Origin of the sequence: Microcella alkaliphila, assembly GCF_004216855.1 — a bacterium.
GTDB lineage: Bacteria > Actinomycetota > Actinomycetes > Actinomycetales > Microbacteriaceae > Microcella > Microcella alkaliphila.
The window spans coordinates 56,899-510,486 of record NZ_SGXT01000011.1 but is presented as its reverse complement, the minus strand read 5'-3'; the positions used below and the strand labels follow the sequence as shown (position 1 = coordinate 510,486).

Here is a 453,588-nt window from a genome sequence, read left to right as displayed (position 1 = left end):
CACGCCCGACGAAAAAACCATCGCCGCGGTACTCGGCAAGTCGCACGCGAACGAGGATCGTCTCCCGGCCGACACCCGCGAGCTCTTCGATGACTATCACCGGCTGTTCGACCTGAAGAGCAAGCCCGCGTCGCACCTTCGGGCAATGGCGGCGCTGACCGACGAGGAGCTACTCGAAGACCTTCCGGAGGTACTCGAGCGGATCGTCGCGGACGTGCGTGCGAAGCTGGGGGCGCTTCCCGAGTGATCCATCCCGATGACTGGCATCCGGTCGGCGGACTGGATCTCGAGCCGAACGCGCTGAAGGCCGTGCGTGAAACGACGGCCAACATCGTTGTCACCGCCGGCCCTGGCGCGGGCAAGACCGAGCTACTTGCGCAGCGGGCAGACTTGCTCTTCCGAACCGGCGCGAGTCCCTACCCCAAGCGAATCCTGGCGATCTCATTCAAGGTCGACGCAGCCCGCAATCTTCAGTCCCGCGTTCGACTGCGCTCCGGATCGCAGTATGCCGCTCGCTTCGACAGCTTCACCTTCCACGCCTTTGCTAAGCGACTCGTCGACAACTTCCGTCCGGCACTTACCGGCCAAAACGCGCTCAACGCGGACTACCGGCTCGACGCGCGCACCCGGATTCAGAACGAGCAGATCAGCTTCGATGACCTCGTGCCGCTCGCTCTGGAGATCCTGGAAAAGAATGCCTACGCGCGAGGGGCGCTTCGGCAGACCTACAGCCACGTTTTCATGGACGAGTTCCAGGACGCTACGACCGCGCAGTACGCCTTCTTGAAGGAGGCGTTTGAGGGTACCGGTGTGCAGCTCATCGGCGTCGGTGACACCAAGCAGCGCATCATGCGCTTCGCGGGCGCGCTGGACGGAGTCATGGCGACATTCGCTGCAGACTTCGGCGCGACCGACCTGCAGCTGTACCAAAACTTCCGATCGAAGCCGCGGCTGCGCCGGATGCAGAACCGCATGATTCTCGAGATGGATCCGGGTGCCGCGAGCCCGGATGAAGATCTTGTCGGCGACGAAGGCGTACTCCAAGCGCTGCGCTTCGAGACCGACGAGGACGAGGCAGCCGCAGTGACGACTATGCTCCAGGAATGGCTCGACGCCGGCGTACCACCGCACGAGATCACGGTGCTGGCACGGCAGCAGCCCCACCTCATCACGAGCGTCCTTGGTGAGCGTCTCACCGCCGCGGGCATCCCGTATCGCAACGAGCAGCAGTCTCAAGACCTAACGACGGAGCCGGTTGCGGCCCTGATCTTCAATTACCTCCGCGTCGTAGCGGATGAAGGGTGGCCGGCGGCCTACACCGAGCTGGTGCGCGTCGTGACCCGCGGTGGAATCGAGGAGGTGGACGGCGTGTTGGACAGCAAGCTCCGCGCTCTCCTTCGCGACGCTCGCCTGACCGTGCGCGCGGCAGGCTTCGATGCCGCCGACTACTCCTCGTGGAATCCACTCATCAGTTCGTTTCTGAAGTTCGTGACGCGTCCGTCGCTCAACGCGCTATCGCCCTCATATCAACAAGGGACTCGCCTGAACGACGTGATGATCGAGGCCGCCGGCGCCTTCAAGCGTGAGTTAGCGATCGACGGCGATCCGATTGCGGCGCTCGACCGACTATCGGAAGAGGACGCCATCCGGATACTGACGGTGCACAAGTGCAAGGGGCTGGAGTTCGAGAAGGTCATTGTCTTCGGCGTCGAGCCTCAGTTCTTCTGGGGCGATGACAACGATGTGAAGTCGGAGTTCTTCGTCGCCATCTCACGGGCCAAGGACGAACTCGTGCTCACCACTGCTCGTCACCGTGCGAAGCCAGATGGGGCGAGTTTCCGCTGGAGTGAGGACTCGCCTCCGCACGATGAGCTATTGGGGTATGCCGATGAGTCCTGAATCCACCCGCGGTACGAGCCCGTTCGATCCGGCGATGCTCCCGGAGCTCCATGCTGTCAACTTCGAGGAACTCGAAACCACCACAGACGAGGTGCCTTTCGTCCGCGAGAGCTTCGAGCTGCTGAAAGAGGCGTCGATCTTCCTGGCCGCGGTTGCCGGCATCCGAACAGAGGGCCAGACCGATGGTCTCTCGCGCAACCACGCAATCGTCGTCGGTCACTACGCCCGCATGATCAAGCTCATGAAGACCTTGATCCGACAGATCGCCGATGAGCACGGCGGGGATCAACAGATCGCGGTGAGTCGCGAGTTTATGGATTCCGTCTCGACCGTCATGTACCTTCTCGGCGATCCGGGAGACGGAAGCCGGTACACGTCTTATGTCATGGACAGCCTCATCGCGGAGCGCGAGTTCTTGAAAGACGTTGGCGAGCAGGTCGCTCAGCGCAGTGACGTAATGCTCCCGATCGAGGAGCGGATCAACCGCTCTATCGCCGGGACGCTGAAGGCCGCCGGGGTGCGCGAGGAAGACATTCCGTCGCGTCGGAACAACGGCTGGCCCAACGCGCAGGTGCGCCTCGAGCTTCTCGGACCGACCGCCTACGCGGCGTATCGGACGGGCTCGGGTGCCGTGCACGGAAGCTTCGCGGACATCTATAAGCACCACCTCGACGAGGTGAGCGGAGGCTTTGAGATCGAGCTCCGGCCGCAGCCATTCCGCCCACAGCCACTGCTATCGATGGCGCTTCTGTCCTTGCTCACCCTCGGTGACTACAGTCGCATCTTCCTCGGCATGCCGCTTCCGCACGCCCTACAGGAGCGCGGCCGTGCACTGATAGCGCTACTGGAAAAGACTGACGAGCTCCACGAGGGGTACCTCAATGAACGGCGAAGAATCCGCGACCAGGACGAAGGAGCTACATCATGACTGAGCCAAGCGACAGCACCAACGGGCTTCAGATCGTCATTGAGAACCTGAGCGAGGAGGGTGCCCAGCTCCTCGCCGCCGGCATTCAGTCGAGCGCTGATGGCGGAGCTCTCGCGCAGCTTATCGGCGCGGTGACGAGCGCACTTCGCCCCGAGGATCGCGCGAAGACGCGGCTGGTGATTACTGGTGATCTCGTTGCGACGGTGAACGCGCGCGAGGACCGGACCGACACCCCCTTCATGATGGAGCGCGGTGCAGGGGTAGTGGCGGCGAAGACCATGCCACCGAACGCCGATGGACTTGTCGACATCCTCATCCCGGTCTACTGGCTCTTGCCGCTCGAAGACGTGCAGGAAACGGCCGAGCAGTCGCGCCTTATTCAGCATCTGGCTGCTCATGAGGCTGTTCACGCCAGCATTCATCACATCGGGGACGAACCCTTCGACCTGCACCATCGCGAAGAGTTCGGCTACGCGTTGATGAACTTCGTCTCGATGGCGAGCGAGCAGATCGAAGAGCACTTGGCTGAGTACCTGGGTTCCCAGGTCACGGGGCGCGAAGTCGAGCAGTCCGCAAGCAACGTTGAGGCATCGATCGAGGCGTGGCAGGAGACGCTGGCTACGGAGCTGCCCGCGATTCCCGAGGACGACCCTGACTACTTCCAGCGCGGCATGCTCGTGACGTTCAACGCGCTGCACATCCTTTGGAAGACGCTCGCCTATCTAGCCGCGGCACTTCGCACGGAAGACGGCTTCCGTCCGGTGCCAAGCGATATTGCGTCGCTGCCGGGCTGGCGTCAGCACATCGCGCCGTGGTGGGAGCGATACCTGGGGCTTCTCGGCGAGATCCCGATGACGGTCGAGGTCGATATTGCCGCTACTGACGAAGTGGTTCGCGAGATGGGGCTTCACCTGCAGATCTGGGCGGACGAGCTTGGTTTCGACTTCCACGACACGCCTCAGGGCGGGTTCTTCAGAATCAAGCTCTGGGATTAAGGCCTCGTCGACATCGGGGTTTATCCGTCGACGACGACCCCGCTGACCTTGTTCTCGTAGTCGACGTCCATCGGCATGAAGCTGCCGTGGAAGAACAGTCCAGGCTTCCTCGGGGGAGTGGTGCCGTCCGGCGGCAACCTCACCGCAGCCCGATACCCGAGCGGACGGTTGCTGATGACGTGCTCCGGCAGGCGCCCGATCACCAGCGTGGGATTTGGAGCAACGCCTTCTGGCATCTCCTCGCCGAAATGACGCTTCGCTTGCGCATGGAACATCGCGGCGTAGACGTTCGCAATCATCCAGGCTTCCGCCAGCACCACCGGGACATCGACCCGTAGCGAGATGGCCTCCAGGCCCTGCCCCGGTTTCACATGCGGCCGGCTGAAGTAGGTCAGCATCGGGCGGTCGAAGATCGGTACCGACTTCCCTTCCCCGAACGCGCTGACTGGAATCTGGCCGAGGTCATCCGGGGGCGTTGTGATCAGCTCAATGCGCACGTCGCCGCGCGCGCTAACGGCCAGGCCGTGCTTCACCTTGTTGTGCGCGGCGTTGACCGACAGCTCGTCGCCGGTGAGGAGCGAGCTCGCGTGGTTGACCCACGCGATGGCAGTCTCCGCGGCGGCGGCCACGTTCTCGTCGAAACGAGTACCCGGCACGAACAGGCAGCGCAGGATCAGCTCTTCGTCCGCCTCCAGAGCAGCGACGGTCTTCTGGACGACGTCGATAAGCGCGTTAGGGCTATCGGCAATCGCCAGCCAGGTGCTGGGAGCGTCAACGGACTTTGGCTTCGCCGCCGTCACGGCGTACATAAAGCGGAGGCGCGCCTCTGCCGCCTGGTGGCGAAGGCTGAGCGCCTCGACGGCTACCTGCAGGCGCCGATCCTGTTCTTCGAACGCGAGGAGTCCGTCGGTCTTCGTCAGCCCGAGCGTCTTGAAGAACTCCGGTTCCGTATCCGGCGTCGCTGAGTCTGCGGTTCGATTCGCGGCAAGCAGAGAGGAGATGCGCGAGGCGAATTGCGCCGCAGGGTGAGAGAGGAAGAACTCGTCGTCCAGCGCCTTTGCGTGGCTCTCGCTGACGGCGACACTCTCTGCGCGCAGGTGAAGGTGCATCCAGGTCCCTTTCGAGGTCTGCTCACCATTCTGGCTTGGCCTGCGGAACCTGCTCAGCAGGTCAACTCGGACATCGTCGGATCTCTCAGGAGCCGCCGCTAGCGTGCCCAAACACCCGCGCAACGTAGAAACCGAATCGGGCGATCTTCTTCCACCCAGCGGAGATCAGGATGACGGCGAGGAGTGGGCCAAACCACCAATGCGTAGTGACGTTGACGATGACGGCGTTCCAGAGCATCTCGAGCGCAGTCCAGCGTCCGTCCCAGATGAGCTGGTGCCAGTCGATATCCATGGTGCCCTTCGCTCGTTTCGCTGATCGTAGGTGTGGCCTGCGACATCGCTGACGGACGCGGCCTGCCTGTGTCGTTGCCCGTGCTGCCGCGCCGCGCGCCGTACACGGAGCTCATGCTTGCAATTTCTGCGTTCGGAGCGCACAACTAAAGCCAGTCGGCGCAGTCACCTGCTGCCGCCGGCTCCTTCAGGTCGCCGCTGCGCGCTCGCCTGCCCACATGCATCGTGAGCGCGCAGCGGCTACCTGAATTACATGGGTGGTCCCGCTTGCTCCCAGAATGGAGCCGCAGCGAGAGGACAACTCATGGATATCGACATTCCGCCGACGGGTGGACGGTTCATCAGCGAAGGCGACGACATCCTCACGATCGTCGACGGACAGGAGTGCCGACGGCACCGTAACCCAGACGGATCGTGGGGTGGGCTGGAGCCTGACCCGCTTTGCCGGACACCTGAGTTGAGGCGATGATCGTCTCAGAGAGGAGTCCGTGAGATGCCTGCTGCCCACCCGCCGGAGTTTCGGCGTCGCGCCCTGGATCTGGTCGCGCAGGGAAATCCTGTCGCTCAGACGGCCGGCGATCTGGGGAGCAGCGAGTCCTGTCTCCGTAACTGGATGCACCGTGACGCGGTTGACTCTGGTCGCAGACCTGGCGTGAGTTCCGATGAGCATCGGGAGCTGGTGGAACTGCGGCGCCGGTTGCGGGTGCTGGAGATGGAGAAGGAGATCCTCAAGCGCGCGTCGGCCTATTTTGCGCGGGAGAACGTGCTCCCAAAATAGGGTTCCGGCTGGTCCAGGAGCTCAGCCTCGATGGGATCCTCGTCGCGGTGGCCTGCCGGTTTCTGAAGGTCTCAACGTCTGGCTATTACGACTGGGCGGGCCGGCCGCCATCGGCGCGCGCGATCGCGGACGCTGAGCTGACGACCACGATCCGACGGATCCACGCCGACTCGCGGGCAACCTATGGTGCGCCGCGGGTGCTGGCCGAGTTGAGGCTCGGGCTTGGCGTTCACGTCTCCCGCAAACGCGTCGCCAGGCTGATGCGGCAAGACGGGTTGGTCGGCGTCTCCCATCGTCGCAAGCGGCGAGGCTGGAGGCCGGACACGGCCACGCACGAAGACCTCGTGAAGCGGCAGTTCCGCGCTGATGAGCCGAACCGGCTCTGGTTCTGCGACATCACGTAGCATCGCGCGAAAGACGGCTGGGTCTATTGCGCTGCCGTCATCGACGCCTACCCGCGCCGCATCGTTGGCTGGTCGATCTCCGATCGGATCACCGCGGAGATCGTGGTCGACGCGGTGGAGATGGCCCGTTGGCGTCGGCGACCCGAGCCGGGAACAGTCGTTCACGCGGACAGGGGCGCGCAATACACCTCTTGGCTCTTCGGGCACCGGCTGCGACAAGCAGGGCTGCTCGGTTCGATGGGCCGCGTCGCTTCCAGCGTCGACAACGCGCTCATCGAGTCGTTCTGGTCCACGATGCAACTCGAGCTGCTTGACCGCACCGGCTGGGACTCGAGAACACAGCTATCGTCGGCCATGTTCGAGTGGATCGAGGGGTTCTACAACTCCCGCCGTCGGCACACCAGCCTCGAAAACCTCAGCCCCGCCGAGTTTGAAGCCCTTCACACCGCCGCAGAAATCGCGGCATGATCAACACAAGAGAAGTGTCCGGGAAACCGGGTCAGGATCTCGCAGAATGACCATTCAAAATGCAATAACGTCGCTTAGCCTCTGCCTCAAGACCGGATCGCAGGCGTACACGAAAGTGCCGCGAATGCCCCGCGTCATCAGTACTGAGTACACATTGCAGATGTAACGCAGCAGATCGTTGTCGCTGTACATCCGACCGAGCGTCGGATTGTTCTCTTTGCCTTTTTTGTCGAAGTAGCTCGCGCGGTGGATGACGAGCTCATCGCACTCTTCATCCCAGCGCAGGTCGTTGCCGATGATGACCCCGGCATAGTTGAGGTCATAGCCCTGCACGGTGTGGATCGAACCAATTTCTTCTAGCGAGTTCGGCGATGCGATCCATTCGGTTGCGGTGCTGTTCCACCGCAGTCGGCGACCGTCGAGTTCGATGTCGTAGGCATCGCGATTGTTGCGACTCTTCCACTCCCACGCATAGCCGGCGACGAGTCTCGCGAGGCCGTATTGCGCATCCCGTTCTCGAATCGCGTCGTGCATTTCGCCGAGATCATCGAAGAACTTCAGTTCGTAGTCCCCGAAGTATGGACGAGTGCGCATCGCGGCCTCGCTCGACTGCGGGCTGAATAGTTGGCGCACCCAGGCGATGTAGTCGTCTCCGGCCCGCACTCGTAGTTGCGAGACCAGCGGGTAGTGCCGGCTCTCGTCCTTCGCCTCATCGACAAGGCTGCGAAGAAGTTCGGGAGGAAGGTCGGCGGGCCGAACGCTCTGCTCTGGGTCGACGAGCAGCACTTGGTGGCGGCTGAGCGCCCGAATCCAGTCGAGTTGTGTCTTGGAGTAGTCGTCCTGGCCGAAGAGCTTCACGGTGATATCGCTGAACTGCTTGTTCTGCACACCTGACGGCTGGTTGGCACGCTGGTTCAATCGGTGCGCCTCGTCGACGATTAGCAGATCCCAGCGCTCGTCGCTGGCGCCCACCTGGAAAGGCGTGAGAACTTGCGACGGAGCAAGGCCCGGTGTGCGCTTGAAGACGCGCTTGATGCTTTCGCGGAGGGATTGCTGCGGCACGACCAGTCCGACCCTAAATTCGCGGAGCAGTTCGCGGTGCCCGTCAGTGAAGAAGTCGGAGAAGATTGAGTCGGCATCGGGCTCGTCGTCGGGCCGGGAGGCGGCGATGTCGGCGAGGAGCTTCATCAGGTAGATGGCGATGACGGTCTTGCCGGTTCCCGGCTCGCCCTGGACGACAAGTAGCTCGCCGCGGTCGTGGTCGAGGTCGTCGAACAGGCCTTCAACAATGTTCTCGACAGCGACCGCTTGGTCGGTGGTTAGCGCCTTGTACGGCGACAGCTTGAAGAGGTCGCTGTTTTCGATCTCGGGAATGCTGCGGGAGAACACGCCGTCGTGAAGCAACTGGTCGAAGACCTGTCGGAAGGACTCGCGATACACATCTCGATCGAAATAGTTGGCGTCGGTGATGCCGTCGTTGCGGTTGAGCACGCGAAACGTGCCGTCGCCCGCGAGCAGGCGGATCAGGTGTGATTCGAGATCGAGGCACACCGACTTGTTGAAGCGGTCGTCGAGGACCACCCGGAACTGTGAGAGAAGTCGCTTCTTGTCGGGGTTGTCGAGGTGCTGAAGGATGCGCGCTTCGGCATTGAGAGTTTCGCCGACGTAGACGTCGCGCAGCACGGTGGAAGTCGCCGCCGGTTTCGCTGAATCGAGGAGGTACACGACCGGCCAGTTCTTGTGTCGCGGGTCCGTCTTGGCCCAGTCACGGACCGCCGACTTGTCGAACGAGATCCGCGGGATTTCAGAGCTGGTCATATTTGTCGCTGCGTCCGCGCGATCTTTCGACGGGGTACTTTGCGCGCGATTTCTCAAGTTTGTCGAGCACCAGCTGCTCGGCATCAAGCCCCAGGCGATCTGCGAGCAAAATGCAGTAGCTGAGTACATCGGCGAGTTCGTCGCGGATGGCTTGCTCGTTGCCTTCGGCGTTCCACTGGTAACACTCGAGAAGCTCCCCCGCTTCGATAGCGATGCTCTTCGCAAGGTTCTCGGGTGTGTGAAACTGCGCCCAGTCACGCTCTGACACGAAGGCCCGTAGGGCATCGCGAGCGGCGTTATCGACCATTTCGTCAACGTAGCACGGAGGCCCGCCGGGGCCCGGCCTCGACCTGCGCCCCGAGTGGGGGTCTTGCGAGCGCCGCTCGAATTCACCTACGGTCGAAATTATGAGTGCAGCCTCGGGATGGTACGACGACGGTTCAGGACGACGGCGGTGGTGGGACGGTTCGCACTGGACCAGTCACTTCGCCGATCAGCACCCCACGTCTGCGGCTCCTCCGGTAGAGGAGCCCAGAGAAACTGAGACGGTCCGTGCATCGAAGCCCAAGATCACCTTTTTCGGCGGCAAGAAGGCAGCGATCGCGCTTGCATCCGAGAACGAGCGGCTCGAAAAGCTAGTGGCGAAACACGGGCTCATTGAAATCGCCGAGCTTGATCGAGTACACGCGGAGTACCAAGCCCAAGTCGACGCAGAAAAGTCGAACCTGTCTGAATTGCAGTCCCGCGTCGCGTCTACGAAGGCAGAACTTTCCTCGCTCAACGAAGAGATCTTGAGTGCACGGCAAGGGATTGAGCTGCAATCGTTTGGGCTGTACGACTACGAGCATCCCGCCGAGAATTCGACTGCCTTGATGGCGCAACTTGAGTCGGTTCGTTCCCAGATCAAGGCAATGGTGCGCGACAAGCGCGCGACTATTGCGACCACCAACTTCACGTTCAACAACTCGGCAGCGAAGGGCCGCAAGTTCGTCGCGGACATGTCGAAGCTCTTGCTGAGGGCGTACAACGCCGAAGCCGAGAACTGCGTGAAGAGTGTCAAAGCGGGTGGGATCGCCACGGCGACTAAACGACTCAGCACTGTCGCGGATCAGATCGCTCGGCAAGGGTCAATGATCTCGCTGCAGATCACGTCGGACTACCACGCTTTGCGACTGCAAGAGCTTTCGTTGGCCGCGCAACACCTTCAGGCCGTGCAACGCGAGAAGGAGTTGGAGCGCGCTCATCGCGAAGAGTTGCGTGAGCAGAAGAAGGCCGAGCAGGAGCTGCAGCGTGAGAAGGACAAGCTCGAGAAAGAGCGGGCGCACTATGCGGCCACGCTTGCGGCACTTGAGGCAAACGGTGACGAAGAGGGTGCGGCCCGAGTGCGCGAACGAATCGCCGACGTGGAGAAAGCGATCGTCGATGTCGATTACCGTGCGGCCAATATTCGCGCCGGGTATGTCTACGTCATCTCGAACGTCGGATCGTTCGGTGAAGACGTAGTCAAGATCGGGTTGACGCGGAGACTCGAGCCGATGGATCGCGTCAACGAGCTCGGTGATGCTTCAGTCCCCTTCCGTTTCGACGTTCACGCACTCTTCTTCGCAGACGACGCCGTGGGCATCGAGTCGATGCTTCACAAGCGCTTCGAGCGCCAGAGACTCAACAAGATCAACCTGCGCCGGGAGTATTTCAAGGTCACCCCGGAGCAAGTGCTTGACGCTTTGAAGGAAGAGTCAGTCGAGGTGCTTCAGTACACGGTCGAGCCAGAGGCGCCTGAGTTCAGGGCGAGTTCTGCGCTACTGGAGAAGGAAGCTGTCGGTCAATGAGCGATTCGACTGAGCGGCCTCTACCCAGGGCTGGAGTCTCCGCCCGCGCCGAGCACGAACGCCGCCGCGCCAAGGACGAAGCCGCGACTCGTGCCGCTTGGGGCAAGCTTGGGGGCATCGCCGTCGCTCTGACTCCCGAGCGCAGCAGTACCCGCGTGTGGGCAACGGGTGCGATCGGCGAAGAGGTCGTCGGGGCGAAGCTGGATGCGATTGCCAGCGACCAAATCCGCGTGTTGCATGACCGACGCATCCCGAAATCGAGGGCGAACATCGACCACATCGTGGTGACGCCCGGCGGGGTGTGGGTGATCGACACGAAGCGCTACGTCGACAAGCGCATCGAAAAGCGCGTCGAGGGCGGGTTGTTTAGCCCGCGCGTCGAGAAGCTGTGGGTGGGTGGAGACAACACGAAGCTTGTCGCGGGAATGACGAAGCAGGTCGCGCTCGTCGAGGCCGCGGTGCCAGGCGTTCCGGTGAAGGGCGTGCTGTGCTTCGTCGAGGGCGACTGGGCCTGGTTCGCCGACCCGTTCACGGTTAGCGATGTGCTGGTGCTGTGGCCGAAAAAGCTCGTGCAGTTGCTGACAAAAGAGCCGTCGGTCGGGGTCGATGTCGCCGCCGTTCATGATGCGCTCGCAACCACCTTCCGCTCGAGTTAGAACCGCCGCGCACAGGCTCGAGGCGTAGCGTCGACCCATGACCGCGTCGACCGCCGCTACCATCGCACTCGAGGGCCGCTTCGCCCGTGAGCTGCCGGAACTCTCTGTGCCGTGGCAGGCCGAACCGGCGCCGTCACCCGAGCTGCTGGCGCTCAACGCGCCGCTCGCCGCCACCCTCGGTCTCGATGCAGCCTTTCTGCGCTCCGTCGAGGGCGTCGCCTTCCTTACCGGCGCCGCCCTCCCCGACACCGCCACCCCCGTCGCGCAGGCCTACTCGGGCCACCAGTTCGGCGGGTTCAGCCCCCGGCTCGGTGACGGGCGCGCCCTGCTGCTCGGCGAACTGCGCGACCCAGACGGCAACACCCACGACCTGCACCTGAAGGGCTCCGGCCCCACCCCGTTCGCCCGGGCCGGCGACGGCCGCGCCGTGCTCGCGCCCATGCTGCGCGAGTACGTCGTCAGTGAGGGCGTGCACGCCCTCGGAATCCCGTCGACCCGCTCGCTCGCCGTCGTCGCCACCGGCCGCGTGGTGCAGCGCGAGGTCGAGTTTCCGGGCGCGATTCTCGCCCGCACGGCGAGCAGCCACCTGCGGGTGGGCAGCTTCCAGTTCGCCGCCGCGACCGGAGACGTCGAGCTGCTGCGCCGCCTCGCCGACCACGCGATCGACCGGCACTATGCGCACGCGGCGTCAGCCGAGCATCCGTATCTGACGTTGTTCGAATCGGTCGTGAAGGCGCAGGCGAGCCTCGTCGCGAAGTGGATGCTCGTCGGCTTCGTGCACGGCGTCATGAACACCGACAACGTGACCATCTCGGGCGAGACGATCGACTACGGTCCGTGCGCCTTCGTCGACGTGTTCGACCACGCCGCCGTGTTCAGCTCGATCGACGGGGGCGGCCGCTACGCCTACGGCAACCAGCCGGTCATCACCGAGTGGAACTTGGCGCGCTTCGCCGAAACCCTGCTGCCCCTTATCGACGACGACGCCGACCGCGCCGTCGAGCGGGCGACGGGGGCACTCGGCGAGTACCGCGCGCACTACAGCGAGGCGTGGATTGCGGGGATGCGCGCCAAGCTCGGTCTCGCAGGCTCCGTCACCGACGAGGCCGTTGCCCCGCTCGCCACCGACCTGCTGCACCTGCTGCACGAGAACCGGGTCGACTTCACGTCGTTCTTCCGCGTGCTGGCCTCCGTCGCCCGCGGCGGTGACCGCCCCGCCGTGCTCGAGGTGGACGCGATCGGGGAGTGGGCGGCCCGCTGGCTCGAGCTGTCGCCCGACGCGGGCGTGATGGACCGCGTGAACCCGGTCTACATTCCGCGCAACCACCTCGTGGAGGAGGCGCTAACGGCGGCGACGGCGGGGGATATGGCACCGTTCGAAGCGCTCGTCGATGTGGTGAGGCGGCCGTTCGAGGAGCGGCCGGGGCTTGAGCGGTATGCCGCCGGGGCCCCGGCCGGGTCGGGGCCGTACACGACGTTCTGTGGGACGTAGGGAGCGGATCTGTCTCGCTACGTGTCGAGGCCCTCGGCAGCAGACTCGGAGATCGAAGGCTTGAGTAGCTGAGTCGGAAAAATGTCGATGTCGTTGCGGCCGAAGAGCTTTCGTGTCTCTTCCATAAGCCCTGACGCACGCATGAGGAGGTTGCCGTCGGCAGGGTCCATCGTGACGACGATGTCGATGTCGCTATCGGGCCCGGCATCGCCGCGAGCTACCGACCCGAAGAGCTTGGGGTGGGTAGCGCCGTACTTCTTCAGGAGCGCCTCGAATTCTTTGCGGCGCGCGCTGAGAAGCTCGCGCAGTGCGAGTGTCTCGGGAGTAGCGGCGGCAGTCGACACACCGCGAGAATACCGGGGGAGGCTGAAGTTGGACATGAATGCGCAGAACCTCGCGGCGCTCGCCTTTGTGGCGCTCATGGCCGCGCTGGCGCTCTTCCAACTCGCGCTGATCGCGGGTGCCCCGCTCGGCCACTTCGCGTGGGGTGGGCAGGATCGCGTGCTGCCGACGGCGAAGCGCATCGGCAGTGTCGTCTCGATCCTGCTGTACGCGCTGTTCGCCGTCGTCGTGCTGCAGCGCGCCGGCCTCGTCGAACTGCTGCCGGCGTCGTCGTCGACGTCGGCATCTGGGTGATCGTGGCCTACTCGGCGCTCGGCATCGTCATGAACGGCATCTCGCGCTCGAAGCCCGAGCGGTACACGATGGCGCCGGTGTGCGTGGTGCTGACGGTGTTGAGCGTGATGGTGTCGATCGGCTGACGCCGGGCGCGTCCCCGTATTGCGCAACCTCTGGGCAATTCCGGCCATATGACATAAGTTGCAATGCATGAGTTCTTCCGCCACGGATCGGGTTGAATTCCGCCTTCCCGCCCAGCAGAAGACGGAGCTTGAGGCGGCGTCAGACGCGCTGGGGCTGACGACCTCCGCATTCGTCAAGCAGGCCGCGCTTGAGGCCGCGCGGCGCGTGCTGACTGAAGAGCGGCAGGTCGGGCTCTCGGAAGATGCGTGGGCGAAATTTGTGGACGCCATCGATATGCCGGGCGCCGTCAACGCGGGTCTCGCCGACCTGCTCACGCGTGAGTCGCACTTCTCGACCGAGTGAGCCAGTTCTCCTGGCCCCGGGCGTTGGCTTGTGGCGACACCGTCGGAAAGGTCGACTGCGGAGTCGACTCGCAAAATTCTTGGTTTCGTGCCCTCGCGCTGCGTAAGTGCGCGGCACTCTGTGAGGGATGCCGGCGTGGCTCCTGGGAATCGGTTTACCCTCTCGCCCCATGCGAATCGGCGCCTACATCGATGGATTCAACCTGTACTACGGCGGACGCGGGGTCAGCGGCGCGAGCAATGCGTCTGGACAACGGGAGCAGGACGTCTATCTGCGCGCACTAACGCAATCTGGTTCTGTCGACCGGATGAGCTTCGGCAACTATGTGGTGCGTATCGCCACCGCCCCGCTCGCGACCGCAGGGCGCAACGGGAAGCCGATTGTGACGCATCCACGGTGGCCCCTGATGGTTCAAGACGGTGCGCAGGTGGACGCCCCTGCGGGGCGCTTCATGGCCTCCGGGGCGAGACGAGAAGAGAAGGGATCCGATGTCAACGTCGCATCACACATGCTGATCGACGTGATGAGCGGGGACGTTGATGCGGTAGTCGTCGTGTCGAATGACAGTGACCTCGCCTTTCCTATTTCTTTTGTCCGCGGGCGGGTGCCACTGGGTCTCGTCAACCCGACGAGGGGCTATCTCGCCGGAAAGCTGGCGGGAGACCCCGGGGAGGGCGCGGGTCAACATTGGTGGCACCAGCTCACCGCCGAAGACTGGCGAGCTCATCAACTTCCGGCTCGCGTTGGACACCGTGTCACGGAGCCCGTTGCCTGGTGAGCGAATAGCGAACCTGGTATTCTCGTCAAACACCACCCGGCCCCTCTGGGGCCGGGTTTTCTTTTTGGCGCCAGGGTCGCCGCTACCGCGAACTGTTCGCCGTGCGCCCGCGCACGATGCCGATGAACACGTCGGCGAGGGGATGCGCGCCGGTCACCGGCCACACGAGGGAGATGCCGGTGTCTGCCGCATCCCGGATCGGTTTGGCAACGACGTCTTTGCGCGAGTGCTGCCGCGCGACCGACTGCGGCATGACGGCGACCCCGACGTTCGCGGCGACCAGTTCGACCGCCTCGGCGCCCGTTCCGGCGACGAGGTCGACGTCGAGCACGGCGAGCCCGTCAAGGTCGTCGAGGTCGACGACGCTCAGGTCGTCGAGGCCGGCCGCGAGCGAGCCCTTCGGCGAGACCAGCACCGGCTGCTCGCGGTAGAGCGGGATCGCGTGGCGGTCGTCGTCGGCGGTGACGTCGCGGAGGAGGGCCATGTGGGCGGTGCGGTCCGCGAGGGCGGTGAGCGCAGCATCCTGCGTCATGGGGGTCAGGTGGATGCGGCCGCCGGGGCGGCGCTCGCGCCAGATGCGCTCCCACTTGGTGGGGGTGACGCCCGTGACGAAGGCGACCTCAAGCGGTTCGGGCATGCGGCAAGGGTACCTAGGTCGATAGCCACTCGACCGGCTGTCCGGTCTCGGTGGCGATGATGTCGAAGTCTTTGTCGACCGCCAGAACCGTGCAGCCTGCCAACTCTGCAGTAGCGGCGATGAGAAGGTCAGGAATCGAGGGCGCCCGATGGAGGCCCCGGAGCGCGAGGGCACGCTGAATCTCGAGTGCTCGCTCTTCGATGCCAGGGGTGAGGTGCTCGACGGGTAGTAGCGAGAGGGGCGGCGCACCGAACTCGATCTCAAAGTCTCGACCGCTACGCATCGAATAGCCGATCTCGAGGCGGGTCACGCCGCTCACGTGAACCAGGCCACGCGAAATGCGGTTCGCCCACAGATCGATGTCGGGGCTGCTGTCGAGGCGAATGTATGCGGACTTATCGATCAGCCACGTGGTCACTGCCACGCCGCCGCCATGACGTCAGGGTCTCCGAGATCGCGAGCGGCGCGTGCCGCCCGTCGCAGGTCATCGGCGGACACGTTCGCTGGTACCTCGCCGCTTCCGGCTGCGTCGAGTTGCCGACGGAGGTACTCGCTACGTGAAATGCCGAGAGCTGACGCTCGCGCGTCCAGCCGCGCGACAGTGTTGGCATCGAGCCCGCGAATCAAGATGTCGACCACTTCTTCCCCTTACTGCTGCTAGCGAGAATGATATCGTGATATCAGCGGCTAGGTAATGGGCATCTGCACAACGCAGACAATCCCGCCCCGTGCCCAGACTCCCGTACGCTCGTCACCATGACCGAGACCCCGCGTGAGGACCGCCGCCAGCAGCCGAAGCCGAAGAAGGAGCAGCTGCTCAGCCCGGCGACGGCGGCGAAGAAGCTGAACGTCTTCCTGCCGGCGACGCCGGAGGAGTTTCAGGCGACCCCGATCACCCGCACGCAGCTGAACGAGCTGAACGAGAACCCGCCCGAGTGGCTCGTCACCCTGCGCAAAGAGGGCCCGCACCCGCGCGAAGAGGTGTCGCGCCGCCTCGGCGTCTCGAACTCGGCGCTCGCCCGCAACGGCGTCAGCGACTCACTGACGACTGCCGAGATTCGCGCCATCATCGACGAGATGCCCGAATGGCTCGTCGACGAGCGCGAGAAGCACGCACCGGGCACGGGTCGCAAGCCCGGCACCGCGATCGGCGAGCGTCCCACCGCCGAGTAGCGCCCACCGCCGGCAGCCATGGACCCCCGCGTCAGCGTCATCACTCGTGCCGTCGGCGAGCTCGCCGCCGCGCGGCGCTTCTACGTCGACGGACTTGGCTAGTCGGTCGCAGGCGAGGTCGCCGGAGAGGTGATTTTCGTGCGCGTGGGCGAGCACGAGAAATTCCGGTGTCGGCTCGGCGACAGCGATCTTGATGAAGAGATACGGGACGCCCCAGATGATGCCGAGGGAGGCGAATAGGATTTAACCGCGGCGGGTCATACGTTTATCCTGCGCCCGCCGGCGCACGCCCCCGACCGCACCGGAGCCCGCTTCATCATGGCCGTACTCGACCTCGCCCTCGAGCCCGTTTTCGACGCCGTCATCGCGCGAAATCCGGGCGAGCCGGAGTTTCACCAGGCCGTGAAGGAGGTATTCGAAACCCTCGCGCCCGTCGTGCGGAAGCATCCGGAGTACATGGACGCGGCGATCATGGAGCGCCTCGTCGAGCCCGAGCGCCAGCTGATTTTCCGCGTGCCGTGGGTCGACGACGCGGGCGACGTTCGTCTCAACCGCGGCTTCCGCGTGCAGTTCAACTCGACGCTCGGGCCGTACAAGGGCGGGTTGCGGTTTCACCCGTCGGTGAACCTCGGCATCATCAAGTTCCTCGGCTTCGAGCAGACCTTCAAGAACGCGCTGACCGGCATGCCGATCGGCGGGGGCAAGGGCGGCGCCGACTTCGACCCGAAGGGCAAGAGCGACGCCGAAATCATGCGCTTCTGCCAGTCGTACATGACCGAGCTGGCCCGGCACATCGGCGAATACACCGACGTGCCGGCCGGCGATATCGGTGTCGGCGGCCGCGAGCTCGGCTATCTGTTCGGCCAGTACAAGCGGCTCACGAATCGCTACGAGTCGGGCGTGCTGACCGGCAAGGGCGTCGGCTGGGGTGGCTCGCTCGTGCGCACCGAGGCGACCGGCTACGGCACCGTGTTCTTCGTCGACGAGATGCTGCAGCGCCATGGCGAGGCGCTCGAAGGCAAGCGCGTAGTCGCGTCGGGGTCGGGCAACGTGGCCCGCTACGCGATCGAGAAGGCGCACCAGCTGGGTGCGACGGTCGTCGCCTGCTCCGACTCGGGCGGCTACGTCGTCGACGAGCGCGGCATCGACCTCGACCTGCTCACTGACATCAAAGAGCGCCGCCGCGGGCGCGTTGCCGACTACGCCGCCGAGAAGGGCGGCTCGGTTCGGCACGTGTCGGGCGGGCAGATCTGGGACGTTCCGTGCGACATCGCACTGCCCTGCGCCACGCAGAACGAGCTGGATGAACGGGGTGCGGCCGCGCTCGTCACGAACGGCGCGCGCATTGTCGCCGAGGGCGCCAACATGCCGACGACGCCCGAGGGCGTCGCCGTGCTGCGCGCGGGCGGTGTGCTGTTCGCACCCGGAAAAGCTGTGAATGCTGGCGGTGTGGCGACGAGCGCGCTTGAGATGCAGCAGAACGCTTCGCGCGACTCGTGGAGTTTCGAGCACACGGAGGAACGGCTTGCCGACATCATGCGCGGTATCCACGACCGCGTGCTCGACACGGCCGACGCCTACGGGGTGCCCGACGACTACGTCGCCGGGGCGAACATCGCGGGCGTTACCCAGGTGGCCGACGCGATGCTCGCGCTCGGCGTCATTTAGCGGCCGCGACGGTGCCCTCGATGCGGCCCACGGCGAGCGCGCCGATCAGCGTGCCGACGATCACGAGCCTGAGAACGACTGCGGGCATCCCGAGCGGGCCGATCAGGTAGCCGGCCATCGCGATGCCGACAGCGGCGACCAGCACCGGCGCGCCGCGCAGCGCAGACCCCGAAAGTCGCAGCTCGATTGGCGGACGAATCGGCGTCATGTGGTCGATGGCTCACCATGACCGACGCAGCACTCGAGCAGCTCGCTGACCTCTACCGCGACCTCCACGCGCACCCGAGCTGAGTTTCGCCGAGACGCGCTCGCGGCCGACGCGTCGTGGAGCGGGCGCATCCTCGCCGTCTTCCAGCCCGCCGAAGAGAAGGGTGCTGGCACCCGCGCGATGGGGAACGACGGGCTCTTCGACCGCTTCGGCACGCCCGACGTCGTGATTGGCCAGCACGTCGCTCCGCTTCCGGCCGGTGCCATCGGGATGCGCGTGGGGCCCGCATTCGCCGCCTCCGACGCGCTCCGGGTCACCCTGTACGGGCGCGGCGGTCAATATCATCCCGGACTCGGCCGAACTGAAGCTCTCTATTCGCACGTTCGACTCGACGGTGCGTGCGGGTGTGCTGGCCGCCATTGAACGCATCGTGCGCGGCGAAGCGCAGGCAGCGGGCGCCGTCGCCATGGCCCGGCGGCTCGATGCCGGAGGACACGAGCGTGTTCATCTACGCCCCCTTCTTCCACCGCGACGACACAAGCGTCGAGGCCGCCCACCGCTTCGAGCCCGAGCACTTCCTGCACGAACGCACCTCGGAGGATTGGCCGTTCATCCCGTTTAGCGCCGGCCCCGCGATCTGCCCGGCGCGCAACCTCGTGCTGCACATCACGAGCACGGTCGTCGCCCGACTCGTCACCGAGCGCGAGCTGGAACTGACCAGCGGAGTTCTCGACCCCCGGCAGCCGTTGCCGGGAACGCTCGACCCGTTCGGGCTGCGCTTCACGGCACAGCCGCGGGTGACGACGTCCGCGCCGATCGACCCCGACATGGGGGTGGCCGCCGAGGCTGTCTAGTCGAACAGCACCCGGTATTCGCCGTACCCCTCGGCCTCGAGCTCGGCGACCGGGATGAACCGTAGTGACGCCCAGTTCATGCAGTAGCGCATGCCGCCGCGATCGCGTGGGCCGTCATCGAACACGTGCCCGAGGTGACTGTCGGCGCCGGAGGATCGCACCTCGACCCGCTTCATGAACAGACCGCGGTCGATGCGGGTCGTGACGGCATCCTCCTGGATGGGACGCGTGAAGCTCGGCCATCCGGTGCCGGAGTCGTACTTGTCGCGCGAGGAGAACAGCGGCTGGCCAGACACCACGTCGACATACAGCCCCTCGGCTTTGTTGTCGTGGTACTCGTTGCGAAACGGCGGCTCGGTGCCGTCGTTTTGCGTCACCTTGTGCTGCAGCGGCGTGAGGCGAGACAGCTGATCGGCGGTCGCCCGGTAGTCGGCCGGGTCGTGCCGGGGGATGTTTCCTTCGGTCATGGATGCACGCTACGCCCGCGAGGTGAGATGCGGCCGCGAAGAGGGCGAGCATCCGCCTTGTGGAGTGACGCAAAAGTTCTCCGTCGACGGGTATATCGTTTAAGATATTTTAGGGAGGTGCGATGAAGCAGTTGCTCAGAGATGCGCGGGTTCGCCGCGGGCTCGGTCAGGCCGAGTTGGCCGACGCTATCGGCACGAGCCAAGCTGCGGTGTCCTTTATCGAGTCCGGGCATCGTGCGCCGCGTGTAGACACAGTTGCCCGCTGGTTGCACGTCACGAACCACCACCTCGTCGCATTCCCAAGTGTGTACCCGACCGCGGCGGAGGTCGGGGTCGTCGTAACCGACGCCCTGCAGGCTGACAGATCAGACGACGGGCGGCGTGCTTTGCTGTCACTCGCCGACGCATTGCTGGTCGCAGAACCTGTCGAGGCCGTTCTCTTGTGCGCGGAGGCGCCCGCCAGCACCGCTGTCCCTCTGTGGGACGCGACTATTGCTGCGCTGGTGGATTGGCGGCTCGGAGAGCGAGGCTTGCCCGTGCCGTCGTGGGTCGCCGGCTTTGGTGAGCGGCTTGAGAACCCGACGACTCTCGCGAGCTCGCCCTTTGATATGGAGCCGCCCCGCAATCATGTTCCGCTGCCGTTCTTGCAGAGAAACGTGTTGGTGGACGCCGCCGAATGGGAGAGCGTCTGATGGGATTCCCTCTCGACCGCGACGACATCATCTCGGCGTTGAGCGAGCTGATTGCTCGGGCCCGGGACGCGGGAGTCACGGGCGTGACGATCGAGATCATTGGGGGCGCCGCGCTTCGTCTCGGATACTTCGACCGCCGCACCACTGTTGACATTGACGCGCGTATTTCCGACGAGGCAGCTCTCGCCCCCCACGTGCGCGCGATCGCTCGAGAACGCGGGTGGCCTGACGACTGGCTCAACACGAAAGCTGCGCTCTTTATCCCCGCGTGGGGCGAAGAGGTCGAGTGGAACACAGTGCTTGACAACGAAACGTGTCGCGTGGCCATCGCCCCGCCCGGTGCGCTGCTCGCTATGAAGGTGAAAGCGATGGAGCGCAGGGGTAACCGGGATGCGGGAGACGTGGCGAAACTCATCACCCTGTTGGGTCTACGGTCGGCCGATGAGGTCGATGACCTCTACGGCGCATACTTCCCCGGCGACGCGATGAGTCCGGTCGCATTCGCGCGTGTGGAACGCATCTTCGACATCGGTCCTCCCGAACCCGAGCCGAGACCAGAACCGCCGTTCCGGGGGTGACTCACCGGCTGGCGGCAGCCAGTCGCTCGATCGCGTCGACGAATCCGGCCCACCCGGCCGCCGCCTGCGCGTAGCCGTCGACGTCGAGGCCGCCGCCGGTCTGCGAGAGCGTCAGCGAGCATCCATTCGCCTCGGCGCCGGCGAGCTCGAACATGACCGTGTCGCGTTGATCGATCGACGCGTCGTCGGTGATCGTGAACGACAGGATGCTCGGGGCATCGACCGTGAGCATCTCGCCTTCCCAATCGATCGTCGCCCCGCCCGGGAGCACCATCTGGGCCGACCACGGCTCGCCGGCAACAGCGCGCCAGGTGAGACGGTCGAGCGGGACCTCGACGGCGTCCGTGCCGAACCACGTCGCGAATGCGCTGGGCGTGGTCAGCACCTCCCACACGCGCTCGGGGGCGGCCGCGATGTCGCGGGTCGAACGGAATCCGGAGGGGCCTACGTCGGTCATGTCGGTGAGGCTACTCTGGGGGCCCACCGCGCGGGAGGGAACCTCACCATGACCGTGACCAGCTCGAACGCCGACGCTACGACGAGAACTATGACCTTCGTCGCCGAGTTCGCCGCGCCCGTGGCCGAATTCTGGCGGGTGTGGGCAGAACGCGACCTGCTCGAGAAGTGGTGGGGTCCGCCCGCCTACCCCGCGACGAGACCCCCGAACCCGACAACCGCACGACGGTGACGTTCGAGCAGATCGGCGAGAGCAGCCGCATGACCTTGCGCTCGGTGTTCCACACCGATGAGGCGTTCGCCGAGGCGGTCGAGTACGGTGCCGAGCAGGGCTACGTCGAGGGCATCGGGCAGATCGACGCCCTTCTCGGTGGGTACGACGCGGGGGCTTGACGCGGTCGTTCGCGCGGTCTAACGTGCAACCAAATGGTTGTACAAACGGATGCCCTCACCGACGATCAGGTCGACGCCCTGTTCCGCGCGCTCGCCGATCGCACGCGGCGCGACATCGTCGCCCGCGTCATCCACCGCGAACAGAGCGTGTCGGCGCTCGCGGAGCGCTACGAGATGAGCTTCGCCGCGGTGCAGAAGCATGTTTCGGTGCTGGAGCGCGCATCCCTGGTGTCGAAGCGCCGACGCGGCCGCGAGCAGATCGTGACGGCGGACCGCGACGCCGTGCGGCTCGCGCGGAAGGTACTCGACAGCTATGAAGCCCTCTGGCGGCACCGTGCCGACCAGATCACCGCCCTCCTCGCCGAGGGCTGACGGAAGGACCGACCATGACCGTGCGTGACCACGCGATCGACCGTGACGCGCTCACTCTGACGTTCGTCGCGGAATTCGCCGCGCCCGTCGAGCGCGTCTGGCAGGTGTGGGCCGACCCGCGGCAGCTCGAGCGGTGGTGGGGTCCGCCGGAGTGGCCGGCCACCTTCACGCGGCACGAACTCGAGCCGGGCGGCGAGATGCGGTACGTCATGACCGGGCCCGACGGCGAGACGTCGGCGGGGTGGTGGCGCATGACAGACGTCGAGGCGCCACACCGTTTGGCGTTCGACGACGGATTCGCCGATGCCGACGGAAACCCCGTGCCCGACATGCCCGTCACCCACGCGGAGGCACGGCTGGAGGATGCGGGGGAGGGCACGACGCGCATGACGCTGGTCTCGACGTTCCCCAGCCGTGAAGCGCTCGACGAGCTGGCCGAGATGGGGATGGTCGAGGGCATGTCGTCGGCGATGGCGCAGATCGACGCGCTGCTCGCTGACGGCTGATCGCCGCCGACGTCACACGGCGGCAATACAACTCTGCGATCATCGCGGGATGCGCCGAACCTGCACCGCCGACATGTCGCTCACTGCGCGCGGGGAAGCGCGGCTCGTGCTCTCCGTCGCCACCCACTCGAGCCTCGACGGCGTCGATGAAGAATTCGATGTCGTGCACGGTGACGAACCCGTTGTCGTGAGTGAACTACGCGACACTCACGGCAACCGCCTGCACGTGTGCGACGTGGGGGAGGGGAAGGTCAGCGTTCGCTATCGCGCGACGGTGACGGGTCGCGCCGAGCCGCAGATCGTCACGCCCCTGGACGAGATCACGTTCCTGCGCCCGAGCCGATACTGCGAGGCCGACGAACTCGTCGCCACCGCCGCGCGCGAGTTCGCTGGGCTGAGCGGGCACGACCTCGTCGCCGGCGTGAGCTCATGGGTCGGTACGCACCTCGACTACGTTCCCGGGTCGAGCCTGCCCACCGACGGGGCCGTGCGCACCCTGCTCGGCGGCAAGGTCGTGTGCCGCGATTACGCGCACCTCGTCGTTGCCTTGCTGCGCGCGCTCGACGTGCCCGCGCGCCTCGTGTCTGTCTACGCGCCGGGCCTCGACCCCATGGACTTCCACGCCGTTGCCGAGGTCGCCGTCGATGGTGTCTGGCGGGTCGTGGATGCGACGGCTCTCGCCCCGCGCTCATCCCTCGTACGCATCGCCACCGGTCGCGATGCGGCTGACACCGCATTCCTCAGCATCCACGGCGCGTTCGTCGACCTCACCGAGCTGACCGTGTCGGCGACGATCGATGAGTTGCCGAGCGACGACCTCAGCGAGCTGGTATCGCTGCGCTGACGGCCGCTCCGTCAGACGGGGCGCGTGAGCCCAATGTCGACGAGCCGCAGTTCGCCGCAGATCTCACGCGCGGGCGGGCGCCGTAGCCCGCGCTTCACCGCCCCGAACGTGACCGTGACGGTGGCGGGCAGCACTGCATCAGGGTCGGGAACATCGCCGCTGTCGGCATCGACGCCGCTGGGCTGGTCGCACGCCACCACGCTCAGCTCACCGAACCGTGGATGTGCTCGAACCTGCAGCACCGCATCGCGGGCAGCCCCGCGCAGGGCTGCTCTACCCGCCGACCCGATGCCGAGGATCCCGTCAACGACAACCTCCGCGGTGGCGAGCGCGTCGTCGAGCTGCGCCGCCTCGATGAGGCGCGCGCCGGCGGCGACCGCCGCATCCCTCCCCGCCTCATGGATGCTCGTGGCCGTCGCCTGCACCGCCACCGGTACGTCGTCTGCCGCGACGCGCGCGCACGCCCACAGTGCGTCGCCGCCGTTGTTGCCGGCGCCGACGAGGGCGAGCACCCGGGGCGCGGGGCCGGCCGAACGGGGGCCACTGGCCGTGGACGCGAGCTGCTCACGCACCACCTCGGCGAGCCCGTCGGCTGCGCGCTGCATGAGCGGTTCGCCGGCCGCGAGGAGCGGCTGCTCGGCGGCGAGGACCTCGGCGACGCTCCAGCCGACGAGGTGCTCGGGGAACGGCGGTGCGAGCACCCTGGTCATCATGCCCCTGCGGCGACGAGGGCGGAGATAAGCAGCGCGCATCCGAGGGCCGGAGGAGCGGCCTGCAGGAGGGCCGCCCGCCACGCGCGGCGAGACGTGACCAGCAGCGCTACGCCGGCGATCGTCATGGCGGCGCCGCCGGCACATGCGAGGGTCGCCCCGACGACGGAGCCTGCATCGCCGATCAGAAGCACAAACCCCGCGCTCGTGATCGCGGCGAGCACGAGGTTGTAGACGCCCTGGTTGGCGGCGAAAAGTCGCGTGGCCTCGACGGCGTCGTCGCCGCGCACGCCGAACAGGCGGCGGGTTGCGGGGCGACCCCACAGCAGCGACTCGAGCACAAACGCCGCGCCGTGAAACAGCACGCCGAAACCCAGTAGTGCGAGGGCGGCGATGAGCATGCGGCCAGCGTAAACGAGCCGGTGCCGCCGGCGGCAGAATAGTCGTATGCCACGACGCGCATCCGGTGCCGCCCCCGCGCCCGCCCCCGCCCGCAACGGCGAGATCTCGTACTGGATGTCAGACCTCGGCCCCGTACCCGTCGGCGAGCCGCTGGCCGTCGACGCGGAGGCCGACGTCGTCATCGTCGGCGCCGGCTACACGGGCCTCTGGACCGCCTACTACCTGGCCGAGCGCGACCCGTCCCTGTCGATCGTCGTGCTCGAGCAGCACCGCGTCGGTTACGGGGCATCGGGGCGCAACGGCGGGTGGCTGACGAACACCATCACGGGTGGACACGACGGCTACGCGGCGAAGCACGGGGTTGAGGCGGTTCGCGCGTTCCAGACTGAGTTGAACGCGACGGTCGACGAGGTGCTCGCGGTCTGCGCGCGCGAGGGCATCGATGCCGAGGCGACGAAGGGCGGCAGCCTGCTCGTCGCGCGCAATGAGGCCCAGCGTCGCCGCGTCGCGAAATATGTCGACCACGCCGAAAAGTGGCCCGAGGAGGGCGTCGTCGAGCTGAGTGCCGCTGAGAGCCGCGCCCGCGTCAACGTCGCCGAGACGCGGGGCGGACTGTGGCAGCCCCATTGCGCGCGCATCCACCCTGCGAAGCTCGCGCTCGGACTTGCCGATGCCGTGCGCCGCCGCGGCGTGCGCATCTACGAGAACACGCGCGTGACCGACATCGAACAGGGCGTCGCCCGCACCGAGCACGGCGTCGTGCGTGCCCGCCACGTGTTGCGCGCCACCGAGGGCTTCACAACCCGACTGCCCGGCAGGAAGCGTGACTGGCTTCCGCTCAACTCGTCGATGATCATCACCGAGCCGCTCACCGACGACATGTGGGCTGAGATCGGCTGGCAGGGATTCGAGACGCTGGAAGACCTGTCGCACGTCTACGCCTACGCACAGCGCACCCCCGATGGCCGCATCGCGATCGGCGGCCGCGGCACGCCGTACCACTGGGCGAGCCGCTTCGACACCGACGGGCTGACCGACGAGGCGACCTGGTCGAGCCTGTCGGCGCTGGTGCGCGAGTGGTTTCCCGTGATCGGCGACGTGGGCATCGCCCACACCTGGAGCGGCGTGCTCGGCGTGCCCCGCAACTGGCGGGCGACCGTGCAGTACGACGCGGAAACGGGGCTTGGGGCGGCCGGCGGCTATGTCGGCACCGGCGTCACGGCGACGAACCTCGCCGGGCGAACCCTCGCCGACCTCGTGACCGGCGCCGACACCCCGATCACAAGACTGCCGTGGGTTGGCCAGCGCACCCGCAGATGGGAGCCCGAGCCGCTGCGGTGGGTCGCCACGCGGGTCATCTACGGCGCCTACCGCTGGGCCGACCGCTCCGAGTTCCGCGGGCTCACCCACACCTCACGTGTGGCGCGCATCGCCGACGTGATCAGCGGGCGCTGAGCGGCGGGCGCCGACCCGCGCATCCCGGATGCGCGTGGTGGCCTCCGCAACGAATCGAGCGATTTCTCAGCGATACCCGTATCCTGATTGCCACACCACCCGTTTTTCCTCTGGAGGAATCGAACACTCGTGGATCACACCACGCACTCAGGGTCGTCGCAAGACGACCCTGGACATAGTTGCTACTCACATCTGACCCGCACTGATCGACGCCCGACGGGGGTGACCCCGTGACCGAGGCTGTCATTCTTCTCATCGTCGGCATCGTCGCGATCCTCGTGATCATCGCCGCGAACGGCTACTTCGTCGCTCAGGAATTTGCGTACATGTCGGTCGATCGCGTGAAGCTTGGCGCCCGCTCTGAGGCGGGCGATCGCTCGGCGCAGCGGGCACTCGCGGTCACGAAGCGCACATCATTCATGCTGTCGGGCGCGCAGCTCGGCATCACTGTGACCGGCCTGCTCGTCGGCTACGTCGCCGAGCCGCTCGTGGGTGAGCCGATCGGTGCGATGCTCGGCGATGCCGGTGTCGCGACGGGCATCGCGATCGGAGTCGGGACGGTGGGCGTGCTCGTCGTCGCGAGTGTCGTGCAAATGATCTTCGGCGAACTGTTTCCGAAGAACCTTGCGATCGCCAACCCCGAACCGGTCGCTCGTTTCCTGGCGCGCTCGACCACGATCTACTTGGCCGCCTTCGGCTGGCTGATCACGATCTTCGACAAGTCGGCCAACGCCTTCCTACGCCTGTTGCGCATCGAGCCAGTGCACGACCTCGACACGAGCGCGTCGGCCGCCGACCTCGAGCACATCATCGACGACTCGCGCGAGAGCGGCGACCTGCCCGAAGGGTTGTCGATCATCCTCGACCGCATCCTCGACTTCCCGAACCAAGACGTCGAGCACGCCATGATTCCGCGCGCGCACGTCGACATCGTTCGCCCGACCGCGACGATCGACGAGGTCCGCACCCTCATGGCGACGGGTCACACGCGCTACCCCGTCGTCAACGACGACGAGGAGCCGATCGGTGTCGTGCAGTTGGCCGACCTGCTACGCAGCCCACTTCCCGGTGACCGGCCCGTCACCGAGCTCATGCGCGAGGCGCTCGTCGTGCCGACACTCATGCGGCTTCCCGACGCGCTTGCGCAGCTCACCGGCACCCGCAACGAGCTCGCCTGCGTCATCGACGAGTACGGCGGATTCGCGGGCGTGCTCACGCTCGAAGATCTCGCCGAAGAAGTCGTCGGTGAGATCACCGACGAGCACGACGCAGAGCTCGACGAGGTCGTCGAGCGCCTCGCCGACGACGAGTGGAGCATGGACGGCGACGTTCACGTTGACGAGGTGGAACGCGCCGTCGGCCACGACCTCCCCGCCGGCGACTACGAGACGATCGCGGGGCTGTTGATTGCGGCCCGCGGCGACCTCCCCGGCGTCGGCGAAGTGATCACGGTCGAACTGCCCATCGAGGGCGGCGACTTCATCGACGATGATCCGGTTCGCCGATACCTCGAGATCGAGGTTCTCGAGATCGACCGGCACGTGCCGAGTGAGCTGCGCGTGCGGCTCATCGAGCGCGCCGCGACGGGCCCCGTCGAGATCGTGCCCGCGGACGACGCGAGCGACGACGACGCGGACCGCGCATCCATCGAAGGGGATGCACGATGAGCGTCCTTGCGATCCTTCTGATCACGATCGGCCTAATCGTGCTGTCGGCGTTCTTCGTCGTTATCGAGTTCGCGCTGCTCGGCGCCCGCCGCCACCGCCTGGAAGAGGAGGCGGCCACCAGCCGCTCTGCCCGCGCCGCGCTGCGCAGCGTCAACGAGCTGACCATGATGCTCGCCGTCGCTCAGCTCGGCATCACGGCCTGCACGTTCGCGCTCGGCGCGATCACCAAGCCCGGGGTCGAAGCCCTCCTGGAGCCTGTATTCGCGGGGTGGATGCCGGAGTGGCTGTCGACCACCATTGCGTTCGTGCTCGCGCTGCTCGTGGTCACGTTCTTACACCTCGTTGTGGGAGAGATGGCCCCGAAGTCGTGGGCCATTGCCCACCCGGAGCTGTCGGCGAAGGTCATCGGCCTGCCGTCGCGCGCCTTCGTCACCGTGCTTCGACCGCTGCTGACGGCCATCAACGCGATCGCCAACCGGCTCGTCGCCGCGACCGGCGTCGAGCCGGTCGATCGTGCCGCCGTCGGCGGACAGGATGCGGCCACCATTCGCCATCTGGTCGAGCACTCGGCGCAGGCCGGTGTGCTCGAGCCGGAGGTGCGCAGTCAGATCTCGGGCGTGCTCGACCTTCAGACCATGGTCGTTGAGACGCTGATCTCGTCCGGTGTGCGCCCGACGACGGTTGCGGCCCAATCGAGCGTTGCCGACGTGCAGGCGACTGCGCGGCGTACCGGTCACCTGCGCATCCTCATCGATGATGGTGACGATGATGGGCTACCGGGCGTCGTGCACGTGCGGGACACGCTGCTCGCCGACTCCACGGAGCCCGCGTCGAGGTTTGCGCGCCCTGCCTACCGCATCGAGGCGGGCACGCTCGTGCACGAGGCGCTGACGATGATGCAGGCGGACAGCGTCCAGCTAGCGATCATTATGCGCGGCACAGAGATGGTCGGCGTGGTGACGCTCGCTGACGTCCTTCGTCACGTGCTGCCGCCGGTCGTGGCAACGGCGGGAGCGCGCTGAGTCGGGCGCCGCGCGGTCTAGTGTGACCGCAACTTCTCGATGAGTTCGTCTTTGCGCAGTTCGCTGTAGCCGGTGATGCCGAGCTCTTTCGCCCGGCCGCGCAGTTCGTCGACCGTCCAATCGTCGTACGAACCGCTGGAGCCGCCGCGCGCGCCCACCGCGTCGCGTCCGTCGCGCGCGGCGGCGTTCGCGATGCGCGCCGCCTTCTCCTTGGATGCGCCGTCGTCGCGAAGGCTCTCGTAGAGCTTCTCGTCCTTCACGCTGGGGTTGTCGTCGTTCTTCGGCACCGTGAGCCTCCCTGTTCCGTTCGTGCCCCCAGGGTGCCCGGACGCCGACGCCGACGGCAGCTCTGCGCATCGGGCGCACAGCACACTCACCGCGACAGACCAGGAAACCGCACGTGGACTGGGCGGGGGCTGGCAAACGGCCCCGAGCAGCGCTGCCGTCTGACAGCATTCCGTCATGAGTGCCCACCACCCCACCGCCGTCCTGCGCGCCATCAGCACGGTGCTGCCCGACATCGTTATCGAGCAAGATCGGGTGCGCGACATCTTCTCCGGCCAGGAGGGGCTCAGCCGGCTGGGGCAACGCCTCGTCGCCACGGCATTCGACTCGTCGGGCATCGACACCCGGCACACCGTCATCACCGACTTCGGCGACAACAACCCGGACGCGCGGGGCGTCGCCCCCGCCTACATCGACGAGGCGACGGGTGCTTTGCACGCTCCGGGCACAAAGGCGCGCAACGACCACTACATCGCGGCGGCCGGGCCGATGTTCGTGGAGGCCGCCCGACGCGCGATACATGCCGCTGACGGCATTGAAGCGGCCGACGTCACGCACGTGATCACCGTCTCGTGCACGGGCTTCTTCGCCCCGGGCCCCGAATACCTCATCGCGCGCAATCTCGGCCTCGACCCGGCAGTGCAGCGATACCACCTGGGATTCATGGGCTGCTACGCCGCGCTCCCGGCCCTGCGCATGGCGGCACAGTTCTGCGCCGCTGATCCCGAGGCCGTGGTGCTCGTCGTGAGTGTGGAGTTGTGCACACTGCACCTGCACGCGAGTGACGACCCCGACCTGATCGTCGCGAACTCGCTGTTCGGCGACGCGGGAGTCGCCGGCATCGTGAGTCGCCGCCCGCTCGGCGCTGGCGAGCGTGGCCTGCGACTCGATCGCTCCGAGACGGCCGTGACGCCCGTCGGCGAGGGCGACATGGCGTGGACGATCGGCGACGAGGGCTTTGACATGGTCTTGTCGACCGCCGTGCCGCAGATCATCGGCGAGCACATCGCGGCGGCCCTGCGGCCGCTCGTGTCCTCTGTTCCCGAGCTTGCCAGCGCTCTCGCCGAGGACGGACTTGGAAGAGCGGTCGCGCGCTGGGCCGTGCATCCCGGTGGGCGCAGCATCGTCGACAAGGTCGAGGAGAGCCTCGGCCTCGAACCCCAGCAGGTGGCCCCGTCGCGCGACGTGCTGCGCGCCATCGGAAACGTGTCGAGCGCCACCGTCATGGTCGTCATGCAGCGCAACCTTGAGGCATACGCCGAGCCCGGCGATCGCCTGATCGCGCTTGCCTTCGGCCCGGGCCTCACCGTCGAGTCGACGCTCATGACCGTCGTCACGGGATAGTCCCGCCGTGATCGACTTGCGACACCGAGCGGCGGATGCTCGTGAACTGATGGACGACCCAGACTGCGACGTAGATGCCCTGGAGCTGACGTACGGGCACTTCGCCACGGTAAACGCGGCCGTGAGCGACATTGGCGGGATCTTCGCCGACGAGATTGCACCCCGTGCGATGGGCAGATCGGCCAGCCGGCCCGTGCGCGTGCTCGACATCGGCACCGGGGGAGCGGACCTCCCACGGGCGCTACTCACCAGAGCGGCCCGAGCGGGCCTCCCGCTCGAGGTCGTCGCGATCGACCCCGACCCGCGCGCGATCGGGTGGGCGCGCACGCAGGCGCTGCCGCCGGGCCTCGACCTACGGGAGGCGACCACGGCCGACCTCGTGGCGGCGGGGGAACGGTTCGACGTGGTGCTGTCGAACCACGTCGTGCACCACCTCGATGCCCGCGAGCTCGGGGCGCTTTTCGCCGACTCGGAAGCGCTGCTCGCCCCCGGTGGGGTCGCCGCCCATCATGACCTTGCGCGCAGCAGGCTCGGTTACGTCGGCTACGACCTCGGCATGCGCGTGTTGTACCCGACCCTGTTTCGCGGATCGTTGCTGCACGTCGACGGGCTGATCAGCATCCGTCGATCGCACACGCCCCGCGAGTTGCGCCACGCGCTTCCGCCCGGCTGGAGCGTCCGCCACTATCGAGTGCCCTGGCGCCTGGTCATTCGCCACGAGCGGCCCCATGAGTGAGCGCACCGTCGACGTCGCCATCGTGGGCGGCGGCGGTAACGGCATCCTGCTCGCGTGCCTGCTCGCCGACCGCGGCCTCACGGTGCGGGTGCTCGAGCGCCGTGCAACGATCGCCGACCGCCCGCGCGCATTCGGCATCCATCCCGCCGCTCTCGACGCGCTCGACGCGGTCGGGGTCGGCGACGCCGTGCGCGCGGAGGCGCTCGCACTGACGGACGGCGCGTTCGTTGGCATCGACGGTCGCCGGGCGGCGGTCACGTTCGACCCGCGCGACTTCCCCGGCCCCGTCGTGCTGGGCCAGAACCGCGTAGAAGAGCTGCTCGAGCAGCGCCTGCACGCCCTCGCGCCCAGAGCGCTGCAGCGCGGCGTGACGGTGACCGCCGTGACCGAGGAGGGTTCCTGCGTGCGCGTCAGCGCGCGCATCGGCGGCGACACACTCGAACTCTCCGCTGCAATCGCTCTGCTCGTCGACGGCACGAACGGGCGCCTCAGCGAAACGTTTGCCGGACCCGCTCGCCTCGTCGGCCCGAAGCGCTGGTACGCCATGGCGGAGGCGGAGGCGACCACCGAGGATCAGGCCGGCTCGGTCGCGCTCATCGCCTCGCCGGGCGGCGTCGTCGAGTCGTTCCCGCTGCCCGGCGGTCGCCGGCGCTGGGTGGCCTGGCGCGACAACGACGCTGCGCTCGACGATGACCAGTTCCGGATGCTCGTGCACGACCGCACCGGATGCTCGGTCGGCATCATCCACGGTCCCGTATCCGTCTTCGCCGCGCAAAGTCGGCGCCGACGGCGACTCGTCCATGGTCGGGTGGTGATCGCGGGGGATGCGGCGACCACGGTGAGCCCCATCGGGGGCCAGGGGCTGACGATCGGATGGGGGGCGGCGCAGACGCTCGCCGACGAGCTCACGCGCGCGAGCATCCACGACCGCATCGTTTTTCGTCGCTACTCGCGCGCAGTCAGCCGCGTAGCGCGCCGCGCACAACGCCGCGCATCATTCTTCATGCGCCTCGGTGACCCTACATCGCCCCGTGACTGGCTGCGACGGGGGGCCGTGCTCGTGCTCGCACGGCGCGCAATGCGTCGGGTCGTCTACCGGCTCGTCGTCGTGCGACGGCTTTGAGCCGACGTCGCACGAGCGCTCCACGACATGCCCGGGACGGCCGTTTCGCGGGAGGGGGTTGACGGATGGTGCATGTGTATGACATCGCGCGCGACCATCTATAACCCTTGCGTGAGCGTGCGAAATGTTTCGTATACGTCGCACTGACCGTCTACCCCCGTTCGGGGGTAGTGTCTGGCCATGGGGAAATTCATCTACGGAGTACCCTCCACTACGGTCGACATTGATGACCGTGTGCTCGCTCACCTGCGCATGGTGATGACCACCAAGCTCCGCCGATCGGAACCCTTCATGTTCGAATTCGACCTGCCGCCCGCAGAGGGCAGCGGCAGGCGGAGCTTCTGGGTGCACCCGGCCGTGCCCATCCAGTTCCACTTCTTCGGCAGCCGCGAACCGCGCCTCAACCGAGCCTGGGTTGAAACGCTCTTCCGCGAGGCGAGCGGGCCCACTGGTCTGCGGATCGTTCCCGAGCCGGAAGAGTCGGCGCCGGCCGCCTCCGCCAGCGCTACGCCGAGTCGTGGTCTTGCTGCACGTGCTCGGAGTCGATGACAATCCCGCCTGAGAGATTCGCTGACGTTGACAGGCTTTCGAGCCAGGCTCGATCCAACTCCGGCTGGTCGAGCGAGTCGAAGACGAAGCGCAGGGGTATGGTCGGATGCACCCAGATTGTCGAGCGTCCCGGTCGTTCGCCAGGTGGGTGTTCCCAACTTACGGTGAAGCTCTCGCCGCGCCGCAACTTCGCCGTGGCGAGCACCTTCAGGTGCGCCAAGGCCTCGTCGTCGAACGGAATCGCCACTTCACTGCCCGCGTAATACAACGTCCCCATCTGGGGAACACTACTCGCTAGCCGAATTGTTCGTGCGGGAAAGGTCACGGGTGGCCGGCCCCTCGATGACGCGGCCCTCCACGTCGAACCGCGAGCCGTGCAGCGGGCAATCCCACGACTCCTCGGCGGTGTTCCACCGAAGAACTCCTCCGAGATGCGTGCACACCGTGCGCAGTGCGCATCCGGGTTCCGCGCCCTCCGAGGTGACAGGCACGACCCCCTCGCGGTCCACCTCGGGGGCGGACGGCGCGGCGGGCGACGGCCGCGCCCACCCCGCGATCATCTCCTTTGCGACGGCGGCGTTCGCTCCGACGATGCTGCCGAGGGTGCGCGCGGAGCCGCGCCGACCATGGAAGGCCGGTGCCCACGGCATCGGAGCATCGGCGAGTTCTCCCGCGATGATGCGTGCTGCGAGCATGGCACCCGTCATGCCCCACTTGGCGAAACCGGTCGCGGCGTAGGCGCGGCCATGGCTTCGCGGTACGGGGCCGGCGAAGGGCATGTGGTGCTCGGGTTGATAGTCCTGCGCGGCCCACCACGTTACGAGCGACGCACCCGCAAAGGTTGTCGACGCCCAATCGACGACAGCGGCGAGTCGCTCGGCCGTGTTCTCGTCCCGGCCCGTCGTGAAGCTGTCGCCGCCGACGACAACCAGTCGCTCGCCATCCGGACCGCGGGCATCCCGCAGCGATCGCTCAATGGGGTCGACGGACAAGCTCATCGCCATCTCGGGCGCGCCGCCGGGGACACTGAACGCCCCCACGTACTGGCGAGAGGGCACCATGTGGGCGAAGAAGAGTCCGCGGTCAACGATGGGCAGGCCCGTCGCGACGACGATGTGCTCGGCCCGGACCGTCGCGTCATCGAGGCGGACCGAGACCCCGTCGCGGTCGATCTCGACATCGCGCACGCGAACTCCTTCGATGAGCTTCGCGCCCGCCGCACGCGCGCGGCGGGCGAGGACCGACAGCGCATCGAGCGGCTGAATTTGATGCTGCCCGTCGAGCCGAAGGGCGCCGCGCACAGTCACGGGCAGCTCGACGCCGCTGGGGGAGCACCACTCGGCACCGATGCCCGCCACGGCCAGCGCGTCCGCCTCCTCGGTCAGCGCGGCGACGCCCTCATCGGTCGTCGCGTAGCTGAGCGACGTCCGTTCCTCCACGACGCCGCCCGCGCCGCGCAGTTCGTCGAGCAGCCAGGCCTGCGCATCCAGGGTGGCCGCCGCGTAGTCGCGAACGGCATCGTCGCCGTTGTGGGCGCGGATGCTGCTGTACATGGTCCCCTGCAGGGCGCTGACCTTCGCCGTGGTGTTGCCCGTCGTCCGCCCGCCGATGCGGTCGGCCTCGAGCAGCACGACGTCACGGCCCTCCCTCGCGAGCAGCAGGGCGGTGGCGACGCCGGCGAGGCCGCCTCCTGCCACGACGACGTCCGCGCGCTGCGGGATGCCCGTATCCGCCTCGATGCCCGAGGAGGTGGCGTGCCAGAGCGAGAGCGGGCCGTGCTGCCCGCTCACGCGGTGACCTCCGCGCCCTCGGGGTAGAGGACGACCTTGATGCAGCCGTCCTCCTTCTTCTGGAACAGCTCGTACAAGCGCGGCGCGTCCTCGAGCGTTCCGCGGTGCGTGACGAGGTCGGAGAGGCCCAGCGGGTCCGCCGGGTCTTCCACGATCGGCAGGAGCTCGTCGATCCAGCGCTGCACGTTGCACTGGCCCATCCGCAGCGTGAGCTGCTTGTCGAACATCGTCTTCACCGGCAGGACGTCGGCATCTCCGATGTACACGCCGGCAAGAGACACGGTGCCGCCGCGGCGAACCAGGTCGATCGCCGTGTGCAGCGCCTGCAGGCGGTCGACGCCCGTCGCCTCGAGAACGGGGCGGGCGATCGCCTTCGGCAGGCGTGCCGTGGCGGCCTGGGCTGCCTTGACGACGGGATTGCCGCTCGCCTCGGTGCCGACCGCGTCGACCACCCGGTCGGCACCCCGGCCCTCGGTGAGCTCAACGACCGTGTTGAGTTCGTCAACGTCGAGCGCGTGGACGCCGTGCCGCGCGGCCATCGCGCGCCGCTCGGGCACCGGATCGACGCCAATCACGCGGGCGCCGCGCAGCCGGCCGACTCGCGCGGCCAGCTGGCCGACCGGACCGAGCCCGAGCACGAGAAGGGTCTCGCCCTCCTGCAGCTCGGCGTACTCGACCGCCTGCCAGGCCGTCGGGATGATGTCGCTGAGGAAGAGGTACCGCTCATCCGGCAGCGTGCCGTCGATGCGGATGGAGGTCGCATCGGCAAGGGGTATCCGCAGATACTCGGCCTGCCCGCCCGGCACGGAGCCGTACAGCGAGGTGTAGCCGAAGAGGGAGGCGCCCATCCCGTGGTCGCGGTTCTGGGTCGTCTCGCACTGCGTGTGCAGTCCTCGAAGGCACATCGGGCACGAGCCGCAGGCGATGGGGAAGGGCACGACGACGCGGTCGCCCACAGCAAGGCTCGACACCCCCGGGCCGACCTCGGTGACAATGCCCATCGGCTCGTGACCGAGGATGTCCCCCGGCTTGATGAACGCACCGAGTAGTTCGTACAGGTGAAGGTCGGAACCGCAGACAGCGGTCGCAGTCACACGGATGATCGCATCGGTCGGCTGCTCGATCCGCGGTGCGGGGACATCGGCGACCTCGAGTGAGCGATGACCCTGCCAGGTGACGGCCCTCATCGGACGCCTCCCTTGCGCTGGCAGCGGCCGGGCGGGCGTGGCGATGTGGATGTCATGCGTCGAGCATCCTCGCGTCGTGGCCGCACGGGCAGGGGGTTGACAGCGGGCGGGCACACGATCCTCTGCGCCCGGCATCCTGTCATGCCCCGCGGGATCAGCCGAGGTGCGGCGTAGCGTCGCCGACTCACCGTCCGCTCATTGCGCGGGCCCGTCCGAAGGGGATTTTATGTTCTTCCACCGTCAGGAACTGCAGTTCGACGCGACACCCGACAAGCCGGACGCGGTATACGCCCGGCGCCTGCAGGAGGTGCTCGGCGGGCAGTACGGCGAGATCACGGTCGCCATGCAGTACGGCTTCCAGGCCTGGAACTGTCATCTGCCCGGCAAGTACCGCGATTTGCTTTACGGAATCGCCGCGGAAGAGTTCGGCCACGTGGAGATGCTCGCCATCATGATCGCCCGCCTGCACTCGATGACTGACGATGCGGGCGTGAAGAGCATGCTGTCGTTCCTCATCGCCCGCGACACGATGCATCAGAATCAGTGGATCGCCGCCGCGCGCGAGCTGCAAGAGGAAAACCGCGAGGCGCTGCCCGTGCCGAGCACCTTCCCGCGCAGCAAGGAGGCATCCGAGCACGCGTACGAGTACCTGAACTTCTCCGACGGCCAGGCCGCGGCAGAGGGTTCGTGGGCATCCGGTCCGACCCCAGACGGGCACGGCGAGTTTAGTTACGTCGATGGGCCAAGCTCTCGGGTTCCCATGGGGCCGCCGACCCGACCCGACCCACGATTCCACGGAACGGACCCCGGGCCCGCCGTGCTGTCCAAGGCGGAGGGCGCGATTCGCGATGCCCTCTCCTGAGTCGGTGCTCTAGGGCTCTCGGATCAGGCTGAGCCCGCGATCGGTCGACGCGGCGGCAACCATCGTCGCCACCCATGCCGCGTTGATCGGTCGCGCTCGTTCCGGGCGGTCGATGCGAAACTGCATCCAGATGGCCGGGTGCATCCAGAACTCCCGGTAGCCAGAGCCCGACGGAAGTTCTCGTCCCCGCAACGTCAGGATGAACGACTCGTTTCGACGAAACTTCGTGCCGATCGCAATTTCTAGGTGAGCGAGAATTCGATCGTCGATCTCGAAGGAGTTCGTGGCGGACCCTCCATATATGAACTGCCCCATCAGCGTGCGGAGATTCGGTGCGGCGGGACGATGCGCGGGGAAAATGAAGGGTAGACGCGGGTCATGATGGAACACTGTGTCACGGCGGGGAGTCGGCGATCTAGGGCTTGACGATGGGGCACTGGACGGCTATGTGCGCGTCGCTCGATAGACTCGACCCTCGTGTCCAAGGTCTTGACGTCCCTCCCCGTCGGCGAACGCGTCGGCATCGCCTTCTCCGGAGGTCTCGACACCTCCGTCGCCGTCGCGTGGATGCGCGACAAGGGGGCCGTGCCCTGCACCTACACGGGCGACCTCGGCCAGTACGACGAGCCGGACATCGCCGCGGTGCCGGGTCGAGCGTCCGAATACGGGGCCGAGATCAGCCGCCTCGTGGATGCGAAGGCCGCGCTCGTCGAGGAGGGCCTCGTGGCGCTGCAGTGCGGGGCGTTCCACATTCGCTCGGGCGGCAAGGCCTACTTCAACACGACGCCGCTCGGCCGCGCCGTCACCGGCACCATGCTCGTGCAGGCGATGAAGGAAGACGGCGTCGAGATCTGGGGCGACGGCTCGACCTACAAGGGCAACGACATCGAGCGGTTCTACCGCTACGGCCTGCTCGCTAACCCCCGCCTGCGCATCTACAAGCCGTGGCTCGATGAGGCCTTCGTCTCCGAGCTCGGCGGGCGCCAAGAGATGAGCGAGTGGCTCGTTGCGCACGGCTTCCCGTACCGCGACTCGGCCGAGAAGGCGTACTCGACCGACGCGAACATCTGGGGCGCCACCCACGAGGCGAAGACGCTCGAGCACCTCGACGTGTCGCTTGAGACCGTCGAGCCGATCATGGGCGTGCGCTTCTGGGACGAGAACGTCGCGATCGCCACCGAGGATGTGCGCATCACCTTCGACGCCGGACGCCCCGTCGCCATCAACGGCGTCGAATACGGCGATGCGGTGGCTCTCGTGCGCGCCGCGAACGAGATCGGCGGCCGCCACGGCCTCGGCATGAGCGACCAGATCGAAAACCGCATCATCGAGGCCAAGAGCCGGGGCATCTACGAGGCCCCCGGCATGGCGCTGCTGCACATCGCCTACGAGCGGCTCTTGAACGGCATCCACAACGAAGACACCATCGCGAACTACCACGCCGAGGGGCGGCGCCTTGGCCGCCTCATGTACGAGGGCCGCTGGCTCGACCCGCAGTCGCTCATGTTGCGCGAGTCGATTCAGCGCTGGGTCGGCTCGGCCGTGACCGGCGAAGTCACGGTGCGTCTGCGTCGCGGCGACGACTATACGATCCTTGACACGACCGGCCCGACCCTGTCGTACGCCGCCGAGAAGCTGTCGATGGAGCGCGTCGGCGATGCCGCCTTCGGCCCGACCGACCGCATCGGCCAGCTCACCATGCGCAACCTCGACATCGCCGACTCGCGGTCGCGCCTCGAACAGTACGCCGCACACGGCATCATCGGCGGCCCGACCGCCGAGCTTGTCGGCCGCATGACCGCCGGCGAGGCGGAGGCGATCACGGCGGCAAGCGGCGGCGAGCAAGACGTCGACGCGTTTGACATCGCTGGCGAGGGCGCCGCGTTCGACGCCGGAACCGACTAGCGACGCTGTGGCAGCGGGCACGCCCTCGGCAGAATCGGCCCCGGCCGCGCCCGGGGCGGTGCCCGTGTTCCGTGCGCCGATGCGGTCACGGTCGGCGAGCATCCCCGATGACGGCGCTGCGGTTACGCGCGCGCTCGAGATCGGCGTCGTCGGAATCGGCGACCGCATTGACGACGGCGATGCCGGCCAGCGGGAACGCCTCGCGCGGCGGGTCGACCGCTTCGCCTCCGCGCCCGACGGCGCGTTCGTCATCACACTGGATGCTCGGGGCGACGTCTATCTCGGACGTCTCGCGGGCCCGTACGCGCGCGACGATTCGGCCGAGGCACACGCTGTCGATCTTGTGCATGTGCGGCCGTGCGATTGGCGGTCGACACCGCTGGGCGATGACGAGCTGCCCGCCGCCATAGTGCAGACCCTGCAGCGCGGCGGTCGCAACTGGCAGCGAGTGCGCGACGACGACGCGGGCGCGCACCTCTCGACCGTGTGGGCCGCGAGCGGGCGTCGCTAGTCGACCTGCTCCTGCTGCGTTTCGATGAACGCGCGCTCGTCGTCGCTGAGCGCGTCATCGGCATCGCGCGTATCGCCGGTGATCGACTCGATCTCGGCGAGCACCGACTCCGGGAGGTGCGGATTGCGCTCCTCGGCGAGCGCGTCGTTCAGCGCGTGGCGCGCGCCGATCGACAGCTCAGGCCACCACGTTTCGATCGCGGGGCCGCTCACGTGAGCTGGCCCTCGCGCATCTCGCGCTCGATTTCGAACGTATGCAGGGCCGCCTGGGCTTCGCCGATGGATTCGAAGCGCCCGAGCATCCTGCCGTTCGCCGCAATCAGTCGGTAGCGCAGGATTCCGTCGGTCTCGATCGTCGCGACGACCTCGGTGCCCTTGCGGCCGACGAGGGCGAGGTGGGGGACTCCCGGTACGACGCTCCAGGTGATGGTGGTCATGTCACGCCTCCTTGTCACTGCGAGCGGGATCGCCGTGCAGTGAACCGTACCGTACACCCTGGTCATGCGGGGTCGGAGGGGATTGACGCGCGGGGCGCGGCGCGCTACCGCTCCCCGCTAGCCGTCGCGGCGCTTCTGGCGGGGCTTGCGGGCCGGGCGGTCGTCGCTCTCGCGCGAGAAGCTGCCGCGCGCGTCGCCGCCGCCGCGCGCATCACCAGCGCGACCCCCGCGGTCGTTGCGGTCGCGGAACCCGCCGCGGTCCTTCTTACGCGGGCCGCGGTCACTCTTCAACTCGATCAGGCGCCCGCTGATGCGGGTGTCGGCGAGCTTCTTCAGCGTCGCGGTCGACATCTCGGCGGGCAGCTCGACGATCGAGAAGTCGAGCTTGATGTCGATCGCCCCGAAGTCGTCGCGCGACAGCCCGCCCTCGTTCGCGAGCGCTCCGACGATCTGGCGAGGCTCGACGCGGTGCCGGCGGCCGACCTCGATGCGGTACGGCGCGAGCGGCGGACCGTTACGGCGTTCGCGACGCGGCGGGCGCTCGGAGTCGCCGCGAGCATCCCGGCCGCCATCCCGGCCGCCGGCATCCCGCGAGCGATCGTCGCGCGGCATCTTCGGCGGGCGGATGTCGTCCTCCGTAAGCAGCAGGGGAGTGCCGCCCTGCGCGACGACCGCGAGCGCGGCGGCGACGTCGGCTTCCGGCACATCGTGGTGCTCGACGTAGTGGTCGATGATGCCCCGGAACGTTTCGATCAGGTCGGTCTTGCCGAGTGCCTCGCTGATGGCGTCGTCGAAGCGGGTGAGTCGCGTGGCGTTGACGTCGTCGACCGTCGGCAGGTGCATCTGCGTGAGCGGCTGGCGGGTGGCGCGCTCGATCGCATCCAGCAGGCGCCGCTCGCGCGGAGTGACGAAGCTGATCGCGTCGCCCGTGCGGCCGGCGCGGCCCGTGCGGCCGATGCGGTGCACGTAGCTCTCGGTGTCGACGGGAATGTCGAAGTTGACGACGTGGCTGATGCGCTCGACGTCGAGGCCGCGGGCGGCGACGTCGGTGGCGACGAGGATGTCGAGCTTCGCGTTCTTCAGCTGCTCGACCGTGCGTTCGCGCTGCACCTGCGGCACGTCGCCGTTGATCGCCTGGGCGGAGTATCCGCGGGCGCGCAGCTTCTCGGCCAGCGTCTCGGTCTCGTTCTTCGTGCGAACGAACACGATCATGCCGTCGAAGTTCTCGACCTCGAGGATGCGCGTGAGGGCGTCGACCTTCTGCTGGTACGACACGACGAGGTAGCGCTGCGTGATCGTCGACGACGTGGTCGTCTTCGTCTTGACGCTGATTTCTTCGGGATCGTTGAGGTGCTGCTGCGCGATCCGGCGAATCGAGGCGGGCATGGTCGCCGAGAACAGGGCGACCTGCTTGTCGTCGGGCGTGTCGGCGAGGATCGTCTCAACGTCTTCCGCGAAGCCCATCTTCAGCATCTCGTCGGCCTCGTCGAGCACGAGGTACTTCAGCTCAGACAGGTCGAGGGTGCCCTTGTCGAGGTGGTCCATGATGCGGCCGGGCGTGCCGACGATGACGTGCACGCCGCGGCGCAGCGCCGACAGCTGCACGCCATAGCCCTGGCCTCCGTAGACGGGCAGAACGCTCACGCCGGGAAGGTGTGCGGCGTAGCGCTCGAACGCCTCACAGACCTGCAGAGCGAGCTCGCGGGTGGGGGCGAGCACGAGCGCCTGCGGTGTGCGCTGCGACACGTCAAGGCGCGACAGGATCGGCAACGCGAACGCGGCCGTCTTGCCGGTGCCGGTCTGGGCGAGGCCCACGACGTCGCGCCCAGCCAGCAGTGTCGGGATCGTCGCCGCCTGGATGGCGGAGGGGGTCTCGTAGCCGACGTCGGTCAGCGCGGCCATCACGGCGTCGCTGAGCCCGAGTTCAGAGAATTTCGGCAGGGGTGTGGCGTTGTCTGCCTCGGTCGTATCGGGCGTCTCTGGAGGCGTCATGCCCTTAACGGTACGCGGGTTTGGCCGCGCGACGTACCGTTGCCGATGCCGAAGGAATTCGCCAGGTCTGCGTCAAGCCCCCTGACGACGTGCGGGTCATTTCGTAACGGTGTCGGGTGACCTCGACTGACTCGACCTCCGCTCCTCCATCTGCATCGCGCCTTGCGGATGAGATTGCCGGTTACGCGCGTGAGCAATCACTCATCCTCGCGTGCGCTGAGTCGCTCACGAGTGGTGCGATCGCATCGACGCTGGGCGCGGCGCCAGGTGCCAGCGACTGGTTCGCGGGAGGCGTCGTGGCGTACCGCCCGGAGTCAAAATTTCGCGCTCTGGGGGTCGGTGTTGGCCCCGTGGTCACAGAAACTTGCGCCCGCCAGATGGCATGGGGCGTGCGTCGACTGCTGGGCGCAGACGCCGCCGTTGCCGTGACAGGTGTGGGCGGTCCGGGCGGCTCGGAGGGTCTGCCGGCGGGCACCGTGGTCATTGGCGTGCACGCGCGGGGCATCGGAACGGCGCAGACACACGTGTTCACCGGCACACCGTCGGAGATTGTGGACCAGGTTGTCGAACGCGCACTGGTGGCTCTCATGGCGCGCCTCCGCGCACACTGAGGCCGCGCGTAGCCCGTACTCTTGAGTAACAGCTCGTTCCGGCGGCATCCGCAATAGCGGCGAGACCCGTCAGGTACGCCCCGCCACCGAGGGCTGGCAGCAGAAGCTAGACGCCGCGGGCCGCCCCCTGCTGCAGTTCGCCTCCCCGAAGCGGGGCAAGCCGCCGGTTCACTGGGCGAATCTCGAGACGGATCGGCCTCGGTCGTATCGGGCGTCTCAGGAGGCGTCATTCCCCTGACGGTACGCGCCTTGCCCGGTTGGCGTCACCGCATAGCCGTCACGGTCTCCGCGCGGCTTGCTGGCCGATGGGCGCAAAGGGTTCCAGAGAAAAGATGAACTCAACCGGGACATCGAAGTAGTCGGCGATACGCAGCGCGAGGTGCAGGCTTGGGCTGTACTCACCCCGTTCCAGATACCCCACCGTTTGGTAGTGCACCCCGAGTTGTTCGGAAAACTGTCGTCGGCTGATGCCGCGCTCGACGCGAAGCATGGCGATCCGGTTGTGCACCTGCTCGGTGCGCTCGGTCGCCGTCTTCTCAGACACGCTGCATCGCCTTCTCGCGTCGCGTCGCCAGCGTTGCCAGCGACTCTCTGCGTGCCACTCGTTGCAGGAGAATCGGGGCAAGCACGAGGCCCATGGCAGCCCAGAGCCCGAGCATCCCGATCGATTCCAGCGTGCGCCAACTCTCACCGAGCTCGACCACCGCGAAATCCGCGGGGAGGAGGGCGCTGCGCAGTCCGAGCCCAAGCCAGTACAGGGGGAGGACTTGACCGGCGATCTGCACCCACGTCGGCAACTCACTCAGGGGGAGGAAGACGCCCGAGGCGGCGACGATCGCCCCCGTCACGAGGAAGCCCCACCCACCCACCGACCGCGGGTTATTGAACAGGGACCCGACGACGAATCCGAGGGGCAGACACGCGAGGACGCCGAGCAGGAGAAAGCCCACGGCTATCGACGCGCCTCCGATTCCGCGAGCCCAGAGGTCGGGAACGAGGATGCTGGCCAGGATCGTGAACATCCCGAATGTGAACGCCAACTCGAGCAAGGTGCGGACGGTTTGCCCCCACGCGTATGTGAATGTCCCTGCGGGCTGCATCGCGAGCCGCAAGAGGGTGCCGTCTTCACGCTCGGTTGACACGAGAGTTGCGAGTCCGTAGGCACCGACAAAGAGGGTCATGAGGGCGAGCACGCTGGGAAAGATGACGGCCGCCGTGGAGATGCCGAGCTCGGGGATCACGTCGTCGCGGAAAAACCACACGGCGGCCGAGAAGCCTGCCGCGCCGATGACGTAGTAGATGACGTCCGTAGGCGTCTGGAGGCTGTTGCGAAACTCCACCCACCCGCGCATCGCTCCCGCGCGAACCGCGCCGCTCGTGATTGTCATGCTCGCTCTCCGTTCGTCTCGGCGTCGGCCGCCTCGTGCTGGGCAACCATGGTCAGGTAGGTGTCCTCCAGGGTGGTTCGGCGAACCTCGAGGTCGTCGACGTCGGGGTCGCGGGCGAGTAGGTCTCGCACAAACCTCGTAGCCGATTCGGTCGAGTGCACGAAACGCTCACCGCGGGCGGTCCACCGCACTTCCGTGGTGCCCGCGACTTCTCGGGCAAGGGCGTCGGCGCTGCCGTTCGCGGCGATGCGACCGTTATGCAGAATGAGGATGCGGTCGGCGAGGCGCTCCGCCTCGGCGAGGTCGTGAGTGGTGAGCAGGATGGTGGTCGCGCGGGCGTCCACCAACTCGTGCATGAGTTCGTGGAATTCCCGTCGCGCGTGTGGATCGAAACCCGCCGTGGGTTCGTCGAGGAAGAGTAGTTCCGGGTTGCCCATCAGCCCCACCGCCACGTCGAGTCGGCGACGCTGCCCGCCGGAAAGCGACATGATGCGAGCCCGCGCCTTGTCGGCGAGACCGACCCGTTCCAGCAGGTCGTCAACCGCCCAGCTGTCATGTTTGCGAAATGGCGAATGCAGGACGAAGAAGTGGTGCAGGAACTCGCGCACGCGCCACCGCCCGTGATCTCGCCACGACTGCAGGACAACTCCGACTCGGGCTCGGTGCTCAACACCGGCGCGAACGGGGTCGATTCCGAGCACCTCTACCGTTCCCGCGGTGGGCGAGCGGACGCCCTCCAGTATCTCAATCGTCGTGGTCTTTCCTGCGCCGTTGGCGCCCAGGAGCGCGATGACCTCGCCCCGATGAATGTCGAGATCGATGCTGTCGAGTACGCGTTTTGCGCCGTAGCTCATGGCCACACCGCGGGCGCGGACGACGATGTCTCGTGTCATGGCTGACTCCTGACGTGTTGTTATCGTGAGACGTAATGTAGCAGGAATACTATATACTGTCATCACTGACTACGGTCGTGTGCGGACCCCTGCTCGCTGCCTCACTGGCGCCCCGTACCCTAGAGGCATGGCTTCTTCTGGCGGCATCCGCAACAACGGCGAGACCCGTCAGGTGCGCCCGCAGACGGAGGGCTGGCAGCAGAAGCTCGACACCGAGGGGCGGCCGCTGCTGCAGTTCGCCTCCCCGAAGCGAGGAAAGCCCCCCGTGCACTGGGCGGATCTCGACCAGGATGCGCGCATCCAGGCGGTCACGGATCGCGGTCTTCCCGCCTTCCGCGCGAAGCAGCTGTCGACCCACTACTTCACGCACTACACGACCGACTCGGCCGCGATGACCGACCTGCCGGCCGCTGGCCGCGACGAGCTCGTCGTCGATCTCATGCCGCCGCTGCTCACCGAGGTGCGGCGCCTCGCGACCGACAACGGCGACACCATCAAGTTCCTCTGGAAGCTGCACGACGGAGCCCTCGTCGAGTCGGTGCTGATGCGCTACCCCGGTCGCATCACCCTGTGTGTCTCGAGCCAGGCCGGCTGCGGAATGAACTGCCCGTTCTGCGCGACGGGCCAGGCGGGGCTCACCCGCAACATGTCGGCGGCCGAGATTGTTGACCAGGTGGTCGCGGCGAACCGCGCGCTCGCCCGCGCCGAGCTAGGAGGGCGCAAGAAGGGTGACGAGACGCCCGACCGGGTCAGCAACATCGTCTTCATGGGCATGGGCGAGCCGCTCGCGAACTACGCCCGACTCATGAGTGCCGTGCGCACGATGGTCGCCCCGCAGCCGCACGGGCTCGGCATGAGCGCCCGCAACATCACCGTCTCGACCGTGGGTCTCGTGCCCGCGATTCGCAAGCTCGCCGACGAGAAGATTCCCGTCACGTTCGCCCTCAGCCTGCACGCGCCCGACGACCAGCTGCGCGACGAGCTGATTCCGGTCAACTCGCGCTGGAAGGTCGATGAGGCGCTGGATGCGGCCCGCGACTACTTCGACAAGACCGGTCGTCGGGTCTCGATCGAGTACGCGCTCATCAAAGACATGAACGACCACGCGTGGCGGGCCGACCTGCTTGCGCAGAAGCTGCACGAGCGGGGGCGCGGCTGGGTGCACGTGAACCCCATCCCGCTGAACCCGACCCCCGGCTCGATCTGGACGGCGTCGGAGAGGGCCGTGCAGAACGAGTTCGTGCGTCGACTGAACGACGCCGGAATTCCGACGACGCTGCGCGACACCCGCGGAAAAGAGATCGACGGCGCCTGCGGGCAGCTGGCCGCCGCCGACGCGTAGCGACAGGTAGCATCGGAGGCACCACCGCCACCACGTGTCCCCGATCACCCTCGACACGGCAGCGACCGCGCGCCGGGAAGCCAAGGAACGCCACAGTGAGCGATGACGTCACGACCATCCACGCCGCCTGGAAAGAGCGCGAGGCCGCAGCCGAACAGCTGATCCCCCTGATCGGGCGGCTGTACCGCGACCACGGGGTGGTGACGAGCATCCACGGCCGCCGCCTCATTAACGAATCGGCGACCGGAATCCTGCGCGCCCACCGCTACGCCCAGCACGTGACGGGAGACGAGCTGGCGCTCGCCGACTCGCACCGGGTTCTGGATGCTCTGCTCGCGATCCAGCCGGGCCCCGCCTCCCTCGACATCGCGCGCCTCGTGACGGGCCACGCCGCGTCGGACGACGACCGCGACCTCATCGAGTTCCTGCGCGACGAACTCGCCGCCGTCATGCCGACCGCGGCCCCCACTGCCCCCACCGACGTCGTGTTGTATGGCTTTGGACGCATCGGGCGACTGCTTGCCCGCATCCTCGTCGCGCACTCCGGAAGCGGCTCGGGCCTGCGACTGCGGGCGATCGTCGTGCGTCGCGGCGGCGCCAACGACCTCGTCAAGCGCGCGAGCCTGTTGCGCCGCGACAGCGTGCACGGCCCCTTCGACGGCTCGATCACCGTCGACGAGGAGGCGAACACGATCCTCGCGAATGGCACGCTCATCCAGGTCATCTACGCGGACGCTCCCGACCGCGTTGACTACACGGCGCACGGCATTCACGATGCGATCGTCGTCGACAACACGGGGCGTTGGCGCGACGAAGAGGGCCTCAGCCAGCACCTCCGCGCGCCCGGTGTCGCCCGCGTTCTGCTGACGGCTCCCGGCAAGGGCGCGCTGAAGAACATCGTGCACGGCATCAACCACGCCGCCATCGAGGCCGACGATGCCATCGTGACCGCTGCATCCTGCACCACCAACGCGGTGACTCCCGTTCTGAAGGTCATCGACGATGCGTGGGGCATCGAGCACGGCCACGTCGAGACGGTGCACTCGTACACGAACGACCAGAACCTGATCGACAACTTCCACTCGGGCGACCGACGCGGCCGCAGCGCTGCGCTCAACATGGTCATCACCGAGACGGGGGCCGCGAAGGCGGTGGCGAAGGCGCTTCCGCAGTTGGCCGGCAAGCTGACCGGAAACGCGATTCGGGTGCCCACGCCCGACGTCTCGATGGCCATTCTGAACCTCACCCTGCGCGACGAGACGACGCGCGACGAGGTGAACGAGCACCTGCGCCGCATGTCGCTGCACTCTGAGCTGCGTCAGCAGATCGACTACATCGAGTCACCGGAGGTGGTGTCGACCGACTTCGTGGGGTCGCATCGCGCGGGCATCGTCGACGGGCTCGCGACCATCTGCGAGGGCCGCCACCTCATCGTCTACGTCTGGTACGACAACGAGTTCGGCTACAGCTCGCAGGTGATTCGCGTGCTCGAGACGATGGCGGGCGCACACCCCGTGGTCGTGCCCGAGCGCGTCCTCGTCTGAGCGTCGATCCCCGGGGCACCGCTTCCTGACCGCTCTGCCAGGTCGGGCTGCCACGGTGGGTCGATGGCCGACACTCCGCAGCCCGACCCGACCCGCGTGCGCGCGCAGCCGCAGCTGACGACCGCCTCCGGCACCGTGTGGGTGGTGATGGGCCTCATCACCTCCGTGCTCGTCGGCGGCATGTTCGTCGCGCTCTGGGCGCGCCTCGACTCATCCGTCGCGCTCGTCGGCGCGGCGATCGCCGCCGCCCTCACCCTCGGGATGCTCGTGGCCCGTTTCGCCGTCCGCCCCGGTCGGCTGCGCCTCGCCCTGCTCGCGGCCGCCTTCCTGACGATGATCGCGAGCTCGCTCGTGCTGGTGCTGGCGGTCACGGCCGGCGCCTAAGCGCCGGCCCGCCGGCCGGTGCCGCGCCGAAGCCGACCCCGCGCATCCCTACCGAAACGCTGGCAGCCCCGTCAGCGCGGAGCCGATGACGAGGGCGTGCACCTCGTCGGTGCCCTCGTAGGTGCGCACCGACTCGAGGTTCTGCGCGTGGCGCATAGGGGAGTAGTCGCCCGTGATGCCGTTGCCGCCGAGGATCGTGCGCGCGCTCTGAGCGACCGCGACGGCGGTGCGCACGTTGTTGAGCTTGCCGATCGAGATCTGGTGCGGCTGCAGCAGACCCTGGTCTTTGAGCCGGCCGAGGTGCAGGGCGAGCAGCGTGCCGGTGGAGACCTGCACCGTCATGTCGGCGAGCTTCGCCTGCGTGAGTTGAGCGGCGGCGATCGGCCGCTCGAACGCGACCCGGTCGAGCGCGTAGCGGCGGGCGGCCTCGAGGCTGTCGCGGGCGGCGCCCATCGCCCCCCACACGATGCCGTAGCGCGCCGAGTTGAGGCACGTGAAGGGGCCACTCAGGCCCCGAGCGCCGGGAAGCAGCGCGTCGGCGGGCAGACGAACATCGTCGAAGGTCAGGTCGCACTGTACGGAGGCGCGCATTGACAGCTTCGCCGTGATGGGCGTCGCCGTGAACCCGGGAGCGTCGGTCGGCACGATGAAACCGCGGATGCCGTCGTCGGTCTGCGCCCAGACGACGGCGATGTCCGCGATGGAGGCGAGGCCGATCCAGCGCTTCGCTCCCGTGAGTACCCAGTCGTCGCCGTCGCGGCGGGCGTACGTGGTCATCGAGCCGGGGTCGCTGCCCGCGTTCGGCTCGGTGAGCCCGAAGCAGCCGACAATGTGGCCGGCGGCCATGCCCGTTAGGTGCTGGGCCTTCTGGTCGTCCGTGCCGAACGTGTGGATCGCGGTCATCGCGAGCGATCCCTGCACCGACACGACGGTGCGTAACCCCGAGTCGGCCGCCTCGAGCTCGGCGGCGGCGAGGCCGTACTCGACGGCGCTGCGGCCCGGCAGTCCGTCGCCCGCGAGCATCATGCCGAGCACCCCCAGCTCGCCGAAGGCTGGCAGCAGCTCGCGCGGCAGTACTGCGTTCTCGTACCACTCGGCGAGGTGAGGACGAAGCTCAGTGTCGACGAAGGCGCGCACGCGGTCGCGCACGGCGCGCTCGTCGTCGCTCAGCATCGCGTCGAGTCCGATCGGATCAGCGGCCACCTCGTCGGGGGTGAGCGGAGTACGTGTCATGCGCACCATGATGCACCTTCGCGCGGTGCGCGCTCGACGGCGGGGCTACAGTGGCGGCGTGAGCCCAGGCCCCCTCGATGGCATTCTCGTCGCCGACTTCAGCCGCGTCTTGGCCGGCCCGTCGGCGAGCATGTGGCTCGCCGACCTCGGCGCCCGCGTCATCAAGGTTGAGCGGCCCGGCACGGGTGACGACACGCGGGCGTTCGGGCCACCATGGGCGGGCTCGTCGAGCGCCTACTTCGAGTCGGCGAACCGGTCGAAAGAGTCGATCGCCCTCGATCTTGCGAACCCCGACGACGCGTCCCTCGCCCGCACCCTCGCGGCCCGCGCCGACGTCGTGCTCGAGAACTTCCGCACGGGGTCGCTTGCCCGCTTCGGCCTCGACCCCGACGCTGTGCACCGCGCGAACCCACGGGCCGTTTACTGTTCCATCACGGGCTTCGGCTCGGGCGCGGGCGCGCACCTGCCCGGCTACGACTTCCTGGTGCAGGCGGTCGGTGGGCTCATGAGCATCACGGGCGACCCCGACGGTGAGCCGCGCAAGGTCGGCGTCGCGCTCGTCGATCTTTTGGCCGCGAAGGATGCCGTCATCGGCATCTTCGCCGCCCTGCGCCACCGCGAGCACACGGGTGAGGGTCAGCACGTCGAGGTCGACCTGTTGAGTTCGCTGCTCGCGTCGCTCGCGAACCAGGCGTCGAGTTATCTCGCAACCGGTGTCGCCCCGCGGGCGATGGGCAACCAGCACCCCTCGATCGCGCCCTATGAGACGCTGCGCGCCGCCGACGGGATCCTCGCGGTCGCGGTCGGATCCGATCGCCAATTCCGGGCGCTGACCGTCGCGCTCGACGCACCCGCGTTCGCCGACGATCCGCGGTTCGCGAGCAATGGCGCGCGGGTCGGAAACCGCGCCGAACTGATCGCCGTCCTCGAGGGCGCGCTCGCGAGCATCCCCGTCGACGATGCGGTCAATCGGATGCTCGCCGCCGGCCTCCCCGCCGGTCGCGTCGGCGACATCCCGTCCGCGATCGCGCTGGCGGAATCCCTCGGCCTTGACCCGCTCGTCGACGTGGGGGAGGGGCACCCGGCGCAGGTACGGTACCCGGTGCGGTACTCGGCCTTCACGCCCGTCACGCCGACCGCGCCGCCCGCACTCGACGCCGACGGAGCGGCCTTGCGTGCGTGGCTCGCCGCCCCCGACTAGGTCGGCTATACACGGCGGCGAAGTAGGCGCTGATAATCGCCTCGATGTCGACACGACGGACAGTCGTGAGGCCCTAGGGTGGGGGCGACAGCGTGCACCGTCGCCGCATCCGATCGGCCGGCGACCACCACCGACGACACTCAAGGAGTCCCATGAGCAAGTACGCCGTGATCAACCCGGCGACGGGCGAAACCGTCAAGGAGTACCCGACGGCCACCGACGCCGACATCGCCGCCGCGATCGACGCGGCTCACGCCGCCAGCCGCGACTGGGCGCGGTCGACCACCCGCGAGGAGCGCGCCGCGCTCATCACCCGCGTCGCCGAGCTGCACCGCGAGCGCCGGCAGGAACTCGCCGAGATCATCGTGCGCGAAATGGGCAAGCCCATCGGCGACGCCCTCGGCGAGGTCGACTTCTCGGCCGACATCTACCAGTACTACGCCGACAACGGTCCCGGCCTGCTCGCCGACGAGCCGGTCGACCTCGTCGAGGGCAGCGAGGGCAGCGCCGTCATCCGCAAGAGCCCCCTGGGCGTCTTGCTCGGCATCATGCCGTGGAACTTCCCGTACTACCAGGTGTCGCGTTTTGCCGGCCCGAACCTCGTTCTCGGCAACACGATCATCCTGAAGCACGCCGCGCAGTGCCCCGAGTCGGCCGCCGCGATTCAGCAGATCTTCGACGACGCGGGCTTCCCGAAGGGTGCCTACGTCAACGTCTACGCGACCAACGAGCAGGTGTCGACGATCATCGCCGACCCGCGCGTTGCGGGCGTCTCGCTGACCGGTTCCGAACGTGCCGGTGCCGCGGTTGCCGAGCAAGCCGGACGTCACCTGAAGAAGGTCGTGCTCGAGCTCGGCGGCAGCGACCCGTTCATCCTGCTGTCGACCGACGACCTGGATGCGACGGTCGAGATGGCCGTCAACGCGCGTGTCGACAACAGCGGCCAGTCGTGCAACGGTGCCAAGCGCTTCATCGTCGTTGAGGAGCTGTACGACGCCTTCCTTGAGAAGTTCGTCGCCAAGATGGGCGAGGTCGGCCCGGGCGACCCCATGAAGGGTGAGGCCGCGTACGGCGTGCTGTCGAGCGCGCAGGCCGCCGACAACCTCGCCGACCAGGTCGAGCGCGCCGTCGCCGGCGGCGCAGAAGTACTCGTCGGGGGTACCCGCGAGGGCACCTACTTCTCGGCCACCGTGCTTGCGAACGTGAAGCCGGGCAACTCGGCCTACTACGAAGAATTCTTCGGCCCCGTCGCGCAGGTGTTCAAGGTGGCGAACGAGGCCGAGGCGGTCGAGCTCGCCAACGACACGCCGTTCGGGCTCGGTTCGTACCTGTTCACGACCGACGAGGAGCAGGCTGCCCGCGTCGCCGACCAGATCGACGCTGGCATGGTGTACGTCAACTGCGTGCTCGCCGACAGCCCCGAACTGCCCTTCGGCGGCGTGAAGAACTCGGGCTCGGGCCGCGAGCTCGGAACGCTCGGCATCGACGAGTTCGTCAACAAGAAGATGATCCGCATCGCCTAACGGGCGCAGATCGTTCCGTGGGGGCTCGCCATCCGGCGGGCCCCCACGTGCATGCCCCAAGCGTGCGCGTGCGCGCGCACCCACGCGATGGCAGACGTTCCTGACCGGTTCCTCCATATCTGAACTGATCTGGCCGAGAGCGTTTTCTAGGCTGGATTCACGTGACTGAACCGATCGCACGTACCCCGAGTCCCGCATCCACCGCGCCACCCGCTGAGCGCTACCCCATCAAGCGCTGGGTCTTCTGGCCAGCGGCCGTCCTGACCGTCGGCTTCGTCGCGTTCACGCTCGTCGCGCCCGACGCCGCGGAGACCGGCTTCGGTGCGGTGCAGGCATCGATCATTTCCTGGTTCAACTGGTACTACGTCCTCATCGCCGCGTTCTTCGTCGTGTTCGGGCTGTGGGCCGCTTTCAGCCGCTACGGCCGCATCAGGCTCGGCACAGACGATGACGAGCCCGAGTTCGGCTACCGCTCGTGGTTCGCGCTGCTGTTCGCCGCCGGAATGGGCATCGGCCTCGTGTTCTGGGGTGTGGCTGAGCCGCTCAACCACTTCGCGAACCCGCGCCCCGGCGTTGAGGGCACCGACATCGAGCTCGCCCAGGCCGCCATGTCGCAGACCTACCTGCACTGGGGCGTGCACGCGTGGGCGATCTACGTCGCCCTGGGCCTCGGCCTTGCCTACGCCATTCACCGCCGCGGTCGGCCGATCTCGGTGCGCTGGACTCTCGAGCCGCTGTTCGGCAAGCGCGTCAGGGGTGGCCTCGGCAACGTCATCGACGTCGTTGCCCTCGTCGGAACGCTGTTCGGTGTCGCGACGTCGCTCGGACTCGGCGTACTGCAGATCGGGGCGGGCCTCGAGGCAGCCGGCATCGCCGAGGCAAACGATGTGACGCTCGTCGCCGTCATCGCCGTGATCTCGGTCGCCGTGCTGGCATCGGTGCTGTCTGGCATCAACCGCGGCATGAAGTGGCTCTCCAACATCAACCTCGCGCTAGCCGGGTTCCTCGTCGTGTTCCTGCTCGTGGTCGGTCCGACGCAGTTCCTGCTGCGCCAGTTCGTGCAGTCGATCGGCAACTACCTCGGCGACTTCATCGCCCTCAGCTTCACCGTGAGTGCCTTCGCGGGTGCCGAGGGCGAGGCCTGGCAGGCCGGCTGGACGAGCTTCTACTGGGGCTGGTGGATCGCGTGGGCGCCGTTCGTGGGCATCTTCATCGCCCGCATCTCGAAGGGCCGCACCGTTCGCGAGTTCGTCGTCGGCGTCATGCTCGTGCCGACGATCATCACCTTCCTCTGGTTCTCGGTGCTCGGCGGCACCGCGATCTACACGGAGCTCTACGGCGCCGGTGGCCTCGTCAGCGCTGATGGGGGAGTTGACACGGAGGGCGCCCTATTTGCCGTGCTGGGGTCGGCTCCCGGCGGTGCCGCGCTGATCCTCGGCGCGATCCTCCTGATCTCGATCTTCTTCATCACGTCGGCCGACTCGGGTTCGCTCGTGATGGGGATGCTCGCGACCGGTGGCGACCCCGAGCCTCGCCGCTGGGTGCGCGCCTTCTTCGTCGTGGTCGTCGCCCTGCTCGCGATCTCGCTGCTGCTGGTCGGTGGCCTCAGCGCGCTGCAGACGGCGTCCATCATTGCGGCACTGCCGTTCTCGGTCGTGCTCCTGCTCGCCTGCGCCGCTCTGGTGGTCGCGTTCCGCCGCGAGGGCCGAATCGCCGATCGCGCCGAGCGCGCCGAACTGGTCGACGAAATCGGAGACCACTACGGCCTCGAGGTTGACCCCGTGCTCACGGACGACCGGACCTAAGCCCCTGTCACGGCCCCGGTGCGGCTCGTAGCGTCGAGACATGACCACCTCTCTCGTCGTCGTCGAGTCGCACTGGGGCAACACTGAGCGCATTGCGTACGCCGTTGCGGAGGGTCTCGCTGCCGCCGGTGACGCACGTGTCGTGCGCGTCGATGATGCGCCAACACGTCTCGAGGGCGTCGACCTGCTCGTGATCGGCGCTCTCACGCACGCTTTTTCGCTCAGCCGACCCGCAACTCGGGACGAGGCGATCGCGAAGGGGGCCACACAGCCAAGCGCGAGCGGTATCCGTGAGTGGATGGCACGCATTGAGGCCGACGCTCGTCACATTCTGGTGGCCACTTTCGACACCAAAGTTGAACAGGTGAAGCGGCTGCCCGGCTCTGCGGCCTGGGCGGCACGACGCGTCGCGAAGTCTGCGGGTCTTCCGCTCACGCAGCGCCCCACCTCGTTCTCCATCGTCGGGTACGACGGGCCCGTCCTGCCCGGGGAACTGGAACGCGCCCGGCAGTTCGGTCGTGACCGTGTCGGGGCAGCGGCCGTCAGTTTTCGCTAGCCGTTCGCGGCGTGCGTCTGTGCAGCGCGCAGCCGCGGGTCGGAGCCGATAACCATGTCAGCCAGTTCCGTGGCCGGCCGGCTGAGCGCATCCGTCACGGGAAGCGCGTAATCACGGGTGTACTGGTCGATGGTCGCGGTGATCTGCGCATCCGACAGGTGCTCGTGATTGAGGGTGATGCCGATCACGCGCGTGTGCCCGAACAACTCGATGAGCGCGATTTCGTGCGCGAGGCTGGGCATCGGCTCGTTCGGAAAGTCGTCGCGCATGAGGCGCGCAGGGGCGTGCTGCACGATGACCCCGGTGGGCCTGCTTCCTCGAATGATGGCGCCCGAACTGAGGTACGCGGGGTGGCTCAGCGCGCCCTGCCCCTCGATGACGATGACGTCGGGGTTTTCGGCTTCAAAGGCTCGCACTACTTGGTGTTCGACCTCGCCCGATCGGTACTGCGGCACCATCGCATCGACCGCGGCGCCGTAGAGACCGCCCTGCATGATCGTTGTCTGCCCTGTTCCGACGAGCACCGCCTTGAGGCCACGTGCGCGCAGCGCCGCGACGAGGATGGTCGCCGTCGTGCGTTTGCCGATCGAGCCGTCCGTGCCGAGAACGGCGATGCGCGGACACGTAACCGTGCGAATGCGGCCCGAGTACAAGCGCAGGTCCTTGGCGAGGCGCTGCCGGCGCACGTCGGTGATCGTCACGCTGCTGAGGCGTGCCGCCGCTGACATCTCGGCGTCGTCGCCGAGCAGTTCGTGCAGGCCATTGATGATGTGCATGCCGCGCGAGATTGCGTCGAGCAACACGGCGCGGTGCGCGTCGGTCAGTACCCCGTCGGCGGGCGCGATGCCCCAGATGAGGTAATCGGGTAGGTCGGCGCGCAGGGCGAGTGCCTCGGCCAAGTCCCCCACGACGGGGATGCCCGGGGCCACGCCGTCGAGAATGTCGCTCGCGTCGCGGCCGGCGAAGCGCGCGTCGACGACGCTCACGATGTCGTAGAGCTCGGAGTGCCGAACAAGGCCGTTCGCCGTCTTGCCGTCGGCATCGCCGAATGCGCCGTCGCAGTACACGACGGCGGTCGAGCCGAGGGGGAGAACGGCCGCGAGCGGCTGGTGCGGTTGCATGAGATGCTCCTTCGCGACCAGCGAGAGCCGGTGCCTGACCGTAGCAGGGTGGCCTGCGGGTTAGCCTGGCTCGATGCGCCGCTTCGCTGAGCTCGCCGTCGAGTCCACACCCATGGGGGAGCTCGTGCTGCGCCGTCGCCACGACCCCGTCATCGACGCGGAGGTCTACGAGGTCAAGCTGGGCGATGAGTTCCTCATGTCGAGCCTGTTCACGGTTGCCGAGGAAGAGCTCGCCCGGCTCGGTCTCGCCGCCGTCCACGGTGACGGGCCTCTCGACGTCGTCGTCGGAGGTCTGGGACTCGGGTACACGGCGGTGACCGTCCTCGATGATGCGCGCATCCACTCACTTGTGGTGATCGATGCGCTGCGACCCGTCATCGATTGGCACGAGCGTCGGCTTCTACCGGTGAGTGACCGGCTCGCCAGCGACTCCCGCACCCGGCTCGTCGCCGCCGACTTCTTCGCGTGGGCGCGCGGTGACCAGCCTGATGGCACTCCCCGCGAACCGGTTGACGCCATTCTGCTCGATGTCGACCACACGCCTCAGCACACGCTGGACGCCTCACACGCCGACCTCTACACGGTTGCCGGTTTTCGTCGACTGGCCGAGCGGCTGCGGCCGGGCGGCGTCTTCGCGCTGTGGTCAGACGAACGCCCACACGCGGGCACGCTCAGCGACCTGGAGGCCGCGTTCGACGATGTCGCCGGGCACACTGTCGCCTTCGCCAACCCTCTGACGGAGGGTGAATCGGTCAACGGCGTGTACGTCGGGCGTGCGCGCAGGCCCTAGAACACCGCGTCGGGGTTCATGATGCCGAGCGGGTCGAACGCCGCCTTGATGCGCCGTTGCAGAGCGAGCTGGTGCTCGCCGAGCTCGTCGACGAGATGGCGCTTCTTCAGCACGCCGACACCGTGCTCGCCCGTGAGGGTGCCGCCGAGGGCGAGCGCCTCGCGGAATACCGCGTGCGCGGCCTGCCAGACCGGCTCGGGCACAGCATCCCCCGAATAGACGAAGTTGGGGTGCAGGTTGCCGTCGCCCGCGTGGGCGACCGTCGGAATCTCGACGCCGAACTCGGCCGAGATGCGCTCGATCGCGGCGAACATCTCGGGAAGCCGGCGCCTCGGCACGGCCACGTCCTCGATCAGGACCGTGCCGTGCGCCTCCATCGCGGCGTGGAAGGACCGGCGGACGGTGAGCAACTGCTCGGCGCTCGCGTCGTCGGTCGACACGTCACCGTCGCCACCCGCCGCGCGCACGAGGGCGAGCGCTGACTCGGCATCCGCGATGGCCTGCGGGCCATCCGTCTGCATCAGCAGGTGCGTGGTGCCGTCGAGCGGCAGCGGCAGCCCGAGATACGCGTGAATGCGTGACAGCGCGAGTGGATCGATGATCTCGAGCGCCGCTGGACGCACCCCGCTCGCCATGATGGCCGCGGAAGCCGCGCCCGCGGCCACGACCGACGGCAGGTGGGCGCCGATCGTCGCGGTCGTCCCCGCCGGAACCGGCAGCAGTCGCACCGTCGCACCGACGACGACGCCGAGCGTTCCCTCGCTGCCCACCATCAGGCCGACGAGGTCGAGCCCCGTGACTCCCTTCACGGTGCGGTGGCCGAGTCGCATGAGCGTTCCGTCGGCGAGCACGACGTCGAGGCCGAGCACCGCCTCACGGGTGACTCCATACTTCACGCACATGAGGCCGCCGGCGCCGGTCGCGACCGTGCCGCCGATGGTTGCCCACGCCCGGCTCGCCGGGTCGGGCGCGTAGAAAAGCCCTTGCTTGCGGGCGGCGGCATCCAGCTCGGCGACGATGACGCCCGGCTCGACAACCGCGATCTGGTCGACGGCGTCAATCTCATGGATGCGCGTCATGCGCGCCGTCGACAACACCAGCCGGTCTGCGCCCGCCATCGCACCACCAGCAAGCCCCGTGCCGGCGCCGCGCGGCACGACGGGGAGGCGGTGCGCGCTCGCGATGCGTAAGGCCGCCTGCACGTCGGCGACCGACGCGGCGTGCACGATCGCGAGGGGCGCTGCGGCTGAGCGCTGCCCCGACTTGTCGGCGCGCGCCGCCTCGAGCTCGGTGGCATCGGTGGAGAGTGCGGCGCCGAGGGCAGCCCGCAGCTCGTCGAGGGCAGACGTGCGGTCGGTAGTCACGGCGCCATTGTGTCGCGGTTACCCCGGTCTCGGCTCACCGCCGCGGCGACCGCGTGCGATCCACGAGCCAGAACAGCCCGCCGACCATCGCGAAGGTGGCGGCGGTGAGGAAGGTGACGGTCGGGCTCTCGTTCACCGGAACGACCGGGACGCCGGGCGTCGCGATCGGGCCGACGAGCACGAGGCGCAGGGCGCCGAGCGCCACCCCCGCGGCCGCGGCACCGAAGCCCAGCGCCATGCCTACGAGCGTGATGCCCTCATCCGTTCCGGCGGCGAACCGTCGCGCCCGAGTGCGAATGAACAGCACCGCCGCGAGCACCCACACGGGGAACGCCGCCGTGAAGGGGTCGACGACCGCCGCCAGCGGCGGGTCGTCGAGCGCGAACAGCCGCACCGCGACCGCGACGGCCGCCGCGATCACCGCGGCCAGCGTCACCCACTTGAGCCGAGCATCCAGCGCCTGCCAGCGCAGCGTGCTGAGCACGATCGGAGCCGCGGCGAACCACAGCAGCGGAGCCACGTCGACGAACAGCAGCACAACCTCGCCGGGACGATCGAACGACGTGTCGGCCGTGCCCAGCTGAAACGACAGGCCGCCGACGACCATCGCGATCAGCGCGACCAGCAGCAGTGTGCGGGTGACCTGCCCCGACGACATGACCGGGGGGCGGCGGCCGGGCATCGCGGGTCGCGCTGTCGACATGCGGGCATGCTAACCCCGGCCGCCGCGTGACGGCCGGGAGACCGTAACGGTCGGGCGCTGCGCCTTAGTCGAGGTCGGCTTCGACCGTGATGCTGATCACGTCACCGCCAGCCGTACACAACCGCGAGTCCTGCCGCTGTGTCACAGAATGACCGACTGTAGAGCCCGTTTGCGGGGTCCTCCGACGCGCTGAGGGCCATCGCGCCCGCGTAGGCAGCTTCGACCGCGGCGACCTCAGCGGCGGGGTCGGCGCTCGTCAGCTGCACATTCCAGACCTCGGTGTTGGCGTTGGTGTCGGTGCCGTACGAGCCCTCGATAAATGCGTCGGTCGGGAAGAAGACGTCGGGGAAGGGAACCCCGCCGTCGATCGGCAGGGTGACCAGTGCAACGCTGGAGGAACCACCCGCGTCACCGGCATTGTCGGTAGCAATTACCCACGTCGCGGGTGAGCCGCACAATGTGCGCAAAGCTTCGTGGGAGAACCCTCCGTATCGCTGCGCACCGCTTGAAGAGTCCGCGGGGTGTGCGGAATCGTGGCTGACTTATTGCCCGCGATCCGGAAGGAGCAGCCATGCTCACCCTCACCCCGACCGCCAGCACCGTCATCGAGAACCTCGTCGCACGCGAGGCCGACCCCGGTACCGCCGGCCTGCGCATCGACTCCGGTGGAGCTGACTCGACGCAGTTCGCCGTGTCGGTCGCGCCCGCCCCCGTTGACGGCGACCAGGTGGTCGAGAACGGCGCTGCCCGTGTATTCCTCGAGCAGAACGCGTCCGTCGCCCTCGCCGACAAGGTGCTCGACGCGCAGGTCGCGGAGGACGGCAACGTTCGCTTCGCCATCGGCGAGCAGGCGTCGTAACGCAGCACCCCGTCGTCGCCCCTGACGACGCCCACGAGCACCCCCGGTGCGACGGCCTGTCTCCGTCGGCCCGGGGGTGCTCGCGCGCTAGTCTCCGGGCATGGCGCACTGGGGCGACACCCTCACCGAGCTCTCAGACATTTCTCGCCGCACCGTGGCGGGCTGCGTCATCGGTTCCCTCAGCACCAGCGGCTTCGGAATGCTGCCGGTGGAGCAGGCGCCGCGGATCGCGCTCAACGAGGCAGTCCCGTCGGGCGCGGCCGAGGGGATGCTCGTGGCGCATCTGCAATCGCTGGTCGACCCTGACACCGCCTCCGAATGGGTCGAAGGACCCTCGACAGCGGGGTGATCCTTCGGCCAGGGTGGATGTCATGGCAGTCATCGACAATTCCCGTTTGGCCATCGTCGGAGCAGGCGCGGTGGGCACCGCCCTCGCCTACGCCTCCCTTATTCGCGAGAGCGCACGCGAGGTGGTGTTGTACGACATTGACGAGGCGCGCGTGAACGCCGAGATTCTCGACCTCGCGCACGGTACCCCGTTCACCGGTTCGAGCGCCATTAGTGGCGGTGCCGACCTCGACGTGGTGGAGGGGGCCAACGTCGTGGTGATCACAGCCGGTGCCAAGCAGCACCCCGGCCAGAGCCGACTCGACCTCGCGGGGGTCAACGTCGAGATCCTGCGCGATCTCATGCCGCGCCTCGTCGAGCGTGCACCGAATGCCGTGTTCATGCTCGTGACGAACCCGTGCGACGTGTTGGCGGTCGCCGCCCAGCAGTTCAGCGAGCTCGAGCCCGCGCGGGTGTTCTCGAGCGGCACGGTGCTCGACTCGTCGCGGTTGCGGTGGCGACTGGCAGAACGCCTCGGGGTGAGCGCCGCGAGCGTGCACGCCATGATCGTCGGGGAGCACGGCGACAGCGAGTTCCCCCTGTGGTCACAAAGCCGCATCGGCCCGATCCCCATTCGCGAGTGGATCGACGAGGAGGGGGCGAGCCTCACGGTCGAAGAGCTCGACGAGATCGCCGAGGAGGTCAAGAACGCGGCATACACCATCATCGCGGGCAAGGGTGCGACGAACTACGCGATTGGGCTGTCCGGCGCGCGCATCGTCGAGGCGATCCTGCATGACGAGGGCGCGATCCTGCCCGTCTCGAGCGTGCTCGACGACTACCGGGGCGTCAGCGGTGTTGCGCTGTCCGTGCCGAGCATCGTCGATGCGCGCGGTGTCTCGCGGGTCATCGACGCGCCGTTCTCGGCGGAGGAGGAGCGGCAGCTGCACCACAGCGCGGAGGCGATCCGCGCATCCCTCGAGGCTCTGGGGCTGTGAGCCGCGTCACCTGACGAGGTCGGCGTACGCCCGATCTGAGACGCCCGCGCGCGTGAGAGCGGCGACGCGGCCGCGGCGGAACCGTTCGATCACCACGGGATCGATGTATGACGAACGCGCCACGGCGCGCGTGTTGCGCAGCGTCTCCGCGACGGTATCCACCGCCGAGAGGATGACGGCGTCCTGCTCGGCGCGGGGGAGCGGCCCCGACCGGGCCAGCACCTCGGCGGCAGTGCGCGAGCCGAGGAGCGTGCGCAGGTCTTTCGGCGTCACGGCGCACCCGCTCGCGATCGACAGGTAGTCAGTGAGCGCTCGTGCGCTGACGCGATGCCGGCCCTCGGCATCGCGCCACTCGGTCAGTCGTACGCGACGCCCTCGCGGCACGGCGTCCAGCGCCGCGGCCAGGTCGGCGTCGCGCAGCGTCGCCTGCCAGCGCACGCCCGATTTTGCCGGGAAATCGAGGTGCACCCGAGCGCCGTCGATCTCGACGTGCTGCCATTCCAGCGTGAGGGCACCCACCGTGCCGTGCTCGAGCGCGTACCGTTCGTCGCCGAGTCGCACCCCCAGCGCGTCGATGAGTCGAGCCGCGATCGCCGTGGCGCGGGCCTGCGGAACCTCACTGCGGAGGTCGGTGGTGATGCGTCGGCGCAGGGGGGTCGTACACCCGGCGAGCTCGCGCACGCGGGCGTACTTGCGCCGCTCGGCGCGTACCGTCCACCCCAGGTGGTAGCGGTACTGTCGCCGTCCGTCGGCGTCCGTCGGCGTCCGTCCCGGCGGCCTGGAGATGCCCGCGCTCGTCAGCGCAGATCCACACGTCGGTCCAGGCGGGCGGAATGACGAGCGAGGTGATCCGCTCCAGCGTCGCCGGGTCGGTGACGGGCCTGCCGTCCGCGTCACTGTAGGAGTACCCGCGTCCGCGACGGCGCCGCGTCATTCCCGGGTCGTCGGTCGAAGATCGTCGAAGGCGCACCCGTCGAGTGTGGGGCCGCGGGTCGGCGAGTGGGCGGTTCCCACAGGCAGCGTCGAGGAAGCGCTCAGTCGCGTCCGCGCAATCGCTCAATCTCGCGCCGGTCGCGCTTGGTCGGGCGTCCTGCCCCGCGCTCGCGCAGCACCGGCAAAACGCGCTCCTCCTTTGGCGGGGGCGGGGGAGTGCGGTCATCGTAGTGTTCGGCCGCCTTCGCCGCCGAGGTGCGCTTGACGATGATGCCGGTGACGACGACGATGCGCTCGCCACCCGGGGTCAGCGCCCGCACCGTGTCTCCGACCTTAACCGGGTGGGCGGGCTTCACCGTCGATCCATTCACCTTCAGGTGCCCCGCCTTGCAGGCAGCGGTCGCCGCCGAGCGGGTCGAAAACAGGCGAATCGCCCAGGCCCACGCGTCAACGCGTGCCTGTGTCGCCCCGCCGACCCCGCCAGCGGCCGTCACGTCGCCCGCGCCTCCGAGATCGCGTCGGCCGCCCGCACGAGAGCGAGGTGCGACAGCGCCTGCGGGGTATTGCCGAGGTGCCGCTCATCGTCGACGTCGTACTCCTCACTGAGCAGCCCCACGTCGTTCGTGATGCCGACCAGCCGGTCCATGAGGGTAACCGCGTCGTCGAGGCGGCCCGAGCGGGCGTACTGCTCGACCAGCCAGAAGGCGCAGGTGAGGAACGGATGCTCGTCACCCTCCAGGCCATCGACCCCGCTTTCCGTGCGGTAGCGCAGCGGGAGTCCCTTGCGCAGCAACGTGCGTTCGATCTCGGCGACCGTTCCGAGCATCCGATCGTCGTCGTAGGCGACGTAGCCGATCTGGGCGAGCTGCAGCAGCGACGCGTCGACTTCGACTGTGTCGTAGTGCTGACGGTAGTGACCGCGCTCAGCGTCGAAACCGTGCTCCTCGATCTCGGTGCGCAAGCGCTCGCGAGTGGCCTTCCACTCGGCGAGCGGCCCGGTCAGGTCGAACTGCTCGATCGCGCGGATGCCGCGGTCGAAGGCTGCCCACAGCATCGCTCGGGAGTGCGTGAAGGTGCGCAGCGGCCCGCGGATCTCCCAGATGCCGTTATCGGCGCGGTCGAGTTGGGTCGCAACCCACTCGAGCAGTCGCACCTGGAGCGACCACGAGAAGTCGTCCTCGTGCACCCCGAGCTCGCGTGCGTCTTCCAGGGCGATCATGAGCTCGCCGAAGATGTCGCCCTGGAATTGGTCGTAGGCGCCGTTTCCGACGCGCACGGGGGAGGAGCCCTCGTAGCCGGGGAGGCTCTCGATCTCGCGCTCGTACAGGTAGCGCGCGCCCGAGAGGCCGTACATGATCTGCACGTCTTCCGGGTCGCCGGCGATCGCCCGCAATAGCCAGTCGCGCCACGCACTTGCCTCGTCCTGGTAGCCGTGGATCATGAGTGCCTCGAGGGTGAGGGCGGCGTCGCGGATCCAGACGTAGCGGTAGTCCCAGTTGCGTCCGCCCCCGATCTCCTCCGGCAGGCTCGTCGTCGGGGCGGCGACGATGCCGCCGGTCGACTCGTGGGTGAGCGCTCGCAGGACGAGCAGCGAGCGGCGCACGTGTTCGTCGTACGCGCCCGGCGGAGTGCACGTCCGCGCCCAGTTCTGCCACCACGCGCGCGTGGTCTCGAGCATCGTGTCCACGTCTTGCGGCGGGCGGGGCGACTTGTGCGAGGGGAACCACGTCAGCACGGTGTCGACGGTCTCGCCCGCGCTCACGGTGAACTCGGCGCGGTGTGCGTGATCGACCGCGGTGAACCGGGGGCCGCGCACGACGACCGCGTCAGGGCCGGCGATGGCGGTGAGTTCCGGGGCATCCTCCGTGCCTGTTTGACGCACCCACGGCATCGCATCGGCGTAATCGAAGCGGATGCGCAGCACCTGCTCGACCGTCACCTCGCCCTCAAGGCCGGTCACCCGCCGCACGATGTCGCTCTCGCCGTTCTCGATCGGCATCCAATCGGTGACCTCGATGACGCCGGTCGGGGTCTCCCACCGGGTCACGAGGACGAACGTGTCCTCCTCGTAGCGACGCGAGGTGCATTCGACGGCGCCGACCGGGTTCAGCGACCAGTGCCCGTGGCGCTCGTCGCCGAGGATCCGAGCGAGCAGAGACGACGAGTCGAAGCGCGGCAGGCACAGCCAGTCGATCGATCCGGTGCGGCCGATGAGTGCCGCCGATCGGCAGTCTCCGACGAGGGCGTAATTCTCCAGAGGCTCGGCCATGAGAATCATCCAAGCAGACGCATCTTCGAGGCGGCCTCGATACGGTGACTCGATGCAGTCCGATCAGACGCTCATCATCCTCGGCGCCGGTGGCGACCTCACGAAGCGCCTGCTGGTGCCGGGGCTCGCCGGAGTACTCGCCCGAAACCCGGAATTGCGCCTCACCCTTGTCGGAGCGGGCCACAGTGAGAGCGACGACGCCGCATGGCGCGAAATCGTGCGTGAGGCCCTCGAAAACGGCCTGGATGCGCTCGGTGACGTTCCCGATGCGGCTGCCGCGAAGACCGCGATCGACCGCGCCGTCGACGCGGCCCGGTGGCGCACGGTGGACGCGACCGACCGCGGGCAGTTGCGTGACCTTGTGGCCAGCGCCGAGCATCCGCCGATCCTCTACTTCGCCCTGCCGCCCGACATCACCGTGCGGGCCGTCGAGGCGCTGCGGCCCGGCGACCTGCCCGACGGAACCCGCCTCGCCCTCGAGAAGCCCTTCGGTCACGACGCCGAGTCGGCCCGAACACTCAATGCGCTGCTCGCCGAGCGCGTCGCCGATGACCAGGTGTTCCGCGTCGACCACTTCCTCGGCAAGTCGACCGTGTTGAACCTCCTGGGGCTGCGCTTTGCCAACCGTTTGTTCGAGAGCGTGTGGAATCGCGACAATGTCGCCGCCATCGACATCGTCTACGACGAGACGCTCGCGCTGGAGGGCCGCGCCGGCTACTACGACAGTGCGGGAGCGCTCGTCGACATGATCCAGAGCCATCTGCTGCTCGTCGCCGGCTTTATGACGATGGAAGCGCCCGCCGCTCTCGACGCCGACGACCTGCGCGGGTCGCTCGTGCAGGCGCTGCGGGCGATGCGGCCGCTTGCCGACGACCCGGCGCGCGCCTCCCGCCGTGCGCGGTACACGGCGGGCGAGCTCGACGGCGAGGGCGTGCCCGCCTATGCGGACGAAGACGGCGTCGACCCAGAGAACGAGACCGAGACACTCGCCGAATTCGTCGTCACCGTCGAGAACGCCCGCTGGGCGGGGGTACCGATCATGCTGCGCAGCGGCAAAGCGGTCGGCGCGCCACGAAAGGACGCGCAGCTGACGTTGCATCCGGTCGCTCACCTCCCGCGGGGCTTTCGCGGGGCTTCCGATGCGCCGCGCATCATCGTCTCGTTGACGCCCGAGCACCTCACGGTCGACCTCGACCTGAACGGGCCGGGCGATCCGCTGGAGCTCGACCGCGTGCAGCTGGACACCGACTTCGGGTCGGGTGAGCTCACGGCATACGGCGAGGTGCTCGACGGCATCCTGGCCGCCGATCCGCTGTTGAGCGTTCCCGCGGAGGCCGCCGAACTCTGCTGGGCGCTCGTCGATCCGGTGCTCGCCGCCTGGCGTGATGGCGCGGTACCGCTTGACGAGTACCCGGCCGGCTCGTCCGGCCCCGACGGCTGGTCGACGCCGCTTACCGACCTGTCGCGCGGCTAGGCTCGGCGTCGTGACGCGTGCCCTCATCACCGGTGCAACCGCCGGTATCGGACTCGAATTCGCCCGCCAGCTCGCGGCCCGCGGCGACGACCTCGTGCTGGTCGCCCGTACCGCGAGCAGGCTCGACGAGGTCGCCGAGCGGATGCGCTCGCAGCACGGAGTCACCGTCGAGACCCTGGTGGCCGACCTGCACGATGCGGCTGGGGTCGAGGCCGTTGACGCCCGCATCGCGTCCGAGTCCGACCCGGTCGACGTGCTCATCAACAACGCCGGCTACGGGATCGGCGGCGACCTCGCCGCGACCGACGCCGAGGACGAGCAGCGCCACCTCGCGATTCACGTGGCCGTTCCGCTGCGCCTCTCTCAGACGGCCCTGAGGCGGATGCTCGCGGGCGGCGGGGGACGCATCGTCATCGTCTCGAGCGTGGCCGCATTCACTCCGCGCGGCACCTATGGCGCCGCAAAGGCCTGGGGCGTGTCGTTCGCGCGCTGGGCGAACCTGACGTATCGCCGCCGCGGCGTGAGCGTGACAGCGGTGGCTCCCGGATTTGTGCGAACCGAATTCCATGAGCGCATGGGGGTCGACGTCTCCGGCATCCCGAAGGCGCTGTGGCTGGACGCCCCGACGGTTGTTCGGCAGTCGATGCGGGCGATCGATCGCGGCCGCAGTGTCGTAATCCCGACACTGCGCTGGAAGGTCATCGCGGGGCTTGCCCGCATCCTGCCCGACTCGCTGTCGGCGGCTGGGCAGTTCCGCTCGCGCTAGACGGCGACGGGGTGGGCTTCGCCGGCGAGCGACGCCTTCCAAGCGACAAGGGCGCGCACGGTGTCGCTCTCGTCGACCGCGAGACGTTCCATCGCGTCCGCGGGAACGAAGTAGTTGATTGCCACCCACGCGCGCACCTGCTCGTCGGGATCGGCCGCGAGGGTGCGCAGCACATCGCACGGCGTGCGCTCGTTGCGGGCGAGACAGCTGCGCACGCTCGCTTCGGGGTCGTGGGCCAGCGCCTCGTACACCTCGTCGGGGGCGTGGTACGACAGCGCGGCGCTCTCACGGATGCGCGGGTCGTCGCTCGCGGCCAGTCGACGAATGCGCTCCCGCTTGGAGTCAGTCACCGTGGGGGAGAGGAACTGCGCCACCGGCTCGGTTCCGAGCTGCATCGCGGGGGCGTTCTCGGCGAGTTGGCGCTTCTGCGCGGGGGTGTTGAACCGGATGCACGACATGCCAGGTACGGTAACCCTCGCTCGCCGTTTCCGGCGACTGCGGCACGGCGCGTACAGCGAACTCTGCGCTGTCCTTCCCCGGAGCGGGCAGCGGCGCGTCACTAGACTGTGGCCGTGTCCGAGCCCGCGCCCGCCTCGCCCGTGGTGAGCGACCGCGTCTGGACCGTTCCGAACGCGTTGAGCGCGCTGCGTCTGCTGCTCGTCCCCGTTTTCTTTGTCCTCGTCGTTGTCGGCGAAGATGTCGCGGCTCTCATCGTGATCGTGGTGTCCACCGTCAGCGATTGGGCCGATGGGGTGATCGCCCGACGCTTCGGCCAGATCACGAAGCTCGGCCAACTCCTCGATCCGGCCGCCGACCGGCTCTTCATCATGGCGGCCGTCCTGGGTCTCGCCGTGCGAGGGGTCGTCCCCTGGTGGCTCGTCGTGGTGATCATCGGTCGCGACGTCTTTCTGGTCGTGCTCGGTGTCGTGCTCGCCCAGCACCGATTCGGGCCGCTGCCCGTTCATCACCTCGGCAAAACCGCGACCTTCGCACTGTTCTACGCGCTGCCCATCCTCGTCCTCGGGCAGGCCTTCCCGTCCCTCGCGGCCGTATCTGACCCCATCGGCTGGGCCTTCGCCCTGTGGGGGGCCTTCCTCTACTGGTGGGCGGGCCTGCTCTACCTGCGCCAAACGCGTGTCCTCATCCGTGAACACCCCCTCGACAGAGTAGATGCATCGGATACGCTGGCACACAGGAGGACGACGGATGGCTGACAACACGGCAGACGGCGAACGCGAGTACCGCCCGCAAGACACGACGGTGCACTACGGGCCCGAATTCGCCTCGCAATTGGCGGCGATGGAAGCCGGTGTCCGCACGGGCGAACTGGACATCATCAGCGCCCTTCCGTCGGGTTCAGCCGTGCTCATCGTGCGCCGAGGCCCCAACACCGGCGCGCGATTCCTGCTCGACAGCGACCAGACGATCGCCGGTCGCCACCCCGACGCCGACATCTTCCTCGACGACGTGACGGTGTCGCGCAAGCATGCAGAATTCGTACGCTCGGGTACCCAATTCGCCGTTCGTGACCTCGGTTCGCTGAACGGCACGTTCTACAACGGCGAGCGCATCGACGACACCGTCCCCCTCGTCGACGGCGCCGAAGTGCAGGTGGGCAAGTTCCACCTGACCTTCTACTCATCGCGCCACGACCAGCCGCAGGGCGCCTGATGCCCGCACGGTCGTCCGCTGAGGCGCGACGGCCGGCGACAGCGGGGCTACTGTCGATCGGCCAGGTGCTTGCCAAACTCAGTCCCGAGTTCCCCGACCTGACGCCCTCGAAACTGCGGTTCTTGGAGGAGCGCAACCTCGTGGCACCCGAGCGCACCGACTCGGGCTACCGAAAGTTCTCGGCAGCAGACGTCGACCGGCTGCGCTTCATTCTCACGATGCAGCGCGATCACTACCTGCCGTTGAAGGTCATTCGCGAGCACCTCGACGACCTTGACGCTGGGCGCACCCCGCGCCTGCCGGTCGGCCTCGACGCAGCCGTCCCGTCGATCCTCTCGAGCGACCGTCGCTACAGCCGCGAGGAACTCATTCGCGAGGCGCAGGCGACCCCCGGTCTGCTCAGCGACGCGATCAGCGCATCCCTGATCACCCCGGCAGACACCTTCGGTGACGACGCGGTGCAGGTGTTGCGCGCGCTTGTGGAACTGCAGCGCACCGGCATCGAGCCCCGTCACCTGCGGGGCTTCCGCGCCTCAGCGGAGCGTGAACTGGGCCTCATCGAGAGCGCACTGATCCCGGTCTCTCGCCGTAACGACGCCTCCAGCCGTGCGAAGGCGGCAGAACTGGCTCGTGAGATTGCCAGCCAGCTCGAAATCGTGCGATCCAGCCTGATCCGTTCGGCGCTCGGCAGGCTACAGTCGTAGGGAGGCCCGACACGCCGACGTGTCGTCGGCGGATCTCGCGGCCAGCGCGTCTTGCGCTCGCTAGGGTGAAGGGCGTGACGCCAAGTGTCACGTTAAGACTGAAGGTTAGGTACGCGCCATGACGGACAGCAGCCGCCGCGACGAACGCTACGAACTCGAACTGCTCTTCACCGACGGCCTGCCCGATCTCGACGATGAGGCGGGATACCGCGGCGCTGTCGCCGCACGTGCCGCCGGCATCTCGTACCGCCAGCTCGATTACTGGGCACGCACACAACTCGTCGAGCCGACCGTTCGCGGCGCATCCGGTTCGGGCACGCAGCGCCTCTACGGCTTCCGCGACATTCTCGTGCTGAAGCTAGTGAAGCGGCTGCTCGATACCGGCATTTCGCTGCAGCAGATTCGCACGGCCGTCGAGCAGCTGCGCGAATCCGGCGTGCATGACCTGGCCCAGACGACCCTCATGAGCGACGGGGCGAGCGTCTACCTCTGCACCTCCAATGACGAGGTCATCGACCTCGTCAGCCGCGGCCAGGGCGTCTTCGGCATCGCCGTCGGCAAGGTACTGCGCGAGGTCGAGACCGAACTCATCGACCTCGATGCCAGCCCGACTGCCGACCCCAAAGACGAACTCGCCGCCCGCCGCGCGACCCGCGCCAGTTAGAGCAACAGCACGCTACTGCTGGGCGTACTCGCCGATACGCGCCGTACGCATCACGCGGTCGAGGAGCTGGTCGAAGTTGCGCGCCATCTCCTGAGAGCTTTCGCCCGGCCACACGTGCAGCGGCTTCGCGGCACCCTGTGCCTGCTGGAGCGATGTGCGCTCGGGCAGCTGCGGGGCGAGCACCAGCGGGCCGAACATGTCGCGCAGCTCCTTGATGCGGAACTGGTGCTCAAGGCTTTGCACACGTGCACGGTTCACCACAATGCCGAGCGGCTGGAGACGCGGAGACAGTCCGCGACGGATTTCTTCGATCGCGCGCAGCGCTCGGTCAGCGGCGGCGACGGAAAACAGCCCGGGCTCCGTGACCACCATGACTCGATCGCTCGCCGCCCACGCCGTGCGGGTGAGGGCGTTCAACGAGGGGGCGCAGTCGACGAGCACGAGGTCGTATTCGCTTTCGATGTGCGCGAGAGCCTCTTCGAGTTTCCAGATCTCACGAATCGAGGGGTGCGGCCCGTCGAAGTTGATGGCGCTGGGGCTGCCGATGAGCACGTCGACCTTTCCCGGTCGTCCACGCGTCCAGCCCGACGGGGCAATCGCCTGGCGAACGATGCGCTCCTTCGGCGAGGCCAGCACGTCGGCGACCGTCAGCCGGCCGGCGATCTGAATGTCCATGCCCGTGGATGCATCCGACTGCGGGTCGAGATCGACGACGAGAGTGCGCAGGCCCCGCGAGAACGCGGCAGACGCGAGCCCGAGGGTCACCGTCGTCTTGCCGACGCCTCCCTTGAGGGAGCTGATGCTCAGTACGTGCACGGAAGAAGACCCTACCTTCACTAGGCTATGGAACGCGTGCATCCGCACCATTCGCGGACGTCCCCGGCCACCACCCCCGACGCGACGCTTCGGCGTCGTGCCAGGAAGGACGCAATGTTTCAGAAGATCCTCGTCGCTAATCGTGGAGAAATTGCTATCCGGGCGTTTCGCGCCGCGGTTGAGCTGGGCGCCAAGACGGTCGCCGTGTTTCCCTACGAAGATCGCAACTCGTTTCACCGGCTGAAGGCCGACGAGGCATATCAGATCGGCGAGGAGGGCCACCCGGTTCGGGCCTACTTGAACGTTGACGAGATCATTCGGGTCGCGAAGCTCTCGGGTGCCGATGCGATCTACCCCGGCTACGGGTTCCTCAGCGAGAACCCCGACCTGGCCGAGGCGGCGCGCGCCAACGGCATCGCATTCATCGGCCCACCCCGCGAGGTGCTCGAGATGGCCGGAAACAAGGTGTCGGCCAAAGAGAAGGCGATTGCCGCAGGGGTTCCCGTTCTGAAGTCGAGCCCCGCAACCACCGACATCCAGGTTCTCCTCGAGGCCGCCGACGAGATCGGATTCCCCGTCTTCGCGAAGGCCGTCGCCGGTGGCGGCGGGCGAGGGATGCGCCGGGTCGAGACCCGCGAGGAACTGCGCCCCGCTCTCGAAGCGGCGATGCGCGAGGCCGACAGCGCGTTCGGCGACGCGACGATGTTCGTCGAGCAGGCCGTCGTGCGCCCGCGGCACATCGAGGTGCAGATTCTTGCCGATAGCTCCGGCGAGACCGTGCACCTGTTCGAGCGCGACTGCTCGATCCAGCGCCGCCACCAGAAGGTGGTCGAGATCGCCCCGGCCCCGAACCTCGATGACGACACCCGCCAGGCGATGTATCGCGACGCGGTCGCGTTCGCGAAGTCGATCGGCTACGTGAACGCCGGCACCGTCGAGTTCCTGCTCGACACGGCGGGCGAACGGGCTGGCGAGTACGTGTTCATCGAAATGAATCCGCGCATCCAGGTCGAGCACACGGTGACCGAGGAGGTCACCGACGTCGACCTCGTTCGCGCTCAGATGCTCATCGCTGCGGGCGAGTCGCTGAGCGATCTCGGGCTCGCCCAGGATCAGATCCAGCTGCGCGGTGCTGCCCTGCAGTGTCGCATCACCACGGAAGACCCGGCGAGCGGGTTCCGCCCCGACACCGGCAAGATCACCACCTATCGGTCGCCCGGCGGTGCGGGCGTGCGCCTCGATGGCGGCACCATTGCCGCCGGCGCGCAGGTGAGCCCACACTTCGACTCGATGCTCGCCAAGATGACGTGCCGCGGTCGTGACTTCGCCACGGCTGTGAACCGCGCCAAGCGCGGACTCGCCGAGTTCCGTATCCGCGGCGTCACCACGAACATCCCGTTCTTGCAGGCGGTGCTCGACGACCCGGCGGTGATCGCCGGCGATCTGTCGACGTCGTTCATCGACGAGCGCCCCGGGCTGGTGACAATGAACCCGTCGAAGGACCGCGGCACGAAGATGCTCACGTGGCTCGCCGACGTCACCGTCAACCAGCCGAACGGCGCGGGCGACGGCGTGATTGACCCCGCCATGAAGCTGCCCGCGGTCGACTACGACGCGGCGCCCGCTGCGGGCAGTCGTGACCGTCTGCGCGAACTCGGGCCGGTCGGCTTCGCCGCCGAACTGCGCGCACAGACCGCTCTCGCCGTCACCGACACCACCTTCCGCGATGCGCACCAGTCGCTCTTGGCGACGCGGGTGCGCACCCGCGACCTCGTCGCTGTCATGCCGCACGTGGCGCGACTGACCCCGCAGCTGCTGAGCGTCGAGGCCTGGGGTGGGGCGACCTACGACGTTGCCCTCCGTTTCCTCGGAGAAGACCCGTGGCAGCGTCTTGCCGCCATGCGCGAGGCCCTGCCGAACGTCGCGATTCAGATGCTGCTGCGCGGCCGAAACACGGTCGGCTACACGCCGTACCCGACCGAGGTGACCGACGCGTTCGTGCGCGAGGCGGCCGAGACCGGCATCGACGTCTTCCGCATCTTCGACGCCCTCAACGTTGTCGACCAGATGCGGCCCGCCATCGACGCGGTCCTCGGCACGGGTACCACCGTGGCCGAGGTCGCCATGTGTTACTCGGGTGATCTGTTGAATCCGGCGGAAGACCTCTACACGCTCGACTACTACCTGCGGCTTGCTGAGCGCATCGTCGATGCTGGAGCGCACATCCTTGCGATCAAGGACATGGCGGGCCTCTTGCGCGCCGGCGCCGCCGAGAAGCTCGTGACGGCGCTGCGCGACCGATTCGACGTGCCCCTGCACGTGCACACCCACGACACGGCGGGGGGACAGCTCGCCACCCTGCTCGCCGCCGCGAACGCGGGCGCCGACGCCGTCGACGCGGCCAGCGCGCCGATGGCGGGAACAACGTCGCAGCCGTCGCTGTCGGCCCTCGTCGCAGCCCTCGCGCACACGGAGCGTGACACCGGTCTCGATCTCGGCGCCGTCAGCGACCTCGAGCCCTACTGGGAGGCGGTGCGTCGCGCTTACAAGCCGTTCGAGTCGGGCCTGCCCGGGCCGACCGGACGCGTGTACCACCACGAGATCCCCGGCGGGCAGCTGTCGAACCTGCGCCAGCAGGCCATCGCTCTCGGCCTCGGCGACCGCTTCGAGCTCATCGAGGACTGGTATGCCGCGGCGAACCGCATCCTCGGCCGGCCGACGAAGGTGACCCCGTCGTCGAAGGTGGTCGGTGACCTCGCGCTGCAGATGGCCGCCGCGGGAGCCGACCCCGACGACTTCGAGCGGAACCCGCAGAACTACGACATCCCCGACTCGGTGATCGGCTTCATGGCTGGCGAGCTCGGCGATCTGCCGGGCGGATGGCCCGAGCCGTTCCGCACCAAGGTTCTCGAGGGGCGCACCGTAAAGCCCGGGCTCACCGAGCTCACCGACGACCAGCGCGCCGCGCTCGACGGGTCGACCGACGAGCGTCGCCTCATGCTGAATCAGCTGCTGTTCGCCCAGCCCACGCAGCAGTTCCTCCAGGTGCGGGAGCAGTACGGCGACGTGTCCGTGCTGGCAACCCCCGACTATCTGTACGGCCTGAAGCCGGGCGAAGAGCACGTCATCGAGATAGAGCGCGGCGTCACCCTGTTCATGGGTCTCGAGGCGATCAGCGAGGCGGACGAGAAGGGCATGCGAACGGTCATGGCCACGCTCAACGGTCAGTTGCGTCCCGTGCTCATTCGCGACCGCTCGGTCGCCGTCGACGCGGCCTCGGCCGAGAAGGCAGACCCGGGGAAGCCCGGCCACGTCGCCGCACCCTTCAGCGGCGTCGTCACGCTGCAGGTCGACGAGGGCGACGAGGTTGAGGCGGGCGCCACCATCGCGACGATTGAGGCGATGAAGATGGAGGCGGCCATCACGACCCCCATTGCGGGCACGATTGAGCGTCGAGCGATTCCCTCTACGCAGCAGGTGGAGGCCGGGGACCTGCTCGTCGTCGTCGCCGGGCAGTAGACACCCGGGTCAGTGAGGGGGGCGAAGACCCCGCTACACTGGCGTGTCGAACTTTGGAAGGAGGCCGCATGGCCGAGAAACGCGACGCATCAGGCGACGTTTCGACCGACGTGGTCGGGGGGTCTACACCCCGCACCGTCAATGACGGCGTCGAGCCCGGCGGCGGGAGCGAGTTCATCGCCGCTGTGCCCGAGTCTCTTTCCATCGACGTCGTGCTGCCCGAACCGGCACCTGACGAGGCTCCCGACCCGACCGCGGAGCTCGCTGCGCGCGGCGTTGACCCGCAGATCGTCGAGATGCTGCAGACGGGCGCCACGACCATCCAGCTCGGTGACCAGCAGCTCGCCAGCGCCCTGACCCAGCCCGACCTCAGCGACATCGACCCGGCTGATCTCCCCGCTGACCTCTCGCGCCGCGTCATGTACGGGGACCACCAGCCCGAAGCAGCGGGAATGCTGACGGCTGACCGTCTGCTCGACCCGAAGCGTTCCCGACCGAACGGCCCCGAAGGTGCCTGGCCGCGGTTCGTGTACCTCAGCACGTTCAAGCAGGTCAACATCGGCGACTCGCGTCGCGTTCGCGAGCGTAAAGAGTTGGATGCGCGCATCGCGCAGCCGCTCGGTCTCAATGCCCGCTTCGTGCCCGTGCTGACCCGCAAGGGTGGCGTCGGCAAGACGACCGTGACCACTCTTCTCGGCATGGCGCTGGCTTCCGTGCGCGAGGACCGCGTGATCGCGATCGATGCCAACCCTGATCGCGGCACGCTCGCCGAGCGCGTCGCGAAGCAGACACGCTCTACGGTGCGTGACGTCGTCAACCGCGCCGCGTCCATCGGTGCCTACAACGACTTTTCGACTTTCGTGTCGCGCGACGCGACGCGTCTGGATGTGCTCGCCAGCGACACCGATCCGTTGCTGTCCGAGGCGTTCGACGCCGACGACTACAACGTCGTCGCCGACCTCGCCGCGCGCTACTACTCGATCGTCTTGACCGACTGCGGCACGGGAATCGTGCACTCGGTCATGCGCCCCACTCTCGAGCGCGCTGACTCCGTCGTCATTGTGTCGGGCGGCAGCGTCGACGAGGCGCGCCTTGCCAGCGAGACGCTGACCTGGCTGGAGGCCAACGGCTACGACGAGCTGGTGCGCAACGCGGTTGTGGCGATCAATACCGCCACCCAGGGCACGAACCTGGTGAAGCTCGAAGAGATCGAGGCGCACTTCGCCTCCCGCGTGCGCGAGATCGTGCGCATCCCCTACGACGAGGTGCTGGCTGCCGGCTCCGTCGTGAAGTGGAAAGACCTGAAGCCGTACACCCGCCATGCGGCCCGTGAGCTCGCCGCGCTGGTGGTCGAGGGCATTCCGCGCGACGGGTACTGATCGCGCACGATGACCGTCCGCCCCATTCGCCTCTTCGGCGACCCCGTGTTGCGCTCGCGCACCGATCGTGTCGTCCACTTCGATGCGTCGTTGCGCGCGCTCGTTGACGACCTGCTCGACACGGTGCAGGTTCCGGGGCGCGCGGGCGTCGCCGCGAACCAGATCGGTGTGGGGCTTGCCGTGTTCAGCTACAACATCGATGGTGACCTCGGCTACATCATCAACCCGCAGCTTGTCGAGGTGCGCGGCGACGCCGAGCCCGTCGATGAGGGGTGCCTCTCGGTTCCTGGGCTCGCCTACCCGCGCCGGCGTCACCCGTGGGCGCGCGTCGAGGGCGTCGACCTCGACGGCAACGCCGTCGCCGTCGAGGGGGAGGGGTTGCTTGCCCAGGCGCTGCAGCACGAGACGGATCACCTCGAGGGCCGGGTGTACGTCGAGGGCCTCGAGCCGGAACTGAAGCGCGAGGCGATGCGGGCGATCAGGACCGCCGACTGGTTCCAGCGGCCCTGACCACGCGCATCCCGTGCGGTGTCGCGCTACTGCGCGAGTGAGATTCCTTGCGTCTCGGGCGAGGCCGAGTACAGCCCGTCGATCACCGACGCGAAGTCTTTCGTGATGACGTGGCGCTTGATGCTCATCTTGGGCGTGAGGTGCCCCGAGGCCTCCGTGAACTCGGTCGCGAGAATCACAAACTTGCGGATGGATTCGGCGCGCGACACGCGGGCGTTCGCGACGTCGATCGCGCTCTGCACCTCGGCGAGCACCTTGGGGTGCTGAGCGGCGTCGGCGAGCGTCATCTGCGCGTCCTCGCCGTTGTTGTTGAGCCACACCGGCAGCATCTCGGGGTCGAGCGTGATGAGGGCCGAGATAAACGGCTTCTGGTCGCCCACCACGACGACCTGGCCGACGATCGGGTTCGCGCGGATCGGGTCTTCCAGAACGGCGGGGGCGACGTTCTTTCCACCGGCGGTGACGATGATCTCCTTCTTGCGGCCCGTGATTGTGAGGTAGCCGTCGGCGTCGATCGTGCCGATGTCGCCGGTGCGGAACCAGCCGTCCTCCGTCATGACCTCGGCTGTTGCCTCAGGCTTCTTCCAGTAGCCGGCGAACACGTTGTTGCCCGAGATGAGGATCTCGCCGTCGTCGTCGAGGGCGATTCCGACGCCCGGAAGCGCCGGGCCGACCGTGCCGATCTTGAAGTTGTTGACAAGGTTCACCGAGGCGGGAGCCGTCGTTTCGGTGAGGCCGTAGCCCTCCAGGATGCGCACGTTCAGGGCGCGGAAGAAGTGCCCGAGACGCGTGCCCAGCGGCGCCGAGCCCGACACGGCGTACTGCACGCGGCCGCCCATCGCGTTCTTCAGCTTCGAGTACACGAGCTTGTCGAACAGCGTGAAGCGAAGTTTTAGGCCGAGCGGCACGGAGCCGGTGTCGAGGGCCTTCGAGTACTCGACGGCGGTGTCGGCCGCCTTGCGGAAGATCTTGCCCTTGCCGCCGGCCTCAGCTTTCTGCTCGGCCGAGTTGTAGACCTTCTCGAACACGCGCGGAACGGCGAGCAGGAAGGTCGGCTTGAACGAGCCGAGCGCGGGCAAGAGCTGCTTCGTGTCGGCCTGGTGACCGACCTTGATGCCGCCGTGCACACAGATGATCGAAATGAAGCGCGCGAACACGTGGGCGGTGGTGATGAACAGCAGCGTCGACGCGCCGGGCGCGAAGACCTCCTTCATCGCGATGCGGGCGTTGCGTGACAGCTCGACGAAGTTCGAGTGCGTCAGCATGACGCCCTTCGGCACTCCCGTCGAGCCGGACGTGTAGATGAGGGTCGCGAGGTCGCTGCCCACTGCCGCCGTGCGGCGCGCCTCGACGGCCTCGTCGGTGACGTCCGTGCCGTCGGCGGCGAGCTTGTCGAGCGCGCCGAGGTGCATCTGCCACACGTGGCCGATGCTCGGCACGTCGCTGGCGATCTCGTCGAAGCGCGAGTAGTGCTCGGCGGTCTCGACGATCAGGTGGTGCGCCTCAGAATCTTCAAGGATGTACTGGATCTGGCTCGGCGAACTCGTCTCGTAGATCGGGACGAGGACGGCGCCGGCGAACCACGCTGCGAAGTCGACCAGGGTCCACTCGTAGCGGGTCTTACACATGAACCCGATCTTCTCGCCGGGCTCGACGCCCGCGGCAATGAAGCCCTTGGCCAGAGCGATCACCTGCGTGTGAAACTCGGCGGCCGTGATGTCACTCCAGCCGCCGTCGGCGGTCGGAAGGGCGAACAGCGCATCGTCGGGCGCCTGGGCGACGCGGTCGACAAGCAGGTCAGTAGTGTTCGCGTCGGGGTCGGGGGTCACGACGGCCGGGACGACGAATTTTTTCACGGCAGCTCCTCTGGCACCGGGTCTGGTCTGGGGCGGTTCGACCACCCTACCGGGGCGACCTCGCCACGCGCTGACTGCTCACCACCGATAGAGTTTCGAGCCGTGCATGCAATCGGAATCGACATTGGCGGGACGAAGATCGCCGGCGCTCTCGTGGCCGACGACGGCACGATTCTCGCCGAGGAGCGCCGGCCCACGCCGGCCACCGACCCGTCGGCGATCGTCGAGATCGTGGCCAGCATGGTTGAGCGGTTGAGCGAGGGGCACACCGTGATCGCGACCGGCGTCGCCGCCGCCGGCTTCATCGACGCTGCGCAGTCGACCGTGTACTACGCCCCCAACATCTCGTGGCGTAATGAGCCGTTCCGTGACCGCTTGCGTGCCCGTCTCGGCATGGACGTCACGATCGACAACGACGCGAACGCTGCCGGCTGGGCCGAGTTCCGCTATGGCGTCGCTCGTGACGCCCACGACATGACGATGCTGACGATCGGCACGGGCGTCGGCGGCGCGATCGTCACCGGCGACCGCCTGCTGCGAGGCGGTTTCGGAACGGCCGGCGAGCTGGGGCACCTGCGCATCGTGCCGGACGGGCTTCCCTGCGGCTGCGGCGCACGCGGCTGCATCGAGCAGTACGGCTCGGGCCGGGCGCTCTTGCGTATGGCGAACGAGATCGCCGACGCCGGCGGCATCGGCCACGCTCTCGCCGTCGCCCGCGAGGAGGCGGGAGGGACCCTGACGGGCGGGATGCTCGCCGGGTTCCTCGAGGACGGCGATCCGGGCGCTCACCACGCCCTCCGCCAGCTGGGGCTGTGGCTCGGTCAGGCGTGCGCCAGCCTCAGCGCGGTGCTGGATCCCGAGATGTTCGTCTTCGGCGGCGGTGTCTCCGTCGCGGGCGACGCGCTGCTTGATCCGGTGCGGGAGGCCTACCTCGCTCACCTTCCCGCGCGCGGCTACCACCCCGAGCCCGAGTTCGTCGTCGCCGAGCTGGTGAACGACGCCGGCGTCGTGGGCGCGGCCGACCTTGCGCGCATCCACGCCGAGTCCATCGGCGCCGCGCCGCGGGGTTAGGCTGGGTGGCGGCCGAGCGAGGGGAGCAACGATGTTCTACTGGTTGATGAAGAACCTGGTCATCGGCCCCATCCTGCTCACGGTTTTTCGTCCGTGGGTGCGGGGCATCGACAACGTTCCCCGTTCTGGCCCGGTGATCCTCGCGAGCAATCACCTGTCCTTCGTCGACTCGATCTTCTTGCCGCTCGTGCTCGACCGTCGCGTCGTGTTTCTCGCCAAGAGCGACTACTTCACCGGCAAGGGCATCAAGGGGTGGTTGACCCGCTTCTTCTTCCAGGCGTCTGGACAGCTCCCCATTGACCGCTCTGGCGGCAAGGCGTCGGAGGCCTCGCTCAACACCGGGCTTCGCGTGCTCGCCGAGGGCAAGGCGCTCGGCATCTATCCCGAGGGCACCCGCAGCCCCGACGCCATCCTGTATCGGGGCCGCACGGGCGTCGCCCGCATGATCCTCGAATCCGGTGCCCCGGTCATCCCGGTTGCGATGATCGATACCGAGAAGGTCATGCCGATCGGTACCCGCGTGCCGAAGGTGTTGCGCCCCGGCATTGTGTTCGGCGAGCCCCTCGACTTCAGCCGCTTCGCTGGCATGGAAAGCGACCGCTTCGTGCTGCGCTCGGTGACCGACGAGATCATGTACGAACTGGGTCGGCTGTCCGGCCAGGAATACCGGGACGTGTACGCCACCACCGTGCGCGACAAGCGTCCCGCCCACGTCCGCTGACCCGAGGCGCGCACACTCATTCCGCTGGGCTAGGCTCGAACAGCGCGCTCCCGCCCTGCGCCATCCACCCCCTTCTTTCTGCACTGGAGTACCGCCTGTGGTCGACCCGACCGAACCTGTGATCGCCGCTGACCCCGACATCGTTGCGGGGCTCGACCACTGGCGCACCCTGCCGATCAAGCAGCAGCCGCAGTGGCCGGACGCCGCGGCGGCAGAGGCGGCCTCCGCTGAGCTTGGCACCCTTCCGCCGCTGGTGTTCGCCGGCGAGGTCGACAACCTGCGCGACCGCCTGGCGCGCGCGGCGCGCGGCGAGGCCTTCCTCCTGCAGGGCGGCGACTGCGCCGAGACCTTCGCGGGTGCGACCGCCGACCAGATTCGCAACCGGGTGAAGACGATCCTGCAGATGGCGGTCGTGCTCACCTACGGCGCCTCGATGCCGGTCATCAAGATGGGCCGCATGGCCGGCCAGTTCGCGAAGCCCCGCTCGAGCGACTCTGAGACGCGCGGCGATGTCACGCTGCCCGCCTACCGCGGCGACATCGTCAACGGGTACGACTTCACGCCCGAGTCGCGTGCCGCAGACCCGCGCCGCATCGTGCAGGGCTACCACACGGCCGCGTCAACGCTGAACCTGATCCGTGCCTTCACGCAGGGTGGTTTCGCCGACCTGCGCATGGTGCACTCGTGGAACAAGGGCTTCGCCGCGAACCCGGCCAACCAGCGCTACGAGGGCCTCGCGAAAGAGATCGACCGCGCCATCAAGTTCATGGAGGCCGCGGGCGCCGACTTCGACGAGCTGAAGCGCGTCGAGTTCTACTCCAGCCACGAGGGCCTGCTCATGGACTACGAGCGCCCGATGACCCGCATCGACTCGCGCACGGGGCTGCCGTACAACACGAGCGCCCACTTCCTCTGGATCGGCGAGCGCACCCGCGAGCTCGACGGCGCGCACGTCGACTTCTTCAAGCGCATCCGCAATCCCATCGGCGTGAAGCTCGGGCCGTCGACGACGCCCGAGACGATGGAGCGCCTCATCGACGTGCTCGACCCCGATCGCGAACCGGGTCGCCTCACCTTCATCACGCGCATGGGGGCCGGCAAGATCCGGGATGCTCTGCCCCCGCTCCTCGAGGCGATCACGGGCATGGACGCGAACCCGCTGTGGGTGACCGACCCCATGCACGGCAACGGCCTCACCACCCCCACCGGCTACAAGACGCGTCGCTTCGACGACGTCGTCGACGAGGTCAAGGGCTTCTTCGAGGCGCACCGCGCGGCGGGCACGCACCCCGGCGGCATCCACGTCGAGCTCACGGGCGACGACGTCACCGAGTGCCTCGGCGGCAGCGAGATGATCGACGAGGCGACGCTGGCGACGCGCTACGAGTCGCTGTGCGACCCGCGCCTGAACCACATGCAGTCGCTCGAGCTGGCGTTCCTCGTCGCGGAGGAGCTCAGCGCGAGCTGACCCGTTCGCCCGCGCAGGATCTCCCGCTCGGGGCGTCTAGACGAACGCCTCAATGATGATCGTCGAGCCCCGCACGGCGCTGCCGTCCTGCGACGGGATGACGTTCTGCACGCTCGTGAAGTTCCAGAGGAAGCTCTCGGGCACGTTCGTGCGCACGTCGACGCCGAACTCGGCGGCACGCAGCGCCTCGATCGCCTCGTTGATGCTGAGCCCGATCACGTCGGGAATCTCGACGAGGTCGGGGCCGCGCGAGACGACCAGCGGCAGCGTGTCGCCCGGCTGAATGACCTCCGGCAGATCGCCATAGCCCAGCACAGATCCCGCCGCGATGTCGTTGTCGAACGTTTCGGTCGCGACGGTGGAGCCGAGGCCTCGACGATCAAGCTCCGCCTGGGCGGCGTCAAGAGTAAGGCCACGAACTTCGGGAATCGAGCCGACCGAGACGAGCAGTGACACGGGCGTGCCGCGGAACGAGTCGGTGCCCGCCGCGAGGGGGGAACCCTCCGCATCGCGCACCTCCAGGACCGAGCCGTCGCCGATCTCACCATCGAAGCGCTCGGCGCGCTCCTCGGCGACGACAAAGCCCGCGTCCTCCAGAATCGCCCGGGCGTCCGCCTCGGGCTGGCCACGCACCTCGGGAACGGTCGTCGGCTCGGCGCCCTCAGAGACCACGAGAGTGACCTCGGTTTCGCGCGGAACCGCCTCGCCCGCGGGAGGATCCGTGCGAATGACGAGCCCCGCATCCACGTCGAGCGAGAACTCGCGCACCGTCTCGCTCGCGACAAGGAGTCCCTCGTCGGTGAGGATCACCCGGGCGTCCGCCTCGGCGACGCTGCGCAGCTCAGGGATCGTCACCGAGCCGCCCGGTCCACTGGAGAACCACCAGCCGGCGACGGCCGCGAGCCCGGCGACGAGGAGAACGACGAGCATGATCGCGATGCCGCGGCGGCGACGCGCGGGAGCGGCAAGCGCGAGCCGTTGACGGGGCGTACCCGTATCGGCGGGCGGCGCGGCAGCCGCACCTGCGGGCGCGATGACCTGCGTCTCGGCCGTCATCGCCGCGGCTGAGGTGGAGAGGGGAGGCAGCACCATCGTCTGCTGCGGGCCCGTGGCGACGATCGAGGTCGCGAGTGAGCGCGAGGTGTCGCGCAGTTGCTCGAGAAGCGCGCGCGCATCTGCCGGGCGATCCGCGGGATCGCGCGCGGTCGCCCACAGCACCAGCTCGTCGAGTTCGGCCGGCACGTCGGGATTGACGGTGCTGGGGGCCGGCACCGAGTCGTTCGCGTGTTGGTAGGCGATCTGCATCGGCTGCTCGCCCTTGAACGGCTGCTCACCGGTGAGCATCTCGAACATCATGATGCCGAGCGCGTAGATGTCGCTGCGGGTGTCGGCGACGCCGCGGGTGATGAGCTCGGGGGAGAGGTAGGCGATTGTGCCGAGCAGCGCCGCGCCCGTCGCGGTGTTGGCGCTGGCGGCGCGCGCGAGACCGAAGTCGCCGATCTTGATGCGGCCGTCGTCCGCCAGCAACACGTTCTCGGGCTTCAGATCGCGGTGCACGATGGCTGACTTGTGCGCCGCCGAGAGCCCCGCGAGCACGGCCTCGCCGATGTCGAGCGTCTGCTCGGGGGTGAGCGCGCCGTACTCCTGCAACAGCTCGCGCAGGGTGATGCCGGGCAGATATTCCATGACGAGGTAGGCCGACTCGTGGTCCTGTCCCTGGTCGAAAACATTGACGACGTTTGGATGCGCGAGGCGAGCGGCGCTGCGCGCTTCCTGGATGAAGCGCTCCTTGAATTGGCTGTCGTCAGCGAGGTGCCCGTGCATGATCTTGACCGCGACGAGGCGGTCGAGCCGCTGATCGGTGGCGAGGTACACGGTCGCCATGCCGCCCCGAGCGATGCGGGAGCGCACGTGGTATCGACCGTCGATCAGCCGGCCGATCAACGGGTCTCCGGGCGCGGCGCTCACGCCCTCGAGTGTAGGTGTCGCTCAGGTGCGATCAGGCCGCGCCACACGGGTTAGCCGAGTTGTGCGAGCCACGCCCAGGCGCTCGTTTCCCACTTGGCGTAGGCGTCGGGGTAGGCCGAGATTTGTACAGCCTGCGCGGCGACCGTGAGCGACATTGACTGCCACCCGCGGATGTCGAGAAGACCCCTGGTGCGCCCGGCGTTCGGGTTCTGCGGCCCGCCGTAGAACAGGCGCGCTGCGTAGGCGGGATCCTGCAATTGCGCGGGAGTTCCCCAGCCGCTCGAGGGCCGCTGCTGGAACAGGCCCACGGAGTCGAGGTGGCCCCACGAGAGGTTGCGCAGCGACGACTCCTGCATCGCGGTCGCGAGTGCGATCACGATGCCGTAGTCGGGCACGCCCAGCTGACGGCCCACCGAGATGATCGTCTGTGCGTGAGCGCGCTGGTCGGCGTTCAGGGCCGTCACGGTGCCGGGCGACGGAGTCGCGGGCGGCGCGATGGGCGGCGCTGGCGCCGGAGCGGGGGGCGCTGGCGCCGGAGCGGGCGCCGCCTCCGCGCGCGGGGGCGCGGGTGCCGGTGCCGGTGCCGCGACGGCGGGCGCCGCCTGCTCCGCAGGACCGCCCGGAAGCGTCGGTCGCTCGCTGACCGGCATCGACAGCACCTCGTCGGCCTCGACAGATTCGTGAGTGACCGTTTCCGCTGCCGTACCGGACTCGCTTGCGGCGGGGCTCACGCCGGGAATCCGCAGCTGCTGACCGGGGTAGATGATGCTTCGCCAGCCGAGTCCATTGGCATCGAGCACGGCCTGCGTTGTCACGCCGAAGCGGGCGGCGATGCCCGACACCGTGTCGCCCGCAGCGACCACGTAGTAGCCGTCCTGCGTCGCGGGCGTTGGCGTCGCGGCCACCTTCGTCGGGGCATCCGTGAGCTTCAGGACCTGGCCCGGGAAGATCAACGAGTTCCAGCTGAGACCGTTCATCGCGAGCACGGCGGGGGTCGACAGGCCAAAGCGGCCCGCGATGTCGGAGACGGTGTCGCCCGCCTGGACGACGTAGCTCGCCGGCGCGGCGGCAGCCTGAATGGTCCGAACCCCGAGAGCACCCGGCGTCATAGCCGCGCCGACCTGGCCGAGGGCCGCCCGCAGACTCGGCGCCGCCGGGTTCTGTTGGGGTTTCGGAGCGAGCGGCTTACGAGTGGCCTGGGCGGCGTCGACGGGTCCGGTGAGGCCGAGCCCGAGCACGATCGCGCCCGTCAGGACGACGGGCATGGTGCTGTACGTGAGCGCGCGGCCGGTGCTGCGCGGGGTGGTCGACGCGCGACGGAATGCCGCGGCGGGTTCTGTCGAGACTGCGCCCGGGGTGCGCGGCGCGAGGCCGGCGAAGACCTCGCGAGCGCGGCCAGCAGCATCCGGGTCGTGCTCGGTGTCGGTGTCGTGACGGACGGTCATGGTGACAGGAACCCCCTGGCCGTGAGTGGCGCCGCGCGGGAACGCGGACGAGCGGAAATCCCCCTTCCGCTTGTTACACAGTACAACTGCTGTCAACTGTTGGGGAAGATGTGACTATCTGTAACACGCCCGTAACATTTACGACGCGTCGCGCGTCGGCCGTGAGCGTGGCAGTCTGAAGGGGTGAGCGTCGAATCGTCCCGCTGGCTAACCGTTCCCGATCTGGTCGACATCCTGGGCCTCAGCCCCGGCAAGATTCACCGACTCCTCGAGGAGCGGCACCTGCTCGCCGTCCGACGAGACGGCGTCGTCGTCGTGCCGGAGGAGTTCCTCCTTAATGGCGAGCCCGTTCACGGCCTGCCGGGCACGTTGACGCTCTTGGCCGACGCCGGATTCAGCGACGACGAGGCCATGGAATGGATGCTCGCCCCGCACGATCAGCTCGACGGCTCGCCGACCGGAGCCCTCCGCGCGGGCCGCAAGGCTGAAGTGCGGCGCATCGCGCAGGGCGAAGCGTTCTAGCGGCGTTCTCTAGCTCTGCCGGCGGGTGACCGTGTCGGCGAGCCCGATGAGTTCGCGCGTCGCTGCGCGGCTGATAGGCGCGTCCTCGAGCGCCGCGACCGCCTCCGCGACCGAGCGGGCGATGATCGACTCGACGGTCTCGACGGCTCCGCTATCCCGAATCGTCGCCTGCAGAGTGGCCACCTGGTGGGGGGTCAGGTCGGGGTCGCCGAGCAACTCGTCGATGAGGGCACGCGGGCCGACCGGCAGGCCCGCCCGCGCTAGCGCGATGATCACGGTGCGCTTGCCCTCGCGCAGGTCGTCGCCCGCCGGCTTGCCGGTGACCTCGGGGTCACCGAAGACGCCCAGCAGGTCGTCACGCAACTGGAAGGCCACGCCGAGCGGGAGGCCGAAGGCGCGCAGGGCCGACACCTGCTCCTCGGTGCCCCCGGCCATGAGCGCGCCGAGCGCGAGAGGCGCCTCAATGGAGTACTTCGCCGACTTGTACGTCACGACGCGGTGGGCGCGGGGGAGCTGTTCGCGCTCGTCGGCCTCGCGCCAGGCGACCTCCTCGTAGATGTCGAGGTATTGCCCGAGCATGACTTCGGTGCGCATGGTGCGGAACTCGTCGCGCGCCGCGCGTGCGGCTCGGCGGTCGCCCAGCTGTGCGAGGCCATCGTCGAGCAACTCGTCGCTCCAGCCGAGCAGAAGGTCGCCGAGCAAGAGCGCGCCCGACATGCCATACACGCTCGCGCTTCCCGCCCATTCGCGTTCGCGGTGCATGGACTCGAATCGGCGGTGCGCGGCCGGCTTGCCGCGGCGGGTGTCGGAGTTGTCCATGATGTCGTCATGCACGAGCGCCGCGCCCTGGAAGATCTCGACGGCGGCCGCGACGTCGATGATCGCGTCGATGTCGGGATGCTCGTCCAGCGTCGCGAGAAGGTCGTCCGGCTTCGAGGCTCCCGCCACCGCCTGCCAGCCCCAGTAGGCGAACAAGGCGCGGAACCGCTTCCCGCCGGCCAGGAGCTCGCGGCCGGCGTCGACGAAGACTCCAAGCTCGTCGGCGACCGAGTCGAGGTGCGCCTGGCGGTCGTCGAGGAACCGGTCGAGTCGAGCGTGGACCAGGTCAACTAGGCGCAATTTCTCAGCCACCCGCCTAGCCTATCCAGGTGGCCGGTCCTAGAATGAGTGCACCGCGAGAACCCTCGCGCCCCGCCTCATCAAGCCAAAGGGTCACCATGCCGCTGTCAGAGCAGGAGCAGCGCCTTCTCGAAGAGATGGAGCGCAACCTCTACCGCAACGACGCCGATTTCGTGTCGGCGGTCTCCGGTCGCCGAGGCAAGCCCAACTACACGCTTGTCACTGTGGGTGCTCTGCTTGCCGTCGTCGGCATCGGCGTGCTCGTTACGGGCGTCGTGATCAGCATTCCGCTGGTGGGTGTGCTCGGCTTCGCGGTCATGTTCGGTGGAGTGCTGCTCGCGCTCACGCCCGCCAAGGGGTCGGCGTCGTCCGCCGCACCCGAGGCTCCCGCCGCTGCTCGCACGAACCGGTCCTCCTGGACCGACCGCATGAATGAGCGCTGGGAGCGGCGCCAGGAGGGCGAGCGCTAGCCGCTCCACTTCCCTCCCCAGGTTCTTCGCGCCGGGGTCGACCGCACGGTCGGCCCCGGTTTTTTGCGCGCCCGCGCGCCCGCAGGGCCCACGGAGCGGCCAACGGTCCGCGGGCATCCCACCCCCAGTCCGGGGGTCACAGGGGCTTCCGGCGGAATAAAGTGGGGCGAAACCCTTCCAAGTGGAGGTAAGTGGAGTAATGTGGAGGAAATTCCCGATCTCGGGCCGGAGAGGAAAGGGGGAGCCGGATGTTCCTTGGCACGCACACCCCCAAACTCGACGACAAGGGCCGGCTGATCCTCCCCGCCAAGTTCCGTGGCTCTCTCGCCGACGGCCTCGTTCTCGCCCGCGGCCAGGAGCGCTGCATCTACGTGTTCACCCCCGAGGTGTTCCAGCAGAAGGTGCAGCTCATCAACACCGCGCCGCTTACGAGCAAGGTCGCCCGCGATTACGTCCGCATGTTCCTGTCGGGGGCCAGCGCCGAAGAGCCCGACAAGCAGTTCCGCGTGACGATTCCGCCGGCCCTGCGTCAGTACGCCGACCTCGACCGCGATCTCACCGTCATCGGTGCGGGTGACCGCGCCGAAATCTGGTCAACCGCCGCATGGGAGGCGTACTACGCCGCCCAGGAGGAGACGTTCTCATCGATGGAGGAGGAGGTGATCCCCGGCCTCTTCTGATCGCGTGGCTCCGACTCCCAGCCGTGACCCGCCCTGGCGCACCTTCCCCGGTGCCAGGTCGCACGGATGGGGATCCGGGCCCCGCGCTCGGCCGATTCTGCATATGACTGCCGACCGCCACATCCCCGTCCTGCTCGAGCGCTGCCTCGACCTGCTTGCCCCCGCCATCGAGTCGCCGGGCGCCGTCCTCATCGACGCCACCCTCGGTCTCGGCGGCCACACCGAGGCGGCGCTGACGCGGTTTCCCGAACTGACGGTCGTCGGCCTCGACCGTGACTCCGACGCGCTCCGGCTCGCGAGCGAGCGTCTCGCCCCCTTCGGCGACCGATTCCGTCCCGTCCACACGGTCTACGACCGGGTCCGTGAGGCGCTCGACGAGCTCGAGATCGACCGCGTGCAGGGGGTCCTGTTCGATCTCGGTGTCTCGTCCATGCAGTTGGACGAGGCCGAGCGCGGCTTTGCGTACGCCCAGGATGCTCCGCTCGACATGCGCATGGACCGCACGACGGGCGTCACCGCCGCCGACGTCCTCGCGAGCTACGCGGAGGCCGACCTCCGACGCATCTTCCACCGCTACGGCGAGGAGCAGCTCGCGGCCCGCTATGCGCGCCGCATCGTTGAGCGCCGCACGGAGGCGCCCATTGAGCGCAGCGAGCAGCTGAACCGCATCATCGCCGACGCGACCCCCCAGGCGGCCCGCCGCCCGGGACACCCCGCAAAGCGCGTCTACCAGGCGTTGCGCATCGAGGTCAACGCTGAGCTCGCCGCCCTCGAGGCCGCCCTGCCTGCCGCGATCGACGCGCTCGCCGTCGGGGGACGCATCGTGGTGCTCGCCTACCAGTCGCTGGAAGACCGCATCGTGAAGCGCGAGCTCGCCGCGCGCAGCCGCTCGACGGCGCCGGCCGGTCTCCCCGTCGAACTGCCCGAACACGCTCCCGAGTTGCGCCTGCTCGTGCGTGGCGCCGAACAGGCCGATGACGCTGAGCGTGCCCGCAACCCGCGGGCGAACCCCGTGCGCCTGCGCGCGGCCGAACGACTGCGAGACGTCGCGTGAGCGCGCTCGCGCAGCCGCTCGGCGCCCCCGCCGCGCCGGCCAGTGCTCCCGAACCGCGCCGTCGTCTTCGCCCTGTCGAGGTCACCCCGAGCCGCGAGCAGCGTCGGCGGCGACCCCGCGCTCTCGCCGCCACGATTGCCGTGAGTGGTGTCTTCGCGATCCTGCTTGCGCAACTGATGCTGAGCATCCAGCTTTCCGAAGGCGCCTACCGCATCACGGCGGCCGAAGGGCAGCTTGTCGAACTCAGTCGCAGCTCGCAGGTGCTCTCCGAGAATCTCGCGCGCCTCGAATCGCCCCAGAACCTCGCCGCCCAGGCCGAGTCGCTCGGCATGGTCGTCAACTCATCCTCCGCCTACCTTCGGTTGGCGGATGCGGCCGTACTGGGTACCCCAGTCGCCGCAAGCGCCCAGTCGGGAGTCCTCGACGGGCGCGCCAGCACGGTCGGCAATGTGCTGCTCGTCGACGTGCCGCTCGTGGTCCCGGCGGCGGCGGGGGAGGCGTTGGGCGTGGCTCCGACGCCGTCGTCGCCGGGACCACTAGCCTCCGCCGAAGAGCCCACCGGGCCCGAACCCCTTCCCGCCCCGATCACCCAGTGACCCCGTCGTTCATTCGCCACTGACAACACGCTTGGAAGGAGCCCCGTGACCTCGGATCGCCGCACACGTCGCCGGGTCGCCGCGACCGTGCTCGTCATGGTGATCATCGTCTCGGCGTTCGTCGTTCGTCTCGTCGACATCCAGGTCGTCCGTGCTGCCGACCTGGCAACCGAGGCCGAGGCGCGCCGGTCGATCCCCCAGACACTGCAGGGCCTTCGCGGCGACATCGTCGACCGCAACGGCGTGGCCCTCGCCGACTCGGTGTACCGCTACGACATCACGGTCTCGCCCCGATTCGTCGGCGACTACACGCTGGTCAATAGCGAGACGGGGGAGCGCGAGAAGCACAGCGTGTGGGATGCGCTGACCGCGATCGCCGAGCTGACCGACACCGACCCGCTCGATCTGCTCGAGCGCATCGAGACCGCGCTTGAGACGAATCCCAACAGCGACCACGCCTACCTGGTTCGCCGCGTGCCGACCGACGTCTTCCAGCAGGTGCGCGACCTGCGCGTGCCGTGGGTCTACTCCGAGCGCATCGCCTCGCGCACGTACCCGAACGGGCAGGTGGCGGGTAACCTCGTCGGCTTCCTCGGCACCGACGGCCCGCAGACGGGGCTCGAGCTGCGCCTCGACGAGTGCCTGTCGGCAGTCGATGGCTCGTCGACCTTCGAACGCGGCGCCGACGGCGTGCGCCTGCCCGGCAGCACCGTCGTGCACCAGGAGCCGATCGACGGCGGAACCCTGCACACCACGATCGACTCCGACCTGCAGTGGTTCTCCCAGCAGAAGCTGGAGGAACAGGCACGCGCCGTCGGTGCCGACTGGGCCACCGCCATGGTCGTCAGTGTCCGCGACGGGCACATCATCGCCGCCGCGGACTGGCCGACGGTCGACCCTAACGACGTCAACTCCACCCACCCCGACAATCTGGGTTCGCGCATCTTCTCGTGGCCATACGAGCCCGGTTCGACCATGAAGTCGATCTCGATCGCCGCCATGTTGGATGCGGGCGTGACCACGCCGGGCGAGCGCATCGGAGTGCCCGCGCGCTACGACACGATCAACGGCTGGCAGATCCGGGATGCGTGGGCTCACGATGGTCTGAAGCTCACGACCGCCGGAATTCTGATGAACTCCTCGAACGTGGGCACCTCGTTGCTCGGCGAACGCCTCACCTTCGCCCAACGCGAGCAGTACTTCCGCGACTTCGGCTTCGGTTCGCCGACCGCGGTCTCCTTCCTCGGCGAAGAGTCGGGCATCGTGCGCCCGGCTGACTCGATCGACGGACACGGCGCTTATATGCAGCTGTTCGGCCAGTCCATCTCGGTGACGAGCGCGCAGATGGCGCAGGCCTATCAGGCCATCGCGAACGGCGGCGTCCTGCAGCCGCTCACCCTGGTTACCGGATGCCAGCGCGAGGACGAGGTGACGCACCTGCCCGAGACGGAGGGCACGCGGGTGATCTCGCAGCAGGCGGCGAACCAGACGGTGCAGATCCTCGAGTCGGTCGTCACCGAGGGGTTCGTCGGCCCGCAGCTCACCGTTCCCGGGTACCGGGTTGCCGCTAAAACCGGCACTGCCGAGGTGCCCGTCAACGGCGTCTACACGAGCGAGCGCATCGTGTCGGTCGCCGGTCTCGCACCGGCCGAGAACCCCGAATTCGTCGTCATCGTCACGCTCGGCAAGCCCGATACGATGAAGGTCGCCGCGGCCGCGGCGCCCCCGTTCCAGCAGATCATGACGCAGGTGCTCAAGACCTTCCGGGTGGCGCCGAGCACGCAGCCCCCGCCCCGCCTACCCACCACCTGGTAGGCACAGAAGTCGAAAGAAGAGGTCGCGCGTGTCAGGTCGTATTCCTCCGGTTCTGCGCCCCGAGCATCCTCGCCCCCGACCGCTCGACGCGCTCGCGCGCGACGTGTCGAGCATCGAGGTCCGCGGCGAACCCGCCGGGGTGTCCGTCACGGGCATCACGCTGTCGACCAGCGACCTGCACGCCGGCGACCTGTACGTGGGGGTGCGCGGGCAGCACCGACACGGCGCCGAGTTCGCCGCCGACGCGATCGCCCAGGGCGCCGTCGCCGTCCTGACCGACGAAGAGGGCGCCGCCCTCGTCGGCGCCGCGAGCGTTCCGGTTCTCGTGGTCGAGCATCCGCGCAGCCGCCTCGGTGAGCTGAGCGCCTGGGTGTACGAAACCGCCGAGAACCCGGCCGTGCTTTACGGCATCACCGGCACCAACGGAAAGACATCGAGCGTGTACCTGATGAAGGGCATGCTGACGCAGCTCGGCGAGACGGCCGGGCTCACCTCCACGGCCGAGCGTCAGATCGGTGAGTTGACCGTCGTGAGCCGCCTGACGACCCCCGAGGCGACCGAGATGCACGCGTTGCTCGCCCGCATGCGCGAGGCCGGCGTCACCTCGGTCGCCGTGGAGGTCAGCGCGCAGGCGCTCAGCCGCCACCGCGTCGACGGCATCGTGCACGACGTCGCCGGCTTCACTAATCTCAGCCACGACCACCTCGACGACTACGCCGACATGGAGGAGTACTTCGCCGCGAAGCTGCCGCTCTTCCAGCCAGACCGCGCGAAGCGAGCCGTGATCTGCCTCGACTCGCCCTGGGGCGAGCGGGTCGTCGCATCGGCCGGCATCCCGACCGTGACGATCACCTCACGCGACGACGTCGAGGCCGACTGGCGCGTCGTCGTCACCGAGGAGACACCGCAGTACACGGCCTTCACGCTCACGGCGACAGACGGGCGGATGCTCGCCACGAGCATCCCGATCATTGGCCGCCACATGGCGGCGAACGCCGGCCTCGTCATCGTCATGCTGCTCGAGGGCGGGCACGACTTCGCGCGCCTCAGCGAGGTGCTCGCGACCGGCGTCGAGGCCTACCTTCCCGGCCGCACCGAGCGCGTGTCGGGCGACCGTGGGCCAACCATCTATGTCGACTTCGGCCACAGCGCCGACGCGTTCGAGAACACCCTCGCGGCGGTTCGCCGGCTCACGACGGGCCGCACCATCATGGTCTTCGGCGCCGACGGCGACCGCGACGCGACCAAGCGCCACGAGATGGCGCGGGTCGCCGCCGAGGGCTGCGACGTGCTCGTCATCACCGACCATCACCCGCGGTTCGAAGACCCCGCGTCGATTCGCGCGACGCTCCTGGAGGGCGCGGCCCTGGCCGAGAACCAGCCGGACGAGATTCACGAGGTGAGCCCGCCCGAAGAGGCCATCCGGGTCGCCGTGAACCTCGCGCGCGAGGGCGACTCGATCCTGTGGGCCGGGCCCGGCCACCAGGACTACCGCGACATCGAGGGCGTGCGCACCCCGTACTCGGCGCGCGATGAGGCCCGTGCCGCTCTTCGCGAGGCGGGGTGGGCGTGATGGCGCTGACCGTCGACGATGTGATCGTGTCGCGCGCCGGCACCCTCGTGCACCTGCGCCACGGCGACCAGCGCGCCGAGGTGCTCATCGACGCGCTCGGCGAGACGGCCGTCGATTCCGCCATTCAGGCGATGGATGCGCGCCTCGCCGCCGGCGCGACGCTCGCCGACGCGCTCGGCGCGGCCACGAGCATCCGCGATGTTCCTCGTCGGTGCGCGCGCGTCGCCGCACCCGGCGAGCTGCTGGTCCTGGACGATCGTGACGCCGTGACGGCCGCCGAGGTGCGCCGCTCGCTGCAGGTGCTGGCGGGCCTCACGCGGGGCACGTCGGCCCGGTCGTTTGCGGTCGTCGGTGAGCTCGACACCGAGCCGGCCGACTGGTTCGAGGCGCACGATGCGCTCGGCCGCATCGTGGTGCGTCTTGACGTCTCCCAGCTCGTCGTGATCGGCCACGGCGCGCGTCACCTGCACAACGCGGCGGGGCTCGAGGGGTCGTGGGATGGGGAGTCGCTCCTCGTCGACACGGTCGATGAGGCCTACGCTGGCCTTCGTGACAGAGTTCGCGCCGGAGACATCGTGCTGGTGACCGGGGGAGGGCGCACCGACCTCGGCCCGCTCGTCGACCGGCTGATCGGAGCCGCCGCGTGATCGCCCTGCTGTTTTCCGGCGCCTTCGCGCTCGCCTTCACCCTGTTCACGACCCCGCTGTTCGTGCGCCTGTTCAAGCGCATCGAGTGGGGCCAGTTCATTCGGGAGGATGGGCCGCAGACCCACCACACGAAGCGCGGCACACCCACGATGGGCGGCATCATCGTCGTGCTCGGCGCTGGCCTCGGCTACGTCTTCGGCCACCTCGTCGCCGGTGAGCCGTTCACGCTGAGCGGGCTACTCGTGCTGGGCATCTTCGTGGGACTCGCCGTCGTCGGCTTCATCGACGACTACTCCAAGGTGCGCAACCAGCGCAGCCTCGGCCTCGGCGGCTGGGCGAAGATCGCCGGACAGGTCATCGTTGCTACCGCCTTCGCCCTCGTCGCCATCAACTTCCCCGACCGCCAGGGCCTGACCCCCGCGTCGACACAGATCTCCGCCGTGCGCGACATCGCGTGGCTCGACTTCGCCACCTTCGGCTCGATCGGCGCGATGATCCTCTTCGCCATCTGGGTGAACATCATCGTCGTCAGCACGTCGAACGCGGTCAACGTCGCCGACGGGCTGGACGGTCTGGCCACCGGCGCCTCGATCCTCTCGGTCGTCGGCTACATCATCATCGCGTTCTGGCAGTTCAACCAGTCGTGCTCGAACGCCGGGCTCGACCCCGCTGTCGCATTCAAGTGCTACGACGTGCGCGACTCCCTCGACCTCGCGATCGTCGCCGCCGCGATCGCCGCGAGTCTCATCGGGTTCCTCTGGTGGAACACCTCTCCCGCCCAGATCTTCATGGGCGACACGGGCTCGCTCGCCATCGGCGGAGCGCTGGCCGCCCTCGCGATCCTCACCCACACGCAGCTGCTGCTGATCCTGATGGGCGGCCTGTTCCTCATCGTCACCGGTTCGGTGATTGTGCAGCGCGCCTACTTCAAGATCACGGGCGGCAAACGCATCTTCCTCATGAGCCCGCTACACCACCACTTCGAGCTGAAGGGCTGGGCCGAGGTCACCGTCGTCGTGCGGTTCTGGCTCATCGGCGGCCTCTTCGTCGCCGTCGGCGTGGGGCTGTTCTACCTCGAATGGATTAGCGCCTGATGGCCGCGCCGCTCGACGAGTTGACGAGCTGGAGCGCCGACTGGCGGGGGTTACGTGTCGTCGTGCTTGGCCTCGGCGTCACCGGCTTCGCCGCCGCCGACACCCTCGCCGAACTCGGAGCCCGCGTGACGGTCGCCGCGCGCACGCCCGATGCCGAGCGGGCGCGCATCCTGCCGGTCATCGGCGTCGACCTGGTCGAACTCACCGGCGACGACGCGAGCGACGGGGATGCCGTGCTCGCCCTCGACGCGGAGCTCGCGATCGTCTCGCCCGGCTTCCGCCCCGACCAGCCGCTGATCCGCGCCATCCAGGATGCGGGCATCCCGATCTGGGGCGACATCGAGCTGGCGTGGCGGGTGCGCGACAAGGTGGAGCCCGCTGGCGAGTGGATTCTCATCACCGGCACGAACGGAAAGACCACGACGACGCAGCTCACCGCGACGATGCTCCGTGAAGGAGGCCTGCGCGCGGCCCCCTGCGGCAACATCGGGGTGCCGGTGCTTGATGCGGTGCGCGACCCCGCGGGCTTCGACGCACTCGTCGTCGAGCTGTCGAGCTTCCAGCTGCACTGGCTGCCGGCCGCCGGGCCTGGCGCGCTCGTGCCGCTCGCGAGCACGTGCTTGAACCTCGCCGAAGACCACTACGACTGGCACGGATCGGCAGTGGCCTACCGTGACGCGAAGGCGAAGGTGTACGAGAACACGCGCGTCGCCTGCGTCTACAACCGCCGCGACGAGGCGACCATGCGAATGGTCGAGGAGGCCGACGTCATCGAAGGGTGCCGCGCAATCGGCTTCGGTTCAGACACGCCGGGGCCGAGCGACATCGGCGTTGTCGATGGCCTGCTCGTCGACCGCGCGTTCCTTGCCGAGCGCCACACGAGCGCCCTGGAGCTGGCATCGCTCGCCGACCTGGCGCAGGCGGGCCTGCAGACCCCGCACGGCCTGGCGAACGTGCTGGCCGCCGCGGCCCTCGCCCGAGCGGTGGGGGTCGAGCCGACCGCCGTACGCGAGGGCTTGCGCGCCTTCCGCGTCGACGCGCACCGCACCGAAGTCGTCGCTGCAGCCGACGACATCGTCTGGGTCGATGACTCGAAGGCGACGAACGCACACGCCGCCGCCTCCGCGCTGGCCGCCTACCGCTCGGTCGTCTGGATCGCCGGCGGGCTCGCGAAGGGCGTCGACCTGGCACCCCTCGTCGCTGCCCACGCTGCTCGCCTGCGCGCGGCCGTGCTCATTGGCGATGATCGCTCAGCGCTGCGGGAGGCGTTCTCCCGACACGCCCCCCACCTGACGGTGCTCGAGGTGACCGCCGGGGAGACTGACGGGGTGATGCCGGAAGCCGTCCGGCTCGCAGCCCAGGTCGCCGAAGCGGGCGACACGGTGCTGCTGGCGCCGGCCGCGGCATCCATGGACCAGTTCACCGACTATGCCGACCGCGGACGACGCTTTGCCGAGGCGGTCCGACGTCACACGGAGGGAGGACCGGATGACGAGCATCCGACCCCCTCGTCCGACGCCCGCTGAGCCGGCCGGGCGGCCGCCTGTCGCGGTCGTTGCCGTGCGCAAGCTGTTCGGCACCGACAACGGCGACGCGATCCTGCTGCTTGGCGTGACGATCTTCCTCGTGCTGTTTGGGCTCGTCATGGTGCTGTCCGCCTCGTTCGTGATCTCGGGCCGCGGCGGAAACGGCGACTTCTTCGGTATTTTTCTGCGTCAGGGTCTGTTCGCCCTCGTCGGCATCCCCGTGATGCTGATGGTCGGTCGACTGCCCGCCGTCTTTTGGCGACGCTGGGCGCGGCACTTCGTCATCCTGGGAGTGGGGCTGCAAGCCCTCGTGGTCTTCACGCCGCTGGGCTACGAGTACGGCGGTAACCGCAACTGGCTCTATATCGGCGGCTTCACGGCGCAACCATCCGAGTTCTTGAAGCTTGCGCTGGCGGTGTGGCTCGCCGCCGTGCTCGCCGAGAAGGCCGACGGCCTCCGCAGCTGGCACGACGTCATCTTCCCGGCCCTGCCGCTATCGTTCTTCAGCATCGGCATGGTGCTGATCGGTGACGATCTCGGCACCGCCGGCGTGATGCTCGCGATGGTGTTGGGCGCGCTGTACTTCGCCGGCGCGCCTCTCGGCAAACTCATTGTGCTCGTCTCGGGCATCGCCGCCGCGGCCATCGCGTTCGCGTTCTCGAGCCCCTCACGCTCCAGCCGCATCACGGTCTGGATCGACGGCTGCCGGCCGGAAGACTACGAGGGCGTCTGCTGGCAGGTCGTGCACGGCACGTGGGCACTCGGCTCCGGCGGCCTGTTCGGCGTCGGGCTCGGAAACTCATCGGCCAAGTGGTCGTGGTTACCGCACGCCGAGAGCGACTTCATCTTCGCCATCATCGGCGAGGAGCTCGGGCTCGTGGGCGCGCTCGTCGTGCTCGCTGTCTTCGTCGCGCTCGCGATCGCCTTCGTGCGTCTCGTGCGCACCCAGGCCGACCCCTTCCGACGCATCGCCATTGGAGCGATCATGACGTGGCTCGTCGTGCAGTCGTTCGTCAACATCGCCGTGGTGCTCGGCATGCTGCCCGTCCTCGGCGTGCCACTGCCCTTCATCTCAGCCGGCGGCTCCTCGCTCGTCGCCACCCTGCTCGCCGTGGGCGTCGTCCTGTCGCTCGCGCGCAACTCACCCCTCACGGAGACTGCACGGTGACATCCGTTCTGCTCGCTGGCGGAGGCACCGCCGGCCACGTCAACCCCCTGCTCGCCGTCGCCGACGCGTGGCGCGATGACGAACCCGGCGTGACGATCGGCGTGCTGGGCACGGCGGAAGGGCTCGAAGCGCGCCTCGTGCCGGCGCGCGGCTATGAACTGCTGACGATCCCGCGCGTGCCGTTTCCGCGACGTCCGAACGGAGCCGCCGTCCGATTCCCGGCTCGCTTCCGAGACGCGGTGCGCCGCACGCGGCAGATTCTGCGCGAGCGCGAGATCGACGTCGTCGTGGGTTTCGGGGGGTACGCCGCTGCGCCCGCGTACGTCGCCGCCCGCGCCGAGCGCATCCCCTTCGTCGTGCACGAGGCGAATGCGCGTCCTGGTATCGCGAACAGGCTCGGGGCGTGGCTCGGGGGAGTGATCGCGACGACCTTCCCGGGAACCCCTCTGCGCCGAGCGCAGGTCGTCGGCATGCCGCTACGGGCAGAGATCGTGGCTCTCGATCGACGGGCTGAACGGCCCCGCGCTCTCGCTGCCTTCGGACTCGACGCCAGTCGCCCCGTTCTGCTCGTGACGGGAGGCTCGACCGGCGCGAAGCGGCTGAACGAAACCGTGTCCGCGTCGATCGTGCCGCTGCTCGGCGCCGGCTGGCAGGTGTTGCACATCACCGGCACCGGCCGCGGCGGCACCGACCCCGGGCTCGAGGGCTACCGCGTGATCGAGTACTGCGACGAGATGCACCTCGCGCTGGCCGCCGCCGATCTCGTGGTGTGCCGCTCGGGGGCCGCGACCGTGACGGAGCTCGCGGCGGTGGGCCTCGCCTCCGTGCTGGTGCCGTATCCGGTCGGTAACGGCGAGCAGAAGCTCAACGCCGCCGAGCTCATCGAGGCGGGCGCGGCGATCCTCGTCGATGACGCTGCCTTCACACCCGAGTGGGTCACAGAAACCCTCATTCCGCTGCTCACCGGGCGGGCCGAGATCGCCCGCATGACGGCCGCTGCGGCCACGGTCGCGCGCCCCGACGCCGCTCTCGCGCTCGTGGGCCTCGCACGCGAAGCCGTCGCGGCACAGCGCGTAGGGTGATGGCCGATGATCGCACCTGACCTCGACCTCGTTCTGCCCGACGAACTCGGGTCCCTGCACTTCGTCGGCATCGGCGGCAGCGGCATGAGCGGCATCGCCCGCATGATGCACGCTCGCGGCCATCGAGTGACCGGCAGCGACCGCGCCGAGTCGCCGACGGTCGAGGCCCTGCGTCGCGAGGGGATCCCGGTCGCGATCGGGCACGACGCTGCCCACATCGACGCTGCCGAGGCACTCGTCGTCACCGGGGCACTGTGGCAAGACAACCCCGAATACCAGGCGGCGCTCGAGCGGGGTATCCCCGTCTTGCACCGGGCGAACGCGCTCGCGTGGCTGGTGCGCGGCGAGCGGCTCGTCGCGGTCGCGGGCGCGCACGGCAAGTCGACGTCGACCGGCATGGCCGTTGAGGCTCTGCGGTACCTCGGCCACGATCCGTCCTTCGTGAACGGAGCGGTCATCCAGTCGGCGGGCACCTCGTCGGCCTGGGGCGAGGGCGAGCTGTTCGTGATCGAGGCCGACGAGTCCGACGGCTCGTTCCTGCTTTACGACACGGCGATCGCGCTCATCACCAACATCGATTCCGATCACCTCGACCACTACGGCAGTGCGGAGGGTATCGAGGAGGCCTTTTTCCGTTTCGCCTCCCGGGTGCGGGAAACGGTCGTGCTGTCCGCCGATGACGAGGCCACCCGCCGCCTCGCTGACCGGATGCACGCTGACCGTGCCGGCGGACACCCCGGCCCGCGGGTGGTGACCTTCGGCGGGGCGGCCGACGCGGACGTGCGTCTGACCGAGATCGGCGCGGAGGGCCCGGTCAGCTTCACGGTCGAGCGTGGCGGCATGTCCGCGTCCGGTCGCCTCGCGGTGCCTGGACGCCACAACGCGGTCAACGCTGCGGGCGTGGTCGCCCTGCTGAGCGTGCTCGATATGCCGCTCGCCGCTGCCGTCGCCGCCCTGGATGGGTTCGCCGGTACGCAGCGCCGCTTCGAGAGCCACGGTGAGGCGGACGGCGTGCGCCTCTACGACGATTACGCGCACCACCCGGCCGAGGTCGCCGCGGCTCTGCAGACCGCACGCAGTGTGGTGGGCGCCGGGCGGGTCATCGCGGTGCACCAGCCCCACCTGTACAGCCGCACGCAGGCCATGGCGAGCGAGTTCGCCGCCGTCTACGAGTCCGGAGCCGACCATACGGTGGTGCTCGACGTGTACGGCGCGCGCGAAGACCCGATCCCCGGTGTGACCGGAGCGCTCGTCGCCGACGCGTTCGACGACGACGCGCACGTGTCGTACCGCCCCGACTGGGACGACGCCGCCCGCCGCGTCGCCGAGATCGCCGAGCCCGGCGACATCGTCATGACTCTCAGTTGCGGTGACGTGTACCGCATCATCCCGCAGTTGCGGGATGCGCTGGATGGCCGGATACGGCCGTGAAACGCCCCGAGGGCATCGCTGGTCCGCCGCCGCCGCCCGGGCGATCCCCCGCTCGCCCGAGTTCCGCTCCGCCGGTGGCGGACACGCCGAAGGCGGCCCCCCAGTCGCCGAAACCGTCGGAGCCCACCGCGCGCGAGCTTCGGCGCTCCGCTGCCCGAGCCCGCCGCGAGGCTCGCGCTCTGGAACGGCAGGCCGGCCGCGACCGGCGTCGCGCCGAGCGCGGCGAGGTGCGGCGCTTCACCCGCCACTCGCGCCGCCGGCGCGCCGTGGTCATCGGCATCGTCACGTCGTTCAGCGCCCTGCTCGCCGGAGTCATCGCGGTCACCTTCAGCCCGCTCATGTCTCTGGCAACCATCGACGTCACCGGTACGCAGCGGCTCGATGCCGCCGAGGTCACCGCCGCACTCGATGAGCATCTCGGCACGCCGTTGGCCTTCGTTGCCGACTCCGCGATCGGGGACGACTTGGCGCAGTTCGCACTGATCCGGTCGTACTCGACCGAGATCGTGCCGCCCAACACCCTCATCGTCCGCATCGTCGAGCGCGCTCCGATCGGCGCCGTCGAGGCGCCGGCCGGTCTCGAGCTGGTGGATGCGGCCGGGGTCGTCGTCGAGACGGTGGACGCCGTCCCCGAGGGGCTGCCGCTCATCCAGCTGGCGAGCGGGGAGGCGGGGGAGCGGGCGTTCGCATCCGTTGCTGACGTGTTGATCAGCATCCCCCGGGAGGTCGCGGCTCGGGTCGAGACGGTGACGGCGACGACGCGGGACGATGTGACGTTCGAGTTGCGCGGGAGCGGCCACGTGGTGATGTGGGGCGATGCGGAGCGCTCGGCGCAAAAAGCGCGCGTGCTCGATGCCGCTATTGCGGCGACCGATCAGGGCACGCGGTGGGTGTATGACGTGTCGGCGCCCGACAGCCTCGTCGTGCGCGACGCGAACGGATGACACGACACGCGCGCAGCCTGAGCCGCCGGAGGGGGCAACGGTCGTACCGTTCGTGGTGATCAGCAGTTGAGGATACCTTACACCTCAGGTAGAGGTTGAAGGTTAAACGGAGGCCGACGTGACCACGAACCAGAACTACCTCGCCGTCATCAAGGTGGTTGGCATCGGCGGCGGCGGCGTCAACGCCGTCAACCGCATGATCGAACTCGGATTGCGCGGGGTCGAATTCATCGCCATCAACACGGATGCGCAGGCGCTGCTCATGAGCGACGCCGACGTCAAACTCGACGTCGGTCGCGAACTCACCCGAGGCCTCGGCGCCGGGGCCGACCCCGAGGTCGGGCGCCGGGCCGCCGAAGACCATGCGGAGGAAATCGAGGAAGCGCTCGCGGGCGCTGACATGGTCTTCGTCACCGCGGGTGAGGGCGGCGGCACCGGAACCGGTGGCGCACCCGTCGTGGCCCGCATCGCCAAGTCGATCGGCGCCCTCACGATCGGTGTCGTGACAAAGCCGTTCTCCTTCGAGGGAAAGCGCCGGCAGGCGCAGGCCGAAGACGGTGTCGGCTCGCTGAAGAACGAGGTCGACACCCTGATCGTCGTGCCGAACGACCGGCTGCTCGAGATCAGCGACCGCGGCATCAGCATGCTCGAGGCCTTCGCGACCGCCGACCAGGTGTTGCTCGCCGGTGTGCAGGGCATCACCGACCTCATCACGACTCCTGGCCTCATCAACCTCGACTTCGCCGACGTCAAGAGCGTCATGCAGGGCGCGGGGAGCGCCCTCATGGGCATCGGGTCGAGCAGGGGAGCCGACCGGGCGATCAAAGCCGCCGAACTCGCCGTCGCGAGCCCGCTCCTCGAGGCGAGCATCGACGGAGCGCACGGCGTGCTGCTGTCGATCCAAGGTGGGTCGAACCTCGGAATCTTCGAAATCAACGACGCGGCCCGCCTCGTGCAGGAGGCCGTGCATCCCGAGGCCAACATCATTTTCGGCGCCGTGATCGACGACACGCTCGGCGACGAGGTGCGCGTGACCGTCATCGCCGCCGGGTTCGACGGCGGTGAGCCCCAGGCGATCCGCACCGATCGGCGCTCCAGCTTCCTGGCGGCCGAGGGGAGTGAGTCGGAGGCCCCGCAGGCCGGAATGGATGAGACCGGCGAGACGTGGACCACGGGCGATGCGCTCGGCGCCACGGCCCCGATCGATCCGCTCGACGCGGCCGCCGTCGAGGTCGACGACGATCTCGACGTGCCCGAATTCCTGCGTTAGTCGCCGTGGACACGCCGGGGGAGCTGGCGCAGCGCGTCGAGAACGTGTTGGGTCGCGTCGCCGATGCGTGTCGCGATGCGGACCGTCGCCCCGATGAGGTCACGGTGATCGCAGTCACCAAGTTCCACCCCGCGTCGCTTATTCGTCAGTTCGTTCGCCTCGGCATCCATCACGTCGGCGAGAACCGGCACCAGGACGCGGCCCCGAAGGCCGCGGAGCTCGCCGACGAACCTCTGACGTGGCATTTCGTCGGGCAGCTGCAGTCGAACAAGGCGCGCGCCGTGCTCGGGTACTCCCGCATCATTCACTCGGTCGACCGCTCGTCGCTGGTCTCCGCGTTGGCGAAGGCTGACACGCCGTGCGAGGTGTTCCTCGAGGTGAACCTCACCGACGATCCCGCCCGTGGCGGTGTGGCGCCCGACGCGCTGGAAGCGCTGACCGAGAGCGTGCTCGAGCGCCCGACGCTGCGACTCGCAGGCGTTATGGCCGTCGCCCCGATCGATGAGGTTCCGCGCGCGGCGTTCGCGCGGTTGCGGCTGCTGTCCGAGCGGGTGCGCCGCATCGCTCCGGATGCCCGAGCGATTTCTGCAGGGATGTCCGGCGACTTCCCGGACGCGATCGCCGAGGGCGCGACACACCTTCGCATCGGCACCGCAATCACCGGCAAACGGCCGCTCGCCCCCTAACCTCGTGAACACACGGACGACGAAGGATCAGTCATGAGCAACCCGCTGCGCAAGACCATGGTGTACCTCGGCCTCGCCGACGAAGAGGCGCGCTACGAGGACGCCCCGATGACCCCGGCGCCGGCGCCCGCCTCGCCCGCCGCCGCTCCGACCGCCAGCGCGCCCCAAAAGGCGCCCGTGACCCCGCTGCGCCGTGCCGCCTCGTCGCGTCCCGCCGCGGCAACCCCCGACATGAACGAAATCCTCACCGTCCACCCCCGTCACTACAAAGACGCCGCGGTCATTGCCGAGAGCTTCCGCGAGGGCATCCCCGTCATCATCAACCTGACGCAGATGACCGAGTCGGAGGCGCGTCGACTGGTCGACTTCGCGAGCGGACTCTCGCAGGGCCTGTACGGGAAGATCGAGCGCGTCACGGCGAAAGTGTTCCTGCTGTCGCCCGCGCACGTGGCGGTCAGCGGCGAGTCGGCCGAGCCTGACAGCGACGTCGACGCGTCATTCGTCGCCCGCGACTGACACCGCTTCTCAGCGACACCTGAGACACTAGAGACGTGCAACTGCTTGTCACGATCGTTCTCAGCGTTCTCTACTTCGCGCTCCTGATCGTCTTCATCGCGCTGTGGGCGCGGTTCATCATCGACTGGGTGCAGGTGTTGAATCGCGGATGGCGCCCGCGCGGTCCCATGGTGGTCGTCGCTGAACTCAGCTACACGATCACCGACCCGCCGATTCGCACGGTACGCAAGGTTGTTCCGCCGCTGCGGCTCGGCAGTATCCAGCTGGATTTGGCGTTCATGATCGTCTTGTTCGTCGTCTGGATTCTGATGAATCTCGTACGCCCCTGACAAACTGTTCACCGGGCGCCCAGCCGGATGTACGCTGAATGTCGCAGATGTGACGGGTGTGACGCTCTGTTGCTAGCGTTACCCCACCGTTATTCAATTGCTCCAGAAAGTTCGAGGTGACGATCATGGCCCTGACGCCCGAAGACGTCGTCAACAAGCGTTTCCAGTCCACGAAGTTCCGGGAAGGCTACGACCAGGACGAGGTCGACGACTTCCTCGACGAGATCGTGGTCGAGCTGCGTCGCCTGAACCAAGAGAACGAAGAGCTTCGCCAGCGACTCGTCGCGGCCGACGCCCGCATCGCCGAGGCGCAGCGCAGCGCCGCCTCCGCTCCCGCGCCGGCTTCCGCCCCGGCTCCCGCCGTCGCATCGGCGCCGGCCGCGCCCGAGACGCTCGCCGCGCCCGTGGCCGCAGCACCCGCCGCAGAAGAGACGCAGAGCCAGGCCGACATCGAATCGACCAACACGGCCAACCTGCTGCAGCTTGCCCGCCGTCTGCACGAGGAGCACGTGCGCGAGGGCATGGCGAAGCGCGACGAGCTGATCGCCGAGGGCCAGGCGGAAGCCGATCGCGTTCTCTCCGAGAGCCGCGCCGAGGCCGAGCGCCTCGTCAGCGAGGCCGAGGGTCAGCAGCGCGCCGTCGTTGAATCGCTCGCCGCCGAGAAGGCCACCCTCGAGCAGCAGGTCGAGCAGCTGCGCACGTTTGAGCGTGAATACCGTCAGCAGCTGCGCTCGTACATCGAGTCGCAGTTGGCCGACCTCGACGGCTCGGCGCAGCCCCAGGGCGGCAGCACGCCGTCCGGGTCGGTCGAGCAGCAGCCCGCGGGCCACGACGATCAGCCCGCGTGGGGCCAGCAGCCCGCCGAGCAGCCGTACGGCTCCGCTCCGGGTTCGGCACCCGCCTACGGCCAGCCCGGCTCCGCCCCGGCGTTCGGCCAGCCCGGCTCCGCGCCCGGCTCCGCGCCCGGATCGGCTCCCGTGTACCCGGGTCAGCAGAACCCGCAGTACCCGGGCTACGGCAACTGAGCACCGCAGCATCCCGTCGGGGACGGGCGTCATCGTGACCGAGTCACGGTCGATGCCCGTCCCCGACGGCCGTTCCGGCGAGCGTGTCGACGTCGCCCTCTCCAAGCTGCTGGGTTTCTCCCGCACGCTGGCCGCTGAGATCGCCGACGCGTCAGGGGTGAGCCTCGATGGTCGCACCGTCGGCAAGGCCGACCGGGTGTCGGCCGGCCAGTGGCTCGAGGTCACCTGGCAGCCGAAAGAAGAGCCGAGCATCCAGCCGGTCACCGTCGAGAACCTGCGCATCGTGCACGATGATGACGAACTCGTCGTTATCGACAAGCCGGTCGGGGTCGCTGCTCACCCGAGCGTCGGGTGGGATGGCCCCACGGTGCTGGGTGCGCTCGCGGGGGCAGGATTCCGCATCGCCACGTCGGGGCCGACCGAGCGCGCGGGGATCGTGCACCGGTTGGATGCCGGCACGAGCGGGCTCATGGTCGTCGCGAAGTCCGAGAACGCCTACCGTGAGCTGAAACGCCAGTTCCACGACCGGGAGGTCGGAAAGATCTACCACGCGGTCGTGCAGGGGCACCCCGACCCGTTCTCCGGCACCATCGATGCCCCAATCGGCCGGCATCCCGGCTCGGCGTGGAAGTTCGCCGTCGTCGCGGGTGGCAAGCCCTCAGTCACCCACTACGACACGCTCGAAGCGTTCCCGGCCGCAACGCTCCTCGAGGTGCACCTCGAGACGGGGCGCACGCACCAGATCCGTGTGCACATGGCCGCCCAGCGGCACCCCTGCGTGGGCGACGCGATGTATGGCGCCGACCCGACACTGAGCGCGAAGCTCGGGCTCACGCGTCAGTGGCTACACGCGATGCGGCTCGCGATCACCCATCCGGGAAGCGGCGAGCGCGTCGAATTCGCGTCGGTGTACCCCGACGACCTGCAGCACGCGCTCGACGTGCTCCGCGCATCCTGACACCCCTCGCGACACGCCGGGCGGTGCGCGCGGCTCGACCTAAACTGGTCATCCGCCCACGCCATTGACGGAGGTTCCGTGAGTTCTGACTCGTTCGTTCACCTGCATGTGCACAGCGAGTACTCCATGCTCGATGGGGCAGCGCGCGTGGGGCCGCTGATCGACGAGGCGGTGGCCCAGGGCATGCCCGCCATCGCGGTGACCGACCACGGCAACATGTTCGGCGCCTTCGATTTTTGGCGCACCGCCACCGAGGCCGGCATCAAGCCGATCATCGGCACAGAGGCCTACCTCACGCCTGGCACGCACCGCACCGACAAGACCCGCGTGAAGTGGGGCGGCGGCGGTGAAGACGATGTGTCGGGTGCCGGTGCCTACACGCACATCACGATGGTTGCGCAGTCGACGACGGGCCTGCACAACCTCTTCCGGATGTCGTCACTCGCCTCTATCGAGGGCTACTACTTCAAGCCCCGCATGGACCGCGAGCTGCTCAGCCGCTACAGCGAGGGCGTGATCGCGACGACCGGATGCCCGAGCGGCGAGGTGCAGACGCGCCTGCGGCTCGGCCAGTACGACAAGGCGGTCGAGGCAGCGGCCGAGTTCCGCGACATTTTCGGCAAAGAGAACTATTTCGCCGAGATCATGGACCACGGCCTCGGCATCGAGCGCCGCATCATGAGCGACCTGATTCGCCTCGCGAAAGAGCTTGACCTGCCGCTCGTTGCCACGAACGACCTGCACTACACGCACCCCGGCGACGCCAGCTCGCACGCGGCGCTCCTGTGCGTGCAGTCGGGCTCGACGCTCGACGACCCGAACCGCTTCAAGTTTGACGCCGACGAGTTCTACCTCAAGTCGGCCCGCGAGATGCGCGAGCTGTTCCGCGATCATCCTGAAGCGTGCGACAACACTCTGCTCATCGCCGAGCGCGTTGACACCCAGTTCGACACGAACGCCAACTACATGCCGCGTTTCCCCGTCCCCGAGGGCCAGACGGAAGACAGCTGGTTCATCAAGGAGGTCTGGGCCGGGCTGGAACGCCGGTACCCGAACGGCATCAGCGATCGGGTGAAGGCGCAGGCTGAGTACGAGATCGGCGTCATTACCCAGATGGGCTTCTCGGGGTACTTCCTCGTCGTCGCCGACTTCATCAACTGGTCGAAAGACAACGGCATCCGCGTCGGCCCTGGCCGTGGTTCGGGTGCCGGCTCGATGGCCGCCTACGCCATGCGCATCACCGATCTCGACCCGCTCGAGCACGGTCTGATCTTCGAGCGCTTCCTGAATCCCGACCGCGTCTCGATGCCCGACTTCGACGTCGACTTCGACGACCGTCGCCGCGGCGAGGTGATCCGCTACGTCACCGACAAGTACGGCGACGAGCGTGTCGCCCAGATCGTCACGTACGGCACGATCAAGGCCAAGCAGGCGCTGAAGGATTCCTCTCGCGTCCTCGGCTTCCCCTTCGGCATGGGGGAGAAGCTCACGAAGGCGATGCCGCCGTCTGTCATGGGCAAAGACATGCCCCTGTCGGGCATGTACGACAAGGACCACCCGCGCTACAAGGAGGCGAACGACTTCCGCGCCGTGATCGACACCGATCCGGATGCTCGGCGCGTCTTCGACACGGCGCTCGGCCTCGAGAATCTGAAGCGCCAGTGGGGCGTTCACGCGGCCGGCGTCATCATGTCGAGCGAGCCGCTCATCGACATCATCCCGATCATGAAGCGCGAGCAGGACGGCCAGATCGTCACGCAGTTCGACTACCCCGCGTGTGAGTCGCTCGGCCTGATCAAGATGGACTTCCTGGGGCTGCGCAACCTCACCATCATCGATGACGCGCTCGACAATATCCGCGCGAACCGGGGCACCGAGCTGGTGCTCGAAGACCTGACGCTGGATGACCCCGCCGCCTACGAGCTGCTGGCCCGGGGCGACACCCTCGGGGTCTTCCAGCTTGACGGCGGCCCCATGCGCTCGCTGTTGCGCATGATGAAACCTGACAACTTCGAAGACATCTCCGCCGTACTCGCGCTGTACCGTCCGGGGCCGATGGGCGCCGACAGCCACACCAACTACGCCCTCCGCAAGAACGGTCGTCAGCCGATCACGCCGATCCATCCCGAGCTGGCCGAGCCGCTCGAAGAGGTGCTCGGCACGACCTACGGCCTCATCGTCTACCAAGAGCAGGTCATGGCGATCGCCCAGAAGCTCGCCGGCTACACACTCGCCCAAGCCGACCTGCTGCGCCGCGCCATGGGTAAGAAGAAGAAGTCGGAGCTCGACAAGCAGTACGAGGGCTTCCAGGCGGGCATGGCCGCGAACGGCTACTCGCCCGAGGCGACGAAGACGTTGTGGGACATCCTCCTGCCCTTCTCGGACTACGCGTTTAACAAGGCGCACTCGGCCGCCTACGGTGTCGTGTCCTACTGGACCGCCTACCTGAAGGCGCACTACCCGGCCGAGTACATGGCTGCTCTGCTGACGAGCGTCGGCGACTCGAAAGACAAGATGGCGGTGTACCTGAACGAGTGCCGCCGCATGGGCATCACCGTTCTGCCGCCCGACGTCAACGAGTCCATCGAGTACTTCGCCGCCGTCGGCGACGACATCCGCTTCGGGCTCGGCGCCGTGCGCAACGTCGGCCACAACGTCGTCGAGGGCATCCGTCAGGCTCGCGACGAGAAGGGCCGCTTCACCGGCTTCCACGACTTTCTGAAGAAGGTGCCGACGCCGGTTGCGAACAAGCGCGCGATCGAGTCGCTCATCAAGTCCGGAGCATTTGACTCCCTCGGCGACACTCGCCGCGCGCTCATGGAGATCCACGAGGGCGCCGTCGAATCCGCGGTGAAAGACAAACGAGCTGAAGACAAGGGCGACATCGGCTTCGACTTCGACAGCCTGTTCGACGAGGGGGAGGCGACGGCCGCCACCGTCCCGGCACGGCCGGAGTGGGCGAAGAAAGACAAGCTGGCCTTCGAGCGCGAGATGCTCGGCCTGTATGTCTCCGACCATCCCCTCGCGGGACTCGAGAGCGCGCTGGCCAAGCACGCCGGTGTCGGCATCGCGGAGCTCAACGACAACCCTCCCGACGACGGCGAGAAGGTCACCGTCGCGGGGCTCATCACCAGCGTCCAGCACCGCGTCGCCCGGCAGTCGGGCAACCCCTACGGAATGATCACGCTCGAAGACTTCGGCGGGGAACTCACCGTCATGTTCCTCGGCAAGTCGTACCAAGAGTTCGCTCAGGGGCTCGTCGCCGACACCATCGTGGTGGTCACGGGTCGCGTCAACCACCGCGACGACGGCATCACGCTGCAGGCCAACATGCTGCGCACGCCCGACTTCGGGGTGAGCACCGATTCCGGTCCGATCGTGCTGTCGGTGCGCGAACAGCGCGCGACCGTCGACGTCGTCGCGGAGCTGGACGCCGTGCTGAATCGGCACCGCGGCTCCACCGAGGTGCGACTGCGTCTCGTGCGCGACGACACCGCGCGCGTCTTCGAGCTGCCCCACCGCATCGACACGACGGCGGGGTTCTTCGGCGAGGTGAAGAGCCTGCTCGGCCCGCGCGCGCTCGCCTAACGCAGCGGAGCGCCGAGGGCGCGGTACGCGCGCTCGTGGTAGGTCAGCGGCTCGTCGGGGGCTCCGAGTGCGCCCTCGGTGATCTGCACGGCAATCATGGCGTTGTCGGCAACGGGCGTGCGGGCGACGATCCCTCCGACCATCCACGCGGGCACGTCGCGAATAATCGGCAACCCGTGCGGCCCTGGCTCCCAGTGGTCGCCGTCGAACCGCTTCGCGTTGTCCCCGGCCAGGATCTGCGCCACACCGAACTGCCGCTCCCCGAGGATGTGAATCGCGACGTGCTCCGTCTGCTCAATCGCGGGCCAACTGCTCGCCGTGCGCGCCATGTTGAAGGTTGCGAGCGGCGGGTTCGCGGCGAGGGAGGCGAGAGACGTGGCGGTGAATCCGACCGGGCGACCCTCCGGGGTCACGGCAGTGATGATCGCCACCCCCGCCGCGTGGCGTCGAAACGCCTGCGCGAACGCGTCGAAGCCGGATGCATCGGGAGCTTGGGGAGTGGCCACGTTGTCAGTCAACCGTATTGCCGCCCGGGTATTCCCGAGGTGGCCGCTCAGTACGATGGGGGAGCCATGATCCAAACCATTGACCTGCGCGGTCGTCGCCTCACGGACGCCGAGCTGCTGACCCTCGTTCCGCGGTCCGCGTCGAGCGTTGCCTCCGCCGTCGACGCGGTGGAGGCGATCATCGCCGACGTCCGTCAGCGCGGTGCGGACGCGCTGCTCGAGCAGGCCGAGCGCTTCGATCGGGTCCGTCCCACGAGCATCCGAGTGTCGGCCGACGACATCGCGCGCGCCGAGCGGGACCTCGACCCCGCCGTCCGCTCGGCGCTGCTCACTGCGATCGAGCGCGTTCGGCGCGGCACGGCGGCGCAGGTTCCGCCGGAGGTACGCACCGAGATCGCCCCCGGGGCAACGATCGTTCAACGCTGGCGCCCCGTCGACCGCGTTGGGCTGTATGTGCCCGGCGGCAAGGCGGTCTACCCGTCGAGCGTCGTGATGAACGTCCTGGCCGCGCAGGGCGCGGGCGTCGCGTCGATCGCCCTCGCCTCCCCGCCGCAGGAAGCGTTCGGCGGCTCAGTGCATCCCACGATCCTCGCGGCCGCGTCGCTGCTCGGCATCGACGAGGTGTACGCGATGGGCGGCGCTGGCGCAATCGGCGCACTCGCCTACGGCGTTCCCGGTTTCGGCCTCGAGCCGGTTCAGGTCATCACCGGCCCCGGCAACCTCTTCGTGGCGACCGCCAAGCGCGCGGTCACCGGCGTCGTCGGCATCGACTCGGAGGCCGGCCCCACCGAGATCCTGATTATCGCCGACGAGACGGCGCGGGCCGACCTCGTCGTGGCTGACCTGCTCAGTCAGGCCGAACACGATGAGCTGGCGAGCGCCGTGCTCGTGACGACGAGCTCATCGCTCGCCGACGCGGTCGCGGCCGCCCTGCCCGCCGCCGCGGACGCGACCCCGCACGCTGCCCGGGTCACGACGGCACTGCGGGGCCAGCAGTCGGCGATCGTCATCGTCGACGACCTGGCCGTCGCATGCCGATTTTCTGACGCCTACGCGCCCGAACACCTCGAGCTGCACGTCGCCGATCCGCACGCACTGCTCCCCGCGCTCAGCCACGCGGGTGCCATCTTCGTCGGCGCTCACACACCCGTAAGCCTGGGTGATTACGCCGCGGGGTCGAACCACGTGTTGCCGACCGGCGGCCAGGCGCGGTTCTCGGCGGGACTCGGCGCCTACACGTTCCTGCGCGCCCAGCAGGTGGTCGAGTACACCCGCGGTGCCCTGCGCGCCGTCGCTGACGACGTCGTGTCGCTCGCCCACGCCGAAGAGCTGCCCGCGCACGGTGCCGCGATCACCGCGCGCTTCTCGGGGCCCGACGCCACGCTCGACTAGGCTCACACACCATGCACTGCCCCTTCTGCCGGTACTCCGACAGCCGCGTCGTCGACTCCCGCACAAGTGACGACGGGCTCGCGATTCGCCGCCGCCGGCAGTGCCCCGAGTGCGGTCGCCGCTTCTCCACCACCGAGACTGCGTCGCTGTCGGTCGTCAAGCGCTCGGGTGTCGCCGAGCCCTTTTCCCGCGACAAGATCGTCGCGGGGGTGCGCAAGGCGTGCCAGGGTCGCCCGGTCACCGACGGCGACCTCGCCCAGCTTGCTCAGCGCGTCGAGGAGAACCTCCGCGCGACCGGTGCCTCCCAGCTCGACGCCAACGACATCGGCCTGGCGATCCTGCCGGAGTTGCGTCAGCTCGACGAGGTCGCCTACTTGCGCTTTGCAAGCGTGTACCAGGCGTTCGACAACCTCGACGACTTCGAGGCGGCGATCGCCCAATTGCGCAGCGAAGACGCCGATCGAGCGACGAACGTCGACTGATGGGCGCGTACGACGTTCTCTTCCGCTCCGTCCTCAGTCGCATGGACCCGGAGCGCGCCCACCACCTGGCCGCGAGCGTCATCCGCGCCATCCCGCGCCTTGGCCTGACCCGCCTGGTGCGCGTCGCAACCCGTCCGCCGGCATCCCTCGCCGTTGACACGCTGGGCCTGCACGTCGAATCGCCGTGGGGAATGGCGGCCGGCTTCGACAAAGACGCCGAGCTGATTCGCGGACTCTGGGCGCTGGGCTTTGGCCACGTCGAGGTGGGGACCGTGACGGCGATCCCGCAGGACGGAAACCCGAAGCCGCGACTGTTCCGCCTAATCGCCGACCGCGCGGTGATCAACCGGATGGGATTCAACAACAGGGGAGCGGCGGCGGCCGCTGGCCGTGTCGCGCGTGAGCGAGCGCGCCGCGAGCGTCCCATCATCGGTGCCAACATCGGCAAATCCCGTGTCGTCGAGGTCGCCGACGCGATCGATGATTACCGGCAGAGCGCGCGGCTCATGGCGCCGGTCGCCGACTACCTGGCGGTGAACGTGTCGTCGCCGAATACTCCGGGGCTTCGCGGCCTCCAAGAGGACGGACTGCTCGGCCCGCTGATGGATGCCGTGCTCGAGGAGGCGGGAACCACTCCCGTTCTCGTGAAGATCGCCCCCGATCTCGACGATGAAGCCGTCGAGGGCGTCGCGCGGCTCGCCGTCGCGAAGGGTCTCGCCGGCATCATTGCGACCAACACCACGATTCGCCGTGACGGTCTCGTCAGCGACCCGCAGCGTGTGGAAGCGGCCGGTGCGGGCGGTCTCAGCGGCGCCCCGGTGCGCGCGCGCTCACTTGAGGTGCTGCGCGTCATTCGTGCGGCCGTGCCCGCCGACTACTGCGTCATCTCGGTCGGTGGCATCGAGACCGCCGACGACGCGCGCGAGCGGCTCGAGGCGGGCGCCACGCTCATTCAGGGATACACAGGCTTCCTGTACCGGGGGCCGGGCTGGGCGCGCCAGATCCTGCGCGGTCTTGCCCGCGCATCCGCCCGCCCGACCAGCTAGACCGGGTACTCGCCGCGCTTGACCTGCGGCTTCGGCAGCCGCAGCACGCGCAGCTGCAGCGCGCGCATGCCGGCGTACCAGCCGACGCCCTTCTCGACCTTGTCCTCCCCGAACTTCTTGCGCAGGCGGCGCTTGACGAGATAGCCGAGCAGGATGCTGTCGATGATCGCGACGAGGAAGAAGCCCCACAGCGAAATGATCGCGATGAACTGCGCGTCAACGCTCGGCAGGAACGTGGCGATGATCACGAGGAACATCACCGGGATCATGAACTCGCCGAAGCTCGTGCGCGCGTCCACGTAGTCGCGCACATAGCGCCGCTGCGGACCGCGGTCGCGCTGGGGAAGGTAGCGCTCCTCGCCGCGGGCGAGCCCCTCGCGGGCACGCTCGCGCGCCTCGGCCATGCGCTGACGGTTCTCGACGCGAGCGCGCTTGCGGTCGTCAGGAACGAGCGGGCGCTTGCGTGCCGCCTCGCGCTCCTTCCGCGTCGGAGTCGGGCGACCCTTCTTGCCGGTCGATGCTGCCTCCGCCTCGGCACGGGCGTCAGCGGACGCCTGCTCGGCGGCGCTCGGGATGCTGCTGGCGTCGTTCCTGCGGGCCACGGCGGCTCGTCCTTCCGTTGAATCCAAGACCACTAGGGTACCGGCATGACCCGTGACGACCGGCCCGCCCCGACCGCCCCCACGACCCTCGCCGCACTCGCCGATGCCGTGCGCGACCGGATGCCGCAGACGATCGCCGAGCTATCGGAGCTCGTGCGCATCCCCTCGGTGTCATGGGACGGTTTTGATCCGGCCCACGTTGCCGCCTCCGCCGAGGCCGTCGCCCAGCTGCTCCGGGGGCTCGGCGTGTTCGACCGCGTCGACATCGTCAGCGCTCCGATTCCCGGCACCGACCACACCGGGCAGCCCGCGGTGCTCGCCCGGCGCGAGCCGAAGAACGGCCGGCCGACGGTGCTGCTGTACGCCCACCACGACGTGCAGCCCCCGGGCGATGACGCCCTGTGGCAGTCGCCGCCGTTCGAGCCGACCGTGCGCGGTGACCGCCTGTACGGGCGCGGCGCCGCCGACGACAAGGCCGGCGTGATCGCCCATGTTGCCGCGATTCGCGCCCTGATCGACACGGTCGGCGATCCCGACGTCGGCATCGTCGTCTTCATCGAGGGGGAGGAGGAGTTCGGTTCGCGGTCCTTCCGCGCCCTCCTGGACGCCCACCGCGAGACGCTCGCCGCTGACGTGATCGTTGTCGCCGACAGCGACAACTGGACGACCGAGATCCCCTCGCTCACGATCGGGCTGCGCGGCAATGCCGCTTTCACGCTCACCATCTCGACACTCGCGCACGCGTCGCATTCCGGGATGCTCGGGGGAGCGGCGCCGGACGCCATGCTCGCTGCCGTACGCCTGCTTGCCACCCTCCACGACGAGGATGGGTCGGTCGCCGTTGCTGGCCTGACGAGCCATGAGCAGGAGGTGCCTGCCGACGACCTCGAGCGCTTCCGCCACGAGGCGGGCCTGCTCGAGGGGGTCTCTCCGATTGGCCGCGGCGCACTGCTGCACCGCGTCTGGGCGCAGCCGGCGATCACGGTCACCGGAATTGACGCCCCGAGCGTGCAGAACGCGTCCAACACGCTGCAGCCGAGCGTCTCCGTGAAGATCAGTGCGCGGGTGGCGCCCGGTCAGAGCGCGGCCGAGGCTTTCGAGGCGATCCGCGATCACCTCCTCGCTCACGCGCCGTTTGGGGCGCACCTCGAGTTCGGCCAGGTTGATCTCGGCAACCCGTTCCTCGTTGACACAAGTGGCTGGGGCGCGGATGAGGCGCTGCAGGCCATGCGTGATGCCTGGGGTGCCGAGCCGCAGTTGACCGGCGTCGGCGGCTCGATCCCGTTCATCGCCGACCTTGCCGAGGTGTTCCCCGACGCACACGTGCTGGTGACCGGTGTGGAAGACCCCGAGTCGCGCGCGCACAGCCCGAACGAGTCGCTGCACCTGGGCGTGCTGCGCCGCGCCATCCTCACGGAGGCCGTGCTCCTCGCGCGGCTGTCCGAGCGTGCCCCGGCGACCGACGTACACTGAGTGTGCAGTCCCCACAGCTTCGGAGGAACACCATGACCGACACCGCGACTACGGCTCCCGCCCACGGCGTCACGCTCACCGACGCGGCCGCCGAAAAGGTGGCATCGCTGCTTCACCAGGAGGGCCGTGACGACCTGCGGCTGCGCCTGGCCGTTCAGCCCGGGGGATGCTCGGGGCTGATCTACCAGCTGTACTTCGACGAACGACTGCTGGACGGCGATGCGACGCGCGAGTTCGGCGGCGTTGAAGTCGTCGTCGACAAGATGAGCGTGCCGTACCTCGAAGGCGCATCGATCGACTTCGAAGACACGATCCAGAAGCAGGGCTTCACGATCGACAACCCCAACGCGCAGGGCTCCTGCGCGTGCGGCGACAGCTTCCACTGACGCCGACGCGGTGAGCGCACCGACCCCGTCGATACCACATCGTTAGGGTGCCCCGATCCCCGGATTGGCAGGGATCTCGGAGCGTCGCGGGCCCGGACCGCGCCGCCGCGTAACGTAGACTGAACAACGATTCACAACCCCCGTCTCGACGAGAGGTCACCGGTGCGTTCCAACCGACGTCTTCGATGGACAGCGATTCCCCTCGCCGTCATCACCACGATCGCCCTAGCAGGGTGCACGACCCAGATGCAACTGGGTTGGCTCCCGACCGAACCTGGAACGACCAACCAGGTCGACCGCGTCATCGGCCTGTGGGTGACCTCCTGGATTGTTCTGCTCGTCGTTGGCGTGATCACGTGGGGCCTCATCATCTGGGCCGCCGTCGTCTACCGCCGCCGTCGCGGGCAGACGGGCCTCCCCGTGCAGCTGCGCTACAACATGCCGATCGAGGTGTTCTACACCGTCGTTCCGCTGATCCTCGTGCTCGGCTTCTTCGCCTTCACCGCCCGCGACCAGGCCGCGATCGAGGCGCCGCTCGAAGACCCCGACGTGCAGATCGAGGTCTACGGCAAGCGCTGGGCGTGGGACTTCAACTACCTGACCGACAACGTCTACTACTCGGGCATCCAGGCCCAAGAGACGGGCCCGAACAACACCATCGACGTCGAATCGCTGCCGACCCTGTACCTCCCCGTGGGGCAGAAGGTCGAAATCATCCTCGAGTCGCGCGACGTCATCCACTCCTTCTGGATCATCGACTTCCTCTACAAGAAGGACATGATCCCCGGGCGCACCAACCACTGGTTCTTCATCCCTGAGCGGGAAGGCAGCTTCGTCGGCAAGTGCGCCGAACTCTGCGGAGAGTTCCACTCGCTCATGCTCTTCAACGTCGAGGTCGTCTCGGTCGACGAGTACGAAGCCCAAATGCAGGCTCTGCGTGACCGCGGCTTCGAAGGACGCCTCGGACCGGAGTTCAACACCGCCCCGAACCCGCCGGTCATCGCACCCGCCGGCACGAGCGAAGAGGAGTAAGCGGCCACATGACCACGACCGCACCTCGCCCCAACGTTTCCGGCAGCGCTCCGGGGGCGATCTCGCCCACCGTCGGGCGTAAAGGCAACGTTTTCGTCGGATGGATCACCTCTACCGACCACAAGACCATCGGGTACATGTACCTGATGACGTCGTTCGTCTACTTCCTCATCGGCGGTGTGATGGCTCTCGTCATCCGCGCGCAGCTTTTCGCGCCGGGCCTCGAGATCGTCGCCACGAAAGAGCAGTACAACCAGCTCTTCACGATGCACGGCACGATCATGCTGCTCATGTTCGCGACGCCGCTGTTCGCGGGCTTCGCCAACGTGCTCATGCCGCTGCAGATTGGCGCCCCTGACGTCGCCTTCCCGCGTCTGAACGCTTTCGCCTACTGGCTGTATTCGTTCGGTTCGCTGATCGCGGTCGCCGGCTTCCTGACCCCGCAGGGTGCGGCATCGTTCGGCTGGTTTGCGTACGCGCCACTGTCAAGCCAAACGTTCTCTCCAGGGCTCGGCGGAAACCTGTGGGTCTTCGGTCTCGCGATATCCGGGTTCGGAACGATCCTCGGTGCGGTGAACTTCATCACCACGATCATCACGATGCGTGCGCCCGGCATGACCATGTGGCGCATGCCGATCTTCACGTGGAACACGCTGGTGACGTCGCTGCTCGTGCTGATGGCCTTCCCCGTCCTCGCCGCCGCCCTGTTCGCCCTGGGCTCTGACCGGATGTTCGGATCGCACGTGTTTGACGCCGCCAACGGCGGAGCCATCCTGTGGCAGCACCTCTTCTGGTTTTTCGGCCACCCCGAGGTGTACATCATCGCGCTGCCGTTCTTCGGCATCGTGTCCGAGATCTTCCCGGTATTCAGCCGCAAGCCGATCTTCGGCTACAAGACCCTGGTGTACGCAACAATCGCCATCGCGGCGCTGTCGATCACCGTGTGGGCGCACCACATGTACGTGACCGGTTCGGTGCTCCTGCCGTTCTTCGCGCTGATGACGATGCTGATCGCGGTGCCAACCGGCGTGAAGATCTTCAACTGGATCGGCACCATGTGGCGGGGCTCCGTCACGTTCGAGACCCCGCTCGTGTGGTCGCTGGGCTTCCTCATCACCTTCGTGTTCGGTGGCCTGACGGGCGTCATCCTCGCCTCGCCCCCGCTTGACTTCGCTGTCTCCGACTCCTACTTCGTCGTGGCGCACTTCCACTACGTCGTCTTCGGAACCGTCGTGTTCGCGATGTTCGCCGGCTTCTATTTCTGGTGGCCGAAGTGGACGGGCAAGATGCTCAACGAGCGTCTCGGCCACATCCACTTCTGGATCCTGTTTGTCGGCTTCCACGCGACCTTCCTCGTGCAGCACTGGCTCGGCGTCGTGGGCATGCCCCGCCGCTACGCCACGTACCTCGTCGAGGACGGCTTCACTTGGATGAACCAGCTGTCGACCGTCGGGTCGTTCCTGCTCGCGGCCTCGATGATTCCGTTCCTGCTGAACGTGTACATCACCGCGCGTCGGGCTCCGAAGGTCACGGTCAACGACCCGTGGGGTTACGGTCGTTCGCTCGAGTGGGCGACCTCCTGTCCCCCGCCGCGCCACAACTTCACGTCGATCCCGCGTATCCGCTCCGAGTCGCCGGCGTTCGACCTGAACCACCCCGAGGCCGGCATCCCGATCGGCATCGGGCCGGGCAAGGACGCGCCCGACGCACCCACGCTCGACATCGACGACAACAAGGTGAAGTGATCCCGTGAAGACCAACATCAACCTCTTCTGGGTCCTGCTCGTCTTCTTCGTCGTCCTTGACGTCGTCTACATCTCGTGGGCGATCATCGACACGGGCCAGGTCGAGTGGGTGGGCGCCGTCGCGATCGGCCTCTGCGGCATCCTGTCGGCGTTCATCGCCTTCTACCTGCGCCTCGTCTACCGCAACCAGGGCGGCGAGCTGCCGGAGGACCGCCTCGACGCCGATATCGATGACGGCGACGCCGAGCAGGGCTTCTTCCCCCCGTGGAGCTGGTGGCCGATCATCCTGGCCGGTGGCGCCTCGCTCGTCTTCCTGGGGCTCGCCATCGACTTCTGGATCGTGGGCTACGCGGCCGTCATCGCCCTGATCGGCTTGGTCGGCTGGGTGTACGAGTACTACCGCGGCAACTTCGGACGCTGAGCCGCCTCGCATGAGTGACGTTCGGCGTGCCCGGCCCGAAGACGCGGACGCGGTCTTCTCCCTTGTGCAGCAGCTGGGTGCAGCGTTTGTTCCCGTGCGCAGTGCCTTTGACGAGTCGTTCCACGACGTGGTCGCCGCCGGCGAAGACGACGCAATCTTCCTCCTCGTGGCGGAAAAGGATTCCGGTGAGGTCGCGGGCTACGCCTTGACGACCGTTGCCCGCCTGCTGTCCACCAACGGCCCGTCGGCGCAGCTTCAAGAGATCGTTGTCGACTCGGATGCTCGTGGCCTCGATCTCGGCACGGCTCTGGTTCACGCCGTCGAGGCTGAGTGCATCCGCCGCGGCGTTCGCCAGATCACGGTCGCGGCGCGCCGCGCGGGAGGCTTCTACGACCGCCTGGGCTACTCGCAGAACGCGGAGTACATGCGCCGAGTGTTTTAGTAGCCCGGCGGCATGATCCTGACGACAGCGCGGACGCGGCTGGCGACGCTCGCTGCGGACGACTTCGACGCCTTTGTCTCCCACCGGCGTGCTCCTGACACTGGGCGATACCAATGTGGTCGGTCGACTACGACCGTGCGAGCGCCGAGTCGATCGTGGCGGCGCAGCCGAGCGGAGACGTGCCAGCGCCCGGCGAGTGGATGCAACTCGCCATCCGTGCCAGCGGCTTACGCCCGGTCGCGGCGGCGCTTTTTAGCGACGTGGCCGTAGGGGCGGACGCAGTTCAGCCCCGCACGTTCGAACGGGAATGCTACGCACTACTACGCCGCGAGTGGCTGGCGGCGACGAGCGACTGGGACGTGCCGACTAGCGGGGCTTCGGCGCGCGCACCTTCATCGGGTCGATGCCCTTCGGGATGGGCAACGTGCTCGAGCGGCTGAGCGACGTCAGTCGATTGTTCACGGCGAGCACCTCGGCCTTGGTGAGCACCTTCTTGTTCTTGTTGAGCGTCTTGGCGAGGTTCTCCAGCTTTGTGGAGTCCTCGTCGGGCCCGACGTAGACGAAGTGCACGGGAACGTTCGGCACGATGCGATTGACGTTGCGACGCTCGTCTTCGAGCATGCGCTTGGTGCGGCTCTTGGGACCTTCTCCGATGAGCATCACGCCCGGCTTCCCGACGGCTCGGTATACCGCGTCTTGGCTTTTGGGGCTCATCGCCACCGGCATTTCGCTCGACTGCCATGCGCGACGCAACGAGCTTCGGAGCACGGCGCCGACGGCGCCCGGCTGGCCCGAGATCTGGCGGTAGGCGACCTTTTCGGCTCGTCGGCCGAGCACGACGAGCGGGCCGAGAATACCGCCCATGACACCGGCGATGATGTACAGCACCATTCCGAGAATGCTGCCGCCGGCGATCACAATGGCAAGGACGATGCCCGCTGTCAGGGGGAGCAGGAACCACAGAAGCATCCACCAGGGTGCGGCCTTGTCCATCCGCCGCGTCATCTGGAAGACCTGCCACATCTGCTTGATGCGGCCGGGTTCCTTGGGTGCCTTCGGGCTGCTGGAGTCGCGACGTGCCATACCTCAAGGATACGGGGTCGCCAGCTGCCTCCTCCCCGCCGGCGCATGCCGGCACGCTCTCCCGAGCGTAGGCGAGGGGCGCACCGTGTGGGTCGTCGGGCTGACATTGTCACCCCATGCAGGCGCCGGGAGCAGAGTCATACCGCGTCGTGCGGCACCGCTCCGCGGAGGGCGAGGTGCATCGCGCTGTCGTTGATGTTGGAACGGGCGCCGCCGAACTCCTCGTGGTTCCGGAGGCCTCGCGCGGTGCGTGGGAACACCAGGTGCGCGTGATGGGGGAGTGCCCGTCGCCCCATCTGCCCTCGGTGCGTGACCTCGCGATCGACCCCGACGGCACCCTGCGCATCATTCGCACCCTCGTGACCGGGGAGCGGCTCGACGGCTTACTCGCTACGCCCGGCTGGTGCACGCCCGGTCGGGCGGTGACGCTCCTGCACCCGATGGTGGTCACGCTGCGCACCGCGCACGACCTCGGTGCCGTCCTGGGCGGGCCCGACATTGGCCGCATCGTGGTGACCGCCGACGGGCGCCCCATCATCGCCGAACTCACGGGCGCGTTTCGCGCGGCGCCGCTCCCGACGCATCTCCGCGCCAAAGATCCGGCGCACCTGGCCGATGTTCAGGCGCTGGAAAGAGTGCGTCTCGCGGCCGTTCGCGCGCTGGACGCGGCGGGCTTCTCCGACACAGCCGCTTCGCTGCCCGAAATCGTCGATGCCCTCGATGACCCCGATGTTCTCCTGCGCTGGAGCGCTGCCGAGCCGCTCGTCGGTGCAGCGCCCGGTACAGACACGGCGGCGCACAGGCGAGCGGTCACTGACGATGGCCAGCAGGAGCCCTACCACGAGCGCGTCGGCGTCGCGGCGACCCTCGCGCGCGTGACGCAGCAGGTGGGCCTCCCGCAGAGGGTCACGACGCTCGTGGAGCGTGCGGTGACCGACATGACGGAGCGTTGTCAGCGCATTCGCGCCGCGGCGACGCGCCTCCCGCGCCGATCGCTGATTATGGCGGCAGCGGGCGTGGCAGTTCTCGCCGCGGTCGTCATCGTGGGGGTGGTGCCCTCGCCGTCCGGGGACGCGTCGTCGGGTGTCGCAGAGGCGGCGACCGACCACCCGGAGACGAGCATCAGCCCAGCGGACGACGCGTTCGACGGTCGTGCGGAGGACGCCGACGATCCGACGCTCATGGCACATCCTGACGATTGGCTCATCGTGGTGCGCGAGCTCGTGCGGAGGTGGCAGTCATGCGAACACGAGCAACGGCTGCTCTGTGATGATGCGTTGCACGCGTCGTCGAGCGCGGCGGAATCGCGGGCGGCCGGTCGAGACTCCGTCCTTGCCGCGCTCGCGCCCCTGGTTGACAGTGATCGGGTCGACGTCGTCGTGTTGGAGCGATCGGGTGACGCCGTGGTTGTCTCCCTGATGGCGCCGGAAACGACTCCGGCCTCGCTTCTGATGATCAGAAGCGAGGCCGGATGGCGTATTCGAGACGCGTGGACCTAGATGCCGAGATCGGCGTCGAAGTCGGCCTCTTCCAAACGCGCCTTGACGGCGGTGAGGAATCGGGCGGCGTCTGCTCCGTCCACGATGCGGTGGTCGTACGACAGGGCGAGATAGACCATCGAGCGGATCGCAATCACGTCTTCGCCGTCAATCGTCACGACGGTCGGCTTCTTCGTGACAACGCCGGTTCCGAGGATCGCGACCTGCGGAAGGAAGACGACCGGGGTGTCGAATAGCGCGCCACGCGAACCGGTGTTGGTCAGCGTGAACGTGCCTCCGGCGAGTTCGTCGGGCTTCAACTGGTTGTCGCGCGTTCGCGCGGCGAGATCGGCGATGTCGCCTGCCAACTCGGCGATCGACTTGTCACCGGCGCCACGGACGACGGGCGTCAGCAGGCCGCGCTCGGTGTCGACCGCGATCGACAGGTTCTCGGTGTCGGGGTAGACGATGGAGTCACCGTCGACGGTCGCGTTGATGATCGGGAACGCGCGGAGGGCCTCGGTCGCCGCCTTCGCGAAGAACGGCAGGAACGACAGTTTCGTCCCAGTCGCCTCGAGGAAGGCGTCCTTCACCGACGAGCGGAGAGCTGCCACCTTCGTGACGTCCACCTCAACCACCGAGGTGAGTTGGGCGGTCGACTGCATCGACACGACGGCGCGCTCGGCGATGACCTTGCGCAGGCGCGACATCGACACGGTGGTGCCGCGCAGGGGCGACGCCTCGAGCGGCTCGCGCGCAGCCGACGCCGCGGGGGCAGCAGCCGCCGAGCCCGACGACTCCGCGGCGGCGAGCACATCCTGCTTACGAATGCGGCCGCCGACGCCGGTGCCCGTGATCGACGCGAGGTCGACACCGTGCTCGGCGGCGAGCTTCCGCACGATCGGCGTGATGTAGCCCGCGTTGCTTCCCGCCTGGGCGGGGGCATCCTGCGAGGAGGCCGCGACGGCGCTCGGCGCCGGCGCTGCGCTCGGGGCAGGGGCTGCGCTGGGTGCGGGTGCCGCACTCGGCGCGGGGGCCGCGCTGGGTGCCGGGGCGGCGCTCGGTGCCGGAGCTGCGCTGGGGGCGGGGGCGGCACTGGGTGCCGGAGCCGCACTCGGCGCCGGTTCAGCCGGCGCGCTCGGAGCAGCCGCACTCGGCTCAGCCGGAGCGCTCGGAGCAGCCTCCACCTCGGCGTCGGCGCCGGGCACGTCGGTCGACCCCCCTCCGCCGGAGCCGTCATCGATGCGCACGAGGGGAGCGCCGACCTCGACGGTCTCGTCCTCGGCAACGAGGATCTCCTCGATGACGCCAGCGATGGGCGACGGGATTTCGGTGTCGACCTTGTCGGTCGAGACCTCGAGCAACGGCTCGTCAACCTCGACGCGGTCGCCGACGTTCTTCAACCAGCGGGTGACCGTACCCTCGGTGACGCTCTCGCCGAGCGCGGGGAGGTTGACGGATTCGCTCATCAGTGATGCTCCTTTTGAACCTTGTGGGTTGTCTCAGCCTAATTCTGGCCGTATGTCAGATCGCGTGCAGGGACTTGCCGGCCAGCGCCATGAATGCTTCGCCGAGAGCCTCGTGCTGCGTGGGGTGCGCGTGCAGGAGCGGAGCGACGTCCTCGGGGTGCGCATCCCAGTTGACGGCCAGCTGCGCCTCGCCGATGAGTTCGCCGACGCGAGCGCCGATCATGTGCACGCCGACAACCGGGCCGTCGACGACGCGGATGACCTTGATCGACCCCGCCGTCTCGAGGATGTGGCTCTTGCCGTTGCCTGCGAGGTTGTAGTCGTAGGTCGCCACGGCGTCGTCGCCGTACTGCTCCTTCGCCTTCTTCTCGCTAAGGCCGACCGAGGCGACCTCGGGCTCCGAGTAGGTGACCTTGGGGATGTTCGTGTCGCTGATCACGACCGGGTTCAGTCCGGCGATTTCTTCCGCGACGAAGATGCCGTGCTGGAAGCCACGGTGGGCCAGCTGCAGGCCGGGCACGATGTCGCCGACGGCCCAGACGCCGGGGATGTTGGTCCGCAGGCGCTCGTCGGTGAGGACGAAGCCGCGATCCATCTCGACGCCGACCTCTTCGAAGCCGAGCCCGGCCGTCGCCGGGCCGCGGCCGACGGCGACGAGCAGCAGATCGGCCTCGATGGTCTTTCCGTCTTCGAGGGTGACGACGACGCCCTGGTCGTTCTGGGTGACGCCCTGGAACTTCACGCCCAGGCTGAACTCGATGCCGCGCTTGCGGTAGGCGCGCTCGAACTGCTTCGAGATCGACTCGTCCTCGGCCGGCACCAGGTGCGGCAGGGCCTCGATGATGACCACTTCGGCGCCGAACGAGCGCCACACGCTCGCGAACTCGACACCGATGACGCCGCCGCCGAGAACGGCGACCTTCTTGGGTACGTAGTCGAGCTGCAGTCCCTGCTCGCTCGTGATGACACGGCCGCCGATCTCGAGGCCGGGAAGCGTGCGCGGGTACGAACCCGTCGCGAGGATCACGTTCTTGCCCGTGATGGTGTGCTCGCCCACCTGCACGGTCGTCGGCGAGGTGAGGCGCCCTTCGCCCTCGATGGTCGTGATGCCGCGGGCCTTGATCAGGCCCTGCAGGCCCTTGTGCTTGCTCGAGACCACGCTCTCGCGGTACTGGATGACCGCCGGCACGTCGACACCCTCGAGGGTCGCGCGTACGCCGAACTTATCGGAGTCGCGGGCTGCGTCAGCGATCTCTGCTGCGTGCAGCAGCGCCTTCGTCGGAATGCAGCCGACGTGCAGGCAGGTTCCACCGACCTTGCTCTTCTCGATCAGTCCAACCGTCATGCCCAGCTGGCTGGCGCGGAGCGCGGCGGCGTAGCCACCACTTCCGGCTCCGAGGATCACGAGGTCAAAGTTGTGTTCGGTCACCGGCAATTGCTCCCTCATCGGTCTGGCAGTCGAGCGGAGGCCGGCGCCTGGTTATGGTGCCGGCCGGGGGACGTCGCGCGGGTGGTCGCGCCGATCGCCCAGCCTACTCCTTTGCGCCGAGCGCGTCTGCGAGCGCAATCAGGAGGCGCGTCGCGACGCCCGACGAACCCTTCGGCGTGTATCCGAACGGTCCGCCCGAGTTGTTCGCGGGGCCCGCGATGTCGAGATGCGCCCACGGGATGCGCGGAGCATCCGCCTCGTCGGACGTGCGCCCCACGAATTCCTGCAGGAAGACGCCGGCGAGCAGCATGCCCGCCGCGGTGTTGCCCGGCTTGGCGTTCGCGATGTCCGCGACGTCGGTGGCCAACAGGGCCCGCAGTTCGCTCGGCAGCGGCATCGGCCAGACGAGCTCACCCGTCGCGTCGGCCGCTTTCTGCACGGCCGCGACCAGCTCGGGGTCTCCCATGAGGCCCGCGTACCGCTCGCCGAGGGCCACCCGGGCAGCGCCGGTCAGGGTCGCCACGTCGACGATGGCGTCGGGGCGCTCTTCGCTCGCGGCAACGAGACCGTCGGCCATGACGAGTCGCCCTTCGGCGTCAGTATTGAGTACCTCGACGGTGCGCCCGCCGCGGATCGTCAGCACGTCGTTCGGGCGAATCGCGGTCGAGCTTGGCATGTTTTCGGCGAGGCACAGCCAGGCAGTGATGCGCACGGGCAGGCCAAGCTTCGCGGCGGCCACCGTGGCGGCCAGCGTGGTGGCTGCCCCGGTCATGTCGTACTTCATGCCGACCATGGAGGCGGCGGGCTTGAGCGACAGTCCGCCCGAGTCGAAGGTGATGCCCTTACCCACGAGGGCCAGGTGCGGCAGGTTGGCGTCGCGGTTGTAGCGAACGACGACGAGGCGCGGCGGGCGCGACGACCCCTGACCGACGCCGAGGATGCCGCCGAATCCGCCCGCCGCCAGTGCCGCCTCGTCGAGGATCTCGACCTCGAGGGGCAGCTCGACAGAAAGCCCCTGGGCGTGCTGTGCGAACGTCTCGGGGTACAGGGCGTGCGGGGGAGTCGTCACGAGGTCGCGAACCGTCCACACGGCCTCCGCGCCGACGAGCGCTCGGGTGATCCGGGCATCCGCCTCGTCACCGTGCGCCACGACGCGCACGCGCTCGAGCCGTGTCGCATCGTCGGCCTCTCGAGCGCGCAGGCCTTCGGCCTCGAAGCGGTAGGCGCCCATCACGGCACCCTCGACAGCTGCGGCGACATCGTCGTCGCTGGGCGGCACAATCGCGATCGCGGTGATCGCCTTCAGGGTGCGCGTCGCGGCGCCGGCGGCCCGGCGCACGCTTTCGGCGTCGGGCGTCTCGCTGCCGACGCCAGCGGCGAGGATGCTCGTGGCGGCAACGCCCTCGGGCGCGGGCACGCGCACTGTTTCCTCTGCGGCGCCCGTCGCTCCGACGGCGACGAGCGCGCCTCCCAGCAGCTCAGCCACATCGGGGTCGGCGAGGACGCGGGGGCCGTTCTCGGTGCGGGCCACGAACACGACGAGGACGTCGGCGTCGATGGTGGCGGGAGAGTCAGTCGTACGAGTCACGTCGAGAGGAAGCATCGAATCATCGTATCGACGCCGACTGTTCGCTCTCGGCGCGCGTGGGGCGCAGGTGACGCCGAGGGGCCGCTCCTACGATGGGAAATATGCGCGAACCCTCCGAGCTGTACCGCCTGCGTCGTCCGGCCGACGAAATGCCGCGCGGCTTGCCCCTCGTGGCAGCGATCACCGGCTTCACGGACGCTGGCGGGGCAGTGCAGCAGGTCACCGAGTACCTCCTGGACGCCCTGGACGCCGAGGTGGTCGTCGAATTCGACGGGGATGCTCTGCTCGACTACCGCGCCCGCCGACCGATTCTCTTCTTCGACGAGACCCGCTTCACGGAGTATCGGCGGCCCGAGCTCGCGATCCGCCTCGCACGCGATGAACTGGGGGCGCCGTTCCTCTTGATGACGGGCTACGAGCCGGACTTCCGCTGGGAGGGTTTCACCGACGCGGTCGTCGCCCTCGTCGAGCAGTGGGAGGTCGCGTCGACCACGTGGATCAATGCCATCCCGATGCCGGTGCCGCACACGCGGCCGATCGGATCGACGGTCAGCGGCAACCGCGAGGACCTCACCGATGCGCACTCGATCTGGCGGCCCCAGACGCAGGTGCCCGGGAACGCCATGCACCTGCTCGAATACAAGTTGCAAGAAGCTGGCCAGCCGGTTGCGGGCTTCGTGCTGCTGATTCCCCACTACCTGGGCGACACCGAGTATCCGGCGGCGGCGGTGGCGGCACTCGAGAGCATCACCGCCGCGACCGGCTTGCTGTTGCCGACCGACCGCCTGCGCGAAGAGGGGCGCGAGTTCCTTGCCAAGGTCGACGATCAGGTTGAGGGCAACAGCGAATTGCAGCGCCTCGTCGGAACCCTCGAGGATCGCCACGACAGCTACATGGAGGATAACGCCTTGCGCTCGCCCTTGACGGGCGACGACGGCGAGGTTCCGAGCGCTGACTCGATCGCCGCCGAGCTGGAGAAATTCCTCGCGCACCGGCGGCGCGCCGACGACGACTGACCCGCGCCGCGCTGGTCGGAGGGTGCGAGCATCCGTGCAATAATGGAGGTTCGCGACCCGGTCGGTCGCCCGCCGTACACCGCTTCTTTAGCACCGTTTCTTTAGCACCGTACGAATCGCGGGGACTTGACATGGGTCGTTGTACTGCCCGGAAGACGCGGAAGTAGGGGCCCATGGCGACACGTACGACGAGCACGAGCGACGCTCCGGCTGAGAAGAAGGCCGCGGCGAAGCCTGCCGCGAAGAAGCCTGCCGCGAAGAAGGCGACAACCACGACCACCACCGTCGCGAAGAAGGCGACGGCCGCGACCACGGCCGCGAAGAAGCCGACAGCCGCGAAGAAGCCGACAGCGAAGGCCGACGCCGCGGCGGCGGAGAAGACCGCGACCGCGACGAAGGCCACCGCGTCGCGCAGCAAGAAGACGACGGCCGCCGCGGCGAAGGATGAATCTGCCGTCGACGAGGACGCTGCCGCGGCACTCGCGAGCGCTCCCGCCGACGATGACGCGGACGACGACACGGACGTACCGAAGGAAGAGCTTCCGACGGGCGCGATCGTTCTCAGCAACACCGACGACGACGAGGTCCCCGTCTACTCAACGACGATCACCGGCGCGACCGCTGACCCGGTCAAGGACTACCTGAAGCAGATCGGTAAGGTCGCGCTCTTGAACGCGGCCGAAGAGGTCGAGCTGGCGATGCGCATTGAAGCGGGCCTGTTCGCCGAAGAGAAGCTGTCGCAGATGAGCGACAAGGAAAAGCGCACCCAGCTCGGTCGTGAGCTCGACTGGGTGGCCCGCGACGGCCAGCGGGCCAAGAAGCACCTGCTCGGCGCCAACCTGCGTCTCGTCGTGTCGCTCGCGAAGCGCTACACGGGCCGAGGCATGCAGTTCCTCGACCTCATCCAAGAAGGAAACCTGGGCCTTATTCGTGCCGTCGAGAAGTTCGACTACACGAAGGGCTTCAAGTTCTCGACCTACGCCACCTGGTGGATTCGTCAGGCAATCACGCGCGCGATGGCCGACCAGGCGCGCACCATCCGCATCCCGGTACACATGGTGGAGGTCATCAACAAGCTCGCCCGCGTGCAGCGCCAGATGCTGCAAGACCTGGGTCGCGAGCCCACGCCGGAAGAACTGAGCCGCGAACTCGACATGACCCCCGAGAAGGTCATCGAGGTGCAGAAGTACGGCCGTGAGCCGATCTCGCTGCACACTCCGCTCGGCGAAGACGGCGACAGCGAGTTCGGTGACCTCATCGAGGACACCGAAGCGGTCGTGCCGGCCGATGCGGTCGGCTTCACCATGCTGCAGAAGCAGCTCGAGAGCCTGCTCGACTCGCTTTCGGAGCGCGAGGCCGGCGTCATTCGCATGCGCTTCGGCCTCGGCGACGGCATGCCGAAGACGCTCGACCAGATCGGCGACACGTTCGGCGTCACCCGCGAGCGCATCCGCCAGATCGAGTCGAAGACGATGGCGAAGCTGCGCCACCCGTCGCGCTCGCAGGCGTTGCGCGACTACCTCGAGTAAGAGTCTCTGGCAGTCTGGGCGTCGACGAGCAGAAAGCAGGACCATGACCGCGTCTCCCAACGAGGGCAAGGCGTTGACCATCGAGGTCGACGGTGAAACCATTCAGCGCATCCCGGTGAAGACCCACGTGGTGACAACCGACGACGACATCGTCGAGGTCGTCACGCGCTACGCCACCGAGCACCTGCGCGCCGGCGACCTGCTGTTCGTCACGGAGAAGATCGTCGCGATCAGCCAGGGGCGCTCGTACCCGGTCTCCGACATTCAGCCCCGCAAGCTCGCCACCTTCCTGTCAAAGTACGTCACGAAGACCTCGCACGGCATCGGACTCGGAATGCCCGAGACGATGGAAATGGCGCTGCGCGAGTGCGGAACCCCGCGCATCCTGTTCGCCGCCGCCGTCGCCGCCGTCACCAAAGCGGTCGGCCGCACGGGCGACTTCTACCGCATCGCCGGCCCCAAGGCGCGCGGCATCGATGGGCCGACCTCCGGAACCATCCCGCCCTACAACACCCAGGTCGTACTGGTGCCCGAGAAGCCGGCCGAGGTGGCGAAGACGCTGCAGTCAGCGCTCAGCCTTCCGGTCGACGTCGCGGTCGTCGACATCAACGACTTCGGCGGCAACATCTTGGGGTCAACCCTTGATCCTGACGGAGAACGCCGGTTGGTCCGGATTCTGCGTGACAACCCGCTCGGTCAGGGGCACCAAAGCACGCCCCTCGGGATCGTCCGATCCGTATGAGCCTGGCGCGCTCCAGCGCACTGATCGCCGCCGGCACCCTCGTGTCGCGTGTAACCGGCCTGATTCGTACGATAGTACTCGTCACAGCAATCGGAGTTATCGGCCCCGCAAGTGACGCCTTTGCAACCGCAAACCAATTGCCGAACACGCTGATCGCGATTATCTCGACCGGTCTACTGACAGGGGTGATCGTGCCCCACGTCGTGGCGCTCAGTGCACGATCTGACGGTGGCCGGGCGGTGCTGCCGAAGTTGATGACGCTGGGTGCTACCGGTCTTGCCATTGCAACTGCGCTTGCCATGCTCGCCGCCCCGTTCCTGGTGTGGCTGTTCGCCGCCAACTTCTCGGACGAACAACGCGCGCTCGCTGTCGCATTCGCGTACTGGTGTATTCCGCAGGTGTTCTTCCTCGGAATGTTCGCCCTCGTCGGGGAGACTCTCAACGCCCGGGGGGTGTTTGCCCCGTACGCATGGGCTCCCATTGCCAACAACGTCGTGTCGATTGCGGGTTTCGGGGTATTGATTGCGATCTTCGGGGCCGATCGTCGACAGCTCGAAGAGTGGGATCTCGGGAGTATCGCGCTGATTGGTGCCACGGCGACAATTGGCATCATCGCTCAGACCCTTATCCTCGCCGTATTCTGGCGCCGCACCGGAATTCCGCTGAGACCCGACTTTCGCTGGCGGGGAATTGGCTTGCGTGGCCTCAGCCGTCGTGCGAGCTGGACATTTTCGACCATGTTGATCGGCGTCGCCGCGGGGATCGTGCAACAACAGACGATCTCAGCCGCATCGGGTACTGACGCATCGATCTTCGTCTGGCAGAACGCCTGGCTGATCTACATGTTGCCTTACTCGCTGATCGTGCTGTCTATCGGCACTCCCTACTTCACCCGCATCAGTGAGCATGCTGCGGCGGGGCGCAACCGGCAACTTGTCAGCGACATCGATCAGTCGATACGAATGCTTACTATCTTCGTCCTCGTTGCTGTCGCGGGCCTGGTGGCGGCGGCGGCGCCCGCCACCCGTGTCTTCTCGAACTCGACAACCGATGCTCTTGCCTCGGCGCCCGTGCTGATCGCGTTTCTCGTCGGGCTCACGCCGATGGCGGTGCTCTTCATCGTGCAACGCACCTTCTACGCCTATGGCGACACGCGCACGCCCTTCTGGTTCACCCTTGTGCAAGGTGTGCTCGTAGTCGTCTTCACGCTGAGCGCCGCAGCCGTAGTTGCGAACGAGTCGCTGACGGCGTCGGTCGCCGCGGGACAAACCGTGGCCGGGTTGTTTCAGGTCACGGTCGCTGCCGTGCTGTTGCGACGCATGATTGGCCCGTTTGGTCTCGGCCGCACACTCGTTGCACTCGGTCGGTTCGTCTGTGCGGCGGCACTCGCCGCCAGCGCCGGCTTCGGTGTCTACATGCTGAGTGGGGGTGCCGAGGGGTGGATGCTCACAGACAAGCTCACAGGAGCCCTCGGCACGGTACTGATTGGCACTGCCTCGCTGATCGTCTATCTCGCCGTACTTGCGGCGCTTCGCACCCGAGAACTTTCGCTCGCCTTCGCCGCAGTGAGACAGCGCTTGGGTCACTGACGCGTCGGCGAATCAGACCTGTGTGGTGACGCGTCGACGGGAACGGCGGTCGAGTATTCCTGGGCCGACGGCCGCGCGATACCGGTGGAGGAGCCCGGTTCTAATACCGGAGGCTCGAGGCTTCATCTGAAAAACACTTGAGTTATGGTTGGCCTCGATCAGGATGGGCCGCTCTGCGGTGATCGCGATATCCCACCCCACATACGGCACCGTGGGTAGCCGACGGGAAGCATGTGTGACCAGCTCAACCGCCTCCCGGAAGTGGGGCACGCGAAAACCCTGGATGGCGACGCCTGACACGGGGTGCTTCGCGTAGATGTTCGATTGCTTGTCGACAGCTGGCCAGAGGGCGACACCGTCGTCATCCAGCATCGTGAACATGCCGCCGGCTGCGAAATTGTCGATGATTCCCTGATTGCCGATGCGGAGGACCGCGGCGATGAGATGGAACTGGTCTCGCGGGTCACGGTAGGTAATGAGCCGGATGGTGTTGACGCTGTGGGAGGCGAGGGCTGCGAGATCGGGGTGCTGAACAACGACTTCCTCGAGCAGCGTCTGATGTTTCTCGCGCAGCGACTGAAGGGTGGTTCCCACATCTGCGAGGACGTCCGTCGTGTCGAGGATGTCAATGCCGGCGCCGCCCTCGCCGTGCGGGGGTTTTGCCATAACCCGTGCGTGCCGGGAAAGGAACCGGCTAACCTCTTCCTCGCTCGCGTGTTGTGCATCGATCCACTCGCGACCGATTTCTGTCGCGAAGTCGCGGTAAAACCGCGGCTTGTCGCCCAGCAGCTCACGGGAGTTCGGAGCATTGAGCGTGCTATTGAGGCGAAACGCTTTGGGGTGGGTCATCCATGTGCGCCGCTCAGTTCCCGACAGCGTTCGGATGTCCCAGACCGCATAGTCGCGGAATGCCATTTCGTACCGCACGGAGCACCACAGCATGTCGAGGATGATGATGACCAGGGGGGCCTTCGACACCCGCTTCGCCTGCCGCGCACACTCGATGAGGTTCGCTGTGTTGAGGCGGAGAGCTCGCTCAGCGAGGTACCGCAAGCGCAGGCCGACTTGACGCACGCCGTTACGCTAACACGGGTTGCGAACCCTCTCGCTCGCGCGCGCCGCCACTATAATTGTGCCGCGTCCGTGGCGGGTAGCTCGCTGTGTGGACGAAGCACGGATCGAAGACAGAAAGGGCTACGCGCACACCATGGGAGTTGCCCTTTCTGCTCGTATTCGCTATATCGTCCGTCGTTTCCGGGCATTCCGATTCTCACGAGTCTGGGGTATTGCGACGCAGATCGCTGAGGAGCAGTCGGTCTCGCGCGTGCGGGTTTTCGTCGACATGCTCTTTTCGGCCGCGTTCCGTGACACGGCGTACATCGATTACTACGAGGCGGATTTTGCTCTCTTGAATCGTGCTGAGCGCGCGACATTCATGACCTCTCTTTTGCAGCACCACCTTGCGACAGCGCTCAATGATCGAGAAGCCGCGAAAACCTTAGAGAACAAGCTCTCATTCAACGTGGCGTTTTCAGATCTCCTGCACCGCGAGTGGATCGACATCAGAGCGGCGGGGGTTTCCGGCTTGCGCGAGTTCGCCGAGAGGCACCCCGTGATCATCGCGAAAGTGCCGGTGAGTCGCGAAGGCAAGGGTGTGTTTCGGTTCGATACGCGCGAGGTACGCGATTGGAGCGTTTTCTTCGACGAGCGGGTCGCGGCGGGTCAGCTGTTGGTGGAAGAACCAATTACGCAACACCCGGCGATCGCGGCCTACTGCTCGGGCACGGTCAACACAATTCGAATGACGACGTGGTTTGACGGTGCGGAGGTCCACCTCCTCGTCGCCGTGCAAAAGTTTGGCCGCGGCGCCGTGAGCGACCAGTTCACGTGGGGTGGTTTTTACACGATGCTTGACGACGACGGTGCGTCAGTGGGCCCTGGCTATACGGGAAAGCACAAGAGCCGATACGACACACACCCGGACTCCGGCGAATCGATTATTGACTACCGGGTTCCCCTATGGAACGAGGCTGTTGCTCTTGTGAAAGACGCGGCGCGACGCATACCTGAGGTTCCCTATGTCGGCTGGGATGTGGCGATAACCCCAGAGGGGCCTTTACTGATAGAGGGAAACTGGATACCCGGACTTTACGAAACGCGGGTGAGCGCCACCGGGTTACGTCGGGGCTCCCGGCCTCGGCACGAACCCCTCTTCGAGGCGGCCCGCAACCGGTGACTACCGCGCGCCGCGTTTCCTGGCCTCTCGTACCACGGAGGCTGACCGTTGAGGTGTCTCGGTCACGATTGCATAAGTGGCTTGCCGCCATGTCCGGCGACCATGTGCTCGATCTTCGTCATGACGCCTGGGGTATCGGACTCGAGCGAGTCTTGCCACTACTGGCTGAGAACCCTTGTGCTGTGTGCGTTGACGCGGCGGAAGGCGACCGGGCACGTGCGGCGGGACTTGTCGTTGTTGAGGCTTCACTGTGCGACAACCCTCTCGTCGCGAGGCGCGAGACGCTGAAGCCCCCTGTCATCCGTGTGTTGTCACGCGTCGCGACCACTAAGCGATTGCGGGCCGGAGACGGCGTTTCTTATGGCTTGACGTGGCGGGCTAAAACGGACACCACTGTGGCGCTGGTGGCTGGGGGGTACGCGCAGGGCGTTGTGCGCGCGCTCGGCAACCGTGCTTCGGTTCTCGTCGAGGGTGAGCGTGCGCCGATCGTTGGCCGGGTGGCGATGGACGTGTGCGTCATCGATGTCGGTTCCCGGGTCGTGCGATCAGGCACGGAGGTCGTATTGTTGGGTGATCCTGAAGCAAACGAACCGCCGGTGGCTGAGTGGGTGTCCGTGACCGGGCTCGCCCCCGACGAGGTGGTCATTCCGCTCTGCGCGCGCGGGACAGCTGTGGTCGTGCCGTGATTGGCCCCCGTCTGGAAATCGACCTGGCAGCCTTTCGACGTAATATTGACGTTCTCCGCGCCCGGGTAGGACCAGCTGACCTCATGCTCGTGGTCAAGAACGATGCATACGGTCACGGATTGAGCACGATCGCGACGGCTGCCGCCGATGCGGGCATTCGCTCATTCGCCACGTCAGACCTCGCGACGGGTCTCGCCACCCGCGCCGTTGTCCCCGCCGACACGCGCGTGCTCGCGTGGCCGACGGGGGAGCGATCCCTCCTCGCTGATGCGATCGCCGCCGAGATTGAGATCGGGGTCGGAGATTTTGAGCTGTTGGCGCTGCTCATAGATCGCCACGCCACACGGCGAACGCGAGTGCACCTTGAGGTCGACACAGGCCTCAGCCGTGGGGGGTTTCGCCCTGACCAGTGGAATTCGCTGGCGTCGACTGTGTCGGCCGCGGTGACGTCTGGTGCTATCGAGCTTGCGGGAGTGTGGAGTCACATTGCTGAGGCAAGCGATGATGACGATGATGACGCCCGTTCTCGGTACGACGAGGCGGTTCACGCGCTCACGACGGCGGGCCTCACGCCCGGCATTCGGCATTTAGCGGCGAGCGCTGCGTCGTGGGCGCGGCCCGAATTCCGTTACGACGCTGTGCGCATCGGAGCATTCGCCTACGGCATTCGCCCCGCCGGCGGGCCAGACAGCGCCACGCTGGGGATCCGCCCCATTGCGCGACTACTTGCACCCGTTGTGGCGGTTGACGACGCGGCTGTCACCGTCGCCGTTGGGTCCCGCGATGGTCTGTTTTCCTCGCTCGCTGGGGCCGTCGACGTCGCCACATCTGCCGGCCTGCGTCCCCTTCGAGAGGTCGGTGCGGAAGTCAGCCGCGTGGGCTCATGGCCGGGCGCGCGCGTCGGAGACACCGTCGAAATCTTCGGACCGGCGGTGGAGCCGACGGCACTCGCAGAAGCCGTCGGCACAATTGGTGAGGAGGTCGTAACTCGTATTGCTCCGTGGGTGCCTCGCACAACTGCGCTGTCACCATAGTTGCGGGTAGTGACTCGCGGTGAGGCCACACGCAGATGGGCTTGCGAGAGCCTACTTCCGGTGCAACTTGGCCGACTCGTCGTGCCAGGCAGTCGCCGTCGGCCTGATTGAGTCGCGGAACCGGCTGGCATGGTGGGCGCAGAAGAGCAGTTCACCCGTCGCGAGGGTCGCCCGCACGTAGGCTTGCGCGCCGCACGCGTCGCAACGATCGGTCGCGGTCAGGGGTGCCGGCGCGGTGACGCTCGGAGTGTCGGTCGTCAGCTGCGTCATGGTGGGCCTTCCTTCGTCGCGTCGTGATCGGGTTCCGGATGGCCTATTGCACCACACCGCACCGACCGAACCCTGCCAGTTGGCCGCCGTTTCGCTCAGCGCATAACGACGACCGCCCCTGCCGGCTGGGGGTCGTGCGAGCTCCCGGAGTGGTGCGCAAGCCCGTCGCCTCCCCGCGTCTACGCTGGAGGATCGTGGCTCACTCTGATTACTCCGCCCGGCACCTGTCCGTCCTTGAGGGACTCGAGGCTGTTCGCAAGCGCCCCGGCATGTACATCGGCTCCACTGATTCCCGCGGCCTCATGCACTGCCTGTGGGAGATCATCGACAACTCGGTCGACGAAGCCCTCGCCGGTCATGGCGACAGCATCGAGGTTCGTCTGCACGCTGACGGCAGTGTCGAGGTGCGCGACAGCGCCCGCGGTATCCCCGTCGACATCGAGCCGAAGACCGGCTTGTCGGGCGTTGAGGTTGTGTTCACGAAGCTGCACGCTGGCGGCAAGTTCGGCAGCGGCTCCTACGCCGCCTCGGGCGGTCTGCACGGGGTCGGCGCGTCGGTCGTCAACGCCCTCTCGGAGCGGCTCGACGTTGAGGTCGATCGCGGGGGCAAGACGTGGGCCATGTCGTTTCACCGCGGCGAGCCCGGCATCTTCGACGACGACGCCGACGGCCCACGCCCTGACGCGCCGTTCTCCCCGTTCATCTCGGGCAGTGAGCTACGGGTGGTCGGAAAGGTGGCCAAGGGGGTCACCGGAACGCGCATCCGGTACTGGGCCGACCCGCAGATCTTCACGAAGGGCACGGAATTCCAGCCAGACGAGCTGATGGCTCGAGCACGGCAGACGGCGTTCCTCGTGCCGGGGCTCTCCCTCTCCGTCACGGATGAGCGCGGCGAGCAAACGAGGACGGAAACGTTCCACTTTTCGGGGGGCATCAGCGAGTACGTCGACTACCTTGCGCCGGATTCGCCGTTGACCGACACCTGGCGCATCACCGGCAACGGCCACTTCACCGAGACGGTGCCGGTGCTCGACGCGCAGGGCCACATGACGCCGACCGAGCTCGAACGCGAGTGCACGGTCGACATCGCCCTGCGCTGGGGGACCGGCTATGAGACCGCTGTGCGCAGCTTCGTCAACATCATCGCGACGCCGAAGGGCGGCAGTCACCTGGCCGGCTTCGAACAGGGGCTGCTGAAGACCCTGCGGGCGGAGGTCGAGAAGAACGCGCGGCGCCTGAAGGCTGGCACCGACAAGCTCGAGAAGGACGACGTGCTGGCCGGCCTCACCGCGGTGCTGACGGTCCGCATCCCCGAGCCGCAGTTCGAGGGCCAGACGAAGGAAGTTCTCGGCACGCCGGCCGCACGGGCGATCGTCGCGAAGGTGCTGTCGGATGCCCTGAAGGCGCGTTTTGCGAGCACGAAGCGCGACGATAAGGCGCAGTCAGCGCTCGTGCTCGACAAGGTCGTCGCCGAGATGAAGAGCCGCATCTCGGCGCGTGCCCACAAGGAGACCCAGCGTCGCAAGAACGCACTCGAGAACTCCTCCCTACCCGCGAAGCTGGTCGACTGCCGCTCAAGCGATGTCGCCGAGAGCGAGCTGTTTATCGTGGAGGGCGACAGTGCGCTCGGCACCGCCAAGCTCGCCCGCGACAGCGAGTACCAGGCTCTCTTGCCGATTCGCGGCAAGATCCTGAACGTGCAGAAGGCCTCGGTGAGCGACATGCTCTCGAACGCCGAGTGCGCATCCATCATCCAGGTGATCGGAGCGGGCTCCGGTCGCTCGTTTGATCTCGACGCGGCTCGCTACGGCAAGGTCATCATCATGTCCGACGCCGACGTCGACGGAGCCCACATTCGCACGCTCCTGCTGACGCTGTTCTTCCGCTACATGCGCCCCATGATCGACGACGGTCGCGTATTCGCCGCCGTGCCGCCGCTGCATCGCGTCGTCGTCATGAACCCGGGATCGAAGCCGAACGAGACGATCTACACCTACAGCGAGAAAGAGCTGCAGGGTGTCCTCGCCGCGCTGAAGAAGTCGGGCAAGCGCTACCAGGACCCCATTCAGCGCTACAAGGGCCTCGGAGAGATGGATGCCGACCAGTTGGCCGACACGACCATGAGCCGCGCCCACCGCACGCTACGCCGGGTGCGCGTCTCCGACGCCGAGGGGGCGAACCGCGTGTTCGAGCTGCTCATGGGTAACGACGTCGCCCCGCGCAAAGACTTCATCATCGCGGGCCAGGGGCTCGACCGCGACCGCATCGACGTCTGAAAGCGGTCAGCTCGCCCGCGTGCCGATCGTGTCGACGGCGGCGTCGAGTGGCGTGCCCGAGCTGTCGCGCTTGGCTCCGCCCTCGGGCAGCGTGCGAGCCTTCCCGTCGGCCGCGACCGCCAGGGGGCCGACCCCGACGAACGCGAGTCGCAGCGTGTCTTCGCCTTTGAGGAAGGCGTGGGCGCGCACCCCGCCCGTCGCGCGACCCTTCGCCGGGAACTCGCTGAGGAACGAGCGCTTGGCACGCCCCGGCTCGACACCGGCCAGAGCCGCACTCGACCCCGACACGGTGACCACCTCGACCGCCTCGTCGCGAGGGGTGACGTGGAAGGCGATGACGCTCGCGCCAGCACCCAGCTTGATGCCCGCCATGCCGCCCGCGGGCGCTCCCTGCGGGCGCACGAGCTCGGCGGAGAAGCGCAGCAGCTGCGCGTCGGAGGTGACGAAGACCAGCTCGCTCGCGTCGGTCGCAAGCCCAGCCCCGACGACGGAGTCTCCGTCTTTCAGGCCGATGACCTCGCCGTCCGGCTTCGCCGCGTAGCTGCCCGGTGCGAGTCGCTTCACGACCCCGCCACGAGTGCCGAGCGCGAGTGGAGTCTCCGACGCCGGATCGATGATCGTCACGATGTGTTCGCGCGGGTCCGTCAGCCCTACGTACTCGGCCAGCGATACTCCGGCGGCGAGCTGCACCGACGTGGCCGGCACCGCCGGCAGGGCGTCCGGGCTGAACCGCACGAAACGACCACGATCCGTGATCGCGACGAGCTCCCCCCGCACCGTCGTCACGGCGGATGCGCGGATCGCGTCGTGCGCGACCCGGCGGTCCGTGGGCGGCTGGATGAGTGCATCCTCGTCGCCGATGTCGACGCGCAGCGCGCGACCGGTCGTTGACAGCAGCACGCGGCAGGGCGTGTCGGCAATCTCGAGGGAGGCGGCCGCCTGGGCGCGAGCGCGCGACGGCGGCGCGGTCGGCATGCCCTCCGTCAATAGCGTGCGGCGCGGGGTGCCGAGGCGAGCGGCGACATCGTCGAGTTCGTCGCCCACGAGGGCGCGCACGCGGGCCGGGTCGGCGAGGATCGCCTCCAGCTCGGCGATCTCGGCGCGTAGCTGGTCGCGCTCTGCCTCGAGCTCGATGCGGCTGAAGCGCGTGAGTCGACGCAGTCGCAGTTCGAGGATGTACTCGCTCTGCAGCTGGCTGAGGTCGAAGATCTCGATGAGGCGGGTGCGCGCCTGTTCCGCATCGTCGGAGGAGCGGATGACCTGGATGACCTCGTCGATGTCGAGGATCGCCACCAGCAGGCCCTCGACGAGGTGCAGGCGTTCACGGCGACGGTCGAGGCGATACTGGCTGCGCCGCGTGACCACCGACGTGCGGTGGTCAAGGTAGACGCGCAGCAGCTCGACGAGGCCAAGGGTTTGCGGCCGGCCGTCGACGAGCGCGACGGCGTTGATCGAGAAGCCGTCCTCGAGCGGCGTGTAGCGGTAGAGCTGCTCGAGCACCGCGTTCGGGTCGAAGCCGTTCTTGATGCCAACCACGAGTCGCAGGCCGTTCTTGCGGTCGGTGAGGTCGGTGACGTCACTGATGCCCTGCAGCTTCTTCGACTGCACGCCGTCCTTGATCTTTTCGATCACGCGCTCGGGGCCGACGAGGTAGGGCAGTTCGGTGATCACGAGGCCGCGTTTGCGTGCCGTGACCTGCTCGACGTTCACGGTCGCGCGCGTGGTGAAGCGCCCGCGGCCGGTCGCGTAGGCCTCCTTGATGCCGTCAAGGCCCAGGATGCGCCCCCCGGTCGGTAGGTCTGGCCCCGGGACGAAGGCCATCAGCTCGTCGAGCGTTGCATCGGGTTTGTCGAGCAGGTAGCGGGCGGCGGCCGCCACCTCGATGAGATTGTGCGGCGCCATGTTGGTCGCCATGCCGACCGCGATGCCGCTCGCTCCGTTGACGAGGAGGTTCGGGAAGGCGGCCGGCAACACCTCGGGCTGCGTCAGCTGGTTGTCGTAATTCGGCACGAAGTCGACGACGTCTTCGTCGAGACTCTCGACCATGGCGAGTGCCGCGGCGCGCAAGCGGGCCTCGGTGTAGCGGGCGGCGGCCGGGCCGTCGTCGAGCGAGCCGAAGTTGCCGTGGCCGTCGACAAACGGAACACGCATCGTGAAGTCTTGGGCGAGGCGCACGAGGGCGTCGTAGATGGCGCCGTCGCCGTGCGGGTGCAGCTTGCCCATGACCTCGCCGACAACGCGGGCCGACTTGACGTGGCCGCGCTCGGGGCGAAGCCCCATGTCGCTCATCATGTACAGAATTCGCCGCTGCACGGGCTTGAGCCCATCGCGAGCATCGGGGAGAGCGCGAGAGTAGATGACCGAGTAGGCGTATTCGAGAAATGACCCCTGCATCTCGTCGGCCAGATCGACATCGTCGATGCGTTCGGCCGGGGCGGGGGAGTCGGGGAGCTGGGGGGCTGCGGGGGGAGTCATAGGATGGCGCCCATGCTACCGGCGCCCCCCGGCTCGACCCGGACACTCGGCGACGTGTTGTCGAGCGCGTTGTCGGCGGTTCGAGGGGACGACAACCCCCTTGCGCTTCCCGCCGTGCGCTCCGCCGCCGTAGTGCTCGTCGACGGCCTCGGCGCGCAGCCGCTCGTGGCCCATCGCGGGCACGCGCGCCACCTCACGGCCGCGATACCCCGGCGCGGCGGGACGATCCACTCGGCTTTCCCGACGACGACTGCTTCGGCACTGGCGACCCTCACCACGGGGCGCCCGGCGGGCGAGCACGGGCTCGTCGGGTACTCGGCCCACGACGCGGCGGGTGACCGCGTGGTCAACATGCTGACCGGCTGGGACTCGTCCGCGCATCCCGAGGTGTGGCAACGTCACGAAACCCTGTTTGAGCGCGCGGCGGGCCTCGGGATCGAGCCGATCGTTGTCGCGGCCCGCCGCTACGCCGACTCTGGATTCACGCGGGCGGTGCTGCGCGGAGCGCGCTTTGTTTCGGCCGAGTCGATCGCCGATCGTCTCGATCGCACGCGCGACCTTCTCGCTGGCAACGAGCCGTGCCTGATTTACACGTACCTGCCTGAGCTCGACAAGGCTGGTCACGCCGCCGGGACAACGTCGGCGCGCTGGCTGCACCGCCTGGAAGAGCTGGATGCGGCGCTCGCCCAGCCGCTCGCCCCGCCCGGCACGGGCGCCTTGCTGACGGCCGATCACGGGATGCTCGACATCGCCCCGCACGCCCGTCGCGTCGTCGCCGCCGACGACGAGCTGTGGCGGGGAGTGCGCCACGTGGCCGGCGAGCCGCGCTGCCTGCACCTCGTTGCGGACGACCCCGCGGAGGTGGCGGGCATTCATGCGCGCTGGACCGCCCGAGAAGCTGCCCGATCGTGGGTGGTCACCCGCGACGAGGCCATCGCGGCCGGCTGGTTCGGCAGCGCCGTCGATCCAGGCGTCATCTCCCGCATCGGTGACGTGCTTGTCGCCGCGCGCTCCGCCGTCGTCTACTACGACGAGCGCACGGCCACCGACCGCTCGCTCGCCATGGTCGGACAGCACGGCTCGTTTTCGGACGCCGAGACCCGCGTGCCGCTGGCGCGCTTCGGCGCGTTCGTCCGGTCCTAGGCCGGGTCGTCGTCGGGACGAGCGCCGAAGACGATCTCGTCCCAGCTCGGCATCGCCGCGCGCCCGCGCTTCACGGAGGCGGGCTTCGTCGGGGGCTCCGCAGGCGAGCTCGCGCTCGAGGAGGCGGGAACCGCAGCTCCGTCGGGCAGATCACCGTCCATGCCGATGAGGGTGGGCGCATCCGCGGTATCAGACATGTCCGCTTCGTCGCGATCGAGCGGAACCTCGATGACCCGGATGGAACCGGTCGACGGATGCGCCGCGCGCGCCGCATCACGCTCGTCCTGCGGTGCAGGCTCACGCTCGCCCCGGCGGCGCCGCAGCGCTTCGAGGAGGTCGGCGGTCTGACCCATCGCGGGCCGCGGGACGTCGTCGGGGTCGGTGCGCACGCCGACGCGCGAGGGCGTGGCCGGGGCAACTGCCTCGGGGCCGATCTGGAAGGCGCCCGAGTCGAAGCGGCCGGACGGCTGGTCGTCGGCGGGGTCTGTCGTGACGGCCCGGAGGCGCGGCAGGGCGGTGGTAGGGCCGTCGCCCTGCTGTGACAGCGACTGCGCCTCGTGGTTCGCGGGCGACAGTGTCGACTTCTTGGGGTCGAAGCTCCACAGGGCCTCGCGCGACACCTCACCGTCGAGGAAGGCGACGCGGATGGTCCACAGCGCGTCCTTCTTCCAGCTCGCCCAGGCGATCTCGGTCGCCCCGAGCTCGTCGAGACGCTGGTCGATGACGCCCCCGAAGGTGTGGGCGGCAACGCCCGACTCGGTGTCGGCGGCGACGGCGACGGGAACACTGCGCGCTGCCGTCACGACGTACTCGCGCTCGGCGAGCACGGGGCCCTCGAAGCGTTGCACGTATTCGAGGGCCTCACCGGTGGCGGCCACCACCTCGGCGGCCGACAGGCCCGCACGAATCTGCGCCTGGATCTCGCGCGGCGACACGCGATGCGCGGCGGGCTGAGCCGGGCGGTTTTGCCGAATGGCGGTGTGCAAGGCTTCGGTGATCGGCACCCGGTAGCGAGTACCGTCGTCCCCGACGACGACCAGTGCGCCGTTCTCGGCGCCAATAACGGTCAGTTCTTCCATGGCGTTGTCTCCCGACTGCGCGGATGCTGCGCACAGCATGCCACGCGCATGCCCGCCCGCCCGGGAATACGGCGGGCGTGCCGGAAGTTGCCTCGACACGCAGGCACAAACAGCGAACCCCGTTTGCGTTTCGGCGGGGCGTCCTGCAAACTATCGCCGCCCCCCGCGGCCCCCGGCAGTACACATGAGAGTGGATGAGGCATGGCAACCGACTACGACGCTCCGCGCAAAACGGACGATGACACCGATTCGATCCAAGCGCTTCAGGAGCGAGTTCCCGACAAGATGTCGGGCGTCGTCGACGTTGACGATGCCGACAATCCGGGCTTCGAGCTCGCCGGACAAGACCTGGCCGACCTCGATCTCGACGTCGTCGTGCTGCCCCCGCAGGCCGACGAGTTCACGTGCGTCAGCTGCTTCCTCGTGAAGCACCGCTCTCAGCTCGACCACCAGGAGAAGCTCGGGCCCGTCTGCGCTGAGTGCTCGTAGTTCTCACGCTGCGCTTCTGGCTCTCTGATCGGCGCCACGGGCCGCGTCTAGCGACTTTCTGACGCCTCGGTGCTCTTCCGGGCGACGCTGATCGCGGCGATCAACTCCTCAGGACGCCGCGTCGAGACCACCCAGTACGGTGTCGGGTCCTCAGGGTCGGTGATGTCGAGCCGCACGACGGGGCCGACGTCCCCGCGGAGCAGGAGCCAGGCCCGTGCATCCAAGAGCGGGCCCCGTTCGGCGCGCGCGTCCTCGCCCGCCGCCGCGCGCATGTCGCCGATCAGGGCGACCGGAATGCGCGCCTTTCCCGCCTGCAATGTTCCGTCGGCCACGCGAATGGTCGGCGCCGAGCCGATCAGAAGAAGGAGGGAGCCGGAGACGAGCGCGGTCGCCGTCACAACGCCGGCGATGAGGCTGATCGGCTCGAACACCAGCAGAGTCGCCGGCACAATCAGCGCGATGATGGGGTACCACCAGAGGGCGGGCCAGAGGCGCTCGCGGAACTGCTCCATACCCCTATTCGACCATGCACTAGCCTTCAGAAGTGCCCGACGTCGAGATTCTGATGACCGGTGACCGCGCGCCCGTGGTGGCGCATCCGGGCGATGCGGGTGCGGATCTCGTCGCATCCGAATCGGTGACGATCGCTCCCGGCGAGCGCGCGACGGTCGGCACCGGCCTGGCGATCGCCTTGCCCGACGGCTACGCCGCGTTCGTGCTTCCGCGCAGCGGACTTGCCGCGAAGCACGGCATCACCGTGCTGAACGCCCCGGGAACCGTGGATGCGGGCTATCGAGGCGAGATCCGCGTCACGCTCCTCAATACGGATGCTCGCGAGCCGTATTCGGTCGCGCCCGGTGACCGCATTGCCCAGTTGGTGATCCAGCGCGTCGAACGCCCCATGTTTATTCCCGTCGAATCCCTTCCCGGTTCACACCGCGGACAGGCGGGCTTTGGCTCAAGCGGCTACCGTAGTGAGCCGTCGCCGAGTGAAGGAGTTCTGTGACTGACACCGCCATGACCGACGGGCCGCTTCCCGAAGACGCGAAGTCGGCGCCCGCCGACCGCGCCGAGAACGGCCCCTTTGACGAGTCCGAGGCGAACGCCGTCCGGCCCTACGTCGACCTGGGTGCGATTAAGCTCGTTCCCCGACCCGAACTGCAGCTGCGGCTGGAGGTCGAGGAGGCCACGAAGCGCGTCGTCGCCGTCGGCATCGACTACCAGGGCTCGACCCTGCAGGTGCAGGCGTTCGCGGCTCCGCGCTCCACGGGCCTCTGGCACGGGGTGCGCGGTCAGATCGAGCAGCAGATTCGCTCGCAGGGCGGCGAGATCAGCGAGCGCGACGGCGTGTTTGGACCGGAGCTGCTCGCGCGCATTCCCGTGCAGGCTGACGGCCAGGCGTCGACCCGCATCGCCCGCTTTGTCGGTGTTGACGGACCGCGCTGGTTCCTCCGCGGCGTGATCGCCGGGCAGGGCGCGGTCGACCAGGCCGCCGCGGAGGCGATCGACGACGTGTTCCGCAGCATCGTGGTGGTTCGCGGGTCGACGCCCATGCCGCCGCGCGATCTCATCCCTCTGCAGGTACCCGCCGGAGCGCAGGGCGCCGCCGGTGCGAGCGCCGGTGCGGGGCCGCAGCCCACCGCATCCTCATGACCGAACGGGCGGACGAGCGAGCGACCGGCGCCGAGTCGGCAGGCGACGAGGAGCCCGGCGCGGACGCTCCCGACCTGCAGGCGACCCTCGCCGAGGCCGCGCGCCGATCGGGTTTCGGTCGCGTCGAGCCGGGGGAGCGGCCGACCGCCCACGCACTGTGGGGCGCGGTCGGCGGCGTGCGCGGGCTCATCGAGTCGCTGCTGCCCGGCTTTCTCTTTCTCGTCGTGTTCACCATCACCGGCGAGGTGGGTCCGTCGGTCCTCGTGCCGCTCGGGGTGGCCGTGGTTTTTGTGCTCGTGCGCGCCATCACGCGAACGCCGATCGCCCCGGCGATCATCGGTCTCATCGGGATCGCGCTCTCGGCGGGCCTCGCCCTCTTCACTGGCCGCGCCGAGGAGAACTTCGTTCTCGGCTTTGTGATCAACACTGTCTGGCTCGTGGCTTTGCTCATCAGCCTCGCCGTCCGGCGCCCCCTCATCGGCGTCATCACGGGACTCTTGACGGGCGATGCCGAGTGGCGATCGGACCCGGCAAAGCGCAGCATCCTGACCCTGACGACCTGGCTCTGGGTGGGGTTGTTCTCGCTGCGTCTGGGCGTTCAGGTGCCCTTCTACCTCGCCGAGAACGTGACCGCGCTGGCCGCCTCTCGGCTTCTCATGGGTCTGCCGCTCTACGCCGCCGTGCTGTGGGTGACGTGGCTCATGATTCGCGCCGTGTACGCCCGCTCGCGGGCATGACCGAGTGCTAGCATTAAATATCTCGACATCAAGATAAATAGGGGTCGTAGGCGACCGATGCGACGGACACCCCGTCGCGCAACCGCGAAAGGATGGACGTCGTGTCCGCAGTCAACTCATTCTCCGCGAAGGACACCCTCACGGTCGGAGAGACCGAGTACGAGGTCTTCCGCATCGACGCCGTGGACGGCTACGAGAAGCTTCCCTTCAGCCTGAAGGTGCTGCTCGAGAACCTGCTCCGCACCGAGGACGGCAAGAACGTCACCGCTGAGCAGATTCGTGCTCTCGGCTCGTGGCAGCCGACCGCCGAGCCCGACACCGAGATCCAGTTCTCGCCCGCGCGCGTCGTGATGCAGGACTTCACCGGTGTTCCCTGCATCGTCGACCTCGCGACCATGCGGGAGGCCGTCGCCGAGCTCGGCGGCGACCCGAAGAAGATCAACCCGCTGGCGCCGGCCGAGCTCGTCATCGACCACTCGGTCATCGCCGACCTCTTCGGCACGCCCGACGCGCTCGAGCGCAACGTCGAGATCGAGTACGAGCGCAACGGTGAGCGCTACCAGTTCCTGCGCTGGGGCCAGACGGCCTTCGACGACTTCAAGGTCGTGCCCCCGGGAACCGGCATCGTGCACCAGGTGAACATCGAGCACCTCGCGAAGGTCACCTACACGCGCACGGTCGACGGCGTGTTGCGCGCCTACCCCGACACCTGCGTCGGCACCGACTCGCACACGACCATGGTCAACGGTCTGGGCGTGCTCGGCTGGGGCGTCGGCGGCATCGAGGCCGAGGCGGCCATGCTTGGCCAGCCCGTGTCGATGCTGATCCCGAAGGTCGTGGGCTTCAAGCTCTCCGGCTCCATCCCGGCCGGCGTCACCGCGACCGACGTCGTCCTGACGATCACCGACATGCTCCGCCAGCACGGCGTGGTCGGCAAGTTCGTCGAGTTCTACGGCGAGGGCGTCGCGCAGGTTCCGCTCGCGAACCGCGCCACGATCGGCAACATGAGCCCCGAATTCGGCTCGACCGCCGCCATGTTCCCGATCGACGAGGTCACCCTCGACTACCTGCGCCTCACCGGCCGTTCGGCCGAGCAGGTCGCACTGGTCGAGGCGTACTCGAAGCTGCAGCACCTGTGGCACGACCCGAGCGTCGAGCCCGAGTTCAGCGAGTACATGGAGCTCGACTTGTCGACGGTCGTGCCGTCGATCGCCGGTCCGCGTCGTCCGCAGGACCGCATTGAGCTGACCGCGGCGAAGGAGACCTTCGAGCGCGACCTCGTCGACTACGCGGGGGCTACCCAAAGCGCCGTCGACGCGGCGATCGAAGGCACCTTCCCGGCCTCCGACCCGGTGGGCTTCACCCCGGAGGACGAGGATGCGGAGCAGCAGCGCGTGCGTCGCGAGCGTTCGAAGTCGCCGACCGCCGCGTCGAAGCCCGTCGATGTCACGGTGGGCGACAGCGAGTTCACGATCGACCACGGTGCGGTGACAATCGCGGCGATCACGTCGTGCACGAACACCTCGAACCCGTCGGTCATGCTCGCGGCAGGTCTTCTCGCACGCAACGCCGCCCAGAAGGGACTGAAGGCGAAGCCGTGGGTGAAGACCACGCTTGCTCCCGGCTCGAAGGTCGTCACCGACTACTATGAGAAGGCCGGCCTCACCGACGATCTGGAGGCCCTTGGCTTCTACACCGTCGGCTATGGCTGCACGACCTGCATCGGCAACTCGGGCCCGTTGGCCGACGAGATCTCCGAGGCGATCAACGCGAACGACCTCGCCGTCACGGCGGTGCTCTCGGGTAACCGCAACTTCGAGGGCCGCATCAACCCCGACGTGAAGATGAACTACCTCGCGAGCCCGCCGCTCGTCATCGCGTATGCGCTCGCTGGCTCGATGAACTTCGACTTCGAGAACGACCCGCTCGGCACCGACAGTGAGGGCAACGAGGTCTACCTCCGCGACATCTGGCCCGACGCCGACGAGGTGCAGAAGACCATCGACGCGTCCATCGACACCGACATGTTCTCCACGCAGTACGCCTCGGTGTTCGACGGCGACGAGCGCTGGCGGTCGCTGCCGACCCCGGCCGGCGCCACGTTCGAGTGGGACACCGAGTCGACGTACGTGCGCAAACCTCCGTACTTCGAGGGCATGACGATGGAGACGACCCCGGTCGTCGACATCGCGGGCGCCCGGGTGCTGGCGAAGCTGGGTGACTCGGTGACCACCGACCACATCAGCCCCGCGGGCTCGATCAAGGCCGACACCCCTGCCGGCCGCTACCTGACCGAGCACGGTGTCGAGCGCAAGGACTTCAACTCCTACGGCTCGCGTCGTGGCAACCACGAGGTCATGATTCGCGGAACCTTTGCGAACATCCGCCTGAAGAACCAGCTGCTCGACGGCGTCGAGGGTGGCTACACCCGCGACTTCACGACCGACGACGGCGCTCAGTCGTTCATCTACGACGCCAGCCAGAACTATGCGGCGGCCGGCACGCCGCTCGTCGTTTTGGCCGGCAAGGAGTACGGCTCGGGATCGAGCCGCGACTGGGCCGCGAAGGGTACGAGCCTGCTTGGCGTCCGCGCGGTCATCGCCGAGAGCTTCGAGCGCATCCACCGGTCGAACCTGATCGGCATGGGCGTTGTGCCGCTGCAGTTCCCCGCCGGCGAGTCAGCCGAGAGTCTCGGTCTCGATGGCACGGAAGAGATCGCGATTTCGGGCATCACCGAATTGAACGAGGGGCGCACCCCCCGCACCGTTCGGGTCGTCGCGACTCCTACGGCGCACTCGCCCGCCGGCAAACAGCCGGTCGAGTTCGACGCGGTTGTCCGTATCGACACACCCGGTGAGGCCGACTACTACCGCAACGGCGGAATCCTGCAGTACGTGCTGCGCAGCCTGGTCTAGGCGCGCATCCCGGATTCATCCAGCGAACCCCCAGAAATCTGCCGCGGCTTTGCGGCGCGCGCTCTGCTGGAAACCCGTATCGTGAAGGGATGGAGCTACTCCGAACGATCCGTGAACCCCGCGACCTCGACGCGCTCACCCACACCCAGTTGGAGCAGCTCGCCGACGAGATTCGGCGGTTCTTGGTGGCTGAGGTATCGAAGACGGGCGGCCACCTGGGCCCGAACCTCGGCGTCGTTGAACTCACCCTTGGCATTCACCGCGTCTTCGACTCTCCTAGCGACGCGATCGTGTGGGACACCGGCCACCAGTCGTACGTACACAAGCTCGTCACCGGCCGACAAGACTTCTCGCGCCTGCGTCAGAAGGACGGGCTGGCCGGCTACCCGCAACGGGCGGAGTCACCGCACGACATCGTGGAGAGCTCTCACGCCTCCAGCTCGCTGAGTTGGGCCGACGGCATTTCGCGCGCCTACGAGATGACCGGCCAGGGCGATCGCCACGTCGTCGCTGTCGTGGGGGATGGTGCGCTCACCGGCGGCATGACCTGGGAGGCGCTGAACAACATCTCCGATGACAACAGCCGCAACCTCGTCATCGTCGTCAACGACAACGGGCGATCGTACGCCCCGACAATCGGCGGCATGGCGCGCTTCCTGTCGAGCGTGCGCACGCGCCGGTCGTACCGCACGTTCCGGCGCCGCACCGAGGCGATGTTCGACCACCTTGGCTCGCCCGGCCGCGCGTTCTACCGCGGTGTGCGCGGCGGCCTGCACGGCTTCCTCTCGCGCTTCACGAACAACGAGGCGCTGTACTCGAACCTCGACATCAAGTACATCGGGCCGATCGACGGGCACGACATTCGCGACGTCGAGCGCGCCCTGCGGCAGGCGAAAGACTTCGAGGCGCCGGTCATCGTGCACGCCATCACGCAGAAGGGCAAGGGCTACGAGCCGGCCCTCGCCGACGTCGCCGATCAGTTCCACGCGGTCGGGCAAATCGATCCCGAGACGGGGGAGTCGATCGACACCGCGAGTGCGCCGTCGTGGACGAGCGTGTTCGCCGATGAGCTCGTGCGGCTCGCCGATCGCGACGACCGCCTCGTGGGGATCACCGCCGCGATGTTGCGCCCGACCGGGCTGCACAAGCTGGCCGAGAAGCACCCGCACCGCGTTTTCGACGTGGGCATCGCCGAACAGCACGCCGTCGCGTCTGCCGCGGGCCTCGCCTACGGCGGTCTGCACCCGGTCGTCGCCGTCTACGCGACCTTCATCAACCGCGCCTTCGACCAGGTGCTCATGGACGTCGCCCTGCACAAGGCCGGTGTCACGTTCGTGCTCGACCGCGCCGGTGTGACCGGCCCCGACGGCGCAAGCCACCACGGGGTGTGGGATCTTTCGATTCTGCAGGTCGTTCCCGGCATTCGCCTGGCGGCACCGCGGGATGCGACGCGACTGCGCGAGGAACTCGCAGAGGCGGTCTCCGTTGACGACGCCCCCACGGTCATCCGGTTCTCGAAGGGCAGCGTCGGAACGGAGTTCGACGCGGTCCGTCGCACCGACGACGGCGTCGACGTGTTGCGTGAGGCACCGCACAAGGATGTGCTCATCGTGACGGTAGGCCCGATGGCAAAGCTGGGGCTCGAGGTCGCCGACCGACTGGCCGACCAGGGCATCGGCGCCACCGTAGTCGACCCCCGCTGGGTCGTTCCGGTCGCGGGTAGCATCATCGCCCTGGCGCGCGACCACCGGATCGTGGTGTCCATCGAGGACGGCGTTCGCGTCGGCGGTATCGGCACCCGTATTCGGCAAGTCCTGCGTGCCGCCGGTGTCGACACGGCCGTCGATGAACTGGGACTGCCGGACGAATTCCTTGAGCACGCCACGCGCGGTGAGATCTTCGAGCGGGTGGGTCTCACGGCGCAGGCCATCGCGCGCGACCTCGTCGCGCAGGTGCTGGGCACCCGCATCCCGGTGGCGCGCCCGTTGCCCGACGACGCGACGATCGACACAACGGCGAACGACCGCAGCGCGCAGCAGTAGCTCAGGCGCTCGATCACGACGAACGGCCCCCGGCCCCTCGCAGCGAGAGGGACCGGGGGCCGCGGTCTGTCAGCGGTGGGGTGCCGCTACGACACGCCCTGGATGCGCGGGTCGTGGAAGGTGCCGCCGAAGGCGCGCTCCGACGCTCCGACGCGGTCGAGAAACGGCGTCACGCCGCCCATCTGGAAGGGCCACCCGGCGCCGAGAATCATGCACAGGTCGATGTCTTCCGGGGCTTCGACCACCGTGTCCTCGAGCATCCGGTGAATCTCGTCGGCGAGGCCGTCTTCGAGGCGGACGGTGAGCTCCGTGACCGAGTAGGGGCGAGCATCCGCCGGACGGTGCTTCTCGACGATCGCGATCGCCTTCTTGTCGATGCCCTTCGCCTGCCCCTTGCTGTCCTTCTCGAGCAGCACGCCGGCGTCGGCGAGCTCGTGCAGTGCCTTCGACTCGAAGAAGCGGTCGGGGAACGCGCCGTGGTGGGTGTCGAGCACGTGTGCCCCGACTTTGAGCCCCACGAGGTCGAGCAGCACGAACGGGTCCATCGGCAGGCCGAAGTGCTTCTGCGCGGCCACCACATCCTCGAACGGGGTTCCCTGCTCGACGGCGTGCATCGCCTCACCGAGGAGCTTCGCGAGGATGCGGTTGACGACGAAGCCCGGCGTGTCTGCGGTGATGACCGCGTTCTTGCGCAGCTTCGCGGCCGTCGCCATCGCCGTGGCGAGCGTCGCCTCGTCGGTGTGCGGCGTCTTCACGACCTCGATCAGCGGCATGACGGCCACGGGGTTGAAGAAGTGGAAGCCGACGACGCGCTCGGGATGCGAGAGCTTCGCGCCGATCTGCTCGACCGACAGCGACGACGTGTTCGTGGCGAGAACCGCCTCGGGGGAGATGATCCCCTCCATCTCGGCGAACAGGTCTTGCTTGATTGTGAGCTCTTCGATGACGGCCTCAATGACCCAGTCGCAGTCGGCGAAGTCGCCCTTGTCGACCGTGCCCGTCACGAGTGCGCGCAGCTGGTTGGCCTCGTCAGCGTCGAGGCGACCCTTGTTCTCGAGCTCGGTGATCTCGCCGCGGATGTAGTCGAGACCTTTGTCGACGCGCGCCTGGTCGAGGTCGGTGATGATCACGGGCACCTTGAGGCGCCGCACGAACAACAGCGCGAACTGACTCGCCATGAGGCCCGCCCCGAGTACGCCGACCTTCGTGACCGGCTTGGCGTGCTCCTTATCCGGGGCGCCGGCCGGCTTCTTCGCGCGCTTCTGCACGAGGTTGAAGGCGTAGATCGACGCGGCGAACTGGTCGCCGGACACGAGGTCGGCAAGCGCCTCGTCTTCCGCGGCAAACCCGGTGGCCTTGTCGCTCGACTTCGCCGCCTTCAGCAGGTCGAGAGCGGCGTACGGCGACTTCGCGACCGTGCCGATGCGCTTCTCGAGCATCTTGCGCGCGATGCCGATCGCCGCATCCCACTTCACGGCGCGCTCGAGCTTGCCGGGCGCGTTGGGGCGCTTCACGCTGATCGACCCGGTGATGACGCCGTCGGCCCAGCGAATCGAGTCCTCGAGGAAGTTCGCCGGGGAGAACATCACGTCGGCGATGCCGAGTTCGAGAGCCTGCGCGGGCTTCAGGGTGCGGTTGTTCTTCAGCGGGTTCTCGACGACCACCTTGAGGGCGTTCTCAATACCGATGAGGTTCGGCAGCAGCCACGCGCCACCCCAGCCCGGGATGATGCCGAGGAACACCTCGGGGAGCGCGAGCGCTGCGGCGCTCGAGTCGAGCGTGCGGTAATCGCAGTTCAGCGCCACCTCGACGCCGCCGCCCAGGGCGAGACCGTTGATGAAGCAGAACGAGGGCACGCCGAGCTCGCCGAGCTTGCCGAGCGCGTAGTGCCCGAGCTGCGCCATCTTGAGCCCCGCGTCGCGGTCGGGCAGGTCGCCGACCTTCGACAGGTCGGCGCCGGCGGCGAGAATGAAGGGCTTGCCGGTCACGGCAACTGCCTGTATCTCTCCGGCGGATGCACGCTGGCTCAGCTCGTCGAGGACCCCGGCGAGCTCGAGCAGCCCCTGCGGGCCGAGCGTGCTCGGCCGCGTGTGGTCGCGTCCGTTGTCGAGCGTGATGAGGGCGAGGGTTCCGCCGCTCGGCAGAGCCACGTCGCGCACGTAGGAGTGCGTGACGACCTCGTCGTCGCTGAGGGCGAGGAGAGAGTCGAACTGCTCGCGGGTGTATTGGCTGACGGCACTCTTCGCCACGATTACTTCTTCTTTCCGTCGTAGTGAGGGTTTTCCCAGATCACGGTGCCGCCCTGGCCGAGACCGACGCACATCGCGGTCATGCCGTATCGCACCTCGGGGTGCTGTTCGAACTGGCGGGCGAGCTGAATCATGAGGCGCACGCCCGAGCTCGCGAGCGGGTGTCCGACCGCGATGGCGCCGCCCCACGGGTTCACCCGCGCATCGTCGTCGTCGATCCCGAAGTGGTCGAGCAGGCTCAGCACCTGAACGGCGAAGGCCTCATTGAGCTCAAACAGGCCGATGTCGTCGATCGTGAGACCCGCCTTCTTCAGGGCCTTCTCGGTCGACGGGATCGGCCCGATGCCCATGACCTCGGGCTGCACGCCGGCAAAGGCGAAGCTCACCAGGCGCATCTTCGAGGTCAGGCCGAGTTCGCGGGCGGCGTCGGCACTGGCCAGCAGGCTCACGGTCGCCCCGTCGGTCAGCGGGGAGGCGTTGCCCGCCGTGACGCGGCCGTGCGGGCGGAACGGCGTGCGCAGGGTCGCGAGGCCCTCCATCGTCGTCTCGGGACGCAGGCCCTCGTCGTCGGTCGCCAACCCCCAGCCCTGCTCGCTGCGAATCGCGACCGGCACCAGGTCGGGCTGGATGTGACCAGCCTCATAGGCGGCGGCGACCTTCTGCTGACTGCGCATACCGAAACGGTCGCTGCGCTCCTTCGTCAGGTGCGGGAAACGATCGTGCAGGCGCTCCGCGGTGAGCCCCATGTTGAGGGCGTCGCCGCTGACGAGCTTTTCGGCGAGGAAGCGCGGGTTCGGGTCGGCGTTGCCGCCCATCGGGTGGCGGCCCATGTGCTCGACTCCGCCGGCGATCGCCACGTCGTAGGCGCCGAACGCGATGGACCCGGCGGCCGTGGTGACAGCGGTCATTGCGCCCGCGCACATCCGGTCGATGGCGTAGCCCGGAACGCTCAAGGGAAGCCCCGCGAGAATCGCCGCCGTGCGGCCGAGGGTCAGGCCCTGGTCGCCTTCCTGCGTCGTCGCGGCGATGGCGACCTCGTCTACCCGGTCTTTCGGCAGCTCTGGATTGCGCTCGAGCATGCCAATCATGGCTTTGACGATCAGGTCGTCCGCTCGAGTGTTCCAGTACATGCCTTTTTCGCCGGCTCGTCCAAACGGGGTGCGAACCCCATCGACGAAGACGACATCGGCTCGTTCGGCCACAGTGCCTCCCAGTTCGGTTTCGGTGTTTGCCCAGCCTAGGAAGGTGGGAGTCGCGGCGATAGCCGGTTGGGTGAACCTACGAAGGGGGCGCGACGTCCTCGTCTACCGCTTGGTCAGCATCCACAAAAGCGGAGGCGATTGTTAGTGCCGTTGCGTCAATCTGCCAGGGGCGGGCACCGAGGGATTCGAGGGCTGACGCGACGCTCTCGGTCGAGATGGGGGACGGCGGGTTCCATGCGACGCGCCGCAGCGTATCGGGCGTCAGGAGGTTCTCGAGCGGGATCTCGAGGTCGTCGCCGATCGCTGTCAGTGCCTCACGCGCCGCACGCAGGCGTCGGTCGGCCTCGGGGTTTCTGTCTGACCAGGAACGCGGAGGAGGAAGCGTCGCCTCCTCGCGCACCCGCAATACAGGGAGGTCGTCGGTCGTGCGCCCCGCCTCGATCGCGGTCCACCAGCGGTCGAGCTGCGAACGGGATGCGCGACCGTGGAAACTCGACAGGCTCGCCAGTTCGCGTTTCGATTCGGGCATAGCGCGCGCCGCCGCGACGATCGACGCGTCGGGTATCAGTCGCCCCGGTGCGATGTCGCTCGCCTGCGCCGCCGCGTCGCGCGCGAGCCAGAGCTCGCGAGCGACAGCGAGGGCTCGCTGGCCGCGCACCGAGTGCAACCCCGAGAGACGACGCCAGAGTTCAGCCCGCGGTTCCGGCGTGGGTTTCGCGAGAACGGCCGCAAACTCCTGTTCGGCGGCGCTCAGCTTTCCTGCGCTCTCAAGACGGTCGTGGATGCGATCGCGCACGTCGACGAGAAGCTCAACGTCGAGCGCGGCGTAGGTGAGCCACGACTCGGGAAGGGGACGTGTCGACCAGTCAGCGGCCGAGTGCTCTTTCTTCAGGTGCAAGCCGAGCGTCTCTTCGACGACCGCCGCAAGGCCGACGCGGGGGAGTCCCGCGAGGCGGGCGCCCAGCTCCGTGTCAAACAGCGTGGCCGGTTCGAGGCCCACCTCGCGGAGGCACGGCAGGTCTTGGCTGGCCGCATGCAGTACCCATTCGGCGTCGCCAATCGCCTCCTGCAACTCGCCGAATCGCTCGATAGCGGGCGGATCGAACAGCGCTGTGCGCGACCCGCGACGGTAGACCTGAATGAGGTAGGCGCGTTGCGAGTAGCGGAAACCGCTCGCACGTTCAGCGTCGACCGCGACCGGGCCGTCACCCTCTGCAAGCGATTCGACGGCGCGCAGGTAGTCGTCCCGCGTCTCGATGACGTGCGGGGGCTCGGCGGGCCGTGCGATCCGCAGCTGTTCGGGGGCCTCGTCGGAGTCGTCAGCCACGGCTTCTCCGAATCGCGGTGATGGGAGTAACGCCCTCTTGGACGGGGGGGTAACCGGCGAGCATGCAGAGCAGCTCGGTCCACCCCTCGACGTGTGCGGAGAGGTCGTCGCCGATCGGGCTCCACGAGGCGCGAAGCTCCAGCTGAGCTCCGGACCCCTGCGGGGCAAGGCTGCCGAAGCCGGTCGAGAGCACCTTCGTCGCGGTTCCGCTCTCGGCCGTGAACTGGGCATCGCGCACGGCGAGTCCGTCCATGAGCCATGACCACGCCACATCGGCAACAAAGGGGTCAACCCCTATGTCGTGTTCGAGGGGGGCCTGCGCAAAACAGATGATGCGAATTGCGCCCTCCCAGGCCTCCGGCTCATCCGGATCGAACAACACGATGAGCCGACCCGTGCCCAGGTCGGAATCGTCGGCGTGGTGCGCCGGATTGACATCGGCTGCGAGTGCGTGGGTGTAGGGCGCGAGGCCTGTGGGCGCCGAGATCTCGCTGATGACCAGCTCGTCGCGCGGCGTCGCGCGGGCGATCGACGCGACGATGGCGTCAAACCGGTCGGCAGGGGAGGCGGTCGTTGGCACGCCTTGAGGCTAGGCCGAGTTGATACGGTCGGCGCGTGAGACTCGCCGCAGGGCCCCGCCCAGACACCGCCCGCACGGTGCTGAGAGCGCTGGGGGGCGCCACGGCGGCGCTCGGCGCAATCGCCGTCACGACGGGCGCTGCCGCCCTCGCGATTGCCGGGAGCGCAGCGCGGGCGGTGGTGACGCCGCCGGGGGAGCGACCAGAGGAGGTCGTCCTGCACGGGGTGGATCGTGCATCCCGAACCGTGACCGTCTCGGCGACGCCCGAGACCGAACTTCCCGGCCGGTACAGTCTGTGGTTCGACCGCGGGCGCGGGCACGCCCGAGTTGGCACGATCGTTGGTCGCGGCCCCGGAGTCGTGATTCGCGAGTTGCTATCGGTCGAGCGCGGCGAGCTGGAGGCGGCGACCCACGCACGCTGGGGAGCCTGGTACTACCTCACCCCCGCAGACCTCCGGGTGCCGTTCGACGAGGTGGCGGTCGCAACGGAACTGGGGCCAGCGCCGGCCTGGCTCATTCCGCCGGCTCGGCCGAGTACGCGGTGGATCATTCAGGTGCACGGTCGTGGCGTCACCCGCGCCGAGGGGCTGCGCGTCGTACCCACTGCCCGCACCAGCGGCTGGACCAGCCTGTTGATCAGCTATCGCAACGACGGCGACGCGCCGTCATCTCCCGACGGACGCTACGGGCTCGGCGACGACGAGTGGCGCGACGTCGCCACCGCGATTCGCTTCGCCCGCGACCGGGGAGCTCAGCAGATCGTGCTGATGGGCTGGTCGATGGGGGGCGCGACCGTCCTGCAAACCGTGCTGCGCGCATCCGAGGCCCGATACGTCGACGGAGTGATCCTCGAGTCGGCGGCTGTCGACTGGCGGGCGGTGCTCGCGCGGCAAGCGCAGCGCCGCGGGTTGCCGCGGGCCATTCAGACGCTCGCAACCCGCGTGCTGACGGAGCAGTGGGGGGTGCGACTCACCGGACGGGCGGCGCCGATCGACCTCGACCGCCTCGACGCGACCGCCCGTGCCGCCGAGCTCGGAGTGCCGCTGCTCGTGCTGCACAGTGACGATGACCCCGATGTGCCCATCGAGCCGATCCTGCGTCTCGTCGCCGCGGCGCCGGGCGACGTGCACCTCGAACGGTTCACCGTCGCCGGCCACACCCGACTGTGGAACTACGACCCGCGTCGCTTCGGGCGGGCGATCGAAACGTGGCTCAGCCGGCTTCCGGAGCCCAGCGACCGTAGCTGAACCCTTCGTCATCGACGAGGAGTTGCCGGGGAACAAGGCGCGCCACGGCGCTGTCGGTGGCCGTGAGAGGCGTCCCGCCGCCGATCGCAGGCGCGACCGTCAGGCACCACTCGTCGACGAGGCCGGATGCGCGGAACTGGTGCGCGAGTGACGGCCCGCCCTCGCAGACGAGCTGGGTGTATCCGCGGGCTCGCACGGCATCGACGACGGCGTCAGCGTCGAGTCGGCCGTCGTCCGCGGCGGCTAGCGTGACCACCTCGTGGGGGAGTGCGGTGAGCGCGTGCCGCGCACGGTCTGCCCCGTCCGGCGTCGTGACCACGAGGAGTTCACGCTCGGCGGCGGAGGGGGCGAGCCGGTGGCCGTCGAGCGCGCCGCTGCCCGACACGACGACGATCGCCGACCCCTGTGCGGGCCCGATCGCCTCGCGGCGTACCGTCTCGGCGCCGATGATGATCGCGTCGGCGTGGGATCGCACGGCCCGCAACACCCGACGGTCCGTGTCTGAACTGATGGACGCGGAGGTGCCGTCGTCGCCGGCCGTCTTGCCGTCGAGCGTCGAGATCAGCATCAGGCGAAGGCCAGGGCCCAGCGGCCGATACCAGTCGTGCAGCCGCTCATCGCTGTCCGGGGAGGCGAGGTCGACCACGCCTCCATCGGAGGGCAGCACCCGGCGCAGCAGCATGCCGCCACGCTAGTAGAATTGGGCGTTCCCCGCCGCCGACCTAATGAGAATCCGGTGCCCCTCTCCACTGCGCTCAGCCTGTGCGACCGCCGTCCCGGTATGGGGCCCGACGAACTCATCGGTCACCTCGTTCCGCCGCCCCAGTTCGCGACGGCGAGCCTGGAATCCTACGTCCCCGACCCCGAGCATCCCAGCCAGCAGGAGGCTGTCGATGCGGTGCGCGAGTTCGTTGACGGCGCGAGCGCCGCCAAAGGCGGTCTCTTTCGGCGCAAGCCCGCGACGCCGCCCACCCGGCCCGGCATCTACCTTGACGGCGGGTTCGGCGTCGGCAAGACCCACCTGCTCGCGTCGCTGTGGCACCGCACCCGAGGCCGCAAGTACTTCGGCACGTTCATCGAGTACACCGCGATCGTGGGCGCGCTCGGCTACCGCGAAGCGGTGCAGCACTTCCGCGGCGCACAACTGATCGCCATCGACGAGTTCGAGCTCGACGACCCGGGCGACACCATGGTGATGTCGCGGCTGCTCGGTGAACTGGTGGCGAGCGGGTCCCGCATCGCGGCGACGTCGAACACCCCGCCGCACGCGCTCGGCGAGGGGCGCTTCGCCGCGCAAGACTTTCTGCGCGAGATTCACGCCCTGGCCGACCGATTCCTCACCGTTCGCATTGACGGGGTCGACTACCGCAAGCGCGACATCGAGGGAACCGCGGTCACGGTCGACGACGCTGACCTTGCGCGCACCATCGAGGGCGTCGCGGGCTCGGTCACGCTGGATGCGTTCGACGACGTGTTGCGGCACCTTGCCACCGTTCACCCGTCGCGCTACGTCGGGCTCATCGAGGGGCTTTCGGCCGTGGCCGTGACCGGCGTCCGCACGTTGGATAACCAGACGGATGCGCTGCGCCTCGTCGCGCTCGTTGACCGCCTGTACGACGCGCAGGTTCGCATTATTGCGACCGGTGTGCCCCTCGACCGCGTGTTCGGCGACGAGATGCTCGCGGGCGGATATCGGAAGAAGTACCTGCGCGCGGTCTCGCGAATGATCGCGCTCACCTCAATGTCGTGACGCGACGTGTTCCGGTTATTCCCTGACTGGACTGCGGATTTCCTGAATGTCAGCGGAGCGCGAGCCTGTAGAATAGCGGGCAGGTGCGCCGGGAAGACTGGTCGGCAAATGCGGAGCGCAGAGTGCGCGCCGCGGTACCGCTACGACAGCGGTGCACTACCGCGACGATCAGCACCTGAGGAGCTCATGACCCCTGGAATCGCACACCCGGCAGGTTCCCCGTGAGCCTCATGATGCTGCTCGGCGCCACCCTCGTTGTGGTCGTTGTAACAATGGCCGCCACCGTCGCCATTGGGCGCGCCGCGGGCTGGGTTGCCGCGGCAGGGCTGGGAGCCCTCGCGGTCGCGGTCGCCATGCGAGCATCCGAGGTTCTGGAACCGGGCAGTGTCGTGAGCGAAAGCGTTCCGTGGATGCCGACGCTCGACATCGCCCTCCGACTGCGTCTCGACGGCCTCGGGGCCCTGTTCTTAATCATCGTGCTCGGCATCGGCGCCCTCGTCATGGCGTATTCAGCGCGCTACCTGTCGGGCCGTGACATTCACCGGCACACCGGCTACTACGCATGGATGCTGCTGTTCGCGTTCGCGATGACCGGTCTCGTTCTCGCTGACGATCTCGTGCTGCTGTTCGTGTTCTGGGAGCTGACGACGCTCTGCTCGTTCTTCTTGATCAACCGCTCGGGACGCAAGGCGAGCGCCCCCGCCGTGCGCACCCTGCTCGTCACGGCGATGGGTGGTCTCGCGCTGCTGTTCGCCGTCGTGTTGATCATCGCCCGCACGGGCACCACCGTCGTCAGCGAGGCCCTCGCGAGTGACGCTTGGCAGGCCGACGGCGGGTTCACGGCGGCCGTCGCCGTGCTCGTCGCGATCGCCGCGATGACCAAGTCGGCGCAGTTCCCGTTCCACATGTGGCTGCCCGACGCGATGGTCGCCCCGACGCCGGTGAGCGCCTACCTGCACGCCGCCGCCATGGTGAAGGCGGGCATCTACCTGCTGCTGCTGTTCTCGCCCGCGCTCGCCGGCACGGTCGTGTGGCAGTCGATCTTGGTGACCACGGGTCTCATAACGGCCATCATGGGCGCCGTCTTTGCCTTGCGCCGCTTTGATCTGAAAGAGATCATGGCGTACTCGACGGTCAGCCAACTCGGCTTCATCGTCGCGATCATCGGCATCGGTACTCCGGGCGCCCTCGCGACCGCGGCGCTCTACACGCTCGGTCACGCGCTGTTCAAGGCGGCCCTGTTCATGGTGGTCGGCATCGTCGACCAGCAGGCCGGAACGCGTGACATTCGCCTTCTGCGGGGGCTGGCGCGCCGCATGCCCGTGACATTCGCGACGACCCTGCTTGCCGGGCTGTCGATGGCGGGCATCTTCCCGCTGCTCGGCTTCGTGGCAAAGGAGTACCTGCTCGGGGGCCTGGCCGACCCGGGCGGCCCGGCGTGGCTCGGTGCGGCGCTCGCGGCGACCGGCGTGCTGGCCGCGACGGCGACGTTCGCGTACACCGCGCGCATCCTGCTCGGCGGATTCACCGACTACCGGGGCACCGAACGCGTCGACGACACGCTCGACACGCATCGGATGCCCCAGATGGTCTCCGAGGCATCGCCCGCATTCCTCGCCCCGGCCCTCGCCCCCGCCTTGGCGGGCCTCGTGCTCGGGCCGGCGATCGTGTGGCTACACCCGCTGACCGGGGCGGCCGGCAGCGCCGCCGCCGGTGAGCCGTACACGGCAACGTTCGCGCTGTTCGCGGGTTTCACGCTGGAGCTCGCCCTGTCGATCACGATCATCGTGCTGGGGCTGGTCGTGGTGAGCCAGCGTCGTCGACTTGACCGCGTGTTTGAGCGGCGCATCCTGTCGTTCACCGCCATCGACGTGGTCGAGAAGTTGCGTACGGGGTCGATTGCCCTCGGCGCCCGGGTGGGCGACCTCACCCGCACCGACGGGCAGGCCCTGCACCTTGGCGTGCCGTGGATCCTGCTCGGTATCATCGCGGCCGCCGCCATCGTCGTCGCCCCGACCGCGGGCGCGCTCATCCAGCCCGACGAGCCGTGGACCGATGCGGTTCTGTTCGCGCTCGTCGCGGCCACGGTCATCCCGACCGTGCTCGTTCGCTCGCGACTCACGGCGCTCGTGCTCGTCGGCGGCGCCGGCTTCGCGGTGGCGATCTGGTTCTTCGCCCTCGGCGCCATCGACGTCGGACTCACCCAGCTGCTCGTCGAGCTGCTCACGGTGGTCGCCCTCGTGCTAATTCTCCGGCGTCTGCCCCGGCGCTTCCACCGCGTCTCGCGCCAGCGCACCATCGTGACGGCGGCGATCGCCCTGGGTGCGGGTTTCGCCGCCACGCTTGCAACCCTCGCCTTTACGGGTCGACGCGAGATCTCTGCTGTGGGTCAGTACTTCCTCGACAACGTTTACATCGACACGGGCGGCGAGAACATCGTCAACACGATCCTCGTTGACTATCGCGCGCTGGACACGTTCGGTGAGCTCACGGTCGTGGCGGTCGCCGGCATCGTCGTGATGGCGGTGCTCGGGACCCGCCGGCTCATCGGCGAGCGCGACGTTGCCCTCGCCGTGCCCGAGACCTCCGCCCTCGCCCGCAGCCACGACAACACGATGCCCATCCGGGTCGTTGCGCACTGGACGGCGCCCGTCATCGTCGTGCTGTCGCTGTACCTGCTGCTGCGCGGTCACTACGAGCCGGGCGGCGGCTTCATCTCGGCACTCGTCGGGGCGACGGGCTTCGCCCTCTTCTACCTGGGCGCATCGGCCGACCGTCTCGCGCCTGTCCGCTGGCCGTACCGCGGACTCTTCGCCTCCGGCATCATCGTCGCCGTGCTCACCGGTGTTGCCGGGATGGCGGTCGGGTCGTTCCTGCGCCCCATCCGCTTCGACATCCCCTTGCCCTGGGGTGGTGAGTACGCCTTCACCAGCGCCCTCATCTTCGACCTTGGTGTGTACTTCGCCGTTGTCGCCATGGTGATCGCCGTTCTCAACGAACTCGGTGGGGTGCGCGAGCGGCACGGCGAAATTGTCGAGCGAGCGAAACGATCGACAGAACGTGCCCGAGAGGAGGTGTCGGCATGAGTCTCGCGCTGACCATTGGCTTACTGATGGGGGCGGGTATCTATCTCGTCCTGCAACGCGGCATGATGCGCATCATCTTTGGCTTCATCCTCGTGACCCACGCCATCAACCTGCTGTTGATCGCGTCGGGTGGCGTCGCGCGACGCGATGCTCCGTTCTTCGGCGGCGACACGTCGCAGGCGGCCGACCCGCTGCCCCAGGCCTTCGTGCTCACCGCCATTGTCATCGCCTTCTCGATCACCGTCGTCATGGCGACCTTCGCGGCGATTGGTCGACGGGACGATGACACCGAACCGGACTCCCTGACCCCCGCCGATCTGGGTGACGAGGGCCAGGAGGTGCGCTCATGACCGACGTCGTGTCGTTGCTTCTCCCGATGTTTGCGGGGGCTCCGCTCGTGGTTGGTGGGATCCTGCTCGCTCTGCCGCGACAGCACACGCTGCGCAGCGTGCTCGGCATGGTCTCGCTGCTGGCGATGCTCGCCGGTGCCGTTCTGCTCGTCGTGCTCACCGCGGACGGCACCGTCATTGCGCACCAGGTTGCGTTGTGGCCCGGCGGAATCTCCATCCCGTTCGTCGCCGACCTCTTTGCCTCGCTAGTCCTCACCGTGACGTCGATCCTCGCGGTGGTCAGCTTCCAATACATGATCGCGAGCCGGGAGGCGCGGAGCCCGTCGATTGCCTCGTTCGTGCTGATTCTCGCGGGTGGCGTGGCCGGCGCGCTGCTGACCGGCGACCTCTTCAATCTCTTCGTTTTCATCGAGGTCATGCTGCTGCCCTCGTACGGCTTGCTGCTGGTGCTCAGTCGCCAGGGCGACCTGGGCGGCGCGCGCCTCTATGTCACCGTCAACCTGCTCGCCTCGACGTTGTTCCTGGGTGGGGTTGGCCTCATCTACGCCGTCGAGGGCACCGTGAACCTCGCCGAACTGGCGGGCGCGGCGGTCGACAACCCGGCGACGGCCGTGGCCGCTGCCGTCTGTTTGGGTGCGATCGCCGTCAAGGCGGCCGTGTTCCCCGTGCACGGCTGGCTTGCGCGCACCTACGTCGTTACGTCGCCCGCGGTGACCGCGCTGTTCTCAGGCCTGCACACCAAGGTTGCGATCTACGTGATCTACCGCATCTATGCGGTCGTCTTCGACGGCGACGCCACCTGGCTCGTGATCGCGCTCGTGATTACCTCGCTCACGATGGTGATCGGCGTCTTCGGGGCCATGGGTGAGCCCACGATGCGCTCAATCCTCGTGTTCCACATGGTGAGCCAGATTGGCTACATCCTTGTCGGCGTCGGCTTGTTCACCCAGTTGGGCCTCACGGCCGGCATCTTCTACCTGCTGCACCACATGATCGTGAAGGCCTCGCTGTTCTTGTCGACCGGCGCGCTCGAGCAGACCTACGGCAGTGGTCGTCTCGACCAGCTCGGTGGCATGCGCACCCGCGAGCCACTCATTACGGCGGCCTTCGTGATCGCGGCGCTGTCGCTGGCCGGACTGCCCCCGTTCTCGGGCTTCGTCGCCAAGTTCAGCCTGATTCTCGCCACCATCGACGCGGGGCAGGTGATCGTGGGCATCGTCGCGATCGCCGTCAGCCTGTTCACACTGCTGTCGATGCTGAAGATCTGGGCCGCCGTATTCAACGGCAAGCTGCCGCAGGACAGCGAGCGCCGGGCTGCTGAGGCGCGCGTGCGCGAGACCGCCGGGCTTCTCGACGACGAACCCGTCGACGCGGGCGCCGTCGACGCCGAGATTCAGGCAGCACGCGAGCGCCACGACACCGGGCATGCCGGCGAGGGTGACGATCACGCGCACGACCACCCGCACGGCCTGCGGGTACCGTTACGTCTGGCGCTGCCCGCCCTGCAACTTGCGGTGATTACCGTCTGTCTCGGCGTTGGCGCGGAGTTCTTGCTCGGCCTCTCGGAGCAGGCCGCGGCCGGACTCATCGACACGACCGACTACGTGGTGGCGGTGATCGGCCAGTGAACACTCCCTGGGCGTGGCCCCTGCGCATCCTGATTTTCATCGGCTGGTTCTTCGGCGAGGTCGTCGTCGCGAGCATTCGCGTGCTCGCCGTCATGCTGCTGCCGAAGAAGAAGCCCACATCCGGCATCGTGAAGGTGCACCTTTACGACCTCACCGAGACCGAAGAGACGCTGCTCGTCATCCTCGTCGCGCTGACCCCCGACACGATGCTGATGGCCATCAACCGCGAACGCGGCGACGTGTACGTCTACGGGATGTTCGTGAACGGCGACGTAGACGCGTTCCGTGCCAGCATTCTCGACCTCGAGAGGCGGATGCTCCGCGCCACCCGGTCGCGCCCGCGCGCTGACGGAGGAAAGGACACCCCGGCATGATCCATCCCGTCGTCGCCGTCATCGTCGTGATCATGCTGATCGCCGCGGTCGCCGTCGCGGTCGTGCGCATTGTGGTGGGCCCCACCAAGGCCGACAGTGCTATCGCCGGAGACCTGATCCTTTTTGCCTTCATGGGATTGATGGTGGTGTTCGGCCTGCTGCTCCGTGTCGATGCCGTTCTGGACATCATTCTGGTCGCGGCGATCCTCGGCTTCCTGTCGATTCTGTCGCTCGCGCGGTTGCTGCAGGGGAGGAAGCGCTGATGCTCGATACCGTGCAGACCATCGTCGGCAACGCGATGCTCGTCGTTGGCGCCTTCATCATCCTGAGTGGCGCGATCGGGTTAATTCGACTCCCCGACTTCTACACCCGCGCCTGCGCGATCGCAGCCGCGGCTGGGCTCGGAGTCGCACTGCTCATCGTCGGACTCCTCGTTCTCGACCCGACGGTCGCGAACCTCATCAAGGGAGTCGTCGCCATCATCGGCCAGCTCGTCACCTCCTCGATCGGCGGCTTCGCTCTCGCGCGAGCGGGGTATCTCACCGGGGCGCGGCCCGCATCGTTCACCACGCCCGACCACCTGGCCGATGATGCGTTCGGTGACCCTGACGAATCGCAGCGAATCTGAGCGGTCGTAACAGCGTGCATCCGGAGATCGGAAATGCGATGTTAATCTGCGCCCGCCGCGTGTAACACGACAGAAACAGGGCGCAACCGCCGACGAAACACGCCGGGTTGACACTGTCGAATGTGACCACGGCGACCTCAGCCACCACGAGGCCCCCGAGCTCGGTCACGCTTCCTCGCAATCCGAACTCGAGAGGTACTACCTGATGGATACCGGCGAACTCGCATGGGCCGTAACGGCCACCGCACTCGTTCTGCTCATGACCCCCGGCGTCGCCTTCTTCTACGGCGGCCTCGTCAAGGCCAAGAGCGTCGTCAGCATGATGATGATGAGCTTCGGCTCGCTCGGCCTCGTCAGCGTGCTGTGGATTCTCTACGGCTACTCGATGTCGGCCGTCGACAGCCCGTTCCAATTCGCGGGTAATCCATTCGCCGACTTCGCCCTCGGCAGCATGGTCGCTGACAATGACGGCCTCGTCGGCGTAACCTTCGGCGCGACCTTCGCCATCATCACCGTCGCGCTCGTCTCGGGCGCCATCGCCGACCGCGCGAAGTTCGGTGCCTGGATGATTTTCGTCGGCCTCTTCGCCACGCTCGTGTACTTCCCCGTCGCCGCGTGGGTGTGGGGTGGCGGTTGGGCTTACTCGCTCGGCGAGCTGATGGGCCTGCCCGAGGTCATCGACTACGCCGGTGGTACCGCTGTGCACATCAACGCCGGCGCCGCGGCTCTGGCTCTCGCCCTCGTGCTCGGCCGCCGCGTCGTGTTCGAGAAGGGTGCCCACAAGCCCCACAACGTGCCGCTCGTGCTGCTCGGCGCGTCGCTGCTCTGGTTCGGCTGGTTCGGCTTCAACGCGGGCGCCGAGGCGTTCGGCGGAGGGAACGCCGGGGTTGGCCTCATCATCGTCAACACGCTGGGCTGCACCGCCGCGGCGATCCTCGGCTGGCTCGTGGTCGAGAAGATCAAGGATGGCAAGCCGACGGCCGTCGGTGCCGCCTCGGGCGCCGTCGCCGGACTCGTCGCGATCACTCCGGCGTGCGCGAACCTGTCGCCCGGCTGGGCGCTGGTGCTCGGCGTCATCGCCGGTGCCGTGAGCGCGCTCGCGATCGAGCTGAAGTTCAAGCTCGGCTTCGACGACTCGCTCGACGTGGTGGGCCTGCACCTCGTCGCCGGCATGATCGGAACCCTGTACCTCGGCTTCTTCGCGATCGACACCGGCCTGTTCACCGGTGGCGACTTCGGCCAGCTGATCGTTCAGACGATCGCCGCCTTCGGCGTGCTGATCTACTCGTTCGTCGTCGCCTTCATCTTGGGGCTCGCGATCGAGAAGACGATTGGCTTCCGCGTCAAGAACGAGGACGAGGTCGCCGGCATCGACACCGTGATCCACGGTGGCGAGGCGTACGACTTCGTCGAGCAGAAGTAGTCCTTAGCACCACCCCTTCGGCGGGGCGCTACTCTCACACTCGGGAGGGCGCCCCGCCGTCGTATGCGCGCCTGGCCGAGGGAGGACGACCGTCGTGACCACTCTGGTTTCGCCACCCGCGGTGACCGTGGTCGCGTCTCTCGCCGCCGCCCTCTTTCTCATCGCCGCCGTACTTTTCGTCCGCGCGCCCAGCGGACGGGATGCGCGCTCCATCGGCGTCTCTGCGGCCGTCGCCGTCGCCGTTGCAATGATCGCGGTGCTCGCCCTCGCCGGAACCGTTGACGTCGCTCGAACCGTGTCTGCCAGCGCGGCGGCCACCGGGGGCGGCGCCGTGATCGCACTGCTTCTGCGGCGGCGTGTCGGGGTCGTCGCGCGAAGCGTCGTTGCCGCCCTCGGCGCGGCGCTTGTTGTCGCTCCGATCGCGGTCGTGCACATCGTCGCTGTGCCACCGCTGCTCGAAACAACGCTGGGCGCCGTCGACCTGGGGGGAGCATTTCCGCGTCTCGCCGCGCCGGCCGCCGTCATGGTGGGGATCCTGCTCGTCATCCGCAAGAATCCGGAGTCGACGGCGAACCATGAGCGAGTGCCCATCGGCAGAATCCTGGCCGCGTGTGTCAGCGGCGCACTGTCCGTCGCCGCGTCCGTCGTCGCGGCGGAGGGGCGCCTCGATGAGGCGACCGCGAGCATCCTGGTGTTCGCCGCCGTGGGCGCTGTCACCGGCGCCGTCGGCTGGATGCTCGTCGTGCGCATCGCAGGACGCCCCGCCCACGCGGCGGATCCCGTCGCGGGCACCATCGTCGGGGCGGCCGCCGTGTCCCTGGCCGCCGTGGCGCTCGTGCCCGTCGCCGTGGTCGCGGTAGGAGCTGCGGCCGGTGTCGTCGGGGGAGCGATGCGCAGCGAGCGTCGGCCCCTCCGCGGCGTCGTCTTCGGCCTGCTCGCCGGACTCGCGGCCGGAGGCGTCGTCACGGCGTTGCTCGCCGAGGGGATCGGGTTCGCCGCGACCGGGTCGCTCGGGCAGGCCGCGGCGCAGGGGGGAGCAGTGCTCGTCATCACGCTCGCGGGCGCCGCTGTCGGCGCCGCGGCGGGTGCAGGTGTGCGTGTGGCCACGAGCCGGCGGAAACGCTCCGAAAATGGCGACAGCCCCGGCGAACCGGGGCTGTGAGTGGTGGGCGATACCAGACTCGAACTGATGACCTCTTCCGTGTGAAGGAAGCGCGCTACCAACTGCGCCAATCGCCCGCGGCCTCCATCTTGCCACAACTCGCCGGGCCGTTTGGCCGCTGCTGGACACGCCCGGAGGCGCCGGTTTGGCGCATCGCGCGTCGATTCGCTAGAGTCATCACACGCCCTGACGGAGACCGACGGGCACGCGGATGTGGCGCAGTGGTAGCGCATCACCTTGCCAAGGTGAGGGTCGCGAGTTCGAATCTCGTCATCCGCTCGAGTGACACCTCTCGGTAGTTGGGGGGTCACCCACGGTGGCGTGGCCGAGAGGCGAGGCAGCGGCCTGCAAAGCCGTATACACGGGTTCGAATCCCGTCGCCACCTCACAGCTACCAACCGGCCCCCGCAGGGCCTAAAGCGAGCGGGCGATTGGCGCAGCGGTAGCGCGCTTCCCTGACACGGAAGAGGTCACTGGTTCGATCCCAGTATCGCCCACCACCACAACCCCCGCCACGGCGGGGGTTTCGTCGTTGTGGCGTCCGGCATCGATACGCTCAACTCATGTCGATGGGGGAGACGGTGCCGGGCTACGCCGACCCGCACGAGCATGACGCCTTCGCCGAGCTGCTTCTGCGCTCGCACCTCGTCACGCCCGAAGCGCTCACGTTCGCGCGAGAGGTCGAGCTGCGCACGGGCGCTTCGTTCGACCAGGTGCTCATCAGTGAGGGCCTGCTCGACAGCGAGTCACTGCTGATCGCCGAGGCCGAGGCGTGGGGCGTGCTGCCCATCGACCTTGAGGCGGTGAAGTTCGACGACACTCTGGTGCGCATGGACGAAAACGCCGGCCAGCGCTTCCTCGCCGAAAATTGGCTGCCCATCAAGCGCGACGACGACGGGAGGGTGTTTGTGGCGACGGCGCGCGAGCCGTCCCCGGAACGTGCCGCGCGCATCCAGCAGGCGATCGGGGCGGAGCCCCGCTTCGTCGCGACCACCTCGTGGAACATCAAGAACGCCTGCCTGCGCCTTTTTCGCTCGGAGATTGCCGACTCGGCGGCGAACGAACTGTGGCGACAAAACCCGGCCATGTCGGCCCGCATCACCTTCAGTCGCGGGCAGAAAGTGGGGTCCGCCGTTGCCGGCCTCGGCATCGCGGTGTGTGCCGTCATGTGGCCGGTGCAGACGGCGATCGCGCTGCTCACCCTCGTCAGCCTGGTCTTTCTCGCCGGCACGAGCTTCAAGTTCATCGTCGCGATGCGCGGAGCCGGCTACGACGTGGTCGAGCGCGTGTCGCGCGCCGACGTCGCGGCCCTCGACGACCGCGACCTGCCGCGCTACACCGTGCTGGTGCCCGTGTTTCGCGAGGCCAACATTGTGGCGCAACTGATCCGCAACCTCGGTGGCATTGATTACCCCATCGAGAAGCTCGAGGTGCTGATTCTGGTCGAGGAGGAGGATCACGATACCCGGGATGCGGTGCTCGCCTCCGACCCGCCACCGCACTTTCGTATCGTCACGATTCCGAAGGGCCAGCCGCAGACGAAGCCGCGGGCCTGCAACGTCGGGCTGTACTTCGCCACCGGCGACTACCTCGTCATCTACGACGCGGAAGACACGCCCGACCCCGACCAGCTGAAGAAGGCCGTCGTGGCGTTTGCGCGCGGTGGCGAAGAGACCGTCTGCGTGCAGGCGGCCCTCAACTACTTCAACAACACCGAGAACGTGCTCACGCGCATGTTCACGCTCGAGTACAGCTACTGGTTTGACTACATGCTCGCGGGGCTCGACATTGCCGACCTGCCGATTCCGCTCGGGGGCACATCGAATCACTTCCGCACGAGCGCGCTTCTCGAGCTGGGCGGCTGGGACCCGTACAACGTGACCGAAGATGCTGACCTCGGCATTCGCGCGAGCGCGCTCGGGTACCGCGTCGGCGTGATCAACTCGACCACGATGGAAGAGGCCAACACCTCGATTCCGAACTTCATCCGGCAGCGCTCGCGCTGGATCAAGGGCTACATGCAGACGAGCCTCGTTCACGCCCGGCAGCCCGTTGCTCTCATTCGGCAGATCGGGTGGGTGCGGTTTCTCAGCTTCGTCCTGCTGATCGCGGGCACGCCGTTGACCTTTCTCGGCGTGATTCCGGCTTATCTGCTGACCGCGATCACGCTCGCATTGCCCACCGAACTCGTGGCGCCGTTCTTTCCGGTCTGGCTGTTGTGGCTGACCCTGCTGAACTTCGTCGTCGGCAACGTCATCATGATCTACCTGTCGATGATGGGGCCGTACAGGCGCGGCGCCTTCCACCTCGTGTTGTGGGCGTTGCTGAACCCGGTGTATTGGCTCTTGCACTCGTGGGCGTCGTACAAGGGGCTCTGGCAGCTCATCACGAAGCCGCACTACTGGGAGAAAACCGAGCACGGTCTGACGAAGCAGGATGCTCATGGCTGAGTACCCGTCTCTCTCGCGGGCCGCTGTGCTCGATCGCCGCGAGCGGGCTCGACGCGACGAACAGCTACGACGGTCGCTGCCGTTTCCGCGCAGAGCATGGCGACGCTGGACGCTGCGGCTCGTGTTCATGGTGCCGGGTGTCATCGTTGTGGCACTCGGGGTACCCGGGATGTTGGGGGAGAGTTCTCCGAACGCCGAACTGCTGGCCCGCGCCACGTCGTTTGAGTGGGACCGCGCCGACTCGCTCTGGCTGTCGTTGCTGTACCCGCACATCTCAACGGGCATCGCGGTGGCCCTTGCGCCGTTGGGGGCGGCGGGGCTGGCAATCGCCGGAGTCGTTGCGGCCGGATTCCTGCTGCAAGGGGCCATCGAGATCTTGGCGCAACGGGCCGTCTCGGTCTCTTTCGGGACGGCTCTCATGGTCGCACTTGCGGCAACGCCGCTGTTCTTTTTTCTCGTCAATGAGAACCTCGCCGTGTTTCTCGCGATCACGTTCTTCGGGTTGGCCCTCGCTGACATTCAGCGTTTCGTGACCTGGGGAAACACGGGCAGCGGCTTTCGTGCGGGGCTCCTGCTTGCGGCGGCGGCCCTCAGCGATTCGTCCGGTGTTGTGCTGCTCGTTGTCGCTCTCGTCGCCGCTCCGTATCTCCGCTCGGGTCGGTGGACCACGCGCGGGCTGCGCGCGGCCAACACACTGGTCCTCGCGTTTCCTGCGCTCGGCACCCTCACCACCGTGGTGCTGCTGAACATTGCCTTCTTTCGGGTTCTGTGGCCGGACGAAACGGGTGAATTGTGGGCGTCGATTCCCGAACGCCTGGAGCAGCTCAGCGTCATCTACACCGAGACTCCCGTGACCGCTCTGCTGCTTGCGAGCCCGGTTCTCGTCGCCCTGGTCATCGCCATCATCACGCGGCGCCCGACCGTGGCCCTCGTCGCCGCGGCCGCCTTCGCGCTGATCCAGGCAGGCTTCGTCGTCGGGCTCGTCTCCGTCGGTGCGGCGGGGACGACCTATCTGGTCGTCACGCTGCTCGCGATCACCCTTCTGCCCACCGGACGTTCAGTCGTTCAAAATGCGCTGCTCACCGTGGTCGCCGTCGGCCAGCTTGCGTTGGGGTGGCTCATCGCACTCGATCGTGACCTGGTCGTCGACTGGATGCGCATCGTGAGCGAGGCGATGCTCGTCGTACTCGGGGTCTAGCGCGGACCAACACGCACCCGCGCCGCCGCTAGCATGGACGGGCCCCTGCCCCGCCGTTGAAAGGTCTCCCGGTGACTGACGCCCCCGCCCCCGCCGTTGCAATCGAGACGGTGGAGACGACGGAGGAAACGGACGGCTTCGGCCTGTTCACCGACCGCAGTGTCGTCGCGATGCGCGTCGACGGCGAACTGCTCGACCTGGCTCGTCGCGTGCCGGCCGGCACCCACGTCGAGCCGGTGACGGTCTCCTCGCCCGACGGGCTGAACATCCTGCGCCACTCCGCCGCGCACGTTCTCGCCCAGGCGGTGCAGCAGATCAATCCGGATGCCCGGCTCGGCATCGGACCGCCCGTCACCGACGGTTTCTACTACGACTTCGATGTGCCCGCCGCGTTCTCGAGCGACGACCTGTCTGCACTGTCGAAGGCGATGGAGCGCATCATCCGCTCCGGGCAGCGTTTTGTGCGCCGCGTCGTCACGGAGGAGGAGGCGCGCATCGAGCTCGCCGACGAGCCCTACAAGCTCGAGCTCATCGGGCTGAAGGGTTCGGCTGCCGAGGGGAGCGACGGCGAAAGCGTCGAGGTGGGCGGCAGCGAGCTGACCATCTACGACAACGTCGACCCAAAGACGTGCGAGGTGCACTGGAAGGACCTGTGCCGCGGCCCGCACCTGCCGAATACCCGCATGATCGGCAACGGCTGGGCGCTCATGCGCGTGGCCGCCGCCTACTGGCGCGGCAGCGAGAAGAACCCGCAACTGCAGCGCATCTACGGCACGGCCTGGCCGTCGAAGGACGAACTGCGCGCCTACCAGCACCGCCTGGAGGAGGCGCAGAAGCGCGACCACCGTCGCCTCGGCACCGAGCTGGACCTGTTCAGCTTCCCCGACGAGATCGGCTCGGGGCTTGCGGTGTTCCACCCGAAGGGCGGCATCATCCGCCAGGTGATGGAAAACTACTCGCGGCAGCGGCACACGGAGGCGGGCTACGAGTTCGTGTACTCGCCGCACATCACGAAGTCGAACCTCTTCATGACGAGCGGCCACCTGCAGTGGTACGCCGACGGAATGTTCCCGCCCATGCACCTCGACGAGGAGCGCGACGAGACGGGCCACGTTACCCGCCAGGGCCAGGACTACTACCTGAAGCCCATGAACTGCCCCTTTCACAACCTGATCTTCCGCTCGCGCGGCCGCTCGTACCGCGAGCTTCCCTTGCGCATGTTTGAGTTCGGCAGCGTCTACCGCTACGAGAAGTCGGGCACGCTGCAGGGGCTCACCCGCGTGCGCGGCATGACGCAGGACGACGCCCACATCTACACGACTCCCGAGCTCGTGAAGAGCGAGCTCACGGGCACGTTGAACTTCGTCCTCGGGCTGCTGCGCGACTACGGCCTCGACGACTTCTACCTCGAACTGTCGACTCGCGACCCCCAGAGCGAGAAGTTCGTCGGCTCGCCCGAACTGTGGGAGACGGCGACCCGGACCCTGCAGGAGGTCGCCGAAGAGTCGGGCCTCGAGCTCGTCCCTGACCCGGGCGGCGCGGCCTTCTACGGCCCGAAGATCTCGGTGCAGGCGCGCGACGCGATCGGGCGCACCTGGCAGATGTCGACCATCCAGCTCGACTTCAACCTCCCCGAGCGATTCGACCTGACCTACGCCGCCTCCGATGGCACGAAGCAGCGGCCGATCATGATTCACCGCGCCCTGTTCGGGTCGATCGAGCGCTTCTTCGCCATCCTGGTCGAGCACTACGCCGGATCGTTCCCGGCGTGGCTTTCTCCGGAACAGGTGGTGGGCATCCCGGTTGCCGAGCAGTACGGCGACTACCTCGAAGACGTCATCGGCCGTCTGCGGGCGGAGGGCGTGCGCGCGCACGTCGACCACTCCGACGACCGCATGCAGAAGAAGATCCGCACGCATACGACGCAGAAGGTGCCCTACCTGCTCATCGCGGGCGAGGATGACCGTGCGAACGGCGCGGTCAGCTTCCGCTTCCGAGACGGCACGCAGCTGAACGGCGTGCCGGTCGACGAGGCGATCGCCCGCATCACGGGCGCGATCGCCTCCCGATCGCAGGAACTGTAGCCCGGATGCACGCGGACGCGAACGGCACCGGCTCGCCCCCCGAGGCGGCCGACGACTTCGCGGGCGTTCCCGACGCCTTTCAGCGTCTGTGGACGCCACACCGCATGGTGTACATCGACGACGAGGACCGAACGGGGGAGCGTTCGGGGTGCCCGTTCTGCCGAGCGCCGGGGCTCGACGATGCGACCGGACTCATCGTCGCGCGCGGCGTGCACGCCTACGTGTTGCTGAACCTGTATCCCTACAACAGCGGCCACCTGCTCGTGTGCCCGTACCGCCACGTCGCGAGTTACGACGAGGCGACGGCCGAAGAAGCCGCTGAGATCGCATCACTCACGCAGTCGGCCATGCGGGTGCTGCGCGAGACGAGCCGCTGTGACGGATTCAACATCGGCATGAATCAGGGCGCGGTCGCCGGTGCGGGGATCGCCGGTCACCTGCACCAGCACATCGTGCCGCGGTGGGCGCAGGACGCGAACTTCTTCCCCATCGTGGCACGCACGAAGGCGGTGCCGCGGCTGCTCGGCGAGGTGCGCGACGAGCTCGCAGCCGCCTGGCCGACGGCCGAGTGAACCTAGCGCACCTGGCGCACCGCGAACTGCATGCGCGGGTGCGCATACGCCTCCTGCGACTCGACGAGCTGCAGTTCGCGCTCGCCCGAGTTGAGGGTGTTCTGCAACAGGTCGAAGACGCTCGAGGCCGTTCGGGCGAGTGCGTCGGCGGCGTCACCCGTCCGCCGGTAGTGAGCGGTGAACAGCGCCGCCGTCACGTCACCCGAACCGTTCGCCGTCATCGGCAACTGCGGGGTGGCGACGATCCAGGCGCCGTCGTCGGTGACCGCGAGCATCTCGAGCGTGCCCTCCTCGCGGTCCGGTCGCTCGACGCTCGTGACGAGAACCGTGCGCGGGCCGATCGCGCGGGCGAGGTCCACAGAGCGCAGCGTTGACTCGAGCGTGTCCGGCTCGGTGCCGGTGAGGTAGCCGAGCTCGAACTGGTTGGGGGTGATGATGTCGGCAGCGGGCACGACGCGCTCGCGCAGCAGAATCGGGATGGCCGGGGCGACGAAGCACCCGCTCTTCGCGTTGCCCATCACGGGATCGCACGCGTAGATCGCCGCAGGGTTTGCCGTCTTGATGCGTGCCACCGCGTCGAGAATCACGTCGGCGATGCCCTCCGAGCCCTGGTAGCCCGAGAGGATCACGTCAATGTGCGGGAAGACCCCGCGCTCCTCGATGCCGGTGATGACCTCCCGCACGTCGTCCGAGCTGATAAGCGAGCCGCGCCACGCGCCATAGCCGGTGTGGTTCGAGAAGGTCACCGTGTAGACGGGCATGACCTCGACACCGATGCGCTGCAGCGGGAACACGGCGGCCGAATTGCCGACGTGCCCGTAGGCGACGGCGGACTGAATGGAGAGCACCTTCATCACTCGATCATCCCAGTTCGGCCTGCGCGAGCCGCCCACCCGCGGCGCGCACGGCGCTGGCGATGTCGGCGGCGAGGCGCTCGGCATCGCCGTCGTCGAGGTCGTGAACGGTCAGCCGCAGCCGGTGATCTGTGATGACGGCACCGAGCGAGAACTCGTCGCCCGTTCGTGCCAGCCAGCCGCGACGCATGAGCTGCTCGGAGACATCCCGCGCCGGCACGGGGAGCGCCACCCACAGGTTCAGTCCGTCTCCGGCGGTTGTCGGGACGCCGTGTGCGCTGAGCTTCTGCGCGAAGGCAACGTTTCTCGACGAGTAGTGGTCGGCGGCGCGAGCGATGTCGCTGACGACGGCGTCATCGGTGAGCAGTGAAAGCGCGAGTCGCTGTAGCAGGTGACTGACCCATGTGGTGCCGGGCGTGAGACGGGTGGCGAGCCGTTCGGCCGTGTCGGGGTCCGATGCGACGACCGCAAGGCACATGTCGGGCCCCAAGAACTTCGACACGGAGCGCACGAGCGCCCACCGCTTGCGCTCGGGCCCGATCAGTGACCGGAACGGCGTGCGCGACAGCATCGAAAAGTGGTCGTCTTCGATCACGAGCACGTAGGGGTAGTCGGCAAGCACCGCCCGCAACGCCGCAGCGCGCTCTGGGCCGAGGCTCGCGCCGGTGGGGTTCTGCGCCCGTGGCGTACAGACGATCGCGCGCACCCCCTGCTCGAGCGCCGCGCGCAGCCCCTCGACCGTCATGCCGTCGTCGTCCACGGGCACGGGAACGGGTCGGTAACCGTTCACGCGAACCGTATGGATGCTCGTCAAGAAGCACGGGTCTTCTAGCGCGACGGCGTCGTCGCGCACGAGAGCCTGCGCGAGGAGGCGATCGACAGCATCCGCGGCGCCGCTCGTAACAGTCAACCGCACGTCGGAGGGGGCGAGGTCGGCGCGCATCCACTGCATGGCCCAGATTTCGAGGTCGGGGTCAATGACCGGCTCGCCGTACAGGATGGGGCGGCCGACCACGCCGGCCAGCGCGCGCGACGGGTTCGGAATGAGATCCGAGTCGGGGTTGCCGGTGGCCACGTCGCGCAGCACGCTGTCGGCCGCAAAGCCTTCTTGGGCGACCGGGGAGCGGTCGGCGACCCTCGTTCCCCCGCGACCGAGCGTCACGACCATTCCTGCTTGAGTGAGTTGCCGGTAGGCCGCGACCGCGGTGTTGCGGTTCACCCCCAACTCGTCGGCAAGGTTCCGCACGGGGGGCAGCGCATCCCCCGGGGCCAGTACGCCGCGCTCAATGAGCGCCCGCACGCTGGCGGCGATGTCGGCGGCTGAGCGTCCGGTGATCTGGGGTCCCATCACCCCATGCTATCTTTTGGCCTAGGCCAACGATACGTTCGTGCCAGCATCCTGCGCGTCGGCGCACCACTTGTCGAAGGGATTCCCTCATGAGCACGTCTGAGACCGGCACCGCCCGCGTGAAGCGGGGACTTGCCGAGATGCTGAAGGGCGGCGTGATCATGGACGTCGTTACCGCCGAGCAGGCGCGCATCGCCGAAGACGCCGGCGCCGTCGCTGTCATGGCGCTCGAGCGCGTTCCCGCCGACATCCGCGCACAGGGGGGCGTCGCCCGCATGAGTGACCCCGACCTGATCGAGCAGATCATGGCCGAGGTCTCGATCCCCGTCATGGCGAAGGCCCGCATCGGCCACTTTGTGGAGGCCCAGGTCTTGCAGTCGCTCGGCGTCGACTACATCGACGAGTCGGAGGTGCTGAGCCCCGCCGACTACGTCAATCACATCGACAAGTGGGGCTACGACGTGCCGTTCGTCTGCGGTGCCACGAACCTGGGTGAGGCGCTGCGTCGCATCACCGAGGGTGCCGCCATGATCCGCTCGAAGGGTGAGGCCGGAACGGGCGACGTCTCGGAGGCGACCAAGCACATCCGCACCATCACGGGCGAGATCAACCGCCTGCGCTCGCTCACGAAGGACGAGCTCTACGTCGCGGCGAAAGAGCTGCAGGCCCCGTACGAGCTCGTGCGCGAGGTCGCCGAAACCGGCAAGCTTCCCGTGGTGCTGTTCACGGCCGGCGGTGTCGCCACCCCCGCCGACGCGGCGATGATGATGCAGCTCGGGGCCGACGGCGTGTTCGTTGGCTCGGGCATCTTCAAGTCGGGCGACCCCGTCGCCCGCGCGAAGGCGATCGTCAAGGCGACGACGGCGTTCGACGACCCAGCGGTCATCGCCGACGCGTCGCGCGGACTCGGCGAGGCCATGGTCGGCATCAACGTCGCCGACCTGCCCGCGCCGCACCGCCTCGCCGAGCGTGGCTGGTAATACCCCGCCGGTCGGCGTCCTCGCCCTGCAGGGCGACGTGCGCGAACACCTCGCCGCCCTGAGCGCGTTGGGCGCCGACGCGCGCCCGGTGAAGAGCGCCGGCGAACTCGAACGGGTCGCCGGGCTCGTGATCCCGGGCGGCGAGTCCAGCGTGATCGACAAGCTGTCGCGGATCTTCGACGTGCGCGATGCGATTCGTGCGCGTATCGCGAGCGGCATGCCCGTCTATGGCACCTGCGCGGGCCTCATCATGCTCGCCGACGACCTCGTCGACGGCATCGCGGGTCAGCAGACCTTCGGCGGGCTCGACGCGACCGTCCGACGCAACGCGTTCGGAACTCAGCTCGACTCGTTCGAAACCGAGCTTGACATACCGGCGCTCGGCGAGCCGCCCGTGCACGCGGTCTTCATTCGTGCGCCGGTGGTGGAGCGGGTCGGCCCCGGCGTCGAGGTGTTGGCGCGCGTCGACGACGGACGCATCGTCGCGATCGAGCAGGGGCCCCTTCTCGGCACCGCTTTCCACCCCGAGGTGGCGGGGGAGCACCGCTTCCACGAGAGGTTCCTCGAGAGAGTGCGCGCAGCATCCTGACCGACCTTGTCGGCGCGCCGCCCGGCAGCGCCGCCGCGGGGGCGCAAGCATGGCGCCATGCTGCTGTATTCGCCCTACTCCGCGCAGCGCGCCCGCCAGGTTGCGGCTGACGTGGCTGGCGTCGTCGCGGTGGCGCCGTCAGTGCCCCCTTCGACGCGGCAGCGGGAGCAGGAGACTCGGTCAGCGACGCAGGGGTCGCCGTGATCGACGTGGTCGACACCGCGGCCGTCCTCGCCGGGTGGATCGTCGCCCTCGGCCTGCTCACGCTGATCGCCTTCGTCTGGGTTTGGCCCCGCGTCAGATTCGTGCAGCGCCGCCGAGGTGCCGAGCGGATGATCGCGGCCGGCATGTCGACGGACACCTTCGCGGTCAGGGCGCTGGCGACCGCGCGCCTCGGCGCTCTCGGCCGCGTTCACCCCGACCCGGGGTCGGCCCTGCTCGCGGGCGACCGCTCGACGATCCGGGCGCTTGCCGAGCTGGAGCTGCGCCGCCTCGGCGTCGCGTCAGACCTCCTGCCCTAAACTTCTCGGGTACCGCCCCGAGTAGAGGAGCCGCATGTCAGGCCATTCCAAGTGGGCGACGACGAAGCACAAGAAGGCCGTCATCGACGCCCGCCGCGCCAAGTCGTTCGCCAAGCTGATCAAGAACATCGAGGTTGCCGCGAAGATCGGCGGCCCCGACCCGGCTGGCAACCCGACGCTCGCCGACGCGATCCAGAAGGCCAAGAAGACCTCGGTTCCGAACGACAACATCGATCGCGCCGTCAAGCGCGGCGCCGGCCTCACGGGCGACGCCGTCGACTACCAGACGATCATGTACGAGGGTTACGCCCCGGGCGGCGTCGCGATGCTCATCGAGTGTCTGACCGACAACCGCAACCGCGCCGCTGCCGAGGTGCGCACGGCGATGACCCGCAACGGCGGCACGATGGCCGACCCAGGCAGCGTCGCCTATAACTTCAGCCGCAAGGGCGTCATCGCGATCACGAAGGAGGACGGCGTCACGGAGGACGACATCCTGCTCGCCGTGGTCGAGGCGGGCGCCGAGGAAGTCGTCGACCAGGGCGGCGGCTTCGAGGTCATCACCGACCCCTCGCAACTGCTGGATGCGCGCAACGCTCTCAAGGACGCCGGCATCGACTATGACTCGGCCGAGGCCGAGTTCGTGCCCAACATCCAGGTCGAGGCCGACGCCGAGACCGCCCGCAAGGTGTTCCGCCTCGTCGACGCGCTGGAAGACAGCGACGACGTGCAGAACGTCTACACCAACGTGCAGCTGAGCGCTGAGGTGCGCGCCGAGCTCGACGCCGACGACGAATAGCCGAGACTGTGGCGCTGCGCGTGCTCGGCATCGACCCCGGGCTCACCCGGTGCGGTGTCGGCATCGTCGACATCGCGCCCGACCGGCGCGCAACGCTCGTGGCCGTCGAGGTGATCCGCACCGCGCCCGAGCTGGAGCTCGCCGAGCGCGTGCGGCGCATCCAGCTGGGAGTCGCCGCACTCCTCGACGAGCACGCGCCCTCCGCCGTCGCCCTCGAGCGGGTGTTCGCCCAGCACAACGTACGCACGGTCATGGGAACCGCCCAGGCCTCCGGCGTGGTGCTCGCAGAGGCGGCCCAGCGCGGGCTCACCGTCGCATTGCACACGCCCACCGAGGTGAAGGCAGCGGTCACCGGGCACGGCGGGGCCGACAAGCGGCAGGTCACCGCGATGGTGCAGCGCATCCTGCGCCTCGATGCCCCGCCGAAGCCCGCCGACGCCGCCGACGCGCTCGCGCTCGCTATCTGCCACGGCTGGCGGGGGGCGCCGCCCTCGGCGACGGGCGGTGCGGGCGCGGCCGACGCGGGCCTCACTCCCGCCCAGCGTGCGTGGCGCGACGCGGAGCGCGCCTCCCGCGCGCCTAGGCTCGAGAGGTGATCGCGAGCATCCAGGGAACCGTCGCCGCCGTGAGCGGCGGCCGTGCCGTCGTCGACGTGCACGGGGTCGGATACGCCGTCGCGATCACCCCGCGCGTCGCCGCGACCCTGCGGGTCGGCGAGACGGCGAGACTGCACACGGCTCTGATCGTGCGCGAAGACGACATGAGTCTGTACGGCTTCGCCGACGAGCTCGAACTCGGGCTCTTCGACCTGCTGCGCAGCGTTTCGGGGGTCGGCCCCAAGTCGGCTCTCGGCGTGCTCGGCGCGATGACCCCCGACGAGGCCGCGCGCGCCATCACCGACGGCGACGACGCGCCCTTCCGGAAGGTGAGCGGCATCGGGCCAAAGACGGCCAAGCTCATCGTCGTGTCGCTCTCGGGCCGCATCGCACCGCCCGGAGCCCCCGCGACCGCCGACACCGCGAATACCCCGACGCCGCCTGCCGGCGACGCCGCGACCCGCACCGGGCTCGCGGCCGCGCTCACCGGCCTCGGCTGGCCCGAGCGCACGGCGGTGGCGACGGCAACCTCGGTCATCGAGGCTGCGCGTGCCGACGCGGGTGACGGCGAGCTACCGGGCCTCCCCGCGCTGCTGCGGCTCGCGCTCGCCGAGCTCGGACCGGGAGGGGGCCGCCCGTGAGCGACGAGATCCTGCAGCCGGAGGCGGCCGCCGACGACCTGGCCTTCGAGGGCGCCCTCCGCCCCGGGTCGCTCGCCGAGTTCGTCGGTCAGCAGAAGGTGCGTCGCCAACTGCAGCTGCTGCTCGACGCGGCACAGCTGCAGAACCGCGCGCCCGATCACATCCTGCTTGCCGGCCCTCCTGGGCTCGGCAAGACGACGCTGGCGATGATCGTCGCGCACGAGGGCGAGCGACCGCTACGCATGACGAGCGGGCCGGCGATCCAGCACGCGGGCGACCTCGCCGCCGTGCTGTCGTCGCTCGTGCCCGGCGAGGTGCTGTTCATCGACGAGATCCACCGGATGGCGCGTAGTGCCGAAGAGATGCTCTACCTCGCGATGGAGGACTTCCGCGTCGACATCATGGTCGGCAAGGGAGCCGGCGCGACGAGCATCCCGCTCGAACTGGCGCCGTTCACGCTCGTCGGCGCGACCACGCGCGCGGGGCTGCTGCCCAACCCGCTGCGCGACCGCTTCGGCTTCACCGCGCACCTCGAGTTCTACGAAGCCGACGAACTGCACCGCGTCATCGAGCGCGCATCCGGGCTGATCGGCCTGCAGATCGAGTCGGATGCCCTCCGCGAGATCGCCGGACGCTCCCGCGGGACGCCGCGCATCGCCAATCGGCTGCTGCGCCGCGTGCGCGACTACGCGCTCGTGCACGGTGCCGCTGCTGACCACACGGCGGTGAGTGCGGCGCTTGAGCTCTACGACGTCGACGAGCACGGTCTCGATCGGCTCGACCGTGCCGTGCTCTCGGCCATTGTCGAGCGGTTCGACGGGGGGCCCGTCGGCCTGTCGACGCTCGCTGTGACGGTCGGGGAGGAAGCGGAGACGATCGAGTCGGTCGTAGAGCCTTTTCTCGTGCGCAGCGGCCTCGTGACGCGCACGCCTCGGGGGCGGGTCGCGACCCCGCAAGGCTGGCGCCACCTCGGGCGTGCCGCACCGGGGCCGCAGCCCAGCCTCATCGATGACCTATAGTTGAGCGCAGGCTGCCGCGGGCCCCGCTTCCGCGTGCGCGCCGTCCTGTTCCCCCTCGAAAGGTCGTCATGGATCCGTTGACCATTGTCATGCTGGGCGTGCTCGGCCTGCTGATCTTCTTTATGGTGCGCAACTCGCGCAAGCGTCGCGCCATGGTCGATGAGCTGCAGCAGAAGATGGTGCCCGGCGCCGAGGTCATGACGAACTTCGGGCTCTTCGGAACGCTCGTCGAACTCGACGAAGACGAGAACATCGCGACGATCGAGGTCTCGCCGGGCAGCACCATTCGCGTGCACCGGCAGACGCTGGCCCGGGTCATCGAAGACGACGAGCCCGTGCAGGGGTCGACCGACGACGCTCCCGGCACCGACGAGGCCGGGCCGCGCCTCAACGAGTCGAGCGTTGACCCCACTGAGCGCAAGAAGACCGACGACTAACGCTGCGCGACGACGCGCACCCGGGCGGCGGGACAACGATCTCGCTCCACCACCCCCGAGAAATGAGTAACCTCCGTGGCTAGATCGACACCCGAGCGCAAAGCCCTGCGCTCCCTCGTGTGGCTGCTCGTCATCATCGTCGGCCTCCTGTCGGCGAATGCGGCGAGTGTGGCCTTCAACGAGGGGGAGTGGACCCCGCGGCTGGCCCTCGACCTGCAGGGCGGCACGCAGTTGATCCTCGAGCCGCAGATTGAGGAGGGCGCCAACGTCTCCGCCGAACAGCTCAACCAGGCCGTCGCGATCATCCGCCAGCGCGTCGACGCTGGCGGGGTGAGCGAAGCCGAGATCAACACGCAGGGTGGCCGCAACATCGTCGTGTCGATTCCCGGCACACCCGACCAGGCGACGATCGACCGCATCCAGTCCGCGGCGAAGCTCGAGTTCCGCCCCGTGCTGGCGGCCGACGCTGCGTCAAACTCCGCGATCGGCGGCCCGGACGACGACGTCTCGGACGAGAGTGGCATCGACGATGGCCAAACCGAAGGCGGGGCCGAGGACGGTGCAGCCACTGACGACACCACGACGGGCGAGGCAACCGCCGAGGACAACGCGGCTGCCGTCACGACGGACGCCCCCGAGGCCCCACCCATTGCGCCGACCGACGCCAGCGACCTGGCGTGGATCACGCCGGAGGTGCGGGAGCTATTCGACACGATCGATTGCGCTGCGCTCGACGAGCTGGGAACGAACATCGCGCCCGTCGACGAACCGCTCGTGACCTGCGACGTTGACGGCATCGTGAAGTACATTCTTGGACCCGTTGAGGTCGAGGGTGCCAGCATTACGAATGCGACCGCGGGTCTGATTGCCTCGCAGACCGGTGTCACCACGACCGAGTGGGGCGTCAACATTGAGTTTGACGCCGTCGGTACCCAGCAGTTCCGAACGGTTACCGAGCGACTCATCACGCTTCAAGGAATCCAGAACCAGTTCGCCATCGTGCTCGACGGTTCGGTCATTAGCGCCCCGCGCACCCTGGCCGCCATTACCAATGGCCAGCCGCAGATCTCGGGGTCGTTCACGCAAGATACCGCGCAGGTGCTCGCCGACCAGCTGCGCTTCGGAGCGCTGCCCATCGGCTTCGAACTGCAGAGCCAAGAGAACATCTCGGCCACCCTCGGTATCTCACAGCTCGAGAGCGGCATCATCGCCGGTGTCATCGGCCTCTTGCTCGTCATGGCGTACGCGCTGTTCCAGTACCGCGCTCTCGGCGGTGTGATCATCGTGAGCCTGATGGTTGCCGCGGTGTTGTCGTACTTCGTGATCCTGTACCTGTCGAACCAGCAGGGGTATCGCCTGTCACTCGCCGGCGTTGCCGGTCTGATCATCTCGATCGGTGTCATCGCTGACGGCTTCATCGTGTACTTCGAACGCGTGCGAGACGAGTTGCGTGACGGTCGGTCATTGCCGAACGCGGTCGAGGCCGGGTGGTCTCGCGCGTTCCGCACGATCCTGATTTCGAACGTCGTCAGCCTCGTGGGTGCAGTCGTGCTGTACGTGCTCGCCGTCGGAAACGTGCGCGGTTTCGCCTTCACCCTCGGCGTGATGTCGCTCATCAACCTCGTGATCGTCACCCTCATGACGTACCCGACCCTTCGACTCGTGGCGCGCACCGATTTCTTCTCGAGCGGACACCCGCTGTCGGGTCTTGACCCCAAGGCGCTCGGGGCGGTGTACCGCGGCCGCGCGCAGTTCCGCGCACCGGTGAGCACGCCGAAGAAGAACACAGGAAGCTCGCGCGAAGCACAGCGCCGGCAAACCATCGCTGAACGCAAGGCCGCCGAGGCGGAGACCGCAGGGAAGAAGGACGCCCGATGAGCATGCTCACCCGGTTTGGCAACGGCCTCTACACCGGCGAACGCTCGATCAACGTCGTCGGTCGAAGCGCTCTCTGGTATTCGATCGCGGCGGTCTTCCTGCTGCTCGCGATCGGCGTCACTGCACTGCGCGGCGGCTTCGTCTTCGGTATCGAGTTCCGAGGCGGCTCAGAGTTCCGCGTGTCGGCGGCGGCTCAGGTTGTCGAAAACCCCACCGCCGCAACGCAGTTGGCCACCGACGTCGTCAATGACACGGTCGTCGGGGGCAACCCGCGTGTATCGACGGTCGGTACCGACTCGGTTCGCGTGCAGACCGACCAGCTGACGGCGGAGGACACGAACCTCCTGCGTGCGGAGCTCGCCGACGCGTTCGACGTTCCCCTCGAGCAGGTCACGTCGTCGTTCATCGGCGCAACGTGGGGCCAAGACATCACCCGTCAGGCGATCGTCGCCCTGATCGTGTTCATGGTCTTTGTCAGCATCATCATGACGCTGTACTTCAGAACCTGGAAGATGGTCGTCGCAGCCGGTGTCGCCCTCGTTCACGACGTCGTGCTGACCGCTGGCCTGTACGGCGCTCTCGGCTTTGAGATCACGCCCGCGGCCGTCATCGGCTTCCTGACGATCCTGTCGTACTCGCTGTACGACACCGTCGTCGTGTTCGACAAGGTTCGCGAGAACACGAGTGAAGACGGGGTGGAATCGCGACGCACCTTTGCCGAGTCGGTGAACCTCGGGGTGAACCAGACAATCGTGCGTTCCATCAACACGTCGGTGGTCGCCGTCTTGCCCACGGCCGCGATTCTGTTCATCGGGTCGTTCCTGCTCGGCGCGGGAACCCTCCGCGACATCGCGCTCGCCTTGACCGTCGGCACGATCGTCGGCACGTACTCGTCGATCTTCATCGCGGCTCCGCTGTACGTGCAGTTGCGTGCGAACGAGCCCGAGGTCAAGAAGCAGGGCACGCGCAAGAAGGCACCCACTCCTGAGTCCGGTGCCGTCCGCTAGCGTCAGCCGCACCTCGTAGACTGCCCCCGGAGGGTGCGATGACAGAGGTGACGCAGAGCGCAGCGCCATTGCGTTCGTTGTTGCCGCGCCTGTTCTCGCGCGCCCAGCCCACCGGGGCACTGGAAACGCTGTACCGCACGGTGCGGGCCCAGCACCCCAAGGCTGACATCCCACTCCTCGAGCGCGCGTATCGCGTCGCGGAGAAGGCCCACGAGGGTCAGAAGCGCAAGAGCGGCGAGCCGTACATCACGCACCCGCTCGCGGTGGCCCAGATCCTCGCCGAGCTCGGCCTCGGGGTGAAGACGCTCGCAGCCGCCCTCCTGCACGACACCGTCGAGGACACCGACTACACGCTCGACCAGCTGCGCGTCGAGTTCGGCGACGAGGTCGCCATGCTCGTTGACGGGGTGACCAAGCTCGACAAGGTGAAGTACGGCGACTCGGCACAGGCCGAGACGGTGCGCAAGATGATTGTCGCCATGTCGAAAGACATCCGCGTGCTCGTCATCAAGCTGGCCGACCGGCTGCACAACGCCCGCACCTGGGGCTTCGTCGAGGGCTCGTCCGCAAAGCGCAAGGCTCAGGAAACCCTCGAGATCTACACCCCGCTCGCCCACCGGCTGGGAATCCAGACCATCAAGTGGGAGCTCGAAGACCTCTCGTTCGCCGTGCTCCACCCGAAGCTCTACGTCGAGATCGAAAGCCTCGTCAAGAACCGCACGCCCGAACGGGAGAAGTTCGTGCAGCAGGTCATCGACGAGGTCAACGGTGACCTCCGTCAAGCGAAAATCAAGGCGCAGGTCGCCGGGCGGCCGAAGCAGTACTACTCCATCTACCAGAAGATGGTGCACCGAGGCCGCGACTTCGATGACATCTACGACCTCACCGGCGTGCGCATCCTCGTGGGTTCGATCCGCGACTGCTACGCCGCGCTCGGCGCGGTGCACGCGCGCTGGAGCCCGATGCCCGGGCGCTTTAAGGACTACATCGCGACGCCGAAGTTCAACCTGTACCAGTCGCTACACACCACGGTCTTCGGCCCGGGCGGGCGACCGGTCGAGCTGCAGATTCGCACGCACGAGATGCATCAGCGGGCCGAGTTCGGTGTCGCCGCGCACTGGGCATACAAGGAGCGCATGGCCTCCGGCGGCTCGAAGGCCGAGGGCAGCGCAGCGCTCGGCCACGACACCGACATGGCGTGGCTGAAGCACATCTCCGACTGGCAGGCCGAGACGGCCGACCCGAGCGAGTTCCTCGACACGCTGCGCTACGAGATCGGCGCGAAAGAGGTCTACGTCTTCACCCCGCAGGGCAAGGTCATCGGCCTTCCCTCCGGCGCGACCCCCGTCGATTTCGCCTATGCCGTGCACACCGAGATTGGCCACCGCACCATGGGGGCCAAGGTCAATGGCCGGCTCGTGCCGCTCGATTCGACGCTCTCGAGTGGAGACACGGTCGAGGTCTTCACGTCGAAGAACCCCGACGCCGGCCCGAGCCATGACTGGCTAAATTTCGTGACGTCCACGCGAGCCAAGTCGAAGATTCGGCAGTGGTTCACGAAGGAGCGCCGCGATGAGGCGATCGAGCAGGGCAAGGACGCGATCGCTCGCGCGATGCGCAAGCAGAACCTTCCGCTGCAGCGCATGATGTCGCAGGACTCGATTGCGCAGGCCGCGGCGACGCTCCGCTACGAAACGGTGGATGCTCTCTACGCGGCGGTCGGCGAAGGACACGTCTCCACGCAGTCGGTCATCGAGAAGATCCTGTCGACGCTGCACGTCGAGGCGGAATCCGATGACGAGTCGTTCACGCTGCCGAACCGGGCGCGCACGCCGGTTCGCACGAGCGATTCCGGGATCCTCGTCCGTGGCGCTCCGGACATCCTCGTCAAGCTCGCGAAGTGCTGCACGCCCGTGCCGGGCGACGCGATCGTGGGCTTCATCACGCGCGGCCAGGGCGTGAGCGTGCACCGGGGTGACTGCACCAACGTTCAGAGCTTGTTGGCTGAACCCGATCGCATGATCGAGGTGGAGTGGGCCCCGACCACGAAGAGCGTCTTCCTCGTGCAGATTCAGGTCGAGGCCCTCGACCGAAGCGGGCTGCTGTCGGATGTCACGCGTGTGCTGTCCGAGCACCACGTCAACATCCTGTCCGCCAGCGTCAACACGTCACGCGACCGCCTGGCCATCTCGAAGTTCGTCTTCGAGATGGGCGACGTCACGCACCTCGACCGCGTTCTGAACGCCGTTCGTCGCATCGATGCCGTGTACGACGTCTACCGCGTCAGCAACGGCTAGCAAGCGCTGCCTCGCTCGCGCGGTGTACGGCGCGCGCCGGGCCGCAGTGAGCGCCTCTAGCACCGCGTCGGCGCCGAGCCCCGACAGCTCGATCATTCGGTGCAAGTCCGCGAGCGGACACTCGTCGTCGTCGGCTCGGGCGAGGTCGAGAAGCGTGCGCACCGGGGTCGTGACGAGGACACCGCCGACGAGCTGCAGGTCATCGGCGTCGATGACGAGCTCACGCGCCCCCGTGCGCATGCGCGTCCCCGACGGGACACGCGACCCGATCGACGCGGCGAGTGAGGGCGTGGCTGGCTCGGCGCACCAGCCGTAGACCCACGCCGCGCTTCGTCGCTGCACGAACAGGCGTGACTCCCGGCGCACAGCGCTCATGGAGCGGGCGCGATCCGCGGCGCCGACGGGCACATCGATCGGCAGGAAAGCATCCCCGACGCGGGTGAGCTCTCCGTCGAGTTCGGCGGCGCGCAGTTCTGTGGGGGACAGGGTTACGGTACGGACGGCAGACATGCGCCGCAGTGTGTGGGGCCGCGTGCGAAGCGCCGCCCCGATCATCCCGAACGGAGGATAACCGCGTGCAACCCCGCGCTGGGGATAACCCCGCGTCGACCTAGTCGCCGACGGCTGCGAGCCAGGCGCGACGCGCCTCGAGTGCCTCGGTGAGCTCGGCGACCTTCTTCTCGTTCTTTGCCTTCTTCGCCTCGGCGAGCTCTGCCTCGAGTTGCGCGATGGCATCGTGCAGCTGAGACGCGAGTCCTTCCGAGCGAGCCTTCTTCTCGGGGTTGGACTTCTCCCAGTGCGCTTCCTCGAGCGCCTTGACGGCCTGCTCGATCTTCCGCAGACGGTCCTCGATGGGACGTACCTGGTCGCGAGGAACCTTGCCGATCGCATCCCAGCGGCGCTGGATGTTCGTCAGCGTGTTGCGGGCAACGACGCGGTCGGTGGCGCCGAGCAGCGGTTCGGCCTCGCTCAACAGCGCCAGCTTCTGCTCGAGGTTTCCCTGGAACTCCTCGTTCTCACGGGCGTCGATCTCGGCCTTGGCCTGATAGAGAACGTCACCCGCAGCCTTGAACGCCGCCCACAGTGCGTCGTCGACCTTCTTGCCGGCACGGCCGGCGGCCTTCCAGTCGTCGAGCAGGCGCCGATAGGCGGGGATACCGGCGGGCCCCTGCGGGGCAAGCGCCTCGGCCTTCGCGATCAACGCCTGCTTGGCCTGCTTCGCGCCCTTGTGCTCGGCATCCAGCGCCGCAAAGAAGGCGCGACGGTTGCTGTCGAGCGTTCCGCGGGCGGTGCGGAAGCGCTTCCAGAGGTCGTCGGCCTGCTTCTTCGGCAGGCGAGGGCCCGACTGCTGGTGGTCCTTCCAGCGGGTGAACAGGGCCTCCATCTGTGTCGATGCCTGCTTCCACTGCACCGACTGCGGGTCTTTTGCGGCCAGAGCTTCGGCCTCGACGACGATCGCCTCGCGTTCGGCAATGGCGGCCTCGAGTGCGGCTTTCGCCTCGGCCTGCTGCTCCTCCGTCAGCTTCTCGACGGTGCCGCCCAGGGCGTCCAGGCGGGCACGCAGCGCGGGCAGGTCGCCCACGGCGGCGGCGTCGGTGAGGGTCTGGCGCAGACTTGCCACCGTCTTCGCCACATCGGCGGCCGGTGCTCCGCTGCGCGCACGCTGTTCGACGAGCCGCACCTGACCTTCGAGGTCGTCGTACTTTCGCGTGAAGTAGGCGAGGGCCTCGTCAGCGGTGCCGTCGGGGTACTGTCCGACGACGCGTTCTGTTCCGTCGTCCGTGACGTAGACAGTGCCGGTCTCATCGACTCGGCCGAAAGCGGTCTTCTCGTTCACTGCCACGGGTGCATCATCCTCATCGACGCCAGGCGCGCAGGCGAGTCCTGCGGGCGGGGTTCAGCATATTCCACGCTCTCGCCCCGCATCCGGCTGGGAGGCGGGGCGGGCATCCATAGCTACTCGATCGTGATGGAGGTGATGGTCGTCTCGATGCGCGGGCGTCCATCGGGCGCGCCACCCTCGACGCCGCCGGCGACGATCTCGCTCGTCAGCAGATCGAGGCCCGACGTCACCTCGCCAATGACGGTGTAGCCACCGGCCGCGTCGCTCGGAATCGCCGAGTCGCCGTAGACGATGAAGAACTGGCTGCCCATGCTGAACGCGTCGCCGCCGACGCGCGCCATGGCGAGCGTGCCCGCCGTGTACAGGCTGTCGGCCGGCGCATTCTCAACCGGACCGAAACGGAAGTCGGGGCCGCCGCCTCCCGTGCCGTCGGGGTCGCCGCACTGCAGGACGAAGATGTTCGACGTCGTCAGGCGGTGGCACGTGAGGCCGTCGTAGAACCCGTCGGTGATGAGCGAAGTGACGGCCGCAACCGCCTGCGGGGCGGCGGCACCATCGAGCTCGATGCCGAGCTCGATCTCGTCGTTGAGGGTCAGCTGTCCCGTCCAGGTGCGGTCTTCGGCCAGCGACGGATCGGGCGCCTCGCCGGTGGGTTCCGGCGTCGGCTCGACCGTCGCCTCGGGGTCAGGCTCGGGCGCACCCGGGCCGAGCTCGTAGCCGACGAGCGCGGCGCTCGACAGGGCGATGACGGCGACCAGCGCCAGCACGCCACCCACGTTGTCGCGCTTCCGGCGCCGGATGGCGGTGTCGTGCACGGTCTGCCTAGCCTGATAGCGGCGCAGCCGCTCGCGAGACTCCCGATCTTTCGACGACGCCTGGGCCATGCGCTCCTCCTTGGGTGGCGAGTCTCGCCACGTTTTTTCACCGCGTCGAACTCTAGTCGAGGCCCGCGCGAGAGCCTCACCCCACCCCGCTAGCCTGGAGCGATGCAGCAGGAGGGGCTTCATCGCGGCGCGACCCCGCTCGCGGTTCGCATGCGCCCGACGTCGCTCGACGAGGTCGCGGGCCAAAACCACCTCCTGGGCCCCGGTTCGCCGCTCGTCGCGCTCGCCGCTGACGGAGCCGAGGCGCGCCCGAGCGCCGTCTCGGTGATTCTGTGGGGGCCTCCCGGCACGGGAAAGACGACGCTCGCCCAGGCGATCGCCCGTCAGTCAGGGCGCCGCTTCGTCGAACTGTCGGCGATCACAGCCGGAGTCAAAGACGTGCGCGAGGTCATGGAGCGCGCCCTCAGCGACCGCGACCTCTACGGCTCGACGACCGTGCTGTTTCTCGACGAGATCCACCGATTCACCAAGGCCCAGCAGGATGCCCTGCTCCCCGGCGTCGAGAACGGCTGGGTCGTGCTGATCGCCGCGACGACAGAGAATCCCAGCTTCTCGGTGATTTCCCCCCTGCTCAGCCGCAGCCTCCTGCTCACGCTGAAACCGCTCGAGGACGACGACCTCGGGATGCTCGTGGACCGCGCCGTCGTCGACCCTCGCGGGCTCGCCGGTCGCGTCACGCTCGACGACGAGGCGCGCGCCGCGCTCGTTCGCCTGGCGTCCGGGGATGCCCGACGCGCGCTGACCGCGCTCGAGGCAGCCGCGCAGACAACGCTCGCGACCGCCGATGAGGAGGACGAGCATCCCGTGATCACGGCGGAAGCGGTCTCCGCCGCCGTCGACCGGGCGCTCCTGCGCTACGACCGCGCCGGCGACGAGCACTACGACGTCATCAGCGCGTTCATCAAGTCGATTCGCGGCAGCGACCCCGACGCGGCCCTGCACTACCTGGCGCGGATGATCGAGGCGGGGGAGGACCCTCGGTTTATCGCGCGACGCGTGATCATCTCTGCGGCTGAAGACATTGGTGTCGCCGACCCGCAGGCGTTGCCGCTCGCCGTCGCCGCGGCTCAGGCGGTGCAGCTGATCGGCATGCCGGAGGGGCGAATCCCGCTCGCCGAGGCTGTGGTGTACCTCGCGACCGCACCGAAGTCGAACGCCGCCTATCTCGGGATCGACGCGGCTCTCGCCGACGTGCGGGCGGGGAAGGCCGGGGTCGTGCCCCTGCACCTGCGCGACGCGCACTACCCCGGGGCGAAAACTCTCGGCCACGGGAAGGGGTACCGCTACCCCCACGACGACGAGCACGGCGTGTCGACCCAGCAGTACCTGCCGGACCGCCTCGTGGGGCGTGAGTACTACCGACCGACGGCTCGCGGTGCCGAGCGCGACATCGCCGCGCGGCTCGAGAAGTTGCGCGCGATCGTCCGGGGCCGAGCGACCGGCGGCTAAGTGCCGCCATTCTGCTAAGCTTTACCGGCTCGTCAGGTCACGAGCACATCCCACCCATTCCTTATCGGATCCTCCGGAACGCTGCGACGTGCGCCCGGGCAGGGAGGCGGGATGTACGTCCGTGAGTCGCGAACGCCGCGGCCACGTCATGGAAGGAAACCGTTCGTGTCGACTAAGTCACGTACCCGCAGCAAGACCCGCCTCTCGCGCTCGCTCGGCATCGCCCTCACCCCGAAGGCCGCCAAGTACCTCGAGAAGCGTCCGTATGGCCCCGGTGAGCACGGCCGGACCCGCCGCAAGCAGGACAGCGACTACGCGGTCCGCCTGCGCGAGAAGCAGCGTCTGCGCGCCCAGTACGGCATTCGCGAGGCGCAGCTGCGCAACGTATTCCAGGAGGCCCGCCGCACCGAAGGCATGACCGGTGAGAACCTGGTCGAGCTGCTCGAGATGCGCCTCGACGCGCTCGTGCTGCGTGCCGGCTTCGCCCGCACCACCGCGCAGGCCCGTCAGATGGTCGTGCACCGCCACATCCTCGTCGACGGCCAGCTCGTTGACCGCCCGTCGTTCCGCGTGAAGCCGGGCCAGCTCATCCACGTCAAGCCGAAGAGCGAGGGCATGGAGCCGTTCCAGGTCGCCGCCGCCGGTGGCCACGTCGACGTGCTGCCGAAGACCCCGGGCTACCTCGAGGTCGAGCTCGACAAGCTGCAGGCGCGCCTCGTGCGCCGCCCGAAGCGCGCCGAGGTGCCCGTCACCTGTGACGTGCAGCTCGTCGTTGAGTACTACGCCGCGCGCTAGCGCACACTGATTTATCCCGTCGGGGGCTCGGCATGTTTGCCGGGCCCCCGACGTCGTTCGCGGGGCCGCTAGGCTGGGTGACTGCCCGTACGCGCGAGACCGCGCACGCCACCACACCTCGGCTGTAAGGAGTCCCTCATGAAGAACGCTCTCTGGTTCATCGTCGGCGTTGCGGTGGGTGCCGTCGCCGCCCACCAGTACTCGCGCACCGAGCAGGGCGCCCAGTTCTTCGACGAGGTCGACAGCCGCGCCCGCGAGTTCGGCTCGGCCGTCATCGACGGCTACAAGCAGCGCGAGGCCGAGCTGCGCGCCGCCGTCGCCGAAGCGGAAGACACGATCGCTGATCTGTCGAACAAGCTGAAGTAACCGGTGCAGACCGCCGATATTCAGCGCCGCTGGCTCGACTATTTCGGGCAGCGAGGCCACACCGTCGTTCCCAGCGCCAGCCTGATCGCCGATGACCCCACGGTCATGTTCACGATCGCGGGCATGGTGCCGTTCATCCCGTATCTCACAGGCGTCGTGCCGGCGCCGTACCCGCGCGCCACCAGTGTGCAGAAGTGCATCCGCACGAACGACATCGAGGAGGTCGGGAAGACCACCCGGCACGGCACGTTCTTCCAGATGAACGGCAACTTCTCATTCGGCGACTATTTCAAGGAAGGCGCGATCGAGTACGCCTGGGAGCTGCTCACGATGCCCGAGGCCGACGGCGGCCTCGGCTTCGACGAGAAAGACCTCTGGGTCACCGTCTACGAAGACGACGACGAGGCGCGCCAGTTGTGGAAGCGAATCGCGGGGCTTCCCGACGAGCGCATCCAGTCGATGGGCAAGGAAGACAACTACTGGTCGACCGGTCAGCCCGGCCCCGCGGGCCCGTGCAGCGAGATCTACTTCGACCGCGGCCCCGCCTATGGCCCCGAGGGCGGCCCGGCCGTGGACGACACCCGGTACATCGAGATCTGGAACCTCGTGTTCATGCAGTACGCGATCGACCAGGTGACGTCGAAGACCGAGTTCCGCATTCTCGGCGAGCTGCCGAACAAGAACATCGACACCGGCATGGGCATGGAGCGCGTCGCGTTTCTGAAGCAGGGCGTCGAGAACATGTACGAGATCGACCAGGTGCGCCCCGTTCTCGACGCGGCGGCCGCGATGTCGGGTCGCCGCTACGGCGCGAACCACGACGACGACGTGCGGATGCGCGTCATCGCCGATCACGTGCGCTCGAGTCTCATGCTCATGACCGACGGCGTCGCGCCCGGCAACGAGGGGCGCGGCTACATCCTGCGACGCCTCATGCGCCGCTCGATCCGCGCCATGCGGCTGCTCGGCGTGGACGCCCCGAGCTTCGAGGTGCTCTTCGCCGCCTCCCGGGATGCGATGAGCGCCGCGTACCCCGAGGTCGCGCAGAACTACCACCGCGTCTCGCGCCTTGCACTCGGTGAGGAGGACGCGTTCCTGCGGACGCTCGCGAGCGGCACGAGCATCCTGGATGTGGCGGTCGCCGAGACCACGAAGTCGGGCGGCAGCGTGCTTCCCGGCGACACCGCCTTCCAGTTGCACGACACGTTTGGCTTCCCGATCGACCTGACGCTGGAAATGGCGGAGGAGGCGGGACTGTCGGTCGACCGCGCGGCGTTCGACACCCTGATGGCTGAGCAGCGTGCGCGGGCGAAGGCCGACGCCAAGTCGAAGAAGGCTGTGCTCGCCGACGTCTCGGTGTACGGCGGCTTCCGCTCCCTCGGCGAAACGCGATTCCTGGGCTACGACGAGCTGGAGGCCGAGACCACGGTCGTCGGCATCATCGTCGACGGGCAGAGCGTCGACCGGGCGAGCGCCGGCCAGCTGGCCGAGGTGATCCTCGCCGACACGACCCTGTATGCCGAGTCAGGTGGTCAGGACGCCGACGAGGGCACAATCGTGGGCCACAGCTTCGAGCTCGACGTGCTCGACGTGCAGCGTCCGATTGCTGGGCTTGTCAGCCACCGCGTCGAGGTGCGCACGGGCGAGGTCGCGGTCGGCATGGCCGCTCGCTCGATCGTCGACGCCGAGTACCGTCGTTCGGCGACCCAGGCGCACTCGGCGACCCACGTCATCCACGCCGCCCTGCGCCAGACGCTCGGCTCCGAGGCGCACCAGTCCGGTTCGTACAACAAGGCCGGCTACATGCGCCTCGACTTCAGCTGGAACCAGGCACTCAGCCCGGAAACCCGCAGCGAGATCGAAGAGATCAGCAACATCGCCGTGCGCGACAACCTCGCCGTCGAAACCCGCGTGATGGGGCTCGACGAGGCGAAGTCGCTCGGCGCGATGGCGCTCTTCGGCGAGAAGTACGGCGAACGCGTGCGCGTCGTCGACATCGGTGGCCCCTGGTCGCGCGAGCTGTGCGCCGGCACCCACGTGTCCCGTTCGGCCGAGATCGGCATGATCAGCCTCGTGAGCGAGTCGAGCGTCGGCTCGACGAACCGCCGCGTCGAGGCGCTCGTCGGGCTGGAGGCGTTCCGCGAGTTCGCCGCCGAGCGCGCGCTCGTGCAGCAGCTCACCGCGCAGCTGAAGACGCCGCGCGAAAACCTCGCCGACCGCATCGCTGACCTCGCCCAGCAGCTGAAGAGCGCCGAGAAGCGCATTCAGCAGTTTGAGGCACAGAAGCTGTCCGAGCGAGTGCCCGCACTTGCTCAGTCGGCCGAGTCCGTCGGCGCCGTGCAGCTCGTCGCCGCCGACCTCGGCGCCGTGTCGTCTGCCGACGATGTGCGTCGGCTCGCCCAGTCGGTGCGCGAGCGCCTCTCGGGCCAGCCCGCCGTGGTCGCGCTGGCCGGAGCGGCGGCAGGTAAAGCAACCGTGATCGTGGCGACGAGCCCCGAGGCCCGCGACGCCGGTGCTCGCGCGGGCGAGTTGGCCAAGCGCGCGTCGGCGGTGCTCGGCGGCGGGGGCGGCGGCAAAGACGACCTGGCCCAGGGTGGCGGTCCCGCTCTCGAGCGAGTCGGCGATGCTCTGGCGGCCGTTCGCGGCGCGCTCCGAGGCTAAATCCCGTGCGGTCGGGAGTGCGGCTCGGCATCGACGTGGGGAAGGCCCGCGTCGGTGTCGCGAAAAGCGATCTGCACGGCATGCTCGCCACGCCGGTCGAGACGGTGGCGCGTAGGCCGGACACGGTCGACCGCTTAGTTGCCCTTGCCGCAGAACATGACGCGATCGAACTCGTCGTGGGGCTGCCGTTGTCGATGAGCGGCGCTGACACGGCGTCAACCGCGGATGCCCGAGCGCTGGCCGCTGAGTTGGCCGCGCGCGGGCTCGACGTGCGCCTCGTTGACGAGCGCTTGACCACCGTGTCTGCCCAGCGCGCCCTGCACGGCGCGGGCCGCACGACGAAGTCGAGCCGCTCGGTCGTCGACCAAGTGGCCGCTGTTATTCTGCTCCAGCACGCGCTCGACCATGAGCGTTCCCGCGGGGACGCACCGGGCGCCATCCTGACGGCCGACGAAGGACACCCGACATCGTGACCGACTCCCGCCCCGACAGCGCCAGCGCCGGCGAGAACGACGACGCCTGGGACGCGATCTTCCGCACCCAGCCGAGCGACGAACCCGAGCCGGCCGCTCCGCCCCCCACCGCCGCCGCGCCGCAGAGCCGGCGCGAGGCCCGGGCCGCGGGCGGGCGCGCGAGCCGGTCGCGCGGCGACGCTGGCGCTGGCGCGCCGCCGAAGAAGCGTCGGCGAAAGTGGCCGTGGGTGCTCCTCGGGGTGTTGCTGCTGCTTCTCGGTGGCGCAGGCGCTGCGACCTACTGGGCCTGGTCGAACTACGAGCCGCAGATCCGCACCCTGCTCGACATCGAGCTGCCCAACGACTACGAGGGTGCTGGCAACGGCACCGAGGTGCTCTTCGCAATCCAGCCAGGAGACATCGGCTCGGACGTCGCCACCAACCTAGTCGACGCCGGCGTCACCATGACCTTCGACGCCTTCTACGACCTGCTGCTCGCCGATCCGAGCATCCAGTTCCAGCCGGGCACCTACGAACTGCAGGAACAGATGTCGGCTCAAGCCGCTCTCGACATCCTGCGCGACCCCGAGAACATCATCACGATCCGCGCGCTCGTGCGGGAGGGCCTGCGCGCCGGCGAGGTGTTCGCCGCGCTGTCCGACGCGACCGGTGTGCCCATTGAGGATTACGAGACGGTCGCCGACGACCTCGCGGCACTTGGCATCCCCGAGGAGGCCCCGAACATCGAGGGCTACCTCTTCCCGGCGACCTACACGTTCGAGCCGGGCGGCACCGCGGGAGACCACATCCAGCGCATGGTGAACGAGACCTTCTCCCGCCTGGATGCTCGGGGCGTCGCAGTAGAGGACCGTCACGAGGTGCTCACCATCGCCTCGCTGATTCAGCGCGAAGCGCGGCTCGACGAGGACTTCTTCCGCGTCTCGCGCGTCATTCAGAACCGCCTCGAGATCGACATGATGCTGCAGTTCGACTCGGCGACCCAGTACGGCGCGGGCGACACCGGCTCGGTGTGGTCGAGTGCGGACGCGCTCGAAGCGGACAACCCGTACAACACCTACGCGATCGTGGGGCTGCCGATTGGGCCGATCGCGGCACCCGGCGATCTCGCGATCGACGCTGCCCTGAACCCCGCCGAGGGCGACTGGATCTACTTCGTCACGGTGAACCTCGCGACGGGCGAGACGCAGTTCTCGGTCACCCTCGCCGAGCACGAGCAGGGCGTCGAACGCCTGCGCGCGTGGTGTCGCGAGAGCGATGAGAACGCGCAGTTCTGTGCCTGATCGCCGGCTCGCCGTGATTGGTTCGCCGATCGCGCACTCGCTGTCTCCTGCCCTGCACCGCGCGGCCTACCGCGCGCTCGGCCTCGACTGGGGCTACGACCGCCACGAGGTGCGCGCCGGAGGCCTCACCGCGTTCGTCGACGGCCTCGACCGTCAGTGGCGCGGGCTGTCGGTCACGATGCCTCTCAAGGAGGAGACGGCCGAACTTGCGGACGGCGCCGATCGCACCGTCGAGTTGACGGGCGCCGCCAACACGCTGCTGCTCGACGGCGGTCGCCGTATCGCCCGCAACACCGACGTCGCCGGCGTCGAGCGCGCCCTCACCGACGCGGGCGCGACCGACGTCGAACACGCCGTGGTCGTCGGGGCGGGCGCGACGGCGCGCAGCGTGCTCGTGGCGCTCGACCACCTGGGCCTCCGCGGCGTTACCGCGCTCGTGCGGGACCCGGCGCGTGCCGTAGCGTTCACCCGACTCGCCGACGAGCTCGGCCTCGAACTCGACCTCGTCGACGTCGCCGAGCTTCGCCACCTGGTCGAGGGCACCGACGTCGTCGCCTGGACTCTTCCGAACGGCGTTCCCCTGCCCACCCCGCTGACCCTGACGGATGCACCGGAGGCGGTCGCGCTGGACGTCACCTACTCGCCGTGGCCGGGCCCGCTCGCCGCGCCGTGGCTGGCCGCAGGCGGTCGCGTGGCGTCCGGCCGAGACATGCTGCTGCACCAGGCCGTCCGCCAGGCGCGCTTCTTCGTCAGCGGCCAGACGGAGTCGCCGCTGCCGGACGAGGAACTGGTCGAGGCGGCGATGCGCGCCGCGCTGCCGGAGGCGTCCTGACGGGCCGCACCCCGTGCATCCCGCGCCCGAATAGCCGTGGGAGGATGGAACAATGCTGCGCTGGTTGACCGCTGGAGAATCGCACGGGCCCGAACTCGTGGCCATTCTGGAAGGCCTCCCCGCCGGGGTGCCCGTCACGCGTGAGGCCATTCAGGCCGACCTCGCGCGCCGCAAGCTCGGCTATGGGCGCGGCGCGCGCATGAAGTTCGAGGCCGACCAGCTCGACATCTCGGGCGGCATTCGCCACGGCGTCACGATGGGCAGTCCCGTCGCGCTGCGCATCGGCAACACCGAGTGGCCCAAGTGGACCACCGTAATGAGCCCCGACCCGGTCGACCCCGCCGAGCTGACGGGCGGCCGCGCCGCCCCGCTCACCCGCCCCCGCCCCGGCCACGCCGACCTCGTCGGCATGCAGAAGTACGGCTTCGACGAGTCGCGGCCCGTGCTCGAGCGCGCGAGCGCCCGCGAGACCGCCGCGCGCGTCGCCCTCGGCGCCGTCGCCCGCGCGTTCCTCGGCGAACTCGGTATCCGCCTCGTCAGCCACACCCTCTCCATCGGCCCCGTGCGGGTGCCTGACGATGCCCCGCTGCCGCGTCCCGGCGATGTCGAGACGCTCGACGCCGACCCGCTGCGCTGCCTGCACCCGGAAACCTCGGCCGCGATGGTGGCCGAGGTCGACGCGGCCCACAAAGACGGCGACACGCTCGGCGGCGTCGTCGAAGTGCTCGCCTACGGCGTGCCCCCGGGCCTCGGCTCGTACACCCACTGGGACCGTCGCCTCGACGCGAAGCTCGCGCACGCCCTCATGGGAATCCAGGCCATCAAGGGGGTCGAGGTCGGCGACGGCTTCGAAACCACTCGGCGCCGCGGCTCAGCCGCGCACGACGAGCTGGTTCCCGGCGACGGCGTTGTCGAACGCCTCAGCGACCGCGCGGGCGGCACCGAGGGCGGCATGTCGACGGGCACCGTACTGCGCGTCCGCGCCGGCATGAAGCCGATCGCGACCGTGCCGCACGCCCTCCGCACGATCGACACCGCCACCGGCGACGCCGCGCCCGCCCACCACCAACGCTCCGATGTCTGCGCCGTGCCCGCCGCCGGTGTCGTCGCCGAAGCCATGGTGGCGCTCGTCGTCGCCGACGCGGTGCTCGACAAGTTCGGCGGCGACTCCGTCGCCGAAACACGGCGCAACCTCGAGGCGTACCGCGCCGCTATTCCGGCCACGCTCGCGACGGCCGTCATCACCGGTGACTGACCGCGCGCATCCCGCCGTCGTCTTGATCGGCCCGCCGGCGGCCGGCAAGACGAGAATCGGTAAGCGCATCGCGCGCGCTCTCGAGACTGAGTTCGTCGACACCGACCGGATGATCGTGGATCGTCACGGACCGATCCCCGAGATCTTCGAGCACGAGGGCGAGCCGACGTTCCGCGGCTACGAGCGTGATGCGGTCGCCGACGCGCTCGCCCTCGACGGCGCGGTCGTCGCGCTCGGCGGGGGAGCGGTCATGACCCCCGAGACGACAGAGCGCCTCGCCGGCCTTCCCGTCGCGCTGCTCACGATCACCGAGGAAGCCGCCGAGGCGCGCCTCACCCGGTCGGGCTCGTCGCGCCCCCTCGTCGCGGGCGGCGTTGCGCAGTGGGCGGCCCTCGTCGAGCGCCGCATGCCGACCTATCGGATGCTCGCGCGGGCCACCTGGGACACCTCCCGTCGCCCCGCCGACACCATCGCCATCGAGATTGCCGACTGGGTGCGCCTGGGCGCCCCCGAGAGGAAGGATGCGTCATGACGGACGCCACGATCATCCCCGTCGCCTCGGGCGGCGGCTACGACGTTCACGTCGGCCGCGGCCTCGTCGATTCTCTCGGCTCCGTGCTGCCGCCGAACGCCGCCAAGGTGCTCGTGATCCACGCGCCGGCCATGGCGCCGACCGCCGAGCGGCTGCGCGAGCAGCTTGCGGGCCGCACTGAGGTGCTGCTTGCCGAGGTGCCCGACGCCGAAGGGGCCAAGCGGGTCGAGGTTGCGGCCTTCTGCTGGCAGATCCTCGGCCAGACCGACTTCACGCGCACCGACGCGATCGTCGGCCTCGGTGGGGGAGCGACCACCGACCTCGCCGGCTTCGTCGCCGCCACCTGGCTGCGTGGCGTGCCGTGGGTCGCCGTTCCGACGACCGTGCTCGGCGCCGTCGACGCGGCCGTCGGTGGCAAGACCGGCATCAACACGGCCGAGGGCAAAAATCTCGTCGGCGCCTTCTGGGCGCCGCGCGCCGTCGTCGCCGACCTCGACCTTGTCGCGACGCTCCCGAAGAACGACATTCTCGCCGGTTTCGCCGAGATCGTGAAGGCCGGCTTCATCGCCGATGAGCGCATCCTCGAGCTCATCGAGGCTGACGTCGAGACGGCGACCGACCCGAACAGCGCGGTCTTCCGCGAACTCATCGAACGCGCCATCCGCGTGAAGGCCGAGGTCGTCAGCGACGACTTCACCGAGCAGGGGCGCCGCGAGATGTTGAACTACGGCCACACGCTCGGCCACGCCATCGAGCACGCGGAGCGCTACCGCTGGCGCCACGGCTCCGCCGTCGCGATCGGCATGATCTTCGCCGCCGAGCTGTCGAGGCTCGCCACGGGTCTTCCCGACGCCGTCGTCGACCGCCACCGCGCGATCCTCGAGTCGCTCACGTTGCCAACCACGTATCCGATCGGCCGGTGGAAGACGTTGCTGGCGACCATGCAGCGCGACAAGAAGGCGCGTGCGGGCATGCTGCGCTTCATCGTGCTCGATGACGTCGGCCGCCCCCGGGTTCTCAACGGGACTGACGAGTCGCTGCTGTTCAGCGCGTACCAAGAGGTCGGCTCCTGAGCCGCCAGTAGGGTGAACGCATGGCAGACATCGATCGCGTGCTGGTGCTGAACGGCCCGAACCTCGATCGGCTCGGCACCCGGCAGCCCGAAATCTACGGCACGATGAGCCTCGCTGACATCGAGCGGATGCTCGCCGAGCACCATCCGGACGTCACGCTCGATGTGCGCCAGACGAACGACGAGGCGACCCTGATCGGCTGGATGCACGAGGCCGTTGACGAGCGCATGCCCGTCATCCTGAACCCCGCCGCCTTCACGCACTACTCGTACGCCCTGCGGGATGCCGCCGCGCTCGTGACCGAGGCGGGCCTTCCGCTGATCGAGGTGCACCTGTCGAATCCCCACGCGCGCGAGACGTTCCGACACACGAGTGTGATCAGCGGCGTCGCGACGGGCGTCATCGCCGGCTTCGGCCAGCACTCCTACCTCCTCGCCCTCGACCAGGTGCGGCGCCAGGCTTAGCGTCGACTAGACTTCCCCGGCGGTGCCCGGCGCACCGCACACGACTTTGTGCACCAAACGAACGGATACGAACACGCCATGGCCACTACGAACGACATCAAGAACGGCAGCGTCCTCTCGCTCGACGGCCAGCTCTGGAGCGTCATCGAGTTCCAGCACGTGAAGCCAGGCAAGGGCGGCGCGTTCGTGCGCACCAAGTTGAAGAACGTCACGAGCGGCAAGGTCGTCGACAAGACGTTCAACGCGGGCACCAAGATCGACTTCGCTGTCGTTGACCGCCGCGACTACCAGTACCTCTACCAGGACGGCGACGGCTTCGTCTTCATGGACCTCACCGACTACGACCAGATCACGGTCCCGTCGGAGACCGTCGGTGACGCGAAGAATTTCATGCTCGAGAACCAGAACGTCACGATCGCCATGCACGAGGGCGTCGCGCTCTACCTCGACCTGCCCGCGTCGGTGGTACTCGAGGTGACGTACACCGAGCCGGGCCTGCAGGGTGACCGCTCGACCGGCGGTACGAAGCCCGCCACGCTCGAGACCGGCTACGAGATTCAGGTTCCGCTGTTCCTCGAGGCGAACACCAAGGTCAAGGTCGACACCCGCACGGGCGACTACCTCGGCCGCGTCAACGACTAACGTGAGCGCCCGGTCTAAGGCGCGCAAGCGCGCCCTCGACATGCTCTACATCGCCGACGTGCGTCAGTCGTCGCTCCGCGATGTGTTGCGCGAAGAAGCCGAGCGCGCCGCCGTTCAGCCGCAACGCTCCTCCAGCTGGCCCTATGCCGAAGACATCGTTCGGGGCGTGATCGACAACGCCGACGCGATCGACCGCTTGCTCGAACTGCACGCCACCGGCTGGAGTCTCGCGCGCATGCCGGCCGTCGACCGCGCCATCCTCCGCGTCGCGGTGTGGGAACTCGTCTACAACGACGACATTCCCGCACCCGTTGCGATCAGCGAAGCGGTCGAGTTCGCCACCCTGCTGTCGACCGACGATTCGGCGGCATTCGTGAACGGGGTACTCGGAGCCATCGCCGACCGCGCCTGAGGCTGACGTGAGCGGGCTGCTGATCCTCGACTTCGACGGCACACTGTGCCTCGGAGACGAGCCGGTGCGCGCCTATGCGCGCGCGGTGGCGGACGAGGCCGGTATTCCCCACGCGCTCGTCCTCGACCCGCTCGACGCGTTTCTCGCGGCAGACACCTCGTCCGTCGACATCGTTGTGGCGTCTGACGGCTACCAGGCGACGGCAGAGCTCGGACGCCGCCTCGGGCTCGACGCTGCCGCGCTCGGGCGGGCGTACCGGGCGTCACGCGCTGACGTCGACGCCGGGCTGGTTCCGATGCGTGCCGCACCGGGCATGGCAGATGAGTTGGCGCACTGGATAGGGTGGCGCCGAGTGCTCGTCACCAATGCGCCCGACGCAGGCACCCGGGCTCTCGTGTCGACGCTGGGTTTCGCCGGCGTCGTCGACCACATCATCGGCGATGCGGGAAAGCCTCGCGGGCTTGAGGCTCTCCTCGCGGAAGGGGGAGAGCTTCACGACGCCGCCCGAACACCACTCGCGTCGGTCGGCGACATCTGGCGCAATGACCTTGCGCCCGTTGCGGCCCTGGGCGGGTGGACAGCTCTCATCGACCGTCACCCGCAGGCAGATGCGGCTCCCACGGTGCGTGCACGGCAGCCTCAGGATGCGCTCAGGAAGCTCCGCGAGTGCATCCAGGGCGCGGAAACCGCCCCGTGAACGTTCGGTAAATTCCGGCGTCAGCCCGGGGAAAGTGGTCGTCGCGATCGGGGAATCCTGCCTAGCGTGGAGGTGCACGGCACCGTCGGCCCCGAATACAGCGGGGGCCTGGGTGCGCGGTTGTCCTCACCCCACACGCACAGGAGACCCTACTCATCATGACTGCACGCCTTTCCCGCTGGGCCGCCCTCGGCGCCGCCTCCGTTCTCGCCCTCGGGCTTGCCGGCTGCGCCACTGACGCCCCCGCCGACGATCCGACCACCGCTCCCGCGCCCGACGCGCAGTCGACCGAATGGCCCGACGAACTCGTCATCGGCCTCGTCCCGTCGCAGGACCTCGACCAGCTCGTCGAAGACGCCGAGGCGCTCGGTGAACTGCTCGCCGGCGAGATCGGAATCCCCGTGACCACGACCGTCACCGACAACTACGCCGCGCTCGTCGTGGCCATGCAGACCGGCCAGGCGCAGGTGGGCCTCTTCGGCCCGATCGCGCTCGTCGCCGCCGCCGACCAGGCGGGTGCCGAGGTCGTTCTGCAGTCGGTGCGCCGCGGCACCGCGAGCTACCACACGCAGTGGTTCACGACCGACACCGACCGCTTCTGCCTCGACGAGCCGGTCATCGTGACCGACGACGACGGCAACGAGTTCTCGCACTGCAACGGCACCGACACGGCCGAGGTCGGCCCCGTCGGCGTCGAGGCGCTCGCGAACATCGAGGCGGGCGAGACCATCTCGTTCGTCGACGAGCTCAGCGCATCGGGCTACTACTACCCGGCAACGCAGCTCGAGAACGCCGCCGGCCTCGACCCGTTCAGCGACATCAGCGCGCTCTTTGCCGGTGGGCACCCGAACTCGATCCTCGCCGTGCAGCGCGGCGACGCGGCCGTCGGTGTGAGCTTCGACGACGCCCGCATCAACCTGCTCGAGGAAGACCCCGAGGCGGGCACCTCGGTCACGGTGTTCGCGTGGTCGGACGAGATCCCCAACGACGGTGTGGCCGTCGCCGGTGACCTGCCCGCCGACCTGATCCAGGCGATCACGGACGCGTTCCTCGCGATCGCCGAGACCCCCGAGGGACAGCAGGCGCTGTTCGACGTGTACTCGATCGACGGACTCGTGCCGGCCGACCTCGAGGCGCTCGACGTCGCCCGTCAGGTCGCCGCCAACTTCGGCGACCGCTGATCCGACCCGGCCCGTAGTGTCGAGGGGGCGGCGCTCGCGCGCCACCCCCTCGTGGCACGTCTCCCTCGAAAGCGATCCCACCCCATGATCGAATTCCGCTCCGTTACCGTCACCTACCCCGACGGAACTGTTGGGCTCGACGACATCACCCTCGATATCCCTGCCGGTCAGTTCGTCGTCGTTGTCGGACTCTCCGGCGCCGGTAAGTCCACCCTCATCCGCTCCGTCAACGGACTCGTGCCCGTGACGAACGGCGAGCTCGTCGTTGACGGCAGCGCCGTTCACGGCGCCAAGGGTCGCGCGCTGAGGCGGCTGCGCGCCCGCGTCGGCATGATTTTCCAGTCGTTTAACCTCGTAAAGCGATCGAGCGTGCTCACCAACGTGCTCGTCGGCCGGCTCCACGCAACAGGCTTCCTGCGCTCGATGCTCGGGTGGTTCCGGGCCTCCGACAAGCAGCTCGCCTTCGAAGCCCTCGACCGCGTCGGCATTCTCGAGAAGGCGTACAACCGCGCGTCCGCCCTGTCGGGTGGGCAGCAGCAGCGGGTCGCGATCGCCCGCGTGCTGGCCCAACAGCCGAGCGTGATCCTCGCCGACGAGCCGGTCGCCTCGCTCGACCCGCCCACGGCGCACATGGTGATGCGCGACCTGCAGCGCATCAATCGAGAACTGGGCATCACGACGATCGTGAACCTGCACTTCCTCGACCTCGCCCGCGAGTTCGGAGACCGCATCATCGGGATGCGGGACGGGAAGGTCGTCTTCGACGGGTCCGGCGTCCAGGCCGATGATGCCGTGTTCGAGCGTATTTACGGCCGGTCGCTGACCAACGAAGACGTTCTCGGTGCCGACGATGTCGAGGCCGCGCCCGTCTCGCTCACCAGCGACCCTGACGCCGCAGCGCGATGAGCGCATCCACCGCGCCAGCCCGGCGTGCGATCACGCCGCCGAAACGTCCGCTCCCGTCGTGGCGCCTGCCCGTCGGCCTCGCCGCCGTCGTGGCCATCACGGTGTGGGCGGGGATCAGCATCGAGTTCACGCTGACGCCGCTCATCACCGACATCGGTCGCGGTGAGCCCGTCGTTCGCGGCTTCCTCGACCCAAACTGGTTGTTCATTTTCCGCGTCTGGGACGCCTGGCTCGAGACCATCGCCATCGCGATCATCGCCTCCCTCGTCGGCAACGCGATTGCCCTGGTGCTCGCCTTCCTCGCCTCCCCGGTGACAAACCCGATCACGCCGTTCCAGAAGACGATGAAGGCCGTCATGGCCGTTGTGCGCTCGCTTCCCGACGTCGCCTACGGACTCATCTTTGTGGCGGCGGTCGGTGTTGGAAGCCTCGCGGGCATCCTCGCGCTCATCATGTTCAACATCGGCGTCTGCGCCAAGTTGACCGCCGAAACGATCGACGCCGTTGATCCCGGGCCTATCGAAGCGGCGGATGCGTCGGGGGCGAGCCTCGCGCGACGCGCCCGTTTCGCCGTGCTGCCGCAGGCGCTACCGGGGTACCTGTCGTACAGCCTCTACGTGTTCGAGCTGAATCTGCGCGCCTCCGTCGTGCTGGGCTTCGTCGGCGCAGGCGGCATCGGCTCGACCATCCGCGTTGAGCTGTCACGGTTCTCCTACGAAAACCTGTCAGCCATCATCATCGCCCTGTTCGTGATCGTGTTCGCACTCGACGCGTTCTCTCGCTGGCTGCGAAAGAAGCTGATCTAAATGTCGACCATCACGCCACCGCGCGCCCCCGGGCGCTCGTTCACGCCTCCTCCCGCTCCCAGCAAGCTGCGCGAAACGATCGGGATGCTCGCGGTCACGCTGGTCTTCGCGCTCGCGGTCGTTCTCGCCGACGCGAACTGGCCGCGACTGCTGGAGGCACCCGCAGTTCTCGGTGAATTCGTCGTGCTGATGACGCAGGGCGTGCTGCAGAACCCCCTCGAGGCTCCGACGAACGAGTATTGGACGCGCTCGCTCGAGCTCATGATCGAGTCGCTGCACATCGCCTGGATCGGAACCCTGATTGGCGCGATCCTGAGCTTTCCGCTCGGTTTCCTCGCGGCCCGCAACGTCGCGCCTCCCGGCGTCGTCGTTGTCGTGCGGCAGATCCTGAACGCGATCCGGGCGATTCCCGAGATCATCTTCGCGATCGCGATCATGCTGCCGATCTTCGGGCTGGGTCCCCTTGCCGGCGCGCTCGCGATCGGCGTGAACTCGGTCGGCACGCTCGGCAAGCTCACGAGCGAGGCGATCGAGAGCATCGATACCGGTCCCGTGGAGTCGGCGCGAGCATCTGGCGCATCGCGCTGGCAGGTGATTCGGTACGCGATGGTGCCGCAGGTCATGCCCGAGGTGGTCGCGTATTGGCTCTACCGCTTCGAGATCAACATTCGAGCGAGCGCGATCCTCGGCGTTCTGGGTGCCGGCGGCATCGGGTCCATCCTGTCGGCGCTGTTCAACATCCGCGCGTGGGACCGGATCGGCGTCACGCTCGCCGTGATCATCATCGTGACGCTCATCATCGACGCGATCTCGGGGTCCATCCGACACCGCATCATCCACGGTGCGGCACCCCGCGGTGTTCGCAGAAGGCGCGCACTGACGCCCGAACCACCGCCCGTGTAGGGCGCAGTGCGACACCGTATGACGCAATGTTTCAGACGGTGTCGCACTGTGTCGGGGGCGTTTGAGGCGGTGAGGCACCCGCCCGTACCGTGACGGCATGAGCTTCAGCGCACCCTCCACCCTCGCGACCTCGCCGGCACTACCGGTGCGCCTCGCGGGCGTCGGGCGCACCTTCGCGGGCGCCGACGGCGCTCCCGACCGCACCGTGCTGCGCGACGTCGACCTTGACATCGCCGCGGGTGAGATCGTGGCCCTCATCGGAGCGTCTGGCTGCGGCAAGTCCACCCTGTTGCGCCAGATCAGCGGCCTGGACGTGCCCACGGAGGGTGACGTCACGATTGACGGCCGTCACGTCGTGCCCGCCGACCAGCGGTGCGCCGTCGCATTCCAAGAGCCGCGCCTCCTGCCGTGGCGCACCCTCACCCGCAACGTCGAGGTCGGCATTCCCCGCACCCTCGGCCGCGAGGATGGCCGGCAACGCGTCGCCGAACTGCTCGAGCTCGTCCAGCTGAGCGACTCGGCGAATCTGCGTCCCCGCCAGATCTCGGGCGGCATGGCGCAGCGCGTGTCGCTCGCCCGCGCCTTTGCGCGTGGCCCCGGCGTACTGCTGCTGGACGAGCCGTTCGGAGCGCTCGACGCGCTGACGCGCCTCACCATGCAGGACCTGCTCGTCGACATCCACGCCGTCGAGCCCGCGACGATCGTGCTCGTCACACACGACGTCGATGAGGCGCTGACCCTGGCCGACCGCGTCGTATTGCTCGGTCGCGACCCTGACGGTGCGCCCGGCGCGAGCATCCGCCGCATCGTGGAAGTCCCCGGCCAGCGCCCGCGTGATCGCGCCGATGCCGAGCTCGCCGAGCTGCGCGCCGAGCTGTTGGATGCCCTCGGCGTCGACAGTCATCACCACGCCCACTAGGCGTCACCGACCGCACCACCCGTACCGCCACCACCCCGATCAGCATCACCCCGTCAGAAAGGCACACCATGACTCGCCGTCCCCTCCTCCCGCTTGCCGCTATCGCCGCCGCCGCGATGATGGCGATGGCGGGATGTGTCGCCGGCGAGGGCAGTGCCGTTGCCCCGCAGCCGACCGACGAGCCAGCCGCCGCGGGGGAGTGGTCGGCCGACCGTCTCTCGCTCGACTTCGCCACCTACAACCCGCTCAGCCTGATCATTCGCGACCAGGGTTGGCTCGAAGACACACTCGGCGATGACGTCGAGGTCATCTGGACGCAGTCGCTCGGCTCGAACCGCGCGAACGAGGGCCTGCGCGCGGGCGAGCTCGACCTCGGCTCGACCGCTGGTTCCGCGGCACTGCTTGCCCGCGCGAACGGCTCGCCGATTCGCACGGTCGCCGTCTACACGCAGCCCGAGTGGTCGGCGCTCGTCGCACCGGAGGGTTCCGACATCACCGAGGTCGCCGACCTGCGCGGCAAGACGGTCGCCGTGACCTTCGGAACTGACCCCTACTTCTTCCTGTTGCAGGCCCTGGAAGAGGCCGGCGTGGAGCCGTCTGAGCTGTCGATTCAGAACCTCCAGCACGCCGACGGAGCTGCGGCCCTCGCCAACGGCACGGTCGACGCCTGGTCCGGTCTCGACCCGATGATGGCCTCCGCCGAAGCGACCGGGGCGACGCTGATCTACCGCAACATCGACTTCAACTCCTACGGCGTTCTAAACGCGACGGAAGAGTTCGCCGAGCGCAGCCCCGATCTGCTGCAGCTCGTCGTCGACGCTTACGAGCGCGCTCGCCAGTGGGCGATCGAGAACCCCGACGAGACGGCCGAGATCCTCGCCGAGGTTGGCGCGATCGACATCGACATTGCGCGCGTGGTCCTGCTCGAGCGCACCGTTATCGATCTCGACCCGACGCCCAGCGACGTGCAGCTCGACGTGCTCACGACGATCGGCCCGATCCAGGTCGCCAACGGCGACATCGCCTCGCAAGACGCGGTGGATGCGGCTCTCGCCGAACTGTTCCTGCCCGACTTCGCCCGGAACGCCGACCCCAGTCGGTTCGAGTAACCCGGAGGACGCCAGCCATGGCCCTTGACCAGCGCACCAGCGCAACCGCGACGCGGCGACCCGAGGACTCGGGCCGCCGCTTCGCGGCGCCCACCGTCGCCGGCTCTGACGTCGGCTCGTCAGGCATCGACCGCAGGCCCGCGCGTGATCGCGGACCGCGCGGCCGTCGACTCGGTTACTTTGCCCTCGGCGCCGCATTACCGATCCTGATCCTCGTCCTGTGGCAGCTCGCCTCGACCCTCGGCTGGGTTCCGGCGCATCGCCTGCCGACGCCCGAGTCGGTCGTGCTGGCCGCGATTGACCTCGGCGAGCGCGGGCTTCTTGGGCTCTACGTCGCGATCTCGACGCAGCGCGTGCTGATCGGCTTCGCGCTCGGCGCGATCGTGGGACTCGTGCTCGGCGCCATCGTCGGGCTCTCGAAACTTGCCGACGGCGCTCTCGCGCCGACGGTTGGGGCCCTGCGCGCCGTGCCGTCGCTCGCCTGGGCTCCGCTGCTCTTGCTCTACCTCGGCTTCGGCGAAGACTCGAAGGTCGCCCTCATTGCGATTGGCGCGGCATTCCCCGTCTACACGACGGTCGCCGGGGCGCTGCGTCACGTCGACCGTCAGCTCGTTGAGCTCGGCCGCGCCTACGGCTACCGCGGTGTGTCGCTGCTCGCGACCGTGCAGCTGCCCGCGATCGTTCCCTCCGTTGTCTCGGGCCTGCGGCTCGCGCTCGCGCAGTCGTGGCTGTTCCTGGTCGCCGCCGAACTGGTGGGGTCGACCATGGGGTTGGGCTTCTTGCTGATCGAGTCGCAGAACAATGGCCGCATCGACCGGCTCTTCTTGGCGATCGTGTTGCTCGCCATCCTCGGCAAGACCACGGACGCACTGGTCGGATTGGGAGAGCGTCAGCTGTTGAAGCGCTGGGGCTAGCCCCGAGCATCCCCTCGATAACGCGCCCCGCGTCGCCTCCCCGGCGACGCGGGGCGCGTTGCGCTTGACAGGATGAGCGACGCGAGCGACCATTGCGTATGTTGTCTAACAGACAACGATTGGTGCACTAGAGGCACCTGTCTGCGGAGGGAAGGACACCGATGTCGACCACCACAGCCACCGCGCCGCTCACGCACGCGGAGGTTACCGCTGCCGCCGCCCGCATCGTCGACGCCTTCGCGCGCACCGACACGGACGCGTACTTCGCCGAGTTCGATGCAGCCGCCACGTTCGTGTTCCACCCCGAAGCCGCGCGCCTCGACGACCGCGCCGCCTACGAGACGCTCTGGGCGAGCTGGCTCGCCGACGGCTGGCGCGTCGTATCGTGCGCGAGCAGCGACCCGCTTGTTCAGCTGCTCGGAAACACGGCCATCTTCACCCACACGGTCACGACGACAGCGGGCGTGCCCGGAGACGACGCGACAACCCTCGAGCGCGAGACGATCGTGTTCCAGCGCCAGACAGACGGCAGCGTGCTCGCCGTGCACGAGCACCTGTCGACGGCCCCCACGACCTGATTCACCCCTACCCCATCCGACAAAGGAGTCACCGATGTCCACCACGACCGCTCGTCCCTCAGCGTGGTGCCGCCTCTCTGACCGGCTCGAAGCCAACGCCGACGGCTTGGGCCCGCTGCGCGGAAGCCTGACCTGGCGCCGGATCGCCATGATCTGGCTCGCCTCGAACTTTGTCGTCACGACCATGCTGACCGGCACCATCTTCGTGCCGGGTGTCGGCTACGGCGAAGCGCTGATGCTGATTCTCGTCGGCTCGATCATCGGCGGTGCCGTGCTCGTCACCGTGGGGGCCATCGGTACCCGCACGGGCCTCGCCACAATGTCGCTCACTCGCGGGGCGTTCGGCACACGCGGTTCGCTTCTTCCCGTCGCCGCGAACCTACTGATCCTGCTCGGCTGGAGCTGGGTGCAGGCGATGCTCGCGGGCATCACCGTCGACTTCGTCGTCGCCGAGTTCACGGGCTACTCGAACCCCGCCCTGTTCGCCGTGATCTGCCAGCTGATCGTCGTGGGCCTCGCGATCTTCGGCCACGAGGGCATCAGCCGGGTCGAGCCGTGGCTCGCCGTGGTCATGATCGGCATCATCGGGTACGTGCTGACCGTCGCATTCACGACCTTCCCGCCGAGCGCCTACTTCGCGATTCCCGCCGACGCCTCGATCGGGCTGACGAACCTCACCGTGCTCGACATCGTGATCGCGACCGCCATCTCATGGACAGTGTTGTCGGCCGACTTCAACCGCCTTGGCCGCAGCACGCGCCCGACCGTGGTCGGTTCGGGTGTCGGCTACGTCGTCTCGACCTTCCTGTCGATGACGCTCGGCGCAACCGCCATCGCGTACGTCGTGCTCGCCGGCGGCGAGGTCGTCGAGTTCGACCCGGGCGTCATCGTCGGCGAGTTCGGCGTCGCGCTGGCTGCCGTCATCTTCGTCTCGGTGATGGCGACCAACACGCTCGTCGTTTACGGCATGACCACGTCGGCCATCAACGCGCTGCCGCGCCTGAAGCTCCGCTTCCTGCCGACCGCGCTCGTGATCGGCGCGATCACGGTCATCGGCGCGACGTTCCTGGGCCTCCTCGGCCTCTTCATCGATTTCCTGTTCGTGATCGGGGCGATCTTCATTCCCGTCTTCGCGATCATGATCGTCGACTACTACGTCGTGAACCGTCGCGTCTACACGGCCGACATCCTGAAGCACCGCGGTGGCCGATACTGGTTCACCGGCGGCGTGAACATTCCGATGATCGTCGTGTGGGTGCTCGGCTTCGGCTTCTCGCTGCTCTTGACCTACCAGTTCCCGAGCCCCATCGGTGCGACGATTCCGGCGTTCGTGTTCACCGTCGTGATCGCGCTCGCGGCCGCCGCTGTGACGGGCCGCCTGAAGCGCGACGGCTCCAAGCCCGAGCACCAGCACCTCGCCGACGCCGCGCCCGAGCAGGCAGTCGAGGCGTAACCTGCGGTCATGCTGATCGACCTGAGCCACCGGATCGCCGGGGGGATGACCGTCTTCCCCGGCGACCCGGCGGTGTCGATCGAGAACGCGGCGACGCTCGAGACCGACGGTTTCCGCGTCAGCGCCCTGCACCTCGGTACCCACACTGGTACGCACCTGGATGCTCCCGCGCACTCCATCGCGGACGGTGCCACCCTCGAGGCGGTCGCCCTCGACGACCTGGTCGCCCCGCTCGTGATCCTCGACGCGACGGGCCACGCCGCCCGCGACCGCATCGGTGTCGAGGCGCTGCACGCCGCACCGGAGATCGTGCCCGGTGACATCGTCGCGGTGCGCACCGGCTGGGACGCGCGTTTTGGCGACGAAACGTACCTCGAGCATCCCGTCGTAGACGTCGAGCTGGCGACCGAGCTGTGGGAGCGGGGCGTGCGCGTGTTGGGCGTCGACACCCTGAACCCCGATCCGTCGTGGCCGGGTGACGACGGCGCCTGGGCACTTCCCGTGCACGAGTTCTGGCTCGGACGCGGGGGAGTGATCGTCGAAAACCTGGCAGCGCTCGACCGCGTGCCGACGAGCGGGGCCGAGGCGATCATCCTGCCGCTGCGCCTCGACGGGCTCGACGGCGCACCGGTACGGGCGGTCGCTCGGGTGCCGGGTGAGCGCGAGGCTCGCGACCGGTAGAGTGGTGGGCGACCCAGACATCCTTTAAGCACCGTCCTGTGAGGCGGGGAAGGAGGTTGCGATGTCCGCACGCCCCGTGCTGCAGACAGCCGACATTGGCCGCGCCTTGCGCCGTATCGCCCACGAGATCCTCGAGGCACGGCGCGGCGACGGCCGGCTCGTGTTTCTCGGCATTCCCACTCGCGGCGCTGCCCTCGCCAAGCGCCTGCACTCCATCGTCGAGCAGATTGAGCCCGGCGTCGCCGAGGCCGGCACCCTCGATGTGACGATGCACCGCGACGATCTGGGGCGCAGCGCCACCCGCGCCCCCGCGCCGACCCGCATCCCGTCTGGCGGCATCGATGACGCGGTCGTCGTCCTCGTCGACGACGTGTTGTTCTCCGGGCGCACCGTGCGCGCCGCCCTCGACGCGCTCGCCGATCACGGCCGGCCGCGCGCCGTGCGGCTCGCCGTGCTGGTTGACCGCGGGCACCGCGAACTGCCGATCCGCGCCGATTTTGTCGGCAAGAACCTGCCATCGGCCACCAGCGAGCGCGTGTTCGTGCGCCTCACCGAGGTCGACGGCGTCGATGAGGTGGCGATCAGTTCATGAGGCATCTGCTCTCGACGAAAGACCTGGCCCGCGACGACGCGGTGCGCATCCTCGACGTCGCCGAGGAGATGGCGGCGACCGCCGACCGCGAGGTCAAGAAGCTGCCGGCGCTACGCGGCAAAACCATCGTCAACCTGTTCTTCGAAGACTCGACGCGCACCCGGCTCTCGTTCGAGTCGGCCGCCAAGCGCTTGAGCGCCGACGTCATCACCTTCAGCGCGAAAGGCTCGAGCGTGTCGAAGGGCGAGAGCCTGAAAGACACGGCCCAGACCCTCGTCGCCATGGGTGCCGACGCGATCGTCGTGCGGCATCACGCCTCGGGAGCGGCGCACCGGCTTGCGCACGCCGGCTGGATCGACGCGGCCATAATCAACGCCGGCGACGGCACCCACGAGCACCCCACGCAGGCGCTACTCGACGCGTTCACCCTGCGGCGGCGACTGCACGGTGAGGATGCGCGTGGTCGCGCCCTCGACGGCGCCCGCGTCGTGATCGTCGGCGACATCCTGCACTCCCGCGTCGCCCGCTCGAACGTCTGGCTGCTCGCCACGCTCGGCGCCGAGGTGCACCTGGTCGCCCCCCGAACCCTGCAACCGGCGGGGATCGAGGCGTGGCCCGCCACGGTGCACGAACTGCTCGATGACGCGCTCGCGACCGGGCCCGACGCCGTCATGATGCTGCGCATCCAGCGTGAGCGGATGCACGACGCTTTTTTCCCGACCGAGCGTGAGTACGCGCGCATCTGGGGGCTGACGGCCGAGCGCTTCGCCGCGCTTCCCGCCGATACGATAGTGATGCATCCCGGCCCGATGAATCGTGGGCTCGAGATCGCGTCCGTCGCCGCCGACTCGACCCGATCGACGGTGCTTGACCAAGTCACGAATGGGGTGTCGATCCGCATGGCAGTGCTCTACCTCCTCGTTTCCGGAACCGACGGGGGTCGAGCATGAGCGGCATCCTGATCCGCGGTGCGTCGCTTGTGGGCGGTGACCGCGCCGATATTCGCATCGCTGACGGCTCGATCGTCGCCGTCGGGTCGGCATCCGCCGAGTCGGGCGATCACGTCATCGACGCCGACGGCCTCGTGGCCCTCCCGGGCCTCGTCGACCTCCACACGCACCTCCGCGAGCCCGGGGGAGAGGCATCCGAAACCGTGCTCACCGGCACGCGCGCCGCGGCCGCGGGCGGCTTCACCGCCGTGTTCGCGATGGCCAACACGACGCCGGTCGCCGACACCGCCGGGGTCGTCGAGCAGGTGGAGGCACTCGGCCGCCAGCACGGCTACGCGACCGTGCGCCCCATCGGCGCGGTCACGGTCGGGCTGGCCGGGCAGCAGCTGGCCGAGCTCGGCGCGATGGCCTCATCCCGCGCCCAGGTGCGCGTGTTCAGCGACGACGGCCACTGCGTCGCCGACCCGCTCATGATGCGCCGCGCTCTGGAGTACGTCGCCGCATTCGACGGCGTCGTCGCGCAGCACGCGCAGGAGCCGCGGCTCACCGAAGGCGCTCAGATGAACGAGGGTCCGCTCTCGGGCGAGCTGGGGCTGACCGGGTGGCCCGCCGCTGCCGAGGAGTCCATCATCGCCCGCGACGTGCTGCTGGCCGAGCACACGCACTCGCGACTGCACGTCTGCCACGTCTCGACCGCGGGCAGCGTCGACGTGGTCCGCTGGGCGAAGGCGCGTGGTATCCAGGTGACCGCCGAGGTGACCCCGCACCACCTGCTGCTGACCGACGAGACGGCGCGCGACTACGACGCCCGCTTCAAGGTGAACCCGCCGCTGCGGCGCGCGGAGGACGTCGCCGCCTTGCGCGCCGCCGTCGCCGACGGCACGATCGACATCGTCGCGACCGACCACGCCCCGCACCCCGACGAAAGCAAAGAGTGCGCCTGGTCGGAGGCGGCCTTCGGCATGGTCGGCCTCGAGTCGGCGCTCTCGGTTGTGCAGCACGCCCTCGTCGACACCGGGATGCTCGACTGGGCATCCGTCGCCCGCGTGCTCTCGACGACCCCGGCTCACATCGGCCGTCTCGCGGGCTACGACCGGCCCCTCAGCGTCGGCGCGCCCGCTCACCTCACGCTCGTCGACCCGGCCGCATCGCGCACCTGGTCGCCCGGCGAGCTGCGCGGCCGCAGTCGCAACACGCCGTACACAGGGCTCACCCTGCCCGGCCGCGTGGTCGCCACCGTGCACGGCGGCGTGCCCACCGTGCTCGACGGCGCCCTCGTCGACGCCGAGACCGTCGCCGCGGCGGCGGGGACGGGGCGCTGACATGGACCGTCTTCTGCCCGCGGCGCTCACAATCGCCCTCATGCTGGCGCTGCTCGCGCTCGCCTGGTGGGGGTGGCGCGGTCGTCGCCGCCGCCAGGGCGGGTTCGCGGCTCCGCTCCGCGCGCCCGACACCCTCGGCGCACCACTCTTCCTCACCGAGGCGATCGCGCACGCCACGACCCTCGCGAGCCAGCCGTTGGAGCGCGTCAACGCGCACGGGCTCGGCTACCGCTCGCGCATCCAGGTGGGCGTCCACGACGAGGGCGTCGTGCTCGCCTACCCCGGCGATGAGCCCATCCTCGTGCCCGCAGCCGACCTTCTCGGTATCGGTCTGGGCACCTGGACGATCGACAAGGCCGTCGAGCCCGACGGCCTCACCGTGCTCAGCTGGCGCCTCGGCGACACCGAGGTCGACACGTGGCTGCGCCTGCCCGCGCGCGACGACCGCGTGCTGATCGACGCTGTCCGCACGCGCATCCCGAATTCTGCGACCACCCCCGACGAAAGGCCCACCGATGACGCATGACCCCGCGGTGCTCGTCCTGGAAGACGGCACCCGCTTCACCGGACGCGCGTATGGTGCCCGTGGTGTGACGATCGGCGAGGCCGTGTTCGCCACCGGCATGAGCGGCTACCAGGAGACGCTGACCGACCCGAGCTACGCCGGGCAGATCGTCGTGCAGACCGCCCCGCACATCGGCAACACGGGCATGAACCCCGAAGATCCCGAGAGCCGCCGCATCTGGGTCGCGGGGTACGTCGTGCGCGACCCCTCCCGCATCGTGTCGAACCACCGCGCGACGCGCAGCCTCGACGACGACCTCGAGAACGACGGCATCGTCGGCATCAGTGGCATCGACACGCGCGCGCTCACCCGCCGCATTCGCGAGGTGGGTGCCATGCGCGCCGGCATCTTCTCGGGCGACGATGCGGCGCTGGATGCTGCCGAGCAGCTCGCGCGCGTCACCGCCGCCCCCGAGATGGTCGGCCAGAACCTGTCGGCTCAGGTCAGTGTCGAGGTGGGCGAGGTCGTGCCGGCCGAGGGCGAGACGATTGGCCGCCTCGCGATCATCGACCTCGGCATCAAGGCCGCGACCATTCGGGCGCTGGCTGAGCGCGGCTTCGAGGTGCACGTGTTGCCGCAGTCGACGACGATCGACGCGTTGCGCGCCCTTGACCCCGTCGCGGTCTTCTACTCGAACGGCCCCGGTGACCCCGCCGCGAGCGACGACCACGTGGAACTGCTGCGCGCGGTGCTCGCCGACAAGACGCCCTTCTTCGGCATCTGTTTCGGCAACCAGCTGCTCGGGCGTGCGCTCGGCTTCGGCACCTACAAGCTGCCGTACGGCCACCGCGGCATCAACCAGCCCGTGCTCGACAAAGAGACCGGCCGGATCGAGATCACGGCGCACAACCACGGCTTCGCCGTCGACGCGCCGCTCGAGGGCGTTGTCGACAGTCCCGCCGGCTTCGGCCGCGTCGAAGTCAGCCACATCGGTCTGAACGACCAGGTCGTCGAAGGCCTCCGCGCGCTCGACGTTCCCGCGTTCAGCGTGCAGTACCACCCGGAGGCGGCCGCCGGCCCGCACGACTCCACCTACCTGTTCGACCGCTTCCGCGACATGGTCCTTGAGGCCCGCGGGCGCGCATCCGTCACCGAATCGGAGAACCCTGCCTGATGCCCAAGCGCGACGACATCAATTCCGTCCTCGTCATCGGGTCGGGCCCGATCGTGATCGGTCAGGCCGCCGAGTTCGACTACTCGGGCACGCAGGCGTGCCGGGTGCTCCGCAGCGAGGGCATCCGCGTGATCCTCGTCAACTCGAACCCGGCGACGATCATGACCGACCCCGACTTCGCCGATGCCACCTACGTCGAGCCGATCACGCCCGAGATCATCGAGGCGATCATCGCCAAGGAGAAGCCCGACGCGGTACTGCCGACCCTCGGCGGCCAGACGGCGCTGAACGCGGCGATCAAGCTGCACGAGCGGGGCATCCTCGAGAAGTACGGCGTCGAACTCATCGGCGCATCCTTCGAGGCGATCCACAAGGCAGAAGACCGCCAGCTGTTCAAGCAGCTCGTGCTCGACGCCGGCGCCGATGTCGCTCGCAGCGCCATCGTGCACACGGTCGACGAGGCACTCGCGGCGGCCGACGACCTCGGCTACCCGATGGTGATCCGTCCGTCCTTCACGATGGGCGGCCTCGGTTCGGGATTCGCCTACGACGAGGCCGAGCTGAAGCGCATGGTCGGCGATGGACTGCACGCCTCGCCCACGACCGAGGTGCTGCTCGAGGAGTCGATTCTCGGCTGGAAAGAGTACGAGCTCGAGCTCATGCGCGACCGCGCCGACAACACGGTCGTCGTCTGCTCGATCGAGAACGTCGACCCGGTCGGCGTGCACACGGGCGACTCGATCACCGTCGCCCCGGCGTTGACCCTCACCGACCGCGAGTACCAGAAGCTGCGCGACATCGGCCTGCAGATCATTCGCGACGTCGGTGTCGACACCGGCGGCTGCAACGTGCAGTTCGCCGTCGACCCTGCCACCGGCCGCGTCATCGTCATCGAGATGAACCCGCGCGTCTCGCGGTCGAGCGCGCTCGCGTCGAAGGCCACCGGCTTCCCGATCGCGAAGATCGCCGCGAAGCTCGCCATTGGCTACCGCCTGGACGAGATTCCGAACGACATCACCGGGGTCACCCCGGCGAGCTTCGAGCCGACGCTCGACTACGTCGTGGTGAAGGTGCCGCGTTTCGCGTTCGAGAAGTTCCCCGGCGCCGACGACACGCTCACGACAACCATGAAGTCGGTCGGCGAGGCGATGGCGATTGGCCGCAACTACTCGACCGCGCTGCAGAAGGCGCTGCGCAGCCTCGAGAAGCGCGGATCCTCCTTCCACTGGGACGGCGAGCCCGGCGACAAGGATGCTCTGCTCGCCGCCTCAAGGAAGCCCACGGATGGCCGCATCGTCACCCTGCAGCAGGCGCTGCGCGCCGGCGCGACGATCGAGGAGGCGTTCGAGGCCACCGGGATCGACCCGTGGTTCCTCGACCAGATCGTGCTGATCAATGAGGTGGCCGACCGCGTCGCCGCCGCCGACGAGCTCGACGTCGATACCCTGCGCGAGGCGAAAGAGCACGGCTTCTCCGACGCGCAAATCGCGAGCCTGCGCGGAGTCGCTGAAGTGCAGGTGCGTCAGCTGCGTCGCGACCGGGGTCTTCGCCCCGTGTTCAAGACCGTCGACACGTGTGCCGGGGAATTCCCCGCGCTCACGCCGTACCACTACTCGAGCTACGACCTCGAGTCGGAGGTGGCGCCGAGTGATGCGACCAAGGTGGTCATCCTCGGCTCAGGCCCCAACCGCATCGGGCAGGGCATCGAGTTCGACTACTCGTGCGTGCACGCGAGCTTCGCGCTGCGCGACGCCGGGTACGAGACGATCATGATCAACTGCAACCCCGAGACCGTGTCGACCGACTACGACACTTCTGATCGCCTGTACTTCGAGCCGCTCACGCTCGAGGACGTGCTCGAGGTGATCGAGGCCGAGCAGGCGACCGGCACCGTGCTTGGCGTGATCGTCCAGCTCGGCGGGCAGACGGCACTCGGCCTCGCTCAGGGCCTCGCCGCGGCCGGCGTGCCCATTCTCGGTACCAGCCCTGACGCGATCGACCTGGCCGAAGAGCGCGGAGCATTCGCGAGCATCCTGGACGCCGCGAACCTCATCGCTCCCCGCAACGGCACGGCGATCGACGCCGACTCGGCCGTGCGCGTCGCCGAGTCGATCGGCTACCCGGTGCTCGTGCGCCCGAGCTTCGTGCTCGGCGGCCGCGGCATGGAGATCGTCTACGACTCCGAGAGTCTTGTCGACTACTTCGACCGGGTGCGCGACCAGGCCATCATCGGCCCCGGCATGCCGCTGCTCGTCGACCGCTTCCTCGACGACGCCGTCGAAATCGACGTCGACGCTCTCTTCGACGGTGAACGCCTCTACGTCGGCGGCGTCATGGAACACATCGAGGAGGCCGGCGTGCACTCCGGTGACTCGGCCTGCACCTTGCCGCCCGTCACGCTCGGCCGCGAGGTCATCGACCGCGTGCGGCAGGCGACCGAGGCGATCGCGCGCGGCATCGGGGTGCGTGGCCTCATCAACGTGCAGTTCGCCATCGGCGCTGGCGTGCTCTACGTCCTGGAGGCGAACCCTCGCGCATCCCGCACGGTGCCGTTCGTGTCGAAGGCGCTCGGCATCCCGCTCGCCAAGGCGGCCTCGCTCGTCATGGTGGGCCGCTCGATCGACGAGCTCGTCGACAGCGGCCTGCTTCCGGATCAGGACGGCTCGCGGGTGCCGCTGGATGCGCCCGTCGCCGTGAAGGAGGCTGTGCTGCCCTTCACCCGCTTCCGCACCCGCGAGGGCGCTGTCGTCGACAGCGTGCTTGGCCCCGAGATGCGGTCCACCGGTGAGGTCATGGGCATCGACCGCGACTTCCCGCGCGCGTTCCGCAAGAGCCAGGATGCGGCCTACGGCGGCTTCCCGGAGTCGGGTGTCGTGTTCGCCTCCGTCGCCGACCGGGACAAGCGCAGCGTCGTGCTGCCGATCCTTCGCCTCAACCAGCTCGGCTTCGAGATCTGGGCGACGGGAGGCACCGCCGAGGTGCTGTCGCGGTACGGCATCGCCGCGCGCGTCGTGCGCAAGCACGGTGAGCGTGGCGATGGCTCCGAGCCGACGATCGTTGACCTCATCAACTCCGGTCAGGTCGACGTCGTCATCAACACTCCGAGTGGTCGCACGGCGCGTGCCGACGGGCTGGAGATTCGCACCGCCACGGTCGCCGCCGACAAGCCGCTGTTCACCACCATCGCCACCCTCGGCGCGGCGGTGGCCTCGCTCGAGTCGACCGACGAGCCGGTGTCGGTGACGAGCCTGCAGGAGTACGACGCGGCGCGGGCCCGGCGATGACCCCATTTGGAGAGCGGCTGCGCGCGGCGGTGGCGGCGAACGGCAGGCTCTGCGTTGGCATCGACCCGCACGCGAGCCTGCTCGCCGACTGGGGACTTCCGGACAATCCGACGGGCCTCGAGGGCTTCGCTGACGCCGTCATTGGGGCGGCTGAGGGCCGCGTGGCCGTCGTGAAGCCGCAGGTGGCGTTCTTCGAGCGGCACGGGTCTGCGGGTATCGCGGTGCTCGAGCGGGTGATCCGCCGGGCGCGCGAGGCGGGCATCCTCGTCATCGCCGACGCGAAGCGCGGCGACATTGGCAGCACCCTCGACGGCTACGCCGAGGCGTGGCTGGAGGCGAGCTCGTCGCTCGCGAGCGACGCGATGACGGTCTCGGCCTACCAGGGCGTGGGATCGCTCGCGCCCGCCGTCGAGCGCGCCCACCGCAACGGCGCCGGTTTATTCGTGCTGTCGGCCACCTCCAACCCCGAGAGTGCGCGGGTGCAGACCGCCGTGGATGCAGACGGCGCCACCGTGGCGGCGGTGGTCGCCGCCGACGTTGCCGCCCTCGGGGCAGCGGCGGCCCGGCGCGACACGTGGTCATCGTTCGGGCTTGTGATCGGCGCAACCGTCCCGCTCGCCGAGGTCGGACTCGACCCTGACACCCTGCCGGCGGTGCCGGTACTCGCACCCGGCTTCGGGCACCAGGGTGGCCGGCTCACGGCTCTGGATGCGCACTACGGCCCGCTCGCGGAGCGCACCCTCGCGACCGTCTCGCGCAGCGTGCTCGCCGCCGGCGCCGACGGTCTCGTCGCGGCGATCGAGCGGCACCAGAGGGAGCTTGCCGCATGAACCGGCCTCCCGAGGTCGATCGCGCCGCCGCCGGGCGCGCCGCTGTTGCCGCCCGCCAGGCGCGTGCTGCGGTGAAGGCTGCGGTCGCGGCGGGGGAGCGCGACGCGCTGAGTGTGGCCGAGGCCGCCTGGAGAGACCCCGCCGGCGTTGAGGGAAGCCTGCGTGTTCGCGAGCTGCTCGGCAGTTTGCGCGGCTTCGGCCCCGTCCGCGTCGCGGCGGTGCTCGAGGAACTCGGCATCTCCCCGGTCAAGAAGCTGGGCGGGCTGGGCGTGCGGCAGCGCCAGGCGTTGGGCGACTGGTTGCGAGGGCGAAGCGCGACGACAGAACGCGGTCGCCTCGTCGTTCTGGCCGGCCCGACGGCCGTGGGCAAGGGAACCGTCTCGGCCTTCATTCGCGACCACCACCCCGACGTGTTGCTGAGCGTCTCGGCGACGACGCGCGCCCCCCGCCCGGGCGAGCGCGACGGGGTGCACTACTACTTCGTCTCCGACGCCGAGTTCGACCGCATGGTCGAGGCCGACGAGTTTCTCGAGTGGGCGACCGTTCACAACCTGTCGCGTTATGGCACACCCCGGCCACCCGTCGAGGCGACGCTCGCGTCGGGGCGCAGCGTTCTGCTGGAGATCGACCTGCAGGGGGCTCGCCAGGTGAAGCGGGCGATGCCCGAGGCCGTTCTGGTGTTCCTGCTGCCGCCGACCTGGGACGAACTCGTGCGCCGCCTCATTGGGCGCGGTACCGAGACGGCCGCCGAGCAGGCCCGCCGACTCGAGACAGCGAAGGTCGAACTGGCCGCCCAAGACGAGTTCGACGTCCACGTCGTCAACGACAATGTCGAGCGTGCGGCCCAAGAGGTCGTAGACTTGCTGACTGCCGTGCGCTCGGCGCACGCCCCCACACCTCGCGACATCGATCGAAACCGGAGCTGACATGGCTGACAAGTCCCAGGGCATCATTGACCCGCCCATCGACGAACTGCTGTCGAAGGTCGACTCGAAGTACCAGCTCGTGATCTTCGCCGCCAAGCGCGCCCGCCAGATCAACGACTACTACTCCGACCTGCACGAGGGCTCGCTGTTCGACAACGTCGGCCCGCTCGTCGACTCGACCGTTGACGACAAGCCGCTCTCGGTCGCCCTGCACGAGATCAACGAGGACAAGCTGGTCCTCACCCGCAACGCCGCCTAGTCGATCATGCCGGCCTCCGGCGCCCCCCTGACCGTCGTTGTCGGAATCACCGGGGGCATCGCCGCCTACAAGGCGGTAGGTGTCGCTCGCGGTTTCGTCGACGCGGGGCATGACGTGCACGTCGTCGCGACGGAGGGTGCCCTGCGGTTCGTGGGTCGCCCGACGCTCGAGGCGATCAGCCGTAACCCCGTGCACACCGACCTCTATGAAGGGGTCGCCGAGGTGCGCCATGTCGCCCTCGGGCAGCGCGCCGATCTCATCGTGATCGCCCCCGCGACGGCCCACACGATCGCGTCGCTGGCCGCGGGGCTCGCCGGCGACCTGCTCGGCACGACCGTCCTGGCCTCCGAGGCCCCGCTCGTCATCGCGCCCGCCATGCACACCGAGATGTGGATGAACGCGGCAACGCAGGCGAACATCGCCACGCTGCGAGAGCGCGGCGCCGTTATCGTCGGGCCTGCCACCGGCCGTCTCACCGGTGACGATTCGGGCCCCGGCCGCATGGCGGAGCCGGACGAGATCGTGCGCGAGTCGCTCGATGCGCTGCGGCCGCAGGATCTGGCTGGTCGGCGCGTGCTGGTCTCGGCCGGAGGAACCCGCGAACCGATCGACCCCGTTCGTTATCTCGGCAATCGCTCGAGCGGTCGCCAAGGGGTTGCGTTGGCGGAGGCGGCCCGCTCGCGAGGTGCGGAGGTCGTGCTGGTGGCCGCGCACCTGGAGGTGCCGGCACCGGCGGGCGTCTCTGTCGTCGAAGCGGGCACGGCGAAGCGCATGCTCGCCGTCATGCGCGAGCACCAGGCGTCGGCCGACGTCGTCATCATGGCCGCCGCGGTGGCCGATTTCCGGCCCGTCGCGCAGAGCCCCGTGAAGATCAAGAAGGTCGACGGCGCAGAGCCCCCGACGATCGCGCTGGAACGCACCGACGACATCCTCGCCGCCCTCGCTGGCAACCGCCGCGACGGCCAGCGCATTGTCGGCTTCGCGGCCGAGACCGTCGACGACGAGGCCGAGTTGATTCGCCTCGCCGCAGACAAGGCGACGCGCAAGGGCGCCGACTTTATCGTCGCGAACCGCGTCGGGCACGATCGCGGCTTCGGCCGCGCGACCAATGACGTCATCATCGTGACGCCGACCGGTAGCGTGGTGGGGCGGGCCTCCGCCGACAAGATGTCGGTGGCCCACCGTATTCTCGACGCTCTCGGCTGATACGGCCGCGTCCGTTCCCCGCACCCATCCACTCGACGGGAGTTCCATGACCGCGCTGCGCCTGTTCACTTCCGAGTCTGTGACCGAGGGGCACCCCGACAAGATGTGCGACCAGATCAGCGACCGCATCCTCGATGCGTTGCTGACGGTGGATCGCGGCGCGCGCGTAGCTGTCGAGACGCTCGTGACGACCGGCCTCGTGCACGTCGCCGGAGAGGTCACGACGTCCGGCTACGTCGACATCCCGGGCATTGTGCGCTCGACCGTCACCAACATCGGCTACACCGGCAGTGACGTGTGGTTCGACGGCCGCTCCTGCGGCGTCTCCGTCTCGATTGGCGGGCAGTCGCCCGACATCGCGCAGGGCGTCGACAGCGCGTACGAAGCGCGGGAAGAAGCGAGCGAGGTCGCTGAACACCAGCAGGGCGCCGGCGATCAGGGCCTCATGTTCGGCTACGCCACGCGCGAGACCCCCCAGCTCATGCCCCTGCCGATCTGGCTGGCTCACCGCCTTTCTGAGAGGCTCGCGCAGGTGCGCAAAGACGGCACGCTCGCGTACCTCGGCCCCGACGGAAAGACGCAGGTCACGGCCGGCTACGACGGCAACACCCCGCGCACGATCGAGACAATCGTCGTCAGCACGCAGCACCGTGAGGGCATCGAGACGCCTCAGGTTCGCGCCGACGTCGAGCGCGAGGTCATCCGCCCCGTGCTGGCCGACGCCGGATTCGGCGACGCGACCCCGCGAATCCTGATCAACCCGACCGGTCGATTCGTGATCGGCGGCCCGCAGGGCGATGCCGGCCTCACGGGGCGCAAGATCATCGTCGACACCTACGGTGGTGCATCCCGCCACGGCGGCGGCGCGTTCAGCGGAAAGGACCCCTCGAAGGTCGACCGCTCGGCTGCCTACGCCATGCGCTGGGTGGCGAAGAACGCGGTCGCCGCCGGGCTCGCCGACCGCCTCGAGGTGCAGGTCGCCTACGCGATCGGTGCGGCCGAACCGGTGGGCTTGTACGTCGAGACCTTCGGAACGGACCACGTCGACGAGGCGACGATCATCCGCGCCATTCGCGAGACGTTCGACCTGCGTCCCGGCGCGATCGTCCGCGAACTCGACCTGCTGCGCCCCATCTACGGACAGACCGCGGCCTACGGTCACTTCGGCCGCGAGCTGCCCGAGTTCACGTGGGAGCAGACGACGAAGGTCGACGACCTGCGCCGCCACGCCCGGCTGTAGGTCGACGATGCGCCGAGGCCAGCGATGACCGCCGAGCCGATCGCGCGGGTGCTCATCGACTCGCCCCTGCCGCAGCTCGACCGGCTACTCGAGTACCGCATCCCGGCGGCGCTCGACCGCGACGCGAAGCCCGGAGTGCGGGTGATCGTGCCCCTGCGCGGAGGGCAGCGCCAGGCCAAGGGCTACCTCGTCGACCGGGTCGCCGAGCCCAGCTTCGCCGGCAGCCTCACCGACATCACCGAGGTGGTGTCGGCGGCGCGCGTGCTGACTCCCGAAGTCGCGCACCTTGCCCGACGTGCCGCTGACCGCGCCGCCGGAACCGCGAGCGACCTCGTGAGGCTTGCGGTGCCGGCCCGACAGGTGCGCATCGAAAAGGCCTGGCTTGCCGCCCTCGACGCGCGCGGGCGCACCGGGCCGGGGCTCGACCCGTCGCAGGCGGCACGCGCAGCGCAGGCCACCGTCACAGGTGTCCCCGACGACGTCGTCGCTCGGCTCGGTGACATGTCTGAGCCCGCGACCACTCGCCGCGTCGCGGTGACCGCCCCCGCGCGAGTGGTGGCGTTGCCGCCGGCCGACGGCGCGCCCGACCCGCTGTGGCTCCCCGTCGGGCTCGCCGACCTCGTCGCCCTCGCCGCCCGCACCCTCGCTGCCGGACGCTCGGCGATCATCGCCGTACCCGACTACCGGGACCTCGACCTCGTGGCCGATGCCGCCGCCCGCCTGCTGCCGCCGGACGCCGTCGCGCGGGTCGACGCGGGACGCGGCAACGCTGAGCGCTATCGCGGCTTCCTCCGGGCGCTCGAAAAGCGCCCCACCCTCGTCATCGGCACGCGCACCGCGGTCACCGCGCCCGCCCACCGACTCGGGATGCTCGCCCTCTGGGACGACGGCGACCCCTTGCACGCCGAACAGCACGCACCCGGCGTGCACGCCCGCGACCTCGCCCTGCTTCGGCACGACGACAGCGGGTGCAGCCTCGTCCTCGCCGCCCACACCCGGTCGGCCGAGGTGCAGCGCCTCGTCGAGCTCGGCTACCTCACGGCCATCACCCCGGCGCGCGCGGCGCGACGGCGCATCCGGCCGACCGCGCAGGCGACCGGGGGAGACGACCCGGGAGCGCGGGCGCGCATCCCGTCGATGGCGTGGCGGGCGGCGACCGAGGCCCTCGCCGAGGGTGCAGTGCTGCTGCAAGTGGCGCGCCCCGGTTTCGACCCGCGGCTGGTCTGCGCCGACTGCGGTGATCCCGTCCGGTGTCGCACGTGCTCCGGGCCCGTCGGGGTGCGGCGCGCGAATGCGTCGCCCTCGTGCCACTGGTGTGGAGCGATCGCGCCTGCGGCGCCGTGCCCCACCTGCAACGGGACCCGCCGCAGGCCCACCCTGCCGGGCTCGCAACGCACCGCCGACGAGCTCGGCCGGGCGTTCCCCGGCGCGCGCGTCATCGTCTCGGACGGCGAGCACGCGCACCAGCGCATTGCTCCGGGCCGCACGATCGTCGTCGCGACGCGCGGCGCCGAACCCCTCGTCGACGGCGGCTACCGCGCCGTTCTGCTGCTCGACGGCGAACGCATGCTCGCCCGCGACAGCCTGCGGGTCGTCGAAGACTGCCTGCGATGGTGGCAGAACGCCGCGGCTCTCGCCGCTGACGACGCCCCCGTTCTGCTCGTCGGAGTGGACGGCCCCGTCGCGTCTGCCCTCGCGACCGGCACGAGCGACGAGCTAATCGCGTCGGAGCTGGCCGACCGTCGGCGTCTGCGTTTCCCGCCCGCGGTGCGCTCGGCGACGGTCACGGGCACCGCCGACGAGGTGCGAGTCGCCCTACAGCCGCTCAGCGGATTGAGCGGCGTCGACGTGCTGGGCCCCGTCGAGCGCGAGCCCGGGGCGGTGCGCGCCATCGTGCGATTCGACTACGCCCGCGGTGCCGACGTCGCCCGCGAGCTGCGGGCCTCTCTGGTGGCCGCCGCGACCGCACGGGCGCAGCGTCGACGCTCGACCCTCCGCGCACGCCTCGACGACCCCACGGCTTTCGACGTCAGCGCTGACGACGCACCCTCCTGACGGGTGCGGCAGAATCGACGGGTGACCGCCCCCCTGCGCCTGATCTTCGCCGGAAGCCCCCGGGCGGCCGTCCCCACCCTCGAGGCCCTCGCCCGCGGCCCGCACACGATCGACGCCGTCATCACGCGACCACCCACACCGCAGGGCCGCAAACGCATCCTCACTCCGACTCCGGTTGAGGTGAGCGCCGTCGAACATCGGCTGCCGGTGCTGCATGCACGCAGCCTCACCCCACTACAGGACGAGCTGATCGCACGCGAGGCTGACCTCGGCGTCATCGTCGCTTTCGGAGGACTCGTCCGTGAGCCGCTCCTCAGCGCCCCCCGGCTCGGCTGGATCAACCTGCATTTCTCGCTGCTGCCCGCCTACCGAGGTGCAGCGCCCGTGCAGCACGCCCTGATCGCCGGTGAGACGACGACCGGGCTCAGCGTTTTCCACCTCACGGCGGGGCTCGACGAGGGCGACCTGTACGCCCAGCGCTCGCACCCGATCGGCGCCCACGACACCGCCGGCAGCCTGTTGGACCGCCTCGCCGTCGAGGGCGCGAGCGTCGTCGCCGACGTCGTCGACCGACTCGCCGCCGGAACGATCGAGGCCACCTCGCAGGAGGGTCAGCCGACGTTCGCGCCGAAGCTTGATCGGGCCGACGGGCGTCTCACCTTTACGGCGGCGGCGAGCCAGATCTCTGCGCGGTTGCGCGGCACGACCCCCGAACCGGGCGCCTTCGGCGAACTCGACGACGGAACTGTGGTCAAGGTGCTCGACGCCACCATCGCCCACGACGGACCGTCGCTTCCGCCGGGCACCCTCCTGCTTGATGGTCGGCGCGCGCTCGTCGGCACCGCTGACCGCCCCCTCGAACTCGTCACGGTGCAGCCCGCCGGCAAGCAGGCCATGTCGGCCCTCGATTGGATGCGCGGCCTCCGCGACCGCGACGCCCGCCGTTTCGCATGAGCCCCCGTCCCACCGCCTCCGGCCGCAGCGCGCGCCGTGTCGCTTTCGACGTCGTGCACGCCGTCTCGACCGACGACGCCTACGCCAACCTGCTGCTGCCGGGGCGCCTGCGCGAGGCCCGACTGAGCGCCGCCGACGCCGGCTTCGCGACCGAGCTGACCTACGGCACGCTGCGGAGGCGCGGGTTCTACGACGCGGTCATCGAGCGCGCGACCGGTCGCGCTGTCGACCGCGTCGACCCGCCCGTGCTCGACGTGCTGCGCCTGGGCGCCCACCAACTCCTCACGCTGGGAACCCCGCCACACGCGGCCGTCGACGAATCCGTGCGACTCGTTCGACAGGTCGGGTCGGCGCGCGCCGCGGGCTTCGTCAACGCGGCGCTCCGCCGCGTGAGCGAGCGCGACCGTGAGAGCTGGCGCGACGAACTCAGCCGAGGCATCAGCGATCCGGATGCGCTACTTGCGATCCGCCACGCGCATCCCGAATGGGTGGTCCGAGCCCTGCGCGCAGCTCTCGCCGCCGAGGGGCGCGAGGACGAGCTGGATGCGCTGCTCGCCGCCGACAACGCGCCGCCGCGCGTGACCCTCGTCGCCCTGCCCGGCCTCGCGGACGCCCCCGACGACGACCGCGACGAGCGCACCGCCTTTTCACCGCTCGGGATACGCGCCGCCGCCGGCGACCCGGCGGCCGACGCCGGGGTCGCTGCGGGCACGCGTCGCGTGCAAGACGAGGGCTCCCAGCTCGCTGCCCTGGCCCTCAGCAGGGTGCGTCCTGCCCGGGCGGGCGAGCGCTGGCTCGACCTCTGTGCGGGGCCGGGCGGCAAGGCAGCCCTGCTGGCAGCGGAGGCGCGCACGGCCGGAGCCACCCTCACGGCCAACGAGACCGTGCCCGCACGAGCCGAGCTGGTGCGGCGTGCCCTTGCGCCCGTTGATCCCTCCCTCACGGTGCGCGTCGGCGACGGCCGCAGCATCGCCCACGACGCGGCGGAGTCGTTCGACCGCGTGCTCGTCGACGCGCCCTGCACCGGCCTCGGTGCGCTACGCCGCCGTCCCGAGGCGCGGTGGCGCAAGACGGTGGACGACGTCGCACCCCTCGCCACCCTGCAGACCGAACTGCTCACCGCGGCCCTCGATGCCACCGCGCCCGGGGGAGTCGTCGCCTACGTGACCTGCTCGCCGCACCTCGCCGAGACCCGCGACGTCGTCGACGCCGTGCTGGGCGCGCGAGACGACGCGGTCGCCATCGACACCCGGGCGGTTCTCGCCGGCGTCACCCGCACGCCCCTCGACCTCGGCGACCGCGGCACTGCGGTGCAGCTGTGGCCGCACCGGCACGCGAGTGACGCGATGTTCATCCAACTGATCGAACGCCGCCGCTGACTACGCTGGGTCGCATGGCGAGCGCGCGCATCAATCCGAGCATCCTGTCGGCCGACTTCGTCAACATGGAGCGCGATCTCGGCCGCATCGCGACCGCCGACTACGTGCACGTCGACGTCATGGACAACCACTTCGTGCCGAACCTCACGTTCGGCCCGCAGATGGTCGGCCGCGTGCAGGACGTGTCGCCCATCCCGCTCGACGTGCACCTGATGATCGCCGACATTGATCGCTGGGCGCCCGGCTACGCCGAACTCGGCGCATTCTCGGTGACGTTCCACGTCGAGGCGGCCCGCGACCCGGTGGCTGTCGCCCGCGCGCTCCGCGAGCGTGGCGCACGCGCCGGCCTCGCGGTGAAGCCCGGCACCCCCATCGAGCCGTATCTCGAGCTGCTGCCCGAGTTCGACCAGGTGCTCGTGATGACGGTGGAACCCGGTTTCGGTGGTCAGTCGTTCATGCCCGAGACGATGCCGAAGCTGCGGGCGCTGCGCGAGGCCCGAGCCCGCCTCGGCGTCGACACATGGCTGCAGGTCGACGGCGGGATAGCCGACGACACCATCGCGATCGCCGCGGAGGCCGGTGCCGACACCTTCGTGGCGGGCTCCGCCGTGTACGGGGCCGCTGACCCGGCGGAGGCGATCAGCCGTCTGCGCGAGCGTGCGCAGTCTGCTTGGATGGAACCATGAGCCAGCTGAGCAAGCCCGAGATCGACTTCTTCGAGGGGCCCGCCCCCACCGAGCTCGTCATCACCGACCTCGTTGTCGGAGACGGAGCCGAGGCCACGCCCGGCGCGACGGTCGACGTGCACTACGTCGGTGTCGAGTTCGACACCGGCGAAGAGTTCGACGCCTCCTGGAACCGCGGCGCGTCAATCAACTTTCCCCTCGGCAGCCTCATCGCCGGGTGGCAGCAGGGCATTCCGGGCATGAAGGTGGGCGGCCGTCGCCAGCTCGTCTGCCCGCCGCACCTCGCCTACGGCCCCGCCGGCGGCGGCCATCGCCTGTCGGGCAAGACGCTCGTCTTCGTGATCGACCTGCTCGGCGTCTCCTGACCCCGAGCGGCGAAAACACGCAGTTCGCGCCCGGTACGCTGAGCGCGTGAAGACGTTCGACCAGCTGTTCGCCGAGCTCGCCGAGAAGGCACGCTCGCGCCCCGAGGGCTCCGGAACCGTGGCCCAGCTCGACGCGGGCGTGCACGCGATCGGCAAGAAGATCGTCGAGGAGGCCGCCGAGGTCTGGATGGCCGCCGAATACGAGAGCGACGAGGCTGCGGCCGAAGAGATCTCGCAGCTGCTGTACCACCTGCAGGTGCTGATGCTCGCGAAGGGCCTCACGCCCGCCGACGTCTACCGTCACCTGTAAGCCCGCCGACGACGGATGCGCGACGCGCGCACTCGAGGAAGACACCCGCATGCTGAGAATCGCGGTGCCCAACAAGGGATCGCTGTCCGAGACGGCCGCGCACATGCTCGCGGAGGCCGGCTACACGGGCCGTCGCGACCCGCGCGCCCTGACGAGCGCGGACGCCCGCAACGGGGTCGAGTTCTTCTACCTGCGGCCCCGCGACATCGCCACCTACGTGGGCTCGGGCGCGCTCGACGTCGGCATCACGGGCCGTGATCTGCTGCTCGACTCGGGTTCCGAGGCGCGCGAGATTCAGGCGCTCGACTTTGGCGGTTCGACGTTCCGCTTCGCCGCCCCGCCGAACACGGTGCGCACGCTGGAGGACCTGGGCGGGATGCGCGTCGCGACGAGCTACACCGGTCTCGTCGGCGACTTCCTTGCCCGGCACGGCGTCACCGCCGACCTCATCCGCCTCGACGGCGCGGTGGAGTCGGCCGTGCGCCTGGGTGTCGCGGATGCGGTCGCCGACGTTGTCTCGACCGGCGCGACGCTGCGCGCACAGGGCCTCGAGATCGTTGGCCCCGTCATTCTCGAGTCGACCGCCGTGCTCATCAGCGCGCAGCCCGATCGCCCGGGGATCGCGACGCTGCAGCGACGACTGCAGGGCGTGCTCGTCGCCCGGCAGTACGTGCTGATGGACTACGACCTACCCCGCGAGCTGCTCGAGCGCGCCCAGGCGATCACGCCGGGCCTCGAGTCCCCGACCGTCAGCCCGCTGGCCGACAGCGGCTGGGTCGCCGTGCGCGCCATGGTTCCGCGCGCCGACGTCAACCACGTCATGGACGAGTTGTATGACTTGGGCGCCCGCGCAATCCTTGTCGGTTCGATCCACGCCGCACGCCTCTGATGACGGTCGCCGTTCGGGTCATTCCCTGTCTCGACGTGGCCGGTGGCCGCGTCGTGAAAGGCGTGAACTTTATGGGCCTGCGCGACGCGGGCGACCCGATCGAGCTCGCCCGTCGCTACTTCGAGCAGGGCGCTGACGAGATCACCTTCCTCGACGTGACCGCGACGGTCGACCAGCGTGAGACGACTTACGACGTCGTCCGTGCGACCGCCGAGCAGGTGTTCATTCCCCTCACCGTCGGTGGGGGAGTGCGCTCGACCGAGGACGTTGCGCGGTTGCTCGGCCACGGCGCCGACAAGATCGGCGTCAACAGTGCGGCGATCGCGCGCCCGCCGCTGATCGACGAGATCGCTGACCGCTTCGGCGCCCAAGTGTGCGTGCTGTCGCTCGATGTCACGCGCGACGACGCGGCCCCGAGCGGCTTCGTCGTGACCACGCACGGTGGGCGCACCCGCACCCAGCTGGACGCGATCGCCTGGGCGGTCGAGGCGATCGAGCGCGGCGCCGGCGAGCTGCTGGTCAACTCGATCGACGCCGATGGAACGAAAGCCGGCTTCGATCTCGAGCTCACTGCCGCCATGCGCGAGGTGGCGTCGGTGCCGGTGATCGCCTCCGGGGGCGCGGGCGCGCTCGAGCACTTTGCGCCGGCGGTGGCCGCGGGCGCTGACGCCGTTCTCGCCGCGAGCGTCTTCCACAACGCGGAATTCACGATCGGCGAGGTCAAGCAGTCGCTCGCCGACGCGGGAGTGCTGATTCGATGACCACTGAGCCCGCCATCCCCTCGCCCCACGACGCTGCGCGCCTGACAGACGACGAGGCCGCCGCTGTCGTGGAGCGCGCGCAGTTCGCCTCCGACGGATTGCTGCCCGCGATCATCCAGTCGCACGACGATGGCGCCGTTCTGATGCTCGGCTACATGAACGCCGAAGCCGTGCGCCGCACCCTGACGGAGGGACGCGTCACGTTCTGGAGCCGATCGCGCAGCGAATTCTGGCGTAAGGGCGACACGAGCGGCAACATTCAGCTGGTGCGCTCGGCGGCATTGGACTGCGACGGCGACACCCTTCTCGTCCGCGTCCACCAGGTGGGCCCGGCCTGCCACACGGGTGCCCGGCGCTGCTTCGACGTCGACCCCGTCATCACGGAGGGAGCCGAGTCGTGACCACGACCCTTGCCGACGTCGTGGCGCGCCGTCACGACGCCCGCGTCGTCCCGGTCATTCGCGAGCTGTTCGCCGACGCCGCGACCCCGGTCGGGCTCTACCGGGCGCTCGCGAATGATCGGCCGGGCACCTTCCTACTCGAGTCGGCCGAACAGGGCGGCATTTGGTCACGGTACTCGTTCATCGGCGTCGCATCCTTCGGCGTGCTGACCGAGCACGAGGGCGTAACCCGCTGGCTCGACACCGGCATCGACGGCGAGCGCGCGTTTGGTGGCCCCGTGCCCGGCGACCCGCTCGCGGCGCTGGACGTTCTCTACGAACGTTGGCGCACCCCGGCCGACCCCGCGCATCCGCCGCTGACGGGTGGCCTTGTCGGCTTCATCGGCTGGGATGCGGTGCGCCGCGTCGAGCACCTCCCCGACGCGCCCCCCGCCGACTTCCCGGTGCCGGAGCTCGCGGTTGCCTTCACGAGCGAACTGGTCGTCATGGACCATCGCACGGGGACCGTGCAGATCGTCGCCGCGCTGCTGCTCGACGGCGATCCCGACGATGCCGAGATCGGCCGGCGATTCGAGGATGCTCAGGGCCGGTTGGATGCGCTCGCGCACGCCCTCACGCGCCCCATCGCCCCCGCCCCCGCGCTGATTGACACCACGGTGACGCCGCATCCCGAGCACCGCTCGACGCCCGAACAGTTCCTTGGAGCGGTCGCCGCGTCGAAGGAGCACATTCGCGACGGCGACGTATTCCAGGTCGTCATCTCGCAGCGTTTCGACCACCCGGTGACTGCTGCGCCCCTCGACGTGTACCGGGTGCTGCGAGCCTTGAACCCGTCGCCCTACATGTACGTGCTCAGCTTGACGAGCGCCGCCGGCGAGCCGTACGCGATTGTGGGCTCCTCGCCCGAGGCGCTCGTCAAGGTGCAGGATGGGCGCGCGTTCTCGCACCCGATCGCCGGGTCGCGCCCGCGCGGGTCCACCCCCGAGCACGATGCCGCGCTCGCCGACGAGCTGCTCGCCGACCGCAAGGAGCAGGCTGAGCACCTCATGCTCGTCGATCTCGCGCGCAACGACCTGTCGAAGGTGTGCACGCCCGGCAGTGTCGAGGTCACCGAGTTCATGCAGGTCGAGCGGTTCAGTCACATCATGCACCTGGTGTCGAGTGTTGAGGGCGACGTGCGCGACATCGCGAGCCCCATCGACGTGCTGCGTGCCACGTTCCCGGCCGGCACGCTGAGCGGCGCCCCGAAGCCGCGAGCACTGGAAATCATCGACGACCTCGAGCCCGCCCGCCGCGGCGTGTACGGCGGCGTCGTCGGATACTTCTCCTTCTCGGGCGACCTCGACCTCGCGATTGCGATTCGCACCGCATTCCTCGCCGACGGCGTCGCCCGCGTGCAAGCGGGCGCGGGGCTCGTCGCCGATTCGCAGCCGCAGGCCGAGTTCGACGAAACGGTGGCGAAGGCTGCCGCGCCGCTACGGGCGGTCGCCATCGCGAATGCGCTAACGCCGATCACGGACGACGAGGGAACCCCGTGACGCCCCGCCGTCTCCGGCTGCTCGCCATCGTCGCGCCGCTCGCCGCGGCGGCCCTTGCCCTGCTGGCGTGGACCCAAGTCTGGGTCGTGCTCGATCTCGGCGGTGGGCTCGCCGTTGACGCCCGCGGGGAGACCGCCGCGAACACCGTTCCGGCCCTCGCCCTCGCATTGCTCGCGCTCACCGCCGCGCTCGCCCTTGTCGGCCGCACCCCCCGCATTCTGCTCAGCATCGTGCAGCTCGGACTCGGTGTCGGAATCGCCGCAGCATCCGCGACCGTTCTCGCTGATCCCGTCGGCCGCGGCGGACCCGCCGTGACCGCGGTCACTGGCGTCGACGGCGATGCGGGGATCGCTGCCCTCGTGGTGGCGTCCAGCGTGTCGGGGTGGGTCTCTGTCGCCGTTGTTGCCGGCGCCCTCGCCGCCGTGAGTGGGCTCGTGACCGCGCTGACCGCGCACCGCTGGCCCGAGCGCGTGCGTCGCTACGACACGCCCGACGGCAGTGCAGCGCCCCGGGCAGACCGACTGGGTGACTGGGACGCGCTGAGCGACGGCGACGACCCCACAGCCCGGTAGACTGTAAGCCCTGCCCGTTCCCGACTCAGGAGACGCATGAACGCCCAGAACGAACCCGGACACGGACACTCGCCCGCCGCCTGGACGGCCGTCGTCATCATGCTGATCGGCTTCACCGTGGGCACCGTCGCGTTCTTCTTCGAGCTCGCTCCCATCGTCTGGGCGAGCGCCGTCGTCGTCGTCATCGGCTGGATCGTCGGTGGCGTGATGGCGAAGATGGGGTACGGCGTGAAGGGCCCGCGCTACGCCCCGAAGGCACACTCCTAAGTGCTGGACGGCCTGACGGCGGGAGCGCTGGAGGACGCCGCGGCCCGCCGCGCCGAGCGTCCGCTCGCGGCAGTCGAGGCTGCGGCCGCCGCTCAGTCTCCGGCGCGCGACGCCGTGGGTGCGCTTGCGCGCGCCTCGCACGTGAAGCTGATTGCCGAGGTGAAGCGGGCGAGCCCGTCCCGCGGAGCGCTCGCGAGCATCCCTGACCCCGCGCAGCTTGCTGCGCAGTACGCGGCCGGGGGAGCGCACGCGATCAGCGTGCTGACCGAGCAGCGGCGCTTTCAGGGGTCGCTCGCCGACCTTGAGGCGGTCCGCGCCGCCGTCGACGTGCCGATCTTGCGCAAAGACTTCATCGCCGACGAGTACCAGATCGCCGAGGCGCGCGCGGCGGGGGCCGACCTGGTTCTGCTAATCGTGGCCGCCCTCGACGAAGCCACGCTCCGCCGGCTACACGCGCACATCCTCCAATGGGGCATGACCCCGCTCGTCGAAACGCACTCCGCTGACGAGGCGCGCCTTGCCGTCGACCTGGGCGCATCCCTCATCGGCGTGAACGCCCGCGACCTCACGACGTTCGAGCTCGATCGAGACCTGTTCGGTCGGCTCGCCCCGATCATCCCCGACGACGCGATCCGCATCGCCGAGTCGGCCGTCCTCAGCGTCGCCGACGTTGAGCACTACCGGCGCGCCGGCGCCGACGTGGTGCTCGTCGGCGAGGCCCTCGTTACCGGCGGCGACCCCGTCGCCACCGCCCGGCAGTTTGTGAGCGTGTCATGACCCTGCGCGACGTCGTCGGCCCCTACTTCGGCACCTTTGGCGGCCGCTTCGTGCCCGAATCCCTCATCGCCGCCCTCGACGAACTCGACGCGGCCTACCAGGCGGCCCGAGTCGACCCCGACTTCGCCGCCGAACTCGCCGAGCTGCACCGCACGTACACGGGCCGGCCGTCGATCATCACCGAGGCGCCCCGCTTCGCCGAGCACGCGGGCGGCGCACGCATCCTGTTGAAGCGCGAAGACCTGAACCACACGGGCAGCCACAAGATCAACAACGTGCTCGGTCAGGCCCTGCTCGCAAAGCGCCTCGGCAAGACGCGACTCATCGCCGAGACGGGTGCCGGGCAGCACGGCGTCGCGAGCGCGACCGCCGCCGCCCTGTTCGGCATGGAGTGCGTCGTGTACATGGGCGCCGTCGACACCGAGCGGCAGGCGTTGAACGTCGCCCGCATGAAGCTCCTCGGTGCCGAGGTGGTGGCCGTGCAGACCGGGTCGCGCACGCTAAAAGACGCCATCAACGACGCCATGCGCGACTGGGTGGCGAACGTCGACACGACGCACTACCTGCTCGGCACCGTCGCGGGCCCGCACCCGTTCCCGACCATGGTGCGCGACTTCCACGCCGTCATCGGTACCGAGGCCCGCGAGCAGGTGCGGGAACTCACGGGGCGCCTCCCCGACGCGGTCGCCGCGTGCGTCGGTGGTGGCAGCAACGCCATGGGCATCTTCCACGCGTTCCTCGACGACGAGTCGGTGCGCCTGGTCGGCCTGGAGGCCGCCGGCGACGGCGTCGACACCCCGCACCACGCCGCGACGATCTCCAAGGGCCGGCCCGGAGTGCTGCACGGCGCCCGCAGCCTCATGCTGCAAGACGACGACGGCCAGACGATGGAGTCCCACTCGATCTCGGCAGGCCTCGACTACCCGGGCGTCGGCCCCGAGCACGCCTGGCTCGCCGACATCGGTCGCGCCGAATACCGCGGCGTCACCGACGCCGAGGCGATGAGCGCGCTGCGACTGCTGAGCCGCACCGAGGGCATCATCCCCGCCATCGAGACGGCCCACGCCCTGCACGGCGCGCTCGAGCTCGGGAAGGAACTCGGCCCCGAAGGCATCGTGCTTGTGTCGCTGAGCGGCCGCGGAGACAAAGACATGGAGACGGCGGCGCGCTACTTCCGTCTGCTCGATGGCGAAACCGAGGATGCGCGGTGAGCGCGGTCGAACAGGCCATCCGTGCGCGCCGCGAGGCCGGATCGGGCGCACTCGTCGCCTACCTTCCCGTCGGGTTCCCCACTCTCGACGACAGCATTGCTGCCGCGATCGCGCTCGTCGAGAACGGCGTCGACATCCTCGAACTGGGCCTTCCGTACAGTGACCCGGTCATGGACGGGCCCGCCATTCAGAAGGCCACCCAGACCGCACTGCAGAACGGCTTCCGCCTGCGAGACGGCTTCACCGCCGTCGAGAAGGTGCGCGCGGCGGTCGACGCGCCGGTCCTCGTCATGACCTACTGGAACCCCGTGCTGCAGTACGGCGTCGACCGTTTCGCCGCCGACCTCGCGAGCGCCGGGGGAGCGGGCCTCATCACGCCCGACCTGATTCCCGACGAGGCGAGCGACTGGATGGCCGCGTCGGAGGCCCACGACCTCGACCGTGTGTTCCTCGCGGCCCCGTCGTCGTCCGACGCCCGTATGCGGCAGGCAGTCGGGGCGAGTCGTGGATTCGTCTACGCCGTTTCGACGATGGGCATCACCGGCGCCCGCTCCGACGTGGACGCCGCCGCGCGCGGCGTCGTTTCCCGGCTGCGCGATGCGGGATGCACGTCCACGTGTGTGGGGCTCGGCATCTCGACTGCCGATCAGGTTCGCGATGTCTTGAGCTACGCCGACGGCGCGATCGTCGGCTCCCGCCTGGTCGCCGCCCTCGCCGAGGGGGGCGTCACCGAGGCGGCCCGCGTTGCGGCCGACCTCGCCACCGGCACCCGCTAGCCTCCGTATCCGGCCGGTCGCCAGTAGGCTGGCACGCGTTCTCACCCTCCCGAAAGGCCCGCATCCGTGATCTCTGCCCTCAGCATCCCGAGTCCCGGCGAGGAGTGGCGCGCGTTCAACCTCGGCCAGTGGCTGCGCGACATCGGCCTGTCGTGGTTCTCGCTCGACATCACGATCAACGCTTATGCGCTCTGCATCCTGCTCGGCATCGCTGCCGCCGTGTGGCTTACCCACGTGCGCCTGACGCGGCGCGGCGCTGAGCCGTGGATTGTGCTCGACATCGCCCTGTTCGCCGTTCCGCTCGGCATCATCGGCGGACGCATCTATCACGTGGTCACCCACCCCGCCGACTACTTCTTCCCCGGCGCCGACCTCTTGCGCGTGCTGTACATCTGGGAAGGCGGCATGGCGATCTTCGGCGCCCTCATCGGTGGCGCCGTCGGCGCGTACATCGGCTGCCGCGTCACGGGCATCCGCTTCTGGTCGTTCGCCGACGCCCTCGCCCCGGGACTCCTCATCGCGCAGGCCTTCGGCCGGCTCGGCAACTGGTTCAATCAGGAACTGTTCGGCCTGCCCACCGACCTCCCCTGGGGGCTGGAGATCGACCGTCCGAACGCGGCGATCCCTGTGGGGCTGCCGGAGGACGTCCTGTTCCATCCGACATTCCTCTACGAGATCGTCTGGAACCTGGCCGGTGCCGCGCTGCTGTTGCTCATCGACGCGCGCCTGCGCGTGCAGTGGGGCAAGCTGCTCGGCGGATACCTCATCTGGTACGGCGTGGGTCGCAGCGTTTTCGAGACGATCCGCCTCGACCCAAGCGAACTCTTCCTGGGCGTGCGCGTGAACGTGTGGGCTGCCTGGGCTGCGGTGCTGCTCGGCATCATCATCGTGATCGTGCAGCGTCGCCGGCATCCTGGCGCCGAACCCGGCCCCTACGTCGCTGGTCGAGGGTGGACGCCGGAGGCTGGGGTAGACTCCGAAGCCGTCTACACCGAGACGGACCTGGCCGGCAAAGACGCCGCTCTGGTCGCCGAGAAATCCGGCGCACCTTCCGCCACAAGCGGACCCGCCGCGAACGCGTAACCGCACGGATCGCCACCACCTTGATCCCGGTTCCCCGCTCCGCGGCGCGCGATTCCGCGCACACAGTCCCTGGGCCAGCGACGTCCCGCACCTCAGCACCAACCCATGTGAGGACGGTCCGCGCATGACTCACAGCCCGTATCGCCGATTTTCGAGCATCCCCGAGAAGCAGGGTGCCTACGACCCCGAGCGCGAACGCGATGCCTGCGGGCTCGCCATGGTGGCGACCCTGCGCGGAACCGCCGGTCACGACATCATTCAGAACGCGCTCGACGCACTGCGCAATCTCGAGCACCGCGGTGCCGTCGGCTCGGACGCGGGCACCGGTGACGGCGCCGGCATCCTGACGCAGATCCCCGACGCGTTCTTCCGCGCGGTCGTCCCCTTCACGCTGCCCGAGGCGGGCGCGTACGCGGTCGGCGCCGCCTTCCTTCCGACCGACGCCGCCGAGCGCGCGCGCGAAAAGTCCGGCATCGAGGCGATCGCCGCCGAAGAGGGCCTGACGGTGCTGGGCTGGCGCGAGGTGCCGGTGGACCCGAGCCAGGTCGGAGCGCTCGCCCGCGAGGCCATGCCCGTGATTGAGCAGCTCTTCCTGGCCTCTGGCCGAGCCGACGCGACCGGGGCGCCGCTGTCCGGCATCGCGCTCGACCGTCAGACCTTCCGCACGCGCAAGCGCGCCGAGCGCGAGCTGGGCGCCTACTTCCCGTCGTTGAGCTGCCGCACCATCACCTACAAGGGCATGGTCACCACCCTCCAGCTGGAGCCGTTCTACCCCGACCTGAGCGATGAGCGCTTCGCGTCGAAGCTCGCGCTCGTGCACTCGCGCTACTCGACGAACACCTTCCCGTCGTGGCCCCTCGCCCAGCCGTTCCGCATGATCGCGCACAACGGCGAGATCAACACGGTGCAGGGAAACCGCAACTGGATGCGCGCCCGCCAGTCCCAGCTGGTCAGCGACCTGCTCGGCGACCTCCGCGACGTGTTCCCCATCGTGACGCCCGGCGCGAGCGACTCGGCCTCCTTCGACGAGGTCGTCGAGCTCTTGAGCCTCGGGGGTCGTAGTGTGCCGCACGCGATCATGATGATGATCCCCGAGGCGTGGGAGAACCAGACGGGTCTCGACAAGAAACTGCGCGACTTCTACGAGTACCACTCGATGCTCATGGAGCCGTGGGACGGGCCCGCCGCCCTGTCGTTCACGGACGGCTCGCTGGTGGGCGCGACACTCGACCGCAACGGCCTGCGCCCCGGACGCTTCCTCGTCACCGACGACGGCCTGGTCGTGCTGGCCAGCGAGATCGGTGTGCTCGACATCGACCCCGCTCGCGTCGTCCGCAAGGGCCGTCTGCGCCCGGGCGCCATGTTCCTCGTCGACACGGCCGAGGGCCGCATCATCGAAGACGACGAGATCAAGCGTGAGCTCGCCGAGCTCGAGCCGTGGGGTGAGTGGCTCGCGGGCAACCGCATCGCTCTCTCCCAACTGCCCGAGCGTGAGCACATCGTGCACACCCCGGCCTCGATCACGCGTCGCCAGCGCACCTTCGGGTACACGGAGGAAGAGGTGCGGGTTCTGCTCGCGCCGATGGCGAAGGCGGGCGCCGAGCCGCTCGGCGCGATGGGCTCCGACACCCCCATCGCGGTGTTGAGCGACCGCCCGCGCCTGCTGTTCGACTACTTCACCCAGCAGTTCGCCCAGGTGACGAACCCGCCGCTCGACTCGATCCGCGAGGAGGTTGTCACGTCGATGGCGCTCGGCCTCGGGCCCGAGCGTAACCTCCTGGCCGCCACGCCGCGCCATGCGCGGCAGGTCACCCTCGACTTCCCCGTCATCGACAACGACGAGCTGGCGAAGATCCAGCACATCGACCCGCGACCCGGCAGCGCCCTCACGACCACGATCAAGGGGCTGTACCGCGTCGACAAGGGGCCCCGCGCGCTTGAAAAGCGCATCCAAGCGATGTGCGACGAGGTCGATGAAGCGATCGAGGACGGCGCCGAGTTCATCGTCTTGAGCGACCGCGATTCGACGGCCGACCTCGCGCCGGTGCCGTCGCTGCTGATGCTTGCCGCCGTTCACCACCACCTCATCCGCACCGAGAAGCGGATGCGCGTGGGCCTTATCGTCGAGACCGGCGACGTGCGCGAGGTGCACCACGTCGCGCTCCTGATCGGCTACGGCGCCTCGGCCATCAACCCGTACCTCGCGATGGAGACGGTCGAGAACCTGGTCCGCAGCGGCATGATCACCGGCATCACTCCCGAGAAGGCCGTGGCGAACGTCATCAAGGCGCTCGGCAAGGGCGTGCTGAAGATCATGTCGAAGATGGGCATCTCGACGGTCGGTTCGTACGCCGGAGCTCAGGCCTTTGAGGCCGTCGGGCTCAGCCAAGAGTTCGTCGACCGCTACTTCACCGGGACGACGAGCATCCTCGGCGGCGTCGGCATCGACACGATCGCCGAAGAGAACGCACGTCGGCACGCCCTGGCCTACCCGGCTTCCTCGCCGTCGAACCCGCACGAGCGGCTGCCGAGCGGTGGCGAGTACCAGTGGCGTCGCGAGGGTCCTCCTCACCTGTTCAACCCCGAAACGGTCTTCAAGCTGCAGCACGCGACGAAGGCCGGCCGCTACGACATCTTCCGCGAGTACACGAAGGCCGTGGATGAGCAGGCCGAGAAGCTCATGACGCTGCGCGGGCTGTTCCGCTTCACAGACGGACTGCGCGCACCCGTGCCGCTCGACGAAGTCGAGCCGATCGAGTCGATCGTCAGGCGCTTCACGACCGGCGCGATGAGCATGGGCGCCATCAGCCCCGAGATGCACGAGACCCTCGCCATCGCGATGAACCGCATCGGCGGCCGCAGCAACACGGGCGAGGGCGGCGAAGACGTCGAGCGTCTGCTCGACCCCGAGCGTCGCAGCGCGATCAAGCAGGTCGCCTCTGGCCGCTTCGGCGTGACGAGCATGTACCTCACGAACGCCGACGACATCCAGATCAAGATGGCGCAGGGGGCAAAGCCCGGCGAGGGCGGCCAGCTCCCGGCCAACAAGGTGTACCCGTGGATCGCGCGCCTGCGCCACGGCACCCCCGGTGTCGGCCTCATCTCGCCGCCCCCGCACCACGACATCTACTCGATCGAAGACCTCAAGCAGCTGATCTTCGACCTGAAGCGGTCGAACCCGAAGGCGCGCATCCACGTGAAACTCGTTAGCGAGTCGGGCATCGGTGCGGTCGCCGCCGGGGTCGCGAAGGCGAAGAGCGACGTGATCCTGATCTCGGGCCATGACGGGGGAACGGGCGCCAGCCCCCTCAATTCCCTCAAGCACGCGGGCACGCCCTGGGAGATCGGCCTCGCCGAGGCGCAGCAGACCCTCATGCTGAACCAACTGCGTGAGCGCGTCACGGTGCAGGTCGATGGCCAGATGAAGACCGGGCGCGACGTGATCATCGCGGCGCTGCTCGGAGCCGAGGAATACGGCTTCGCGACCGCTCCCATGGTGGTCTCCGGGTGCATCCTGATGCGGGTCTGCCACCTCGACACGTGTCCCGTCGGCGTCGCGACACAGAACCCTGAACTGCGCAAGCGGTTCACGGGGAGCCCTGAGTTCGTCATCAACTTCTTCGAGTTCTTGGCTCAGGAGGTGCGTGAGTACCTCGCTCAACTCGGCTTCCGCAGCCTCGAAGAGGCCATCGGGCACGCTGAACTGCTCGACGTCGACCGCGCCGTACGGCACTGGAAGGCCGACGGACTCGATCTCACCCCGATCCTCTCGGGCCCCGTGTTCCCGGCCGACGCGGCGCGCACGCGCCGAGTGGGGCAAGATCATGAGCTCGATGAACACTTCGACAACCAGTTGATTCGCCTGTCGACCGATGCCCTCGAGCACGGCCAGCCGGTGCGCATCGACCTGCCGGTGCGCAACACCGAGCGCGCCGTCGGCACGATGCTCGGCAACGCCGTGACGGCACGCTACGGCGAGCAGGGGCTCGCCCCCGACACGATCGACGTGACCCTCACCGGCTCGGCCGGCCAGAGCCTCGGCGCGTTCATGCCGCGCGGCATCACCCTGCGCCTGTACGGCGACAGCAACGACTATGTCGGCAAGGGGCTGTCGGGCGGCCGTGTCATCGTGCGTCCCGCTCGGGAGGCGGTCTTCCACGCCGAACGCAACGTGATCGCGGGCAACGTGATCGGTTACGGCGCGACGAGCGGCGAGCTGTTTATTCGCGGAATCGTCGGCGAGCGCTTCCTGGTCCGCAACTCGGGGGCGACGGCCGTTGTCGAGGGCGTGGGTGACCACGCGCTCGAGTACATGACGGGCGGTGTCGCCGTCATTCTCGGCGAGACCGGCCGCAACCTCGGCGCGGGTATGTCGGGCGGCACGGCATACGTGCTTGACCTGACGGACGACCGGGTGAACCGCGACAGCCTGACGAGCGGCGAGTTGACGCTCGGCGCGCTCGACGACGACGACCGCGCACTCGTGACCGAGCTGTTGAAGAAGCACCACGACGAGACCGAGTCGGCGCTGGCTCAGCGTTTGCTCGCGGACGGCGACGCCGCGCTTGACCGTTTCGTGAAGGTGCTGCCCCGCGACTACGCCGCCGTCCTGGCTACGCGCCAGACGGCGCTCGACGAAGGCCTCGACCCCGATGGGGACATCGTGTGGGGCCGCATCCTGGAGGTGACCGGTGGCTGACCCCCGCGGATTCCTGAACGTGCCCGAGCGGGAGCTCCCGCCGCGGCGTCCCGTGCCGATCCGGCTCATGGACTGGAAAGAGGTCTACGAGCAGGGGGACCCCGGGCAGCTGCGCCGCCAGGCGGGCCGCTGCATGGACTGCGGCATCCCGTTCTGCCACCAGGGGTGCCCGCTCGGCAACCTCATCCCCGAGTGGAACGACTTGACGTGGCGCGGCGAGGGGCGTCAGGCGATCGAGCGCCTGCACGCGACGAACAACTTCCCGGAGTTCACCGGCAAGCTCTGCCCGGCGCCGTGTGAGTCGTCGTGTGTGCTCGCGATCAACCAGCCGGCCGTGACGATCAAGCAGGTCGAGGCGTCAATCATCGAGAACGCCTGGAACAACGGCTGGGTGCAGCCCGCTCCGCCCGAGCGACTCACCGGCAAGACCGTCGCCGTCGTCGGAAGCGGCCCAGCGGGGCTCGCCGCCGCCCAGCAGCTCACGCGCGCCGGGCACACGGTCGCCGTGTTCGAGAAGGACGATCGCATCGGCGGATTGCTGCGCTACGGCATCCCGGACTTCAAGATGGAGAAGCGCCACCTCGACCAGCGCCTCACGCAGATGCAGGCCGAGGGCACACGCTTCCGCGCCGGCGTCGAGATCGGCGTCGACATCACCTGGGCTGAGCTGCGGCGCCGCTACGATGCGGTGCTCGTCGCCACGGGCGCGCCGCTTCCGCGGGACCTTCCCATCCCGGGCCGCGACGCGCTCGGCGTGCACTTTGCTATGGAATACCTCACGCAGGCCAACCGTGTGCAGGCCGGCGACACCGTCGCCGAGCAGATCACGGCCGAGGGTAAGCACGTCATCGTGCTCGGCGGTGGTGACACCGGTGCGGACTGCATCGGCACCGCCCACCGCCAGGGCGCGCTCAGCGTGACGAATCTCGCCATCGGCGTGCAACCGCCGAGCGAGCGCCCCGAGAACCAGCCGTGGCCCATGCAGCCGACGCTGTTCGAGGTGCAGTCGGCCCACGAGGAGGGCGGCGAGCGCATGTACCTGGCCTCGACCGTCGAGTTCCTCACGAACGACGCGGGCGAGGTGCGCGCCGTCGTCGTGGCCGAGACCGACTTCGTTGACGGTCACCGCGTGCCGAAGCCGGGCACCGAGCGCGAGCTGCCGGCCGACCTCGTTCTGCTGTCGCTCGGCTTCACGGGCGCCGAGACCGCGACGCTCACGGAGCAGTTCCCGCTGCCCGTGGATGCGCGCGGCACGATCCGCCGGGACGCCGACTACACGACGGTCGAGCCGGGCGTCTTCGTCGCAGGCGACGCGGGACGCGGCGCGTCGCTCATCGTGTGGGCGATCGCGGAGGGCCGGGCGGCGGCCGCCGAGATCGACCGCTACCTGCAGGGCACCACCGATCTTCCCGCACCCGTGCGGGCGACAGACCGCCCCATCGCGGTCTGACTCCATGGCGGCTCGCCGCCGTGTCTACCACCACCCCAACTCACTGAAGGACCCCATGAGACGAGCAAAGATCGTCGCGACCCTCGGGCCGGCGACGTCGAGCTACGAGAACATTCGCGCCATCATCGAGGCCGGCGTCGACGTCGCCCGCATGAACCTCAGCCACGGGACGCACGCCGTGCACGAAGAGGTGTACGGCAACGTCCGTCAGGCCGCCGCCGACGCGGGCCGCCCCGTGGCCGTGCTCGTCGACCTCCAGGGTCCGAAGATCCGTCTCGGCAAGTTCGCCGACGGTCCCCACGAACTCGCTGAGGGTGACATCTTCACGATCACCACGGAGGAGGTCGAGGGCACGAAAGAGCTCGTCGGCACCACGTTCAAGGGTCTGCCCGCCGACGTGAAGCCGGGCGACTTCCTGCTCATCGACGACGGCAAGGTTAAGGTGCGCGTGCTCGACACCGACGGGGTGCGCGTGCGCACCGAGGTTGTCGTGGCCGGCCCGGTCTCGAACAACAAGGGCATCAACCTGCCCGGCGTCGCGGTCAACGTTCCCGCGCTCTCGGAGAAGGACGAAGACGATCTGCGGTGGGGCTTGAAACTCGGCGCCGACTACATCGCCCTGTCGTTCGTCCGCAACGCCGACGACATCACCCGCGTGCACGAGATCATGAGCGAGGAGGGGCGCCGCATCCCCGTCATCGCGAAGATCGAGAAGCCCCAGGCGGTCGACGCGCTCGAGGGCATTGTCGACGCCTTCGACGGCATCATGGTCGCCCGCGGTGACCTCGGGGTCGAGTTGCCGCTCGAGGCGGTGCCGATCGTGCAGAAGCGCGCCGTCGAGCTCGCCCGCCGCATGGCGAAGCCGGTCATCGTGGCCACCCAGATGCTCGAGTCGATGATCTCGAGCCCCATTCCGACGCGCGCCGAGACCTCCGACGTCGCAAACGCGGTGCTCGACGGCGCCGACGCGGTCATGCTGTCGGGTGAGACGAGCGTCGGCGAGTTCCCGGTCATCACCGTGTCGACCATGGCTCGCATCGTCGATTCGACGGAGGAGCACGGCCTCGAGCGCATCCCGCCGCTCGGCACGAAGCCGCGCACCCAGGGTGGGGCGATCACGCTCGCCGCCGCCGAGGTGGCCGACTTCGTTGAGGCAAAGTACGTGTGCGTCTTCACCGAGTCGGGTGACTCGGCTCGCCGCATGAGCCGCCTGCGTTTCCGCATCCCCATGAAGGCGTTCACGCCCGACGCGGCCATCCAGCGTCGCATGGCGCTGACGTGGGGCATTGAGTCGTTCCTCGTGAAGCGCGTCACCCACACTGACGCGATGTATCGCCAGGTCGACGAGGCCCTGCTCGGCAACGGGCTCGCGGCTAAGGGCGACAAGGTCGTCGTGATCTCGGGGTCCCCTCCCGGAGTTCCCGGCGGCACCAACGACATCCGCGTTCACACGGTGGGTGACACGATCGGCACCGAGCTGCCGGCGTGGCTGGCCGGCGCGAGCGTCGAGTAGAGCGAGCCGGATTACGCCGGCCCGGGGCGCCCTGAGAAGGCGAACTCCGGGTCGGCGGCACGCCACCGGTCGGCGACGAGTTCCAGCGGCAGCAGCTCCGTGAGCGGCCGGATGCGCGCATCCTCGTCTCCGGGGAACCGCACGACGAGCTCGGCTCCGTCGAGCGGGCCGCCGATCGCGGCGTAGCGCGCTCCGCGGCGGGTGAGCCAGTCACCAGCCTGCGCATCCCAGCACGAGCCGGGGAAGACCGCCGCCCGGTAGTCGTGCGTGCGCGCCGTGTACAGGTCGACGTGCGCCCAGTCGCCCGTCTCACACGCCACCGCGAGCCGCCGGGGCAGTTCCCGCACCATGAGTGCCGACTGCTGGGCCGAACACAGTCTCTCGGCGGGCGCCAGCACGTGGGTTCCGGCGGGGGAGAGCAGCAGTTCCGCGAGGGGGTCCAGCCACGCGTCGCGGCTGTCGAACAGCGCCTCGGTGGCGGCTGCGGCGCGCTCAAGCTCAGCCCGCACGGTGTCGGCGGCGGCGAGGGTGAGGAGGCGTTCGAGGACGACGTGCGTGTGCCGGTAGGTGCGGCACGCCACGCCGCTCTCTTCGACGCCGGCGTGCAGGAGGCTCACCGCGTCGGCCGCCTCGGCGAGCGCCGACTCGGGGCGGTTCGTGACGGCGACGAGTCGGCCGGTGCCCCGGTACCGTTCGACGGCGTGCAGCACCTCGGCGCTGCCGCCGGTCGCCGAAATCGCGACGACGGCCAGGTCGTCGGCGGGGGCTGGCAACTCGTCGGTGCTGGCGAGCTCGTCGACGACGTGCTGTCCGCGGGCGCGCGCGGCGCGGGCGACACGGCCGGCGGCGTAGCGACTCGAGCCCATGCCGAGGATGAGCACGCGGGATGGGGCGAGACGCTCGAGCAGCGCCGCGCCATCGTCGGCATGCGCGAGTGCGTCGGCGAGGGTCGCGAACGACGCGGGGATGGCGGCTAGGTCGTCGGCGAAGCGGGCGGTGTCCACGGGGGATCCTCCAGGTCGGGGTCGGCGGGGACGCGGTGCGTGAGCGCCCAGTCGGCGGCGTACGCCCAGCGGGGCAGGAAGGCGCGGGCGTAGCGCAGCTCCCGCACGAGCTGTGCGGCGCGCAGGCCAGGCAGGCGCCGCAGGTCAAGCAGGGCGCGTCCGTCACGCGTGGGGGCGACCGCACGGTACGCGTCGAGCAGTCGCTGCTGGGCGGAGAGGCACCACTCGGCGATGCGGGGGACGTCACCGCCCCGCCGCTTCGCCACGATGGCACCGACGAGGTCGAGCGATACCTGCAGGTGCGCGACGTCGATCGCCGCGTCTCCGAGAGCGTCGTCGTCGGGATGCTGCGGGTCGCCGTCGAAGTCGATGACGACCAGCTGGCCGTCCGCGCCCCGCAGAACCTGCCCGACGTGAAGGTCGCCGTGCAGCGCAATGGTGGGCGCTGCGGGGTCGGGGAGGGCCGAGAATAGGGTGCGGAGAGCCTCTGCCCGCGCGGCAAGACGCCGACTCGCCCCGGGACGCGCGTCGTCGCCCGCACCGTGGCTGAGCACGTCGTCGAGGGCAGACTGGGCGGCGGCGCGTTCGTCTGCGCCGCGTCGCGCGACCTCGCTGCCGTCTGAATCGTTCGTGGGGCGGCGAACTCCGAGATCAGCGTCGGCGAGCGCCGCGTGCAGCTGGGCGGTCAGTTCGCCCAGTTGCTGCGGGAAGTCGGGGTCGGCGCCGCCGTCGAGGTGTGCGGTGAGGTCTTCGACCGCCCATGTCCAGCCATCGCTCGCGTCGGGCACGCGCGCCGTCACGAGCGCGACGACGGAACCCGAGTCGGCGTGTTCGACGGTTCCGATCACGGCCGGAACGAGCCCGGGGGCGCGCTCGGCAACCAGCAGCTGCAATCGGGCACCTCGATCGGCCGCCCCCAGGCGTCGCGGCACCTTCACGATGTGCGTGTCGCCCACAATGAGGCCCCAGCTCGTCATGTCGACATCGGCAGCGAACGGCTCCTCGACGTCGCTGGGTGCCGGATGCGCATGCGTCGTGGGGCGTCCCATGAGCGGACCGGCCGTGCCGCCCGTCACTGCGAGCGCGGCGAGGGCCGCCGCGACCCCGTCGGAGGCGACCGCCTCGCCCGCCGGTCCGGCGATTTGGACGTGGCCGCGAGCATCCCATTCGATGCGCCCGGCGCCGAGGGCGACGCCGCCGGGGGCGGGGCTCGGCGGCATCGACATGGTCCCCATCCTGGCACTGCCAGATGCCCGTTCGTAGTGTGAGGATGGGGGAGAAGCGCGCGGCGACGGTGCTGCGCGAGACGAGGAGGGCCGCGCTGATGACCGCACCGTTGACGTTCCTGTTCATGCCCGAGAGCGCCTACGGCCCGACCAACAACTGCGTCGGCATCGGCGCCGAGCTCGTGAAGCGGGGCCACCGCGTCGTCTTCGCCGCCGAGGCGTCCTGGGCGGGCAAACTCGCGCCGCTCGGCTTCGAGGAGGATCTCGTCGACCTCGCGCCACCGCCCGAGGGGGATGCGGCCGAGCAGTCAGCGGGACAGTTCTGGAAGGACTACATCAACGCGATCAAGCCAGAGTTCCGCAAAGACACGATCGAACAACTCGAGACGGTCGTTGCCCCCATCTGGCAAGAATTGATCGACGGTGCGAAGCACTGCGAACCGCAGCTGCGCGACATCATCGGCCGAGTGCAACCCGACGTGATCATCGAAGACAACGTGCTGTGCTTTCCCGCCCTCGTCACGGCGGGGAAACCCTTCGTCCGCATCGTCAGCTGCAACCCGCTGGAGGTTCGCGCTGATGGCGTCGCTCCCGTGTTCTCCGGGCTCGGCGAGCACGAGGCGGACCAGTGGGCGACCTTCCGTGACGAGTACGACCGCACCCACCGGCCGATGTGGGAGGACTTTGCCGCCTGGGTCGAGGCGCAGGGCGCACCGCCGCTCGGCGACCTCGATTTCATCCACTCAGGCGTGGCGAATCTCTACGTCTACCCGGAAGAGCTCGACTACACGGATGCCCGCCCGCCCGCCAACACGTGGACGCGACTCGACTCCTCGGTGCGCGACACCGACGACGCCTTCGAGCTGCCCGAGCATTTGCGCAACGGCGATGACCCGCTGATCTACTTCAGCCTCGGCTCGCTCGGCAGCGCCGACATCGCGCTCGTGCAGTCGGTGCTGGATGCTCTCGCGGACGGCCCGTACCGGGTCATCGTGTCAAAGGGCCCCCGCCACGACGAGTTCGAATTGCCGGCGAACTGCTGGGGGGAGGAATTCCTGCCGCAGACGCGCATCCTGCCGCTCGTGGACCTCGTCATCACCCACGGTGGAAACAACACGACCACCGAGGCGATGCACTTCGGCAAGCCCATGGTGCTGCTGCCCCTCTTCTGGGACCAGTACGACAACGCCCAGCGCGTGCACGAGTGCGGCTACGGCCGGCGCCTACCCACCTACGGGTTCACGGCCGTCGAGCTGCGGGCCGCGATCGACGAGCAACTCAGCGATGCGGCCCACATCGAGCGCGTGCGAGCGGCGGGTGAAGCCATTCGTGCTCGCGACGGCCTCCGCCGCGCCGCGGACGTACTCGAGCGGGTCGGCGCGGAGAGCCGCCAGCCGTAGCGGCTCCCCGCACGCTCTAGGACGCGACGACGGTGGGGTCGCCGGTGTGACGATGCCGCGTGCCGGCCATGCTGCCGAGAATCGCGCCGCCCAACGACACCGCGGCAACGACCACGATCGTGATGATGCTGGTCGCCGTGAGCTCGGCTCCGGTCAGCGCCAAGAGCGGGAACCCGTCCACGCGGGCAAAGCCGTCGAGCTGAGCGCCGCCAATCGCCGCCAGTATGCCGACGACGACCGTGAAGGCGACTGCCCACAGCCACACGACGAACCCCTGCATCACACCGGAGACGCGGGCCATGCGGCCGGCGACGTACCCGCCGGCGACGTAGGCAATGAACAGGGCGAGGGCGAGGATGATTGCCCCCACGACGCTGATCGTGGTTGCCTCAGAGAGCGCTCCGTCGACGGCCTCCTCTGGTGTCTCTGCTGCGCCGAGCCCGATCGCGGCCCCGATGCCGGCGACGAAGGCGGTGAGCAGAAGAGCGGCACCCGTGGCGGTGAGCCACCCGAGAAATGCCGATCCGACGGCGACACCCTCATCGGCGTGGGCGGGACGGCCCGCGGGATCGTGGGCTGAACTGGTGGAACGTGCGGTGGTCATGGTGATCTCCTTCGTTCGAGAACCACCAGCCAAACGTGCACGCGTGTCAGCGTCACCGGGGTTGACCCCGCGCCACTGTCACGCTACGAGGCCGTGTGATCGGCGCCCGCACAGTACCGGCTGTGGGACTCGAACCCACACGCCCTTTCGGACAACGCATTTTGAGTGCGTCGCGTCTACCATTCCGCCAAGCCGGCTTGCGTTCATCCCCATCGATGCTCGCGTAGTGACCATACCGTAGGCTTCTCGTCGTGAGTGATGAGCAGCAGACCACCGCCCCCCGCCGTGTCGTCGTCGCCGAAGACGAGTCGCTGATTCGGATGGACATCGTCGAGATTCTGCGCGACAACGGCTACGACGTCGTCGCCGACGTGGGCGACGGCGAGGCCGCTGTCGAGGTCGCCACGGAGCTGCGCCCCGACCTCGTCGTGATGGACGTGCGCATGCCGAAGCTCGACGGCATCGAGGCCGCGAAGCGCCTCAGCGAAAACCACATCGCGCCCGTCGTGCTGCTGACCGCGTTCAGCCAGAAGGAGCTGGTCGAGCAGGCCAGCGAGGCCGGCGCTCTCGCCTACGTCGTGAAGCCCTTCACGCAGAATGACTTGCTTCCTGCGATCGAGATCGCCCTCAGCAGGTACCAGCAGATCATCACCCTCGAGGCCGAGATCGCTGACATGGCCGAGCGTTTCGAGACCCGCAAGCTCGTCGACCGCGCCAAGGGGCTGCTCAACGAGCGCATGGGCCTCACCGAGCCCGAGGCGTTCCGCTGGATTCAGAAGGCGTCGATGGACCGTCGTACGACGATGCAGGCCGTCGCTCAGGCGATCATCGACCAGCTAGCGCCGAAGAAGGACGCGCCGAAGAAGGACGACGACCAGTAGCTCGCGCCCCGCGCATGCCGACCGTTACCGGTCACGGAGCATGTTCGTCATGCGCACCGTCGAGAGCCGGCGGCCCTCCTCGTCGCGGATGACAATCTCGTGGGTGGCAAGCGTGCGCCCGAGCACGAGCGCCGTGCAGGTGCCGGTCACGACGCCGCTCGTGACGGAACGCGAGTGGGTGGCGTTGATCTCGATGCCCACCGCATAGCGGCCAGGGCCGGCGTGGATCGCCGACGAGATCGACCCGAGGCTTTCGCCGAGCACGACGTGGGCGCCGCCGTGCAGCAGCCCGATCACCTGCGTGTTGCCGTCGACGGGCATCGTCGCGACCGACTTCTCGGCCGACAGCTCGAGAAATTCGATGCCCATCTTCCGGGTGAGCGCGCCCCCGCCGGTTTCCACGAGGCGGGCAACGAGCTCCGGGTCGAGGTCATCGGGGATGCGCGTCACAGGTTCTCCTCACGGGCGTCGGGCGGTCTCGGGGCCGCGTCGGCGCACGCCGTTAGGCTGGCGGGCGTGACGGACTCCGCAAAGCCTACTCTGCTCATTGTCGACGGCCACTCGCTGGCGTTTCGGGCCTTCTACGCCCTCCCCGTGGACAGCTTCGTCACGCGCGACGGGCAGCACACGAACGCGATCCACGGCTTCATTTCGATGTTCTTGGGGCTGCTCGCGAAAGAGAAGCCGACCCACGTTGCCGTCGCTTTCGACATCTCCCGACACTCTTTCCGCACTCGGGAGTACCCCGAGTACAAGGGCACCCGCGGCGAGACGCCGCCGGAGTTCGTCGGTCAGGTGCCGCTCTTGCAGGAGGCGCTGGAGGCGATGAGTGTCACCACCATCACGAAGGAAGACTTCGAAGCCGACGACATTCTCGCCACCCTCGCGCGCCAGGGGTCTGAGCAGGGCTTTGACGTGCTTGTGGTGTCGGGCGACCGCGACACCATTCAGTTGGTGAACGACCGGGTCACGCTTCTCTACCCGAACGCCCGCGGCGTGAGTGAACTGAAGCGCTACGACCCAGACGCGGTACGCGAGCGCTACGGCATCAACCCCGAGCAGTACCCCGAGATCGCGGCGCTGGTGGGCGAGACGAGCGACAACCTTCCGGGCGTCGACAAGGTCGGTGAGAAGACGGCCGTGAAGTGGATCACCCAGTACGGCTCTCTCGATGCCCTGCTCGAGCACGCCGACGAGATCACGGGCGTTGTCGGCAATAACCTGCGTGAGCAGCGTGACCGCGCCGAGCGCAACCGGCGCCTCAACCGTCTCGTGACCGATGTCGAACTGCCGGTCGGCCCCACCGACCTCGAACGCAAGCCAATGGACGTGCCCGCAGTCAAGAGCATTTTTGAGCGACTGCAGTTCCGCACGCTGACCGAGCGCGTACTGAAGATCGCCGCCGCTGAGGGCGCTGACATGGGGGAGGCAGTCGACGTGGGAGCCGCCGCGCGCGATGCCGCCCCCGCTGTCCGCACCCTCGTCGACGAAGAGCTGGCCGCGTGGCTGCGGGCGAACGGCGCGACCGAGTTGGCGGTGGTCGCTGAGTCCGACGGCGGCGAGCTGCGCGCCATCGGGCTCGCGAACGACCGCGAGACCGTGCAGGTGAACTGGGCCGCGCATCGACCCGACTACGCCGCCCTCGAGGAGTGGCTGGCGAGCGACAGCCCCAAGGTTGTCGCTGACGCCAAGCAGCTCACCGCACTGCTCGACCCCGTCGGGATGCCCGTTGCCGGCATCGCATGGGACGCCAAGCTCGCCGCGTGGCTGCGTGCCCCCGGCACGCGCACCGCAAACCTCGCCGAGATCGTCGACGGCGTGCTCGGCGAGACCCTGCCGCAGGCCGACCCCAACCAGCTGCTGCCCGACACCGAGGCCGTGCCGGCCGCAACCAGCGCGTGGTACCTGCTGCGGGTCGCGCGGGCGCAGCGTGAGCGTCTCGACGAGGGGTCGACCCGTGTGCTCACCGACATCGAGGTGCCGCTCGCGCCCGTACTGGCCCGCATGGAGGCGATCGGCGTCGCCGTCGACCGCGACGGTCTGCAGTCCCTGCGTCGCGAACTGTCCGAGACCGCGGCGGGGCTCGCGGAGAGGGCGTTTGCCGAAATCGGTCGCGAGGTGAACCTCGGCTCGCCCAAGCAGCTGCAGCAGGTGTTGTTCGATGAGCTCGGTATGCCGAAGACCCGCGCAACGAAGACCGGCTATTCGACCGACGCGGCAGCGCTGGCCGAGCTGCAGGCGAAGCACCCGCACCCCTTCCTCGGCATCCTGCTCGAGCACCGCGACGCGACCAAGCTTGGGCAGATCGTCGAAAGCCTCGACAAGGCGGTGCGCGATGACGGTCGCATCCACACCACCTACGAGCAGACGGGCACCTCGACGGGGCGCGTGTCGTCAACCGACCCCAACCTGCAAAACATCCCGGTGCGCACCGATGTGGGCCACCGCATCCGCGCCGCGTTCATCGCGGGGGACGGTTTCGAGGGCCTGCTCACGGCCGACTATTCGCAGATTGAGATGCGCATCATGGCGCACCTGTCGGGTGATGAGGGGCTGATCGAGGCGTTCCGCACGGGCGAAGACCTGCACCGGTTCGTGGGCGCCCGCATTTTCGGCGTCGAGCCCAGCGAGGTGACGCCCACCATGCGCACCAAGGTCAAGGCCATGAGTTACGGGCTCGCGTACGGCCTGAGCGCGTTCGGGCTCAGTAAGCAGCTGGGCATCGAGACGGCTGAGGCGAAGCAGCTGATGACCGACTACTTCGCCCGCTTCGGGGCCGTGCGTGACTATCTGCGCAGTGTCGTTGACCAGGCCCGCGCCGACGGATACACCGAGACGATCTTCGGCCGCCGCAGGCCGTTCGGCGACCTGAATTCGCCGAACCGGGTGCTGCGCGAGAACGCTGAGCGCGCTGCGCTCAACGCTCCCATTCAGGGAACAGCCGCCGACATCATCAAAATCGCGATGCTCGGGGTGGCCGATGATCTTCGCGACCGTGGACTGCAGTCGCGACTGCTGCTGCAGGTGCACGATGAGCTCGTGTTCGAGGTCGCTCCCGGCGAGCGCGACGATCTGGAAGAACTCGTGCGCGCCCGCATGGGTGGCGCGGCCGAGCTATCGGTACCGCTGGACGTGCAGGTGGGAGTGGGCCAGAACTGGAACGAGGCCGCGCACTAGGCTCGAATCCATGACTGAGAGCACCGGCGCTCACGAAGCGCGTACGCCCACCGAGATCGACCGCATCGCTGAAGAGTGGGTTGACACCCTCGTCGCCTTCAGCCCCGAGCTGGCCACCTACATTGGCGCTGACGGCGACCTCGAGCGATACCAGGACTACTCGCCGAACGGCCGCGCCGCCATCCGCGGCGCCGCGAACGCGACAATCGGCAAACTCGAAGCGGTCGACCCGGTCGATGACACCGACCGTGTCACGAAGACCGACCTCCTCGCCGAGCTCCGGCTCGACCTCGAACTCGACGACGCCGGGTGGGAGGCGCGCGACCTGAACGTCCTCGCGTCGCCGGCCCAGGGCATCCGCGAGATCTACGACCTCATGCCCACCGGCACCGACGATGACTGGTCGACGATCGCGAAGAAGCTCACGCGCGTGTCCGACGCGCTTGACGGCTACGCCGAGACGCTGCGTGAAGGCATCGCGAACGGCAACACGCCCGCCGTGCGCCAGGTGCGCGAGGTGCTCACCCAGGTGCGCACCAACGCGTCCGCCGACGGGTTCTTCCACGAACTCGCCACCGGCGCCGACGTGCCCGACGCCCTAAAGAGAGATCTGCTCGAGGGCGCGCGTCAGGCCTCCGACGCCTACGGTCGGTTCGGCGACTTCCTCGAAAACGAACTGGCACCCGCCGCGCGCGCCGACGACCCGGTGGGTCGCGAGCTCTACGAGCTGCTATCGCGCCGCTTCCTCGGCGCGACGATCGACCTCGACGAGACGTACGAGTGGGGCATCGAAGAACTGCGCCGCATGGTCGACGAGCAGACGCGTATTGCCGACCAGATCCTGCCGGGTGCGAGCGTCGAGGAGGCCATTGCGCACCTCGAAAAGGACCCGACGCGCAAACTGCACGGCCGCGAGGCCCTGCGCGAGTGGATGCAGCAGCTGAGCGACACGGCCGTCGATGAGCTGTCGCGCACGCACTTTGAGATTCCCGAACCCGTCAAGAAGCTCGAGTGCATGATCGCCCCCACGCCCGGCGGCGCGATCTACTACACCGGCCCGACCGACGACTTCTCTCGCCCGGGCCGCATGTGGTGGTCGATTCCGGAGGGGGTCGACGAGTTCGACACGTGGCGCGAGACGACGACGGTGTACCACGAGGGTGTTCCGGGTCACCACCTGCAGATCGGCCAGGCCGTCTACAACCGCGCGCAGCTGAACTCGTGGCGTCGCCTGCTCGCCGGTACGAGTGGCCACGCCGAGGGGTGGGCCCTGTACGCCGAGCGCCTCATGGAGGAGCTCGGCTACCTCGACGACCCGGCAGACCGCCTCGGGATGTTGGACGGCCAGCGCATGCGCGCCGCCCGCGTCGTGCTCGACATTGGCGTGCACCTCGGCAAGATCCACCCCGAGACGGGTCAGGTCTGGACGAGCGACGACGCCTTCGCGTTCATGCGCAAGAACGTGAACATGAACGATGGCTTCGTGAACTTCGAGGTGAACCGCTACCTCGGCTGGCCGGGCCAGGCCCCGTCGTACAAGGTCGGTCAGCGCATCTGGGAGAACCTGCGCGCCGAGATCACGCAGCGCGAGGGGGCCGACTATAGCGACAAGGCGTTCCACAAGCGCGCCCTCGACATCGGCGGTGTCGGCCTCGACACGCTCACGTTCGCCCTGCTCGGCTGAGTCGACACGTGACGATGACGCCGCGCGTCGTGATCGCCGGGGCATCCGGCTTCATCGGCGACGCGGTCGCCCGCGACTACGCGGACCGCGGTTGGCAGATCGTGACGATCGGCCGCCGCGGTCCCGTCGCGTGGAGCGACGAGACCGCGGTGGCTGAGGCCGTCGACGGGGCCGACACGCTCATCAACCTCGCGGGTCGCAGTGTCAACTGCCGCTACACCGCGAAGAACCGCGCCGAGATCCTGTCGTCGCGCGTCGACACGACGCGGCAGCTGAACGCCGCGGTGCGCAACGCAACACACGCTCCGCGTCTCTGGCTCAACGCATCGACCGCCACGATTTATCGGCACGCGACCGATCGGCCGCAGACCGAATCGGGTGGTGAGATCGGCACACGCTTCAGCGAGCAGGTCGCGGCCGCGTGGGAGTCCGCTCTGTTCGACGGCGATCTTCCCGGGACGAGGCGCGTCGCCCTGCGCCTGTCGATCGTGTTCGGCGCCGGCGGGGGAGCGCTGCCCCCGATCACCCGGCTGGCCCGCCTCGGTCTGGGCGGCCCGCAGCACGACGGGCCCTGGCTATCGACTCCCGCTCGTCGCGCCGCCAGAACCGACCTGCCGCCCGGCGCCCCCGGTGGCCACCAAATGGTCAGCTGGATCCATATCGACGACGTCATCGCCGCGCTTCGATTCCTGGATGCCCGTGACGACATCGCGGGCGCCGTCAACATCACTGCGCCCCACCCCGTCGACAACCGCACGTTCATGCGGCAGGTGCGGCACCGGCTCGGACGGCCTATCGGCCTTCCCTCCTACCGGTTCATGCTCGAGCCCGCGATGGCGGTCCTGCGCACCGAGCCCGAGCTGGTTCTCAAGAGCCGGTGGGTGCTGCCCGAACGGCTGGAGGCGGCCGGATTCGCCTTCACGCATCCCGATCTCGATGAGGCGCTCGCGAGCATCCTGAATCGCCCGTAACGCGGCGTTTGCCGCGCGCCCGTTCGCCGCGCTAGGCTGGAGAGTCGTCGATTTGACGTCCATCCTGTCCGCATGCCCGGACGACACCCACCCTGCACCACGTCGTTTCGGGCCCGAACCCTGTCCGCATCGGAGCAACCACTACATGACAACCGCAACGACCAACGCCCCCAAGCAGATCGCGATCAACGACATCGGGTCTGCCGAAGACTTCCTGGCGGCGGTCGAAGAGACTCTGAAGTTCTTCAACGACGGCGACCTCATCGAAGGAACCGTCGTGAAGATCGACCGCGACGAGGTCCTCCTCGACGTCGGCTACAAGACCGAGGGTGTTATCCCCTCCCGCGAACTCTCGATCAAGCACGACGTTGACCCCACCGAGGTCGTCGCCGTCGGTGACATGGTCGAAGCCCTCGTTCTCCAGAAGGAGGACAAGGAAGGTCGCCTCATCCTGTCGAAGAAGCGCGCGCAGTACGAGCGCGCGTGGGGCGACGTCGAGAAGATCAAGGACTCGGACGGTGTTGTCACCGGCACGGTCATCGAGGTCGTCAAGGGTGGCCTCATCGTTGACATCGGTCTGCGCGGCTTCCTGCCGGCATCGCTGATCGAGCTGCGCCGCGTGCGCGACCTCACCCCGTACCTTGGCCAGGAGATCGAGGCGAAGATCCTCGAGCTCGACAAGAACCGCAACAACGTGGTGCTCTCGCGTCGCGCCCTGCTCGAGCAGACGCAGTCTGAGAGCCGCTCGAACTTCCTCAACGCGCTGGCCAAGGGTCAGGTGCGCAAGGGTGTCGTGTCGTCGATCGTTAACTTCGGTGCGTTCGTCGACCTCGGCGGGGTTGACGGCCTCGTGCACGTCTCCGAGCTCAGCTGGAAGCACATCGAGCACGCCAGCGAGGTCGTCGAGGTGGGCCAGGAGGTCACCGTCGAGATCCTCGAGGTCGACCTCGAGCGCGAGCGCGTGTCGCTGTCGCTCAAGGCCACCCAGGAAGACCCGTGGCAGGTGTTCGCCCGCACGCACGCGATCGGCCAGATCGCTCCGGGCAAGGTCACGAAGCTCGTTCCGTTCGGCGCGTTCGTTCGCGTGGCCGATGGCATCGAGGGTCTCGTGCACATCTCTGAGCTGTCGAGCAAGCACGTCGAGCTCGCCGAGCAGGTTGTGTCGGTCGGCGACGAGGTGTTCGTCAAGGTCATCGACATCGATCTCGAGCGTCGCCGCATCTCGCTGAGCCTCAAGCAGGCCAACGAGGGCGTCGACCCCGAGGGCACCGAGTTCGACCCGGCCGTCTACGGCATGCCGACCGAGTACGACGAGGCCGGCAACTACAAGTACCCGGACGGCTTCGACCCCGAGTCGGGCGAGTGGAAGGACGGCTTCGAGGAGCAGCGCACCAAGTGGGAGCAGGACTACGCTGCCGCTCAGACGCGCTGGGAAGCTCACAAGAAGCAGGTCGCCCAGTCGATCACCGACGAGGCCGAGCTGGAGGCCCCGGCGGCTGGCTCGTTCACCTCTGACTCGGCTGGCGCCGGCACCCTTGCCGACGACGAGTCGCTCGCGGCCCTTCGCGAGAAGCTCTCGGGCAACTAGCACGCACGGCGCGCGTCACAGCGCGCAACCGACGCGGGTCGTCTCCTATCCGGAGGCGGCCCGCGTCGCCGTTTCGGGCTGCGGAACCCGACGTCGGCGGTCGCGCGCCCGCCGCAGAACGACTGTCGTACCGACCACCAGGCCGACGATGACAACAAGCACGAGGATCGGCACAATGAGCGCCAGCACGCTGAGCGTGACGGCCGTGATGTCCTCCGCGGTGGACAGCGCCGGAGCGGCGGCACCTGCGGTCAGCGTGTTCGCAGCAACGCGCACGAGTGCCTTCGCCAGGTGGACGACGAAAGCGATCGCCACACCGATCGCGATCGGCACCCACTGTCCCGACTCGACAAACGCGGCCGGGTCGCTCACGGCGACGGTTTCCGCCCCGGCTCCGCCGCCAAACACGATGCCGCCGGAGGCGGGTCGCACGACTGACTGAATCCAGTCGTTAATGGTGTCAACCGCGGGAATCTTGTCGGCGACGAGCTCGAATACGAGCAGTATCGCGATGATGCCGAGTACCCACTCGTTGCTCAGCCACGTCCATCCGGCCGGGAGTGTCACCTCCTCGATGAAGCGTCCCGCGAGCCCCAGAATGAGCAGCGGAATGTATGCGTTCAGGCCGGCCGACACGGCGAGTCCTGCACCGGTGAGAAGTTCGAGCATGGCCCCTCCTGTCGGTGTCGGTTGTCGCCATGCTAAACCCGCGGGCTCCCGTTCGCCCGATAGCCTTCGACCATGGATGTCGTCGGCCTCACGGGGGGCATTGCCGCGGGAAAATCGACGGTCGCGGGCCGTTTGGCTGAACTCGGGGCGATCGTCATCGATGCGGACCAACTCGCCCGCGAGGCGGTCCAGCCGGGCAGCCCCGGTCTTGACGCGGTCGTGCAGCGCTTCGGCGTCGCCGTGCTCAGCGACGACGGGTCACTGGATCGCGCCGCGCTGGGGCGCATCGTGTTCGCCGATGAGGAGGCGCGACGCGCGTTGAACGGCATCGTGCATCCCGAGGTTCGGCGACGGTACGCCGAGGCTGTGGCGGATGCTCGTGCACAGAACCCCGATGCGGTGATCGTCTACGACGTCCCGCTGCTCGCCGAGGCGCGGGCCGCCGATGAGTTCGGCACGATCGTCGTTGTCGACGCTCCCGCCGAGATGCGGATCGCCCGACTCGTCGAGCTGCGGGGCATGGACCGGCGGGAGGCCGAGAACCGCGTGGGAAGCCAAATCAGCGACGCCGACCGGCGAGCCATGGCCGACGTCGTGGTCGACTCGTCGGGCACCCTGGAGCACACCCTCGCTCAGACCGACGCTCTGTGGCGTCGTCTGGTTGCGGAGCGCGACGGCGGCTGAGTGCCCGCCCAGCGTCGCTGTCGGTGGTGAGCCCTAGGCTTTCGGCATGCAACCGACGCGCTCCGTCCGCCCCTTCGAGGTGGTCAGCGAGTATCAGCCGAGTGGTGACCAGCCACAAGCGATCGCCGAACTCGCCGGGCGCATCAACGCGGGCGAAACCGACATTGTCCTTCTGGGGGCGACCGGTACCGGCAAGAGCGCGACGACCGCGTGGCTGATCGAGCAGGTTCAGCGGCCGACGCTCGTGCTCGCGCACAACAAGACACTGGCCGCGCAGCTGGCGACCGAGTTTCGTGAGCTCATGCCGCACAACGCGGTCGAATACTTCGTGTCGTACTACGACTACTACCAACCCGAAGCGTACGTCCCGCAGACCGACACCTTCATTGAGAAAGACAGCTCAATCAACGCCGAGGTCGAACGGCTGCGGCACTCCACCACGAATGCCCTGCTCAGTCGCCGCGATGTTGTCGTCGTGTCGACGGTGTCGTGCATTTACGGCCTCGGCGCGGCCGAGGAGTACCTCGAGGCGATGATCGCCCTGCAGGTCGGTCAGACGATCTCGCGCGAGCAGCTGATTCGCGCCTTCGTGGCGATGCAGTATCAGCGCAACGATGTCGACTTCTCGCGCGGCAAGTTCCGCGTGCGCGGCGACACCATCGAGATCATCCCGGTCTACGAAGAGCTCGCGATTCGCATTGAGATGTTCGGCGATGAGATCGAGGCGCTGTACGCGCTCCATCCGCTGACGGGCACCGTCATCAAGACCCTCGATGCGGTGAGCGTCTTCCCCGCCACGCACTATGCCGCCTCTCCCGACACGATGCAGCGCGCCATCGGCACGATCCGCGTCGAACTCGACGAGCGGTTGGCCGACCTCGAGCGCCAGGGCAAGCTCCTGGAAGCGCAGCGTCTGCGCATGCGCACGACCTACGACCTCGAGATGATGGAGCAGATCGGGTTCTGCAACGGCATCGAAAACTACTCGCGCCATATCGATGGCCGCGCCGCCGGTGAGCCGCCGAACTGCCTTCTCGACTACTTTCCCGACGACTTCCTCGTCGTCATCGATGAGAGCCATGTCACCGTTCCGCAGATCGGTGCGATGTACGAGGGCGATGCCAGCCGCAAGCGCACACTCGTTGAGCACGGCTTCCGGCTACCCAGCGCCCTCGACAACCGTCCCCTGCGATGGGAAGAGTTTCTGCAGCGAACCGGGCAGAAGGTGTACCTGTCGGCCACGCCGGGTCCGTACGAGCTCGGGGTATCCGACGGCGTCGTCGAGCAGATCATTCGCCCGACCGGCCTCGTTGACCCGCAGATCGTCGTCAAGCCGAGCAAGGGGCAGATCGACGACCTGCTCGAGCAGATCCGGCAGCGCGTCGAGCGTGACGAGCGGGTTCTCGTCACAACGTTGACCAAGAAGATGTCGGAAGAACTCACCGACTTCCTCGAGGAGGCGGGGGTGCGGGTGCGCTACCTGCACTCTGACGTCGACACCCTGCGGCGCGTCGAGCTGCTGCGCGAACTGCGTCAGGGCGTGTACGACGTGCTCGTCGGTATCAACCTGTTGCGTGAGGGTCTCGACCTCCCCGAGGTGTCGCTCGTTGCCATTCTCGACGCCGACAAAGAGGGCTTCTTGCGCTCGTCCACGTCGCTCATCCAGACGATCGGCCGCGCGGCGCGCAACGTGTCGGGCGAGGTGCACATGTACGCCGACGTGGTCACTGCGTCGATGGCGCGCGCCATCGACGAAACCACTCGGCGTCGAGACCGACAACTCGCGTATAACGCCGAGCACGGCATCGACCCGACGCCCCTGCGCAAGCGCATCGCTGACATCACCGATCAATTGGTCCGTGAAGGCGAAGACACTCGCGAGCTTCTCGAGGGCCGCGCCGGCGGCAAGCGCGCCGCGACGCCCGTGAAGCGGCGCGAGGGTAAAGCTGCGGAAGGCGCCGCTGAGCTCGAGTCGATCATCGCTGACCTGACGGCACAGATGCTCGGTGCCGCCGACGAACTGAAGTTCGAGTTGGCCGCGCGCCTCCGCGATGAGGTGCAAGAGCTGAAGCGCGAGTTGCGGCAGATGTCCGAGGCCGGACACGTCCGCTGAGAGAGGGCCGGGCATCCGTGTCGGGGGCGGAGCCTAGAATGACGCGAGTGCCGGCAACCCCTCTTGAATCAGCCCCCCACTTGAGTGTGCGCGGCGCGCGCGTGCATAACCTGCGTGATGTCGACCTCGTCATTCCGCGCGACGCCCTCGTCGTGTTCACCGGACTGTCGGGCTCGGGCAAGAGCTCGCTCGCCTTCGACACCATCTTCGCCGAGGGGCAGCGCCGTTACGTCGAATCGCTCTCCGCCTACGCGCGTCAGTTCCTCGGGCAGGTCGACCGCCCCGACGTCGACTTCATCGAGGGTCTCAGCCCCGCCGTCTCCATCGATCAGAAGTCGACCAACCGCAACCCACGGTCGACGGTCGGCACAATCACCGAGATCTACGACTACATGCGTCTGCTGTGGGCGCGCGTCGGTATCCCGTACTGCCCCGTGTGCGGCGAGCGCATCCAGCGACAGACCGTGCAACAGATCGCCGACGAGCTCATGCAGATGGAGGAGGGCACCCGGTACCAGGTTCTTGCGCCGGTGGTCAGCCAGAAGAAGGGCGAATTCGTCGACCTCTTCAAAGAGTTGGCACAGGCTGGCTACTCGCGCGCGGTGGTCGACGGAGAGACCATCTCACTCGCCGAGGCGCCCGCGCTGAAGAAGCAGAACAAGCACGACATCTCCGTCGCCGTCGACCGCCTCGTGGCGAAGTCCGACCTGCTGCAGCGCCTCACCGACTCGCTAGAGACGGCGGTCGGCCTCACCGACGGGCTCGTCGTGATCGACTACGTCGACCGCGACGCGAGGGCGACCGACAAGACGCGCACTTTCAGCGAGAAGCTCAGCTGCCCCAATCGCCACCCGCTGCAGCTGACCGAGATCGAGCCGCGCACGTTCTCGTTCAACTCGCCGTTCGGCGCGTGCCCCGTCTGCTCGGGGCTCGGCACCCGTATGGCGGTCGATGACGACCTGTTGATTGGCGACCCCAGTCTGTCGCTGAACGACGGAGTCATCCTGCCGTGGAATCAGCAGGGGAAGGGGCTCTACAGCTACTTCCAAAAGCTTCTGGCCGGACTTGCTCGTGACCTCGCGTTTTCGCTCGACACCCCGTGGGGTGAGCTCGAAGAAAGCACCCAGCAGGCCATCCTGCACGGCAACGACTTCGAGGTTCGGGTTAAGTGGCGAAACCGCTATGGCCGTGATGTGTCGTATTCGACCGGCTTCGAAGGTGTCATTCCGTACATCGAGCGCAAGTATGCCGAGGCCGAGAGTGACTGGTCGCAGCAGCGCTTCGCGGAGTATCTGCGCGAGGTGCCCTGCTCCGAGTGCGACGGCGCGCGGCTGAAGCCCGAGGTGTTGGCGGTGCAGGTCTCGGGGCGCTCAATTTCTGAGATCGCCGAGTTGAGCATCCAGGACGCGTACGCGTTCATGGAGTCCCTGACGCTCACCGAGCGCGAAGCGGCGATCGCCGCTGCCGTGCTGCGCGAAATCCGCGCGCGACTCGAGTTCCTGCTCGAAGTCGGTCTTGGTTATCTGACTATGGCGCGGGCCGCGGGCTCCCTCTCGGGCGGCGAGGCGCAGCGCATTCGCCTGGCAACCCAGATCGGGTCGGGGCTGACCGGGGTGCTCTACGTGCTCGACGAGCCATCCATCGGGCTCCACCAGCGCGACAACCGCCGCCTCATCGACACCCTCGTGAAGTTGAAGAACCTCGGCAACACGCTCATCGTCGTCGAGCACGACGAAGACACCATTCGCACCGCCGACTGGGTTGTCGACATCGGGCCGGGTGCGGGCGAGCACGGCGGCCGCGTCGTGCACTCGGGCTCCTACGCGCAACTGATCGAGAATCCGAAGTCGATCACGGGCGACTACCTCGCGGGCCGCCGACACGTGATCGAACGCGTCGAACGCCGTCCGATCGACGAGAACCGGATGCTCACGGTCGTCGGTGCGAAGGCCAACAACCTGAAAGACGTCACCGTCGACATTCCGCTCGGGGCATTCGTCGCCGTCACGGGCGTCAGCGGCTCGGGCAAGTCGACGCTCGTGAACGACATCCTGTACAAGGTGCTCGCCAACAAGCTCAACGGCGCGCGTCAGGTGCCAGGCAAGCACGTGCGCGTGACCGGGCTCGAACACCTCGACAAGGTGGTGCACGTCGACCAAGCGCCGATCGGGCGCACCCCGCGATCAAACCCGGCCACCTACACCGGTGTCTTCGACCGCATTCGCCAGCTGTTCGCCGAGACACTAGAGGCGAAGGCGCGCGGCTACCAGCCGGGGCGTTTCAGCTTCAACGTCAAAGGCGGCCGGTGCGAGAACTGTGCGGGTGACGGCACGATCAAGATCGAGATGAACTTCCTGCCCGACGTCTACGTGGCGTGCGAGGTGTGTGGGGGGGCCCGCTACAACCGCGACACCCTGCAGGTGCACTACAAGGGCAAGAACATCGCCGAAGTGCTCGACATGCCGATCGAGGAGGCCGCCGAGTTCTTCGAGCCGATCAGCGCCATTCACCGGTATCTGAAGACCCTCGTCGACGTCGGCCTCGGCTACGTCCGGCTCGGTCAAAGCGCCACGACGCTCTCCGGCGGTGAGGCGCAGCGCGTCAAGCTCGCCACTGAGCTGCAGAAGCGCTCGAACGGCCGCAGCATCTACGTGCTCGACGAGCCCACGACCGGCCTGCACTTCGAGGACGTCCGCAAGCTTCTGGTCGTGTTGAACGGCCTGGTCGACAAGGGAAACTCGGTCATCGTGATCGAACACAACCTCGATGTGATCCGCGCAGCCGACTGGCTGATCGACCTCGGGCCCGAGGGCGGTGCGGGCGGCGGCACGATCGTCGCGACCGGCACGCCCGAGGAGGTCGCCCGGGTCGATGCGAGCCACACCGGCGCCTTCCTGCGCGAACTTTTGCCCGCGCTCGAGGTCGTCGGAGCCTAAGCGTGGTCTCGCGCGACGACTGGCGCCCGCGGCGAGGAGAGATTCCGACCGCGCCCGGCGTCTACCGCTTCCGTGACGAGGCGGGGCGCGTACTCTACGTCGGCAAGGCCAAGAACCTTCGCGCCCGGCTGACGAACTACTTCCAGCCCCTGCACTCCCTGCACGAGCGCACGCGTCGCATGGTCACGACCGCCCGCGGAGTCGAATGGACGATCGTCGGAACCGAACTCGAGGCACTGCAGCTCGAATACACGTGGATCAAAGAGTTCGCGCCCCCGTTCAACATCAAATTCCGCGACGACAAGACGTACCCCTACCTCGCCATCACCCTGGGGGATGCGGTGCCGCGCGTCATGGTCACCCGTACGCGCGGCATCCGCGGCGCCCGCTACTTCGGCCCGTACACGAAGGTCTGGGCGGTCCGCGAGACGGTCGACACGATGCTCAAGGCGTTTCCCATGCGGTCCTGCTCCGAGTCCGTCTACAAACGGGCGGAGGGCACCAACCGTCCCTGCCTGCTGGGCGACATCGGCAAGTGCGCGGCGCCCTGTGTCGGGCGGGTGTCGAAGTCGGAGCACAAGTCCATAGCGCTCGACTTCGCGAGCTTCATGGCCGGTAACGACGTCTCCTACGTGCGCGGTCTCAAGAAGAAGATGAGCGAGGCGGCCGCCGAGTTCGACTATGAGACGGCCGCGCGCATCCGCGACCAGATCGGGGCGCTCGAGACGGCGTTGGAGAAGAGCACCGTCGTTCTCGCGGAGGATGTCGACGCCGATGTGTTCGGCATCGCCCACGACCAACTGTCGGCCGCTGTGCAACTGTTCACCGTGCGCGGGGGCCGCATTCGCGGCGTGCGCGGGTGGGTGGTCGACACCGAACTGGATGTGTCTCTCGGCGACCTTGTCGACACGGCCCTGCAGAACGCCTACGACGAGCTCGTACCGGCCCGCGAGATTATCGTGCCCGCCCTGCCCGACGACGCGGCGGCATTGCAGCAGGTGCTCGGCGACCGTCGACGTGCGGCGGGCGAGCGCGGGGGCGTGCAGGTGCGTACTGCCGTGCGCGGCGACAAGGCCGCTCTCGCGGAGACCGTCCGCCAGAACGCCCATGGGGCGCTCGTGCAGTACACGACGCGGCGCGCTGGCGACTTCACTGCCCGGTCGCAAGCACTCGCCGACATTCAGGAGGCGCTCGGTCTCGCCGAGGCCCCCCTCCGGCTCGAGTGCTTCGACGTGTCACACTTTGGCGGGAAAGGCCAGGTCGCGTCGATGGTCGTCTTCGAAGACGGCCTGCCGAAGAAAGACCAGTACCGGCGCTTCGCCATCGAGGATGCGCGCGACGACACCGACGCGATCTACCAGGTGCTGCGTCGCCGGCTCGCCTACCTGACCGACGAGGCCGAGGATCCCGATGCTCCGCCGCCCACCGGCACACGGGCGGCCTTCCACTACCGGCCGGGCCTGCTCGTGATCGACGGCGGCGAGCCGCAGGTGAACGCCGCGGCGCGGGCGTTGGCCGATGCCGGAGTCACCGACATCGCGGTCTGCGGCATCGCGAAGCGGCTGGAAGAGGTGTGGCTACCGGGGGAGGGGTTCCCCGTCATCTTGCCCCGTGCATCCGACGCGCTGTTCCTGCTGCAGCGCCTGCGTGACGAGGCGCACCGGTTCGCCCTGCGGTACCAGCGCACGACGCGCAAGCGCGATATTCGCACCCAGCTGGCCGACGTGCCGGGGCTTGGGCCCGCCCGCATTCAGAAGTTGCTGACTCACTTCGGCTCGGTCGCCCGGTTGCGCGCGGCCGACGAGGCCGAGTTGACCGCGGTCGACGGCATTGGGCCGGCGCTGGCGAGCGAGATTCGCCGGGCGCTCGGCGCGTGAGGTGGCGGGTAGGCTGGCAGTGTCCACGACCCGATCGCAGGCTGAGGCGATGACCGATACTCCCGCGCACGACGTTCTGATCGTCACCGGCATGTCGGGGGCGGGCCGCTCAACGGTCGCGAACGCCCTCGAAGACCTGGGCTGGTACGTCGTCGACAACCTGCCCCCGCAGATGCTGCGCCCCCTCGTCGACCTGGCCGTGCACCCCGGCAGTCAGCTGCCGTCGCTCGCGGCCGTGGTCGACGTGCGCGGTGGCAAGCTGTTCGCCGACCTCGTCTACATCGTTCACGAGTTGCGCGCGCGCACGAACCTGCGCGTCGTGTTCCTCGAGGCGACCGATGACGCCCTCGTGCGCCGTTTCGAGCAGGTCCGCCGCCCTCACCCGCTTCAAGAGAATGGCACGCTCCTCGACGGAATCGCGCGCGAACGAACCAGGATGCTCGAGGTGCGCGAGCTCAGCGACATCGTTATCGACACCACCAGCTTCAACATTCACCAGCTCGCGACGACCGTGTCCGACATCTTCGCGCCGCAGGGCACCGCCGACGTCAAGGTCACGATCGAGAGCTTCGGCTTCAAATACGGCACCCCGACGGACGCCGACGTGATCGCTGACGCCCGGTTCCTTCCGAACCCGTTCTGGCAACCCGAATTGCGCGGCTCGACGGGACTTGACGAGCCCGTCCGCGACTACGTTCTCGCGCAAGAAGGCGCCGACGACTTCCTTGAGGGTCTCGTCGCGATGCTGAAGCCGGTCCTCGCCGGCTACGCACGCGAGAACAAGCGCCATGCGACGTTCGCGATCGGCTGCACGGGCGGCAAGCATCGCTCGGTCGCGATGGTGGAGCAGTTAGCCGCTCGTCTGCGCGCCATCCCGTCGATCGCGGTCACGGTGAAACATCGCGACCTCGGACGCGAGTAGGCTCGACTGTCACCCCGAGGGCTCTGACATGAATTCGCGAGAGAGAGGTTCGCCTGTGGCACTGACCGCCGACGTCAAAGAGGAGCTGGCTCGACTGGCAGCGACGAAGACGACGGTGCGGGCGGCAGAACTCGCCACGATCCTCCGCTTCGCCGGCGGCCTGCACATGATCTCGGGCCGCATCGCGGTCGAGGTCGAGCTCGACTCGCCGAACGTGGCCCGCCGTGTTCGCCGCGACATCGCCGAGTTGTACGGCATGCGCAGCGACGGTGCCATCCTGTCTCCCGGGGGCGCGCGCAAGAACCCCGCATATGTGGTTCGCGTCGTCGACGGCGGCGAGACGCTCGCCCGGCAGACCGGTCTTCTGGATGCACGCCGGCGTCCGGTCCGCGGCCTGCCGAACAAGCTCACGACCGGCGGCCCCGAGCAGTTGGCCGCCATCTGGCGCGGCGCGTTCCTGGCGCACGGCCAGCTCACCGATCCCGGTCGCTCAGCGGCCCTCGAAGTCAGCTGCCCGGGCAACGAGTCAGCGATGGCTCTGGTCGGTGCCGCGGGTCGGCTCGGTATCCCCGCGAAGGCGCGCGAGGTGCGCGGCGTCCACCGCGTGGTGATTCGCGACGGCGAGAAGATCAGCGACATGCTGCGCTTGATGGGTGCGGACGAAACCGTCGGGGCGTGGGAAGAGATGCGTCAACGCCGCGAGGTGCGCGCCACGGCGAATCGACTGGTCAACTTCGACGACGCGAACCTTCGCCGCTCGGCGCAGGCTGCGGTCGCAGCGTGCTCGCGCGTCGAGCGCGCACTGGAGATCCTCGCCGACGACGTCCCCGAGCACCTGCGCTACGCCGGCGAGCTGCGGCTCGCCCATCGCGACGCGAGCCTCGATGAACTGGGTCATCACGCCGACCCGCCCATGACCAAGGACGCTGTCGCCGGGCGCATCCGCCGCCTCCTGGCCATGGCCGACAAGCGTGCCGAACAGCTCGGCGTGCCGGGCACCGAGGCGAACCTGCCCGAGGGCCTCGACGCCGACTGAGCGGCCGTGGTCATGAGTCGGGGTCGCGCACATGAAGCACCCTGGGCATCACCGCAGTATCGGGAACAGGGCCGGGGTTCGGCGAGTTGTCGTCACTAGACTGACGACCAGTCAGCGGGGTCGCCGACCGGGCGCCCCGGCATCCGTCACGGAGGAGATGACACGTCGATGACCACCTACAGCCTTCCCGATTTGGGCTACGACTACGGTGCACTTGCGCCGCACATCAGTGGCCGCATCATGGAGTTGCACCACTCGAAGCACCACGCCGCGTATGTGGCCGGCGCGAACGCCGCACTCGACGGCATGGCCGCCGCGCGCGAGTCGGGCGACTTCGCCAACATCAACCGACTCGAGAAGGATCTGGCCTTCCACCTCGGCGGGCACGTCAACCACTCCATCTTCTGGACCAACCTGTCGCCCGAGGGCGGCGACAAGCCGACGGGTGAGCTCGCGGCCGCCATTGACGAGTTCTTCGGTTCGTTCGACAAGTTCGTCGCCCACTTCACGGCGGCGTCGATGGGAATCCAGGGCTCCGGCTGGGGCGTCTTGTCGTGGGACCCGATCGGTCGCCGACTCGTGATTCAGCAGCTGTTCGACCAGCAGGGCAACACCGCACAGACCACCGTGCCCTTGCTGCAGCTCGACATGTGGGAGCACGCGTTCTACCTCGACTACGTGAACGTGAAGGCCGACTACGTCAAGGCGTTCTGGAACATCGTCAATTGGCAGAACGTGGCCGATCGCTTTGCCGCGGCCCGGTCGACGACGGACGGCCTCCTGCTACTGTCGTAATCAACGGCGACGCGGCCGGGGCGCTCGCGCCCCGGCCGCGCGCGGTTCACCCCACCACCACCACACCGCAGCGTCTGCTGCCCCCGCACCCCCACAGGAGTTCTTCGTGAGCGTGAAGATCGGTATCAACGGTTTTGGCCGCATCGGCCGCAACTACTTCCGGGCGGCCCTCGCCCAGGGCAGCAACCTCGAGATCGTTGCCGTCAACGACTTGACGGACACGACGGCGCTCGCGCACCTCCTGAAGTACGACTCGATCACCGGGCGCCTCGACGCCGAGGTCAGCGTTGACGGCGACACCATCGTGGTCAACGGCAAGCCGATCACCGTGCTCGCCGACCGCGACCCCGCGAACCTCCCTTGGGGCGAACTGGGCGTCGACATCGTCATCGAGTCGACGGGCTTCTTCACAAAGGCCGAGGCTGCCAAGAAGCACCTCGATGCTGGCGCGAAGAAGGTCATCATCTCGGCCCCGGCCAGTGGCGAAGACGCCACGTTCGTTGTCGGTGTGAACCACGAAGACTACGACCCCGCGAACCACCACATCATCTCCAACGCGTCCTGCACCACGAACTGCCTTGCACCGCTCGCCAAGGTGTTCAACGACGAGTTCGGAATCGAGCGCGGCCTCATGACGACGGTGCACGCGTACACCGCCGACCAGAACCTCCAGGACGGCCCGCACAGCGACCTGCGCCGCGCCCGCGCCGCGGCCCTCAACATCGTGCCGACCTCGACCGGTGCGGCAAAGGCAATCGGTCTCGTGCTGCCCGAGCTGAAGGGCAAGCTCGACGGCTTCGCGCTGCGCGTGCCGGTTCCGACGGGCTCGATCACCGACCTCACGGTTGAGGCGAGCCGCGAGGTGTCGGCCGACGAGATCCTCGCCGCGTACAAGGCCGCCGCTGAGGGCCCCATGAAGGGCATCCTCAAGTACACGGAGGACCCGATCGTCTCGAGCGACATCGTGACCGACCCGCACTCGTCGATTTTCGACGCGGGCCTGCTGCGCGTCAACGGCAACCAGGTCAAGCTGTCGTCGTGGTACGACAACGAGTGGGGCTACTCAAACCGCCTCGTCGACCTCGCCGAGTACGTCGCCGAGCGCCTCTAGCGCCGGGCCTGAGGGCAGCCGTCGTGGCTCTGCGCACCATCGAATCCCTCGGCGACCTCGCCGGTAAGCGCGTCATTCTGCGCTGCGACCTGAACGTGCCGTTGTCCGACGGCCAGGTCACCGATGACGGCCGCATCCGAGCATCCTTGCCGACCATCAACGCGCTCGTGCACCGCGGCGCGAAGGTGATCGTGATCTCCCACCTGGGACGCCCCGACGGCGCCCCCGACGCTCGCTACAGCCTGCGCCCGGCGGCACAGCGACTGAGCGAGCTTCTCGGTGCGCCCGTCACCTTCGCGACCGACACGGTCGGTGACGCGGCCCGGGAGGCCGTGGACGGCCTTGCCGACGGGGCGGTGGCCGTTCTCGAGAACCTGCGATTCTCGGCGGACGAGACCAGCAAGAACCCGGATGATCGTGCTCGGTTCGCCGCGCGCCTCGCCGAGCTGGGCGACGTGATGGTGTCGGACGGCTTCGGTGTCGTGCACCGCAAGCAGGCGAGCGTCTATGAGCTTGCCGAGGTGCTTCCGAGCGCGGCGGGTTCACTGATCGCGACCGAACTCGACGTGCTCGACCGCCTCACCGAGAACCCCGAGCGGCCGTATACGGTCGTGCTCGGCGGCTCGAAGGTGTCCGACAAGCTGGGCGTGATCGCCCACCTGTTGCCCCGCGTGGACCGCCTCCTCATTGGCGGCGGCATGCTGTTCACCTTCCTGAAGGCACAGGGCAAGGCGATTGGCGCGAGCCTCCTCGAGGACGACCAGCTCGACACGGTGCGTGGCTACCTCGCCGAGGCAGAAAAGCGCGGAGTCGAGATCGTGCTACCGACCGACGTGGTCGTGGCCGACCGTTTCGCCGCCGACGCCGAGCACAGCGTGCTCGCGGCCGACCGGCTGGAAGACGGACCAGCCGGCGCTGCCGGCATCGGGCTCGACATCGGGCCCGACACGGCGCAGCGGTTCGCCGAGCTCATCGCTTCGTCGCGGACCGTGTTCTGGAACGGCCCCATGGGCGTGTTCGAGTTCCCGGCGTTCGCGGCCGGAACCCAGGCGGTTGCTGCCGCCCTCACCCGCCTCGACGGGCTCGGCGTCGTCGGAGGGGGCGACTCCGCCGCCGCCGTGCGCGCGCTCGGCTTCCGCGACGACCAGTTCGGCCATGTGTCGACCGGTGGTGGCGCGAGCCTCGAGTTCCTCGAGGGCAAAGCACTTCCCGGACTGGAGGTCCTCGGATGGTAGACACGCGTATCCCGCTGATTGCGGGCAACTGGAAGATGAACCTCGACCACCTGCAGGCGATCGCGACCGTGCAGAAGCTTGCGTGGACGCTTCGCGACAAGGGTCACCCGTTCAGCGAGGTCGAGGTCGCGGTGTTCCCGCCCTTCACCGATCTGCGTAGCGTGCAGACGCTCGTCGGGGCGGACTCGCTTGATGTTCGCTACGGCGCGCAAGACCTCTCGGAGCATGACTCGGGTGCCTACACGGGCGAGGTCTCGGGTCAGTTCCTGGCGAAGCTCGGCTGCCACTACGTGATCGTCGGCCACTCCGAGCGTCGCCAGTATCACTCTGAAGACGACCAGGTCGTGGCGCGCAAGACTGCCGCGGCCGTCAAGCACGGCGTGGTTCCGGTGGTGTGCGTCGGCGAAACGGCGGACGACCTGGAGACGCACGGAGCGTCGGCCGTCCCGGTGTCGCAGCTGGCCGCGGTGCTCGACTCCGTGGACGCCGGTTCCGACATCGTCGTGGCCTACGAGCCCGTCTGGGCGATCGGCAGCGGTCAGGCCGCCACCCCCGAGCAGGCTCAGCAGGTCTGCGCAGCGCTGCGGGCGACCATCGCCGAGAAGTGGGGCGAGGACGCGGCCGCGGCCACGCGCATCCTGTATGGCGGCAGCGTGAAGTCGGGCAACATTGCCGGCTTCATGGCACAGAAGGATGTCGACGGCGCGCTGGTGGGCGGGGCAAGCCTCGATGTGGACGAGTTTGCGGCGATCGCGCGCTTCCGCAACCACGTCGGCACCGCCTAAGCCTGACCTCCGCGCGGGTAGCCCGTTCCGATGGGCCGCTTGCGCCTGCGCTAGAGTTGTTCTTCGTTCCCCACCCCCGGAAGGCGTCATCCGTGCAAATCCTTCAGGTCGTGCTCCAGGTCCTCCTGGGCATCACCAGCCTGCTGCTCACCCTCATGATCCTGCTGCACCGCGGTCGCGGCGGCGGGCTGTCTGACATGTTTGGCGGCGGCGTGACCTCGAACCTCGGGGCGTCGGGTGTGGCCGAACGCAACTTGAACCGCATCACGATCCTGCTCGCGCTGGTCTGGGTGTCGACGATCGTGATCCTCGGGCTCATCACCCGGTTCACCGGACTGTAAGGAGTACCCGCATGGTGTCAGGAGGAAGCGCGATCCGCGGATCCCGCGTCGGTTCCGGCCCGATGGGCGAACAAGACCGCGGCATTCACGCCGAGCGAGTCGCGGTGTCGTACTGGGACGCCCTCGGCAACGAGACGGTTCGCTACTTTGCGGCGAACCTGCCCGACGAGGAGATCCCCGACGTTATCGATTCGCCGCAGTCGGGTCTGCCCGCCGGTCGCGACAAGGACAACCCGCCCGCGCTGGCGAAGAACGAGCCGTACAAGACGCACCTCGCCTACGTGAAGGAGCGTCGTACGGAGGAAGAGGCGGCCCAAATTCTTGACGAGGCCCTGCAGAAGCTGCGCGAGCGTCGTGGCACCGCGAAGGCGTCCAAGTAGCGTCTCGTAGACGCATAAACGCGCCGGTCCGAACTCTCGGGCCGGCGCGTTGTGTGTATCGGCGCCTTACCCGCGAGGGCTGCTCGGCGTCCACTCCGAGGGCATCCAGTCCTGCTGGTCCATGGCGCCCGTCCAGTAGCTCGGCGGCGTTGTCAGGGATTCGGGAACGTCGGTCGCCGCGTCCTGATCGACGAAGAAAACCGTGCGCTTGGTGCCCTGCGCGCCGGCCGCGGGCACATCAGCTGGGTTCGCGCCCGCGAGAGCGAGACCGAGAGCGGGGGCCTTGTCGGCGCCGGCCAGTACGAGCCACACCCGCTCGGAATTGCGGATAACGGGCAGGGTGAGGCTGAGGCGCCCCGACGGCGGTTTCGGTGAATCGTCGAGAGCGATGACGGTGCGGTCGTCGACGAGCGGTCCCGGCCGCTCCGGGAACAGCGAGGCGATGTGTCCATCGGGCCCGACGCCCAGGAAGACGATCGCGAATCTCGGATGCTCGGCACCGTCGCGCGCGTGCGCGCGCAACTCGTCGGCGTATCGGCTCGCCGCCTCCTCCAGGTCGAGCCCGTCGTCGCTCGCCGGGAACGGGTGAACGTTCTCATCGGGAATGGCGAGGTGATCGAGGAGGGCGTGCCGGGCTTGGGTTTCGTTGCGCTCGTCGTCGCCGCGGGGAAGCCAGCGTTCGTCGCCCCACCACACGTGCAGCGCCGACCAGTCGAGGCTGTCGCGCGCGGGGGAGTGTGCGATGGCCTCCAGCACCTCGATACCCACTGACCCGCCGGTGAGAACCACGTGCGCCTCGCCCTCGTCTTCGATGAGGTCGATCATCTTCGTGATGAACCGAGCTGCCACGCTGCCCGCAAGGGTCGTGCGGTCGGGGTGGACGAGAACGCGGCGATCGGTGCTCACAGTGCGGTGGTGCCTTTCCGGTGCGGGGGAGGCGCTAGGGCGTCGTCGCCCCCAGCGCGCCGAAGCCGCTGAGGATCACGTCGCCGAAGGCGTCGTCGGGGTCGAGCCTACGCAATTCTTCCGCGAGACATTCCCGAAGCGGCCTCCTGGGGAGGGCAATCTCGTGTGTCGGCTGACCCGGCTGTGTGAGGGTGGCGATGCCGGGCTCGCTCCGGTCGAGCGTGATCGGACCGCTGTCACGGTGCAAGACGACGCGGTGGATCCCGGTCGAGGGGTTGCCGTCGGCGACGTCGACGTCGACCGGCACACCGAGCCGAGTCTGCAGCCAGGCAGCGAGGAGCACGGTCGAGGGCGAGTCATCGGCTCCCGACACCTCAACACGGGTGATGGGCTCGAACGGGGGTTGGTCAAGGGTGGCAGCGAGCTGGGCACGCCACAGGGTGAGGCGCGTCCACGCAAAGTCTGTGTCGCCGGGCTGGTAGCCGTCGGCGACGCGACGAAGCGCATCCAGTGGTCGTTCGTTCGACGCCGAGTCGGTGATGCGTCGCTGCGCCAACGAGCCGAGCGGCGTGTGATGAACGGCGCTCGGGCACTCTTCCGGCCACCACGTGACGACGGGGGCGTCCGGCAGCAAGAGCCCCGTCACGAGGCCGCGCTGGTCTGTCGCCGTGTCGCCGTGCGCGCGCAGGATGATGACTTCGCTGGCACCGGCGTCGCCACCCACCCGAATCTCGGCGTCGAGACGCGATTCGGCGTCGGCGCCGTTGGTCGCGACCACGATGATGCGCATGGGATGCTCGCGCGACGCCTCATTGGCGGCCGCGATTGCGTCTTCCTCGTGGCCGATGCGGGTGGCGATGATGAGCGTCAGCACGCGGCCGAGGGCCACGGCGCCCGCTTCCTCGCGGATGCGCACGAGCGCCTTCGAGACGGCACTCGCGGTCGTGTCGGGCAGGGGGATGATCATGGTCGCCTCCAGACGCGTCCATCGCGTGCCAGCAACGCGTCGGCCGACGCCGGACCCCAGGTTCCCGGCGCATACTGCTCGGGCTGGCCCTGCGTCGCCCAGAATTCTTCGATCGGGTCGAGAATCTTCCAGCTGAGTTCGACCTCTTCGTGCCGGGGGAATAGCGGCGGATCACCGAGCAGCACGTCGAGAATGAGTCGTTCGTAGGCTTCGGGGCTGGCCTCGGTGAAGGCGTGGCCGTATCCGAAGTCCATCGTCACGTCGCGGACCTGCATGCCCGCGCCCGGCACCTTCGACCCGAAGCGGATCGTCACGCCCTCGTCCGGCTGCACTCGGATGACGAGTGCGTTCTGGCCGAGCGCGGAGGTCTGCGACTCGGCGAACAGGTATTGCGGGGCACGCTTGAAGACGACCGCGATCTCGGTGACGCGGCGACCGAGTCGCTTGCCCGCTCGTAGGTAGAAGGGCACGCCCGCCCACCGCCGCGTGTTGATGTCGAGTCGCATCGCCGCGTAGGTCTCGGTGACCGACTCGGGGTTCATGCCGTCCTCTTCGAGGAAGCCGGGAACCCACTCGCCGCCCTGCCAGCCGCTCGCGTACTGACCGCGCGCCGTGCCGGCGGCGAGGTCTTTCGGCAGCCGCACGGCCGAGAGTACCTTCTCCTTTTCCGCGCGCAGGTCGGCGGCGTCGAACGAGACCGGCTCTTCCATCGCGGTGAGGGCGAGCAGCTGAAGGAGGTGGTTCTGGATGACGTCGCGGGCCGCGCCGATGCCGTCGTAGTAGCCGGCCCGCCCGCCGACGCCGATGTCTTCGGCCATCGTGATCTGGACGTGGTCGACGTAGTTGGCGTTCCAGATCGGCTCGTAGAGCATGTTGGCAAAGCGCAGCGCGAGGATGTTCTGCACCGTCTCTTTGCCGAGGTAATGGTCGATGCGGAACACCGAGTCCGGCGGGAACACCGACTCGACCACGTTGTTCAGTTCGCGTGCCGTCGTCAGGTCGCTGCCGAACGGCTTCTCGATGACGACCCGTCGCCACTGGCCGGGCTTCGCCTCCGCGAGGCCACTGCGGCGGAGCTGTTCCGTGACCACGGGGAACGACTTGGGCGGGATCGACAGGTAGAAGGCGTGGTTTCCCATCGTGCCGCGCTCGCGGTCGAGCTCGTCGATCGTGTCTGACAACCGCGTGAACGCGTCATCGTCGTCGAAGTCGCCCTGAACAAAGCGGATGCCCGTCCGCAGTTGCCGCCACACCTCTTCATCGAAGGGGGTGCGTGCGTACTGCCGCACGGCATCGTGCACGACCTTCTCGAAATCGTGCCGTTCCCACTCGCGGCGCGCGAACCCGACGAGGCCGAAGCCCGGGGGAAGGAGGCCTCGGTTGGCGAGGTCGTAGACGGCAGGCATCAGCTTCTTGCGGGATAGGTCACCCGTCACGCCGAAGATGATGAGACTGCTGGGGCCGGCGATCCGATTCAGACGCCGATCGTCGGGGGAGCGCAACGGGTTCATCCCCGCCGCGATCCGGTGTGGTGCGGTCACGTGGTGCTCCGTCCGGAGGGTCAGACGATGGCAGCGATCAGCGCGGCGATCGCGTCGTCGTCGGCGACGGTGAGGGTCAGAACCGGGCGTCCGTGGTCGGCGAGCACGCGGGCATCACCGGCGGCCTGGGCGGCGATCAGTTCCCCAAAGGTGAACGGTCGACCCTCGATCTCGCGGTCGTTCGCCGGGGTTCCCACGATCTGAAGGAAGACGCCATGTGCGGGTCCACCCTTGTGGTACTGGCCCGTCGAGTGCAGGAAGCGCGGACCCCACCCGAACGTCACCGGGCGACCAGATTGCGCGGCAAGCGCGTGACGGATCGCCTCGAGCTCCGGGTGAGCAAGTCTGTCGAGGTACGCCTGGACGGCGATATAGCCGTCGGCAGGGACCGCGTCTCGGAGCCGCGCGACGGCATCGGCGACCGATGTCGTGCCGGCGACCAGAGCATCCGGGCCGGTGACGGCGATCCCGCCGTCGATGACCGCCGGTGCGACCGGCTCGGGCCGGTGATCGAGCAGGCCACGCGCGGCGACCTTGGCGCTTTCGACATCGGGCTGGTCGAACGGGTTGATGCCGAGCAGCCGCCCCGCAATAGCGGTCGCGTACTCCCAGGTCATGAGAAGAGCGCCGAGCGAACCCGACACCTCAATCTCATGATCGGCGACCTCACGCGTCGCTTTGCGGTCGGCGACGTGCCGCAGCACCTGAACGTCAGCGGCGCCCGAGGTGAGCTCGGGGGCGTCGACGCCGACGACGACGGGCAGAATGCCGGTGCCGTCTTTACCGGTCGACTCGGCGACGAGCTGCTCGACCCAGTCGCCCAGCCCCACGATGTGGGTTCCGTCGGCGACGATGACGAGCTTGTCGCGACGGGGAGAGGTCCCCGCGATTGCGGCGCCGAGCCGCAGGCCGGGGTTCGACTCCGAGTCGACGGCGAGCGGCAGCGACGCAGCGTCTGCTTCGTCGAGCAGCGCGTCCAGGTCGACACCGGCCAGACCGCTCGGCACCAGGCCGAAGGCGGTGAGCGCGCTGTAGCGGCCGCCGACGGTCGGGTCGGCGGTGAATACGCGGTAGCCGGCCTCGTCGGACGCCTTGTGCAGCGGCGAATCGGGGTCGGTCACGATGATGATGCGCTCGGCCGGGTCGATACCGGATGCACGGAACGCGGTTTCGAACGCACGCTTCTGGCTGTCGGTCTCGACCGTCGAGCCCGACTTCGACGACACGACGACGGCCGTGCGCTCCAGGTGCTGGTCGACGGCGGAGGCGACCTGGTCGGGGTCGGTGGAGTCGAGCACGACGAGCGGCACGCCGGCCGTGCGGGTGATGACCTCGGGCGCGAGGGACGAGCCACCCATGCCGCAGAGCACGATGCGGTCAACGCCGCGCTCGTGCAGCTGCCCGCGCAGCTCGGCGATCTCGGCGACGAGCGGTCGCGAGACCGACACGGCCTGCGTCCAGCCCAAGCGGATGGAGGCCTCAGCCTCGGCCGCCTCGCCCCAGAGCGTTGCGTCACCTCCCGTGATGCGGCTCGCGACCCGGTCGGCCACGAGCTGCGGCACGTGCCGGTTGATGGCCTCGAGCGCCGCGCCGCGCGCCTCGACGGTCGCGCTCATCGAGCCGCCTCGAGCGCCGCGCTGACGGTGTCGAGCAGCTCGTTCCAGCTCACGATGAACTTCTCGACGCCCTCCTTCTCGAGCTTTGCCGTGACCTCGTCGTACGAGATGCCGAGCCCATCGAGAGCGGCAAGAACCTCACGGGCCTCGTCGTAGCTTCCGCTCACGGTGTCGCCGCTGATGTCGCCGTGGTCGAAGGTCGCTTCAAGCGTCTTCTCGGGCATGGTGTTGACGGTGTGCGCCACAGCCAGTTGCGTCACATAGAGGGTGTCCGGCAGCGCCGGGTCCTTGACGCCGGTCGACGCCCACAGTGGGCGTTGCGCATTCGCCCCGGCGTCGAGCAGAGCGCGCGCACGGTCGCTGGCAAAAAGCTCTTCGAACGCCTCGTAGGCAAGACGGGCGTTCGCGATTCCGGCCTTGCTCTTCAGAGCGAGCGCCTCCGGCGAACCGATCGCGACGAGGCGCGAGTCGATCTCCGAGTCCACGCGCGAGACGAAGAACGACGCAACCGAATGGATGCTCGACAGGTCGTGTCCGGCTTCTTTCGCCTGCTCGAGACCGGCCAGGTACGCCTCGACGACAGCGCGGTAGCGCTCAAGGCTGAAGATGAGCGTGACGTTCACACTGATGCCGGCGGCGATGGTTTCGGTGATCGCGGTGAGACCTTCGACGGTCGCCGGAATCTTGATCATGGCGTTCGGGCGGTCGACCTTCGCCCACAGCTCACGCGCCTGCTGCGCGGTGCCAGCGGCGTCGTGTGCGAGGCCCGGCTCGACCTCGATGGAGACGCGGCCGTCACGGCCGCCCGTGGCCTCCGAGACCCCGGCGAAGATGTCGCTCGCGGCGGCAACGTCGTCGGTGGTGATCTCGAAAACGGCGCTCGTGACGTCGGCACCTGCTGCGGCAAGCTCGCGAATCTGGTCGTCGTACGTCGTGCCGGTCGCCAATGCCGCGGCGAAGATGGTCGGGTTCGTGGTGACTCCGACGACGTTGCGCTCGGCGATCAGGCGCTCGAGGCCGCCGGACGTGATGCGGTCGCGGGACAGGTCGTCGAGCCAGATGCTGACGCCGACGTCGCTGAGCCGGGCGGTGGGGGTGCTGGTCATGAGAATCCTTGGTGTGAGTGGTGGCGGTGCGAAAGGAGCGAGGGCGGAGGTCAGCCGGCGGCGAGGGTCTCTCGGGCGGCGGCGACGACCGCGTCGGTGGTGATGCCGAATTCGCGGAAGAGGGTCTGGTAATCGGCGCTGGCGCCGAAGTGCTCGATCGAGACGATGCGGCCGCGGTCGCCCACGAAACGGTGCCACGTGAGACCGAGACCGGCTTCGACGGCGACGCGCGCGGTCACGGACGGCGGCAGGACGGCCTCCCGGTAGTCGGCCGGCTGTTCATCGAACCATTCGACGCTCGGCATCGACACGACGCGCGCGTGCACGCCGTCCGCGGCGAGCCGCGTCCGGGCCTCAAGGGCCAACTGCACCTCAGAACCGGTGGCGATCAGAATCACATCGGGCGATCCGTTGGCGGCCTCGGCGAGCACATACCCGCCGCGAGCCGTGTGGCGGGCCGAGGCGAGGGTGTCGCCCTCGGCGTCCCCGTCGCCACGCTCGAACACCGGAATGTTCTGGCGGGTCAGCGCGAGGCCCACCGGACGGTCGAAGCGCTCGAGGACGGCGAGCCAGGCGTGCGCCGTCTCGTTCGCGTCCGCCGGGCGTACGATCTCGAGTCCGGGAATCGCGCGCAGTGACGCCAACTGTTCGATGGGCTGGTGGGTCGGGCCGTCTTCACCCAGCGCCACCGAGTCGTGTGTCCACACGTAGGTGACCGGGATGCGCATGAGCGCCGCGAGGCGCACGGACGGGCGCATGTAGTCGCTAAAGATGAGGAACGTGCCGCCGAAAACGCGGGTGCGGCCGTGCAGCGCGATGCCGTTGAGGATCGCGCCCATGGCGTGCTCGCGAATGCCGAAGTGCATCACACGGCCGTACGGCGAGGCGGTCCACTCCTTCGTCGAGTGCTCGCCGGGCGCGAAGGAGCCGCCGTCGTGGATGGTGGTCAGGTTCGACTCGGCAAGGTCGGCCGACCCGCCCCAGAACTCGGGCAGGTGCGGCGCAATCGCGTTGATGACCTTGCCGCTCGCGGCGCGCGTCGACACGCTGGTGCCGCCCTCGAAGACGGGAAGCGCGTCGGCGAGGCCGTCGGGCAGTTCACCCGCTTGCATGCGGGCGAACAGGGCCTTCTTCTCGGGGTTCGCACTCGCCCAGGCGTCAAAACGCGTCTGCCACGCAGCGTGCCGCTCCGCACCGCGTTCGACGGCCTGGCGGGTGTGCGCGATGACGGCGTCGTCGACGAGAAACGTGGCCTCGGGGTCACGCCCCATGGCCTTCTTCGTCGCGGCGAGCTCGTCTGCGCCGAGCGCCGAGCCGTGGATTTTCCCCGTGTTCTGCTTGGTCGGGGCGGGCCAGCCGATGATGGTCTTCAGCACGATCAGACTCGGCTTCGCCGTCTCCGCTTTCGCCGCCTCGATGGCCGAATACAGTTCGTGAACGTCTTCGACGTACTCGCCCGACTTCTTCCAGTCGACCTCGATGACATGCCATCCGTACGCGCGGTAGCGCGCGGCGACATCCTCGGTGAAGGCGATGTTCGTGTCGTCCTCGATCGAGATCTGGTTCGAGTCATAGATCGCGATGAGGTTGCCGAGCTGCTGGTGGCCGGCAAGGGAGCCGGCTTCGGAGGTCACGCCCTCCTGAATGTCGCCGTCACCCGCAATGACATACACGTGGTGATCGAAGGGGCTTTCCCCCGCGGGGGCGTCGGGGTCGAGCAGACCGCGTTCGAAGCGCGCGGCGTAGGCGAAACCGACCGCGGAGGCGAGCCCCTGGCCGAGGGGGCCGGTGGTGATCTCCACGCCGTCGGTGTGGCCGTACTCGGGGTGGCCGGGCGTCTTAGAGTCCCAGGTGCGTAGCGCCTTGAGGTCGTCGAGTTCGAGCCCGTAGCCGCCAAGGTAGAGCTGCACGTACTGGGTCAGAGAGCTGTGCCCGGCCGACAGGATGAAGCGGTCACGCCCCACCCACGTCGGGTCGCTCGGGTCGTGTTGCATGACCTTCTGGTGCAGCAGGTAGGCGACGGGCGACAGGCTCATCGCGGTGCCCGGGTGGCCGTTACCGACCTTCTCCACGGCGTCGGCGGCGAGCAGGCGGCCCGTGTCGACGGCGGCGGTGTCCAGGTCGTTCCAGGTCAGTTCGGTCATCTCGGCGAAACAGCCTTTCCTCGAATCGGCCGGTGGGCAGGGGCGCTCCTCCGGCATCGTCTCAGCCGTGCCCGGTCATCGGCGACCGTAACCGCGATCCAGCCGGGTGCTAGGCACCCCCGTTCGAGAGACGGAATTCGGCGGTCTGCAGGCACTGCCCAGTATAGGGATGCCCGGAGCCCGCTCCGAGCGTGCTGGCAGCCACCCGGGCGCCCGCCCAGACACGCTCCCGTAGAATGGCGGGCGACCGACGCCCGTCGTGAAGAGGAGACATGGACACAGCGCTCGAGCAGGTCGTCAGCCCCCCACGCCCCTCCCTCCGCCGCACGGTCACCGCTTATGTCGCGTTGACGAAGCCACGCGTGATCGAGTTGCTGCTGGTGACGACCGCGCCAGTGATGATCCTCGCGCAGGGAGGCCTTCCGAGCATCTGGCTCGTTCTGGCGACGCTTCTCGGCGGGTCGCTCGCTGCCGGTTCGGCGAACGCGTTCAACATGGTCATCGATCGCGACATCGACCGGCTGATGAACCGCACCAAGAACCGTCCGCTGGTTACCGGGGAACTCACGGCGCGCCAGGCGACCGTGTTCGCGACCGTCATCGGCGTCGGCTCGATCGTGTGGCTCTGGGCGACCACGAACCTTCTCGCAGCCTCTCTGGCGTTCGCCGCAATTGTGTTCTACGTCGTGATCTACACGCTCGTTCTGAAGCGTCGTACGGAACAGAACATCATTTGGGGCGGGATCGCCGGCTGCTTCCCCGTACTGATCGGCTGGAGCGCGGTAACCGGGTCGCTCGACTGGGCCCCGATCATCCTGTTCTTGGTCGTTTTCCTCTGGACGCCGCCGCACTACTGGCCGCTGTCGATGCGGTACCGCGACGACTATGCGGAAGCGAGCGTGCCCATGCTCGCTGTCGTGCGCGGGCGTACTGTCGTCGGCGTTCAGGTGGTGCTGTACGCCTGGGCCACCGTGGCGATGTCGCTGCTGCTCATCCCGGTGGCGCCGATGGGGGCGCTCTACACCGCCGTCGCCGTTCTGGCCGGCGGCTGGTTCATCGTCGAGAGCCACCGGCTCTACGGCCGCGCAGCGCGCGGTCTCGACGACGTGTCACCGATGAAGGTGTTCCACGCGAGCATCACGTACCTGACGCTCGTCTTCGTCGCCGTCGGCGTCGACCCGCTGCTGCCCTTCTAGTTCGCGCCCTCCCGGACGCTGCAGCACGAGCACGAGCGTCATCACGGCGACGAGGACGCAGGCGAGCACCATGTGGACGCCGACGAGAATGATCGGCAATCCGAGCCGAGCCTGAGCAATACCGATCACGATTTGCAGCGCCTCGACGGCGACCAGAGCGATCGTGGCCTTCTGCAAACCGGAGCGCCCGGTGCGCAACGCCCACACCATGAGCGCGAGCGAGAGCACGCCCGTGATGTAGGCGGGCCACGAGTGGATGTGCTGCAGGAGCTCGGAGTCCAGCCCGTTGCGGGCCGCGCCCTCATCGCCAGCGTGCGGACCGGAGCCGGTCACGAGGATTCCGACGAGCACGGTGATCCACACGCCGACGGCGGTGACCATGGCAATCGCGCGGAATCGTGCGTTCACGACAAAGCGGTCGACCTTCTTTCCGCGGTAAACGCGGGCGACAAAGACGGTGGCGAGGGCAACCAGCACAGCCGACACCACGAAGTGGAGGCCGACGACATAGGGGTTGAGGTTGGTGAGGACGGTGATGCCCCCGATCACCGCCTGGATCGGAATCCCCAGCCCGAGGGCGACGGTGAGGCGCAACAGCTCGGGGCGCTCGCGCCGCATCCGCACGACGAAGAGGAACGCGACGATCGCGATGATGATGAGCACGAAGGTCAACAGACGGTTGCCGAACTCGACGGCGCCGTGAATGCCCATCTCGGGCGTCGCAATAAACGACTCCTCGGTGCAACGCGGCCACGTGGGACAGCCCAGACCCGAACCGGTCAACCGAACGGCGCCGCCCGTGCCGACGATCAGGGTCTGGCTGATCAGGGACAGCCAGGCGAAGACACGCACGCGGCGCGTGACCTCGGTGGGCAGCCACCCCACGAAGCGGCGGACGATCGACGGCCTCTGCGCGACCTGCTGACTCACAGCGTGCACCCCTCGTTCTCAGCGGGAGCGCGGTAGACTTTCAGCGCTCACCATCAGTGTTGATTGCGGGCGTCTCCGCGGCACTGCGCGGGCGCCGACCCGCCTGGAGCCCAGTGTACGTGGGGCTCCTTGAGCATCAGCCCCGAACGCGCCCGGCCCCGCCGGTCGCGGGAATGCCTGGCAGGCCGGCTCGGTTTTGTCAGGCGACAGAGAGGAACGCGACATGTCTGACGTGCTCATCGACCGCCCCGAACTGGAAGGGCTCGGTAAATATGAGTTCGGCTGGTCCGACAGCGACGCAGCCGGCGCCTCCGCTCGCCGCGGCATCAACGAAGAGGTTGTCACCGACATCTCGCAGAAGAAGAACGAGCCGGCATGGATGCTCGAGCAGCGCCTGAAGGGCTACAAGCTGTTCCAGCGCAAGCCGATGCCCACGTGGGGCAGCGACCTGTCGGGCATCGACTTCGACAACATCAAGTACTTCGTCCGCACCACCGAGAAGCAAGCGACGAGTTGGGAAGAGCTCCCCGACGACATCAAGAACACGTACGAGCGTTTGGGTATCCCCGAGGCCGAGCGCCAGCGCCTCGTCGCGGGTGTTGCCGCGCAGTACGAGTCGGAGGTCGTCTACCACCAGATCCGTGAAGACCTGGAGGCCCAGGGTGTCATCTTCATGGACACCGACACGGCCTTGCGCGAGCACCCCGAGTTCTTCGAGGAGTACTTCGGCACCGTCATTCCCGCAGGCGACAATAAGTTCGCGGCGCTGAACACGGCCGTGTGGTCGGGTGGCTCCTTCGTCTACGTGCCCCCGGGCGTTCACGTCGAGATTCCGCTGCAGGCCTACTTCCGCATCAACACCGAGAACATGGGCCAGTTCGAGCGCACGCTGATCATCGCGGACGAGGGCTCGTACGTGCACTACATCGAAGGCTGCACGGCCCCCATCTACAAGAGTGACTCGCTGCACTCGGCCGTCGTTGAGATCATCGTCAAGAAGAACGCGCGCGTTCGCTACACGACAATTCAGAACTGGTCGAACAACGTCTACAACCTCGTCACCAAGCGCGCGGTTGCCCAAGAGGGCGGCACGATGGAATGGGTCGACGGCAACATCGGCTCGAAGGTCACGATGAAGTATCCGTCGATCTTCCTCATGGGCGAGCGCGCCAAAGGCGAGACGCTCTCGGTCGCTTTTGCCGGCCCCGGCCAGCACCAGGACGCGGGCGCCAAGATGATTCACATGGCGCCGCACACGACGTCGTCCATCGTGTCGAAGTCGATCGCTCGTGGCGGCGGCCGTGCCGGATACCGAGGCGAGGTCCGCGTCGACCAGAACGCTCACCACTCGGCCAATACCGTGCGTTGCGACGCGCTGCTGGTTGACACCATCTCGCGCTCTGACACCTACCCGGCGATCGACATTCGCGTCGACGACGTGCAGCTCGGGCACGAGGCAACGGTGTCGCGGGTGAGCGAGGAGCAGCTGTTCTACCTGCAGTCGCGCGGGTTGCCCGAAGACGAAGCCATGGCCATGATCGTGCGCGGGTTCATCGAGCCCATCGCGCGCGAGTTGCCCATGGAGTACGCGCTTGAACTCAACAAGCTCATCGAGATGAGCATGGAAGGCAGCGTCGGATGACCTTCTCCTCAACGTCGAAAGGACCTGTCGGCTAAATGTCCGCCACGAATACCGCACCGACCGTCCCCGGCGCTGCGGCCCACCCGCATGGGCCCGGATCGCCCGTCCCCGTTCAGACGCGGTCCCAGCGCTTCCGCTCGACCGACCCCTCGGCGTTTCCCGCCGTCACGGGGCGCGAGGTCGACTGGAAGCTGACCCCGGTCGACCGGGTCCGCGACCTCATCGACGGCGAGCTCGACGGCTCGCCGATCGCCACGACCGTTTCGGAGGCCGCCGGCGTCAACGCCGAGTGGGTGGGCCCCGAGGATGCCCGCATCGGCGCCGCAGGAACGCCGGAAGACCGCGCGTCCGCCAACGCGTGGGCCCGCACCGAGAAGGCCCTCGTCGTCACGCTGACCGCCGAGGAGCGCGTGGAGGTGACGATCGACCGCACCGGACCCGATCACGCACCGCGCGCATCCCACACCGTCATCGTGGCGAAGCCGAACGCCCGCGGAATCGTCGTCATCGACAACCGCGGTAGCGCTCGCCTCAGCGAGAACGTCGAGATTGTCGTCGAAGACGGGGCCAACCTGACGGTCGTCAGCCTGCAAGAGTGGGACGACGAGAGCGTTCACCTGTCGGCGCAGTTCGCACGCGTCGACAAGAGCGCCACCCTCAAGCACGTGGTTGTCTCGCTCGGCGGCTCGATCGTGCGGGTCAACCCGTCGGCGGCTCTCGCGGGTGAGGGTGCCACCGGCAACCTGTACGGCCTGTACTTCAGCGACGCCGGCCAGCACCTCGAGCAGCAGGTGTTCGTGCACCACATCGCTCCGCACACGGTCAGCGACGTGCTCTATAAGGGCGCACTGAACGGTGCCGGTGCCCGCACCGTGTGGATCGGCGACGTGCTGATCGGACGGGATGCAACCGGAACCGACTCGTACGAGGCGAACCGCAACCTCGTGCTCAGCGACGGCACGCGCGCCGACTCGATTCCGAACCTCGAGATCGAGACGGGCGATATCGCCGGTGCCGGCCACGCCAGCGCCACCGGCCGGTTCGACGACGAGCAGCTGTTCTACCTGCGGTCGCGCGGCATCAGCGAGAGCGAATCCCGCCGCCTGGTCGTGCTCGGCTTCCTGCTCGAAATTGTTCAGAAGATCGGTCAAGAGTCGCTCGAGCAGCGTCTCATCGCCGCCGTGGAGCGTGAACTCGAAGCCGTGGAGAGCATCTGATGTCTGCACAGCGTGTCTGCGCCGAATCAGAACTCGGCGTCGCGACCGCGATGAAGGTCGTGCTCGACGGTAAGCCGATCGCCGTCGTGAAGGACTCGTCCGGTGCGGTGCACGCCATCGGAGATACGTGCACTCACGGCGACATCTCACTGAGTGAAGGGTTCGTCGAGGACTCCACGCTTGAGTGCTGGGCGCACGGGTCGAAGTTCGAGCTGTCGACCGGCAAGCCCCTCAATTTTCCGGCGTACGAGCCGGTCCCGGTGTACACGGTCACCGTCGACGGCGGCGACGTGTACGTCGACCCTGACGCGATCATCACCCCCTAAGCCGGCCCCGCCGCATCCCGATCTGCGCCCGCCAGAGGGCCCCACGAACCGAAAGAAGAGTTGAGAACCATGGCTACGTTGACCATCAAGGACCTGCACGTCAGCATCGAGACCGATCAGGGCTCCAAGCCGATCCTGCGCGGTGTGAACCTCACCATCAACCAGGGCGAAATCCACGCCGTCATGGGCCCGAACGGGTCGGGCAAGTCGACCCTCGCCTACACGATCGCCGGCCACCCGCGTTACACGGTCGACTCGGGCTCGATCGAGCTCGACGGCGACGACGTGCTCGAGATGAGCGTCGACGAGCGGGCCAAGGCGGGACTCTTCCTCGCCATGCAGTACCCGGTCGAGATTCCCGGCGTCACCGTCTCGAACTTCCTGCGCACCGCGAAGACCGCCCTCGACGGCGAGGCTCCGCCCGTTCGCACCTGGATCAAGGACCTCCGCGGCTCGATGGAGGCACTGCGGATGGACCAGACGTTCGCCGAGCGCAACGTCAACGAGGGCTTCTCCGGCGGTGAGAAGAAGCGTCACGAGATCGTGCAGCTCGAGCTACTCAAGCCCAAGTTCGCCGTTCTTGACGAGACGGACTCGGGGCTCGACGTCGACGCGCTCAAGATCGTCTCGGAGGGCGTGAACCGGGCCAAGGAGTCGAACAACCTCGGTGTCCTGCTCATCACGCACTACACGCGCATCCTTCGTTACATCACGCCCGACTTCGTGCACGTCTTCGTCGACGGGCAGATCGCCGAGCAGGGTGGCCCCGAGCTTGCCGAGCGCCTCGAAAACGAGGGCTACGACCGCTACGCGGCGGCGACGGCGTAGACTTCCGCCATGCCTACCGCACTCGAACCCGCCCTGTTCGACGAGGTTGAAGAGGGCCTGAAGAACGTTGTTGACCCTGAGCTTGGCGTCAACATCGTCGACCTGGGCCTGGTCTACGACCTCGCCTGGGATGACGAAGCAGACGCGTTGATCCTGTCGATGACGTTGACGAGCGCGGGGTGCCCGCTCACCGACGTCATCGAAGAGTCGGTCGCCAATTCGCTCGACGGCATCGTGAAGCAGTTCCGCATCAACTGGGTGTGGATGCCGCCGTGGGGCCCCGAACGCATCACCGACGACGGCCGCGACATGATGCGCGCGCTCGGATTCAGCATCTGACGCGACGCACGCACGACGAAGGCCCCGCCGATCACTCGGCGGGGCCTTCGCGTGTGATGAGGATGCGCTAGGCGTTGCGGCGCTTTTCGACGGCCTTCCACGCCAGGGGCAGGACGGCCGCGGCAATCGCCGCCTTGATGAGGCCACCGATGATGAACGGGTAGAAGCCGCCGATGAGCACACTCTGGAGGTCGTTCGGCAGCCCCAGCTGTCCGAGCGACATGGCGAGCCACGGGAGCCCTACGGCAAAGACGACCAGCGACCCGCCGATGAAGGTAACGGCGGGCTTGAGCCAGCCGCGATCCCACTCACGCTCGGCTGCCCAGCCGACGATGGCGGCAGCGAGGATGAAGCCGAGAATGTAACCACCCGTCGGGCCGGCGATGATGGTCCACCCCGCGCTGGCGTCGCTGAACACCGGCAGGCCCAGGCCGCCAACGAGGGCGTACAGAGCCATGGCAATGGACCCGCGGGCCGCACCGAGCGATGCGCCGACGAGAAGGACGGCGAGCGTTTGGCCGGTGACCGGAACCGGCCACAGAGGCACGGCGACCTGGGCGAGAACAGCGGTGAGCGCGACGCCCGTGCTGATCGCCGCGACATCGGCAACGATTCCGCGGGGGAGGACGCGATCGACAAGGACGGGGCGCGGGGCCGCGAGGGAGAGGCTGGTCATGGGGCTCCTCGGGTGGGGTCGGGAGTCGGCAGGTGGCGGTCGGCGCTAAGCGCCAACCCCCGTAGACTATCCCGCTGGCCCCACGGAGCGGCCCTATCGAACCCCACGAAAGAATCGGACAATCGCTGTGCTCGCTGTGCAAGGCCTCGAGATTCGGGTCGGCGCACGCCTGCTGATGGAGAACGTCGCCTTCCGGGTCGCGGCGGGCGACAAGATCGGACTCGTCGGCCGCAATGGTGCGGGCAAGACGACACTCACGAAGGCTCTGGCGGGGGAGGCGCTGCCGACTGGGGGCACGATCACCCGCTCCGGTGAAATCGGCTACCTGCCGCAGGACCCGCGCGCCGGTGACCCCGAGCAGTTAGCCCGCACGCGCATCCTTGACGCCCGTGGCCTCGGCACGATCGTGGCCGACATGACCACGGCGAGCCACGAGATGGCGAGCGACGACCCGACGATCGCCGACCGCGCGATGCGCCGGTACAGCCGCCTCACCGACCAGTTCCAGTCGCTCGGAGGGTACGCCGCCGAGGCCGAGGCCGCCGCGATCGCGAGCAACCTCGCGCTGCCCGATCGCATCCTGAGCCAGCCGCTGAAGACGCTCTCGGGCGGTCAGCGCCGCCGTATCGAGCTGGCGCGCATCCTGTTTTCGGCGGCCGAGACGATGATCCTCGACGAGCCGACCAACCACCTCGACGCCGACTCGGTCGTGTGGTTGCGCGACTTCTTGAAGGCCTACGCAGGCGGGGTCATCGTGATCAGCCACGACGTGCACCTCGTCGAAGAGACCGTCAATCGCGTGTTTTACCTCGACGCGAACCGCCAGGTCATCGACATCTACAACATGGGTTGGAAGCACTACCTGCGCCAGCGCGAGGCTGACGAAGAGCGTCGCAAGAAGGAGCGCGTCAACGTCGAGAAGAAGGCGACCGCGCTGCAGTTGCAGGCGGCCCGCTTCGGGGCGAAGGCTTCGAAGGCGGCGGCAGCCCACCAGATGGTCGCGCGCGCCGAACGGATGCTCGCCGGCCTCGACGAGGTGCGCGCCGTCGACCGCGTGGCCAAGCTCCGCTTCCCGGAACCCGCGCCGGTCGGCAAGACCCCACTGCAGGCCAAGAACCTGTCGAAGAGCTACGGCTCGCTCGAGATCTTCACCGCGGTCGATCTGGCGGTCGACCGCGGGTCACGCGTCGTCATCCTCGGATTGAACGGTGCCGGGAAGACGACGCTATTGCGCATCCTCGCGGGTGTCGATAAGCCCGACACGGGCGAACTCGAACCGGGGCACGGCCTGCGGGTGGGTTACTACGCGCAGGAGCACGAGACGCTCGATGTGAACCGCAGTGTGCTCGCCAACATGATGAGCGCATCCGAGTCGATCACCGAGCGCGAGGCGCGCAGTGTGCTCGGGTCGTTCCTGTTCGTCGGCGACGACGTGCAGAAGCCCGCCGGCGTGCTGTCGGGGGGCGAGAAGACCCGGTTGTCGCTCGCGATGCTGGTCGTCTCGAAGGCGAACCTGCTGCTGCTCGACGAGCCAACCAACAACCTCGACCCGGCGAGCCGGGAAGAGATCCTCGGCGCGCTGGCGACCTACAGCGGCGCGGTGATCCTCGTCAGCCACGACGAGGGCGCGGTGGAAGCGCTGAACCCCGAGCGCGTGCTGATCATGCCTGACGGGGTCGAAGACCTCTGGACGGCCGACTACGCCGACCTGATTTCGCTCGCGTAGTCGGCGTCACCCTCGCCGTGTCAGCGGGTGACCGCGTCGAGGAGCGCGTCTTCCTCTTCATCATCGGTCGGCCCCGCCCGGCGACGCTTCGGGGGCGGAACCGGTTCACCGGTTTCGGCGGCTCGCAGTACGCGACGCTCCTGCCGAATCGCCCACCCAAACCCGATGAACCCGAGAAGCGCGAAGACGTACCACTGGAAGGTGTAGCTGAGGTGGGGTCCCTCGTTGATCTCGGGGCGCACGGCTGGCCGCGGGCTCGTCGCGGGTGCGGGCGATTCTTCTGCCAGCTGCAGGTAGGCGCCTTCGACGACGTCGTCGCCGAGGCTTTCCGCGATCGTGGGCAGATGGATTGTCGCGATCTGTCCCTCCGGTGCGCCGCGCCCGGCGATCGTGGGCTCGCTCGGGCGAATGCGTCCGACCACGTCGACTCTTCCCGTCGGAGCGGCAGGCACGACGTCGGGTGAGTCTTGAGCCGAGCCAACCGGAAGCCACCCGCGGTTGACAACCACCAGGCCGCCATCGTCGAGACGCAACGGCACGATGACGTCGAAGCCGGGTTGCCCCGAGCGCGGTCGCGCACGCACGAGCAGTTGCTCCTCGAGCAGATACTCGCCGCTCACGGCGACCGGTTGCCATTCGGTGTCGGTGCGGAAGGAGTCTCGGTCAGGCAGGGCCTCGTCGAGCGATCGGGGCGTGGCATCGTAGTTGTTCTCGATCCGCTCGATCGCGGCGACCGCTTCCTCGCGGCGATTCCACTGCCAGACGCCCAGCAGCGAGCAGATCACGGCGAACACGACGGTGACGGCGAGATAGCCGAGCCACCGTTTCGTCAGGGCGATCTGGAGGATGCTCACGGGGAGTCATTCTGCCCGACCGCGTCAGGCAAGGCGTCGACCACGACGCCCGCCGGCGTGATGGCGACCGGAAACCCGCGCTGGTCGACGAAGTCGTACAGGTAGTCGCGGTGCTCATCGCAGGCGAGCCACACCTTCACGCGCGACGCGTCGTGAATCTTGGGATTACGCCAGTTCACGGCCCACGTCGCGTCAGCGCGGCACCCGCTTCGCGAGCAGCGCAGCCCCGAGATCTCACCCGGGAGGCCGATCACGACTGCGGGCCCTGCCCCGACAACAGAATGGAGCCGGGGCGCTCGACCTGGTTGCCACCGGTGCGAGTGACCTGATTTGCGGCAATGACGGCAAAGTACGGCAGGAAGATCGCCCCGAGAGCCGGTATCAACAGCCACACACCGGGTGTGAAGAAGCAGGCGATGATGCACACCAGTCGGATGCCCTGCGACGTGGCGTACTTCATCATGCGCGCTTTTCGCTCCTCGTCGGGAGCGTCACCGAGGCTGGTGATCGCGCTGGTGGATGCGGCCTTGTGCTTCATCGTGAAGCGATGCTAACCCCGCTTGCCTGCTAATAGGCTTGACGGTCATGAGTACTCAGCGAACCGTTCTCGTCACCGGCGGCAATCGCGGCATTGGCCGCGCCATTGCGGAAGAGTTTCTGGCCCAGGGCCACCGCGTGGCGGTGACTGCTCGTTCGGGCGAGGGCCCCGAGGGTGTGCTGACGGTCACGGCCGACGTCACGGATGCTGCCTCGCTCGATGCGGCGTTCAGCGAGGTGGAGGCGCAGTACGGCCCCGTTGAGGTCGTCGTCGCCAACGCCGGCATCACCCGCGACACGCTGCTGCTGCGGATGAGCGAAGACGACTTCACCGACGTGCTCGACACGAACCTGACAGGGGCGTTTCGCACCGTGAAGCGCGCATCCAAGGGGATGCTGAAGGCACGCTTCGGCCGCATCATTCTGATCTCGAGCGTGGTCGGTCTGTACGGCTCGGCCGGCCAGGTCAACTATTCGGCGTCGAAATCAGCGCTCGTCGGCATGGCGCGCTCGCTCACGCGCGAGCTCGGCGGTCGCGGAATCACCGCAAACGTCGTGGCGCCGGGTTTCATCGAGACCGACATGACGGCGGCCCTTCCGGAGGAGCAACAGAAGGCGTATCAGGAGGCCATCCCCGCCGGCCGCTTCGCCACACCGGTCGAGGTGGCGCGCGTCGTGACGTGGCTTGCCGGCGACGACGCCGGCTACATCTCCGGCGCCGTGATTCCGGTCGACGGCGGCCTGGGCATGGGCCACTAACCGCGGAGGCCCAAGAGCGGCAACACGGCGCTGAGGTCGCGACCGTCGACGGCGACGTGCGCACGCGCGCGCACGACGGGTTTCGCGCAGAACGCGACCGACAGCTGCGCCACCCGCATCATGTCGAGGTCGTTCGCGCCGTCACCGACAGCGATCGTGCGCGTCAGGGGCACGCCGAAGTGTGCGGCCCACTCGCGCAGGGCGTCGGCCTTCGCGGCCGCGTCGATGACCGCACCGGTCGTGCGTCCGGTGAGGCGAGCATCCACCGCCTCGAGGCGGTTCGCGCGGTGCGCATCGAGGTCGAGCTCAGCGGCGATCGGGTCGAGCAACTCGTGGAAACCGCCAGAGACGACCGCCGCAGCGCCGCCCGCGGCATGCACGGCATCGATGAGTTCCCGGGCGCCGGTCGTCACCGTGATGCGGGATGCGGCACGCGCGAGGCGCGCAACCGGTAAGTCGGCGAGGGTCGCCACGCGTTGCGCGAGGCTGTCGGCGAAGTCGAGTTCACCGGCCATCGCCCGCTCGGTGATGCGCGCAACGTCCGCGCCGGATCCGGCCTCATCAGCGATGAGTTCGATGGCCTCCTCGTTGATGAGGGTGGAGTCCACATCGAGGACCACCAGAAACCGCGCCACGCTCGCCTCACTTTCCTTGCGCCCGCAGGGGCGCGGGCAGCACTACGCGACGGTTTGGCCCTTGCCGACCACCACGATTCCGGTCTCGGTCACCGTGAACCCTCGGGCCCGGTCGGCGGCGTGATCGACGCCCACCTGCGCTCCGGGGGCGACGACGACCTCCTTGTCGAGAATAGCCCGCTCGACGACGGCGCCCGCGCCGATCTGGGCCTTCTCGAACACGATCGAGTCGACGATGCGGGCCGACTCGGCGACGACCCCCGAGCCGAGCACGCTGCGTTCGATGTGACTTCCCGACAGCACCGATCCGAGCGACACGATCGAGTCGATGACGGCGCCGACCTCGCCGGCGGCGTCACGCACGAACTTCGCCGGCGGAAGGTTGAGCTGCTGCGTGAAGATCGGCCATTCCGCGTTGTACAGGTTGAAGACAGGTAGGGCCGAGATCAGGTCCTGGTGGGCGTCGAAGAACGACTCGATGGTTCCGACGTCGCGCCAGTAGTACTTGTCGCGGTCGGTCGAGCCGGGCACATCGTTGCGGTTCAGGTCGTAGACGTACGCCTCACCGCGGTCGACGAAGGCGGGAACGATGTCGCCCCCCATGTCGTGCTTCGAATTCTCGATGTCCGCGTCGCGCGTCACCGCGTCGATCAGCACGTCGGCGTCGAACACGTAGTTGCCCATGGACGCGAGGATTTCGTGGGGGGAGTCGGGCAACCCGAGCGCATCGGTTGGCTTCTCGCGGAACGCCGCGATGCGCTGCGGGTTCGCGGGGTCGGTCTCGATGACGCCGAACTGGTAGGCCAGGCTGATCGGCTGGCGAATTCCGGCCACCGTGACCCCGGCCTCGTTCTCGATGTGCGCGTCGATCATCTGCCGGAAGTCCATGCGATAGACGTGGTCGGCGCCGACCACGACGACGATGTCGGGCTTTTCATCACGAATCAGATTGAGGCTCTGGAAGATCGCGTCCGCCGAACCGGAAAACCAGCGCTTGCCGACGCGCTGCTGAGCAGGGACCGACGCCACGTAGGCGTTCAGTATGCCGCTGAGACGCCACGTTTGCGATACGTGTCGGTCGAGCGAGTGGCTCTTGTACTGCGTGAGAACGACCACCTGGCGAAGCCCCGAGTTGATCAGGTTCGAGAGGGCGAAATCGATAAGGCGGTAGCCGCCCGCAAACGGCACCGCGGGCTTCGCCCGGTCGACGGTGAGGGGCATCAGGCGCTTTCCTTCGCCGCCAGCGAGCACGATTCCGAAGATCTTGGGAGAGGCCATGACACCCACAGTAGGCGAGGGGTGAGCGCCGTACTAGGGTCATCCGCATGCGCGTCGACGTCATTTCTCGTGAGTATCCGCCGGAGGTCTACGGAGGGGCCGGTGTGCACGTCGCCGAATTGGTGCGCGCGCTACGGCAGCGCCTCGAGGTGCGGGTGCGCTGCTTCGGTCAGCCCCGGCAGGAGGCTGACACGCACGCCTACCTCGTGCCCGGTGCGCTGTCGAGCGCGAACCCGGCGCTGGCGACCCTCGGCGTTGACTTGGCGATCGCCGAAGATGTCGACGGCGCCGATCTCGTGCACTCGCACACCTGGTACGCGAACGCCGCCGGGCACCTCGCGCAGCTGCTGCACGACGTACCTCACGTCGTCACGGCCCACAGCCTCGAGCCGCTGCGACCGTGGAAGGCCGAGCAGCTCGGCGGCGGCTACCGCGTTTCCAGCTGGATCGAGAAGACCGCCTTCGAGTCCGCCAACGCGGTGATCGCGGTGAGCGACGGCATGCGGCGCGACATTCTTCGCTGCTACCCGAGCCTCGACGAGGCAATGGTCACGACGATTCACAACGGCATCGACCTGGAGCGCTGGCAGCGCACGATCGATCACGACGCCGTGCGCGGGCTAGGCATCGACCCCGATCGTCCGACGGTCGTGTTCGTGGGCCGCATCACCCGCCAGAAGGGACTGCCGTACCTGCTCGAGGCGGCACGCCGACTGCCCACGGACGTGCAGTTGGTGCTGTGCGCCGGAGCTCCCGATACGCCCGAGATTCTTCGCGAGGTGCAGAACGGCGTCGCCGCCCTGCAAACGGAGCGCACGGGTGTCGTCTGGATCGAACGGATACTCGCCCCGCGTGAGCTCGCCGCCGTGCTCTCGCACGCGACCGCTTTCGTCTGCCCGAGCGTCTACGAGCCGCTCGGCATCGTGAACCTTGAGGCCATGGCGTGCGGAGTCGCCGTCGTTGGTACCCACACCGGCGGCATCCCCGAGGTGGTCGACGATGGCGTGACGGGCCGCCTCGTGCCCATCGAGCAGGTCGACGACGGCACGGGCACGCCGCTCGACCCGGAGCGCTTTGTGAGCGACCTGGCGCGCATCCTGACCGAGGTCGTCTCTGACCCCGAGGCCGCAGCCCGCATGGGCGAGGCGGGGCGCCGCCGTGCCGAAGAGATGTTTGCCTGGGATCGCATCGCCGAACGCACCGACGCGCTCTACCGCAGCCTGGTCTAGCCGCGCCGGTGCCCTAGGCTGGGGGCACCATGGCGCGCGTTCTCGACTTCGACGATGTTTCTCTCGTGCGGGGCGACACCCGCATCCTTGACGGCGTTCACTGGCAGGTCGAGGACGACCAGCGGTGGGTCGTGCTCGGCCCGAACGGTGCCGGCAAGACCACACTGCTGCAGCTGGCGGCCTCCCACCTGCACCCGAGTTCTGGTGTGGTGCGCGTGCTCGACGAAGAACTGGGCCACAGCGATGTGCGCGAACTGCGCCCCCGCATCGGTTTCGCGTCGACGGCTCTTGCCCGCCAGATTCCGGGCGATGAGCGCGTGCTCGACGCGGTGATGACCGCCGCCCACTCGGTCACCGGCCGCTGGAACGAAGAGTACGAAGAGGTCGACGAGCGCCGCGCCCACCGGGTTTTGCGCGAGTGGAAGCTCGATCAGTTTGCCGAGCGCACCTTCGGCACCCTGAGCGACGGCGAGCAGAAGCGCGTGCAGATCGCGCGCTCGATCATGACTGACCCCGAGATGCTGCTGCTCGACGAGCCCGCCGCGAGCCTCGACCTCGGGGCCCGCGAAGAACTCGTGCAGTTGCTCGGCGCCTACGCCTCCGAACCGAGCTCGCCGGCGATGGTGATGGTCACGCACCACGTCGAAGAGATCCCGGCCGGCTTCACCCACGCGCTGCTGCTGTCAGGCGGTCACGTCGTCGCGGCGGGCACGCTCGACGAGGTGCTGACGAGCGAGCGGCTGAGTGAGGCCTTCGGTCTCGGCCTGAACGTCTGGCGCGACGGCGATCGATTCGTCGCCCGCGCCGCATAGCACCGCGAGCGCTCTGCTAGACTCGTGTGTCGGCCGAAAGGCCGTTCACGCGTGCCCCGAACAGCGGGGAATTCCACTCACCAACAACTTCCAAGGACCAACGAATGAAGGCTGACACCCACCCCGACTACGCTCCCGTCGTCTTCCGCGACCTGGCGTCGGGCGAGACCTACCTCACCCGTTCGACGGTCACGAGCGACAAGACGATCGAGCTCGACGGTGTGACCTACCCGGTCATCGACGTCGAGATCTCGGCCGCCTCGCACCCGTTCTACACGGGCAAGCAGCGCATCATGGACTCGGCCGGTCGCGTCGAGAAGTTCAACCAGCGCTTCAAGAACTTCGGCGCCTAACACCCGCCACGAACGAAGGGCCCCGCGTGATGCGGGGCCCTTCGTCGTTGGTACGGCGGGGGAGTTCTACGACGCGCGAATCGGCCAGCCGCGATCGGCGGTGAAGTTCTGGTCTTTGGATGCGCGCATCCATGATTCGAAGCTGTCGGCCTGCTGCTGATGCCAGAGCGCCTGCTGCGCGTGCAGTTCGGTGAGCGTCGCGGGCAATTCGCCGCTGTAGCGCTCGATGATGGCGCGAGCCACGTGGCCGGCGCCGATCGCGTCGACGCTGGCATCGTGCGCGCCGTCGAGCGTCACGCCGTAGTGCGCGCACGCGGCCTCGAGGGTGCGCTTGCCCTTGCGGTAGCGGTCGACCGCCTTGTCGATGACGAGTGGGTCGATGACCACCGTGGGCGGCACGAAGGGGCCAGCGTGATGCCGCCTGGCCTCGTGTTTGAGCAGGGTCAGGTCGTACGGCGCGTTGTAGACCACGAGCGGGAGACCGTCGGCTGCGCGCGCGGCGAGCTCGTCGACGATTTCGCGCACGACGAGGCTGGCTGAGCGCCCTTCCGCCCGAGCGCGCTCGGTGGTCACGCCGTGAATCGCTGCAGCCCCCGCGGGAATCTCTACCCCCGGGTCGGCGAGCCACGAGCGGCTCGAAATGAGCGCGCCGTCGGCGCTCAGGACGCCGACGAACGCCGTGACGATGCGGGCCGTCGTCACGTCGACGCCGGTCGTCTCGAGGTCGAAGACGGCCAGTGCCGGGGCAGAGATGCTCATGGGCGCAGGCTACGCCTGGCCACCGACACCGACACCGACACCGACACCGGCAGCCCCAGCTATGGGGCGCTCGATGTGCAGCCAGAAGAAGCTCTGGGTGCCGAGCGTCAGCGTGACCGTGCCGTCGGCGTCGACCGTCGGGAACTTCGCACCGCCGAACAGGTCGAACAGCTCGGCATTCGCGTCGGGCGAACCGAGATCGATCGTCGCCGAGGTGGGGTTGTGCGCGAACGAGAACACGCACAGCACTCGCTCGGGGCGGTCGCCCATAGGCGAGCCGGATCCTTCGTACTCGCGCACGAACGCGAGCACCGACTCGTTGTTCGTCTCGAGCACGCGGATCGTGCCGAGGCCGAACGCCGGGTGCGCCTTGCGCACGTGAATGACGTTGCGCACCCAGTGCAAGAGCGATCGGGGCTGCGCGAGCTGGGTTTCGACGTTGACCTGGTTGTAGTGGAACACGAGCGACTGCACGACCGGGAGGTAGAGCTTGCCGGGGTCGGCGTGCGAGAAGCCGGCGTTGCGGTCGGGCGTCCACTGCATGGGGGTACGCGAGCTGTCGCGGTCGGGCAACCAGATGTTGTCGCCCATGCCGATCTCGTCGCCGTAGTACAGGAACGGGCTACCGTTCAGGCTGAACAGCAGGGCGTGCGCGAGTTCGAGTTCGGCGCGTGAGTTGTCGAGCAGCGGAGCGAGGCGCCGACGAATACCGATGTTGGCGCGCATGCGCGGGTCGTAGGCATACCAGCCGTACATTGCCTGGCGGTATTCCTCGCTCACCATCTCGAGGGTGAGTTCGTCGTGGTTGCGCAAGAACACGCCCCACGCTGAGCCCTCCGGCGCGTTGGTCTCCTCGGAGAGTTGGCGCTGCAACTCGGTGGCCTGCTGGCTGCGCAGCGCGTAGAAGATGCGGGGCATGACGGGGAAGTCGAACGCCATGTGGCACTCGGGCTCCTCGTCGGTGCCAAAGAACTCGACGACCTCGTGCGGCCACTGGTTTGCCTCGGCGATAAGCACCCGGCCGGGGTACTCGGTGTCGACCATCTGCCGCAGCTTCTTGATGAACTCGTGGGTCTCGGGTTCGCTCTCGCCCGTGCCACCGTCCGACTCGTAGAGGTAGGGGATCGCGTCGAGACGGAACCCGTCGACACCCAGGTCGGCCCAGAACCGCACGACGTCAAAGATCTCGTCGTGCACCTTCGGGTTTTCAAAGTTCAGGTCGGGCTGGTGTGAGAAGAAGCGGTGCCAGAAGAACTGTCGGCGCTCGGCGTCGAACGCCCAGTTCGACTCCTCCGTGTCGACGAAGATGATGCGAACGTCTTCGTACTTCTCGTCGGTGTCGCTCCACACGTAGTAGTCCCCGTATGGACCCTCCGGGTCGCTGCGCGACGCCTGAAACCAGGGATGCTGGTCGGAGGTGTGGTTGATGACGAGGTCGATCACGATGCGCATGTTGCGCTCGTGGGCTTTCGTCACGAGCTCACGGAATTCGTCGATCGTGCCGAACTCGGGCAGGATCGCGCGGTAGTCGCTCACGTCGTAGCCGCCGTCGCGGAGGGGTGACTGGAAGAACGGGGGAAGCCACAGTGCATCAACGCCCAGCCACTGCAGGTAGTCGAGCTTCGAGATGAGGCCCGCCAGGTCGCCCGTACCGTCGCCGTTCGAGTCGACGAAGGAGCGCACCATCACCTCGTAGAAGACGCTGCGGCGGTGCCACTGCGGGTCGAGGGTGAGCCCGGGAAGGGTGATGGGTGCGGTGAAGTTCACAGCGCTCCTCGAGACGACGATCGGGGTGGGGCGCTACCCACTGTAGACGGCGCCGCTCGCCCAGCTGAACGGCCCGCCGCACCTAGACTGGGCGGCGATGAGCACCCCTGCACCGCACGCCGCGCTGCTCGCCGCTGTTCCCCGCCGCGAGCGCGTCGTTGAGGTGCTGGGTAGCCGCACGCGCCTCGTCGAATACGGGCCGAGTGACGCCGCGACGACCGTGCTCGTGGTGCACGGCTTCCGCGGCGACCACCACGGGCTCGAACCGGTGGTGGCGCGCCTTCCGCACCTGCGCATCCTCGCCCCCGATCTGCCGGGCTTTGGAGCATCGACGCCGTTTCCGGATCGTCCCCACGACATCGACGGCTACGCGGCGTGGCTCAATGCACTCGTGGCGGCCGAGGGCCTCACCGGCGAAGCGGTGCTGCTCGGTCACTCGTTCGGCACGATCGTCGTGAGCGCGGCCGTTGCCCTGGGTATGCCAACACCGTCGGTGATCCTGGTCAACCCCATCGGGGCCCCCGCCCTATCGGGCCCCCGCGGCGTTCTGACGCGCGCCGCCATCGGCTTCTATCGCCTGGGCGCAGCCCTGCCCGAGCGCGCCGGCTTCGCCGTATTGCGCAGCAGGGTGGTGACCCGCGTGATGAGCGTGTCGATGGCGAAAACCGGCGACAAAGACTTGCGGCGCTGGATTCACGCCGAACACGACCGGTACTTCTCGGGGTTTGCGAACCGCGACATGCTGCTGGAGGCGTTCAGAGCATCCGTGTCGCATGACGTGTCGGAGTACGCAGAGCGCGTGACCCCGCGCACGCTGTTGGTTGCCGCGACGCTCGACGACATCACTCCGATCGAGGCGCAGCGGCGCCTCGTGACTCTGTTTCCGGATGCGCGGCTCGTTGAGATCGCGGACGTCGGCCACCTGATTCACTACGAGAAGCCGGCCGAGGCGGCGGAGGCGATCGCGGAGTTTCTCGCGTGAGGGTCGCCGTCGACTGCCGCTACACGCGGCTCGAGCGCCACGATGGCATCAGCCGGTTCACCGCCTCGTTGACCGCCGCGCTCGCCCGGCAACTCGGACCCGATGACGAGCTCGTGATTCTCGTCAGCGACGAGCGGCAATTGTCGATGCTGCCCGAGCTGCCGCACGCCGTGATCTCGAGCCCCACGAGCGTGCGGGAGCCTTTCGTTGCCCGGCAGGTGAACCGCCTGAGGCCGGACGTCGTGTTCAGCCCCATGCAGACCACGGGGTCGTGGGGGCGCCGGTACCCGCTCGTGCTCACCGTGCACGACCTCATCTACTACACGCACCGCACGCCGCCGCGCGATCTCCCCGCGCCCGTGCGTCTGCTCTGGCGGCTGTATCACCTGGCGTGGTGGCCACAGCGGCTGCTGCTCAATCGGGCGGATGCTGTCGTGACGGTCTCCGAGACGACGCGCGCGCTCATCGCGCGGCACCGGCTGACGAAGCGGCCCGTCACGGTCGTGCCTAACGCCGCCGGTGTGCCGGAGGCGCGGGAGCGCACGCGGCCGGACGGCATCGAGCTCATGTACATGGGCTCGTTTATGCCCTACAAGGGCGTCGACACCCTCGTCGCCGCGCTGCACCACCTGCCGGGGGCGCGCCTGCACCTGCTGAGCCGCATTCCGGCGGCCGAACGCGAGCGGCTGACACAGGCGGCGCCCGCCGGGTCACTCGTCGTCCACGACGGCGTTGACGACGCCGAGTACGCGGCGCTGCTCGACCGGGCGACCGCACTCGTACACGCCTCGCGCGAGGAGGGTTTCGGTATTCCCCTCGTCGAGGCTATGGGACGCGGCACGCCGATCGTGGTTTCCGACACTGCGATCTTCCGCGAGATCGGCGGGGACACTGCGCTCTACTTTGGCGTCGACGACGCCGACGGTCTCGCCGCCGCTGTCCGTCGACTCACTGAGCCAGGGGAGTGGGAGCGGCGCAGCGCCGCCGGCCCCGCGGAGGCAGCCCGCTTCGACTGGGATGCGAGTGCCGCAGTGCTCGCCGAACTGCTGCGCGCACTGGCCGCGCAGGGCGGACGCGCAGATCGCTAGGACGCGACGGAGGCAACGCGGCCGCGCGACCACGCGACCAGCTGGTCGAACGTGAGCGGGAAGTTGTCGTAGGCGCTGCCGGCGGCGGCCCAGAGCACCGGGAAGCGATCAAACGAGTCGTCGATGAGTGTCGGCACCGGATGCGGGTGGCCAATCGGGGGCACGCCCCCGATCGAGAAGCCGGTCGCCTGCTTGACGGTGCGGGCGTCGGCTTTCTCGATGTGGGCATCCAGAGCGGCGGCCAGCAGGTCGAGATCGGCGCGACGGTCGCCGGGGACGAGCACGAGCACGGGCTCGTGAACGTCTGAGCCGTCAGCTCCCTCTCGCACGGCGACGAAGACGAGCGACTTCACGATCGCACCCACCTCGACTCCGAGGGCCGCGGCCGCGTCGGCGGCGGTGTGCGTCGAGTCGGGCATACGACGAATGTCGAGCGCGAGGTGCTCGGTCGCCGCGCGGAAGCGGTCGACTCCGGACGGCGCCACTAGCCTGCCCCGCCCTCCGACTCGCGGTGCGCGAGCGGGTTCTGCTCGTCGTAGTCGTCGGCGTACGGGAAGATCGACTGCTCGTCGAGCGGGTCGTCGAACAGCACGAGCTCGAGCCCGCCGTCGGCGTGCTGGAACGAGTGAATCGAGCCGTTCGTGATCGGCTCGCGGTGGTGCCCCGGCGCGACGGTCTCGAGCACGCTACGAATAACACCGCCGTGCGCGACGACGATGATCGCCTCGCCGGGGTGGGCCGCAGCCAGGCGGTGCAGGCCGTCGATGACGCGCTCGGCGACCGCCTCGCGGGTTTCGCGGCCAGGAACATCGGTGCCCTCGGGAAAGCGCGCGTCGAGTTCGGTGCCCGTGAGGCCCTCGGCCTCGCCGTAATTGCGCTCCACGAACGCCGGCTCGTGCTCGACCGTCCCGATTCCGGCCTCGCGGGCGATGATCTCGGCGGTTTCGGATGCACGCGACAGCGGCGAGGCGACGATGCGGCTCCAGGCGCGCCCGGCGAGCAGTCGGCCGGCGGCGGCCGCCTGCTCGCGGCCGGTGTGGTTCAGTGGAATATCGGTGGCGCCCTGGATGCGGCGAGCGCGGTTCCAGTCGGTCTCACCGTGGCGCACGAGCGCGAAGACGGTCATCGGTCCCTTCCGTACCCGACCGGATTTCGGCCGAGGCTCAGATCAGGGCAGGAGCGCGTCGCGGAGGAGGGCGAGCGTCTCGGAGGTGCCCGCATCGATCTTAACGGCGGCCCGCGCGTCGGCCTTCGTGACCCCACGGTTGACGATGACGGTCGGGATGCGCTTCTTCTGCGCGAGCCCGACGAGGCGGATGCCCGAGTTGACGACGAGGGATGACCCGAGCACGACGAGCGCGTCGGCGCGAGCCACGATCGTGCGCGCTTCCTCGAACTTGATCGGCGGCACGAACTCGCCGAAGAACACGATGTCGGGCTTCAGCGTGCCGCCGCACACGGTGCACTCGGGCACCTCGAAGCGCGACACGTCGTCGACCTCGGCGTCGCCATCGGGGTTGATGCGACTCGCGACGGACTCGTCGAACCAGGGGTTCAGCAGCTGGATGCGCTCGGCGATCGCATCGCGCGAGAACGCCTGCCCGCAGTGCAGGCAGACGACGCGATCCATCGAGCCATGCAGGTCGACGACCCGTTGCGAGCCGGCGCGCACGTGGAGTCCGTCGACGTTCTGGGTGACCACGCCGGTGACGAGGCCGGCCTGCTCGAGCTCGGCGAGCATCCGATGCCCGGCGTTCGGGCGGGAGGCGGCGAACCGCGACCAGCCGAGGTGGCTGCCCGCCCAGTAGCGCTTGCGGTACGGCTCGTCGGCGAGGAACTGGCTGAAGGTCATCGGCGTGCGCACGGGAGCGCCGGCGCCCCGGTAGTCGGGGATGCCCGAATCGGTGCTGATGCCCGCACCGGTGAGGACGGCGAGACGGCGGCCCTTCAGCAGCTCGGCGGCACGCGCGACCTCGGCAAGCGCCTCATCGCCGAAGGCGAGGGCGGGGGCTGCGGTGCTCGTCACGGGCGGTCTCCGATTCGCGGTGCTGTCGCCACACTAAACTCTCGCGGTTTCCGATATGTTTCCGAGGGCCTGTAGGGAGGCAATTCGGTGCAGATTCGCGTGTTCGAGACGCTCGACGACCCGGCGCTCGACGACTACGCCCGGCTGACCGACGTGGCGCTGCGCCGCGCGATCGAGCCCGAGGGTGGACTGTACCTGGCCGAGTCCCTGACCGTCATCGGGCGCGCGCTGGCGGCGGGCCACCGGCCGCGCAGCGTGCTCACGAGCGAGCGCTGGCTACCCGAGCTCGAGGGGCTGCTCGCGGGGCATGATGTGCCCGTCTACGTCGGCACACCCGCGCTGTTGGAGGAGCTGACCGGGTTCCACCTGCACCGCGGCGCGCTGGCGAGCATGCACCGGCCCACGCTTCCCGACCCGGGCGCACTGCTGCGCGACGCCCGCCGCGTCGTCGTCATCGAAAACGTCGTTGACCACACCAACATCGGCGCGATCTTCCGCTCTGTCGCGGGCCTCGGCGCCGACGCCGTGTTCGTCACGGCCGACGCCGCCGATCCGCTGTACCGGCGCAGCGTGCGCGTTTCGATGGGCACGGTGCTGCAGGTGCCGTGGACGCGCCTTCCCGAATGGGATGCGGCACGCACCCTCTTCACGGACGCCGGCTTCCAGCTCGCCGCCCTCGCGCTCGCCGACGACGCCGTGGGGTTGCGCGAGTACGCGGCCTCGGCACCCGAGCGGGTGGCCGTCGTCGTGGGCTCGGAGGGAGATGGGCTATCGCGGCGAGCGCTGGCCGCGGCCGACACAGTGGTGACGATCCCCATGGGGCACGGGGTCGACTCGCTCAACGTGGCCGCTGCGGCGGCCGTTGCCCTGTACGCGCTGCAGGTTTAGCTGGCGGCAATCGCGGTCGCGCGCAGCAGGATCGCCTGCTCGGGCGCGAGCAGGGGCACGGGAACCCCGAACTCGGCGAGTGCGCGGCCAGTGATGTCGATCGAGCCGACGTGCCACCACGCCGGAGCGGCGTCCTGCACCGCGTGCGCGGGGGCACCAATCGTGACGGGTTCGAGGCGGTAAACGCGATCGGGGTCGAGGCCCGGCACGCGTAGGCGCGCGGGCGTCGCGACGGGGGAGGCGGTGAGCTGGACCAGCGCGATGAGGGCGCGGTCAGCATCGTGGCTGACGACCGCGTGCACGAGTCGGTCGCCGCCCGCCTCGTCGCTGCGAACGGTGCGGCCGCCGTGCAGCAGCGGACGCAGCTCGCGGTAGAGCGCCGCCCACGCCGCGAGCTGCTCGCGCTCGGCGTCGGAGGCGCGGGTGAGATCCCATTCGATGCCAGCGTGCCCGAACAGGGCCGTGATGAGCCTGAGCGAAAGGTCGTGAGTGCGACCGGTGATGTGGGCGCGGCCAGAGCCGACGTGGCCGCCGAGCAGCTCCGGTGGCATCAGGATCCCCGTGTAGCGCTGAATGGCCTGCCGCTCGAGGGCGTCGTTCGTGTCGGAGGTCCAGAAGCGGTGCACGCGGCGGGCGATGCCGAGATCGATGCGGGCACCCCCGGAGGCGCACGACTCGATCGCAACGTGCGGGTGGGCGGCGCGCATCCGGTCGAGCAGCGCGTAGAGGGCGCGGGTCTGGGACGCGGCCGAAGCGGCGTGCAGTGCGCGGTTGTGGTCCCACTTGAGAAAGGTGATGGGGTACTCGGTTAGGAGCGCGTCGAGCGCGTCAAACACGTGGTCGGCCGCGCCGTCGGCCGTGAGGTCGAGGGTGTGCTGCCAGCGCCAGCCCGGGGGAACGCTCTGGCCACTGTTGTCGGCTGCCGTGTCAGCGAGCACCCACTCGGGGTGGGCACGGGCGAGCGCGCTGTCGGGACTCACCATCTCGGGTTCGACCCAGAGGCCGAACTCCATGCTGCGCGCCTGCACCTCGGCAATCAGCGGGTGCAAGCCGTCGGGCCAGCGCCCGCGGTCGACGGTCCAGTCGCCGAGAGCGCGCTTGTCGTCGGTGCGGCCGGTGAACCAGCCGTCGTCGAGCACAAAGCGCTCAACACCGACCTCTGCCGCCGCCTCGACGAGGGGCGTCAGTCGCTCGAGCGACTGCTCGAAGTACACGGCCTCCCACGTGTTCAGCACGAGCGGGCGCGACGCCCGGGGAGTGAGGCGCCGCACGAACGGGTGGAAGCGGTCGCTCAGCCCGTCGAGCCCCGCGCGTGAATACGTCACGACGGTGTCTGGGGCGGTGTACGTCTCGCTGGGGGCGAGGATCAGCTCGCCCGGTTCGAGCAGCTCGGCGGCGATGAGACGCCGATCGCCGGTCGCGAGGCTCTCGAGTCCCGTGACGTTGTCGCCGCTCCACGCGTGGTGGAGCGCCCACACCTCGCCGTGGCGGAAGCCGAACCCAGGCGTGCCCGCCACCGTCAGGAACGGGCTGTCGTGGCCGGGGCGACCCTGGCGTTGCTCGCGCAGCATCAGGCCGTCTCTGACTGCTCCGCGCTGAGGGCGCCGCTCGTATGCCCAGAGGCCGGTGAAGTCGAGGAGCTCGCTCGCTCGAGCGGGAACGGGAACGGCCGCGGCCAGGCGCGTCAGCTCGACGGGCTCGGCGCCCGCGTGCGCGGTGAGCGCGATCGTGACGACGCCCTCGGGGCTGAGGGCGAGCATCCATTCGATCGTCGCGACGAGACCGTGGTCATCGCGCGCGTCAACGACAACGCGGATGCTCGAGGCGGCATCCGACGCGACTTCTCGCGTCGCGAAGCGGGTGGCGAATCGCGACGCGGGGGCCGTCGCGCGGCGCAGCACCGCGGTCGGCCAGCCGGCAAACCCCTCGGGTCGGTTCGCGACGAGCGACGGAACGACGGGGATGTCGGGCGAGCTGGGTGGGATCGCGGCGGGCGCGGCGAGGGCTGAGAGGGACTGGTCATCGAGCGCGCCGAGGTCGGCGCCGATGTGAAGAAGCCGGGGCACGCCCGTGCCGCGGGCGTCGAGCAGAACGCTGACACCCGCGGCACGGAGGTGATGGAGTGGGATGGTGCTTACTCCTGAACGGGGATGCTCGCGGCGCGGAGCGCTGCGATGGTCGACTGCTGACCGGCGGTCAGTGCGTCCATGAGCGTACCGGTGCCCGAGATGGCTCCGGAGAAGCCGTCAGCCACGTCGTTGTAGACCTGCGTCATCGTCGGGCCCCACACGAAGTTGGGGTCAACGTTGGTGCCGGCCTCGGCGAAGACCTGGTAGATCTCCTGACCGCCGTAGAACTCGACGCCCTGGGTGAAGACCGGAAGGTTCGCACCCTCGATGGTCGCCGGGTAGATCTGCGCGGTGCGGTTCATGGCGGTGAGCGCGTCAGCGTCGGTGTTCAGCCACAGAGCGAACTGAGCCGCCTCGTACGGGTGGTCAGAGCCCTTCAGAACCGCAGTGGTCGAGCCACCCCAGTTACCGGCAGCGCTCGCGCCAGCCTCCCACTGCGGCATCGGGGCGACGGCCCAGTTGCCGGCGGTATCGGGAGCGCCACTGAGGATGGTGTTGGCGCCCCAGACGGCCGAGACCCAGGTCCAGACCTCGGAGTTGTTGAACGCGGCGTTCCACTCGTCGGTCCACGGCGGGTTCGCCGAGACGAGGTCGTCGGCGAGCAGGCCCTGCCAGTACTCGGCAACCATGAGCGACTCGTCGCCCGTGAGGTTGACCTGCCACTCGTCGCCACTGTTCGAGAACCACTGGCCGCCGGTCTGCCAGACGAAGCCGGCGAACTGGTTGATGTCGCTCTGCGAGAAGTTGGTGATGTAGCCACCCTCCTCACGGATCGCTTCAGCCGCGGCACGGTACTCGTCCCACGTGGTGGGGACGTCGATACCGGCCTCTTCGAACAGGTCGGCGCGGTAGAACATGGCCATCGGGCCGGTGTCCTGCGGGATCGCGTAGACCGCGTTCTCTTCCCCGAAGGTGACCTGGCTCCAGGTCCAGTCGACGAACTGGCTCCGCGCGTCGAGGATTCCCTCACAGGCCGCGATGTTCTCGAGGCCGTCCTGTACGCGGAAGTTCGGCATCGCGTCGTATTCGATCTGGCCGAGGTCGGGCGCGTTGCCGGCGGCGAGCTGGTTGAAGAAGTTCTGGTACGTGCCGCCCAGGCCGTTCGGGCCGGTCTGCACGTTGACCTGAATGTCGGGGTTCTCTTCGTTCCAGATGGCCACGGCTTCTTCGACGCCGGGCAGCCAGCTGGTGAAGGTGAGGGTGACGGGTCCGTCGCTCGGAGCGCAGTCACCGGAGGCGCCATCGCCTCCGGTGCCGGTCGAGCAGGCGGTGAGCGCGAGCGTTGCCGCGGCCACGATGGCCCCGGTGCGCGCGATGCGGGAGATCGCCATGCGGGTTTCCTTTCTCTTGGTGGTGGGGGTGCGGGTCGGGCGCAGGGGGCCCGCCGCGGGTTCGCCGGCTGTCGGGCTCACTTGAGCCCGCCGTTCGCCAGCCCGGACTGCCAGAAACGCTGCAGCCCGAGGAACGTGATGATGAGGGGGATGATCGACAAGAGCGACCCGATGATGACGAGGGCGCGGATGTCGGGGATCTGGCTCACCTGGGTATTCCAGACGTACAGCCCGAGGGTCACGGGGAAGAGAGCTTCGTCGCGCAGCATGATCAGGGGCAGAAAGAAGTTGTTCCAGATCGCCACGAACTGGAACAGGAAGATCGTGACGAGTGCCGGAGCCAGCATGCGGGTAGAGACGGTGAAGAAGGTCTTGACCTCGCCCGCGCCGTCAATGCGGGCGGCCTCGATGATCTCGTCGGGCACGCTCGCGGCCGCGTAAATGCGGGACAGGTAGACGCCGAACGGGCTGACGAGGCTCGGCAGGAAGACGGCCCAGTACGTGTTGGTTGCCCCGATCTGGCTGAAGAGCAGGAACAGCGGCAGCGCGAGGGCAGTCGCCGGCACCAGCACGCCGCCCAGAATCACGTTGAACAGGGCGTTGCGGCCCCAGAACGTGTACTTGGCGATCGCGTAGCCCGTCATGGCGGCGAACAGCGTCGCGAGGGCAGCTCCGAGGCCGGCATAGAGCGCGCTGTTCAGCAACCACCGGAGGAAGACCGCGTTGCGGTAGTCGAACAGGGCCTGGATGTTCTCGAAGAGGTTGAAGTCGGCGAACCACAGCGGCGCCGTCGTCGTGAACTGTCCACGGGTCTTGGTCGACGCGACGAACAACCACCAGATCGGCGTGAGGAAGTACAGCGTGGCGATGGCCATAACGGCCATGGCGAGCACGCGCGAGGCGATCGACTCCTGTACGGAACTGCGGCCCTTCGTGCGGGCGGGAGCGGTCTGGGCGCTCATGCTTGGGTCCTCCGCTGGGTGAGCTTCAGCACGGTGAACGAGAGGATGAACGTGGTCAGGGCGAGCACGACCGACATGGCCGCCGCGAGAGACACGTTCGGCACGGATGCCGTCGAGTAGATGAGCAGATTTGGGGTGAAGTCGCTCGTGACCGTGGAGGTGAAGCTGCGGAACACCTGCGGTTCGGCGAGCAACTGCAGTGTGCCGATGATCGAGAAGATGCCGGTCAAGACGAGGGCGGGAACGACCAGGGGGATCTTGATCGACCAGGCGATGCGTGCCTGGCCGGCGCCATCGAGCCGGGCAGCTTCGTAGATCTCCTGCGGAATCGCCAGCAACGCCGAGTAAATGATCAGCATGTTGTAGCCGACGTACACCCAGGTGACGACGTTCGCGATCGACCACAGGACGAGTTCGCCCGAGAGGAACGGAATTGCTCGGGTGACGTCGGTGAACGGCGACAGGTTGGGGGAGTACAGGAAGCCCCACATGATGGCCGCGATGACGCCGGGAACGGCGTACGGCGCGAAGAATGCGAGCCGGAAGAACTTCGTGCCGCGCACGAGCGGTGAATCCAGCAACAGGGCGAGCAAGAGGGCGAGCCCGAGCATGATCGGCACCTGCACGATGCCGAACAGCATGACGCGGCCGATGGACTGCCAGAAGGCGTCGTTCTGGAACACCGCGATGTATTGGGTGAGCCCGCCGAACACCTGACGGGCCGCGCCGAAGGTGCCGTCGCGCTCGACGACGAGCGTCGACTGATAGATTGCGTACAGGATCGGCACGATGTAGAACAGCGTGAACAAGACCCCGAACGGGGCGAGGAAGACGAGCAGCGCGCCGCGGTGGCGCACCGCGCGTGATTTCGGCTTTCCTCTCGTGGGAGTGTCGGTACTCATCGGTTCTCCTTCGCCTCCTCGTCGGTGAGGGGGGTACGCACGACGATTGCCTGACCGGCGCTGACCCGGTGCCCCACTGCGATTCTGTCTGCGCTGAGCAGGTCGATGCCGGCGACGGGACTCGCGATCGTCTCGCCGCCGTGGTTGATGACGAACGTGTAGCGGTGGTGAGGGCCCCGACGCACCACCAGGTCTGCGTCGGGGCCGACCTCGGCGACAGGGACCGAGGCAGACTCGCACACCTCGGACAGGAGGCGGGCGAGAGATTCCTCAGCGAGCACCGTGCCGACGTACCACGCGGTGGCGGAGCCGTGAGCGTGACGCGTGATGGCCGGGGTGCCGGCGACGTCTCCGGATGCGAAGGTGTCGTGAGCGTGAGCTCCGGCAAGACGGATGCTGTCGGTCCAGATGCTGCCTTCGGCTCCGCTCTCGAGACGCACGGCGCTGTCAGCTGCCAGGGGGCGCATCTCGTCGATGGTGATGCCGAGCAACTCACGAAACGCCCCCGGGTAGCCCCCCAGCCGGATGGCATCGGTTTCGTCGGCGATGCCGCTGAACGGGGTGACGAGGATGCTCGTTCCCGCGTCGACCGCGGAGCGGATGGCGTGCACATCCGCATCGCTCGGAGCGTAGAAGGTGGGTATGACGGCGAGTGCGTAGTCGCTGAGGTCGTCCCCGGGCCGCACCATGTCGACCGTGACGCCGAGGGCCCGCAACACGCGGGCGTAGCGGTGTGCCTCGTCGAGGTAGCGAAGCAGCGAGGTGGGGTGAGAGTCCCCTTCCGCCGCCCACCACTGCTGCCAGCCGAACACCATCGCCACGCGCGCCTCGACACGGCTACCGACGACCTCGTCCAGGCGGTCGAGCATGCCGGAGAGCGCGACCGACGAGCGCCAGCCGTCGGAGTCGGTGCCGCCGTGGGGCAGCAGTGCCGAGTGGAACTTTTCGGCGCCGCGTTGTGACTGTCGCCACTGGAAGAAGCAGATGCTGTCGGCTCCGCGGGCGACGTGGGTGAGGGCTGTGAGCTGTAGCTCGGTGGCCGATTTCGTGTGGTTGACCGGTTGCCAGCTGACGGCGCTCGTGGACGATTCCATGAGCATCCACGGGTCACCGCCGGCCAGCCCTCGCGTGAGGTCCGCGCTAAAGGCGAGCTCGGCGATCGGGTCGGAGAGCCGGTGATCGAGATAGTGATCGTTGGCGATGAGGTCGAGGTCGTCCGTCCAGCCCCAGTAGTCCTGCGTCTGGATGTGCGCGGTCACCATCAGGTTCGTCGTGACGGGAGCCGATGAGTGCTGTTCGATGACCGAGCGCTCGGCCCGGTAGTAGTCGAGGAGGGCGTCGGAGCTGAAGCGGCGGAAATCGAGGGCGTGCGCGGGGTTGCCGGCAGAGCGCGTGCGTCGCGGCGGCAGGATGTCGCCCCACTGGCTGTAGCGCTGGCTCCAGAAAGCGGTGCCCCACGCGTGGTTGAGTGCGTCGATGGTGCCGTAACGGGCCTCAAGCCAGCGACGGAAGGCGTGGGCCGACGTGTCGCAGTAGCAGTGCGCGTTGTGGCAGCCCAGCTCGTTGGACACGTGCCACAGGGCAAGGGCGGGGTGTTCGCCGTATCGTTCGGCGACACGGTCGACCAGCGCGAGCGCGTGCTCGCGAAACACCGGCGAGCTCGGGCACCACGCCTGACGGCCGCCGGGCCACGCGGTCACGCCGTCGGCATCGACGGGGAGAATCGACGGCTCGATGCGCGAGAGCCACGGTGGGGCCGACGACGTCCCCGTTCCGAGGTTCAGACGGATGCCTGCCTCGTGGAGCAGACCGATGACCTCGTCGAGCGCCGTGAAGTCGTACTCGCCGGGCTGCTTCTCGAGCTGGGCCCAGCCGAAGATGTTGATGGCGACAAGGTCGACGCCGAGTTCGCGCATCAGTGCCACGTCATCGCGCCAGACGCTCGCATCCCACTGTTCGGGGTTGTAGTCGCACCCGAGCAGCACGTGACCCGCGGGGAAGCCGCGCACCAGTTCGGGTGCGGTGCGGGTGACGGGGGTGATGCTCACAGCGATCCTCTCGGAACGATCAACGACGGTGTTGCTCCGATCTCGGGCCTCGTTCTCGTCCATTCTGTGAACGTGCACAGAACAGTGTCAAGAAAAAGACCCCGAAGGATCTGTGAGCGCTCACAGAATAGAAAGGCCGCGCGCCCGTGTCAACACCCCCTGCGCCCATCGGCGTGTCGCGGCCGTGGATACACTGGCCCCGTGGCCGAGCCGAGAACACGCCCTAAGCGCGCGACGATCTTCGATGTCGCGGCAGAAGCAGGGGTTTCCCGCGGCACCGTGTCGCGCGTGCTGAACGGGGAGCCGTACGTCTCACAGAGCGCGCGTGAGGCCATCGAGGCCGCCATCGAGAAGGTCGGGTATGTGCGCAACACGGCGGCACGCAACCTCGCCACGCAGAGCTCCGGTGCGGTCGCGCTCATCGTGCACGAGCCACACTCCGTGTTCGTCGAAGACCCGAACATTGGCGCGATTTTGCTCGGTACGAACGCGGCCCTCAGCGAGGCCGACTACCAACTCGTCTCCCTCATCATCGACACAGACCGCGACACTGAGCGAGTCGTCTCGTACCTCGGCGGAGGCTTCGTCGACGGCGCCATCGTCGTCTCGGCACGCGAAGACGATCCGATCGCGGACGCCCTGCAGCGACTGCGCATTCCCACCGTGTTGGTCGGCCGCCCCGACACCGCACCCGAGTTGCCCTCGGTGAGCATCGACAACCGCACGTCCGCGCGCCAAATCACGGAACGGCTCGTTGCGACCGGGCGCCGCCGCATCGGGATGATCGCGGCGGCTCTCGACCGTGACTCCGGTCGCGACCGCCTCGCCGGGTTCCGCGACGCGCTCGGTGACCGCTTCGACGCGACCCTCGTCGTCGACGTGCCGCTGTACTCCTTCCACGCGGGCCAGGAGGGGATGCGCGCACTCCTGGACCGCGCCCCCGACATCAACGGCGTTTTTGCGGCGTCTGACGCGATCGCGGCGGGCGCCGTCGACGTGCTGCGCGCCGACGGGCGGCGCATCCCTGACGACGTGGGGGTAGTGGGGTTTGACGACAGCGCCTGGGCGCTGCGGTGTCAACCAGCCCTGTCGACGGTCCGTCAGCCGGCCGACCGCCTCGGCGCTCGAGCGGCAGAACTCGTGCTCGACGAGATCCGTACCGGCGAGCGCCGCAGCGGCGTCGTGTTGTTGCCGACCGAGGTCGTTTGGCGCGACTCGGCCTGACCCGATTCAGCCCTCGCGTTTGTGCCCACGCGGGTGTGCGAGGGTGCGGCGCTTGGCCTGAATGAGATCGCCCGACGACTGGTGGCGAATGCGCCGCACCACCCACGGCACGAGGTACTCCCGTGCCCATCCGATGTCGTCCACCCTGGCCTTCCGCCAGCTCTGCTTCGGCAGCGGCTCGGGGTGCCGAGGTTCGAGGCCGTGATCAATGCCGAGAGCCTCGAGCATCGCGATGGCGATGGTGTGGTGCCCGAGGGGAGAGAAATGCAGGCGGTCACGGTCCCACATCTGCGGGTCACGCAACTGACGAAGTGCCCACATGTCGACGACGATCGCATCGTGCTTCGCGGCCACGGCTCGCAGATTCTCGTTGTAGATGGCGACCTTGCCGCGAATCCGACGCATCACCGGTGTCATGCCGATGTCGGGGCCGTTGAACATCACGACCGTCGCGCCATCACGCCGCAAGCGCACGACGGCGTCCTCGAAGCGGCTGGCCACCTCGTCGGGGTCGGTTCCGGGTCGGAGGATGTCGTTGCCCCCGCCCGAGATGCTGATGAGGTCGGGGCGCAGTTCGAGAGCTGGCTCGATCTGCTCATCGGCGATCTGCTGGAGCAGACGGCCGCGGATCGCCAGGTTTGCGTAGGCGAAGTCGGTGGTCTGATCGGCCAGGACCTCGGCGACGCGGTCGGCCCACCCGCGGTGGCCGCCGGGGCTGCGCGGTTCACGGTCGCCGATGCCCTCGGTGAACGAGTCGCCGATCGCGACGTAGCGCGACCAGGGGTGTTGCTGAGACATGCTCCCCAGGGTGGCAGAGCGACGCGCGTCTTGCGAGCGGGAAGCGGATGCGGCGCGTCGCGGCGGCGGCGGTCGGCACTGTCAGCGGCTGCTGAGAGGATCACGGGGTGAGCAAGCAGGACGGATCGGGGCGGCAGGTCACCGACACGCCGACCGATGACGCGACCGCGCGCATCCTGCACGTCGATATGGACGCATTTTTTGCGTCCGTTGAGTTGCTATCCCGACCGGAGTTGCGCGGTCAGCCGGTCATCGTCGGCCATCGCGGACAGCGCTCCGTCGTGACCGCGGCGACCTACGAGGCGCGGGCGTACGGGGTGAACTCGGCCATGCCGATGGCCGTGGCTCTGCGCCGCTGCCCCCACGCGGTGGTGCTTGAACCGCACTACGACCGGTATCAGGGGGCGTCGAGGCAGGTGATGGCGATCCTCGGCGACGTGACGCCGCTCGTCGAACCCTTGAGCATTGACGAGGCGTTTCTCGACGTCGGCGGGGCGCGAGCGTTATTCGGCCCGCCCTGGCACATCGGACGCATGCTGCGCGAGCGCATCCACAGGGAGACCGGCCTCGTCGCCTCCGTCGGCGCGGCGTCGACGAAGTTCGTGGCAAAACTCGCGTCGTCTCGCGCCAAACCCGACGGGCTGCTCGTCGTGCCGCACGACGACACACTGGCGTTTCTGCACCCTCTGCCGATTAGTGCCTTGTGGGGCGTGGGCCGGGCGACGGAGGAGAAGCTTGCGCGGCTCGGCCTGCGCACCGTGGGCGATGTTGCTGAGACGCCGGTCGACGCGCTGCGTCGCGCCGTGGGGGAGGCGGGCGCGGCGAAGCTGCACGCCCTCGCGTGGGCGCGTGACCCCCGCAGCGTCACGCCCGAACGCGCCGAGAAGTCGATCGGTCACGAGTCGACGTACGAACGCGACCTTAGCGACCTCTCGCACATCGATCGCGAGCTGCTGCGGCTGTCTGACGCGGTGGCCAAGCGGCTGCGATCCGGCGGATGGGTGGCGCGCACCGTGGCGGTCAAGGTGCGCTTTGGCGATTTCACGACCCTGACCCGGTCTCAGACTCTCCCGGAGCCGACCGATGTTGCGCAAAGAATCGCCGCCGAAGCGCGTGCGCTCTTTCGCGCCGCGGGTGCGGATGGGCGGGGAATTCGGTTGCTGGGGGTGCGAGCAGAGAACCTGTTGCCGACCGGCGCGGTCGAGCGTGGCCTGTGGGACGACGACGAGGGCTGGCGAGAGACCGAAGAAACGATGGATGCGCTCACCGCCCGCTTCGGCTCGGCGGCGATCCAGCGGGCAAGCCTTTTGCGAGCGGAGGGCCGGCGTCGCTCGGCCCGGTCGAGTCGGGATGTCGGCTCGCTCGACTAGGGTTCTGTCACCGTGACAGCCTCCTTCCGCGCCGCCCCACACGTCGGCACCTTCGCGGCAGAGCACCTCTCACCGTCCTACCCTGAACGCGCCGCGCGTGGCACCGCCGGCAGGCTGCGAGCGTGGCAAGCGGAGGCCCTCGACCGCTACTTCGAGACAGAACCGCGCGACTTTCTGGCGGCGGCAACACCTGGCGCCGGGAAGACAACCTTCGCGCTGCGGCTGGCCACCGAACTGCTGGCACGCCGCACCGTCGACCGCGTCATGGTCGTCGCACCGACCGAGCACTTGAAGAAGCAGTGGGCCGACGCGGCGCACCGGGTCGGCATTCGCCTCGACCCCGCGTTCAGCAACTCGTCGGGGGCGATCGCTCGCGCCTTTCACGGCGTCGCCGTCACCTACGCGCAGGTCGCCGCTAAGCCCTACCTGCACCAGATCCTCACCGACCAGGTGCGCACCCTCGTGATTCTCGACGAGGTGCACCACGGCGGTGATGCGCTCAGTTGGGGCGAGGCGATCCGCGACGCGTACTCGGGCGCCACCCGCCGGCTGTCGCTCACCGGCACGCCCTTCCGAAGCGACACCGCGCCTATCCCGTTCGTCCGGTACGAGCCGAACGACGAGGGCATCCGCATGTCGGCGACCGACTACAGCTACGGCTACGGTCGGGCGCTGCGCGACGGGGTCGTTCGCCCCGTCCTGTTTATGAGCTACGCGGGCCGCATGCGCTGGCGCACCACCACGGGTGACGAGATGGAGGCGGTGCTCGGCCAAGACGACACCGCCGACGTCACCTCACAGGCCTGGCGCACCGCGCTCGACCCCGAGGGGCAGTGGATGCGCGGGGTGCTTGAGGCAGCGGATCGGCGCCTCACCGAGGTGCGCCACCACGTGCCCGACGCCGGCGGCCTCGTCATCGCCACCGACCAGACGACGGCGCGCGCCTATGCGGCTCTTCTGCACCAGATCACGGGGGCGCCGCCCACGGTCGTCCTCAGCGACGAGGCGGGCGCATCCGACCGCATCGAGACCTTTAGCCGAGGCGACTCGCGGTGGCTCGTCGCGGTCAGGATGGTGTCGGAGGGCGTGGACGTTCCGCGACTGTGCGTGGGCGTGTACGCGACCAGTGCATCCACGCCGCTGTTCTTCGCGCAGGCGATCGGGCGCTTCGTGCGCGCCCGGCGGCGCGGCGAGACGGCGAGCATCTTCATTCCGAGCGTGAAGCCCATCCTGCGGCTGGCGAACGAGCTCGAGCGTGAGCGCGACCACGCGCTCGATCGCGAAGGAGCTGGCGACGGTGAGCTGCTCGACGACTCGCTCGTCGACGACGCCAACCGGGAAGAGAAGGCGAGCGAGGACCTGCTCGCCGAGTACACCTTCGCGGCGCTCGATTCGACCGTCACGTTCGACAAAGTCGTGTACGAGGGCGCCGAGTTCGGGCAGCAGGCGGAGGTCGGCAGCCTCGAGGAGCTCGACTTCCTCGGGTTGCCGGGAATCCTCGAACCGGACGAGGTGCACGAACTCTTGCGCCACCGCCAGGCCAGGCAGGCGCGACGGGTCGCGGAACGGCCGCCGACGGCGCCCGCGCCCGAGCCGCTGTACCGGTCGCTGAAAGAGCAGCGCAGCCTGCTGAACAGCCTCGTGGGCCTGCGCGCGAAGCTCACCGGGCAGCCCCACGGGCACATCCACGCCGAACTGCGGCGCGTGTGCGGGGGGCCAGCCGTGGGGCAGGCGACGGTTGCACAGCTGCAGGCGCGCATCGACCTCCTGCGCCGACAGATGCAGAGCCACTAGTTCGGTCGGTCGCCGCGTGTCTGGCGGCGCCGGCCCTGCGCGGCGTGGAGCGCGGCAGCGTGCAGATCGACTCGCGAACGGTCTCGCGTGGTTGCTGCCCGGTGGAGGCTCCGACCACCAGCGCCCGCTGACGGGTATTCTTGCACGCGAGTGTGCAGTCGTGGCTGGATGGGCGCGAGTCAACGCGCCACAACTGCACACTCACGCGCGCCTATCCGAGGCGGCTCGCTTGTGACTGCCCGGGGCGGCTCACCTGTAACCGTGCGGGACGGCTCACCGGTGTTACAACCGCGGGCGGGCGGGTCGGGCAGGATGGAGGCGTGCGCGATACCCCGTACACCCGCGTCGACGTCGCCGTGCTCGAGCAGAACCTCGGGGCGATGGCCGAACGCGCGCGGGCGCGAGGCGTCGCACTGCGGCCGCACGCCAAAACCCACAAGTCGCCCGACATCGCGGCCCGCCAGCTCGCCCACGGCGCGGTCGGCCTCACGGTCGCGACCGTGGCGGAGGCGGAAGTTTTCGCCGCCCACGGTTTCGACGATCTGTTCATCGCCTACCCACTGTGGTTGGAGGGCCCGCGCGCGGCGCGGCTCGCCGCCCTGCTCGTCCGGGGCGTGCGGCTCAGAATCGGCATCGATTCTCTTGAGGGGCTCGGGATGCTCGCGGCGGCCACCCGAGACACCGACCGGTCACGCGTGACGGTCGCCGTCGAGGTCGACAGCGGCCACCACCGCAGCGGTGTCGAGCCCGAACGCGCGGGCGCGCTGGCGCGCGCCGCGACCGACCTCGGGCTCGAGGTCGCGGGCGTGTTCACGTTCCCCGGCCACTCGTATTCTCCGGACGGCATGCTCGCCGCAGCGGCGGACGAGCAGCGTGCCCTTCGGTGCGCTCGCGACGCCGTGTTCGCGGAGGGGCTCGCCTGCCCCGTGGTCAGTGGCGGCTCCACACCCACCACCGCAGATGCCTCCGCGGCAGGTGGCGCACACGACGGAGGTGCCGACGACGTGCTCACCGAGCTCCGCCCCGGCGTCTATGCGCTGGGCGACGCCCAGCAGTGGGAACTCGGAGCGGTGCGGCCCGAATCCATCGCACTGAGCGTCGTGGCGACCGTGGTCAGCCGGCGGGTCGACGACGACGGCGGTCTGCGCCTCATCGTCGATGCGGGCAGCAAGGCGCTCTCGAGCGACCGGGCGCCGTGGGCGAGCGGATTCGGCAGGTGCGTTGAGCATCCCGATGCGCGCATCGTGGCGCTGTCGGAGCATCACGCGACCATCGCGTTTCCGCCCGGCGACACGGCACCGGCGTGGGGCAAGCGGGTTCGGATCGTGCCGAATCACGTCTGCACGGCGGTCAACCTCGTCGACGACCTCATCGCCGTCGACGACGACGGTACCGAGGAGGTCTGGCCGGTCGCCGCGCGCGGCGCGAACACCTAGCTCCCGGCGCGCTCCTCAGCGAGCTCAGTGGCACGCTCGAAAAAGCGCTCGAACACGCCGCGGCCGATGACCACCACCTCGTCGGTGCGCGCGGGGTCGAGGTCGGCGTCGTCAGGAAAGTCGTCGCGCAGCGACTGCACCTCGGCCGAGCCCATCTCGAGGTGAAACTGCAGGCCGTACTGGCACGATCCGAGCCGGAAGGCCTGCTGCTCGTAACGATCACTGCGCGCGAGGTGCACGGCACCCTCGGGCAGCGTGTACGTGTCTTCGTGCCAGTGCATCGCTTCAAAGTGTCGGCCGACCGGGCCGAGCACGGGGTCGGCGAGGCCGTCGTCGGTGAGCTCCACGGGCCCGAGCCCATCTTCGCTGCCGTTGTCGCCATCGAGCAGCTCCCCGCCACCCGCGATCGCAAGCAACTGCGCGCCGAGGCAGACACCGAGCACCGGCAGGTCGCGTTCGACGGCGGCCGCCATCAGGGCGCGTTCACCGATGAGAGCGGGATGCTTGTCGTCATCGAGAGCGCCCATCGCGCCGCCCAGCACGATGAGCCCCTCGTAGGCGTCGAGTGCGTCGGGGCTCGGCACCGGCTCGCCTTGGTCGGTGCGGATGATGCGCAGCTCGGTTCCGCGCTCGTGCGCGATATCGCCGATCGCGGCGGGGCCCTCGAACCACATCTGTTGCAGCACCAGCCAGGTCATGGGGTCACTGTAGAGCGTCGTGGCCGACACGCCGCTGAGCCACCGAACGGCGCGGGCCGGCGTGACAGCTCAGTCGAGGCGCGCATAGCGGGCGCGGGCGAAGCCGTACACCCCGTAGGCGATCAGTCCCGCGCCGACAGCGCCGAGCAGCCAGCCACCGAAGGGCAGCTCAAGGAGCGAACGGAGCGCCCCGTCGAGCCCGGTCGATCGCGCGGAGTCTGAGGCGATCGCGGCGCTGCCGAGGAGCACCCCGACGGCGCCGAGGGCGACACCCTTTGCGAGGTAGCCGCCGATGCCGAGCGCGATGACCGCTTTCCCTGCGCCTCCGCCCGGGGTGTCGACGTCGTCGCGGAACCCCTGCGTTGCGCCCTTTACCCCGAAGTAGACGCCGATTCCCAGCACGATCAGCCCGGCCAGGATAACCAGCACGACGCCGGCGGGAGCCTCGAGGAGCGCCGCGGTTACGCTTTGCGCATCCCCGGAGGAGTCGCCGCGTCCGCCGAGGGCGACTCGCGCGGCGGTGGCGGACAGTGCCAGGTAGGCGAGGCCTTTGGCGAACGCCACGGCGACGTGCTGTGTCGCGCCGTCCTCAGGGCGGTCGATGATGCCGTCGACGATCAGCCACAGGCCGAGGGCGGCGAGCCCCGCGGTCACCACCCACAGCAGCACTCCACCGAAGGGTGTCGCGGCGAGGCTCTCGAGAGCTCCGCCCTGGTCAGCGTCGGCGTCGCTGCCGCCCGGAAGGGCGAGCTGAATCGCGATCGCGCCGATGAGGATGTGCAGCAGTCCGTTCACGGCGAAGCCGGTGCGGGCGAGGCCGCGCCACACGCGACTGTTGCGCAGGCGGTGCGTGGCGTGGCGGGCAGAAGAGCGCGATGGTGTCTGCGGCATCCGCCGAGGGTAGCGCCGCCGAGACGCGTCCGCGGCGAACACTCGGGGTGCGTTCAGCGAAAGTCGCGACTCGGCATGGTGGCTTTCAGTGACAACGCGTCGACCCGGTCGGCGACGACGTTCACGACCCCCTCGGGCGAGCGCTCGAGGATGCCGCGCACGATGAGCGCCCGGCTCTCGCGGACGGTGCGCCGGTAGCGCCCCCACAGCCCGACCGAGCAGATGATGTTGGCGAGCCCCGTCTCGTCTTCGAGGTTCAGGAAGGTTATGCCGCTCGCCGTCGCGGGCCGCTGCCGGTGCGTGACGACGCCCGCGACCTCGATGCGGCGCCCCGGCTCGGCGCTGCGCAGCTCGCGGGCGCTCAGCACCCCGCGGGCACGCAACCGCTCGCGGGCGTAGCGCACGGGGTGGTCGCCCGGGGCGACGCCGGTCGTGACGAGGTCGGCGACCATGCGCTCGACCGGTTCGAGGTCGTCGAACAGCGGCGGTTGGATCGCCACGACACTGCCCGGCAGGTATTCGGGGCGCGCCTGCGCCGCAGCACCGGCGGCCCACAGCGCCTCGCGCCGCGTCATGCCCCACACCTCAAAGGCTCCGGCGGTGGCGAGCGACTCGAGCTGCGCCGCCGTGAGCCCGGTGCGGTACACGAGGTCGGTGAGGTCGCGGTAGGGGCCGTAGCGCTCACGCTCGGCGATGACCTTCTCGGCGGTCTCTTTCCCGAGCCCTGACACCGCGCCGAGGCCCATCCGCACGGCGAGCTCGCCGTCGCGGCGGTGCGGCACCAGATCCTCCAGTTCGCCGTCGCGCGAGTCTGGTCGAAACTCGGGAACGGGCGGATGCACGCGGTGCGTGCACGAGGCGAGCCCCGTTGGTGCCGCGCGGCGAGCATCCGCAGTGAGCGGCGAGAACGGGTCGTCGACCGTGAGGTCGACCCGTTCGAGGCCCGCCTCGACGCCGGAGCGCACAATGCAGGGGCCGCGCACCTCGACGCCGTGCCGTTCGGCGTCGGCCGTCAGCGAGGCAGGGGAGTAGAAGCCCATCGGCTGGGCGCGTAGGAGGGAGGCGAGGAAGACGCCCGGGTAGTGCAGTTTGATCCACGAGCTGGCGTAGACGAGCAGGGCGAAGCTGAGGGAGTGGCTTTCGGCGAAGCCGAAGTTCGCGAACGCCTGGATGCGGGCGTAGATCTCGTCGGCGAGGCGCCCGGTGATGCCGTTGGAGGCCATGCCGGCGTACAGGGTTTCGCGCAGCGATTCGATGCGTTCGAGGCCGCGCTTCGAGCCCATGGCGCGGCGCAGCAGGTCGGCGTCGTCGCCCGTGCAGCCGCCGACCGCCATGGCGATCTGCATGAGCTGCTCTTGGAAGATGGGCACGCCGAGGGTGCGCTCGAGCGGTTCGACGAGCTTCGGGTGGTCATAGGTAACGGGCTCTTCGCCGAGCTTGCGCTTGACGAAGGGGTGCACGGCGCCACCCTGAATGGGCCCGGGGCGAATCAGCGCGATCTGCACGACGAGGTCGTAGAACTTCCGGGGTTGCAGGCGCGGCAAGAGCCCCATCTGGGCGCGACTCTCGACCTGGAAAACACCGATCGAGTCGGCGCGACACAGCATGTCGTAGGTGGTCTGCTCTTCTTTCGGGATGGTCGCGAGTTCCCACCGTTCGCCAAGGTGGTCGCCGATGAGGTCGAAGGCGTACTGCAGGGCGGCGAGCATACCGAGGCCGAGCAGGTCGAACTTCACAAGGCCCATCCAGGCGCAGTCGTCTTTGTCCCACTGCAGCACGGTGCGCTTCGTCATACGCGCGTGCTCGATGGGCACGATCTCGCCGACGGGCCGGTCGGTGAGCACCATGCCGCCCGAGTGGATGCCGAGGTGCCGCGGGTACGTGAGCACCTGCTGGGCGAGGTCGACGACCGCGTCGGGGATGTCGTGGTCGTCGCTCGAGAGCACGGCACCCCAGCGTTCGACCTGACGGCTCCACGCGTCTTGCTGACCGGTCGAGTAGCCGAGCGCCTTCGCCATGTCGCGCACGGCGTTCTTCGGCCGGTACGAGATGACGTTGGCGACCTGGGCGGCGTTGCGCCGGCCGTACGTCTCGTACACGTACTGGATGACCTCTTCGCGCCGGTCGGAGTCGAAATCGACGTCGATATCGGGCTCTTCGTCGCGCAGCGCCGACAGGAAGCGCTCGAAGGGCAGCGTGTAATAGATCGAGTCGACAGCGGTGATGTCGAGCAGGTAACAGACCGCCGAGTTCGCCGCCGAGCCGCGACCCTGGCAGAGGATGCCGCGGCGGCGGGCGAACTGCACGATGTCGTGCACGATGAGAAAGTAGCCGGGGAAGTCTTTCTGCTCGATCACGTCGAGCTCGCGCGCGATGCGCGCTCGGTCGGCGTCGGAGGCGTCGGGGTACTTCTGCGGCACCGCCTGCCACACGAGTTCGCGCAGCCAACTCATGGGGGTGTGCCCCTCGGGCACGGGCAGCTTCGGCAGCTTCGGCTTCGCCTGGCGCAGTGAGAACCCGAGCTCGCGGGCGAGCTCGACGCTGCGGTCAACGGCACCGGGGTACCGGGCGAACAGCCGCTGCATTTCGGCGCCGCTGCGCAGGTGTGCGGTGCCGGCGGCGGGCAGCCACCCGTCCATGTCGTCAAGGCTGCGCCGCGCGCGCAGGCCCGCGAAGGCGCTCGCGAGCGGGTAGCGGCCGGGGTGGGCGTAGTGCACGGCACCGGTGGCGACGATGGGCAGACCCCGCTCGGCGGCGAGGGCGGCCAGCGCATCGTTGTAGACGGTGTCGAGCGGACGCCCGTGGTCGAACAGCTCGACGACGACACTCTCGCGCCCAAATCGCTCGGTCAGCGCGTCGAGTTCGCGCCCGGCCGCCTCCATGGATGCGCGGGTCGGCACCGTCTGCCCGTTCGGGTCGCCGGCGGTGAGCGCCGTGCGCACGGTGCCTTTGCGGCAGCCGGTCAGGATCACCCAGTGGCCGGGTGCCGTGGCGTCGCCGCCGCGCCCGGCGTGCTGGGCGAGCACGTCGAGGTCGTAGACGGGGCGCCCCTTGGCGCCGCCGGCAAGCTGCCCGTCGGTGAGGGCGGCGGCGAGCCGGTGATAGCCCTCCTGGCCGCGAGCGAGCACGAGCAGGTGGGTACCCTCCGGGTCGGGTTCGCCCAGCTGCGGCTTGGTGAGACCGAGTGAGAGTTCGGCGCCGAACACCGTCGTGAGGCCATAGGGTTCTGCCGCCTCGGCCATGCGCACGGCGCCGTAGAACCCGTCGTGGTCGGTCAGGGCAAGCCCGGTGAGACCGAGCCGCGCGGCCTCTTCGAGCAGCTCCTCGGGGCTGGACGCGCCGTCGAGGAACGAGAAGCTCGAGTGCGCGTGCAGTTCGGCGTACGGCACGACCGTCTCGGGGTCGGGCTGTTCCACCCGACCCGGCCGGTAGGGGGCCCGCTTGTTCGACCACGCGGGCGAGTCGCTGCCATCGCCCACCTCGGGCAGCGAAGGGTCTGGGCGGTTGCCCGAACGGAGGGTTCGCTCGAGTTCACTCCAGGGGATGGGCGGGTTGTGCCACCCCATCAGTGCTCGCCACCCATCAGTGCTCGCCACCCATCAGTGCTCGCCCACCATCAGTCGTACCGCGCTTCCGCCCACCAGCTGCCGCCGTCGAGCACGAGCAGCCAGGCGATGCCGGCCTCGTCGACGACCTGCAGCCGGTGCAGTCGGCGGCGCTGCGTCGCATCCCACCAGCGTTCGTCGAGCGGCCAGGGCCCCGCCCACGATCGGATGGGTCGGGTCGCCCCTCCGGCGGCGGGCGCGAACGCGGCGGGCGCGCCGGTGACCCGCAGTCGGTCGTCGACGAGCACGATGTCGCCGCGACCGTCGATGACGGTGACGGCGTGCCGGCTGGGGAACACGGTCGCGGGCGCCGGCTGCGGCAGGGCGCCCGGCCAGGGCCGGTCGAGCGGGCGCTGGTGCACGGCGCGGTCGCCCCACGGCACGAGGATGCGCCGCTCGGCGAGGGTGCGCCCGCCGGCCCGCTGCGCGGTGACGACGGATTCGTGCCCGAGCATGCTCTGCACGCGCGACAGGGCGTGGTGTACCCGGTCGTCGGGTTCGCCTCCCCAGAGCCCCGGCTCGTGGTTGGCGGTGGCGTCGACGCTGTCGGGCGCGATGCTCACCCGGTCGACGGGCGAGGCGAGGCCGGGCCCGAGCGCCGCGTCGGGCGTGGAGCCGAGCCGGCGCGTGGAACCGCTCAGCTGCCAGCGCACCCGGTCGACGATCTCGCTCGCCCGGAACGCGCGCGGGTGCAGCCACACCCGGTCGGATTCGCGCCCCGACTCGTCGCGCACGCTCACCCTGACGGCGGTGGCGACGAGCCGCCGGGCGGCGAGGGTTTCGATGACGTCGTCGGCGAGTTGCCGCACGGCGAAGGCGATCTGGTCGACCCGGTCGAGCGGCGGCTCGAGCTCGATGACGCGTTCGAGGTCGTCGGGCGGTGTTCTCGGGATGATCGGGGTCGCGTCGATAGCACCGGCGAGCGCGTGCGCGTGCGCACCGCTCGGCCCGAAGCGTTCGCGCACGGAGGCTGCTGCTAGGGCGGTGAAGGCTCCGAGGGTGCGCACGCCGAGCCGCGTGAGCAGGGTGGCGAGCTCAGGGTCGGCGAGCGCCGACACCGGCAGCGGCGCGAGGTAGGCGGCAGCGGCGCCCTCGGCGACGATGCGCACGGGGGCGTGGGCTCGCGTGTCGCGAGCGGCGCGGTCGGCGGCGAAGGGTCCGTCGGAGACCCCGACGCGTGCATCCGGCACCCCCTCGTCGAGAACCGCACTGATGAGCGCGAGCGCCGCCGCCTTTTCGCCGCCGTAGTAGCGGGCGGGGCCGCGCGCGGCGAGCGCGACAAGGCCGGGGCGCACGATCTGCACGCCAGCGGCGCGGGCTTCAACGGCGTCGATGAGGGGGGCGAAGTGCCGGTGCTCGCGGTCGTCGTCGTGGGCGACGACGACGAGGTGCGGGCAGGCCCCTTGCGCGTCGCGGCGCTTCTGCCCCCGGTGCACGCCGTGGGCGCGGGCGGCGGCCGAGCAGGCGACCACGCGGTTCGCGGCCATGATCGCGATGGGATGCGCGTCACCGGCAGGCGCCGCCTCGTCGCGCACCGCGGCGATCACCGGCCAGTCGGGCACCCAGACGACCATGGTGCGCTGCATCAGCCGGCCCTCCGCGGGAGGGGCGTCACCGATGCTGTGCGGCCACGGCCGGCGCCGAGCGGCGGGTCGAGACGCCGAATGCCCACCTTGGGGTCGGGCAAGACGAGCCGGCCGCTGCGCGGTGTGGGGGAGCGGCGCGAGCTGACGGTGACGGTGACCTCGCGCTGGGTGAGGTAGCCCCAGCCCTGCCCAAGCCCCGACCAGCGGCTCGCGGTGATGCTGATCATGGCCTCCGTCTGTGGCCAGGTGCCGAGCACGAGCAGGGTTGACCCGCGCTCGCGCAGCCGCCCGGCGAGCTTCGTCACGGCGCCGTCGCTCGCCGCGCGCCCGGGCTTCACGACGATGACGCTCATGGCGTCGGCGATCGCCGCGGTGACGGTGAGCCACTGGTCACCGGGGTGCGGCACGAGCACGAGCCGGTCGAGGTCGATGCCGAGCGCTTCGGCCGCCTCGACGCCGAACTCGGGCACGCCGACGACGCCGCACCACGAGCCGGCCTGCGACGGCCCGGCGAGCAGCGCCATCACGAGCGCGCTCGACGAGGTCACTGAGTAGGCGGCGCCCTGCTTCAGCCCGCCGTCGGGCAGAAGATCGGCGAGGGCCTCGTGGGTCGGCGTGAGCTTCGTGTCGAGCGTCGTGCGCTGCATCGCGTTGATGCGCGCCTGCAACGCCTCAACAGCCGACGGGGTCGGCTGGGGGGAGGCGAGGGCGAGTGTGGGCACCTCTCCATGGTCGAACATACGTTCGAATATGGCAACCTGCACCGACATTCCGTCGGCGTGTCGGTGGAATGCCGGGCAAGGCGGCGCAGAGACCACCCAGCCGCCGCTCGGGTGCACGCGTCACGATGGACCCTCGACCGAACCGAACTGAAGGATATGCGCCATGCAGAGCCGCCTCGCCGCCAAACTTTTCGGTGACCGAGAAGATCCGAGCAGTCGCTTGCAGGAGATTTTCGACGACCACGTGACCACGGTTGGCGTGCCACCTGCGGCGCGGGAGTGGGCGGCACGGATCCTCCGGGATCGCCGCATCGACCCGCGGATCGAGAAAGAGCAGGCGGTCGCCGCGCTGCGCAAAGCCAACCGGAAGCTCACCAAGCCCGCCGCCGAGTTCCTCGTAACGGACGCCCAGCAACGCTGACCTGTCCGCGGCACGCGTCAGCCTAGGTGGCGAGCAGCGCTGCGCGAGATTCACGCCCCATCGCTCTGTAGGCGTGGGCCCACTCATCAGCGCGACCCAGCCGCATACCATGCCACAGCCCGAAAGCGCCGGGCTCGGCTGTCGTCGACACGTCCACCCGCACCCCGTCAGATCCGCGCTCGGCATCAACGACGAGATCCCAGTCGTTGACCCGCTCAATGAGGCCCCGCGCGGCCAGCAGCGCTGAGCCTCCCACGACGCACGGCACCCCGCCGGAGATCAACGCAGCCTGCAGGGTGCGCACCGGCTCGAGTGGGGGAGTCGTGACTGCCACGCCCGGTCAGAGCCCCAACTCGGCGACCCGCTCGCGCAGGAACGCCGCACCCGCCTCATCGTGGATCAGCTCGCCCATCGTGACGACGGGATAGTCGCGGTCGAGCATGCCGTCACTCGGCCGCACGTCGACGTGCACCGCCTCGAAGCCGTCGGCGTGCACGTGGTCGGCCATCAGGTAGTCCGAGCGCGAGTCGCCCGCCGAGTACCAGCGGGGGGCTGTGACGCCCCGCGCGGCGAACCACTCCAGCGCCCTGGCAGCGCCGCGATCCTTGTCGAGCAGCACCGACTCAACGTCGGTCGAGATGATCGTCGGGTCGATGCGCCAGGGAACCTCGCCCCGCGCATCCGCCTGCATCCGCTCGCCGTAGCGCAGCCCCAGCCCGCGCTCGACGAGCAGTTGCCAGACCCGCTCCTGGAACTCGTCCCGCGCCGGCCAGTAGTCCTCGTGAGGGATGTCGCTGCGCGCCTCCAGTGAGATCATCACGTGCTTGCCCTCGTCGACCTCCATCGCGTGCGCATACTCGGCCCGTGCGAGGGTGTGCACCGCCTCCGTGACGTCCGCGGGAATCGCAAGCGCATCATCCAGTTCGACCGCGCCCAACCCGGCGGGTGTAACTGGCGCCCAGGCGCCGCCCTTCTCCATGACCGCGAAGACGGGCGCTCCGTCGGGCAGCCCCGCCTCGACCAGCCGCGCCGCGACCTCATCACGCACAAACACCGCGCTGCGCCCCGTGATGAAGGCAATCGGCACGCCCGCTGTCGCCAGTGCCACCAGGTCGGGCAGGATGCTCGGCTCGACAATCCGCCGAGCGACCGGGCTCGCGATCGGCCCGTCAACGTCGAGAAGAAGTCCGAACGGTGCTGAGAATGCGCTCACGCCTCCATCCTCGCTGAACCGCGCCGGGCACAATGACCCCATGACCCGCTACTGGACCCCGCGCGCCGTCGTCTTCGGCATCATCGCTGTCGCCGGCCTCGTCGGCACCTGGACGTACAACGCCATCGCCATCATCGAACGCACCGACTTCCTCGGCGACTGGTTCAATAACGGCCCCGCCGTCGGCTCGCTCACCACCGATCTGCTCGTCATGGCGGTCGCGGGAGGCGCGTTCATCGTCATCGAGGGACGCCGGCTCGGCATGCGCCACCTCTGGGCGTACATCGTCTTCTCGGGACTGACGGCGATCGCCTTCACCTTCCCGCTGTTCCTCATGAACCGCGAGCGCCACCTCGAGCGGCAGCGGCAGCACGCGGCCGCGCACGGTCACGAAGCCGAGCCGGGCGCGTCGGGGCAGGGGAGTACCGTTCCCGCATGAGCATTGAGGTTCTCTCCGCCGTCGGCCGCTTCGCGGATGTTGCCGAGGTCGTCGGCACGAAGAACCCCGGCGCGGGCGCCTGCTGGTGCATGAGCTACCGCGACTCCCGGCCGGCGAATGCCGAGCGCCCCGCCTACATGGCGCGCGAGTGCGAGACCGAACCCGGCCCCGGTGTCCTCGCGTACGTCGACGGCCAGGTGGCCGGCTGGTGCTCGGTTGCCCCGCGCTCGACGTACCGGCGACTGATGAACTCGCGCACGATTCCGCTTCTCGACGACGGCAGGGAATGGTCGATCGTGTGCTTCGTGGTGCGCGCCGGTCACCGTAAGCGCGGCCTCATGCACGAGCTGCTCGATGGAGCTGTCGCCCACGCCAAAGCTCACGGCGCAACGGTCGTCGAGGGTTACCCGGCCGAGACGCAGGGCGAGCGCATCGACACGATCTCGGGGTACGTCGGCACGACCGCGCTCTTCGAGGCGCACGGCTTCGAGCGCGTGCTCGAGACCTCGGCGCACGCCGGCCATCGCACCCGCTGGCTGATGCGTCGCGAGCTGTGACGGCCGAACGGCGAAGAAATGCGAAACGGCCCCCGAGATTCATCGTCTCGGGGGCCGCTTACACCCAGCGTGCGCGAGGGGGGACTTGAACCCCCACGCCCTAATACGGGCACTAGCACCTCAAGCTAGCGCGTCTGCCAATTCCGCCACCCGCGCTGGTTTGTCAGGCCCCGAGGGGCCGAACGAGGTACGACATTAGCACGGAATGCGGGCCCGGATGCGCGGCGGGTAGCGTGGAACTCATGGCCGCCGACGAGACACTCAGCGACACCGCCCGGATCGCTCGCGACCTCATTCGTTTCGACACGACGAACTGGGGTGAGGGCCGCAGTCGCGGCGAGACGGAGGCGGCTGAATACGTCGGCGCGATCCTCGAATCGCTCGGCCTCGACATCGAATACGTCGACGCCGCCGATCGTCGCACAAGCGTCATCGCGAAGGTCCCCGGCTCGTACGCCAACCCGGTCGACACAAGTCGCTCTGAGCGCCCGGGGCTCGTCGTGCACGGCCACCTCGACGTTGTGCCCGCCGACCCGGCGAACTGGAGCGTCGATCCGTTCGGTGGCGAGATTCGCGACGGGCTCCTGTGGGGCCGGGGCGCGGTTGACATGAAGAACATGGATGCGATGATCCTGACCGCGCTCACCGAGACTCTCGGAAGCGGTCGCCAGCCGAATCGCGACCTGACGATCGCGTTCTTCTCCGACGAGGAGAACGGCGGCGTCTATGGCTCGCATCACCTGGTCACGCATCGCCCCGAATTGTTCGCCGGCGCGACGGAAGCCATCAGCGAGGTGGGCGGCTACTCCGTCGAGATCGGCGGCAAGCGCGCCTACCTGCTACAGACGGGGGAGAAGGCGCTCATCTGGATCCGCTTGCGCGCTCGCGGGGTCGCCGCCCACGGATCCCGCGTCATCCCGAACAATGCGGTCACGAAGCTCGCCGAGGCGGTCGTCGCGCTCGGCCGCGAAGAGTGGCCGCTGCACCTCACCGACACCACGTCTCAACTGCTCGGCGAAGTCGCACGCCTGCTCAACGCGGACCTCGAGACCACGGGCCCTGATGAGTTGCTGCTGCGTACGGGCACGGCCGCCGGTTTCCTCACGGCGACCCTCCGCACGACGAGCAACCCCACGCTGCTCGCGGCCGGCTACAAGCACAACGTGATCCCCGACGCGGCCGAGGCGCTCATCGACATCCGCACCCTGCCGGGCGACGAAGACGCCGTGCTCGACCGGGTGCGAGAACTCATCGGCGACGACATCGAGCTCGAGATCGTCGTGCAAGACGTCGGGCTCGAAAACCCCTTCTCGGGCCCCATCGTCGACGCCATGGTCGGCACGCTCAAGGCCCACGACCCCGAGGCTGAGGTGCTGCCGTACCTGTTGAGCGGCGGCACCGACAACAAGGCGCTCAGCGAGCTCGGCATCACCGGATACGGCTTCGCCCCGCTGCGCCTCACGCCCGAGCTCGACTTTCCCGCTATGTTCCACGGGGTCGACGAGCGCGTTCCGCTGGCGGCCCTCGACTTCGGCCACCGCGCGCTGACCGACTTCCTCCTCACCTACTAGAAGGCGATCCCGATCCCGTGAGCACGAGTACGTACGTCGACGCGATCATCCTGGGCGTCGTTCAGGGCATCACCGAATTCCTGCCGATCTCCTCCAGCGCGCACCTGCGCATCGTCGGCGAATTCCTGCCCGCCGCGACCGACCCGGGCGCGACCTTCACCGCGATCACGCAGATCGGTACGGAGCTTGCCGTCGTGCTGTTCTTCTGGCGCGACATCACGCGCATCCTCAGCCGCTGGTTCGCGCACGTGTTCCGTCGCGGGGTTCCCGCGAGCGACCCCGACGTGCGCATGGGCTGGCTGATCATCATCGGCTCCGTGCCGATCGCCGTGGCCGGCTACTTCGGGCAGGAGTACATTCGCGACACCTTCCGCTCGCTGTGGCTCGTCGCGATCTTTCTGATCGGCTTCGGCCTGCTGCTCGGCCTGGCAGACTATCTCGGCCGACGCACCCGCGAACTGAACGACCTCACGTACCCGCACGGCCTCTACTACGGCCTCGCGCAGATGCTGGCGCTCGTGCCGGGCGTCTCGCGTTCGGGCGCCACGACGACCATGGGTCTCACGCTCGGCTACACCCGGCCCGCCGCCGCCCGCTACGCCTTCCTCCTCGCGATCCCGGCCGTCTTCGGCTCAGGGTTCTACGAGCTGCGCACGGCACTGATCGACCCGACAACGACCGGCCCCTTCGGCTGGGGAGAGACGCTCGTCGCCACCGGCATCGCCTTCGTCATCGCCCTCGTCGTCATCGCGGGGCTCATGGCCTACATCTCGAAGCGCTCGTTCCTGCCATTCGTGATCTATCGCGTGCTGCTCGGCTCGACGATCCTGATCCTGCTCTCGACGGGCGTGCTCGAAGGCTGATCCGACGCGCTACTCGTCGCGGCGCACGTCTCCGCCGGGCTCGTCGTCGTCGTGCTTGCGCAGGTAGCGCTCGAATTCTTGCGCGATGGCCTCGCCACTCGCCTCGGGAGCCTCGACGGCATCCCGCGCTTTTTCGAGCTGCGCGATGTAGCCGCGCATCTCGTCGTCCTCCTCGGCGAGCGCGTCGATGCCCTCCTCCCAGGTGCGGGCTTCATCGAGCAGTTCGCCGCGCGGAATCGTCACGTCGACCAGCTCCTCCAGCCGGTCCAGCAGTGCGAGGGTGGCCTTCGGCGAGGGGGCGTTGTGCACGTAGTGAGGCACGGATGCCCACAGCGAGACCGTCGGAATGCCCACCTCCTCGGCGGCCTCCACGATGACGCTGAGGATGCCCACGGGGCCCTCGTAGCTCGACCGCTCGAGCCCGAGCTCGTCGCGCACCTCGGCGTTCTCGCTCGTGGCGGTCACGGCGATCGGACGCGTGTGCGGGACGTCGGCGAGCAGCGCCCCCAGCAGAATGATGCCGGTCACGTCGGCGGTGAGTGCCTGGTCAACGGTCTCTGTCGCGAACGTGCGCCACCCGCGCGAGGGTTCCGTGCCGAGCAGCAGGTAGATGTTGTCGTGATTCATCCCGCTCACCGCGAGCGGGTCATCGGACGGTGCGGCGGATGCGCGAGGCAGACCGTCAACGACCGCCGGTCCGAACAAGGTCACCCCGGGCCACCGCAGCCGGCGCCGGCCGTCGTCGTCCGTCTCGATCATCGGCCGATTCAGCTGGAAGTCGTAGTAGTCCTCCGGGTCGATGTCGGCGATGGGGACAACGTCGAGCACATCCTTCAGCGCGCGCACCGCGCCGCTCGCGGCCTCCCCGGCGTCGTTCCAGCCTTCGAAGGCCACGACAAGGAGACGTCCTCCGCGAAAAAGATCCGTGTGCGCCACGCGCCCTCATTTCCCTTGGGCTCCGGATGCTCACCGGAGCGTCCCCCAGGATAGAACGCAACTAGACTCGTGCGTCGTGACCAGCGCCAGCCAGCCCTTCGACCGTCCCGCCGCCGTGCTGTGGGATATGGACGGCACCATTGTCGACACCGAGCCGTATTGGATGGCCGCGGAGGTCGCCCTCGTCGAGTCCTTCGGCGGCTCCTGGTCGACCGAGGACGCCATGCAGCTCGTCGGCTCTGGCCTCGAAAACTCGGCGGTGATCCTGCAGCGCGCGGGTGTTGACCTCGAGGTGCAGCAGATCATTGACCGATTGACCGACGAGGTACTGACGCAGATCGATGTCGCGGTTCCCTGGCGACCGGGGGCCCGCGAACTGATTGAGCGCCTGCGCGACACGCGCATCCCGATTGCGCTCGTGACGATGTCGATGCGACGCATGGCGCTTCGCGTCGCCGACGCCATCGGGCCCGGTACCTTCGACGAGGTGATCGGCGGCGACGACGTGGAGCACGAGAAGCCCCACCCCGAGCCGTATCTGACCGCAGCCGAGCGGCTCGGCGTCGAGATCAGCCACTGTGTCGCGATTGAAGACTCGCAGTTCGGGCTCGCCTCGGCAATCAGTTCCGGCGCCGCCGCGATCGGCGCCCCGCTGCACCTGGCGCTTCAGGAGGGGCCGACGCACGTCCTGTGGCCAAGCCTAGAGGGGCGCACCATCGCCGATCTCACCGCCGTGTTGAACGCCCACCACGGATTCCGCCCGGCCGCGGAGGCGCGCCGATGAGCGTCGCACGGCGTCGCGGGCCGTTCCGGGTTGGCGATCAGGTGCAGCTCACCGACCCGAAGGGGCGCCTCAATACGGTCACCCTGCAACCGGGAGGCTCGTTCCACTCGCATCGCGGTGCCCTCGCCCACGAGGACCTGATCGGGCTACCCGACGGAAGCGTGGTCGAAAACTCTGCCGGTGTCGCCTACCTGGCGCTCCGCCCTCTGCTGACCGACTTCGTCATGTCGATGCCGCGCGGCGCAGCGATCATCTACCCGAAGGATGCGGCCCAGATTCTCGGCGCCGCCGACATCTTCCCGGGCGCGCGCGTGATCGAAGCGGGCGTCGGCTCGGGGGCTCTCTCGACGTGGCTGCTGCGCGCGATCGGCCCCGAGGGGCACCTGTTTTCGTTCGAGCGCCGCGAGGAGTTCGCCGACATCGCCCGCGGCAACGTCGAGACCTTCATGGGCGGCCCGGTCGACAACTGGAGCATCACCCTCGGCGATCTCCAAGAGCAGTTGCCCACCGTGGTGGACGCGGGGAGTGCCGACCGCGCCGTGCTCGACATGCTCGCGCCCTGGGAGTGTCTGGACTCCGTCGCCGACGCGCTCGTGCCCGGGGGAGTCGTGCTGTGCTACGTCGCGACCGTCACGCAGCTGTCGCGCGTCGCCGAAGCCATGCGTGATCTCGGTCGGTTCACCGAGCCGCTCGCCAACGAGACGATGGTGCGCGGCTGGCACCTTGATGGCCTTGCCGTCCGCCCCGACCACCGCATGGTTGCCCACACCGGCTTCCTCATCACGGCGCGCCGCCTCGCCGACGGATCACCCACGTTCTCCAAGGCCCGTCGCGGCTCCAAGACCGAGGCGAGCGACGAGGACGTCGAGCTCTGGACGCCGGGCGCGGTCGGCGAACGTCAGGCGAGCGCGAAGCGGCTGCGAAAGGCCGCGCGGCAGGCGCAGTCGACCGCGAAGCGGTCAGCCGACGGCGCACTAGAGTGAAGAACGCCCACCCCGACGAAAGAGGTCTCGTGCGCACTGTTCCCGCGCTCATCGTCTCGACGGCCCTGCTCGCCACGCTGACAGCGTGCGCGCCGCTGGGCGGTTCCGCCGCATGCGAGCCGGCCATCCCGAGCGGTGAATCGCCCACATTTGTGCGCGCCTCCGGGCCCGTGTCGAGCGCGCCGGACGTGAGCTTCCCGACCCCGCTGCGGACGCAGGGCGCCCAGCAGGCCGTGCTCGTGGAGGGGGAGGGTGACACGATCGCAGAAGGTCAGGTCGTCGACTTCCAGGTGAGCCTGTTTTCGGGTGTCGACGGCGAGCTCATCACCCAGAGCGCGTACGACGACGCGAGCAGCCCGTTGCGCCGGACGGCTGGCGCTGACATGGACATCCTCGCCGAGGTCGTGCAGTGCGCTCAGGTCGGCTCGCGCATCGCCGCGACCGGCACGATCGCCGACGTGTTCGGTGTCGGCACGCTCGACCCCGCCCTCGGGCTCGACGACAGTGACGCCGTCGTGCTCGTGCTCGACATCGAGGCGGCGTACCTCGGCCGCGCGACGGGCACCCCGCAGCTCGGCGCGAACGGCGTTCCCGCCGTGGTGACGGCCCCCGACGGGCGCCCCGGCGTGACGATTCCCAACCAGGACGCGCCCGACGAGCTGGTCGCCCACGTGTTGACGCGGGGTGGCGGCGCCGAGGTTGCCGCCGACGACAGCGTCGTCATGCATTACACCGGCCTCGTGTGGGAGACCGAGCGCGTGTTCGACTCGAGCTGGGAGCGCGGCGCGCCTGCGACCTTCCCCGCGACGAGCTTCCTCGACGACCCCAACGGCATCGTTCCGGGTCTCGCCGAGGCTCTCGTCGGACAGACGGTCGGCTCGCAGGTGGTCGTCGTGATCCCGCCGTCACTCGGCTACCCCTCCGGTCAGGCACCCGCGTCGATTCCGGAGGGCAGCACGATGGTGTTCGTCGTCGACGTTCTCGGCATCGAGGACCGCGGCTGAGCAGCCATCGCGTTCTAGGATGGCGAGCGTGACCGCTGACGCCTCCGGCCGCCGCGTCTCCGCCGAAGAGCGGCAGTTTAGTCTCGTGCTCGCGCTCATCGCGACCGAGACGGGGCTCACCAAGACCCAGATCCTGTCGACAGTCGAGGGCTACAGCGCACGGTTTGTGCCCGGCGGCGACAATGCGAGCCTCGAGCGGCAGTTCGAGCGCGACAAGGATGACCTGCGCGAGCTCGGCATCCCGCTCGAGACGTTCGACCAGCCGGGCGCCGACGGCGACACAAAGCTGCAGCGCTATCGGGTATCGCGGGCCGAGTACCCCCTTCCCGACGACATCACGTTCAGTTCGGAAGAGCTCGCACTGTTGGGGCTCGCCGGCCAGGTCTGGCGTGAAGGCTCGCTGAGTGACGATTCCCGCCGCGCCCTCACGAAGCTGCGCGGCCTCGGCGTCGCGGTCGGCGCCACCGTCATCGGGGTCGCCCCGACACTGCGCGCGCACGACCGGGCGCACGCGCCGCTCACCCTCGCGATCAGTCGGGGCCGTCAGGTCGAATTCGACTACCTGAAACCGGGGGATGCTCGACCCGAGCATCGGCGCGTGTCACCTCAGGCGCTCGTGCAGCACGAAGGACGCTGGCACCTGCAGGGCTTCGACGAGGGCAAGGGGGGCGAGCGAACCTTCCTCCTGCAGCGCATCGTGGGGGGCGTTCGCCTGCGCACGGACGTGGCGCGCGAGCCCGCCAGCGACGCCGCCGAGCGCGCCCTCGCCGACTTGCGCACGTTGTGGACGCAGCAGCGCGCGACCGTCTCAGTGACCCCCGGCAGCGAGGCCGACGTGGTTCTCCGCAATCGGGCTGGCACAGAGGTCGACGGCGACGTACTCGTGGTGCACACCACCGATTTCCAATTGCTGGCTGACGAACTCGCCGGATTCGGCGACGAGGTGCAGGTCGTGAGCCCTCGGGCCCTGGTCGACGCGGTCCTCGACCGGTGGATGCACGTGGCGGGCTCCCATGGCTGACCGTCGCGACGCAGGCGGCACGAGCACCGACCGCCTCGCGTTCCTCCTCGCCCTCGTGCCGTACCTCATCGACCAGGTGAGCGTTTCGGTGGACGAGGCCGCCGACCACTTCGGCACGACGCCAGAGCGCATCCGACGCGCGGTTGAACTCATCGCGGTGAGCGGCGTGCCCGACGCCAGCGGCAGTGTGCTGCCGGGCTCTGGCATGTTCGACATCGACTGGGACCAGTTCGAGGAGCAGTCGATCATCCGCTTCCGCCAGGCGCCGCTCACCGAGCAGCCCCGGTTATCGGGTCGCGAAGCTGCGGCTCTCATCGCGGGGTTGCAGACCATCATGGCGCTGCCCGACTACGCCGAGCGCGACGACCTCTGGGCGCTGCGCGAGAAGCTCGCGCGCGGCTCGGCCTCCGGCGTTGCTCCCGTCGCTGTCGCACCGGGCGACTCCAGCGAGACGCTGCAGGAGGTCCGGCGTGCTCAGTCCGCGGGTCGCCGGCTCGCGCTCGACTACGTGAGCGGCGACGGTGACCGCGAGGAACGTCTCGTCGATCCCATCCGTCTCGACTCGATTGACGGGGTCTGGTATTTGCGCGCCTGGTGCCTGACGCGCGGTGCCGAGCGAACGTTCCGGGTCGACCGGATCGCGAGCGTTCGATCCGCGGGCACGGCAGATGAGCATCCCGCGTCGACCGCCGACCCGGCGAGTCTGTTCAGCGGCGCGGCGGTCGGCACCGTGCGTGTCGAGTTCGAACTGCACGAGGCGGCACTTCCGCTGGTCGCCGACTACCTGCCAGACGACGTGCGCCCGGTCGACGGTGGCCCAGGCCTCGTACGCGCAACGGTGGAGCTCTCGAACGTCGCCAAGGTGGGGCGACTTGCAGCCCGGCTCGTCGGCGCTGGCCACATCGTCACGCCGGAGGCTGCGACGGAAGCCCGACACTGGGCCGAACGCGCCATTGCCGCACAGAATCGCCGGTTAGACTCGTGACCACCTCGCACCCCCGCACACGAAGGACGTGAGCTGAATGCCCCAACTTTCCGGCTGGACCGGCCTCATTCTGCTGTTGGTCATCCTGCTCCTCTTCGCCGCTCCGAAGCTTCCGCAGCTCGCCAAGAGCCTCGGCCAGTCGATGACAATCTTCAAGAAAGAAGTCAAGGCCGGCAAGGACGCCGAGGCGGCAGAGCGCGAGCAGACTGCCGAGGGCACCGACGCGGCGACCGACGGTCCCGACTCCGCCACCAGCAAGTAGGGCGGTGAGCGACCGCCCGACGCGGTCCCGGAATCCCGAGGGCCGCATGACCCTCGGCCAGCACTTGGTCGAACTGCGCAAGCGCATCACGATCGCCGGTGTGGCAATCATCGTCGCCGCGATTGGCGGCTGGTGGCTCGTCGACCCGATCTGGGCAGCGCTCAGCGAGCCGGTTCTGCGTATCGCGGAAGAGCAAGACCGGGATGCGGCGCTCACGTACGTCACGGTTGGGGAGGCGTTCGACACGCGCCTCATCATTATGTTCTTGGTCGGCATCGTGGCGGCGTCGCCGGTGTGGCTCTACCAGCTCTGGGCCTTCATCGTGCCCGCGCTGCACAAGAACGAAAAGCGCTACGCCATCGGATTCCTGGCCGTCGGAGCACCACTGTTCATCAGCGGGTGCGTCGCAGCCTGGTTCGTGTTTCCCAATATCGTGACGCTGTTAACGGGCTTTGCGTTCAGCGATTCAGCGACCCTTCTGACAGCGCGCGTGTACCTCGACTTCGCGGTGAAGTTCATCCTCGCGATCGGCGTCGGGTTCGTGCTTCCTCTACTGCTCGTGCTGCTGAACTTTGCCCGTGTGGTGAGCGGTGAAGCCATGCTCAAGGCGTGGCGCTGGGCGATACTCGCAATCGCCACCTTCACGGCGCTCGCGACGCCCGCCGCTGACGTGCTCTCGATGGTGCTGTTGGCCATTCCGCTCGTCGGCCTGTACTTCGCCGCGTGCGCGGTGGCTGCATTCAACGACCGTCGCGTTGCCCGCAAGGAGGCGACGCTGGCCGACGAGTACGGACTAGCGTCTTCTGATGACTGACGTCAGGTCACCGGCCGAGCGATACGAAGAGGCCCGAGCGTTACGCCAGCTGCCGCGACTGCGGGCCTTCCGTGACCAGCTGACGTTCGATCTCGATCCCTTCCAGGCGGCTGCCTGTCGCACGCTGGAAGAGGGCCGCAGCGTGCTGGTTGCGGCACCCACGGGCGCCGGCAAGACGATCGTCGCGGAATTCGCCGTCTTCCTCGCGATGTTCGACGCGCGCGCGAAGATCTTCTACACCGCGCCGATGAAGGCGTTGAGCAACCAGAAGTACACCGAACTCGTGGCCCAATACGGGGCCAGCGAGGTGGGGTTGCTGACCGGCGACACGAACATCAACGCGACCGCCCGCATCGTCGTCATGACGACCGAGGTGCTACGGAACATGCTGTACGCCGACTCCGACCTGCTCACCGACCTCGCCTACGTCGTCATGGACGAGGTGCACTACCTCGCCGACCGCTTCCGCGGTGCCGTGTGGGAAGAGGTGATCATCCACCTACCCGAGTCGGTGCGTCTCATCTCGCTGTCGGCCACGGTGTCGAACGCGGAGGAGTTCGGCGACTGGCTGCAGGCCGTGCGGGGAGACACGGACGTCATCGTCTCGGAGGTGCGCCCGGTGCCGCTCGAGCAGCACGTCATCGTGCGCTCAAAGATGGTCGACCTGTTCGACTCGTCCGGCCGCGCGGCCACCAATCGGGTGAATCCCGAGCTCGTGCAGTTGGCCAGGGCGGGTGGCTATTCGCAGCAGGGAGGCGGGCGCGGGCGCAAGCACCCCAGCCGCTGGCAGGCACACCGTGGCCGTGACGAGGGCCGCATGTCGCGCGCCGAGATCGTGCAGCTGCTCGACGGCAAGAACCTCCTTCCCGCGATCTTCTTCATCTTCAGCCGCATGGGCTGCGATCAGGCCGTTCGGCAGGTGCTGCGCTCGGGCGTGCGCTTGACCGACGCACACGAGCGGGAAGAAATTCGCCAGATCGTCGAAGAGCGCTGCCGTACGCTGCGCGATGACGACCTGGCCGTGCTCGGCTACTGGGAGTGGCTCGACGGTCTGCAGCGAGGGGTCGCTGCCCACCATGCCGGCCTTCTCCCCGCCTTCAAGGAGGTCGTCGAAGAGCTCTTCCAGAAGAAGCTGTTGAAGGCGGTTTTTGCGACGGAGACGCTTGCGCTCGGAATCAACATGCCCGCGCGCACGGTTGTGCTCGAGAAGCTGGAGAAGTACAACGGCGAGGCGCGCGTGCCGATCACCCCGGGGGAGTACACCCAGCTGACCGGTCGAGCCGGTCGACGAGGCATCGACGTCGAGGGCCACTCGGTCATTCAGTGGGCCTCGGGCCTCGACCCCCAAGCGGTCGCCTCGCTCGCCTCTCGTCGCAGTTATCCGCTGAATTCGTCCTTCCGACCCACCTACAACATGGCCGTCAACCTCATCGAGCAGTTCGGCCGGGCCCGCACGCGTGAGATTCTTGAAAGCTCGTTCGCGCAGTTCCAGGCCGACCGCGCCGTCGTCGACCTCGCACGCACCGTACGCAAGAACGACGAGGCGCTGGAGGGCTACGCAACAGCCATGGAGTGCCACCTCGGCGACTTCCGCCAGTACTCGTCGCTTCGGCGCGAACTGAGCGACCTCGAACGGCGCCGGGCGACGGATGCACGGGGAGCGCGGGCAGAACGCGATCGACGCCAGAAACAGATTGAGGGCGTCAGAACACGGATGCGCAAGCATCCCTGTCATGGCTGCGCCGATCGGGAGGCGCACTCGCGCTGGGCGGAGCGCTACTGGCGCCTGAAGCGTGAGCGCGACAAAGTGAGCCGCCAGATTCAGGGCCGCACGGGCGCCGTCGCGCAGGTCTTTGACCGGGTCACCGAGGTGCTCGGGGAACTGGGCTACCTCGTCGATGACGACCACGGCCGGCTCGGCCTGTCGACGCACGGGCGCGCGCTTCGGCGCATCTACGGCGAGCGCGACCTGCTCGTCGCAGAAGCCTTGCGTCGCGACCTCTGGCGCGACCTCGATGCCGCGGGGCTTGCCGCCATGGCGTGCGCGATCGTGTTCGAAGCGCGACGCGACGACGGACAAGCCCCCGAGTATGCGCTCCCGCGCGGGGCCTTCCGTCCCGCACTCGAGCGCACACAAGAGCTCTGGGCTCGACTCGACGATCTGGAGCGCGAGCACCGCCTACCGGGCACTGACCCCTTGGCGACGACGCTCGCTCTGCCCATGCAGAAATGGGCACAGGGTGCTGCGCTCGACGTGGTGCTGCGCGACGCTGACCTCGCCGCGGGGGACTTCGTGCGCTGGTGCAAGCAAACCATCGACCTCCTCGACCAGATCTCGCTCGTTGCCGACGGGAAAGTCGGTCGCACAGCCCGCACCGCCCTCGACTCCGTGCGACGCGGAATCGTCGCCTACAGTTCCGTTGCCTGATCTGAACCCGACGACCCGCCCGGGGCCGCGCATTGGCGTCGCCCTGCTCGCCGCCGTGCTCGGTGGCTGGCTCATGAGCCTCGCCTACCCCGACCCGGGCTGGTGGCCGATGATGCTACCCGGGCTCGGACTCGTCCTGTGGGCCCTCCGCGGCCGAACAGTGGGCGGGGGCCTGATCATCGGCGCGGTCAGCGGATTCGCCTACTACGGAGCGCTCATCGAGTGGCTCACCGTCTACCTCGGTCTCGTGCCGTGGCTCGCCCTCACGCTCGCCCAGGTGTTCTTCACCGCTCTCGGCGGCGCGCTCATTGCGCTCGCGTGGCGCTGGGTCCCGCGCGCGTGGCCCAGCACCGCCGGCCGCCTGGTGCTGACACCGCTCGTGGTCGGCGGCGCATGGATGGTCCGCGAGGCCGTCTCCAGCGTGTTCCCGTTCGGCGGCTTCGCCTGGGGGAGGCTCGCCCACAGTCAGGCGGAAGGCCCGCTGTCGCCCCTCGTTGCGTGGACGGGCTTTTCCGCGCTCAGCTTTCTGATTGCGGCGCTCGTGGCGTTGACGGTTACCGCGCTCGTCGAGACCCGCCGGTCGCGAGCGGAGCGGGCATCCGTGCCTGTTGCGTTCGCCGTTCTGCTCCTGGTGTGGCCGGCGTTTCCCGTCACGATCATCGGCACCACGACGATCGCGGCTGTGCAGGGCAACTCCAACTCGGGACTCTTCGCCGACTACGAGCGGGGCGAGATCCTGCAAGCACACTACGACGCCACCCGCCCGCTCTTTGGTCGGGAGGGCATCGACATGCTCGTGTGGCCAGAGAACGCCAGTGATCTCGACCCGCTGCGGAGCGAATACGCCGCCGGGGTCATGGACATCGTGTCCGAGCAGGTGAACGCACCACTCCTGGTCGGCACAATCACCGTTGCGGGCGACAAGACGTTCAACAGCCAACTGATGTGGCGCACCGGCGAAGGCGCGGTCGACCAATACGACAAGATTCGCCCGGTGCCGTTTGCGGAGTACCTGCCAGCGCGCGAGTTCTTTTACCCGCTCGCCCCCGACCTCTTCGATCTCGTGCCTCGCGACTTCGCCTTCGGCCAGCGCGACACGGTCTTCAACGTCGACGGCGTGATCGCCGGCATTGCTATTTGCTTCGATATCGTCGCTGACGACCTATTCCTGCAGATGATGGACGAGGGGGCTGAGGTCATCATCTCGCCGACCAACAATGCCGACTTCGGCGTCACCGACCAGAGCGTGCAGCAGCTCGCCATCGCGCGCCTACGCGCGGTCGAGGCGGGGCGCGCACTGGTGAACGCATCCACGGTGGGGGCGAGTGCGATCATCGCGCCGGACGGGTCGACCATCGTCGATCTGCCGCTGTTCGAGCCCGGAACGATGGTTGCCGAGGTGCCGTTGAGCGACACGACGACGCCCGCACACGCCCTCGGCCGCACACTCGAGTGGCTCGTGATCCTCTTCACGGTGGTGACCATCACGAGCGCGGCCGTGCTGGCCCGCCCACGGCATGGGGCCGCCACCCCATGACGCCACCCGCCGCTGCCTCGGGGGCCGACTGCCTGATTGTCGTGCCCACATACAACGAGGCCGACAGCCTGCGCTCGATCATCGCGCGCATCCGCGTTGCCGTCCCCGACGCTGACATTCTTATCGTCGACGACGCCTCACCCGACGGAACGGGAGCCATCGCCGACGAACTCGCCGCAGCCGACCGGCGCGTGAGTGTCCTACACCGTGCGGGCAAAGACGGCCTCGGAAGCGCGTACCTCGCCGGTTTCGCGGTGGCGGCCGACCGGGGTTACGCGCGCGCCGTCGAGATCGACGCCGATGGCTCGCACGATCCCGCCGAACTCCCCGCCATGCTCACCATCGCGCACACGAGCGGCGCCGACCTCGTCATCGGCTCACGATGGGTTCCGGGCGGCTCAGTGGTGAACTGGCCATGGTTCCGACGGGCGATCTCGCGGGCGGGAAACAGCTACGCACGGCGGATGCTCGGATCCCGGATCAAGGACATCACGGCCGGTTTCCGGGTCTACCGCGTGGCCGCGCTCTCCAGCATCGACCGTGCGCACGTCTCCAGCCAGGGGTACTGCTTTCAGGTGGAACTTGCGTGGCGCGTGGAGCAGTCCGGGGGAGTGGTGCGCGAGCATCCGATCGCGTTTGTCGAACGTGCGAGTGGCCGGTCGAAGATGCACGCGGGGATCGTCGCTGAAGCGCTCGGCCGCGTGACGGTCTGGGGCATCGCCTCCCGAGGCGGTCGGCGCCGCCTGACGGGGTGGGACCCCTAACCTCGGCGTTACGCGCCGATCTTTTCGCCGCCCCCACGGCGCGCCCGCAGCAGCTCGAGACGCTCTTGAAGCAGCTCCTCGAGCTCATCGCGAGTGCGGCGCTCGAGCAGCATGTCCCAGTGAGTGCGCGCGGCCTTCTGCTCGCCCTCGTCAATCTCGATGGGGGTGCCATCGGGGGTGAGCAGACGGCCCTCTTTTCCGGACTTCGGCGACTTCCACAGGTCGGGGAGCTCGGCGTCAGCGGCGAAGATCACTTCGAATTCTTCGCCGTCGGCCGTGCGGAAACGAGCGCGCTGACGCTCGGCAAACTCGACGCCGTCTTCGCTCTGTAGGCTCTGCGAGCCGAGTCGCATGCCGCGAAGCGTTCGATCAGCCATCGTGCACCTCCTGTCACCGTCCGGACCAATTCCATGTAAAGGTATAGACCCGCCAGATGGGAACCGACGACGAAGGCGCTGTGTTCCCAGAACTTTGACAGTCCCGGCGCGACCGTCGCCGACGCGCGCGTCAAGCGCGGCTCGCCACGACAGCGAGCGCGAGATCGGCGCGGTCGGTCACGATTCCGTCGACGCCGAGGTCAAGGAGCCGCTCCATGTCGGACGGCTCGTTGACGGTCCACACGTGCACCTCGACACCTGCGGCGTGGAAGGCGGCGATGCGCGCGGGGGTCACCGTCGTGAGCCCGAGGGCGCGCTCGGGGATCTGCACGGCGTGCAGGCCGCGCAGGGCCCGACGCACCAGGGGAGTGGCCCGGAGGACGGTGGCCGCGAGTGCCAGCGCAAAACGGGGCCCGGATGCACTGGTCGCTACCGTGGGAAGCAGCCGGAGCGCGGCCGCACGCCGCCGCTCGCTGAAGCTCGTCACCAGCACGCGCTGTTCAGCCGAGGTTGCCCGAATGGCAGCGACGGCCGGTTCGATGGAGCCGGGTGACTTGAGGTCGATGTTGAAGAATGCGTCGGGGAAGGCATCCAGCGCTTCGGCGAGAGTCGGCACGTGCTGGCCGGCGCCGAGGTCGAGCCCGGCCAGCTCGGTGACGGTGAGCCCGTCCACGCGCACGTCGACGCCACCGACGCGGCTCAGGTCATCATCGTGCGCGACGACCGCGTGCCCGTCGCTACTCGCGTGCACATCGGTCTCGATGTGGTCGGCACCGGCCTCGAGGGCGTGCTGGAACGCGAGCAGCGTGTTTTCCGGGGCGGAAACGGCGAGGCCGCGGTGCGCCAGCACACGCGGCCTCGCCGGAGCGAAGTAGGGCAGTTCGCTCGACACAGGGTGTTACGCGCTCGGGGGAGTGCGGTGCTCACCCTTGGGCGAAAAGAAGCCCTGCCCGATTCCCTTCAGCGCCTCGGTCAGCTCGCTCGGGATGATCCACATCTTGTTCGAATCGCCTTCGGCAAGCTTCGGAAGCGTCTGCAGGTACTGGTACGCCAGAAGCTTGGGGTCCGGGTCGCCCTTGTGGATCGCGTCGAAGACCGTCTGGATGGCCTCGGCTTCAGCCTGCGCCCGCAGCACCTGGGCCTTCGCGTCACCCTCGGCCTTCAGGATCTCGGCCTGTCGGCGACCTTCTGCCTCCAGAATTTGCGACTGCTTCGTACCCTCGGCCGTCAGGATCGCCGCGCGGCGGTCCCGCTCGGCGCGCATCTGCTTCTCCATCGAGTCCTGGATCGACACGGGCGGGTCAATCGCCTTCAGCTCGACACGGTTGACGCGAATGCCCCACTTGCCGGTCGCCTCGTCGAGCACGACGCGGAGCTGACCGTTGATGTTGTCGCGGCTCGTGAGCGCCTCTTCGAGGTTCAGGCCACCGACGACGTTACGCAGGGTCGTCGTGGTCAGTTGCTCGACCGCGGCGAGGTAGTTCGCGATCTCGTAGGTGGCGGCACGTGCATCCGTCACCTGGAAGTAGACGACCGTGTCGATCGAGACGACGAGGTTGTCCTCCGTGATGACGGGCTGAGGGGGGAACGACACGACCTGCTCGCGCATGTCGACCAGAGGTCGCATGCGGTCGATGAACGGCACCAGGATGTTCAGGCCCGGCTGCAGTGTCTTGTGGTAGCGGCCGAGGCGTTCAACGACACCGGCGTAGGCCTGGGGAACAATGCGAATCGCGCGGACAATCACCACGATCACGAAGATCGCGAGAACGACGAGCAGGGCGATAACGAATAGCTGCCCGATGAATTCGGATGGGCCGATCATTCGGTCTCAGTCCTTTCTTCTGGCGCAACCTCCACGGTCGCCCCGTCGACGCGGGTGACGACGAGTCGTGCGCCCTCCGCGATGGTCGTGTGTTCGTGGTCGGGCGCACGTCGCGCCGACCACGTTTCTCCGTTTGCCAGCCGAGCAAAGCCGCCGTCGTCCGTGATGTCGCTGGTTGCCCGAGCGCGCATCCCGTACAGGGCGTCAATGTTGCTCTTCGTGGGGTCGCCGCCCGATCTCAGTCGTTTGAGCAGTAGCGGGCGGATGGTGAACAGGAGGCTGCCCGCGATTACCGCGGCGAGCGCGATCTGCGCCCACCAGGGCAGGCCGAGCAGGTTGGCGCCGACCCCACCGATCAGCGAACCGGCCGCGATCATGAGGAAGGTGAATTCCAGGGTCAGCAGCTCGATGATCACGCAGATCAGCACGAAGACGAGCCACATGATCCACAGGTACTGGGTGAGGTCCAGCAGCATCGTGGCGCCCCTTCGTCGCGTGCTGTCAAACGGTGCTTTTGTCACGCTATCAGCACTCACCGACGCGCAGCCGAACATCGGCACCCGGTACGCTCGGAACCCGTGAACAGTCCTCTTCCCGCTGGCGCACTCGCCGGCAAGACCGCCCTCGTCACCGGATCCTCCCGCGGCATCGGCGCAGACACCGTCCGCTACTTCGCGGCGGCGGGCGCCAACGTCGTCATCAACTACCGCTCGAAGGCGCCGCGCGCCGAGAAACTCGTCGCGGAGCTCGCCGAGCAGGGAACCGCGGCGATCGCCGTCGGAGCCGACCTCACCGATCCGGAATCCGTCGCCGCGATGATGGACACGATCCGCGATCGCTTCGGCTCGCTCGACGTCCTCGTGCTCAACGCCTCCGGTGGCATGGAGTCGAACATGGGCGAGGACTACGCTCTGCGCCTCAACCGCGATGCGCAGGTGAACGTGCTCGAGCAGGGAACTGCGCTGATGGGCGAGGGTGGCCGCGTCGTGTTCGTCACGAGCCACCAGGCACACTTCATCCGCACCGTTCCGACCATGCCGGAATACGAGGCGGTCGCGCTCTCGAAGCGTGCGGGCGAGGATGCTCTGCGCGAGCGCATCGCGGACCTCGCGGAGCGAGGGATCGGCTTCACCGTCGTGTCCGGCGACATGATCGAAGGCACCATTACCGCGACGCTGCTGGAACGCGCTCGTCCCGGCGCCATCGAGACGCGCAAGGAAGCGGCCGGCAAGCTCTACAACGTCTCGGAGTTCGCCGCGGAAGTCGCGCTCGCCGCCGTCGAACCCGTACCGGCCGACAATACGCGCCTCGTGGGCGACGTCAGCTACTTCACCGAGTACGCAGGGGAGTAGCCGGTGGCGCCGCAGCCGGGCCTGCGTCGCACCTCGCGCGTCCTCGTCATCGCACCCGATGGATCCGCGCTGCTGTTCTTCACCGCGGCTCCGGACTCGTCGGGCTTCGCGCGCTGAATCACGCCTGGCGGCGGGGTTGACCCCGGAGAAACGCACGCTCAGGCCGCGGTGCGCGAGCTGTTCGAGGAGACGGGGCTCACGGTCGACGACGTGGGCGCGAGCATCCACTCGTTCGATTTCGATGTCCGCTGGGACGAAGCCGATCACGATCGGGGTCACGCCGAGTACTACGTTCTTCGCGTCGCGGAACGTTTCGAACCGTCGAATGCGAACTGGACGCCCGACGAGCACGTCGACGTGACCGCGCACCGCTGGGCGACAGCGGACGACCTTGAGTCGGGTGCCGAGCCGTTCGAGCCCGCGCACCTCCCCGACCTGATTCGGCTGGCGGCGAGGTCCGTCTGACGCGTCAGGAACGCGTCAGCTCTTTGCGACCGAACACCGCCTCGGCGCTCGCCAGCTCGTCGTCGGTGGCTTCGCGGAACGGCGGAGCTTGGTCGACCTCGGGCGCGTGGCGACCCTGGCCTCGCGTCTTCACGATGCTCGCCACGATCGCGGTAGCAAGGATCAGTGCGATGACGGCCAGTGATATGGCGGTCGGAACGTGCAGCACGTCGATCAGGGCAAGCTTCGCACCCACCCACAGCAGGACGACCGCGAGCCCGATCTTCAAGTACACGAAGCGGTGAATGAGGTCGGCCAGCAGGAAGTACAGCGCGCGAAGCCCGAGGATCGCGAACGCGTTGGCGGTGAAGACGATGAAGGCCTCCTGGCTCACGCCGAAAATCGCGGGAATCGAGTCGACGGCAAAAATGATGTCGCTCACCTCGACGAGCACGAGCACGGCGAGCAGGGGAGTGGCGTAGACAACGCCCGCGCGGCGGATCACAAATTTCTGCCCGTAGTACGCGTCGGTCATGGGGGTTACGCGCTGGAACCAGCGCATCACCTTCGAGTTGGCCACGTCGATGTGGTCGTCGCGCTTCACGATCATCGTGATGGCCGTGTAGATGAGGAAGGCCGCGAAGATGTACAGCACCCAACCGAATTGGCTGATGAGCACGGCGCCGGCGCCGATGAAGATTCCGCGGAAGACAAGGGCGCCCAAAACGCCCAAGAACAGCACGCGGTGCTGGTACTGCCGGGGGACACCGAAGAAGGTGAAGATGATCGCCCAGACAAAGACGTTGTCGACCGAGAGCGACTTCTCAATGAGGTACCCGGCGTAGTACTGCTGGCCGAACTCTGCGCCCCACACGGACCACACAATGCCGCCGAAGATGACGCCGATGACGATGTAAAAGACGCTCCAGAGAGCGGCCTCGCGCACGCCGATGACGTGCGCCTTCCGGTGCGCAAACAGATCGATCGCGAGCAACGCGATGATGGCGCCGATGACGGCGAACCAGACCCAGAGGGCGACGTCCATGGTGCTTCTCTCCTGACCACCCGACACACGGGTGATGATCAGGAGGTCTCTCCCAACCGGCGAACCGGTCCGTGGCCCCGGGTCCGATTGCGAACCGTGGTGACGAGGGGACGTCGAGTGCGGGGATACTCCCCTCCGCGCGCAAGTAGAGCACACCGGGGGGTTCCTGTGCCAATCGGCACGCGGGTACTTTTCGGCGTGACGCGCTGAAATCGCGTCATGGATGCGCCGGGGAGCTACGACACGGAACTCGCCGTGGCGAGCATCCCGCCGTTTTTCGACTCGACGCTCATGGCGTGGGTCGCCATCGTCATCATCGCTGGGCCAATTGGCGCACTCAGCTGGTTTGTGTGGGGGAAACCGGCGGTTCGCCGGTACGGCGTGTCGGGGGAGAAAGGTCTGGTCACCGACGACGACTACCCTTAGAGTCGGGGCATGCTCACACTTTTCCTGGCTGCTGCTCAGCATCGACGCGTCGCTGTCGCATCCACTGTCGCTGCGGCAGCACTCGTCGTGACGGCGTGCGCCGGGGGAGTGGAAACCGCCGAGTCCGAGCCGGCGGGCGAGGCGCCCATCCTCGAAATCATCGACGCGACGCCGCCCGTGCTGACCGGCGTGGGGCCGACGCTTGAGAAGCCGATCATGCTCGACATTCCCGAAGGATCGAACTCGTTCCACATCGAGTTTGACTGCGAGGGCCCCGGCGAGTTCGCGGTTCAGTTCGGCGAGATGTGGGAGGCTACGGCGGGTTCGCACCGCGGCGAATGCTCCTCCACCAGCGAATTCGTCTGGCCCATCACCGAGTCATTCCGCTCGACCCTGCGCATCTTCGTCCACGACGAGGCATCGTGGACAGTGACGCCGGCGTTCTCGCCGATGCCGTTCCTGTCTGACGCGTCGATCGGCGCGGACTGCGCTGCGTTCGTTCCCATCGTGAGCGCCCTGTCGAACGCGGATCACGGCTACCGCTACTACAACGCCGTAGATGAAGACGAATGGAGCCAACGCATCGCGCTCGCCACCGCTGACCTCGACGTCCTCGTCGCCTCCGCGGAATCCGAGCTGAAGGACGCGTTTGCCGACGTGCGCGCAACACTCGGGGGAGACGTCGGCATGGCACTCGATAGCGCGTACGACGCGGTCACCACCGTCCACACCGCGTGCAGCCGCAACCACACGGCGGTTTACTACATGGCGGAGTTTGGCGGATGAGCGTCATCGAGTTCCAGCCGCCCGTTGCCGGTGCAGAGCTAGTGCTTCCGCCGCTCTATGACGCCGTCTGGTCGATGGCCGCCCTCATTGTGGTCATACCGCTCGTCTGCGCGATCGTGTCTATTTCCCGGCACCGCGACGGACTCCCGAGTCTTGCCCTCGTCGGCTGGTTGCTCTTGGTCGTCTTTCTGCAGGTTGTCGGACCGCTGCTGTGGTTCCTGATCGGCCGTCCGCACACGCGAGATCGACTGCTTGTTCCCACGAACACGAGCGAGCGGCGGTGACGTACGACGTGCGCACGGCCACTGCTGGTGACGCCTCGGCTCCGACGCAGCGCATCGCCGTGGCGGAACGTGACGCCGCGATCGTCGGATTCGCATCGTCCGGGCTACCGCTCGATGCGTCCGACCGGGCGACGGGTGCCGAGCGTCAGCTGTACACGCTGTACGTGCTCGCTGGTCATCACGGGACCGGTATTGGCCAGCAATTGCTGGATGCTGTGGTCACCGCCGAGGACGACACGGTTCTGTGGGTGGCAAAGCGCAACCCGCGCGCTCAGGCGTTCTACCGCCGCAACGGATTCCGGTTCGACGGAACGGTCAAGCCCGACGACCGGGTGCCGACGTTTCTCGAGGCCCGAATGGTGCGCATCTCCACGTAGGACTGTTATCCGATAATCACCATTATGTCAGAACGAAGCTGGCCTATCCTCGCTGGATGCGAATACGACACCTGGCACGACTCCCCTTGGTTGGCCTGAGGTGAGTGACGCGCACGGTGAGACTCGGGCGGCGGTGAGCGTTGATTTGGTGCGCTGATCCGTGGGGTCACTGCCTCTCTGATCAGGCGTTTCTATGCGGCACCTGCGAACGATTCGCAGTTAACGCGATACTTTCGCATATTATGCGAAAGAGTGATGGGGTGGCCCCAGGCGCGGTTCCGGCCTATCTGCGGTCCGGTTCGGCGGTCTTGAACGAGCCCGAGAACGTCTGGTTGGCGATGCTGAATGGGTGGCGGGCTCAGCAGTTCGCTCGAAACCTTGCCCCATCGACAGTGGACGCTCGCCGGTCGATCGTCCTACGGTTTCGTGCATTCGCGGACTCCTACCCGTGGTCTTGGTCGGCGGGGCTGGTCGATAAGTTCTTCATGGAGCTGCGCGGTGTTCGTGGCGCATCGCGGTCGATGGTGCTGGGCTATCAGAACGCGCTGCGCATGTTCCTGGAGTACTTGACGGACCCTGCGTATGGGTGGAGTGAGCAGTGCTGGGAGCGTTTCGGTGATCACCCCGCGCAGGTATTCCACGATTGGAACACGGCGCGGCACGCGGCAGAGTCGATCGCTGAGCCGGGCAAGCGCCCCTACACCCGTGACGAGCTGGAGGATCTCTTTGACTGCGCTGACGAGCGCGTCCTCCGGATCCGTCGTTCTGGTGTGAAGGGCTGGCTGCCGGCGTTCCGGATCGCGACGCTAATGAAGGAGCCTATGCATGGGGGCTACGTCGAAACGAGGTTCGCCAGCTGGATCTGGTCGACCTCGCATCCAATCCCCGCGCACGCCAGTTCGGCGACGCCGGCATCATCTACGTCCGGTTCGGGAAGGCGATGAAAGGCTCTCCCCCGAAACGACGCACGGTTCTGACTCTGCCCGAGTTCTCCTGGGCGGTTGATTGCCTGCGGCAATGGCGCGAAGAGATCCGTCCGCTCTATGCCCCGTCCGGATCGACGGGCCTTTGGCCGAGCGAGCGCGGAAACCAGATCATCACCGCCGGGCAGATCAGCCGGGCATTCGCGGAGGTCAAACGCGAGGCCGGCTTGACCGATGATCTCGACTTCCACTCACTGCGCCGCTCCTACGTCACTCACCTGGTCGAAGACGGCTACGACGCGTTCTTCATCCAGCAGCAGGTCGGCCACGAGCACGCTTCCACGACCTCCATCTACACCGGCCTCTCCCCTGACTACCGAGCCCGCGTCGTCGACGACGCGATCGCCCGCATGGCCGCGCAAGCCCTCACCACACAGGAGTGATACTTCATGATTCGACGCGTTGAGCATGGTTGGCGGCTCCGGGAGCTCATGGCCGCCCGCGGGATGAACACCATCTCCGATCTCATCCCCCACCTCGCCGACCGCGGCATCACGCTCTCGGACTCGCAGCTCTATCGACTCCTCAGCGGCATACCCGAGCGGATCAACCTCACCTTGCTCGGCGCGATCCTCGACACCCTCGATTGCGACTTCGAGGAACTCGTGCCCGTCACGGTCACGGCCACCGCGTCCCGCACCCGCGCCACCGGAACAACGGATACGGCCGCTCTCGCCCGCACCGACGGAATCCGGCCCGCGCGGGCGCGGATTCATCGACCCAGTTGAGCCGGCATCAAGTCGACGCCAGTTGCGCACGCTGCGAACGAGTCGGAGTTCGGTTCGCGACGACCTGGCCAGAAGGACGCATCTGCCGGCGCTGCTACCAGCGTGTCACACGCATCCACGGCACCTGCCCCGGTTGCAACGGCGACCGGCTCCTGCCCGGCCTCCTCGGCAACGCCCCCGCCTGCACTGATTGCGCAGGGATCCCCAAAGACTTTCACTGCACCCGCTGCGGCCGTGAAGACGAACACGTTCGAGTCGGGCTCTGCGCCCACTGCTGCCTCGCCGACGATCTCACCCACCTCTTCGACGGCGGCGACGGGAAGATCGCCCCGCATCTGCAGCCCCTGTTTCATGCCCTGACGGGCCAGAAGCACGCCCGCAGCGCGAAGATCTGGCTGACGACGAACGCGGAAGCTGTCGCCCTGATCCGGGCGCTTGCTCGGCGCGAAGTCCCGCTCGAGCACAGCACCTTCACAGAGCATCCGAACCCGATCCGGGTCGCGTTCCTCCGTGAGCTCTGCGTCGAGCACGGGCTCCTCTCCCCCGTCCATCTCGACATCGAACGCTTCCAATCCTGGCTAGCACGGAAGGCCGAGCTCGCCCACCCAGACGATGGACGACTGATCGTTCAATACGGCCGCTGGGTTCACCTCAACCGCATGAATCACCTCGCCGAGACCGGCCAGCTGAAAAAGGGCACGTTCCTCTCCGCCAAACAATCCACCACCGTCGCACTCGAGTTCCTCGCCCACCTCCGAGAACGACACACTGCACCGGCCAACTGTCGACAAGCTGACATCGATGGCTGGCTCACGGGCGGTCCCACCACACGCAGCCTGGCTCGCGGGTTTATCCGCTGGGCCATGCAACACGGCCACCTCCCCGTCATCGAAGTCCCCTATCGCCTCGCCAAGACCACCCCCGTGATCACCCAGCAACAACGCCTCGCACACATCCAGCGGCTACTCGATCCAGCGACACCTCTGCGCCCCCTCGAACAAACCGCAGCGCTCCTGCTCATGCTCTATGGGCAGCCGTTGGCGCGAATCGCTCGCATGCGGCTCGACCAGCTCCGCATCAACGATGCCGGCATCACCATCCGATTCACCAACGACCCCTTGCGCATCCCTGAGCCCTTCGCGAGCGTTGCCCGCGCGCACATCGAAGACCTACCCAACCTGAACACCTCCGCCCATCGGGACAACGCCTGGCTCTTCCCCGGCGGCAGGCCCGGCCAACCCATCCACCAGAGCACGTTGATGAATCTGCTTCGCGATGCCGGCATCGACCTCCGCGGCGCCAAGAACGCCGCACTCCGTGAGCTTGTCCTCCAAATGCCCGCACCGATCGTCGCGGATTCCTTCAACTACAGCTACACCGTCACAGAGCAACACCGACGCAATGCCGGGGCTCAGTTCATCGACTACATCGCCAAACGACCCCACCCCTGAGTGGGCACAACTCCCTCTTATGCAATAATCTGCGTATGCATGCAGATAAGAGATGTTCGTTGTCGGCGGAGAGCGAGTATGTCGAGCTTGCGGTCGAGGTGTTCTCGATGCTCGCGGACGCGACGCGGATCCGGATCATTCTCGCGCTGCGTGATCAGGAGCTGTCGGTGAACCATCTCGCGGACATCGTCGACAAGTCTGCTCCGGCGGTCTCACAGCACCTGGCGAAGCTGCGTCTCGCCCGGATCGTGTCGACACGCCAGGAGGGCACGAAGGTGTTCTACCGGCTAACGAACGAGCACGCCCGGCAGCTGGTCGCGGACGCGATCTTCCAGGCCCAGCACACACTGAGCAACGACCCGGCCCACCACCGCGGCGCGCACCCGACCCCAGAGGACGTGCGCTGATGCTGCAGGTCCTCCGCAACCCCACCTACGCGAAGCTGTTCGCAGCTCAGGTGATCGCCCTGCTCGGCACAGGGCTGCTCACCGTCGCCCTGGGACTTCTCGCGTTCGACATCGCTGGGGCCGCGGCAGGGTCGGTTCTCGGCACGGCGTTGACGATCAAGATGGTTGCCTACGTCGGGGTCGCCCCGCTGATCGCCGCGGTCGTCGACCGGCTCCCGAAAAAAGCCGTCCTGATCAGCGCGGACCTGATCCGCCTCGCGATCGCGCTGATGCTGCCGTTCGTCACCGATGCCTGGCAGATCTACGTCCTCGTGTTCGTGCTGCAGTCCGCCTCCGCGACGTTCACCCCAGCGTTCCAGTCTCTGATCCCCTCGGTGCTCCCCGAGCCCGAGGACTACACCCGGGCGCTGTCGCTGTCGCGGCTCGCCTACGACCTCGAGGCGCTGCTGAGCCCGACGATCGCCGCAGCCCTGCTGACGGTGATCACCTACAACAACCTGTTCGTCGGCACCGCGATCGGCTTCACCTGCTCCGCCCTGCTGGTGCTGTTCTCCCGGCTGCCCGCCCGCACTGACGACGGGCCGGTGCTGCCGTTCTGGCAGCGGCTCCCGCTCGGGGCGAAGGTGTTCGCCCGCACACCGACACTGCGGTTCCTGATGCTCACGAACATCGTCGTCGCGGCCGGCACCGCGATCGTCCTAGTGAACTCCGTCGTCTACGCGCGCGGCGTCTTCGGCCTCGGAGACCAGGCCCTCGCCCTCGCATTGGCCTGCTACGGGATCGGGTCTCTGATCGTCGCGGTGAACATCCCCTGGCTGGTCGGCAAGCTCGGCGTGATCCGCACCATGATCACCGGCGCGACCGTCATCATCACCGGCCTAGTCGTCGCTGTCGCGATCACCGCGGTCGCGATCACCGCGGTCGCGACAGCAAACGGGGCGGGATGGTTCGTACTGCTCGGTGCCTGGGTGCTGCTCGGCATGGGCACGTCGCTGGTGAACACGCCCTCCTCGCGGCTGCTCGCGGATGCGTCGACGCCAGCGAATCGGAACCTCGTCTACACCGCCCAGTTCGCCCTCTCCCACGCCTGCTTCCTCATCACCTACCCGATCGCAGGATGGCTGGGAGCGGCGAACCTCACCGAAGCAGCGATCGCGCTCCTCGTCATCGCCGCCGCCGCCGGAACAGCCGCGGTCGTGTTCGCCCGCCCCCGCCTCCTCCACGGAGGCACGGACACGCCCGCCGTTGCTGTCGATCACAACCGCTGATCCGCCTCGACCCCACCTCTTCGCCCGTCGACGCTGAAGATACAACCTCAGCGGGCCCCGGAACCATCAGCTTTGCCGCGGTGATCGCGTTGCAACCGCAGCGATCCCGTCCCTGCACATCGCCAAAGAATACGCCGCTCATCAATACGCACTCACACCACTAAAGGGTGATGCCAGTCCGGTTGAGGCTACGACGAGGCACTCTCCCCGCGCCGCTGCTCTCAGTCCGCGAGGCCGAGTAGCGGCCGGACCTCGACGCGGCGATTGCATGCGCGCGATGCGGCGACCGCGACGTGTCGTGCCGCCTCGACACTCGGCGCCTCAATGATCCAGAATCCCGCCACGAAGTCGTCTGCGTATGGGACGGCTCCGTCGCTGGTCACGACCTCCGCCCCGCGGGCGTCGACGGTCACGCTCCGATCCGGTCCGGGTTTTCCGCGAGCGCCGACTGAATTTTGCACCTAAAGTGCAGTATAGTGCACTCATGGAAGTGTCGTCCAGCGCCCCCGATGAACTCGCCGCCGTGATCGGTGCCCGCGTGCGCGATGCACGCACCCGTCGGTCGCTCACGCTCGATCAGCTCGCCGCGTCGGCGGGCGTATCGCGGCGGATGCTCGTCAACGTCGAGCAGGGATCCGCCAATCCCAGCGTCGCCACGCTATTGCGGCTTGCGCAGGCTCTCGGTCTCGGTCTTCCCGAGCTGGTCGAGCCGCCGCGCGCTGGCGACGTGGCGGTCTCCCCGGCGGGATCAGCTCCGGTGCTGTGGCGCGGTGACGCCGGTGGTACCGCATCTCTGCTTGCCAGCGCGACAACCCCCGACGTGCTCGAGCTCTGGATCTGGACAATGCACCCCGGAGAGACGCGAGACAGCGACGCTCACCCCACGGGCGCGCGAGAACTGGTGCACGTTATCGCCGGCACGCTCGAGTTGATCGTTGACGGCGACCGACACAGGCTCGGCGCGGGCGATGCGGCGAGCTTTCCGGGAGATCGGCCCCACGGTTACCGACCCGCCGACGACGAACCCGTCACGTTCGTCCTCACCGTCTTCGAGCCGGCCCCGTGAGCGTGCTCGAACGGGGAGCGGCCCGCGCGACTGCCGCCACTCCCCCGTGGACGCTCGCCGTCGCGGCGATGCTCATGATTCAACTCGGCTCGGCCCTGTCGGCGGGTCTGCTCATTCCCGAGCTGGGGGCCGGCGGGACCGCCTGGCTCCGCCTGACGCTCGGCGCGATCATCCTGGTCGCGATCGCCCGGCCGCCGTTGCGATCGATTCGCCGCAGTGACGTGCTGCCCCTCCTCGGGCTAGGGGTCGCGACCGGCCTCATGACCGTGTTCTTCCTTGCCGCTATCGCGCGCATCCCGCTCGGTATCGCCGTGGCGATCGAATTCCTCGGGCCTCTCGCCGTCGCCGCGCTGCGCCGACCGAGCGGTCGAGCGCTGGCGTGGCCGCTGCTCGCCCTCGCGGGCGTCGTGCTCATGACCGAGCCGTGGCGCGACACCGTCGACCCGATCGGGGTGCTGTTTGCGGCACTCGCCGGCACCGGCTGGGGCATCTACATCGTGCTCACACAGCGCGTCGGAGACCGCTTCAGCGGCATTCGCGCCCTGTCGATCACCATCCCGGTCGCCGCCCTCACCGCGGCATTCATCGGCGTGCCCCAGGCGGTCGGCACCCTGCGGCTGGAGCACCTCATCATCGGAGCTGGACTGGCGCTCCTCGTGCCCGTCGTGCCCTTCGCCCTCGAGATGGTCGCTCTTCGCCGCATGACGGCCACCGCGTTCGGCACCCTCATGGCCGTCGAGCCCGCGATCGGCCTCGTCATCGGGATGCTCGTGCTGCTGCAGGTCCCGGGGCTCGCGCAGATCGCGGGGATCGCCCTCGTCGTCATCGCGGGGGCGGCCGCTCAGCGAGGCGGACGCCGCTCGGCACCCCCGCTGGCCGCTCAGCCGACGTGACCGGGGTCAGTCGCGGTGTACGCAGAGGACACCTCGGTTCCGCGCCAGGCTTCATCGAAGAAGTCCCTCTCCCAGATCAGCGAGACGTCGTGGGCGCGCTCCATTGCCCGACGCTGCTCGTGACTCGCTGAGTCGGCGACGCGGGATGCGACCGACTCCGCGAGCACGCTCGTGTGCAAGAACTGGGGGTCACCGTACGCATCGAGCCACTCGGCATACGGGTGGCCCGCCCTCTCGATCGGCGCGAAGCGACGCCCCAGGTCCGCGTACACCGTGAAACACGGCAGCACCGCCGCGACCGTTTCGGCATAGTCGCCCCGGGCCGCCGTGCGTTCCAGGTGGTCGAGGTAGCCCACCGTCACCGGAGCGGGCATCCCGACGTCCTCGCCCACGATGCGGCGATGCAGGCGCTCGACCTCGAGGTCAGCGCCCTCGGCCGAAGCCGCCCAGAACGCTCGATCATCCGTCGTAGGTGCGAGCTCGGCGAGGCGCCGAAGGACGCGCCCGTAGCCCGCCAGGTAGTGGGCGTCCTGACGGAGGTATTCCGCCCAGTGATCGCGGTGCAGGGAGCCGTCGGCCATTCCGCGGACGAACGCGACAGCCAGGATGTCGGCCCGCACGGCGGCACCGCGATCCCACGCGCTGCGCGCCCACGACCCGTTCTCGCGATCAGCAGAGGTGCGCGGGTCGAGCGCGTGCAGGTGATCGATCGGCCCGTTGCCCGACCCCACCCACAGCCTCTCTCCTTCCCGGATTGCGGCGGTGAGCCACGCCTTCACCCGGACGAGTCCGTCCTCCCAGGTGGCGCCGTCCGCCCGCACCGTTGCCAGAGCGGCCGAGAGCGAGCAACCCGTGCCATGGGTGTTGCGGCTCTCCACCCGCTCCCCCGGCACCTCGTATACGTCGTCGCCGTCGACGAGCGCATCGGGCGCGCTAGGACCGGCGAGGTGGCCGCCCTTCACGACGACCCGCGCGCCGGTTTGCCTCGACAGTCGCCGTCCCTGATCGAGGGCGTCCGACCACGAGGCAGCGCGCGGGGCGCCGACGAGGGCCGCGAGCTCGTCGAGGTTGGGCGTGATGAGGTGCGCCGCACTCGCCAGCTCGAGCACCGCTCGCTCGGCGGCGGCGTCCAGCAGTCGGTGCCCGCTCGTCGAGATCATGACCGGGTCGAGGACCACGACGGCGGGGCGGGTACGCCGCACCCAGTCGGCGACGACCTCCACGATGGGAGCGGAGAAGAGCATCCCGATCTTGACCGCATCGACGGCGATGTCGTCGGAGACCGCGCGGAGTTGATCCGCCACGAACTCGGCCGGCGGAGCGTGGACGCCGTCGACGGCGCGCGTGTTCTGTGCCGTGAGCGCGGTGATGGCGGCCATGCCGTAGCCGCCGAAGGCCGCGATCGACTTCAGGTCGGCCTGAATGCCCGCCCCGCCGCTCGGATCAGACCCGGCGATCGCGAGGACGCGAGGACGCGACGGCCGGGCGCTCATCGGCTCATCGCCTCACGGAAGGCGCGGGCCGCCACGCGCGGATCGCTCGCCCCGCAGATTGCCGAGACGACCGCAACTCCCGCGGCGCCCGCCGCCCGGAGATCGGCCGCGTCGTCGGGGCGGACGCCGCCGATCGCCACACAGGGGATGTCTGTGCGGGCAGCGAGCGCGGCGAAGCCGTCGACGCCGAGCGGCTTCGGATGATCGGGTTTGGTCGCGGTCGGCCTGATCACGCCAACGCCGAGGTAGTCGACCGTGCCCGCTCGCAGCGCCGCGGCAACCGTGAGATGTTCCACGGTGTTCGCGGTGAGTCCGATGACGCTTTCTGCTCCGAGCAGGCGGCGCGCTACCTCGACCGGCAGATCCGATTGGCCGAGGTGCACGCCGTCGACCCGCGCTCCGCGGTCCCTCGCGGCGAGCACCACGTCAACCCGGTCGTCGACGAGCACGGCAGCGCGGCCAGCGACCGTGTCTGAGACGCGCACGGTCCGCTCGATCAACTCGCGCGCGCTCGCGGTCTTCTCGCGCACCTGGACGATCGTCACTCCCCCGTCGACCGCGGCGTCGACAATCGCGCACAGAGTGTCCGTGGGAAGCCCCTCCGCCGTGACGAGATGCAGGGACAGACCAGTCGACACGGTCACGGCGCGACCCCCTTGCTGACGCGCACGCTGAGCGCGGAGTCGCGCGGCGTGAGGGCGTCCAGCTCGTCGAGGAAAGCCGGAGAGAAACTGCCCGGCCCGACTCCGCGCGCTTCGGCACGCTCCGACGCGACGGCGTAGACCGCCGACGCGGCCACCGCCGCGGAGAACGGATCGGTGACGGCGACGAAAGCCGCCATGACGGCGCCGAGCGAGCATCCGCCGCCCGTGATTCGCGTGAGGAGTGGGCTACCCCCGGATACGCGAGCTACGCGTCGCCCGTCAGTGATCAAGTCGCGCTCGCCGGACACGGCGACGACCGCCCCCGTCTCTTCCGCGAGTCGTGTGGCTGCGTCCAGCGCATCGTCGGGACTGTCGGTGCTGTCGACGCCGCGCCCTCCCGACCCCGCGCCCGCCAGCGCGATGATCTCAGAGGGGTTCCCCCGGATGATCGCGGGACGGTGCGCGAGCAGTTCGGCGGCGAGAGCAGTGCGTATGGGCAAGGCCCCCACGGCGACAGGGTCGAGCACCCAGCGGGCGTTCTCGACGACGGCCTCCCTCGCCGCGTCGCGCTGTTCAGCGGTGGGCGTCCCGAGATTCACGAGCACCCCGCCCGCGATGCGGGCGAAGACCCCCGCCTCACCCGGTATGTCGCACATCGCGGGCGACGCTCCGATCGCGAGCAGCGCGTTGGCAGTCATGTTGGTCACCACCGCATTCGTGATGCACTGCGTGAGCGGCTGCGAAGAGCGCAACAGGGCAAGGGCATTCCCCGGCTCAACGAGGACGGCAGATGGGTGCGCAGACATAACGACATTCCCTTCGCTAGTACGAGCTAGATCAGGTTCAACGGGTGTGATCTCAGCCCGCGCGGCGGGCACCCCGTGTCAACGCCGCCGACAGTAGCACGGTGTGTCTGGGAGGAGCGGTGCCGGACTAGCCGAGCCCGATCTCCAGGTCCTCCCACAGGTCGTCGATGCCCTCCAGCCCGACGGAGAGTCGAACGATGCCCGCGCCCGGTCGCGACTCAGGCGCGACGGGCCGGTGCGTGAGCGAGGCCGGATGCTGAATCAGGGAATCGACGCCGCCCAGCGATACGGCGTGCGTGAACCAGCGACGGCCACTCGTGAGCTTCTGCGCGGCGGCGTAGCCACCGACGAGGTCAACACTGAGCATCGCGCCCGGTCCCCGCAGTTGGCGGCCGAGCAGACCCTGCGGATCGCCACCGTCGACCGTCGGATAGAAGACACGAGCGACGGCGGGATGCTCGACGAGCCTCGCGGCGAGCTGCGCGGTCGTCGCCTGTTGCGCGCGCACCCGCAGGGGCAGCGTCGGCAGGCCACGATGGAGCAGGTACGCGGCCATCGGGTGCAAGATTCCTCCGGTGATCGCGCGCACGGGGCGAATCGCGGTTGCCCACTCGGCGCTGACCGCCAGCGCTCCGCCCACGACGTCGCCGTGGCCGCCGAGGTACTTGGTCGCGCTGTGCAGCACGAGGGCGGCCCCCAATGCTGCGGGGTTTTGCAGCACGGGTGTGGCGAACGTGTTGTCGACGAGCACAGGGCGCTCCCCCGCAGCGTCCACGACCGCCGCGATGTCGACGAGCTCGAGCGTGGGGTTCGCGGGCGTCTCCATGACGACCAGGCAGGTATCGGGTCGAAGCGACGCGGCCACCTCGTGAGGTGAGCAGAAGGTGGTCTCGACCCCGAGCATCCCCGAGGCCAGCAGGTGATCGGTGCCGCCGTAGAGCGGGCGCACCGCGACTATGTGGCGCCCCGCGCCGCGGTTCGCCGCCGCGGTGACGGCCGCCGAGAACGCCGCCATACCGGAGGCGAAGGCAACCGCCTCGTCAGTTCCTTCGAGCTCGGCGAGTGCGCTCTCGAAGCGGGCCACGGTGGGGTTCCAGAGCCGCGCGTAGACAGGGCCGCCATCGGTGGGGTGCCCGCCCGTTGCCATCGACTCGTACGACTCTCCCCCGGCCTCGATATCAGGCAGCGGATTCGTCGACGACAGGTCGAGCGGCGGCGCGTGCACGCCGAGGGTCGTGAGATCGGCGCGACCGGCGTGAACTGCGACCGTGTCGAGTGAGGCGGGGGCGACGGCAGTGTCGAGCAACATGGGAAGAGTCTGGGCGGAGGCGCGGCAATCATCAATGTTGTTCGAATAAGCCGCGAGCAGTGGAGAAATTCCCGCTGAACCTGCAGGCTGGGGTGGTGGCTGACGTCTCCGACCCGCAGAATCCGCGCACCCCGCTCGACGCGGTCGATCGCGCACTGCTCGCCGCCCTCGATCAGAACGCACGGCTCACCAACGCGGCGCTCGCACAGGCGGCGGGGATCGCCGAGTCAACGTGCACACAACGGATGCGCGCCCTGCGAGATCGCGGCGTCATCCGAGCATTCCGCGCTGACATCGACCCTGCGGCCGTCGGTCGCCCCATGCAGGCCGTGATCAAGGTTCGTCTCGGCAGCCATGATCGGGACGGCGTGCTGGCCTTTCACGCGCGCTTGCGGCGCATACCGGGTGTCATCCGCATTTTCCACGTTGCGGGCGCCGACGATTACCTGCTGCACGTCGCCGTTGCTGACGCGAGTGCATTGCGCGACCTCGTACTGGAGCACATCACGCAGCACCCGGGGGTCGTGCACACCGAGACGCAACTGGTCTTCGACGTCATGGACGGCCCCGGAGTCGTGACTGCACGGGCCTAACCGCGTCCGCGCGTCAGCGCTGCGTTGCGTCCGCCCACTCGGCGAGCTTCGCCTGCGCCGCGCCTGAGTCAATCGACTCGGCGGCGACGGCAAGCTGTTCCGCGATCCTCTCCGTGATGGGTCGCGTGATCTGGGACGGGTCCTGCGCGAGCCCGAACGATACGAGGCCAGCGGCGGCGTTCAGCAACACGATGTCGCGCACGGCGCCCGCCTCGCCGGCGAGCACCCGGCGGGCAATGTCGGCATTGTGTGCGGGCTCTCCTCCGAGCACCGCCTCGACCGGGTGGTAGCTCAGGCCCAGCTCGCGCGGGTCGATGTCGTGCTCGGTCACCGACCCTCGCGACACCTCCCACATGTGCGAGTGACCGCTCACGCTGAGTTTGTCGATGCCGTCGTCGCCGCGATAGACGAGCGCCGTGGCCCCGCGCGTGCGAAAGACTCCGACCATCAACGGCACGCGGTCGAGATGGGCCACCCCCACGGCGGACGCTTCCGGGCGGGCCGGGTTCACCAGCGGCCCCAGGATGTTGAAGACGGTCGACACACCCATCTCTCGCCGTGCCGGGCCCGCATGGCGAAACCCCGGGTGGAACACCTGCGCATTGAGATACGTCACACCCACCTCGCGCTGCACGTCGGCGACCTCGTCCGGGTCCAGTGACAGGTTGATGCCCAGCTCGCCGAGGACGTCAGAGGCGCCTGACTTCGAGCTTGCTCCGCGATTGCCATGCTTGGCGACCGGCACTCCCGTCGCCGCGACGACAATCGACGCAATGGACGAGACGTTGACGACGGCGCCGTACGGGTCCCCCCCGGTGCCGACGATGTCGAGCACCATCGGATCAATCGCCACCGGATGCGCGTGGCTGAGCGCCGCATCCCGGAACCCGACGATCTCGTCCACCGTCTCGCCCTTGACGCGTAACGCGACGAGGAAAGCCGCCAGCTGCGCGTCGGTCGTTTCCCCCGCCATGACCCGCTCCATCGCCCACGTGGCCTCGGCGATCGACAGATCCTGCCCCTCGATGAGTCGTGTGAGGACGGCCGGCCAGGTCAGGGTCACAGACATGTGACGATGCTAGTGAAATCCTGCAAAGTCGCGCGGCGAGCGCAAAGAACCTCCAGAAACATCGGTCATAATGTTCGGGTGACCAGTACCCCACTCGCCGCATCGCTCAGCGCCCCCACGATCAACAGACCCAACGTCGTCGCCGTCGGAACGATCGTGTGGCTCGGCAGCGAAGTGATGTTCTTCGCCGGACTGTTCGCCATCTACTTCACGCTGCGATCGACCTCACCTGAGCTGTGGGCGATGGGCACCGAGAAGTTTGACGTCACCTTCGCGGCGGTGAACACGACGATTCTCGTGCTGTCGTCGGTGGCCTGCCAGTTCGGTGTGTTCGCGGCCGAGCGCCTGCAGCCGCGACGCAAGAGCTGGAAGATCACCGAGTGGGGCATGATCGAGTGGTTCTTCGTGACCTACGCGATGGGCGCGATCTTCGTCGTCGGTCAGATCTACGAGTACTCGATCCTCACGAGCAAGTTCGTCTGGTTGAACTCCGACGCGTTCGGCTCGGCCTTCTATCTGACCACCGGCTTCCACGGCCTGCACGTGATTGGTGGGCTCATCGCCTTCCTCCTCGTGATCGGCCGCGCCTATGCCGTCAAGAACTTCACCCACCGGGACGCCACCAGCGCCATCGTCGTGTCGTACTACTGGCACTTCGTCGATGTCGTCTGGATCGGCCTGTTCCTTGTCATCTACGTCCTCCAGTAAGTAGCCCGATCAGCTCGTAACGCGACAGCAGACACCGAGAATCGAGACGCACCGCACCATGGCAATCACCTCACCCGCTTCCCCCCGACGCTCCGGCCGTCGCCACCCGCTGGCAACCGCGGCCCTGCTGATCGTCGGCCTTCTCGCCACGGGCGGCGCCTACGCGCTGGCCACAAGCACGGCGACGGCAGAGACGACGGCACACACGGCCGAAATGGTCGAGGAGGGTGGAAAGCTCTTCGCGGCAAACTGCGCGAGCTGTCACGGCATCCTCGCTGACGGCACCGCAGCTGGCCCCTCGCTCATCGGTGTGGGCGCCCTCGCGGTCGACTTCCAGGTCGGCACGGGCCGCATGCCCATGGCCGCCTCGGGCCCGCAGGCCGAGGTCAAGCCCGTGCAGTTCAGCCAAGAGCAGATTGACGCGATGGGCGCCTGGGTCGCTGAGTTGGCGCCCGGCCCCGCCATCCCCGCAGAGCGCTACTTCGCCGGCGATGGTGACGTCGCTAATGGTGCCGAGCTGTTCCGCATCAACTGCGCCATGTGCCACAACGTTGCGGGTGCCGGTGGCGCGCTCACCGAGGGTAAGTACGCCCCGGGCCTTGCGAACATCGACCCGATCCACGTCTACGGCGCCATGGTCACCGGCCCTCAGAACATGCCGGTGTTTAGCGACATGAACCTCACGCCCGAAGAGAAGAACGACGTCATCTCGTACCTCCGCTACATCGACGAGAACCCGTCGGTCGGTGGCTTCGACCTCGGCTCGCTCGGCCCCGTCTCGGAGGGTCTCTTCATCTGGATCTTCGGCCTCGGCGGCCTCGTCGCCGTGACCGTCTGGCTTACCGCGAAGTCGAACTGACGGATGCGCGCGATTAGGAAGGATCGATAATGGCCGACATCCACGACGACCGCGACGAGGCAGTAGCCCCGTCGACCGAGGTCGCCACGGTGGACGACCACAGTGCTGCGGCTCCTGCGACCGCAGTTGTGCGCGCAGACCGTATTCCGAACCCCGGCTTCCCGCCGCACCGCCCGCGCGTCACCGACCTCGACCCCAAGAAGGAGAAGCAGGCAGAGCGCACCATCAGCGCCCTCTTCCTGCTCTCGATCGTGGGCAGCGTGCTGGCTGTGGTCGCGTACTTCGCGTTCCCGATCGACCAGGCCAACCCCGGGTCGGTACGTCTCAACAACCTGTTCCTCGGGCTCGGCATTACCCTCGCCCTTCTCGGCGTCGGTATTGGCGCCGTGCACTGGTCGAAGGCCCTCATGCACAGCCATGAAGAGGTCGAGATGCGTCACCCGACGCGCGGCTCGGACGAATCGCGCACGAAGGCCGTCGAGATCTTCAGCCAGGCCAACAAAGAGTCGGGCTTTACCCGCCGTAGCCTTGTGCGCAACACGCTCATCGGTGCCGTCGCCGTGACGCCCATTCCGGCCGTCGTCATGTTCCGCGACCTTGCCGGCGACGACGACCCGGTCGCGTTGCTGAAGCAGACCATGTGGGACGAGGGCGTGCGGCTCTGCCGCGATCCCTCCGGCACCCCGATCCGGGCCGCAGACGTCACGATCGGCTCGGCGTTCCACGTCATCCCCGAGGGGCTCGCGGAGCTCGAGTACCACCGCATCGAAGAGAAGGCCAAGGCGGCTGTGCTGCTGATGCGCCTCCCCGTCGACGAGCTCAACGAAGACCCTGCTAAGGCCGACTGGTCGTACGACGGCATTGTCGCCTACTCAAAGATCTGCACGCACGTGGGTTGCCCCGTTGCGCTGTACGAACAGCAGACGCACCACCTGCTGTGCCCCTGCCACCAGTCGCAGTTCGACGTCGCGAACCACTGCGAGGTCATCTTTGGACCGGCGGCCCGTCCTCTGCCTCAGCTCCCGATCACTGTGGACGATGAAGGATTCCTTGTCGCGCGTAGCGACTTCCGCGACCCTGTCGGCCCGACCTTCTGGGAGATCAACCGATGAGCACGACCACTACTGCGCCGAGCGCGGGCACGGCCACGCAGGCCGCGCCGAGCACCGGCATGCGGTTCACTGGGTGGGCCGCGAACTACATTGATGAACGCACGAGCGCGTCGACCGCGGTCAAGACTCTGGGTCGCAAGATCTTCCCCGACCACTGGTCGTTCATGCTCGGTGAGGTGGCGCTGTACAGCTTTATCGTCATCCTCATCAGCGGCACCTTCTTGACCTTCTTCTTCGACCCGTCGATGACCGAGGTCGAGTACAGCGGGTCGTACGTGCCGCTTCAGGGCATCCCGATGTCGGTGGCGTACCACACGGCACTCGACATCTCTTTCGAGATCCGCGGCGGCCTCCTGATGCGTCAGGTGCACCACTGGGCGGCACTGCTGTTCGTCGCCTCGGTTGCGCTGCACATGCTGCGGGTGTTCTTCACCGGAGCCTTCCGCAAGCCGCGCGAGCTCAACTGGGTGATCGGCTTCCTGCTCTTCGTCATGGCGATGGCCCTCGGCTTCACGGGCTACTCGCTGCCCGACGACATGCTTTCGGGCAACGGCCTGCGCATCATCGACGGCATGATCAAGGGTATTCCGGTTGTCGGAGCCTGGATCTCGTACCTGTTCTTCGGTGACGAGTTCCCCGGAACGCAGATCATTCAGCGCCTGTACATCCTGCACATCATGCTGTTGCCGGCGATCACGATCGCCCTCATCGGCGTGCACATGCTGCTGCTGATCGTCAACAAGCACACGCAGTTCGCGGCCCCCGGGCGCACGAACGACAACGTGGTGGGCGCGCCGGTCATGCCGACGTTCGCGGCGAAGGCGGGTGGCTTCTTCTTCATCGTCTTCGGTTTCATTGTGCTGATCGCGTCGCTGTTCACGATCAACCCCATCTGGAACTACGGGCCGTACGACCCCTCCCCCGTGTCTGCGGGTACCCAGCCTGACTGGTACATCGGGTGGGCTGACGGCGCTCTGCGACTGATGCCGCCGAACCTTGACTGGGTGATCTTCGGCTACACGCTGCCAATGGGTGTGCTGATTCCGACCGTGGTCATGCTGGTGTTCCTCGCCCTCATCGCGGTGTACCCCTTCCTCGAGGCGTGGGTCACCGGCGACAAGCGCGAGCACCACATCGCCGAGCGCCCGCGGAACGCCCCCGTACGTACCGGTATCGGTGCGGCAGCCGTGGTGTTCTACTGCGGACTGTGGGCGGCGGCAAGCTCCGACCTCATCGCGACGCACTTCCGCGTCACACTCGAGGGCGTCATCCACACGCTGCAGTTCATCACCGTGGTGGGGCCGTTCATCGCCTACTGGATCACCAAGCGTGTGTGCCTGGCGCTCCAGCGCAAGGATCGCGAGATGGCTCTGCACGGCTTCGAGACCGGCCGCATCGTGCGTCTGCCCGGAGGCGAGTACATCGAGGTGCACGAGCAGCTCGATGACTACGAGCGCTGGAAGCTGGTTGCGCACGACGAGTACCAGCCGCTCATGATCCGCCCGGACGACAATGGCCGCATCACGGTGCGCCAGCGCGTGCGTGCTGGACTGTCGCGCTGGTTCTTCGAAGACCGCGTCGCTCCCGTCACGCAGCGCGAGATCGAGGCGCAGAAGCACTAACGCCCCGTCACGACGAAGGCCCCGGTTCCACGCTCGGAACCGGGGCCGCTGTTGTTGTGCCGAGGCGACGCCGAACGCTGCTACTTGACGAGCAGAACCGTTCCCGCGGCGCGGTCGTGAAGCCCCCGGTGGTTCACATCGAAAAACACGGCGGGCAGCACAAGCACGAGCAGGGCGGTGCGCAGCACCGGGCGCCAGAGTCCGATGCGGCCACCCGCCATCGGCACCACGTGCATCCCCAGAATCAGGTGACCGGGGCTGCCGCCCAGAAGTGCGGTCGAAACGATGTGCAGACCGGCGAACACGGCCAGGGTGGCGAGCGGCTCGTAGGAGAAGAACGCGGCCGAAATGATCACGCTGAAGCCCCAGTCGATCGCGATGCCCCCGATGCGGCGCCCCAGGCGGGCGACCGAGCGGGATCCGGATTCGGGGAGGCCGATGCGTTGCCCCGGCCAGTCGGGAAGTTCACTATCGGGGGTCACACGCCCAGTGTAGAAGCGCCGTGGTGGGCGAATTCGGGGCGCGCGCAGAGCCTTTCCGGCTTTGCGGCGTACACTCGGTCACGTGATCGACTTTGTCGACACGGGGCTAAGCGCCAACTCCGTGCCGTACTTGTCGGGTCTCGAACAGCAGCGTGCCCTGCACGCTGCTGTCGTCGAGGGCCGGGCGCCTGATTCTGTGATGCTGCTCGAGCACGAGAGCGTCTACACCGCCGGCAAACGCACCGAGCCGCACGAGCGACCGACGGACGGCACGCCCGTCGTCGACGTCGACCGCGGCGGCAAGATCACGTGGCACGGCCCGGGCCAACTCGTCGGGTACCCCATCCTGCGCCTCGCCGAACCGATCGACGTCGTCGGCTATGTTCGCCGCCTCGAAGGGATGCTCATCGCCGTCCTCGAGGACGTGGGCGTCGCGGGCGCCGAACGCGTCCCCGGACGCAGCGGCGTCTGGATGCGCGGCACCGACAAGATCGCGGCCATCGGCATCCGCGTCGCTTCTGGCGTCACCATGCACGGCTTCGCGCTGAACTGCTCGAACAGCTTCGAGGCCTACGACCGCATCATCGCCTGTGGCCTCAGCGACGCCGGTGTCACCTCTATCAGTCGCGAGCTCGGCCGAACCGTGACCCCCGCCGAGGCGGCCGTCGCGGTGCGCGCCCGCTTCGAGGAGTACGTCTACGCGCACGTCGCGAGTTCCGCATCCACCCCTGAATCACATCCCACACCCTCTGGAGTTCTCGCATGACCGCACCCGTCGACGGCCGCAAGATGCTGCGCCTGGAGGTGCGCAATGCGCAGACTCCGATCGAGAAGAAGCCGGAGTGGATCAAGACGCGGGCCAAGATGGGCCCCGAATTCAGCGCGTTGCGCTCCCTCGTCGGCGACAAGCAGCTGCACACTGTCTGCCAGGAGGCCGGCTGCCCCAACATCTACGAGTGCTGGGAAGACCGCGAGGCCACATTCCTCATCGGGGGAAGCCAGTGCACACGGCGGTGCGACTTCTGTCAGATCGACACCGGGAAGCCGGCCGACTACGACACGGATGAGCCGCGTCGCGTCGCCGAGAGCGTACGCGAAATGAACCTGCGTTACGCCACGGTGACCGGCGTCGCGCGTGACGACCTCCCCGACGAGGGGGCGTGGCTGCACGCCGAGACAGTGCGGCAGATCCACGAGCTGAACCCGGGCACCGGCGTCGAAATTCTCGCGACCGACTTCAACGGAAACCCCGAGCTGCTGCGCGTCGTCTTCGAATCCCGCCCCGAGGTCTTCGCCCACAACGTCGAGACGGTTCCGCGCATCTTCAAGCGCATTCGGCCGGCGTTCCGCTACGACCGCTCGCTAGACGTCATCACCCAGGCGCGCGACTTCGGGCTGATCACCAAGTCGAATCTCATCCTCGGGATGGGCGAGACGCGGGAAGAAGTCAGTCAGGCGCTGCGCGACCTCCACGACGCCGGCACAGATATTGTCACGATCACGCAGTACCTCCGCCCCACACCGCGGCATCACCCCATCGATCGCTGGGTGAAGCCGGAAGAATTCGTCGAGATCAAGGGGGAGGCCGAAGAGATTGGCTTCCTCGGCGTCCTCGCTGGCCCGCTCGTGCGCTCGAGCTACCGGGCCGGCCGGCTGTGGGCGCAGTCGATGGTCGCGAAGGGTCGCCCTATCCCCGACCACCTTCGTCAGCTGGCCGACAGTGCTGCCGGGTTTGCGCAGGCGGTCAGCTAGCCCGCGTAACATCGCCGAAACATTGGGGACACTGTGGGGAAATCCCACCCGTCTACCGTGAAACACGGTCGCAGTTGCGCCCGCCTACCCGGATCTAGCTCAGGAGACCATACGCATGTTCCGTGACTCGTCCGAGGTGCTGAAGTTCATCAAGGAGACGGACGTCAAGTTCCTTGACATCCGCTTCACCGATCTGCCCGGTGTGCAGCAGCACTTCAACATTCCCGCCTCCACCGTCGACGAAGACTTCTTCACCGTCGGCCAGCTGTTCGACGGTTCCTCCATCCGTGGCTTCCAGTCGATCCACGAGTCGGACCTCCAGCTCATCCCCGACGTCTCGACCGCCTACGTCGACCCGTTCCGCACCGAGCGCACGCTCGTGATGGTCTTCGACATCTACAACCCGCGCAACGGCGAGATCTACACGCGGGACCCGCGTCAGGTGGCCAAGAAGGCCGAGAAGTACCTCGCGTCGACCGGGGTGGCCGACACGGCTTTCTTCGCCCCCGAGGCCGAGTTCTACGTCTTCGACGACGTGCGCTACGAGGTCAGCCAGGGCAAGAGCTTCTACCAGGTCGACTCGGAGGAGGCCGCATGGAACACCGGCCGGGAAGAGGCCGGCGGAAACCTGGCGAACAAGACCCCCTTTAAGGGTGGCTACTTCCCCGTCTCCCCCGTCGACAAGCAGGCTGACCTGCGTGACGACATCGTCATGAAGCTCACCGAGGTGGGCCTGGAAGTTGAGCGCTCCCACCACGAGGTGGGTACCGCCGGCCAGGCCGAGATTAACTACAAGTTCTCCACCATGGTTCACTCGGCCGACGACATCTTGAAGTTCAAGTACGTTGTCAAGAACACCGCTCTCGAGTGGGGCAAGGTCGCGACCTTCATGCCGAAGCCGCTGTTCGGCGACAACGGTTCGGGCATGCACGTGCACCAGTCGCTCTGGAACGACGGCAAGCCGCTGTTCTACGACGAGGCAGGCTATGGGGGCCTCAGCGACATCGCCCGCTGGTACATCGGCGGCCTGCTAAAGCACGCACCCGCTGTACTCGCCTTCACCAACCCGTCGCTGAACTCCTACCACCGACTGGTGAAGGGCTTTGAGGCGCCGGTCAACCTTGTTTACTCGGCCGGTAACCGCTCGGCGGCCATCCGCATCCCCATCACGGGCACGAACCCGAAGGCGAAGCGCATCGAGTTCCGCGCGCCCGACGCCTCGGGTAACCCCTACCTGGCCTTCGCGGCGCAGATGATGGCGGGTCTCGACGGAATCCTGAACAAGATCGAGCCGCACGAGCCGGTCGACAAGGATCTCTACGAACTCCCCCCGGAGGAGGCCAAGGGCATCCCGCAGGTTCCCGGTTCGCTCGAAGAGGCGCTCGTCGCTCTCGAAAACGACCACGAGTTCCTGCTCGCCGGTGGCGTCTTCACGAAGGATCTCATCGAGACCTGGATTGACTACAAGCGCGAGAAGGAGATCCTCCCCGCCGCGCAGCGGCCGCACCCGTTCGAGTACGAGCTGTACTTCTCGGTGTAAGCGCGACACAGTACGCCCGGGGGCCTCGTTCCATCAGCGGAGCGGGGCCTTCGCGGCGTTTACGCCCTACGTGGCGTAGAAGCCCTTCTCAAACACCTGGCGCGCGAGGCGCGTGGTACGCAGGTAGTCCTCTTCGAGGAGCGCCGCCGACTTCGGCGGGTAGGCGAGCAGGCGGGCAATCGCATCGAGCTGCCGGCGATCGGCGGGCAACACGTCCGCTGTGCGGCCCGTCCACAGCATGGCCGCCGAACGCACCCGAGATGCGATCAACCAGGCCGCACGCAATCGCTCGGCGTCGCGGGACGGAAGAAGTCCCGCGTCGGCGGCAGCGGCGAGGGCCCCCAATGTCGACGGAGTTCGCAGCGCGGGCTCCTCGTGGGCGTGGCGCAATTGCAGAAGTTGCACGAACCATTCGACATCGCTCAGAGATCCGCGTCCGAGCTTCAGGTGCCGGGCGGGGTCGGCCGCCTGCGGCAAGCGCTCCGATTCGACTCGAGCCTTGATGCGCCGCACTTCCCGCGCCTCGGCCTCGCCAAACGTCGATGGATATCGAACGGCGTCCGCCACGTCCATGAAGTCGGCCGACAGGGCGCCGTCCCCCGCCGCGGGTCGGGCGCGTAACAGCGCCTGCGCCTCCCACGTCAGCGACCAGCGTTCGTAATACGCGCGGTAGGAATCCAGCGACCGGACGATCGGGCCGTTGCGTCCCTCGGGCCGAAGCCCCGCATCCAATTCACAGGGCAAACGAAGGTCCTCGGTGAGCTGCCCCAGACGCGTGACGATGCGCTGGGCAACGGTCGCGGCGCGGTCGCCGGCGCCCGCGTCACGGAAGACGTAGATGACGTCGGCGTCGGATCCGAACCCGAGCTCTGCGCCGCCGTAACGGCCCATCGCGATGATGGCGAACTCCACCCCGTCGCCGTACGTATGCGCGAGCGCGAGGGCACCCGTGAGGTAGGCGGTCGTGACGTCGCTGAGAGCGACGCCCAACTGCTGAACGTCGATGACGTCGACCATGGCGGCGAGCGCGACGCGCAGCGTCTCGCGGCGGCGAGCGACGCGAAGAGCCTTCGCCGCCGCATCGTCGTCGCCCGTGTGACGGGCGACCGTCGCGCGCACTTCGTCGAGCAGGGCCGCGAGTGGCCGCGGCCGCAACTCGTCATCGTCTTCGAGCCATGCCGCCCCTTCGGGGATGCGCTCGAACAAAGCCCCGACGAAGTGCGAGGCCGCGAGTACGGTCGACAGGCGCTGTGCGGCCCCCGAGGAGTCACGCAGCATGCGCAGGAACCAGTAGGTCTCGCCGAGCGCGTCACTCAGCCGCCGGAACGACAGCAGACCGTGGTCGGGATCGGCGCCGTCCGCCAGCCACTGCAGAATCACGGGCAAGAGCGTGCGCTGGATGGCAGCACGGCGCGACACCCCGCCGGTGAGGGCGGCGATGTGCTGCAGAGCGCGTTCGGGGTCGACGAAGCCGATGGCCGCGAGGCGCGCTTCCGCCTGGTCGGACGTGAGCGCCAGCTGCTCGTCGGGAAGCTTCGCCACCGCCGACAGCAGCGGCCGATAGAACAGCTTTTCGTGCAGCGATCGCACAGCGAGTTTCGTCCGCTGCCACTGCGACAGCAGCTCTTCGGCCGAGGACGCAAGGCCGGTCGCGCGCGCGATGACGCGCTGCCTGTCGGCGTCGCGCGGCATGAGGTGGGTGCGGCTCAGCCGATCGAGCTGCAGTCGGTGTTCGATCACCCGCAGGAGGCGGTAGTCACCCGAGAATTCGGCCGCCTCGGCACGGCCGATGTAGCCGCACTCCGCGAGGGCCGCGAGGGCCCCCAGGCTATCGCGTTGCCGAACGCGGTCGTCGTGATTGCCATGCACGAGTTGCAGCAACTGAACGGTGAATTCGATGTCGCGAAGCCCTCCGGGGCCGAGCTTCACTTGCACGTCCACCTCGTCGGCCGGAATGTGTGCGGTAACGCGTTCGCGCATCCCCTGCACCTGTTCGACGAAGCCGTCGCGTTGCGAGCTCTCCCAGACGAGTGGCTGCGTGATGGCGAGGAAGCCCTCCCCCACCTCCGGGTCTCCGGCGATGGGCCGCGCCTTCAGCAGCGCTTGAAACTCCCAATTCTTCGCCCAGCGCTCGTAGTACGCGCGGTGCGAGTCGAGGCTGCGCACGAGCGCGCCGTCCTTGCCTTCCGGCCGCAGGTTCGCATCGACTTCCCAGAGCGGCGGTTCGATTCCCGGCTCCTGGATGCTGCGGGCCGTCATCGAGGCAAGGCGGGTTCCGATCTCCACCGCCCGCCCGGTTTCGATCCCATCGCCCGCCTCGACGGCGTAGATGACGTCCACGTCGCTCAGATAGTTCAGTTCTCGGGCGCCGCACTTGCCCATGCCGATGATCGCCAGTCGCGTCGCCGCAACCTGTGCGTCGGGGAAGCCACATTCGCGTCGCGCGATGTCGAGGCCGGCATCGAGGCTTGCGCCCGCGAGGTCGGCCAGCGCGCAGCCCACCGCCGGCATCGCGGTGAGGGGGTCGTCGTGGTCGAGATCCCAGGCGGCCAATTGCAGCAGGTGTCGTCGGTAACGCACCCGTAGCGCGAGCCGCGCGTCCTCGCCCGTGAGCCCCGCCACCGCCTCCACGATGTCGCGGCGGTATACCTCGGTGTCCCGGGGCTCGCCGAGCTGCTCTCGGAGCGCCGCGAGCTCGTCCGGGCGGCGCAGGAGGAACTGGCCGAGGCCCTCGCTTGCGCCGAGAACGCGAATGATGCGGCGCATCCATGACGGATCTTCCAGTGCGGGTGCGAGCGCGTCGGCATGGCGGTCGAGCAGTGATTGCAGACCCCTCAGGGCGCGATCGGGGTCGGCGGCGAGCGAAAAGAGATCGAGGTGCTCGGTGATGCCGCCCGCGCCGGGCGTCGCGTCGAGTGCATCGATCGTCGACTTCGCCGCTCCGAGGTCGTCGAAACCGAGTCGGGCGAGCAGCGTCAGCGTCGACGCTGGGCGGGAATTCATGCGGGTGGCCTGGCCTCCGAGCGCTACAGGATCTCGAGGTTGCTCGAGAGCTCGTACGGCGTCACCTGAGCACGATATTCGCGCCACTCGCGGCGCTTGTTCAGCAGCACGTAGTTGAACACCTGCTCACCGAGCGTTTCGGCGACGAGCTCGCTGTCCTCCATCAGACCGAGCGCGCGGTCGAGGCTCGCGGGCAAGCCTTTGTAGCCGAGCGCTCGACGCTCAGACTCGCTGAGCGCCCACACGGTGTCTTCCGCCTCGGGCGGCAACTCGTAGCCGTTTTCGATTCCCTTGAGGCCGGCGGCGAGTAGGAGCGAATAGGCCAGGTAGGGGTTCGCAGCCGAGTCGAGGCCGCGGTATTCGACCCGCGCACTCTGGCCCTTGCCTGGCTTGTAGAGCGGCACGCGCACGAGCGCCGAGCGGTTGTTGTGGCCCCACGTCACGTAGCTCGGGGCCTCGTCGCCACTCCAAATGCGCTTGTACGAGTTCACGAACTGGTTCGTGACCGCCGTGATCTCGGGCGCGTGGTGCAGGAGCCCCGCAACGAATTGGCGGCCGATCTGCGACAGCTGGTACTGCCCGCCCGGGTCGAAGAACGCGTTCGTGTCACCTTCGAACAGTGACATGTGGGTGTGCATACCGCTTCCGGGGTGCTTCTCGAGCGGCTTGGGCATGAAGGTGGCGTACACACCCTGCTCGATCGCGACCTCTTTGACGACGGTGCGGAACGTCTGGATGTTGTCGGCCGTCGTCAGCGCATCGGCGTAGCGCAGGTCGATTTCGTTCTGACCGGGGCCCGCCTCATGGTGGCTGAACTCGACGGAGATGCCGAGGTCTTCCAGCATGCGCACCGCGCGGCGACGGAAATCGTGCGCGGAGCCGCCGGGAACGTTGTCGAAGTACCCGGCCGAATCGACCGGCTGCGGGCCCTCCGGGCCGAACTTCGAACTCTTTAGCAGGTAGAACTCGATCTCGGGGTGCGTGTAGAACGTGAAGCCCGCGTCGGCCGCCTTGGCGAGCGTGCGCTTCAGCACCTGGCGAGGGTCGGCCGCGGCCGGCTGGCCGTCGGGCGTCGTGATGTCGCAGAACATTCGCGCGGTGGGGTCGACATCGCCGCGCCACGGCAGGATCTGGAACGTGGTGGGGTCGGGGTGCGCCAGCACGTCGGCCTCGTAGGCGCGGGTGAAGCCCTCGATGGACGACCCGTCGATTCCGAGCCCCTCGGCGAATGCGCCCTCCACCTCGGCGGGGGCAATCGCCACCATCTTCAGGGTGCCCACCACGTCGGTGAACCACAGCCGCACGAACTTGACGCCGCGCTCTTCGATGGTGCGCAGAACGAAGTCCCTCTGCTTGTCCATGCTGCCCTTCCGTCGGGCCCCCTGACGGGCCGCCACTACTACCGGGTGTGAGCCGTGATCGCGCCTCTCGGCGGCCTGTCACGGGCCCGCCATTAGGCTACTGCGTATGCCTCGACTGCGCGTCGCCCTCGCCCAGACGAACCCGGTTGTCGGCGACCTGTCGGGCAACGCCCGTCAGGTTCTCGATGCCGCGCACGCCGCGCACGATGCGGGCGCCGACCTGCTCGTCACCGGCGAGATGGCCCTGTCCGGGTACCCCATTGAAGACCTTGCGTCCCGGCCGTCGTTTCTCGCCGCGTCGCGCCGGGCCGTCGACGCGCTGGCGCGCGAACTGGATGCACGCGGGCTCGGCTCGCTCGCTGTCATCGTCGGTCACCCCGACGGTCCGTTCGAGCCGCGCGCCATCGGAAGCTCGAACGCCCCAACGGCGATCGCCCAGAACTGCGCCAGCGTCCTCCAGCACGGCCGCGTCGTGGCGCGCTACGCCAAGCACCACCTGCCGAACTACTCCGTGTTCGACGAATACCGCGTGTTCATTCCCGGCGACGAGCTGCTCGTCGTCCGCATCGGCGGGGTGGTCGACGCCGCCGTCATCGTCTGCGAAGACCTCTGGCGCGACGGCGGCCCCGTGGGGCGGGTCCTCGAGTCGGACGCGGGGCTTCTGCTCGTGCTGAACGCGTCCCCCTTCGAACGCGACAAAGACGAGGTTAGATTGCCGCTCGTCACGCGGCGAGCCACCGAGACCGACACGGTGGTCGCGTACGTGAACATCGTCGGGGGGCAGGACGATCTTGTGTTCGACGGTGACAGCGTCGTGGTTGACGGCAACGGCACGATCCTCGCCCGCGCGCCGCAGTTCGACGAGCACCTCCTGATCGTCGACCTGAACGCCCAGGCAGCCGGCGACCACCCGGCCCCGCAGGGCGTGCACCGTGTCGAACTGGCGGCGAACGACCGCCCTGACCGCTCCCCCGCCCCGAGCGACATCACCGCGCTCCCCGACGATCGCGAGCAGTTGTGGAACGCGCTCGTGACGGGCCTGCGCGACTACGTCGAGAAGAACCGCTTCCGCTCCGTCGTGCTCGGGCTGTCGGGCGGTATCGACTCGGCGGTCTGCGCCGCGATTGCCGTCGACGCGCTCGGCCCCGAGCGTGTGCACGGCGTGTCCATGCCGAGCAAGTACTCGAGCGACCACTCGCGCAGCGACGCCGACCTGCTCGCCGCAGCCACGGGCATCCACTACACGGTCGAGCCGATCGCCGACCTCGTGCACCCGGTCGAGACCCAGCTGGCGCTCGACGGGGTGGCCGCCGAAAACCTGCAGGCGCGCATCCGCGGGCTCATCCTCATGGGGCTGTCGAACATGCACGGCCACCTGGTGCTGACGACCGGCAACAAGACCGAGCTCGCGGTGGGCTACTCGACCATCTACGGAGACTCGGTGGGCGGTTTCGCCCCCATCAAGGACGTGCCCAAGCTGCTCGTGTGGGAGCTCGCGCGGTGGCGGAATGAGCACGCGCGGGCGCGCGGCGAGACGCCTCCGATTCCCGTCGGGTCCATCGAGAAGCCGCCGAGCGCTGAGTTGCGCCCCGACCAGACCGACCAAGACTCGCTGCCGCCGTACGAACTGCTCGACGCGATCCTCGAGCACTACATCTCCGAACTGCTCGGCAAGGACGACATCGTCGCCCTCGGCTACGACCGTGAAACGGTGGAGTTCGTCACCGGTCTCGTCGACCGCGCCGAGTGGAAGCGCCGCCAGGGCGCGATCGGGCCGAAGATCTCGGCGATTGCGTTCGGCCGCGACCGGCGCCTGCCGATTACGTACAGGCCCACCGACTAGCACCGCGGTGCCGCGAGTAGGCTCGCTGCATGGCCGAAGCACCGAAGCGCGTCCGCACCCGCCACTTCGCTCGAGCGAAGGAGGAGGGCATCACCATCACCGGGCTCACGTCGTACGACGTCCTCACGGCCCAGATCTTTGACGAGGCGGGTATCGACTTCCTCCTCGTCGGCGACTCGGCCGGCAACACCGTGCTCGGCTACGACACGACACTCCCGGTCACCATTGACGACCTGATTCCCCTCACCCGCGGCGTGGTGCGGGGAGTCAAGCGCGCGCTCGTCGTTGCCGACATGCCGTTCGGCTCGTACGAGACGGGGCCCGACGAGGCCCTGCACACCGCGTTCCGCTTCATGAAGGAAACGGGCGCGCACGCGGTGAAGCTCGAGGGCGGGGTGCGCTCCGCCGAGCAGATTCGCCGCATCGTGTCCGCGGGCATCCCCGTGATGGGGCACGTCGGCTTCACCCCGCAGTCGGAGCACGGGCTCGGGGGCCACGTGATCCAGGGTCGCGGGACCGCAGCCGACCAACTGCTCGCCGACGCGAAAGCCGTTGAAGAGGCCGGGGCGTTCGCGGTCGTGCTCGAGATGGTGCCCGCGGAGGCGGCGGAGCGCGTGACGGCCGAGCTGAGCATCCCGACCATCAGTGTTGGCGCGGGCCCGCACTGCGACGGACAGCTCGTCGTGTGGACCGACTGGGCGGGGCTCACGAGTGGGCGCATCCCGAAGTTCGTGAAGCAGTACGCCAACCTGCGTGACGTGCTGTTCGACGCCGCCGTCGCGTACAAGGCCGACGTCGAATCGGGGGCCTACCCCGACGAGGCACACAGCTACAGCGATGAGACGGCTGAGAAGGCGCACCGCGACCGCGAGTAGCGCGCCACGCGAAGCGCGCGAGTTCAGTCGTCCTCGCGCTCGTCGGCCTCCCAGTCATCGGCGCGCTGCTGCAGCTTCTGCGGGGCTCTCTCTGCTTCCTCGCGGCTGTCGAACGGGCCGTAGCGGTCACTGCCGAGTGACTTCGGACCCTCCTCGACCTCACCGGTTCGATGGTTGTACCACCAGGCCATGTCGTCCCTCCCCCTCAGTCCGGGCGGGCACAACCCCCGCGCTCGGTAGACTCGAGCCTATGCCCCGCGACGATTCTGGCCGCCTGATTCCGGGGCGTATCTCCCCCCTTCGCCCCGTCCCCGCTGCCATCGCACGGCCGCCGTACGTCGGGAAGCCCGCACCCCCCGAGCACGTGGGCGGCGACGCCTACGACGCCGAGACGGTCGAGCGCATCCGAGCCGCCGGCCGCATCGCCGCCGGGGCCGTCGAGGCGGTGGGCGCCGCCATCCGTCCCGGCGTCACGACCGACGAACTGGATCGCATCGCCCACGAGTACGTCACCGACCACGGCGCCTACCCGTCGACCCTCGGCTACCGCGGCTTTCCGAAGTCGTGCTGCACGAGCCTCAACGAGGTCATCTGCCACGGCATCCCCGACGACACGGTCATCGCTGAGGGCGACATCGTGAACGTCGACATCACCGCCTACAAGGACGGCGTGCACGGCGACCTCAACAAGACGTTCCTGGCCGGCGACGTCGCGGACGAGGCGCGGATGCTCGTCGAGCGCACCGAGGAAGCCCTCCGTCGCGGCATCAAGGCCGTCGCCCCCGGCCGCCCCATCAACGTGATCGGCCGAGCAATCGAGGCCTACGCGAAGCGCTTCGGCTACGGCGTCGTGCGCGACTTCACGGGCCACGGGGTGGGCACGTCGTTCCACACCGGCCTCGTGATCCCCCACCACGACGCCGCCCCGCTCTACGACCAGACCATCCAGGAGGGAATGGTGTTCACGATCGAACCCATGCTGACGCTCGGTACGCACGAGTGGGACATGTGGGACGACGACTGGACCGTGACGACGAAAGACAAGCGGTACTCCGCGCAGTTCGAGCACACCCTCGTGGTGACCGAACGCGGAGCCGAGATCCTGACGCTGCCGTAGGCGCGCATCCGAGTCTTCGACGAGAGGCGACAACCAGCATGACGCAGGCGATCGGCATCGACATTGGCGGCACCGGCATCAAGGGGGCGCTCGTCGACCTCGACTCGGGCGAACTCGTCAGTGAGCGCGTCAAGCGCGCGGCGCCAGACGGCGGTCGCCCCACCGACGTCATTGCGACCGTCGCCGAGATCGCCGACGAGCTGGGGGCCGAGTCGCTCGACGCGGTCGGGGTGTGCTTCCCCGCGATCGTGCTCGGCGGACGGACCATGTCGGCCGCGAACGTCTCCGACGAGTGGATCGGCCTCGATGCTGACCAGCTATTCGCCGACGCGCTCGGCCGGGAGATTCACTTCGTCAACGACGCCGATGCTGCCGGCTACGCCGAGGCTCGCTACGGGGCAGCAGCGGGCCAGCGCGGCCTCACGATAGTGACGACGCTCGGCACCGGCATCGGCTCCGCCTTCATCCACGACGGCGTGCTGCTGCCGAACACCGAACTGGGGCACCTTGAACTTGACGGTGCCGATGTCGAGACCTGGGCCGCGAACTCGGTGCGGGAACGCGAGGAGCTGAGCTTCGAGGAGTGGGCGGTGCGCTTGCAGCGCTTCTACGCCCACGTCGAGTTTCTCTTCTCCCCCACGCTGTTCGTCGTCGGTGGCGGGGTGTCGAAGCACCACGAAGAATTCCTGCCGTTGCTTCGGCTGCGCACGCCCATCGTGCCCGCGACGCTGCGCAACAACGCTGGTCTCATGGGCGCCGCGGCCTTGGCATCACGTGTCGGCTAGCGGATTGCCGGACTGGCCGGTGCCCCTGAGACCCCTTCACGGCACGTTTTATCGCGCTGTAGCTCCCGAGCATCACGCAAGCGCGCTCTCCGGTTCGAGGGCCGCAGGACGGTACTCGAGACCCGAGCAAGCGACGTTGTATCTCAGCGCCACCACGCGTGGCGTCGCGGCGGCAATGGCCGCGCACGGGGGCATGAGTAGGAAGATCGTCGTGCCATTCGTGGTGACCGCTGACCAGATCGCTGACCTCCGAGACAGCGACGTCTGGGCCGCACTTCGCGCTGACCCGCGCTGCGCGTCAGCATCGTGGAGAGATGCACTCGACAACGGCGACACACCACCATCGTGGGAGATTCGCGACCGACTTGAGGCGTCGGGAGCGCGCGGACTGATCGACCCGTCACGCACCCAACCCAGCCTCTGGCACCTCGTACTCTTTCGGTGGAATGAGCCGGGCGAGGCGACGGTCAGTTACGCCAACACGTAGTTGACGGCGACGTACCAGATGAAGACGCCCGCGATCACGAGCGCGGACAATACGGAAACGGCCATGATGAGTCGCTGCGTCATCGCAATCCTTTCGACGGGGTGCCTCGCGTCAAGTATGACGGAACGCGGCTGAGGGCGCGGCCCTCGCGGACCGCGCCCTCAGGGGCGGATGCTGCGCGCGCGATCGCGACGCGCATCCAGAAATCAGGTGGTACGGAAGCGGTTCACCAGCGGGCAGTCGAACGGGTTGCGCGCGCTCAGCCCCACCTCGTTCAGGTAGCGGATGACGATGCGATACGACTCGGCGACACCGGCCTCGGTGTACGGAATCTCGAGCTGGTTCGCGTACTCACGCGTGATCTCGCGGGCCTTCGACAGCGCCGGACGCGGCATGTTCGGGAACAGGTGGTGCTCGACCTGGTGGTTGAGCCCGCCGAACAGGGCGGTCGCCCACCAGCCGCCGCGAATGTTGCGCGAGGTGATGATCTGACGGCTCAGGAAGTCGAGCGGGCTATCAGCCGGCAAGATCGGCATGCCCTTGTGGTTGGGGGCGAAGCTCGCCCCCATGTAGACGCCAAAGACGGCCATCTGCACGCCGAGGAAGGCGAAGGCCATGCCGAGCGGCAGGGCCCAGAACAGCACGGCGATGTAGAGGCTGAGGCGCAGCGTGATGAGGGTGAGCTCGAGCGCGCGGCCCTCGATGCGGCCCTTCTGCATGAGCGAACGCACACCCTGCACATGCAGGTTGAGCCCTTCGAGCGTCAGCAGCGGGAAGAACAGGTAGCCCTGCTTGCGCGTGATGAGGGCGAGGAAGCCGGTGTGCTTCTCGGCGTCTTCCGGCGTGAAGACGATCGTGTCGGGCTCGATGTCGGGGTCGGCCCCGCGCTGGTTCGGCTTCGCGTGGTGGCGCGAGTGCTTGTGCATCCACCAGTGGTAGCTGATGCCGACGACGCCGGCGGCGAGGATGCGGCCCACACGGTCATTCGTCTTTCCGGAGGTCCAGATCTGGCGGTGCGCCGCCTCGTGCGTGACGAAGGCGATCTGGGTGAGGATGATGCCGAGGGCTGCCGCGATGAGCAGCTGGAACCAGCTGTCGCCGAGGAGCACGAAACCGGTGATGGCGCCGCCCAGGGCGACGGCGAGGCCGGCGAAGACGGCGTAGTAGAAGCCCGTTCGGCGGCGCAGGAGGCCGGCGTCACGAACCGTGCGCATGAGCGCGGCATAGGTGCTCGTCGGGTGCACATAATCGGCAGGACGAGGCGTTGTCGTACGGATGGGACCAAGAGAGGAAGCAGACATGCGGCCTTCGGGGTCGAATTGCGACTTCCCAGCCGGCGCGGTGCGTGAGCGGATGCTCGGTAGATGATTCGACGCTACGCGGCCCCTCATGCCCAGGTGGGTATATGGCGGGTCTGAGCGGCGTGTCGCGGTCGGAGGCAAGCGGGCCGACCGATACGCCGGGTTCTGTGCCCGGGGCGAGCCCCGGACGACGGCCATCTATCTCGGGGTGGCGTTGCCGACACCCTCTAGCGATCTACCCGGCACCTCGGCGAGCAGCGTCACGGGTGCCTGTCTGATCTAGCTCCGGGCGAGGTTTACCCAGCAGCCCCGATCACTCGGGGCTCTGGTGGTCTCTTACACCACCGTTTCACCCTTACCGGCGGCCGAAGCCGCCGGCGGTCTGCTCTCTGTTGCACTTTCTCGCGGATTGCTCCGGGTGGGTGTTACCCACCGCCCTGCTCTGTGGAGCCCGGACGTTCCTCGGCGGTGCCGTTCCCCGATTACTCGGGGCGCGCATCCGACGCGACCGTCTAGCCGACCCGCTTGCGTATCTAGGCTACCGCCTGGCGGGCGGGATGCGCGGGGCCCGGTCAGCGACGGAACGACGCCCGCGCGTCCATCGCCTGGTTTGCGCAGGCGTCGGCGCGCGTGTTCTTCTCGCGCGGAATCCATTCGAAGCGCACCGGGGTGCCGGTGAGCACGTCGCGCGCCTCCGCGGCGAGCTCCGCCATGGCGGGGTGTTTGATCTTCCAGCGGCCCGTCATCTGCTCGACGACAAGCTTCGAGTCGAGACGCACGGTGAGCTCGGCGGTGGGATCGAGGGCGATGGCGGTGCGGACGCCCTCGATCATTCCCCGATACTCGGCGACGTTGTTGCTGGCGGTTCCGACCCACACTCCCAGCTCGGCGAGTACCTCACCGGTCTGCGGGTCGATGACCACCGCTCCCCCGGCGGCGGGCCCGGGGTTGCCGCGCGAGCCGCCGTCGGCCTCGACGACGAGCTCGCGGGTCACAGGCCCGACTCCGCGGTGCGGACGAGGATCGCGTTCGAGTCGGGGCAGAGGATGACGGCGTCGGGCGCCGCGGCACGGACGCTCGCGAGGTCGTTACCCGTCAGTTCGACGCCGCTTGCGCTGGACACGCGGGCGCGCAGGTGCGAGGCGCCGACGCCGTAGCGTTCGCGCTGCTTCTCATACAGGGCGAGCAGGTCGGCAGGGATGCGGCTGGCGACGTCGGCGCGGTCAGCCGTCTGGTTGTCGCGTTCGCGGGCAAGACCCCCGAGCGCCTCGTCGCGCGCCTCGGTGGCCGCCGCGACAGCCGACTCGTGGGCCTCGAGCGTCGAGCGCGCGTCGGCAACCTCGGCCTCGATCGTCTCAACCTTCTCCATGATGGCCAGTTCAATCTCTTCCAGGTCGGACAGGCGCGTCTTCAGCGAGGCGACCTCGTGCTCGAGCCCCGCAATGTCTTTCACCGACGAGCTCTGCTGGACGAGCCCCTCGTCACGCGCAATGCGCTTCTCGACGAGCGCCACGTCCGACTCGACCCGCGAGAGTTCGAGACGAGCATCCTCGAGCGCATTCTCGCGCTCGGCGAGGCTTTCGCGCACGGACGCAGTGAGCGCCGTGAGTTCGTCCAGACGAGCCTGCTCGGGCAGGGTGCGGGAGCGATGCGCGATTCGCTGCAGGTCGGTATCGATGCGCTGCAGGTCGAGCAGCAGCGCCTGGGCCTCGGGCGGAGCGGTGAGAGCCATGCGGGTGTGCGGGCCTTCCTGGGGTTAGGGGCGGTCAGACGGGGACGGTACCGCACGGTGGACGACGCCGGTCCACGGGTCGGTAGACAGGCGGCTGACGGTGACCGTCACGTCGGGAAAGTCGGCGCGGAGCTCGTCAGCGACCGCGTCGAGCCAGAGCGACTCGCTCGCCCAGTGGGCCGTATCGATGAGAGCGGGCCCACCCGCGACGGCGGCCGACTCGAGCGCCTCGCTCGCAGGGTGGTGCCGAAGATCTGACGTGACGTACGCGTCGGCACCGCGAACGGCCGGGTCAGAAAGCAGCGAGTCGCCCGCCCCGCCACACACTGCGACGCGTGACACCGAGCGCTCGGGGTCGCCAGCGAAGCGAACTCCCCCGACGGTAGGCGGCAGCACGTCGGCGACTCGCTGCGCAAGCGCGCCAAGCGTGAGCGGCGGGTCGAGCTCGCCAACGCGGCCAAGACCGCGTCCGGGCGCCCCCGGCACGATCGGAACGGCATCGACCAGGCCGATCGCGCCGGCGAGCCGCGCGCTCGTGCCCGTCTCGACAACGTCAGCGTTCGTGTGGGCGGCGTACAACGCGCATCCTGATCGGATGAGGCGTGCGATCAGCGCGCCTTTGGCCGTCGATTCCGCGACGGACGTCACGCCGCGCAAGAGCAGCGGGTGGTGGACGAGAAGCAGTTGCGCCCCGAGTGCGACCGCTTCGTCGATCGTCGCGGCGACCGCGTCAACGGCGAGGTGGATGCCCGTGACCGGCTCCTCAGGATCGCCGACGACCAGCCCGGGTGCATCCCACTCTTCGGCACCGTCGAGCGGGAAGCGCCGCTCGAGGACGGCGCACACATCGCGGAGAGTCACGGGCATGCCCGCAAGTCTAGGAGCAGGGGCCCCGCGCGCGGGACGGTCGCTCACGCGGTCGCGCTGGCCTCGACATCGTGCAGACGGCGCAGCCCGGGGAGGCTGATGGCCGCGACGATCGCGCCGAGAAGGAGAGCCAGAATCACGCCCGCATCCGAATTGACCCATGCGCTGTCGGCGGGCAGTGGCAGAAGCGGCCACAGGTAGCCTGTCCAGGCGAGCCACGACGTAGACGCGGTCACAAAGCCCAGACCGAGGGCGGTGGTGACGACGAACCCGGCGAGTGGCACCCACCGAACCGACGGGTAGACACCACCCGGCTGCAGAAGCGAGGGGGCGTGCACGCGCCGACGGCGCAGCAAAGTCTCCGTGCCGACGATGCCAGCCCAGGCCGCGACGGGCACGGCCAAGACGACGAGGGCGTCACGCAGGAGGCCCGCGACTCCCCCGCCGGCGAGGATGAGAGCCACCAGGGCAGCCGCAGCGACCACGGCGGCGATCAGCACGCCCAGCCAGCGCGGTGCCGGCGCGCCCAGCGTGAGGACGGCGAAACCCCCGGAATACAGGCTGAACGCAGCGCCCGCGATGAGGCTCAACGCGACGGCGAGGGCCAGGGGCACCGGGTACCAGAGGGGCAGCAGCCGCGCGAGTGTGTCGACGGGATTGGCGACGAGCCCCTCCAGCACCACAGGGTTCGATGCGGAGAGCGCCGCGCCCCAGCCGATCAGCAGGAATGCGGGGGCCGCGACCCCGAGGCCGGTCCACAGTGCGGCGGCCGTTCCGGAGGCCCCGGGCGCCTGGTAGCGGACCAGGTCGCCTCCGCTGCTCACCCAGGCGAGCCCAATGGCGCTGAGAATCAAGACGGATCCGCCAACGAGCAGCGCCCAGGATCCGTCGGGGATCGACAGGGCGTTGCCGAGATCGACAAGCGGCCCGGTGAGCACGATGAGCCCGACGACAAGGATTCCCGCGAGCGGGGCGATGATGGCCCCGAGTCGGGCGATGAGCCCGAAACCCACGAGAGCGGCGGCGGCGGCGATGAGGAAGCCCACCGCGGCGACGATGACGGTCAGCGTGGGACGGCCCAGCCCGCCGTCCAGTTGCGCCTCGACGAGAACCTCGGCGACACCGATGCCGAGCAGGTACAGCAAGGCGGATGCCCACAGCACGCGCACGAGGACGGCGACTCCGGCAGGAATCGCATTGCCGACGGTGCCGAATGTGGCGCGTGCAACGACGATCGTCGGCTGCCCGCTCCACCGCCCCGTGCGGGTGATGACTCCGAGCAGGAACGACGACAGTGCGACACCGCCGAGGGCGGCGAGCACCGCCTGGCGCAGGCTCGCGCCGTCGGCGATGAGGAGCGCACCGAGAGCCACCGTCACGACCGAGGCGTTGACCGCAAACCACAGCCAGAAGAGCCGCACAGCGCGGCCGGCCCGCAGCGCCGCCGGGGTCGGCTCGAGCGCGCTCTGCTCGAGCGCGAAGGACCGTGGGCCACGAGCGGGCGTGTCGGCCGCGGTCGGAAGGGGCGGATGTTCGGCTGCCGGCGGTGTCTCGGCGGCCGGAGGCTGAGGCGCCGCGGGAGCCGGTGCGGCTACCGGGGTGGCTGCAGGAACGGGCGCCGGTGCGGATGGCGGCGTCTCAGGGGCAGGTTCGAGGCTGGGCGGCGCACTGTCGGACTGCCTGTCGGGCCGTGACTCCTCGTCGAGCGCGGACGTCTCCGCCGGGGCGGAGGGCGACGCCGGCGTGAGCGTGAACGGCGACAGCGCGGGTGGTTCGGAGGTTGCGGGCGTTCCGTCCGTCGCCGTCGCGAGCAGAGCATCCCAGTTGGAGGCCTGCGCGAGCGGGTCGCTCGGCGATTCTGCAATGTCGGGTTCGACGAGCGGCGGCGGCACTGACTCGTCGAGGTCGAGACCGTCCTCCGGCGGGGTCGCCACGGTGCGCTGGGCCATGTCGGGCGGGGGCGCATCCGCGAGCACCGACGACAACTCCCCCGCCGTCAAGGTTGCCGGGTCGATGACCGGAGCGACAACCTGGCCGGGCGCCGTCGGGGCGCTGTCGGCTGAGGGCACGTCGTTCGGAGCGGGCGCGAGCGGCGGCGCGGGCGCGGGTCCGGCAGCCGCCGGCGGCGAGGACGCGGACGCGGACGAAGTCTGTGCGTGCGCGGCCGGCGGAATGACGTCGATCACCCCGGTGTACGCCGAGCGCACCGAGGCGACGATCTCGTCGGCGCTCTCGACGCCGAGGCGACGCACCTGCTCCTCCCACGCGTCGAGTTGCCGCAGCTCCTGCTCGCGCAGGGTGAGTTGCTCCTCGAACAGGTTGATGAGCGCACCCGTGTTGCCCCCGGCGAGATCGGGGTCAAGCACGGCGACGAGGTCGGCGTCGGTAAGGGAGGCGCGCGACGGCGGCGGTGGGATCGACGGGCTGGGCGGAGCTGCCTCGGGTGCGCTCAACCCTGCCAGCGGGTTCTCGGGAGGGGTGACGGGGGTGTTCGGCGCGGAGGCCGCCGGAGCGGGCGGCTCGGGCTGACGCTTCACCGGCACCCAGGCGCGATACTCCGCAGCGATCGCATCGGCAATCGGGTCATCGTCAGGGCTCTGCGCCTGCGGAGGCGTGTAGGTCGAACGACGCGGGCCCGGTGGCGTCACGGAGTCAGCGTCGTCGGGGGCGGACGCGGGACTGTCGACCATGGCCCCGATGTTAGGTGCGCGGGGGCCGCAACCGGGGGCGACGGGCCGGAGAAAGCAGGGTTACGCCGATGAGGATGACCCCGAGGCCACACCAGCCGAGCAGGTCGAGGCGCTCCCCCACGACCGCGACCGCGAGGAGGGTCGCCATGAGGGGCTCGAGCAGCGTGATCACGGTCACGACGGAACTGCGCAGGCGACGCAGCCCTATACCGAAGAGAACGTACGCGAGAAACATCGGACCGAGCGCGAGGTAGGCGATGATCGACACGTTTCCGAGCGACTGCACGAGCGGGGCACCGGTGAAGCCGAGCACCACGGCGAGCGGGATGGCGCCCAGCCCAAAGACGGCGCCCATCGTCGCGCGGCTGCTGTGGCCGCGCGCGATGACCTCGGCGGAGGTGAACGTGTAGAGCGCATACGCGGCCCCCGCGAGCAGGCCGAGCGCGACACCGGCCGGAACGTCGTCGGGGTTCACGGGTGAGTCGCCGCCGTGCCCACCGGCCGCGAGCATGACGACGCCGGTTATCGAGATCGCGGCCGCGAGCATCCATCGGCGAGTCAGCGGTCGTCGCGTGACGCGCCACTCCAACAGGGCAGCAAACAGTGGCCCCGAGCCAAGGGAGACGACGTTTCCGATCGCGACGCCCGCCAGCGACATCGAGCTGTAGAACGCGAGCGGATAGACAACGACGCCGATTGCGCCGACGAGCAGCCAGCGGCGGGCTTGCGGGTCGGCGATCGCCCGAGAGGCGGGCCGAGCGGCGATGGCGAAGAGCAGCGCGCCGCCAATCGCCATGGTGGCCGAGCCGGTCGCGAGCGGGCTGACGTCACGCGAGAGGAACGTCGCGGCCGTGCCGGTGGTGCCCCAGAGCGCCGAGGCGAAGACGACGGCCCAGACGGCAAGAATCACGGCGGCTCCGAGGGGTGACGGCTCGTGGACGACACGAGGGTCGTGCCATCGTATCCGCGCAGGCAACAGTGCGAGACCGAGCGCTGAGCGGGCATGGCCCGCATCCGGACACTCCGATGACGAGGAGCGCGCATGAGCGAGACCGACCTGATCCGTCAGTGGAACACAACCCGGTGGCACATCATCGTGTCGCAGATCGCGCCTACCCTGCTGCTCGCCTTCACCGTCTGGATGCTCGTGGACGGGCTCGCCGAGACGTCGCTCGCCGTCCGCGTGGCCGCCACGGGCATCCTGCTCGCGTCGGGCATTCTCGGTGCCGCCGCACAGTACGCGGCGGCGACCGAGGGGGCGGCGGTCGTTCAGGGATTGCGCGCGGTGGACGCGCCCGGCCCGCTCGCCACGCGCATCATCGCGATGGGCTGGGGCGTGAACGTGGTGCGGTTTGTGACGCCGACCGTGTTCGTCGTCGTATTCATTGCCCTGGTGCTCGCGCTTTTCGCCGGCCTCTAGGTCGAGGTCAGCCGGTGTTCGCGTGACGCCGATACGCATCGACGATGAGCGCACCCCGTAGCTCGGCGAGGCGGTCGATGAGGGCCTCGACGGCCGGGGCGGAGACGCCCGAAACGACCAGGTCGTGCGGGGCCAATGGTCGAAGCGGCTTCTGGCGCAGGCGCACGACCTCCCAGCCCGCCGCCCGCAGCAGTGCATCTTTGCGGTGGTCGGAGCGCTCGCGGCGACCGATGTGTTCGTCGCCCGCGCGACCGACGGTGTCGTACTCGATCGCAACCGCGAGCTCGGGGATGACCACGTCGGGCCACACCTCGCGTTTGCCGTGGAAGGTTTGGGCGGTGGTGATCGCCGTGGCCGAGAGGTCGCAGTCGAGGCGTTCGGCGATGAGCGCGCGCAGCCGCTCCTGTGCGGCGGAGGTTGCGGCCGCGGCGCGGGCCGAGACGAAGGCTATGCCGGGCCGCGGCGGCGTGGCGTCGGGCAGGGGGCGTTGGCGCACCGGGTCTGCGAGAGGGCGTCGTCTGATCGCCGCGGGCTCGGTCATCGGCGGACGCGGGTAACGAGAGGCTCCAGCCGGCGCGGCCGAGGGGGTCGCGCAGACCGGACACCAGTCGCCGCGGGCGCGACGCGCGCCGGGGCGCGCGCGCTGTTCGGCCGGGGTCGCGACGAAGTCGTGGCCGATCGTGCACACCCACACGAGGTAGACATCGGCAGCCGGCGGAATCTGCGACAGCAGCAACTCGGCGTTTCGCTCGGGGCGGTACTGGCCGACGAGCGGCACGAATGGCGCCCACGCGTCGCGAAAGCGCCCCACCGGGTAGGGTTCAGCGAGCCCGGTCGCCCACTGGCGTCGGGCCCACCAGTCGTGGACGGGTCGCGGCACACCGCGAGCGTACGAGCGACATCCGACACGGTTGTGTGATGCCGCGTACCGGGTGGTGGGCCCTGAGGGATTCGAACCCCCGACATCCACGGTGTAAACGTGGCGCTCTAACCAACTGAGCTAAGAGCCCGTGCGGCGCCAGCCTACCGCCCCCGCGTCAACAACTCAGGACTAACGCTCGTCGCCCCACACACACGCCCCGTCAACAACTCAGGACTACCGAGTCAGAGGCTCGCGATCGCCTGGCGGTAGGCCGCCAGATCGCGGGCTTCGCCGGGCGACGTGGCGAACGCGGCGTGCACTAGTCCTGAGTTGTTGACAACCACGGTGGCGCGAGCGGCGAAGCCGCGGTCCTCCACGAAGGCGCCGTACGACCGCGCCACCGCGCCGTGGGGCCAAAAGTCGCTCAGCAGCGGGAAGGTGAACCCCTCCTGGTCGGCGAACTGCCGCAGGGTCGCCGTCGAGTCGACAGAGATGCCCACCACCTGAACGCCAGCGTCGGCGAAAAGCCCGATGTTGTCGCGCAGCTCACAGAGTTCGCCCGTGCACGTGCCGGTGAAGGCAAGCGGAAAGAACACGAGCGCGACCGGGGAAACTCCCCGAAAATCACTGAGGGTTACGGTCGCTCCCCACTGGTCACGCAGGGTGAAATCGGGGGTCGGCGAGCCGATCTCGGGCAGCGCCGGCGTTGTCGCACTCACACAAAGCTCCTTCGCGACAGTGACTAGACTCGGGGGGTTGCCAGCACGCCCCCGTCGCACCCGACGGCGCCGCGCGCCGCAACGCACTCTTTTGTCTACCACCAGGAAGAGGTCAAGGGTGACGGTCAACGACCAGGATCCGTATTCGGTCGAGGCGATGGACGCCGATCCGGAAGAAACCGCCGAGTGGAGCGAGTCGCTGTCGGCACTCGTCGCCGAGCGCGGCCACCAGCGCGGTCGCGAGATCATGCTGAGCCTGCTCAAGCGGTCGAAGGAACTGCACCTCGGTGTTCCGATGGTGCCGACCACCGACTACCTGAACACGATCGCGTCCGAGAACGAGCCTGACTTCCCCGGCGACGAGGAGCTCGAGCGCGAGTACCGACGCTGGATCCGGTGGAATGCCGCCATCACGGTGCACCGCGCGCAGCGCCCCGACATCGCCGTGGGCGGTCACATCTCGACCTACGCCTCCAGCGCCGCGCTGTACGAGGTGGGGCACAACCACTTCTTCAAGGCTGCCGACCACCCCGACGGTGGCGACCAGATCTTCTACCAGGGCCACGCCTCCCCCGGCATGTACGCCCGCTCCTTCCTCGAGGGTCGCCTAGGCCCCGAGCACCTCGACGGCTTCCGCCAGGAGAAGTCGCACGCGGCAGGTGGCCTCTCGAGCTACCCGCACCCGCGCCTCATGCCCGCCTATTGGCAGTTCCCTACGGTGTCGATGGGTCTCGGCCCGATCAACGCGATCTACCAGGCGCAGGCCAACAAGTACCTGACGAACCGCGGCCTGAAGGACGCCGGCGAGAGCCACGTATGGGCCTTCCTCGGCGACGGAGAGATGGACGAGCCCGAGAGTCGCGGCGCGCTGCAGCTTGCCGCGAACGACGGCCTCGACAACCTCACCTTCGTGATCAACTGCAACCTGCAGCGTCTTGACGGCCCGGTGCGCGGCAACGGCAAGATCATCCAAGAGCTCGAAAGCTTCTTCCGTGGTGCCGGATGGAACGTCATCAAGGTCATCTGGGGTCGCGAATGGGATGCTCTGCTCGCCAACGACCACGACAGCGCCTTGCGCGACCTGATGAACGTGACGCCCGACGGCGACTACCAGACGTACAAGGCCGAGTCGGGCGCGTTCATCCGCGAGAACTTCTTCGGACGCGACCCGCGCGCCGCCGCGATGGTGGCCGACATGTCCGACGACGACATCTGGCGCCTGAAGCGTGGCGGGCACGACTACCGCAAGGTGTACGCCGCCTACAAGGCCGCTGTCGAGCACAAGGGTCAGCCGACCGTCATCCTCGCGAAGACGGTGAAGGGTTACGGCCTCGGCCCGAGCTTCGAGGGTCGTAACGCGACCCACCAGATGAAGAAGCTCACACTCGACAACCTGAAGCAGTTCCGTGACGAGATGCGCATCCCCGTCACGGACGCTCAGCTCGACGAGGACCCGTACCGCCCGCCGTACTACCACCCGGGCAACGATCACCCCGCCATTCAGTACATGCACGAGCGTCGCCGTGCGCTCGGCGGCTACCTGCCAGAGCGTCGCTCGAAGTACGTCGACGTGCAGATCCCGGAGGAGAGCGCGTACGGCGTCGTCAAGAAGGGCTCGGGCAAGCAGGGCGTCGCGACGACGATGGCGTTCGCGCGTCTGCTGAAAGATCTGCTGCGCGACAAGAATTTCGGCGACCGCATCGTCCCGATCATTCCGGATGAAGCACGCACCTTCGGCATGGACGCCTACTTCCCGACGTCGAAGATCTACAACCCGAAGGGTCAGCACTACACCTCGGTCGACCGCGAACTGCTGCTCGCCTACAAGGAGAGCCCGCAGGGCCAGATCATTCACACCGGGATCAACGAGGCGGGCGCGTTCGCCGCGTTCACCGCGATCGGAACGAGCTACGCGACGCATCAGCAGCCGCTCATTCCGGTGTACGTGTTCTACTCGATGTTCGGCTTCCAGCGCACGGGCGACGCGATGTGGGCGGCCGCCGACCAAATGGCTCGCGGCTTCATCATCGGCGCCACCGCTGGTCGGACCACGCTGACGGGCGAGGGTCTGCAGCACGCGGATGGACACTCGCCGCTACTCGCGTCGACGAACCCCGCGGTGGTGACGTACGACCCGGCATTCGGCTACGAGATCGGGCACATCGTGCGCGCGGGCCTCGAGCGCATGTACGGCGGCTCGCACCCCGACCCCAACGTCATGTACTACCTCACCGTGTACAACGAGCCGATCGCCCAGCCCGCTGAGCCCGACGACCTCGACGTCGACGGCCTGCTCAAGGGCATCTACTTGCTGAAGAAGAACGACGCCCCCGGCCCCAAGGCGCAGATTCTCGCCTCCGGTGTCAGTGTGCCGTGGGCGCTGGAGGCGCAGCAGCTGCTGGCCGACGACTGGGGCGTCAGCGCCGATGTGTGGAGCGTCACCTCGTGGACGGAGCTCCGCCGCGAGGGCCTCGCCGCCGACGAGCACAATTTCCTGAACCCGACGGCTGAGCAGCGCGTGCCCTACGTGACGCAGAAGCTGCAGGGCTCGGAGGGTCCGTTCGTCGCGGTGAGCGACTTCATGCACGCCGTTCCCGACCAGATCCGCCCGTTTGTGCCCGGCGACTTCGCGACGCTCGGCGCCGACGGCTTCGGGTTCAGCGACACGCGTGCCGCGGCGCGGCGCTTCTTCACGATCGACAGCCCGTCGATCGTGGTGCGCACGCTCCAGCAGCTCGCGCGTCAGGGCGTGGTCGACCCGCAGGCTCCGGCCCGGGCAATCGAGCAGTACCGTCTGCACGACGTGAGCGCCGGCACGACCGGCTCCGCCGGCGGCGACGCATAGACAGCGGGCACGGTGCCCCGTCCCCGAGCGCGGGGCACCGCATCCTTCGTGAGGAGGGGTCTTCATGGCAGCGATGACAAAGGCGCAGACGCTGGCCTGGTTGCGCAACATCTCGGGTGAGTTGGCGACCGAGACGCTGAAGCGGCTCGACGACACCCTGCCCTGGTACGGCGACATGCCACCGAGCCGGCGCAGCGCCGTCGGACTTGTCGCGCAGGCCGGCATCACCTCGTTCATCAGCTGGTACGACGACCCCCGCTCGCAGGCGTGGATCGCCGCCGACGTCTTCGACGCCGCTCCTCGCGAGTTGTTGCGCTCGGTCAGCCTGCAGCAGACGCTGCAACTCATTCGGGTGGTCGTCGAGGTCGTCGAAGAGCGTCTGACGAACGGACCGGCGACCCTGCGGGAAGCGATCCTGCTGTACAGCCGCGAGATCGCGTTCGCCGCCGCGGACGTCTACGCGCGGGCTGCGGAGGCTCGCGGTCTGTGGGATGCCCGACTCGAGGCACTCGTTGTCGACTCGATCCTCTCGGGTGAGTACGACAACGAGTTGCCCAGTCGTATCGCCGCGCTCGGGTGGAACGGCCACGGCGAGGTCTGCGTTCTCGTCGGCACGGCACCGCGCATCGTCGACGTTGATCAGCTACGTCGCACCGCACGCCACGTCGACGCTGACGTGCTGATCGGCGTGCAGGGAAACCGTCTCGTCGTCGTCATCGGCCGGGCTCTGCCTCGCGGCGAGGAGCAGGCCGGCGACCGCAGCTTCACGTTCCCCCAGATCGCGGAGGCGCTCGAGCCCGCGTTCGGGCCGGGCCACCTGGTGCTGGGCCCCGAGGTGCCCGACGTTGTCGACGCCGGCAAGAGCGCGAAAGCCGCGCTCGCCGGGTTCGCGGTCGCGCGGGCGTGGCGCAATGCCCCGCGGCCGGCCCTCGCCGACGACCTGCTGCCCGAACGTGCGCTCGCCGGCGACCCCATCGCGCGCGCGACCCTCATCAGTCGCATCTACCAGCCGCTCAAGCAGCACAACACGGAGCTGCTCGCGACTCTGTGGGCGTACCTCGACAACGGGCGGAGCCTCGAGGCCACCGCGCGGGAGTTGTTTGTGCATCCGAACACTGTCCGCTACCGACTCAAGCGCATCAGCGATGTGATCGGGTGGGATGCAACGGGTCCCCGAGAGGCCACGATTCTGCAGACGGCCCTGATCGTCGGCGCCATCGCCGAACCGGGCGCACCGCGCCGCTGATTGTCGAAACGCACCAACGCTTCCGGCGCGCCCCTGGAGACAACCACCACCGCCCCGACCCCTCACCTTGGGAGGATGGAACTCATGATCATCGTCGTCGCGCCCGGCCAGGGCTCGCAGACCCCCGGATTCCTCGAGCCGTGGCTCGAGGACGCGCAGACCCGCGACCGCCTCGGTGCGCTGGGCGAGTCGATCGGGGTGGACCTCGTCGCCCACGGCACGACGAGCGACGCCGACACGATTCGCGACACCCGGATCGCACAGCCCCTGATCGTCGCGGCGAGCCTACTGAGCGCGAGCTCTCTGCTCACGGGCCGCCGCGATCGCGTGGGAGCGGTCGCCGGGCACTCCGTTGGGGAGTTTGCGGCGGCGGCTATCGCTGGAGTCTTGAGCGATGAAGACGCCCTCTCCCTCGTGGGCGTGCGCGGTGAGGCCATGGCCGCGGCCGCGGCCGAGATACCCACCGGCATGAGCGCTGTCATCGGTGGCGACGCGGATGCACTCACCGAGCGCCTTGAGCAGCTGGGCCTCGTACCGGCGAACGTGAACGGCGGCGGTCAGGTCGTCGTCGCCGGCGAACTGAACAACTTGGAGGCTTTCGCCGCCGACCCGATCCCGGGGGCTCGCGTGATCCCGCTACAGGTCGCGGGCGCGTTCCACACCTCGTACATGGGGTCGGCCGTGGACGCGGTTCGTCGAGCCGCAGAGACCGTCTCGGTGAGTGATCCGAGCATCCGGCTGTACACCAACCGCGATGGCACCGTCGTGACGTCGGGCGCTGAATTCGTCGACCTGCTCGTCGGGCAGATTTCATCGCCGGTGCGCTGGGACCTCTGCATGGAGTCGTTCGCCGCCGACGGCGTGACCGGCATCATCGAATTGCTGCCGGGCGGCGCACTGACGGGCCTCGCGAAGCGCGCCCTGAAGGGCGTTCCGACCGTCGCCATCAAGACGCCCGCCGACCTCGCCGCCGCGATCGACATGCTGGACGCCGCATGAGCGCGGCGCTGACGCCATCGGCGGGCGCGGCCTACACGCGCATCTACGCCCTCGGCGCCGCGCGCGGCGAGCTCGCCGTGACGAACGACGACATTGCGGGGCCGATCGACTCGAGCGACGAATGGATTCGCCAACGCACGGGCGTCATCACCCGCATGCGCGCGGGCGCCGACGTGGAGGCCGTCGACCTGGCCGAGACAGCGGCGCGCGAAGCGATCGAGAAGGCCGGCATCGAGCCCGCTCAGGTCGGGGCGGTCATCGTGTCGACCATCTCAAACACCGTGCAAACGCCGTCACTCGCGGCACTGCTCGCCGAGCGGGTGGGCGCGAATCCCGCCGCGGCGTACGACGTGTCGGCGGCCTGCGCCGGCTACACGTACGGCATCGCCCAGGCCGACGCCCTCGTGCGCGCGGGCCTCGCGCAGTACGTACTGGTCGTCGGCGCCGAGAAGCTCAGCGACTTCGCGAAGCCGACCGACCGCACCATCTCGTTCCTGCTCGGTGACGGGGCGGGCGCGGCGATCGTCGGTCCCGCCGACGAGCCGGGCATCGGCGCGACGGTGTGGGGCTCCGACGGTTCCAAGTGGGATGCGGTCGGCATGGATCGGCCCCTCAAGGACGCGTGGAATGACCCAGACGGCGAGTTCCCGACGTTGCGACAGGAGGGCCAGACGGTCTTCCGCTGGGCGGTGTGGGAGATGGCGAAGGTGGCGCAGAAGGCGCTGGATGCTGCCGGAGTGAGTCCCGAGGACCTGGCCGCGTTCATCCCCCACCAGGCCAATATGCGCATCATCGACGAGTTCGCCAAGCAGCTGAAGCTGCCCGAGCACGTCGTCGTGGCGCGCGACATCGCGACGACCGGCAACACGTCGGCCGCGTCGATTCCCCTCGCCACCCACGCGCTGCTCGCCGAGCACCCCGAACTCAGCGGCGGACTCGCCCTGCAGATCGGATTCGGCGCGGGGCTCGTGTACGGCGCGCAGGTCGTCCGACTGCCCTAAACCCCCGACCAGGGCCGACCCCCGCCCTAGGATGGGGGACGGTCATTCGACACCATCCCCAAGGAGATAACACTCATGGCACTGTCCACCGAAGAGGTCCTCGCCGGCCTGGCCGAACTCATCAACGACGAGACCGGCATCGCCACCGACTCGGTCGCGCTCGACAAGTCGTTTACCGACGACCTCGACATCGACTCGATCTCGATGATGACCATCGTCGTGAACGCCGAAGAGAAGTTCGACGTGAAGATCCCCGACGAAGAGGTCAAGAACCTGACCACCGTCGGCGACGCCGTCACCTTCATCGTGGGCGCTTCCGCGTAGGTGCGCTGCGGCTGACGCCGCATTCGCGTCCGTGCGGCGTCAGCCGTGCCGCACGGACGCATGCCCTCCCCCGATCTCGACCGGAGAATTCGCATGACCACGATCGTTGTCACCGGAATCGGCGCGACCAGCCCCATCGGCGGCACCGCCCGCGATAGCTGGACGGCGCTCCTTGCCGGCGCCTCGGGCGCTCGACCGATCGAAGAAGACTGGGTCGAGCAGTACGAGATCCCCGTCACCTTCGCCGCACAGGCGCTCGTGCGACCGGAGGAGGTGCTGGAGCGGCAGGAGGTGAAGCGACTCGACCCGTCGTCGCAGTTCGCGCTCATCGCTGCCCGCGAGGCCTGGGCCGACGCGGGAACGCCCGAGGTCGCTCCCGAGCGAATTTTGGTCGACTACGCCACGGGCATCGGCGGGCTCTGGACCCTGTTGGACGCCTGGGACACCCTGCGCGAGAAGGGCCCGCGCCGCGTTCTTCCCATGACGATCCCCATGCTCATGCCGAACGCGGCTGCCGCGGCGATCAGCATGCACCTCGGTGCGCGTGCGGGCGCCCGCTCTGTCGTGTCGGCCTGCGCCTCCGGCACCGAGTCGATCGCGAACGCCTACGAGCACCTGCAGCTCGGCCTTGCCGACGTAGTGGTCGCCGGTGGCACGGAGGCCGTCGTGCATCCGCTCCCCATCGCCGCCTTTGCCTCCATGCAGGCGTTGTCCAAGCGCAACGATGACCCCGCCGCGGCCTCGCGGCCCTACGACGTCGACCGCGACGGCTTCGTGCTCGGCGAGGGCGCCGCCGCAATCGTGCTCGAGACGAAAGAGCACGCTCTCGCCCGCGGGGCGCGCATCTACGCCGAACTCGCCGGTGGCTCAGTGACGAGCGACTCGTACCACATCACCGCTCCCGACCCCGAGGGTTCGGGTGCCGCCCGCGCCGTCAGCGCCGCCCTCGAGCAGGCGGGCGCCACGGCCGACGATGTCACCCACATCAACGCGCACGCGACCTCGACGCCGGTGGGCGACGTGGCCGAGTTCGAGGCCCTCAAGCGGGTGTTTGGTGACCGCGTGGGTGAGATTCCCGTGTCGGCGACCAAAGCATCCACGGGTCACCTGCTCGGCGGCACCGGCGCGCTCGAGGCGATCTTCACGATTCTTGCGTTGCACGAGCGCACCGCGCCGCCGACGATCAACCTCGACCACCAGGACGAGCGGATTCCGCTCGACGTTGTCACGTCGCCCCGGGCCCTCGGCGATGGTCCGCAGCTGGCGATCTCGAACTCGTTCGGTTTCGGCGGCCACAACTCGGTCGTGGCGTTCCGCTCGTTCGAGGCGTAGTGCGCGCGTCAACAACTCAGGACTAGCTGCGTCTCACGAACCCGGGGAGCGTGTCACCCGGTGTCCGCGTCGGCCTTAGTCCTGAGTTGTTGACGGTGCGCGGGCGCGGGGATCGGGGGGGATCAGCCTGCGCGGTGCAGCCAGACGACGCGAGTGCCGTCGCCGGCGTGGCGGAAGGGTTCGAGTTCGTCGTCCCACGCCTGCCCGAGGGCGAGGCGCAGCTCGCGCTGCAACTCGACGGCGTTGCCGCCAGAGACCTCCATCGCGTAGCGCACGCGGTCTTCGGGGATGACCGTGTTGCCGGCGGTGTCGGTCTGGGCGTAGTAGACGCCCAGGTCGGGGGTGTGCATCCAGCGGCCGCCGTCGGCACCTGCGGAGGCGTCTTCGGTGACCTCGTAGCGCAGGTGTTCCCAGCCGCGCAGGGCGCTGGCGATCTTCGCGCCGGTGCCGCGCTCGCCTTCCCAGACGAACTCGGCGCGCTGCGTGCCCTTGAGGACCGGCTGCTCAATCCATTCGAAGTTGACGGCGCGGTCGATGGCGCGCCCGGCGGCCCACTCAATGTGGGGGCAGAGCGCGCGAGGAGCGGAGTGCACGAATAGCACTCCGCGTGCGAGTGTGTGTGCCACGATGGTCCGTCCGTTTCTCTTTCAGGTGCGACTTCCCCATCGACCTTCGAGAAACATGCCGTCTCGCGACGTATTCACTTGTGGATGCGCGTTATGCGCCTACGGGGCATTATTGCGCACTGCAGGCCCAAATCACAAGAGTGTGATTTACCCGCGCACGGTGTGATCTCGGCGCCGTGTCACACGAATGGCATGGCACTATCCATCAGGCGGGAGCGAATGAGGAAGCGCACGCCCTCCGGCGCTTCCACGCTGAAGCCACTTCCCCGACCGCGCACGACGTCCACGGTCAAGTGCGTGTGCGACCAATAGTCGAACTGTTCGCGGCTCATCCAGAACTCGATGGGCATCGCGTCGGGTCCGTCCTCAGCAAGGTCAAAGCGACCCAGCAATACGTCGTGCGACGACGTCTGAAAGTCTCCGACCGGGAAGCACATCGGCGACGAACCATCACAGCAGCCGCCCGACTGATGGAACATCAGCGGGCCATGAATCGTCCAGAGCCGACGTAGTAAGGCCGCAGCCTCATCGCTCAGGGCGACACGAGACACGCTTTCGCCGGCAATCGTGACCCTAGATTCGTACACCACGTCACACTCTCCCTTCCTGCGCCCAGGTGCGTCACGTACGGAGAGCCGACCCCGCCAGGCTCGGGGCCGACTCTCCGAGTCAAGGGGCCTAGAAGAAGCCCAGGGGTTCCTCGCTGTAGGAGACGAGGAGATTCTTCGTCTGCTGGTAGTGCGACAGGGCGAGCTTGTTGTTCTCGCGACCGATGCCGGAGCTCTTGTAGCCGCCGAACGCGGCGCCCGCCGGGTATGCGTGGTAGTTGTTCACCCACACGCGGCCCGCCTGGATGTCGCGACCTGCTCGGTAGGCGACGTTTCCGTTGCGCGACCAGACACCGGCTCCCAGCCCGTACAGCGTGTCGTTTGCGATGGAGATCGCATCGTCATAGCCGTCGAAGCTGGTGACGGCGACAACCGGGCCAAAGATTTCCTCTTGAAACAACCGCATGCGATTGTTGCCCTCGAAGATGGTCGGCTGCACGTAGTAGCCCCCGGACAGCTCGCCGCCGAGGTCCGCACGTTCCCCACCCAGCAGCAGCTTTGCGCCTTCCTGCGTGCCGATATCGATGTAGCTCAAAATCTTCTCGAGCTGATCGTTCGACGCTTGCGCTCCGACCTGCGTGTCTGTGTCGAGCGGGTTTCCCTGAACGGCTTTACGGGTGCGCTCGATAGCGTCACCGAGGAACGAGTCGTAGATCGGCTTCTCGATGAGCGCGCGGCTCGGGCAGGTGCACACCTCGCCCTGGTTGAAGGCAAAGAGCGTGAAGCCCTCCTGCGCCTTGTCGTAGAACGAGTCGTTCTTGTCGGCGACGTCAGCGAAGAACACGTTGGGGCTCTTGCCTCCGAGCTCCAGCGTTGCGGGAATGATGTTCGCGCTCGCGTACTGCAGGATGAGGCGGCCTGTGGTGGTCTCACCGGTGAAGGCGATCTTGCGGATCCGGTTGCTACTCGCGAGCGGCTTGCCCGCCTCCACGCCGAATCCGTTCACCACGTTGACGACGCCCGGAGGCAGGATGTCGCCGATCAACTCCATCAGCACGAGGATTGATACGGGCGTCTGTTCGGCGGGCTTCAGCACCACCGCATTGCCCGCGGCGAGCGCGGGTGCGAGCTTCCAGACGGCCATGAGGATGGGGAAGTTCCACGGAATGATCTGCCCGACCACGCCAAGTGGCTCGTGGTATTGGTACGCCGTCATCGTGCCGTCCATCTCCTGGAAGTCGCCATCCTGGGCGCGAATGGCGCTGGCGAAGTACCGGAAGTGATCGGCTGCGAGCGGCAGGTCAGCGTTGAGCGGCTCACGGATGGCCTTGCCGTTGTCCCAGGTCTCCGCGACGGCGAGCACCTCGCGGTTGGCATCGATGACATCGGCGATCGCGTTCAAGATGGATGCCCGTTCCGTCGTGCTCGTGCGGCCCCACGCGGGCGCGGCCTTGTGTGCGGCGTCGAGCGCCGCCTCGATGTCCTCCGCTGTTCCCCGGGCGACCTCGGCGAAGGGTTTCCCCGTGACGGGGGTGATGTCTTCGAAGTACATGCCCTTGACGGGCGCAACCCACTCACCTCCGATCCAATGGTCGTAGCGTGACTTGAACGTGATGATGCTCTCGGGCGTGCCCGGGGCCGCGTAAACGGTCATGTTGCTCCTTGCGACGTCGTTGTCGTGGTGGGTGCTTCCTCGCTGCTGCGAGGCGTGGGCATCACCGTAGGCAGAGCACCGTTGCCGTTCGTTGCGGCCGGTTGCGGCCCGTTGCACGCCGGTGCGACGGGGCTACGATTCGAGGTCGCGTTCGATGCTTTCGAGCCGTGTGACGACGGTTGTCCGCTGCGGGCTATCCAGGGGAAGAGCCCGAAGGACTGTCCGCCAGACCGCGACGTCGAGCGCTGCCTCATCACTTCGGGCGTAGTCGAGAAGCACATCGGGAGTCGCGTCTGTGAGCATGGCGTCCCTCAGCAGGGTCGACACTTCGCCTCGAATCCGCGTCACGCCCGGCGATGACGACCCCGGAAGCACGCGTCCCGAATAGTGGCCGAGAGCAACCCGATGGGCACCACGGTCGAGGAAAGCGAGTACGCGATGGACGTCCAGGTCAAGACGGGTTGGGAGGCGATACGGTCGCGCCGCCGGCACGAGCTCCGGAACGCCACACTCCTCGAGGGCGCGGCGCAGGCGCACCATCTCCGCACGCATCGTCGAGACGCTTCCTTCGCGCTCGTAGACGAGCTCTGCGAGGGCATCAGCGCTCAGCCCGTGGGGGTGCCAGGCGAGCACCGTCAGGATCTCGGAGTGACGGGTCGACAGCTCGCGTTCGCCACGTGCGGTGACCAGGAGCCCGGTGTCGCGCCCAAGAATGTGCAGCATGGGGGCAGACGAGACCGCAATCTCGGGGCCCGATGCCGGCCGAAGGCGTTCCTCCCCCGGGTGCCGGTCACTGCCACCGGGCAACGGCGTGCGCGCCGCGAGAGTGTCGAGTCTCCGAACGTGAAGCTCGGCTTCAACGGCCGCAACGGTCGCCTCCAGCAGCGGCAAGGTTGTCGGTTCTGCGGCGACGTCACCGCCCGTGATGTCGATGACGCCGATGATGCGCCGGGTCGCCGGGTCGTGCACCGGCACCGCCGTGCAACTCCAGGGATGCACGATGCGCGCGTAATGCTCGGCACCGCGAATTTGCACCCCGCGATCAAGGGCGAGTGCGGTACCGGGTGCCGACGTGCCAGCAATGCGTTCGGACCAGTTCGCCCCCTCGACGAACGCCATCTGCTCGGCACGACGCCGCAGGTCGCGATCGCCATCGATCCACAGCAGTCGACCCTCATGGTCTCCGATGGCGATGATGAGACCGGCATCGAACGTGTGCCGAATCAGCAGACGGTGAACGACGGGCAATGCCTGCGCGAGAGGGTGCGAGGCTCGATAGTCGCGCAGCTCTGCTTCTCCGAGGTCGATCGCTCCCGGTAGGGAGTCGGGATCGACATCCGAGTCGATGGCGCGCATCCACGATTCGAGAACGAGCCTGCGCACCCCCGAAGCAATACCGGCGTCCCTGTCGGGTGTGGTGAGCGACGCCGCCGCCGATTCTAAATCGTCACGACGCAATGGGGGCTGATGTGTGGCCGCCACCGCTCACCTCCGAGTGCACTCGCCGTCGAGTGCGTGCGCACAGCCTAACCCGGCGCTGAGCCGAGCCGAGCGTGCCCCTGGGTGGCGTTCAGCCGTGCAGCAACCCGCCGGAGGAGGCGAGCACGTTCTTCTCGCCCGCCTCGATGCGGAAGGGGAATCGGTTCTGCTTCGGCGGCAGCGGGCAGTTGAAGTGGTAGCTGAACGCGCACGGCGGCAGGATGGCCGTGTTGAAGTCGAGGGTGATCGTGCCGTCGGGGTGCGGCGCCATGAACAGAAAGCGCCCGACTGAGTAGGTGTCGTCGCCGTTCGTCGCGTCGGCGAACACGAGCTGCAGGGCGCGCCCCGACTTGAACGCCGCGATGTCGTACTCGACCCCGTCGTGCGTGAAGCGAATCTCGCCGGGAACAACCTCGTCGCGGGTGTGCCCGTCGCTCTTCAGGTGCTCGAATCCGAGGGTGGTCCCGCCCTCGATCTCCCGGAACGTGCCGGTGACCACCCAGCCGGGGTTGTAGTCAAACGCGTCGATGCCACCGAAGTTCTGAATGCCGTCACTCTGTGCGTCCCACACCCGCAGCGCGTACAGCCCATCCTCGCCCGCGATCACGAAACCGGTGGTGTGCTCGTCGAACTGGATGGTGCTGGGCGACGGATCGTCCTTTCCGCGCACGCGCACGGTACCGTCGACGACCTCACCGTCGACGGTGATGCCGTCGGCCGCCGTCGCCGTGAGTAGCAGGCCGCCCTCGGGCGCGGGCGCCCACGTGCCGGGCACGCCCCAGATCGTCTGCTCCTCGCCCACCCACTGCGTGTTGACGAGCGCCAGTGGCCCCTGGGGCTGCGTGGCGGCAAGCGCACGTCGCTCGCGGAAGGTTGCGTAACGCTCGGCGGGGGTCGGGGCGGGAGCGGTGTCGGCCATGCGTCCATCCTGCAAGCGATGCGGGATGCGCGCCAATCGACGCGCGGGCGTGGTCAGCCCCCGAAGACCCCCAGCACCACAACGGCGCCGGCCGGGATGCTCGCGAGCGCGGCCGAGGACGCCACGCGCAGGGTCGCCGCGCGCGCAGGGTCGCGTGCGAGCCCTGTGGGACGCGCGATCGCCCACTTGGCGGAGGCCCACAGGGCGGTGGCGGCGAGGATCACGAGCGTCGTCACGCGAACGCCCTCGCTCGCCGGGGCTCCGACGACGATCCCCGTGACCTGGACGAGCGCCACGACGCCCCAGGGCACGATGGCGAGCACCGTAAGAAACGCGTAGGGCCACAGGTGCCCGCGCGAGCCGTCATGACGCGGAGCGCGGTCGGAGAGCCAGCCGAGTATCCCTGAGCCGGCGGCGAGCGCATACAGCGCGACGATCGTCGCCGCCTCATCGACCCCGTTGAGCGCCGCGACGATGACGATCGTGATGCCGAGCGACTGCGAGACGGCAACCCAGTGCAGGGTCGAGGCCGCGTGGGCCGAGAGGGCGCCACGACGGGAGCGGACGGCGAGCCACGCGAGCACGGCTCCCGTGACGAGCAGCACCGGCAGCATCCCCGCCTCGGCGGAGAACCAGATCCCCGCTCCCGCGACGAAGGCGAAGGAACCGTCCTGGCTCACCTGCGGCGGCTCGAACGTGACCATGACATCGAGAAGCCCGCCGGTCGAGACAACGAGCAGCACCGAGGCAAGCAGCTGCCCGGCGAGCAGGCCCGCGCCGAGGGCGGTCGATCGAGCGGACGGCGGTGCGGGCAGGCTCACGGCGACCTCCTCGACGACGACGGTGGTCCGTAGGGCGGACGGGACTTGAACCCGTGACCGATGGATTATGAGTCCACTGCTCTAACCAGCTGAGCTACCGCCCCGTGGCGCGATGCGCGCCGACAGTGATGCTACCCGGCGGCTTCGGCGTCGCGCTCGATCACCGTGATGACGCCCGTGTCGACCACGGGGTCGGTGACGGGCCGGCCGCGGTAGAGGTCTTCGAAGGTGTCGAGGGTGCGCCGGATGTCGTGGCCCGACACGATGCGCAGACTGTCGCGCTGCAGGGCGACGCGCTCGTCGTGCGGCATCGTGAGAATGCGCCGAAGCCGCTCAGCGAACCCCTCGATGTCACCGGGCTCGTAGAGGTAGCCGTTTTCGCCGTCGTGGATGAGGTGCGGCAGCGCCATCGCGTTCGCGCCGACCACCGGCAGCCCAGACGCCATGGCTTCCATCGTCGCGATCGACTGCAATTCCGCCCGCGAGGGCATCGCGAACACGGATGCGCGGGTCAACTGAGCGCGCAGGTATTCGTCGGTCGCGTACCCGGCGAAGTGCACGCGCTCGCCGAGGCCGAGCTCAACGGCGAGCTTCTCCAGCGCGTGGCGCTGCTCCCCGTCTCCGATGATCTCGACCGTCACCGCGAGGGCATCATCCAGCAGGGCGACGGCGCGCAACAACTCATCGATGTGCTTCTCGGCCTCGACGCGCCCGAGGAACAACACGACGTTCTCGCTGCGCGGCGTGAGGTCGGCCGTGTAGTTCTCGACGTGAAGCCCGCAACTGATCGCGTGGACTTTGTCGAGGTCGGTGCACTTCTCGAAGTACTGCGCGGCCTTCAGCGTCGGCGTGGTGACCTCGGCCGCGATGCCGAAGGTTCGCCCGGCCGCACGCCACAGGGCCCGCACAACCATGTCGTGCAGCGGCCCGATGAACGGGGTGAACTGCATGGCGTTTTCGGGCATGAAGTGGTTGGTGCCGATCACCCGGATGCCGCGCTTCGCCGCCTGTCGGGCAAGCCCGCGCCCCACGACGATGTGGGACTGGAAGTGCACGACGTCGGGGCGCACGGTGTCGAGGATGCGGGCCGCGTTCGCCTCGATCCGCCACGGCAGCGCGTAGCGCAACCACGGATGGGGGCGCCAGCGCCACGAGCGCAGGCGATGCACGGTCATCTTCTGGCCCTCGTGCACCTCGGTTCGGGTCACGTTCGGACCGCGCTCGGCGCCGGGTGCGACGACGTGCACCTCGTGCCCCCGCTCGACCATGCCGGCGGCGAGGTGCTCAGCAAACTTCGCCGCCCCGTTCACGTCGGGGCCGAAGGTGTCGCAGCCGATGAGGATGCGCAACGGTCGGTCGGGCGAACCGCTCACGTGCGGGTCGTCGGTCACGGCGGCATCCTTGACAGTCTCGGGGGCGACAGAGCCGGGCCGACGGCGTCGACCCGCCGATAACCCTAGCCGAGCCCGTGGACTATCGATGGGTTTGCGGGTGGTGCTTCGCGAGCTCGCGCACGCCGACGACCGCGACGACGCCGGCGGCAACTCCGACCAGCACGGCGGGCCACGGCATGAGCACCGCCTCGCCCACGACGAATGCGCCGATCAGCACCGCGACGATCGGGTCGACCACGGTAAGCCCGGCAATCACGAGATCGGGCGAACCCAGTTGGTGGGCGGTCTGCACGAAGTACCCGCCGAGGGCGGCCGCGGTGATCAGCGCCACGATCGCCACGATCGTGAGCGGGTCGAGCCCCGCCGTTGTGATGCGCGTGATCACGACTTTCGCGAGGGTTGCGACGAAGCCGAACAGTACCCCCGCGGCGAGGATCGCGAAGAGCGCGCCCGAGCGGCGGCGCACCACGGCGAAGACGATGCCGAACGTCAGGGTCAGCGCCCCGAGCATCCCGAGAATGATGAGCAACTGCGTGTCGTTGACGAGGCGATCGACGGCGTACAGTGCCGCGACGACGACGAAGACGGCGACGCCGCCGACGCAGAGCGCGATCGCGCGTTTCGCTCGATGGTCGAGGCGGATGCGCGCCACCCTCGCGTTGAGGATCGCGGTCACGACGAGGGCCACCACCCCGATGGGCTGGACCACGATGAGCGGGGCGAAACCCAGGCTCGCCAGCTGGAAAAGCACGGCGATGCCGAGCATGACCGAACCGATCAGCCACGACGGGCGCCCCAGCAGACGCACCAGCTGTCGGCGACTCAATCCCGCGCGACTACCATCGCCGTGCCGCCGCTCGATCTTCTCGACCCCGCGGTTCTGGAATTGAGCGCCCAGCGAGAGGAAGACCGCGCCGATCAGCGCAAGAGGGATACCCACGGCGACGAGCGGGCTGCGCAACAGCTCACCAGCAAGGTCGGTCGCGTCGGGCACCACCGCGCCACTCTACTGAGCGTCGCCCCATCGCCACGCAGATACGCTGGAGCCTGTGGCAATCCTCCCCATTCGCATCGTCGGCGAGCCCGTCCTGCACAGCCCCGCAGCCCCCGTGACCGAGATCGACGAGTCGCTCGAGCGGCTCGTCGCCGACATGCGCGACACCATGGCCGAGGCGCCCGGCGTGGGGCTCGCCGCCCCCCAGGTGGGCGTCGACGCGCGGCTGTTCATTTGGGACTGGACCGACGAGGACGACATGCGCTACTCCGGCACCGCCATCAACCCCGAACTGTGGATCTCGCCCCCACCGATCGACGAGCCCGACGAGTGGGACCACTCGGAAGGATGCCTCTCGGTGCCGGGCGAGCGGTTCCCCCTGATGCGCTCCGAACGGGCCCTCCTGCGTGCCACCGGCCTCGACGGCGAGCCGTTCGAGATTGAGGCGCACGGCTGGCTTGCCCGCATCTTCCAGCACGAGTTCGACCACCTCGACGGCGTGCTGTACGTTGACCGGCTCGCGCATCCGCACGGGAAGCTCGCGGCCAAAGCCATCAAGCGCAACTCGTGGGGTGGGCCCGGTCAGAGCTGGACGCCCGGAATCGACCGCCTCGAAGACTAGCGGTGCGTGCGGGGCCGCTTAGGCGGCCCAACCGAGCGCGCGCAGCGCCGCGGCCGTCGCGGCGGCGGCCACGATCACGAGGATGAACGGGACCCGGAGCGCGAACAGGCCAGCGGCGACGCCGATGGCCGGGAGACGAGCATCCAGCACGAGACCCTGTCCGGCGCCGACGGTCTGCACGACGATCAGTGCCGACAGGAGGGCGACCGTAACCAGCTCGGCCGTGCGTGCGGCGCCGGGCTTCTCCAGCACACGGGGAGGCACGAGGTAGCCGAGAAGCTTAATTGCGAGCACCGCGATCGACGCGGCGAGGATGATCTGCCAGAGCGTCATGGGCGCCCCCTCCGCGCGGCGGCGAGGCCCGCGACGACGCCGACGAGGGCCGCGCCAAGCACGGGGACGCCCGGCGGAACCAGCGGGATGAGCACCACCGCGACGACGGCGGCACCGACCGCGACGGCGACCGGTTGCAGGCTCTGCAGACGCGGCCACACTAGGCCAAGGAACGCCGCGGCGGCGGCCGCATCCAGCCCGAAGGCGCTCACGTCGCCCAGCAGGTTGCCGAGCAGCGCCCCAACAAGCGTCATGAGGTTCCAGCCGACGTAGATGATGATGCCCGTCGCCCAGAATCCGACGCGTTGCGCGCTTGGCACCGCCTGCGCCGTCGCGACCGCCGTCGACTCGTCGATCGTGAGGTGCCCGGCGACGACGCGCTTCGCGAATCCCGGACCGACGATCGGCGACACGCGGATCGCGTACAGGCCGTTGCGGAGCCCCAGCAGCGTGGCACCGGCAATCGCGGCGGGCCCGGCAGCGACTCCCCCGGCCGCGATGACGCCGATGAGCGCGAACTGCGACCCGCCCGAAAACATGACGAGGCTGAGCACGCACGCCTGCCACACCGTCAGCCCCGAGGCCACGGCGAGCGCGCCGAACGAGACGCCGTAGGCGGCGACCGCGAGGCCGACAGCGACAGACGCCTTCAGCGCTTCTTTCCGCGCCGCCGTCTCGTTGAAGGGGACGTCGACCATCACCGGCGCACGTTCACGCCGTGCACAGCGTTGTGGAAGCGAAGGGCCGGGAACACCACCGACACCGAGAAGCCGACACCGGGAACCGTCTGCGCGCTCAGCACGCCCCCGAACAGTTCGGCACGGGCGCGCATCTCGCCCACCCCCGTCCCGGCGATGCGCTCGGTGAGCGCCGCGAGGTCGTCCTCGATCGTGTACCCGCGCGCCGCGAGCTCGTCGGGGGTCAGGCCCTCCCGGCGAGCCTGGGCGCGGATGCCATCGTCATCGATGCGCACGTGCAAGCCCTGGTCTGACCACGTGAGGCCGACGCGCACCTCGGTGCCCTCGCCGCCGTACTGCAGCGCGTTCGCGAGCGCCTCTTCGAGGATGCGGTACAGCGCGAGCCCGGCACCCTCAGCGACGGCGAAGCGTTCCCCCAGCTCGGAGACGGTCACGACGAGACCCCGCGCCCGCAGGGCATCGAACAGACCGTCGAGGGCCTCGAGGGCGGGCCGGGCGGCGACCAACTGTTCGGCCTCCGCCGTCGCGGTAACCACGCGGCGCAACTCGGCGAGCGTCGCACGAGCACTCGCCGCAATCTGCTCGGATGCTCGCGCAGCGACACTCGGATCTCGCGTGGCCGCCGCGCTCGCGCCCTCCGCCAGTTGCACGACCCCGGTCATTCGGTGGGCAGCCACGTCGTGCTGCTCACGGATGAGACGCAGCCGCGCCGTCTGCTCGCCGAGAGCAATCTCGAGTTCGCGCGCCCTATCGGCGGTGGCGAGCGCCTCGGCGCGCTCGCGGCGGAGCCTCGAGGAGGCGGCCAGCGCAATCGACGTGGCCACGAGCATCCCGATGCCGGCGATCACGGCGATCGCGACAGGGATGCTCGCTGCGACGTCACTCACGGATGGGCTCCTTCACGGGCCCGGTTGCGCCGCGATCAGTGTGAGGGTGGTGTGGCTCCCCGACTTGGACTCGAACCAAGAACCTGCCGGTTAACAGCCGGCTGCTCTGCCAATTGAGCTATCGAGGATCGCTGTGAACAGCGGGCTCTACGGTATCAGAAATTGGGCGACGGTTTGGACCGCTCAGTACTCCTTCGGACCGCTCAGTACCCCTCTCGCGGGTCGACGATGCCGACGAGGCCGGTGCCGGTAAGGAAGCCGCGCACGTTCTCGTCGACGCGGCCGGCGAGCAGTGGTGCGGTCATCTCTGCCGTGTCGGCCGAGTGCGAGGTGATCAGGCAGCGGGGTTCGGCGAAGAGCGGGTGATCGTCGGGAAGCGGCTCGGGGTCGGTCACGTCGAGGCCCGCTCCAAGCAGGCTGCCGGCGGCGAGGGCCTCGGTGAGGGCGTCCGTGTCGACGAGCGGCCCGCGGGCGATGTTCACGAGCACGGATTCGCGGGGCATCAGCGCGAGGCGGCGCGCGTCGATGAGGTGGCGAGTCGAGTCGGTGGATGCTGCGGCGAGGATCAGCGCGTCCGTCGTCGGCAGGACGCTGTCGAGGTCCGCAGCCTGGACGGTGCGCGTCGCACCCGGCATGGGGTCGGCGCCGCGGCGCACGACCGTGATGGTGCACCGCCACGGCTCGAGGAGTCGGATGATCTCGGCCGCGATGCCGCCTGCCCCAACGATGGTGACGTTCAGCCCGTACAGCGATCGACCCGTACGCTTCTCAACCCAGCGGGCCGCCCGCGCCTTCGGGGCGAACTCGCGCAGGGTGGCGTGCACGAGCGCCACGGCGTGTTCGGCGACCGGCTCGGAGTACGCGCCCTTCGCGCTCGTGAAAACCGGGCCGTCGGCGTGAGCGCGCAGTACGTCGCCGAAAGCATCGACGCCCGCCCAGGGCAGCTGGACCCAGGCGATGCCGGGGTGGGTGATGAGCACGTCATCGAGCTCATCCGAGCGGGCCGCGCTCAGCCACAGCAGGCCTCGGGTGTCGTCGCCGAGCGGGGCAACCGTGCCGCCGGCGCTCTCCACGGCGGTGATGAAGAGGGGGTGCGCCTCGGGAAGGACGGCGATCGGCCCGGGGGTCACCGGACGGGGCGGCGTGGCCGCGTGCCCGGAGAGCGGGTCACGGTGCTGGGCGAGATCCGGCGCGCGCTCTGGCGGCGTGACGTCGTAGCGGGATGGTGCGGTGTCGTCAGCGGGCATAGGCCCAGGCTAGACGGCGACCGCCCGACGTCGGCCGAGCGCCGCGAGGGCTCGCACGTAGGGGTGTGTTCCCGTCTCGAGTACCTCGTCGACCGAGCCGTAACCGACGAACCGACCCCCGTGCATCACGGCCAGACGGTCGGTGAGGCGCCGCACCTCGCCGATCTCACTCGAAATGGCGAGCGCCGCGAAGCCGCGGTTGCGCTGCACCTCGGCGAGATGGTCGAGGATCGTCGAGCGCACGGTGGCGTCGACACCGCTCGTCGCCTCGTCGGTCACGAGTAGCTCGGGCTCGAGCACGAGGGCGCGCGCGATGGCGACCCGTTGTCGCTGGCCCCGGCTGAGCTCGTGCGGGTACTTGGGGATCGTCGCGAGCGTCAGGTGCATGGCGTCGATCGCCTCCGCGACGATGCCCCCGGCTTCAACGCGGTCGAGTTTCGGGGTGCGCTGATACAGCGGGTATGCAACGTTCTCGCCCGCGGTGAGGTGCGGGTCGAGAGCAGTCCCCGCATCCTGCGGCACATAGCCGACCCGCAACGCGAGTTCATTGTCGTCGCGTCGACGCAGGCTGCGCACGTCGATGCCGAGCACCTCGAGCGAGCCGCCGATTACCTTCGGGCCGCGGTCGACGGTGCGATCGGTGAGGCCCGCGATCGCCTGCGCCAGGGCACTCTTGCCGCTGCCCGCCTCGCCGAGAATCGCGAGCGTCTCGCCCGGAGCTATGTCGAGACTCACCCCCTGCACGGCGTCGACCGACGGGGCGCCCTCGATGCCGGAAAAGCGCAGGCTCAGGTCGCGCGCGGACACCGCGGCTGTGGACATCGAGCGCCTCTCCCCTCCCGTCGGCGACGGGTCGGCGAGAGTCTAGTGGTGTTGCGTCACAGCCTGATGAACACTCATCACAGGTCTCCGCGAACGCGACGCCTCTCCGCCTCGATCGTCATGAGCTGGGTCTGAAGATCGCGGTACCGCGTCGGATCCGCCACCTGATCGGTGCGCTGCAGCGCGCCCAGCAGCTCGGCCTTGCGGCGCAACAGGTCACGCTCGATCAGCGACGTCGTGATGCCCGCGCAGTACTCGGCGACGTGGTCGTCGCGCACCGGCAAGGGCGCGATCGCGAGCTGCGTGACGAGCGGCGCGAAGGCCCCGGGGGCCTCCTCCGACACCATGCGCGCCCAGTGGGCGGTTCCGTAGTGCTCGAAGGCCGCGATGAGCGCGTCACGCACGGTCGCGAGCGCCGGCTGGCTGAACGCCGTCGCGAGCGCCCGCTGCGCGGTCTCGCGCGGAACGTCCTCGGGATGCTGCAGCAGCGCCATGAGCAACTCACGTTCCAGCCGCGTCACCGGATCATTGGGCAACTGCGCGAGCCCGATGGCGGGCGCCGCGGGGACGCCGCCCGCGGCGTACTCCCCGGGGCGCGACGCAGGACCGCCGGAGGGGTCGGGCACTGCCGCGGCGGCCTGCGGGCCGGAGGGCGCGCGATCGGGAGCGGATGGAGGTCGCGGGCCACGAGCATCCGCGGGGCTGGGAGTACGGGATGCGGCCGTCACCGCGCGCTGGACGTCGGCGGTGTCGACGCCGATCCAGCCGGCCACCTGCCGAACGTAGCCGGAGCTCAGGGCACGGTCGCGGATGCGCGCGACGACCGGGGCGGCGGCTCGCACCGCGGCGACGCGGCCCTCCACCGTCTCGAGGTCGAACTGGTCGAGCTGACGGCGGATCATGAACTCGAACATCGGGCGCCTAGTGCTCACGAGTTGCCGCACGGCTTCGTCGCCGCGCTCGAGACGCAAGTCGCACGGGTCGAGCCCGTCGGGGGCGACGGCGACGAAGGTTAGGGCGGCGAAGCGCTGCTCGTCGGCGAAAGCGCGACTCGCCGCCTTCTGGCCCGCCTCGTCGGGGTCGAAGGTGAAGATGACCTCGCCGAGCTGCGTCGTATCGGCGTTCTCGGTGTCCCCCATCACGCGGCGCAGCATGGTGATGTGGTCGCCGCCGAACGCCGTGCCACAGGTCGCAACCGCGGTGGTGACGCCGGCCAGGTGGCAGGCCATGACGTCGGTATAGCCCTCGACGACGACCGCCTGCTTGCCGCGTGCGATGTCGCGCTTCGCGAGGTCGAGCCCATACAGCACCTTGGCCTTGTGGTAGACCGGCGTCTCGGGGGTGTTCAGGTACTTCGGGCCCTTGTCGCTCTCGAGCAGACGCCGGGCGCCGAAGCCGAGGGTCGCCCCCGTCGTGTCGCGAATCGGCCAGATGAGGCGGCCCCGAAAGCGGTCATACGGGCTGCGGTCGCCCTGGCCCTGAAGCCCGGCGGCCAGGATCTCCTCAGCCGTGAAACCCTTCGCACGCAGGTGAGAGCCAACAGCGTCGTAGGCGTTCGGCGCGTAGCCGACCCCGAAACGCTCGGCCGCTATCGCATCGAAGCCGCGCTCGCCGAGAAAGCGGCGGGCGGGCTCCGCCTCGGGCGTCGCGAGCTGGGCGCGGAAGAACGCTTCGGCCGCCTCGTTCGCGGCCAGGATGCGCCGCCGATTGCCCTGGTCGACAGCGGGTCCGCCGTCCTCGTACTGCAGGGCGTAGCCGATGCGCGCCGCGAGACGCTCGACCGACTCGGCGAACGTCATGTGGTCCATCTTCTGCAGGAAGGTGAACACGTCACCGCCCTCACCGCAGCCGAAGCAGTGATAGAAGCCGACCTGGGGGCGCACGTGGAAGCTGGGACTGCGCTCGTCGTGGAAGGGGCACAGGCCCTTCATCGAGCCCACGCCCGCGCTCTTCAACGTGACGTAGTCGCCGACGACGTCGGCGATGTTGACGCGGGTACGCACCTCGTCAATGTCACTACGTCGAATGCGGCCGGCCACAGGCCCGATTCTAGGTGGGATCAGGCAGGCGCTCGGTGACCCTCGACCCAGCGCTCATGCCAGGCGAGCGCCGACTGGTCGGTGAGGGAGGCAACCTGGTCGACCACGACGCGGCGACGGGCGTCATCGTCCACAGCTTCGGCGAAGTCTGCCTGGAACACCGGGGCGAGAGCCTGCGGCCCCGCCGCCCAGACGGCATCGGCGAGATCGGTCAGCAGTGCCCGCTGCCGGGCGTACAGCGGTTGACGCTCGTCGTTTGCCATCACCAGGGTGCCGACGATGCCCTTCAGCACGCCGATCTCGGCGCGCGTGTGCACCGGTACGACCACGTGCGCGTTGTAGCGAACGAGCGACGACTGGGGATACGCGTGCCGGGTGGCGTGCACGGCATCGTGCGCGAAGCGACCGATGAGGCGGCTCGTCAGGTTCTTCAAGCCTGCCAGGTCGGCCCGTGAGCCGGACCAGCGGGTGATCCACGTCTCGAGGCGCTCTAGTCGCGCGAAGGCGGCGCGCACGTCGCTCTCGGTGAGCTCGTCGCCGTTCCAGCGCAAAACGCCGGCGACAAGAGCCTCGTGGTCGTCGGCGCTCGACAGGATGCGCGGATCAATTGATCCCCCAACGATCGCGTCCTCGAAGTCGTGCACCGAATACGCGATGTCGTCGGAGAGGTCCATGACCTGCGCCTCGATGCTCGGGATGCCTGCGGGGGCGCCCTCGCGCATCCAATCGAACGCCTCGCGGTCGTCGGCGTATACGCCAAACTTACGCCGGCCCCCCGGGTCATCCACCGCGCTCGCAAGCGGCCACGGGTACTTGCAGCTGGCATCGACGCTCGCCCGGGTGAGGTTCAAACCGAAACTCTGACCGTCTGCGCCCAACACCTTCGGCTCGAGTCGTGTCAGCAGGCGCAGGGTCTGCGCATTGCCCTCGAAGCCGCCGATGTCGTGCGACCAGACATTCAACGCGCCCTCGCCGTTGTGACCGAACGGCGGATGGCCAAGGTCGTGCGCAAGGCACGCGGTGTCGACGACATCGGGTGCGAGGCCGAGCGCTCCGGCGAGCTCGCGGCCCACCTGTGCGACCTCCAGCGAGTGGGTGAGACGGTTGCGGGCGAAGTCGACCCCGGCCGTCGGACTCAGCACCTGCGTCTTCGCGCTCAGACGGCGCAGGGCGCTCGAGTGCAACAGGCGAGCGCGGTCGCGGGCGAAGTGCGCCCGGTCCGTCGAATGCTGCTCGGGATGGCGGCGTTCTGTGTCGTGTTCCTCGTACAACATGCCCTAGCCGCCGCTGTTGTGCAGTTCGGCGGCGGACACCTCGGCGCGGCTCGCCTCACTGAGCTCGCGGCTCTCGAGCCAACGGTCGGGCAGGGCGGGCTTCTTCGGCGTTCCGGCGCGTCCGCGCTGGCCCTCAGCAGCCTCGCCCGGGTATGGGGCGTCACGGTCGAGCTCGCCAAGCATGTCGTCCAGGTGTTGCAGGCTCTCCGTGCGGGCCATGCGCGCGCGCAGCTCGCCTCCCACCGGGTACCCCTTGAAGTACCAGGCGACGTGCTTGCGAATATCGCGGCAGCCGCGCTGCTCGTCGCCGTCGAAAAACTCGACGAGCAGTTCGGCGTGGCGGCGCAGAGCATCGCCCACCTCGCCGAGCGTCGGCGTCGCCTTGCGCTTCTCGCCCCGGAACGCGGCCGCGAGGTCGCCGAACAGCCAGGGGCGGCCGAGGCAGCCGCGGCCCACCACGATGCCGTCGCAGCCCGACTGCTCGACCATGCGCAGGGCATCGTCGGCGCTCCAGATGTCGCCGTTGCCCAGGACCGGGATGCTCGTGATCGTATCCTTCAGAGTGGCGATCGCATCCCAGTCAGCAGTGCCCGAGTAGAAGTCGGCGGCCGTGCGGGCGTGCAACGCCACGGCGCTGACACCGGCCCCCTCGGCCGCCTTCGCCGCCTCCAGGTAGGTGAGGTGGTCGGCGTCGATGCCCTTACGCATCTTCACGGTGACAGGGATATCGCCCGCCGCCTTCACGGTCGCCTCGACGATCCGACGGAAGTGGCTGAGCTTCCACGGCAGGGCCGCTCCCCCACCCTTGCGTGTGACCTTCGGCACGGGGCATCCGAAATTCATGTCGATGTGGTCGGCGAGGCCCTCGCCCACCAAAAAGTGAGCCGCTTCACCCGCCGTCGCCGGGTCGACGCTGTACAGCTGAATGCTGCGGGTCGTCTCGCTCTCGTGGTGGCGGATCAGTCGCATACTCACCGGCGTGCGCTCAACGAGAGCGCGGCTCGTGATCATCTCGCTCACATACAGGCCGGCCCCGTACTCGCGACACAGCCGGCGGAACGCCGTGTTCGTGATGCCCGCCATCGGTGCGAGCACGACCGGCACGCTGAGCGGCAACGGGCCGATGCGAAGCTGCGGGGCGGGAGCGGTGAGAGACGACATACGGGGTCCATTGTCGCACCCGTCGGTAAACGACACGTTCGGGGCTTAGGGATTGCGGGTGGGAGGCCCCGAGAGCCCGCTGGCGGGATGCCGAGGGGCTGGCGTGGGCGGGAATGCCGTGCGGTGGGCTGGGTGTTGCATCGAGCATCCCGTCGTGACGTTCTGGAGGACTGTGTGATGACGAACCCTGCCGACGGCGCCGCGCGCGTCGACTCCGCCGTGGCCGCGCTCGGGCTCAGCGTCGACATCGTGGAGCGAGGCGACGCGCGGTCGCTGGAGGAAGCCGCCGCGAACGTAGGGGTCGAGCCGTCGCAGGTCGTCAAGACGCTCGTGCTGAAGAGGAGCGACGGCACGTACGTGTTCGCGCTCGTACCGGGAGGGCGGGCGCTGTCATGGCCGAAGATTCGCGCGGTGCTCGGCGTCAACAAAGTGCAGATGCCGCGGCCCGAGCAGGCGCTCGAGGCCACCGGGTTCGAACGCGGAACAATCGTGCCGCTCGGCTCGACCACCGCATGGCCCGTGATTGCCGACGCAACAATCTCGGGCCGCGTCGCCCTCGGCGCCGGGCGCCCCGGCCACAGCCTGCTCACGGAAGCCGAGCCGCTGCTGCACGCCCTCGACGCCACCGTCGCCGACATCAGCGACCCCGAGTAGCGCCCAGCCCCGGCGTCTCCCCCGCGCCGCGCCCCAGCCCGCGCCACACACCTCCTGGCATCGCGCCCCGCACGTCCCACGGCCGCGGCCCGCACGCCCCCGCGTCAACAACTCAGGACTAAGCCGCCAACTATGCGCTGACAGTCCCGTGAGGGTGGGGTTTGCGCAACAAACCCGGACCGTTAGTCCTGAGTTGTTGACACGGCCATGCTCGACGGGTCTGAGCTGGCGGGTGTCGGGATCTCGCACGCCTCACCGTCACAGGCAGCGGCGCCTGGCGCACCGAGCATTGTGAACGGCCGCGATCCGCTGGCCCCGGCCGTCACGCGTCGCCACCCCGCGCGCCGTGCACCGTCGCCCGCTCGGCGTCGGCCGCGGCCCGTTGGAGAGCAGCGAGGAACGATGCAACCTCCTGCGCGCCCGACACGCCGTACGCGTCATTGAGAACGAAGAACGGAACACCCTGGATGCCGTATGCCACGGCCTGTGCCATATCGGCCTTCACGTCGGGAAGGTACGTGTGTTCGGCGAGAGCGGCCGCCGCCGCGTCACGGTCGAGGCCGACCTCTCCAGCGAGGTGGGCCAGCTCATCGACGCGACCGACATGCCGACCCTCGGTGAAATAGGCGAGAAGCAGGCGTTCCTTCAGCTCGGACTGTTTCCCGTGGACCTTCGCGAAGTGCAGCAGCTCGTGCGCAAGAACGGTGTTCGTCTGCTGGATGCGGTCGTAGTGGTACTCGAGACCGACAATCGCGGCGATGTGGCTTACGTGGTCGACCATCTGCTGTGCCTGCTCGGGGCTGATGCCCTTGCGCTCACTCAAGTAGTCGATGGGGGTGCCCTCAAAGTCGACAGGGGTGTCGGGTGCCAACTCGAAGCTGCGGTAGGTCACTTTCACGTCGCCGCCTTCGAGGCGGAACTGTTCGACCGCGGCCTCGAACTTCCGCTTACCGATGTAGCACCACGGGCACTGAACGTCTGACCAGATCTGAACGTCGACTACATTGCTCACCCTGGCATCAACGTGTTTGCCCGCCCCGTATTCCGACTGGACGCTGCCCGAATGCCAACAACTCAGGACTAGCGAGCTCGCGCCCGTGGCTGCGGGCTTGAAGAGCGCGGGTTTGCCCGTGCGGGACGCCGATACCGACGCCGTTGTCCTGAGTTGTTGGCGGGCGCAGTAGAGCCGGGCGGGGCGGGGAGTCCGCGGGCGGCGAGGGCGGTGAGGACCGCGGCCTCCACGCGCGGCCAGTCGTCGAACACCTGGCTGGCCGCGGGGCGTATCGCGTGCAGTCCAGTGATCGTGATCGCGAGGTCCTTGCTACGGTCACGGGTGAACCGCTCGCGGTGAAACTCTTCACCGTCGACCTCGAGCCCGACGGTGTCTTCTATGACGAGGTCAATCGGGCTCGGATCGTTGGGGAGCGCCACCTGCTCCGTGACCCGCAGCCCCAGTCTGGTCAGCCGAGTACGGGCGAGACTTTCGGGCAGCGAGTGACACCTCTCGCTCGATGCGTAAACCACTGCACGAGCACGGGCGGGCACCCGGCGGATGAGCTGATGGGCATCGATCTGGTCGATGAGCCCGGCTCGGCGTGCCCAGTCAACCGCAGCAACGGCGTCTTCGAACGGTTCCGTGGCGAGGACGACCTCGAGCGCCTCACGCACCCCGACGAGTCCGGACGACCGGTCGCGATCGTGACGCTCACGGGTCCAATGCAGCACCACCTGTGAGCGACGCGGCGAACGAGCGAAGGAAACCCTGCGGCGGCGGGGACAGCGCAAACGCGAGGCGTTGACGGGCACGGCCACGTGCATCCTGCTTCGGCGACGCACCCAACCGCCCATCGCCGCGATGGCCGAAAGGCCAGTGAGTCGGCCGCCGACACGCAGCGCGTGCGTGCGCGGGTCGTCGTCGCGCCACACGGCGTACCAGCCGCGTCGGGGCCGCACGACGGCACCGAGGTGCACGGCGGCGGCGAGCTCGCGGTCGCTGTGGCCGAGGCTCACGAGGTACGCGCGGCCCGCCGCGCCCCCGGCATTCGTGATGTCAGCGATCAGTGTCTGGAACATCGACGCATCATGTGTGGATGCGCATCCCGCCGTGAGCAAAACGGCGCCCGCTGTGCACAGAGCCCGTCTCAGCGCGGCTGAGTGGGAGACGTGAGTTGCGAACAAACTGCTGCGCGTCAATAACTCAGGACGAACGCAGCCACGCGACGGCAAAAGGCCGCGTAACAGGGCGCGAGCACGCGTTGGTCCTGAGTTGTTGACAGGGTCGGTGGGGTGACGTGGTGGGTCCAGAGCGGGGAGGACACCCGCGCGCCCCGCCGAGCGCGGGCGGTTACGCTCCGAGCAGTTCGGCGGCCAGGAACTTCTCGACGCCCTCCAGCGGGATGCGCTGCTGCTCCATGCTGTCGCGCTCGCGCACGGTCACGGCCTGGTCGTCGAGGGTGTCGAAGTCGACGGTGATGCAGAACGGCGTGCCGATCTCGTCCTGACGACGGTAGCGACGGCCGATGGCGCCGGCGTCGTCGAAGTCGACGTTCCAGTGCTGGCGAAGCCGGTCGGCGAGCTCACGCGCCGCGGGCGAGAGGCGTTCGTTGCGCGACAGCGGCAGCACCGCGGCCTTGACGGGCGCGAGGCGACGGTCGAGGCGCAGTACGGTGCGCTTGTCGACGCCGCCCTTCGTGTTGGGCGCCTCGTCTTCGGCGTACGCGTCGAGCAGGAACGCCATCAGCGCGCGGGTCAGGCCAAACGCGGGCTCAATCACGTACGGGGTCCAGCGCTCGTTCTTCGCCTGGTCGAAGTACGAGAGGTCTTGACCGGACGCCTGCGCGTGGGTCGACAGGTCGAAGTCGGTGCGGTTGGCGACGCCCATGAGCTCGCCCCACTCGCTGCCGGTGAAGCCGAAGCGATACTCGAGGTCGACGGTGCGCTTCGAGTAGTGCGACAGCTTCTCTTGCGGGTGCTCGTACTGTCGGATGTTCGCCGGGTCGATCCCGAGCCCCGTGAACCACGCCTCCGAGGCGTCAATCCAGTACTGGTGCCACTCTTCGTCGGTGCCCGGCTCGACGAAGAACTCCATCTCCATCTGCTCGAACTCGCGGGTGCGGAAGATGAAGTTTCCGGGCGTGATCTCGTTGCGGAAGGACTTGCCGATCTGCCCGATGCCGAACGGCGGCTTCATGCGCGATGCGTTGAGCACGTTGACGAAGTTCACGAAGATGCCCTGCGCGGTCTCGGGCCGCAGGTAGTGCAGCCCCGACTCGTCGTCGACCGGCCCGAGGAAGGTCTTCAGCAGGCCCGAGAACTCTCGCGGCTCGCTCCACTGGCCGCGGGTGCCGCAATTCGCGCAGGCGATGTCGGCCAGTCCGTTTTCGGGCGCACGCCCCTTCTTCTCCTCGTATTCCTCTTCGAGGTGGTCGGCGCGGTACCGCTTGTGGCACTGGAGGCACTCGACGAGCGGGTCGCTGAACACGTCGACGTGCCCGGAGGCCTCCCACACCCGCTTCGGCAGGATGACGCTCGAATCGAGCCCGACGACGTCGTCGCGTGATTGCACCATGGTCTTCCACCACTGGCGCTTGATGTTCTCTTTCAGCTCGACGCCGAGGGGCCCGTAGTCCCACGCCGACCGCGACCCGCCGTAGATTTCGCCCGCCTGGAACACGAAGCCGCGCCGCTTCGCGAGCGCGATGACGGAATCGAGGTGAGTGGATGCTGCCACGGGGGTACTCCTGCAGGTTTCGGGGCCGCCGCGAGGGCTGCGCGGCGCACGATCGCTCAGTCTACTGAGCGCCGCCTCACAGGATGCGCGGGGCGGCCTCGGCGCGCACGATCCGAGCCAGCCGCTCCACGTCGTCGAGCGTGTTGTAGAGGTGGAAGGACGCGCGCAGCCGGCCGGCCCGGCCGGTGATGCGGAGGCCGTCCTCGAGGGCGGCGGCGAGCATCCGGCCGTCGGGATCGGGGACGGACACGATCGCCTGGCCCAGCGGTTCGTGATCGATGGCCTCGCAGTACGCGTCGCCGAGCCCCGCGGCGTGGCGCCACAGTTCGACGTCGTCGAGCGCGGCGAAGAGCTTGAGGGCGGGCTCGGCCCCGACCCAGGCCGGCCACGCGGGGCTGACGTCGAAGCGGCGCGCGTTCGGGGCGAGGAGCATCTCGGGACCGTACGCCGACTGCCAGACCTGGTCACCGGCGTACCAGCCGGCCTGGATCGGGCGGAGGGTGTGCATCCAGTCGTCGGAGACCGTCAGGAACGCGACACCGCGCGGCGAGCACAGCCACTTGTACGGGTGGCACACGGTGGCGTCGGCGACCGACGCGTCGACGGGCATGACGCCCGCGGCCTGCGTGACGTCGCAGAGCGTGCGCGCGCCGACCCGCGCTGCCGCCTGGCAGACCGCCGTGGCGTCGGCGCGCTCCCCCGTGGCCGACTGGACCAACGAGTAGGCGATCAGCGCGGTGCCCTCTCGCACTGCGTCGGCCAGCGCCGCGACAGCGACATGCCGCACGACCAGGTCGCCGCGGGTCAGAAACGGAAACACCATCGACGAGAAGTCGCCCTCGACGACGATGACCTCGGACCCCGGGGCGAGATCCGCGGCGATCACACTGACGGCGGCGCTGACCTGCGCCACGGCCGCCACGTTCGCGACCGGCATCCTCACGAGCCGCGCATACGCCGCGCGGCATGCATCCACGACGCGGTCGTAGTCGGGCGCGCCACGATCGCCGGCAAACCACACGTCGAGGTCGGCGGTCATCGCCGCGACGGTCTCGCGCGTGGGCAGGCCGAGGGCAGCCGTCCCCAGGTATCCGGCGGCGTTCGGTCCGAAATGCGCGCGGGCGTCGTCGAGAGAGATGGTCACGCGCTCAGTGTCGCGCGTCGGCCGGGGCGCGTCCAGAGCCACCCGAGGCGCCGTGGCCTGGTCGCGCCCAGCGCCGCCCCTCGGCACAGGATGCGCGCGGCCGCGGGCGTGCGGATCGTCGCGTCTACGAAGCGGGCGGCTGCGCTGGCGGAGTGGTGGGAGCATCCACGGCGCCGCCGAACCGGCGATCGCGGCCCGCGTACTGCTCGATCGCATCCCACAGGTGGCGGCGGCGGAAGTCGGGCCACAGCGTGTTCAGGAACACCATTTCGGCATAGGCGCTCTGCCACAGCAGGAAATTGCTCGTGCGCTGCTCACCGCTCGATCGGACGAACAGGTCGACGTCGGGTTGGTTGGGCTCGTACAGGTGCTTCGCGATCGTGCGCTCGGAGATGCGCTCGGGGGTCAGCCGCCCAGCCTTGATGTCGGCGGCGAGGGCGCGCACCGCGTCGACGAGCTCGACGCGCCCGCCGTAGTTGACGCACATCGTGAGAGTGAGCCCCGTGTTGTCAGCGGTGCGGGCCTGCGCCTCTTCCAGCTCAGAGATGACGCTGCGCCACAGGCGCGGACGGCGGCCGGCCCAGCGGATGCGGACGTTCCACGCGTCGAGCTGGTCGCGCCGGCGGCGCAACACCTCGCGGTTGAAGCCCATGAGGAAGCGCACCTCGTCGGGGCTGCGGCTCCAATTCTCGGTGCTGAAGGCGTACACACTCAGGTGCGTCACGCCGACCTGGATGGCGCCGGCGACCACATCGAGCAGACTCGCCTCGCCGGCGCGGTGACCCTCGACGCGGGTGAGGCCCCGGGCGTTCGCCCAGCGGCCGTTGCCGTCCATCACGATCGCGACGTGCGCGGGAACCGCCTTCGCCGGGATCGACGGTGGATGCTCGCCCGTCCAGTCGAGCGGACGTAGCGGCTCGGGCTGCTCGCGACGCGCCATCAGACGACTTCCCCGGCGTGGGCGGGTGAGGCAGCCGGGGCGGCCGGGGCGGTGTCGGTGGGAGCTGCCGCCGGCGCGCGCGATTCGCGCGCCGCGCGGTCGACGTGCGGCAGCGAACGCAAACCGCGTTCCAGGTGAAACTGCGTGTAGGCCGCGATTAGGCCGCTCGCCTTGTTGCGGGTGCGTTCGTCGGAGGCGTCAGCGAGCATCCAATCGCCGGTGAGCAGGGCGGTGAGCAGGGCGCGCGTATCGTCGTCGACGCGGGGGGCACCTGGCGGGGCGACCTCGTCGGCCACCATGCCACCGAGTTGGACGACGAAGGCACGGTGCGGGCCGGGGGCACCCGTGACGGCGCAGTCGCCGAACGTCGGTGCCCAGCCCGCGATCGATAGGGCGCGCAGCAGGTACGAATCGAGGGTGAGCGACGGGTCGTGTTCGCCGCGGGAAAGGGAGCGAAGGCCCCCCACCAGTAGGAGGTACTGCTGGAGGCCTCCGCCGTCGTCGCCCGTCACCTTGTCGGCCGTCTCAACCATGGCGCTCGCCGCCGTGTACCGGCCGTAGTCGCTCGAGATGTCGGCACCGTAAGCGCCCAGAGTCACCGCCTGCTGCACGATGTCGAGGCTGCGGCCGCGGTACAGCTGCAGGTCGGCGACCATGAACGGTTCGAGCCGACTGCCGAAACGGCTGCCCGTGCGGCGAACGCCCTTCGCCACCGCGCGGATCTTGCCGTGCTGCCGGCCGAGCATCGTCACGATGCGGTCAGCCTCACCCAGCTTGTGGGTGCGCAGCACGACGGCTTCGTCACGGTAGGTGGGCACGGGCTCCAGTATCCCGCGCGCGGTGTGGTGCGCGCTGAGCGGCGCGCGCGGGCTGGCGAGCCCGGCGCGGAGAGCGCGCAGTGGGGAGCGGCAGGGCGCCGGCGGCCGCCCGACGCCGCGCGGCCGTCAACAACTCAGGACTAACGCGCCGCCAGTACCCCTAGGCGCGCAACGAGGCAGCAGAATTGGCGAGAAGGTGTGCGGCACGTGAGAGCTCGTCCTGAGTTGTTGACACACCCCAGGTGAAGCGGATTGCCGTCCGCGCTGTGTCGGCGTCGAACCCCATCGCGAGCAGCACCGGTGACGGCTCGTCGCGGCCAGCGGCGCACGCGGAACCGCTTGACGCGAGCACTCCGGCGTCGTCGAGTGCCACGAGCAGCGGCTCGCCGCCGATCCCGGGCACGACGAACGACGCGTGCGCGGGCAGGCGCAACGTGGGGTGCCCGGTGAGCTGTGCGCCGGGCACGGAGTTCGTTACCGCGTGGATGAACGCATCACGATCCGCGCAGACCCTCGCGACGGTTGTGGGGTCGTGTTCTGCGGCGGCGAGCTCCAGCGCTCGAGCGAAGCCGATGGCTCCGGCGACGTTCTCGGTTCCGCTGCGGCGATCGCGCTCCTGACCCCCACCGTGGATGACCGGCTCGAGCGGGGCGTTGGTGCGCAGGACGAGGGCGCCCACGCCCTTGGGCCCGCGAAGCTTGTGGGCCGAGACGGTGATCGCGTCGGCTGTCGACAACTCAGGACTAACGCTCGCATCGAGCGACACCCAGCCTGCGGTCTGCACCGCGTCCACGTGGAAGCGGGCGCCGACCGCGCGAGCCAACTCGCCCAGCTGCTGCACGGGTTGCAGCGTTCCCACCTCGTTGTTGGCGTGCTGCACGCTCACCAGTGCGGTGTCGTGTCGCAGGACCGCCTCGAGCACCCCAGCATCCACTAGTCCTGAGTTGTTGACGGGCAGCACGCTGACCTCGACGTCGTGCCAGCGCGCCAGGTAGTCCGCCGAGGCCCGCACCGCTTCGTGCTCGATCGCCGATACCACGATGTGTCGTCCACGGCCAGCTGCGATCGCGCCCAGAGTCAGGCCGATGACGGCCAGGTTGTCGGACTCCGTACCGCCGCTCGTGAACACGATCTGAGCGGGCCGAACACCTGCGAGCAGTGCGACCGTCTCGCGTGCGGCGGCGAGACCGTCAGCGGCGTGCCGACCGAGGGCGTGTCGGCTCGACGCATTGCCGTAGGCACCGGTCAGGTACGGCCACATGGCCTCCAGCACCTCGCGCCGCACGGCCGTGGTCGCCGCCTGATCGAGATCGATGAGGGTCACCGTTCACCTTTCGGAAGCTGCGCCATCGGTTGCGAAGTCGAGCCCTAGGTCGAGCGATGGCGCGCTGTGGGTGAGTTCCCCCACCGAAATCACGTCGACACCGGTCTCAGCGATGGCACGCACGGTGTCCAGGGTCACTCCCCCGCTTGCTTCGACAATCGCACGTCCGTCGATCAACGCAACTCCAGCCCGCAAATCGTCCAGGCTGAAGTTGTCGAGCATGATCGTGTCGGGACGGCCCTCCAGCACGGCAGGCAACTGGTCGAGCCGGTCGATCTCCACTTCGAGATGCATCGTGTGCGGGATCCGCGCCCGCACCGCCCGAATCGCTTGCGTGAGGTCCAGCCCCTGCTGTGCGAGCACCGCAAGGTGGTTGTCTTTCAGCATCACGGCGTCCGATAGCGAAAAGCGGTGATTGTGGGCCCCGCCGGCGCGCACGGCGGCGCGTTCGAGCATCCGAAGGCCGGGGGTGGTCTTCCGTGTGTCGGCGATGCGCGCGCCCGTGCCCTCCACCGCGTCGACGTATCGGGCGGTGAGGGTGGCGATACCGCTGAGTCGTTGCGCGAAGTTCAGCGCGATGCGCTCGGCGCGCAGAATCGCGCGCGCGTTCCCGGTGATCGTGGCGATGGTCGCGCCTGGGGTGAGACGGTCACCGTCGGCGCGGTGCATGACGATGCCGGCTTCCGGGTGAGCCTGGCGAAAGGCTTCGACGATGCAGTCCGACCCGGCGAGGACTCCCTCGGCACGGCTGACCAATTCCGCGCGGGCGGTGGCCGTCGCCGGGATGCTCGCCTCGCCCGACACATCACCCCACGGTGCGTCTTCGGCAAGGGCGCGAGCAACCAGCTCGGCAATCGCCTGCGAAGGCGCCTGAACGCGACCGCTGACGGCCGTCGGATGCTCGGAGCCGGTCGCGCTCATATCTTCACCTCTCGGGTAGGTACGGCCGCCGCGAGGGCGGGCTCGCGATGGTCGCTGTGCAGGTCGTGCGTCAACAACTCAGGACTAGCGACAACCCGCCGCGCCCACGCGCGTCGCCACCGCTGCCTCGGGTCCGTCGCGGGATAGTCCGTGCGGGCGTGGGCGCCACGCGATTCGCGACGTGCGAGCGCTGCCTCAGCGGTGAGGCGAGCCAGCGGCACGAGTCGGGCAGCGAGAGCATCGGCAGGCTGTGCATCCGCGAGTTCTCGGGCCAGATCGCCCATCGTCACTCCGTCACGGAGGAGCCCGAGCGCATCCCACGCGCGGTCGCGCACGTACTCGCCAGCGACGGGCGTGGCGCCGTCGGCCAGCGCGTCCGATGCGCCAGGCGCCTCACTCAGGACAGTCGGCACCTCGACCGCGCCAGCCTCGTCATCGCGTTTGTCCTGAGTTGTTGACAGCGACGGGGTTGGGAGCGGCGAGGGTGCAACGTCGGCAGCAAGCAAGTCGCCCGCCCGCCAGCCGACGACGAGCGCCTCGAGCAGCGAGTTCGACGCGAGGCGGTTGGCCCCGTGCACGCCCGTCGACCCCGTTTCGCCCACAGCGAACAGGCCCGGAACTGTGGTGCGCCCGCTCATGTCGGTCAGCAATCCGCCCATGGCGTAGTGAGCGGCTGGCGTGACCGGCACGGGCTCGCGAGTCCAGTCGTACCCGGCCGAGCGCACGAGCCGGTCGATCGTCGGGAAGCGCTCGCGCAGCGTCCGCTCCCCCAGCGAGGTCGCATCGAGCAGCACGGGAGCTCCGCCCTGCTCGCGCATCTGCGCGGCGATCGCGCGGGCCACCACATCGCGCGGGGCAAGCTCGCCCCGCGGATCATGGCCGGCCCCGGTGAGGAAGCGCCGCCCCGCCGCGTTGAGCAGCACCGCCCCTTCGCCGCGCACCGCCTCCGAGACGAGGCCGCCGCCGGCCAACACGGTCGGGTGGAACTGCACGAACTCGAGGTCGACGACCGCTGCCCCCGCCGCGTAGCCCAGAATCACGCCGTCCCCGGTCGCCACCGGCGGGTTCGTCGTGTGCCGGTACAACTGCCCGTTGCCGCCGGTCGCGATAACGACCGCGTCGGCGTCCAGGCGCTCGGTCACGACAGCTCCGTCACGCGGGATGCTCGGGGCCACGTCAACGGCACACACCCGCTCATCGCTTCCGCGCACGATCGCGACGGCGGTCGTGTGCTCGCGCACGAGCATCCGCCCGGAACTGCGGGCCTCGTCTAGCGCTGTCGCGAGGGCGTGCTCGATGATGCGGCCGGTGGCGTCGCCCCCGGCGTGGAGCACGCGGGCGACCGAGTGCGCGGCTTCCAGGCCGCGGGCCCAGCCAAGCGGGCCGCGCGTATCGCTTTCGTCGCTCGCCGCCGTATCGAACTCGACCCCGAGCGCGACCAGGTCGTGCAGGCGCGCGGCGCCCTCCCGCGCCATCAGTCGCACGGCCTCGGGGTCACTGAGCCCCGCGCCGGCCGCCAGCGTGTCGCGTGTGTGCAACTCAGGACTATCGTCGGCGAACACCGCGGCGGCGATTCCGCCCTGCGCCCACGCGGTCGAGCCCGCGGTCAGCTCAGCCTTCGTCACGAGCGTCACGTCGTGCACGCGCGCGGCACGTAAAGCGCTGATCAGACCGGCAATGCCGCTGCCAATGACGACGACGTGTCCCATGAGTGTCCGAGTCCGAGAGCCGTGACAGCCCTAGTCGCGCGGTTTCGCCGCGAGCATGCGCTCGAGTGCGACGCGCGCTTCGTCCTGAATTGTTGACGGCACGACGATCTCGTTCACGACACGGCCGGCCACCAGTTCCCCCAGCACCCACGCGAGGTATCCCGGGTGGATGCGGTACATGGTCGAGCACGGGCAGATCACGGGGTCGAGGCAGAAGATCGTGTGTTGCGGGTACTCGGCGGCCAACCGGTTCACCATGTTCACCTCGGTGCCGATCGCGAAGGTGGTCGGCTCGGTCGCCCCTGCCACCGCCCGGCGGATGTAGTCGGTCGACCCCGCCTCGTCGGCCGCGTCGACGACGGGCATGGGGCACTCGGGGTGCACCACGACACGCACGTCGGGGTAGACGGCGCGCGCATTCTCGATCTGCTCGACGGTGAAGCGCTTGTGCACGCTGCAGAACCCGTGCCAAAGCACGACCCGGGCGTCCAGCAATTCGTCACGGGTCGACCCGCCGAGCGGCTTGCGCGGGTTCCACATCGGCATCTGCTCGAGCGGTACGCCCATCGCCTTGGCGGTGTTGCGCCCGAGGTGCTGGTCGGGGAAGAACAGCACCCGCTGCCCCCGCTCGAACGCCCACTCGAGCACGGTCTTCGCGTTCGACGACGTGCACACGATGCCGCCGTTGCGCCCGCAGAACGCCTTGAGCGCCGCCGACGAGTTCATATACGTCACCGGGATGATCGGGGCGCGGCCATCCGCATCCGGTTCCGTCCCGTAGACCGAAACCAGCTCCTCCCACGCCGCCTCGACGCTGTCGATGTCGGCCATGTCGGCCATCGAGCATCCCGCGGCGAGGTTCGGAAGGATCACCCGCTGCGAGTCGCGGGCGAGGATGTCAGCCGTCTCGGCCATGAAGTGCACGCCGCAGAACACGATGTACTCGGCGTCGGGCTTGGTGAGCGCAGCGTTCGCGAGTTGGAACGAGTCGCCGAGGAAGTCGGCGTGCTGCACAACCTCGTCGCGCTGGTAGAAGTGCCCGAGGATCACGAGGCGCTCGCCCAGGGTCTCCTTCGCCGCCCGGATGCGCGCGTGCAGTTCGTTTGTCGACGCATCCTGGTACTCGCGGGGCAGCCCGCCCTGCACGGGTGAGCCGGTCGGGATCACGTCGTACATCGACGACCCGGGGCCGTACCCGGGAGTGGGGTCGAACTCCCACGGGCTCTTCGCGAGGTCGGGGGTGCACGTCTCGCCGGGCAGCACACCGTTGGTGATGCCACGAATGGTCGTGTCGAGGGTGAGGGGTGTCGTACTCATGCGGAGATCCTCGGGGTGAGCGGGCCGGCGTCGACCAGTTGCACGTCGCCGGTGTAGCGGTAGAGCTTCGGGGGGCGGTGGCGGCCGCCGGTGACGACGCCGCCGGTGGGTTCGATGGCGCCCGACGACTCCATCTGGCGGCGGAAGTTCGCCGGGTCGAGAGGCTTCTGCAGCACCGCCTCGTAGACGCCGCGCAGCTCGGCGAGCGTGAACTCGTCGCCCAGGAAGGCGTGCGCGATGGCCGAGTACTCCATCTTGGTGCGCAGGCGCCACAGCGCGTAGTCGACGATGAGGTTGTGATCGAAGGCGAGCTCGGGCAGCTCGTCGGCCGGGAACCACTGCACGTTCTCTCCCAGCGTCAGGCGCTCGGCCTCATCGGGCCGCACGAGTGCCCAGTAGACGATCGACACGAGGCGCCGGTCGGGCGAGCGGTCGACGTCGCCGAAGGCGTAGAGCTGCTCGAGGTAGGCGGGTTCGAGCTGGGTCGTCTCGGCGAGGTTGCGGCGCGCCGCGCCTTCGAGACTCTCGTCGAGTTCGACCATTCCGCCGGGAAGCGCCCACCGGCCGCACTGCGGCTCGCGGATGCGGCGCACGAGTGGCAGCCAGACGGTCGCCGGCGCGTCGGTGCCCACGGCGGGCCCACTCGTGTCCCCCTCGGCATCGCGCAACGCGAAGATCACCGTCGACACGGCGAGACCGATGGATGCGCGGAGCACGTCACTGCTGTCGCTCACGGCGCCCCTTCGGTCGGCTTCGCTGCGCCGGGCGACGCAGAGTTACAGTCATGATGACCAGAACGAAGCGTACCACTAAAGGTGTGCAGAACCTGAACTGGGCGATATGCGCCGCGGCGCGGGGTGCGCTCGGACGGTGCTGCGAGCATCCAGAATGGGGCTCGTGAGCCCGCTGTTTGTGATCCCCCTGTGGGCCGACCTGCTCGCCGTCGGCGTCGGCGCGCTGCAGGGCGCCATGTTCGCCTCGCAGTTCCGCGACCGGCGGCTCGACTGGCTGGGCGTCGCCATCATCGGCATCGTCGTCGGGTTTGGCGGCGGTCTCCTGCGCGACCTGCTGCTGAACGTCGAACTCGCACCCCTGCAGTCGAACTGGTACGTCGCGGTGGCGACGGGTGCGGCACTGCTTGGCATGCTGCTCGAGCGCGTGCTGTCGAAGCTCTCGCGCATCATCACCGCTCTCGACGCCCTCACGATCGGGCTCTTCGGGGCGATCGGCACGACCAAAGCCCTGTCGCTGGGCCTTCCGCCCGTGGCCGCGGTGTTCGTCGGCGTCTTGGCGGCCGTGGGCGGGTCGATCCTGCGCGACGTGCTGCTCACCCTTCCGATCGCGCTCATGCACGTGGGGTCGCTGTACGCGCTCGCCGCGGCCGGCGGGGCTGTGGCCATCGCAGGGCTGCTCGAGTTTGGCGTCGACGTGTTCGTCGCCGCCGGGATTGGCGTCGCACTGACCTTCGTAATCCGAATCCTGTCGGTGCTGTTCGGCTGGAGCCTGCCCGAACAGCGCGCCATCACGCGGCTGCCGAAGTTGCCGCCGCTGCCCGCCATGCCGGGTCGGCGGCGGCAGTCGGCGACCGTGGAAGTCGAGCGGGGTCGAGTCGTCACGACCGCGACGGGGATTATTCACCTGCACGCGACCACAGCCGCGATTCCCGTCGTCAGCGATGCACCCGGCGCCGAGCCGCGGGTGCGCCGCCGCTCCCCCATCCCGGGTGCGAGCCGGGCGCGCCGCTGAGGGCACCCGCTGGCAGCGGCTGTCAACAACTCAGGACTAGTGCGCCTCGTGTCCTCCCGGTGCGCATCCGAGGGGGTGTCGACAATTCAGGACTAACGCGGGCGGTCGCCCTGCCGTGGCCCGGTCGGACGCGGGCCGCCGGGCCATCGCACTGCGTTAGTCCTGAGTTGTTGACACGCGGGCGGCGACTACAGTCGTCGGGTGCCGAAGCGTGTGCCCAGCCCCGAGCTCATGGCCGCGGTGGACGCGCTCAGAGGGCCGGATGCGCGGGTCGCCATCGCGGGGGTCTCCGGCTCGGGGAAGTCCACGCTCGCTCGCCGGCTGTCGGCGGCCGTCGATCTGCCCGACACCGAGCTGGACGCCCTGCACTGGGGAGCCGATTGGACTCCGCGCCCCTCGTTCGCGGACGACGTCTGCGCACTCGTCGCTCGCGAACGCTGGGTCACGGAGTGGCAGTACCGCGCGGTGCGCCCCCTGATCCTCGAGCGGGCAACGGTGATGGTCTGGCTGGATCCGCCGTTCCGCACGACCTTCCGACGGGTGGTTTCACGGACACTGTGGCGACGCCTCCGACGCGAAGAGCTGTGGAACGGCAACCAGGAACCGGGCATCCGCCACGCGATTCTGCACCGCGAGGGGATCATCCGCTGGGCGGTGTCGACGCGCAACAAGTATCGCCACCTCATCGAGAGTGCTGTGCGCACCCGTCCCGATCTCGTCGTCCTGCGCATCCGCCGAACCCGAGAAGTGCGGGCACTCCTCGCCGCGGTGTCAACAACTCAGGACTAACGCGCGAGGTGCAGTCTGTGAGCCGCAGCAGCGCGCGGCGCAATCACCGCAAACGCCGCGCTAGTCCTGAGTTGTTGACGGCGACCCAAGTCGGGGCGAGCGGCGCTAGTCCTGACTTGTTGACGGCGCACGCGCAGGGGCCGCACATCGCGGCACTGCGCCACGCCCTTACGCCGTGGCGAGCTCGCGGGCGCCCGTCTCGAGGCGAATGGCGCGGTTGATCGCCGAGACGACGGCCTTCAGCGAGGCCGTCGAGATGTCGGGGTCGATGCCGACGCCCCAGAGCGTGCGGCCGTTGACCTCGAGCTCGACGTACGAGGCGGCGTAGGCGTCCCCGCCGGCCGAGAGCGCGTGCTCGACGTAGTCGAACAGTCGCACCTCGATGCCCTGCCCCTGCATGATGCCGAGGAACGCCGCGATCGGCCCGTTTCCCGTGGCCGAGACGCCGTCGATCGCGTCGCCGTCGCGCAGGGTGACGTCGAGCGCGACCGACCCGGTCATGTCTGAGGCGGTGCGAGTGGAGAGCAGCTCGAATCGCCCCCACTTGTCCGTCTCGTCGGCTGCGGGCAGGTACTCGTCCTGGAAGATCTCCCAAATCTGCTCGCTCGTGACCTCGCCACCCTCGGCGTCGGTCTTCGCCTGCACGACGTGGCTGAACTCGATCTGCAGCTTTCGGGGCAGGTCGAGCGCGTGGTCGGTCTTCAAGAGGTAAGCGACGCCGCCCTTGCCCGACTGCGAGTTCACCCGAATAACCGCCTCATACGAGCGCCCCAGGTCTTTCGGGTCGACCGGCAGGTAGGGAACACCCCAGACCAACTCATCGACACCAACACCCGCCGCCGCAGCGCGCGCATCCATCGCCTCGAAGCCCTTCTTGATGGCGTCCTGGTGCGAGCCGCTGAAGGCCGTATAGACGAGGTCACCCGCCCAGGGCGAGCGCTCGTGCACCTTCAGCTGGTTGCAGTACTCGGCAGTGCGCTTGATCTCGTCGAGGTCGCTGAAGTCGAGCTGCGGGTCGATGCCTTGCGTGAAGAGGTTGATGCCGAGCGCGACGAGGTCGACGTTGCCGGTGCGCTCGCCGTTGCCGAAGAGGCACCCTTCGATGCGGTCGGCGCCGGCCATGTAGCCGAGCTCGGCCGCCGCAATTGCGGTGCCGCGGTCGTTGTGCGGGTGCAGGCTGAGGATGATCGAGTCTCGGCGCGCGAGGTGGCGGTGCATCCACTCGATCGAGTCGGCGTAGACGTTCGGCGTCGCCATCTCGACGGTCGCCGGCAGGTTGATGATCAGCTGGCGCTCGGGTGTCGGCTGCAGTTCCTCAATGACGGCGTTGCAGACCTCGAGCGCCGTCTCGAGCTCGGTGCCGGTGTAGCTCTCGGGGCTGTACTCGTAGAACACTTCCGTGCCCGGCACCGTCGCTTCGTACTGCTTGCACCAGCGCGCACCATGAAGCGCAATCTCTTTCACGCCCTCCACATCAGTGCGGAACACGACCTCGCGCTGCAAAACGCTGGTCGAGTTGTAGAAGTGCACGATCGCGCGCTTCGCACCCTTGATCGCCTCATACGTGCGAGCGATCAGGTGCTCGCGCGACTGCGTCAGCACCTGAATCGTCACGTCGTCGGGAATCAGCTCGTCCTCGATGAGTGAGCGCACGAAGTCGAAGTCGGTCTGCGACGCCGACGGGAACCCGACCTCGATCTCTTTGAAGCCCATGCGCACGAGCAGGTCGAACATGATGCGCTTGCGCTCCGGGCTCATCGGGTCGATGAGCGCCTGGTTGCCGTCACGCAGGTCGACGGCGCACCAGCGCGGAGCCTGCGTGATCGTCTTCGTCGGCCACGTGCGGTCGGGCAGATCGACCCGCACGATCGACTGGTAGGGCTGGTACTTGTGCGTCGGCATCCCCGACGGCTGCTGGCGGTTCTTCATGGTCTTCGCGGCTCCTGGGTGACGTGTCTGATGCTGGTCTCAGCCGACAACGAACTCCGCGACGAGGGAGGCTAAGGGCTAAGCCTCGTCGCGGCAACGAAGAAGAAGCGTGCCGAACACGATCTCAGGGTACACCCGGCCGGCTCACGGCCGCGAACCGTTCCGGATGCTGGACCGCGGTACGCGTGCGCGCCCGGTCGCATACGACTAAAGGATGAAACCTCGCATCCGACAGGATGAACGGGGCGCGTTTCGCGCGACGCGCCGCGTCGCGATGCGTAGCGTGACGCACATGTTCGATCACCTGATCACCTGGTTCACACCCGAGCGCCGCGATCGCACCCTCTTCCGGGCGGAAATTGCCGTCGGCGTGTTTTTGGCCCTCGCACTCATGCTTGACCAGACGTGGCGAGGGGGGTCCTTCTTCGCGATCGTCGTCAGCAACGTCGTCGCGTTGCTCCTCGGTTTCGGTGTCGCGGTTCATCGCACCCGTCCTCACTGGGCCGTCGTCGCACTCGGCGCGAGCGTCTTTGTCGGACTGCTTGCGACAGTTCTCATTGGGCCGCCCAACAATGCGCTGATCTTCCTCGCAGCGGCAGTCGTCACCTTCGGTTCCAGCGCCTACGGGAATCCGGCAACGCGATGGTTTGGCCTTGGGCTCTCCGTTCTCGCAGCGATCGGCCTGGCCCTCGTTTTCGTCATTGGCGCGGGGCTTTACGTGAACGTGAGCCTCGGATACGTCCTCGCCAGGATTATCGAAATCTTGATCTGGCCGGTCATCTCTCTGATGCCGTGGGTGCTCGGAGAGCTCGTGCGAAGCATCCGAAACCGACGGGTGCTGAGCGCCGCCGTCAAGAGCGTGAGCACCGAGCGCGATGCCGCGCTCACCCGCGCCGACCTCGAGGCCGAGCGCACCCGGGTCGCGCGCGACGTGCACGACATCGTGGCGCACTCCCTCACGGTCGTCATCGCCCAGGCCGACGGGGCCCGCTACGCGACAACCGCCGACTCCCCCGCCGCGGCCGACGCATTCGGCACGATCGCGCAGACAGCGCGCGACGCGCTCGCCGACGTGCGCACCCTGCTCACCGAGCTGCGCCACACGCAGGAGGCCGGTCCGCAGCCCGGGCTCGCGAACCTCGACGCGCTATTCGACTCGTTTCGCGACTCCGGGCTCGAGCTCAACGTGCACGAGTTCGGCGAGCGGGGTCGACTCACCGATGCCCGCGAGCTGGCGCTCTACCGAATCGCGCAGGAGTCGCTCACGAACGCCCTCCGCCACGGCGACGGCCGCGCGACACTCGACCTCGATTGGAGCGACGCAACGGTCGACCTGCTCGTCACAAACCAGGCAGCGGCAACCTCGGCACGATCAACACCCCCCAACGCAGAGCCTGCCACCGACACCGACACCGCCGCGGCCACACTGTCGCAGCCCGGCCATGGCATCGACGGGATGCGCGAGCGCTCGATCCTTGCGGGCGGCGAGTTCAGCATCCATGAGGGCGCGACGTATCGAGTGAGGGCGCGACTCCCGCGGGAACCGCGCGAGCATCCCCGTGCCGAGGCTCGGGACAGCGAAGGCGTGGTCACCGAGGTGCACGCGTGACCGCGCCGGTGTCGCCGGTGAACGTGTCGGCGAGCCACTCAGCCACCGACGCCGCGACCGTCGCCATTCCGATTGGATTCGTGGTTGTGCCGCGCCGGCCTCTCACTCCGGCGACGCTGCCGTGGAGCACCGCGTGACCCCGATCCGCGTGCTACTGGTCGACGACCAGCCGCTGTTTCGGCGCGGAGTGCGCATGCTCATCGAGTCGCAATCCGACCTCACCGTGGTGGGTGAGGCGGCCAGTGGTGACGAGGCGGTAACCGCGGCGGGCGAGCACTCGCCCGACGTTGTGCTGATGGACATCCGCATGCCGAGGGTCGACGGCATCGCCGGAACCCGCGGCATCATGAGTGCCGCGGCCGACGCCAACCGTCCACCCCCGCGCGTCATCGTGCTCACCACCTTCGACCTCGATGACGCAGCGCTGCGGGCAATCCGCGCGGGCGCGAGTGGCTTCCTCCTTAAGCACGCCGAGCCCGAGTTTCTGCTCGCCGCCATCCGCGCCGTGCACGGCGGGCACGCCGTCGTCGCGCCCGGCGCGATCGCCGACCTGCTCACTCACGTGGATGCCCGCCCCGCGCCCCCGAAAGACCTCAGCGCCGCGCGCGACACCGCCCTCGCCGACCTCAGCCCGCGCGAACGCGAGATCTTCGGCGCTATCGCCGAAGGCCTCAGCAACGCCGAGATCGCCGAACGCGAGTTCGTCAGCGAGGCGACGGTGAAGTCGCACGTCGGTCGCATTCTCGCGAAGCTCGGGCTGCGCGACCGGGTGCAGGTGGTGTTGTACGCGCACGACCATGGGTTGCTCCCCCGCCGCTGAGGGCCGCGCGGCATGCCCGCGCGATGCCGCGCCCAGGCCTCGGCTGTCGCAACGCCCGGGTGCACCACGCTCGCAGCGGCGCGTCGCGCGGCAACACGCGGGATGTCGCAACCCTGGCCGGTGCTGCGCGACACTCGACTAGCGACCGTTGCCCGTGTCACTCCCCAAGTTGCATGTCCGCAGCACCGACAGCGCGGCGCAACACGCCGGGGTTGGGGGCCCACAGTCCGCACGCCCGCCCGAATTGTCGGCCTGGCAGACACCGGCCGGGGCTCGGCTGTCGCAACGCCCCGGTCTGTCGCGGCGCGCGCGGCGTGTTGCCGGGGACTCGCCGACTGTCGCGACCCTGACCGGGACTACGCGACACGCGGGCGGCGCGCCGTGCCCGCCCTAGAACCCGAGCCGCCCCAACTGCTTGGGGTCGCGCTGCCACTCCTTGGCGACCTTCACGTGCAGCTTCAGAAAGACCTTGCGCCCGAGCAAAGCCTCGATCTCGCCGCGGGCCCGCCGGCCCACGTCGGCAAGCCGCGATCCGCGGTGCCCGATGATGATGCCCTTCTGGCTGTCGCGCTCGACCCAGACGTTGGCGAAGATCTGTAGCAGGCCGTCGCCCTCGCGCTCGATCATCTCGTCGATGGTGACGGCGAGCGAGTGCGGCAGCTCGTCGCTGACTCCCTCGAGCGCCGCCTCGCGAATGAGCTCGGCGACCCGGTCCTCCTCGGTCTCGTCGGTCGTCGACTCGGCCTCGTAGAGCGGCGGCGAGACGGGCATGAGGCGAATCAGCTCGTCGGCGAGCACGTCGACCTGGTCGCCGGTCAGTGCCGACAGCGGGATCACGAGGTCCCACTCGCGCAGGGCCGACACGGCGATGAGCTGCTCGGCGACGCGCTCGGGCCCGACGCGGTCGGTTTTCGTCACGATCGCCACCTTGCGTACGCGAGCGCCGTGCGCATCCAGCTGCTCGTTGATGTATGTGTCACCAGGGCCAATCGGCTCGCCGGCGGGAACGCAGAACCCAATCACGTCGACGTCGCCGAGCGTGTCTTGCACGAGCGCGTTGAGGCGCTCGCCGAGCAGTGTGCGCGGGCGGTGAACGCCCGGCGTGTCGACGACGATCAACTGTCCGGATGCTCGGTGCACGATTCCGCGGATCGCCCGCCGCGTCGTTTGCGGCTTCGACGAGGTGATGGCGACCTTCTCGCCGACCAGCGCGTTCATGAGGGTCGACTTGCCGACGTTCGGGCGGCCGACGAAGGTGACGAATCCGGCTCGGTGTTCCGCGGTTTCGGAAGGGGGCGCGCAGAAGGCGCGGGGCTTGCGGGCGGGAGGGGTGTCGCGGGTTTCGGTCACGGGGCGCTCCTCGGGGAGGTGGGGCGGGCATCCTGGACGGGGATCGCGCCGGTGTCGGTCGACGCGGCGGCAAACGCGAGGCGCGCATCGATGAGCGCCTGGTCGGCCTCGACGAGCACGGTGACGACGCGCTTGCGGCGTCCCTCCGTGCGTTCGGCGGTGAGGTGCAGCCCGTCTACCTCGACGGTTGAGCCGGCCACCGGCAGGCGGTCGAGGTGCTTCGTCAGGAGCCCGCCGACCGTGTCGACGTCGTCATCGTCGAGGTCAATGCCAAACAGGTCACCCAATTCGTCGACGGGCATGCGCGCGCTGACGCGGAACCGGTTCTCGTCGAGCTGCTCGAACGCGCTTTGCTCGCGGTCGTACTCGTCGGTGATGTCGCCGACGAGCTCTTCGATGAGGTCTTCCATCGTGACGAGCCCCGCGATACCTCCGTACTCGTCGACGACGAGCGCCAGGTGGTTCGACTCGTGCTGCAGGTACCGCAGCGCGTCGTCGGCCTTTTTCGACTCGGGCAGGAACTGCGCGGGCTTCGCGAGCACGTCGACCTGCGTCGCCCCCGCTGTCTCGGGCGACGAGACGGTGAGCCGGGTCACATCGCGCAGGTACACGACGCCGCGAATGTCGTCGGCGTCGTCGCCGATCAGCGGGATGCGCGATACCCCCTTCTCGAGGAACAGCGCCATCGCCTCGGCGACGGTCTGCCCCGTTTCGAGCGTGGTCATGTCGGTGCGCGGCACCATGACCTCGCGCACGATCGTGTCGTTGAACTCGAAGATCGAGTGGATGAGTTCGCGGTCTTCGACCTCGAGCACGTCGAGGTCGGTCGCCTCGTCGACCATCGACAGCAGCTGCTCCTCGCTGGAAAACGCCACGCTGCGCGGACGGCCCGGCGTGACCCGGTTACCGATGACGACGAGGGCGTCGGCGATCGGGCCGGTCAGCACGCGGATCGCCCGCACGAGCGGCGCCGTGGCGACGATCAGTGCACGCGGATGCGCGCGGCCGACGCTGCGCGGGCTCGAACCGACGAGCACGAACGAGACGCCGATCATGATGAGCGCGCTGACGACGAGCACCCACCACCACTCCGTGAGGATGCTCGCAAACGCGAGCGTGACGAGCACCGCCGCGATCGTCTCGGCGACGATGCGGAGGAAGTTGAGGGCGTTGACGTGCGCGCCGATGTCGTTCGAGATCGTCAACAGCCGCTGCGGGGTCTTCCGCTCGGCGGCGAGCTCGACCAGGTCGTTGCGACTCAGTACTCCGAGGGCAGCGTCGATGGCGGCGAAGAGTCCGCCGAGCACGACGAGCACGAACGCCACCGCGAAGAAGACGGTGGTCAGCACCATCAGCGTTTGCGTTCGGCGAGGGTGTAGCCGACGAGCACGTCGCGTTGGATGCCGAACATCTCGCGCTCTTCTTCCGGCTCGGCGTGGTCGAAGCCGAGCAGGTGCAGCAGGCCGTGGGTGGTGAGCAGCAGCAACTCGTCCATGACCGAGTGGCCGGCCGTTTCGGCCTGGGCGATCGCGACTTGCGGGCAGAGCACGATGTCGCCGAGCAGGCCCGGAGGCGTCGGCTCGTCGTCGCTGCCGGGGCGTAGCTCGTCCATCGGGAAGCTCAGCACGTCGGTGGGGCCAGGCTCGTCCATCCACTCGATGTGCAGTCGCTCCATGGCGCCCTCATCGACCATCTGGATCGCGAGTTCCGCATCGGGATGCACGTTCAAGTGGTCAAACGCGTACACGACGAGCCGCTGGATCGCCGCCTCGTCGACGTCGACGCCCGACTCGTTGTTGATCTCGACGCTCACGCGCGAACCCTCGCCCTACTCACGCTCACCATCGTTGCGTACCGCGACGGCTGCGGCCGGGAAGCCGGTCGCGGGTCGCGGCGCGTCGGGCCGCGCGATTCACGCCCTGCGCACCCCGTGCATCCCCGTTTCCGCCTCCCGAGCGGCGCCGCTCGGCGCGCTCATACTCGGCCTTCTGCCGCTCTGCGTCGTACTTCGTGTAAGCATCGACGATGCGTCCGACCAGATTGTGCCGCACGACGTCGTCGCTCGTGAGGCGGGCGAAGTGGATGTCGTCGATTCCGTCGAGCACGCGCGTCACGAGCGACAACCCCGACGCGCCGCCCGGCAGGTCGACCTGGGTGATGTCGCCCGTGACGACCATGGTCGAACCGAACCCGAGGCGGGTGAGGAACATCTTCATCTGCTCGGGGGTGGTGTTCTGCGCCTCGTCGAGCACGACGAACGAGTTGTTCAGCGTGCGGCCGCGCATGTAGGCGAGCGGCGCGACCTCGACGACGCCGGAGGCGAGCAGCTTCGGCACGAGCTCCGGGTCCATCATCTCGTTGAGTGCGTCGTAGAGCGGACGCAGGTACGGGTCGATCTTGTCGGTGAGCGTGCCGGGCAGGAAGCCGAGGCGCTCGCCGGCCTCGACGGCCGGGCGCGTCAGGATGATGCGGTCGACCTCCTTGCGCGTTAACGCCTGCACGGCCTTCGCCATCGCGAGGTACGTCTTGCCCGTTCCGGCTGGGCCAATACCGAACACAATCGTGTGCTGGTCGATTGCGTCGACGTACGCCTTCTGGCCGAGCGTCTTCGGGCGGATGCTCTTGCCTCGACTCGTCAGGATCGCCTGGCTCAGGACATCGGCCGGGCTGCCCGAACCGTCGCGCAGGATGCGCGCCGAGCTCTGCACCTCAACCTCGCCGAGGTCGGTCCCGTTTCGCACCATCCGGATGAGCTCCTCTACCAGCGTTGCCGCCTGTTCGACTGCCGGGCGCTCGCCCTGCAGGGTGATCTGATTGCCGCGCACGTGCACGTCGACGCCGGGGTGCTCGCGCTCGAGCGTCGTCAGCAGCCGGTCCTGGGGGCCGAGTAGCCGCACCATGGCGACGCCGTCGACGTCGAGGTGGCGGGTGTAGGGCGCGTCGGGAAGGGGCGCGTGGGGTGCGTTATCCGTGGGCAAGCGACCCCTCGGCGAGCCCGCCCGCGAGGACGTGCGCGTGAACGTGGAAGACGGTCTGGCCCGCGTTTTCCCCCGAGTTGAACACGAGGCGGAAGTGTCCGTCGGCGTGGCTCTCGGCCAGCGTCTGCGCGGTGGCGACGACCTCGGCCAAGAGCTCGGGGTCGCCGGCCGCCAGCTCGGCGACCGTGGCATACTCGGCGGTCTTCGGCACGACGAGGAGGTGCACGGGGGCCTGTGGTGCAATGTCGCGGAACGCGATCACGCTGTCGGTCTCGTGCACGATGTCGGCCGGGATCTCACGGGCGATGATGCGCTCGAAGATCGTCCGCTCGCGGGTTTCCATGAGCGCAATTCTACGGGCGATATCGGATGCGCGCCCCGGCTCCCGCTCAGGGTTCGCTTCCAGCGGAGCCGCCGGCGTGCCGAGAACCGGTCACCAGCGACCGAGCGTCGTCGACAGCACGCTGAGAGCGGCGGGCCCCGCCGTCGAGGTGCGCAGCACGGTGTCGCCGAGGCGCACCGGGCGGGCGCCCGCGGTCGTGAGCGCGGCGAGCTCGTCGGGTGCGACGCCGCCCTCAGGCCCGACGACGAGCAGTATTGTGCCGCCCAGCTCACTCGGCGTGAGTGCGCTCAGCCGGTCCGGTGCGGTGGGCTCGAGCACGAGCACGCTGACGTCCACTTCCCCGGCCTGCGCGACGAGCTCGCGGGTCGTGGCGATCGGTGCGACGGAGGGCACGCGGGGGCGAATCGCCTGCTTGGAGGCCTCCCGCACGATCGTCTGCCAACGGGCGCGGCCCTTGTCTGCCTTCGGCCCCTTCCAGATCGAGACGCTGCGGGCCGCTTGCCACGGCACGATGGCGTCGACACCGAGCTCCGTCGCGGCCTGGATGGCCAGCTCGTCGCGGTCGCCCTTCGCGAGCGCCTGGACGAGCGTGAGGCGCGTCGGGGGCTCGGGATGCGCATCCACGGTCTCGAGGACGAGCGCGACGCGATCGGGCGTCGCGTCGAGCACGCGGCCGAGCGCGATCGTTCCCGCACCGTCGCCGACGCGCACCGTTTCGCCGGCACGCAGGCGCGCGACCGTAACGGCATGGCGGGCATCCGGACCGGTCAGGGCGACCTCGTCGCCCGCGGCGGCGCCGGCCAGTGCGAGCGTCTCGTCGAGGTAGAAGTGCGCCACGCCGCCGACGCTACAGGTTCAGGAAGCGGTCACGCAGCTTCGAGAACAGCCCCTGCTGGAAGGTCGAGAACTGGGGAGGCACGGGCCGGCGGCTCTGCGCGAACTCTTGGATGAGCTTCGTCTCTTTGCTGTTGAGCCGGACCGGCGTGACCACCTGAATGCCGAGCTTCAGGTCGCCGCGACCCGCGCCACGCAGACGCGTGATGCCGCGTTCCTTCACCGTCAGCACCTCGGCGCTCTGGGTGCCCGGCTTGATCTCGATGGAGACGTCGCCGTCGAGCGCGGGCAGGGTGACGGTCGTGCCGAGGATCGCGTCAGCCATCTGCACCTCGACGGTGGCCATCAGGTCGTCGCCCTGGCGGCTGAACGTCTCGTGCGTCTTCACCTTGATCTCGAGGTAGAGGTCACCGTTGGGGCCGCCGGCGGGGCCCACCTCGCCCTGTCCGGGCAGTTGGATGCGCAGGCCGGTGTCGACGCCGGCGGGAATGTCGACGGGGATCGAGCGGCGGGCGCGCACGCGGCCCTGACCGGCGCACGACGGGCACGGGTTCGGGATGACCGTGCCGTAACCGCGGCAGGATCCGCACGGCGACGAGGTCATCACGTTGCCGAGCAGGCTGCGTACCGTGCGCTGAATCTGGCCGGAGCCGCGGCAGATGCCGCAGGTGATCGGCTCGGTTCCGGGGGCGCAGCACGAGCCGTTGCAGGTCTCGCAGAGGACCGCCGTGTCGACATCGAGGGTGCGGGTCGTGCCGAAGATAATCTCGTTCAGCTCGACCTCGACGCGCAGGAGGGCGTCCTGGCCGCGCTCGCGGCGCGATCGGGGGCCGCGCTGCGACTGACCGCCGCCGAAGAACGTCTCGAAGATGTCGCCGAAGCCGCCAAAGCCGCCGCCCATGCCGCCGGAGCCGCCGAGGTCGTACTGCTGGCGCTGGTTCGGGTCGCTCAGCACATCGTACGCGTGCGTCACCTGCTTGAAGCGCTCGGCCGCCTCGCTCGACGGGTTCACGTCGGGGTGCAGCTCGCGCGCGAGGCGCCGGTAGGCCTTCTTGATGTCGTCGGCGCTCGCGTCTCGGGCGACCCCGAGGGTCTCGTAGTGATCTGCCACTTAGCGTTAGTCCTCACCCAGTAGGCGGCTGACGTAGCGCGCGACGGCGCGTACCGCTGCCATGTTGTTCGAATAGTCCATGCGGGTCGGGCCCAGAACGCCCAGCCTCGCCGATTGATCTGCGCCCATGCTGTACGGCGACGTCACAACCGCCGCCTCGTGCAGGGCCTCCGCGTTCTCGCGGCCGATCCGAGCCGCGACCACCTGCGAGTCGAGTTCCATCTCGCTGAAGAGCTTGAGCAGGGTCACCTGCTCCTCAATGGCCTCGAGCACCGGGTACACGCTGCCGGCGAAGTCGCCCTCTGTGCGCACGAGGTTCGCCGCCCCCGCCATGACGAGCCGATCTTGCCGGTGCGCATCCACGTGGCCGACGAGGGCCTCGGCGACGACGCGAACGGCGTCCCGTCGCTCGGGTGCGAAATGCTCGCCGAGAACGTCGGCGAGGCCGCCGACGTCCGCGAGCGGCCGGCCGTCGAGAAGCGCGTTGACCTTCGCGCGCAATTCGCCGACGAACACCTCGTCGGCCTCGAGCGGAAGCTCGATGATGCGCTGGTCGACCCGCCCACCGTCGGTGATGAAGACCGTCATGAGACGGGTCGCCGTCATCGGCACAAACTCGACGTGACGAACGCGGGCATTGCCGAGCGTCGGGTACTGCACGAGCGCCACCTGGTTAGTGAGCTGGCTGAGCAGGCGCACGGTGCGGGCAAACACGTCGTCAAGGTCGATCGACTGATCGAGGAACTGCGCGATCGCCTGGCGCTGGCCAGCGCTCAGCGGCCGCAACTCGGCGAGCTGGTCGACGAACATCCGGTAGCCCTTGTCGGTCGGAACGCGGCCGGAGGACGTGTGCGGCGCGGCGATCAACTCTTCTTCCTCGAGAAGGGCCATGTCGTTGCGAATCGTCGCCGAACTCACCCCGAACTGGTGACGCTCGACCAGGGCCTTCGAGCCCACGGGTTCTCGCGAGGACACGTAGTCCTGCACGATGGCGCGAAGCACCTGCAGTGCTCGATCCGACACCATGCGATGCCCCCTTTCGTGCCGCTCGCCGCCGCCATTCCTGGCACTCACCTGACGTGACTGCCAATTCTACCGCGGGGCGCGGGCGCGAAATCGTTGCCCTCGCGGTGCGGCGCGAGTACGGTCGAGCGTGTGTCAGTGCCAACGAAGGCGTTCCGTGCTCTCCGACGGCGCCGGCACGGTCATGCTCCACCCCGGGTATTCATACGCACCGTTCGCTCGCTCGAAAGGCAGTTCACCCCATGACTGACACCCCTCCTCCCCCTCCCCCCGCGTCGTCGGCCGCACCGGCGCCACTCAGCGAGGCCGAAGACCGCCAGTGGGCCTCGTTCGCGCACCTCGGCGGCATCATCGGCATCCTGCCGTCGCTCATCATCTTCCTGATCTTCAAGGACCGCGGAACCTTCACCCGCCAGGAGTCGAAGGAGGCGCTGAACTTCCAGATCACGATGGCCATCGCCCAGATCGCCGTGTTCATCCTGAACTCAATCCTCACCACAGTGACGTTCGGCCTCTGGGCGCTGATCGGCTGGATCTTCCCGCTCGGGCTCTGGGTGCTCTCGCTCATCTGGAGCATCATGGGCTTCCAGAAGGCGAAGGACGGGGTGGCCTACCGCTACCCGTTCGCGCTGCGCCTCATCAAGTAGGCGCCGCCTGACCGATCACACGACGAGGCGCTCGGCCGCATGGCCGGGCCCCTCTCGCGTGCATGGCAGTGCTGGGTGTTTACTGGCCTCATGACTGACGCGCCTCCCCCGAGCTCGCCGTACGCCGCCCCGCCGCAGCCGATGCGGCCGGAGGACGAGAAGCTCTGGGCCATCCTGATTCACATCGGCGGGATCTTCTTCGGTTTCCTCCCCTCGCTCATCGGCTACCTCGTGCTGAAAGACCGCGGACCGTTCATCCGTGACCACTCCGCGACGGCGCTCAACTTTCAGCTCACGATGCTGATCGCGGCGCTCGTTGGCAGCGTGTTGACGCTCGTACTGGTGGGCTTCGTGATCCTGGTGGGGGTGTCGATCGCGATCCTCGTGCTGTCGATCCTTGCCGCCGTGGCCGCGAACCGCGGCCAGGCCTACGCCTACCCGCTCGCGATTCGCTTCATCAAGTACTAAGCGCAGCACTTACGCAGGCTCCGGCAGCAGCCGACGCACAACCGCGTCGGCGAGCAGGCGGCCGCGCGCCGTCAACACGAGCCGCCCCGCGAGGGCGAGGCGAGCATCCACGAGTTCGTCGGCGATGAGGCCGGCGACTGCGGTGCGTCCCGCCCGATCGAGCGCGCTGACCGGCAGGCCGAGGGCCGTGCGGGTCTCAAGCAGCACGCGCTCGACGCGCCGGGTCTCGGCGTCGAGAGTTTCGCGGCCCGCGGCAGGGCTGAGGCCAGACGCGAGGCGCTGCGCGTAGGCCGCCGGGTGCTTCACGTTCCACCAGCGCACGCCGCCGACGTGGCTGTGCGCGCCGGGACCGACGCCCCACCAATCCTCACCGGTCCAGTACGCGAGGTTGTGGCGCGAGCGATGGGTCTCATCGCGCGCCCAGTTGCTGACCTCGTACCAGGCGTATCCGGCCGAGGCGAGCCGTGCATCCAGGTGCTCGTACATGTCGGCGTGCAGGTCGTCATCGACCGGGGGCACCTCGCCGCGGGCGATCTGGCGGGCGAGCTTCGTGCCCTCCTCGACGATCAGCGCATAGGCGCTCAGGTGGTCGGGCTCCGTCGCGAGCGCCGCGTCGATGCTGCGGTCAAGGTCGGCGAGGCTCTCGCCGGGGGTGCCGAAGATCAGGTCGACGCTCACCTGCAGGCCCGCCGCGCGCGCCTCGGCGACCCGTCGCGGCACGTTCTCGGGGTCGTGGGTGCGCTCGAGCGTCGTCAACACGTGCGGAACCGCCGACTGCATGCCCAGGCTCACCCGGGTGAACCCCGCCTCGGCAAGATCGGCGAGACCACGCGCGTCGATGGAGTCCGGGTTCGCCTCCGTCGTCACCTCGGCGCCGTCGGCGAGGCCGAAGGCGCCGCGCACAGCGTCGAGCATGCGGGCGAGGTCGCGCGTCGGCAGGAGGGTGGGGGTTCCGCCGCCGAAGAACACCGTGCTCGCGGGGCGGGGAGGAAGGTCGGCCTCGGCGAGCACGCGGGCCGCGAGCGCGACCTCCGCGATTGCCTGGTCGGCGAAGTCGGCCCGTGAGGTGCCGCGCACCTCGTCGGCCGTGTAGGTGTTGAAGTCGCAGTATCCGCAGCGCACCCGGCAGTACGGCACGTGCAGGTAGACGCCGAAGGCCCGCTCGGCGGCGCCCTCGGCGACGGTCGCCGGTAGGGCACCGTCGTCGGGGGCCGGGTCGGCAAGGGGCAGGGCGCTGGGCATCAGCACCATTCTCGCCGGTCTGGCGCCTGGCCGACGCCTGAAAGGATGGAGACGTGACCACGATTCTCTGGGACGTCGACGGAACCCTGCTGCTCAACTCGTTCACCGGTGGCGGCGAGCTGTACCACACCGCCGTCGAGCGGGCCGTGGGCCGTGAGCTCAGCCCGCCGCTCCCCCGCACCCACGGCAAGACCGATGGCCATATCCTCACCGACATCCTCGAGCACTTCGGGTTCGACGCGACCGAGTGGCACGAGCGGACTCAAGTCGCGCTCGACGAGTTGTCGGTGGAGCGCGCGAAGGCGGGCGATCGTCGAGAGATCGCGCCGGGCATCCGCGAGGCACTCGATCAGGCGGATGCTCGTGGCTGGGTCAACGCGCTGCTCACCGGCAACTCGGCCACCCGCTCGCGCGTAAAGCTCGACGGCTCGGGGCTCGGCGCCGACCGATTCGGCTGGAGCCGCTCGTTCTTCGGCGCGACCGCGCCCGAGCGCAGCGACATCACCCGCGCGGCGCGCGCCGCTCTGCCGGACGAGATCCTCGTGATCATCGGCGACACCCCGCGGGACGACGAGGCGGCGGTGGCGGCGGGCATCCCGTTCATCGCGGTGGCGACCGGGGTGTTCAGCGTCGAGGAACTGCGAGAGACGTCAGCGGTGCTCGTCGTGCCGACCATCGAGGGCCACGTCGACGAGGTGGTGGCGGCGATCGAGGCGCTGTAGCTGCGCTACGCGCCGAGCGCGCCGCCCACCGTCTGCACGAACCAGATCTGGTTCATGCGGTAGACCATCACCGCCACGGTGACCGCAACCACGCCCAAGATGATGGTCGCCCAGCGGGTGCGATCGATGAGCGCCCACACAACGCCGGCGACCACGAGCAGCAGCGCCACGATGAGGTAGAGCCACCACTCGACGATGTCGCCGGTCGGGTCGTTGCCGACGAGCGGCTGCACGATGCCGACGACGATCTGCGCAATGAGCAGCAGCGCGACGAGGGCGCTCCCGAGCACCGTCACGTCGTCGGGGCGACGCCCCATCGCGCCGAAGACCAGCGCGATCAGACCAACCAGCGTGGCGACGCCGATCTGCACGAAGCTGAACCACTCGATCACGGTGTACTCCTGGGCGACGGGGGTCTGCGATGCGGGCTGTGCAGTGCGGGGGTTTACGGCTCCTGCGGGAACCCCGTCAGAATACGGCCCCGTCCCGCCTCAACGCTGAGCAACGCCACGAGACGGCCCTGCGTGTCGACGGCGGCGACCGGGGAAGCGTCAGCGATGTCCAGGCCGTCGAGCTTCTTGCCGTGCGACAGATCCCGCGTCTGGTCGTCCGTGGTGTGGAGGACGGGGAACAGGCGGGCGACGATCTCGGCGGGCGCAGCAAGGAGGGCTGGGGCGGATGCGTCCTCGCCCGCGGCGATGAGAGCATCCAGGGTGATCGTGGCATCGTCGTCGACCGTGAACGGGCCAACACGCGTGCGGCGCAGCGCCGTGAGGTGCCCACCGACGCCGAGGGCGGTGCCGAGGTCGCGGGCGAGCGCGCGGATGTAGGTGCCCGTCGAGCAATCGACGACCGCGTCAACGTCGACGGCATCACCGGTTCGACGAATGTCGAGCACGTCGAAGCGCGAGACGGTGACGCGACGCGAGGCCAGCGTGACCTCCTCGCCCGCGCGCACTCGATCGTACGCGCGGCGACCGTCGACCTTGATCGCGCTGACCGCGCTCGGCACCTGGTCGAGCTCGCCGGTGAGGGAGGCGACCGCGGCGGCGATGCGGTCGTCGGTGGCGGCGGCGAGCGCGGCGGCCGACGCTCGCTCGCCGATCGCGTCACCCTCGGCGTCATCGGTCGACGTAGCGAACCCGAGGCGGATCGTCGTCGTGTACTGCTTGTCGAGACCCACGAGATAGGTGAGCAGGCGCGTCGCAGGGCCCGCGCCCAGCGTCAGCAGGCCGGTGGCCGCGGGATCGAGGGTGCCAGCGTGGCCCACCTTGCGGGTGCCCAGCGCGCGACGGGCGCGAGCGACCACGTCGTGGCTGGTGAGGCCGGCCGGCTTGTCGACGAGCAGCAGGCCGGAGATCACAGAGTCAACGCTACCGGCTCGACCTAGCATGGGCGGATGCGCGTCATCGTGATCGGAGCCGGAGCCGTCGGCGGGGTGCTCGCCGCGCTCCTCCACCGTGCGGGGCACGTCGTCGCCGTGGTCGCGCGCGGTGAGCACGCGGCGGCGATTGCGGCCGACGGTCTTCACGTGGACGGGGGCTGGGGTGAGTGGCGCGCCCGCGTCTCGGTCGTGGGCGGCGACGACGCCGAGGCGGCCGACCTTCTCGTGCTCGCCACGAAAGCGCATGACTCGGCGGCGGCGCTCGGTGAGTGGGCCGGCCACGACGGCACTGCGGTGCTGGTGTTGCAAAACGGTCTGGGTGGCGAGCAGGCGGTTCGGGATGCGCTTCCGAACTCTCCCGTCGCCGTCGGCCTGGCGCTGTTCGCCGTGAGCCTGACCGGCCCCGGTCGCATCACCGTGACCGGGCCGAACGGGCTGACGCTCGGGGGTGACGCCGACGCCGTGGCGGTCACAGAGCCGGTCTTGCGCCACGCGCTTCCGGCGGAGCTCACCGTCACCGACGACATCCTCGGCGCCCAGTTCACCAAGCTGCTGGTGAACCAGGTCAACGCCCTGCCGGCGATCACCGGACTGAGCGTGCAACAGACCATCGCCGACGAGGGGCTGCGCCGCATTCTTGCGACCGGGATGGTCGAAACCGTCGCCGTCGGAGACGCCGAGGGCGTCTCGTGGGGCCCGATCGGGGGCGTGAATGCGGACGCCGTCGCGCGCATTCGAGAGCGAGGCCGTGTCGCCGCCGACGAGCTGGCGAGGCGCCTGGCCACAGGGATGGGGGACGTGCCGAACCCGGCATCCATGCTGCAGAGTATTCGCCGCGGTCGTGTGACCGAGGTCGATCAGATCAACGGTGCGATCGTTACCCTCGGCCGTGCGCATGGCGTCGCGACCCCTGTGAACTCGGCCCTTGTCGAGCTCGTGCACGGGGTAGAGCGCACGGGCGAGCACCTCAGCCCCGCGGACACCCTCGCCCTCATCGCGCCCGCTCTCCCGTCAACAACTCAGGATTAACGCTCGGGCCCCTCCCGCCCCGCTCGTCAACAACTCAGGACTAGCGCGCGCGAACGCGCCCGTACAGGCGGGTGTCGGGTCGTGCCGGAGCGTTAGTCCTGAGTTGTTGACACGCTCAGCCGCGGATCGCAGTGACGGCGGCCCAGGCGAGCGCGCCGAACGCGGCACCCCACAGGATGATCGAAACGATCTGCCAGACGATGACCTTCTGCTTCGACGCGCCGATCCCCACCATGATCGACGACGTGATCTGGCTCGGCAGAATCCACTGACCGAGCAAGCTCACGCCGGGCACACCCCACTTGTCGAACGCCCGGGTGAAGCGCTGGCGACGGGGGCTCTGCGGCTTCTCGGCGTTGGTGAGCTTGTCGCGGGCGCCACTCGTTGCGAGCACCACGATCGTCATGGATGCGATGTTTCCGACGATAGCGGCCAGGATCGCGACGATTGGCGTCACCCCGACGACGATCCCGATTGGGCCAGCCCCATACGACTCGACGAACGGAATCGCTCCCGCCCCCATGACGGCGAGCCACTGCCACAGCGGGTCGACGGAGGCGGTGAACTCTTGAATATCGGCAATCACGTGACTATCTCTCCTCAGGGTCAGCCTGTAACGCTACCGACGCGAGCGTCACTCGCCATCCCCCGCGCGGAGGAACCCACTCCCCCTTACGACCCATGTGTCAACAACTCAGGACTAACGCGGCCAGCGGCCGTGATTGCACCCCGGCAGACCACGTGATGGCGCATTAGTCCTGAGTTGTTCACACCGGGCGGGGCGGGGGCGGGCGCCGCGGCGTGCGCTCGTCCTGAGTTGTTGACGACGCGGGGTGCTAGAGCATCGACTTGGTGTGCCAGACCGTCTTCGTCTCGGTGAACGCGGTGATGCGCTCGAGCGCCGGGGCGGGAACGCCCGACACCGGGGCGAGCACGCGCTTGAGCGTCTCGGCCGCCGACAGCTGCAGGTCGACCCACTCGATGTCGGCGGCTCCGGCGAGGTCGAGCGCGTTCACGTCGGCGTGCGCGGCCAGCCACGGTGCCATTTCGACGGGCGAGCCGGTCAGCACGTTGATGACGCCACCCGGCACATCCGAGGTGGCGAGCACCTCCGCGAGGGTGATGGCCGACAGCGGCGCCTGCTGGTTCGGCACGACGACGACGGCGTTGCCCGACACGATGATCGGCGCGACGACGGCGGCGAGACCCAGCAGCGACATGCCGACGCGCTGCTGCGGCGCGATCGCGGCGACAACACCGGTCGGTTCGGGCACGGACAAGTTGAAGTACGGGCCAGCCACGGGGTTGCCGTTGCCCGCGACCTGCGCGTACTTGTCGGCCCAGCCGGCGTACCAGACCCACACGTCGATGGCGGCGTCGACCTGGGCGCCGGCGGCGGCCTGGGTCACGCCTTCGGTGCGGCTGATCTCGTCGACGAACTGTGCGCGACGGCCCTCGAGCACCTCGGCGATGCGGTAGATCACCTGCCCGCGGTTGTACGCGGTGGCTCCGGCCCACCCCTTGACGGCCGCGCGCGCGGCAACGACGGCATCCCGGGCATCCTTCCGCGAGGCAAGCGCCGCGTTCGCGACGAAGTCTCCGGCCGGCGTCGTCACCTCGTAGGTGCGCCCCGACTCGCTGCGCGGAAAGTTCCCGCCGATGTAGAGCTTGTACGTCTTCGGCACGGCCAACCGGCTCACTTCGCCACCGCCTTCTTCGTCGTCTTCTTGCGTCCGCCGGAGGCGGCCGTGGTCGCGGATGCTGCGCTCGCCATGATCGCGGCGGGCGCCTCCCGGCCGGCCGACTCGAGGTAGGCGGCCAGCCCGTGGCGGCCGCCCTCGCGGCCGTAGCCCGACTCCTTGTAGCCGCCGAACGGCGACGCGGGGTCGAACTTGTTGAACGTGTTTGCCCAGACGACGCCGGCGCGCAGGCGGTCGGCGACGGCGAGCATGCGCGACGCCTTCTCGGTCCAGATGCCGGCCGACAGCCCGTACGGGGTGTTGTTGGCCTTCGCGATCGCCTCGTCGGGCGTGCGGAAGGTCAGTACCGACAGCACGGGCCCGAAGATCTCTTCGCGGGCGATCGTGTGGGCGGCTGAGACGCGCGTGAAGATCGTCGGCCGGAACCAGAAGCCCTTCTCGGGGATCGTGCAGTCGAGCTGCCAGCGCTCGGCTCCCTCGTTTTCGCCGGTGTCGCTGAGCGTGCGAATGCGCTCCAACTGCGCGGCCGAGTTGATGGCGCCGATGTCGGTGTTCTTGTCGAGGGGGTCGCCGAGGCGCAGGGTTGACAGGCGGTACTTCAGTTTGTCGACGACCTCGTCGTGCACGTTTTCTTGCACGAGCAGGCGGCTGCCGGCGCAGCAGACGTGACCCTGGTTGAAGAAGATGCCGTTGACGATGCCTTCCACGGCCTGGTCGATCGCTGCGTCGTCGAAGACGATGTTCGCGGCCTTCCCCCCGAGCTCCAGCGTCAGCTTCTTCGACGAGCCGGCGACCTGGCGGGCGATCATGCGACCCACGCCGGTCGAGCCCGTAAAGGCGACCTTGTTGACGTCGTCGTGCGTGACGAGCGCCTGACCGGTCGAGCCCGGGCCGGTGACGATGTTGACGACACCGGCGGGGAGGTCGGCCTGCTGCAGGATCTCGGCGAACAGCATCGCGGTGAGCGACGTGGTCTCGGCCGGCTTGATGACGACTGTGTTGCCGGCGGCGAGGGCCGGCGCGATCTTCCACGCGAGCATGAGCAGCGGGAAGTTCCACGGAATCACCTGCGCGGCGACGCCGAGCGATCGCGGGTTCGGCCCGAGGCCGGCGTACTCGAGCTTGTCGGCCCAGCCGGCGTAGTAGAAGAACCAGGCGGCGACGAGCGGCACGTCGACGTCGCGCGTCTCACGGATCGGCTTGCCGTTGTCGAGGCTCTCGGCGACGGCCAGCTCGCGCGAGCGCTCTTGCACGAGGCGCGCGATGCGGAAAAGGTACTTGCCGCGGTCGCTACCCGACATGCGCGACCACGTGCGGTCGTAGGCGCGGCGGGCGGCCGCGACGGCGCGGTCGACGTCGGACGCGTCGGCCTGCGCGATGCGGGCGATGACCTCTTCGGTCGCGGGCGAGATCGTGTCGAAGACCTCACCCGAACCGTCGACGAACTCGCCGTCGATGAAGAGCCCGTACTCGCTCTTGAGGTTCAGGATGCTCGTGGATTCGGGAGCAGGGGCATACTCGAGGAAGCTCATGGGTTAGTCCACCGTCACGTAGTCGGGGCCACTGTAGTGACCGGTTCGCAGTTTCTGGCGCTGCAGCAGCACGTCGTTGACCAGGCTCGACGCCCCGAATCGCCACAGGTGCGGCGTCAGCCACTCTTCGCCGACCGTCTCGGCGACGGTGACGAGGTAGCGAACGGCATCTTTCGAGGCACGGATGCCGCCGGCCGGCTTCATTCCGACCTTCTCGCCGGTGAGCCGGTGCCAGTCGCGAATGACCTCCAGCATGAGCAGCGTGACGGGTAGGGTCGCCGCGGGGCTCACCTTTCCGGTAGACGTCTTGATGAAGTCGGCACCGGCGAGAATCGCGAGCCACGAGGCGCGCTTGACGTTGTCATACGTCACGAGTTCGCCGGTTTCGAGGATCACCTTGAGGTGCGCGTACGTGCCGTCGGGGCGACGGCAGGCTTCCTTGACGGCGACGATCTGGTCGAAGACGAGACCGTAGCGGCCCGAGAGGAAGGCTCCACGGTCGATGACCATGTCGATCTCGTCGGCCCCGGCGGCGACCGCCTCGCGGGTGTCGGCGAGCTTGATGTCGAGGCTCGCGCGACCGGAGGGGAAGGCGGTGGCGACGGCCGCGACCGAGACGAGGCCAGCATCCGGGTCGCCGTGCAGCGAGCCGAGCGCCTCGACGACGTACGGTACCATGTCGCCGTAGACGCAGACCGCCGCGACGCGCGGCGTTGTCGGGTCGGTGGCGTCAGGGGTGACGGCCTTCGCGACGAGGGAGCGCACCTTGCCGGGCGTGTCGGCGCCCTCGAGGGTCGTCAGGTCGCACGTGCGGATGATCGTGTCGAGCGCCCACGCCTTCGAGCTGGTCTTGATCGAGCGAGTCGCGAGCCCCGCGGCGCGCTGCTCGAGGCCGACAGCGTCGACGCCGGCGAGACCGTCGAGGTGCAGCGCGAGCGCCTTCTCGGTCAGGTCGCCGCCGAGCAGCCGAACGGCGCGCTCAGCGGGTGCCAGGGCGACCGGGTGGTCGATGGTCATGGGGTGTCCTCTCGCGGTGCGGTGGAAGGCGTCGAGTCGGTCGAGTGGTCGAGGTCGGCGTCGCGGTCGGCATCGCGGTCGCGGCCGAGCAGGAATCGGGCCGTGTGCTCGTCGGTGACGAGCACCGAGCAGAGGCCGTGCGTGACGATCGCGCGGGCAACCGGGTGCTTCGTCTCGCCCCCGACGGCCAGGATGCTCGTCGTCGCGGCGCGTAGCTCATCGAGGCCGAGGCCAAGCGTGCGGGCGTCGAGCTCGGGGTCGGCGATCTCGCCCTCGGCGGTGATGTACCGGCCGAGCACGTCGCCGACGGCGCCGAGGTCGACGAGGCGGTTAATGTCGTCGGCGGTCAGGTAGCCACTGTCGACGTGCACCGAGCTGGTGTCGGCCGGGCCGGCGGAATACAGGTAGGCGTTCGCGGTGCGGGCGAGCTGGGCGACGCCGCCGACCGTGCGATCGCCCTCGATGGCGAGCTTGGTCTCGAGGCGCTCGAGGATGGCCGGAGTCGGCAAGAGGGTCGCCTGACCGCCGGCCTTCTGGGCGATCATCGTCGCGGTGGCCGCCGCGGTTCCCGGCCGCTTCGAGAGGCTCACTCCTCCGTTCAGCTGCACCACGTTGACCCCGGTCGACCAGCCGACGGGCAGCGCCTCGGCCACTTGGTGCAGGGTGCGGCCCCAGCTGAGGCCGAGCAGCCGCGGAATTGGCCGCATGCTGACGAGGTAGTCGGCCGCCGCCTCGGCGACCCGGGACTGCAGTTCGACGTCGTCGAGCGGCGCCGGAACGACCACCGCGTCCTTGAGCCCGAACTGCGCGGCCAGGTCGCGCTCGAGCCCCAGCCGACGCGCCCGCGGGTGCACGATCTCGATGCGGATGATGCCGCGCTCACGCGCCTGGGCGAGCAAGCGCCCGACCTTCCAGCGGGTGATGCGCAAGATCGCGCCGATTTCGTCCTGGGTCTTGTTCTCTTCGTAGTAGAGCTCGGCCGCCCGCACGGCGAGCAGTTCGCTGTCGCTGGTGTCGAGCGGCACGGTCCCTCCGAGGCGATGGGGCGCGGTGTACGGCGCGGGGTGGCGGCGGGGCGAGCGCCCCGTTCGTCCACGCTATTGCTCCCTTCGCGCATCCACCAACATTTGTTGCGTGTCTGCTCACATGAGCAGGTTCGCGCGAATCGGTAGTCTGAGCGGGTGACCGACTACGCCCTCGCCGTCGACCTCGGCGGCACCAAAGTCGAAGCCGCCATCGTTGACCCGACCGGCTCGGTTCTGCCCGGATCGCGGCACCGCCGGCCGTCCGGCCAGGCCGCGACGAGCGACGATCTCGCGCGCAGCGTCACCGAGGCTGTTCAGGATGCTGTGGGCGCGCTCGTCGACGCGACTCGCCACGACCGCGTGGTCGGCATCGGGATCGGCTCCGCGGGCCCGCTCGTCGGTTCCGACGGCCGGGTGTCTCCTCTGAACCTGCCCGCCTGGCGCGGGTATCCGCTCGGCGATCTGGTCGCCTCGCTCGTGCCCGACGTGCCGGTCGTGACCCGCATCGACGGCATCGCCATCACCCTCGCCGAGACGTGGGTGGGTGCGGCCCAGGGCGAGCACAACGTCATGGGCATGGTCGTGTCGACCGGCGTCGGCGGCGGCCTGCTGCTCGACGGGCGCACCCACGGCGGGCCCTCGGGCAATGCCGGACACATCGGCCACGTGCAGGTCGCCGGTCACGATGACCAGTGCGCCTGTGGTGCACGCGGGTGCCTCGAGGCCGTCGCCTCGGGCCCGCGCACCGTCGCCTGGGCGCGCCGGAACGGCTGGGCCGGGGACTCCGGCGAGCAGCTCGCCGAGAGCGCGCGTGGCGGCGACCCCATCGCACGCGCGGCGATCGAGCGATCGGCGACCGCCGTCGGCCAGGCCATCGCGTCGACGTCGGCACTGCTCGACCTCGACGTCGTCGCCATCGGCGGCGGCTTCTCGCACGTCGCCGACGACTACATCGACATCGTCGCCCGCACCGTCGCGGGGCACAGCGACTTCGGCTTCGTGACGAGCACCCGCGTCGTCGCGAGCGGGCTGAGTGGTGAGGGGCCGCTGATCGGAGCGGCGGCGCTCATCCACCACCGCGAGCAGGTCGGTTAGCGCGCGATCTCGTCGTCGACGTAGCGCGCACGCCGCAGGAGCGGGATTGCCGTCGCCGTCGCTACCGTGAGGACGGTCATGAGCGCCATCGAGGCGGACCAGGAGCCCGACGTGTCCCGCAGCAGACCCAATACAGGAGGCACCGCAGCGGCCGCCAGATAGCCGACCGTCTGCACGAACCCGCTGACGGCGGCGGCGCTTCGGTCAGTGCGGGTGCGCAGGCCGATGAGCGTCAGCCCCAGCGGGAACGCGATCTGCCCGAGCCCGATCGCCGCGACCCACACGACGGGCGCGAGCGCGGGCGCCAGCCACAGCCCGCCCCAGCCGACGCCGAACAGCACGGTCGCGGCGGTAAGCAGCGGAGTGGGCGTGCGCAGCCGCGCCGTGAGCCCCGGCACGGTCAACGCGAGCGGCAGCCCGAGGATGCCGAACAGCGCGACGAGCGCACCGGCGACCGCTGGCCCCACGCCGGCGCTTTCCCGCAGCACCTCCGGCAACAGGGCGAACAGCGCGTACGCCGACACGCTCGAGAGACCGAACCCGATGGTGATGCCCCAGACGGTGCGCGAGCGGGCAAGCGCGACCGCGCCCCGAGCATCCGGCGCTCGTGGGGTGTCGCCGTCGTGCGTCGCGACGCGACGAGCGCGCACGGCAAGCACGATCCACGGAACGAGCGCGGCGACCGCGACGACGCTCCATACAGCCAGGGATGCGCGCCAGTCGGCGCCCACCGCGATCGGCACGGCGACGAGCGGCGGCAGGGCGGCCCCGATCGACATCGCGGTGCCGTAGGCGGCAGTGAGCGCGGCGATGCGCTGCGGCGCGTAACGCTTCACGGCGCTCGGCAGCAGGATGTTTCCGAAGCCGGCTCCCAGCAGAACGATCAGGCTTCCCGCCAGAAGCATGGCAACGTCCGCAGCGACCGCACGCACGAGGTGTCCGGCAATCATCGCGACCAGTGCCGCGACGAGCGTGTGCTCGAGCCCGAACCGGTGCGCGGCCGACGGGGCGAGCACGCCGGCGAGCGCGAACCCGAGCGGCGCCGCGATGCCGAGTGCGCCGAGACTCGCGGCTGACAGCGGGATCTCCTCACCGATCGTCGATGCCAACGGCGACAGCCCGCCAACGCCGGTGCGCAGGTTCACCGCGAGCAGCAGAATCGCAACGACAGCGAAGAACACGCCCGGAGCGACCGGGCGGCCTGCGGTCGAGGAGGATGCGCCGGGCACGACGCTCAGCCTACGGCCGCCCGCCCATCACGAACGCCTACAGTGGAACGGTGAGCGATTGGGCCCGGCACCTGCCGTTGAGCAACCGCCCGCGCCGCGACGAGTCGGCCGTCACGGGCGACCGGTCGGCGGCAACGGCGGCCGTGCTGACGGCCCTCGCCGACGTGCTCACCGCGCGCCCCGACCTGCTCATGGCCGACACCGCGCGCGCCGACGTGACCGTCGACCGCGCGCTGCGCATCGCCCTCACCCGGATGCGCTGGTCGCGCTGGCAGCGCCTCCTCGCGGTCGTCGGCGTGGTCGACGCACCCAGCGACGAGCTCGCCGCTCTCGACACGACCGCTCTCCCCGAGGTCCTTCGCGTCGAGGCGGCGGCGCGTACCGCGAGTGAGCGCCCCACCTCGGTGCAAGCCCTCAGCGAGATCGTCGTCGTCGCCCTCGACATCGCGGCCCGTCACACCGTGCCGCTGACGGTCGACCCGCATGACCTCGGCGCCGTCGCGCTCGACCTAGCGTTGCGGGTTCCGACCGAGCGGCGCGCCGTCATCACCGCCCGCGCCATGCGCGCCGTCGACGGCGGCTGGCAGGTGGGGGCCGGTCGTCCGCTGTACGCGACGAGCGCTGGCATCGTGCTGTTTCTCGCCGGACGCGAAGGTATCCCCGACGAACTTCCCGAGCCGCAGCCGCGACCCCGGCGCCCACGCGACGACGAGGACGAGGACGACTACGAGGCCTGAGGCTCCGCCGGAAGCCCCAGCACCTCGCGGATCTCGAGCTCGTCGACGCCCATCTGGTGGGCAAGCGCCTCGGCGTTCGGGAACTTCCGCATGCCGCGGATGAACCGCACGAACTCCAGCTCGACCGTCTGGCCGTACAGGTCAACGGTCACGTCGATGGCGTGCGCCTCGACGGTCTTTTCGGGCACGTCACCGAACGTCGGATTGTTGCCGACCGAGACGGCCGCGCCGAAGCGCTCGCCGTTCACGTGCATCCAACAGGCGTAGACCCCGTCGGCGGGAATGAACCCTTCCGCGCCGTGCGCGAGGTTCGCCGTCGGGTAGCCGAGCGTGCGCCCCCGCTGGTGCCCGGGCACGACGAGCGAACGGATGCGCGGGAGGCGTCCCAGCGCGGCGGCGGCTTCGGCGACGTGGCCGACCTCCAAGAGGCGGCGGATGCCCGTGGACGAGATGCGCTCGCCGTCGGACACGCACACATCGTCGACCAGGGCCACATCGAACCCGTGGGCCTCGCCGGCGGCGCGCAGCGTCTCGAGCGTGCCGGCGCCGTTCGCGCCATAGCGCACGTCGGAGCCGACCAACACGCAGGCGGCACTGAGGCCCGACACGAGCACGTCATCGACGAAGCGGTCGGGGGCGAGCGCCGCGAACTCGGGAGTGAATGGGATCACCACGACGAGGTCGACGCCCGCCTGAAGGAGAGCCTCGGTCTTCTGGGCAATGCTGATGAGCGGCAGCGGTGCCGCCTCGGGGCGCAGCACCTCGAGCGGGTTGCGGTCGAACGTGATCACGACCGTGCGGTCGATGCCGCGCTCGGCCGCCTCGTCGCACAAGC

The 453,588-nt window shown here is 68.5% G+C and carries 444 protein-coding genes, 9 tRNA genes, 1 other RNA gene, 4 pseudogenes and 1 riboswitch (2 of these 459 cut by a window edge); of the genes and pseudogenes, 285 read left to right on the top strand and 173 right to left on the bottom strand.

Annotated features, from left to right (window positions below; genetic code table 11):
• The 4 genes in view from EV140_RS03150 to EV140_RS03135 are tightly spaced (each overlapping or abutting the next) and all read left to right on the top strand, a layout consistent with a single transcriptional unit that may run on beyond the window.
• A protein-coding gene (locus EV140_RS03150) for an ATP-dependent nuclease (RefSeq protein ID WP_130280918.1) crosses the window boundary here: on the top strand, positions 1 to 247 show its final stretch. Its footprint begins 1,694 nt before the window's first position; 247 of the gene's 1,941 nt are visible here — the last part of the coding sequence; the start codon falls outside the window, past its left edge; its stop codon occupies positions 245 to 247.
• A complete protein-coding gene (locus EV140_RS03145; RefSeq protein WP_130280916.1) occupies positions 244 to 1,899 on the top strand; it encodes a UvrD-helicase domain-containing protein in 1,656 nt (551 codons plus the stop codon). Before EV140_RS03150 ends, EV140_RS03145 begins: the two co-directional genes overlap by 4 nt.
• Entirely contained in the window at positions 1,889 to 2,827 is a 939-nt protein-coding gene (locus EV140_RS03140; protein ID WP_130280914.1) for a DUF5677 domain-containing protein, read from the top strand. Before EV140_RS03145 ends, EV140_RS03140 begins: the two co-directional genes overlap by 11 nt.
• Entirely contained in the window at positions 2,824 to 3,822 is a 999-nt protein-coding gene (locus tag EV140_RS03135; RefSeq protein WP_130280912.1) for a hypothetical protein, read from the top strand. The genes EV140_RS03140 and EV140_RS03135 overlap by 4 nt, the downstream gene beginning before the upstream one ends.
• A gap of 20 nt (positions 3,823 to 3,842) precedes the next feature.
• Here the strand turns inward: EV140_RS03135 and EV140_RS03130 are convergent, their stop codons facing one another.
• The gene (locus tag EV140_RS03130) at positions 3,843 to 4,931 is read right to left on the bottom strand and encodes a hypothetical protein (protein WP_130280910.1); all 1,089 of its coding nucleotides are present in this window, start codon (positions 4,929 to 4,931) and stop codon (positions 3,843 to 3,845) included.
• Between the two features lie 85 nt (positions 4,932 to 5,016).
• The gene (locus EV140_RS03125; RefSeq protein ID WP_130280908.1) at positions 5,017 to 5,223 is read right to left on the bottom strand and encodes a hypothetical protein; all 207 of its coding nucleotides are present in this window, start codon (positions 5,221 to 5,223) and stop codon (positions 5,017 to 5,019) included.
• Positions 5,224 to 5,715: 492 nt separating this feature from the next.
• On the opposite strand from EV140_RS03125, the gene EV140_RS03120 reads away from it, so the two are divergent.
• The 3 genes and pseudogenes from EV140_RS03120 to EV140_RS03110 all read left to right on the top strand — a co-directional run.
• Positions 5,716 to 6,000, top strand: coding sequence for a transposase (locus tag EV140_RS03120; protein ID WP_130280906.1), 285 nt, complete (start codon positions 5,716 to 5,718; stop codon positions 5,998 to 6,000).
• A gap of 47 nt (positions 6,001 to 6,047) precedes the next feature.
• The gene (locus EV140_RS03115; protein WP_157985583.1) at positions 6,048 to 6,404 is read left to right on the top strand and encodes an IS3 family transposase; all 357 of its coding nucleotides are present in this window, start codon (positions 6,048 to 6,050) and stop codon (positions 6,402 to 6,404) included.
• A gap of 18 nt (positions 6,405 to 6,422) precedes the next feature.
• Positions 6,423 to 6,872, top strand: a pseudogene (locus EV140_RS03110) (IS3 family transposase); the annotation flags it as partial.
• A gap of 54 nt (positions 6,873 to 6,926) precedes the next feature.
• On the opposite strand, the gene EV140_RS03105 reads toward EV140_RS03110, so the two are convergent.
• Positions 6,927 to 8,690: a DUF2075 domain-containing protein gene (locus EV140_RS03105; protein WP_130280900.1), complete on the bottom strand. Its 1,764-nt coding sequence runs from the start codon at positions 8,688 to 8,690 to the stop codon at positions 6,927 to 6,929.
• Positions 8,677 to 8,997: a nucleotide pyrophosphohydrolase gene (locus EV140_RS03100; protein ID WP_130280898.1), complete on the bottom strand. Its 321-nt coding sequence runs from the start codon at positions 8,995 to 8,997 to the stop codon at positions 8,677 to 8,679. Before EV140_RS03100 ends, EV140_RS03105 begins: the two co-directional genes overlap by 14 nt.
• 100 nt (positions 8,998 to 9,097) lie before the next feature.
• Between EV140_RS03100 and EV140_RS03095 the strand changes: the two genes are divergently transcribed.
• The 3 genes from EV140_RS03095 to EV140_RS03085 are packed head-to-tail and all read left to right on the top strand — an operon-like array spanning position 9,098 to position 12,667.
• A complete protein-coding gene (locus EV140_RS03095) occupies positions 9,098 to 10,519 on the top strand; it encodes an SNIPE associated domain-containing protein (protein ID WP_130280896.1) in 1,422 nt (473 codons plus the stop codon).
• Positions 10,516 to 11,175 (top strand): nuclease-related domain-containing protein, encoded by a 660-nt coding sequence (locus EV140_RS03090; protein WP_130280894.1) that lies wholly within the window; start codon positions 10,516 to 10,518, stop codon positions 11,173 to 11,175. The genes EV140_RS03095 and EV140_RS03090 overlap by 4 nt, the downstream gene beginning before the upstream one ends.
• Before the next feature lie 37 nt (positions 11,176 to 11,212).
• Positions 11,213 to 12,667 carry a protein adenylyltransferase SelO gene (locus EV140_RS03085; protein WP_130280892.1) on the top strand — a complete coding sequence of 485 codons (1,455 nt, stop codon included), beginning with the start codon at positions 11,213 to 11,215 and terminating at the stop codon, positions 12,665 to 12,667.
• A 17-nt stretch (positions 12,668 to 12,684) separates the two neighbouring features.
• Here EV140_RS03085 and EV140_RS03080 read toward each other — a convergent pair whose 3' ends face one another.
• The gene (locus tag EV140_RS03080) at positions 12,685 to 13,011 is read right to left on the bottom strand and encodes a nucleotidyltransferase family protein (RefSeq protein WP_130280890.1); all 327 of its coding nucleotides are present in this window, start codon (positions 13,009 to 13,011) and stop codon (positions 12,685 to 12,687) included.
• A 34-nt stretch (positions 13,012 to 13,045) separates the two neighbouring features.
• Here EV140_RS03080 and EV140_RS03075 point away from each other — a divergent pair, with 34 nt between their 5' ends.
• From EV140_RS03075 to EV140_RS03065, 4 genes are all read left to right on the top strand, one after another.
• A complete protein-coding gene (locus EV140_RS03075; protein ID WP_241971264.1) occupies positions 13,046 to 13,303 on the top strand; it encodes a hypothetical protein in 258 nt (85 codons plus the stop codon).
• A complete protein-coding gene (locus tag EV140_RS13540) occupies positions 13,300 to 13,428 on the top strand; it encodes a hypothetical protein (protein ID WP_277871083.1) in 129 nt (42 codons plus the stop codon). The genes EV140_RS03075 and EV140_RS13540 overlap by 4 nt, the downstream gene beginning before the upstream one ends.
• A gap of 67 nt (positions 13,429 to 13,495) precedes the next feature.
• Entirely contained in the window at positions 13,496 to 13,771 is a 276-nt protein-coding gene (locus EV140_RS03070; protein ID WP_130280888.1) for a type II toxin-antitoxin system TacA family antitoxin, read from the top strand.
• A 169-nt stretch (positions 13,772 to 13,940) separates the two neighbouring features.
• On the top strand, positions 13,941 to 14,549 hold the full coding sequence (locus tag EV140_RS03065; protein WP_130280886.1) for an NYN domain-containing protein: 609 nt from the start codon (positions 13,941 to 13,943) through the stop codon (positions 14,547 to 14,549).
• 82 nt (positions 14,550 to 14,631) lie between these two features.
• Here the strand turns inward: EV140_RS03065 and EV140_RS03060 are convergent, their stop codons facing one another.
• Genes EV140_RS03060 through vapB form a run of 3 tightly spaced genes read right to left on the bottom strand, consistent with a single transcriptional unit; the run spans position 14,632 to position 15,825 of the window.
• A complete protein-coding gene (locus EV140_RS03060; protein WP_130280884.1) occupies positions 14,632 to 15,186 on the bottom strand; it encodes a LysR substrate-binding domain-containing protein in 555 nt (184 codons plus the stop codon).
• Between the two features lie 13 nt (positions 15,187 to 15,199).
• Complete coding sequence (locus tag EV140_RS03055) at positions 15,200 to 15,610, bottom strand: PIN domain nuclease (protein WP_130280882.1); 411 nt, start codon at positions 15,608 to 15,610, stop codon at positions 15,200 to 15,202.
• The gene (vapB, locus tag EV140_RS03050; protein ID WP_130280880.1) at positions 15,601 to 15,825 is read right to left on the bottom strand and encodes a type II toxin-antitoxin system VapB family antitoxin; all 225 of its coding nucleotides are present in this window, start codon (positions 15,823 to 15,825) and stop codon (positions 15,601 to 15,603) included. The genes EV140_RS03055 and vapB overlap by 10 nt, the downstream gene beginning before the upstream one ends.
• 117 nt (positions 15,826 to 15,942) lie before the next feature.
• On the opposite strand from vapB, the gene EV140_RS03045 reads away from it, so the two are divergent.
• Together EV140_RS03045 and gdhA are read left to right on the top strand one after the other, a co-directional pair.
• Positions 15,943 to 16,359: a DUF5997 family protein gene (locus EV140_RS03045; RefSeq protein ID WP_130280878.1), complete on the top strand. Its 417-nt coding sequence runs from the start codon at positions 15,943 to 15,945 to the stop codon at positions 16,357 to 16,359.
• 318 nt (positions 16,360 to 16,677) lie between these two features.
• Positions 16,678 to 18,027, top strand: coding sequence for an NADP-specific glutamate dehydrogenase (gdhA, locus tag EV140_RS03040; RefSeq protein WP_130280876.1), 1,350 nt, complete (start codon positions 16,678 to 16,680; stop codon positions 18,025 to 18,027).
• Here the strand turns inward: gdhA and EV140_RS03035 are convergent.
• Positions 18,020 to 18,235: a hypothetical protein gene (locus EV140_RS03035; protein WP_130280874.1), complete on the bottom strand. Its 216-nt coding sequence runs from the start codon at positions 18,233 to 18,235 to the stop codon at positions 18,020 to 18,022. The genes gdhA and EV140_RS03035 overlap by 8 nt on opposite strands.
• Before the next feature lie 45 nt (positions 18,236 to 18,280).
• Here EV140_RS03035 and EV140_RS13580 point away from each other — a divergent pair.
• Positions 18,281 to 18,499, top strand: a pseudogene (locus EV140_RS13580) (hypothetical protein); the annotation flags it as partial.
• A 49-nt stretch (positions 18,500 to 18,548) separates the two neighbouring features.
• Here EV140_RS13580 and EV140_RS13575 read toward each other — a convergent pair.
• Entirely contained in the window at positions 18,549 to 18,743 is a 195-nt protein-coding gene (locus tag EV140_RS13575) for a hypothetical protein (RefSeq protein WP_157985582.1), read from the bottom strand.
• Between EV140_RS13575 and EV140_RS03025 the strand changes: the two genes are divergently transcribed.
• Complete coding sequence (locus tag EV140_RS03025; RefSeq protein ID WP_157985581.1) at positions 18,736 to 19,089, top strand: cytochrome P450; 354 nt, start codon at positions 18,736 to 18,738, stop codon at positions 19,087 to 19,089. The two genes, EV140_RS13575 and EV140_RS03025, sit on opposite strands and share 8 nt — an antisense overlap.
• Here the strand turns inward: EV140_RS03025 and msrB are convergent.
• A complete protein-coding gene (gene msrB / locus EV140_RS03020; RefSeq protein ID WP_130280870.1) occupies positions 19,086 to 19,556 on the bottom strand; it encodes a peptide-methionine (R)-S-oxide reductase MsrB in 471 nt (156 codons plus the stop codon). The two genes, EV140_RS03025 and msrB, sit on opposite strands and share 4 nt — an antisense overlap.
• Before the next feature lie 122 nt (positions 19,557 to 19,678).
• Here msrB and EV140_RS03015 point away from each other — a divergent pair, with 122 nt between their 5' ends.
• Both EV140_RS03015 and EV140_RS03010 read left to right on the top strand, forming a co-directional pair.
• On the top strand, positions 19,679 to 20,248 hold the full coding sequence (locus tag EV140_RS03015) for a helix-turn-helix transcriptional regulator (protein WP_130280868.1): 570 nt from the start codon (positions 19,679 to 19,681) through the stop codon (positions 20,246 to 20,248).
• The gene (locus EV140_RS03010; protein WP_241971263.1) at positions 20,248 to 20,826 is read left to right on the top strand and encodes a hypothetical protein; all 579 of its coding nucleotides are present in this window, start codon (positions 20,248 to 20,250) and stop codon (positions 20,824 to 20,826) included. Before EV140_RS03015 ends, EV140_RS03010 begins: the two co-directional genes overlap by 1 nt.
• Before the next feature lies 1 nt (position 20,827).
• Here EV140_RS03010 and EV140_RS03005 read toward each other — a convergent pair whose 3' ends face one another.
• The gene (locus EV140_RS03005; RefSeq protein WP_130280866.1) at positions 20,828 to 21,283 is read right to left on the bottom strand and encodes an SRPBCC family protein; all 456 of its coding nucleotides are present in this window, start codon (positions 21,281 to 21,283) and stop codon (positions 20,828 to 20,830) included.
• A gap of 48 nt (positions 21,284 to 21,331) precedes the next feature.
• On the opposite strand from EV140_RS03005, the gene EV140_RS03000 reads away from it, so the two are divergent.
• From EV140_RS03000 to EV140_RS02980, 5 genes are read left to right on the top strand one after another with little or no spacing between them, the layout of a single operon-like run.
• Positions 21,332 to 21,514 (top strand): SRPBCC family protein, encoded by a 183-nt coding sequence (locus tag EV140_RS03000; RefSeq protein ID WP_130280864.1) that lies wholly within the window; start codon positions 21,332 to 21,334, stop codon positions 21,512 to 21,514.
• Positions 21,511 to 21,675 (top strand): SRPBCC family protein, encoded by a 165-nt coding sequence (locus EV140_RS02995; protein WP_198674323.1) that lies wholly within the window; start codon positions 21,511 to 21,513, stop codon positions 21,673 to 21,675. The genes EV140_RS03000 and EV140_RS02995 overlap by 4 nt, the downstream gene beginning before the upstream one ends.
• A gap of 33 nt (positions 21,676 to 21,708) precedes the next feature.
• Complete coding sequence (locus tag EV140_RS02990; protein ID WP_130280860.1) at positions 21,709 to 22,047, top strand: ArsR/SmtB family transcription factor; 339 nt, start codon at positions 21,709 to 21,711, stop codon at positions 22,045 to 22,047.
• Positions 22,048 to 22,061: 14 nt separating this feature from the next.
• Entirely contained in the window at positions 22,062 to 22,553 is a 492-nt protein-coding gene (locus tag EV140_RS02985) for an SRPBCC family protein (protein ID WP_130280858.1), read from the top strand.
• A 49-nt stretch (positions 22,554 to 22,602) separates the two neighbouring features.
• The gene (locus EV140_RS02980) at positions 22,603 to 23,397 is read left to right on the top strand and encodes a transglutaminase-like domain-containing protein (RefSeq protein WP_130280856.1); all 795 of its coding nucleotides are present in this window, start codon (positions 22,603 to 22,605) and stop codon (positions 23,395 to 23,397) included.
• Between the two features lie 11 nt (positions 23,398 to 23,408).
• On the opposite strand, the gene EV140_RS02975 is transcribed toward EV140_RS02980, so the two are convergent.
• Positions 23,409 to 24,107, bottom strand: coding sequence for an NAD(P)H-hydrate epimerase (locus EV140_RS02975; RefSeq protein WP_130280854.1), 699 nt, complete (start codon positions 24,105 to 24,107; stop codon positions 23,409 to 23,411).
• Positions 24,107 to 24,508, bottom strand: a complete 402-nt coding sequence (locus EV140_RS02970) for a DUF1304 family protein (RefSeq protein WP_130280852.1) — start codon at positions 24,506 to 24,508, stop codon at positions 24,107 to 24,109. Before EV140_RS02970 ends, EV140_RS02975 begins: the two co-directional genes overlap by 1 nt.
• Positions 24,509 to 24,554: 46 nt before the next feature.
• Between EV140_RS02970 and EV140_RS02965 the strand changes: the two genes are divergently transcribed.
• The 3 genes from EV140_RS02965 to EV140_RS02955 all read left to right on the top strand — a co-directional run bounded on the left by EV140_RS02965 (position 24,555) and on the right by EV140_RS02955 (position 28,653).
• A complete protein-coding gene (locus EV140_RS02965; protein ID WP_130280850.1) occupies positions 24,555 to 25,964 on the top strand; it encodes an NAD(P)/FAD-dependent oxidoreductase in 1,410 nt (469 codons plus the stop codon).
• 230 nt (positions 25,965 to 26,194) lie between these two features.
• Positions 26,195 to 27,631, top strand: coding sequence for a hemolysin family protein (locus EV140_RS02960; protein ID WP_130280848.1), 1,437 nt, complete (start codon positions 26,195 to 26,197; stop codon positions 27,629 to 27,631).
• Positions 27,628 to 28,653: a CNNM domain-containing protein gene (locus EV140_RS02955; protein WP_130280846.1), complete on the top strand. Its 1,026-nt coding sequence runs from the start codon at positions 27,628 to 27,630 to the stop codon at positions 28,651 to 28,653. The genes EV140_RS02960 and EV140_RS02955 overlap by 4 nt, the downstream gene beginning before the upstream one ends.
• 17 nt (positions 28,654 to 28,670) lie before the next feature.
• Here the strand turns inward: EV140_RS02955 and EV140_RS13435 are convergent, their stop codons facing one another.
• The gene (locus tag EV140_RS13435) at positions 28,671 to 28,940 is read right to left on the bottom strand and encodes a DUF7218 family protein (RefSeq protein WP_241971262.1); all 270 of its coding nucleotides are present in this window, start codon (positions 28,938 to 28,940) and stop codon (positions 28,671 to 28,673) included.
• 175 nt (positions 28,941 to 29,115) lie between these two features.
• Here EV140_RS13435 and EV140_RS02945 point away from each other — a divergent pair, with 175 nt between their 5' ends.
• From EV140_RS02945 to EV140_RS13660, 4 genes are all read left to right on the top strand, one after another.
• Positions 29,116 to 30,282 (top strand): type III polyketide synthase, encoded by a 1,167-nt coding sequence (locus EV140_RS02945; protein ID WP_130280842.1) that lies wholly within the window; start codon positions 29,116 to 29,118, stop codon positions 30,280 to 30,282.
• 7 nt (positions 30,283 to 30,289) lie between these two features.
• Complete coding sequence (locus EV140_RS02940) at positions 30,290 to 31,018, top strand: methyltransferase domain-containing protein (RefSeq protein ID WP_241971261.1); 729 nt, start codon at positions 30,290 to 30,292, stop codon at positions 31,016 to 31,018.
• Positions 31,011 to 32,141 (top strand): FAD-dependent oxidoreductase, encoded by a 1,131-nt coding sequence (locus EV140_RS02935; protein ID WP_130280840.1) that lies wholly within the window; start codon positions 31,011 to 31,013, stop codon positions 32,139 to 32,141. Before EV140_RS02940 ends, EV140_RS02935 begins: the two co-directional genes overlap by 8 nt.
• Before the next feature lie 180 nt (positions 32,142 to 32,321).
• A complete protein-coding gene (locus tag EV140_RS13660; RefSeq protein ID WP_130280838.1) occupies positions 32,322 to 32,690 on the top strand; it encodes a DUF7882 family protein in 369 nt (122 codons plus the stop codon).
• Here the strand turns inward: EV140_RS13660 and EV140_RS02925 are convergent.
• Genes EV140_RS02925 through EV140_RS02915 form a run of 3 tightly spaced genes read right to left on the bottom strand, consistent with a single transcriptional unit; the run spans position 32,647 to position 35,667 of the window.
• Positions 32,647 to 32,967, bottom strand: coding sequence for a DUF7882 family protein (locus EV140_RS02925; RefSeq protein WP_130280836.1), 321 nt, complete (start codon positions 32,965 to 32,967; stop codon positions 32,647 to 32,649). The two genes, EV140_RS13660 and EV140_RS02925, sit on opposite strands and share 44 nt — an antisense overlap.
• A gap of 10 nt (positions 32,968 to 32,977) precedes the next feature.
• Complete coding sequence (locus tag EV140_RS02920; protein ID WP_198674322.1) at positions 32,978 to 34,480, bottom strand: FAD-dependent oxidoreductase; 1,503 nt, start codon at positions 34,478 to 34,480, stop codon at positions 32,978 to 32,980.
• Positions 34,477 to 35,667 (bottom strand): alcohol dehydrogenase catalytic domain-containing protein, encoded by a 1,191-nt coding sequence (locus EV140_RS02915; protein ID WP_130280832.1) that lies wholly within the window; start codon positions 35,665 to 35,667, stop codon positions 34,477 to 34,479. Before EV140_RS02915 ends, EV140_RS02920 begins: the two co-directional genes overlap by 4 nt.
• A gap of 226 nt (positions 35,668 to 35,893) precedes the next feature.
• Here EV140_RS02915 and EV140_RS02910 point away from each other — a divergent pair, with 226 nt between their 5' ends.
• Complete coding sequence (locus EV140_RS02910) at positions 35,894 to 36,529, top strand: manganese catalase family protein (RefSeq protein WP_130280830.1); 636 nt, start codon at positions 35,894 to 35,896, stop codon at positions 36,527 to 36,529.
• A gap of 9 nt (positions 36,530 to 36,538) precedes the next feature.
• Here EV140_RS02910 and EV140_RS02905 read toward each other — a convergent pair whose 3' ends face one another.
• Positions 36,539 to 36,844, bottom strand: coding sequence for a DUF7882 family protein (locus EV140_RS02905; RefSeq protein WP_130280828.1), 306 nt, complete (start codon positions 36,842 to 36,844; stop codon positions 36,539 to 36,541).
• Positions 36,845 to 37,006: 162 nt separating this feature from the next.
• Here EV140_RS02905 and argG point away from each other — a divergent pair, with 162 nt between their 5' ends.
• Entirely contained in the window at positions 37,007 to 38,434 is a 1,428-nt protein-coding gene (gene argG, locus EV140_RS02900; protein ID WP_130280826.1) for an argininosuccinate synthase, read from the top strand.
• Positions 38,435 to 38,513: 79 nt separating this feature from the next.
• Positions 38,514 to 38,945 (top strand): GAF domain-containing protein, encoded by a 432-nt coding sequence (locus EV140_RS02895; RefSeq protein ID WP_130280824.1) that lies wholly within the window; start codon positions 38,514 to 38,516, stop codon positions 38,943 to 38,945.
• Here the strand turns inward: EV140_RS02895 and EV140_RS02890 are convergent.
• From EV140_RS02890 to EV140_RS02880, 3 genes are all read right to left on the bottom strand, one after another.
• Positions 38,942 to 39,157: a hypothetical protein gene (locus EV140_RS02890; RefSeq protein WP_130280822.1), complete on the bottom strand. Its 216-nt coding sequence runs from the start codon at positions 39,155 to 39,157 to the stop codon at positions 38,942 to 38,944. The two genes, EV140_RS02895 and EV140_RS02890, sit on opposite strands and share 4 nt — an antisense overlap.
• Positions 39,154 to 39,381, bottom strand: coding sequence for a hypothetical protein (locus EV140_RS02885; RefSeq protein ID WP_130280820.1), 228 nt, complete (start codon positions 39,379 to 39,381; stop codon positions 39,154 to 39,156). Before EV140_RS02885 ends, EV140_RS02890 begins: the two co-directional genes overlap by 4 nt.
• A 117-nt stretch (positions 39,382 to 39,498) precedes the next feature.
• Positions 39,499 to 41,373 (bottom strand): DEAD/DEAH box helicase, encoded by a 1,875-nt coding sequence (locus EV140_RS02880; protein WP_130280818.1) that lies wholly within the window; start codon positions 41,371 to 41,373, stop codon positions 39,499 to 39,501.
• A 116-nt stretch (positions 41,374 to 41,489) separates the two neighbouring features.
• Between EV140_RS02880 and EV140_RS02875 the strand changes: the two genes are divergently transcribed.
• Together EV140_RS02875 and EV140_RS13425 are read left to right on the top strand one after the other, a co-directional pair.
• Entirely contained in the window at positions 41,490 to 41,984 is a 495-nt protein-coding gene (locus EV140_RS02875) for a CinA family protein (protein WP_130280816.1), read from the top strand.
• A 46-nt stretch (positions 41,985 to 42,030) separates the two neighbouring features.
• Positions 42,031 to 42,168, top strand: a pseudogene (locus tag EV140_RS13425) (23S rRNA (adenine(2503)-C(2))-methyltransferase RlmN); the annotation flags it as partial.
• Between the two features lie 93 nt (positions 42,169 to 42,261).
• On the opposite strand, the gene EV140_RS02865 reads toward EV140_RS13425, so the two are convergent.
• Genes EV140_RS02865 through EV140_RS02855 form a run of 3 tightly spaced genes read right to left on the bottom strand, consistent with a single transcriptional unit; the run spans position 42,262 to position 44,265 of the window.
• The gene (locus EV140_RS02865) at positions 42,262 to 42,528 is read right to left on the bottom strand and encodes a helix-turn-helix transcriptional regulator (protein ID WP_231924064.1); all 267 of its coding nucleotides are present in this window, start codon (positions 42,526 to 42,528) and stop codon (positions 42,262 to 42,264) included.
• The gene (locus EV140_RS02860) at positions 42,521 to 43,372 is read right to left on the bottom strand and encodes an ABC transporter permease (protein ID WP_198674321.1); all 852 of its coding nucleotides are present in this window, start codon (positions 43,370 to 43,372) and stop codon (positions 42,521 to 42,523) included. Before EV140_RS02860 ends, EV140_RS02865 begins: the two co-directional genes overlap by 8 nt.
• Entirely contained in the window at positions 43,369 to 44,265 is an 897-nt protein-coding gene (locus tag EV140_RS02855) for an ABC transporter ATP-binding protein (RefSeq protein ID WP_130280814.1), read from the bottom strand. Before EV140_RS02855 ends, EV140_RS02860 begins: the two co-directional genes overlap by 4 nt.
• A 127-nt stretch (positions 44,266 to 44,392) precedes the next feature.
• Between EV140_RS02855 and rlmN the strand changes: the two genes are divergently transcribed.
• From rlmN to EV140_RS02840, 3 genes are all read left to right on the top strand, one after another.
• The gene (gene rlmN, locus EV140_RS02850; RefSeq protein WP_130280812.1) at positions 44,393 to 45,607 is read left to right on the top strand and encodes a dual-specificity RNA methyltransferase RlmN; all 1,215 of its coding nucleotides are present in this window, start codon (positions 44,393 to 44,395) and stop codon (positions 45,605 to 45,607) included.
• A gap of 95 nt (positions 45,608 to 45,702) precedes the next feature.
• Positions 45,703 to 47,151, top strand: a complete 1,449-nt coding sequence (locus EV140_RS02845) for a glyceraldehyde-3-phosphate dehydrogenase (protein ID WP_198674320.1) — start codon at positions 45,703 to 45,705, stop codon at positions 47,149 to 47,151.
• A gap of 63 nt (positions 47,152 to 47,214) precedes the next feature.
• Positions 47,215 to 47,535, top strand: a complete 321-nt coding sequence (locus EV140_RS02840) for a hypothetical protein (RefSeq protein ID WP_130280810.1) — start codon at positions 47,215 to 47,217, stop codon at positions 47,533 to 47,535.
• Between the two features lie 48 nt (positions 47,536 to 47,583).
• Here EV140_RS02840 and EV140_RS02835 read toward each other — a convergent pair whose 3' ends face one another.
• Positions 47,584 to 48,768: an acyl-CoA dehydrogenase family protein gene (locus EV140_RS02835; RefSeq protein WP_130280808.1), complete on the bottom strand. Its 1,185-nt coding sequence runs from the start codon at positions 48,766 to 48,768 to the stop codon at positions 47,584 to 47,586.
• A 58-nt stretch (positions 48,769 to 48,826) separates the two neighbouring features.
• On the opposite strand from EV140_RS02835, the gene EV140_RS02830 reads away from it, so the two are divergent.
• The 4 genes from EV140_RS02830 to EV140_RS02815 all read left to right on the top strand — a co-directional run bounded on the left by EV140_RS02830 (position 48,827) and on the right by EV140_RS02815 (position 53,853).
• Entirely contained in the window at positions 48,827 to 49,969 is a 1,143-nt protein-coding gene (locus EV140_RS02830) for a CaiB/BaiF CoA transferase family protein (RefSeq protein ID WP_241971260.1), read from the top strand.
• 152 nt (positions 49,970 to 50,121) lie between these two features.
• Positions 50,122 to 51,492 carry an NAD-dependent succinate-semialdehyde dehydrogenase gene (locus EV140_RS02825; protein WP_130280805.1) on the top strand — a complete coding sequence of 457 codons (1,371 nt, stop codon included), beginning with the start codon at positions 50,122 to 50,124 and terminating at the stop codon, positions 51,490 to 51,492.
• A gap of 161 nt (positions 51,493 to 51,653) precedes the next feature.
• Entirely contained in the window at positions 51,654 to 53,297 is a 1,644-nt protein-coding gene (locus EV140_RS02820) for a BCCT family transporter (RefSeq protein ID WP_130280803.1), read from the top strand.
• A gap of 40 nt (positions 53,298 to 53,337) precedes the next feature.
• Positions 53,338 to 53,853 (top strand): flavodoxin family protein, encoded by a 516-nt coding sequence (locus EV140_RS02815; protein WP_130280801.1) that lies wholly within the window; start codon positions 53,338 to 53,340, stop codon positions 53,851 to 53,853.
• On the opposite strand, the gene EV140_RS02810 is transcribed toward EV140_RS02815, so the two are convergent.
• The gene (locus EV140_RS02810; protein ID WP_130280799.1) at positions 53,850 to 54,974 is read right to left on the bottom strand and encodes an N-acetyltransferase DgcN family protein; all 1,125 of its coding nucleotides are present in this window, start codon (positions 54,972 to 54,974) and stop codon (positions 53,850 to 53,852) included. The genes EV140_RS02815 and EV140_RS02810 overlap by 4 nt on opposite strands.
• 73 nt (positions 54,975 to 55,047) lie before the next feature.
• Here EV140_RS02810 and EV140_RS02805 point away from each other — a divergent pair, with 73 nt between their 5' ends.
• The gene (locus EV140_RS02805) at positions 55,048 to 55,764 is read left to right on the top strand and encodes a polyamine aminopropyltransferase (RefSeq protein WP_130280797.1); all 717 of its coding nucleotides are present in this window, start codon (positions 55,048 to 55,050) and stop codon (positions 55,762 to 55,764) included.
• Here EV140_RS02805 and EV140_RS02800 read toward each other — a convergent pair.
• The 3 genes from EV140_RS02800 to EV140_RS02790 form a co-directional block, all read right to left on the bottom strand.
• A complete protein-coding gene (locus EV140_RS02800; protein WP_241971259.1) occupies positions 55,761 to 57,128 on the bottom strand; it encodes an FAD-binding oxidoreductase in 1,368 nt (455 codons plus the stop codon). The genes EV140_RS02805 and EV140_RS02800 overlap by 4 nt on opposite strands.
• A 34-nt stretch (positions 57,129 to 57,162) precedes the next feature.
• Complete coding sequence (locus EV140_RS02795) at positions 57,163 to 57,831, bottom strand: hypothetical protein (protein WP_130280795.1); 669 nt, start codon at positions 57,829 to 57,831, stop codon at positions 57,163 to 57,165.
• 101 nt (positions 57,832 to 57,932) lie between these two features.
• Positions 57,933 to 58,289, bottom strand: a complete 357-nt coding sequence (locus EV140_RS02790) for a hypothetical protein (protein WP_130280793.1) — start codon at positions 58,287 to 58,289, stop codon at positions 57,933 to 57,935.
• 113 nt (positions 58,290 to 58,402) lie between these two features.
• Between EV140_RS02790 and EV140_RS02785 the strand changes: the two genes are divergently transcribed.
• The 3 genes from EV140_RS02785 to EV140_RS02775 all read left to right on the top strand — a co-directional run bounded on the left by EV140_RS02785 (position 58,403) and on the right by EV140_RS02775 (position 60,015).
• Positions 58,403 to 58,690, top strand: a complete 288-nt coding sequence (locus tag EV140_RS02785) for a Fe-S cluster assembly protein HesB (protein WP_096421241.1) — start codon at positions 58,403 to 58,405, stop codon at positions 58,688 to 58,690.
• 100 nt (positions 58,691 to 58,790) lie between these two features.
• The gene (locus EV140_RS02780; protein ID WP_130280791.1) at positions 58,791 to 59,039 is read left to right on the top strand and encodes a hypothetical protein; all 249 of its coding nucleotides are present in this window, start codon (positions 58,791 to 58,793) and stop codon (positions 59,037 to 59,039) included.
• Between the two features lie 22 nt (positions 59,040 to 59,061).
• On the top strand, positions 59,062 to 60,015 hold the full coding sequence (locus tag EV140_RS02775; protein ID WP_130280789.1) for an L-lactate dehydrogenase: 954 nt from the start codon (positions 59,062 to 59,064) through the stop codon (positions 60,013 to 60,015).
• A 6-nt stretch (positions 60,016 to 60,021) separates the two neighbouring features.
• Here the strand turns inward: EV140_RS02775 and EV140_RS02770 are convergent, their stop codons facing one another.
• The 4 genes from EV140_RS02770 to EV140_RS02760 all read right to left on the bottom strand — a co-directional run bounded on the left by EV140_RS02770 (position 60,022) and on the right by EV140_RS02760 (position 63,217).
• On the bottom strand, positions 60,022 to 60,738 hold the full coding sequence (locus tag EV140_RS02770) for a hypothetical protein (RefSeq protein ID WP_422386081.1): 717 nt from the start codon (positions 60,736 to 60,738) through the stop codon (positions 60,022 to 60,024).
• Positions 60,632 to 60,949, bottom strand: coding sequence for a hypothetical protein (locus EV140_RS13605; RefSeq protein WP_422386080.1), 318 nt, complete (start codon positions 60,947 to 60,949; stop codon positions 60,632 to 60,634). Before EV140_RS13605 ends, EV140_RS02770 begins: the two co-directional genes overlap by 107 nt.
• A gap of 100 nt (positions 60,950 to 61,049) precedes the next feature.
• Positions 61,050 to 61,442: an RNA-binding S4 domain-containing protein gene (locus tag EV140_RS02765; protein ID WP_130280786.1), complete on the bottom strand. Its 393-nt coding sequence runs from the start codon at positions 61,440 to 61,442 to the stop codon at positions 61,050 to 61,052.
• On the bottom strand, positions 61,439 to 63,217 hold the full coding sequence (locus EV140_RS02760) for a glycoside hydrolase family 15 protein (RefSeq protein WP_130280784.1): 1,779 nt from the start codon (positions 63,215 to 63,217) through the stop codon (positions 61,439 to 61,441). Before EV140_RS02760 ends, EV140_RS02765 begins: the two co-directional genes overlap by 4 nt.
• A gap of 52 nt (positions 63,218 to 63,269) precedes the next feature.
• Between EV140_RS02760 and EV140_RS02755 the strand changes: the two genes are divergently transcribed.
• On the top strand, positions 63,270 to 64,691 hold the full coding sequence (locus EV140_RS02755; protein ID WP_130280782.1) for a glucose-6-phosphate dehydrogenase: 1,422 nt from the start codon (positions 63,270 to 63,272) through the stop codon (positions 64,689 to 64,691).
• Positions 64,692 to 64,701: 10 nt separating this feature from the next.
• Positions 64,702 to 65,457: an SDR family NAD(P)-dependent oxidoreductase gene (locus EV140_RS02750; protein WP_130280780.1), complete on the top strand. Its 756-nt coding sequence runs from the start codon at positions 64,702 to 64,704 to the stop codon at positions 65,455 to 65,457.
• Here EV140_RS02750 and EV140_RS02745 read toward each other — a convergent pair.
• Complete coding sequence (locus EV140_RS02745; RefSeq protein ID WP_130280778.1) at positions 65,454 to 65,915, bottom strand: hypothetical protein; 462 nt, start codon at positions 65,913 to 65,915, stop codon at positions 65,454 to 65,456. The genes EV140_RS02750 and EV140_RS02745 overlap by 4 nt on opposite strands.
• 114 nt (positions 65,916 to 66,029) lie before the next feature.
• Between EV140_RS02745 and EV140_RS02740 the strand changes: the two genes are divergently transcribed.
• From EV140_RS02740 to EV140_RS02725, 4 genes are all read left to right on the top strand, one after another.
• Positions 66,030 to 66,671, top strand: a complete 642-nt coding sequence (locus EV140_RS02740; protein ID WP_338418531.1) for a CDP-alcohol phosphatidyltransferase family protein — start codon at positions 66,030 to 66,032, stop codon at positions 66,669 to 66,671.
• A complete protein-coding gene (locus tag EV140_RS02735) occupies positions 66,664 to 67,128 on the top strand; it encodes an FHA domain-containing protein (RefSeq protein ID WP_130280774.1) in 465 nt (154 codons plus the stop codon). The genes EV140_RS02740 and EV140_RS02735 overlap by 8 nt, the downstream gene beginning before the upstream one ends.
• The gene (gene ftsR, locus EV140_RS02730) at positions 67,128 to 67,832 is read left to right on the top strand and encodes a transcriptional regulator FtsR (protein ID WP_130280772.1); all 705 of its coding nucleotides are present in this window, start codon (positions 67,128 to 67,130) and stop codon (positions 67,830 to 67,832) included. The genes EV140_RS02735 and ftsR overlap by 1 nt, the downstream gene beginning before the upstream one ends.
• Before the next feature lie 118 nt (positions 67,833 to 67,950).
• Positions 67,951 to 68,496 (top strand): MerR family transcriptional regulator, encoded by a 546-nt coding sequence (locus EV140_RS02725; protein WP_096421251.1) that lies wholly within the window; start codon positions 67,951 to 67,953, stop codon positions 68,494 to 68,496.
• A gap of 12 nt (positions 68,497 to 68,508) precedes the next feature.
• Here the strand turns inward: EV140_RS02725 and EV140_RS02720 are convergent, their stop codons facing one another.
• Positions 68,509 to 69,312, bottom strand: a complete 804-nt coding sequence (locus EV140_RS02720; protein ID WP_130280770.1) for a ParA family protein — start codon at positions 69,310 to 69,312, stop codon at positions 68,509 to 68,511.
• Positions 69,313 to 69,426: 114 nt separating this feature from the next.
• Between EV140_RS02720 and EV140_RS02715 the strand changes: the two genes are divergently transcribed.
• From EV140_RS02715 to EV140_RS02705, 3 genes are all read left to right on the top strand, one after another.
• The gene (locus EV140_RS02715) at positions 69,427 to 72,831 is read left to right on the top strand and encodes a pyruvate carboxylase (RefSeq protein ID WP_130280768.1); all 3,405 of its coding nucleotides are present in this window, start codon (positions 69,427 to 69,429) and stop codon (positions 72,829 to 72,831) included.
• Between the two features lie 68 nt (positions 72,832 to 72,899).
• Entirely contained in the window at positions 72,900 to 74,210 is a 1,311-nt protein-coding gene (locus EV140_RS02710) for a MinD/ParA family ATP-binding protein (RefSeq protein WP_130280766.1), read from the top strand.
• Positions 74,211 to 74,219: 9 nt separating this feature from the next.
• On the top strand, positions 74,220 to 74,720 hold the full coding sequence (locus tag EV140_RS02705; protein ID WP_096421255.1) for a peptide deformylase: 501 nt from the start codon (positions 74,220 to 74,222) through the stop codon (positions 74,718 to 74,720).
• A gap of 26 nt (positions 74,721 to 74,746) precedes the next feature.
• On the opposite strand, the gene EV140_RS02700 is transcribed toward EV140_RS02705, so the two are convergent.
• Positions 74,747 to 76,576, bottom strand: coding sequence for an AMP-dependent synthetase/ligase (locus EV140_RS02700; RefSeq protein WP_130280764.1), 1,830 nt, complete (start codon positions 76,574 to 76,576; stop codon positions 74,747 to 74,749).
• Between the two features lie 102 nt (positions 76,577 to 76,678).
• On the opposite strand from EV140_RS02700, the gene EV140_RS02695 reads away from it, so the two are divergent.
• The 3 genes from EV140_RS02695 to EV140_RS02685 all read left to right on the top strand — a co-directional run bounded on the left by EV140_RS02695 (position 76,679) and on the right by EV140_RS02685 (position 79,836).
• Complete coding sequence (locus tag EV140_RS02695) at positions 76,679 to 77,647, top strand: ROK family glucokinase (protein WP_130280762.1); 969 nt, start codon at positions 76,679 to 76,681, stop codon at positions 77,645 to 77,647.
• Positions 77,648 to 77,678: 31 nt separating this feature from the next.
• On the top strand, positions 77,679 to 78,368 hold the full coding sequence (locus EV140_RS02690) for a lysophospholipid acyltransferase family protein (RefSeq protein ID WP_130280760.1): 690 nt from the start codon (positions 77,679 to 77,681) through the stop codon (positions 78,366 to 78,368).
• 97 nt (positions 78,369 to 78,465) lie between these two features.
• Positions 78,466 to 79,836, top strand: coding sequence for a class II 3-deoxy-7-phosphoheptulonate synthase (locus EV140_RS02685; protein WP_241971258.1), 1,371 nt, complete (start codon positions 78,466 to 78,468; stop codon positions 79,834 to 79,836).
• Between the two features lie 36 nt (positions 79,837 to 79,872).
• Here the strand turns inward: EV140_RS02685 and pknB are convergent, their stop codons facing one another.
• Both pknB and EV140_RS02675 read right to left on the bottom strand, forming a co-directional pair.
• Positions 79,873 to 81,804, bottom strand: coding sequence for a Stk1 family PASTA domain-containing Ser/Thr kinase (pknB, locus tag EV140_RS02680; protein ID WP_130280758.1), 1,932 nt, complete (start codon positions 81,802 to 81,804; stop codon positions 79,873 to 79,875).
• Positions 81,805 to 81,854: 50 nt separating this feature from the next.
• Positions 81,855 to 83,249: a LysM peptidoglycan-binding domain-containing protein gene (locus EV140_RS02675; RefSeq protein ID WP_241971257.1), complete on the bottom strand. Its 1,395-nt coding sequence runs from the start codon at positions 83,247 to 83,249 to the stop codon at positions 81,855 to 81,857.
• A gap of 183 nt (positions 83,250 to 83,432) precedes the next feature.
• On the opposite strand from EV140_RS02675, the gene EV140_RS02670 reads away from it, so the two are divergent.
• Positions 83,433 to 83,771 (top strand): Rv2175c family DNA-binding protein, encoded by a 339-nt coding sequence (locus tag EV140_RS02670; protein ID WP_130280756.1) that lies wholly within the window; start codon positions 83,433 to 83,435, stop codon positions 83,769 to 83,771.
• Positions 83,772 to 83,780: 9 nt separating this feature from the next.
• Here EV140_RS02670 and EV140_RS02665 read toward each other — a convergent pair whose 3' ends face one another.
• The gene (locus tag EV140_RS02665; RefSeq protein ID WP_130280754.1) at positions 83,781 to 84,902 is read right to left on the bottom strand and encodes a polyprenyl synthetase family protein; all 1,122 of its coding nucleotides are present in this window, start codon (positions 84,900 to 84,902) and stop codon (positions 83,781 to 83,783) included.
• A gap of 86 nt (positions 84,903 to 84,988) precedes the next feature.
• On the opposite strand from EV140_RS02665, the gene EV140_RS02660 reads away from it, so the two are divergent.
• The 20 genes from EV140_RS02660 (at position 84,989) to dnaE (ending at position 107,342) form a co-directional block, all read left to right on the top strand.
• Positions 84,989 to 85,360, top strand: coding sequence for a DUF3040 domain-containing protein (locus tag EV140_RS02660; protein WP_130280752.1), 372 nt, complete (start codon positions 84,989 to 84,991; stop codon positions 85,358 to 85,360).
• Between the two features lie 248 nt (positions 85,361 to 85,608).
• Positions 85,609 to 86,040 carry a division/cell wall cluster transcriptional repressor MraZ gene (gene mraZ / locus EV140_RS02655; RefSeq protein ID WP_130280750.1) on the top strand — a complete coding sequence of 144 codons (432 nt, stop codon included), beginning with the start codon at positions 85,609 to 85,611 and terminating at the stop codon, positions 86,038 to 86,040.
• Between the two features lie 103 nt (positions 86,041 to 86,143).
• Positions 86,144 to 87,094, top strand: a complete 951-nt coding sequence (rsmH, locus tag EV140_RS02650; RefSeq protein WP_130280748.1) for a 16S rRNA (cytosine(1402)-N(4))-methyltransferase RsmH — start codon at positions 86,144 to 86,146, stop codon at positions 87,092 to 87,094.
• Positions 87,091 to 87,690: a cell division protein FtsL gene (ftsL, locus tag EV140_RS02645; RefSeq protein WP_130280746.1), complete on the top strand. Its 600-nt coding sequence runs from the start codon at positions 87,091 to 87,093 to the stop codon at positions 87,688 to 87,690. Before rsmH ends, ftsL begins: the two co-directional genes overlap by 4 nt.
• A 45-nt stretch (positions 87,691 to 87,735) precedes the next feature.
• Positions 87,736 to 89,505 carry a peptidoglycan D,D-transpeptidase FtsI family protein gene (locus EV140_RS02640; protein WP_130280744.1) on the top strand — a complete coding sequence of 590 codons (1,770 nt, stop codon included), beginning with the start codon at positions 87,736 to 87,738 and terminating at the stop codon, positions 89,503 to 89,505.
• Positions 89,506 to 89,533: 28 nt separating this feature from the next.
• Positions 89,534 to 91,078 (top strand): Mur ligase family protein, encoded by a 1,545-nt coding sequence (locus EV140_RS02635; RefSeq protein WP_130280742.1) that lies wholly within the window; start codon positions 89,534 to 89,536, stop codon positions 91,076 to 91,078.
• Positions 91,078 to 91,725: a glutamate ligase domain-containing protein gene (locus EV140_RS02630; RefSeq protein WP_130280740.1), complete on the top strand. Its 648-nt coding sequence runs from the start codon at positions 91,078 to 91,080 to the stop codon at positions 91,723 to 91,725. The genes EV140_RS02635 and EV140_RS02630 overlap by 1 nt, the downstream gene beginning before the upstream one ends.
• A complete protein-coding gene (mraY, locus tag EV140_RS02625; protein ID WP_130280738.1) occupies positions 91,722 to 92,819 on the top strand; it encodes a phospho-N-acetylmuramoyl-pentapeptide-transferase in 1,098 nt (365 codons plus the stop codon). The genes EV140_RS02630 and mraY overlap by 4 nt, the downstream gene beginning before the upstream one ends.
• On the top strand, positions 92,819 to 94,345 hold the full coding sequence (murD, locus tag EV140_RS02620; protein ID WP_130280736.1) for a UDP-N-acetylmuramoyl-L-alanine--D-glutamate ligase: 1,527 nt from the start codon (positions 92,819 to 92,821) through the stop codon (positions 94,343 to 94,345). Before mraY ends, murD begins: the two co-directional genes overlap by 1 nt.
• Positions 94,308 to 95,513, top strand: coding sequence for a putative lipid II flippase FtsW (ftsW, locus tag EV140_RS02615; protein ID WP_130280734.1), 1,206 nt, complete (start codon positions 94,308 to 94,310; stop codon positions 95,511 to 95,513). Before murD ends, ftsW begins: the two co-directional genes overlap by 38 nt.
• The gene (gene murG, locus EV140_RS02610; RefSeq protein WP_130280732.1) at positions 95,510 to 96,595 is read left to right on the top strand and encodes an undecaprenyldiphospho-muramoylpentapeptide beta-N-acetylglucosaminyltransferase; all 1,086 of its coding nucleotides are present in this window, start codon (positions 95,510 to 95,512) and stop codon (positions 96,593 to 96,595) included. The genes ftsW and murG overlap by 4 nt, the downstream gene beginning before the upstream one ends.
• A 6-nt stretch (positions 96,596 to 96,601) precedes the next feature.
• Positions 96,602 to 98,026: a UDP-N-acetylmuramate--L-alanine ligase gene (gene murC, locus EV140_RS02605; protein ID WP_130280730.1), complete on the top strand. Its 1,425-nt coding sequence runs from the start codon at positions 96,602 to 96,604 to the stop codon at positions 98,024 to 98,026.
• Between the two features lie 74 nt (positions 98,027 to 98,100).
• Complete coding sequence (locus tag EV140_RS02600) at positions 98,101 to 98,970, top strand: FtsQ-type POTRA domain-containing protein (RefSeq protein ID WP_130280728.1); 870 nt, start codon at positions 98,101 to 98,103, stop codon at positions 98,968 to 98,970.
• Positions 98,971 to 99,088: 118 nt separating this feature from the next.
• The gene (gene ftsZ / locus EV140_RS02595; protein WP_130280726.1) at positions 99,089 to 100,240 is read left to right on the top strand and encodes a cell division protein FtsZ; all 1,152 of its coding nucleotides are present in this window, start codon (positions 99,089 to 99,091) and stop codon (positions 100,238 to 100,240) included.
• Between the two features lie 5 nt (positions 100,241 to 100,245).
• Positions 100,246 to 100,926, top strand: a complete 681-nt coding sequence (locus EV140_RS02590; RefSeq protein WP_241971256.1) for a YggS family pyridoxal phosphate-dependent enzyme — start codon at positions 100,246 to 100,248, stop codon at positions 100,924 to 100,926.
• Between the two features lie 33 nt (positions 100,927 to 100,959).
• A complete protein-coding gene (locus tag EV140_RS02585; RefSeq protein ID WP_096421276.1) occupies positions 100,960 to 101,442 on the top strand; it encodes a cell division protein SepF in 483 nt (160 codons plus the stop codon).
• Positions 101,443 to 101,477: 35 nt separating this feature from the next.
• Positions 101,478 to 101,771, top strand: coding sequence for a YggT family protein (locus tag EV140_RS02580; RefSeq protein WP_096421277.1), 294 nt, complete (start codon positions 101,478 to 101,480; stop codon positions 101,769 to 101,771).
• A gap of 125 nt (positions 101,772 to 101,896) precedes the next feature.
• Complete coding sequence (locus tag EV140_RS02575; protein WP_130280724.1) at positions 101,897 to 102,796, top strand: DivIVA domain-containing protein; 900 nt, start codon at positions 101,897 to 101,899, stop codon at positions 102,794 to 102,796.
• Between the two features lie 52 nt (positions 102,797 to 102,848).
• Positions 102,849 to 103,754 carry an RluA family pseudouridine synthase gene (locus tag EV140_RS02570; protein ID WP_130281059.1) on the top strand — a complete coding sequence of 302 codons (906 nt, stop codon included), beginning with the start codon at positions 102,849 to 102,851 and terminating at the stop codon, positions 103,752 to 103,754.
• A gap of 126 nt (positions 103,755 to 103,880) precedes the next feature.
• On the top strand, positions 103,881 to 107,342 hold the full coding sequence (gene dnaE, locus EV140_RS02565) for a DNA polymerase III subunit alpha (protein ID WP_241971273.1): 3,462 nt from the start codon (positions 103,881 to 103,883) through the stop codon (positions 107,340 to 107,342).
• Here the strand turns inward: dnaE and EV140_RS02560 are convergent.
• Entirely contained in the window at positions 107,339 to 107,848 is a 510-nt protein-coding gene (locus EV140_RS02560; protein ID WP_241971255.1) for a flavin reductase family protein, read from the bottom strand. The genes dnaE and EV140_RS02560 overlap by 4 nt on opposite strands.
• Positions 107,849 to 107,914: 66 nt before the next feature.
• Between EV140_RS02560 and hisD the strand changes: the two genes are divergently transcribed.
• Genes hisD through EV140_RS02545 form a run of 3 tightly spaced genes read left to right on the top strand, consistent with a single transcriptional unit; the run spans position 107,915 to position 110,768 of the window.
• The gene (gene hisD, locus EV140_RS02555) at positions 107,915 to 109,240 is read left to right on the top strand and encodes a histidinol dehydrogenase (protein WP_130280718.1); all 1,326 of its coding nucleotides are present in this window, start codon (positions 107,915 to 107,917) and stop codon (positions 109,238 to 109,240) included.
• 11 nt (positions 109,241 to 109,251) lie between these two features.
• Positions 109,252 to 109,722: a transcriptional regulator NrdR gene (gene nrdR / locus EV140_RS02550; RefSeq protein WP_130280716.1), complete on the top strand. Its 471-nt coding sequence runs from the start codon at positions 109,252 to 109,254 to the stop codon at positions 109,720 to 109,722.
• The gene (locus EV140_RS02545) at positions 109,722 to 110,768 is read left to right on the top strand and encodes a quinone-dependent dihydroorotate dehydrogenase (protein ID WP_130280714.1); all 1,047 of its coding nucleotides are present in this window, start codon (positions 109,722 to 109,724) and stop codon (positions 110,766 to 110,768) included. The genes nrdR and EV140_RS02545 overlap by 1 nt, the downstream gene beginning before the upstream one ends.
• On the opposite strand, the gene EV140_RS02540 is transcribed toward EV140_RS02545, so the two are convergent.
• Positions 110,765 to 111,370: a DUF3043 domain-containing protein gene (locus tag EV140_RS02540; protein WP_241971254.1), complete on the bottom strand. Its 606-nt coding sequence runs from the start codon at positions 111,368 to 111,370 to the stop codon at positions 110,765 to 110,767. The two genes, EV140_RS02545 and EV140_RS02540, sit on opposite strands and share 4 nt — an antisense overlap.
• Before the next feature lie 45 nt (positions 111,371 to 111,415).
• Between EV140_RS02540 and EV140_RS02535 the strand changes: the two genes are divergently transcribed.
• From EV140_RS02535 to EV140_RS02510, 6 genes are all read left to right on the top strand, one after another.
• Complete coding sequence (locus EV140_RS02535) at positions 111,416 to 112,843, top strand: dipeptidase (RefSeq protein ID WP_130280712.1); 1,428 nt, start codon at positions 111,416 to 111,418, stop codon at positions 112,841 to 112,843.
• A gap of 32 nt (positions 112,844 to 112,875) precedes the next feature.
• The gene (locus EV140_RS02530) at positions 112,876 to 113,229 is read left to right on the top strand and encodes a HesB/IscA family protein (RefSeq protein WP_130280710.1); all 354 of its coding nucleotides are present in this window, start codon (positions 112,876 to 112,878) and stop codon (positions 113,227 to 113,229) included.
• A 162-nt stretch (positions 113,230 to 113,391) separates the two neighbouring features.
• A complete protein-coding gene (gene ctaC, locus EV140_RS02525) occupies positions 113,392 to 114,261 on the top strand; it encodes an aa3-type cytochrome oxidase subunit II (protein ID WP_130280708.1) in 870 nt (289 codons plus the stop codon).
• A gap of 8 nt (positions 114,262 to 114,269) precedes the next feature.
• Positions 114,270 to 116,006, top strand: a complete 1,737-nt coding sequence (gene ctaD / locus EV140_RS02520) for an aa3-type cytochrome oxidase subunit I (protein WP_130280706.1) — start codon at positions 114,270 to 114,272, stop codon at positions 116,004 to 116,006.
• Between the two features lie 4 nt (positions 116,007 to 116,010).
• Positions 116,011 to 116,427 (top strand): cytochrome c oxidase subunit 4, encoded by a 417-nt coding sequence (locus tag EV140_RS02515; protein WP_130280704.1) that lies wholly within the window; start codon positions 116,011 to 116,013, stop codon positions 116,425 to 116,427.
• Positions 116,428 to 116,437: 10 nt separating this feature from the next.
• Positions 116,438 to 116,869: a GNAT family N-acetyltransferase gene (locus EV140_RS02510; protein ID WP_130280702.1), complete on the top strand. Its 432-nt coding sequence runs from the start codon at positions 116,438 to 116,440 to the stop codon at positions 116,867 to 116,869.
• Positions 116,870 to 117,235: 366 nt separating this feature from the next.
• Here EV140_RS02510 and EV140_RS02505 read toward each other — a convergent pair whose 3' ends face one another.
• Positions 117,236 to 117,952 carry a DUF4191 domain-containing protein gene (locus EV140_RS02505; protein ID WP_130280700.1) on the bottom strand — a complete coding sequence of 239 codons (717 nt, stop codon included), beginning with the start codon at positions 117,950 to 117,952 and terminating at the stop codon, positions 117,236 to 117,238.
• Positions 117,953 to 118,068: 116 nt separating this feature from the next.
• Between EV140_RS02505 and EV140_RS02500 the strand changes: the two genes are divergently transcribed.
• Positions 118,069 to 119,451, top strand: a complete 1,383-nt coding sequence (locus EV140_RS02500; protein ID WP_130280698.1) for a hypothetical protein — start codon at positions 118,069 to 118,071, stop codon at positions 119,449 to 119,451.
• Here EV140_RS02500 and sucB read toward each other — a convergent pair.
• The 3 genes from sucB to EV140_RS02485 all read right to left on the bottom strand — a co-directional run bounded on the left by sucB (position 119,448) and on the right by EV140_RS02485 (position 123,931).
• On the bottom strand, positions 119,448 to 120,899 hold the full coding sequence (sucB, locus tag EV140_RS02495) for a 2-oxoglutarate dehydrogenase, E2 component, dihydrolipoamide succinyltransferase (RefSeq protein ID WP_130280696.1): 1,452 nt from the start codon (positions 120,897 to 120,899) through the stop codon (positions 119,448 to 119,450). The two genes, EV140_RS02500 and sucB, sit on opposite strands and share 4 nt — an antisense overlap.
• Positions 120,900 to 120,954: 55 nt before the next feature.
• A complete protein-coding gene (lpdA, locus tag EV140_RS02490; protein WP_130280694.1) occupies positions 120,955 to 122,328 on the bottom strand; it encodes a dihydrolipoyl dehydrogenase in 1,374 nt (457 codons plus the stop codon).
• A 103-nt stretch (positions 122,329 to 122,431) separates the two neighbouring features.
• Positions 122,432 to 123,931 carry a leucyl aminopeptidase gene (locus EV140_RS02485; RefSeq protein ID WP_130280692.1) on the bottom strand — a complete coding sequence of 500 codons (1,500 nt, stop codon included), beginning with the start codon at positions 123,929 to 123,931 and terminating at the stop codon, positions 122,432 to 122,434.
• Positions 123,932 to 124,017: 86 nt separating this feature from the next.
• Between EV140_RS02485 and EV140_RS02480 the strand changes: the two genes are divergently transcribed.
• From EV140_RS02480 to murJ, 4 genes are all read left to right on the top strand, one after another.
• Positions 124,018 to 124,932, top strand: coding sequence for a proteasome assembly chaperone family protein (locus tag EV140_RS02480; protein ID WP_130280690.1), 915 nt, complete (start codon positions 124,018 to 124,020; stop codon positions 124,930 to 124,932).
• 173 nt (positions 124,933 to 125,105) lie between these two features.
• Positions 125,106 to 126,461 carry an RNA polymerase sigma factor gene (locus EV140_RS02475; RefSeq protein ID WP_130280688.1) on the top strand — a complete coding sequence of 452 codons (1,356 nt, stop codon included), beginning with the start codon at positions 125,106 to 125,108 and terminating at the stop codon, positions 126,459 to 126,461.
• 43 nt (positions 126,462 to 126,504) lie between these two features.
• The gene (locus EV140_RS02470; RefSeq protein WP_130280686.1) at positions 126,505 to 127,203 is read left to right on the top strand and encodes a coenzyme F420-0:L-glutamate ligase; all 699 of its coding nucleotides are present in this window, start codon (positions 126,505 to 126,507) and stop codon (positions 127,201 to 127,203) included.
• Positions 127,200 to 128,792, top strand: a complete 1,593-nt coding sequence (gene murJ, locus EV140_RS02465) for a murein biosynthesis integral membrane protein MurJ (protein WP_130280684.1) — start codon at positions 127,200 to 127,202, stop codon at positions 128,790 to 128,792. Before EV140_RS02470 ends, murJ begins: the two co-directional genes overlap by 4 nt.
• A 12-nt stretch (positions 128,793 to 128,804) precedes the next feature.
• On the opposite strand, the gene EV140_RS02460 is transcribed toward murJ, so the two are convergent.
• On the bottom strand, positions 128,805 to 129,770 hold the full coding sequence (locus EV140_RS02460; RefSeq protein WP_241971253.1) for a sugar-transfer associated ATP-grasp domain-containing protein: 966 nt from the start codon (positions 129,768 to 129,770) through the stop codon (positions 128,805 to 128,807).
• 184 nt (positions 129,771 to 129,954) lie between these two features.
• On the opposite strand from EV140_RS02460, the gene EV140_RS02455 reads away from it, so the two are divergent.
• The 3 genes from EV140_RS02455 to EV140_RS02445 all read left to right on the top strand — a co-directional run bounded on the left by EV140_RS02455 (position 129,955) and on the right by EV140_RS02445 (position 132,748).
• Complete coding sequence (locus tag EV140_RS02455) at positions 129,955 to 131,028, top strand: sugar-transfer associated ATP-grasp domain-containing protein (protein ID WP_130280680.1); 1,074 nt, start codon at positions 129,955 to 129,957, stop codon at positions 131,026 to 131,028.
• A gap of 89 nt (positions 131,029 to 131,117) precedes the next feature.
• A complete protein-coding gene (locus tag EV140_RS02450; RefSeq protein ID WP_130281055.1) occupies positions 131,118 to 131,714 on the top strand; it encodes an alanine racemase C-terminal domain-containing protein in 597 nt (198 codons plus the stop codon).
• The gene (locus EV140_RS02445) at positions 131,711 to 132,748 is read left to right on the top strand and encodes an alanine racemase (RefSeq protein WP_241971252.1); all 1,038 of its coding nucleotides are present in this window, start codon (positions 131,711 to 131,713) and stop codon (positions 132,746 to 132,748) included. Before EV140_RS02450 ends, EV140_RS02445 begins: the two co-directional genes overlap by 4 nt.
• Positions 132,749 to 132,799: 51 nt before the next feature.
• Here EV140_RS02445 and EV140_RS02440 read toward each other — a convergent pair whose 3' ends face one another.
• Complete coding sequence (locus EV140_RS02440) at positions 132,800 to 133,018, bottom strand: DUF7455 domain-containing protein (RefSeq protein ID WP_130280678.1); 219 nt, start codon at positions 133,016 to 133,018, stop codon at positions 132,800 to 132,802.
• A 194-nt stretch (positions 133,019 to 133,212) separates the two neighbouring features.
• On the opposite strand from EV140_RS02440, the gene EV140_RS02435 reads away from it, so the two are divergent.
• A complete protein-coding gene (locus EV140_RS02435; RefSeq protein ID WP_130280676.1) occupies positions 133,213 to 135,294 on the top strand; it encodes a DNA gyrase/topoisomerase IV subunit B in 2,082 nt (693 codons plus the stop codon).
• A gap of 6 nt (positions 135,295 to 135,300) precedes the next feature.
• Here the strand turns inward: EV140_RS02435 and EV140_RS02430 are convergent, their stop codons facing one another.
• Positions 135,301 to 137,769 (bottom strand): DNA gyrase/topoisomerase IV subunit A, encoded by a 2,469-nt coding sequence (locus EV140_RS02430; RefSeq protein ID WP_130280674.1) that lies wholly within the window; start codon positions 137,767 to 137,769, stop codon positions 135,301 to 135,303.
• A gap of 12 nt (positions 137,770 to 137,781) precedes the next feature.
• On the opposite strand from EV140_RS02430, the gene EV140_RS02425 reads away from it, so the two are divergent.
• On the top strand, positions 137,782 to 138,912 hold the full coding sequence (locus EV140_RS02425) for an alkaline phosphatase family protein (protein WP_241971251.1): 1,131 nt from the start codon (positions 137,782 to 137,784) through the stop codon (positions 138,910 to 138,912).
• On the opposite strand, the gene sepH is transcribed toward EV140_RS02425, so the two are convergent.
• Positions 138,909 to 139,991 (bottom strand): septation protein SepH, encoded by a 1,083-nt coding sequence (gene sepH, locus EV140_RS02420; protein ID WP_130280670.1) that lies wholly within the window; start codon positions 139,989 to 139,991, stop codon positions 138,909 to 138,911. The two genes, EV140_RS02425 and sepH, sit on opposite strands and share 4 nt — an antisense overlap.
• 201 nt (positions 139,992 to 140,192) lie before the next feature.
• Between sepH and EV140_RS02415 the strand changes: the two genes are divergently transcribed.
• Positions 140,193 to 140,480: a DUF4193 domain-containing protein gene (locus EV140_RS02415; RefSeq protein WP_130280668.1), complete on the top strand. Its 288-nt coding sequence runs from the start codon at positions 140,193 to 140,195 to the stop codon at positions 140,478 to 140,480.
• 47 nt (positions 140,481 to 140,527) lie between these two features.
• Here the strand turns inward: EV140_RS02415 and EV140_RS02410 are convergent, their stop codons facing one another.
• Complete coding sequence (locus EV140_RS02410) at positions 140,528 to 140,992, bottom strand: DUF3093 domain-containing protein (protein ID WP_130280666.1); 465 nt, start codon at positions 140,990 to 140,992, stop codon at positions 140,528 to 140,530.
• A gap of 53 nt (positions 140,993 to 141,045) precedes the next feature.
• Here EV140_RS02410 and dut point away from each other — a divergent pair, with 53 nt between their 5' ends.
• The 5 genes from dut (at position 141,046) to dxs (ending at position 147,827) form a co-directional block, all read left to right on the top strand.
• Positions 141,046 to 141,486, top strand: a complete 441-nt coding sequence (dut, locus tag EV140_RS02405; protein ID WP_130281051.1) for a dUTP diphosphatase — start codon at positions 141,046 to 141,048, stop codon at positions 141,484 to 141,486.
• A gap of 11 nt (positions 141,487 to 141,497) precedes the next feature.
• The gene (locus EV140_RS02400; RefSeq protein WP_130281049.1) at positions 141,498 to 142,133 is read left to right on the top strand and encodes a DUF3710 domain-containing protein; all 636 of its coding nucleotides are present in this window, start codon (positions 141,498 to 141,500) and stop codon (positions 142,131 to 142,133) included.
• Positions 142,130 to 142,870 (top strand): DUF3159 domain-containing protein, encoded by a 741-nt coding sequence (locus tag EV140_RS02395; protein ID WP_130280664.1) that lies wholly within the window; start codon positions 142,130 to 142,132, stop codon positions 142,868 to 142,870. The genes EV140_RS02400 and EV140_RS02395 overlap by 4 nt, the downstream gene beginning before the upstream one ends.
• Before the next feature lie 92 nt (positions 142,871 to 142,962).
• Entirely contained in the window at positions 142,963 to 145,785 is a 2,823-nt protein-coding gene (gene acnA / locus EV140_RS02390) for an aconitate hydratase AcnA (RefSeq protein WP_198674318.1), read from the top strand.
• 89 nt (positions 145,786 to 145,874) lie between these two features.
• Positions 145,875 to 147,827: a 1-deoxy-D-xylulose-5-phosphate synthase gene (gene dxs, locus EV140_RS02385; RefSeq protein ID WP_130280660.1), complete on the top strand. Its 1,953-nt coding sequence runs from the start codon at positions 145,875 to 145,877 to the stop codon at positions 147,825 to 147,827.
• A gap of 86 nt (positions 147,828 to 147,913) precedes the next feature.
• Here the strand turns inward: dxs and EV140_RS02380 are convergent, their stop codons facing one another.
• The 4 genes from EV140_RS02380 to EV140_RS02365 all read right to left on the bottom strand — a co-directional run bounded on the left by EV140_RS02380 (position 147,914) and on the right by EV140_RS02365 (position 153,185).
• Positions 147,914 to 150,076, bottom strand: a complete 2,163-nt coding sequence (locus EV140_RS02380; RefSeq protein ID WP_130280658.1) for a 3-hydroxyacyl-CoA dehydrogenase NAD-binding domain-containing protein — start codon at positions 150,074 to 150,076, stop codon at positions 147,914 to 147,916.
• A gap of 2 nt (positions 150,077 to 150,078) precedes the next feature.
• Positions 150,079 to 151,278: a thiolase family protein gene (locus EV140_RS02375; RefSeq protein ID WP_130280656.1), complete on the bottom strand. Its 1,200-nt coding sequence runs from the start codon at positions 151,276 to 151,278 to the stop codon at positions 150,079 to 150,081.
• Between the two features lie 76 nt (positions 151,279 to 151,354).
• Positions 151,355 to 152,605: an HRDC domain-containing protein gene (locus EV140_RS02370; protein WP_422386077.1), complete on the bottom strand. Its 1,251-nt coding sequence runs from the start codon at positions 152,603 to 152,605 to the stop codon at positions 151,355 to 151,357.
• The gene (locus EV140_RS02365; protein ID WP_130280654.1) at positions 152,598 to 153,185 is read right to left on the bottom strand and encodes a DUF3000 domain-containing protein; all 588 of its coding nucleotides are present in this window, start codon (positions 153,183 to 153,185) and stop codon (positions 152,598 to 152,600) included. The genes EV140_RS02370 and EV140_RS02365 overlap by 8 nt, the downstream gene beginning before the upstream one ends.
• Before the next feature lie 35 nt (positions 153,186 to 153,220).
• On the opposite strand from EV140_RS02365, the gene EV140_RS02360 reads away from it, so the two are divergent.
• Positions 153,221 to 154,432, top strand: a complete 1,212-nt coding sequence (locus tag EV140_RS02360) for an alpha/beta hydrolase family protein (protein ID WP_130280652.1) — start codon at positions 153,221 to 153,223, stop codon at positions 154,430 to 154,432.
• On the opposite strand, the gene EV140_RS02355 is transcribed toward EV140_RS02360, so the two are convergent.
• Positions 154,398 to 155,114 (bottom strand): dihydrofolate reductase family protein, encoded by a 717-nt coding sequence (locus EV140_RS02355; protein WP_130280650.1) that lies wholly within the window; start codon positions 155,112 to 155,114, stop codon positions 154,398 to 154,400. The two genes, EV140_RS02360 and EV140_RS02355, sit on opposite strands and share 35 nt — an antisense overlap.
• 99 nt (positions 155,115 to 155,213) lie before the next feature.
• On the opposite strand from EV140_RS02355, the gene zapE reads away from it, so the two are divergent.
• From zapE to EV140_RS02310, 9 genes are all read left to right on the top strand, one after another.
• The gene (gene zapE / locus EV140_RS02350) at positions 155,214 to 156,182 is read left to right on the top strand and encodes a cell division protein ZapE (protein ID WP_130281045.1); all 969 of its coding nucleotides are present in this window, start codon (positions 155,214 to 155,216) and stop codon (positions 156,180 to 156,182) included.
• Positions 156,183 to 156,412: 230 nt separating this feature from the next.
• Positions 156,413 to 159,268 (top strand): hydrogen gas-evolving membrane-bound hydrogenase subunit E, encoded by a 2,856-nt coding sequence (gene mbhE, locus EV140_RS02345; protein WP_241971270.1) that lies wholly within the window; start codon positions 156,413 to 156,415, stop codon positions 159,266 to 159,268.
• Positions 159,265 to 159,618 carry a sodium:proton antiporter gene (locus EV140_RS02340; RefSeq protein ID WP_130280646.1) on the top strand — a complete coding sequence of 118 codons (354 nt, stop codon included), beginning with the start codon at positions 159,265 to 159,267 and terminating at the stop codon, positions 159,616 to 159,618. The genes mbhE and EV140_RS02340 overlap by 4 nt, the downstream gene beginning before the upstream one ends.
• Complete coding sequence (locus tag EV140_RS02335; RefSeq protein WP_130280644.1) at positions 159,615 to 161,246, top strand: monovalent cation/H+ antiporter subunit D family protein; 1,632 nt, start codon at positions 159,615 to 159,617, stop codon at positions 161,244 to 161,246. The genes EV140_RS02340 and EV140_RS02335 overlap by 4 nt, the downstream gene beginning before the upstream one ends.
• Positions 161,243 to 161,620 carry a Na+/H+ antiporter subunit E gene (locus EV140_RS02330; protein WP_157985579.1) on the top strand — a complete coding sequence of 126 codons (378 nt, stop codon included), beginning with the start codon at positions 161,243 to 161,245 and terminating at the stop codon, positions 161,618 to 161,620. The genes EV140_RS02335 and EV140_RS02330 overlap by 4 nt, the downstream gene beginning before the upstream one ends.
• Positions 161,617 to 161,883, top strand: a complete 267-nt coding sequence (locus EV140_RS02325) for an MrpF/PhaF family protein (RefSeq protein ID WP_198674317.1) — start codon at positions 161,617 to 161,619, stop codon at positions 161,881 to 161,883. The genes EV140_RS02330 and EV140_RS02325 overlap by 4 nt, the downstream gene beginning before the upstream one ends.
• On the top strand, positions 161,883 to 162,248 hold the full coding sequence (gene mnhG, locus EV140_RS02320; protein ID WP_130280640.1) for a monovalent cation/H(+) antiporter subunit G: 366 nt from the start codon (positions 161,883 to 161,885) through the stop codon (positions 162,246 to 162,248). Before EV140_RS02325 ends, mnhG begins: the two co-directional genes overlap by 1 nt.
• A gap of 205 nt (positions 162,249 to 162,453) precedes the next feature.
• Positions 162,454 to 163,671, top strand: coding sequence for an ammonium transporter (locus EV140_RS02315; RefSeq protein ID WP_130280638.1), 1,218 nt, complete (start codon positions 162,454 to 162,456; stop codon positions 163,669 to 163,671).
• Between the two features lie 94 nt (positions 163,672 to 163,765).
• Positions 163,766 to 164,833: a hypothetical protein gene (locus EV140_RS02310; protein WP_130280636.1), complete on the top strand. Its 1,068-nt coding sequence runs from the start codon at positions 163,766 to 163,768 to the stop codon at positions 164,831 to 164,833.
• Between the two features lies 1 nt (position 164,834).
• On the opposite strand, the gene EV140_RS02305 is transcribed toward EV140_RS02310, so the two are convergent.
• Positions 164,835 to 164,910: transfer RNA gene (locus EV140_RS02305), tRNA-Val, on the bottom strand.
• Positions 164,911 to 165,040: 130 nt separating this feature from the next.
• Here EV140_RS02305 and EV140_RS02300 point away from each other — a divergent pair.
• The 7 genes from EV140_RS02300 (at position 165,041) to EV140_RS02270 (ending at position 171,137) form a co-directional block, all read left to right on the top strand.
• Positions 165,041 to 165,112 (top strand) — tRNA-Gly (locus EV140_RS02300).
• A gap of 36 nt (positions 165,113 to 165,148) precedes the next feature.
• A tRNA-Cys gene (locus tag EV140_RS02295) sits at positions 165,149 to 165,219 on the top strand.
• A gap of 39 nt (positions 165,220 to 165,258) precedes the next feature.
• Positions 165,259 to 165,333: transfer RNA gene (locus EV140_RS02290), tRNA-Val, on the top strand.
• Positions 165,334 to 165,396: 63 nt separating this feature from the next.
• Positions 165,397 to 167,283, top strand: coding sequence for a glycosyltransferase family 2 protein (locus EV140_RS02285; RefSeq protein WP_241971250.1), 1,887 nt, complete (start codon positions 165,397 to 165,399; stop codon positions 167,281 to 167,283).
• Positions 167,276 to 168,481 (top strand): hypothetical protein, encoded by a 1,206-nt coding sequence (locus tag EV140_RS02280; RefSeq protein ID WP_130280634.1) that lies wholly within the window; start codon positions 167,276 to 167,278, stop codon positions 168,479 to 168,481. The genes EV140_RS02285 and EV140_RS02280 overlap by 8 nt, the downstream gene beginning before the upstream one ends.
• 170 nt (positions 168,482 to 168,651) lie before the next feature.
• On the top strand, positions 168,652 to 170,565 hold the full coding sequence (gene thrS, locus EV140_RS02275; protein ID WP_241971269.1) for a threonine--tRNA ligase: 1,914 nt from the start codon (positions 168,652 to 168,654) through the stop codon (positions 170,563 to 170,565).
• Positions 170,566 to 170,570: 5 nt separating this feature from the next.
• The gene (locus EV140_RS02270; protein WP_130280630.1) at positions 170,571 to 171,137 is read left to right on the top strand and encodes an HIT family protein; all 567 of its coding nucleotides are present in this window, start codon (positions 170,571 to 170,573) and stop codon (positions 171,135 to 171,137) included.
• A gap of 2 nt (positions 171,138 to 171,139) precedes the next feature.
• Here the strand turns inward: EV140_RS02270 and pdxY are convergent, their stop codons facing one another.
• Positions 171,140 to 171,991, bottom strand: a complete 852-nt coding sequence (pdxY, locus tag EV140_RS02265; protein ID WP_130280628.1) for a pyridoxal kinase PdxY — start codon at positions 171,989 to 171,991, stop codon at positions 171,140 to 171,142.
• A 7-nt stretch (positions 171,992 to 171,998) separates the two neighbouring features.
• Positions 171,999 to 173,339 (bottom strand): aminotransferase class I/II-fold pyridoxal phosphate-dependent enzyme, encoded by a 1,341-nt coding sequence (locus EV140_RS02260; protein WP_130280626.1) that lies wholly within the window; start codon positions 173,337 to 173,339, stop codon positions 171,999 to 172,001.
• Positions 173,340 to 173,428: 89 nt separating this feature from the next.
• On the opposite strand from EV140_RS02260, the gene pdxS reads away from it, so the two are divergent.
• The 11 genes from pdxS to EV140_RS02205 all read left to right on the top strand — a co-directional run bounded on the left by pdxS (position 173,429) and on the right by EV140_RS02205 (position 184,103).
• Positions 173,429 to 174,319 (top strand): pyridoxal 5'-phosphate synthase lyase subunit PdxS, encoded by an 891-nt coding sequence (gene pdxS / locus EV140_RS02255; protein ID WP_096421327.1) that lies wholly within the window; start codon positions 173,429 to 173,431, stop codon positions 174,317 to 174,319.
• Positions 174,309 to 174,908 (top strand): pyridoxal 5'-phosphate synthase glutaminase subunit PdxT, encoded by a 600-nt coding sequence (pdxT, locus tag EV140_RS02250; RefSeq protein WP_130280624.1) that lies wholly within the window; start codon positions 174,309 to 174,311, stop codon positions 174,906 to 174,908. Before pdxS ends, pdxT begins: the two co-directional genes overlap by 11 nt.
• Before the next feature lie 200 nt (positions 174,909 to 175,108).
• A complete protein-coding gene (locus tag EV140_RS02245; protein WP_130280622.1) occupies positions 175,109 to 175,429 on the top strand; it encodes a hypothetical protein in 321 nt (106 codons plus the stop codon).
• Positions 175,430 to 175,463: 34 nt separating this feature from the next.
• Entirely contained in the window at positions 175,464 to 176,228 is a 765-nt protein-coding gene (locus EV140_RS02240; RefSeq protein WP_130280620.1) for a YebC/PmpR family DNA-binding transcriptional regulator, read from the top strand.
• 8 nt (positions 176,229 to 176,236) lie between these two features.
• On the top strand, positions 176,237 to 176,824 hold the full coding sequence (gene ruvC, locus EV140_RS02235) for a crossover junction endodeoxyribonuclease RuvC (RefSeq protein WP_130280618.1): 588 nt from the start codon (positions 176,237 to 176,239) through the stop codon (positions 176,822 to 176,824).
• Positions 176,821 to 177,465 (top strand): Holliday junction branch migration protein RuvA, encoded by a 645-nt coding sequence (gene ruvA / locus EV140_RS02230; protein ID WP_130280616.1) that lies wholly within the window; start codon positions 176,821 to 176,823, stop codon positions 177,463 to 177,465. The genes ruvC and ruvA overlap by 4 nt, the downstream gene beginning before the upstream one ends.
• Positions 177,462 to 178,484 carry a Holliday junction branch migration DNA helicase RuvB gene (ruvB, locus tag EV140_RS02225; RefSeq protein ID WP_130280614.1) on the top strand — a complete coding sequence of 341 codons (1,023 nt, stop codon included), beginning with the start codon at positions 177,462 to 177,464 and terminating at the stop codon, positions 178,482 to 178,484. Before ruvA ends, ruvB begins: the two co-directional genes overlap by 4 nt.
• 68 nt (positions 178,485 to 178,552) lie before the next feature.
• Positions 178,553 to 178,921, top strand: coding sequence for a preprotein translocase subunit YajC (locus tag EV140_RS02220; RefSeq protein WP_130280612.1), 369 nt, complete (start codon positions 178,553 to 178,555; stop codon positions 178,919 to 178,921).
• Positions 178,922 to 178,996: 75 nt separating this feature from the next.
• Positions 178,997 to 180,799 carry a protein translocase subunit SecD gene (secD, locus tag EV140_RS02215; RefSeq protein ID WP_130280610.1) on the top strand — a complete coding sequence of 601 codons (1,803 nt, stop codon included), beginning with the start codon at positions 178,997 to 178,999 and terminating at the stop codon, positions 180,797 to 180,799.
• Positions 180,796 to 181,806, top strand: a complete 1,011-nt coding sequence (gene secF / locus EV140_RS02210) for a protein translocase subunit SecF (RefSeq protein WP_130280608.1) — start codon at positions 180,796 to 180,798, stop codon at positions 181,804 to 181,806. Before secD ends, secF begins: the two co-directional genes overlap by 4 nt.
• Positions 181,807 to 181,844: 38 nt before the next feature.
• Positions 181,845 to 184,103, top strand: coding sequence for a RelA/SpoT family protein (locus EV140_RS02205; RefSeq protein ID WP_130280606.1), 2,259 nt, complete (start codon positions 181,845 to 181,847; stop codon positions 184,101 to 184,103).
• A 610-nt stretch (positions 184,104 to 184,713) separates the two neighbouring features.
• Here the strand turns inward: EV140_RS02205 and EV140_RS02200 are convergent.
• The gene (locus EV140_RS02200) at positions 184,714 to 185,946 is read right to left on the bottom strand and encodes a DUF349 domain-containing protein (protein WP_130280604.1); all 1,233 of its coding nucleotides are present in this window, start codon (positions 185,944 to 185,946) and stop codon (positions 184,714 to 184,716) included.
• 113 nt (positions 185,947 to 186,059) lie between these two features.
• Entirely contained in the window at positions 186,060 to 186,830 is a 771-nt protein-coding gene (locus tag EV140_RS02195) for a peptidylprolyl isomerase (protein WP_130280602.1), read from the bottom strand.
• A gap of 102 nt (positions 186,831 to 186,932) precedes the next feature.
• On the opposite strand from EV140_RS02195, the gene EV140_RS02190 reads away from it, so the two are divergent.
• The 54 genes from EV140_RS02190 to pyk all read left to right on the top strand — a co-directional run bounded on the left by EV140_RS02190 (position 186,933) and on the right by pyk (position 243,185).
• Positions 186,933 to 188,279, top strand: coding sequence for a replication-associated recombination protein A (locus EV140_RS02190; RefSeq protein ID WP_130280600.1), 1,347 nt, complete (start codon positions 186,933 to 186,935; stop codon positions 188,277 to 188,279).
• 165 nt (positions 188,280 to 188,444) lie between these two features.
• The gene (gene rpsD / locus EV140_RS02185; protein WP_096421342.1) at positions 188,445 to 189,074 is read left to right on the top strand and encodes a 30S ribosomal protein S4; all 630 of its coding nucleotides are present in this window, start codon (positions 188,445 to 188,447) and stop codon (positions 189,072 to 189,074) included.
• A 138-nt stretch (positions 189,075 to 189,212) separates the two neighbouring features.
• On the top strand, positions 189,213 to 189,440 hold the full coding sequence (locus tag EV140_RS02180) for a hypothetical protein (protein ID WP_130280598.1): 228 nt from the start codon (positions 189,213 to 189,215) through the stop codon (positions 189,438 to 189,440).
• A gap of 3 nt (positions 189,441 to 189,443) precedes the next feature.
• The gene (alaS, locus tag EV140_RS02175) at positions 189,444 to 192,101 is read left to right on the top strand and encodes an alanine--tRNA ligase (RefSeq protein WP_130280596.1); all 2,658 of its coding nucleotides are present in this window, start codon (positions 189,444 to 189,446) and stop codon (positions 192,099 to 192,101) included.
• A gap of 5 nt (positions 192,102 to 192,106) precedes the next feature.
• On the top strand, positions 192,107 to 192,574 hold the full coding sequence (ruvX, locus tag EV140_RS02170; RefSeq protein WP_130280594.1) for a Holliday junction resolvase RuvX: 468 nt from the start codon (positions 192,107 to 192,109) through the stop codon (positions 192,572 to 192,574).
• The gene (gene mltG / locus EV140_RS02165) at positions 192,571 to 193,854 is read left to right on the top strand and encodes an endolytic transglycosylase MltG (RefSeq protein WP_157985578.1); all 1,284 of its coding nucleotides are present in this window, start codon (positions 192,571 to 192,573) and stop codon (positions 193,852 to 193,854) included. Before ruvX ends, mltG begins: the two co-directional genes overlap by 4 nt.
• A complete protein-coding gene (locus EV140_RS02160; RefSeq protein WP_241971249.1) occupies positions 193,847 to 194,686 on the top strand; it encodes a shikimate dehydrogenase in 840 nt (279 codons plus the stop codon). Before mltG ends, EV140_RS02160 begins: the two co-directional genes overlap by 8 nt.
• Positions 194,687 to 194,738: 52 nt before the next feature.
• A complete protein-coding gene (gene aroC / locus EV140_RS02155; RefSeq protein ID WP_130280588.1) occupies positions 194,739 to 195,941 on the top strand; it encodes a chorismate synthase in 1,203 nt (400 codons plus the stop codon).
• Complete coding sequence (locus EV140_RS02150) at positions 195,934 to 196,473, top strand: shikimate kinase (protein WP_130280586.1); 540 nt, start codon at positions 195,934 to 195,936, stop codon at positions 196,471 to 196,473. The genes aroC and EV140_RS02150 overlap by 8 nt, the downstream gene beginning before the upstream one ends.
• The gene (gene aroB, locus EV140_RS02145; protein ID WP_130280584.1) at positions 196,470 to 197,546 is read left to right on the top strand and encodes a 3-dehydroquinate synthase; all 1,077 of its coding nucleotides are present in this window, start codon (positions 196,470 to 196,472) and stop codon (positions 197,544 to 197,546) included. The genes EV140_RS02150 and aroB overlap by 4 nt, the downstream gene beginning before the upstream one ends.
• 29 nt (positions 197,547 to 197,575) lie before the next feature.
• The gene (locus EV140_RS02140) at positions 197,576 to 198,010 is read left to right on the top strand and encodes a type II 3-dehydroquinate dehydratase (RefSeq protein ID WP_130281038.1); all 435 of its coding nucleotides are present in this window, start codon (positions 197,576 to 197,578) and stop codon (positions 198,008 to 198,010) included.
• 78 nt (positions 198,011 to 198,088) lie between these two features.
• On the top strand, positions 198,089 to 198,652 hold the full coding sequence (gene efp, locus EV140_RS02135; RefSeq protein ID WP_130280582.1) for an elongation factor P: 564 nt from the start codon (positions 198,089 to 198,091) through the stop codon (positions 198,650 to 198,652).
• Between the two features lies 1 nt (position 198,653).
• Positions 198,654 to 199,064 carry a transcription antitermination factor NusB gene (gene nusB, locus EV140_RS02130; RefSeq protein WP_130280580.1) on the top strand — a complete coding sequence of 137 codons (411 nt, stop codon included), beginning with the start codon at positions 198,654 to 198,656 and terminating at the stop codon, positions 199,062 to 199,064.
• Positions 199,065 to 199,071: 7 nt separating this feature from the next.
• Entirely contained in the window at positions 199,072 to 199,761 is a 690-nt protein-coding gene (locus EV140_RS02125) for an HAD family hydrolase (RefSeq protein WP_130280578.1), read from the top strand.
• A gap of 158 nt (positions 199,762 to 199,919) precedes the next feature.
• Complete coding sequence (phnD, locus tag EV140_RS02120) at positions 199,920 to 200,942, top strand: phosphate/phosphite/phosphonate ABC transporter substrate-binding protein (RefSeq protein WP_130280576.1); 1,023 nt, start codon at positions 199,920 to 199,922, stop codon at positions 200,940 to 200,942.
• An 84-nt stretch (positions 200,943 to 201,026) separates the two neighbouring features.
• Positions 201,027 to 201,848, top strand: a complete 822-nt coding sequence (phnC, locus tag EV140_RS02115; protein WP_130280574.1) for a phosphonate ABC transporter ATP-binding protein — start codon at positions 201,027 to 201,029, stop codon at positions 201,846 to 201,848.
• Positions 201,845 to 202,654 (top strand): phosphonate ABC transporter, permease protein PhnE, encoded by an 810-nt coding sequence (gene phnE / locus EV140_RS02110; protein WP_130280572.1) that lies wholly within the window; start codon positions 201,845 to 201,847, stop codon positions 202,652 to 202,654. Before phnC ends, phnE (EV140_RS02110) begins: the two co-directional genes overlap by 4 nt.
• Positions 202,655 to 203,557 (top strand): phosphonate ABC transporter, permease protein PhnE, encoded by a 903-nt coding sequence (phnE, locus tag EV140_RS02105; RefSeq protein WP_130280570.1) that lies wholly within the window; start codon positions 202,655 to 202,657, stop codon positions 203,555 to 203,557. It begins immediately after the preceding gene.
• Between the two features lie 97 nt (positions 203,558 to 203,654).
• Complete coding sequence (locus EV140_RS02100) at positions 203,655 to 204,476, top strand: ABC transporter ATP-binding protein (RefSeq protein WP_130280568.1); 822 nt, start codon at positions 203,655 to 203,657, stop codon at positions 204,474 to 204,476.
• 68 nt (positions 204,477 to 204,544) lie between these two features.
• Positions 204,545 to 205,585: an aliphatic sulfonate ABC transporter substrate-binding protein gene (locus EV140_RS02095; protein WP_130280566.1), complete on the top strand. Its 1,041-nt coding sequence runs from the start codon at positions 204,545 to 204,547 to the stop codon at positions 205,583 to 205,585.
• A 17-nt stretch (positions 205,586 to 205,602) separates the two neighbouring features.
• Entirely contained in the window at positions 205,603 to 206,499 is an 897-nt protein-coding gene (locus EV140_RS02090) for an ABC transporter permease (protein ID WP_130280564.1), read from the top strand.
• A gap of 161 nt (positions 206,500 to 206,660) precedes the next feature.
• Entirely contained in the window at positions 206,661 to 207,077 is a 417-nt protein-coding gene (locus EV140_RS02085) for a YybH family protein (protein WP_130280562.1), read from the top strand.
• Positions 207,078 to 207,111: 34 nt separating this feature from the next.
• On the top strand, positions 207,112 to 208,530 hold the full coding sequence (locus EV140_RS02080; protein ID WP_130280560.1) for a purine-cytosine permease family protein: 1,419 nt from the start codon (positions 207,112 to 207,114) through the stop codon (positions 208,528 to 208,530).
• A gap of 9 nt (positions 208,531 to 208,539) precedes the next feature.
• On the top strand, positions 208,540 to 209,211 hold the full coding sequence (locus EV140_RS02075) for a cyclase family protein (RefSeq protein WP_130280558.1): 672 nt from the start codon (positions 208,540 to 208,542) through the stop codon (positions 209,209 to 209,211).
• A 61-nt stretch (positions 209,212 to 209,272) separates the two neighbouring features.
• Entirely contained in the window at positions 209,273 to 209,803 is a 531-nt protein-coding gene (gene pyrR, locus EV140_RS02070; RefSeq protein WP_130280556.1) for a bifunctional pyr operon transcriptional regulator/uracil phosphoribosyltransferase PyrR, read from the top strand.
• On the top strand, positions 209,800 to 210,753 hold the full coding sequence (locus tag EV140_RS02065; RefSeq protein ID WP_130280554.1) for an aspartate carbamoyltransferase catalytic subunit: 954 nt from the start codon (positions 209,800 to 209,802) through the stop codon (positions 210,751 to 210,753). Before pyrR ends, EV140_RS02065 begins: the two co-directional genes overlap by 4 nt.
• Positions 210,750 to 212,075 (top strand): dihydroorotase, encoded by a 1,326-nt coding sequence (locus EV140_RS02060; RefSeq protein WP_130280552.1) that lies wholly within the window; start codon positions 210,750 to 210,752, stop codon positions 212,073 to 212,075. Before EV140_RS02065 ends, EV140_RS02060 begins: the two co-directional genes overlap by 4 nt.
• Before the next feature lies 1 nt (position 212,076).
• Complete coding sequence (locus tag EV140_RS02055) at positions 212,077 to 212,601, top strand: PH-like domain-containing protein (protein ID WP_130280550.1); 525 nt, start codon at positions 212,077 to 212,079, stop codon at positions 212,599 to 212,601.
• Positions 212,591 to 213,754 (top strand): glutamine-hydrolyzing carbamoyl-phosphate synthase small subunit, encoded by a 1,164-nt coding sequence (gene carA, locus EV140_RS02050; protein WP_130280548.1) that lies wholly within the window; start codon positions 212,591 to 212,593, stop codon positions 213,752 to 213,754. The genes EV140_RS02055 and carA overlap by 11 nt, the downstream gene beginning before the upstream one ends.
• Positions 213,754 to 217,038, top strand: a complete 3,285-nt coding sequence (gene carB, locus EV140_RS02045; protein WP_130280546.1) for a carbamoyl-phosphate synthase large subunit — start codon at positions 213,754 to 213,756, stop codon at positions 217,036 to 217,038. The genes carA and carB overlap by 1 nt, the downstream gene beginning before the upstream one ends.
• A complete protein-coding gene (gene pyrF / locus EV140_RS02040; protein WP_130280544.1) occupies positions 217,035 to 217,868 on the top strand; it encodes an orotidine-5'-phosphate decarboxylase in 834 nt (277 codons plus the stop codon). The genes carB and pyrF overlap by 4 nt, the downstream gene beginning before the upstream one ends.
• Positions 217,865 to 218,794 carry a guanylate kinase gene (gene gmk / locus EV140_RS02035; protein WP_130280542.1) on the top strand — a complete coding sequence of 310 codons (930 nt, stop codon included), beginning with the start codon at positions 217,865 to 217,867 and terminating at the stop codon, positions 218,792 to 218,794. Before pyrF ends, gmk begins: the two co-directional genes overlap by 4 nt.
• A 1-nt stretch (position 218,795) precedes the next feature.
• On the top strand, positions 218,796 to 219,053 hold the full coding sequence (gene rpoZ / locus EV140_RS02030) for a DNA-directed RNA polymerase subunit omega (protein WP_130280540.1): 258 nt from the start codon (positions 218,796 to 218,798) through the stop codon (positions 219,051 to 219,053).
• A gap of 6 nt (positions 219,054 to 219,059) precedes the next feature.
• On the top strand, positions 219,060 to 220,259 hold the full coding sequence (gene coaBC / locus EV140_RS02025; protein ID WP_241971248.1) for a bifunctional phosphopantothenoylcysteine decarboxylase/phosphopantothenate--cysteine ligase CoaBC: 1,200 nt from the start codon (positions 219,060 to 219,062) through the stop codon (positions 220,257 to 220,259).
• A gap of 46 nt (positions 220,260 to 220,305) precedes the next feature.
• A complete protein-coding gene (metK, locus tag EV140_RS02020) occupies positions 220,306 to 221,499 on the top strand; it encodes a methionine adenosyltransferase (protein WP_130280538.1) in 1,194 nt (397 codons plus the stop codon).
• A 24-nt stretch (positions 221,500 to 221,523) separates the two neighbouring features.
• Positions 221,524 to 223,554 (top strand): primosomal protein N' family DNA-binding protein, encoded by a 2,031-nt coding sequence (locus tag EV140_RS02015; protein WP_130280536.1) that lies wholly within the window; start codon positions 221,524 to 221,526, stop codon positions 223,552 to 223,554.
• 21 nt (positions 223,555 to 223,575) lie between these two features.
• Entirely contained in the window at positions 223,576 to 224,508 is a 933-nt protein-coding gene (locus EV140_RS02010; protein ID WP_338418530.1) for a methionyl-tRNA formyltransferase, read from the top strand.
• The gene (locus tag EV140_RS02005; RefSeq protein WP_130280534.1) at positions 224,505 to 225,887 is read left to right on the top strand and encodes an RsmB/NOP family class I SAM-dependent RNA methyltransferase; all 1,383 of its coding nucleotides are present in this window, start codon (positions 224,505 to 224,507) and stop codon (positions 225,885 to 225,887) included. Before EV140_RS02010 ends, EV140_RS02005 begins: the two co-directional genes overlap by 4 nt.
• A gap of 14 nt (positions 225,888 to 225,901) precedes the next feature.
• Positions 225,902 to 226,573 carry a ribulose-phosphate 3-epimerase gene (rpe, locus tag EV140_RS02000; RefSeq protein ID WP_096421376.1) on the top strand — a complete coding sequence of 224 codons (672 nt, stop codon included), beginning with the start codon at positions 225,902 to 225,904 and terminating at the stop codon, positions 226,571 to 226,573.
• The gene (locus tag EV140_RS01995; protein WP_096421377.1) at positions 226,570 to 226,938 is read left to right on the top strand and encodes an FKBP-type peptidyl-prolyl cis-trans isomerase; all 369 of its coding nucleotides are present in this window, start codon (positions 226,570 to 226,572) and stop codon (positions 226,936 to 226,938) included. The genes rpe and EV140_RS01995 overlap by 4 nt, the downstream gene beginning before the upstream one ends.
• 46 nt (positions 226,939 to 226,984) lie before the next feature.
• A complete protein-coding gene (locus EV140_RS01990) occupies positions 226,985 to 227,248 on the top strand; it encodes a phosphoribosyl-ATP diphosphatase (protein ID WP_130280532.1) in 264 nt (87 codons plus the stop codon).
• Between the two features lie 49 nt (positions 227,249 to 227,297).
• Positions 227,298 to 228,137 carry an ATP phosphoribosyltransferase gene (hisG, locus tag EV140_RS01985; RefSeq protein ID WP_130280530.1) on the top strand — a complete coding sequence of 280 codons (840 nt, stop codon included), beginning with the start codon at positions 227,298 to 227,300 and terminating at the stop codon, positions 228,135 to 228,137.
• The gene (gene hisF, locus EV140_RS01980) at positions 228,137 to 228,898 is read left to right on the top strand and encodes an imidazole glycerol phosphate synthase subunit HisF (RefSeq protein ID WP_130280528.1); all 762 of its coding nucleotides are present in this window, start codon (positions 228,137 to 228,139) and stop codon (positions 228,896 to 228,898) included. The genes hisG and hisF overlap by 1 nt, the downstream gene beginning before the upstream one ends.
• The gene (gene hisI / locus EV140_RS01975; protein WP_130280526.1) at positions 228,895 to 229,299 is read left to right on the top strand and encodes a phosphoribosyl-AMP cyclohydrolase; all 405 of its coding nucleotides are present in this window, start codon (positions 228,895 to 228,897) and stop codon (positions 229,297 to 229,299) included. The genes hisF and hisI overlap by 4 nt, the downstream gene beginning before the upstream one ends.
• Positions 229,296 to 230,837: an anthranilate synthase component I gene (locus tag EV140_RS01970; RefSeq protein WP_130280524.1), complete on the top strand. Its 1,542-nt coding sequence runs from the start codon at positions 229,296 to 229,298 to the stop codon at positions 230,835 to 230,837. The genes hisI and EV140_RS01970 overlap by 4 nt, the downstream gene beginning before the upstream one ends.
• On the top strand, positions 230,834 to 231,409 hold the full coding sequence (locus EV140_RS01965) for a Trp biosynthesis-associated membrane protein (protein ID WP_130280522.1): 576 nt from the start codon (positions 230,834 to 230,836) through the stop codon (positions 231,407 to 231,409). Before EV140_RS01970 ends, EV140_RS01965 begins: the two co-directional genes overlap by 4 nt.
• A gap of 36 nt (positions 231,410 to 231,445) precedes the next feature.
• A complete protein-coding gene (locus EV140_RS01960; protein ID WP_096421384.1) occupies positions 231,446 to 231,676 on the top strand; it encodes a DUF6704 family protein in 231 nt (76 codons plus the stop codon).
• The gene (trpC, locus tag EV140_RS01955) at positions 231,677 to 232,453 is read left to right on the top strand and encodes an indole-3-glycerol phosphate synthase TrpC (RefSeq protein WP_130280520.1); all 777 of its coding nucleotides are present in this window, start codon (positions 231,677 to 231,679) and stop codon (positions 232,451 to 232,453) included.
• On the top strand, positions 232,450 to 233,664 hold the full coding sequence (gene trpB, locus EV140_RS01950) for a tryptophan synthase subunit beta (RefSeq protein ID WP_130280518.1): 1,215 nt from the start codon (positions 232,450 to 232,452) through the stop codon (positions 233,662 to 233,664). Before trpC ends, trpB begins: the two co-directional genes overlap by 4 nt.
• A complete protein-coding gene (trpA, locus tag EV140_RS01945) occupies positions 233,661 to 234,440 on the top strand; it encodes a tryptophan synthase subunit alpha (protein ID WP_130280516.1) in 780 nt (259 codons plus the stop codon). Before trpB ends, trpA begins: the two co-directional genes overlap by 4 nt.
• A 66-nt stretch (positions 234,441 to 234,506) precedes the next feature.
• Positions 234,507 to 235,523, top strand: coding sequence for a prolipoprotein diacylglyceryl transferase (gene lgt, locus EV140_RS01940; RefSeq protein ID WP_422386075.1), 1,017 nt, complete (start codon positions 234,507 to 234,509; stop codon positions 235,521 to 235,523).
• A 124-nt stretch (positions 235,524 to 235,647) separates the two neighbouring features.
• On the top strand, positions 235,648 to 240,222 hold the full coding sequence (gene gltB, locus EV140_RS01935) for a glutamate synthase large subunit (protein ID WP_130280514.1): 4,575 nt from the start codon (positions 235,648 to 235,650) through the stop codon (positions 240,220 to 240,222).
• A complete protein-coding gene (locus tag EV140_RS01930) occupies positions 240,215 to 241,672 on the top strand; it encodes a glutamate synthase subunit beta (RefSeq protein ID WP_130280512.1) in 1,458 nt (485 codons plus the stop codon). Before gltB ends, EV140_RS01930 begins: the two co-directional genes overlap by 8 nt.
• Positions 241,673 to 241,727: 55 nt before the next feature.
• Positions 241,728 to 243,185, top strand: a complete 1,458-nt coding sequence (gene pyk / locus EV140_RS01925; protein ID WP_130280510.1) for a pyruvate kinase — start codon at positions 241,728 to 241,730, stop codon at positions 243,183 to 243,185.
• An 11-nt stretch (positions 243,186 to 243,196) separates the two neighbouring features.
• On the opposite strand, the gene EV140_RS01920 is transcribed toward pyk, so the two are convergent.
• Both EV140_RS01920 and EV140_RS01915 read right to left on the bottom strand, forming a co-directional pair.
• Entirely contained in the window at positions 243,197 to 244,189 is a 993-nt protein-coding gene (locus tag EV140_RS01920) for an SIS domain-containing protein (RefSeq protein ID WP_130280508.1), read from the bottom strand.
• Entirely contained in the window at positions 244,159 to 245,415 is a 1,257-nt protein-coding gene (locus EV140_RS01915) for a phosphotransferase (RefSeq protein ID WP_130280506.1), read from the bottom strand. The genes EV140_RS01920 and EV140_RS01915 overlap by 31 nt, the downstream gene beginning before the upstream one ends.
• A gap of 44 nt (positions 245,416 to 245,459) precedes the next feature.
• On the opposite strand from EV140_RS01915, the gene EV140_RS01910 reads away from it, so the two are divergent.
• Positions 245,460 to 246,815, top strand: a complete 1,356-nt coding sequence (locus tag EV140_RS01910; protein WP_241971247.1) for a glycosyltransferase — start codon at positions 245,460 to 245,462, stop codon at positions 246,813 to 246,815.
• 16 nt (positions 246,816 to 246,831) lie between these two features.
• Here EV140_RS01910 and EV140_RS01905 read toward each other — a convergent pair whose 3' ends face one another.
• Entirely contained in the window at positions 246,832 to 247,419 is a 588-nt protein-coding gene (locus tag EV140_RS01905; RefSeq protein WP_130280502.1) for a hypothetical protein, read from the bottom strand.
• Positions 247,420 to 247,533: 114 nt separating this feature from the next.
• Positions 247,534 to 247,616 (bottom strand) — tRNA-Leu (locus tag EV140_RS01900).
• Positions 247,617 to 247,670: 54 nt separating this feature from the next.
• Between EV140_RS01900 and EV140_RS01895 the strand changes: the two genes are divergently transcribed.
• Complete coding sequence (locus tag EV140_RS01895) at positions 247,671 to 248,300, top strand: ANTAR domain-containing response regulator (protein WP_096421404.1); 630 nt, start codon at positions 247,671 to 247,673, stop codon at positions 248,298 to 248,300.
• A 24-nt stretch (positions 248,301 to 248,324) separates the two neighbouring features.
• Here the strand turns inward: EV140_RS01895 and EV140_RS01890 are convergent, their stop codons facing one another.
• Positions 248,325 to 248,750, bottom strand: a complete 426-nt coding sequence (locus EV140_RS01890) for a hotdog fold thioesterase (RefSeq protein ID WP_241971246.1) — start codon at positions 248,748 to 248,750, stop codon at positions 248,325 to 248,327.
• Positions 248,751 to 248,816: 66 nt separating this feature from the next.
• Here EV140_RS01890 and polA point away from each other — a divergent pair, with 66 nt between their 5' ends.
• The 4 genes from polA to rpsA all read left to right on the top strand — a co-directional run bounded on the left by polA (position 248,817) and on the right by rpsA (position 255,720).
• Positions 248,817 to 251,477, top strand: a complete 2,661-nt coding sequence (gene polA / locus EV140_RS01885; protein WP_130280500.1) for a DNA polymerase I — start codon at positions 248,817 to 248,819, stop codon at positions 251,475 to 251,477.
• A gap of 10 nt (positions 251,478 to 251,487) precedes the next feature.
• Entirely contained in the window at positions 251,488 to 253,161 is a 1,674-nt protein-coding gene (locus EV140_RS01880) for a DUF885 domain-containing protein (RefSeq protein ID WP_130280498.1), read from the top strand.
• A 14-nt stretch (positions 253,162 to 253,175) separates the two neighbouring features.
• Complete coding sequence (locus EV140_RS01875) at positions 253,176 to 254,132, top strand: epimerase (RefSeq protein ID WP_130281028.1); 957 nt, start codon at positions 253,176 to 253,178, stop codon at positions 254,130 to 254,132.
• Between the two features lie 145 nt (positions 254,133 to 254,277).
• Complete coding sequence (gene rpsA / locus EV140_RS01870) at positions 254,278 to 255,720, top strand: 30S ribosomal protein S1 (protein WP_130280496.1); 1,443 nt, start codon at positions 254,278 to 254,280, stop codon at positions 255,718 to 255,720.
• A 45-nt stretch (positions 255,721 to 255,765) separates the two neighbouring features.
• On the opposite strand, the gene EV140_RS01865 is transcribed toward rpsA, so the two are convergent.
• Positions 255,766 to 256,389 carry a DUF4126 domain-containing protein gene (locus EV140_RS01865; protein WP_130280494.1) on the bottom strand — a complete coding sequence of 208 codons (624 nt, stop codon included), beginning with the start codon at positions 256,387 to 256,389 and terminating at the stop codon, positions 255,766 to 255,768.
• Between the two features lie 72 nt (positions 256,390 to 256,461).
• Here EV140_RS01865 and coaE point away from each other — a divergent pair, with 72 nt between their 5' ends.
• The 12 genes from coaE (at position 256,462) to EV140_RS01805 (ending at position 270,604) form a co-directional block, all read left to right on the top strand.
• The gene (coaE, locus tag EV140_RS01860) at positions 256,462 to 257,073 is read left to right on the top strand and encodes a dephospho-CoA kinase (protein ID WP_130280492.1); all 612 of its coding nucleotides are present in this window, start codon (positions 256,462 to 256,464) and stop codon (positions 257,071 to 257,073) included.
• Between the two features lie 46 nt (positions 257,074 to 257,119).
• Complete coding sequence (uvrB, locus tag EV140_RS01855) at positions 257,120 to 259,186, top strand: excinuclease ABC subunit UvrB (RefSeq protein ID WP_130280490.1); 2,067 nt, start codon at positions 257,120 to 257,122, stop codon at positions 259,184 to 259,186.
• Positions 259,187 to 259,224: 38 nt separating this feature from the next.
• Positions 259,225 to 262,122, top strand: coding sequence for an excinuclease ABC subunit UvrA (gene uvrA / locus EV140_RS01850; RefSeq protein WP_130280488.1), 2,898 nt, complete (start codon positions 259,225 to 259,227; stop codon positions 262,120 to 262,122).
• Between the two features lie 2 nt (positions 262,123 to 262,124).
• The gene (gene uvrC / locus EV140_RS01845; protein WP_130280486.1) at positions 262,125 to 263,999 is read left to right on the top strand and encodes an excinuclease ABC subunit UvrC; all 1,875 of its coding nucleotides are present in this window, start codon (positions 262,125 to 262,127) and stop codon (positions 263,997 to 263,999) included.
• Between the two features lie 49 nt (positions 264,000 to 264,048).
• A complete protein-coding gene (rapZ, locus tag EV140_RS01840; protein ID WP_130280484.1) occupies positions 264,049 to 264,921 on the top strand; it encodes an RNase adapter RapZ in 873 nt (290 codons plus the stop codon).
• 55 nt (positions 264,922 to 264,976) lie between these two features.
• Positions 264,977 to 265,957 carry a DNA-binding protein WhiA gene (whiA, locus tag EV140_RS01835; RefSeq protein ID WP_096421422.1) on the top strand — a complete coding sequence of 327 codons (981 nt, stop codon included), beginning with the start codon at positions 264,977 to 264,979 and terminating at the stop codon, positions 265,955 to 265,957.
• Between the two features lie 168 nt (positions 265,958 to 266,125).
• Positions 266,126 to 266,752: a superoxide dismutase gene (locus EV140_RS01830; protein ID WP_130280482.1), complete on the top strand. Its 627-nt coding sequence runs from the start codon at positions 266,126 to 266,128 to the stop codon at positions 266,750 to 266,752.
• A 106-nt stretch (positions 266,753 to 266,858) separates the two neighbouring features.
• Complete coding sequence (gene gap / locus EV140_RS01825; RefSeq protein WP_130280480.1) at positions 266,859 to 267,863, top strand: type I glyceraldehyde-3-phosphate dehydrogenase; 1,005 nt, start codon at positions 266,859 to 266,861, stop codon at positions 267,861 to 267,863.
• Positions 267,864 to 267,886: 23 nt separating this feature from the next.
• Positions 267,887 to 269,098, top strand: a complete 1,212-nt coding sequence (locus EV140_RS01820) for a phosphoglycerate kinase (protein WP_130280478.1) — start codon at positions 267,887 to 267,889, stop codon at positions 269,096 to 269,098.
• Complete coding sequence (tpiA, locus tag EV140_RS01815; RefSeq protein WP_130280476.1) at positions 269,092 to 269,883, top strand: triose-phosphate isomerase; 792 nt, start codon at positions 269,092 to 269,094, stop codon at positions 269,881 to 269,883. Before EV140_RS01820 ends, tpiA begins: the two co-directional genes overlap by 7 nt.
• 92 nt (positions 269,884 to 269,975) lie before the next feature.
• A complete protein-coding gene (gene secG / locus EV140_RS01810; RefSeq protein ID WP_096421432.1) occupies positions 269,976 to 270,224 on the top strand; it encodes a preprotein translocase subunit SecG in 249 nt (82 codons plus the stop codon).
• Between the two features lie 11 nt (positions 270,225 to 270,235).
• Entirely contained in the window at positions 270,236 to 270,604 is a 369-nt protein-coding gene (locus EV140_RS01805) for an RNA polymerase-binding protein RbpA (RefSeq protein ID WP_130280474.1), read from the top strand.
• Positions 270,605 to 270,670: 66 nt separating this feature from the next.
• Here the strand turns inward: EV140_RS01805 and pgl are convergent, their stop codons facing one another.
• Genes pgl through tkt form a run of 6 tightly spaced genes read right to left on the bottom strand, consistent with a single transcriptional unit; the run spans position 270,671 to position 278,884 of the window.
• A complete protein-coding gene (gene pgl, locus EV140_RS01800) occupies positions 270,671 to 271,510 on the bottom strand; it encodes a 6-phosphogluconolactonase (RefSeq protein WP_130280472.1) in 840 nt (279 codons plus the stop codon).
• Between the two features lie 34 nt (positions 271,511 to 271,544).
• A complete protein-coding gene (locus EV140_RS01795; protein WP_130280470.1) occupies positions 271,545 to 272,477 on the bottom strand; it encodes a glucose-6-phosphate dehydrogenase assembly protein OpcA in 933 nt (310 codons plus the stop codon).
• Positions 272,474 to 273,988, bottom strand: coding sequence for a glucose-6-phosphate dehydrogenase (zwf, locus tag EV140_RS01790; RefSeq protein ID WP_130281026.1), 1,515 nt, complete (start codon positions 273,986 to 273,988; stop codon positions 272,474 to 272,476). The genes EV140_RS01795 and zwf overlap by 4 nt, the downstream gene beginning before the upstream one ends.
• 50 nt (positions 273,989 to 274,038) lie before the next feature.
• Complete coding sequence (locus EV140_RS01785) at positions 274,039 to 275,634, bottom strand: glucose-6-phosphate isomerase (protein ID WP_130280468.1); 1,596 nt, start codon at positions 275,632 to 275,634, stop codon at positions 274,039 to 274,041.
• Positions 275,631 to 276,740 (bottom strand): transaldolase, encoded by a 1,110-nt coding sequence (gene tal / locus EV140_RS01780; protein ID WP_130280466.1) that lies wholly within the window; start codon positions 276,738 to 276,740, stop codon positions 275,631 to 275,633. Before tal ends, EV140_RS01785 begins: the two co-directional genes overlap by 4 nt.
• 50 nt (positions 276,741 to 276,790) lie before the next feature.
• Positions 276,791 to 278,884, bottom strand: coding sequence for a transketolase (gene tkt, locus EV140_RS01775; protein ID WP_130280464.1), 2,094 nt, complete (start codon positions 278,882 to 278,884; stop codon positions 276,791 to 276,793).
• Positions 278,885 to 279,156: 272 nt separating this feature from the next.
• Here tkt and EV140_RS01770 point away from each other — a divergent pair, with 272 nt between their 5' ends.
• On the top strand, positions 279,157 to 280,080 hold the full coding sequence (locus tag EV140_RS01770) for a heme o synthase (RefSeq protein ID WP_130280462.1): 924 nt from the start codon (positions 279,157 to 279,159) through the stop codon (positions 280,078 to 280,080).
• On the opposite strand, the gene EV140_RS01765 is transcribed toward EV140_RS01770, so the two are convergent.
• Positions 279,994 to 281,010, bottom strand: coding sequence for a COX15/CtaA family protein (locus EV140_RS01765; RefSeq protein ID WP_198674316.1), 1,017 nt, complete (start codon positions 281,008 to 281,010; stop codon positions 279,994 to 279,996). The two genes, EV140_RS01770 and EV140_RS01765, sit on opposite strands and share 87 nt — an antisense overlap.
• Positions 281,011 to 281,233: 223 nt before the next feature.
• Between EV140_RS01765 and sufB the strand changes: the two genes are divergently transcribed.
• The 5 genes from sufB to EV140_RS01740 all read left to right on the top strand — a co-directional run bounded on the left by sufB (position 281,234) and on the right by EV140_RS01740 (position 285,362).
• Positions 281,234 to 282,652, top strand: coding sequence for a Fe-S cluster assembly protein SufB (gene sufB / locus EV140_RS01760; RefSeq protein ID WP_130280458.1), 1,419 nt, complete (start codon positions 281,234 to 281,236; stop codon positions 282,650 to 282,652).
• Positions 282,653 to 282,687: 35 nt separating this feature from the next.
• The gene (gene sufD, locus EV140_RS01755) at positions 282,688 to 283,869 is read left to right on the top strand and encodes a Fe-S cluster assembly protein SufD (RefSeq protein WP_130280456.1); all 1,182 of its coding nucleotides are present in this window, start codon (positions 282,688 to 282,690) and stop codon (positions 283,867 to 283,869) included.
• Entirely contained in the window at positions 283,869 to 284,195 is a 327-nt protein-coding gene (locus EV140_RS01750) for a non-heme iron oxygenase ferredoxin subunit (protein ID WP_130280454.1), read from the top strand. Before sufD ends, EV140_RS01750 begins: the two co-directional genes overlap by 1 nt.
• A 69-nt stretch (positions 284,196 to 284,264) precedes the next feature.
• Positions 284,265 to 285,023 carry a Fe-S cluster assembly ATPase SufC gene (gene sufC, locus EV140_RS01745; RefSeq protein WP_130280452.1) on the top strand — a complete coding sequence of 253 codons (759 nt, stop codon included), beginning with the start codon at positions 284,265 to 284,267 and terminating at the stop codon, positions 285,021 to 285,023.
• A 9-nt stretch (positions 285,024 to 285,032) separates the two neighbouring features.
• Positions 285,033 to 285,362 (top strand): metal-sulfur cluster assembly factor, encoded by a 330-nt coding sequence (locus EV140_RS01740; protein WP_096421460.1) that lies wholly within the window; start codon positions 285,033 to 285,035, stop codon positions 285,360 to 285,362.
• A gap of 67 nt (positions 285,363 to 285,429) precedes the next feature.
• Here EV140_RS01740 and EV140_RS01735 read toward each other — a convergent pair whose 3' ends face one another.
• Positions 285,430 to 286,038 carry a biotin transporter BioY gene (locus EV140_RS01735; protein WP_130280450.1) on the bottom strand — a complete coding sequence of 203 codons (609 nt, stop codon included), beginning with the start codon at positions 286,036 to 286,038 and terminating at the stop codon, positions 285,430 to 285,432.
• 127 nt (positions 286,039 to 286,165) lie between these two features.
• Between EV140_RS01735 and abc-f the strand changes: the two genes are divergently transcribed.
• The gene (gene abc-f / locus EV140_RS01730; RefSeq protein WP_130280448.1) at positions 286,166 to 287,764 is read left to right on the top strand and encodes a ribosomal protection-like ABC-F family protein; all 1,599 of its coding nucleotides are present in this window, start codon (positions 286,166 to 286,168) and stop codon (positions 287,762 to 287,764) included.
• A gap of 20 nt (positions 287,765 to 287,784) precedes the next feature.
• Here the strand turns inward: abc-f and EV140_RS01725 are convergent, their stop codons facing one another.
• From EV140_RS01725 to EV140_RS01715, 3 genes are all read right to left on the bottom strand, one after another.
• A complete protein-coding gene (locus EV140_RS01725) occupies positions 287,785 to 288,618 on the bottom strand; it encodes an SURF1 family cytochrome oxidase biogenesis protein (RefSeq protein WP_130280446.1) in 834 nt (277 codons plus the stop codon).
• On the bottom strand, positions 288,615 to 288,797 hold the full coding sequence (locus EV140_RS01720) for a hypothetical protein (RefSeq protein WP_338418529.1): 183 nt from the start codon (positions 288,795 to 288,797) through the stop codon (positions 288,615 to 288,617). Before EV140_RS01720 ends, EV140_RS01725 begins: the two co-directional genes overlap by 4 nt.
• Positions 288,798 to 288,868: 71 nt before the next feature.
• Entirely contained in the window at positions 288,869 to 289,156 is a 288-nt protein-coding gene (locus tag EV140_RS01715; RefSeq protein WP_130280442.1) for a DUF3099 domain-containing protein, read from the bottom strand.
• A gap of 47 nt (positions 289,157 to 289,203) precedes the next feature.
• Here EV140_RS01715 and fabG point away from each other — a divergent pair, with 47 nt between their 5' ends.
• Positions 289,204 to 289,914: a beta-ketoacyl-ACP reductase gene (gene fabG / locus EV140_RS01710; RefSeq protein ID WP_130280440.1), complete on the top strand. Its 711-nt coding sequence runs from the start codon at positions 289,204 to 289,206 to the stop codon at positions 289,912 to 289,914.
• Here fabG and serB read toward each other — a convergent pair.
• Both serB and glgC read right to left on the bottom strand, forming a co-directional pair.
• Positions 289,911 to 290,549 carry a phosphoserine phosphatase SerB gene (gene serB / locus EV140_RS01705; protein WP_130280438.1) on the bottom strand — a complete coding sequence of 213 codons (639 nt, stop codon included), beginning with the start codon at positions 290,547 to 290,549 and terminating at the stop codon, positions 289,911 to 289,913. The two genes, fabG and serB, sit on opposite strands and share 4 nt — an antisense overlap.
• Before the next feature lie 42 nt (positions 290,550 to 290,591).
• Positions 290,592 to 291,827, bottom strand: a complete 1,236-nt coding sequence (gene glgC / locus EV140_RS01700) for a glucose-1-phosphate adenylyltransferase (protein WP_130280436.1) — start codon at positions 291,825 to 291,827, stop codon at positions 290,592 to 290,594.
• A 47-nt stretch (positions 291,828 to 291,874) separates the two neighbouring features.
• Between glgC and glgA the strand changes: the two genes are divergently transcribed.
• From glgA to EV140_RS01685, 3 genes are all read left to right on the top strand, one after another.
• Positions 291,875 to 293,056, top strand: a complete 1,182-nt coding sequence (gene glgA / locus EV140_RS01695; protein WP_130280434.1) for a glycogen synthase — start codon at positions 291,875 to 291,877, stop codon at positions 293,054 to 293,056.
• 29 nt (positions 293,057 to 293,085) lie between these two features.
• Positions 293,086 to 293,868: an ABC transporter ATP-binding protein gene (locus EV140_RS01690; RefSeq protein ID WP_130280432.1), complete on the top strand. Its 783-nt coding sequence runs from the start codon at positions 293,086 to 293,088 to the stop codon at positions 293,866 to 293,868.
• A 104-nt stretch (positions 293,869 to 293,972) separates the two neighbouring features.
• A complete protein-coding gene (locus EV140_RS01685) occupies positions 293,973 to 294,221 on the top strand; it encodes a type B 50S ribosomal protein L31 (RefSeq protein WP_130280430.1) in 249 nt (82 codons plus the stop codon).
• A gap of 66 nt (positions 294,222 to 294,287) precedes the next feature.
• Here the strand turns inward: EV140_RS01685 and EV140_RS01680 are convergent, their stop codons facing one another.
• Positions 294,288 to 294,980, bottom strand: a complete 693-nt coding sequence (locus EV140_RS01680) for a 3'-5' exonuclease (RefSeq protein ID WP_130280428.1) — start codon at positions 294,978 to 294,980, stop codon at positions 294,288 to 294,290.
• Between the two features lie 9 nt (positions 294,981 to 294,989).
• Positions 294,990 to 296,747: a maltose alpha-D-glucosyltransferase gene (gene treS, locus EV140_RS01675; protein ID WP_130280426.1), complete on the bottom strand. Its 1,758-nt coding sequence runs from the start codon at positions 296,745 to 296,747 to the stop codon at positions 294,990 to 294,992.
• A gap of 97 nt (positions 296,748 to 296,844) precedes the next feature.
• Between treS and EV140_RS01670 the strand changes: the two genes are divergently transcribed.
• The gene (locus tag EV140_RS01670; protein ID WP_130280424.1) at positions 296,845 to 297,729 is read left to right on the top strand and encodes an alpha/beta fold hydrolase; all 885 of its coding nucleotides are present in this window, start codon (positions 296,845 to 296,847) and stop codon (positions 297,727 to 297,729) included.
• Positions 297,726 to 298,817: a glycosyltransferase family 4 protein gene (locus EV140_RS01665; protein ID WP_130280422.1), complete on the top strand. Its 1,092-nt coding sequence runs from the start codon at positions 297,726 to 297,728 to the stop codon at positions 298,815 to 298,817. Before EV140_RS01670 ends, EV140_RS01665 begins: the two co-directional genes overlap by 4 nt.
• Here EV140_RS01665 and EV140_RS01660 read toward each other — a convergent pair.
• From EV140_RS01660 to EV140_RS01650, 3 genes are read right to left on the bottom strand one after another with little or no spacing between them, the layout of a single operon-like run.
• Positions 298,814 to 299,302 carry a YbaK/EbsC family protein gene (locus EV140_RS01660; protein ID WP_241971245.1) on the bottom strand — a complete coding sequence of 163 codons (489 nt, stop codon included), beginning with the start codon at positions 299,300 to 299,302 and terminating at the stop codon, positions 298,814 to 298,816. The two genes, EV140_RS01665 and EV140_RS01660, sit on opposite strands and share 4 nt — an antisense overlap.
• Positions 299,302 to 299,943, bottom strand: coding sequence for a histidine phosphatase family protein (locus EV140_RS01655; RefSeq protein ID WP_130280420.1), 642 nt, complete (start codon positions 299,941 to 299,943; stop codon positions 299,302 to 299,304). The genes EV140_RS01660 and EV140_RS01655 overlap by 1 nt, the downstream gene beginning before the upstream one ends.
• A gap of 42 nt (positions 299,944 to 299,985) precedes the next feature.
• Complete coding sequence (locus EV140_RS01650; protein WP_130280418.1) at positions 299,986 to 300,843, bottom strand: Sir2 family NAD-dependent protein deacetylase; 858 nt, start codon at positions 300,841 to 300,843, stop codon at positions 299,986 to 299,988.
• Between the two features lie 87 nt (positions 300,844 to 300,930).
• On the opposite strand from EV140_RS01650, the gene EV140_RS01645 reads away from it, so the two are divergent.
• Entirely contained in the window at positions 300,931 to 301,731 is an 801-nt protein-coding gene (locus EV140_RS01645; RefSeq protein ID WP_130280416.1) for a TrmH family RNA methyltransferase, read from the top strand.
• On the opposite strand, the gene EV140_RS01640 is transcribed toward EV140_RS01645, so the two are convergent.
• From EV140_RS01640 to EV140_RS01620, 5 genes are all read right to left on the bottom strand, one after another.
• Positions 301,728 to 303,797: an alpha-galactosidase gene (locus tag EV140_RS01640; RefSeq protein ID WP_241971244.1), complete on the bottom strand. Its 2,070-nt coding sequence runs from the start codon at positions 303,795 to 303,797 to the stop codon at positions 301,728 to 301,730. The genes EV140_RS01645 and EV140_RS01640 overlap by 4 nt on opposite strands.
• A 68-nt stretch (positions 303,798 to 303,865) precedes the next feature.
• A complete protein-coding gene (locus EV140_RS01635; protein ID WP_130280412.1) occupies positions 303,866 to 305,191 on the bottom strand; it encodes an ABC transporter substrate-binding protein in 1,326 nt (441 codons plus the stop codon).
• Positions 305,192 to 305,268: 77 nt separating this feature from the next.
• Positions 305,269 to 306,153, bottom strand: a complete 885-nt coding sequence (locus tag EV140_RS01630; protein ID WP_130280410.1) for a carbohydrate ABC transporter permease — start codon at positions 306,151 to 306,153, stop codon at positions 305,269 to 305,271.
• A complete protein-coding gene (locus tag EV140_RS01625) occupies positions 306,150 to 307,055 on the bottom strand; it encodes a carbohydrate ABC transporter permease (RefSeq protein ID WP_130280408.1) in 906 nt (301 codons plus the stop codon). Before EV140_RS01625 ends, EV140_RS01630 begins: the two co-directional genes overlap by 4 nt.
• Entirely contained in the window at positions 307,052 to 309,103 is a 2,052-nt protein-coding gene (locus EV140_RS01620; protein WP_198674315.1) for a beta-galactosidase, read from the bottom strand. Before EV140_RS01620 ends, EV140_RS01625 begins: the two co-directional genes overlap by 4 nt.
• A 201-nt stretch (positions 309,104 to 309,304) precedes the next feature.
• On the opposite strand from EV140_RS01620, the gene EV140_RS01615 reads away from it, so the two are divergent.
• Complete coding sequence (locus EV140_RS01615; protein WP_130280404.1) at positions 309,305 to 310,327, top strand: LacI family DNA-binding transcriptional regulator; 1,023 nt, start codon at positions 309,305 to 309,307, stop codon at positions 310,325 to 310,327.
• A gap of 6 nt (positions 310,328 to 310,333) precedes the next feature.
• Here the strand turns inward: EV140_RS01615 and EV140_RS01610 are convergent, their stop codons facing one another.
• Complete coding sequence (locus EV140_RS01610) at positions 310,334 to 311,125, bottom strand: SGNH/GDSL hydrolase family protein (RefSeq protein WP_130280402.1); 792 nt, start codon at positions 311,123 to 311,125, stop codon at positions 310,334 to 310,336.
• A gap of 107 nt (positions 311,126 to 311,232) precedes the next feature.
• Here EV140_RS01610 and EV140_RS01605 point away from each other — a divergent pair, with 107 nt between their 5' ends.
• From EV140_RS01605 to EV140_RS01595, 3 genes are all read left to right on the top strand, one after another.
• Positions 311,233 to 312,495 carry a DNA polymerase IV gene (locus EV140_RS01605; protein ID WP_130280400.1) on the top strand — a complete coding sequence of 421 codons (1,263 nt, stop codon included), beginning with the start codon at positions 311,233 to 311,235 and terminating at the stop codon, positions 312,493 to 312,495.
• Positions 312,496 to 312,507: 12 nt separating this feature from the next.
• Positions 312,508 to 314,289: a DEAD/DEAH box helicase gene (locus EV140_RS01600; RefSeq protein WP_130280398.1), complete on the top strand. Its 1,782-nt coding sequence runs from the start codon at positions 312,508 to 312,510 to the stop codon at positions 314,287 to 314,289.
• Positions 314,290 to 314,609: 320 nt separating this feature from the next.
• Positions 314,610 to 315,725 carry an alanine racemase gene (locus tag EV140_RS01595; protein WP_130280396.1) on the top strand — a complete coding sequence of 372 codons (1,116 nt, stop codon included), beginning with the start codon at positions 314,610 to 314,612 and terminating at the stop codon, positions 315,723 to 315,725.
• Here EV140_RS01595 and EV140_RS01590 read toward each other — a convergent pair.
• From EV140_RS01590 to EV140_RS01570, 5 genes are all read right to left on the bottom strand, one after another.
• Entirely contained in the window at positions 315,722 to 316,423 is a 702-nt protein-coding gene (locus tag EV140_RS01590) for a type 1 glutamine amidotransferase (RefSeq protein WP_130280394.1), read from the bottom strand. The genes EV140_RS01595 and EV140_RS01590 overlap by 4 nt on opposite strands.
• 69 nt (positions 316,424 to 316,492) lie before the next feature.
• Complete coding sequence (locus EV140_RS01585) at positions 316,493 to 317,314, bottom strand: DUF1206 domain-containing protein (RefSeq protein WP_130280392.1); 822 nt, start codon at positions 317,312 to 317,314, stop codon at positions 316,493 to 316,495.
• Positions 317,315 to 317,367: 53 nt separating this feature from the next.
• Complete coding sequence (locus EV140_RS01580; RefSeq protein WP_130281022.1) at positions 317,368 to 320,880, bottom strand: error-prone DNA polymerase; 3,513 nt, start codon at positions 320,878 to 320,880, stop codon at positions 317,368 to 317,370.
• A gap of 50 nt (positions 320,881 to 320,930) precedes the next feature.
• Positions 320,931 to 322,505 (bottom strand): DNA polymerase Y family protein, encoded by a 1,575-nt coding sequence (locus tag EV140_RS01575; RefSeq protein ID WP_130280386.1) that lies wholly within the window; start codon positions 322,503 to 322,505, stop codon positions 320,931 to 320,933.
• On the bottom strand, positions 322,505 to 323,227 hold the full coding sequence (locus tag EV140_RS01570) for a hypothetical protein (protein ID WP_130280384.1): 723 nt from the start codon (positions 323,225 to 323,227) through the stop codon (positions 322,505 to 322,507). Before EV140_RS01570 ends, EV140_RS01575 begins: the two co-directional genes overlap by 1 nt.
• Positions 323,228 to 323,390: 163 nt before the next feature.
• On the opposite strand from EV140_RS01570, the gene EV140_RS01565 reads away from it, so the two are divergent.
• Positions 323,391 to 323,648 (top strand): hypothetical protein, encoded by a 258-nt coding sequence (locus EV140_RS01565; protein WP_130280382.1) that lies wholly within the window; start codon positions 323,391 to 323,393, stop codon positions 323,646 to 323,648.
• Positions 323,649 to 323,670: 22 nt separating this feature from the next.
• On the opposite strand, the gene EV140_RS01560 is transcribed toward EV140_RS01565, so the two are convergent.
• Complete coding sequence (locus tag EV140_RS01560; protein WP_130280380.1) at positions 323,671 to 323,982, bottom strand: hypothetical protein; 312 nt, start codon at positions 323,980 to 323,982, stop codon at positions 323,671 to 323,673.
• A 6-nt stretch (positions 323,983 to 323,988) separates the two neighbouring features.
• A complete protein-coding gene (locus tag EV140_RS01555) occupies positions 323,989 to 324,861 on the bottom strand; it encodes a hypothetical protein (protein WP_130280378.1) in 873 nt (290 codons plus the stop codon).
• A gap of 40 nt (positions 324,862 to 324,901) precedes the next feature.
• Between EV140_RS01555 and EV140_RS01550 the strand changes: the two genes are divergently transcribed.
• Positions 324,902 to 325,300, top strand: coding sequence for a DUF2834 domain-containing protein (locus tag EV140_RS01550; protein WP_130280376.1), 399 nt, complete (start codon positions 324,902 to 324,904; stop codon positions 325,298 to 325,300).
• Positions 325,297 to 325,857, top strand: coding sequence for a GNAT family N-acetyltransferase (locus EV140_RS01545; RefSeq protein WP_130280374.1), 561 nt, complete (start codon positions 325,297 to 325,299; stop codon positions 325,855 to 325,857). Before EV140_RS01550 ends, EV140_RS01545 begins: the two co-directional genes overlap by 4 nt.
• A gap of 70 nt (positions 325,858 to 325,927) precedes the next feature.
• Here the strand turns inward: EV140_RS01545 and EV140_RS01540 are convergent.
• Positions 325,928 to 326,013: transfer RNA gene (locus tag EV140_RS01540), tRNA-Leu, on the bottom strand.
• Positions 326,014 to 326,099: 86 nt separating this feature from the next.
• On the opposite strand from EV140_RS01540, the gene EV140_RS01535 reads away from it, so the two are divergent.
• Both EV140_RS01535 and EV140_RS01530 read left to right on the top strand, forming a co-directional pair.
• Positions 326,100 to 327,428, top strand: a complete 1,329-nt coding sequence (locus EV140_RS01535) for a M20/M25/M40 family metallo-hydrolase (protein ID WP_130280372.1) — start codon at positions 326,100 to 326,102, stop codon at positions 327,426 to 327,428.
• Positions 327,429 to 327,445: 17 nt separating this feature from the next.
• Positions 327,446 to 328,291: an undecaprenyl-diphosphate phosphatase gene (locus tag EV140_RS01530; RefSeq protein ID WP_130280370.1), complete on the top strand. Its 846-nt coding sequence runs from the start codon at positions 327,446 to 327,448 to the stop codon at positions 328,289 to 328,291.
• Positions 328,292 to 328,300: 9 nt separating this feature from the next.
• On the opposite strand, the gene EV140_RS01525 is transcribed toward EV140_RS01530, so the two are convergent.
• The gene (locus EV140_RS01525) at positions 328,301 to 329,227 is read right to left on the bottom strand and encodes a PAC2 family protein (RefSeq protein WP_130280368.1); all 927 of its coding nucleotides are present in this window, start codon (positions 329,225 to 329,227) and stop codon (positions 328,301 to 328,303) included.
• A gap of 76 nt (positions 329,228 to 329,303) precedes the next feature.
• Here EV140_RS01525 and EV140_RS01520 point away from each other — a divergent pair, with 76 nt between their 5' ends.
• Genes EV140_RS01520 through EV140_RS01475 form a run of 10 tightly spaced genes read left to right on the top strand, consistent with a single transcriptional unit; the run spans position 329,304 to position 339,809 of the window.
• Positions 329,304 to 330,011, top strand: a complete 708-nt coding sequence (locus EV140_RS01520; RefSeq protein WP_277871080.1) for an HAD family hydrolase — start codon at positions 329,304 to 329,306, stop codon at positions 330,009 to 330,011.
• On the top strand, positions 330,008 to 330,994 hold the full coding sequence (locus tag EV140_RS01515) for a tRNA (adenine-N1)-methyltransferase (RefSeq protein ID WP_130280366.1): 987 nt from the start codon (positions 330,008 to 330,010) through the stop codon (positions 330,992 to 330,994). Before EV140_RS01520 ends, EV140_RS01515 begins: the two co-directional genes overlap by 4 nt.
• A 29-nt stretch (positions 330,995 to 331,023) precedes the next feature.
• Complete coding sequence (locus EV140_RS01510; protein ID WP_130280364.1) at positions 331,024 to 331,998, top strand: FKBP-type peptidyl-prolyl cis-trans isomerase; 975 nt, start codon at positions 331,024 to 331,026, stop codon at positions 331,996 to 331,998.
• 19 nt (positions 331,999 to 332,017) lie between these two features.
• Positions 332,018 to 333,019 carry a helix-turn-helix transcriptional regulator gene (locus EV140_RS01505; protein ID WP_130280362.1) on the top strand — a complete coding sequence of 334 codons (1,002 nt, stop codon included), beginning with the start codon at positions 332,018 to 332,020 and terminating at the stop codon, positions 333,017 to 333,019.
• The gene (locus EV140_RS01500; protein ID WP_130280360.1) at positions 333,012 to 334,004 is read left to right on the top strand and encodes a helix-turn-helix transcriptional regulator; all 993 of its coding nucleotides are present in this window, start codon (positions 333,012 to 333,014) and stop codon (positions 334,002 to 334,004) included. The genes EV140_RS01505 and EV140_RS01500 overlap by 8 nt, the downstream gene beginning before the upstream one ends.
• A gap of 37 nt (positions 334,005 to 334,041) precedes the next feature.
• Complete coding sequence (locus EV140_RS01495) at positions 334,042 to 334,266, top strand: twin-arginine translocase TatA/TatE family subunit (protein WP_130280358.1); 225 nt, start codon at positions 334,042 to 334,044, stop codon at positions 334,264 to 334,266.
• A gap of 4 nt (positions 334,267 to 334,270) precedes the next feature.
• Positions 334,271 to 335,080 (top strand): twin-arginine translocase subunit TatC, encoded by an 810-nt coding sequence (tatC, locus tag EV140_RS01490; protein WP_241971242.1) that lies wholly within the window; start codon positions 334,271 to 334,273, stop codon positions 335,078 to 335,080.
• Complete coding sequence (locus EV140_RS01485; protein WP_130280356.1) at positions 335,073 to 337,508, top strand: DEAD/DEAH box helicase; 2,436 nt, start codon at positions 335,073 to 335,075, stop codon at positions 337,506 to 337,508. Before tatC ends, EV140_RS01485 begins: the two co-directional genes overlap by 8 nt.
• A complete protein-coding gene (gene lnt, locus EV140_RS01480; protein ID WP_130280354.1) occupies positions 337,501 to 339,045 on the top strand; it encodes an apolipoprotein N-acyltransferase in 1,545 nt (514 codons plus the stop codon). The genes EV140_RS01485 and lnt overlap by 8 nt, the downstream gene beginning before the upstream one ends.
• Before the next feature lie 41 nt (positions 339,046 to 339,086).
• Entirely contained in the window at positions 339,087 to 339,809 is a 723-nt protein-coding gene (locus EV140_RS01475) for a polyprenol monophosphomannose synthase (protein ID WP_479684592.1), read from the top strand.
• An 8-nt stretch (positions 339,810 to 339,817) separates the two neighbouring features.
• Here the strand turns inward: EV140_RS01475 and EV140_RS01470 are convergent, their stop codons facing one another.
• The 4 genes from EV140_RS01470 to EV140_RS01455 all read right to left on the bottom strand — a co-directional run bounded on the left by EV140_RS01470 (position 339,818) and on the right by EV140_RS01455 (position 342,487).
• Positions 339,818 to 340,186 (bottom strand): RNA polymerase-binding protein RbpA, encoded by a 369-nt coding sequence (locus tag EV140_RS01470; RefSeq protein ID WP_130280350.1) that lies wholly within the window; start codon positions 340,184 to 340,186, stop codon positions 339,818 to 339,820.
• 130 nt (positions 340,187 to 340,316) lie between these two features.
• Positions 340,317 to 341,036, bottom strand: coding sequence for a glycerophosphodiester phosphodiesterase family protein (locus tag EV140_RS01465; protein WP_241971241.1), 720 nt, complete (start codon positions 341,034 to 341,036; stop codon positions 340,317 to 340,319).
• Between the two features lie 48 nt (positions 341,037 to 341,084).
• The gene (locus tag EV140_RS01460; protein WP_096421560.1) at positions 341,085 to 342,011 is read right to left on the bottom strand and encodes an SPFH domain-containing protein; all 927 of its coding nucleotides are present in this window, start codon (positions 342,009 to 342,011) and stop codon (positions 341,085 to 341,087) included.
• Positions 342,008 to 342,487 (bottom strand): NfeD family protein, encoded by a 480-nt coding sequence (locus EV140_RS01455; protein ID WP_130280348.1) that lies wholly within the window; start codon positions 342,485 to 342,487, stop codon positions 342,008 to 342,010. Before EV140_RS01455 ends, EV140_RS01460 begins: the two co-directional genes overlap by 4 nt.
• A 102-nt stretch (positions 342,488 to 342,589) precedes the next feature.
• On the opposite strand from EV140_RS01455, the gene EV140_RS01450 reads away from it, so the two are divergent.
• The gene (locus EV140_RS01450; protein WP_130280346.1) at positions 342,590 to 343,363 is read left to right on the top strand and encodes an SDR family oxidoreductase; all 774 of its coding nucleotides are present in this window, start codon (positions 342,590 to 342,592) and stop codon (positions 343,361 to 343,363) included.
• A gap of 117 nt (positions 343,364 to 343,480) precedes the next feature.
• A complete protein-coding gene (locus tag EV140_RS13420; protein WP_277871084.1) occupies positions 343,481 to 343,828 on the top strand; it encodes an NUDIX domain-containing protein in 348 nt (115 codons plus the stop codon).
• 4 nt (positions 343,829 to 343,832) lie between these two features.
• Here the strand turns inward: EV140_RS13420 and EV140_RS01440 are convergent, their stop codons facing one another.
• Positions 343,833 to 344,852 (bottom strand): TerC family protein, encoded by a 1,020-nt coding sequence (locus EV140_RS01440; protein ID WP_130280344.1) that lies wholly within the window; start codon positions 344,850 to 344,852, stop codon positions 343,833 to 343,835.
• A 219-nt stretch (positions 344,853 to 345,071) separates the two neighbouring features.
• On the opposite strand from EV140_RS01440, the gene EV140_RS01435 reads away from it, so the two are divergent.
• From EV140_RS01435 to EV140_RS01395, 9 genes are all read left to right on the top strand, one after another.
• A complete protein-coding gene (locus EV140_RS01435) occupies positions 345,072 to 345,278 on the top strand; it encodes a hypothetical protein (protein WP_130280342.1) in 207 nt (68 codons plus the stop codon).
• Between the two features lie 9 nt (positions 345,279 to 345,287).
• Positions 345,288 to 346,064, top strand: coding sequence for a hypothetical protein (locus tag EV140_RS01430; RefSeq protein WP_130280340.1), 777 nt, complete (start codon positions 345,288 to 345,290; stop codon positions 346,062 to 346,064).
• Positions 346,061 to 346,348 (top strand): PLDc N-terminal domain-containing protein, encoded by a 288-nt coding sequence (locus tag EV140_RS01425; RefSeq protein ID WP_130280338.1) that lies wholly within the window; start codon positions 346,061 to 346,063, stop codon positions 346,346 to 346,348. Before EV140_RS01430 ends, EV140_RS01425 begins: the two co-directional genes overlap by 4 nt.
• Complete coding sequence (locus EV140_RS01420; RefSeq protein WP_241971239.1) at positions 346,345 to 346,725, top strand: GNAT family N-acetyltransferase; 381 nt, start codon at positions 346,345 to 346,347, stop codon at positions 346,723 to 346,725. The genes EV140_RS01425 and EV140_RS01420 overlap by 4 nt, the downstream gene beginning before the upstream one ends.
• 778 nt (positions 346,726 to 347,503) lie before the next feature.
• Positions 347,504 to 348,091 carry a tyrosine-type recombinase/integrase gene (locus EV140_RS13285; RefSeq protein ID WP_198674331.1) on the top strand — a complete coding sequence of 196 codons (588 nt, stop codon included), beginning with the start codon at positions 347,504 to 347,506 and terminating at the stop codon, positions 348,089 to 348,091.
• A 6-nt stretch (positions 348,092 to 348,097) separates the two neighbouring features.
• The gene (locus EV140_RS01410) at positions 348,098 to 348,436 is read left to right on the top strand and encodes a helix-turn-helix domain-containing protein (RefSeq protein ID WP_130280334.1); all 339 of its coding nucleotides are present in this window, start codon (positions 348,098 to 348,100) and stop codon (positions 348,434 to 348,436) included.
• Positions 348,433 to 349,887, top strand: coding sequence for a site-specific integrase (locus EV140_RS01405; RefSeq protein WP_130280332.1), 1,455 nt, complete (start codon positions 348,433 to 348,435; stop codon positions 349,885 to 349,887). The genes EV140_RS01410 and EV140_RS01405 overlap by 4 nt, the downstream gene beginning before the upstream one ends.
• A 35-nt stretch (positions 349,888 to 349,922) precedes the next feature.
• Complete coding sequence (locus EV140_RS01400) at positions 349,923 to 350,294, top strand: ArsR/SmtB family transcription factor (protein WP_130280330.1); 372 nt, start codon at positions 349,923 to 349,925, stop codon at positions 350,292 to 350,294.
• Positions 350,294 to 351,562 carry an MFS transporter gene (locus EV140_RS01395; protein ID WP_130280328.1) on the top strand — a complete coding sequence of 423 codons (1,269 nt, stop codon included), beginning with the start codon at positions 350,294 to 350,296 and terminating at the stop codon, positions 351,560 to 351,562. The genes EV140_RS01400 and EV140_RS01395 overlap by 1 nt, the downstream gene beginning before the upstream one ends.
• Positions 351,563 to 351,783: 221 nt before the next feature.
• Here EV140_RS01395 and EV140_RS01390 read toward each other — a convergent pair whose 3' ends face one another.
• Positions 351,784 to 351,975 carry a YciI family protein gene (locus tag EV140_RS01390; RefSeq protein ID WP_157985577.1) on the bottom strand — a complete coding sequence of 64 codons (192 nt, stop codon included), beginning with the start codon at positions 351,973 to 351,975 and terminating at the stop codon, positions 351,784 to 351,786.
• 71 nt (positions 351,976 to 352,046) lie between these two features.
• Here EV140_RS01390 and EV140_RS01385 point away from each other — a divergent pair, with 71 nt between their 5' ends.
• On the top strand, positions 352,047 to 352,628 hold the full coding sequence (locus EV140_RS01385; RefSeq protein ID WP_130280324.1) for a helix-turn-helix domain-containing protein: 582 nt from the start codon (positions 352,047 to 352,049) through the stop codon (positions 352,626 to 352,628).
• 68 nt (positions 352,629 to 352,696) lie between these two features.
• A complete protein-coding gene (locus EV140_RS01380) occupies positions 352,697 to 353,521 on the top strand; it encodes an EamA family transporter (protein ID WP_130281014.1) in 825 nt (274 codons plus the stop codon).
• On the opposite strand, the gene EV140_RS01375 is transcribed toward EV140_RS01380, so the two are convergent.
• The 4 genes from EV140_RS01375 to EV140_RS01360 all read right to left on the bottom strand — a co-directional run bounded on the left by EV140_RS01375 (position 353,509) and on the right by EV140_RS01360 (position 357,773).
• Entirely contained in the window at positions 353,509 to 355,014 is a 1,506-nt protein-coding gene (locus EV140_RS01375; RefSeq protein ID WP_130280322.1) for a bifunctional hydroxymethylpyrimidine kinase/phosphomethylpyrimidine kinase, read from the bottom strand. The two genes, EV140_RS01380 and EV140_RS01375, sit on opposite strands and share 13 nt — an antisense overlap.
• A complete protein-coding gene (gene thiE / locus EV140_RS01370; protein ID WP_241971238.1) occupies positions 355,011 to 355,658 on the bottom strand; it encodes a thiamine phosphate synthase in 648 nt (215 codons plus the stop codon). Before thiE ends, EV140_RS01375 begins: the two co-directional genes overlap by 4 nt.
• Positions 355,655 to 356,464, bottom strand: a complete 810-nt coding sequence (gene thiM, locus EV140_RS01365; RefSeq protein WP_130280320.1) for a hydroxyethylthiazole kinase — start codon at positions 356,462 to 356,464, stop codon at positions 355,655 to 355,657. The genes thiE and thiM overlap by 4 nt, the downstream gene beginning before the upstream one ends.
• A riboswitch (TPP riboswitch) is annotated at positions 356,455 to 356,550 on the bottom strand. Its footprint overlaps the gene before it by 10 nt.
• A gap of 41 nt (positions 356,551 to 356,591) precedes the next feature.
• A complete protein-coding gene (locus tag EV140_RS01360; protein ID WP_130280318.1) occupies positions 356,592 to 357,773 on the bottom strand; it encodes a trans-sulfuration enzyme family protein in 1,182 nt (393 codons plus the stop codon).
• A gap of 95 nt (positions 357,774 to 357,868) precedes the next feature.
• Between EV140_RS01360 and EV140_RS01355 the strand changes: the two genes are divergently transcribed.
• Positions 357,869 to 358,366: an Lrp/AsnC family transcriptional regulator gene (locus EV140_RS01355; RefSeq protein ID WP_198674314.1), complete on the top strand. Its 498-nt coding sequence runs from the start codon at positions 357,869 to 357,871 to the stop codon at positions 358,364 to 358,366.
• A 13-nt stretch (positions 358,367 to 358,379) separates the two neighbouring features.
• On the opposite strand, the gene trpD is transcribed toward EV140_RS01355, so the two are convergent.
• Entirely contained in the window at positions 358,380 to 359,435 is a 1,056-nt protein-coding gene (gene trpD, locus EV140_RS01350) for an anthranilate phosphoribosyltransferase (RefSeq protein ID WP_130280316.1), read from the bottom strand.
• A 78-nt stretch (positions 359,436 to 359,513) separates the two neighbouring features.
• On the opposite strand from trpD, the gene ctaE reads away from it, so the two are divergent.
• Genes ctaE through qcrB form a run of 4 tightly spaced genes read left to right on the top strand, consistent with a single transcriptional unit; the run spans position 359,514 to position 363,736 of the window.
• Complete coding sequence (ctaE, locus tag EV140_RS01345; RefSeq protein ID WP_241971237.1) at positions 359,514 to 360,143, top strand: aa3-type cytochrome oxidase subunit III; 630 nt, start codon at positions 359,514 to 359,516, stop codon at positions 360,141 to 360,143.
• Positions 360,144 to 360,201: 58 nt separating this feature from the next.
• Entirely contained in the window at positions 360,202 to 361,002 is an 801-nt protein-coding gene (qcrC, locus tag EV140_RS01340) for a cytochrome bc1 complex diheme cytochrome c subunit (RefSeq protein WP_130280312.1), read from the top strand.
• Positions 361,003 to 361,031: 29 nt separating this feature from the next.
• Positions 361,032 to 362,114, top strand: a complete 1,083-nt coding sequence (gene qcrA, locus EV140_RS01335) for a cytochrome bc1 complex Rieske iron-sulfur subunit (protein ID WP_130280310.1) — start codon at positions 361,032 to 361,034, stop codon at positions 362,112 to 362,114.
• Positions 362,111 to 363,736 carry a cytochrome bc1 complex cytochrome b subunit gene (gene qcrB, locus EV140_RS01330; RefSeq protein WP_130280308.1) on the top strand — a complete coding sequence of 542 codons (1,626 nt, stop codon included), beginning with the start codon at positions 362,111 to 362,113 and terminating at the stop codon, positions 363,734 to 363,736. Before qcrA ends, qcrB begins: the two co-directional genes overlap by 4 nt.
• Before the next feature lie 80 nt (positions 363,737 to 363,816).
• On the opposite strand, the gene EV140_RS01325 is transcribed toward qcrB, so the two are convergent.
• Positions 363,817 to 364,218 (bottom strand): RDD family protein, encoded by a 402-nt coding sequence (locus EV140_RS01325; RefSeq protein ID WP_130280306.1) that lies wholly within the window; start codon positions 364,216 to 364,218, stop codon positions 363,817 to 363,819.
• Positions 364,219 to 364,300: 82 nt separating this feature from the next.
• Between EV140_RS01325 and lipB the strand changes: the two genes are divergently transcribed.
• From lipB to glnA, 3 genes are all read left to right on the top strand, one after another.
• The gene (gene lipB / locus EV140_RS01320) at positions 364,301 to 364,984 is read left to right on the top strand and encodes a lipoyl(octanoyl) transferase LipB (protein ID WP_130280304.1); all 684 of its coding nucleotides are present in this window, start codon (positions 364,301 to 364,303) and stop codon (positions 364,982 to 364,984) included.
• Positions 364,981 to 365,970, top strand: coding sequence for a lipoyl synthase (lipA, locus tag EV140_RS01315; RefSeq protein ID WP_130280302.1), 990 nt, complete (start codon positions 364,981 to 364,983; stop codon positions 365,968 to 365,970). The genes lipB and lipA overlap by 4 nt, the downstream gene beginning before the upstream one ends.
• Positions 365,971 to 366,085: 115 nt before the next feature.
• Positions 366,086 to 367,510 carry a type I glutamate--ammonia ligase gene (glnA, locus tag EV140_RS01310; RefSeq protein WP_130280300.1) on the top strand — a complete coding sequence of 475 codons (1,425 nt, stop codon included), beginning with the start codon at positions 366,086 to 366,088 and terminating at the stop codon, positions 367,508 to 367,510.
• A gap of 66 nt (positions 367,511 to 367,576) precedes the next feature.
• Here the strand turns inward: glnA and EV140_RS01305 are convergent, their stop codons facing one another.
• Complete coding sequence (locus EV140_RS01305; RefSeq protein ID WP_130280298.1) at positions 367,577 to 370,513, bottom strand: bifunctional [glutamine synthetase] adenylyltransferase/[glutamine synthetase]-adenylyl-L-tyrosine phosphorylase; 2,937 nt, start codon at positions 370,511 to 370,513, stop codon at positions 367,577 to 367,579.
• 23 nt (positions 370,514 to 370,536) lie between these two features.
• Entirely contained in the window at positions 370,537 to 371,874 is a 1,338-nt protein-coding gene (locus tag EV140_RS01300) for a glutamine synthetase family protein (protein ID WP_096421606.1), read from the bottom strand.
• A gap of 106 nt (positions 371,875 to 371,980) precedes the next feature.
• Between EV140_RS01300 and EV140_RS01295 the strand changes: the two genes are divergently transcribed.
• A complete protein-coding gene (locus EV140_RS01295; RefSeq protein WP_130280296.1) occupies positions 371,981 to 373,717 on the top strand; it encodes an NAD+ synthase in 1,737 nt (578 codons plus the stop codon).
• Positions 373,718 to 373,746: 29 nt separating this feature from the next.
• Positions 373,747 to 374,592 (top strand): 3-methyl-2-oxobutanoate hydroxymethyltransferase, encoded by an 846-nt coding sequence (gene panB / locus EV140_RS01290; RefSeq protein ID WP_130280294.1) that lies wholly within the window; start codon positions 373,747 to 373,749, stop codon positions 374,590 to 374,592.
• A gap of 23 nt (positions 374,593 to 374,615) precedes the next feature.
• Here panB and EV140_RS01285 read toward each other — a convergent pair whose 3' ends face one another.
• Complete coding sequence (locus tag EV140_RS01285) at positions 374,616 to 374,783, bottom strand: methionine aminopeptidase (RefSeq protein WP_130280292.1); 168 nt, start codon at positions 374,781 to 374,783, stop codon at positions 374,616 to 374,618.
• A 59-nt stretch (positions 374,784 to 374,842) separates the two neighbouring features.
• Here EV140_RS01285 and map point away from each other — a divergent pair, with 59 nt between their 5' ends.
• The 3 genes from map to EV140_RS01270 are packed head-to-tail and all read left to right on the top strand — an operon-like array spanning position 374,843 to position 376,981.
• A complete protein-coding gene (map, locus tag EV140_RS01280) occupies positions 374,843 to 375,709 on the top strand; it encodes a type I methionyl aminopeptidase (protein WP_130280290.1) in 867 nt (288 codons plus the stop codon).
• A 38-nt stretch (positions 375,710 to 375,747) separates the two neighbouring features.
• Positions 375,748 to 376,494: a polyphosphate--glucose phosphotransferase gene (ppgK, locus tag EV140_RS01275; RefSeq protein WP_130280288.1), complete on the top strand. Its 747-nt coding sequence runs from the start codon at positions 375,748 to 375,750 to the stop codon at positions 376,492 to 376,494.
• Positions 376,484 to 376,981, top strand: coding sequence for an RES domain-containing protein (locus tag EV140_RS01270; RefSeq protein ID WP_338418528.1), 498 nt, complete (start codon positions 376,484 to 376,486; stop codon positions 376,979 to 376,981). Before ppgK ends, EV140_RS01270 begins: the two co-directional genes overlap by 11 nt.
• 206 nt (positions 376,982 to 377,187) lie before the next feature.
• Here EV140_RS01270 and EV140_RS01265 read toward each other — a convergent pair whose 3' ends face one another.
• From EV140_RS01265 to EV140_RS13410, 7 genes are all read right to left on the bottom strand, one after another.
• The gene (locus tag EV140_RS01265) at positions 377,188 to 378,282 is read right to left on the bottom strand and encodes a fatty acid desaturase family protein (RefSeq protein ID WP_130280284.1); all 1,095 of its coding nucleotides are present in this window, start codon (positions 378,280 to 378,282) and stop codon (positions 377,188 to 377,190) included.
• A gap of 138 nt (positions 378,283 to 378,420) precedes the next feature.
• Positions 378,421 to 378,806, bottom strand: an RNA gene (gene rnpB, locus EV140_RS01260) — RNase P RNA component class A.
• Between the two features lie 48 nt (positions 378,807 to 378,854).
• A complete protein-coding gene (locus EV140_RS01255) occupies positions 378,855 to 379,277 on the bottom strand; it encodes a reverse transcriptase-like protein (protein ID WP_130280282.1) in 423 nt (140 codons plus the stop codon).
• Complete coding sequence (locus EV140_RS01250) at positions 379,274 to 380,014, bottom strand: zinc ribbon domain-containing protein (protein WP_130280280.1); 741 nt, start codon at positions 380,012 to 380,014, stop codon at positions 379,274 to 379,276. The genes EV140_RS01255 and EV140_RS01250 overlap by 4 nt, the downstream gene beginning before the upstream one ends.
• A 24-nt stretch (positions 380,015 to 380,038) precedes the next feature.
• Positions 380,039 to 380,881 carry a Nif3-like dinuclear metal center hexameric protein gene (locus tag EV140_RS01245; RefSeq protein WP_130280278.1) on the bottom strand — a complete coding sequence of 281 codons (843 nt, stop codon included), beginning with the start codon at positions 380,879 to 380,881 and terminating at the stop codon, positions 380,039 to 380,041.
• 44 nt (positions 380,882 to 380,925) lie between these two features.
• Positions 380,926 to 383,571 carry a purine-cytosine permease family protein gene (locus EV140_RS01240; protein WP_130280276.1) on the bottom strand — a complete coding sequence of 882 codons (2,646 nt, stop codon included), beginning with the start codon at positions 383,569 to 383,571 and terminating at the stop codon, positions 380,926 to 380,928.
• A gap of 10 nt (positions 383,572 to 383,581) precedes the next feature.
• Positions 383,582 to 384,481 (bottom strand): DMT family transporter, encoded by a 900-nt coding sequence (locus EV140_RS13410; protein ID WP_130280274.1) that lies wholly within the window; start codon positions 384,479 to 384,481, stop codon positions 383,582 to 383,584.
• A 132-nt stretch (positions 384,482 to 384,613) separates the two neighbouring features.
• On the opposite strand from EV140_RS13410, the gene EV140_RS13405 reads away from it, so the two are divergent.
• On the top strand, positions 384,614 to 384,991 hold the full coding sequence (locus EV140_RS13405; RefSeq protein WP_130280272.1) for a hypothetical protein: 378 nt from the start codon (positions 384,614 to 384,616) through the stop codon (positions 384,989 to 384,991).
• 7 nt (positions 384,992 to 384,998) lie between these two features.
• Here EV140_RS13405 and EV140_RS01225 read toward each other — a convergent pair whose 3' ends face one another.
• The 3 genes from EV140_RS01225 to EV140_RS01215 form a co-directional block, all read right to left on the bottom strand.
• On the bottom strand, positions 384,999 to 385,871 hold the full coding sequence (locus EV140_RS01225; protein ID WP_130280270.1) for a PDDEXK family nuclease: 873 nt from the start codon (positions 385,869 to 385,871) through the stop codon (positions 384,999 to 385,001).
• A gap of 53 nt (positions 385,872 to 385,924) precedes the next feature.
• Positions 385,925 to 386,001, bottom strand: a tRNA-Val gene (locus EV140_RS01220).
• A 94-nt stretch (positions 386,002 to 386,095) separates the two neighbouring features.
• Positions 386,096 to 386,572: a peroxiredoxin gene (locus EV140_RS01215; protein WP_277871079.1), complete on the bottom strand. Its 477-nt coding sequence runs from the start codon at positions 386,570 to 386,572 to the stop codon at positions 386,096 to 386,098.
• 118 nt (positions 386,573 to 386,690) lie between these two features.
• Here EV140_RS01215 and aceE point away from each other — a divergent pair, with 118 nt between their 5' ends.
• The 6 genes from aceE (at position 386,691) to fabF (ending at position 394,319) form a co-directional block, all read left to right on the top strand.
• On the top strand, positions 386,691 to 389,417 hold the full coding sequence (aceE, locus tag EV140_RS01210) for a pyruvate dehydrogenase (acetyl-transferring), homodimeric type (protein WP_130280268.1): 2,727 nt from the start codon (positions 386,691 to 386,693) through the stop codon (positions 389,415 to 389,417).
• A gap of 73 nt (positions 389,418 to 389,490) precedes the next feature.
• A complete protein-coding gene (locus EV140_RS01205; RefSeq protein ID WP_130281006.1) occupies positions 389,491 to 390,663 on the top strand; it encodes a PucR family transcriptional regulator in 1,173 nt (390 codons plus the stop codon).
• Positions 390,664 to 390,747: 84 nt separating this feature from the next.
• On the top strand, positions 390,748 to 391,662 hold the full coding sequence (locus EV140_RS01200; protein ID WP_130280266.1) for an ACP S-malonyltransferase: 915 nt from the start codon (positions 390,748 to 390,750) through the stop codon (positions 391,660 to 391,662).
• A complete protein-coding gene (locus EV140_RS01195) occupies positions 391,659 to 392,663 on the top strand; it encodes a beta-ketoacyl-ACP synthase III (RefSeq protein WP_130280264.1) in 1,005 nt (334 codons plus the stop codon). Before EV140_RS01200 ends, EV140_RS01195 begins: the two co-directional genes overlap by 4 nt.
• A gap of 75 nt (positions 392,664 to 392,738) precedes the next feature.
• The gene (locus EV140_RS01190; protein WP_130280262.1) at positions 392,739 to 392,987 is read left to right on the top strand and encodes an acyl carrier protein; all 249 of its coding nucleotides are present in this window, start codon (positions 392,739 to 392,741) and stop codon (positions 392,985 to 392,987) included.
• Between the two features lie 93 nt (positions 392,988 to 393,080).
• Positions 393,081 to 394,319 (top strand): beta-ketoacyl-ACP synthase II, encoded by a 1,239-nt coding sequence (fabF, locus tag EV140_RS01185; RefSeq protein ID WP_130280260.1) that lies wholly within the window; start codon positions 393,081 to 393,083, stop codon positions 394,317 to 394,319.
• A 122-nt stretch (positions 394,320 to 394,441) separates the two neighbouring features.
• On the opposite strand, the gene EV140_RS01180 is transcribed toward fabF, so the two are convergent.
• From EV140_RS01180 to EV140_RS01140, 9 genes are all read right to left on the bottom strand, one after another.
• Complete coding sequence (locus tag EV140_RS01180) at positions 394,442 to 394,945, bottom strand: DUF3145 domain-containing protein (protein WP_241971236.1); 504 nt, start codon at positions 394,943 to 394,945, stop codon at positions 394,442 to 394,444.
• Between the two features lie 179 nt (positions 394,946 to 395,124).
• Positions 395,125 to 395,535, bottom strand: coding sequence for a DUF779 domain-containing protein (locus EV140_RS01175; protein ID WP_130280258.1), 411 nt, complete (start codon positions 395,533 to 395,535; stop codon positions 395,125 to 395,127).
• 88 nt (positions 395,536 to 395,623) lie between these two features.
• Positions 395,624 to 397,147, bottom strand: coding sequence for an acetaldehyde dehydrogenase ExaC (gene exaC, locus EV140_RS01170; protein ID WP_130280256.1), 1,524 nt, complete (start codon positions 397,145 to 397,147; stop codon positions 395,624 to 395,626).
• 132 nt (positions 397,148 to 397,279) lie between these two features.
• The gene (locus EV140_RS01165; RefSeq protein WP_130280254.1) at positions 397,280 to 398,530 is read right to left on the bottom strand and encodes a sigma-54-dependent transcriptional regulator family protein; all 1,251 of its coding nucleotides are present in this window, start codon (positions 398,528 to 398,530) and stop codon (positions 397,280 to 397,282) included.
• 187 nt (positions 398,531 to 398,717) lie between these two features.
• Positions 398,718 to 399,545 (bottom strand): DUF1684 domain-containing protein, encoded by an 828-nt coding sequence (locus tag EV140_RS01160; protein WP_130280252.1) that lies wholly within the window; start codon positions 399,543 to 399,545, stop codon positions 398,718 to 398,720.
• Positions 399,546 to 399,598: 53 nt separating this feature from the next.
• A complete protein-coding gene (locus tag EV140_RS01155; protein WP_130280250.1) occupies positions 399,599 to 400,366 on the bottom strand; it encodes a hypothetical protein in 768 nt (255 codons plus the stop codon).
• Between the two features lie 30 nt (positions 400,367 to 400,396).
• Positions 400,397 to 400,470 (bottom strand) — tRNA-Ile (locus EV140_RS01150).
• Positions 400,471 to 400,497: 27 nt separating this feature from the next.
• A complete protein-coding gene (locus EV140_RS01145) occupies positions 400,498 to 401,757 on the bottom strand; it encodes a glycosyltransferase (protein ID WP_241971235.1) in 1,260 nt (419 codons plus the stop codon).
• A gap of 82 nt (positions 401,758 to 401,839) precedes the next feature.
• The gene (locus EV140_RS01140) at positions 401,840 to 402,757 is read right to left on the bottom strand and encodes a DMT family transporter (protein ID WP_130280248.1); all 918 of its coding nucleotides are present in this window, start codon (positions 402,755 to 402,757) and stop codon (positions 401,840 to 401,842) included.
• Positions 402,758 to 402,809: 52 nt separating this feature from the next.
• Between EV140_RS01140 and def the strand changes: the two genes are divergently transcribed.
• Complete coding sequence (gene def / locus EV140_RS01135; protein WP_130280246.1) at positions 402,810 to 403,376, top strand: peptide deformylase; 567 nt, start codon at positions 402,810 to 402,812, stop codon at positions 403,374 to 403,376.
• Between the two features lie 18 nt (positions 403,377 to 403,394).
• Here def and EV140_RS01130 read toward each other — a convergent pair whose 3' ends face one another.
• From EV140_RS01130 to dusB, 9 genes are all read right to left on the bottom strand, one after another.
• Positions 403,395 to 403,709: an AzlD domain-containing protein gene (locus tag EV140_RS01130; RefSeq protein ID WP_130280244.1), complete on the bottom strand. Its 315-nt coding sequence runs from the start codon at positions 403,707 to 403,709 to the stop codon at positions 403,395 to 403,397.
• Positions 403,706 to 404,407 carry an AzlC family ABC transporter permease gene (locus EV140_RS01125; protein WP_130280242.1) on the bottom strand — a complete coding sequence of 234 codons (702 nt, stop codon included), beginning with the start codon at positions 404,405 to 404,407 and terminating at the stop codon, positions 403,706 to 403,708. Before EV140_RS01125 ends, EV140_RS01130 begins: the two co-directional genes overlap by 4 nt.
• Entirely contained in the window at positions 404,407 to 405,294 is an 888-nt protein-coding gene (locus tag EV140_RS01120) for a sensor histidine kinase (RefSeq protein WP_130280240.1), read from the bottom strand. Before EV140_RS01120 ends, EV140_RS01125 begins: the two co-directional genes overlap by 1 nt.
• A gap of 52 nt (positions 405,295 to 405,346) precedes the next feature.
• Positions 405,347 to 405,422 (bottom strand) — tRNA-Asn (locus EV140_RS01115).
• 75 nt (positions 405,423 to 405,497) lie between these two features.
• Positions 405,498 to 406,541 (bottom strand): D-isomer specific 2-hydroxyacid dehydrogenase family protein, encoded by a 1,044-nt coding sequence (locus tag EV140_RS01110; RefSeq protein WP_130280238.1) that lies wholly within the window; start codon positions 406,539 to 406,541, stop codon positions 405,498 to 405,500.
• Between the two features lie 9 nt (positions 406,542 to 406,550).
• Positions 406,551 to 407,363 carry an ATP-binding cassette domain-containing protein gene (locus EV140_RS01105; RefSeq protein ID WP_130280236.1) on the bottom strand — a complete coding sequence of 271 codons (813 nt, stop codon included), beginning with the start codon at positions 407,361 to 407,363 and terminating at the stop codon, positions 406,551 to 406,553.
• 77 nt (positions 407,364 to 407,440) lie between these two features.
• Positions 407,441 to 409,402, bottom strand: a complete 1,962-nt coding sequence (gene dnaG / locus EV140_RS01100) for a DNA primase (protein ID WP_130280234.1) — start codon at positions 409,400 to 409,402, stop codon at positions 407,441 to 407,443.
• A 20-nt stretch (positions 409,403 to 409,422) separates the two neighbouring features.
• Positions 409,423 to 410,676: a deoxyguanosinetriphosphate triphosphohydrolase gene (locus EV140_RS01095; RefSeq protein WP_130280232.1), complete on the bottom strand. Its 1,254-nt coding sequence runs from the start codon at positions 410,674 to 410,676 to the stop codon at positions 409,423 to 409,425.
• A 3-nt stretch (positions 410,677 to 410,679) separates the two neighbouring features.
• Positions 410,680 to 411,837 (bottom strand): tRNA dihydrouridine synthase DusB, encoded by a 1,158-nt coding sequence (gene dusB, locus EV140_RS01090; protein ID WP_130280230.1) that lies wholly within the window; start codon positions 411,835 to 411,837, stop codon positions 410,680 to 410,682.
• A gap of 177 nt (positions 411,838 to 412,014) precedes the next feature.
• Here dusB and EV140_RS01085 point away from each other — a divergent pair, with 177 nt between their 5' ends.
• Complete coding sequence (locus tag EV140_RS01085) at positions 412,015 to 412,491, top strand: aminoacyl-tRNA deacylase (protein WP_130280228.1); 477 nt, start codon at positions 412,015 to 412,017, stop codon at positions 412,489 to 412,491.
• Positions 412,492 to 412,813: 322 nt separating this feature from the next.
• On the opposite strand, the gene EV140_RS01080 is transcribed toward EV140_RS01085, so the two are convergent.
• From EV140_RS01080 to EV140_RS01030, 11 genes are all read right to left on the bottom strand, one after another.
• A complete protein-coding gene (locus EV140_RS01080; RefSeq protein WP_130280226.1) occupies positions 412,814 to 413,503 on the bottom strand; it encodes a DsbA family oxidoreductase in 690 nt (229 codons plus the stop codon).
• Between the two features lie 68 nt (positions 413,504 to 413,571).
• Positions 413,572 to 414,564 carry a glycyl-tRNA synthetase gene (locus EV140_RS01075; RefSeq protein WP_130280224.1) on the bottom strand — a complete coding sequence of 331 codons (993 nt, stop codon included), beginning with the start codon at positions 414,562 to 414,564 and terminating at the stop codon, positions 413,572 to 413,574.
• 271 nt (positions 414,565 to 414,835) lie between these two features.
• Positions 414,836 to 416,221, bottom strand: coding sequence for a glycine--tRNA ligase (locus tag EV140_RS01070; protein WP_130280222.1), 1,386 nt, complete (start codon positions 416,219 to 416,221; stop codon positions 414,836 to 414,838).
• 76 nt (positions 416,222 to 416,297) lie between these two features.
• Entirely contained in the window at positions 416,298 to 417,365 is a 1,068-nt protein-coding gene (locus EV140_RS01065; RefSeq protein ID WP_241971234.1) for an aminotransferase class V-fold PLP-dependent enzyme, read from the bottom strand.
• Positions 417,366 to 417,489: 124 nt separating this feature from the next.
• Entirely contained in the window at positions 417,490 to 418,305 is an 816-nt protein-coding gene (locus tag EV140_RS01060; RefSeq protein ID WP_130280218.1) for an isoprenyl transferase, read from the bottom strand.
• Positions 418,305 to 419,123: a DNA repair protein RecO gene (recO, locus tag EV140_RS01055; protein ID WP_130280216.1), complete on the bottom strand. Its 819-nt coding sequence runs from the start codon at positions 419,121 to 419,123 to the stop codon at positions 418,305 to 418,307. The genes EV140_RS01060 and recO overlap by 1 nt, the downstream gene beginning before the upstream one ends.
• A 160-nt stretch (positions 419,124 to 419,283) precedes the next feature.
• A complete protein-coding gene (locus tag EV140_RS01050; protein WP_130280214.1) occupies positions 419,284 to 420,447 on the bottom strand; it encodes a cysteine desulfurase family protein in 1,164 nt (387 codons plus the stop codon).
• 3 nt (positions 420,448 to 420,450) lie between these two features.
• The gene (gene nadC / locus EV140_RS01045) at positions 420,451 to 421,368 is read right to left on the bottom strand and encodes a carboxylating nicotinate-nucleotide diphosphorylase (RefSeq protein WP_130280212.1); all 918 of its coding nucleotides are present in this window, start codon (positions 421,366 to 421,368) and stop codon (positions 420,451 to 420,453) included.
• Entirely contained in the window at positions 421,365 to 423,077 is a 1,713-nt protein-coding gene (locus EV140_RS01040; protein ID WP_130280210.1) for an L-aspartate oxidase, read from the bottom strand. Before EV140_RS01040 ends, nadC begins: the two co-directional genes overlap by 4 nt.
• 30 nt (positions 423,078 to 423,107) lie before the next feature.
• On the bottom strand, positions 423,108 to 424,394 hold the full coding sequence (gene nadA / locus EV140_RS01035) for a quinolinate synthase NadA (RefSeq protein WP_130280208.1): 1,287 nt from the start codon (positions 424,392 to 424,394) through the stop codon (positions 423,108 to 423,110).
• Positions 424,391 to 425,128 (bottom strand): NUDIX hydrolase, encoded by a 738-nt coding sequence (locus EV140_RS01030; RefSeq protein ID WP_241971233.1) that lies wholly within the window; start codon positions 425,126 to 425,128, stop codon positions 424,391 to 424,393. Before EV140_RS01030 ends, nadA begins: the two co-directional genes overlap by 4 nt.
• 154 nt (positions 425,129 to 425,282) lie before the next feature.
• Between EV140_RS01030 and EV140_RS01025 the strand changes: the two are divergent.
• Together EV140_RS01025 and EV140_RS01020 are read left to right on the top strand one after the other, a co-directional pair.
• Positions 425,283 to 425,927 (top strand): annotated as a pseudogene (locus EV140_RS01025) (trimeric intracellular cation channel family protein); the annotation flags it as partial.
• Positions 425,928 to 426,341: 414 nt separating this feature from the next.
• Positions 426,342 to 426,929 carry a P-loop NTPase family protein gene (locus EV140_RS01020; RefSeq protein WP_241971232.1) on the top strand — a complete coding sequence of 196 codons (588 nt, stop codon included), beginning with the start codon at positions 426,342 to 426,344 and terminating at the stop codon, positions 426,927 to 426,929.
• Between the two features lie 168 nt (positions 426,930 to 427,097).
• On the opposite strand, the gene leuA is transcribed toward EV140_RS01020, so the two are convergent.
• The gene (gene leuA / locus EV140_RS01015; RefSeq protein ID WP_130280204.1) at positions 427,098 to 428,858 is read right to left on the bottom strand and encodes a 2-isopropylmalate synthase; all 1,761 of its coding nucleotides are present in this window, start codon (positions 428,856 to 428,858) and stop codon (positions 427,098 to 427,100) included.
• A 292-nt stretch (positions 428,859 to 429,150) separates the two neighbouring features.
• Between leuA and EV140_RS01010 the strand changes: the two genes are divergently transcribed.
• The 3 genes from EV140_RS01010 to EV140_RS01005 are packed head-to-tail and all read left to right on the top strand — an operon-like array spanning position 429,151 to position 431,287.
• A complete protein-coding gene (locus EV140_RS01010; protein ID WP_157985575.1) occupies positions 429,151 to 430,467 on the top strand; it encodes a histidine kinase in 1,317 nt (438 codons plus the stop codon).
• Complete coding sequence (locus tag EV140_RS13190; RefSeq protein WP_157985574.1) at positions 430,464 to 430,604, top strand: hypothetical protein; 141 nt, start codon at positions 430,464 to 430,466, stop codon at positions 430,602 to 430,604. The genes EV140_RS01010 and EV140_RS13190 overlap by 4 nt, the downstream gene beginning before the upstream one ends.
• Positions 430,601 to 431,287, top strand: a complete 687-nt coding sequence (locus EV140_RS01005; protein ID WP_130280200.1) for a response regulator — start codon at positions 430,601 to 430,603, stop codon at positions 431,285 to 431,287. Before EV140_RS13190 ends, EV140_RS01005 begins: the two co-directional genes overlap by 4 nt.
• Positions 431,288 to 431,677: 390 nt before the next feature.
• Here the strand turns inward: EV140_RS01005 and era are convergent, their stop codons facing one another.
• From era to hrcA, 8 genes are all read right to left on the bottom strand, one after another.
• Positions 431,678 to 432,637 carry a GTPase Era gene (gene era / locus EV140_RS01000; protein ID WP_130280198.1) on the bottom strand — a complete coding sequence of 320 codons (960 nt, stop codon included), beginning with the start codon at positions 432,635 to 432,637 and terminating at the stop codon, positions 431,678 to 431,680.
• Positions 432,634 to 433,989, bottom strand: coding sequence for a hemolysin family protein (locus tag EV140_RS00995; protein ID WP_130280196.1), 1,356 nt, complete (start codon positions 433,987 to 433,989; stop codon positions 432,634 to 432,636). Before EV140_RS00995 ends, era begins: the two co-directional genes overlap by 4 nt.
• Entirely contained in the window at positions 433,989 to 434,450 is a 462-nt protein-coding gene (gene ybeY, locus EV140_RS00990) for an rRNA maturation RNase YbeY (RefSeq protein ID WP_130280194.1), read from the bottom strand. Before ybeY ends, EV140_RS00995 begins: the two co-directional genes overlap by 1 nt.
• 25 nt (positions 434,451 to 434,475) lie before the next feature.
• Complete coding sequence (locus tag EV140_RS00985) at positions 434,476 to 435,537, bottom strand: PhoH family protein (RefSeq protein WP_130280995.1); 1,062 nt, start codon at positions 435,535 to 435,537, stop codon at positions 434,476 to 434,478.
• A gap of 64 nt (positions 435,538 to 435,601) precedes the next feature.
• Positions 435,602 to 435,958 carry a histidine triad nucleotide-binding protein gene (locus EV140_RS00980; protein ID WP_130280192.1) on the bottom strand — a complete coding sequence of 119 codons (357 nt, stop codon included), beginning with the start codon at positions 435,956 to 435,958 and terminating at the stop codon, positions 435,602 to 435,604.
• Between the two features lie 90 nt (positions 435,959 to 436,048).
• Complete coding sequence (locus EV140_RS00975) at positions 436,049 to 436,795, bottom strand: 16S rRNA (uracil(1498)-N(3))-methyltransferase (RefSeq protein ID WP_130280190.1); 747 nt, start codon at positions 436,793 to 436,795, stop codon at positions 436,049 to 436,051.
• Between the two features lie 10 nt (positions 436,796 to 436,805).
• On the bottom strand, positions 436,806 to 437,903 hold the full coding sequence (gene dnaJ, locus EV140_RS00970) for a molecular chaperone DnaJ (protein WP_130280188.1): 1,098 nt from the start codon (positions 437,901 to 437,903) through the stop codon (positions 436,806 to 436,808).
• Between the two features lie 6 nt (positions 437,904 to 437,909).
• The gene (gene hrcA, locus EV140_RS00965; protein WP_130280186.1) at positions 437,910 to 438,929 is read right to left on the bottom strand and encodes a heat-inducible transcriptional repressor HrcA; all 1,020 of its coding nucleotides are present in this window, start codon (positions 438,927 to 438,929) and stop codon (positions 437,910 to 437,912) included.
• A 239-nt stretch (positions 438,930 to 439,168) separates the two neighbouring features.
• Between hrcA and EV140_RS00960 the strand changes: the two genes are divergently transcribed.
• Positions 439,169 to 439,573, top strand: a complete 405-nt coding sequence (locus tag EV140_RS00960) for a DUF4870 domain-containing protein (RefSeq protein WP_130280184.1) — start codon at positions 439,169 to 439,171, stop codon at positions 439,571 to 439,573.
• Between the two features lie 90 nt (positions 439,574 to 439,663).
• Entirely contained in the window at positions 439,664 to 440,041 is a 378-nt protein-coding gene (locus EV140_RS00955; protein WP_241971231.1) for a DUF4870 domain-containing protein, read from the top strand.
• Between the two features lie 9 nt (positions 440,042 to 440,050).
• On the opposite strand, the gene hemW is transcribed toward EV140_RS00955, so the two are convergent.
• The gene (hemW, locus tag EV140_RS00950) at positions 440,051 to 441,283 is read right to left on the bottom strand and encodes a radical SAM family heme chaperone HemW (protein WP_130280182.1); all 1,233 of its coding nucleotides are present in this window, start codon (positions 441,281 to 441,283) and stop codon (positions 440,051 to 440,053) included.
• 53 nt (positions 441,284 to 441,336) lie between these two features.
• Here hemW and EV140_RS00945 point away from each other — a divergent pair, with 53 nt between their 5' ends.
• A complete protein-coding gene (locus EV140_RS00945) occupies positions 441,337 to 442,005 on the top strand; it encodes an HAD family hydrolase (protein ID WP_130280180.1) in 669 nt (222 codons plus the stop codon).
• A 5-nt stretch (positions 442,006 to 442,010) separates the two neighbouring features.
• On the opposite strand, the gene EV140_RS00940 is transcribed toward EV140_RS00945, so the two are convergent.
• Positions 442,011 to 442,397 (bottom strand): hypothetical protein, encoded by a 387-nt coding sequence (locus EV140_RS00940; RefSeq protein ID WP_096421831.1) that lies wholly within the window; start codon positions 442,395 to 442,397, stop codon positions 442,011 to 442,013.
• 53 nt (positions 442,398 to 442,450) lie between these two features.
• Positions 442,451 to 443,398 carry a tRNA pseudouridine(55) synthase TruB gene (gene truB, locus EV140_RS00935; RefSeq protein ID WP_130280178.1) on the bottom strand — a complete coding sequence of 316 codons (948 nt, stop codon included), beginning with the start codon at positions 443,396 to 443,398 and terminating at the stop codon, positions 442,451 to 442,453.
• 6 nt (positions 443,399 to 443,404) lie between these two features.
• Here truB and EV140_RS00930 point away from each other — a divergent pair, with 6 nt between their 5' ends.
• Complete coding sequence (locus EV140_RS00930; RefSeq protein ID WP_130280176.1) at positions 443,405 to 444,418, top strand: ketopantoate reductase family protein; 1,014 nt, start codon at positions 443,405 to 443,407, stop codon at positions 444,416 to 444,418.
• A gap of 115 nt (positions 444,419 to 444,533) precedes the next feature.
• Here EV140_RS00930 and EV140_RS00925 read toward each other — a convergent pair whose 3' ends face one another.
• From EV140_RS00925 to EV140_RS00905, 5 genes are all read right to left on the bottom strand, one after another.
• Positions 444,534 to 445,004 (bottom strand): hypothetical protein, encoded by a 471-nt coding sequence (locus EV140_RS00925; protein WP_130280174.1) that lies wholly within the window; start codon positions 445,002 to 445,004, stop codon positions 444,534 to 444,536.
• A gap of 250 nt (positions 445,005 to 445,254) precedes the next feature.
• Positions 445,255 to 446,118 (bottom strand): aldehyde dehydrogenase family protein, encoded by an 864-nt coding sequence (locus EV140_RS00920; RefSeq protein WP_130280172.1) that lies wholly within the window; start codon positions 446,116 to 446,118, stop codon positions 445,255 to 445,257.
• Complete coding sequence (locus EV140_RS00915) at positions 446,115 to 447,650, bottom strand: aldehyde dehydrogenase family protein (RefSeq protein ID WP_130280170.1); 1,536 nt, start codon at positions 447,648 to 447,650, stop codon at positions 446,115 to 446,117. Before EV140_RS00915 ends, EV140_RS00920 begins: the two co-directional genes overlap by 4 nt.
• Positions 447,651 to 447,653: 3 nt before the next feature.
• Complete coding sequence (gene deoC, locus EV140_RS00910) at positions 447,654 to 448,667, bottom strand: deoxyribose-phosphate aldolase (protein ID WP_130280168.1); 1,014 nt, start codon at positions 448,665 to 448,667, stop codon at positions 447,654 to 447,656.
• The gene (locus EV140_RS00905) at positions 448,664 to 449,692 is read right to left on the bottom strand and encodes a sugar-binding transcriptional regulator (RefSeq protein WP_130280166.1); all 1,029 of its coding nucleotides are present in this window, start codon (positions 449,690 to 449,692) and stop codon (positions 448,664 to 448,666) included. The genes deoC and EV140_RS00905 overlap by 4 nt, the downstream gene beginning before the upstream one ends.
• A gap of 156 nt (positions 449,693 to 449,848) precedes the next feature.
• Between EV140_RS00905 and EV140_RS00900 the strand changes: the two genes are divergently transcribed.
• Entirely contained in the window at positions 449,849 to 450,787 is a 939-nt protein-coding gene (locus EV140_RS00900) for an ROK family protein (protein ID WP_130280164.1), read from the top strand.
• On the opposite strand, the gene EV140_RS00895 is transcribed toward EV140_RS00900, so the two are convergent.
• Entirely contained in the window at positions 450,784 to 452,016 is a 1,233-nt protein-coding gene (locus EV140_RS00895; protein ID WP_157985573.1) for an MFS transporter, read from the bottom strand. The genes EV140_RS00900 and EV140_RS00895 overlap by 4 nt on opposite strands.
• A 50-nt stretch (positions 452,017 to 452,066) precedes the next feature.
• Between EV140_RS00895 and EV140_RS00890 the strand changes: the two genes are divergently transcribed.
• Positions 452,067 to 452,753, top strand: a complete 687-nt coding sequence (locus EV140_RS00890) for a hypothetical protein (RefSeq protein WP_130280160.1) — start codon at positions 452,067 to 452,069, stop codon at positions 452,751 to 452,753.
• On the opposite strand, the gene EV140_RS00885 is transcribed toward EV140_RS00890, so the two are convergent.
• On the bottom strand, positions 452,741 to 453,588 hold the 3' portion of the coding sequence (locus tag EV140_RS00885; protein WP_241971230.1) for a bifunctional riboflavin kinase/FAD synthetase. It continues 118 nt past the right edge of the window; the window shows 848 of its 966 coding nt (coding positions 119-966); its start codon lies off the right edge, out of view; the stop codon is at positions 452,741 to 452,743. The genes EV140_RS00890 and EV140_RS00885 overlap by 13 nt on opposite strands.

Excerpts from the sequence above, each read along its gene's own strand:
- EV140_RS02080 (WP_130280560.1), top strand. The coding sequence starts at position 207,112 with ATGTCCACCACGACCGCTCGTCCCTCAGCGTGGTGCCGCCTCTCTGAC.
- rpoZ (WP_130280540.1), top strand. The coding sequence starts at position 218,796 with ATGGCTGACAAGTCCCAGGGCATCATTGACCCGCCCATCGACGAACTG.
- EV140_RS02195 (WP_130280602.1), bottom strand. The coding sequence starts at position 186,830 with ATGGCCCAGGCGTCGTCGAAAGATCGGGAGTCTCGCGAGCGGCTGCGC.
- EV140_RS01670 (WP_130280424.1), top strand. The coding sequence starts at position 296,845 with ATGAGCACCCCTGCACCGCACGCCGCGCTGCTCGCCGCTGTTCCCCGC.
- EV140_RS01110 (WP_130280238.1), bottom strand. The coding sequence starts at position 406,541 with ATGCCCGCTGACGACACCGCACCATCCCGCTACGACGTCACGCCGCCA.
- pyrF (WP_130280544.1), top strand. The coding sequence starts at position 217,035 with ATGACCCCATTTGGAGAGCGGCTGCGCGCGGCGGTGGCGGCGAACGGC.
- EV140_RS01805 (WP_130280474.1), top strand. The coding sequence starts at position 270,236 with ATGGTGTCAGGAGGAAGCGCGATCCGCGGATCCCGCGTCGGTTCCGGC.
- leuA (WP_130280204.1), bottom strand. The coding sequence starts at position 428,858 with ATGAAGAACCGCCAGCAGCCGTCGGGGATGCCGACGCACAAGTACCAG.
- EV140_RS02630 (WP_130280740.1), top strand. The coding sequence starts at position 91,078 with ATGGCGCTGACCGTCGACGATGTGATCGTGTCGCGCGCCGGCACCCTC.
- EV140_RS02075 (WP_130280558.1), top strand. The coding sequence starts at position 208,540 with ATGCTGATCGACCTGAGCCACCGGATCGCCGGGGGGATGACCGTCTTC.
- EV140_RS01195 (WP_130280264.1), top strand. The coding sequence starts at position 391,659 with ATGAGCGCGGCGCTGACGCCATCGGCGGGCGCGGCCTACACGCGCATC.
- EV140_RS03090 (WP_130280894.1), top strand. The coding sequence starts at position 10,516 with ATGAGCGATTCGACTGAGCGGCCTCTACCCAGGGCTGGAGTCTCCGCC.
- EV140_RS02715 (WP_130280768.1), top strand. The coding sequence starts at position 69,427 with ATGTTTCAGAAGATCCTCGTCGCTAATCGTGGAGAAATTGCTATCCGG.
- tkt (WP_130280464.1), bottom strand. The coding sequence starts at position 278,884 with ATGACCGAACTGACCTGGAACGACCTGGACACCGCCGCCGTCGACACG.
- EV140_RS01300 (WP_096421606.1), bottom strand. The coding sequence starts at position 371,874 with ATGGACAAGCAGAGGGACTTCGTTCTGCGCACCATCGAAGAGCGCGGC.
- EV140_RS02660 (WP_130280752.1), top strand. The coding sequence starts at position 84,989 with ATGCCGCTGTCAGAGCAGGAGCAGCGCCTTCTCGAAGAGATGGAGCGC.
- hisG (WP_130280530.1), top strand. The coding sequence starts at position 227,298 with ATGCTGAGAATCGCGGTGCCCAACAAGGGATCGCTGTCCGAGACGGCC.
- ftsW (WP_130280734.1), top strand. The coding sequence starts at position 94,308 with ATGACGAGCATCCGACCCCCTCGTCCGACGCCCGCTGAGCCGGCCGGG.
- EV140_RS01740 (WP_096421460.1), top strand. The coding sequence starts at position 285,033 with ATGCCTACCGCACTCGAACCCGCCCTGTTCGACGAGGTTGAAGAGGGC.
- EV140_RS02510 (WP_130280702.1), top strand. The coding sequence starts at position 116,438 with ATGAGTGACGTTCGGCGTGCCCGGCCCGAAGACGCGGACGCGGTCTTC.
- EV140_RS03060 (WP_130280884.1), bottom strand. The coding sequence starts at position 15,186 with ATGCCCGAACCGCTTGAGGTCGCCTTCGTCACGGGCGTCACCCCCACC.
- aroC (WP_130280588.1), top strand. The coding sequence starts at position 194,739 with ATGCTGCGCTGGTTGACCGCTGGAGAATCGCACGGGCCCGAACTCGTG.
- EV140_RS01430 (WP_130280340.1), top strand. The coding sequence starts at position 345,288 with ATGCTCACACTTTTCCTGGCTGCTGCTCAGCATCGACGCGTCGCTGTC.
- EV140_RS01875 (WP_130281028.1), top strand. The coding sequence starts at position 253,176 with ATGACGCCGCGCGTCGTGATCGCCGGGGCATCCGGCTTCATCGGCGAC.
- gdhA (WP_130280876.1), top strand. The coding sequence starts at position 16,678 with ATGGCCGTACTCGACCTCGCCCTCGAGCCCGTTTTCGACGCCGTCATC.
- EV140_RS01715 (WP_130280442.1), bottom strand. The coding sequence starts at position 289,156 with ATGAAGCACAAGGCCGCATCCACCAGCGCGATCACCAGCCTCGGTGAC.
- EV140_RS00960 (WP_130280184.1), top strand. The coding sequence starts at position 439,169 with ATGACTGACACCCCTCCTCCCCCTCCCCCCGCGTCGTCGGCCGCACCG.
- dnaE (WP_241971273.1), top strand. The coding sequence starts at position 103,881 with ATGCTCGATGGGGCAGCGCGCGTGGGGCCGCTGATCGACGAGGCGGTG.
- EV140_RS01545 (WP_130280374.1), top strand. The coding sequence starts at position 325,297 with ATGAGCATTGAGGTTCTCTCCGCCGTCGGCCGCTTCGCGGATGTTGCC.
- EV140_RS02965 (WP_130280850.1), top strand. The coding sequence starts at position 24,555 with ATGCCACGACGCGCATCCGGTGCCGCCCCCGCGCCCGCCCCCGCCCGC.
- EV140_RS01435 (WP_130280342.1), top strand. The coding sequence starts at position 345,072 with ATGGATGCGCCGGGGAGCTACGACACGGAACTCGCCGTGGCGAGCATC.
- exaC (WP_130280256.1), bottom strand. The coding sequence starts at position 397,147 with ATGACCGTTTACGCGGCCCCGGGCACGCCCGAGAGCATCATCACGTTC.
- EV140_RS01200 (WP_130280266.1), top strand. The coding sequence starts at position 390,748 with ATGATCATCGTCGTCGCGCCCGGCCAGGGCTCGCAGACCCCCGGATTC.
- EV140_RS02530 (WP_130280710.1), top strand. The coding sequence starts at position 112,876 with ATGACCGACACCGCGACTACGGCTCCCGCCCACGGCGTCACGCTCACC.
- EV140_RS02795 (WP_130280795.1), bottom strand. The coding sequence starts at position 57,831 with ATGTCGACAGCGCGACCCGCGATGCCCGGCCGCCGCCCCCCGGTCATG.
- EV140_RS02410 (WP_130280666.1), bottom strand. The coding sequence starts at position 140,992 with ATGGAGCAGTTCCGCGAGCGCCTCTGGCCCGCCCTCTGGTGGTACCCC.
- rlmN (WP_130280812.1), top strand. The coding sequence starts at position 44,393 with ATGGCTTCTTCTGGCGGCATCCGCAACAACGGCGAGACCCGTCAGGTG.
- gmk (WP_130280542.1), top strand. The coding sequence starts at position 217,865 with ATGAACCGGCCTCCCGAGGTCGATCGCGCCGCCGCCGGGCGCGCCGCT.
- EV140_RS01295 (WP_130280296.1), top strand. The coding sequence starts at position 371,981 with ATGCCTCGACTGCGCGTCGCCCTCGCCCAGACGAACCCGGTTGTCGGC.
- EV140_RS01690 (WP_130280432.1), top strand. The coding sequence starts at position 293,086 with ATGGCGCGCGTTCTCGACTTCGACGATGTTTCTCTCGTGCGGGGCGAC.
- EV140_RS02090 (WP_130280564.1), top strand. The coding sequence starts at position 205,603 with ATGGCCCTTGACCAGCGCACCAGCGCAACCGCGACGCGGCGACCCGAG.
- EV140_RS02780 (WP_130280791.1), top strand. The coding sequence starts at position 58,791 with ATGGCGCACTGGGGCGACACCCTCACCGAGCTCTCAGACATTTCTCGC.
- EV140_RS03085 (WP_130280892.1), top strand. The coding sequence starts at position 11,213 with ATGACCGCGTCGACCGCCGCTACCATCGCACTCGAGGGCCGCTTCGCC.
- EV140_RS01910 (WP_241971247.1), top strand. The coding sequence starts at position 245,460 with ATGGGGGAGAAGCGCGCGGCGACGGTGCTGCGCGAGACGAGGAGGGCC.
- coaBC (WP_241971248.1), top strand. The coding sequence starts at position 219,060 with ATGCCGGCCTCCGGCGCCCCCCTGACCGTCGTTGTCGGAATCACCGGG.
- EV140_RS01265 (WP_130280284.1), bottom strand. The coding sequence starts at position 378,282 with ATGTCTGCTTCCTCTCTTGGTCCCATCCGTACGACAACGCCTCGTCCT.
- EV140_RS01075 (WP_130280224.1), bottom strand. The coding sequence starts at position 414,564 with ATGTTCCAGACACTGATCGCTGACATCACGAATGCCGGGGGCGCGGCG.
- aroB (WP_130280584.1), top strand. The coding sequence starts at position 196,470 with ATGACGGACGCCACGATCATCCCCGTCGCCTCGGGCGGCGGCTACGAC.
- EV140_RS02500 (WP_130280698.1), top strand. The coding sequence starts at position 118,069 with ATGCAGGCGCCGGGAGCAGAGTCATACCGCGTCGTGCGGCACCGCTCC.
- hemW (WP_130280182.1), bottom strand. The coding sequence starts at position 441,283 with ATGCCCAGCGCCCTGCCCCTTGCCGACCCGGCCCCCGACGACGGTGCC.
- EV140_RS01625 (WP_130280408.1), bottom strand. The coding sequence starts at position 307,055 with ATGAGTACCGACACTCCCACGAGAGGAAAGCCGAAATCACGCGCGGTG.
- mbhE (WP_241971270.1), top strand. The coding sequence starts at position 156,413 with ATGATGCTGCTCGGCGCCACCCTCGTTGTGGTCGTTGTAACAATGGCC.
- EV140_RS01285 (WP_130280292.1), bottom strand. The coding sequence starts at position 374,783 with ATGGCCTGGTGGTACAACCATCGAACCGGTGAGGTCGAGGAGGGTCCG.
- EV140_RS02065 (WP_130280554.1), top strand. The coding sequence starts at position 209,800 with ATGAGGCATCTGCTCTCGACGAAAGACCTGGCCCGCGACGACGCGGTG.
- zapE (WP_130281045.1), top strand. The coding sequence starts at position 155,214 with ATGGGGCCCGACGAACTCATCGGTCACCTCGTTCCGCCGCCCCAGTTC.
- fabG (WP_130280440.1), top strand. The coding sequence starts at position 289,204 with ATGAGTACTCAGCGAACCGTTCTCGTCACCGGCGGCAATCGCGGCATT.
- hrcA (WP_130280186.1), bottom strand. The coding sequence starts at position 438,929 with ATGGTGTCGGATCGAGCACTGCAGGTGCTTCGCGCCATCGTGCAGGAC.
- trpD (WP_130280316.1), bottom strand. The coding sequence starts at position 359,435 with ATGTCTGTGACCCTGACCTGGCCGGCCGTCCTCACACGACTCATCGAG.
- EV140_RS01580 (WP_130281022.1), bottom strand. The coding sequence starts at position 320,880 with ATGGGGTGGCACAACCCGCCCATCCCCTGGAGTGAACTCGAGCGAACC.
- EV140_RS00915 (WP_130280170.1), bottom strand. The coding sequence starts at position 447,650 with ATGAGCTTCCTCGAGTATGCCCCTGCTCCCGAATCCACGAGCATCCTG.
- qcrA (WP_130280310.1), top strand. The coding sequence starts at position 361,032 with ATGGCCGACATCCACGACGACCGCGACGAGGCAGTAGCCCCGTCGACC.
- EV140_RS01190 (WP_130280262.1), top strand. The coding sequence starts at position 392,739 with ATGGCACTGTCCACCGAAGAGGTCCTCGCCGGCCTGGCCGAACTCATC.
- EV140_RS01130 (WP_130280244.1), bottom strand. The coding sequence starts at position 403,709 with ATGACGCTCTGGCAGATCATCCTCGCCGCGTCGATCGCGGTGCTCGCA.
- EV140_RS02675 (WP_241971257.1), bottom strand. The coding sequence starts at position 83,249 with ATGACCGTCCGTCACGACACCGACACCGAGCACGACCCGGATGCTGCT.
- EV140_RS02415 (WP_130280668.1), top strand. The coding sequence starts at position 140,193 with ATGGCAACCGACTACGACGCTCCGCGCAAAACGGACGATGACACCGAT.
- pyrR (WP_130280556.1), top strand. The coding sequence starts at position 209,273 with ATGTCCGCACGCCCCGTGCTGCAGACAGCCGACATTGGCCGCGCCTTG.
- EV140_RS01750 (WP_130280454.1), top strand. The coding sequence starts at position 283,869 with ATGTCTGCACAGCGTGTCTGCGCCGAATCAGAACTCGGCGTCGCGACC.
- EV140_RS02485 (WP_130280692.1), bottom strand. The coding sequence starts at position 123,931 with ATGCTTCCTCTCGACGTGACTCGTACGACTGACTCTCCCGCCACCATC.
- EV140_RS02505 (WP_130280700.1), bottom strand. The coding sequence starts at position 117,952 with ATGGCACGTCGCGACTCCAGCAGCCCGAAGGCACCCAAGGAACCCGGC.
- EV140_RS03125 (WP_130280908.1), bottom strand. The coding sequence starts at position 5,223 with ATGGATATCGACTGGCACCAGCTCATCTGGGACGGACGCTGGACTGCG.
- carA (WP_130280548.1), top strand. The coding sequence starts at position 212,591 with ATGACGCATGACCCCGCGGTGCTCGTCCTGGAAGACGGCACCCGCTTC.
- zwf (WP_130281026.1), bottom strand. The coding sequence starts at position 273,988 with ATGAACCCGTTGCGCTCCCCCGACGATCGGCGTCTGAATCGGATCGCC.
- EV140_RS01010 (WP_157985575.1), top strand. The coding sequence starts at position 429,151 with ATGTTCGATCACCTGATCACCTGGTTCACACCCGAGCGCCGCGATCGC.
- EV140_RS03000 (WP_130280864.1), top strand. The coding sequence starts at position 21,332 with ATGACCGTGACCAGCTCGAACGCCGACGCTACGACGAGAACTATGACC.
- EV140_RS02985 (WP_130280858.1), top strand. The coding sequence starts at position 22,062 with ATGACCGTGCGTGACCACGCGATCGACCGTGACGCGCTCACTCTGACG.
- EV140_RS02425 (WP_241971251.1), top strand. The coding sequence starts at position 137,782 with ATGCTACCGGCGCCCCCCGGCTCGACCCGGACACTCGGCGACGTGTTG.
- EV140_RS02905 (WP_130280828.1), bottom strand. The coding sequence starts at position 36,844 with ATGGGGCAGTTCATATATGGAGGGTCCGCCACGAACTCCTTCGAGATC.
- EV140_RS02095 (WP_130280566.1), top strand. The coding sequence starts at position 204,545 with ATGACTCGCCGTCCCCTCCTCCCGCTTGCCGCTATCGCCGCCGCCGCG.
- EV140_RS02570 (WP_130281059.1), top strand. The coding sequence starts at position 102,849 with ATGCCCGTCCCCGACGGCCGTTCCGGCGAGCGTGTCGACGTCGCCCTC.
- EV140_RS03035 (WP_130280874.1), bottom strand. The coding sequence starts at position 18,235 with ATGACGCCGATTCGTCCGCCAATCGAGCTGCGACTTTCGGGGTCTGCG.
- EV140_RS01495 (WP_130280358.1), top strand. The coding sequence starts at position 334,042 with ATGCCCCAACTTTCCGGCTGGACCGGCCTCATTCTGCTGTTGGTCATC.
- acnA (WP_198674318.1), top strand. The coding sequence starts at position 142,963 with ATGGACGTCGTGTCCGCAGTCAACTCATTCTCCGCGAAGGACACCCTC.
- EV140_RS02775 (WP_130280789.1), top strand. The coding sequence starts at position 59,062 with ATGGCAGTCATCGACAATTCCCGTTTGGCCATCGTCGGAGCAGGCGCG.
- EV140_RS02450 (WP_130281055.1), top strand. The coding sequence starts at position 131,118 with ATGTCCGGCGACCATGTGCTCGATCTTCGTCATGACGCCTGGGGTATC.
- sufC (WP_130280452.1), top strand. The coding sequence starts at position 284,265 with ATGGCTACGTTGACCATCAAGGACCTGCACGTCAGCATCGAGACCGAT.
- sucB (WP_130280696.1), bottom strand. The coding sequence starts at position 120,899 with ATGAGCGAATCCGTCAACCTCCCCGCGCTCGGCGAGAGCGTCACCGAG.
- pdxS (WP_096421327.1), top strand. The coding sequence starts at position 173,429 with ATGAGCACGTCTGAGACCGGCACCGCCCGCGTGAAGCGGGGACTTGCC.
- EV140_RS02725 (WP_096421251.1), top strand. The coding sequence starts at position 67,951 with ATGACGGACAGCAGCCGCCGCGACGAACGCTACGAACTCGAACTGCTC.
- EV140_RS02840 (WP_130280810.1), top strand. The coding sequence starts at position 47,215 with ATGGCCGACACTCCGCAGCCCGACCCGACCCGCGTGCGCGCGCAGCCG.
- EV140_RS01880 (WP_130280498.1), top strand. The coding sequence starts at position 251,488 with ATGACTGAGAGCACCGGCGCTCACGAAGCGCGTACGCCCACCGAGATC.
- EV140_RS01060 (WP_130280218.1), bottom strand. The coding sequence starts at position 418,305 with ATGGCGCGTCGCGAGCAGCCCGAGCCGCTACGTCCGCTCGACTGGACG.
- efp (WP_130280582.1), top strand. The coding sequence starts at position 198,089 with ATGGCCACTACGAACGACATCAAGAACGGCAGCGTCCTCTCGCTCGAC.
- dxs (WP_130280660.1), top strand. The coding sequence starts at position 145,875 with ATGGAGCTACTCCGAACGATCCGTGAACCCCGCGACCTCGACGCGCTC.
- EV140_RS02915 (WP_130280832.1), bottom strand. The coding sequence starts at position 35,667 with ATGAGGGCCGTCACCTGGCAGGGTCATCGCTCACTCGAGGTCGCCGAT.
- EV140_RS01085 (WP_130280228.1), top strand. The coding sequence starts at position 412,015 with ATGACGAACCCTGCCGACGGCGCCGCGCGCGTCGACTCCGCCGTGGCC.
- mnhG (WP_130280640.1), top strand. The coding sequence starts at position 161,883 with ATGCTCGATACCGTGCAGACCATCGTCGGCAACGCGATGCTCGTCGTT.
- EV140_RS01795 (WP_130280470.1), bottom strand. The coding sequence starts at position 272,477 with ATGATCATCCCCCTGCCCGACACGACCGCGAGTGCCGTCTCGAAGGCG.
- EV140_RS02815 (WP_130280801.1), top strand. The coding sequence starts at position 53,338 with ATGACCACCTCTCTCGTCGTCGTCGAGTCGCACTGGGGCAACACTGAG.
- EV140_RS01995 (WP_096421377.1), top strand. The coding sequence starts at position 226,570 with ATGAGCCAGCTGAGCAAGCCCGAGATCGACTTCTTCGAGGGGCCCGCC.
- EV140_RS02005 (WP_130280534.1), top strand. The coding sequence starts at position 224,505 with ATGAGCCCCCGTCCCACCGCCTCCGGCCGCAGCGCGCGCCGTGTCGCT.
- EV140_RS00980 (WP_130280192.1), bottom strand. The coding sequence starts at position 435,958 with ATGGAAACCCGCGAGCGGACGATCTTCGAGCGCATCATCGCCCGTGAG.
- phnD (WP_130280576.1), top strand. The coding sequence starts at position 199,920 with ATGACTGCACGCCTTTCCCGCTGGGCCGCCCTCGGCGCCGCCTCCGTT.
- murJ (WP_130280684.1), top strand. The coding sequence starts at position 127,200 with ATGAGCCTGGCGCGCTCCAGCGCACTGATCGCCGCCGGCACCCTCGTG.
- sufB (WP_130280458.1), top strand. The coding sequence starts at position 281,234 with ATGTCTGACGTGCTCATCGACCGCCCCGAACTGGAAGGGCTCGGTAAA.
- pyk (WP_130280510.1), top strand. The coding sequence starts at position 241,728 with ATGAGACGAGCAAAGATCGTCGCGACCCTCGGGCCGGCGACGTCGAGC.
- EV140_RS02240 (WP_130280620.1), top strand. The coding sequence starts at position 175,464 with ATGTCAGGCCATTCCAAGTGGGCGACGACGAAGCACAAGAAGGCCGTC.
- EV140_RS01410 (WP_130280334.1), top strand. The coding sequence starts at position 348,098 with ATGATTCGACGCGTTGAGCATGGTTGGCGGCTCCGGGAGCTCATGGCC.
- mraZ (WP_130280750.1), top strand. The coding sequence starts at position 85,609 with ATGTTCCTTGGCACGCACACCCCCAAACTCGACGACAAGGGCCGGCTG.
- EV140_RS02690 (WP_130280760.1), top strand. The coding sequence starts at position 77,679 with ATGTTCTACTGGTTGATGAAGAACCTGGTCATCGGCCCCATCCTGCTC.
- rapZ (WP_130280484.1), top strand. The coding sequence starts at position 264,049 with ATGACCGATACTCCCGCGCACGACGTTCTGATCGTCACCGGCATGTCG.
- EV140_RS01535 (WP_130280372.1), top strand. The coding sequence starts at position 326,100 with ATGGCCGCCGACGAGACACTCAGCGACACCGCCCGGATCGCTCGCGAC.
- glgC (WP_130280436.1), bottom strand. The coding sequence starts at position 291,827 with ATGGCCTCTCCCAAGATCTTCGGAATCGTGCTCGCTGGCGGCGAAGGA.
- EV140_RS03095 (WP_130280896.1), top strand. The coding sequence starts at position 9,098 with ATGAGTGCAGCCTCGGGATGGTACGACGACGGTTCAGGACGACGGCGG.
- EV140_RS02910 (WP_130280830.1), top strand. The coding sequence starts at position 35,894 with ATGTTCTTCCACCGTCAGGAACTGCAGTTCGACGCGACACCCGACAAG.
- EV140_RS01125 (WP_130280242.1), bottom strand. The coding sequence starts at position 404,407 with ATGGTCGACGTCCCCTTCAACGAGACGGCGGCGCGGAAAGAAGCGCTG.
- EV140_RS02825 (WP_130280805.1), top strand. The coding sequence starts at position 50,122 with ATGAGCAAGTACGCCGTGATCAACCCGGCGACGGGCGAAACCGTCAAG.
- tpiA (WP_130280476.1), top strand. The coding sequence starts at position 269,092 with ATGGTAGACACGCGTATCCCGCTGATTGCGGGCAACTGGAAGATGAAC.
- EV140_RS01865 (WP_130280494.1), bottom strand. The coding sequence starts at position 256,389 with ATGCTCGAACTTCTCACCGGTGCAGGACTCGCCGTGTCGGCCGGCCTG.
- EV140_RS02395 (WP_130280664.1), top strand. The coding sequence starts at position 142,130 with ATGACCGAACGGGCGGACGAGCGAGCGACCGGCGCCGAGTCGGCAGGC.
- EV140_RS02980 (WP_130280856.1), top strand. The coding sequence starts at position 22,603 with ATGCGCCGAACCTGCACCGCCGACATGTCGCTCACTGCGCGCGGGGAA.
- murC (WP_130280730.1), top strand. The coding sequence starts at position 96,602 with ATGATCGCACCTGACCTCGACCTCGTTCTGCCCGACGAACTCGGGTCC.
- EV140_RS02535 (WP_130280712.1), top strand. The coding sequence starts at position 111,416 with ATGACCCGTGACGACCGGCCCGCCCCGACCGCCCCCACGACCCTCGCC.
- EV140_RS01240 (WP_130280276.1), bottom strand. The coding sequence starts at position 383,571 with ATGGTCGACAGTCCCGCGTCCGCCCCCGACGACGCTGACTCCGTGACG.
- EV140_RS02015 (WP_130280536.1), top strand. The coding sequence starts at position 221,524 with ATGACCGCCGAGCCGATCGCGCGGGTGCTCATCGACTCGCCCCTGCCG.
- phnE (WP_130280570.1), top strand. The coding sequence starts at position 202,655 with ATGTCGACCATCACGCCACCGCGCGCCCCCGGGCGCTCGTTCACGCCT.
- EV140_RS02280 (WP_130280634.1), top strand. The coding sequence starts at position 167,276 with ATGGCTGAGTACCCGTCTCTCTCGCGGGCCGCTGTGCTCGATCGCCGC.
- secF (WP_130280608.1), top strand. The coding sequence starts at position 180,796 with ATGAGCATGCTCACCCGGTTTGGCAACGGCCTCTACACCGGCGAACGC.
- EV140_RS01575 (WP_130280386.1), bottom strand. The coding sequence starts at position 322,505 with ATGCAGCGCACCATGGTCGTCTGGGTGCCCGACTGGCCGGTGATCGCC.
- EV140_RS01245 (WP_130280278.1), bottom strand. The coding sequence starts at position 380,881 with ATGCCCGTGACTCTCCGCGATGTGTGCGCCGTCCTCGAGCGGCGCTTC.
- ctaD (WP_130280706.1), top strand. The coding sequence starts at position 114,270 with ATGACCACGACCGCACCTCGCCCCAACGTTTCCGGCAGCGCTCCGGGG.
- EV140_RS01360 (WP_130280318.1), bottom strand. The coding sequence starts at position 357,773 with ATGTTGCTCGACACTGCCGTCGCCCCCGCCTCACTCGACACGGTCGCA.
- EV140_RS01610 (WP_130280402.1), bottom strand. The coding sequence starts at position 311,125 with ATGTCTCAGCAACACCCCTGGTCGCGCTACGTCGCGATCGGCGACTCG.
- EV140_RS01630 (WP_130280410.1), bottom strand. The coding sequence starts at position 306,153 with ATGAGCGCCCAGACCGCTCCCGCCCGCACGAAGGGCCGCAGTTCCGTA.
- EV140_RS03140 (WP_130280914.1), top strand. The coding sequence starts at position 1,889 with ATGAGTCCTGAATCCACCCGCGGTACGAGCCCGTTCGATCCGGCGATG.
- EV140_RS02935 (WP_130280840.1), top strand. The coding sequence starts at position 31,011 with ATGAGTGAGCGCACCGTCGACGTCGCCATCGTGGGCGGCGGCGGTAAC.
- EV140_RS01095 (WP_130280232.1), bottom strand. The coding sequence starts at position 410,676 with ATGTTGTACGAGGAACACGACACAGAACGCCGCCATCCCGAGCAGCAT.
- EV140_RS02340 (WP_130280646.1), top strand. The coding sequence starts at position 159,265 with ATGAGTCTCGCGCTGACCATTGGCTTACTGATGGGGGCGGGTATCTAT.
- qcrC (WP_130280312.1), top strand. The coding sequence starts at position 360,202 with ATGGCAATCACCTCACCCGCTTCCCCCCGACGCTCCGGCCGTCGCCAC.
- sufD (WP_130280456.1), top strand. The coding sequence starts at position 282,688 with ATGTCCGCCACGAATACCGCACCGACCGTCCCCGGCGCTGCGGCCCAC.
- dut (WP_130281051.1), top strand. The coding sequence starts at position 141,046 with ATGACCGGTGACCGCGCGCCCGTGGTGGCGCATCCGGGCGATGCGGGT.
- EV140_RS03010 (WP_241971263.1), top strand. The coding sequence starts at position 20,248 with ATGGGATTCCCTCTCGACCGCGACGACATCATCTCGGCGTTGAGCGAG.
- EV140_RS00955 (WP_241971231.1), top strand. The coding sequence starts at position 439,664 with ATGACTGACGCGCCTCCCCCGAGCTCGCCGTACGCCGCCCCGCCGCAG.
- EV140_RS02760 (WP_130280784.1), bottom strand. The coding sequence starts at position 63,217 with ATGGCCGAGCCTCTGGAGAATTACGCCCTCGTCGGAGACTGCCGATCG.
- EV140_RS02880 (WP_130280818.1), bottom strand. The coding sequence starts at position 41,373 with ATGACGCCTCCAGAGACGCCCGATACGACCGAGGCAGACAACGCCACA.
- hisD (WP_130280718.1), top strand. The coding sequence starts at position 107,915 with ATGATCCAAACCATTGACCTGCGCGGTCGTCGCCTCACGGACGCCGAG.
- glnA (WP_130280300.1), top strand. The coding sequence starts at position 366,086 with ATGTTCCGTGACTCGTCCGAGGTGCTGAAGTTCATCAAGGAGACGGAC.
- tal (WP_130280466.1), bottom strand. The coding sequence starts at position 276,740 with ATGACCAGCACCCCCACCGCCCGGCTCAGCGACGTCGGCGTCAGCATC.
- EV140_RS01205 (WP_130281006.1), top strand. The coding sequence starts at position 389,491 with ATGACAAAGGCGCAGACGCTGGCCTGGTTGCGCAACATCTCGGGTGAG.
- EV140_RS01505 (WP_130280362.1), top strand. The coding sequence starts at position 332,018 with ATGGCGAGCGTGACCGCTGACGCCTCCGGCCGCCGCGTCTCCGCCGAA.
- EV140_RS02585 (WP_096421276.1), top strand. The coding sequence starts at position 100,960 with ATGAGCAACCCGCTGCGCAAGACCATGGTGTACCTCGGCCTCGCCGAC.
- EV140_RS03045 (WP_130280878.1), top strand. The coding sequence starts at position 15,943 with ATGACCGAGACCCCGCGTGAGGACCGCCGCCAGCAGCCGAAGCCGAAG.
- rsmH (WP_130280748.1), top strand. The coding sequence starts at position 86,144 with ATGACTGCCGACCGCCACATCCCCGTCCTGCTCGAGCGCTGCCTCGAC.
- EV140_RS02400 (WP_130281049.1), top strand. The coding sequence starts at position 141,498 with ATGACCGACGGGCCGCTTCCCGAAGACGCGAAGTCGGCGCCCGCCGAC.
- EV140_RS01515 (WP_130280366.1), top strand. The coding sequence starts at position 330,008 with ATGAGCGTCGCACGGCGTCGCGGGCCGTTCCGGGTTGGCGATCAGGTG.
- EV140_RS01500 (WP_130280360.1), top strand. The coding sequence starts at position 333,012 with ATGGCTGACCGTCGCGACGCAGGCGGCACGAGCACCGACCGCCTCGCG.
- EV140_RS01680 (WP_130280428.1), bottom strand. The coding sequence starts at position 294,980 with ATGAGCATCTCTGCCCCGGCACTGGCCGTCTTCGACCTCGAGACGACC.
- EV140_RS02260 (WP_130280626.1), bottom strand. The coding sequence starts at position 173,339 with ATGGGACCCCAGATCACCGGACGCTCAGCCGCCGACATCGCCGCCAGC.
- EV140_RS02335 (WP_130280644.1), top strand. The coding sequence starts at position 159,615 with ATGACCGACGTCGTGTCGTTGCTTCTCCCGATGTTTGCGGGGGCTCCG.
- EV140_RS02805 (WP_130280797.1), top strand. The coding sequence starts at position 55,048 with ATGCGCCGCTTCGCTGAGCTCGCCGTCGAGTCCACACCCATGGGGGAG.
- ftsR (WP_130280772.1), top strand. The coding sequence starts at position 67,128 with ATGCCCGCACGGTCGTCCGCTGAGGCGCGACGGCCGGCGACAGCGGGG.
- sepH (WP_130280670.1), bottom strand. The coding sequence starts at position 139,991 with ATGGAAGAACTGACCGTTATTGGCGCCGAGAACGGCGCACTGGTCGTC.
- EV140_RS01385 (WP_130280324.1), top strand. The coding sequence starts at position 352,047 with ATGGAAGTGTCGTCCAGCGCCCCCGATGAACTCGCCGCCGTGATCGGT.
- EV140_RS02755 (WP_130280782.1), top strand. The coding sequence starts at position 63,270 with ATGCAGTCCGATCAGACGCTCATCATCCTCGGCGCCGGTGGCGACCTC.
- EV140_RS01565 (WP_130280382.1), top strand. The coding sequence starts at position 323,391 with ATGCAGAGCCGCCTCGCCGCCAAACTTTTCGGTGACCGAGAAGATCCG.
- EV140_RS02710 (WP_130280766.1), top strand. The coding sequence starts at position 72,900 with ATGGCCGAGAAACGCGACGCATCAGGCGACGTTTCGACCGACGTGGTC.
- EV140_RS01305 (WP_130280298.1), bottom strand. The coding sequence starts at position 370,513 with ATGAATTCCCGCCCAGCGTCGACGCTGACGCTGCTCGCCCGACTCGGT.
- EV140_RS01485 (WP_130280356.1), top strand. The coding sequence starts at position 335,073 with ATGACTGACGTCAGGTCACCGGCCGAGCGATACGAAGAGGCCCGAGCG.
- EV140_RS02860 (WP_198674321.1), bottom strand. The coding sequence starts at position 43,372 with ATGACAATCACGAGCGGCGCGGTTCGCGCGGGAGCGATGCGCGGGTGG.
- EV140_RS02975 (WP_130280854.1), bottom strand. The coding sequence starts at position 24,107 with ATGACCAGGGTGCTCGCACCGCCGTTCCCCGAGCACCTCGTCGGCTGG.
- EV140_RS02855 (WP_130280814.1), bottom strand. The coding sequence starts at position 44,265 with ATGACACGAGACATCGTCGTCCGCGCCCGCGGTGTGGCCATGAGCTAC.
- EV140_RS01830 (WP_130280482.1), top strand. The coding sequence starts at position 266,126 with ATGACCACCTACAGCCTTCCCGATTTGGGCTACGACTACGGTGCACTT.
- EV140_RS01685 (WP_130280430.1), top strand. The coding sequence starts at position 293,973 with ATGAAGGCTGACACCCACCCCGACTACGCTCCCGTCGTCTTCCGCGAC.
- EV140_RS02355 (WP_130280650.1), bottom strand. The coding sequence starts at position 155,114 with ATGCTGCTGCGCCGGGTGCTGCCCTCCGATGGAGGCGTGGTCGACCTC.
- EV140_RS01250 (WP_130280280.1), bottom strand. The coding sequence starts at position 380,014 with ATGGCTCTCACCGCTCCGCCCGAGGCCCAGGCGCTGCTGCTCGACCTG.
- EV140_RS01395 (WP_130280328.1), top strand. The coding sequence starts at position 350,294 with ATGCTGCAGGTCCTCCGCAACCCCACCTACGCGAAGCTGTTCGCAGCT.
- EV140_RS02220 (WP_130280612.1), top strand. The coding sequence starts at position 178,553 with ATGGATCCGTTGACCATTGTCATGCTGGGCGTGCTCGGCCTGCTGATC.
- EV140_RS02190 (WP_130280600.1), top strand. The coding sequence starts at position 186,933 with ATGCAGCAGGAGGGGCTTCATCGCGGCGCGACCCCGCTCGCGGTTCGC.
- EV140_RS01905 (WP_130280502.1), bottom strand. The coding sequence starts at position 247,419 with ATGACCACCGCACGTTCCACCAGTTCAGCCCACGATCCCGCGGGCCGT.
- EV140_RS02945 (WP_130280842.1), top strand. The coding sequence starts at position 29,116 with ATGAGTGCCCACCACCCCACCGCCGTCCTGCGCGCCATCAGCACGGTG.
- lipA (WP_130280302.1), top strand. The coding sequence starts at position 364,981 with ATGACCGCACCCGTCGACGGCCGCAAGATGCTGCGCCTGGAGGTGCGC.
- EV140_RS01460 (WP_096421560.1), bottom strand. The coding sequence starts at position 342,011 with ATGATCGGCCCATCCGAATTCATCGGGCAGCTATTCGTTATCGCCCTG.
- phnC (WP_130280574.1), top strand. The coding sequence starts at position 201,027 with ATGATCGAATTCCGCTCCGTTACCGTCACCTACCCCGACGGAACTGTT.
- EV140_RS00995 (WP_130280196.1), bottom strand. The coding sequence starts at position 433,989 with ATGGTGCTGACCACCGTCTTCTTCGCGGTGGCGTTCGTGCTCGTCGTG.
- panB (WP_130280294.1), top strand. The coding sequence starts at position 373,747 with ATGGCCGAAGCACCGAAGCGCGTCCGCACCCGCCACTTCGCTCGAGCG.
- EV140_RS03015 (WP_130280868.1), top strand. The coding sequence starts at position 19,679 with ATGAAGCAGTTGCTCAGAGATGCGCGGGTTCGCCGCGGGCTCGGTCAG.
- EV140_RS02835 (WP_130280808.1), bottom strand. The coding sequence starts at position 48,768 with ATGACACGTACTCCGCTCACCCCCGACGAGGTGGCCGCTGATCCGATC.
- EV140_RS01105 (WP_130280236.1), bottom strand. The coding sequence starts at position 407,363 with ATGTCCACAGCCGCGGTGTCCGCGCGCGACCTGAGCCTGCGCTTTTCC.
- EV140_RS02705 (WP_096421255.1), top strand. The coding sequence starts at position 74,220 with ATGACCGTCCGCCCCATTCGCCTCTTCGGCGACCCCGTGTTGCGCTCG.
- EV140_RS01550 (WP_130280376.1), top strand. The coding sequence starts at position 324,902 with ATGACCCGCTACTGGACCCCGCGCGCCGTCGTCTTCGGCATCATCGCT.
- ppgK (WP_130280288.1), top strand. The coding sequence starts at position 375,748 with ATGACGCAGGCGATCGGCATCGACATTGGCGGCACCGGCATCAAGGGG.
- rpsA (WP_130280496.1), top strand. The coding sequence starts at position 254,278 with ATGACAACCGCAACGACCAACGCCCCCAAGCAGATCGCGATCAACGAC.
- EV140_RS03120 (WP_130280906.1), top strand. The coding sequence starts at position 5,716 with ATGCCTGCTGCCCACCCGCCGGAGTTTCGGCGTCGCGCCCTGGATCTG.
- map (WP_130280290.1), top strand. The coding sequence starts at position 374,843 with ATGCCCCGCGACGATTCTGGCCGCCTGATTCCGGGGCGTATCTCCCCC.
- EV140_RS01380 (WP_130281014.1), top strand. The coding sequence starts at position 352,697 with ATGCTCATGATTCAACTCGGCTCGGCCCTGTCGGCGGGTCTGCTCATT.
- uvrB (WP_130280490.1), top strand. The coding sequence starts at position 257,120 with ATGCAACCGACGCGCTCCGTCCGCCCCTTCGAGGTGGTCAGCGAGTAT.
- EV140_RS01440 (WP_130280344.1), bottom strand. The coding sequence starts at position 344,852 with ATGGACGTCGCCCTCTGGGTCTGGTTCGCCGTCATCGGCGCCATCATC.
- glgA (WP_130280434.1), top strand. The coding sequence starts at position 291,875 with ATGCGCGTCGACGTCATTTCTCGTGAGTATCCGCCGGAGGTCTACGGA.
- fabF (WP_130280260.1), top strand. The coding sequence starts at position 393,081 with ATGACCACGATCGTTGTCACCGGAATCGGCGCGACCAGCCCCATCGGC.
- metK (WP_130280538.1), top strand. The coding sequence starts at position 220,306 with ATGACCGCGCTGCGCCTGTTCACTTCCGAGTCTGTGACCGAGGGGCAC.
- EV140_RS01160 (WP_130280252.1), bottom strand. The coding sequence starts at position 399,545 with ATGGCCGACACCGCTCCCGCCCCGACCCCCGCCGAGCGTTACGCAACC.
- EV140_RS02270 (WP_130280630.1), top strand. The coding sequence starts at position 170,571 with ATGCACGCGGACGCGAACGGCACCGGCTCGCCCCCCGAGGCGGCCGAC.
- hisI (WP_130280526.1), top strand. The coding sequence starts at position 228,895 with ATGACCACTGAGCCCGCCATCCCCTCGCCCCACGACGCTGCGCGCCTG.
- EV140_RS01590 (WP_130280394.1), bottom strand. The coding sequence starts at position 316,423 with ATGACCTGGCTGGTGCTGCAACAGATGTGGTTCGAGGGCCCCGCCGCG.
- EV140_RS01400 (WP_130280330.1), top strand. The coding sequence starts at position 349,923 with ATGCATGCAGATAAGAGATGTTCGTTGTCGGCGGAGAGCGAGTATGTC.
- EV140_RS03130 (WP_130280910.1), bottom strand. The coding sequence starts at position 4,931 with ATGCACCTTCACCTGCGCGCAGAGAGTGTCGCCGTCAGCGAGAGCCAC.
- EV140_RS01635 (WP_130280412.1), bottom strand. The coding sequence starts at position 305,191 with ATGGCGATCTCCCGCATCGCGCGCACCGGGGCCATCGTGGCCGCGGCA.
- EV140_RS01735 (WP_130280450.1), bottom strand. The coding sequence starts at position 286,038 with ATGACCAGCCTCTCCCTCGCGGCCCCGCGCCCCGTCCTTGTCGATCGC.
- EV140_RS02205 (WP_130280606.1), top strand. The coding sequence starts at position 181,845 with ATGACAGAGGTGACGCAGAGCGCAGCGCCATTGCGTTCGTTGTTGCCG.
- EV140_RS02925 (WP_130280836.1), bottom strand. The coding sequence starts at position 32,967 with ATGGGGACGTTGTATTACGCGGGCAGTGAAGTGGCGATTCCGTTCGAC.
- EV140_RS03135 (WP_130280912.1), top strand. The coding sequence starts at position 2,824 with ATGACTGAGCCAAGCGACAGCACCAACGGGCTTCAGATCGTCATTGAG.
- EV140_RS01455 (WP_130280348.1), bottom strand. The coding sequence starts at position 342,487 with ATGCTGCTGGACCTCACCCAGTACCTGTGGATCATGTGGCTCGTCTTC.
- msrB (WP_130280870.1), bottom strand. The coding sequence starts at position 19,556 with ATGACCGAAGGAAACATCCCCCGGCACGACCCGGCCGACTACCGGGCG.
- EV140_RS02085 (WP_130280562.1), top strand. The coding sequence starts at position 206,661 with ATGTCGACCACCACAGCCACCGCGCCGCTCACGCACGCGGAGGTTACC.
- EV140_RS01770 (WP_130280462.1), top strand. The coding sequence starts at position 279,157 with ATGGACACAGCGCTCGAGCAGGTCGTCAGCCCCCCACGCCCCTCCCTC.
- pdxY (WP_130280628.1), bottom strand. The coding sequence starts at position 171,991 with ATGAAGGTGCTCTCCATTCAGTCCGCCGTCGCCTACGGGCACGTCGGC.
- carB (WP_130280546.1), top strand. The coding sequence starts at position 213,754 with ATGCCCAAGCGCGACGACATCAATTCCGTCCTCGTCATCGGGTCGGGC.
- EV140_RS02545 (WP_130280714.1), top strand. The coding sequence starts at position 109,722 with ATGGGCGCGTACGACGTTCTCTTCCGCTCCGTCCTCAGTCGCATGGAC.
- EV140_RS02100 (WP_130280568.1), top strand. The coding sequence starts at position 203,655 with ATGAGCTTCAGCGCACCCTCCACCCTCGCGACCTCGCCGGCACTACCG.
- phnE (WP_130280572.1), top strand. The coding sequence starts at position 201,845 with ATGAGCGCATCCACCGCGCCAGCCCGGCGTGCGATCACGCCGCCGAAA.
- EV140_RS01655 (WP_130280420.1), bottom strand. The coding sequence starts at position 299,943 with ATGACCGTCTTCGCGCTCGTGCGCCACGGTGAGACCGACTGGAACCGC.
- thiM (WP_130280320.1), bottom strand. The coding sequence starts at position 356,464 with ATGTCTGCGCACCCATCTGCCGTCCTCGTTGAGCCGGGGAATGCCCTT.
- murD (WP_130280736.1), top strand. The coding sequence starts at position 92,819 with ATGGCCGCGCCGCTCGACGAGTTGACGAGCTGGAGCGCCGACTGGCGG.
- gltB (WP_130280514.1), top strand. The coding sequence starts at position 235,648 with ATGACTCACAGCCCGTATCGCCGATTTTCGAGCATCCCCGAGAAGCAG.
- EV140_RS00985 (WP_130280995.1), bottom strand. The coding sequence starts at position 435,537 with ATGGTGCGGCTACTCGGCCCCCAGGACCGGCTGCTGACGACGCTCGAG.
- EV140_RS02810 (WP_130280799.1), bottom strand. The coding sequence starts at position 54,974 with ATGCAACCGCACCAGCCGCTCGCGGCCGTTCTCCCCCTCGGCTCGACC.
- EV140_RS02315 (WP_130280638.1), top strand. The coding sequence starts at position 162,454 with ATGGATACCGGCGAACTCGCATGGGCCGTAACGGCCACCGCACTCGTT.
- nrdR (WP_130280716.1), top strand. The coding sequence starts at position 109,252 with ATGCACTGCCCCTTCTGCCGGTACTCCGACAGCCGCGTCGTCGACTCC.
- EV140_RS02745 (WP_130280778.1), bottom strand. The coding sequence starts at position 65,915 with ATGTCGTGCATCCGGTTCAACACCCCCGCGCAGAAGCGCCAACTCGCC.
- qcrB (WP_130280308.1), top strand. The coding sequence starts at position 362,111 with ATGAGCACGACCACTACTGCGCCGAGCGCGGGCACGGCCACGCAGGCC.
- EV140_RS02325 (WP_198674317.1), top strand. The coding sequence starts at position 161,617 with ATGATCCATCCCGTCGTCGCCGTCATCGTCGTGATCATGCTGATCGCC.
- deoC (WP_130280168.1), bottom strand. The coding sequence starts at position 448,667 with ATGACCATCGACCACCCGGTCGCCCTGGCACCCGCTGAGCGCGCCGTT.
- EV140_RS01585 (WP_130280392.1), bottom strand. The coding sequence starts at position 317,314 with ATGCCGCAGACACCATCGCGCTCTTCTGCCCGCCACGCCACGCACCGC.
- EV140_RS02180 (WP_130280598.1), top strand. The coding sequence starts at position 189,213 with ATGAAGAACGCTCTCTGGTTCATCGTCGGCGTTGCGGTGGGTGCCGTC.
- EV140_RS02055 (WP_130280550.1), top strand. The coding sequence starts at position 212,077 with ATGGACCGTCTTCTGCCCGCGGCGCTCACAATCGCCCTCATGCTGGCG.
- EV140_RS02885 (WP_130280820.1), bottom strand. The coding sequence starts at position 39,381 with ATGACCACCATCACCTGGAGCGTCGTACCGGGAGTCCCCCACCTCGCC.
- EV140_RS02990 (WP_130280860.1), top strand. The coding sequence starts at position 21,709 with ATGGTTGTACAAACGGATGCCCTCACCGACGATCAGGTCGACGCCCTG.
- EV140_RS13660 (WP_130280838.1), top strand. The coding sequence starts at position 32,322 with ATGGGGAAATTCATCTACGGAGTACCCTCCACTACGGTCGACATTGAT.
- EV140_RS13405 (WP_130280272.1), top strand. The coding sequence starts at position 384,614 with ATGAGCGAGACCGACCTGATCCGTCAGTGGAACACAACCCGGTGGCAC.
- EV140_RS01425 (WP_130280338.1), top strand. The coding sequence starts at position 346,061 with ATGAGCGTCATCGAGTTCCAGCCGCCCGTTGCCGGTGCAGAGCTAGTG.
- uvrA (WP_130280488.1), top strand. The coding sequence starts at position 259,225 with ATGACGCGAGTGCCGGCAACCCCTCTTGAATCAGCCCCCCACTTGAGT.
- EV140_RS02480 (WP_130280690.1), top strand. The coding sequence starts at position 124,018 with ATGCGCGAACCCTCCGAGCTGTACCGCCTGCGTCGTCCGGCCGACGAA.
- EV140_RS01375 (WP_130280322.1), bottom strand. The coding sequence starts at position 355,014 with ATGAGCGCCCGGCCGTCGCGTCCTCGCGTCCTCGCGATCGCCGGGTCT.
- EV140_RS03005 (WP_130280866.1), bottom strand. The coding sequence starts at position 21,283 with ATGACCGACGTAGGCCCCTCCGGATTCCGTTCGACCCGCGACATCGCG.
- EV140_RS01040 (WP_130280210.1), bottom strand. The coding sequence starts at position 423,077 with ATGGGACACGTCGTCGTCATTGGCAGCGGCATTGCCGGTCTGATCAGC.
- EV140_RS02285 (WP_241971250.1), top strand. The coding sequence starts at position 165,397 with ATGTCGATGGGGGAGACGGTGCCGGGCTACGCCGACCCGCACGAGCAT.
- rpe (WP_096421376.1), top strand. The coding sequence starts at position 225,902 with ATGGCGAGCGCGCGCATCAATCCGAGCATCCTGTCGGCCGACTTCGTC.
- EV140_RS02735 (WP_130280774.1), top strand. The coding sequence starts at position 66,664 with ATGGCTGACAACACGGCAGACGGCGAACGCGAGTACCGCCCGCAAGAC.
- nadC (WP_130280212.1), bottom strand. The coding sequence starts at position 421,368 with ATGAGCGCGACCGGCTCCGAGCATCCGACGGCCGTCAGCGGTCGCGTT.
- EV140_RS03070 (WP_130280888.1), top strand. The coding sequence starts at position 13,496 with ATGAGTTCTTCCGCCACGGATCGGGTTGAATTCCGCCTTCCCGCCCAG.
- EV140_RS01785 (WP_130280468.1), bottom strand. The coding sequence starts at position 275,634 with ATGAGCGCGACCGTCGAGGCGCGCGGCGCGGCGCTCGAGGCCATCAAC.
- coaE (WP_130280492.1), top strand. The coding sequence starts at position 256,462 with ATGGATGTCGTCGGCCTCACGGGGGGCATTGCCGCGGGAAAATCGACG.
- EV140_RS00930 (WP_130280176.1), top strand. The coding sequence starts at position 443,405 with ATGCGCGTCATCGTGATCGGAGCCGGAGCCGTCGGCGGGGTGCTCGCC.
- thrS (WP_241971269.1), top strand. The coding sequence starts at position 168,652 with ATGCGCGTCGACGGCGAACTGCTCGACCTGGCTCGTCGCGTGCCGGCC.
- trpB (WP_130280518.1), top strand. The coding sequence starts at position 232,450 with ATGACCCTGCGCGACGTCGTCGGCCCCTACTTCGGCACCTTTGGCGGC.
- EV140_RS02430 (WP_130280674.1), bottom strand. The coding sequence starts at position 137,769 with ATGACTCCCCCCGCAGCCCCCCAGCTCCCCGACTCCCCCGCCCCGGCC.
- EV140_RS02475 (WP_130280688.1), top strand. The coding sequence starts at position 125,106 with ATGGCGACACGTACGACGAGCACGAGCGACGCTCCGGCTGAGAAGAAG.
- EV140_RS01960 (WP_096421384.1), top strand. The coding sequence starts at position 231,446 with ATGAACGCCCAGAACGAACCCGGACACGGACACTCGCCCGCCGCCTGG.
- nadA (WP_130280208.1), bottom strand. The coding sequence starts at position 424,394 with ATGAGTACGACACCCCTCACCCTCGACACGACCATTCGTGGCATCACC.
- EV140_RS02895 (WP_130280824.1), top strand. The coding sequence starts at position 38,514 with ATGCGGTCACGGTCGGCGAGCATCCCCGATGACGGCGCTGCGGTTACG.
- EV140_RS03105 (WP_130280900.1), bottom strand. The coding sequence starts at position 8,690 with ATGACCAGCTCTGAAATCCCGCGGATCTCGTTCGACAAGTCGGCGGTC.
- EV140_RS01915 (WP_130280506.1), bottom strand. The coding sequence starts at position 245,415 with ATGTCGATGCCGCCGAGCCCCGCCCCCGGCGGCGTCGCCCTCGGCGCC.
- EV140_RS01470 (WP_130280350.1), bottom strand. The coding sequence starts at position 340,186 with ATGGCTGATCGAACGCTTCGCGGCATGCGACTCGGCTCGCAGAGCCTA.
- truB (WP_130280178.1), bottom strand. The coding sequence starts at position 443,398 with ATGCTAGGTCGAGCCGGTAGCGTTGACTCTGTGATCTCCGGCCTGCTG.
- dusB (WP_130280230.1), bottom strand. The coding sequence starts at position 411,837 with ATGTCGTCTCTCACCGCTCCCGCCCCGCAGCTTCGCATCGGCCCGTTG.
- EV140_RS02440 (WP_130280678.1), bottom strand. The coding sequence starts at position 133,018 with ATGACGCAGCTGACGACCGACACTCCGAGCGTCACCGCGCCGGCACCC.
- EV140_RS03065 (WP_130280886.1), top strand. The coding sequence starts at position 13,941 with ATGCGAATCGGCGCCTACATCGATGGATTCAACCTGTACTACGGCGGA.
- EV140_RS02470 (WP_130280686.1), top strand. The coding sequence starts at position 126,505 with ATGACCGCGTCTCCCAACGAGGGCAAGGCGTTGACCATCGAGGTCGAC.
- EV140_RS02060 (WP_130280552.1), top strand. The coding sequence starts at position 210,750 with ATGAGCGGCATCCTGATCCGCGGTGCGTCGCTTGTGGGCGGTGACCGC.
- EV140_RS02955 (WP_130280846.1), top strand. The coding sequence starts at position 27,628 with ATGAGCGTCCTTGCGATCCTTCTGATCACGATCGGCCTAATCGTGCTG.
- EV140_RS13605 (WP_422386080.1), bottom strand. The coding sequence starts at position 60,949 with ATGACGCGGCGCCGTCGCGGACGCGGGTACTCCTACAGTGACGCGGAC.
- EV140_RS02785 (WP_096421241.1), top strand. The coding sequence starts at position 58,403 with ATGCTCACCCTCACCCCGACCGCCAGCACCGTCATCGAGAACCTCGTC.
- EV140_RS02575 (WP_130280724.1), top strand. The coding sequence starts at position 101,897 with ATGGCCCTGACGCCCGAAGACGTCGTCAACAAGCGTTTCCAGTCCACG.
- EV140_RS03075 (WP_241971264.1), top strand. The coding sequence starts at position 13,046 with ATGAATGCGCAGAACCTCGCGGCGCTCGCCTTTGTGGCGCTCATGGCC.
- EV140_RS03100 (WP_130280898.1), bottom strand. The coding sequence starts at position 8,997 with ATGGTCGATAACGCCGCTCGCGATGCCCTACGGGCCTTCGTGTCAGAG.
- EV140_RS02970 (WP_130280852.1), bottom strand. The coding sequence starts at position 24,508 with ATGCTCATCGCCGCCCTCGCACTACTGGGTTTCGGCGTGCTGTTTCAC.
- hisF (WP_130280528.1), top strand. The coding sequence starts at position 228,137 with ATGACGGTCGCCGTTCGGGTCATTCCCTGTCTCGACGTGGCCGGTGGC.
- EV140_RS13575 (WP_157985582.1), bottom strand. The coding sequence starts at position 18,743 with ATGAACACGCTCGTGTCCTCCGGCATCGAGCCGCCGGGCCATGGCGAC.